Genomic DNA, 454,412 nt, shown 5'->3' with positions numbered 1-454,412 from the left:
AATACCTTCCCCCTCGGAACTAGCTTGATGACCCTACTATAGCAAAAAATCAGACTTTTCCACAAGCACAGGCGCCATCATAAAATCTAGGGCCTCTCGAGGTGATTTTTCCACAACAATGAGCCACCCCTGATAAATATGTGGAAAAAACAGCAGAAACAGTGGAAAGTTTATCCATGGCTTGCAAAAAATGTCAAAAAAGGCTACACTAAATGACGATATGCCAAAGCGAACATTTCAACCACACAAGCGACATCGCGCCAAGACGCACGGTTTTCGAGCTCGTGTTTCGACCAAGGCTGGTCGCGCTGTTCTGAAGCGCCGTCGCCTCAAGGGTCGCGCCAAAATCGCTATCTAAATGTAAACTCCCGCCTCGCCTAACAGGGCGGGATTTTGCTATACTGGACCTATGTTACGTCACGTCAACCGATTTCATGGCCATGGTAGCCTGCGCTACGTCTATATGCGCGGTCAGGCGATCCGCTCGTCGCAGCTCACCATGAAATATATTGCCAATCCACGCCGCCGCCATGGTCGGTTTTCGGTAGTGATTAGCAAGAAGGTGCTCAAGTCTGCCGTTAAGCGCAATCGTGTTCGCCGCCGAATTTACGAAATTATCCGACTAGAATTGCTGTATGTTCGGGGCGGGTTTGATGTCGTCATTATGGTGTTTTCGCCGGAGGTGCTACTGATGCCGCATGACGATTTAAGAACGGCAGTAAAACAACTCTTTTCGCAAGCCGGGCTGTATAAATAGTGCTACCTCTGGTATAATGGGGATATGAACATGTTTGATGTGGTTATTGTGCAACCAATTTTTAACTTGCTGATGGCGATTTACGCGCTGATTCCAGGCGGTGATTTTGGGGTTAGCGTTGTACTATTTACAATAATTGTGCGGTTACTCTTGTGGCCACTAGTTAAGAAGCAACTCCACCAGGCTAAAGCGATGCGCAAGATACAGCCCGAACTTGCCAAGCTGAACAAAAAATATAAGAGCAATCCACAGATGCGGGCGATGGCGATGATGGATGTGTATAAAAAGCATAACATCAAGCCGATGAGCTCTATCCTAGTACTCCTTATCCAGCTGCCAGTACTGATCGCGATTTATCGTGTGGTGCAGATATTCGTATTGCAGCGTTCAGAGCTTGCTAAGTACACATACGACGTGATGGAGCAGTGGGGACCGGTCAAGCATTTGATCGCTAATCCGGATCACTTTAACCAGAATTTCTTGGGGCTGATGGACCTGACAAAGCAGGCGTTATCATCAAATGGCGTATCAATCGGACTGCTCATCCTCGCCCTGGTGGCAGCTGTTTTGCAGTATTTATTATCAAAGCAGATGTCGCCAAGTTCGGATAGTAAGAAGCGGCTACGTGATGTGCTGATGGAAGCGGGCGAGGGCAAGAACGCCGATCAAACCGAAGTTAACGCCATTGTTACACGCAAAATGATGAAGGTTATGCCGGTGTTTATGTTCCTTATTATGATCAGTCTGCCAGGGGCGCTGGCGCTCTACATGGCAACCTCAAATATCGCTGCTTATATCCAAAACGCCATTATTCTCAAGCAAGACGGGACAGAGATACAGCAAATTGCCGGCGAAAAGCGAGCGTCGAAATCTACGAGTAAGTCAGCGACAACGTCAGTGAAAAAATCAAAAGCCGCTTCGCAACGAGCAGCCACAGCGACTGAGGCGAACATTACGCGGATAAAGGCGAAGGATTAAGGAGGTTATATGGATCAAATCGCGACCATTGAATTTGTCAAGAAATACCTAGAGGATTTTTTGGCGTTCTTTGATCTCAATCTGGATGTTGATGTTAGCGTTGAAGACGATGTTATCAAGGCCGTTGTGCCATCGAGTGAGCGCAATAGTTTACTCATCGGGCGGAATGCGGAGACACTGCGGAGTCTACAGACGGTGGTGTCAGCAATTTTGCGTAACCGTCAGGCGGCGCTGGTGCGAGTGAATATTGATATCGCTGATTATAAGAAGCAGCATGCCGAAAAGATTGCTGACAAGGCGCGCGGCTGGATCGAAGAAGTACGGCGGACGGGCGAGACGAAAATTATTGAACTAAATTCAGCTGATCGCTGGGTAGTGCACCGCGTGGCGAGTGACTATAGTGATATTGAGACCCATTCTGAGGGCGAGGGCCGTGCGCGACACTTGGTGATTTCACAGAAGAGTTCTTAATCTTTGAAGACAACGTTGGTATAGAGCAGGTAGTTCCAGATGAGGCTGGCAACGGTGGCGATGAGCTTACTGATAAATAGTGCTGCTGGCTGGCTGAAACTGAAGTTGATGAAAATTGGTGCGAGTAGCGCAATAATGCCAGTCTGAATTACCCAGAGACCAAACAAGGTGACGAGGGTAAAGAGGAGTAGCTGACGGCGAACATTGCCGGTGCGTGAGCGAAAGGTGAATGATCGATTGGCGACGAAGCTGAAACTAAAGGCGATGGTTGTCGAGATAATATTAGCTAATTCTTTCGGTGTGCTGATAAACCAGGTCAACATAAACAACACACCAAAATCAATGGCGGTGTTGATGGTACCGATGAGGAGGTAGCGAAGTTTGGTGGCATGGTTGGTGATGTAGTGTTTGAAGCGAGCCATAATGATAAGTATACCTAGTTGGTGCGATGTTTTTTGGCGGCAATGGCCTCCTTGAAAGCAGCGATGAGGCGCTCGGTATTATTCTGCCAGGAAATAGTATTGAGATGAGCTTGAACCGCAGTTTTCATATCAAGGCGTGCTTTTTGCGGGTCAGCGATGATAGAGAGCATTTTTTTCATGAAGTCGTCGGGATTCTTAGGCTGAGCGTAAAGAACCGCATTTCCACCAGCCTCGCGGAGCACAGGAATATCGGAGGCAACAACCGGCGTGCCACTAGTCAGCGCTTCAACAATCGGCATACCGAATCCTTCGTAAATGGAACTCATGCAAAAAAGGTCTGCTTGCTGATAAAACGCAGGTACGTCTTCTTGGGGGATGTAGCCTGGACGAATGACGTGTTCACCCGCGGCCTGGGCTTCAGCGATGGCACATTCAGTAGTTTCGGTCTTCCAGCCCTTACCGCCAGCCAACACTAACGAATATTGTTTGCGGATTTTTTCTGGCAGGGCCCGAAAAGCAGCAATCATTGTCGGTAAATCCTTGCGCGGTTCGAGATTGCCGATTGAAAAGATATACCGCTTGGTTGGTAAGTTGTATTTGGTGGCGACGTCGATTGCACCCGGTTGAGAATAAATTGGGTCAGCTGGTATTGGCGTGACGATAATTTTTGAGGCTGGCACGCCGTATTCGGCGATAATTTCTGATTTGACTGACTCCGAGACAGTAATGATGAGGTCGGCTACTCGGGTTGCATGGGCGACACGGCGGCGTAAATGGGCTAAATTGCGCCGTTCAATCGTCTCAGGAAAATAAAGATAGCCAAGGTCGTGAATAACGACGGCAGTAATAGTTGCTTTACTGGTTGTCCAGCGGTCGAAATTTGGAAAAATTGCGACATCAACAGGTGAAGATAGCAGGTCGTAGGGTAGCAGTAGACCGTAACTCTGGAGCTTGGCAAATAGCCGCTGGGGTATGAGCGTGTGTTTTTCATGCTTGATTGAGCTGTCTAGAATAGGGTCCCGATGCTTGCTCAAAAAATTAAAATAAAACGCCGAAACTTCAGTCCCCGACGGTGAGTAACAAGCCAGGCTATTGGTTAACATACGAGTGTAATGACCAACGCCAGACATATTAGGAGCAGTGAGGGCGGCGGTTTCAACACGAATATTCATGAGTATATTATAACCCGTTTTCATACAAAGGAATAAACTGTGTTTTAACGATGATGTGAAAAACAAATGAGGCAAGATATTGACGGCGAGCGGCGGCGGCTAGACGTACGCGAAGCTTGGGGTTAGAATATAGCTGCTCCATGGCGCGATGCAGTGCTGTCGAATCTTTTGCGGGGACGAGGAGGCCGGTCTTATTATGATGAATAATCTCCGGATTGCCACCAACGTCAGTGGCGACAATTGGTAGTTGGAGCATACTGGCCTCAACGAGTGAAACACTAAACCCCTCGTGGTATGTTGGATGAAGATATACGTCAGCGGTGACAACCTCAGGGAGAGGGTTTGTTTGGTGGCCGCGAAAAGTGACCGGTAACCCTTTGGCTTGTTTCTCAAACCGTGAACGATCTGGTCCGTCACCGATCAGAATGAGGCGCGTGTCGTGATGTGTAGCGTGAAGTCGTTTGAATGCAGCGATCGCTTCGCTAACTCCCTTATCAACAACCAGGCGGCCGGCGATACAGAACGTGAACGGGCGGCTTTTGATAGGTGTGTGTGTTGGTTTCTGGTCGTTGACACCATTATAGATAACGGTTAATTTACGATGAATTGGTGAGGTTGACGGCAGATTATCAGAAACGAGACGGCATTCACTCTGGCTAACGAGGGTAATTGCGTCGGCAAAGCGTGCCGCCCAAGCAACCAGCTTACCAGTCGGGTTTTTATACCATACGCCGAGCTGCTTCCAGACATGTTTGAGGTCGGCGTGATCAGTCCAGATAACATGGGCACCGATAAGCTTACCAGCAATTGACCCAGCAATAAAATCATCCTTACTCTGCAGGTGAACAACGTCAGCTTTGTAGCGATGAAATTGGATAATATAATACAAAGTGAGTAGCAGCTGCCAGAGTATATATAGTGGTGTTAATACAACTCGCCGGCCGCTCCAGTTTTGTCGAGACCACCACCAAGAGCGGTGATAAGTCAACCGTTCGTGCTTAGCGTAGTCACAGAGTGTCGTGTGGTGACTAAAAATAACCGGCAAATGGCCCAGCTCTCGTAGCTCCTGAGCTAAGAACACTGGAAATCGCTCGCCACCACCAAAATCATGAGGTGCGGCATTTCGTACGATAACAACTCGTAACCGATTCATTTTACAAGTATATATCTTTTTGGTGTAATTTGGTATAATCAGGGAGTGAGACGTCTCTTTGGTAATGAAAAAAATCGGGCAATTTTGCGCGCAATGGTTAGCACAGACTTTAAGGTTCGCTACCAAAATTCTGCCCTCGGATACGTATGGTCGCTTCTGAAGCCGCTGTTCATATTCGGCATCTTGTATGTATTGTTTACCTATGCATTCCCACAGGGTAGTAAAGGGATTGAATATTTTGGCGTCTGGTTATTAATTGGCGTCGTGCTATGGAACTTTTTCTCTGAGGCAACGATGGTAGGTACTCGTTCGGTAGTGGAAAATGGGCAACTAATTCGTAAAGTAGCAATCCCAAGACACCTCTTAGTGGTTGCCAGCTCCGTATCGGCGCTGATTAACCTTGGCTTGGGGATGATTGTGGTGATAATTTTTGCACTACTAAGTGGTCTAATGCCAACTTTGTTGTGGTTGCTACTAATTCCGATAATTGCTCAGCTATTTTTACTATCAATTGGCCTATCTCTCCTGCTCTCAGCGCTTTATGTGACATTTCGTGATATCGCGTACATTTGGGAAATTTTGTTGCAGGCTGGGTTTTACGCTAGCGGTATTATTTTCGCCATTATTTATATGCCAGCGATCATCCAGAAGGTGGCATTTTTGAACCCGGTCACACAAATTATTCAGGATGCTCGGCATGTACTCATGCCCAATAATTCAGCTTCTCAAACGATTTGGCAGACGTTTCATAACCCACTACTATGGATTATCCCGATTGTAATAACCATCGGGCTATTTGGGTTGGGGTGGTGGTATTTCCAGCGTAAGCAACGTTCATTTGCGGAGGATATTTAGATGGCAAAGCCGGCGATTATAATCAAGGATATACATAAAGAGTTTGTGCTGCCGCAGACCAAGAACTCAAGCATTAAGCATGCTTTTGTTAATATTATTAAACGAAATAAAAAGACCGTCCAAAAGGTATTGGACGGGGTTAGTTTTACTGTTAATCAGGGTGACTTTTTCGGGGTTGTTGGTCGGAACGGCTCAGGAAAAAGTACCATGCTTAAAATTCTCGCCGGTGTATATCAACCGACGAGCGGTAGTATTCAGCTACATGGTAAGCTGACACCATTTATTGAACTGGGTGTTGGCTTCAACCCGGAGCTGTCTGGCCGAGATAATGTTTTTTTGAACGGAGCACTACTTGGGTTCACCCGCAAAGAGATGGAGGCAATGTATGATGAGATTGTTGCCTTTGCTGAACTTGAGCCGTTCATGGATCAGAAGCTGAAAAATTATTCGTCGGGCATGCAGGTGCGGTTGGCGTTTTCAGTAGCAATTAAGGCGCGTAACGATATTATGATTTTCGATGAAGTGTTGGCTGTCGGTGATGAGGCATTCCAGCGCAAGTGTATCGACATATTTGAGCAGTATAAAGCCAGCGGGCAGACAGTTGTCCTAGTGACACACGATATGGAAACGGTCAAGAAGTTTTGTAATCGTGCTGTGCTAATCCAAGACGGTACAATTATCAAAGAGGGGGACCCGGTACAGGTGGCTGATGAGTATAGTCGGCTTAATCAAGCAGTGATTGATGCAAGTATTGATAGAAATCGGCAATATACAGGTGAAAATGTTGATATTACAATCCGCGGCGCGACAGGTAAAAAGCAGCGTAGCTTTAAGGTTGGTGAGACTATCTCGTTTGATATCGCTTGGCGCCACGATAAGACGCGAGCAATCATGGTTGATTTGTATCGCAAAGACAGTGATTTAGTATCGAATTTTATTACTAATCGTGAAGGCTTCGCTGAGCTACCAAAAGATAAAAAACTGACACTTGATATCGAGGTAAACTTGGGCCCGGGATCGTACTATGTTGACGTTAATCTTCTCAATCACGATGGGTCAGTAAAGTATGACGTTGCTTATCGTGCCGAGGAATTTACTATCACGAAAGACTTTTCAGTAGTTGGGCAGTCGTTTGGGGGATTAACATTGATTCCGCGGCAGTGGCGCCACGATCACAGATAGAAAAGGATAGTCAGCTAATGGTTTGACGATAAACTGGTTATCCCTGTGCCATTTAAGCAGCCGATTTTGTTTTTCGACGTGATGGTCGAAGCTTAATCTTAATGATATCAAGTCCCCACTTAACAACGATCTTGGCGGCAGTGCGCCCGGTTGATGCCACGTTCCAAAGCTGACGGAGCCCCTTACCAACCTGTCCCTTTTGAAGCATACGATAACCAATGCGCATTAGTACAAAAGTGTAGGCGTGCTTATGGCTAATTCCAAAATCATGGTTAATTGGATTTTTGAGATAATAGGCGAAAGCACGTTTGATATCGGCACGACTAGTGACCGTCGGCTGAACGATATCCCAGTTGCGAAGCGAAAACTTTTTAGCGAGACGATTTTGCTCATCGCGCCGTTTAGCCGAGATGCTGCCGTCACTAATGCGATAGCGAAAAACAGGGTAAGGTACGTTGGCAAGCTCACCATGTTCGGCAAATTTACTAAACAGGTCATAATCTTCAGCCGGACAGGTGTCAGGGTAAAGACCAGCGTCAAGTGCTGCCTGGCGGCGATAAATGACCGATGAATGACAGAATTGATTAAAAATGCAAAGACCGAGTCTAATATCTTCGTTACGAGCAACGTTAAAAATAAAACCAGTTGGTACGCTATCTTGGTTCATGATTTCTGCGCCACCGCCAACCAGAACCAGGTTTTTGTTTTTCTCTAGCATAGTGACTTGAGTCCTGAGCTTGTGCGGTAGCCACTCATCGTCGCCATCAATACGGGCAATGTAGGTACCACGCGCTTCGGTAATGCCGCGGTTGAGTGAAGCCACGAGGCCGCTATTTTTTTGATTAATGAGGCGAATGCGGCTATCTTCTTTTTGAAGGCGTTCAATTATTTTTTTTGTGCCGTCTGATGATCCGTCATTGATAATGATATATTCAAAATCAGTAAAATCTTGTGACAGCACGGAGCGAATTGAGGACTCAATGTATGTTTCGTCATTATAGGTGGCGGTAATAATTGACACCAATGGTGGTTTAACTTGGGATTTCTGTGCATTCATACGGGATATTATAGCATCTTTGTTGGTAAAAATATTGAAAACCCAACGATTAGCTGTTATGCTTAAGCTGATAGGATAAAACAGGGGAAACAACACTATGCGAGTTAAACAAACATCGCCAAAGAGGACCAAGATTGTAATAATTAGTTTAGTAAGTGCGATTGTCGTGATTGCTATTGCGGCGGCTGTTTATGCGATAACGCGGCCACAACAAACAGAACGGGCCAAGGATGATGCTAATTCGTCCCGAGCAAAGGAAAATAACAGCAACAAAGACGGTAATAAGAAAGTTGACGACAGTAAGACGAAGCCAGAAGAACGTGATGGCCGCAGCTCCGATAAGCCAGCTGGTCCTGGTGAGCAACGCGGCTCAAAACGAGCAGTAACACCGATTGTGAGTGGTTACGGCCTCAGTGGCGACGGGCAACGTCTACAAATTGACGGCGGCGTTAATGCTATTGTCGAAAACGGCGGTAGCTGTACCTTTACAGTATACTGGTCTGGTGGTCAAGTTTCGCGTCAAACTGGCGCATCCGCTGGTCCGAGCTCGACAAATTGTCGGATGGCCGAGATTCCACTATCAGAATTACCGTCGGGCACTGACATGTCGATCAAGGTTGCTTACTCGTCGGGTGTATATGCTGGGGAGTCTACGAACGGGCCATCGTTCCGCAAGGAGGGGCTACGATGATTCGGTTGCAGCATGTGAAGTTATCTTGGCTAAAGCGTGTTGGGTATACACTGATCGTCGTTGGTGTTGTTGGTCTAGGGGTTGTCTTCTGGCCAAAAACAGGAGCGTTGTCACCATGGAGTCCTGGACGAATTATTGATGACAATGTTTTTTATGACACCAATACATTTTCAAGCGTTCAAGATATTCAAAACTTTATTAACAGTCATACGCCAGCCTGCGATACGTGGGGAACTGGGCCGTCCGAGTATGGAGGAGGTACGCGAGCGCAATATGCAGCTAAACGCGGTTGGCACGGCCCACCGTATGCCTGCCTGCGTGATTATCACGAAAATCCAAGTACGAAAGAGACCTCGTTTGAAAGGGGTGGCGGCTGGTTTGCTGGCGGTCTGTCGGTGGCTAATATTATCTGGAATGTATCAAAAGAATTTGGTATTAATCCGCAAGTAATGCTGGTGACGCTAAAGAAAGAACAGGGGTCGTTGTTTACTGATGTCTGGCCGCTCAAGAGCCAGTACAAGTATGCTATGGGCTTTGCTTGTCCAGATAGCGGCCCGGGTAATACGGCAAACTGCTCAAGTGAATATGCCGGCATGTACAACCAATTGCGGATGGCGGCGCGGCAATTCCGGCTTTATACTAATCGGCCGGGCGAATATCGCTATAAGGCTGGTCGATCAAACTACATCCAGTATAGCCCAAACGCGGCCTGTGGCGGCTCATGGGTATATATCGAGAATCAAGCAACAGCTAATTTGTACAACTACACCCCATATCAGCCAAATCAAGGAGCGCTCAATGCCTATCCAGGGACAGCCCACTGTGGAGCATATGGTAATCGTAATTTTTGGCGCTTCTTTAATGAATGGTTTGGTTCGCCGCTGAAATCTGTGCGAATTGAATCGCCGCTGTCGGTGAGGACGGAGGGGACCGGGTCAAAACTATTTACGGACATGACAATAACCGCATCGTTTACTATCCGTAACGCCACAAATCAGCGTCGCGATCTAGGTACCATGGCGATAGCCGCCCGTGATAGCAAGTGGAATAACTATGACTTTGGTAGCCAACGGGTTATTCTTGAGCCATGGCAGACATATACCTACCGAGTGACAACTAAGTTAACGAAAGAGGAGAATTATAAATTCTGGATCACAAATTACCGTGAGGGCAACGGTTGGAGTAATAATTATCCAGAATCAGCTCCGGGCCATAGCCGCGAAGTGTCGACGTTTGTGCAGACGGCGCCAACAGTAACTTCCCCAGTAACTATTCAGAACCAACGAACTCACGTTGGGCAATCAACGCGGATTCGCTTCACGGTTAAAAACAATAGTCCGAAGCCAGTTGACCTTGGTTACTTTGGTGCGGCAATTACTAGTCCGAGTGGACGAAATGCTGATGCTAGTTTTGATACAGTCAACAGCCTTGCGCCGGGTGCAACCTACACCTACGACCGGGAATTTATTCCGCGGGAAAGTGGTCTATACAAGGTGCGAATTAGCGGCACTCTCGACAAGGGGACAACCTGGACCGAGGCGCAGTATCCGGTGCCAACGCCGGCTAGTGCTGGTAACCGGGCGCAGTTCACCATTCTCCCCAACCCCACTCTCACTCAGGGCATTACTTTCTCTAATTCCACTCCACGTGCCGGCGAGCCAGTCACTACCACCTTTAAGATCAAGAACTTTGCCAGCCAACCCATCACTACCACTAACCGCACCTGTCTCATTATGCGCAACCAACATGGAGCAAACTATGATCTCGGCTGCCTCCAACCAACCACCATTCAACCTGGTCAAGAACAAGAATTCAAGACCACTCGTTCCTTCCCAGTTGGTATCTACCGTGCCTACTTCTCCACCTTTGACGGCCGTACGTGGCACGAATATGCCGCTCCACCGCTTGAGACTGGTAACGAGGCGGTGAAGGGGGAGATGAGAGTGCTGCAAGATGTCGTCATGTCACAGGGATTATCAATAACGCCAGCGCCAGCGCGTGCTGGTGACAAGCTGACCGGCTCATTCACTCTGCGTAATCTTAGTTCGGCAGTGTCACAGACTGATCAGCGCTTGTGCTATATTATTCGGGGTCCACGTGGCGAGAACCATGACCTCGGCTGTCAATCAACAAAGGGAATTGCTCCAAATAGTAGCATGCAGTTTTCGCTCAGTCGTCTTTTTGACAAGCCGGGTACGTATAGAGCCTTCTTTGCGCTATACGACGGCAGTCGCTGGCACGAAGGGGTGGCGCTACCGGGGTTGACTGGCAAGGAGGTAGCTAGCTTATCATTCACCATTCTCTCTAATCCAACACTCACACAAGGATTAACACTTTCTAATGCCAATCCTCGAGCTGGAGAGCCAGTGACGGCTACTTTCAAGCTGAAAAACTTTTCTAACCAACCGGTAACAACGACAGAGCATAATTGTTTCATTTTACGTAGTCAAAGCGGTGCAAACCACGACTTTGGCTGTCTCTCTCCAGCAACAATTCAACCAAATCAAGAACTAGAATTCAAAGCAACTCGCTCATTCCCAGCTGGTACTTATAGCGCCTACTTCTCAACCTTTGATGGAAGACATTGGCAGGACCACAAAGCACCACCTCTCGAAACTGGCCAAGAGGCGGTTAGGGGCGAGATGAGGGTGCGCGAGTAGAGCGGACAATTACCGCTTAAGCATACGCCTAACTTCCGTCAAAAACCTTTTTTGTGAAAAATCACGTAGCGCCTGTTTTCGTAGAGATTGGGCGTTGGCAAACGCTATCTTGGGATTGTCCAGAACAACAGTTAACGCTTCAGCGTAGGCTTTTGGATTGGTGATATCATCAACAATCTGTCCATATGTACCAACAAAGTCTGCTACTCCACCAACGCGTGCTGCTACTAGGGGCAAGCCGCACAGGGCTGTCTCAATTGGCGTATTTGGCATGCCGTCAAAGAGCGATGTATAGAGAAAGACGTCATAGTTATCAACAGGCAGTGACGGTACACCATTAAAGCCACCGCGGTAATGAACCCGTGGATGGGATGGTAGTTTATGGGCGGGAAACTCGCTCGATGCGTCACCGTACATATCAATATGGACATCACCCGGCAGCAAATCAGCAATGACTGCAACTAATTGAGGTAATTTCTCTGGTGATAGGCGGGACGCCCAAAGGACTCGCCTTTGACCAGCCAGCTTTGCTACCGGTGTGTACGTGCTGCTATCAAGTGGTTGATGGTGAACGGTAATTGCATCCGCGTCATAAGCATATTCATTAACCCACATCGACTTGACGGCTTCATTATCGGTGGTTATCTCAGAGAGCAGGTGATAAATCTGTGGCAGATGACTGTGTGAAAAACCAAATATTCGTCCAGTTTCATCGGTGCTTTGGCTATAGGACGTAGCAATAACTTTTTTACCAGTGGCCTTGATATATACTGCGTGATCTCGCACAAAATCATAAGCCAGCTCTGAGTTGAGGATGTGGAGTACGGGTGCATGAATATTCTCGATCAATTGTTCTAGCAGTCTATATTTTTGTTCTATCGGGAAAAATCGGGTAATTGTCCCAAACGGCACGAAATCTACGTCGATGTTAAGTCGTGGTCGCCACTCTGAGTAATTAGCGTCAACTTCATTTGTGGCAATAACCAAAACTTTCTTGCCGAGTGACGCAGCGGTGTTGGCGTAGTTAAGAGCAAATAGATCAGCACCGCCACGCTTGAGCCACGGTACGAACAACACATAATCATACCTATCGTTTCGTAAATCACGACACATTTGCCAGTACGCCAAGCCAACACGATAATGATCATCGGTAATTGTGTGGTATACTGTCGGTAATGGATGTGGTGGAAAAATTAGTTTCTCAATATGATGTAATGCTCGCCATTCAGTATCAAGCCACGCTGGCAGCACCTCGGTCGCCGGTGTCAACTTCTTTTTTTTGAGCACATTGCGTCCGCGTCGGATGATTGCGAGCGGCCGCTTGACTAACCCTAGTGGAATGCGAGAACGAATCAGCAGTTCTTTGATGGTATTTTTTGTTTGGCGCCGCTGCTCTGAGGTGGGTGTGGCGACCGAGTCAAGCTTGATGGTACGAAAGTACGATGGACTAAAGAGTGGGTGGGCGTGGAGCACTGAGCGGCTAGTTTTTTGACGTGCCCATTCCGAGCCGGTGGCCTTACGGCGAACAAAGATAGCGGTTTCCGGAATGAGGACATTTTTGACACCATACTGGATGAACTGACAGCTCATAAACCAATCCTCGTAGCCATATCCGGGGCTATTTGGTGTATACGGAAATTGGCGAAGTAAAGTACTTGGCGCAATAATGACCGAGTTCCATCGTCCCGAAAGTACACTCAGCAGGGTGTCGCGGTCTTTATTAGTGTAGCCAACTTTTTCAACAATGGCATTTGCCCCCTCAAACTCAATAGTATAGGCACTATGGGCAACATATTTACCGTAGGAGTGGTTTGTTAAAAATTGCACACCATCTCGTAGCCAGTTGGCACTCATCAAATCGTCGGCATCGATAAATGCGATGAAACGACCGTGCGCCTTGGTGATGGCACTATTGCGAGATTGAGCGAGGTCACCATGATTCCATTGGTGTATAGCGATCGGTAGAGCGGTATAATTACTGAAGTAGCGAATTGTTTCTTCATCGCCACGGTCAATTGATATAATTATTTCGTAAGAAATATCGCTATCACGAAGCAGGCTGACAGCACGTTCAATGGAGCGCATAGTTTTATGAGCAATAAGGCCTTCGTGATGGGCGGTAACAATGATAGATAAAAGTGGTTTCATGACGCTATTATAGTTTAGGTGATTGCTTTAGTCTATCGTTAAATTATGATACTATATGGTAAGTATTATGGAGAGAAAAAAGAGCATACTGTTTTTTAGCGTTGTTTGGGTGGTTTTGTTTTTATCTTTCTTTGGCAATGTTTTTGGAGTCGGCCTGTGGCGCGAATGGTTTGATGGCTTTCAACGCGACTCATCAGCCATAGTAGAAAAAACGGCTCGTTGCAAGGAAAAATCTGGTTATAGCGGGCCGCTAATCGTTGCTAAAAATGAAGATTATAATTCAGTCATGACGACTGGGGGTTGTGATGCCAGCCTGCTCAAACCGTATGCTTCGCAATATGGTCTACAGGCGAGAATAATTACCGCACTAGCACCAAACGATAGTGCGAAATTGCCGGTATATTTTAAGAAAGTTAATGTAGTTCTATCTGCAGCCATGGCGGCCCTTATGGCACTTGTAACCCTTAGAGTCAGGAAGTTGTTTGGCCTTGTTGCCGCAGCAGTATTCGCGACACTGGTTGCATTTAGTCCGTGGGTTGTCGGCTATGCGCAAAATATGTATTGGATAGAGCCACTGATGTTTGCTCCGTTTGCCTTTGCCTTTCTGAGTTACTCATACTGTAAGTCATCGAAGAAAATGTGGCTATTCTACCTCGGTGAAACCATATTGCTATTCTTAAAACTTTTGGGCGGCTATGAGTATATATCAACAATTGCTATATCTGTATTTGTACCAATCATATTCTTTGAACTCGTCAATAATAAACAAAAAATTATCAAGCTGTGGAAGCACGCCGTCATGACAGGTGTCGTGGTTGTCGTGGCCTTTGTTGGTGCGTACGCAACCAACTTTATGGCACTCTCTGATTACTATCACTCCTCAGACACCGCTCTCAAGATGATTAATGAGCGGGCATCGGAGAGAGGGCTTTCGGGGATTCGAAAGATGCGAGCTCATGCCGTTGGTAACCTGAAAACGCTTCTACCTGAGTCGTATAAATTTGCAGACAGATTTATCAATATGGATGAGCTAGCGGAGGACAGGGGCTCAACGTATCAGTATCTGGCAATAAACGCCGGTAACTATGTACTATTGCCAACATTAAGCTTGCCGTTATCGATCAAGGGGGTGTTTGGTGAGATCGTTCAGTCGATACTTGTTTGGGTACTTGTGGGGTATTTAGTGTTATTCTATCTTAAGAGGCGACACCCGTCTTTCAAGTATTATCGTTCATTCCTATGGTCGTTACACATTTCATTAGCTGGGGCACTGAGTTGGTTAATTCTTATGCCTGGACATGCTTTGCCTCACGCCCACATTAACGGTATCGTATTCTATATGCCGCTGCTTCTGTTTGTCTATATGGTAGTTGGCTTGTATATTGGTAACATAGTTAAAAAACGGAGAAAACGTGCGTAACAAAACGGTGATAATTGGCGGTGGTTTTTATGGATTGAGTGTAGCGCTGTACCTGTACGACACCCTGGGTGTCAAGAATATTGATATTTTAGAGAAAGAAAAACAGACAATGACTCGGGCGTCATATGTTAACCAAGCTAGGGTACACAATGGCTATCACTACCCGAGAAGTATTCTAACGGGATATCGTTCGGCAGTTAATTTTCCGCGCTTTACAAAACAGTTTGGGACGGCAATTCATTCAGATTTTAATAAATACTATGCTGTCGCCAAGCATCTGTCCAAGGTTAATGCGCATCAATTCAAGAATTTTGCGGATAAGATCGAGGCAGATATAGCGGTAGCTTCGCCAAACATTCAAAAAATGTTTAATAAAAATCTCATTGAAGAAGTTTTTAAGGTTAAAGAATATGCCTTTAATGCCCACGCCCTGAGAGACGACTTGTTGCGGCAAATTAACGATCGTCCGGGGATAACGCTTCACACGGGCTGTCGCGTTACGATGATTGATGAAACGCCAGACGGGCTGTGCGTTATTACTGATGGTGGCAAATTCAGGGGCGACTTCGTATTAAATTGCACGTATGCCAATATTAACACGCTCCATCGTGCATCAAATATACCGCTTGTTGGCTTGAAGCATGAAGTTACAGAAATGTGCTTAGTAAGTTTGCCGGAGCACCTAAAGGACTTTAGTATTACGGTGATGGACGGCCCGTTTTTCTCTATTATGCCGTTTCCCTCCAGGGGATTATATACACTCTCTCATGTCAGGTATACGCCGCACGAGTCATGGGTTGACAACGAGGATACGCCGGCTGAAAAAATTGACACACACGCCTATCTCGACAAAAGTTCTTTCCAGAGTAATTACAAACAAATGTATAACGATGTGGTGCGTTTTATCCCAGCCCTCAAGGATATGAAATATGAGGAGTCGATCGTTGAGGTAAAGACAGTACTCGTTAAGAGTGAAGATGACGATAGCCGTCCCATTTTATTCAAAGCTCATTTGGGTTATAAGGGGTATGTTTGTATAATGGGCGGTAAGCTAGATAATATTTACGATGTGTACGAGGAGTTAGACAAGCTATATGGCAAAAAATAGTTCGACTAAGACAAATAAAAAATCGAGTAAACAAGATATCTTTGTGTCGGTTATTGTCGTAACGCGCGACTTTGATGATTTTCCCGACTATTGTCGCAGGCTCTCACAGAGATTAATGGGTAGCTACACAAATTATGAGATTATAATTGTCGATAATGATTTGAGTCAAAATAGTGTGATTGCTGTCAGCGGGCTTCTCGATGAACTGCCATGTATGCGGCTTATCCGCCTCTCTCGACAATACACATATGACATCGCCATTATTGCTGGTCTCGAAGGGGCGATTGGCGATTATGCGGTAGTAACTAATCCCGCTATTGACGGCATAGAGGATGTAATGAACATTGTTGAGGCGAATAAAAAACACGATATCGTGCAGGGTGTTGCCGACATAACCACAAAGTGCCTTTTGTCAAAATCTGGTATCGGTCGCAGGTTGTTTTATTGGTATAATCGCAAATACATCAATATAGATATTCCACTACAAGCAACATATCTTATATCTCTCAATCGTCGTGCCATACGAGCGATAACTCTATCAACTCGACATGATAGCCACATTCGGCACATGATAAGGACTATCGGCTATTCATATACCGAGTATACCTATTCACCTCTGGTTGATCCTGTAAAAAAACACGGTTTTGGACGAGGGACGCTAGAGGCGCTCGATATTATCACCAGCCACTCGACGCACCCGCTCCGCTTTATGTCGTGGGTTGGGTTCTTTGCTAGTGTTGTAAATATGATGTATGCGCTTTATGTTGTGGTCATAGCTCTCACCAAAAAGAATGTTGCAGAGGGCTGGGTGTCGACGTCGCTTGAGCTATCAGGAATGTTTTTCATCCTATTTTTATTTATGGTAATTCTGTCTGAATACATTGGTAAAATACTAGTAGAATCGCGACAAGATGCCAGGTATTATGTGCTTGACGAGCTGAGCAGTACAACGTCACTAGCGAACGCAGAAAGGAAGAATATTACATCATGACAAAAACCCCTATAGTCAATAAACAAGATCATATTCGTCAAGACCATCCGGAGTGGGAGTTTCCAGACTTTGAGGTAAATGAAATAAACAAGAAAAAACATAAATATTGTGTATGTATTTTCGTCATTAATGAGGGAGAGCGTGTTCAAAAGCAACTACAAAAAATGAAGCCGCTAGCAAAACAGATTGATATTGTAGTGGCTGATGGTGGTAGCACTGATGGTTCACTTGAGGCTGATTTTTTGAAATCTCAAGACGTACGCGCTTTATTGACAAAAAGGGGCAAGGGTAAGTTAAGTGCACAGATGAGAATGGCGTTCGCCTGGGCTCTTTCTGAGGGTTATGAAGGAGTGGTTGTTGTTGACGGTAATGGCAAGGATAGTATAGAGAGAATTCCTGATTTTATTAAGATGCTTGATCAGGGGTATGACCATATTCAGGGTTCACGGTTTATACCGGGCGGCAAGGCGGTAAATACGCCGCTTTCGAGAGAGATAGGTCTTCATCTTATTCATGCGCCGCTGATAAGTCTTGCGGCTGGTAAGAGGCATACCGATACCACAAATGGCTTTCGTGCGTATAGCGCAAGGCTGCTCAAAGACCCGGATATTGCTGTATTTCGTGATATATTTCAAACTTATGAACTTCATTACTACCTCGCTATCGAGAGTAGCCGCCGCAAACAATATAAAACCGCCGAAACGCCAGTGGTGCGAACATATCCGAAGAAAGGTAAAACACCAACAAAAATCAGCCCCATTAAGGGAAATATGCATGTTCTGAAGGTGTTGTTTTATGCGGTGGCCGGAAAATATCGCAAACATAAAAAATAGCCTCTCAAGATTTCACATCCAGTCTGCGTTAGTAGCAGTGAGTATGCTAGCGCTGCTTGCCATTGTTTTCTATCCTGGATATATGTCTCCCGACTCCATTAGCCACCTTGAGCAAGCTACGGGCGTAGCTCACCTTACTGATTGGCATCCGCCAGTTATGACGCGGCTGTGGGGATTTCTGATTAGAGTAACTGGTCACATCTCATCTATGCTGATTTTTCAGCTGGTACTGCTTGTCGCGGCTATGTTTATGCTGTCGATTCTCGTGTATCGGCACACTCGTAACCGCGCATGGGCTCTTTCCGTCTACATAATTATACTACTGCCTAATATAGTGAATATTGCTGGCGTGATATGGAAAGATGTTCAGATGGCATTCAGTTTAACATTGGCGGTACTGCTCATATGGTTCATCATAACTAGTAAAAAATCACTAGGACGCATTGCTATGTGTGGTATCGTCGGACTGGCGCTGCTATTGATTCTCTATGCTAGCATCTTACGGCATAATGCATTGTTTGCGGTGCTGCCCATTCTGTTTGTATTGCCGAGCTTGTTAACCAAGCGACCTCCTGTGTGGAGCGGTCTTGCTAGTGTAATAATTGGTTTAGTGGTAACAATTGGTGCTACCATTGTCATTAATCAGCCTAGTGAAAAAACTCATCCAATTACCGCTGTGCAGCTTGACGATATAGTTCACGTTGCTAATCTTGATGGAGAACACCACGGTAGGTGGTCTATGTATAAAAAAATTCATGGTACCTGTCGCGATAAAACAAAAGATATCATGAATTCTTATATCATATGTACAACGGCCGCCCAGCGAGAAGCGCTCAAAAATGAACATCAAGGTGTATTTAATGATTGGCTATCGACGATCATAAGACATCCAATAAAATATGCATCATATCGGTTGGCAACTTTTTCGATATTTATCTTTCCGCAACCAGAGCGTATGTATATTTTTCAGCCTGGAATTGAGCAAAACCAGGTCGGTGCCGCGGTAAAGAATGAATATGCTACTAGTGGTCTAGCGGCATATGTTAAAGGCGGTGCCCAGGCGAATATCCCTCTGATTTTTCAGCCGTGGTTGTATGTTGCTGTCCTTGTATTTATTTACTATACGAGCAGAAGAATACGAGAACAGGTACAGCGACGCTTTACACGCGCAGTGGCTTTGTCGGGTCTCATATATATCGTGGCATACTTTCCTATGGCTGTGGCGGTTGATTATCGGTATATTTACTGGTCGGTTTTTGCAACGATATTGTCCGGACTATTCACGATAATATTAAGCCGACCAAAGAAAGAAGGCCGCCACTCGTAGCTAGTGTTTATTAATCCCTTCGCATTTATTAGCGTTATGTAGGCAAAAGTTACTTTGATAGATGTACAGGTTGTTTTGGGCGGTGACCTCGCGGTAAGATACGTCTTGTATTTCCAGAGAAGCTCCCGGTATCAAACTATAAACTTTTGGCGAAATTCGTATGGATGAATCATTTGGTGCCAGTGCCACAGGGAAGCTCCAGCTCGTGTCGTATTGTGGTAGCGACACAGGATGTTTTTGTAGTGATGATCCAGATAATTCTAGGAGGTACCTCGGTAGTTTAGCGGTCATAGGTAGAACGCTTCTAGCATTGTAGCGAACCGACACCTCAAACACGCGTATATTACTTGTAGCACTAGCAGTAATGACATAATCTCCGTTTGCGTCTTTTTGTATGTGGTGTTTCGGATGGCTCGTCTTTTTCTGTGCCGCAGTACCCGCCCGGCGTTTCCACAAAACATGAGAGTCATTTGTTGCAATGATAGTGTAGTTATCCTGAAGCTCCTTATAAAATGCCCAGTGACGAGTCCACAGCCACTCCTCATACTTAAAATATGAGGGATTTAGGGTTATGACGTAATCAGGCTTTTGGGTTATAAAATCTTGAGTGTAGTGATTTCTTCTGGCGGGGCCTAGGGCGTGTATAATATAGTCTTCACCCCCCGAAGATCCATTCTTCTGTTGGCGAATCGAATCATAAACACTGGTGTAGGTAGACCAGACACGCGCCCCCTTTTCAATGTGTGGAGCAAAGGTCTCGAGGCGCTTCCTCCAGGCGGTGCTGATATATTCAGCATCATCAGTAGAATGCCTGGCCTTTCTTGACTCGGTAATAATGTGTCTTAGCGGCATCCAGTCAATTTTTTGTAGAAATACCGCGGTGTTATATCCTAGGGCGATGATGCTACCAAGCAATAACCCGAATGCTAAGACCGAGAAGCCTTTACTTTTAGCGCTAGGAGTCGATTTTTTTGCTCGGATCAGGTTATATATCACACGAGTTACTATCGTCACAAGAATAACTCCTGCTGCTCTCTCCAGCGGTATGAGCTGCGCACTGGGCGCCCAGTAACCAGTGGCAGAAACAGCAAACACCACCAGGCCATATAGTAGCAAGATAGAGAAAACGAACGTTTCTTTTTTGGACAGTAGAGCTTTCTTTACACCAATTATATAGGCAACGACACCGCCGATAATGATGGGCAGCATGTAGAATAGCATCCTGTTGGTGAATAACTGATCAAGATTGCTTAATTGCAAAAAATTATTTGGTGGAGCGCCAAAGTACCATCCTTGGTCGCCTGAAACCTCAACGAGTGCATAGTAAAGTGCCTCGTGTGCGTGGCCAAGCGTCATGATTGAAAGTACGACATAGGTGGCCAGTGCTATACCGAATGACTCGCCGATAAACGCCAGCACTCGCTTTTTTATCGTTTCCTTAGAGCGAATATATTGAATTGCCCTGATGAGCACATAAGCAAGAATGAACGCGAGACCTTGTTCAGTCCCGCAGGCGACGGAAATCCCCATGAGGATGTATAGGATAGGGTAATAAAGGTTAACTTTCGTTTTATTTTTACCGACATTAATATGCCAATCCGGGTGCCATAACATAAAGGCTGCCGCGATGAATGGAAACGCTGTCCTGAGACCTAGAAGGGAATTACCCGCCCAAATTGCATCGATGCACAGCAGTGAAATAACGGTAAATATACTTGTCGTAAAGACCGCTTTCTTTGTGTTTTTGAAGTAGGCCCAAAATAGCAAGAAAGACGAGATGAGGAATAAGAGCGGCGACAGCAACAACTTTGCGGCCTCCACAGCAAACAAGTTGTGACCCATGACGTAGAACAAGGGGAGGTGAAGCAGGGGAACTCCTACCCCGTGAAAGAATGGAAAGTCTCGTGCTAAAACTTCACCATCAAGTAATCGACGGAGGGGGTTGTATAGCTGGAACGTTCCATTGGCCGCATAGGAATCCATCGCCAGGCCATTCCCGAGAGCTGCGAACACAGCGTAGCCTACGAAGACCAATAAGTGGGCAATACCTACAAATACCGCGGTAAAAAGCAGCGCTTGTTTAAGAGTTATCTGGCCTAAAATTTTAGGTTTCTTCATAGTGCCTAAACCATTCTATAATTGATATTGTTGCATGTCCATACTGGCTATCGTTGAGTTTTATATAAAATCTGACATAATTGTAGCCAGGAGGAATATACTATGAAGACTGCCTTAATTGGGTACACCGGATTCGTCGGTGGAAATATAAAGAGTCAACATGAGTTTGACGACTATTATAATAGTAAAAATATAGCTGACATTGAAGGTCAAGAGTACGACTTGGTAGTGAGTGCGGCAAACCGTGCTGAAATGTGGCGGATCAATCAGGAGCCAGAAGTTGACCGCGCGGAGATTGAAGGGTTTATCTCACATATCAAAAAGGTAAAGATTAAGAAGCTCGTCCTGATTTCAACAGTCGGTGTTTATAAAAATCCAAATGGTGCTAACGAAGATACGCCCATTGAAACCGAAGGGCTTTTGCCATACGGAGTTAATAGGTATTACCTTGAGCAATTCTGTCGTGAGAACTTTGACACAACAATTGTTCGCCTGCCGGGGTTATTTGGTGACGGGCTGAAGAAGAACGTTATTTATGATCTGATGAACAATAACATGGTTGAGAAAATCCATGCTGATGGCATGTATCAGTACTATAATCTCGCCAATATTTGGCGCGATATCACCACTGCTCTAGAGAATAATCTGCCGCTGGTTAATTTTGCGACGCCGCCAGTCAGCACGCGGGAAGTCGCCAAGGTTGCCTTTGGTATAGAGTTTACCAACACACCAGAAGGAGTAACACCGGCCTACTGGGATATGCACAGTAAATACGCTGAGGTGTATGGCGGCGAGGGCAATTATCTATATACAAAGGCAGAGGAGCTAGCTGGCATCAAGGAGTTTGTTGCAAAAAATAAGTAATCATGGTATAATGCGGTCATGAGTTCGAAAGAGTCAATGAAGCTTGCTATCTCGAATATTGCTTTTGGTGAAGATCAACAAGAAGCGCTGAAGCGTGTGTCGCAGTGTGGTGTTGAGGGGCTTGTAATTGCGCCGACGATAATTTGGCCAAGCGTATCGGAAATTGCCAATCTCTCTGGGGATCGACTCGAAACTTTGAAGCGGAAAGCTGGAGAATATCGCAATCGTCTCGGGGATCTCGGTCTGGCGGTTGTTGGGCTGCAATCGTTGACATACGGGATTGGAGAGAACGCGAAGATTTTCGGTACCGAAGAAGAGGGTAGAAATCTAACAGAACACCTAAAGAGACTAACCGACCTTGCTAGGTCACTCGGTGCAGACTCGATGTCATTTGGTTCACCGGGGTTACGCAACCCGGGGGAGCTTAGTGACAAGCAGGCTATGGAGAGAGTGGCTGAACTGTTTGGCAGAGTTGCTATTGCGGCCCACGATAACAATACCCAGATAGCACTCGAGCCGCTGTCAGGCTATGGCAACAAGTTCGTGGAAAGCTTAGAACAGGCCAGGGAACTGACTGATCGTATCAATCATCCGGGATTTGGAATTCATCCTGATACGGCAGCGATGCATGGTGCTGGGGACATGCCAGAGGATTTGGCTTCACTGATTCGTAACCATAGAGATAATGTACGCGGTATTGATGCCAGTGCTCCGGAGCTGAAGCGGCTTTCACTTGCGCCGGAGGTTCCCCAGGGAGGCTATATGGATGCCCTCAGAGGGGCTAATTATGATGGCTGGGTATCAATCGAAATGAGAGGTCCTTTGAACCCAAAGGTTCTTAAGGAGGAGATCGAAATCTTCAAAAAGCAATGTGGTCTCGCGGCATAGTCCATAGGATAAATAGTGGTATAATTACCATATGAAACTAGCTATATCGAATATCGCATGGACAAATGAAGAAGAGGCGGACGTCGCCGCAAAGCTGCGGGAGCTTGGCGTGCGCTACGTCGAGATTGCACCGACAAAGCGCTGGGACGATCCGACCAAGGCGACTCCCGAGCAAATTAACGAGTATGTCGAGTGGTGGAGGGGGTATGGCATTGAGATCGTGGCCTTTCAGTCGATGCTGTTTGCGCGCCCTGACCTAAAGCTGTTTGAATCAAGCGAACTTCGCAACGAGATGCAGCAATATATGGCTGACTTTTTGCGGTTAGCTGGGGATATGGGTGCTGGTCGGCTGGTATTTGGTTCACCAAAGAATCGACAGCGCGGTGCGATGTCAGTAGAAGAGGCGGACGGTATCGCAAGCCGTTTCTTTGCCGAGCTCGGTGATGTCGCCAAGGAGCATAACACCATGCTCTGTATCGAACCAAACGCCCCCCAATACAATTGTGACTACGTGACAACGGCGGATGAAGGCGCACGGCTGGTTCGTACGATTAACTCGGAGGGGATTGGCCTACATCTTGACACGGCATGTATGGCGCTGGCTGGCGATGATATTGGCGAATCGATACGAAACAATGGCGATATCTTGAAGCATTTTCACGTTAGCGCTCCGATGCTTGATCGAGTTTATGATCGAGACGATGTTGACTATCGCGCTGCAGCTGATGCGCTAAAGTCCATTGGCTATGAGGGTGTTGTGTCAATCGAAATGCGTCCGGGTGAACAGGGAGAGAGCGTGAAGCGTGTAGAGGACGCAGTATCGTTTGTGCAAAGCGTTTTTGAAGTGTAAGAGGACTGATCTGTCATTGACAAATTAAACTTATATGTTAAAATGATAGTATGAGTAAAGTTAAGAGCCCTCCTATAGAGGGAGCACCAGTTGTTATGGTGACGGGAACAAAGTATAATTATAATGATCTCCGTCACGGCCTCGCACGCATGACTGTAAAGAGATGTGTCAAAGACCATGAGCTGCCATGCGTTGTGGTTGATGCGTCGCCTGATCCGCGTATTGCAAAGGGGCTCGGTCAGCTTGGGGCTACCGTAGTATGTGTTAAACCAGAAGAAGGAGGAATTCCCAAGCAGCGACAGATTGGTGCGAGGTGTGTACTAGATCAAGGTGGAAATAAAATTATCACCTCCGAGCCAGAGAAAACGGGTATGCCAGATTTTGCAGAAGAGATTAGTAGGATGCTGGGGGATGGTGACTCACAGGATGATAATTCAGGGGATGGCCACTCAGTTGTCATTATCGGACGGACGGAGCGTTCGAAAGAATCAATGCCACCATTCCAGCGGCGTACAGAAGAATTGGCTGGCTGGGTGCTTGAACGTACGCTAGGTTTGCCGCCGGATGCGCTCGCTGGTCCACGAGGTTATAGTCGTCAAGGAATACAACATCTGCTGAGATACCCATCAGATAGACCGGGGATGAATAACTGGATTTATATGTATGATAATCCCCTAGCAGCAAGGGCTAATGGAGAGCGTGTTGGCGCAATTGAGGTTGACCTGATATATCCAGAATCGCAGGTTGAGCAGGAAACTGACAACCCTACTTTCGATAGGAAGCGGTATGAACAGTTTGCACTCCAGCTTGACTATTTGCTGAGAAGGCCTGAGGTCAAACAGCCAGCTTATGACTTGCGCAATATGGTGCTAGGGAGGCTTGCGCTGATGTCAGAACAGCCAACGGATAAGGAAATAAAAGAATTCTTTAACACACTAGAAGCCGAAGCTAGGGGCTTTGGCTATAAGAACAACAAGGATACACAGTACCTCAGTTTATAAATATTATTGGATGGACACGGAGTTCGCCAAAGAATAGGTGGTGTTTGTGTGCCTAACTCGGTATACTATATAGTATGATAGCTGTAATTATTGCCGGTGGTTCAGGCACGCGTCTCTGGCCACTCTCAACCTCTACTCAACCAAAACAACTTTTGGCGTTAACTAGTGAGCGCACCATGGTCCAACAAGCCTATGACCGGGCGAGAAAGCTCGGTGATACTATCTACGTGGTGACCGAGGCCAGCCACGCCGGGGCGCTGCGGGCACAGCTACCGGAATTGCCGGACGAGGCCTTTCTGATCGAGCCGGGACGGCGGGGGACAGCGCACTGTATCGTGTTTGCGCTGGATTATATCAATCGTCATCATGACCAGACTGAGCCGATTGCCTTCATTCATTCTGATCATAATGTGCGCGACACCCAAGGGTTTGCTCGTTCGTTTGCTACGGCAGGCCGGGTGTCGACCGAGCAGCAGTGCATTACGCTGATTGGCATTGAGCCGACCTTTCCGTCGACTGGATTTGGTTATATTCAGCGCGATGGAGTGATTGATGCTAGTGCAGGCGTCTATAATGTAGAGTCGTTCAAAGAGAAGCCTGATTACGAGACGGCGAAGCAGTATGTCGAGTCGGGAAATTATTTGTGGAATTGTGGCTACTTTGTTGGCTCAGTTGACGTGTTTAGGAATGAAATGCAGCGGAGTGCTCCAGATCTGTGGTCAAATTACCAGACGTTAGCGTCAATTGCTGACTTTGGTAGCGAGGCTTACAATCACGCGTACCTGGCGCTAGATAATCAAGTCATCGACATCGCCCTGATCGAAAAAGCTCATCAGCTGGCTATGGTATCAGCCAGCTTTGACTGGATGGACATCGGTAATTTCAAGGATCTACACGACGCGGTTACCAAGGATGAGGCGGGTAATTACGCATATGGTGACAACATTCATACCATCGACGTCGCCAATACCTATATTCGTAATGAGCAGCCAGACAAGCCGGTGGCGGTGATCGGCCTTGATAATGTAGTGGTGGTCAACACACCAGACGGTGTGCTGGTGGCACGGCGAGATGTGGCCGCCAAGTGTGGTGACATCGCAAAGCAGTTGCAAAGATAGCCCGGCAGCCGAGCCACGACCTAAAAAGTTATGGTCACAGGCGTAGTATCTAAGCGTGGATGAGCCAGGATCACCCTCTATGAGTCAGTGTCTTTGCGGCCATACTGCTCATACACCGCCAGCGTCTGCTCGGCCATTCGCTGCCACGAGAAGGTTTTGACGTGCTGTTTACCCTTCTTGATGAGGTCACGGCGTCGTTTCTCGTCAGTCAGAAGCTCGTCAATTGCCCGCGCCATATCCTCGACGCTATATGGGTCAAAGTAGTGAGCCGCCTCGCCATGCGTTTCCGGCAGGCAAGTGGCGGTGCTCGAGGCGACCGGTGCGCCGTGCAGCATGGCTTCGAGACCCGGTAGGCCAAAACCTTCGCTTAGCGACGGGAAGCAGTACACAGCTGTATGCTCGTACATCCAGCGCAGTTGCTCGTCCGACACAAAACCAGTGAAAACGACATTTGTAATACTGCGTTCAGTAACATACGCCTCATGGCGAGCGTAGTTACCGTCCTTTTTACCCGCTAATGCCAGTATCAACTCAGGATGCTTCTGCTGTAGTAGCACAAATGCATCGATCAGCCGCCGCAAATTTTTATGCGGTGTCGGTCGGCCAACATACATGATAAACTTTTTTCCAACCAGCTCCTTGACCGGATCATTGCCCTTTGGTAGCTCGTCGGCGGACTCAAGCGTCACGGTAATCCTGTCTGGACTAACTCCGGTAAAATCCACCAAGTCACGCTTGACAAAGTCAGAAATGGTGATGATATGAGCTGACTTTCGGGCAACTTTTTTGTTGACCCATTTATAAATTTGCTGCTTTATCCAGAAGACCATCGGGTTCTTGTCGGGGTTGTTGAACCGAACGGTGGTCAGGTCTTGCATGGTGGTGACGACTGGGCTGGCCCGGTACCACACGGGCTGCTGAACCATTGCAAAATGCACGAGATCTGGGCGCAGCTCCTCCAGCTGTTTCTTAAAACCTCGTTGCTCGGCAAACGAAAATTCAGCAAATGGACAGGCGACTTTCTGAAAGCGCGGGTTATCGGCCTGCCAGCTGTCCATATCCTTTGGCTTGAGCAAAATAATGTAGTCATTCTTGTTGTCGATTTTTTGTAAATAATGAATCAGCCGTTCGACGTAACGGCCAGTGCTCGTTCGCAGCGTACGAGCATCAATGGCGATGCGCATGAGCACCCCTCCTTTCGTTGGTTACAATTTTCTTTATAGCGAGTGTAAAGGCAGGTTCGGCAAATGGTTTGGCGGAGGCGGCGATGGCCCGCGGCGAGATCTGTTGACCAGGCAGTGTCTGGAGCGTTGCTACTAAGCTTTCAGCCGTTTGTTCAGCGAAAAACCAGCCGTTCTTACCAGGGTTGATATAGTCCAGTGCGCCACCGGCCTGATACGCTACCACCGGCAGCCCAGCAGCCAAGGCTTCAACTGGTGCGACGCCAAAATCTTCGTGGGCGGTAAATAGGAATAAGTCGGCTTGTTGGATGGCGGCAGCCCGGGCCTCGTCACTGACGTAGCCAAGAAAGCGCGTCGAGTCACCCGCCAGCTTCTCCAGCCGCTCGCGATCAGGCCCATCACCCATGATGTCGAGCGGCCAACCAAGCTGCTGGCAGGCCCGGATCACCAAGTCTAGCCGCTTCATCGGCACCAGTCGCCCCCACACCAGGCAGCGCGGTCGGTCGGGTAGCGTGACGGAGCGCGGCCTGGTTTTTGCGAGCGCCATAAAGCTGGTTGTTTGCACCGGCGGAAAGACGACGATGCTGTCTCGGTCATAAAACTGCTTGATATCGGCCTGAATGGCAGTGGAATTAGCTAAAAAGACATCAACCCGCTGCGCCGCCTGATAATCACGCCGCCGGAGGGGCCGGACCAGCAGCCGCAAGCCCAGTCGCGCCAGCCACCGCGGCCGAAAGCTCGGTCGACGCAGGTATTCCTGGTAGTGTCGCCAATAAAAATGCGTCGGCGTATGACAATAACAGATATGTCGTTGATCGAGGCGGGTAGTTCGGATAAACTTGGCCTCGCCGTTACCAGAGCTGGAAATGATAATATCAAATTGCTCTAAATCCAACCGCGCAAACCACCGCTGCCTGAGTACCGGCAGTAGTCGCCTGAGCTGGGCAAATGGCCAATGCTGTAAGTACCCGGTCACTACCTTGTTATCAAGCTTCTCTCGCCACTTTCGGGAGCAATACGAGGTATAAATCGGGGCGTCAGGATAGAGCCGGTGTAGCGCCAGAACAACTTGCTCGGCACCGCCGCCATACAACCAGTCGTGAACGATCGCGATGGTCGGCTGGGTGCGCATCAAGACTCCTTCTTAAAGATGACCAGGCAGGTCTTGAGGAGGATGGTGATATCCAGCCATAAACTCCAGTTTTGTACATAATAAAGATCCAGTCGCCGCCGCTCTTCAAAGCCGATACTGCGCCGCCCCGACACAACCGCTAGGCCAGTCAGGCCAGACTTGACCGTCAGTAGCGTGTGCTTTTTCTCGTAATTGCTCAGCTCGTGCGGCACCAGCGCCCGCGGCCCAACGAGGCTAATATCGCCCTTGATAACGTTAAATAACTGCGGCAGTTCGTCGAGGCTAAACCGGCGAATGAAACGACCGACTGGTGTGACGCGAAAGTCGTGGTTGAGCCTATCACCATTTTGCCGATATTCGTCGATCAGCTCCGGTTTGCCAATCATCGCGAACACCTCCTCGTCAGTTTTGCCGTCAAACTTGGCGTAGTGCGAGCGAAATTTATATACCTTGAACGGGCGATTAAACTGGGTTAAGCGTCGCCGCTGCTGTCCATGCATCAGTACGGGGCCGCGCGGGTCGCCGAGCTTAACGGCGATTGCCACCAGTAGCATAATCGGCGAGGTAATGATAATGCCGATGGTCGCACCGATGAGATCCATCAACCGTTTGACCACGCGTCCGTAGCCGGTGGCTAGCGGTGTTGGGTGAATGTATGCCAGCGGCACGGAATTGATAATCTCGACTGTATGCCGTGCGGTCATCAGACCGTCGAGGGCTGGCGCTTGATAAAAATCAAGATAGTGCTGCTCCGCCAAGTTATAGTGCGCTTCGCTGCGAGCAGTGTCGGTCTGAATAATGGCGTCAATCTTATCGCGAGTCAAGGCCGATGCCAATGTCGAACGCCGCAAACCCTTGAGCCGTGGCGGGATGAGTCCGTCTTTAGAAATAATAGCACTGAGGTGAAAGCCGGTTGACGGGTGGGCGCTGATAAACTCGGCCAGCGTTCGCGTCGATTCGGCATTGCCGACCAGCGCCACACGCTTGATGCCGATGTTTTTGCGCAGCAGATGCAGCCGCACGATATTGGCAGCGCTACGCAGGATGAGCAAGATGACAAAGCTGATGATCAGCGCATAAATCACCACCATCTTGGCCGGAAAGAGCGGTGTGTTGCTAAAGAAGCTAAAGGAGATCATCATCATGATGCCGCAAACCGCCGCCATACCAAGTCGCCAAAATTCGCGCAGCGGATGAATATAGTGCTCACGGTCGTATAGCCCAAAAAACGAGAACAAGACAACCCATAGCGGCAGCATCAGTACAATCGACGTGATAAACTCCAGCGCCCCGATTTGTACATGGAAAGGCCGCGTGTCGAGTGATACGCGCATGATGTATGCCGCCGTGAACGCACCAACTAGCGCCAGTACGTCCAGCCCGATCAACACCAATTTGAAGTAAAAATCAGAGTTCTTCTTCATGACCTTTGGGGTGATTATACAAGAAAATACCAATCCATGCAAGGCAGTGCACCGAGTTGATCAAGCTGCCAAAAAACCAAAAGTGGATAGTGATGGCCGTCGTTAACAGTAAGGCAAATCGCCCCCACGGTTTTAGTAGCCATCGGCCACTGCGCCATAGCGCGACGGCGAGCAGGGCTAGTAGCGGTATCATACCGACAACGCCAATATTACTCAGCAGCAAAACGTAGAAAATATACACCGTGTAATCGGTCGATACCGGTTGATGTAGCTGATGTTGGATAAAGCTGCCGAGATTACCAAGGCCAGTCCCAAAGAGTATGGTGCGTGGACTTGCTGCCCAGGCTCGGAGCGCCAGTCGAGCGGCGTTGAGTCGGTCATTAGCCGAAGCGGCGACGAAACCCGATGGCTGGAAATTGGCTGATGGTGCGAGCGGGTTTGGCTGGGCGGTGGGCGGTGACGGTGATGATTTCGGTGCCGTGGTCTCGTTGGTTGGTGGTGCTTGCGGTGAGGGTGTGCTGCCCGGCGTCGGGATGGTATTTTTCTGCGGTAATTTGATGCGGCCGAGCGACAACTGGTCAAGCATGCTCACTGCAGTATTATAGGCAATGTGCGGTGTGTTGTGATAGCGAACCACCGCTGATACCAGCAGTAGAGTGCATCCAACCACAAATCCGGCCGTGATGATGCCGAGTTGACGCCACGCATCGTGATGAGATGCCCGCGCCGCGTCAGTAGTATTGTCCCTATTTCTCCCGCACCGCTGCCAGCAGCGGACAACGCCGTACACGATGCCTGCGCCAATTACCGCGATAAACGCGCCGCGCGAGAACGTCAGACTGATCGCCACGCTGCTACCAAAAACGCTCCAGCCTGCCAGTCGCCGTTCTCGCCAGCACAGTCCGACGAACAGGGCTGGTAATAAGCTGCTTGCTAAAAATTGCGGCTCAGCGGCAAATAGATTGATCCTGACAAAGCCAAACACGCCGGCGTGACAACCTGAGCAGAGCGTACCGAATACCGTTGGTTCAATATGGGCGATGATGAGCTGCAGCACCGCTAACACACCGAATACAATGCCGCTCCACAAGCCAATTGTCATGAGGTGCCGCCGATCACTCGTCGATAATGCCCGGTACATCAGGGCGGCACACGCCGCGGTCAGCAGTAGCAGCAAGAGCGATGCCGTATATAATGCGGTACGTGCTCGGACATAGGACACTAACAGCCCAACGATACTGGTGATAGCCAGCATGCTAATGCCGAGCCACCACCATCGCCCTTGGGGCCACAGTCGCTGGCGCACCATTATGCCAAGACCGCAACCAACGACGCCGATCACCGCCACTTGATATAGTCCGATGCGAAACGACGGAAAATCAAGCATCGCCAGGCTGATGCTCGGCTGTAGTGACAGCGCGCCGCCAAACAGCACAGCAGCCAGTAGCCACACATGTATCGTCGATGATATTCGCTTCATCTCTTTAGTATAGCGCAAATAACTCGGGCGGGTTATACTAAAGGCATGCAGCCAACAAAAAAGCAAAAAATACTACTGGATTTCATCGACGGGTTTATCAAAGGCAACGGCTATAGCCCGACGCTGCGGGAAATTATGCGGGCGCTGGGGTATAAGTCAGTCTCAACGGTGGCGAAGCACGTCGATAACTTAGTGGCGGCCGGGATGTTAGATAAGCGCGACGGCGAGATACGGTCGCTGGTACTGCGGCAGGCAGAAAAAGAGGCGTGGTGGCAGAATTTAGTGAAGGAGATTAAGCAGCGGGAAGCAGCGGATGACGAGAAATCGCGCCTGGAGGCAGAAATCTTGAAAAAAGCCTTGGCAATCGTCCGCCGGTAACTTTACAACTGATTGAAAACTCGCTATAATACGACACGTATTCCGGGGTAGCTCAGCGGTAGAGCGGTTGGCTGTTAACCAATAGGCCGCGGGTTCGAACCCCGCCCCCGGAGCCAAGAAAAGACACTTCTAGGGAGGTGTTTTTTCTTTGCTAGGTAAGCGGTCACGAAGGGACGTCAAAGAGTCGAGCGGCTTACAGCAAAATTGCAGGTTGTTTGTCTATCATAAAACTATCACTAACAGAAAGGATGCTCATGAACAAGGTGCAAGCAAACGAAATCAACTTAACTACTAACGAGGCACTGGTGTTGCAGCAAGTCTATGAAGACGGCGGTGACGATGCGGCCATGTTGGCAGCACAAATGGGGTTGCCACGTCGAACGGCGATGAACGTACTGGCGGACTTGCGGCATAAAGGTTTGATGGCGATCGACCAGGCCTATGGCGACGCTTGGGTGCGACTAACCACGCGCGGCGCTAGTGCAGCGCATTTGGCCGGAAGCGCAGGCGATGGCCGTTTAAAATTTGCCTAATCTAAAGATTTTATTGTAGTTTGGTAGGCATGCCCAGTAGAAACACTTTTATAGGCTGTGCTATAATTTTACTATGACACCGCTGCTGGCTAGAAATTAAGAGAAACTATAAAAAAGATACAACACTGTAGGAATTATGAAAATCTGGCACTCAGGACGAGAATCAAAATTACTCGACGATATTATCGCCGGGCGGAAGACGGTTGAAGGTCGATTGAATCGCGGAAAGTTTGCCGAGTATCGAGTCGGCGATAAGATTCACCTGCGCCGCGATGTTCGCGATGCCGAAGGAATACTACACGACGGCGAACCAGATCAAGCACGCGTGGAGATTATCGCTATCCGCCACTACAATTCCTTTTTAGAAATGGTGCAGGTCGAGGGTTACCACCGTGTTATTCCGCACGCCACTAGTGCCGAAGCTGCCGCTGCCGAATACAACAAATATTATTCCGCTGCTGACCAAAAACATTATGGCGTGCTAGCAGTGGAGGTTCGCTCATTGCTTTAATCTTTCAGTATGGCTATAATATACTGAAGCCATAATGAATTTACTCTCAATCCATCATCATCTTCATGTGTAGGCAGGGGGTATTTTATTGCTGTTTTATGCCTCCTGCGGGAGGTTTTTTGATTGATTAATTTTAGGAAAGGAAATGTATGATACCAGAGGAATTACAGCCAGGCGATGAAGTGAGGATAGTTACGCCGGCGCGCTCAGCGAGTGATATTGACGAAAGAGTTTTAGATCGGGCGAAAGCGGCGTTAGAATCACTGGGTTTAAAGGTTACGTTTAGCAAAAATACTTTTTCTCGGAGTCAGCGAGGTTGCCCGACGGACGATGAAAAGGTTGAAGATTTACACGAAGCGTTTATGGATGAAAATGTGAAGTGTGTCTTGGCGGCTATCGGCGGATTTAATTCAAATCAGTTGTTAGGCAAAATTAACTGGCGGATTATTAAAGACAATCCGAAGATCTTTGGTGGCTTTTCTGATATCACCGTTCTTAATCACGCTATTTTAGCTAAAACTGGGTTGGTGACTTATGCGATGCCAAATTTCTATTGTTTTAGTTTGCCGCCGGAAAATAGTTATTCATTGGAATATTTTCAGCGGCGTTTGTTTGCTGATCAACCGGCAGAATATACTGTTCGCTCAGCAAAGCAATGGTATGACTTGCCGTGGGATTATGATGAAAAAATCGCCTCGCCGTAGTCAGCCAAATAGCGGCCCTGACATTATTCAGCCGGGCACAACCAGCGGTACGGTGCTTGGTGGTAATTTATGCAGCCTCGATCTACTGAACGGCACCGACTATTTTCCGAAAGTTGCTGGCGATATTATTTTGTGCATTGAGGATGATAGTTACGATTCTATTCCCGAAACAGTTGAACGAAACATTCAATCTCTAATGCAGCAACCGTTTTTCCGTCAAGTGAAAGCGATTCTGATTGGGCGTTTCCAGGCTGAGTCAAGAGCAACTGATGATGTCATTGGCGACATCATCCTTTCCAAAAATATAGCTGCGGACATTCCAGTTATTGCCAATCTAGATTTTGGCCACACCGACCCAAAGTTCACCTATCCAGTCGGTGGTCGTTGTCAAGTCGCGTCGAACGGCGGTGTTACAATTACGTTTCAGTGATTTTTCAGCTGCGTGTGGTATTATGCAAATGAGAAAGGATTTGATAGGTAAAACGTGAGACACATATCCTATATTATTAAAACCCGCCACATCCACTGCGTACGCCTCATCTTCCAAACCCTCTTTCAATGATTGGGTGATGGCGATGTTGTCTTCGATGATTATAATAGTTTGCTACTCAGGATGATAAGTAATCTCAACTATAAGATGAAGTAGTTGATTGGTATATGTAAATATGTCAGAATAAACTTTGATTATGAATGAGATTCTGTTTGATGCTTGGAATAATAACTTAAGAAGTCGTCACGATAGTTGTATTCATTGTATGGCAACTATTTCTCTTGCGGGAAACTATACCGAAGGCAACAAGTTAGTACGAGATAGTGAATTGAATCAGAATTACGGACAAAAGGATGCTTTTGAGATTTCAAAAATAATTGATAGATATCCGCGGAGGTCGATAGTGGTAGTTGGTTCGCCCGGTGTTGGTAAGTCAACCATTGCTCAGCACCTCAATGTTATTGACATGGATGATATGTTTGATACGATGCCAGTAAGCCTTAAAGAATATTTGCTGCATCATGAATACTATTTTGATCATGATCGACATAAAACGTGCAAGCGGACTATTCCTTTTAGGCAAACCGATAATTATTTGACATATCTAACCAGGACAACAAGACAACTTTCACTGTATGCCGAAGAGTTTTTTCGTGAACAGTTATCTCAAGGCGCTACTCTTATCGGTACTACTCCAGTTCATGCTGATAAAGCTGTCCTCCTCAAGGCTAGCAGCGATGATTTACTAAAAAACGTCGAGCTACGAAGTCGTACGACAAATCGAGAGATTGATTTTCGGCGCACATTGTATATAGGAGAGCTGATAGAAAAAATTACCCGAGAGATGTTCGCAGAAAATGACATTATTGTATATAATATGCAGTATGAATAAAACCAGCACCAAAGCAATAATCTTCGACGGCGACGGTACGCTGTGGCGACCTGCTGGCGCGGACAGAAACTCTCGACCCGATAATATCTACAAAGGCAATCAAGTTGAGAAAGATAGCTATAACAACTTAATATTGGTCGATGGTGTACGCGATTTTCTGGAAAATCTTCGTGCTCGCGGATACAAAATATTCATTGTCTCAGCCCATCCCGTCCCGGGGCCAGAAGCACTTGAAGAGCTGAAAGCTAAGATTGTTAATCTTAATATTGATGAACTAATTGATGGTTTCTTTTGCTCAGATGGCAGTGATAGGAACGGAAAAACGCATGTGATACGAGACATCATACAAAACTTCAATCTTGATCCTAGAAACGTGTATATGGTCGGTGATAGCTACTATTACGACTACGAGGCTGGCATTAATGCTAATGTAAATAGCTTCTTCATAAAAAACGATTATTGTAAGCAACCAGTACCGTTGCCAGATGATATACAGACTGTTGATAGTGTGACGGATTTGGCAGTGGAGTAGGGGATAGTAATCTAGGCGTGAAAGTGCTTGAGATACAAGATAGCAAACTTACCCTTGAAGACTATGACGGTTCAATTGTTAGTGTTACGTCAAAGGAGAGCGCCTTAACGGTAATACGTAAACTTAACTTGCTTGAGTTGAATGGTGTACTTGTGAATAGTAATATTGAGAATGTACGCCTTGCTATTATGATTGCTTTTAGGGACATCAGCAGTTTAGAGGTGTATTCTGTTGACGGTAGCGGTAATGGAGTTGTTGAGTCTCGTCAGAAGTACAGGCAAAAAATAGTTGATGAGGTGATTTCCAAGATCGTTTCTGCCAATAGGAAGGATGGCAGAAGGCATACTATCCACCTTATTAGGGGTGTCGGAGGTTCAGGGAAATCTACTTTTGCAAAGAAGCTGCAAGATAGGCTGAGGTTATATACAATAGTTGAAACAGATATAATAAAGCGCAGACTATTTGATGATTATTGGTTTATTGGAAGGGGGATCGTGCCCGAACCCCGCCAACTTCATCAAGAAGCTTCTCATATTTGTCGTGACGTTGTTGATTTGCTTTGTAAGCAGGGGATAAGTTTTATACTCGTACAGCGATTTGAGAAGATAGAAGATGCAAAAAGAGTCGTGCATATTTCTGAACGATATGGCTATAAATGGCATATTTATTCAATCATTCCCGACTTCATAGATATAGCGCGAAATAATATCACTAGGTCACGCTCCCTCTATAATATTAATACCTTTTCTCCCGAAAGCCTCCAAAAGTCGATACTGAAATATTCTGCAACTGCAAGCTATTTCTATAGGCTTGCCGCGCATCATTTCGTTAGGTCGATATGTGATGTTCGGCAACAACTACACGGCAATTTTAGTGAGACTTACTATAAAAAAGATGGTACCGACATTTATGTTAACAGAAACCCCTCAATACACGTGCCGCTTCTCTCTAGTAGAGAAAGTGGCCAAGTTGAAGATTATGCTATATTTCGTGATGCTGATATGCACAAATATCAAAATTTCTTTTATCGTGATGCTGCATATGAGGATGATATAAAATATCGTGCTCGGCGTTGTGTAATGGTTGTGTCACGTACAACTAATGGGGTATTGAAAACAGATAATAAAGAATCTAGGTTGTCTCGAATGCTCGGCGTAGTCCATGCATCACGGAATCAAATAAAATTTCTTGATGAGATTGTAAACTATGTCTACAATAAACGATATGTTCGTATTGAAACAAAGGATAGTCTACGCGAATTTGTGATAATTCTAGCTAAAAGAGTGTCGGGACTTAATGATGACAATCTTTTTCGTAGTCATGATGTGGCGAAGTATATACGAACGGATGATGTCCGAGATCATTTTAACGACTTTTTAACACAATTATTTGATAAGATGCAGCATGAGAAAAATAGGATTTATGTTGCTTCATATATTTTATGGTCTATTGATTTTACGGGTCATTACTTCAGTGATGGCTGTTCGCGCATATCAATTCTTCTTGCGCTTTGGTATCTTATGAGGACTGGTCACGAGATGCCCTCTCTTGAACGTAGACTAGGTAAAGAACGGTCGATACGCTCATCCTACAGAGGATGTCACGCAATCAGTCGAGATGAGATATATGACGAGGCTGTTAATAGACAGCGCTTCAACAGGTTTTATCAATATTATAAGAGCCTTTTTATAAAAGCATCCCGCCCAGTTATTCTTTGTGCTGGTGGATATATATTTAACGGAAAAGGTGAGGTACTACTGCTTCGTAGCGCAAAAGGGAAAGATGCCGGCAAATACGTCATACCAGGGGGAAAGATGAACCGCACGGAAAATCCTGAGGGTTGTTTTGTGCGTGAGACGCTTGAAGAGACAGGCTTGTCTATTAAAAATGTTATTCGGGCTGGTGTGCGGCGCTATGTCGGACCAAGTGGTCGTCGATACCTGATGTATGATTTTATGGCTCAAATTGATAGCGGCTCTGTTCGCATTAATGGTGAGTCTGTTTCAAGTGAGTGGGTACAGCCTATTAATATAGATACTTCACAGTGTACAGCAAGCACACTCAATGGTCTTAATAAATACTTACATTTAGGCGATATGTCAAGTTTGATAGTAAACCACTACAAAGAAAAGTTTAATATTTCCAATAGCTCTAGTCATGCAACTGGAATATTGGAAGAACGATATGTTAATAAAAAACTAAAAAATTATTTTCAAGAACTGGAGCAGAAGCCTCACCTCATTGTATTACACGGCATTATACCTATTTGGTCGGTTATAAATAAGGTAGTTCCTAATGCAACTAATGCAGAAAGCGCTGGCGGTATTGTCGCTAAAGATAGAAATAGCAACGCGCTTAGACCGATTAGTGTTATTGACCCTGAAACTACTACGCTACACTTATTTAACTTTCCTGGCGATGACGTACTAAAGCATTATGCGACGCTTTTTAGCCGATACGTAAGAAGCACTAATTGCGATGTTGAGATTGTGCGCTACCCCGATCTTGACCAGAATAAATTTCATCTTACGGGGCTTACGAATGAAATCGTACATGGTGGGGATATTGTGTATTTGGGTTACTCAACTCGCTTAAAAGCATACCTGATTAATGAGGGTTATGAACCAGCAAGCATTTCGGAAAATTTCTGGTACATTAGTTCTCGTTTTCGACTCAATACAACCATTATTAACGTATTAGAGTGTAAATACGGTCACTGGGGAGATATTGCAGCCGACTTGACAACTCATGTATGCGGACTTGGCGCAAGCGCTATTATACATAACGGTAAGGTCGGCACATTAGTAGGTCAGCCTGAAGTCTATAGTAGAATATATATACCGAAAGAGTTTGCAATATTTGATAATACTTCAACGCCCCGATACATTCCGATTAAAAATATTCTAGCTTCTTTCATACCATTTCAGTCGAGCGGACACATATCTTGTGTCACACCGCTTGATGAGACGGACAGTTTTATAAAGATATGTAAAGACAATAGAATCGAGACTGTAGACATTGAGTCTTCAAAAATTGCTGATGCTGTCGCCAGATACAATAAAGAAAATGGTCGCAATGTGGGATTTGGTGCGATACATTACTCATCGGATTTTGTGGGCAAACCTGATGATAATTTCAACTCATACAACCTTACTAATGAACACGATAAAGACCCGCAAAGTTGGAAAGATGCTGTATTGGCTGACATATTTGAAGTTATTATGAATGAAGGTACGCATAATCTTAGATAATTTAAGACGTCTTGTTTATTGAGAGGGTGTAGCTAAGAGAATTTTACTAGTAGAAGATGACGTGGCGATCGCCCGGTCGCTGAAGGAAGGCTTGGAAGATGAAGCCTATGCGGTTGACGTGGCGCATGACGGCGACGAGGGCTACCGAACGGCGACGGCGGATGACTATGATGTGATTATTCTTGATGTGATGCTGCCGGAAATGAATGGCTATGAAGTGTGCCGGGAGCTACGTCAAGACGGTAATCAGACGCCGATTTTGATGTTGACGGCACGTGATGCCGAGCGGGATATAGTCGAAGGATTGGACGTGGGCGCTGATGATTATTTGGCGAAGCCGTTTAGTTTTGAGGTGTTATTAGCGCGTCTTCGCGCCCTGCTGCGCCGTCCGAACGAGAAGCTGGAAGAAATCTTGCGGGTCGGTGATTTGACGCTTGATCCGAGTTTGAAAAAGGTGACGCGTGCCGCGCAGGAAATTAGCCTGACTGCCAAAGAATACGCTGTCTTGGAATATCTGATGCGTAACGCCGGCAAGGTCCTGTCCAAAGAGCAAATCATCTCGCATGTGTGGAATTTTGATGCAGATGTCTTGCCAAACAATGTTGAGCTATTCATTATGTTTTTGCGCCGCAAAATCGATAAGCCATTTGACTCAAAATTGATTCACACCGTCCCAGGCTTTGGCTACAAACTGGAGGATAAATCATGAAACGGCAGCGCGTTAGGCGTCTGGCGCTGAGTTATTTGGCGGTGATTATGACCTTATCACTGGTGTTTGGCGTGATTATTTATGCTATCCTTCCGTGCAATTAAATCGTCCATTACCGCCGGGTGAACATGCTCAGCAACCGCCAGAGCTTATTGAGCGTCAGTTTAGTCGCCGCCTGGAGCAACGCAACCGCGAGACGCGCGGGTCGGTGATTATGTCGCTGGTGGTACTCAATGGCGTGATGTTGCTGGTCGGCTATTGGCTGAGTCTGCTATTGGCACGTCGGACATTGGCACCAATTGAGCGGTCGATTGAACAGCAAACGCAATTTGTATCTGACGCCAGTCACGAGCTGCGGACACCGTTGGCGGCGCTGTCACTTGTGAACGAAGTGGCACTCAGAAAATCAACGCTGACCGAGAAGAAAGCTCGCCACGTTTTGAGTCAAAACGTTGCAGAAATCAAGAAATTGACCGAGCTCAGTAATTCACTGCTTGATTTGGCAAAATCGGGAGGTGTCATGACTGATCCAGAACTAGTTAATCCAGCTACGCTTTTATTGAAGAAGTGGTGACGCGGTTTACACCAGCCGCACAGGCAAAGCGGGTAAGGCTCGTGCATGATGATCAATCCTTGGCCGGCGACGTGCCGCTTCAGGCAAATGCGGTTCGTCAAATTCTAGCAATTCTAGTGGATAACGCCATCAAATACGCGCCGCCAAAAAACGGCGAAGTGAATGTGATTGCGTGGGTGAATCGTAAAAAACACGTGCTGGAATTCACAGTGAGAGATAACGGCCCGGGCATTGCACCGGGCGACCAAAAGCATATTTTTGAGCGATTTTACCGGGCGGACACGGCGCGGACGCGGACTGACGCATCGGGCCACGGTTTGGGGCTGGCGATTGCCAAGTCGCTAGCAGATCGCTGTGGCTACACGATTCGGGTTAAAAGCCAGCCACCAAATGGCGCGGAATTTACGTTGGTTGTTTCGCACGTCGACTCGCGGTAAACTCGAGGTCAATGCTATAATTTCCATATGAAAACTTCGCTCAGTCCCAACAAATTGCTGACCAATAGAGCGCTGCAATGTGCAGTAGCAGAACTTGGCGTTGACGCGCCTGATTTGCAAATTACATCGGTAAGCGGTGGCTTTTCGCGCAATCGCCGCGCCTTGGTGTCGGCGGGCGATAGGACGATTTTTGTTAAAGAAGTTGATGTTGATTTGCTGCCGGACGACGGCGAGCGGGAATTGGCTTGGCTGAAAAAAGACTACGAAGTGACGCGGTTATTGCAGAAACTTCACTCACAATATGTGGCTGACTGGACTGCGCTGGTCGGTGATGGGCATGTGCTGATGACAACCAGTTATGCGTTGGCCGACGGTTGGTTGTGGCGGCCGCCAGCGGAAAAATCTGTGGCCAAGCGGTATATTTCGGCGGTAGTGGCAGCAACTCGCGAGTTGGAAAAAACGGAGTTGCCGTATGAAGTGGTTGAGGAATTACAACTGCAGCCGTTTACGACGGCGGAACTCGGCTTGGATGAGGGCATTGATCGAGTTATTGCTGAGGCTGACGTTCGCCGTCAGCTGATTGATCACTACCGAACATTATTACCGGAGCAATCAAAAGTCAACCAGCGGCGCTGCCAAAAGATGATGGAGTTACTGAGTAGGAGCGATGAATTAGCCGATATTTCGGTACGTACTAAACACTTCGCCAAACAACCAGAAGACTGTTTTGATCACAGTGATGTTCGCAGTGATAACTTGGCGTTTCATCCACAAACTGGTGAGCTGAAATTGGTCGATTGGAATTGGGCTTCCTATGCGCCTCAGGGGTCTGGGGCGACGGAGTTTTTAATCGACATGGCGCGCCATGGTCAGGATGTAACGCCATGGCTAGACGAGCTCAATGCGGAGATGTTAGCGGCGTTTGTTGGCTTTTATCTTATCCGCAGCCTCAAGCCGCCGCTCCAGTCAGGTGATAATCTTCGCCAAATGCAGGCGCTATCGGCAGCTACCGCTTATGATTTGCTGGAGCGCACGTGACGGCCTCTCATCCGCTGATCATTCTCCGCGGTAATTCTGGCTGCGGTAAAACCAGCACGGCACGCTTGCTCCAGCGTCAGCTGGGTTACGGCACGATGCTGCGCCGGCTGCTGGATGATTTTCAGGGCGAACAACTGATTTATTATTTTGACGTATCATTTGAGGAAACGGTGCGCCGCCACGCCACTAAGCCAAACGCTCATGAATTTGGCGAATCAGAGATGCGCCAGTGGTGGAAAGATCAAGATGTTTTGGACGTGCCAGGCGAGCAGCGAATTGGCGAGAAGCTGGCTCAGGCGGAAATTGTTGATATGATTTACCGCGACGTTTTGGCGTTATCAGAGGAGACGATCTCATCCGCCTCTCATATGTAAATAATACAATGTATTTTCGTTGACAAACGCTATATATCGCGTGTATATTCTATATTAAGCACTATATATGGTGTTTTTAGAAAATAAATAACGTTTTTTGCAACACAAGCCCCTCGGGGAGGTTGGGGCTGGTTTGCTATTGCCATAATAAGGAGGGGTATGTACAAATCAATCAAAAAACGCGATGGTCGGACCGTTAAATTTGACCGTAAAAAAATTGATAAAGCCATCGAGAAGGCGGGTTTGGAAACTGGCGAATTTGATGCCAAACAGGCCGTTAAATTGACTGACAAGGTGCTGGCGGTACTGGAAACTCGCAATCAAAAACGTTTGCCGGGTGTCGAGGATATTCAGGACATCGTCGAGGACACGCTGATTGATTCCAAGTTCAAGAAAACTGCCAAAGCCTACATCATCTACCGCGACCAGCATAAAAAACTGCGTGAAATTACTTCCAATGCGCACGTCGATTTGATCGATAAGTACGTCAATAATCTAGACTGGAAAGTCAAAGAAAACTCCAACATGGGCTATAGTTTGCAGGGACTGAATAATTACGTTTCGGCGGAAATTACTAAGACCTACTGGCTGGATAAAATCTATTCGCCAAAAATCGGCCGGGCGCATAAAGAGGGTGATTTGCATATTCACGACCTCAATTTGCTGAGTGTTTACTGTGTTGGCTGGGATTTGATGGATTTGCTACGCCAAGGGTTCACTGGCGTTAAAAACAAGGTTGCCTCCAAGCCAGCCAAGCATTTCCGTTCGGCTCTTGGGCAGGTGGTCAATTTCTTTTACACTTTGCAAGGCGAGGCGGCTGGCGCTCAGGCGTTCTCTGATTTTGACACGCTCTTAGCGCCGTTCATTCGCGCTGATAAATTAAGCTATGACGAGGTCAAACAAGCGCTGCAGGAATTCGTCTTTAATGTCAACGTGCCAACCCGGGTTGGTTTCCAGACGCCGTTTACCAACATCACGCTTGATCTGGAATGTCCAAAGCACATGGCTGGCAATCCGGTGATCATCGGCGGCGAGATGCAGGATACCAACTACGGCGATTATCAAGAAGAGATGAACATGCTTAATAAGGCGCTTCTGGAGGTGTTGTCTGAGGGCGACGCCAACGGCCGAGTCTTTACCTTCCCGATTCCGACAGTCAATATTACCAAGGATTTCAACTGGGATAATCCGGTCATTGAAAATCTTTGGGAGGCTAGCGCCAAGTATGGCATCCCATACTTCTCGAACTTCATCAATTCCGACATGGATCCAGAAGATGCGCGCTCGATGTGCTGCCGCTTGCGGATCGATAATCGCCAGCTGGAGTATCGTGGCGGCGGTTTGTTTGGCTCGAATCCGATGACTGGCTCGATCGGCGTGGTGACGATTAATTTGCCGCGGCTGGCACTGAAATCAAAGAACGAGAAAGAGTTTTTCAAGGGCTTGGGCGAGCTGATGGATATGGCGCGCGACAGCCTAGAGACCAAGCGCAAGGTGCTGGAGCAGCTGACCGATTCGGATATCAGCCTGTATCCGTACACCAAGTTTTACCTGCGCGATATTAAAAAGCGCTTCAATGAATACTGGAAAAATCACTTCTCAACCATCGGTTTGATTGGCACCAACGAAGCGGCGTTGAACCTGCTGGGCGTTGACATTGGCACTGAAAAGGGTAAGGCGTTTGCCGAGAAAACGCTTGACTTCATGCGCGACCGCTTGGTGGAATACCAGAAAGAAACGGGCAATAATTACAATTTGGAGGCAACGCCGGCTGAGGGTACGACCTACCGCTTGGCGCGGCTCGACAAAGCTAGCTTCCCTGACCGAGCCCACTTTGCTAATGGTCTCGGCGCGGCAGTTAAGCATCCGTTCTACACCAATTCCAGCCACTTGCCAGTCAACTACACTGATGATTTGTTTGAGCTGATGGATTTGCAGGATAATTTGCAGACTAAATACACGGGCGGCACGGTGATTCACTTCTTCCTGGGCGAGCGTATGGATGATCCGCAGACGCTGAAGAAACTGGTCAAAACGATTTGCGAAAATTACAAATTGCCGTACTTTACCTTTACGCCGAGCTTCTCAATTTGCACCAATCACGGCTATATCGTCGGAGAGCATCCAGAGTGTCCGAATTGCGGCGAAGCGACTGAGGTTTACTCGCGGGTAGTCGGTTTCTTGCGTCCGGTTGCTCAGTGGAACAATGGCAAACAAGCTGAATTTGACATGAGGGAGCATTATGACGATGCCGCCGAACATCAGCGAGCTTGCGCCGTCGCTGTCCCAGCTTAAGGTGTCGATCGGCGGGATTCAGAAGCTGTCGCTGGTGGATTATCCAGGGCACGTGGCGGCAGCGCTGTTTCTCTCTGGCTGTAATATGCGCTGCGGCTATTGCCATAATCCGGAGCTGGTGTTACCTGAGCGGTTAGCGCCGAGCATCCCAGTCGAGGAGGCAATGATCTTCCTGAAGTCGCGCATCGGCAAGCTAGACGGCGTGGTGATTTCTGGCGGCGAGCCGACAGTCAACGAGGATTTGCCGGTGCTGTGCCGGATGATCAAGAGCCTCGGCTTTGATGTCAAGCTGGATACTAACGGCACGCATCCGGATATAGTGCGCGGTATGGTCGAGGAGGGGACGATTGACTTCATCGCCATGGACGTCAAGGGCCCGCTGGAAAAATACGTGGAGATTGCAGCGCGGCCGATTGATCTAGCGGCCATCAAAGACAATGTGCGGCTGATGATTGACTCAGGGATTGGCCATGAATTTCGGACGACCATCGTTCGCGAGCAGCTGGAGGTAGCGGATTTTGAAAAGATTGGCGAGTTGGTCAAGGGCGCCAAGCGCTTCGCTTTGCAGCATTTTCGCACCGGCACCACCATTAGTCCGAAATTTGCCAACTACCACACCTTTACCGACGAAGAATTTAGAGCTGCCAAAAAAATAATGGAAAGGTATGTCGAGGAATGCGTGATTCACTAACTGTCGAAATTGTGCGGGTGCGCCAGGAAAATCCTGAGGTGACGACACTGTATTTTGCGCGGCCGTTTGACTTTATGGCGGGGCAATATATCACGGTGTTCATTGAGGGCAGCCAGGTGCGCGAAGGCAAGGCCTATAGTATTTCTTCGCGCCCGCATGAGGAATTGATGTCGATTACCGTGAAAAATGTTGGTGGTGAATTCTCGAGCTATTTGTGTTCGCGTCACGTTGGCGACACGCTGCATATTAGCCGGGCGTACGGCGATTTCAATCTGCAGACTGAGCGGCCGCTAGTCGGCATCGCGGCGGGGTGCGGACTGAGCCCGATTTGGAGTATTTTGGCGGACGCCAAGCAGCCGACTTTTCTCTATTTGAGTCAAAAATCGCCGGAATATATGGTGTTTGCTGATGAACTGGCGGCGTCGAATATTACGGTCAAAAAATTTAGTACCCGCCAGCAGGTTGAGGAACAAGACGGCTGGCATAACGGGCGGTTTGAGGCGGCGAACATTGTGAGCGAAGTGCCGAGTAATGCGCATTTTCTGGTCTGCGGCAGCCTGCCGTTTGTGCGCGATGTTTGGCAAAAACTAACTGCCGCTGGCGTCGACGAATCACATATTTCAACGGAGACATTTTTTGAGCAATGATTGGGGCGACGAGTACAGCAGAAGTATCATCGACAGTAATTGACGGTGATGGTTTTGATGTGTTTTCGTCGCTGCGAGGTGGCGCTGGCGGTGAGGACTTTTCGTCTGGCATTGACGAAACGGTGGCTGATAATGTTGAGCAGTTTGATTTGGTGGCGGTGGCTAGTGGTGAAGAAGAACTACCTTCTACTGAGGAAGTATCGGCGTCAATTGGTCAAACGGCATGTGTGACATGTGTTGGTTGCCCATATCTTAGCCAGTGTGTAAAACCTCAGGCGTTAGCCATGAAGCGGGAGTCGGAAAGACAGGAGAATATATCTACTGATATAAATTCTGCGGGTGAAGAGGCGGTTCCTAATTTAATGGAAATGACACCAAAAGAAAGCTATCTGGAGAGATTGCTAGCTCCAGATGACTTCGATAGTCTTGATGAAAATGGACGCGGGGAATTGGTGATGGCGGAATATTCAGAGCCTATCGATTATCAAGAGTCTATTATTAAAAATGTGCCTGAGCCAGCGGCAGCAGAGACGAAGCCTATAGATTTAACAACTAAGACAGATGAGCCGACTGAGCAAATTGTGCAGCAGGAACGAGAAACCAAAACTTCAACTAACGAGCCGGTCGAAGTTTCGGGCGAAGATATGGATACTGAAGCGGCAGAAGCGCCATTCTTTGGATTAAAAATGGCTCCAGAAACTATCGCTGACGATATTAAAGATGTCGGGGAATCTCGGCCAGAAAGTGCTAGCGAAATTTCTGACGAAGGGTATTTTACCGGAGCGGCAGAGGCGAGTAATTCTTCAACAGATGCGAAGCCGCGCGTCATTGATGCCACCTCTGATGCAGATGATGATAACAAACAGCCGACGCTAGAACCCCTATATACACCGGCGCAGGCGGAAACTGCGCCAGCATCATTAGCGATAAATGAAGGTAATCAAACTGTTGATAAGAATAGTAATCCACTGGAAAATGAAGCTGTTTATCATACGACTAGCGACGATAAGGGTACCGCTAGTGTTGTGAAAAATACATATGATGGCGACGAAAACACTGCGCCGTCAAGCGTAAAAACACCATCAATTGAACACCAAAAAGAAAAAGATTTTGTTATAACAGGGTCAAAATCAGCCAATTCTGAGCCGAGCCGGGTAGCAGAAAATGATGAAAGTGCTACGCCAGTTTCTGAGCAGCAACACTTGGCAGCGCAGTTTGAGGCGATAAAGGTGGATGAACCTGCGGCTACAGATCTAATTGATGATTCTGGCACGAAAGTACTGGCGGACGCTCAGTCCAGCGAGATTAATATAGATGTGGCGGCGGATTATAATAATTTTGTCGAATCGACCGATGGCGTTGATGTCGAACAGCCTAAGCACGTAATTCCAACCGTAACTAATATGCCGCCGTCTCAGGCGCAAGAGGACGCCGTTAACGTGTCGGCGGAATACGAAACAAGCGAGGTATCTACTAAAGAGGTGGTTAATGCGACCGCATCAATTTCAGCGAAAGAGCAGCCTGATCAGTCGGCGATTGTGTCATTATCAACTCAAGATGTTGTTGAATATGGCGAGGACTTGCTTTCTGCAAGTGAGGAGCCTACAGCTGATCACGGCCCGACACGCCCGGATGATGTTATTAATATGCCTACGACGCATGAGGTTATAGAGGCAACGCACGAGGCTGACGAGACGATAGAACTAGAAGCGGTGAATGTAACCTTGCCAGCTGCTGCCGTTGCGGTTAGCGAGGGTAAAAGTCAAATTGATCTGCCGCCAGAATTGAGCGAGGAATTGGTAGTAGACCAAAGGATTTATGAGGTGCAGACTTCCCTGGTCGAACAACTTGATCATAACCATGCGGCGGTAGAGTGCGATTATGACGAGGATGACGAAGTTTGGGCCGAGGAGGATACGGTGTTTTTTGTCGAACAACAGTCGCCAGCAGTAGAGCCGGAAGTATCTTCGGCTGAAGCGGTGACGGTTGCGCCGATGGAAACTATTATAGTGCGTGAAGAATATGGTGATTTGAAACTCTCCGTAGACGACGAGATTGGTGTTGATATGGACTCCGTGGGGCAATCGGACAACTTCAAGACATCGTCAGTTCCTGAAATCACCAATGATTATGAGACGGTAGAGCAGATAGCTATTCCTGTCTCGCCGGCTACTGAACCAATACCTGATGTCGAGCTGGACGAGCCAACAATGGAAATTTCAGAGGAGCGCATCATGCCTCGCGAGGAGCATGACAGTATAGTTATGGAAGTATCGGAAAAGAGCGATTTACCGCGTGTGGATGATGAAGTTGAAGCTATAATTACGGATACCAGCGACGTAGAGCCAACTATTGATTTACTTGAAGAGCAAGAAGAACTTGCTGCTAATGAGGTATCTGAGGCGGTAGAATCTGAACTGGACGAGCAGAATGATTTGGCGGTTGACAGCTACGGTTATAATAGCGAAACGAGTACCGTGAGCGATAATGTTTTGGTCGTAAAAAGCCGTCAATCCCCTGGCCTATGGCCGGACGACAGTCGGCTCAATCCAGAAGAAGAGTCTGCGTCAATGGCTCAATCAAGCGCGGATGATACGTCGTTGGTATCGCGGCTGGTTGGCATGTTTGTAGTGGCGATGTGCGTGGTGCGCGGCCGGCAGTCAGTGAAAGTTTAGTAAACACACCGCCTAAAGAGGTAGCAATGAAGTAGTATAATTAGATATATGAAAGCGCTGCAAACTAACATTAAATTATTCTTATATACGCCAAACAAATTCTTTGAGATACCTAATTTTCAACGCCCTTATTCTTGGACAGCCGATAATGTCCAAATGTTTTTAGACGACCTTGAAGAGGTGAAGCGTGGAGATAAAAAGCATTATTTCGGCAGTATCGTGTATATCAACGATGGTGACCGAAGCATCATTATCGACGGTCAGCAGCGTGCAACGACAGTTTTGCTGATGATTACCGCAATTTACCATTTGGCGTTAGAGTCACCTGAAAAGCTTAGACTGGTAGCCGAGCAAATCAAGGACGAGTATTTATACAATAGATATGCAAAACAATATGGATCAGAGGAAAACCGTATCAAACTGCGGGCGGTAACTACTGACAATAAAATATTTGAGAAAATATTTAGCCAGGCGGAATTGACCGAGTATGAAAAGAAAAGTAATTTATACAAGTCCTATCTTCAATTTTATGAATATTTTAGAGATCGTGATCATTTAGAACAGTACATTAACACGCTTGATGATTTTGAAATTGTCACAATCGTGCTAGATAAAGATGACGATAATCCACAAAAAGTTTTTGAAAGTATTAACTCAACTGGCAAGCCATTGACAGATGGCGATAAAATTCGGAATTTTTCATTGATGTTGCACACCTCAGAAAAACAAGATTATGTTTTGACTAACTATTGGCAGCATATTGAAACATACTTAACCGATCCGCAGCGTGATGATATTACCGACTTCTTCCGTGTTTATTTGATTGCTAAAAACCAATCGGTCGTAAATACTGATAAGGTGTATCCAGAGTTTAAAAAAGCTTTTTCTAATAATATTTCTGATGATCAGTCGTATGAATCGCTTGACACATTTTATGGTGAGATTTTGAGAATACTAAAATACTATCGCTTTTTGAAGTTTGGCACAGATGACAATAATGAATTTACCAAACTGAACTCGGCAGCGTTCATTATGCGTTATCTGAGGATTGAGGCGTTCTTCCCGTATGTTGTATCAGTTATGAAATATTGGCAAGATGGACATTTGTCTGATGATGAAATTGCTGAGATATTTGATGTGCTACGTGTCTACTTTTCGCGGCGTATCGTCGTTAACCTATCGACAGCAAGTCTAGATAACTATTTTGCGGGATTGCATAGAAATATATTATCGAGTGTCGAACAGAACGATGCAGTATATATTGAAGTGCTAAAATACACTATGCTTTCGAGAAGTGGACAAACTCGCCTACCAAGAAATAATGAAGTAGAAACAGCGATAAAAGCAAACTTTACCTATAATCAGCGCTCTTCCAATGTCATGTATTTGTTAACTGCGGTTGACGATGAATCTAAGGACGTGTCATTGCTGAAACAGATTAATAACAAAGAGCTACAGCTAACGATTGAACATATTATGCCGCAAACCATGACCAATGCTTGGCGGGATGAGCTCGGCGACCGTGCCGATGAAATTCATGGCACATATTTGCATGGGCTAGCGAATTTGACATTGACGGGATATAATTCTGAATATTCAAACAAAAGTTTCCGAGAAAAGCGTAATATGCCAGACGGGTTTGCTGATAGCCCGCTTAAGATTAATAAGACTGTTGCTAAATATGATACATGGAATGAAGCAGCAATATTGGAGCGCCAGCGGTGGTGGATTGATAAAATAATTAAAATTTGGCCGCTGCCAACAAGTACGTTTGAACCGCCAATACTTGATACGAAAGTTAATATTTTTGATGATGTTGATTTCAAGGGCACAATGGTAAAGATGTTCTATATCGGTGATGATTCGTATCCAGTAACGAGCTGGTCGCAAATTCTTGGCGTCTATTGCGAGTATTTGTATGACGAGAACCCTGATTTTATTGATCAGATTATGAACAGCGAAAAGACGAAAAATTGGATTAGTAATGATTCTAAAAGATTTTTTAATTCCGTAAAGATTCACGACACGGGGCTTGTGGTTGACGTAGCAACAAATACGAATCAAAAAATACGGCTCATGCGCGAACTAGCGGAGATGTTTAATGTTGATAAAATCTCTATCAATGTTGAATTGACAAGGCCGATTGAACAGTAGGTATGTGTCAGCCTGACAACTTTAGTTTAGTTAGGGCGCTTGCTATACTGTCTATATGAGAATCTCTGATCGTCATCCCAACGACCGTCCCCGCGAGAAATTGGCACGCTACGGTGCGGCGCGGCTGAGTGACTTGGAGCTGTTGATGGCGATTGTTGGCAGCGGTAATGCTCGGGCCGATGTCGGTAAAATTGCGCGCGAGGTGCTGAAGATTGTGCGTCAAAAAGGCGGCGATGTTTCGTATGATGATCTACGCGGCGTGGTTGGCTTGGGAGAAGCAAAAATCCCAGTGATTGTGGCGAGCTTAGAACTGGCGCGGCGGTATTTGCTGGATAGCGACCAGCCGATCATTGATAGTCCAGAGAAAGCGGTTGAGCTACTGGCCGACATTCACGACAAAAAGCAGGAATACTTTGTCTGCCTGACGCTGGATGGTGCGAATCGTTTGATCGCCAAGCGGGTGGTGACTATCGGTACGCTGACCGCCAGCCTGGTACACCCGCGCGAGGTCTTCGCCGACGCCATCGCCGACCGTGCTGCCTCGGTCATCGTGGCGCATAATCATCCGAGCGGTAGTTTGGAGGCGAGCCAGGCTGACAAAGATGTCACGAACAGGCTGGTGGAAGTGGGAAAACTGCTTGGCATTACGCTTAATGATCATATTATCGTTACAAAACTTAATTACAAGAGCTTGCTGCACGCAGAGTAAATGAGCCTCAAAATCTGATATAATCTATCTATGAATACGAGGGAGCTTGAAAAGCAGTTGTGGGCTGCGGCGGATAAACTACGGGGTAATATTAGTTCGTCGGATTATAAATATGTGGTACTGGGGTTGATCTTTCTAAAATATGTTTCGGATGCGTTTTCGGCGCGGTATCAGACGGCGGTTGATGACAATTATGATCCAGAAGACAGGGATTGGTATCTGGCGGAGAATATTTTTTGGATTCCCAAGGAGGCTCGTTGGGAACACTTGGTGGCGAGCGCCAAACAGCCAGAAATTGGCGTCTTAGTTGATAGTGCCATGGAGGCGATTGAGCGCGACAACCCTAGTCTGAAGGGAGTGTTGCCAAAAAATTATGCTCGTGAAGCTCTGGATAAGCGTCGCCTAGGTGAACTCATCGATTTATTTACCAATATCAAATTTGACACTGCCAGTTCCAAAGATTTACTTGGTCAAGTCTACGAATATTTTATGGGTATGTTTGCCGACAGTGAGGGCAAGCATGGCGGTGAATTCTACACGCCGCGCTCCATCGTGAAATTGCTGGTAGAAATGCTTGAGCCATACAGTGGGCGCGTGTATGACCCGTGCTGTGGTAGTGGTGGTATGTTCGTCTGGAGTGAGAAGTTTGTCGAGGAGCACGCTGGGCGTGTCAGCGATATCGCGGTGTATGGTCAGGAACTGAACGAAACGACTTGGCGACTCGCTAAAATGAATATGGCAATTCGCGGCATTGATGCGAATATCAAACGTGGCGACACTCTGATGGATGACCAGCTCCCTGATCTGAAAGCTGATTACATTTTGGCCAATCCGCCGTTTAACATTAGCGACTGGGGTCAAGAACATTTGCAGGCTGACCCACGCTGGAAATATGGTCTGCCGCCAAAGGGTAACGCTAACTTTGCTTGGATTCAACATATGATTCACCATTTGAGCCCGCGCGGTACGGCGGGCTTCGTGCTGGCAAATGGGAGTATGGGCAGTCAAACTGGCGGTGAAGGTGATATCCGCAAGCAGTTAGTGCTTAATGATATGGTTGACGCCATCGTCACACTGCCGAGCCAGTTGTTTTTTAACGTCGCTATACCATGCTGTCTGTGGTTTGTGTCGCGCGATCGTACCAATCGTCATGGCAAAGTGCTATTCATCGATGGGCGTAATTTGGGTAAAATGGCAACCCGCCGTAACCGCGAGCTGACCGAAGAAGACATTGCCCGGGTGGCGAAGACATACCATGATTATAAAACTGCTAGTGCGGATTACGCCGACCAGCCAGGTTTCTGTAAAGTTGCTGAGCTGGAGGAGATTAAGCAACATGATTATGTGCTGACGCCTGGCCGTTACGTGGGCGTCGAGGAGGCGGAAGAAGACGATGAACCGTTCGCCGAGAAATTTGCTCGGTTGACTGCTGAGCTTGAAGGGCAGTTTGCGAAGAGCCGCGAGCTGGAGGCGAAAATCAAGGTCAATTTGGAGAAGATCAAACTATGAATCTTCAAGGGGAGCTAAGCACTGGGTCGACTATGAAGAACTTCTTTATAGTACAGTGGCTTTATATTAAAAAGACTCACCTTGTAGTTAAATTAGCACAAATCTATTCTCGTCCGTCGGTTTCATTCGGGAGTGGTTTGTGAGTAAAAAATACTCAATAGAATTTGCCGTAGAGGCTTCGACTGAATTCAAAGCGATCAATCGTCTCAAAGACCTAGGCGTAAGTCATGCCGATGAGGCGAAGTTATCCGACCTCGATCGGCAGGCCGGTCTCTTCATGATTAACGTATTGATGCTAGAGTCTGAAATGACCGATGAGGTGTATCATAAGATATCTAAGGCAAAAGACGTCTTCATACTTTCTGACGAACTTTCGGCTGCTCGGGGTGAAAAAATCTTACAGCTCACACTGGTGATTGAAAGGCAGCTTAAGAAGTTGCTCGTCTGTATAATCCCAGAGATAGAAAAGGTTTTGATAGATATCATTAGTAATCATCAGAAACATGGCATAAAATCAACACCTACAGGGATAATCGAGTGGTGTCAAAAGATTCATGATTTTTCATTTGGTGAGCTTCCGGGCGTTCTAGAGGAAGATATATCACGGCTTGCTAGGGAAAGGCTTAATACGGGAGATGCCATGCTGTTACTAATAGCAGAGTCGAAAGATTTTGATAACCTAAAGTTACGGGCGACAAATTTATTTGAGACCAGGACAGTTTGGAATAGTATTTGTTCTATTTTGGAAAGCCCCGTGCAGTACGAGCATATATCTGGAGCTTTGAATAAAGTTATAGATGCACGCAATAAAGCGGCGCATCAGAACATAATAACCAAAAAAATACTCGACCAAACTAGAAAAAATCAGAAACACATAATGTCACGCATTGGTACTATTAAGAGCACCTACCGTGAAAACCTAAAGGTGAACATGGAGCAGCTAAGCAATTCTATGAAAGCTATCATGGATTCTGTAGCAACGATTGATCCTACGATATTTACCGAATATCAAAAACAGATTTCTCAGATATTTCAACCTCTTACCGAAGCTGTCGCTAGATTGAAGCTAAATATTGCCTCGCCAGAATTCAAAAAAAATGTTACATATAATTCAGAAATCCAGTCTCAGTTATCGAAAGCCACTGCCGAATCTCTTAGAAATATGAAGTCCTTGCAAGTGTATAACGATATCACTAGAGAGCTGGCAAAAAATAATTTCACTAGGTATTTGCAAAATTCACTAAGCGAGATAGGCAAAATACAGCCAGATATTCAGAGACTACTTGATACAAAGGGGACGAGAGGGGGTGATGAGGTGGCAGAAAAAGATGAGGAGCAGAAACAATGATGCAGATTGTTTCGCTCTCCGATGCAATTACCTTGCAGCGTGGTTTTGACTTGCCCACCTCACAACGTAGACAGGGTAAATATCCAGTCGTAGCGTCTACCGGAACAACTACGACTCATGACAAGTTTAAGGTAAAAGGTCCAGGTGTGGTTATTGGTCGCTCCGGCAGTATTGGTGGTGGTCAATATGTCGAAAGTGACTTTTGGCCCCTAAATACTACACTTTGGGTCAAGGATTTTAAGGGTAATGATGAGAAATTTATTTATTATACTCTTAAGTCTTTAGACTTTTCTAGCTTTAACGTAGGTGCAGCTGTACCTACGTTAAATAGGAACCACTTGTCGGCGCTAAAAGTGCGCATTCCTGACGTAGATAAGCAAAAGAAAATTGCCAATATCCTCGGCAGTCTTGATGAAAAAATCGAGCTCAATCGCCGCATGAACGAAACCCTTGAGCAGCTCGGTCAAGCTCTCTTTCGCCATTATTTTGTCGATAATCCTGAGGCGAAGAGCTGGGACAAAAAACCGCTTGATGAAATAGCTAATTTCCTGAATGGTTTAGCTATGCAAAAATATCCAAAAATCAACGGACAACGTACCCTTCCTGTAATAAAAATTCGTGAGATGTCCAGTGGAATAACGGACTCTACTGATATCGCTAGTGCTAATATTCCGGAAGAATATATTGTACACGATGGTGATTTGTTGTTCTCATGGTCTGGTACGTTGATGGTTAAGTTTTGGAGCGGTGGAGACGGTGCACTTAATCAGCACCTATTTAAAGTTACCTCAGATAAATATCCGGAATGGTTATATTACTATTGGACAAAATATTATCTGGACCAATTTATATCAATTGCCAAATCAAAAGCTACAACCATGGGTCATATTCAGCGAAAGCATCTAAAACAGGCTGAGGTTATAATACCGCCGAATATTGAAGAGATGACCTCAGAGTTTACGTCAATAATTGACCAAATAAAAACTAATTTATTTGAGATCAATTCTCTCGTGAATATTCGTAGCTCACTTTTACCGAAGTTAATTTCTGGAGAGATTGAAATATGAAACGTACAAAAGCACAAATAAACAATTTATTAGATGATATAGCGCAATTTACTATACTATTAAGCGATAGCAATTACGGTATAAATTATGAGCCTAAATATCTAAATTTCTCATCTTTTGAGAGAATTATCGATGAAAATCTTGAATACTGGCACGATAAAAAGGGAGGTCAAGGCTTTCATGCGGAGTGGCAAAATATCAGAAATAAATTTAACAGCATTAAAGAATATTTAGAGTCCATCGGCGATAGTCCTGAACCAAGAGACGATATATTAAACTATCTACTTAGTAATCTATCCCATGACAGAGTCGATAATAATGGAAAGTATACATATAGAATATCTGTAAATAGCCCTATTATCTCCGATGCAAGTTGGCGATCCATAGATAGATTCATCGATTTTTATCTTGATCGTGTAGACGATGGTAGGGAATTGTCAGATGCAATACGAAGGTACGTAGAATTATGTAGAAATCCAATTCAGGTAGGAAGTAGTCTATATCAAAACTATAACTATTCATACTATCCTGCATTATTTATATTAAAAGATGAACTATCGCCTAAAAATGTAAGTATTAAAAATTTTGAACAAAAGACATTGCGGCCAGCGCGAGATAAGCTAGAACAGTTGTTGCAGGAAGCAGGCGAGAGCCAACAGGAAATAACCCGTTTTATAGAAGAGAAGCGTAAGGAAGTCCAGAATCAAGTTGATAAGAATATCGCTGAGATGGATGACTACAAATCTAAGGTCAACGATTGGGAGGCGAAAAAACATAAAGAATTGGATACGTTGGAAGATACCTATAGAAAGAAGTTACAGCTTGAGGCACCAGAAGAGTTATTGAATGAACGATCTGAAAAGTACAGGAAAAAAGCTAAGTATTGGACTGTTGGCCTGTGTGTTGTGGCGATTATCTTATTGTTTGTCATCGCCTGGTTTGTTCATTCGCTCCATGAATTTCCAAAGGGGATTACTGAAAAAGTGCCATTCTTGTCGCAGCAAGTACTGTTTATCGGCGCTATTTCTTTCTTTGTCTATATCATACGCGTCATGGTAAAAATCGTCATGTCAAATCATCATATTGCAATGGAGTATGAGCAAAAAGCGGCGTTGACAAGGTTTTATCAGGCGTTAACTTACGAAGGGATTGAGGTAGACGATAACGAGAAGTTAATCATCATGAGCGCTCTATTCTCTAAAGTTGACACTGGGCTGGTCAAAACGAATGAATCTGTTGATCTGGATAGTGTCTTGGGATTGATTGCAAGGAATTCTGGAAAATAAACATAAGTGTTATAATTATGAATAATGACGAAAGGAGTGGAGCATGGTAGCCAATAGCAACCCTAAGACATATACCTTAGAGTCAATAGAAAAAGTTGCATCTGATCTACATAGAGATTATGCAGATCAAAAAAGCTTAATTACAATTGGACAATTAAAAAATTTAGCAGAATCTATCGGGGCGACAGTCGAACTAGTTGTATTTAAACCCAATACAGTATCTGCAAGGGTTTCAGGAGAAGACGGCTCTTACAAGATACAAATATCTGAAAGTGAGCCTCTGCCAAGACAGAAATTCTCTCTAGCACACGAAATTGGACACATTATTCTACACGATGTTGATAAAGAAAAAGAATTCGTTGAATATCGTAAGCCAATTCTTGATTATGCAGATTCGTCTCTATTATATAAAGAAACGCAAGCAAATGCGTTTGCCGCAGCATTACTAATACCAAAAGAAGATGCTATAAACGTTTGGGATAGCGTGAAAGATATTGATGACTTTGCAGAAATGTTTGAAGTTTCAAAGGCGGCGGCATATAACAGGCTATCGAACTTAGGGCTACTAGAACTTTAATATGCAAAACCAAAAATTAAAAGGACTGAAAGACGGTTTAAAAGATGGTTTGATTCAACCTGACAGTGAGAATGTAACGACTAGCGGCGCAAAACCTTTGACGGGCTCCGAAGTTGAACTTGGTAAATCAGACATTAAAAGTAGTGACGGGTTTAACCTGCTTGGGGTGGTACTAGAGACGGCTTTTTTATTCACACTTTTTGAATATATAGCAGATAGGCAGTTTGACTCCAGGAGACGATCACTAAGGATTGCAAGAATGAGATTAATACACCCAATACTATACAAGGTGTGTATCTTTTTTGATTTTTTTGTTAGGGGTATTGTTGCACTTGCAATAGTAGGGTTTGCTATTTTTGCAGCATATAAGGTTATTAGATAGTTGTCGCATGTGAGTCTAAACCTATAACTAATTATGTTAGAATTATACTATAAATAGAAAATACTTATGACCGAATCCCAAATCGAACAATACGCGCTTGATATCCTGGCTAATCTCGATTGGCAGATTTTGCACGGACCGGATATTGGTCCGGATGGTGCTATGGCTGAGCGTGAGCTGCGGCAGGTGGTGTTGCCGGAGCGGCTATATAGTGCTTTGGTGCGGCTCAATCCGCACATTCCAGAACCGGCCTTGAATGAAGCGATGCGGCGTTTGACACAAATTAGTAAACCGAGCTTGATTGAGAATAATCACGAGTTTCATCAACTGCTGGTGGCGGGTGTGCCGGTGCAATATCGCATATCAAGTGGCGAAGTGAAACACGATATCGTGCGGGTGGTTGATTTTAACTCGCCAAAAAACAATGATTTTGCGGCGGTCAATCAGCTGACGGTTCTGCAGGGTGACTATAATCGCCGGCCGGATATCGTGCTGTTCGTAAATGGGCTGCCGTTAGTGGTGATTGAACTGAAGAATGCGGCTGATACGAAGGCGGATTTGGTAGCGGCGTATCAGCAAATCCAGACGTACAAGCGCGAGATTAGCGACTTATTTCGGTTCAATGAACTGTGTGTGACCAGTGATGGGCTAGAGGCCGAAATGGGGACGATCACTAGCCCGCTGGAACGAATGATGCCGTGGAAAACGATTGATGGCGAGAAAGAAGTTGGCAATGTGCCGATGCTGGAAGTGTTGCTGCGCGGTGCGTGTACTCCTGAACGCTTGCTGGATATTGTGCATAATTTTATCGTTTTTGAGCATGGCGATGGCGATAAATTAATCAAGAAGGTTGCTGCCTACCATCAATACTGGGTGGTGAATAAAGCGCTGAGTAGTACACTGGCGGCAAGTAGTGAGCATGGTGATCAGCGGGCTGGTGTAGTCTGGCATACGCAAGGGTCGGGCAAGAGCTTGAGCATGGTGTTCTATACTGGCAAGCTGATGAAATCGCGCGATTTGCATAACCCGACCATTGTGGTGGTGACTGACCGCAATGATCTTGACGGTCAATTATTCGGTACGTTTAGCGCCTGTCGCGAGCTCCTGGGGGAGGACCCAAAGCAGGCCGATTCACGCAGTGAGCTCAGGAAGCTGTTGCAGCGCGAAGCAGGTGGGATTATCTTCACAACAATCCAAAAATTCTCGCCTGAGGATGACGAGGATAAATTGCCAATTTTGACCGATCGACGCAATGTCATCGTGATGGCAGATGAGGCGCACCGCAGTCAATATGGCTTGAAGGCGCATGTCCGAGCCAGTGACGCCCAACTGGTATATGGTTATGCCAAGTATATGCGCGATGCCTTGCCGGGCGCGAGCTACATTGGCTTTACGGGTACGCCGATTGAAACGGACGATAAGTCAACGCCAGCAGTGTTTGGCGACTATATCGATATTTATGACGTCGAGCAGGCGGTGAAAGATGGCGCAACGGTACCGATTTATTATGAGAGTCGGCTGGTTGATTTGAATATGGACGAGGCAACGCGGCAGTGGCTGGATAAGGAAGTTGATGATTTGCTGGAGGGCGAAGAATTGAGTCGTCAGGATGCGTTGAAGGCCGAGTATGCGCAAAAAGAAGCCATCGTCGGTAATAGCGAGCGGCTGAATACGATTGCTTTGGATATCATTGAGCACTTTGAGGCCCGGCAAAGTGTCCTGAGCGGTAAAGGTATGATCGTGACGATGAGTCGCGGTATTGCGGCTGATTTGTATGAAAAAATTGTGGCGTATAGGCCGGATTGGCACAGTGACGATGATACACGCGGCGTGATAAAGGTGATTATTACCGGTAGTGCTAGTGACCCTGACTACCTGCAGCCGCACATTCGTAACAAGCAGCGGGTAAAGGCGATCGAAAAGCGTATCAAAGATCCAAATGACCCGCTTGAATTGGTGATTGTGTGCGACATGTGGCTGACGGGATTTGATGTGCCAAATATGCACACCATGTATCTGGATAAACCGCTGAAGGGTCATAATTTGATGCAGGCAATTGCACGAGTCAACCGAGTGTTTCCGGGAAAAACCGGTGGTTTAGTGGTTGATTATCTGGGTGTAGCAGGGGCGCTGCGCGATGCTATCTCTGACTATACGCAAAGTGGCGGGCAGGGTGCACCGCAGCTTGATATTGCTGAGGCGGTGGCGCAGATGCAGATGCGTTATGAAGTGGTACGCGATTTGTTTGGTAACTTTGATTATCGGCGATATTTTACCGCACCAACTAGCCGGCAGCTGCAAATTATTTTGGATGCCGAAGAGTATATTTTGGGGTTAGAAGATGGCGAAAAGCGATTGAAACAGCATGTACTGGAACTCAGTAAAGCATTTGCGCTGGCTATGCCACGTCCCGAAGCGTTGAAAATTCGCGAAGAAGTGGCGCTGTTTCAGGCGGTGAAAGCTCGGCTAGAGAAAGTGTCGAGCTCAGCAGTGGTGACTGATGCCGAGTATCGCAGCGCGCTGAAGCAAATTGTCGATAAAGCGATTGCGCCAGTCGGTGTGGTTGATGTGTTTGAGGCGGCGGGATTAGAAAAGCCGGAACTGTCAATCTTAAGCGATGAGTTTTTGGCAGAAATTCGTCACATGGAGCGCAAGAATTTGGCAGTGGAAGCGCTGCAAAAGCTGCTTGCTGATGAAATTAAACTACGATTTTCGAGAAATTATGCCAAGGATACGAAGTTCTCTGACTTGCTCAATCAAGCCTTGACACGATATAGAAATGGGACGATTGAGGCAGCGCAGGTGATTGAGGAATTAATCAACATTGGACAGAAAATTCGCCAGACTGTTGAGAACGGAGTGGTTGATGGCCTCAGCGAGGATGAGATTATCTTTTACGATGCGCTGGTTGAAAATGGCAGTGCCCGCGAAGTACTGGGTGATGCGCAGCTGCGTGATATTGCAAAAGTGTTGCTAGAGCAAGTTCGTCGTGATGCGACGATTGACTGGGCGGAGCGTAAAAATGTTCAGGCAAAACTGAAAGTTAACGTCAAAAAGACTTTGGCGAAATATGGATACCCGCCAGATCAGCAGGCGTTGGCAACTGACATGGTGTTAGAACAAGCCAAGCGTTATGGTAACGAGTGGAGTCAAAAACGCGCGACGTATGACGCTGGCGGCGGCGCGAGTTTGTTGGATTGATGCATATTAATTATGATAGATCAGGGTACAATAGGTATATGAGTAAATCTAAAAATCCTATTACTATCGCTCGTACTATCATCCGCATTGGTGACACTGCCAGGAGTGCCAATGATTATAGTTTGCTGGGCGCGCTACACGAAATGGTGGAGCAATTGTCGCAGCATGGCGTTAAAGACACTGATGTCGATATGGATTTGCTTCTGGAATATGTCGAGGCGGCGGATGGTTGCGACTATTGCCGTGTTGGTGATGGCAAGGATAGCGTTGACGAATTAACAACAAAAATCAATCAGCAGCTTGCGCGTCGCGGTCAGGCGCAGATGGAGGCGATCGATCAGTCTGTGCTGAAATTTGAGCCAATGATTCATCTGGTGACGGCGGCGTATGCTAAAAACGAAGATGGCATGACGTCGGGCTTATCGATAGCGCTGGTTGTTAATCAGGATGGATCGGTGGATTTGCCGCGCGAGCACTTTTTGAACGCAGAACTACCGGATTATTTTAGTGCAAATCAGCCATTTCATTGGGGTTCAGCTGGGCACGACTTGCCGTCAAAGTTGCATGGTTATCACTTGGTGGCCGGTTCGGTAGAAGTGCAGGAGATTTTACCGCGGGAGTTGGAGGCGATGTCGTTTTGAGGCGTCGTATGCGTAATGTATAGGAGGATTAATTTAATTAGCGTTATACTTAAGGATAGGACTCCGAGAGAAAGCGAGGGATAGTAAATGAAAAGGTCAGTCAAGATTAGAATTATTTTGCCTGATAAGAATTTTAGCGGTTTTGGTAATACTATTATTACTAGAAAACAAGTGAACTTGGATGATTCACTTAGAGAAGTCATCCTTGCTATTCTTAAAAAGCATCGTAATCATCTATCTAAATATTTAAGTATTGATGAAACTAGACCTATAGCAATTTATTTGCATAGCTCTGAGGATAATTTTAAGAAATATGGCTATTTTGGAATACCGTATACTGTAAATAAAGACAAAAGTGTAAAATTCTTAGCACCTACTGAATCATTGCATAGAATATGGACACTTAAGGAATTGGAAGAACTGGTTAGGACTGGTGTCTTAACGGGAGATGCTAACGATTTGGATGTTTATTTACCAATAGGCTTAGGTGCGGTTGGATCGGCGGGTTTTGACTGGTTGAGCTTTATTGTTAACACTATGACCGCAGCCTCATATGTTGGGCGGTTGCCGGGCTGTATCAAGAGAATAATTTACCACAAAAAGTATAAAAATATAAGAATAGTAGTAAACAAATGGATAAAGAACAATAATATAAAAGAAGCATACCAAATTAGAGAGTTTATAGACACTAAATCGGGATGGGAACTTAAAACACTTAAAACTATACTAGGTATTCAATATGATGCCGATATGATATGTATCTTAGAGGCTTTAGGATACGAACCATATGCAAATGAGTGGCGCTTGGGTAAATCGGCTGAGAGTAGAAAACGCCGACGCAGGTGGGAGTGCAACGAGAAGAAATACGCTAAATCTAGCTATAAATAAGTAAGAGTAAAGTGTCGTCATCGAATCCCTATATCTATGCTAGAATTAGTGTGTGAGGCTACCTTGCTCTAAAAATAAGCCTCCTTTCATAATAAGAAGTACGCCGTTAAAAATAATGCTGATCAGTCTCTATAATTAAGGACGACCTGGATATTAACCTGTCATCTCAATCCGAACTCTGTTAATTAGATAATAATTTGCCTGTAACAAAACTCTGTAATAGAAATAAGTATCATGAAAATCTCCGTCCATCTCAAACCCAACTCCCGCCACCGCGAAGAGGTCGTAATGAACGATGATGGCTCGCTGACGATCTATACCAAGGCGCCGGCCATTGAGGGGCGAGCGAATCTATCGGCGGCGAAACTACTAGCAAAGCATCTCGGTGTGGCACCCTCAAAGGTAAAATTGGTACGCGGTGCAACCTCGAAATACAAGGTGTTTGACATTGATCAGTCGGACTAATTCAACCGTTGTATCGTCACAAATGAATACCCCTGCTGCTTCAGTGAGCTGAGGATACACGGCACGGCATTGACGGAAGTTTGGTGAATGTCATGCATCAAGATGATGGCTCCAGGGCGAGCGCCAGCGACGGCGCGCGAACAGACAATTTGGCTATTCCGATCAGCCCAATCCCGCGTGTCGACCGACCACAAGATTGATGACATACCGCGTGCACGAAGCTGTTCCAGGACAACACCATTGACAGCACCATAAGGCGGGCGCAAGATGCTCGGCTTGACGCCAGTGGCTTGTCTGATGGCCTCGTTGGTACGGTCAATTTCGCCAGCAATTTGGTCAACTGATAGCTTAGGCAGCTCTGGGTGCGACCACGAATGATTACCCAGTTGATGGCCGCGCGAGTGCATGCGTCGCAGTATATCGGCTTGCGCGGAAACTTTGCTGCCAATCAGGAAGAAGGTGGCCTTAGCACTATGTTGATCCAAAATATCCAGCAGCTGCGCGGTGTACGGGCCTGGTCCGTCGTCAAACGTCAAGGCAATCACTTTACCTGGGTTTGCGGGTGTTGGCGCCGCAGGCGCTGGCTTTGGTTCTGGCGGCTTGGGAAAGTTGGCTAGCTTTTGGGCCGTCGAATTTTGCAGGTATTTGGCAACAGCAGCAGTCGGCACTTTGATAGTCAATTCGCCGTAGGCTGACGGCAAGAGCGACGCCTGTCCAATTGGCCAAGCCAAGGTGTTACCATCATCAGTGATGGTGAAGTTCGATAACGCCTCCTTGGTGATCATCTCCTCGAGATTTGCTTCTGGTTGGTGGCGTTGTTTGATGGTTTGCGCGACGTCGTGCCGGGCAGCTGCCACGATTGCCTTGATGGCTTCCTCCGATTTTTCAGTCAAATTATCCAAGCCAATCACCTCGCCAGACTTCTTGTCAAACGTCCAAAAATGCGTTAGTGACACCGGATGCGCGCCGTGCATGTCTTGTTTAATATTGACGATCATCGACAGAGCGGTCGAATTATTATGCGTAACTTGATAACTAATCGTCTCTGTCATTGGCCGGTCGAATGTCGGAGCGTTAGTGGCGGTGTGGCGAAAATCACCGTCGGCGCGGTCAATTGTTCGGGCGATGAGTTTGTTGATTTTGGAATTGCTGGTGATTGGGTATTCAATTGAGACTTTTTCGTGTTTGGTGTCGCGTGTTACGAACTTGGAGCGGATGCCAGCATAGCGTGAGTCGGTGAAGTAATATTTTTCATCTTCCAAGACCGTTGGGCGCTGTGCTGGTGGTTGCTTGGAGTGGAAGTAGAACAATACACCTATCGCGGTTACCATCAGTAAAAGCAGTGTAGTGAATAAAATACTGCTCAGTCTGGGTCGGTTCGCAGGAGCTGTATTAGTTTTTGGCCCACGACTGGGCCGAGCTGATTGTCGTTTTGCCGATGATTTTTGAGGCTTACTTTGTATTTTTTTGGTGGGCATCAGTCCGCTCCGCCGGCTTTCAAAATTGCCTTCAGTCCATTTTCGCCGCCCATAAATCCACTGGCGACATAGTCATTGACTACCATGTATGGTAGACCACTCACGCCAAGCGAGAGGGCTTTCTTGGTATTATTCTCAATCTCGTTTTGGTGCGGTTTCTTAGTCATACAATCAGTAAATTTTGCCTCGTCCATGCCGACATTTTTGGCAGAAGTCAGGAAATATGCCAATGGCAGAGGCGGAATTTTTTGTGGTGTGGCGACGTTCTTTACGCCAATTCCTTTATCAAAATAATCACGTTTGATGCGCGGCACGATGTCGTGGGTATATTGCCAATATTTGTCTTGGTCGGCGGCGCAAAAGGCAGCGTGAGCACCAGTTTCTGTGTTGTCGGTGACTTCTTTGAGTAGTGTCACCACGCGGTGTTCGTAGCGAACTTTACCTGATTTGATGTACTCATTTTTGAAGAAATCAGCGTTGGTGGCCGCCTCAACTTCTGCACAGAACGAGCAGAAATAATCAGTATAATCAACAAATACATGCTTGGCCTCGGCAGAGCCTTGCGACATTTTTTCATTCCATGGTTTGCCGTCACCAACGTGGCGATTTGGTGGACGATTAACGATGCCGTAGATAAACAAGGCGACGATTGCCGTGATCAAAATACCTGAAATAACCCAAATGATTGCTACACCCGCTGATTTTTGTCGATTCATAGTTCCTCCTGTTTTGCTAATTCGGTATACATAAAGGCGATTTGTCCAGACTTGTAGAGTGAAAAGAGGCTTAACAGCAGGGCTAACATCAGGACGATGGTGCCAGCGACGGTGGCGGCAGTGGCAGCGGCAGCACCTGAGAAGAACACGGCAACGAGCGGCAGAATGAGTGAGGTGCCGCAGGGAACGCAGCCCAGCCCGATGGCAGCAGCCACAGAGGCCAAGCCGCTGAGTCCGACTTGTCTGGTGACCGACTGTTCATTGCGCTTATTTTTCTTGGCAGTGAAAATGACGACGGTAATTGACAGTCCTTGGAGGAGTGACACCACAAGGAGCAATGCACCATTTAGTGAGCTGAATCCCTGTTTGAATATATCAATGAACATGGTTCCGATAAGGGAGATTTTGTCTAATACTGGTAGTCGCGACATCATCAGTGGGCCGTAAAAATTGGCATTGATGGCAAAGAAAATAATGAGTGCAAACAGCAACGATAAAACAACCGCTAGCAGTAAGTATTGTGGCAAGCTGAGAATTTTGCCAATTCCCGACAGAGCTGACTTAACCGATCGCCGTTTACGGTATACCCGGCAAAACTGTGCCATGAACCTATTATACGCTAAAATTGAATAATAGTCTGTATTCTGGCGAGGTGGGCTACTGGTCGTGGCGGTTTGGTGGGGTGAGCTATCTGTGATGGGGCGGATGCTGTGTCAATAGGGTGAATGGACGTTGTAATAGCAACTATACACCGAGTGTATAAAACTCTTGCAATAACTAAACACTGGGTGTATAGTAAGAGTATGAGCGTTCAATATACACTGTTAGGTTTTTTAGCGGAAGAGTCAAATTACGGCTATGAGTTGAAGAAAAAATATGACGGCTATTTTGGTAAAGATAAGCCAATTTTAACTGGTCAGATATATTCAACCCTGGCGCGGCTCAAACGCGACAACAAGGTTAAAGAAATTACTGATACTAGCGAATCAGGCGGACCAGACAGAGTTCGATATGAGATTACCGATGAGGGCAAGCGGGATTTGCAAGCGTGGCTGGAATCACCAGAGGCGCCGTCACCGCAGCTGCAAGCGACGATGTATATCAAAGCGGTGCTGGCGATTCTGAAGGACGGCGATGCGTCACCATATCTGGATAACCAACGGCAGGCGCACATCCAGCGAATGCGCGAGCTGACAGCGCAGCGGCGCGATAGTAGCTTGTCGGATATGCTGCTGATCGACCATGCGCTGTATCATTTGGAGGCGGATTTGCGCTGGATTGAATTAACTATTTCGCGGTTAACGCGGCTAAAGGAGGAAATTTTGCATGATCAAACCAATAATTAGCGCTAAAAATATTAAGAAGTCGTTCGGGCAAACGCATGCGCTGCGCGGCGTCAGCCTGGATGTCGAGGCGGGCGAGGTGCTGGCGATTATGGGTCCGTCAGGTTCTGGTAAGTCGACGCTGCTGCATAGCTTGGCGGCGATTACCAAGGTTGATAGCGGCGAGATTGATTTCGACGGACGGCGGATCGACAAACTGAGCGATGATCAGCGCAGTATTTTACGGCGCACTAGCTTTGGTTTTGTCTTTCAGTTCGGACAGTTGGTGCCAGAGCTGACAGCGCTGGATAATGTGGCGCTGCCGCTGCTACTGAACGGTGTCAAGCGTAAAGAAGCCTATCAGCAGGCGAAAACATGGCTGAATAAGGTTGAGCTGGCGAGTAAAGCTGACAGTATGCTCGGTGAATTATCGGGCGGACAAATGCAGCGCGTGGCGATCGCTCGGGCGATGGTGATTGAGCCAAAAGTGCTGTTCGCTGATGAGCCGACTGGTTCGCTGGACAGTCTGAATTCAGAGAGAGTTATGGAGCTATTCATCAAAACCGCCAAAGAGCACGGCACAACAGTCATCATGGTGACGCACGAACCGACGATTGCTGCTTATGCTGATCGGGAAATTATTGTTCGCGACGGGCAGATTTCTGGTGTTGATATAGCGGTAAATACATCAAGCAAACCCGGTAAAACCAATGCGGGGGCTGTCAAATGAGTGTCAGTTGGATGTTATTAAAAAAGTCTGGTCGCCAGTCATTCGCGCGTCTGGGCTTGACTACGGCGGCGGTGGCACTGGGGATCGTACTGGTGTGCTACTTTACGGCTGGTGTCAACGGTCTAATGGGGCGTGCTAGTGGACTAGCAATTAATACGGCGGCGTATCAGGCAGCCCGCGGTGTAGCCGAACAAAAACCGATTGCTGGTGTCGAGCCGCTGAAAGTTGGCGGTACCCGGCGCGGTGATGCGTCAAAATGGCGCGGTCAATATATCCAGTATTACTCGATGTACGGTACGGCTAAATCGCCGCAGTTTGCCAAACTAAAAACTCCGCGTCCTGGCGAATATTACTTATCAAAAGCGTTGGCTGATGCGGTTGCTGAATACCCAGAGGATAATATCTTGGCGCGTTTTGGTAAAAATACCAAATACCTCGGCGTAATTCCTAGCGAATATACCGCCAGTCCGGATGCGCTGATGATAGTGCGCGGTGCTAGCGCCGAGGAAGTGGCCGAGAGCGATGCTTTTACCAAATCTCAGGGGCAGCCATCATACTTTGCTGACGTTTATCGGACGGACGCTAACGGATTAAAATCGGATGCTAAAATAGACCCGGTTGCCGTCATCGTATTTAGTGTCGGCGGGACAATCTTACTGTTCCCGATTGTTATTTTCGTATCGGTAGCAACACAGCTGGGCGCGGCGCAACGCGAGAAACGTTATGCTGCTTTGCGGCTGATCGGTGCGACTAAGCGGCAGGTGGCACGGATATTGATGCTGGAGTCGCTGTTGGCGTCGGTGGTTGGCGTGATTATCGGGCTAGGCACGTTCTGGCTGTTGCAAGCGCCGCTGCAGGATTTCAAGATGGACGGTATGCGGTTTAATCCTGGCGATTTGGTGTTAACTGGCACGCAATACGCGTTGATTATCGGTCTGACGCTGGGGTTGACGATGTTTGTCAACTGGCGGCGGATGCGCCGGGCGCAGATTTCGCCGCTAGGTGTGTCGCGTTCGGTTGAAAAGGTGAAGAAATTGCGCGCTTGGCGGGCGCTGGTACCGGCACTTGGTATCGCGTTCTTTGCGTGGCTGTCGTCAAAGCCGGGACGGGATTGGCTGGACGCTAACAAAGAATCGGCTATACCGATGCTGTTATTGACTGCAGCACTGCTGCTGGTGATGTTTGGGCTGATTTTGGCTGGCGGCTGGCTGACCAATAAGCTGTCGCTGCTGGCAGCGCGCTGGGCTAATAACGGCTCAATGTTGATTGCCGGTAAGCGTACGGCGGTGCACTCGCGAACGGTTTTCCGCAGTGTTAGCGGCGTGGTGCTGGCGCTGTTTGCGGGTAGCTTTTACTTGACGGCGACCAGCGGTATCGAGGGCTTAAATGCTCAGGCTGTCAAAGATAACGGTTTTTCACAATTAAAGCGCGGCACGGCAATTGTCATCGGTCGGTCGCTGCCTGGCGATATGGCGAAGCAGCTGCAGCAGAAGTCTTACATCACGTCGGTGGCGACGATTTATCCGCGCGAGGACGGCGACGCGATTCGCTGCCAGGATTTGGCGGCGTACACCGAGCACACGTGCCCAAATAACGCCCAGCCTGACCAGTTTGCGCTGTTGAATTTTGACGCGCCAGTGGTAAAAAACGTATCGTTGATTAACAACAAGGTTAATACGAACGGCGTGAAAGAATATTTGGTGACATTGAAGTCAGACAATGACATCGAGAAGCTGCGCACCCTGGTGACAGCGAAAGCTAATCAGTACGATTTGACATACGCGGTGAGCGGTACTGATGCCAAGAAGCCGCATATCAATCCGACGATCCGCGAGTTTGCCGACCTGGCCTATGTTGGTATTGGCGTGACACTGTTCGTGGCGGTGGCGAGCTTGATCGTTTCGACGATTGGCGGGCTGATGGAGCGTCGTCGCTCGCTATACACTTTGCGGCTGGGCGGTATGCGTCTCATTCAACTGAAACGCTTGGTGATGGTTGAGTCGGTGGCGCCACTACTGATTACTTCTCTTCTATCGTGCAGTATTGGTGTTTGGACGGGGGCGGTATTTACGAAAATGTTCTCGACGACGCTGAAGCCGGTGTTAACACCAACCTACTTTGCCATCGTTGGTATCGGCCTGGCGGCAGCTATCATTGGTATTTACTTGATCCTGCCGATGGTTGATAAACTGACGCGGGCAGAGGCTAACCAGACCGAGTAGTGTGCCTCGGTCTGAGGGCTGTCTCATCAAAAGCGTTCCGGTTGATGGCTGGGACGCTTTTTCTTGCGCTGCCATTGAACGAGACTTTCGGACGTTTGCAGTCAAATGCGGCCGTACGACGATGGGGGGATGTTAATCAGGGAAATAGGTAAAAATTAATTATTGTTTTTGGAACTTCACGCGGTCGTTAATTATATTCACTTTTACTGTCTCGCCGTCATGAATTTGCCCGTCGATGAGTTCCAGCGCCAGCGGGTCAAGCACTCGCTTTTGTACCAAGCGCTTCAGCGGGCGGGCGCCAAAGGCCGGGTCATAGCCATCTCGGGCTAGCATGTCGCGAATGCTGTCGTCAAATTCTAGTGTGATGTCGCGGCTGTCTTTGACTTGGCGGGCAACGCGCTTCAGTTGGACATCGACAATTGCTCGCATGACCTCTGGTCGAATGCGGTTGAAGATGACAATGTCATCGATACGGTTGAGGAATTCCGGGCGGAAGTGCTGCCTGAGCACCTCAAGCATTTGGTTATCCAGTGCCGACAAATCGTCGCCAGAAAAATCCATGATTGTCTGCGAGCCGATATTGCTGGTCATGATGATAACCGTGTTGGAAAAATCGACTGTTCGCCCCTGGCCATCGGTCAGGCGGCCGTCGTCGAGCACCTGGAGGAGCACATTAAAGACGTCGGGGTGGGCCTTCTCGATTTCGTCAAACAGTACCACGCTGTAGGGGCGGCGGCGCACCGCTTCGGTGAGTTGCCCGCCTTGGTCGTAGCCGACATAGCCTGGCGGCGAACCAATCAGCCGGGCCACGGCGTGCCGCTCCATATATTCGCTCATATCGATACGGATCATGGCGTGCTCGTCGTCGAATAATTCGCGGCACAGGCTGCGGGCTACCTCTGTTTTGCCCACGCCTGTCGGGCCGAGGAAGAGGAAGGAACCGATTGGTCGATTGGTATCACTGAGGCCAGCACGCGAGCGGCGGATGGCACTGGCTACCGCGGCGATGGCTTTGTCTTGACCAATCACTTGCGTGCTAATATGCTCCTCCAATTTGGCTAGTTTGCTGGATTCGGTCTCAATCAGCCGCTCCACCGGAATGCCCGTCCAGCGCGCCACCACGCCGGCGATGTCATCAGGGGTCACCTCCTCGCGTAGCAAGCGGTCAGCTGGCGGGATGGCAGCCAGTTCTTGGCGGGCGGCGCTCAGCTTTTTCTCCAGTTCTGGCAGGTCGCCGTATTTGATGCGGCTGGCGGTGGCGAGATCCGCGTCGCGCTCGGCGATTTCTAGTTGCGAGCGCAAACTATCCATTTTTTCAGTAGCGGTATTGACGGTCTGGAGAATGTCTTTTTCGTGCTGCCATTTATTGTCAATCACCTCGGCCTGAGTCCGAAGGTCGGCGATTTGCTGCTTGATTTCGTCTGTGCGGGCTTTGGCGTGGTCGGATTTATCTTTTTTCAGCGCGGCTTCTTCAATCTCCAGCTGCAAGCGGCGGTTATTCAGCCGATCGAGAGCAATCGGCACACTCTCCAGCTGCATCTTCAAAGCGCTGGTAGCTTCATCCAGGAGATCAACGGCCTTGTCAGGCAAAAAGCGATCAGGCAGATAACGGGTGGACAGCCGCGCCGCCGCCACGATGGCGTCGTCAGAAATTTTGACGCCGTGATGAACTTCGTACTTTTCCTTCAAACCGCGCAAAATCGCCACGGTATCGTCAAAACTCGGCTCGCCGACGTAAACTGGCTGAAAGCGCCGTTCCAGGGCTGCGTCTTTTTCGACATGCTGGCGATATTCCGCTAACGTCGTCGCGCCAATCATATGTAATTTACCGCGCGCTAGGGCGGGTTTGAGCATATTACCGGCGTCCATGCTGCCTTCGGTTTTGCCGGCACCGACCATGGTGTGAATTTCGTCAACGAACAAAATAATTTCGCCGGCGGCCTCTTCAACTTCTTTCAAAATTGCTTTGAGACGCTCTTCAAACTGGCCGCGAAAGCTCGCTCCAGCCAGTAAGCTAGAAATTTCCAAGGAAATCAGCCGCTTGTCTTTGATTGACGCTGGTACATCGCCTTTGACAATGCGCTGCGCCAGAGCCTCGACGATGGCGGTTTTACCGACGCCCGGCTCGCCGATGAGGACTGGATTATTTTTAGTGCGCCGGCTGAGGATTTGCATGGTGCGGCGAATTTCCTCATCGCGTCCGATGACTGGGTCGAGTTTATTTTCTCTGGCCAGCGCCGTGATATCGGTGCCGAATTTCTCCAGCGGCTGCTGTAATTCTTCTTGCATATTTGGTGGCATAGGTCCTCCTTTGATTTTTGGGCTTTTCTAAGTCCGTATTTATGTACGCCGCGGCGAGAGACAGAGCGGGGATAATTGATACGATTATCATAGCAAATTGGCACTCTCAGTGCAAGAGTGCTAGCCCAGACTACTGCTTGATAAACACACGTCTTATACGAGCAGCGCGGCGACGGCGACATTTCGCGTCTGATATAATAATGTTAGAATCATAGCGAAAGGGGTACTTCATGAACATTCTCGTTACTGGCGGTGCTGGGTATATCGGTAGCCACACCATCATTGAACTGCTGGCGTCGGGTCACGGCGTGGTGGTGGTTGATAATTTATCAAATTCATCTGCCGAGAGTTTGCGCCGAGTTGAGGAAATTACCGGCCAAGCGGTGCCGTTTTATGAGTTTGATCTGCGTGATCGGGCGCGGCTGGCGGAGTTATTTAAGTCTGAGGCAATTGACGCGGCAATTCATTTTGCGGGTCTGAAAGCCGTCGGCGAGTCGGTGGAAAAGGCGCTGCTCTATTATCAGAACAATTTGGAGAGCACCTTGACGCTGCTGGATGTCATGCAGGAATTTGACGTGAAAAAGCTGGTCTTTTCTAGCTCGGCAACAGTGTACGGCGACCCGGCGCGGCTGCCGATTACCGAGGATATGCCGCTGTCGGCGACTAATCCGTACGGCCAAACCAAGCTGATGATTGAACAAATTCTGCGCGATGTGGCGGCGACCAAGCAGGGTTGGCAGTTTACCTCGCTGCGCTATTTCAATCCCGTTGGTGCCCATCCGAGCGGCCGCATTGGCGAAGATCCGTCGGGCATCCCGAATAACTTGCTGCCGTTCGTATCGCAGGTGGCAGTCGGCAAGCGCGATCACTTAAGCGTGTTTGGCGACGATTATGACACGCCGGACGGCACGGGCGTGCGCGATTATATTCACGTGGTTGATTTGGCGCGGGCGCATGTGGCGGCGCTGGAACATTTGGGTGAGCCAGATGAGTATAAAGTGTATAACATCGGTACTGGTCGTGGTACGTCAGTGTTGGAATTAGTAAAAGCGTTTGAAACAGCGTCGGGCCGGGATATTCCATACCAAATCACGCCGCGCCGGCCGGGCGACATCGCCGCGTGTTATGCTGACCCGGGATTGGCAGAGACAGAGCTGGGCTGGCGAGCGGAATTGACGATTGAAGACGCCTGCCGTGACGCCTGGAACTGGCAGAGTAATAACCCGGATGGCTACGACGCATAAGGTGCTTTGTGCATAGCTAAATCCGATGGGGTGACTCGTCGGACCTTTGTGGGCAAGACGTGTTTATTTATGAACCACTCAAGATCCGCCGCTCATAGTAGGTTGAGCGTTTGGCGAGCTCAGCATTGAGCTGGTCGATGCCGCCAAATTGTTCGACCAGTGTCTGGCGATTTGAGAACAAATTAGTACCCAGCCCCATACGGTCACCATCTACCGTCACGCCCAGTGCCGCCAGGGTCGATGGATACATGTCAAAGGCAGCAAATTGGCGGTTAGTGGCGCGAGTTGGCTGGACGGCGGGGTTGATGAAGGTGTTATAGACAGTTCGTTGGTAGGGAGTACCGGCAATCTTCTCTTCGTAATATGGCGTCTGCATGCCGAGGTGGTCGCCGCTAATGATGATGGTGGTGTTGGCGTAAAATGGCTGTTGCTTGGCCCACTCGACGAAGGACGCGATTTGTTTGGAGGCGCAGGAATGAACATTGTCGTATTTTGCTGCAAATTGCTCCTTGCAAACATCTTTATCCATCCAGCCATCAGTGAAGTGCGTATCAACGGTCAGCATTTGCAGATTAAATGGCTTGTCGGACTTACTAAGGCGGGTGGCCTCGTCGCGGGCAAATTGAAAAAGCTTTTTATCTTCGTAGCCCCACCACACCTCGTAGTTTTGTGGGATTAAACCATGCTTTCGGGCATAGGTGAGGTCAATGATGTGGTAATCACCGTGTTGCTCCAGTAGTTTATCGCGCCCGCCGAAGGCTTTGTTTGAGCCCATGAGGAATGATTGGTTGTAGCCGGCTTTTTCAAGCACCTGCCCGAGGGTGTAAGCGCCCGGCAAGAATTTATTAAAATCACCCATGCCGTTGCGGTCGCGGTCACCGAACACCCCGCCGTCTTTGAGCGGCACGCCGGCGGACTGAGCGGTCATGCCGGCGACTGTCCATGTGGTACCGTGTGCAGGCAGGGCGCCGCCAAGGCCTGAGGCTTGGTGTGAGAATGAGGTGTTGGTTAGGGCTAATTTCTCCAACTCCGGGATGACTGATTTATCGCTCATGCCGCCGTTGGCTTTGGAGGCCGGTGTATTTTCCAGCGACTCGACGTAGATATAAATTAAGTTGCGTTTGGTACTAGGAAACGTCAATTTAACGCCGCGCGGATCGACATAATGCTGATCATAGATCTTTGACGACTGGGCGAGGGCGATGACGTAGGCGGGGATGCTGAAACTTTGAACTAACAGCGCTAGGCTGACCATGAATAGGCCGCCTGCGTAATAGGCTTGGTGACGCAAGCGGAGCGGTCGTTTTTTCCAGCGTAGCTTCAAGATGATCGGTAGTAATAAAATGATGAGCAGCCCAATGACGTAGGGGATATTTTCCCAGACGGCTGAGGTAAAGCTGCTAGACTGCCCACCCGCCAGGCCGTTCTTGAAATAAAATAAAATCTCGTCAATTTTGGCGTCACGAAATTGCACAATTTTATAGCGGCTAGCGACAAAGAAAACGGTGCTACATAGTAATAGCAAGACGATGGCCACGCGAATGATAATGCGGTTGTTGGCGCCGCGGCCAGACGGAGAGGTGCTCATAATAATATTATACAACTTTTGGCTGGGTACGTGGGCTGGTTTGGGGGCTTATCATTTCTTCTCAAAGCGCGTATACTAAATAAGCATGAACAGAACGAAAACGCGACGCCGTGGGTTTGGCATTAGTTGGGGGATAGGCCTGGGGCTGTTTGTGGCGTTGATTGGCTTTATGGCGTTTGATATTTTGCAGCGCGAAGGTGGATTTGGTAAAAGTAATGATGTGTTGGTGATGGGCACCAACGCTGGATTCAAGCCGTTTGAGTACAAACAAGGCAATGAAGTTGTTGGCTTTGATGTTGATTTGGCAAAGGAAATTGCCCGCAGCGTGAATAAAGAGCTAAAGATTGAAGACATGGCGTTTGACGGATTGCTGCCAGCGCTGGAATCAGGGCAAATTGACATGGCGGTGGCTGGCATGTCGGTGACGCCAGAGCGTGCCAAAAATGCGTTATTTTCTGAGCCGTATTATTCAGCCTCGCAGCGGATCATTGTCAAAAAAGGCAGTCCAATTCGTAATAGACATCAACTGACGGGCAAGAAAATTGGTGTGCAGCTGGGCACGACAGGCGATACGCTGGCTGGAAAAATTACTGGCGCCAAAGTGTCACAATTCCCAACCGCGCCAAGTGTGTTGACAGAGCTCAATGCTGGCGGCGTCGAGGCGGTTATTTTGGATGATGCGCCCGCGGCTCAATACACGACTGGCTTTCCAGACCTAGAAATTTTGCCGGGTGAGTTGTCGAGCGAGCACTATGCGATTGCCATCAAAAACAATAATCACGACTTGCTAAAAAAAGTTAACCGAGTGCTGGCGGAGATGAAAAAGGACGGCCGGTACGACAATCTTATCCGCAAGCATTTTGGCGTCGCAGCGCTTGAGTCGATGAAGAAAAAGGAGCTTGAACCATGAATTTCCTGGAAGTGATCTTTGGCGACGGTCGGTGGCTATATTTGTGGCACGGTCTAGAGGTAACCTTGGTATTGACTGTTTTATCGCTGCTACTCGGTACGGCCATCGGTGTCATTATCGCTCTTTTGCGAACCTCGGACGTGCGGCCATTCAAGCTGTTGGGGCGCTTCTCGTGGGCCAAAGGACTGAGCCGCTGGAATCCGCTGGCGTGGATTGGGAAAGTGTATGTCGACATCATTCGAGGTACGCCGCTGCTGGTTCAGCTGTTGATTATGTACTACGTCGTTTTTGGCTCATATCAATTCATGCCGAAGATTTTTGTGGCAGCAATTGCCTTTGGTATCAATAGCGGTGCGTACATTGGCGAGATTATCCGCGGCGGTATCGAAAGTGTCGACAAGGGGCAAATGGAAGCGGCTCGTTCACTGGGATTCAGCCGCTGGCAGGCCATGCGTTTGGTGATTTTGCCACAAGCGCTCAAAAATTCGTTGCCGGCGCTGATCAGCGAATTCATCGCTCTGTTGAAAGAAACCTCAGTGGTCGGCTGGATTGGGCTGAATGATATCATGCGCGGTGCTGATAATATTCGTTTTCAAACCGCCACGGCGTTTCAGTCATTGTTTGCCGCAGCGGTGATGTATTTGGCGTTGACTGCGATATTTACCCGCGTGATGACCCGAGTAGAGAGGAGATTGAAAGATGGCAGTGAATAAGCTAAAGGAAGTGGTGCGGCCGAGCACTGAGCGCCCAGCGATCATCACGGTAGCTAACCTCAAAAAGCAGTTTGGCAGTAACCGCGTGCTCAGGGATATTGATGTTGAAATTCATGAAGGCGAAGTGGTCGTGGTTGTTGGTTCAAGTGGTTCTGGTAAGTCAACCTTTTTGCGCTGCTTGAATTTGCTAGAGACGCCGACGGGCGGGCGCATTGTCATCGACGGTGTGGAAACGACAGCGCCAAAAGTCGACCTGAACGCCCTGCGCCAAAAAGTTGGTATGGTGTTTCAATCATTCAATCTGTTCCCGAACTTGAGCGTGCTGGATAATATCAAACTAGCACCGCGGAAATTACGCAAACTGTCTGACCGGGCGGCGACTCGTTTGGCAAAGAAATTGCTGGCGGACGTGGGATTGGCGGACAAAGCCGGGGCTTTTCCTTCGCAGCTCTCAGGCGGGCAAAAGCAGCGCGTGGCTATCGCGAGAGCCCTAGCCATGGAGCCAGACATCATGTTATTTGATGAGCCAACTTCGGCGCTTGATCCAGAGATGATTGGCGAGGTACTGGATGTGATTCGTGAGGTTGCCGCCAAAGGTATGACCATGGTCATCGTCACGCATGAAATGAAGTTTGCGCGCGAAGTGGCTACGCGGATGATTTTCCTGGACAAGGGTGAGATCATTGAAAATGGTCCGCCAGAGCAGGTGATGGATCATCCGGTGACTGAGCGGGCGCGGAAGTTTTTTGGCGTCAAGGGTAACTAACAGGAGGTCCAGATGAAACATGCGAAAACAGCCAAGAACTATACCACATGTATGCTTCTTGTCGCGGTAATTGTTGGCATCATTGCCATCGTTATATGTGGTTGGTATATCTGGTCGCGTTCGCACGTGCCAGCGTCACCGCAGCCATCAGACGCTGCTCGCTTTAAGGCTGCGTATTCTCGCGTGGTGAATGACAATCGCTTCGTCTTTGCTTCGGCTGGTGAGGTTTTGGAGAAATTTGAATCAGGCAGCGGCTTGATTTTCCTTGGCTTTCAGCAGTGTCCGTGGTGTCAGCAGCTGGCGCCACTAGTTGACGATGCCGCCAAAGCCGAAGGGTTGGACAAGATTTACTATCTGGACATTCGCCATGCCCGCGAAACCAATGATGATACCTACAAAAAATTAGTTGAGAAGTTAAAGCCTCATCTTCGCACCGATGAGAACGGACAACCGCGAGTGTATGTTCCTGACGTGACGGCGCTGAAGGACGGCCGTGTCGTTGGTCATTTCCTCCAGGAGACTACCGCTGACGGCGAAAAGGCTACACCTGATACCTATTGGACAAAAGAACGCCGCGCTCGGGCGGTCGAGCAGCTGAGGCAGATGATTCGGGCCATGCGGTAGTATGATATAGCTATTTTCAAAATAATAATTTTATGTTATAACACAAATATGGATACCGAGCGTGGAGCAGCATGTCGCCTTTTGGTTGAGACAACTAGAAGGCCGTTTTTGCCTGACATGTCAGAGCAAGTTGATCATATGTCCAGGGAGTTTTATCCAGAGCTTGATTTAGACAATAAACCATTGCTGTATGTTACACCGAACTTTCCCCCTGTCACTACAGCTGAGCCACACAGAGATTTATCACGTGAAGGCTCGTCTCGTAACGGAGCATTTACCGTAGATGTGAAAACAGTTAGTGGCTCCAAGGAAGAGTTTGCTATTAAGCGGCTTCCGCTGACAACTGCCCTTGCCGAGGTCGCCATGACCCAGTATGTTGGTACGCAGGGGCTGGCCCCCTTCTCAGTTCAAGCACTTATGATAACAGGGAAGCCCAGTGGTTCCAAGGACCGTTTGGCATGGATTATGACTCAATTCAATGGAAAAGCGGTCAACTTTGAGGGTCTTGCATGGCGTGAAATGAGCTCAGAGAATATCAAACAGCATTTAATGGATGCTCTTTTGGCATTATCTGCGTTGCATAAAATGCATATTGCTCACAAGGATGCCTTTATGCGTAATCTTGTCCGGCTGTCGGGTTCTGATGGTGATAATTCAGTGACTCGCTATATTGACTTTGAATATGCGAGGAGTTTTCGTGGTTATGTTGAGCAAGTTGATCGCGGTGAGGATATTCTTCGTGCGCAAGGATATATCAATAGATCAGTTCAAGGTGACCTCCGGTCGTTACTTATTGATGCTATATCAGTTTTGGCGAATCAGCTCAACCAGTCTCCAGCCGATAGGTGGAAGCTATTAGAAAAATGTCTGGGCAGTTACCGAGAAGTGGTGTCTGCGAGTGAAAATTCACCCGCACTTAAGGAGGCGGCTGTTCATGCAATAACCACCCTACAGCGCGACTATATGTAGCAAATTATTGGGGTGTTAGCTAAAATGGTACGTTAAGCACGATAGATTATCCGAAAACTGACTATAGTAAAATCTTTGGTAAATAGTCTCGGTGGGATTGTTACAATTCGCTCATCATCTGAACGTCGGTCGACTCATTAACCAGCCAGTTTAGGTCAACCTCCGTTAGGTAACGTGGTAAAATCCGCGTGGTTTTTGGATCGACAAAGCCGCACTCCGCTACTTCCTCGACGCCGTGCGATGTTTGTTCCAGATTGATGTGCTGGTAATCACGCCAGTTGGTGATGGAAAAGAAAAACTCGAGCTGCTCGGTAATGCCGTGTTTAGACGAGGGGTTGGTGTCGGTGAATTGTTGTATAAATAACAACTTACCAATTTCTGGTTTGACTCCTGTTTCTTCAATCATCTCCCGATGCAAACCGTCCAGCAAACTTTCGCCCATCTCCAAACCGCCGCCCGGTACACACCAAAACTCTCGCCCCGCGTCGTTATTGGCGGTCAATTGTTGGCAAAAAAGCTCGCCCTGATCGTTGATAATAATTCCGCGTACATTAACTCGTCGCTGCATATAACCTCCTTTGCTTTTATACTCGCCAGAGGTTCTCGTTAGTGAACATACGCTTTAAATAATTCCCATGGTCGGGGTGACTGGATTTGAACCAGCGACCTCACCGTCCCGAACGGTGCGCGCTACCAAGCTGCGCCACACCCCGACGCTAAAAATAGTATAAGCCGAGCGGGTAATTTTGTCCAATCGGGTTAGTGTTGGGTATTTGAGATGATGAAGTGATGGCAACATTATCGGACGAGGCAAACACAACGAACTACTGAAGCAAGACTGATTCTGCGCTAATTTTTGTAATAGTCAGTTTACTGAGCGATTGCTGAATATTGATTGGGTTTAACTCTCAGGCCTACAAAGGTACAATGTGTAGAGATAAGAGGGTTGTATATGTCAAGAGAATACGTCAATAACCACTATGTACCACAATGGTATCAAAAACGATTTATCCCTCATGGGCAGATTGATAACGAGCTATTTTATCGCAATTTAAAGCCCACGCCATTCATCGATCCACAGGGAGTATCTCGTCCATCACGAGCCGTCAAAAAACAGGGGACTCGTCTCTGTTTTAAGGAGGACGATTTGTACGCGAGATGGTTTAATGGAGTTAAGTATAACGATATTGAACAAATATTTTTTGGAAATATCGATAATTATGGCAGGAAGGCTGTCGACTTCTTTGCTAAATATGATCACCAAAACCCTAACTGGGATGACAACATGTTTAGGGATTTTATGTTGTATGTGAGTACACAAAAATTAAGGACTCCAAAAGGTCTCGGCTGGTTAGCAGAGCAGGTAGGATCAGATGATAAGAACACCGTATTGAGGCATATGATGCAGCTTCGGCAACTTTATGGTTCAATCTGGACGGAGTGTGTTTGGCAAATTGCTAATGCAGATCAATCAGATACTAAATTCATAGTCTCTGATCATCCTGTCACGGTGTATAATCGTTTTCTTGGCCCAAGAAACAGACAGTGCCGTGGTTTTAATGATCCAGATATAACACTTCATGCTAGCCATACTTTGTTTCCGCTCTCTCTTGATGAAGTCCTAATACTAACTAATTTATCTTGGGTGCGTAATCCGTATCAGTCTGGTGTTGGTCGACGACCCAATCCGAATCCTTTACGACCAGCGATATTTAAGTATCTCGATATTCAAACGCATCGATGCCTTAGCGAGCAGGAAGTTCGTGAAATAAACTTTATAATTAAAAGTCGTGCATTTCAGTACATTGCTGCTGGCAAAGAGGAGTGGCTGTACCCTGAAAAGTTTGTATCAAAGTCGGATTGGAATAAATATGGTAATGGCCTTTTGCTCATGCCAGACCCCCGCGGCGTTAGTTATCAATCAGAAACTATCATCGGTTTTAAGGACAACACTTATGATGCTTTTGATGAGTATGGGCGTAAACCATGGGAACAGGGCTACAGTGGGCATAATAAATCTGTGGGGGATGATTTTGCCACTTTTCAACGGTTTAAAGGAGATTTTGCATACTTGTTTGGGCCGAAACGTCGTGGGCGAGCAGCAAGTTTTAGTGGAGACTTGGATAATGAAGAAGATGATGCCAAATATCACAATTCCCATTTGAAATGTGCTAGTAAAAAATATCAGAGAAAAATGAAATCTAAAATAATAAAACCATAATATTCCTAGAATTAATTAAATCACGAGCCCCGCCGCAAAATATCCAACACGCCAAACTTTCCAGTCAGCACGGCTTGGCTAATGATGTACGGCGTGAGGGCGGCGATGAGTTCTTTGGGCTTGGTGTCGCTTGGTAAATCTAACGTCGTGTCCAGCGCGTACACATAAAATTGATAACGGTGCGTGCCAAATGGCGGTTGCGGCCCGCCCCAGCCAGGAAGGCCCCAGCTCGTAACACCTTCGACGGCGCCCGCGGGTAGCGATTCGCCAGTGATTTCAGTGGTTTTGCTCGGTAAATTCCAAGCCGTCCAATGGTAAAATCCATCGCGCCCAGGCGCGTCAGGGTCGTGGCAGACGATTGCCAGACTTTCGGCGTCTGTTGGTGCGTCGCTGATCTCGAGTGGCGGACGTTGATTACCGCCGAGCTTGGAGTAAATTTTTGGTATTTTAGCGTTTTCGGCGAACGCAGAGCTAGCAATTTTCATACTATGATTTTAGCATGAAGAGAATGGTATACTAATAGTAGCAATGATCACCGACCAACTTCTCTCCAAATGCCCCATCATCTCCGATCAAGTTGACGCCAAAGAACTCGGCGTCTTGCTACGAGAATTGGAAAAGGTGCTGCAAAGCGGAGCGGTAGGAAACATCGTCGAGTTTGGCTGTTACGTTGGCACGACTAGTTTGTTCATTCGGCGGCTGCTGGACGCCTATAATTTTACCGGTGAGTTTCATGTTTACGATTCGTTTATGGGCTTGCCAGAAAAAACTCAGCTAGACAGCAGCGCTGCGGGTGAGCAGTTCAAGGCGGGTGAACTGTTGGCGCCGCGTAAAACCTTCATTCAGAATTTCAAAAAAGCAGGACTAAAACTGCCGATCATCCACAAGGGCTGGTTCGCTGATCTTACCGTCGATGACACACCAGAAGGCATCATCTTTGCGTTTTTTGACGGTGATTTTTATGAGTCAATTGCTGATTCGTTTCGCCTGTGCGACGGCAAGTTTCAGAAAAGAGCGACCATCATCGTTGATGACTATGCTAATGAAGCCTTGCCGGGCGCGGTGCGGGCAGTCGATGAGTGGCTGGGGCGCCACCCGGCCCAGGTGACAGTCGAGTCGTCGCTAGCCATCATTCGGCAGTGAGCTAGCCCCTGAATGATACTTGTGTTCTGTTTAGTATATGCTATATTATTAGTATAACCATAAACAAAAAGGGGATGGGGGTATGGATCCATTACATATTACATCAGAAATTGGCCGACTCAAGGCGGTGCTGTTGCATCGTCCGGGCGAAGAATTAGAAAACTTAACACCAGACTACTTGACTGATCTGCTGTTTGACGACATTCCGTATTTGCAGGTCGCCCAAAAGGAGCATGATGCGTTTGCTCAGGTGCTGCGTGATCATGGTGTCGAGGTGTTGTATCTCGATCAGCTGGTGACCGAGGCGCTATATACTGATCAATTACGTGAGCAGTTTGTTGATGAAATGTTGGCAAATTCGAAGCAAGGCTCGCGCCGCGTCACCAGAGTGCTGCGCCAGTTCCTGCTGGACCTACCAACGAACGCGATGGTGCGTAAAATTATGGCCGGTGTGCGCAAGGATGAGATTACGCTGCCGCCAGATCAGCACCAGCAATTGCATAATATGATCGAGAAAAATCACTATCCATTCTATCTCGATCCGATGCCAAATCTGTACTTTACCCGCGACCCGGCTGCAACCATCGGCCATGGTCTGACGATCAACAAGATGCACTGGCCAGCTCGTCGCCGCGAATCGCTGTTCATGCGCTATATCATTGATCATCATCCACGGTTTGCCGGCAAGAATGTGCCGGTGTGGTATGATCGTCACGAAAAGTTCTCAATTGAAGGTGGTGACGAGCTAGTGTTGAGCAGTGAAGTGATGGCCATCGGCGTATCGGAGCGCACCACGGCTGAGGCGATTGAAAAGATGGCGACGAAACTGTTTGCTGGCTCTGGCTTTAAGAAAGTCGTTGCCATGGAGATTCCAAAGTCGCACGCCTTTATGCACCTGGATACGGTGTTTACTATGATTGATCGGGACAAGTTTACCATTCATCCAGAAATCCGCGATCGTGGCGGCAAGATGAATTGTTTCATATTGGAAAAGGTTGAGGGGCAGCCGTTCCCACGCATTACGCATGAGACGGATCTCGAGCATGTCTTGCGAGTGGCCTTGGGTCTGCCGAGCGTTACCCTGATTGAATGTGGCGGCGGCGATCCGATCGCAGCAGCCCGCGAGCAGTGGAACGACGGCTCCAATACCTTGGCGATTGCGCCGGGCGTGGTGGTGACGTATGATCGCAACTACGTCACCAACCAAAAACTGCGCGAGCATGGCGTTGAAGTTATCGAAGTCAGTGGTGCTGAGCTTGGCCGCGGCCGTGGTGGTCCGCGCTGTATGAGCATGCCGCTAGTAAGGGAGGATGTATAAATGGCACAAAGTTTGAAAGGGCGATCATTCCTAACACTGGGTGATTTTACTGCGGGTGACATTCGGTTGCTACTAACGACGGCGAATGAGTATAAGCGGATGAAGTACGCTGGTACGCCGCATCGGATTCATGAGGGCAAGAACATTGCGTTATTGTTTGAGAAGACCTCGACCAGGACGCGCTGTGCCTTTACAGTGGCGGCCAACGACCTCGGTATCGCGCCGGAATATCTCGGTAAAGACGATATTCAGCTTGGCAAGAAAGAGACGGTTGAGGACACCGCCAAGGTGCTGGGCCGGATGTTTGATGGTATTGAGTTTCGCGGTTTTGCGCATAAAACAGTAGAAGATTTGGCGAAGCACGCCGGCGTGCCGGTGTGGAACGGATTGACTGATAAGTTCCATCCAACACAGATTCTAGCCGACTTTATGACTATCGAGGAGCACCTCGGTCGGCTGCACGGTGTCAAGCTGGTGTTTGTCGGCGACGGCCGCAATAATATGGCTAATAGTTTGCTGCTCGGCTCGGCAATCATGGGGCTGGACTTTCGGATTTTAGCGCCGCGTGAATTGTTCCCTGAAGAGGGCCTTGTCCATCACGCGCATGAGCTAGCGCACCAGAACCACGGGCGGATTACTATCACTGATAATTTTGAGGAAGCCTTGCGCGGTGCCGATGTCATTTACACCGATGTTTGGGTGTCGATGGGCGAAGAGGATAAGTTCGCCGAGCGCATCAATCAGCTGCGTCACTTCCAGGTTAATCGTGACATGCTGAACCTCACCGGCAATCCTGAAGTCAAGTTCATGCACTGCTTGCCGGCCTTTCATGATGCGTTGACCACGACCGGCCAGCACATCAGGGACGATTTCGGGCTAGAGGCGATGGAGGTGACGGATGACGTCTTCCGCTCGCCAAATTCGATCGTCTTTGACCAGGCGGAAAATCGTATGCATACCATCAAAGCGGTTATCGCTTTGACGCTGTAGATGTCTAATACAGGAGTAAAGGAGGCTCCGGACATGGTAGAAAAAATGAAAAAAATTAAGAAAAAGCTGCGCTCGCCCTCAGCCTTTACTGTGCTGTTTGTGGTGATTGCCTTGATGGCAGTCCTAACGTGGATTATCCCGTCTGGTGTGTACAACACAAAACCAGATCCAAATGATGCGGAAAAGACAGTGCGCATCGCTGGTACGTATAAACAGACTGATAAAGTCACTACTAAAAAAGCCGATGACGGCACCGAGACAACCACCGACTCCCGCCAAGGTTTGTGGGATGCAGCACTTGCGCCGATCAAGGGCATGAGCGAGAAACTCGACGTCATCGTCTTCGTGTTGATCCTTGGTGGCTTCCTCGGGGTGACGATGAAGACTGGCGCGCTGGATGCGACACTGGGTGCCATGCTGCGCAAGATGAAGGGCAAGGAGAAATGGCTCATCCCAATTCTCATGACGTTCTTCGCTATCGGTGGTACCACCTACGGCATGCAGGAAGAGGCAGTGGCGTTTTACGCGCTGGTGGTGCCGATCATGATGGCGGCTGGCTACAACGCCATGACCGCGGTGATGGTGATCGTGCTCGGTGGTGGCGTCGGTGTGCTTGGCTCGACCTTGAATCCATTTTCGACTGGTATCGCTGCCAAGTCGGCTGACGTGCCACTCGGTAATGTGTTGGGTCTCCAATCAATAATTTTGCTGCTCTGTTTGATTGCGGCTATCGTGTTCACCATGCGATATGCCTCAAAGGTAAAAGCTGGTAAGTATAAAGACGATGTTCGGTATAAGCCAGCCACCACCGCACTTGATATGAGCAACGTGCCAGAATTTACCGGTCCGCGTAAAGCAGTGATGGCGGTCTTTGGCATCACCTTCCTGCTGATGATTATCTCACTGATCCCGTGGGGCAACTGGGGGATCACGCTGTTTGCTGATATCCATAAATGGTTTGCAGGGCTACCGGTCGTTGGTGCTATCTTGGGTCTCGATCATGTTCTGCCGTTTGGTGAGTGGTACTTCAACGAGATCTCGACCCTGTTTCTGTTGTCAACCTTAGTCATCGCAGCGATTTATTATCGCCAATTCAAGAAAGAGGAAATCTTCGTTGTTGACACCTTCCTGAAGGGTACAGCCGATCTACTGAGTGTGGCGCTGATCATCGCAGTAGCAGCTGGTGTTGGCGTGGTGATGCAGAATGGTGCGATCCAAGACACCATCATCAGCTGGGGCGAATCTGCCCTGAAGGGTGCGGGTAGCTTTGTTGGTATTCTCGCCTATATCTTCTACTTGCCGATGAGCTTTATCATTCCGTCATCATCAGGTCTAGCGGCGGCAACTATGCCAGTCATCGCGCCAGTGGCCGACCTAGTCGGCTCCAGCAAGGAGATCATCGTTGTCGCATTTGCCGCGGCATCGGGTCTGTTGAATATGATGGCCCCAACCATTGCTTCATTGATGGGTGGTCTGGCCCTAGCCGGCGTGTCGTACCGTGCATGGTTGAAGCGCTCGATGCCAATCATGGTGGTCTTTGCGATAATTAGCCTCGTAGCTATCACGGTATACGGAGCCATCGCCTAATGAATCAGCAGCGAACTATTGTCGTCGCGCTTGGAGGTAACGCCCTGCAAAAGCAGGGCGAGGCCTCGTCTCAAGCGCAGCAGCGAGTGGCCGACGAAACCATCGCCCAGCTTCTGCCGCTAATTCAAGCTGGCCACCGCGTAGCCATTGTCCACGGCAATGGCCCGCAGGTCGGTAACATCGTCCTACACGAGGAAGCGATTAACACTGAGGCGGTGCCGAGCTTACCGCTGGAGGATTCTGGTGCGATGAGCCAGGGTCTCATTGGTTTTTGGCTGCAGCAAGCGATCCACGATGCGCTGGCGACTCGCGGTGCACATGATAAGTATGCAGTGAGCATCGTTACCCAGACGGTGGTTGATCAGGCTGATCCAGCATTTCAAAATCCAACCAAGCCGATCGGGCCATTCTATTCGGAAGAAGAGGCCAAGAAAGTGCAGGCTGAACGCGGCTATACAGTGCGCGAGGACTCGGGCCGTGGTTGGCGGCGCGTTGTGCCGTCACCGAAGCCTCAGGAAATTGTTGAGGCTCCCGTCATCAAGGCGCTGGTCGATGCCGGCGTGTTGGTAGTCTCGACTGGCGGCGGCGGCATCCCGGTGCTGCGTGACGCATCGGGTCAATTGAGCGGCGTGGCTGCAGTGATCGACAAGGATTTTGGAGCGGCCAAGCTGGCGGACACGCTCGGGGCGGATACATTGCTGATCCTAACCTCGGTTGATGCAGCTAAGGTCAATTTTGGTCAGCCGACGGAGCAGGCGCTTGGCGAAGTATCAGCCGAGGAGCTGCAGCAGCATATTGATGCTGGGCAGTTTGCGGCTGGCTCAATGCTACCGAAAACCCAGGCGGCGTTAAGTTTTGTGGCCGGTGCTTCGGGGCGCACGGCGATCATTACCTCGCTCGAAAAAACCGCTGACGCTATCAACGGTGCCGCTGGTACGCGCATCAAGAGTTAGCTCTCATATAAATAAACACTCAAAACCACCAGTCAGACAGCTCGGCTGGTGGTTTTCGATGATGGCCTCCGCAAGCTTATTGTCATCTAACCGGTACCAAAATATTTCAAATGAGCTATACTGAGTACATGATAGAATACCTGCATTCAACAGGCGAGGCGATCGCACCGATTCAGACATTGCGTAGCGGCAGTTGGCTGCGCTGCGAACGGCCAACCGAAGAGGAAGTGTCCGAGCTGCTAACGCTGGGGATGGACGAGGACATGATTAGTGACGCGCTTGATCCGCACGAGGTACCGCGTATTGAGTTTGATGATGAGTGGACGTACTTGATCGCCCGGCTGCCGGATACGGATGATGATTTTAATGATTTTACCACGCCAATTTTGTTCGGCATTCACAAAGAGTATGTGGTGACATTGTCGCGCGATAGTCTGGGTCGGCTGTGGCAGCCGTTTATCGACAAAACCAGAGTGCGGACATCGCGGCGGATTGAACTGGTGGTGGCGATGATTGAGGCGGTGTCAAGTCAGTACCAGCGGCGGGTGGCGACCATCAATCGTCAGATGCGGGCGGCGACTGACGATATTCACACCTTGCGGGCGCGTGATATCGTCACCTTGACCGAATATGAGCGCAAGTTAAATGATTACCTGGATGCCTTGCTGCCGATGAACTGGGCGATTGAGCGGCTGATCGCCAATCGCAGCTTGCGGCTCAAGGATGACGACAAGGATGACGTCGAAGATATTTCCATCGACCTTGAACAGGTAATTAGCCGTTGTAAATCGCTGCTGCGAACCATCACCAATGTGCGTGATAGCTACCGGGCGGTGATGGATACGCGGTTGAATGAGACGATTCGGCTGCTGACGGTGATCACGGTGGCGCTGACTATTCCGACGATGGTGGCCGGGCTGTATGGCATGAATGTGCCCTTGCCGGCCGCGGAGAGTCCGGTGACCTTTTGGGTGGTTATTGGCGGCAGCGCACTGGCAGCACTGGCGATTGGCTATTATTTTTTGAAGCGGCGCTGAGATCCTTGGGCGGGGATGGCGCTTGTGCTTACCATTGTTTTTAGGTATAATAAAACGACATGGACATCAAGAAACTAATTCACTTTTTTAAGGATAAATTAGCGCAGCTACCGGCTATGCGCGAGCTGCATGATCCTGAGAATTCGCGGTTCGTTGCCTGGTGGAGTGAGGTGATGGCGACTGGTGAGGAAATGGGCGACGCCTATATGCACCGAGTGATGCGGATCGAGTTTCTGCCGGCGATTGTTTCCGAAGGTGGGGATAATTCCGAGGAATTTGCTCAGGCCTATCAACGCGGCATGGACGAGGCGGAGGCCTTGATGCGGGCAACGATTGAAGGCCTGGAAAATCTCCAACGCAAAGCCGAAGCCGCCAAGCGCAGTCCCAAGCATGCTCACGAAGTGGTCTCGCCCTACGTTGCTCTCAGCGACGAGCAGGTCAAGCAAGTCACTCAGGCGATGCGCCTCGACCGGTATGATGGCCAGACGCAGCGGACGGTCAAGCGCCTCCTCGAGGAGCTCAAAAATGGTGGCACAAACAAGGATGCTATCGTTGACGCCGTAACGTGGCTGGCTGAGCAGCGGCCCGATGCATTGGTGGCGTTCCTGCTGGCGGCAAGTCACGCGGCGTAATGCGGCGACTCGGTTAGGCAGCGGCGATCCCGCATCAGACGGGCCAGGCTTATTCTGCTAGTACGCCATATCCCAGCAGCCCATTGTAGCGCTTGTCGTGGTTGGTGAATACGCGGATACGGTTCATTTCATTACCGCCGACGGTGGTCAGAACGCCGTCGTTATTTTTAAGGACGATGTTAGTATGGTCGCCAAACACCGGTGAATTGCGGTAAATTGCCACGTCGCCCGGCCGCGGTTGATAGCCAGAGTCGATGGGCTTGAATCGACCGGCCGCTTCGTAATATTCACGTAAGGTAAACGTTCCCGGGATGCGCCAGCCGCCAGTGTGCGGATTCTTTAGCGGCGCGCCCGCCTGCTGCATGATCCAGCTCACAAAATCGGCGCACCACGCTTCACGGACGCCCTGGCTGAACTTGGTGCCGGCGGATTGTGCTTCGAACTCGGTTTTGGCGAGGCTAATAATTTTTTGCCGAGTCGGATGTAAATTTGTGGTATCAATCTGCGGGAATGTCGCCTCGCCGTGCGATGGATCAATGCTACCGGCGGCTGCTAGCGAATGAAGTTTATGAGTAATTTTTGGCCAATACAGCGCACCGAGACTGATACAAACAGCGATTAATGGTATCAGCACCAGTGCAAATACGTACCGTTTCTTGAGGCGACTACGCGGCTGCGTGATGGAGAGGTGGGGCTTCTTTGGCATATGGTTAGTATAACGGTATCGTGTCGGCTTGGCTAGTCCTCCCGGGTTGCATACCCCACGCAGAGTGTTATAATGACTAACTAAAGATAGGCTGGCAGGGAGTCATTCTATCGCTAAGGTATGCGGTGCTAAAACAGAGCGCGGAAAGGAGTTTATATGGCTCAACCCAAACCAATCATAACAGTTGACCAACTCGTCAAAACGTACGATGACAAGAATGTTGTTGATAACGTATCATTTGAGGTCAAGAAAGACGAGATCTTTGGCATCCTTGGCCCGAATGGCGCCGGCAAGACGACGACGCTAGAGATGCTCGAGGCGCTCCGGCCGATTGATGGCGGCACGGCGACCATTGACGGGATTGATGTTGCTAAGCAGCCGAAGCACATTAAAAACATCATCGGCATCCAGCTACAATCGACAACGTTTTACGACAAGCTGACCTTGCGTGAACAATTGAAAATGTTTGCCAGCCTGTACGGACAAACGGTTGACGCTGACGCTCTGTTAGCCAAGGTGCAGCTAACTGACAAAGCCAAAAGCTACGTCGAGCAGCTTTCGGGCGGGCAAAAGCAGCGCTTCGCCATCGCTTCGACGCTGGTCAACAATCCGACAGTGCTGTTCCTCGATGAGCCGACCACTGGCCTTGACCCGCAGGCGCGCCGCAATCTCTGGGATTTGATCAAAGAGATTCGCGATGAAGGTATCACTATTGTGCTGACCACGCATTATATGGACGAGGCCGAACTGCTGTGCGACCGCTTGGCGATTATGGACAACGGTAAAATCATCACCATTGATACGCCGCATAATCTGATCCAGCAACTACTGGCGCGCGGCTTTAAGAAAAAGCAAGTTGTCGAGCAGGCCAATTTGGAGGATGTATTTATTGACTTAACAGGAAAGGCGATTCGGGATTAGTATGAAAAAATATTGGACTGGTGTATTCGGGCAAGTACGCGCCCAGCAAAAACGCTTTATCCGCGATAAAATGTCGCTGTTCTTTACCTTCCTGTTTCCGCTCATCTTCCTGTTGGTGTTCGGTTCGATTTTTAATAATCAATCGACCAGCTTTGACATCGCGATTATCAATAATTCGCAAACAGAATTTGCTAAAAACTTCGTCAAGGGCGCTAAGGATAATGCCAAAGACTCGATTCTTAAAATTAAAGACGTCAAGGATATGGACGAGGCCCGTGAGAAGATGAAGCGTTCGGAATTGAACGGTATTATTGAGCTGCCGAGAGATTTTGGCGAGGTTAAGGGCGAGGGCAGGGATGCTCGCCCGACTGGCACAATCAACGTACTGTACGCCAAAGGCTCCGAGCAAACTGGTAGTGCTCTGACAGCGGTGATGAACCAGATTGCCAATGAAATAAATAAGCATCTGGGCCAGCCAGAGGCACCGCTCAAGGCTGCGGGCAAAGCGGTCGGTGATGAGCAGCTGAAATCGTTTGACTATACATTTACAGGACTACTCGCCTTTAGTTTGATGAGTATGGGTATCTTTGGTTTAGCGAACCAAATGCCAGCCGAAAAGCAGCGCGGCTCCTATCGTCGTCTGCGTGCGGCGCCGTTTACTTCGGGCCAGCTGATTATTTCTATGGCGATTCACTACACGATTATTTCGCTGCTTAGCCTAACTATGATGGTTGTCGTTGGTATGTTGATGTTCCAGTTTAATATGCGCGGCGATTGGGGGCTCTTTGTCCTTATGGCGGTGCTGGCGGCCTTTATGATGGTAGGTATGGGTCTCATGATCGGTGGCTGGGCAAAGAATGAAAATCAGTCCGCACCGCTGAGCAACTTACTTTCGTTCCCGATGATGTTCTTGTCTGGTGCATTCTTCCCGCTGTACATGTTCCCAGAGTGGTTACGCGGTGCCGCCCAGTTTATCCCGATGACGCCGATTACTGATGGTTTCCGTTTAATCATGACTGAGCATGCCAGTTTTATCGAGGCTCTGCCGCAAATCGGTGCTGTCGCTGCCTGGACTCTCGTTATCTATGTCGCTGCGATTAAGCTGTTTAGGTGGGAATGAAATTTGAGAGTTGGCGGTAGGGTAGCTACCATTCCTGCTCTTATTCTGTTAATCTAGACTTAGTTCTATATGCTGTTAGCCACAAATCGAGTTCAGTGTAAAACTTCTCAGGATTACAACCGAAGAATTGATGTCGCAATCGCGACGAAATACGCTCATGTAGGGAATGCGGTTTGTAGATTCGCAGACGTTTGAGAGGTGCCATAGTTATCGTACTCGAAATTCCATCCCATTGAGCTATTGGTAAAATTGATACGAGTTTGTTATCAATTGATGGATCAATGTCGCAGACCGATCCATTAATAAATACACGAAGTATAGCGTGTCGCTCGTTTCGACATTGACGTAGTTTAAGAATACGATCAGGTATTGGTAAATCCTGCCAATTAAATACGCCAATTAACAACTGGCTTGCTATGTCAACTTTTTGTAATTCTCGCTGTAAATACACGCATTTTTGGTAGCATGACCACATCCCATTATTACCACTTGTTCCGTATGGCAAGTCGCGGATCTTCTCGAATAATATAACTGCTTTTTGCATATTCATAAGGCAAATGGTTGGGCTAATGCGCAGAATAATATTTTCATGGTGTATAATAGCACATATGAAGTGGCTTGATGATATTGTCGATCGGTTTCGAAATGTGGATAAAGAGGTGCTCGTTTCTTCGGGTGCGTCGCCGTCGGGGGTGTATCATGTGGGGCATTTGCGCGAAATCGTTATCGCTGACGCCGTAGTGCGGGCGCTGAAGCAAGCAGGCATTCGGGCGCGCCACGTTCACGTTTCAGACAACCTCGACGCCTTTCGTAAGGTGCCGGTCAATCTGCCGGCCAGTTACGAGCAGTACTTGGGTATGCCGCTCTGTATGGTACCATCACCAGATGATCAATATGATTCATGGGGAGATTTTTGCCTGAAGCCATTCCTCGATAGCGCCGATAAAATTGGCGTCACTATGGACGTGGTCTATGCCAGCGATAAATATCGCAGCGGCTTCTTTGTGCCGGCCATCGAGCGCTCTCTGAGTCGCATCGACAAAGCTAAGTCAGCCATACAGGAGGTGTCGGGTCGGCAGTTGGATGATCAATGGTCGCCGATTCAGATTATGGAACATGGTCGTCTTAAAAATCGTCAGTTTGTCAGAATGGATAGCGATACAAAAACAATTATCTATCGTAGCCATGACGGCTCGGAGAATACGGTTCGGTATGACGACGGGCAAGTAAAGTTGGATTGGCGGCTGGACTGGCCGGGGCGGTGGTGGCTGCTCGGCGTTGATGTTGAGCCGTTTGGCCGTGATCACGCCACGAAGGGCGGCTCGTATGATACCGGCAGGCGGATCGCCCGTGAGGTTTATGACATTGATGCGCCAGTACCGGTGCCGTATGATTTTATCAATCGCACGGGTGACACCAAAAAGATGAGTGCCAGCAAAGGCACCGGCGTGAACGCGCATGATGTTGTCGATATGTTGCCGCCTGAAGTGGTGCGCTATTTCATGCTCCGGTATTCACCGGCCAAGCGATTGTACTTTGACGAGACCGATAGCCTCGTACGGCTGGTTGACGACTTCGCGGCGATGAAGCAGTATCCACAAAATGAGCTCGACAAACAGCTATTATTCTTGTGTACTGACGGGCTGAATCATCCAGCGGTCAGCTCAATTCCATTCTCGCATCTGGTCATTTCATACCAAGCGGCGTTGTGCGACACGGCAAAAACGGTGGAAATTTTGCGACGCAGTCCGGAATATGTCCGCATCGTCGATGAGGAAGAGACGGTGATTATCACAGAACTAGGCTATGTCAGTCGGTGGCTGGAGCGATGGGCGCCTGAGTCATTGAAGTTTCGCCTAGCGGACGAGGTACATCCCGATGAGTTTTCGCCAGAGCAAAAAGAATACCTGCGGCGATTAGCTGACGATATCACCGGGGCGCCGGCTGAAGCTGATGGCAATTGGTTTCATCAAGCAATTTACGCCTACAAGGAAAGCGGCTTGCTGCCGCCGCGGGAACTCTTCACCACCATCTACCGCGTGCTCATTAGCAAAGATTCCGGCCCGCGCGCTGGCTGGTTTTTATCAATCCTGCCAAGAGACTGGCTGGTTGAGCGACTACGGCTGGTCAAGTAAGAGTTTTGGCGAGGCCAGGTTGGGACTGAGCTATCAGTAGTACCATAGACGTGACAATAGATAAAGGAGACAGCATGACATTTGAAGAAGTACAAAAATTAGTAATGAGTCACGTCTGTGCTCGTCAGTGGGATAGGACGAAGGATTCACGTGGTTTAGCAATTTCGTTATCGTTGGAGGTCAATGAGTTGCTTGAATATTTTCAATGGAACGACACGCATATTGGCACAAAAGAAGATATGGCAAGCGAGCTGGCTGACATCATTATCTATGCGATTCAATTTGCCGACCGATTTGATATCAATATTCCCGAAGCGGTTGCTGCAAAAATTGCTAAACTAGATAAAAAGTATCCAGTTGAAATTTTTGAGATCAAAGATAAAGTTGAACAAAATCGCCGCTTGCTAGAGGCTAAGAAAAATTATAAAAAGGATACGACGCTATAAGGCTGCTGCCGTAGAATGTCATTGCGGCTATTTTGCATTGTAAGTATTAGGACAGCTTGGGTCGATAGACTTCACGGCACGGTGTCACTTGCGGCAGCTCGGCTTGACACCCACTGCCCGTCCGGCGTAAAATACTACACTTGGGTGCAGGATGTAAATCGTACTGAGTAGTTGAGTTGGAGAGTTCTTACATTTATGGGCTACTGATACTTGAATAACGTGAAAGGTAACAATGCTACACGAATTATCAATCAGAAGTAAACTAATCGTCATGAGTGCGGTGATGAGCGCACTGTTTTTGGTGGCGCTGGATCAAACGATTGTCTCGACGGCGCTGGCGGCGATTGTCAAGGAATTTAATAGCTTTTCATCGCTTGGCTTCATCGTGACTGCTTACATGTTGACCACCACGGTGACCGTGCCGCTGGCTGGTAAGTTGAGCGACATGTATGGCCGCAAGCCGCTGTTACTCGCCGGAGTGAGTATCTTTACCATCGGCTCGCTACTGAGCGGCCTGGCGCCGACAGTCGAGTGGCTGATCGCGTGGCGGGCGCTGCAGGGCATCGGCGGCGGTATCATCACTGCGAATGCCTTTACTATTGTTGGTGATCTCTTTCCGCCAAAGGAACGTAGTAAATGGCAAGGACTGTTTGGTGCGGTCTTTGGGATGAGTTCAGTAGCTGGGCCGTTAATCGGTGGTTGGCTGACAGATGGTGTGTCGCTATTTGGCATGGTTAGTGATTGGCGCTGGACGTTCTTGATCAATGTGCCGATCGGCGTGATCGCCGCCGTACTCATCATTCGCTACTGCCCGCAGATCAAGCATGACCGCACGCACAAGCCCGATTACCTCGGCGCGCTGTTTATCACCATTGCTCTGGCGACACTGGTGCTGGCGGTAGACAACACAGAGATGATCTTTAAGGGACTAATCGAGCGCGGTGTTAGCCTAGCGTTGGTTCAGGGCATGCTACTAACGATATCAGTACTGGCGGCGCTGAGTTTTGTGCTGATCGAGCGGCGAGCCAAGCAGCCGATTCTGCCGCTACGGTTCTTTGCCAATCGGACATATAGTTTGATTATGGCGGCAGCTAGCCTGTTTGGCGCGGCCTTTATGGGGGCAATTTTATATCTAACACAGTTTAACCAGCAAGTGTTTGGTGCTACTGCCTCGCAAGCCGGGCTGATGCTGCTGCCGATGGTGGCGGGTAGCATAACAAGCTCCATAACTATCGGTCGGCTGGTTGCTAAAACCGGTGCATATAAACGCTGGATAGTGGCCGGTTTTGGGCTAACGGCGGTCGGTGTCGCCGTGCTAACAATTCTACAGCCAGAATCGCCATATTGGCACGAAGCTATCGTGGCGGTATTTGTTGGGCTTGGATTCGGCGCGGCGATGCCGATCTTGACCTTGGCGGTGCAGAATGAGTTTACGCAAAAAGACCTCGGTGCGGCGACCTCCAGCGTGCAGCTGTTCCGTGGGCTGGGCTCGACAATTGGTGCGGCAGTATTATCGGGCATATTAACCGCTGGCATCCTAGCACATGTTGGCGATCCACATCAGCTGCCATACATCCAGAGCTTACAGCGCTCACCGGCTGCCCAGCAGATGCTATCTGGTGAGCTGAACGCTGATGTGTTGCTGCGGCTGAATGCTCAAAAAGAGACGATCGCTCGGGCGGCAGCTCAAGAGTTTGAGCGGCTACCAGCACCGGCTCAGGCCCGGGCAAAACAGCAATTTAGCCGCCAGCAGGATGAATTTACCAATGTCATTCTCCATGCGTTTACCGATGGTCTGCATCAGGTATTCTTGATCAGTTCGGGGCTGATGGTTGTTGCGATGATTGCAGTCATGCCGGTTCGGGAAAAGCGACTGCGCGGCTAATTGCCAGAGTGGTGTTTTCTGGGGTATAATTTTTGCATGACGGTGGGCTACTTTGAGCGGCGATGTGCAGGTGATTCGTTAGGGCGAACGCATCAGTTTCATCGTGGCGTGTGGGCGCATGTTAGCGGCACGCTACGTCCAAGCGAACTCGCCGAGCAGTTCGGCCTTGATGAAAATATTGTCCGTGACGCGGCCGATGTGCGCGAGCTGCCACGGATGGAATATAGCGGTGGTATTGAGTACGTCTTTGTGCGGCTACCGTTGGTTCGGGATGATATGGTCAAGACCGCGCCGCTACTGGCCGCTGTATCAAAAACCCAGTTTGTAACGATTAATCCTGCCAATAATTTCTCGCCGCGAGCCGCCGAGCCGTTTCTCACAACTACGACCGACAAGCCCGGCGCCCTCCTCGCAGCGACTATCGCTTGTGCGGTGGCTGCGTACGAACAACAGATTCATGACCTTGCTGGTAATATCGCTGCCGCCAGACACCGGCTGTCGCGCCACGAGGTGAAAAACGCTGACTTTATCGAGTTTGTAGCTATTGAAGATAGCCTCAACGAGTTTCATTCGAGTCTCGAGGGGCTAGCGAGCGTGCTCGGCCAATTAGCGCTCAATCGCCGCGGCCTGTTCACGGTGCGCGACCTCGAGGCGCTGGGTGATCTGGTGCTGCACGTCAAGCAATTACTGGTCATGGTCGCCGCCAACAGCCAGACCATCACCAGCATCCAGAACGCCTATTCAACCATCGCCAATAATGTCCTTAATCAGCGGATGAAAGTCTTGACCGCCATCACCATTCTCCTGGCCATCCCGAATGTGTTTTACGGTATGTACGGCATGAATATTACCTTGCCGTTTCAAGGTGAGGCGTGGGCCTATCCGGTGATTACCGGGTTTACGGTGCTGCTCATCGGCATTGTGTACATCTTCGCCAAGCGACTGCGCTTGTTTTGAGGCTGATATCGGGGGTCAGATCAGAGGTAGACCTGGCTTGACGTTCGTATCAGTCTTTGCTATGATGGCTGATGTGTCTCGCGCCGAAGCATATCGCTGCTTATCATAAAGTGGGCAATAAAGGTCGAAGCGCGTGAGGCTGCACTAGTACAAAGGAGTACGAAACACATGCCAATAGCAATCAATGTTGTGTCGACCAGTCGGCGCAAAAAGGTCGCAGTGGATGTGGTGCCTGCCAAATGGCAAACATACATAGCACAATAAGTGCGCTTGTCCATAAAAAGGGACGGCATAAAAATCACCCCACAGGCACCGGGGTGATTTTTACTTGGACACCAGTTAATGCTTTTGATCAATTTGATGTTATTTTTTTGCTTCATCAACTGCGACGCCGGCTTTTTTCAGGGCGTCTTTGACAGCATTTTCGATAGAGCTAGCGTCACCGAGGTTAAGCTTGTTGCCATTGATGAAAAAGGTTGGTGTGCCATCAATTTGTAACTGTCGCCCGACCGCCACGTCAAAGTCAATTTTCTTCGTGACAGCGCTGCCGGCTAGGTCAGCATTGAACTTATCAACATTCAGGCCCAGCTGCTTGGCGTAGCTGCTGAAGACGTCGGTGCGTTCTTTGGCGCGGGCATTACTCCATGCGCCTTGGTTGGTGTAGAGTAGATCGTGCATTTCCCAGAACTTGCCCTGCAGTCCAGCTGCCTCGGCGACCGCCGCCGCCGCTCGGGCGTTTGGATGGAGCGACGGGATCGGATAATTACGAAAGACCAGCGCGACGTGATCCTTGTACTTCTCGGCCACGCGCTTGGCCTCTGGTGCGGCAGTGCGGCAGCCCGGGCATTGGTAGTCGCCGTATTCGATCATCACAACTTTGCCGTTGGTGTTGCCGATCGTGTGCTCACCGATGTCACCAGTGCGCGCTTCGGCCGGTATGATGCGCATAGCTGCGTCATTTGAGATATCACTAACGTTCAAACGATTCTGTGTTGACAGATAAATCATACCGCCGACGACAGCCGCGACAACGATTGCAAAGATAGCCCAGGTTTTTCCGTTCATATTTCCTCCAAATTAACTCTAGCTATTATAGCATAAAAAGTATACAATGAACAGCATGAGCGATATTTTGCTAGGAATCCTGTATGCCGTAATCCTCGTGCTGCTGCTCATCGTGATGGGTGTCCATCCGCAGGCCTCGTCACACAGTAAGTTTGAGCTGCAGCGGCGAGCGCGCCGCGGTGATCAGGATGCGCAGCATTTGTTGAAGCGACATGCGCTGATGCGGGATATTTTTTCGCTGCAGCGGGTGATCGCAGCGGTGCTGCTGGTGACGCTCAGTGTCATCGGTGTGGAGTTGTTTTATTGGCTACTGGGCATTATCATTTCGCTAGCCATCGCATTGGAGGCGGGCGCACTGGCGCGGATTTCGCTATGGCAACAATATTCCCAGCGGCTTTACGAGCGGTATGAGGGGCGAATTTTGGTGCTGATCGAGAAGCATCCGACGTTGTTTGCAATGATTCGCTCGGTGGCACCGATGCCCAATGACGGCTATGACATTGAATCAAAAGAAGAGCTCGTCGCCATGGTCGAGCAGGCAGGTGAGGCGCTCAGTCGGGATGAGAAAAAGATGGTCATCGGTGTATTGTCGTTTGATACGGTGCCAGTCAAGGAAGTGATGACGCCGCGTAGCGTGATTGATACGGTGGATCAGGACGAGGTGTTGGGGCCGCTGGTGCTGGATGCGCTACACAAGACTGGACATAGCCGCTTTCCGGTGACCAAGGGCGATATTGATCATATAGTGGGGATGCTATATATTCAGGATTTATTGACAATTAACCGTTCGTCGACGAGCAAGCGAGTGCGAGCGGTCATGGAGAAAAAGGTGTATTATATCCGCGAGGATCAGACGTTGCAGCACGCGCTGGCGGCGTTTTTGCGAGTGCGGCATCACTTGTTCATCGTGGTGAATGAGTTTCGCGAGACGGTTGGTATCGTCAGCCTGGAGGACGTGCTTGAGCGGATACTGGGACATAAGATCATTGACGAGTTTGATGCGCACGAGGATCTGCGGCGGGTGGCGCAACGTAATCCACGCTATAACAATCGGACAAAACATGCCCGTGACGTCGCATAATCCGGCCGATATGCTATACTAGAACTAATGAATCCGAACCAGACTAACCCCGAGCCTGATTATACCCAGCCGGTTGCGTATGATTCTGATGGTCGGCCGCTGTATCATCATCCGCCGGCTGCCGCGACACCGCCACCGGTGACGACCGCGCCGCCGATTGAGCCACAGCCAACCTCGCACGTCACCATCCAGCCAGAGATGATTGAAGGGCAAAACTTCAATCCGCAGATCCGTGCCCAGTACGCTAACGAACCGAATGTCGTTCATGCCGCGCGGCCGATTGAGCCGACCGTTCCCGCAGTCAGCCCAGAGACCAAGGCGCGTCACGACCAGTCCGTTCGTGATTATCCGCAGCTCAATCTCAGCGAAGGCGAGTATGTCATCCTCGACATCAAGCGCCACCCGATCGGCATGGTCATTCCTACAGCCATCACTCTCCTGTTGGTCGTGGTGTTGCTGGTATTTGCGGCCTCATTCTCGTCGCTAACCGCTAATATTCCGCTGTTTCCGGCGGTGAATCCGGGAGCGGTGCTGGGTATTGCGCTGCTGCTCGTTGCCTTGGTGGTGTTAGGCGGCGCGATCACCCTGTGGGTGTATCTACAGAATCACTTTTTCATGACTAATGAAAGCGTCATCCAGGAAATCCAACAGAGCCTCTTCGTTCGTCATGAACAGACAGTGAGTCTCGGCAGCATTGAGGACGCCAGCTTTTTCCAAGCCGGCATTGCCCAGACGATCTTTAACTACGGCACAATTCGTCTCAGTACTGAGGGTGAGGAGACAACTTATATTTTTCATTACGTGGCCAATCCCAAGCACCAAGTGGCCATCCTCAACAACGCCATTGAAGCCTTCAAGAATGGCCGGCCAGTCTGTTACGATTAGTTTGGCTACGATTTAGTTATTTGTGGCGGCTGTCTTTGACGAAATCTGCCTCACCATCAAGCGTGGCTCTGAGCGAATATGATTTGCACTTACCGCCGGTACAGTTTGTTGGCTCGTAGCGATAGGTGCTGCCGTTGTCACCAAGTTTTTTACCACTCGGATCTTTGAGCAATTCCTTGTCCATGGTCGGCAGCGTCTCATCGGTAATTTTTTCTGGATAAAAACCGTGCTGCTTGTAATAGGCTTCTTCGAGGCTGTAATGCATGGCATTAATAGCGGTTTTTTTCCGGTCGTTTTGGTGCTCGCGTTGGATCGTCACCAGCTGGGTGAACGCCACCGCCGTGGCCACGCCGAGAAATATAATCGCCACTAGCACCTCGATCACCGTAAAGCCTGCTTGTCGTTTCATGTTGTCCATTATAGCAAAGTTTCACTGCTCGTGGTAGGCGCTTGATTTATGGTATACTATACAGCATAAGATAACGGAGGGAGAGGTATGGCTAGCACAGCGAAAACCGATGACAAACATCAAACAGACGCCGCGACTGGTACGGCTTGGGTGACAGAGAAAAAGATTGATGACGGGAAGTTAAAAGCCTTGGGTCTGGCGATGGATCAAATCACCAAGCAGTTTGGTGATGGCTCGATCATGAAGCTGGGCGAGGCGCACAAAGTTGATGTTGAAGTGATTCCGTCGGGCTCGCTGAGCCTTGATTTGGCGCTGGGTGGTGGCTATCCAAAGGGACGCATCATCGAGATTTACGGCCCCGAGAGTTCGGGTAAGACAACTTTGACATTGCATGCCATTGCTGAAATTCAAAAACAGGGCGGCACGGCGGCGTTTATCGACGCTGAGCACGCGCTTGACCCGAGCTATGCCAAGCGGTTGGGTGTGGACACCGAGAATCTGCTGGTATCGCAGCCAGACAACGGTGAGCAGGCGCTGGAAATTACCGAAACCTTGGTGCGCTCAAACGCGGTGGATCTGATTGTGGTGGACTCGGTGGCAGCATTGACGCCGCAAGCAGAAATTGACGGCGATATGGGTGATTCGCACATGGGTCTGCAGGCGCGGCTGATGAGCCAAGCGCTGCGTAAATTGACTGGTATCATCAACAAGTCGAAAGCGACGGTGATTTTCATCAACCAGATTCGCATGAAGATTGGTGTGATGTTTGGCAATCCTGAGACTACGACGGGCGGTAACGCACTGAAGTTTTACGCCTCGCAGCGGGTGGATATTCGTCGGATTGGGCAGATCAAGGTTGGCGATGATATTCTCGGTAACCGCACCAAGATCAAGGTGGTGAAGAATAAGATTGCGCCGCCATTCCGCATCGCTGAGTTTGACATTATGTATAATGAAGGCATTTCTAAAACTGGCGACATTCTGGATTTAGCAGCTACGCACGGTATTGTCGAAAAATCTGGCGCCTTTTACAAGTATAACGGCGAGACTATTGGCCAGGGCCGCGATAAAACTAAATTGTATCTGAAAGAAAACCCTGAGGTTCTGGCGGAAATTGACCAGAAGGTTCGGGAGAAGGTCAAAGAAGCAGAGGGGTAGCCAATGGCTGGTCAGCGAGTAACGCTGCGTGATGAATGGGGAAATCTAGCAGTCACGCTGTCATGTAAAGCAATTGTTCGTGATGGTAACAGTATATGGCTACGAAAAAATGAGCGCAATGATTGGGAGTTGCCCGGCGGTCGGCTTGATGAGGGTGAGCAACCAGAACAGACGATCGTTCGTGAAATTGCTGAGGAGCTGGGTGTTGAGCTAGTATCACCACGTCTTGTCGATGTGTATATTTGGAAAAAGGATTTTGGAACGACAACACATATCGGGATCGTTACCTTTGCTGGTGATGTAGGCCGAAAGGTCGGTGGGCCTGAGCTTAACGGTGAGGCTGGCAAGGCTGAGTTTCAAAAGTTTATTATTCGTGCGGCGCTTCAACTCGATAATCTGCCAGAGGTATATAAACGGGCAATCCGAAAGATACTTATATGAGAAAGGCGGTCTTACTTCATGGGACAGATGGTACACCAGGAGAGCATTGGTTTGTTTGGTTGCACGATTGGCTAAAAGCGCATAACTACAAAGTTTTTGAACCGCAACTACCAAATTGCCACACGCCCAATAGGGAGGAATATCATCATTTTCTGTTGAGTCAGGGCTGGGATTTTACAGATAATCTTTTAGTTGGACATTCTTCTGGTGCGACGACAGTTTTGAATCTATTGCAGTCAGACGATATCCCTGTAGTCGAGACGGCAATTCTCGTCGGTACATTCTTGAATGAACGATTGACGATCGGTACGGATCAGTATGAACCAGGTCAATTTGATAGATTATGGCCTGATACTGGTTTTGATATTGAGAAGATTCGCTGTGGCGCAGGGCGGCTGCTATTTATTCATAGCGACAACGATCCATATTGCTCATATGGTGACGCTAGGGTGTTTGCTGGGCGGCTTGGTGCAGAATTCGTAACTGTCCACAATGGTCATCATCTTGGATCAGAGTCGGGGCTAAAAGCGTTACCGCAGATCATTGATTACCTTGAGGATACCGGGAGGAGTGATAGGTTGCTTCATGAAAATCACTGACATCTCTCTCCAAACTCGCGACAAAAACCGTGTTAATGTGAGTGTTGATGGTGTCTATCGCTTTAGCCTCGATGTCTTTCAGGTGGGTGAGCTGGGGATTAAGGTTGGGCGCGAATATACCGACGAAGAATTGGCGGCGCTGGAGGATGAGAGCCAGTTTGGTAAGCTGTACGCCCGCGCCATGGAGTATTGCTTGGCGCGGCCGCGCTCAATTAAAGAAATGCGCGATTATTTGTGGCGTAAAACCAGGCCGACCAAAAAGCGCTCGCCGAAGACCGGTGAAATTATTGAGCGTCCGGGTGTGAAGCCAGAAATTACCGAGCGGGTGCTCGCGCGGCTGATCGAGAAAAAATACCTCGACGATGAAAAGTTTGCCCGCTTTTGGCTGGAACATCGGTTCTTGCAAAAAGGCGCTAGTGTTAGGCGGCTAAAATTGGAACTAGCGCAAAAGGGGATTGACCGCGAGACGATAGAGCAATTAATCAGTGAAAATATCCGCTCCGATGACGAGGAGCTACGAAAAATTATCGCTAAAAAACGTTATAAATATGCTGGCGATCCGCAAAAGTTTATGGCGTATCTAGCCCGTCAAGGATTTTCATATGACGATATCCGGGCGGCGCTTGGTGGCGAGCCTGACGAATAGGCCGGCTACTTGTGATCAAGCGCTGCGGCCTAACTGCTCGCGCAGCCACCCGTCGATTGTCCCGGCACCCATACCGAGTACCAACGCACCACGTGCTCGCTGCTGTTCAATCGTGTGCCACAGCACCTCATCCAGCTGCGCGATATGTACCTTGTCCGTCGTCAATTGGCGCGTCAATTCCTCCGGCGTCAGCACCGGCAGGTTCGGGTCTTCGCGGGTCAAGTACGTCGGCAGCCAATATATCTTGCTGGCATGGGTAAAAATCTCATCAGTGTAGCGTTCATGCACCTCGTGCTGGCGAATATTTTGGTGTGGCTGGTAGACGAGCACCACGCGGTCATTTAGTTCATGAGCCAGCTGCAGCGTGGCGGCAATCTCCGACGGATGATGGCCGTAGTCGGTGTAGAGATTGTCAGCTAGCTTCTCGAAGCGTCGGCCGGTACCCGGAAAGGTATTGAGCGCCGTGATAATCGCCTCAGCCTCAATCTCGAAGGCAGCCACCTCTTGCACCAGCATCACCGCCCGTGCTGCCAGCGTGCCGTTATGCCGGTTGTGTTCGCCAGCCAGCGCTATCTGCGGATCAGTCTGTTCAAGCACTGTTACGTTGGCCGGAGTAAATACGTCAGCGTCCTCGCGCCAAGCGATCACCTGCGTCGACTGCTCGCCAAATTGCCGAAACGCCGCTCGGTAATCATCTGGCGTTGGAAAGGTATCGGGGTGGTCGTAGTCAACTGAAGTAATGAGGCTCAGCCACGGCGAAAAGTGGAGGAAATTGCGGTCAAATTCATCACATTCATACACCAAAAACTGACTGGCCGGATCAAACCGACCGCTTGGGCCAAAACTAAGCGTCGAGCCAACCAGGTAGCTCACTGGCACGCCGAGCTGCTGCAGGGCCCACACCAACATACCGGTCGTCGTCGTCTTGCCGTGCGTACCGGTGACGGCGATGAGCTTGAGCTGCTTATCAGCAATAATCTGAGCGAGTAGCTCGTCACGCTTGCTGGTGCGAATCCCTAGCTGTCTCGCTAGTACCAACTCTGGATGATCCGCCGGCAGGGCCGCCGTATACACGAACCAGTCAAAGGGCTCTCGCTGATGCTTGCTGCGCAAAAACTCGCCCGACTGATCAAACGACACCGTGATGCCGGCCTGCTTGAGCGCCTCTGTCATCAAACCGGCCGCCCGGTCAGAGCCGCAGACCTCGTGCCCAGCGCCAATGGCCATTTCTGCCAGTGGTCCAATTGCCACACCACCAATTCCCGAAAAATAAATCCTCATAGCGTCATTATACCACTGACGCCATCCCCGTGTCGCATTCACCCAGTATCTTTGGTATAATGGACTTGAGAAAGGTGGGGAATGGCAGATAAGCGAGGCGCGCGTCGGGCAATTCGGCGACTAGAAGAAATCAAGACATGGCAGCTGGTCATTTTGCTGGTGATGGCGTCGTTTGTCAGTGCAACATTCCTCAGGCTAAATAATATTGGCATGATCGAGCGCCGTGACGCCGTCATCAACGCCGACAAGGAGGGCGACGAGGGGGCGCTGGAGCGGCGGGTGTATGACTTGCAGCGCTACGTGGTTGCACACATGAACGCTGACCCGGGACGCATCGCTCTGGAGCACTCGTACAAGCGGGCCTATGACGCTGCCTGGAAAGAATTCGAGTCAAAGTCGGCCTCTCGTTCCAGCAACGACACGGTCGCTAAAGTCCGCCAAGTCTGCGACGCCCGAGCCCAGGCTGGTGGTTGGGGGCGATTTTATGCTACGGCCGATCCGCGCTACGTCAGCTGCATCAATGATGAATGGGCGAAGTACCCGGCTGCTTCGTCGCTTGACCTCAAATTTACGCCGCCTGCCACCGCGCCGTATTATCAGACATTTGTACCGCCGCTCTGGTCATCGGACTTGGCGGGCTGGTCATTGGTGGTAACAGGGGTAATTGTGTTGATTATCATTGCTCGACTGGTGGCCTTGGCGGTATTGAAACTGCTGCTTCGGTATCGTCAAAAACCGCTTTAGGCTTGACAGGGGTTAACAGAGGCGCTAATCTAGAATAGTATAGTACTAACAGGAGGTATACGAATGGCTTATAAGCACACAAACTCAAAAGGCATTACATACTACTTGCATAAAACCGAAGTCACGCTGCGCGGTGGCAAAACGCAGACAATTTATTTTTTCGCCAAGGTTGAAAAGAACGCCAAGGGCGAGCCATGCGACTTGCCAGATGACCGGATCGTTACCGAAAATCCACGCAACGGCTTTTTGACGATCAAAAAGAAAAAATAAGCACTTGCATTATACACCTGGTTGCCGGTACAATAGTATCAAACAAACAGGTGCCTCAAAGACTCTCGCTCATGCGGGAGTCTTTTTGTGGTGAGGGGGCTATGGAGCCGAGATAGTATTGCTTTTATGAGTAAAATATGATATTTACTAGTTATGAGCGAACTATCGCAGACTGGTGAGCGGGACCGTAAATTGACCGCGGAGGAATGGGAGAAGGTTGAGAGGGATGTTGACATGGGCTACCTGTCATATGATGATGCGTGGAGGAAGTTGGGGCTTGAACCGCCGCCTGATCAGAACGCCCCCTCAAATAGCCAGCTATCGTCTGGTCAGAACGTCTCTGCGGATAAGAAACCGCGACCTCACCAACGCAGTTATTTTGCAGCGTTTGATACACGTACTGGGGATGCTATGTCGGCCTATGTATCAAAGCAAGAGTCGTCGGATGATAAATGGGGAGAAATTAGTAGGCGTGGAGCTGCGATGGCGCGCGCTGCACTCAGGAACGCGTGAGCGGCTTGACGGCCAGCAGTGGGGGAAATTGACGGCACTTCTCACTCGGCCGCTTTTACGGTATAATATCGCTCATGGGGGTGTAGCTCAGCGGTTAGAGCAGCGGGCTCATAACCTGTTGGTCGCTGGTTCGATCCCAGCCACCCCCACCAAAAGTGTCATGTTAGAACCTCCGGCCATTGGTCGGAGGTTTTTGGTTTTGTCAGGGGTCGTGACGCCACCCCTTCAAGCGCAACCATTTCCGGAAGTATCTTGGTAAAAGCATCTATGTGAGTTAAAATCGTCTCTAGGAGAATACGTAGGTCGATGCACTTGAGAACAAATTTGCAGTGGGCGGAACGCCCGTTTGGTGAACGAGAGCGCCCTTTTGGTCGAGAACGAAGTCTCGTGGCTGCGCTTGATGTTGAGTGGACAAAGAATTTCCGGGTTCGGGGAGCGTCAAAACCGTTTTGCTACTCATGGGCCATCATTGACCTTGCACATCTTGACTCACTGGAGGATCAAAGTCTGCTTGAATTTGGATTCAAGTCAGTCTATCTGGAATCAGAAGACGAGGTACCGCGGCTTCTGGAAATGATCGAGTCAGATATCGCTTCCTCGCGGACATTGTCCAGCGTGACCTTTGCGGGTCACCAACTCTGTGCCGATTTGTCAGTGCTGAAACGGTCGTCGCCAATTGCAACGGAACAAGTGGATTGGCTGTACGACCAGTGGAGAGAGCGGCGGCAAAATCAGGCGGTAATTGACACGAGGTACGATATCGATCGTCTGACGCCGATAGCCAGCCGGCGCCTCGTCGCTGTGGCTGAGGATCTTGGGCTTGATGTGACGCAGCCAGAACTTGCAAAAGGCTCGATGACCAGGCCACACAAAACCTACCTCGAAACACATCAGGCGGATATTTTTGAAAAGCTTGCCGTACTCAATCTTCGCCACAGCTTATCGACGGCGCTTATTGCCGCCATATATCTCGGCGCTGCGTGCCCGCGCCCCTTGAATGTTAACAACCTCCTGAGCGACCATCTGGCATGTGATTTTGATTATGTGAATTCTTCTGAGTTTGCGGAACTGGTGCATTGAGATCGTTTCAGGCCGTCGGAATGGACTGGTAATTTCGCCAGATTGCTACGAGCTGGTTCCTCCTAATTTTTAACCATCCATGCTATAATCAAGTATTATGACGGAGCATTTACAGCCAACTCAACCAGCAGCACAAGAACAGTCTGTGACGTCAGCGGATGGAAGGGCGGAGGCAATATGTAAAGGATGTGGTCGGCCATATTCGCGTGCGCGCAAGAAGAAGCTCGGGAAGAGAGCCTTGAAAATGGACGCAGAGGAGGCGCCTAAAGTGCCAAAACGACGGTTTGAGACAGCTGAAGAACTCGTGCGTGATTTTTCTACCAGACATCCAGACATAGCGGCAAAAATTCGACGAAGATTATCGCCTGAATGGGAAGCCGAAACATGGAAGCGTATCGACAAGGACTGGAATTTGCGTACTGTGGATGACCTTCCATAGGGTACTATCATAAAATTCCTCTGCATACTCGCCCATCTTGACTAACCCCACCTGACCCCTCATAATATAGCCATACCTTCTGATAAAACCAACATGAACATGCTGAAACTCAAACGATTTTGGTACCACGTGCGTCACGATTATTTGACGCTGAATAATGTTGTGGTTGCGGCGGCGGCGCTGATCGCGCTGAGTTGGGCGTGGGGGTCGATCGAGTCGATGCAGCGCAATTATGAATTGCAACAGATGGTCGATCAAAAAAAGTACCAGCTGACGGTCGAGAAATTGCGCACTGAACTGTTGGCATATGAATCAAAATATTATGAAAGTGACGAATACCTCGATCTCGCAGTGCGCCAGCGCCTCGGCCGTGGCTCGCCCGGCGAAAAATTGCTGATCGTGCCATCAACCGACGCGGCCAAGCAGCAACCGACCGCCCACAATACGCCGCAAAAGCAACCGACCAGTAACTTCCAGCAGTGGATCAATTTCCTCTTTGGTGCGCGGCGGACGAGTCAGAACTTGCAAAAATAATTCGTGTTTGCTAAGATGGACAATGTGCCGCGGGGTAGAGCAGCCTGGTAGCTCGTTTGGCTCATAACCAAAAGGTCGTAGGTTCAAATCCTACCCCCGCAACCATGTTTATTGATTTTTCGGCCTCATGAGTTGAGGTCGTTTTTGTTTTTGATACATGTGAAGTCGTGGTGTAAATTGGCTGGGGTGGCTACGTCTAGCCTGTTTGACCTGGTCATGCTATATTAGAACATCATGACAGAGCGTCTAAGTTCATTACCTCAACTACCCACTAGACGGTTTCCTCCAGAAATCGATGCCCAGTGGAGGAGTCAGATTTATAGAGATTTTAGAGAGAGCTACTCTGATGGTTTGAGTAATTCGAGGTCGCCAGAGTATCGGATGTACCTCGGGGCAATTGCACGCGCCAATAAGGCGAGAAATCAACTCTTGAAAGAAAATCAATTCCTGACGACAGAAGAGGCTGTCAAAGAACTTGGTGGTGGGGAGTATGCTTCCAGCATTACACTTGCTGCGGTGCGCCGCGGTAGCGTTCTTGCAGTTCCTGATCACGGATATCACCTTTATCCGACCTTTCAGTTTGATAGTAATAGAGTATCGCCGTTGGTAGGTTTACTCCATGATGTGCAGATGCAACGTTTGGACGGGGAGAAGCCCGATCCTTGGGACTTATTAACTTTTTTCAGTGTTAGAAGGAAGCTTCTCGGGGGTGCGGCCTTAAAGGATTGTCTGTGGAAAGAGAAATTTGCAGAGGCCTCTCAATACATTGTTGAGAATGCTCTTGTTTAGCATTCATCTACATGTCTCATTGATCCAGTCAAGGTATAGCTGTGATCCAGCAGTGATATCGAACGAGGTTATCTTTACCGCGTCATAGTCATGGAGCGATCATACCACCCCGACATCACGCTGCCAATTTCCCCGCCGCAATACGCACCGCCTCTGACCAGGCAATGAAACAGTTTGGTGTGCTCATCAGTTGTTTGGCGGTCAGGCCGTGACGGATGGCGAGGCTGAGGCCGGTCATCAAGTCACTGGCGCCTGGTGCAACGATGGTGGCGCCAAGCAGGACGCCTTTTTTGTCGCTGATCAATTTGACAAAACCACTGCGCCGGTCGGTGATGTTGCTGCGAGCGGTCAAGGTCAGCGGCGCTAGGGCGATAGTTATCTTCAAGTCACGGCGCAGGCAATCGTCCTCGTCCAGTCCCGTCCGGGCGATCTGCGGGTCGGTGAATGCGATCGTCAAGCGCGGTGTATCGTCAAGCGCGATGAAATTACGGTGTAGTAGGTTGTGTGCAGCGGTGCGGCTGTGGCTGAGGATGGTGTGTGTCTGTGCCTGAAGGTCGACGACGCTACCGGCCGCAAAGATGTGCCGCGCCGAAGTTTGCATCGCTTCGCTGACTTGAATGCCATGTTCGGTATATGCCACGCCCGCATTTTCTAGGCCAATGTCGGTCGTCGGCAAGCGATCGTCGGCGATGAGGATCTCATCAACGCGCACTGAATGTTGCTGGCCGCCACGAGCGTAGGTGACGCGCTTTGCGATGCCGTCTTTCTGTACGGTGACCAGCTTTGTCTGGGTGAGGATGTTCATGCCGCGCTGTGCCTTAGCATCGGCGGCGATCAGCTCGCCAACTTCCTGGTCAAACTCGGGCAAGATGCGCCCAGCGGTTTCGGCGACATACACCTTACTACCAAAGGTCGAGAACAAATATGCCAGCTCCATCGCCGTTGTGCCAGAGCCGACAACGAACAGCGTTTTGGGTGGGCGCTTGAGCGAGAGGATGGTTTGTGGTGTGTGATGGGCCACTTCGTCGAGGCCCGGGATGTGATCATCACGCCAGGTTGAGCCGCTAGCGATCAGGAATTTGCGCGCCGATAAGTGGCGGCGGCTGACGGTAATCTCGTTGGGGCTGAGAAAGTGGGCGCTGCCGGTAAAGACGCTGATGCCCTGTTTCTCGTAGTAACTGCGGTTGCCGCCGGTGCCGGTGCGCTTGATGGCGGTGTCCTTCCAGGCGAGCAGTGACGGATAATTATAGCCGACTGTGCTGGTGCGCAGACCGAACTTGGCCGCTGTTTTGGCCTCGTGATAAACGTCGGCGGTATAGAGCAGGGCGCCAGTTGGAATGTCGCCCCAGTTCGGGGATTCGCCGCCAAAGGTACCGCGCTCGATGATGGCGACTTTCTTGCCAGCGCGTGCCAAGACGGTTGCGGCTGGTGAACCGCCAGCGCCGCTGCCGATAACAATTACATCATAGTCAAAAGTTGGTTTTTGTGCCATGTGCCCCCTACATGATCGTTTTATGGTGTTGATAAACAAATGCTGCGTCGGTGTGTAGTTTCTGCAGTAACTGCGTCGCGCGGTGTCGGATGTCGTTTGTGGTAATTTCTGGTCGGGTCTCGCACCAGCTCATCACGCCCAGGGTGACTGATTTGGCGATATCATCAGCTTGGCCTTCGGGTGTGCGGATACTCAGGCAGGTCGCCATGATAGAGTGGTGGAGTTTTGTCGGATCAAACTCTTCGCTCGGTCGCTTGCCGCGCTTGATGACATCGATGGTTGGTCGGTTTGGGTGTCCTTCTGACATCAAAAACCTCCGTAGCTGACGATGCCAAGTACTCGATCAACGAACAAAAAGCCGCCCAAGATGATCAAGCTGCCGCCAGCTGCAAATTGCAAGAAACGTTTATGCGCCATCCGCCACTGTTGTAGGTGGGCGAGGGAATGGCCGCTACCGACCAACACTAAGACGACGACCAGTGATAGCAGCGATATGACGACGTAAAGGGCGATGGCGATGAGCCGCCACTCGGTTGATGGTAATAGGACGGTCGCCAGGCCCGCCGCCGCCATTGGCCCGATAATGAACAGTAATTCAGCCACTACGCTGGCCATCCCGAGGCTAAAGGCCTCGGCGCTATGGCGCGTTGCTTTTGAGCGTTTTGATAGGTAGGTCGCGAAGCTGCGCGGTAGCCACAAGGCTGTACCTTCGCCCCGTCGGTAGTACACCGCCCAGGTCGCCACGCCCAATCCAACCATCAGCCCGCAGACGATGGCCGCCACCAGCTGCTCGACCTGAGCAGCGTGATGAATGACCAGCGACAGGTAGTAGACGATTGCCGATATCAGCAGCGCGGTCAGCACCAACGCCCCACACACGAATCCGTTCATCAGTCGCAATACTTTCCGGCGGGCGGTTTGCTTGCCGAGGGAGTGGCCACTGAGTAAGGTCAAGACGCTGACGCTGAGCTGAAAACTAGCGTGGATCAGTGCCGAGAAGGCGACGATGGCGAGTGATGAAATAATAGCCGGGGTCATGTTTGTGTAAAATCCTCTCCCTCCAGTTTATCACAAGCGGTTTGCTGAGGGAAGCCGGTGGGAGCATTGGGCGGGTAATGATGCGAACTGTCATACTATTGCACTTATGTCAAATGTGTGCTATAGTAAAGCCACGGTTTAATAAACACAGAAAGGCAACAACATGGATATCACTGAGCACGAGCTTGGGCAATTTTTAGCTGCGGTCAATAATGACCAGCTGCGGACGTGGCAGCGCCGGCGGACGTGCGAGGAGTTGCGTTCACTGGTGATGCGGCGACTGGAACTGCTGGACGAAGAAGGCGTGGAACTAGCAGCTTAGTTGCCGGGGCGAAATCTGCTTGGCCTTATTTGATTAGCAGTTGAGGCCCCGCTTGATGAGTAGGCTTTCGAGGCGGTTGAGATTTTGCGCCTCGTTTGGTACAATTGGTGACGTGTGGCACCGTAGCTCAGCTGGTTAGAGCGCAGGACTCATAAGCCTGAGGTCGGTGGTTCGGGTCCACCCGGTGCTACCAGAGTTGTTTTTTATCCGCGGTCTGTATGGGCCGCGGTATTTTAATATGTGGATGACACATTGCGCACGCTATTGCAAGAGTTGACGATATGATAATATGCTTGTGAAAATAAAACTTGAGTTAGCTCATGACATCTCACGTATCATTTGGGCGATTGCTCGGGCAAATCGTTCATGCCCTGCTGCTGTCCAGTGTAGCCCATCCATACCAGCTTCGGCGCATGTGTTGGCGTCGAAAAACGCAACACCGTGCTTAGCGGCATAAGTTCGAATTTTTTCAGGCAGTGCAGTTAATGTCGCTACGGCTGTTTCGTCAAAGTGCCAGGCCGATCGCGGCACGATTGTCTCGTTGAACAGCCCAGTAGGATCTGGGATGAGTGGTGCAACCAGCAGTGGTGTGACATCTGATTCGTGACAATATGTTACGTAGCGTGCCAGTGCCGTCACGATCGCCTCGGCTGGTCGCTGGTGGTAGAGCTGAGCATCATTTGCTCCCAGCATGATGATAGCGATGTCGGGTTGATGACTGGCTAGGCACGGCGGAAAGTACGTCCAGCCATTTCTCGACGGCTTGGCTGGGTCAGGATGATCAAGGTCAGTCCGCCGACCGCCCAGTCCCTCCTCAATGACATAATATTGGCGTGTCTCATCCGCTAGTAGCGCCCCCAGTCGCCGCGGCCAGCGCACTGACTCGTCATATCGCGCGTTCGTATCGGGCCGCTGCCCAAAGGTGTTGGAATCACCAAAGCAGAGGATGGTTGTCTCGTACATAGTGAGTATTGTATCACGTACCCCCGCAGTATGTGTCATAATATCCTCATGAGGCGACTGATTGCGGTATCGGGTGGAGTGGACAGCGTGGTGCTCCTCGACAATATATTACGGCATGGGCAGGACGAGGTAGTGGTGGCCCACTTTGATCATGGAATTCGGGCGGAGTCAGCGGCTGATGCGCGGTTCGTGGCGGGGCTTGCCTGCCGGTATAATGTGCCATGTGTTACCAGGCGTGAGGAATTGGGGCCGGCAGCCAGCGAAGATGTGGCGCGTCAGCGGCGGTATCAATTTCTCTTTGACGCGGCGGCACGCTGGGGTGGGCGGGTGACGACGGCCCATCACCAGGATGACGTGATTGAGACGATAGCGCTCAATCTGCGGCGTGGTACGCGCTGGCGGGGCTTGGCGGCTATGGGCGATCAGCGGATTGAGCGGCCGCTATTGGAATGGACGAAGCGAGATATATATGATTATGCGCTGCGCCACCGGCTGGAATGGGTGGAGGACGCGACGAACCAATCAGACGCCTATCTACGTAATCAGCTGCGCCGACAGCTGCAGGCAAGGTTGACTGATCAGCAGCGGGCGGCGCTTGGTCGGTTATGGCACCAGCAGCGGCAGTTATGCCGAGAGATTGACCAAGAGACGCTGCGGTTGTCGCCACGCCTCAGCAGTCGTTATTTTTGGGCGCATATCCCAATTGAGCCGGCGCGCGAGCTACTCCACCGAGAAGTGCAGCGACTGACTGGTGTGTCGCTGCTCTCAGCACAGCTGGATCGACTGCTGATTGCTATCAAAATTGGCCGAGCAGGAACCGTGTGGCAGCCGGCCGCCCACGTGCGGGTGAAATTATCCGTAAAAAGTGTTACAATAAAACGAGTGACTCGCTAGGACGAAAGAGAAAGGATTATGTGACGTATGGCAGGAAAGACGCCAAAGAATACCAAGAAAGGGATCGGGCAGGTTGCTCGGCTGGGGTTGTTTTGGGCAATCATTGTGTTTCTTGGGCTGGCAGTGTACGCGGCGCTGTCACCAAATAGCAACTTGAAGAATGTGGCATTGACCGACGTAGTGCGCCGGGCAAATGCCGGGGAAATTGCCAAGATTGATATCCAGGGCAATGATTTGAAAATTACCCCCAAAGGTCAAAAACAGCCGACCGAGAAATCAGTCAAGGAATCCGGCAGTACGATTTACGAGCAAGGTTTGAACAAGGACGCCAAGGTCGAAATTAACGTTCTACCGCCATCGCAAACCGGCGAGGTGCTGTGGAATCTGACAGTGATGATCGTGCCGGTAGTGATCATCGTGATCTTCTTCATGTTCATGATGCGCCAGGCCCAGGGGCAGAATAATCAAGCGATGGGCTTCGGCAAGAGCAAGGCGCGGCTGTACGGCGAGGACAAAGAAAAGGTGCTGTTTGAGGATATTGCTGGTAATGACAATGCCAAGCAGGATCTGCAAGAAGTCGTCGATTTCTTAAAGCATCCAAAGAAGTACAAGGAACTAGGTGCTAAGATTCCGAAAGGCGTGCTGCTGGTCGGTAATCCGGGTACTGGTAAAACCATGCTGGCGCGAGCGGTAGCTGGCGAGGCGGGTGTGCCGTTCTTCTCGATTTCTGGTTCGGAATTTGTGGAGATGTTCGTCGGTGTTGGTGCTAGCCGGGTACGCGACCTTTTCTCAAAGGCTAAGAAAAATGCGCCGTGTATCGTCTTTATCGACGAGATTGACGCGGTGGGCCGCAAGCGCGGCTCGGGTATGGGCGGCGGTCACGATGAGCGCGAGCAAACCTTAAACCAAATTCTGGTGGAAATGGATGGCTTTGATGGTGACACTAATGTGATTGTACTGGCGGCAACGAACCGGGCGGATGTGCTCGATCCTGCGTTGCTGCGCCCGGGGCGGTTTGATCGGCGAGTGACGATCACCCTGCCGGAGCGTAAAGACCGCGAGGCAATTCTGAAAGTTCATTTCAAGAAAAAGCCGACTGACGAAACGGTTGACCTGGATAAATTGGCCGCCAAGACAGCTGGCTCATCAGGAGCTGACCTCGCTAATATGGCTAATGAAGCAGCGATTATCGCCGCACGTCGCAATAAAAAGAAGATTACCAACGAGGAATTGACCGAGGCATTTGAGCGGGTAGCCATCGGGCCAGAGCGCAAGGCCAAGGTGATGAATGACCACGAGAAGGAGTTGACGGCGTATCATGAAGCTGGCCACGCCATCGTCGGTCACGTCTTGCCAGACTCTGATCCAGTTCACAAGGTAACGATCATCCCGCGCGGCGGTACCGGCGGCGTCACCTGGTTCTTGCCACCAGAGGATAAGAGCTACACCAACGTCTACGAGTTCAAGGATATTTTAGCCCGCGCCATGGGCGGCCGGATCGCCGAGCAGATCATTTACGGTGATGACGGCATTACCACGGGCGCTGGCTCAGATCTGCGTAAAGCCACCGAGATTGCCCGCGATATGGTGATTGAGCAGGGTATGGGCAAGAGCTTGCGCGACCAAGTGTTCCACGAAGATAACGGCGGGCTGATGTTTGATAAGATGACCCGCGAGCGGCCGTACTCGGACGAGACTGCTAAATTGATCGATCAGGAAGTATCGCAATTGATCACCGAAGCCAAGCAGCGGGCAATGCTGGTACTAAAAGCCAATCGTCCATTCCTTGACAAATTGGCTGAGGCGCTGCTCAAAGATGAGACATTAGAAGAAGCGGCGGTGGACAAGATTCTTGCGGGAACGAAACTGCCAAAGGAAGCAAAATTGCACGCATAAACTGCTATGGGGCGTGTTCGTAACGTTGTCAACAAGATCAATCAGCGGCTGACAGTCAAGTTAGCCGCCACGATTTTAGCGAGCTCAATGTTGCTGTCGAGCCTGCTGGGGCTGCTGCGCGATCGCTTTTTGAACGCGGCGTATTTCCCGAACGAGAAGGCTCACTTGGCTGGTTATCCGGTCGGGCTGGATGCCTATACGGCGGCGTTCATGGTGCCGGATTTTATGTTTGCGATTTTGGTGTCGGGAGCGCTGAGCGTCACCTTCATACCGGTATTTAACGAGCGGTGGGTCAAGGGTAATAAGCAGTCAGCTTGGCAAATCAGTTCGAGCATGATTAATTTGATGGCGCTGGTGACGCTGGTAACGAGCGTTCTAATCATCGTTTTTGCTGATCCGCTGATGAAATATCTGATCGCACCGGGCCTGAGCGAGGCCGGTCACGCGTTGGCGGTCAGTATGATGCGAGTGATCGCGGTAAATCCGCTGATCTTTGCGGTGGCGGCGGTGATCGCCAGCATCCAGCAAGCGGTCGGTCGCTTCACCTTCTATGCGCTGGCGCCGATGCTGTACAATGTCGGGATTATCATCGGTACGTTGTGGTTTACCAATGGCATCAACCTGTTCGGCTGGCAGATCTTTGATGGCGGCATTATGGGCGTGGCGCTCGGCGTGGTGCTCGGGTCGGTGCTGCAGCTCATCGTCAGTGCGGTTGGATTGATCGGCCTCGGTTTTGATTATGATTTCAAGATTTATTGGCGCAACCATGGCTTTCGCAAAGTCTTGTCGCTGCTACCAGCCCGCTCAATTGATCAGGGGATGGATTATGTGGTTAGCCTGGCCGAAGTCAACTTGGCGTCGCGGATGGGGGACGGTGTCATTCGTCGCTATAACCAAGCATTGACGCTTCACATGATGCCGATCAATCTCATCGGCGTCGCTATTTCTAATGCTGCCTTTCCGCAGCTAACTGAACGCCTCGCCTCAGAGCGGCCGGATCTATTTCGCAGAGACCTGCGGTCATTTCTCAGGACGGTAATCTGGATGATTATCCCGATCTGTGTGGTGACATTTTTCGCCCGCGGCTACATAGTACACTTTATCAATAATAATGGCGATCCGGTCATGGCGAACATTCTCGGTTGTCTGGTGATGGCGATTTTATTCAGGACGGTGTATCACATGGTGGCGCGCGGATTTTATGCGCAGCAGGACACCAAGACGCCGATGTATGTGTCGATTTTTGCGATTGTGTTGAATGTGGCGCTGGCGGTGATACTCGGCTACTACGCGAAACTTGGCCCGTATGGTCTGGCCTGGGCACAGTCGATCGTGGCCTTTGTCGAGGTGGTGATTTTATGCGTTATTTTAGGTCGGCGCATGCCACAGCTGTTTGATGCGACATTTGTCAAAGCGGTCGCCAAGATGGCGTTAGCCGCGGTGCCGCTTGCGGTGGCGTGCTACGTCAGCGTGTTGGTAATTCCGTTCCGGGCGTCGGATGATAGTTTTTTGGGGGCGCTACCCAAGTTTGGGGCAATTACGATTTTCAATTTTGTCGTGTATGGTGCGCTGTCCAAGTGGCTAAGGCTACCAGAAATCGACCCGGTTTTGGTGCGAATTAAACGTCTGCTGTTTTCGCGATTTGATATGAGCAAGTTGAGGCGCTGATGAAACCGCTGACCAGTATTCGTAATTTTTGTATCATCGCTCATATTGATCACGGCAAATCGACGCTGGCCGATCGGATGATGGAGATGACGGGGACGGTGGAGAAGCGCGAGATGAAGTCGCAGTTGCTGGATAGCATGGATTTGGAGCGTGAGAAAGGCATCACTATTAAGCTCGCGCCAGTGCGGATGAAATATGAATATCAGGAGGTGAAGGTGAGTGGCACATCACCGCTCCCATCGTCGAAGACTCTTGCAGAGTCTTCACGTCGGTCGCTAGACGCGGGTCCTGCCAGTCGATCTGCCCCTTCTTCTGAAAAATCAGAGATTTCTTCAGAAGCGGGCGCTACCCCATCGACTGCCACCCGCTTAACGCAGTCTGACTCTCGGGTTTGTGCAGATGTTGGCGTGAATGGGCTGGTTCAGCCAACTGTCTACGATCTCAATCTCATCGATACGCCCGGCCATGTTGATTTTAGCTATGAGGTGTCGCGTAGTTTACAGGCCTGCGAGGGCGCGGTATTGGTGGTTGACGCCAGCCAAGGCATTCAGGCGCAGACGCTGGCGAATGTATACTTGGCGATGGAGCAGGATCTCACGATTATCCCGGTACTCAACAAGGTCGATTTGCCAGCCGCTGATGTGCCACGGGTGTCCAAGCAGGTGATCAATTTGCTGGGCTGCGATGAAAGCGAGATTATTCATATTTCTGCTAAAACTGGGCAGAATGTTGATCAGGTTTTGGAAGCAATTGTTGAGCGCATCGCACCACCGACTTCGCCACTGGCAGTCGAGTATCCTGATATCACACTGACTGATCTTCCGCCTCGGGCGCTGATTTTCGATAGTTATTATGATGATTACCGCGGGGTGATTTTGTATGTCAGGGTGGTTGACGGACAGATCAAAAAAGGTGAATCAATCCACATGATGGCGACTGGCGCTAATGGGCTGGCGCTGGAAGTTGGTCATCTCAGTCCTGGTATGATCCCCGACCCGTCGCTGGATACCGGTGAAATTGGCTACATCGTCACTAACCTCAAAACCACTCGCGAGGCACGGGTGGGCGATACGGTAACCTTAAGTAAATACTGTAATCTGTAATTGATGATGAATAAATTTCCGTTAATAAAATTTACTAAATAGGTAAATAGCTAGTGTTTGATTGTAAAGATAAAACATGCTAGTATACTCGATATGAAAGAGTCAAAGGAGATTTTTCTGGTGTCAGCAGAACTGCCTGGTTGCGGCAGCAGTACTATGACCCGCGCTATAGCAGAAGGGTATCGCGGCGTAGATGGGGGGGGGTGAGGTGTATGTTGTTAATATTGGTCAATCTATTCGACAGGCACTTGGTGTAGAAACAGAGGAGCAGCTTAAAGAGAAGTTAAATCAGATTAAGGACCCTGAGGCCTTTGATGCTCAGTTTTATCAAAACCTCCCAGAAGACAGGACTTGTGTCATTGATGGTAAGCTAGCAACTATAGCTGGACTTAGGTATATAGAACCTACCGATAGAGAGATAGTTACTGTAGACCTAACGAGTCATCCGCTGATTAGCGCTAAAAGGATAACTCAACGTGAGACCGGGCAATCTTTTCCTGAGACGGTATTGAACCGTGATAGTTTAAGAGGCCTATTAGCTCGATATGTGCTTATACAAGAAAGAGCAACTCATGATTCTGTAATGCGTTCACGGATGGAGAGTAGAGACCAAGGTCGGCGGCCTAATCGAACTCATAAAATTAATTCAGGAGAATTATCTTATCATGAGGCTGTAGGCCTTGTTGTGCCTGGCGAGAGCGATAGGCAAGGTGTGCCAGACTGGGAGCTGGAGGCTCTTTGGAAAACTGTGCGAGACCTGCAAATCGCTAGAGACACATTGGGGAGTAAGGTCCATCCAGCAGATGATAACCATTTTAGATATAACTTTGAGAGTATAAAGTATAAGATAGATAGACTTAGTATTATGATGGCTGATACCGCAATCTTGTCTATTCGGCATGATATAAAAGATACTGTCATTGACGGATGGTCGAGCTTGATGATGAAACACACTCCAAGATTTTTTATTGATCATGGTGGCAATTTATCTGTAGATAATAGGTCTCAGCGATGGACTCCAGAACACTATAAAATAGCCGAAGCTTGGCCTATATTTAGTACTTTGCTAAAAGATAAAACTATCCTTGATCCTTTTGCTGGCGCAGGAACGTTGGTTAATTTACTAGCTTCACGAGAGATCCCTAAAGAGGTGTATACGACTGACTTGTCTTATGAAGACGGTAGAGAGCTAGAGGGGTTGGGCAAGTTTTATGCTCCTAAATTAAATCGCAAAATGTGGGAATTATTGTTTGATGATTTACCATCTTGGTATAAGCCTAGTCGCTCTATTATTAAAGAACCCATAGCTAGTGACGTACGAGTACTGCCGTTTGAAGATAAGACTATAGATTATATTGTTACTGATCCTCCGTATGGTAAAAATTGTTCTGGTGGGTGTGATTTGTTGGTAGATTCAATAAATGAAATGAGACGGGTTACTCGGGAGGGTAGTATATTGCTAATTCCAACAGATTGGGTAGATAAATTGCAGACTGCGGGTATAGAGGTCAAGCAGTTAACTCTGGATATTTCACGGGGGTCGTCTAGTTTAGCGACTTGCTATGTTTATATTCCATCAAGTGTAAGTTAATTAATATTAAAGAAGGAGAAACCATGAATCCACAAACAATAAGCTTAACTGAATTACAAAAACACCTCGATCAAACGTGTAAAGAAAAAGGATGGGATAAAAATTCTGTTACCGAAGTATTCTTATTGTTTACCGAGGAGGTTGGCGAGTTGGCGAAAGCAATTCGCAAAGAGACGGGATTTAAGGGCGAGAAAAAGCCTGACAATCACGACAATCTGCGCGAGGAGTTTGCGGACGTGTTGAATTATTTGATGGAATTGGCAAATCGGTTTGACGTCAATTTGGCGGAAGTGTATTTTGAGAAGCACAAGATCAACCAGACGCGGCAGTGGAAATAATATATACTATTATTGAAAGGTGCAGATGTAATGAAATGCACGAAATAGGTATTGATATATCTGTTGTTGGCAATTATGAGTAACTTCAAAAACTTTACAGAGAAAATTAGATGCCGCGTGATTCCGATAACACGCGACCGCCGCGTGTGGCTGGACGAAAAAGTTGTCGACGATGATTCGTATTGTATGTTTATGAATGGACGATCATACGAACTCGGCGAGGAATATGATGACTTTTTGTGTGTTACGGTTGACAGTTTTGCCGAGCTAGCAGACGCTATTCTCCGCGAGTTGTACGTACGCGGATTTTCACGTCAGATTATAGACTAATCAACGAAAATCATGTTCATTTAGATTATAGCTTTATGAGCGATGACACACCTTGGACTGCTTGGCATAATGTTGATGCGATAGTTAAGGGTGATATTACTGACGAGAAGGATTATCGTCGTGACAAGACAAAACGTGGTCGGTGGATGGGCTACACTGAATTGATTCAGACTATTGGCAAGAATCAAGCTCATAAGATTTTTGAGTAGTTATAAATTAGGCCGCAGTATGTAAGGAATAATTCGCCGATAATAAGTAGGCGTGCAAGAAGCGATTTACTGTGCGTTTATACAAAAACACTGAGCTGATATAATAACACATAGTTATGACTGAAAATATCGCCATCCAGCCCCTCCCCGGCTATAAAGAAGTCAAACCCTTCGTTTATGCGGGGTTTTTCCGGTGAGCAACGAAGATTATAATGATCTCAAGGAGGCAATCGAGAAGTTGAGCCTGAGCGATTCAGCGCTGCAGTTTGAGCCGGAGAATTCGCCAGTGCTAGGCTATGGCGTGCGGATTGGTTTTCTTGGACTACTCCATATGGATATCATTCGTGAGCGGCTGGAGCGTGAGTATAATCTGGATCTGCTCGTCACTAACTTGAAAACCACGTGCGAAGCACGGGTGGGTGATACGGTAACGCTAAAGAAACTTCAAGGGCTTATACATGTCACGTAGCCAGCTAGCGCTCACCGATCAAGACTGGCATCACCTCCAGGTATTATGGGAGTATCTTTGCGTTGAGAGTCGGCTACCGGCGCGGGCGGATGCTATCGTGATCGGCGGTGCGGGAGCTATGATCGATAGTGCTGAGCGAGCGGCCGAGCTATATCATGCAAGCGTTAGTCCATGGATTGTGGTGTCGGGATTTGCTAATCCCTATCATAGGGCCACGGAAACCGAAGCGACACTGCTAGGACGACAGCTCCAACGTTTGGCGGTGCCGAACTCGGCAATCCTGTTTGAGCATCAAGCCGCCAACACCGGCGAAAATATTACTCGTTCGGCTCAGCTGCTAGCGGGGGCGACGATCCAGGTTGAGGATGTCATTTTAATTCATAAACCGTATATGACGCGTCGATTTTTGGCAACCGCCGAGGCTCAGTGGCCGCACCCGCAGCCGCGGCTATATGTGACCAGTCAGCCGACAACGTTAGAGGCATATTATCGCCTATATGAGGTAACCTATGGCAGTGCCGCCATGATGCTGACGTTAATGCTGGGTGATTATGAGCGGATAAAGACCTATCCCGATAAGGGATTTTCAACACCTCAGCCACCATCTCTCTCAGCGGACACGGCTTGGCAGGCACTCGTGGCGCGGGGATTTTTGCCGAAGGCGTAGTGAGTTAAGAATGAGTTACTATTTACAAAAATAGAATAAAATGCTATAATATAACGCATGGAGCGACTCGGTAGTATTGATCATGGCAAGGACTTTGCAAGCAGCGTAGAGGAAATTATTAATCAACCGTTGACGGTTGAAAATGTCGATACCTACGCTGAGGCTGCCTTGGATAAATTGATCCAGCTAATTAATGATATGGTACAAGTATACAACCATCAGCCAACGATTTGGCTAGACAATTCTGCTGAAAGGGAGAATGCGGTGTTTGCTTACTACGGCATAGAGCCGCTCAATGAGCTGCTTGACCATATTGCTGCCAAAGCGGAGCAGCTCATAGCTATCGATACGGCTATTGACCAGATTGAATCGACCGACCATGTCTTTGTGCCACCCGATGATAGGTCCGGACCCGACGCCGGTATGTCCGAGACGCCACACCGTGAGAGGGCGACTCGCCAACCGCGACTGAAAACACTGCTGTTTGTGTTGGCAAATGAATTTGGTATTGAGCCGAGCAGCGAAGCATTACGGATTCGTCGCGGGGAAGTAGAGACGATGATGCGCCAGGAGCCATACCATGAGGTGAATATCCCACCACTCGAGCGGACGGTGCTAATTTGTGACGCCTACGGCAACGGTACCTTTGTATTTGATACAACGCAGCTGCCAGAAGAAGAGCGGGCGAAACTGGCTACATATACGAAAACGCAGCTTGCGGGGGTGATGGAGCAATATCCAGGCTGTGGCGTATCGGTGCGCTGCGATCAGCAGTTTGTGCTACATCTGGTGGCAGCGTTAGCAAACGATATTCAGCAATCAACTGGGGTGGATACCCGGCGCGGGGGTAATTATCTAAATCCCCCTCAGGCGAGTGAAGAGGGGATGATGAATACCAATCAATTGGCAGCTAAGTTTGGAGTAGTGTATCGCACCATTGTAAGACACATCGCTGAATTGAATCAGGAGGGTTTGTTGGGATGTGTAGCTAAGCGAGATTGGTATGGAGAAGAGCAATCAATTTTTACTGAAGAGCAGGTTGAAGTAATACGAAAAAGGCTTGAGGAGAGAGGGTTGTTTACACAGCCGCCCCCAGAGGGGTATTTGACAATCACTGCTCTCGCCAAAACTGTAGATGTGACAGTGATGGCACTGATAAGGATAGCAAGAGAACTTAAAAAAGCTGGTGTCCTATCTGATGGTATACAGTGTCGTTCTGGTCAGGTGCACGAGTTCTATAGTCCGGAGCAGCAGGCAATGATTATGAGAAAAGCACAGGAGAATGGGTTATTTGCGCCTCCACCACCAGAGGGATATGTCATGATAAGTACGGCAACAAAGCGCCTTGGGGTGAGTTTGAAATTGGTGAGAGATGCCATAGATTCACTGAACCTACAGCGTGAAATCTATAGATTTGTCGCTGAAAGTGGTCAGGTGAGAATTCGTGAAGGCTTGTCACCGGAGCAAGTTGATGAGTTAGGTAAGTATCTCAGAAGTGAAGGCTATACGAAGTTGGCCCCTGAAGGGTATCGAGTAAAAAAAGAGATCATGCGTGAGTTACATTGTAGTGCCCCTCTATTTGATAGGATAGTTGATAGTTTAATAAGGAACGACCCCAATTTTGGACAGCCGTCACGATACCGTGCTAAGGGGAAAGGCGGTGGTATGAGTAAAGCGTTAGGCTATTTCTACAGCCCTGAGCAACAGGCAAAGCTTGCTGAGACGCTTAAGGAAATTCGCCAGGGTGCAACCTGCTAGCATAATATAATTGACAAATTATTAAAAAGTAGTATAATCGTGATCAATGATGGTTGATAAATATCGGGAGACACCTGACAGACCCGCTCTTGATCCGACCCTAGAAAGTGAGCTTCGCGAAGGCTATGTTTCTGCCGACAAGATGGGTCAGGTTGTAGCGAAACTTCGAAAAGAAGCACCAGACACGTTTGACGTAGCCAGCCAAATGGCGGAAGCTCTCCGTATAGCTTTGAATGAGTACGAAGATCCAAAGGAGGGCTGGAAGTCTCGGGAACGAAGTGACAGAATATTTGCAGTTTTTGACGTCATGACTAAATATGCCACTCCCGAGGAACTGGAGCAGTTACTGGTAAGTGATGCCTTTACTAGGCTAGGTAGTGAATGGCGGGATGGCAACCTGGAGATACTGGTGAAGAGGTATAGCCGCCTGGGGAATGTATACGGTTCAAAAAATCCGGCTGACGATACAAAGAGGCTGAGGCTGCTAACTCGGTATATCCTAGGTAAAACAACAGACTCAGAGGAGGTAGAATCGTCACTGCCGCTCCAGCAAAGTGCCACCAAGCCCAACTGGTATGCTGATTCGGACAGGTATCCGTATCGTTCATATATTATGTCGATACCGGTGGCTGAAAGTAAGATTGTCAACAGTCTGCCTAGTAAAGAAGAACTACGTCAGCTATCATCTTCATCACCTCGTTGGAGTGAAAGATTTGGCCTTGACGAAGCTTGGTACAATCATGATACGCAGATTAAGTTGGTTGGTAACTTTCATAAGGCACAGCTTGGGCGTCTAAGTGAATGGAAAGCAGCACTGGAGGCCGGCAGATATCCTGACTGGTTTTCGTCCTATGTGATCGATGCCTGTCCAGAACTAGGAGGGTTTAATTCGCAGACTGGAGTATTTGATGTTCGCGAAATTGGTAGCAAGAGACTTTTGCCAGAGGTAAATCCTGCGGCGCTTGAGGCGGTATATGAAATTTTGTGGAAATATAGGCCCGATGAACTGGAGGCGGCTAAGTTTGGTGAGCTGTATGGCAGGGAGGTAGTAATCCGAACAGGCCTAGGGCAAGAGCGACGTCGAGAGACTCAAGGGGAGTGGCATGAAATAATTTGTAAGTATAAGGATTCTTCCACGCCCCAAAAAAGTACAGCTGAGGAGCTGCAGACATTACTCGAGGGCCAATGTACTGGCTGGTTCCCCGGAGGCTCAGACTCCATTTATGACTTTTTGTATAAGGTTGCACTATCAAGTTACGACTCCTTTGGCCATAGAAATATCACTAAGATACTTGTATTCACAACCGGTAGATACAATATTCCTCGTATCATGATGTGTCTGGGTGAAGGTGGTGATATAAAAATGATTTTGGGGATTGACGGTGATGACTGTCGAGTTGAGTCGTGTATGACAGATGCACTGCATGAGAGAATCAGTGAATTATCTAATGGTCAGGATAAATTGGAGACCATACATACAATCAAAAAGATTGATGAGATTTGTGCCAAGCAGCAAAAGGGGGAGGACCTGTCCCTAAGGGACATCATGATGCTGTGGTTTGGGGCTGATAGTAGTGTTGGCGAAAGCTATTTTTGGAAAAACGGTGGTATCGCCACTCTGCAATCTGTGCGGGGTGAGCATAATTTTGTGGAAGACGTGAAAACTATAGTTGATCAAAGGGGTTTGGCTATTGACACACTAGGTGAGCTGATTCTTGATCGCTATATTGATCAGGCGGAGAAGCTTAAAGTATTTTTCTATGATAGGGGTGTATTCTTTACACGAGACGAACGCTATCAAAAGCACTATGGCATAGATCGACTAGATATTTATCGTAACCTCTACGGATATGGTGCTGATAGTAGCTGCATGGATGTCATCAATTGTTTGATAAAAGACGGGAAGGGTGTCGAACTATTCCGTGAATACAAGCGTTTTGCGGAGCCTTTAGTCAAGGAGATGGGCGGTGAGTTTGATGATATGTTTGGGGGTGGTAGGCTGGTTGCTGGTGACTCTATGGAGAAAGAAGAATTGTACTGGGGTGTCGAAGCAGATTTTGGTAAGTTGGCGGAAGAGGCGAGGGAGAAGAAGTGTCTACCAGGGTTTATTGAGTTTATAAGCCTAGTTAAACCACCACTAGGAAAGTTTGATATAAATGAGTTCGTGAGCGACTTGCTGTCTACAGAAGGTACTAACATTAAGATTATGTGTCAGCTAGTTGGTCAGTTTAACAACCTAAAACATGTAGGCTTAACAAGCTACAGCGACCAGCTTATCATCTGGCGATTGTGTGAGCTATACGGGCAAATCGAGCACTATCAGGACAAGTGTTTGGCAGATGTCTTGTCGAAGCGATATGACGATGAATTTTGGCGTGATATGCCGGGTAGCTTGGGCGAATATGTCAGAGCTATACGGGCAGGAATAATCAGGCCGCCACATGGACCAGTCCGTTGATGCGATCAGTTGAGCAGATAAGCGCTCAACTGATATAATGCTAGACAGTTATGACTGAAAAAATTATCGTCCAACCCCTCCCTGGCTACAAAGAAGTTAAGCCCTTTGTCTATGCGGGCTTTTTCCCGGTGTCCAACGAAGATTACAATGACCTGAAAGAGGCGATTGAAAAGTTGAGCCTGAGCGATTCGGCGCTGCAGTTTGAGCCGGAGAATTCACCAGTGTTGGGGTATGGTGTGCGGATTGGCTTTTTGGGGCTGCTACACATGGATATCATTCGCGAGCGGCTGGAGCGCGAGTATAATTTGGACCTCATCGTCACCAATCCGAGCACGGATTATCAAGTTAGTTTGACGAACGGCGAGGAGTTGGATATCAAATCGGCCAGCGAACTACCTGACCCAGCGCAGATCAAAGAAATTCGCGAGCCGTGGATTGACGGCGAAATTGTGGTGCCGCAAGATTATATCGGTGCGGTGATTCAGCTGATTGTTGCCAAGCGCGGTCGGCAGAAAAATCTCAGTTACATCGACGAGCGGGCGCTGATTTCTTTTACGGCACCGCTGGCTAATCTGCTGACGGATTTTTATGATCAACTGAAGTCGGTAACCAGTGGCTACGGCTCGTTTAATTATGAGCTAGCGGGGTACCAGCCGGAAGATTTGGTGCGGGTGGATTTTTATGTAGCGGGCGAAATGGTCGATGCGCTCAGCGTGATGTGCCACCGCTCGGAGGCACCAGGTTTGGGTCGCGAAATCGTCAAGAAATTGAAAGACGTGGTGCCGCGCCAGAGCTTTGAGGTGGCATTACAGGCAGCAATTGGCGGTAGATTCATTGCCCGCGAAAATATTGGCGCTTACCGCAAGGATGTCACCGGCTACCTCTACGGCGGCGATGTCAGCCGAAAAAAGAAACTTCTCGCCAAACAAGCTCGCGGCAAAAAGCGCATGAAACGCTTTGGCAAGGTTGACATTCCATCAGAAGCATTTATGGTGATGTTAAAGAGAGATTGATTATGAAGAAACCAATTATTTATATTGATATGGACGGTGTACTAGTCAACTTTACATCAGCCTTGACGAAAGTTCCGCCTGAGATGCTTGATAAGTTTGCGGGTGAGTATGACAATATTCCGGGTGTTTTTGCATTGATGGATCCAATGCCGGGGGCTCTTGAGGCAGTTGATAGGCTGAAGGAAAAGTATGATTTATACATTCTCTCGTCATCACCATGGGAAAATCCGACGGCGCTGGGCGATAAGCTGGCGTGGGTGAAACAGTATTTTGGCGGCGATGGGCCGGAGAATATTTTCTTTCGTAAAGTTATTTTTTCGTCGGTCAAACAGCTGAGCCGCGGTGATATCTTGATCGATGATCGGACGGCCAGGGGTGCTGCTGAGTTTGTTGGCTGGCACATTCATTTCGGTACTCCGCAGTTTCCTGATTGGCAATCAGTGCTGGACGAGTTGCTCTAGCAGCTCGGCGGCGCGCTGCTTGAAATCACCGAGCATAACCAGTATAATGGTGACAGAATCAATCAGAGGAAGGAGGGTCATATCGACCAGCTGACCGTAATCATTTTCGGTATCGACATCTCCCAAGGGATGGGGTGGCGCTGATGAAGTTGACAAAGCTATTCAAGAAGGCTCGGCTCGGCAAACGCCGTAAGGGCGAGGTATCGGATATTGACACTGAAGCATCGGTGCCGCGTCAGCGTCCGGTGGCTACCTCAGTACCCGCCGCATCTCCCACATCGCCCGCGCCACGTTTTCCTCACTCTGCGCCAGCTCCGGCTCGGCGTCATAGTATTCAGCGGCAAACTGTAGCCGCGCAGCCAGCTCGTCCTTCGGCTGCGTCTCGCGTTGTACCGCCGCAACCTTCTACTCATTTACCTCGCTCGCGTTCTACCGCTCCTCAAAAGACTCCCGCTTCCAATCCGCCGGCTAAACCTCACCCTAAAAAGCCGGCAGTCTTTCATGACATTATGCCACCGCGTGGCGTCCAGCGCTCGCGAAGCGCATCATTTACCAAGCCGTCCGTCAAGCCCCAGCCGCCGAAGCACGCCCTCTCACCATCACGCGCTTCACTGATCAAGCCCACTACTTCGGTGCCAGCTCCGGCCAAGCGTCCGCTCAACAAACTTTCTTCCGTCAAGGCTCAGCCAGTCAAGCCGCTCTCATCACATCCGCCGCACCCGCCGCTGACGAAGCCACCGCTTTCATCTCAGCCTTCGAGCCCGACTCGTCCGCTTAATCCCGTAGCCGCTGCGTCATCTCGGCGTCCAAACCAACCATCAGTTACAGCGCCCCAAGCGGCGTCCAAACCAACCACTTGCCGCCCGCATACTAGTCCTCGTGCCAGTACGCCGCATGCTGATACGCAATCGACTATCAAGCGCCCACTATCCCAGCCGCACCAACTGCCGACCCAGCCAAAATTACCGCCACAGCCAAAGGAGTTGACCCACCCGCAAGCCACCGCTCATTCCCGTGCTCACATCGCTGTGCCGTCTCGTCGCCCTCAGCTAACGCATCGTCCGCCGCATATTCGGGCGATGGACATGGTACATAGATAAGAAGTCGCAGCTGCTCCCGGAAGCTTAGGCAATAATCTGGTATAATACTCATATGTCAGATCTTGAACGTGTCATCAGGGAATACCAGCCGACCGAAGCGGCCGTAGCGCTGGTGCGAGATACTAAAATTGCGCTACTGACCGGTATTTCCGGCGCGGGCAAGGATACGATCAAAAGACGGTTGTTGCGATCGCCGTCATTTCGTGATATCGTGTCGCACACCACGCGGGAGCCACGGGCAAATAACGGTCAGCCAGAGCGCGACGGCGTCGATTATCATTTTATTGATCAAGCAACCGCACTGACCATGCTCGAGCACCATCAGTTCATTGAGGCCAAGTTCGTCCACGGCAAGGTGTATGGTACCTCGACAGCCGAGCTGCAGTTAGCGCACGACCATCAGCAAACGGCGATCACTGATATTGACGTACAGGGTGTGGCTGAGTATGAGCAATTGGCGCCGGGTTGTATCGCTATCTTTATCGTGCCGCCGGATTATCCGACATGGCTGGAGCGATTGAAGCAGCGGTACGCGACGGAAGCAGAATTTCAAACGGCCTGGCCGAAGCGCCGCCAGTCGGCCATCGCCGAGCTCAGTCACGCGCTGGAGGTGCCGTATTACCACGTGATTATCAATGATGATTTGAGCCGAGCGGTGCGAGTTTGCGGCGAAATTATTGAGCGCGGTGACGTGTTCAATCGGCGTGATGACGAGGCGCGGTTGATAGCGCGGGACCTTCTTGATTATTTGATGGGTGAGGACGCAGTCTAGATGGCGACGAAGAAGTCGTCGTTTTCGCTGAGACGACCGTTTTGGTCGTTGTCGGGGTTGCTTGACCAGATCTTTTTCTTATTAGCCGGTGCGGCGTCGTTCTGGCTGGCGTGGCTCGTGTGGCGCGAGGGTTGGCATTCGGGCGGCTGGTGGATGGTTGGGCTGTTTGTGGTGGTGTGGCTGATTACGGCTTACCTGGCACTGCCGCGGCTGCATCGTATCCTGAGCAGCTTGTACGTACCGAATTATTTCATCGGGCGGACACGGACGGCGGACGGACTGCTGGGTGATCCTGTCAATCTGGCTCTGCGCGGCTCGGAGGCACAGGTCCATCAAGCGATGACCGCGGCTGGCTGGACGTTAGCGGAGGAAATAACCGTGCGTTCATCATGGCGGATGATGGTGGCAATATTGACGCGGCGTAGCTATCCGCAGGCGCCGGTCTCATCACTGTTTTTATTTGGTCGGCGGCAGGACTTTACCTACCAGCAGGAGGTTGATGGCAATCCCGGCAAGCGCCATCACGTGCGTTTCTGGCGTTGTCCACAAGGCTGGCTGCTGCCGGGCGGTCACCGAGTGGACTGGCTGGCGGCGGGCACGTACGACAGAAGTGTCGGTTTTAGTCTATTTACTCTGCAAATCACTCATAAGATTGATGAGAATACTGACATCGAGCGGGATTATATCGTCCAGTCGGCTTTGAAAGCGCGCGCCTCGATCGAGGTGACCACCTTGAAAGATTTTTCCACCGGGTATCATTCGCGCAACGGCGGCGGCGACACCATTCAGACCGATGGCGATCTGCCAGTGCTTGAGGTCGGGCGAGTGCGCGCCAACAAGTCATTGATAGAGGAGCGCGACGAGGTGATTCTCGATGCTACTTCGCACGAGGTGATGCCAGTAGCACACGACACATTGATACAGCAATTTTGGAGTCGGCGGCCGCCACAGATTGCGTTTGGCGTGGTGGCAATGTTTGCGGCGCTGGCGGTCAGTATCATCAACACTGTTGTTGAGTTACTTGCGATTGACCAATTTCATAGCCAGACGGTGGCTGAACTGATGATGGATGGTCAGGTGAATGACGCGGCGGTGATTGCCAATTGGCTGATTGGTTCGTCGATTATCATTGGCGTGGTGTGGGTGATTACGACCATCGTGCTGGTGAGCCGGACATTTAGCGGTAGCAATCGATTGCGGCTGGTATTGATGATGATATCCGGGCTGGCAGTTATCGCTAATTCATTCACGTTGACCATCGGCAAGATAACCTGGTCGACAGCCAGTACGCTGCTGTTCATTGGGCTGAATATTGTAGCGGTGCTGATGTTTTCGTCAGATGCTGCCAGGCGATTTACGCGAGCGCGTAGCCAAGCCAGGCGCGCGGCAAGGTCGCATTAGCACTCGCCTTGCAAGAGTGCTAAATGTGCGATATAATAGGAGTATGACCGAACGTCAACAGGCGATTTTAGCTGCCATTATTGAGCAATACGCCGAAATTGCGGCGCCAGTTGGCAGCGTGACGCTAGCCAAGTTGTTTGGCGTGTCCAGCGCTACGATTCGCAGCGAAATGGCCAAGCTCGAGGAGATGGGATTTATTGAAGCGCCGCATACTAGCGCTGGTCGAATTCCTACGGATAAGGGCTACCGGTTGTACGTCAATGGCATCACCGATGCCCAGATGACGGAGCTGCCGAGCGGCATCGATCGCAGTGCGAGAGCGATCGAAGCGCATGTTAACTCGCACGTTGATACGTCTGATCGAGCGATTCGTAGTGCTGTCGATAGCCTGGTTGAATTGACTGGTAATTTTGGTTTCGCCTCGTTTGGTGATCATCTATATATGAATGGTATGACGCAGTTGTTTAGCCAGCCGGAGTTTGTCGAGGGTGATCACGTGCAAGCGATTGCCAGGTTGATTGATAATATTGAGCCGTGGCTACGTGAAGCGGCACCGAACCACCCGCTCAATGTGTTTATCGGCAGCGAAAATCCGATTGGTAAAAGTTCTGGAGCAACGTTGATTATTAGTAGGTTTTGTTCAAAGTTTAGTAATAATAGTTACATCGGCGTGATCGGTCCGACGCGGCAGAATTACCGTCGAACGATGGAGCTGGTTAGGCGAACCGGTGCGATGTTGGAGGAGGTATTGTAATGGCTGAATGGATTGGCGGACTACTGAGCGGCTTGCCAACGTGGCTAGTGGTGATTATTTTGATTATTATTTTCATGGCTATGATCGCGTTCTTTCCCTGCACATATGGCGACGAGCCGTTTTGGCCGTTTAGAAGGAGGAAAAAATGACGAAGAGTAAGGCTAAAAAAGCTGAAGATTTGGAGCAGCAGTTGGGCGAGTTAACGCTGGATTTGCAGCGGACGCGGGCGGATTTTGAGAATTATCGCAAGCGTGTGGAGACAGAAAAACAGTCAGCGCACCAAATGGGTCAGGCCAAGTCGGTGATGAAATTATTACCGGTGATTGATACGATTGAGCGGGCGATTGTTAACGTACCAGAGGAATTGCAGGATAACGCGTGGGCGAGAGGCGTGGCTGGCCTGGGTAAACAACTCGACAAGCAACTCAAGGAAATCGGTCTCGAGAAAATTAACGCTAAACCCGGCACATTATTTAACCCTGAGCTGCACCAAGCCGTTCAATTTGACGGAGAAGCAGAAGGCGACAAAGAAGTTGTTGCTGAGGAACTACGTGCTGGCTATACACTAGACGGCGTAGTGATTCGCGACGCGATGGTTAAGGTGACGCGCCAGTCATCGGAATCAACGCGGGCGGATGTCAAAGAAAATACTGACGCATCAGAGAAATAATTAGTCGTCACAAAATGAATTAGCACTCTTGACATGGGAGTGCTAATTATTTATACTGAAATAGTTGGCACTCGATGCAAAAGAGTGCTAAAATGAATATAAGAAAAACCAGATGTGATCATAACAAAGAAAGGGGAATCATATGGGTAAAATTATCGGAATTGACCTCGGTACAACCAACAGCGCCTTTGCGTATATGTTGGCGGGCAAGCCAGAAGTTATCGCTAACGCTGAGGGTAATCGTACGACGCCATCAGTGGTAGCGATTAATAAAAAGGGCGAACGCTTGGTCGGACAAGTGGCGCAGCGTCAGCGTGTGACTAATCCAAAGAACACAATTTATGGTGTCAAGCGCTTTATTGGCCGTAAGTTTGATGACAAAGAAGTCCAAAAAGACCGTGGCCTCATGCCGTTTAAGATCGTCAAGAAAGGTGCGGGTGTGGCCGTGGAAATGGGCGGCAAGGAATACACGCCAGAAGAAGTCTCAGCCATGATCCTCGGCAAAATCAAGGCCGACGCCGAGGCGTTCCTCGGCGAAAAAGTCACCGAAGCCGTCATCACCGTGCCGGCTTACTTTGACGATTCGCAGCGCCAAGCTACCAAAGACGCTGGTAAAATTGCTGGACTGGAAGTCAAGCGTATCATTAATGAGCCAACGGCAGCTGCTCTGGCGTACGGCCTGGAAAAAGGCAAAAATGACGAAACCATCGTGGTGTTTGACCTTGGTGGCGGTACCTTTGACGTTTCCGTCCTGGAGCTTGGTGACGGCGTGTTTGAAGTGAAAGCGACCAATGGCGACACTCACCTGGGCGGTGAAGACTTTGATAACGTCATCGTTAACTACTTCCTTGATGACTTTAAGTCTAAAGAAGGTATTGACCTACGCAAAGACAATGCAGCCATGCAGCGCCTGAAGGATGAAGCGGAAAAGGCCAAGAAAGAACTATCGACAGTCACTGAATACGAAGTCAATATTCCGTTTATCACCGCTGATGCTGACGGGCCAAAGCACTTTGAGTTGAGCCTGACACGGGCCAAGTTGGAAGATTTGGTGAAAGATCTGTTGGCGCGCCTTGACGGCCCAGTTGAAAAAGCACTCAAAGACGCCAAACTCTCTAAATCAGACATCCAAAATGTTGTCATGGTTGGTGGCATGACCCGCATGCCAGCAGTGGTCGAGCGGGTGAAGAAGTTGTTCGGCAAAGACCCGATGCAGGGCGTCAATCCAGACGAAGTGGTGGCTGTTGGTGCAGCTATCCAGGGTGGTGTGCTGGCTGGCGATGTCAAGGATGTGCTGCTACTGGACGTGACGCCATTGAGCCTTGGTATCGAGACGATGGGCGGCGTGTCGACCAAGCTGATCGAGCGTAACACCACCGTGCCGACCAGCAAGTCGGAAGTATTCTCGACCGCCGCTGACAATCAGCCGCAAGTGGAGATCCACGTCTTGCAGGGTGAGCGCGAATTTGCCAATGACAACAAGAGTTTGGGTCGCTTTGTGCTTGATGGTATCGCACCAGCACCGCGCGGTGTGCCGCAGATTGAAGTGACGTTTAACATCGACGCCAACGGTATCCTTAATGTTACTGCTAAAGATAAAGGCACTGGCAAGGAGCAATCAATCACCATCCAAAACTCTGGCAACATGAGCAAGGAAGATATCGAAAAAGCCCAGAAAGAAGCTGAGCTGCACGCTGACGAGGACAAGAAAAAGCGCGAGACCGTTGATGCTAAAAACCAGCTGGAAAACGCCATCTACCAGGCAAAGAAAATGCCGGATGAGTTCAAAGATAAGATTTCTGACGACGACAAGAAAGCGATTGACGAAGCGGTCAAGGAAGCGGAAAAGCACAAAGACGCTGACGACAAAGATGAGCTAGAAGCAGCAGCTAAAGCCTTGCAGGACGCCATCATGCCAATCGGTGCCAAAATGTACCAGCAAGCCGCTGAGGACAAAAAGGCTGATGAGTCTAAGGACGACAAAAAATCTGACAAGGACGAACCAGTCGAAGGCGAAGTGGTTGACGAGAAGTAGTCTCGGCGCCAACTCATAACAAAACTACCCCCGATAGAAGGGGGTAGTTTTATATTCTCGTGGACTCAGCGCATACTATCTGTTACCGGTTAATTGTCTGCGGCTAATGTGAAAGAGCCGCACTCTCCAGCAAATCACTATACGAGCCAACCACTAAATCCGTATCCTGGATACTAAGTTCACGCATGTAGTGTGAGCATTGTTGCTCCAGCTGCTCGGCGTTTCGTTTGCCGTCGGTATCGATGGCTTCAATTTCGACAAAATTCCCGAGACCCTTAACAGTGTCGATATGAAACTTGACATTGTCGATGAAGTAAATTTCGCGCTGCTTATCGACAACCACACGTACACCGAGTGCCGCCGTCAGCACCTCGCCGATGGTCGAGTCCGGCGCAACTGGCGATAGGTTGATAGTCGATTGTTTCGGCCCATTGGTATCGGCCCGCCGATAAAAGATAAGGTTATTTTCGATCGGTCCTTGACGTAGCTTCAGGCGCCCTTTGGGCACATCAAAATATGTGTCAATTTGATGGTCAGTCCCCTTAAAGTCCGCGCCGTGCTCACGTAGATATTGGCGCACCGACTCTTGATCCGCGCACCGGGCCTTGATTTCTGAATTGATAATTGCTGTCTGTTTCATAACACCTCCTATATTTTAAGTATACCACGGGCGAGGCTAGCACTCTTGCATGTCGAGTGCTAAAAGCGTATAATGAACATATATGAGTAAGCGCGATTATTATGAAGTGTTAGGTGTGTCGAAAACCGCTTCTGAGGATGAGATTAAGAAGGCTTTTCGTAAAGCAGCGGTGAAGTACCATCCTGACAAAGAAGGCGGCGATGAAGCTAAATTCAAAGAGGTTAACGAGGCATATGAAGTCCTAAAAGACAAGCAAAAGCGCCAGCGCTACGACCAGTTCGGTCATGCGGGTGTCGGCGGCGCAGCAGGCGGTGGCTTTGGCGGCAATCCATTCGAAGGATTTGGTGGCTTTGGTGGGCAAAACGTGCAGTTCGACTTTGGTGGCGATGGCGGCATGTTTGGCGATATTTTTAGCCAATTTTTTGGTGGCAGCGCGACTAGTTCACGGGGTGGTGCGCGGCGCGGTCGTGATGTTGAAACTAGCGTGACGCTAACCTTTGAGGAAGCGGTGTTTGGCGCAGAAAAGAAGTTGAATATAACGCTCGATGCTGAGTGTGAGCATTGTCATGGCGATGGCGTCGAGCCAGGTCATAGCTTAAAAACCTGTGATGATTGCAAGGGCTCCGGTCAGCAGACTCGCGTCATGAACTCGATTTTTGGACAAATTCAGCAAGCAGTCACCTGCCCGACCTGTCACGGCCGTGGCAAGATCCCAGAGCAAAACTGTTCAGTCTGTGGCGGCAAGGGTACGACTCGCCAGCGCCAGGAGATTACCGTCAAGATCCCGGCGGGGATTGATGATGGCGCGACTATTCGCTTGCGTGAGCGCGGCGAAGCTGTTCAGGGCGGCCCACGTGGCGATCTATACGTTCACATTCGCGTTAAAGCCCATAAGAAGTTCACGCGTGAAGGCGATATCATCCTTTCAGAAGAGCATATCTCAATGGTTGATGCGGCATTGGGAACGGAAATTGATGTTGAAACCGTGGACGGTATGGTGCGGATGAAAATCCCAGCCGGCACCCAGTCGGGGACTGATTTTAAGTTGTCAGGCCACGGCGTGCCACATCTGAGAAATGATGAACGCGGCCCGCACATTGTCGGCGTCATCGTTGATACGCCAACCAAACTGAGCAGGAAGCAGCGAGAACTCTTAGAGCAGTTTGATGGCGCAAAGAAGCGTGGTCTGTTTTCGTAGCAAATTCCTCCATAAAAAGTTTTCTCGTGCTATACTAAATTTAGCATAAGGGGAATTAAGCATGGAATTGATTTTTCTGTTAGTAATTGCCATCGTGATAATTAAAGTGGCGCAGAGAGGCAATAATCGGCTGCCCCGTCAATCCGATGATTATCAACGTGGCTATTGGGACGGCGTGCGTGATGCACAGAACGGCCGTGCGAAAATTGAAGAAGATAGTGATGGCCAAGCCAAGCTTATTACCGGGAAACAAGCTACAGCCTCACAGCCTACCGACCCTGCCTTAACTAGCGACGAAGGGGAAGAGCCGAGTGATTCATCGGTTATTGATGCTGTGCCAATTGAAGAAAATACGGATATTCCTGATGAAAAGACGCAGATTATCAAGTGGCTATCTCCAGCCAGTAATAAAGATAAAGAGAAAAATCGTCAAACTACCATCAATGTGGCGCTCTATACGGCATCATTATTGCTGACCGCCGGTATATTATTATTGGCACAAACGATTGAACTTTCGGCACAGCTCAGGTTTAGTCTGGTCTGGCTGTTTATTTTTGTCTATTATGCCACTGGCCAGGTGTTGTACGCCCGCTTGCCGATCTTAAAGCCAGCCTCAACGGCGTTTATTGGTACGGCGTTGGCTGCTGTGCCGATCGGCGGCTGGAGCATGTATTTGCTTTTGGGGATTGATCCAGCACTGTGCTGGCTTGTTACCTCCTTCATCGGTACTTTCCTATGCGTTGATGCTACGGTCAGGCTCAATAGCCAGCCGCTCGCCTATATTTCGCTGCTGTCGATGTTTACGATGACGACCAGCTTGCCGGCTGTTATGCATGCTCAGTTGGTGTGGTATTATGCTGCGGTGCTATTGTTCGGATGCCTGATGACCTTGACTGCGTATTTTTCTAATCATTTTCCGCGCCAATTCACCGAGCCGTTGACGCTAGTTAATCCATTTATCGTTCCGTCTACTTTGCTTCTCGCTATCGGTTCGTCGGTGCATATGGGAACGCTTGACGTCAGTATGCTGCTGCTCATCAGCGTTATATATTATTTTACTGTGGCTATTGTCGAGAAATCAAAAAAGATGCGCACGTATGAACTAACGACGGCGCGCGTGCTGCTGATGGCGGCGACTGCTAGTTTTACTATGTATCTGTCAAATAATGATGGTCTGGCCACGGGTATAGCGCTGGGGCTAGCGGCGCTTGGTAATATGATTTGGTCTATTGGCTCGATGCATGTCCAAAAGCAGCCCGACAAGCAGCACGAAATAGTGCTGTGGATTAGTTTTGTTGCGTCGCTGGTTGCTGTATCGACTATAGCTGGCGTCGAAAGTCCGCTAAGAGACATAATTATATTTATCCTGCTAAGTATGATATCGGCAGTGAGTTTTATGGCACTTTCATTGCTGCGCCGCGCCCGTTTTGGCGGTATGGTAGTAATGTCTGGAATTTTGTTAGTGCCGGCTGGCGTCAGGCTATTTGGCCTTGACCCCATAACAGCCCTGCATACACATTACTCTATCTTTATGCTTATGGCTTTCCTGCCAGTTGTCTGCCGATTATTGGTTTTGAAACGTCCAAATATTACTAAAAGTCAAGCAATATTAGTGTACGGTGCTGCGGCCGCTTGGTGGTTAATGACGGTGTTTATAGCCTTAGCTTTTTTGAATGCTTATCCAGTGGGAGAAGGTATGCTGTATCTGTCAGACTCGGTGGCGGTTGCCGCTATTATCATGGGTATTGCCGCGTGGCGTGAAAAAGTCTACGGTTTAGTGATTGGTATTCATGTCTCTCTACTTTTGATAGCACTGCTGATAGCTTCTTATTTCAAGCTGGCTGGCGAAAATCTTGCTATTTTGATGGCGTGGCTGAACGGTTTGTCGTTGCTGTTATTAGTAGAGTGGCTGTACAATTACCGCAAAGAGGCGGCGGTTAAGTGCCGCGAATTGTTGCTATATTCTGCCATTGGAGCGGCTGGTGTCATTATCTTTTCGTCTATTCATCCGGCAGTTTGGCTGCCGTTAGCAGCGCTGCTGTATTATGCGTTTTATCGGTGGCGTGAAGATGGTTATCTGGGCGGAGCATACTTGGCGACGATTGCTTTGGTGTTGCTGTTCTTGCATTGGCTACGCGTGCCGCTAAGCGACAATTTCACCATCACCGCTTGGGTGGCGCTCGTTGGCTTCGGGGTAGTATATTGGTCGTTGGCGATGAATAAGCGAGCGTCAATCACTAGCGATATGACGCTGCTGGCTGCTACGGTACCAGCGGTGATATTACCGATGATAAATTTGTCGACGGCATATGAATTGCCGTTCAAAATCTTGGGCTGGCTGGCAGCTGTCGCGGCACTTTATATGGCAGTATATGCCAAGCGGGATTGGCGGCCGATGGCGATATTGGCGCATCCAAGTTTGGTATTGTTATTCTACCTAACTGCGCAATGGCTCGGCGTTAAGCTTGAGTTCATGTCGATCGTTTCGCTGATTATCTTTGCGGTGTTTTATGGCGTCGCCGTGGCTATGCGAACCAAGAAATTATCAGTTTATTGGTATTATGCATCATTTTGGAGCGCTATCGGTTGGTCGATGACTTTACTGCTGATGGCCATGCCAGCCAGTGTCGCAACCGAGGCGGTGCTGCTAGTAACACTAACGTGGGCGGTCAATGGCAGCGCCCTGATAGCTGAGGGGTTGCCGAAGAAGAATATTCTATACTTCGACTCGGGTGTTCTTTTGGTGTTGTGTGGTATTTTATTTGCTATTCATATGCTAATTGCGCCTGTTCATGACATAGTGGTGCCATACCTGTGTTCAGCAGCAATTCTTTCAGGGGCGGTGATGTCGTGGCGCTGGCTAGGGTATGCTCATATATACACCATTGCGCATTTAGTGCTGGCGCTCGCTGTGTTCAGCTTATCGACCCTTGTCCTGGCGCTAAGGGGAGATAATGCTATGGAAATATTGTTCCTGGTCGAGCATTCGCTGATGGTTATCATCGGCTTAGCACTTGGCAAGCGGCTTATCAGTATGTGGGGTGCTGTCGGCGTGACGTTGGCTTTAATTTATCTGCTGTCAGGCTATGCTTATGCGCTTATTCTAGCTGGGCTAGCTATAATAGCGGCAGTGATAGTTGTGGTGGTAAGGGGACAGCGGGGCAAACAGAAATAACTTAAGAGTGTTATTACAACGTCGTCGACATTTGTTGTATGATGACTAAGCTAATCAAAACGTAGGGGCGATTGCTGGAGTAGTTTGATGATATGAGTAAACGAGGCCTATTCTCGTAATACGTACTTGCTTTTTTACATAAATATGCTATCATAAAAAAATGAGTATAGCGCTCGAAACAGCACCGCGCCGACCGCGAACGATTGAAAAGATTATTAATCCTAAAAATCTTCCTGAAGCCGGGTTTCAGTCGTATACAGAACTTGTTAATAATGCGCTTGACCAGCGAGAGGACTTTATCGCTGGCGAGTTTCGTAACCCCCGACTTGAACATTCGCGCTTTCGCGATATGTCGGCACTAGATCGGGGTATTATAGCGCTTGGCCAAGCTCGTGAAGAGGCGGCTAATCGTGAACCTGACCCGGTATTTCGTGGGGCGATTGATTCGTCTCTTGGGTTTCGTATGGCAGAGATGGAGTATGTGAAATTGCTTGGTCGGCTAGAGTTTCTGCACGATGAAGGGGCTAGTCTGGAAGAGCTGGATGAAGTGCAGGAGCAGGTTCGGCAACTCGGTCATGAACTGTATGGCCAGCCGCAGCCAGAGATTCGCGATGCGGTGCTTAATGAGTTGTGGAATATAATGGACAGCAAAACCTATCATCCGACAGCCCAGGCGTTGTATGATGACTTAGCGCATGGCTTTAACTGGCAGAGTCAAGAGATGCCGGCAGTGCTCCGTGCTGAGGATGGCGAAGCACGACTCCCTCGTTTTGAGAAAAATGAGGCACTAGAATGGGCGGGTGAGCAGATTATTGAGCACAATGCTGATATTCAGGCGCTGGTGCAGGAGTTCTGGGACCAGAAAGTTAAAGAATGTGGTGAAGAATATGTATGCGGTCCAGCTGATATCGTCGAAGTGTTTCAAGCGGTGATAAATCTGCGCGACCCTGATCATACGAGCGGCGTAACAGTGAAGCTAGTAGAAGGCAAGACCGCACTATCTTGGGAATCTCCAGAGATGGCAGTGGTGGTTGGCGGTAGGCGAGCGCCGATTACAACAAGTGACGAGCTATTTCGTAAGGTACTGCACGAATTTGGAGTGCATGGGCAGCGTTCAATCAATGGACTGAAGACAAAGCTACCAGTCCTCGGGATGGGTTTGTTCACTGATACTCCACGACCAGATTACCTGACCTTTGAAGAGGGGCTGGCGACGACGGTTGAGGAAATGATTGGTGATACTGTACCAAAATGGACAGCTGCAAAGCTCGGCCACTACATTAATATCTTGCTGGCGGAGCAGGGTGCAGATTTTCGCACGGTGTTCGAGACAGCGTGGCGATATCGTTTGCTCGGGAAGCTAAAGAATGATCAGGAAGTGACGGGCGATATGATAGACAAGGAGAAGAGGTTGGCATACGGATCCTGTGTAAGGATCTTCCGCGGCACGCAGCCTGATATTGCGGACCGCCAGCCCGGGGTAGCACCGCTAACCTTTAATAAAGACCTTGCTTATCTTGAGGGCCGTGTTCTGGCGATGCGACATTTGGAGAGTTTATACGCTAATCAGGACGTTGATGGGGTTACTCGTCTCTTTGCTGGTAAGTATGATCCAACCAATCCCAAGCAGCAAGAGTTGATGATGGGGGCGCTTGCGGCGTAGGTACAAGAAGGGTGTTCTTATACAAGATAATAGAGGTACTATCACTGTATGACAAATCAACTACAAGGGACATCGCTTGCAATCTATAATGAGCTAAAGAAGCGCAGTATCCCGGTAGTTGGATATAAGTCCGGGGGAGTGTCGTGTATTGCGTTTCGTTACGCAGGTCGCATGCGATTTATAATGGGCAGCTCACCAGATGTGTCTAATGGTACTGGCCGATTAATTTCTGATAACAAAGAGCTGACCGATAAGCTTTTAGTGCAGTCGGGTGAATTTGATCGGTGGTTAGCGCCTTCGGTGGTAGTGGGCGACGCGGCTACTGCTGAGCAGTTTTTAAAGGAGCAGGGTGTGGCAGTGGTGAAGCCTATTGATGCCGCACATGGTGATGGGGTAACGACAAAATCCGCCATATAGATGAATTGCGACAGGCGGTTAAGCGAGCGCAACAATACGCAAGGAAAGAGGGTGTACTGCTGCAGCGTCACATTGAGGGAAATGATTATCGGCTTATTGTGATAGACGGTGAGGTGGTTACAGCAATTCAGCGCTGTTCCGCAGAAGTCTGAGGCGATGGGGTGCAGACAACTCGTGATCTGATTGACCTAGATAATATGACAAATCCTCGCCGTGGTCAGCTACCTCATGAAAAATCCATGAATCTAATCGACTTGGAGGCTGTGCGGGCTTTTTTGAGTGATGCTGAGTTGCGATATATTCCACCCGATGGGGCACGAGTGCAAGTAACTGGTGTAGCGAACATTTCTGGTGGTGGCTACGCGATAGAGTGCCTCAATGAGATACCGGATGAAGTGAAGTGGATGGCTGTACAAGTTATTGAATACTTCGGTCTGTTTATCTGCGGCGTTGATATTATGGCTCCCGATAATTTTCGAGGGGCGAAGTTAATTGAAATAAATGCGTCCCCGGGCCTTATGCCGTACTATGATCCGCCTGTCGGCATGCCCGCTAATGTTCCGGCTGTTTATGTCGACAAGCTTCTGGCTGCCTACAAACGAACTGCTTCGTAGCTTGACTGATGTGGGTTTTTAGATTATAGTATATGGTGCATGACAGCACAAAAAACCATCATTGGTCGAAATGTGAAGGTGGACTTTGGTCGGCGAGCGGTTAATGTGCCAGCTAAAGTTGACACAGGTGCAGACAGCTCATCAGTGTGGGCAAGTAATGTTCGCGTTGATAAAGATGGCGTGTTAAAGTTTTCGCTATTCGGCAAGGGGTCGCCCCACTATAACGGCAAGGTGTTTCGGCGTACCGATTATTCGGTAGCGATGGTTAAGAGCGCCTCTGGCCATGAAATTATAAAATATCGGACACATTTTACCATTATATTGGCCGGCAAGAAGATTAAAGCGTTATTTAGCCTGTCTGATAGGGCTGTGCATAATTTTCCAGTGCTAATTGGACGACGGACATTAAGCGGTAAGTTTTTGGTTGACGTAAGTATGAATGAAGTAAAGAACCCGAAGAAATCACAGACTATAAGGCTAAATAAAGAACTAGCTGAAAATCCTCACAAATTTTATAAAAAATACCATAAACCAAAGGATAAGTAGTTATGAATATTGCAATCCTATCTAACGGTAATATCAACTACTCTACGCTTCGCCTTAAAGAAGAAGCTGAAAGGCATGGTCATCGGGTTAAAGTTATCAAGTATAAAAATTGCTATGTGTCAATCGATGAGCAGCATCCGAAAGTCATTTATCGCGGCAGGGAAATCGGCAATTTTGATGTGTTTATTCCGCGGATTGCTAGCTATATGACGCGTTACGGGACAGCAGTGGTGCGGCAGCTAGAGATGGCGAATCCGCAGGCGTTTTTTATGAATCGGTCAATCGCTATTACGCGGGCGCGGGATAAACTGCGCTCGACGCAGTTACTGGCCCGGGCTGGGGTGGCGATCCCAAAGACAGTGTTCTCGCGCAACGAAACGGATATCGATGTGCTCTTGGATGAGATTGGCGGTACGCCGGCGATCATCAAGTTGGCGCGCGGCACGCATGGCAATGGCGTGGTGCTAGCGGAGACAATTAAAGCTGCTAAGTCGGTTATGCAAGCGTTTTACCTCAGTGATTCTGACGGCACGAACGTGCTATTGCAGGAATTTATCAAAGAGTCGGCTGGCACGGATATTCGAGCATTTGTGGTTGGCAGCCAGGTGGTGGCCAGTATGAAGCGGCAGAGTTTGGATGATGATTTTCGCAGTAATCTGCATAAGGGCGGATTGGGAGAAATTGTGAAACTGACTCCTGACGAGCGAAAAACGTGCATCAAAGCCGCCAAAGCGATGGGCTTGACGGTGGCTGGTGTCGATTTTATGCGCTCGAACCGCGGCGCGCTGGTGTTGGAAGTGAACGCCAGTCCAGGATTTGGCATCGAAAAGGTGACGGGCCGTAATGTGGCTGGTCGGATTATTGATTATATTAATCGCAATGCCAAGCGCGGTAACAAAAAAGATAAAGTCGGCGCCTGAAGCTAAACTTGCTATAATGGGAGTATGAATGCGGAGTCGGCGTCGATAGTGCAGCGGATCATCATTTGGGTGATCGTGCTCGGCGTGTTGGCCGGGATCGGCTACGGCGTATGGGCGGTGTCGCGCCAGATGAATAAAACGTACACGACTGTTGATATTGGTAAGGGTACATTTCGAGTAGAGGTCGCTGATACGGACGAGACGCGGGCGCGAGGCTTGGGCGGTCGACAGGAGCTGGGTAAGGGCGAGGGGATGTTGTTCGTGGCCGAGAAAGACGGCGACATACCAATTTGGATGAAGGATATGCGCGTCCCGATTGATATTATCTGGCTAGATGCCAAGAAAAAGGTCGTGCACGTCAAGCGTGATGTCTGGCCTGACAATGAGCCGCATGAGGTATATCACACGCCAGTTCCGGCGCGGTATGTGTTAGAGCTGCCGGCGGGTAGTGCCAAGGAGCATGGCATCAAGCCGGGCGTCACTGCGCGGTTTAGTACGGGGGCGCAGCGATGAGCATGGTGTTGTTGTTTGGCGGCGTGGCCGTGGCGGTAACGGCACTAGCGTTCGTGTTGAACCGGCGATTTGGCGTGTTGGCACTGGCACTGGCAGCTGGCGCATTGCTGGCGGAGTTGTGGGCCGAGTGGTTGGCCGGGGTGATCGGCGGGCTGGGCGTCAGTAACGTAGCGGGGCTACCGAATGGTGTCGTGGTAACGATTATCCTGACGGTGGGGCCGCTGGTGCTATTATTAATCACTGGGCCAAAGGGGCATGGCAAGTTGCTACGGCTGATCTCGGCGGTGCTGGTCGGCGTGCTCGCGGCGGCGGTGCTAGTGCGGCCGCTGGGCAAGTTTATGAGCTTGGATGCGGAGGCGATGAAGACGTACAAATTGCTGAGCGACTGGTGGCGCTATGCGGCGACCGTCGGACTGGTGGCGGGGCTGCTTGACATGAGCTTGCCGCTTCGGGCCAAGGCGCCCGCTGCCAAGAAAACAAAGCGTTGAAAATGCCGCTCCTCTGTGATAAAATGTGAAAAGTCGCGTTCTCGCTTCGTTGCGCTGCGCGTCATGTGCGGGCCCATAGCTCAGTTGGTTAGAGCACCTGCCTTTTAAGCAGGGTGTCCCGGGTTCAAGCCCCGGTGGGCCCTCCAAGTGGAGTACAATCCTAGTTCATGAACTAGGATTTTTATTGTATCCATTTCAGGTGATTTGATGTAAGTCTGGCCGCACTTCGCGTATACTAACTATATGAAGTCTCTCGGCCTCACTCAGCGTTTGCATGTGTCGTGGCTGTTGGCGACGGCTGGTGTCGGCATCGTCATCGGTGTTATCGGCGTGATGCGAGCGCCGTACGGGTTGTTTGCTGGCTGGATGTGGTTGGGGGCGGGAGTGATATTGGCCCTAGCGTCGCTCGTCGGGGCGCGGCGCTGGCTGATCATGGTAGCCTTGGTTGGCGGAGCGCTCATTGGGCTGTGGCGAGGCAGTGTGGGGCAGATTGGTCTAGAGCACTATCAAGCGCTGATCGGCCAAACGGTGCGGCTGAGTGGACGGGTGCTGGAAGATCCTGATGTTGATAAAAAGGGGCGGACAGTGCTGCGGCTGGGCGATATCGTGAGTAATGATCGGCGACTGCCTGGCAGTGTTTGGGTGGTGACGGCGCATAACCAGGCGATTAAACGCAGTGATGTGGTCACGGTTCGGGGCGCGCTAACTGATGGGTTCGGGGCGTTTGCGGCGCGGATGTCGCGGGCAGCGGTTGAACGAGTGACGCGCGAACAGCCGGGCGACGTGGCGGTGGGCGTGCGTGATTGGTTTGCGGAGCGGGTGCGACGGTACGTGCCGGAGTCGGAGGCGGCGCTGGGCCTCGGGTTCTTGATGGGCTTACGGCGGGCATTGCCGCTGGAATTGATGACGGCGCTGCAGGTTGCGGGTTTGACGCACGTCATCGTAGCCAGTGGCTATAACTTAACAATTTTAGTGCGGCTGGCGCGGCGACTGTTCGTTCGGGTGTCGAAATATCTGGCGGCGCTGAGCGCTGGTGTGATGATCATTGGCTTTATGGCGATGACTGGTCTCAGTCCGAGCATGTCGCGGGCCGGGCTGGTGGCGGGCCTCAGCCTAGCCGCGTGGTATTATGGCCGGACGATTCATCCGCTGGTGCTGCTACCGGTCGCTGCGGCGATGACGTTACTCATCAATCCGCAGTTTGGCTGGAATGACCTCGGCTGGCAATTGAGCTTTGCGGCGTTTAGTGGGGTAATTATCCTGGCGCCGCTGCTGCAGCGATACTTTTTTGGTGCGAAGCCGCCTGGGGTGATCCGGCAGATTATCGGCGAGACGGTGTCGGCCCAGATCATGACGTTACCGCTGCTGGTGGCGTCATTTGGCGTGATCAGTAATGTGGCGCTGATCGCGAATGTGCTAATCTTGCCATTGGTGCCGCTGGCGATGCTACTGACCTTTGTGGTTGGCGTGTGCGCGGATGTGCCGGTGGTGGCTGGACTCGTCGCCGCACCGACGACGTGGCTGCTCCAGTATATGGTCGGCGTCGCCCAGTGGCTGGCGGGGCTGGACTGGGCGCAGCTGGAGGTGAATCTGAGCTTGCTGTGGGTGGTCGCGATCTACCTCGTCATTATCGGGGCAATGTGGTGGATGCGGCGACAGACCGGCCTGCGGCTGCGCGAGAGTAATGTGGTTGAGTAGCTGTGGGCAATTGTGGCGAGCTACTGATCCCGCTCATGCTTGAGGAAACCTGATGCATGTACTACTATGGGTTTATTCAGCTAATCCCTCGGGGTGAGTGAGCACGGGTTCGGGTTCGGCCCTCGGGCGGTGGCTGGTGAGGCAACTATACATTACTTAGTTCGGAGGAGTGAAATGGGCGAAAAGGGCGAAAAGAACATAGGAGGTATTCTGAGTAAAACACAGGCTGACGTTTTACGTATTGAAGAGGAGACCAAGAAGCAGGTTGGGGCTCTTATGGAACAATATGAAAAGAATAAAAAGCGTCGTATGGCGATGGGAAATGAAGCGCTGCGAAGTGAGGTGACAAATGACCTGATTCCTAGGCATAAGCATTTTGAATCTGCTGTAAAAGAGATGGGTACAGACATTGGTAAATTGCTCGGTCAGCTAGTAGCGCTAGGGTATGACGAAATCAAGACCCCTGAGGAGATCGAAAAAAAGAGAGATCGCCTATGTGCTGATTTGTCATTTTTGAGGTTTGTGCGAGGTGTCGCCCGATTCGCAAATGATAAACGGAGTAAGCTAATGAAAAAGCTAATACAGGGCGTAGGAGAAGACGATTTGGCTTGGTATATTAATCCTAAGAATAGTCGTTCAACATATTGTTCAGTGCTAACAATTGATGAGAGTCTGCGTGAGAAAGAGAAGGCGAGTTTTCGGAGCTGGTATGGCGATGGGCCGGTAGTTCCAATGCTCTATCTTGGCAAAAAATTTGCAGAGTATGATGAAAAAGAACGCTATGCCAAAGCTGAAGAAATAATTGTTCATAAGTTAGCAGAATTCACCAAGCAAGGATTGATACCACCAGTTTCTATTGAGCTATACATTGGAGATAGAGCGTGTTATAACGATCTTAAGGGGCCTTGGGGTCGCTGGTTGTCGGATCCAAATGTCCCTTTCGTAGCTGTAGAGGCGGAATGCTTCTGACGCCATACGGTTCAATAATTTTGGGAGGAGAGCAGTGAGTATAGATAGAATAGATGGAAATAGCGGCGATCAAGGCCCGATGAGTCCATGGGGGTTGGCGGCCGCATCGACTAATGATGGTGAGCAACAGCCTAGTGGGGTCGAGGGCTATAGTGATGTGCAAGACGATGAGACGCAGGAACTGGGCAGGCCAATGACACCTCGGCGGCTAAACGCGATATGTGATGAAATTACCAAGGTACGTAATGAATACCTGGAAGAGGTTGCTAGGCAGCGCACTGAGAATAAGGCCCCGACGGATGGAGAGGGTCTGCATACTAAGGAAGTATTACAGACTGCTCAAGCCGTAATTAAAGAAAAGTACTTAGAGAGGATGCAAGAGGTAGTAGCGCCTCTTGTTGAGTCCGATAAGCGCAGCGATGCAATTATGTATCAGTTTATCGGCGACTTGAATATGCGGCGAGGACAAGGTAGGTTGAGCTCCTATGAGATAAGCGTATCGGATCTTGTGGTGGGGATTGCTGAGGATAATTCTCGGCGTCGAAAAGAGGTTTTACAGAACGTTATGGATCTCGAGCACGATGATTCCGATATCTGGGGGTCGAATTTAGATGAATCACTTCCCAAGGCATATTTAGTAGGTTCTGATGTGACTTTGCCAGAGGACGCCCACTGTCCTGCCATACAAGTCCCATGTGGGATTTTGCAGCAGAATAACGACAACGCAGCCAGGGGATATGTTGCAGGGATGCTGGGTTTGTATGTCCACGAGGGAATCATCTCCTCTCAATACGGGTTGCGCATTAAGGACAAGAAAGGCTTCAATAGCGTCCCCGTTAAAGAGATATATATAGAATCAGATTGCGGTGGCTTTACCTTTCCGGAACACATTGACGACCGGATCAATAGTTAACCCTTCTCCCGTTTTCTGCTATACTAAAAGAAACGAATTTTCTGGAGGCATAGACACATGGCAGGACACAGTAAATGGGCGACGACGCACCGGCAGAAGGCGATTGTTGATGCGAAGCGTGGCGCGATTTTCACGAAATTGGGTAATCAAATTGCAATCGCGGCTCGCGGTGGCACTGACCCAGCGTTGAATGCAAGTTTGGCAATGGCGATTGAAAAAGCCAAGGCAGCCAACATGCCGAGTGCTAACATTCAGCGGGCGATTGACCGCGTGGCGGATAAGAGCGCAGCGGCACTGGAAGAAATTACCTATGAAGGTTATGGTCCTGGTGGTGTTGGTATCATCATCGAGACGGCGACCGATAATCGCAACCGCACTTTGCCAGAAGTGAAAACTGCACTGGTCAAAAATGGCGGGCGGATCGCTGACGCTGGTAGTGTGGCGTTTCAGTTTACCCGCAAGGGTGTGATCACCGTGGAGGGTACGGGTGAGGAATTACTCCTCCAGATTTTAGATGCTGGCGCTGAGGACGCGGTCGAGGAAGACGGCGAGATCATTGTCTATACCGAGTTGAAAGATTTGGCGAGCGTCAGAAATGCATTGGCTGATCAGGGCTTGAAAGTGAAAGATGCCGAACTGCGCTACATCGCTAATACGCCGGTCGAGATTGCCGATTCGGAAACCGCACAGAAATTGATGAAGGTGGTTGATGCGCTGGATGACCTAGACGACGTTGTGAATGTGCATACCAATGCCGATATCACTGCGGAGTAATCTTCGCTCAGGCTATACATCGACTATGTATTGAGCGCCCCCGACGGCGCTCTTTTGCGTTTCGGAGGAATTTCTTTTACAATATAATCAGTCAACATAAGCCAAGCAGGGAGTTCACAATGAAGGTTTTGACCCGCCTACTACTTATGTCAACGATAATTGCGCTGGTGTTCCAGCCGGTGGTGGCGTTTGCGAGCGACTCCCCACCAGAGGCCGCACCTCCTGCTAGCGGCTCGACACCGGTTGCGCCAACCCACACGCCTGCGCCCCGGCCAGCCAATCCAGCGCCCAGCCCGGCAGCTCCGACTGGGCCATCAGCTCCAACAGCAGCTACACCGGACACGACTTCTGGCGGCACGTCTGCATCTACGTCTACGCCCGCTCCGTCAACGCCGACCACGACTCCGTCGACACCCGCACCGGCCAAGCCAACGCCTTCCGAACCTCCTGCACCGTCAGCCGCGGCTCGCACATCAGCCAAACTCTTGATCACCAAAGTTGGTCTCGATACGGCGCACGGCACGTACGTTGAACTCTACAATCCGTCGTCAGGGCCAGTCAATATCGCTGGTTGGACGCTGCAGTATATTAGCCAGAAGGGGCAGGTGACGACGCTTAAAATAATCTCGACTGAGCTAGTAGTGCCGGCGGGCGGGGTGTTGGTGGTCGGTGATAGCCGGCTAACCGATGAGCAGGCTGATCTGCGGTTTGATAGCAAGAAAGTGCTGGCAAAAACCGGCGGCTCTGTCAAATTGGTGATGAGTGATGGGCGGGTGTCGGATCTGGTTGGCTGGGGTGCGGCGTCAGAGCGTGAGGGTAGTCCAATTACGCTAGGCGGCAAGCTACACGCCTGGCGCTGCCAAACAAATGGCGTGGTGACTGATACGGATAATAACGCCAGCGATTTTTCGGTCGGCGAGGCGCCGCGTTTGCGTGAACTGCCAGCGTGCAGCGAGCCTGACGAGCCGCGTCCGCCAGTTGATCCGGCACCACCGAGCAATCGCTGCAGCGGCTTGAAATTACATGAGATCGCGACCAATGTTGACGCGCCGTTTATCGAGATTATTAACGCCGGGACCAGCGACCTCGACCTCACTGGCTGCACCATTCTCGTGAAGGGTCGAGGTAAGAATAAGGACACGACGCACACATTCAGGAATATCGAGCTGGCGGCCGGGGCGCTGCATGTCGTTCGCCTGGCAGAGACAAACCTCAAATTAACAAAAACCGGCAGTGGCGAGGTGTACGCGTTGGATGCTGGCGGCAATGAAATTGACCAGACATCGTTTGCTGGCCTGGCCAAGGACTCGTCGTGGAGCCTACTTGACGGGGAATGGAAGGTAACATTTTCACCGACACCGGCTCAGCCCAACGAATTCAAGCAGTGGCCAGATTGCAAGGCGGGCTATGTGCGTCACGAGCTCACGGGCCGTTGTGTCAAGGAGCCAGTGGAGCCAGTGCCGACGCCGTGCCGTCCGGGGCAGTACCGTTCACCGGAGACGGGCCGCTGTCGTAATATCGTGAACGAGCCAGAACTTGCGCCGTGTAAGCCCGGCCAATATCGTTCACCAGAAACCGGTCGGTGCCGCAATATCAGCAAGCTCAAAACCCAAACGCCGTGTCGTGAAGGGTATTATCGGAGCGAGATAACCGGTCGGTGCCGGTCAATTGCAGCCGCGGCCGCCAAAACCCTAAAGCCATGTCCCGATGGTAAGTTTCGTAATCCCGCCACCGGGCGCTGTAAGAAAATTGCCGCTGATAGTGACGTGTTGAAGGAGTGTCCCGAAGGCTTTGAACGCAATCCAAAGACTCGCCGTTGCCGCAAGGTCGCGCTGGCTACTGCACCGAAAACTGGCTTTGCGCCGGAGCAGGTCAAGCAGGTGACGGGCGCGATGTGGGGCTGGTGGGTGCTCGGCGGCGTCAGTCTGCTGGCGGTTGGTTATGCTGGCTGGCAGTGGCGCTGGGAAATCGGCCGGGCTGCTACGCGGCTGAAACACACCATCACGCGCGGCAAGCGATAACTTGGCGAGTAGCTCGTCGAGGTGGCTGCTTGCATTAATTATTGTCACCGGCTGGGTGCTATAATAAACCACATGAGAATTATCGGCATTGATCCAGGAACTGGTATTTTGGGCTTTGGTGTTATTGACGCGAAGCAGGGCGGCTACCGGCTGGTGACGGCCGGTGTGATCAGGACGCCCGCCCACACGCCGCTAGACGAGCGGCTGGCGGAGATTTTTGATGGCCTGACGGAGATCATCGCTGAGACCAAACCTGAGGTGATGTCGATTGAAAAGTTGTTTTTTGCCCGCAATGTCACTACTGCTATCTCTGTGGCTCATGCTCGCGGCGTGGCGATGCTGACTGGGCACAAGGCGGGTCTCGCGATCAGTGAATACACGCCGCTTCAGATCAAACAGACACTGACTGGCTATGGCAAGGCTGACAAAAAACAAATCCAAGAAATGGTGCGCCTCAACCTAGGCCTCAGCCAAGCGCCCAAGCCAGATGACTGTGCTGATGCGCTCGCGGCGGCTATCACCCATGCAGCGATGTCACGCCTCAGCGTGGTATAATTGATATATGGTGCAATTAGGCAAGGGAAAACGAGCTCCGATAAAGAAGCAGCCGCCGCACATGGGTCGGTACGCCAATCTCGGTCAGGTCAAGGCAAAACCTGGTAAATTACCGCGTCAACACAAACACTTTTTGTGGTTTTGGCGGCTGAGCCGGCCGAAAAAAATTATGGTGTGTCTGCTGCCAATGCTGCTGTTTTTGATCATCGTGCCGATTGCTAGCTATCTTTACTATGCACGCGACATCGCTGATCAGGAACGGCTGATGAACCGCAATAATACCGGTATCGTACTGACTGACGCCAAGGATAAGGTGATTTATAGCGTTGGCAATGCCGAGCGACGGAACTTGGTGCAGCTCAAAGATATCTCTGATAATATGAAAAAGGCGCTGATCGCCAGCGAGGATAAGGATTTTTATAAGCACAGCGGCTTTAATATTTTCAGTATTTTCCGGGCGGCGATTACGCGGCACGGCGGCGGCTCGACCTTGACACAGCAGTTGGTCAAGAACAATTTACTCAGCAATGAACATAGCTTTATGCGTAAATACCAAGAGCTATTTATGGCCATCGCCATTGAACAAAATTACAGCAAAGAGCAGATCTTGATGATGTATCTCAACTCGGTGTACTTTGGTGAAAACGCCTTTGGCATCGAGGAGGCGGCCAAGGTTTATTTCAACAAATCGCCGAAGGATTTGACACTGGCTGAGAGTAGTATGCTAGTTGGCGTGCTGCCGGCGCCAAGCCGCTATTCGCCGATCAGCGGTAATGCCGAATATGCCAAGCAGCGCCAAAAAACGGTGCTCGGTCGGATGCAGACCGAAGGCTTTATCACCGAGGAGCAGAAGCAGCAGGCAGAAGCCACACAGCTAGCATATGCCGGTGGCGGGGCGGCTCACACGAATTCCGCAGCGCCGCATTTTGCCGAGATGGTCATCAAACAGCTCAGCGACAAATATGGCTACGAAAAAGTCATGCGCTCGGGCTACCGCGTCAAGACCTCGCTGAATCTCGACACGCAGCATCTCCTCCAAGAAAATATTGCCAAACAAATGAAGCAGATCAATCGCCTCGGTGGCACCAACGCCAGCGGTATCGTCATTGATCCAAAAACTGGTGAGGTACGGGCACTAGTCGGCAGCGCTGACTATAATAATGCCGAATGGGGCAAGGTCAATATGGTGACCACGCCGCGCCAGCCTGGCTCGAGCTTCAAGCCGCTGTATTACGCGCAAGCGATGGCTGATGGCGCCATCACGCCGGCGACAGTTTTTGATGATAAATTAACTAACTTCAATGGTTATGTGCCCTACAACGCTACCCGCCGCTGGAACGGCAAGGTGACGACGCGCAAGTCGCTCAGCTGGTCACTGAACATCCCGAGCGTTCTGATCATGCAAAAGTATGGAATTAATCGTTCCATCCAAGCCGCCAAGAAACTCGGCATCAGCACGCTCGATGAAAATAAAAATTACGGATTGTCACTGGCGCTTGGCTCGGCCGAGGTTCGCCTGAGCGAGATGACCAACGCCTACGCGGCCTTTGCCAATGGCGGTACGCAGTACGAATCGCTCAATCTCATCACTGAAGTCAGGGACAAATTCAACAAAAACGCTTCGTGGAAAACAGCCAATACGCGCCAAGCGATCAGCCAGGGTGGCGCCTATCTCATCTCTAGCATCCTGTCGGACAACGCTGCGCGAGCGGGAATGTTTGGTAGTAGCCTCACAGTGGGTGGTAAAACAGTCGCGGTCAAGACGGGCACCACCAATGATAACCGCGATGCCTGGACGATTGGCTATACGCCGCAATATGCTGTCGGCGTGTGGGTCGGCAATAACAACAACAAGGTCATGAACAGCGGCGGTTCGGATGTGGCAGCGCCAATTTGGCGGGCGACAATAACCAAGCTGCTGGCGGGCACGAAAACTGGCTTTGACGTGCCAAACGGCGTTGTCCAGCGAAGTGTTTGTAGTAGTAATGGTGGCCTCGCTGATGACTCCAGCCCTGGTGCTTACAAAGAATATTTCCTCTCGAACGCCCTCCCGACCGAGAAATGTGATCAGACCAAGCCAAAGATCGAGGTGTGTAACCTCGCGACCAAGCAAATGGAGTCAATTTTTGAAGATCAATTTGACGCCGCTAAATATTCCAAGAACGCTGCTGATTGTCGGCAAACGTCCACCACTAAGCAGATCACTGTCTGTGACCTAGCAACCAAGCGGCTCATCACCATCAGCGAAGACAAATTTGATGCGACGAAACATTCGCGAAAGACTGCGTCGTGTGGCAGTACTGACGATGACGACCAAAATCCAGGCGGCGGCAATGGCAGCGGCAGCGGCGGCGGTTCGGGTGGTGGCAGCGGCGGCACCTCGCCCGGCCCGACCAATCCTCCGGGCGGCGGAGACAGACGACCGTGATCGCCCATCTCGCTGGTACGATCGCTGAAAAGTTTGGCGCGGGCAGCATCGTGATTGACGTTCACGGCGTCGGCTATGAAGTGAGCGTGTCGGCTGGTGATTTCGAGGCGGTGGCGCTCAGCCAAGACGTTAAGTTTTACACCTATCATCATGTGCGTGAGCAGGCGGAAGAACTGTTTGGCTTCTCGAGCCTGGCGGCGAAGAAGCTGTTTGAAATGCTGATCACTGTTCAGGGCGTCGGCCCGAAGGCAGCGTTAGCAATTCTCAGCCTGGGCGATTCAGAGCACGTCCGTAACGCTATTGCTAACGCCGATAGCGCCTTCGTGCAAAAAGCTGCTGGTGTCGGCAAAAAAACTGCTGAGCGCGTGGTGGTTGATTTGAGCGATAAAGTTGGCCTACCGACGCAGTACGGCCGAGCGGCCGCGCCAGTCCAGACTGAATTGAATACTTCCGACGAAGCGTTAGAGGCGCTGATGGCGCTGGGCTACACCTTGGCTGACGCCACCAGGGCGCTAGAGAACGTTGATATTAATCTACCAACAGCACAGCGAGTGACTGAGGCGCTGAAGAAATGATCTTATCACTTAAACGCTGTCATACGCAGCACAGCTTGCTTATTGACAAGCCTTGCGGTAACGCTGATGTCTAGCATACTATCATTGTAGATATATTGCGGTTTTTCACCAAGTAATTCATCTGATACTGTTGGGGAGTACGCCAACTCTTCAAATTTCGGTGCGTCTATCTCGATGAGGTTATTGTCCTGATCAACGGCAACAATATACGTTGTGAAGCCTGGGCTACCGTTGATGGCCGAATAATATAAGTGATCAACGCCAATGATAATATGGGTGACTGACTTGCAGCCACGAATGTGGCGGATTGGATGATCTTCTGGCACAGGAACGCGGATACCTTGAATATTGCGCGCCTCAGGAGACACTACGAGGTCAACGGGAGTCTCTCGCAATGTTGCTGGGTCAACGTCACGGATCGGGAATTTTTCATCGTCGAGCTTGTTTCTTTCGGGTCCATTATAGACGTGAGTACAACTTCCATGCGTAAGACACCAGCTGTTAATTTCGTAATGATAGCCCATGACACTTGTTTTCCCGGATGCTGGATCGATGCTGCCATTTGCTTGCATAGGGAATTGACCGTAACCATTTCGCAAATCATTGGTAATATCGTAATCTTCTGGTTTGATATTATGCCATTCCTCATTTTTTAGGTCTGGGTGTTCAATTCTCAACCTTCTTACGTGTGGCAGTCCAAACAAATGTCCGGCTTCGTGCATAATAACGCCAGAGTTGATGATATTCATATTGTCTGATCTTGTGACGATGTCTCGTGTGTGATATTGGGCGTAGGCGCCGAACTGACTGTTGTTGCATAAATGAGGTGGCAGGATAAAATAGCGAATCGCTGTACCGCCGAGGGAGGGGATTTTATTGGCTACTTCTCGTATCTTTTCGACAGGGGGGCAGGGCTTTTTTGTTTCTGGGTCAATTGGCTGTTCATGTTCATCCATTGGCATGGTTACTGCTTCATAAACGGTGCTCTTGGAGACGTCCATGGTGGTAGCTAGGATGTCTTCGGCTCTATCAAGCTCTGCTCTTGCGCGTTTGCTCACCTCAGCAACATGTTGTTCTGTTGTTGAGGAGTCGGTGATGATAACAGGTTGAATATCAGGCAGGCTAAATGGCCCCTGTGTCTCTAGTGGCTCAGCCGGCTGAACGGTTTCGGTTATTATTGCGGTTGCAGTTGCAGGTTGAGGTTTAGGGCTACGATGAGCTATATGGTTATAACCCACAAAGCCCGTCACTCCTCCTATTATCCCGCCTAGTATTACACATGGAACTCTTACTCGTAATGGCAGTTCTTTCGGTTTATCACTAGTCGACACGCTGCTCTTTTCGCTCATGGTGATACCAATTCTACAATATAATTTATAATTATGCAATAATATGGTACGAATTATAAGCAGACACTCCTTACCAAGTGGTATAATCCATACCAGGAGGTATCATGAATACATGCACAACAAAGAAGGAATGTGAAATCTGTCCGCTGCTCGTTGGTCAGACGGCGGCTGACGAGAACGTCATATTGCAAACCGAACGTTGGGTGGCGGTGCTTGATAGGAATCAGTGCTATTTGGGTAAGTCATTTATCACTCTGCGCCAGCACAAGAAAACATTGTCGGAGCTGGACGAGGCAGATTGGGCGGAGCTCCATCAGGTAATTCGTCAAATTGAACGGGCAGTCAAAGAAGCGTTTGGCGCCGACGTGTGTAACTGGGAATGCCTGATGAATAATGCAATTAAGGCCGGCCGGCCAACACACGTGCACTGGCATTTGTATCCGCGCTACCTTGGTGGTGCTACATTTGCCGGCGAGGATTTTCCTGATCCAAAATGGCCACGACACCTAGAGGATGCGGTGCATATAGTGAGCGACGAAACGTTTCGTGAAATTATGCAGGCGCTGCGTAGTCAGCTTACAAGAGATTAGTGCGCTCCGCTGTGAGTGATATAATGAATGTATGGCAATTGAGAGAATAGTCGATACCAGTCCGCACGATGATGATGCTGAGGAGCAGCGAATTGAAATCAGTCTGCGTCCGCAGAGCTTTAGTGAGTATGTTGGCCAGGAGCGGTTGAAGCGCAATTTGCGCTTGGCAATTGAAGCGGCAAAGAAGCGCGGCGAGCCGCTGGATCATGTGTTACTCTACGGCCCGCCAGGACTGGGTAAGACGACCATGGCGACGGTGATCGCTAACGAGATGGGTACGAATTTGCGCATTACCAGCGGCCCGGCCATTGAGAAAGCGGGTGATTTGGCGTCGATTTTGACCAATTTGGCAGACGGCGACATTTTGTTCATCGATGAAATTCATCGGCTCGGCCGGGCGGTGGAAGAGATTTTATATTCGGCCATGGAAGATTTCAAGCTGGATATCGTCATCGGCAAAGGGCCGGCGGCTCGGTCGATTCGGCTGGATCTGCCGCGGTTTACGGTGATTGGTGCGACGACGCGGACGGGTAGTCTGGCGGCACCGCTGCGCGATCGATTTGGGCATATTTATCGCTTGGAATTTTACGAACCAGAGGATATCGCTAAAATTGTGACGCGGAGTGCGGCTATTTTAGAGTCGTCGATTCGGCATGAAGCAGCAAGCTTATTATCGACGCGGGCCCGCTTGACGCCACGCATCGCCAACCGTCTACTCAAGCGCGTGCGCGACTATGCCGACGTCAACGGCGATGGCATAATTGATGTGAAAACAACAACAAGCGCCTTGGAAATGTTGGAAGTGGACGAGCTGGGCTTGGATCCGGCTGACCGTAATTTGCTACAATCAATCCTGGAAAACTATGGTGATAATCCGGTGGGGCTAACGACCATTGCTGCGCTGACTGGTGATGAAGCGACGACGATTGAGGATTTTTATGAGCCGTATCTGCTGCAAATTGGCTTCATTGAGCGTACACCGCGCGGCCGTCGGGTGACGCCAAAGGCGAAAAAACACATCAATATGCTATAATAACAGATATGAAAAAGAGAGTTTTGGCGATACATACCCCTGATAGTGTTGGGGAAATAATTACGGTGGCTGGCTGGGTGCATTCCCGGCGCGATCACGGCGGGCTGATTTTTATTGACCTACGCGATCATACCGGGTTGGTGCAGTTGGTGATTAATCCTGAGCAGGCGGAGGCGTTTCGTCTGGCGGAGAGCCTGCGCGATGAGTTTGTGATTCGTGCCAGCGGTGTGGTGACGGAGCGCGGCGAAGGTTTGAAAAATCCAAATATTACCAGTGGTAATGTAGAAATTGTGGTGGAAAATTTGGAAATTCTTAACCGTGCTGAGACCTTGCCAATCCAGCCGTTCGCCGAGGAAAACCAAGCGGGCGAGGACCTCCGTTTCAAATATCGTTACCTTGATCTGCGCCGCCAAAAGATGCAGCAGATGCTGAAAAAACGTGCTGAAATGTACCGACGAATACATCAATACATGGATGACCGCAGCTTCATTGAGATTCAGACACCGATTTTGGCAAATTCTAGCCCCGAGGGCGCGCGCGATTTTCTGATCCCCAGTCGTCTACAAGAAGGTAAGTTTTACGCTCTGCCGCAAGCACCGCAGCAGTTCAAGCAGCTATTGATGGTCGGCGGTGTGCCGCGATATTACCAGTTGGCGGCGTGTTTTCGCGATGAAGATCCTCGGGCTGATCGACTGTACGGTGAGTTTTACCAGCTGGATCTCGAGATGAGCTTCGTTGAAGGCGGCGAGGAGGTTCGCCAGGAGGTTGAGCCGCTGATACGGCAGCTCGCGACCGATTTTGCTGGCAAGAAATTGCTGGATTTGAGTGATCTGTCGGTAGGCGATGGCCAGCCGATTCCGCGTATTTCCTATCGCGACGCCATGGAAACGTATGGATCGGACAAGCCAGATTTGCGCTTTGGCATGGAGCTGATTGAGTTGACCGATGTATTCGCCAACACTGAATTTGGCGTGTTCAAAAACGCTGAGTGCATCAAGGCCATTTGCGTGAAGAACGGCGCCAGCCTCAGCCGCAAGCAAATCAAACAGTTTGAGGATATTGCTACAAGTGAGGGAGCGGGCGGTTTGCCTTACATTAAATATGTTAAAATAAAACACCCCGACGAGGCACAGGGATATGTAATCCCGATCACTAGTAGTGATTTTTATGGCTATGATGCGATTTCGCCAGTGGCAAAACACTTGTCAGACGAAGAACATAGATTACTTATAGATACAATGAAACCTGAAGACGGTGATGTTGTCTTCTTCGGCGCTGACACTCGCCCGGTCGTCAACGCCGTGCTTGGTCGCCTACGAAACGAATTTGCCACTCACTTCAACTTGAAAAAATCGGATGAGGTAGCCTTGGCTTGGATTATCGATTTTCCGTTCTATGAATGGGATGATCATGGCAAGAAGCTTGACTTTGGTCACAACCCATTTGGTATGCCAAAGGGCGGCCTAGAGGCGCTGGAATCGGCGAACACTGATGCTGAAAAACTGGCTATCGTGGCTGACCAGTTCGACATGGTGATGAACGGCTATGAAATCTGCTCTGGCGGTGTGCGCAACCACAACCCAGCGGTACTGTACAGAGTATTCGATCTGCTTGGCTTTAGCGAAAGTTACGTTGAGGAAAAATTTGGCGCCATGCTCAGCGCCTTCAAATACGGTGCGCCGCCGCACGCTGGCTGTGCCTTTGGTGTCGATCGCATCCTCATGGAACTCATTGACGAAACTAATGTCCGCGAGACCCTAGCCTTTCCAAAGAACGGCTCCGGCGTTGACGTGATGATGGATTCGCCATCAACGGTTGATCCAGCGCAGATAAAGGAATTGGGGCTGGAATAGTCCCCAAAGTAGGTAGCAGAGTGCTCAATTATGGCAATGTAGCTAGGAGTGGAGCTGTGTTATCTTGCTCTTCAATATCGTCTCTATTGCATCAAGCTCAGACTTTTTCTTTCGTACCATCGCAATCTTTTTATGCAATATATCAATAGCCGTATCGGGTGTAATCTGGCCGTCATTCCATTCCTTGATGTATTGCTTGATCTCCATCAGCGTAAAGCCTGCTGATTTAGCGAGGCGTATTTCCGTGAGGTACTCGAGTGCACTCTCGTCGTAGTCTGAATAACTGCGGCTTCCAGCAGGACGTTGTGTTACCGGTAAAATACCGAGTTTTGTATAGTAACGAATGGTATCAATAGAAACACCAGATTTTTTGGAAAGTTGATGAATTAGCATGGTAAAACCTCCCTCATCATTACCTATTGACTATAGAGTATACTCCATAGATTATACTACTATTATGAGTAGAAAAAAGTATAATTCAAATCATAAAGTAGTGTTAATTACTGGAGCATCCAGCGGTACCGGAAGAGCGACCGCCGAGCTGCTTTTGCAGAAAGGCCACATAGTGTACGGATTTGCTCGAAATAGTGAGGTGCTTCAAGAAATTAAAGGTCTTCGGCCAATACCGGGTGATATGAAAGATGAAAAATCACTTGAGGCTGCGGTAAAAAAGATTTGTGACGAGCAGGGAAGAATAGATGTACTTATCAATAATGCTGGCTATGGATTACTGGGGGCGGTAGAGGACGTTCCAATTGAACAGGCCCGCAGGCAGTTTGAGGTGAATGTATTTGGGTTGGCTAGGCTGACGCAGCTTGTGCTGCCTAGCATGAGAGAGGCGGGCTCGGGCTTGATTATTAATATGTCATCGGTTGGAGGCAGAGTGTATTTTCCGCTCGGTGCCTGGTATCATGCTTCAAAGCACGCTATCGAGGGGTTTTCCGATAGCTTGCGGCTAGAGCTGCAGGAATACAACATCAAGCTTGTGATAATTGAGCCTGGCTTGATTGCTACAAATTGCTACAAATTAGCTGAAGAGCCGCTTACTCGTTATTCGTCAAATGGGGCCTATAGCGGCGTGGCAAAGGCAATATCGCACAACTTATCTCAGTCATATAGGACCATGTCACCGCCTAGCGTGGTCGCGTATACAGTAGCGACAGTTATTGAGAGTAAGCATCCACGACGTCGGTATCTTGTTGGTAAATTGGCGAGAGTTCTCTTCTACGCACGGCATCTCTTGGGCGATGGCGTCTTTGAGCAAATAGCTAAAAAACAGACGAGGCAGTCGAAGTGATTTGCTGGCTATAGCTCGTGTCTGATATACTATGAATGGACGTTACAAACGATAATGTCCATCTAAAAAGCAGTATAACGAAGGGGGGCAAAGATGCTTTGGAGCTGGTAATGACAGCGATGCGACTATCGGTGATTGTTGAGGTTTGAGGCTAGTTATCGGTCAATCACCAGTGGTCGTACTAAGCTTTCTAAGCTTTAGGGCGGTCAATTACACGTTAGCCACGCTTTCGGTATTGACCGCATCTTGGTATGATCAAGTTTTGATATATAATGTATGATTGACACGAAGTTAGTGTAAAAGTAGCGTTGTATAGTAGTGATGGCAAGCGGGCGCTGCTGATGTATTATCCGCACGATGATGGTTTTGGCCTGCCGGGCGGGCACATTGACGCTGGCGAAACGCCTGACGTGGTATTAGAGCGGGAATTACGCGAGGAGCTGGGCGTTACAATTGATGCGACTCCAGCTGATTTTTATGTGCGCGATCCGCAGGGCAGTACCGCCAAAGACCATAAAATTATTCTTGGCTACACGGCCACGGTTGACGGTAACATTGAACTACCAGACCGAGCGTGTGGTGGCGGTGAGGAGCGCCTAGTCTGGTTGACGCGGACAGAAGTTGAAGCTACTGACAAGCTCGCGCCGGGTTATCGGGATTTTTTGTTGAAGTGGTGGCCCGATTGATGCATAGTGTATAAATTTGACCATATTTTTATAGTATGATATAAAATTCACACGATGCACGGGAAATTACGTCGCGTTACTGCCGAAGAATTTTACGCGGTAATAAAACAAGCTATGGCTGGTGATAGCAGGGAGTGTTTTTTGTCTGATTACTCACAGGTTAATTACGAAATGATGGTGACGGTTCTTATGTATAATGATCAGGCTGGGTTTGCTCTTGAGGGGGATAATTTGGCAAATATCTTTAGCTCAAGACAAAACCCTGTGAAACAGTCGCTAGACATTATGATGCCGTCGGTGTTATCTTTTGGAGTGACAAAATTAGATTGTTTTGGTGAGGATTTATGTCGTAAATACGCTAAGTACGGGTTCGCGGCAGTTGCTGTAACACGGTTTCTTGATGAATACGCCCCTCGTAATTGGGATTACGGGAAATTTGGCAGGCCCGCTGTATACTTTATGGCGCAAGCGCAAAAACTATCAAAGGGATCTCTCAATAATGTAACAGAGAGTGTACCGTATCTATCGTATGATGAGGCCTGGGCGTACCGGGAAAGATTACTCGGTGGCATTTGATACGCTATTGATTATAACTGAACGCCCAGCCACGCTGCCAATACATCACCGGCAAAGTACGCCAGTCCAGCGGCGACCGCCCCGAGGAGTAGGGTGATAGCAGCTTCTCGCCATGGTGATTGCTTGCCAACTTTGCCTTTGATGAAGCCAATTGCTAGGAAGGCAACCGCTGTTAGCGCGGAGCTGACATAAAACAGGGTGGTGCCTGGTACTTTTGAGACTGCAACGACGTCGACTAAATACGGCAACATCGGTATGCTACCGACTACAACGAAAGCTAGGAAGGTTATTGCACCAATGATCTTAGGGGATGCTCGCTTTTGGGTGTCGCGGGCTGATTCTTCGTGCTCGGCGCTGGCTGCCAGGTAAGCACTAGCGCCCATTGAAAATCCGTCAGCAATTAAATTTGCAATCCCCAAGATAAGGATGATCGCGCTGGAAATCCCGGCGCCAGCCGAAGCTGCCACGACGGCAAAGGTCGTGACTGTGCCGTCCACTGCACCGTAGACAAATTCTGAAATGTATCGTCTAAAAAATATTTTCATAACCGTGCCATTATAGCACAATTAGCCTTTGCGGGCCCCGTTCGCGTATACTAAAGCAATGAACATTGATGAATTCCAGGGACTGATCCATCAAAAAGGCCGCGAGCTCTACCGGCCAATGCCGTGGCGTGACCAGCCAACCCTGTACTATGTGCTGGTGAGTGAGCTGATGTTGCAACAAACGCAAGTTGCTCGCGTCTTGGCGAAGTTTACAGAGTTTACCACAGAGTTTCCGGACATTGAGTCGCTGGCAGCGGCCGAGCTGACCGAGGTGCTCCGCGCGTGGCAGGGGCTGGGCTATAACCGCCGCGCTCGATACCTCCACCAAACAGCGCGAGCCATCGCTGGTGGTGCTCTGGCGGCCACCCTTCATGACCTTGTCCAGCTGCCGGGCATTGGCGTCAATACTGCTGGTGCTATCATGAACTATACTTACCAAGTACCAACGCCGTTCATTGAGACCAATATTCGCACCGTCTATCTCAATCATTTCTTTGTGGACCAGACGGCGGTAGCGGATCGTGACATACTGCCCATCGTCGAGCAGACGATGGACCAGGCAAATCCGCGCCAGTGGTTTTGGGCACTGATGGACTATGGTAGTGAGCTCAAATCTCAGGGAAAGGGTAAATTGTCCACCAGTCGTCATTACACCAAGCAATCACAATTCACCGGCAGTCTCCGCCAGATGCGCGGTGAGATTTTGCGTCGATACGTTGACGGTCAGTCGCTGGCCGAAATCACCGCCGAGCTACAGGATGATCCGCGATTTGCGGCGGCACTGGATGGTCTGCGACGGGACGGCCTCATTGCTGCAAAGTGACAGAATAGAGCGCTAAGCTATTGACATTTCAAACTGCCTATGCTATCATAGCCACAGTCAATACGACAAACATAAACAGTAACAAAGGAAAGGTATGGAAGACATGCAAACAGTTATTATACTGATGACCGTAGTGATTATTATTCACTCGGTGACGATTATCGTCTTGTTCGGTGTAATAATTTCACTGCTGACGAAGCTCAAGCGCCTCGTCAACCAAGCTGAAGCGGCGGTGTCTAACATCGCTCAAGCGACTGAGTGGCTGTCTCCAGTAAAATTATTTACTGAAGTCGTGCAACTCTTTCGCAAAAAATAGTCAATCTGTTCCATATATTAATTTAATAGAAACAAACAAGGAGATATATATGAAAAAAGCATTAACAGTTCTCGGCGCCGCAGCGGCTGGTTTCGCGGCTGGTATTTTGACCGCACCAAAAAGTGGTAAGGAAACTCGCGCTGACATCAAGAAAAAAGCTGGCGAGCTAAAAACTGCCACTGTCAAGACCGCCAAAAAAGCCCAAGCTGCCGCCAAAGATAGCGCTGAAGCGGTCAAGGCAGGCGCTCAAAAAGTTGGCGATGTCGTTACTGGAACCGCTCGTACCGTCAAGGCCGATACCGAGAAGCATTTCAAGAAGTCGTAGTAGCAGTTTGACCTAAACGCAAAAACGCGAGATAATAAAAAAGATGAAACATCTTCGTAGTCTCGCGTTTTTTGTGTGCGGTATTAGCCTGGCCGCCGTAATGATACGGTCGGGTATTGCTGTAGCACAGACTGCACCAAGTTCGCCGCCGCTCCATCTGATCCGCAGTCAGTGTCAGTCCATTCGTTCAACATTGCAGCGGATTCAGCATAACGATGCCTTGCTGCGGGTTAACGCCGGCCAAGCATACAACACGATATCGACTAATCTCATCGCCAAACTAAATAGCCGCTTGGCTCTAGCGCAGATCGATAGCTCGCGGATGGTGATGATCGCTCGTGACTACGAGGAGGCCCGCAAGGCGTTTGCTCAGCAGTACAATGAGTATGAGTCCAATTTGACGGCGCTGGTCAGGACAGATTGTGCCGACAAACCGGGCGAGTTTTATGCACAGCTGATCAAGACGCGCGACGCACGTCGACAGGTCAGTGAGTCGGTGACGACGATGAGTAAACTGGCAGCGGATTATCGTGTGGCGGTGGAACAGCTCAAGGTAAAGCTATTGAGCGGAGGTAGTCGTGGATAAGTTCAAGCGACTCGGTCGCCGGATGGCCAGGTTAATTATACAGCATAAGCTACCGACGATGGTAGTTAGCGTGATCGTGGTGTCGATCGTGCTCGTTGGTATTTCGATGCACTTGTATTACTCGTCAGACGCTTTCCGAGTGGACTTGAGTCGGCCGGACTATGTACCGTATCGAGCGCAGATTGATAATTCCAATAATCATAATCGAGACATGTTTGAGGCGCAGGGTGAGGTGACGGGCAAAGTGCTGGATGATTTTCTACAAAAATATAAGCAAGAAGAAAAGAAAGCTGATGGTGCGCGGGCGTTTGCTAGCGATGTGTTGAGCGATGATCAGCTGGGCGTCAGTGGTAGTGGCAATGGCGCGGGCGGTACGACGACACAGGGTCAAGACGGTTCGTCAGAGTGAGTTATGATTACTTTTTATGCGTTATCGCTGTTGGGATGACAGCTAGCTCGATCTCTTGTTTTTCAAATTCTTTGAGGAGCCGGCGGCGCATCTCTGAGGTAACCGCCCATTGATCTGATGGCTGAACCTTACCAGCAACAATCAATTCAACTGATCGACCAGTGATATCGCCGACGGAGACAAATTTTGGCGGTTCAATAATTTTCTTGTCCCAAGATTTTTCCTTGCTCAATTGCTGGCCGGTCTCGTTGATGATATCAGCGGCGCGGCTAATGTCGGTGCTTGGATCGAGCTGCAAGGTAAAGCGCGACATGCTATACCCCATCGTTTTGTTGATGACATGCTGGATGGTGCCATTTGGTAAGTAGTGCACATTACCGTCAGCATCGCGGAGCACGGTTGACCTGGTACCGACGCGCTCGACAGTGCCGCTCGCACCCATGACGTCAACGATGTCGCCGACGCGATATTGATTTTCAGCGATGATAAAGATGCCGGCCAGAAAATCTTTGACAAGTGACTGCGCACCAAATCCGAGCGCGACGCCAATGATGCCGGCGCTGGCAAACAGTGGCGACAAGTCGAAGTAGAATAACTTACTGGCGACCATGGCGGCGATATAGGCAATGATAGTGATGCGCCAAAAACTACGGATCAGCTGTGTTAGGGTATTTTCACGCTTTTCGATATCTTTGCGGTGCCATGAGCGGTGCTTGGCGGTGGAGTGGATCGCGTAGCGAATTGCCCAAGTAATGAAGATGCGGCCAAGATAATAAACGATAACCGCGCCAATGACGATACTGACCGTTTCAACCATCCGCTCGCTTACCAGCCAGCCTAGTCCATGCTCGGTCATCCATTCATCAAAGCGCGACGAATTTAACAGTTGTTTGATAAGCGTATCCATCATGAGTTTAGTATAATGAAAAGTATGAGTTTTGTCGATCCAAATCAATTCGTCATCACCCGGCGACGCAAGAAGTATAAATTTGCATTATTTAACAATTCACCACTTTGTTTTGAGTATGATGAGTGGACGCCGCGGTCGATTGACGTACTGGAGATCGGTGCTGGAACGGGACTGTTTAGTGTCGAGCTAGCGGCGCGCCATCCCGAGCAGCGGTTTCTGGCGGTTGATGTCAAGGCCGATCGATTGCAGAAAGGGGCACGTGAGGCCGAGCGGCGTAGCCTCACGAATATTTGGTTTGTGCGGGCACGGGCGGATCAGCTGGGTGAGTTATGTGAGGCTGGATCACTCAGTCAGTTGTGGGTCACTTTCCCCGATCCGTTTCCACGCCAGCGCTCCAGTGGTCGGCGTTTGACGCACCCACATTTTTTAACGCAGTACGCAAAGTTGCTTGATGAGGGCGGCGAGCTACTACTCAAGCACGATGATCACAACTTTTTCTGTTGGAGCTTGGAGCAGCTGGTGGTGGCTGGCTGGCAGCTTCGGGAGCTAACGTTTGATCTGCACGAATCGGAGCGACTTGATGAGGAGAGCGATGCCCGGATCATGACAACCTACGAGCAGCGGTGGGTTGGCGAGGGGAAGGCGATTGGGTTTGTGCGAGCAGTCGACCATCGGATTAATGAAAGCCAAAGTGAGCCCTCATCCCCTCAGGCATTGGTTGGTTGCTGTTGAGTACGATATGCTGGCTCGGCCTCACTCAATAAATAGAGTAGATTTTCCGAGGGGTTGCAAAATTGCGGGCGTTCGTTAAGGTCACGCAAGATACGCCGACCAATACAGGTAGCGATTGGGGTTGGTATCTCGTAGACGAGGCTATTGTCAGTGATAATGTCAGGTGATTTGGCGTAGATTCCCTCAACGATGATTACTTCTGCTGGGCTAAGCGTACCCGCTATATAGGGCTCTGCAGTTTGCCAATTCATGTGGCGGTGGTATATCTCCTTATCATTAATAAGGTTTTGTAGGTCGATGGCCATCGTTTCGGTGTCGTATACAAACGGGTCATTCCAGTGCTGCCACTCCTGACGATCATTATAATAATAAAGGTAGGTTGCGCCACGGTGGTAGTCATCAGTTGACATGGTAATTGAGTTAATGTTGAGCTCATCCAGCCGTTCGCGGAGTTGTTTGACGATGGTTGATTTACCAGAGCCACTACGGCCAGCGATATGGATGATGCGCGGAGAGTTTGCGGTAGGGGTGAGAATATCAGAAACAATAGTATCAATGTCAAGCTCCGGCTGAATTGACAGCGCCTCCCGCCCCTCGTGTTGTCGTCGGAAGTCGTAGTGCGCCTGCCACTCACTGGTAGCCATTATTTCACCGGTCACTTCCATGAATATATTACCAAACTGGTCAGTAAATTGTTGCCATGATCCATTATCTTCTAATTCAGCTTGTACTAGGCCGTCGTTTTCGAAAAAATCAATAACGACACCGGGTAGCGGTTCGGCGCGTAGTTTACGGATAATTGGTGTCTCGTCGTTACGGTAGTATTCATATAACTCGGGGCTAATCTCAGTCGTCACCTCTAGCCGACGCAGACCATCGCCACTCCGGAAGCCATTATCTTTGAGGGTTGCTTCGTAATGTAGCTCGCCGGTATCACGCCTAAAGGTTGAGCGGAGGCGTAGACTAAATGGCTCATCCGGGTGTGATAGATATAACTGTTCAATCGGCTCGGCTTCTTTGCGCAGATCGGTGAGTTTTTCCGGAAAGATAGCCATGAATTTACGCTCAGTTTCCACCGGCAACCTTCCCTCAAATTCAGGTGTGTGGATGAGTGATTCGATTGACATAAGCGTCGCTCCTTTAGTTGTGTTGATGACACTAGTGATTGTAGTGTAAAATTACTAGTATGAATAGCAAGTATAATTTGACTCAACTATGATTGACCAATTTATCCCCGAACATCACATTCAGAAGCATATTCTTGGTGTGTTGATGCATATGAAATATGCACGGTTTCGGGATATGCGGCCGTCAAAAGTCGATACTAATCTCTATACCTACCACTTAAATATATTGAAGAAGCGAGGATTTGTCATCAAGACGGATGATGGATACTGTCTGGGGCGGGAGGGTCTGTCGTACGTCGATAGAGTTAGTATTAAATCACTCAAAATTCGTACCCAACCAAAAATTATTACTATGATTGTCATCCAAAATACCAATGGCGATGTGTTGCTCCAGCGGCGCACTAAGCAGCCGCATGTCGACACCTGGACGCTGCCGTACGGCAAGCTACATATTGATGATGAGTCGGTCTTGGCTGCCGCTCAGCGGGAGGCGCGCGAGAAATTGGCGGTGGATAAGCTGCCGCTAACCCATGCAGGTGATTGTTATATTCGTGTCCTTGTGGGGAAGGAAATATTATCATCAACGTTGGCGCACGTGTTTTATGGTGAGACTGATGAAGTCGTGGCGGGCAGAGAATTGGTGTGGGCCCGTCCGCATCGATTGGCCGATTATGACTTGGCGCCAGCGGTTGAGCAAATCGTAGCACGGACGTTCTTTCACGACCCGTTCTTTTTTGAGGAATTTGTGGCAGAATTAAATGAGGTAATTGAAAGGAGAGACTATGACAATTGATGAGTACGCCAAGAAAGCCATCGCGACACTGATTGGTACGCATGAGTATGGGGAGATTGATGCGCGACTGATGGCGCAAGTGCTTGGGCTGGTCGGCGAGTCAGGGGAGGTAGCTGAAAAGTTCAAAAAGCTGGTTCGCGACAAGCAGGGAATACTGACAGACGATGACCGTACAGAAATTCTCAAAGAATTAGGCGACGTGTTGTGGTATGTTAATGCAGTGGCGCACCTGCTCGGTTCTAGCCTCGAGGAAGTTGCCCAGATGAACAACCAAAAGCTCGCCAGCCGCCAAGCCCGCCAGCAGCTGCACGGGCGGGGTGATAATCGCTGATCATAGCACAACGCCAAGGGACAGTAGTTTATCGGTTATTCCCATAATGATCGTTTGCTCAGTTTGCGCTTGTGTTGCTTGGCGCACTACGAGGAGGGTATGCATGCCACAAGCCGCTGCTGCGTCGAGGTTATTTTGATGATTGTCAATAAACAGTACGTGCTCTGGATTATCAGATAGGTTTAATGCTGAGAGGGCAGATGTAAATGCACCCCGTTCAGGTTTGTGGTGACCAATCTGCCACGATAAAAGACATGGTCTAAAACCGTCATAAATACCTGCTTGCTGCAAGATAGCAGAGTGGCTCGGCATAGCATTGCTGAGGATACCGATCTGTAGTCCATGCGTCGTCAATGAACGTGCAAATGTGATGACATTTTGGAAGTATACTTGATGATCACGGAAGCCACGAGTTAGCCGATCGTATTGCTCTGGGGATGGATGATCACAACCTAGCCTCCGTAGAAACACGTTCTTGTCTATGAAACCACTTTCGTAGTCGTGCAAAGCTTTTGGCCATTGTTGGTCGAAATGTTCGGGGTTATGCAGGGCGTTTCTCAGGTCACTTTGGATGTCGTAGTCACTTACAAGTACACCACCAACATCAAAAAGGATTGCTGAAATTACTAAATCGTTCATGTCTGATATTGTAACATGTACTACTTTTTCTCTTTTTATTGAACTCCCATACGATATGCGCTATACTCAAGCATAAGGGTAATTATGCGCATTTCTGACAGTAGTATTGAGAAGATTTTGCGCCAGGGTGAGGTAATTTCTGAGTCACAGCTGGCCGAGTTAAAGATGGAGGCGGAACGTACGCACCATTCATTGCAGACGATTATCTTGGAGCACAAAATCCTGAGCGAGGTACAGCTCGGGCAAAAGATTGGTGAATATATCAATGTGCCGTTTGTGACCATTGAGCCAAAGGATATCCCTGATGACGTCCTCAAACGGATCCCCGAGCATATCGCCCGTCAGTACAATGTCGTATTGTTTGCAGCTGATGATAACGGCGTCTTGAGTCTGGCGATGGAAGATCCCGACGATGTGCAGGCGCTGAACTTCATCCAGAAAGAGATTGGCTACAACATCAAGGTGTTCCTGGCGACAAAAAATAACATTCTTGACTGCCTGGAGAATTATCGCGGTAATATTACCGATGAGCTGGATGAGGTGGTGTCAATCCAGAGCGGTGCTGAGTCAGACTCACAAAACGTCTCTGAGGAGGAGATCTCTGAAAATTCGCCGATCGCCCAGACGGTTAACTTGCTGCTCGAGTATGCTATTAAGTCGGGCGCTTCGGATATCCACATTGAGCCGCGTGAGGATTTCGTCCAGGTTCGTTACCGAATTGATGGTGTACTCAAGGAAGTAAATAAGTTGCCGCGCAATGTCCAAGGTGCGCTGGTTAGTCGTATCAAGATCTTGTCAAACCTAAAAATTGACGAACGCCGCGTGCCGCAAGATGGTCGCTTCAAGATCAAGGTCTCGGGTAAGCAATACGCGCTGCGTGTGTCGACGCTGCCGATCGCTGATGGCGAGAAAATCGTTATGCGTATTTTGGACGAGTCCAATCAGGCGGTTGCCCTCGATAGTCTCGGCTACTGGGGGTTGTCGCTGAGTACACTTAAAGACGCCATGGCGCAACCAAATGGTATGATCTTGGTGACCGGGCCAACTGGTTCGGGAAAGTCGACTAGCTTGTTTAGTGTGCTATCAGAGCTTAATACGCCAGATGTGAATATCTCAACCATTGAAGATCCGGTTGAATACAAGATCCCCGGGGTCAACCAAACCCAGACTAACTCGAAAGCCGGCATGACCTTCGCTTCAGGACTGCGCGCACTGCTCCGTCAAGACCCGAACATCATCATGGTTGGAGAGATTCGCGACGGCGAGACCGCCAACCTGGGCGTGCAGGCAGCGCTGACCGGGCACTTGGTGTTTTCAACCCTCCACACCAACAACGCAGCGACCTGTCTGCCGCGTCTATTGGATATGGGAATTGAGCCGTTCCTGATCGCTTCGACGGTCAAGGCGGTGATCGGCCAGCGCTTGGTGCGGCGATTGTGTATGCATTGTCGTCAGCAATATGTGCCGGACACCGGAGAGCTGGCCTACATCGTTCAGATGTTTAATCTCAAGCAGGGCTCGATGCAGCGACTGCATGCGCTGGAGCAGCAGGCGGCAGCTGACAAGATTGGCGGCAATACACCGCTCGGCTCGACTGACGTGACGATTCAATATTTATGGCGACCAAATCCCGAGGGCTGTGACGAGTGCGGCCATAATGGCTTCAAGGGGCGCGTCGGTATCTACGAGGTTCTCGGTATTTCGATTCCGATCCAAAAGATGATCACCGCCAATGCCACCAGTAATGAGATTCAGCAGCAGGCGATTACTGAAGGAATGGTGACAATGCAGACGGACGGTTTTGTCAAGTCGCTGCGTGGCGTGACAACGCTAGAGGAAGTTTTGAGAGCAACAAGGGAGCAATAAATGACAAAATTTAAATATATCGCAACTAAAAATAACAATCAGCCGATCAACGGCGAGCTAGAAGCCAGCAGTCGCGCCAGTGCTATCCAGCTCATTCAAGCTCAGGGTATGAGGTTGGTCGACCTCAAGGAGGCTGGTGACGAGAAGAAAGGTTTTCGCTTTGGGGGTGGCAAGAAGTCAGTGCCGACCGAGGAGTTGGTTGGTTTTACCAGGCAGCTTAGCACCATGGTGTCTGCCGGTGTGCCGATTCTCAGGTCGCTCAACTCAATGGCGCAGCACGCCGAGAGTCCACATTTTCGCGAGATTTTGAACGCAGTATCTAAGGAGATCGAGGGCGGTGCCTCGTTTGCTGATGCGCTGAGTAAGCACCCCGAGGCCTTCAGTGATGTGTATGTGAACATGGTGCGTGCTGGTGAAACGGGTGGTATTTTGGACGATATCTTGAAGCGCTTGGCTCTGCAACAGGAAAAGAATTCGTCAATGAAAAAGAAGATCAAGAGTGCTATGACCTATCCAATGGTGCTGATCGTCATCACCATCGGGGCGTTCTTTGGTTTGATGATTTTTGTCTTGCCAATGATTGGCAAGACGATTAAGGATCTGGCGGGCGAGGACGCAGAGCTGCCGGCGCTGACGCAGATACTGATGAGTATCAGCCAGTTTATGGTAAGTTTTTGGTATATTATTTTCCCGTTATTATTTGGCGGTGTGTACGTCCTTCTTCGCTACATCAAGTCGCCAAAAGGTAAAGTCAAGTTCCATCATTTCGTCCTGAAAGCGCCGATCATCAGCAAGATTATTCGCAAGGTGGCGGTGGCGCGGTTTACGCGTACCTTTTCGGCGCTGATTGGTGCGGGTGTGTCGGTACTCGAGGCGCTGGAAGTGACGGCCCGGGCAGTCGGTAACACGGTGTATCAAGATTCATTGCTTGACGCCGCCAAGCGCATTAAGAATGGCGAGGTTTTGTCGCGGATTATCAATGAGCGCGAAGATCTCTATCCACCAATCGTTGGCCAGATGCTGGCGGTCGGTGAAGAGACGGGCCAGACGGATAAGGTGCTGGTCAAGGTGGCGGATTTTTATGAGGAAGAAGTCGATGCGGCGATTAGCGGTTTGAGCTCGACGATTGAGCCGGTGATGATCGTCTTTATGGGCGGTATGGTCGGCTTGATCGCGGCGGCGGTGATGATGCCGATTACTGGATTAGCAAATCAAATTAAGGGATAGTTGGTTTTTCAAAATGCTTATGCTATACTTAACAAAAAGAAGAGATGTGGGCAAACGATAGTGGCAAATATTTTCTACAAGTCAAAGCCGATCATCGGGCTTGATATTAACAAGGCCGGCGTTCGGGTAATGTCAGTCGATATGGCGCGGATGACGGTGCACGGATACGGCGCAATTGAGCTGGATCCGGCGAAGGACGAGAGCGATGACCGGGCAGAGTATCTCTGCGGCAAGATTAATCAAATGTTTGAAAAGAATATTGTCGGGCGGCTCGGCAGTAACCGCGTGGTGCTGGGATTGCCGACGACCAAGACGTATGCGCGCACCTTTGCGCTGCCGATCAAGCAGGAGAATAAGATTGAAGAGGCGGTGAATCTCGAGGTCGAGCAGTACGTGCCGATGCCGCTTGATTCGCTCTACGTCGATCATCAGATTATCAAGCGCGGCAAAGAAAATTTATCAGTCTTGATGTGCGCGGTGCCGCAAAAGATCGTTGACGAGCAGCTAGCAATTGTTGAATCGTGTGGCATTGAAGTGGCGATGATTGAGCCGAGCATCAATGCGGTGGCGCGACTGCTTGAGCGCACCAAAGAGGGGTCGCTGCCGACAGTCATCGTTGACATCGGCCCGGCGACGACCGATATCGCTATTCTTGATGCGGCAATTCGCGTGACCGGTGGTCTAAACATTGGTGGCAATACATTGACGCTTGACATCGCGAAAAAATTGAACGTACCACTTGAGACGGCGCACCAATTCAAGGTGCTTAATGGCCTCAACACTGGTCCGCGCCAAGAAAAAATTACCGAGGCACTAAAGCCGAGCCTGCAGCGGATCATCGGTGAAATCCAGAAAGTTATTCGCTACTACACCGATCGCTTCCCGGATGAATCGCGCCTTGAACAGGTGCTAATCGTTGGTAGCGGCAGTAGCGTGCCGGGGCTTGGTGAGTACTTTACGGGCGAGCTGACCTTACCAGCACGAGTGGCCAGTCCGTGGCAGTCGCTGAACTTTAATAATTTAGCACCGCCGGCCAAACAGCTACGACCGCGGTTCATGACGGCAGCTGGTTTGTCGCTGGTGCGAGCGGAGGAGATTTGGCATGATTAATCTGTTACCGCCGAAAGTTAAACGCGAGATTGTCGCTGGCCGGTCAAATGTAATATTGTGGCGCTACTGCGTGGTGTCGTTGATTCTTGGCTTCTTACTCATCGTGGCGACAGTAGGTATTTATTTGATCATGGAGCATACAAAAACGACTGCTCAGCAGACGATTGAGACGGGTAATCGTCGGGCGCTGCAGTATCAAAAAGTCCAGCAGGATTATGATTCGTTTAGTGCAAACCTCAAGATTGCCAAGGCGATTCTCGATAAAGATGTGCGGTATTCAAAGGTAGCACTCAAGATCGCTCAGGCGATGCCATCGGGGACAATTTTGCAAACGTTGACGCTAGATAGCAAGAAGCTCGGCACGCCGATGACTATCAACGCACGCGGTAAAACATATGGTGATGCGTTGCGGCTCAAGGATAGCTTTCAGCAGTCGAACCTCTTTAAGGATGTTAATCTCGCCTCGGCAGTGGCTGAAAAAGAAAGCAAGGATGGTTACCTGATTAGTATTACAATTAATGTGACGATGGTGCCGGAGGTAGCAAAGCAATGAGCGAGAGAAAACGAGAGAAAATGACGCCAGCGGTGACCATGCGGATTGTCTTTTCGCTGTCACTGGTACTAATCCTAGTCGGTATGGGGGTGATTGTCTACTTTGGCTACACCATGCTACAGGGTACTGCTGAGGAAGTTTCTAAGATCCAGACCGAGGCAAAAGCAGTTGATGCTAAAGTGCAAGATCTAGCACGGCTAGAAAAAGAGATGGAAAAATATAAAGATAGTGTTACTAAGGCGCAGCAGCTGGTGGCAGAAACCCAGCAGTATCAGTATCAGAACCAGATTATTAATGACCTTACCGCCTACGCAAATAAGTCTGGAGTGGGCATCGCCGGGTTTACGTTTGCATCAGGATCGGCCGGAGCAGGAGCGAAGTCAAACTCGGGCTCATCAGGTAGTTCGGGTACGAACACCGGCTCTGGTTCAAATAATGCTGCTAGCACCGCTGGGCCAAAGAGTATGAAGGTGTCTGTTCGCCTCAACGAAAAAACAGACTACATGGCACTCCTTCGATTTATGCATTTAATTGAGCAGAACTTGACACGGATGCAAATTGCTAGTGTTAGTATGTCAAAGACCGAGGGGGCTGGCCAAGTGAATACACAAACTCTGGATGTGGAGGTATATGTTCGATGAAAAATTCACCTGATATTTCACAAATTGGCACGCTACTCTCGCACTTTTTCCGCCGCTATCATGTCATTCTCTACACGTTAACGGTGGTGGTTGGTGTGTCGGTGGCGATCTTCCTCCTGTACAGCCTGCTCGCCTCATCAAATCCGAAAGAAGATACTATCCAGCAGCAGACGACGCGATTTGACCAGAAGACGATTGACCAAATTAACAGTTTCCGCACACGCGACACCGCCAATGCTAATTTTAGTCTACCGGCCGGGCGGACAAATCTGTTTGCCGAATAGCGTGGATATCGCTATAATGTGAGAAGTATGCTAATTTCTGCTGAACGATTTGATAGAGCACCAGTAATGAGCCTGCAGACCGGCTCGGAGCTGGCGCGGACATCGCGGGCGGTGATCGACCCGCGCAATTTATCAATCGTGGCGTACGAGCTAGAAGGGCCGACACTTGACCAATCGCCGACTTTGCTGCGAATCGCTGATGTGCGGGAAATTGGGCCGCTAGGCCTGATCATTGATTCCGCGGACGAGCTAATTATGCCAAGCGATGTCCTGAAGATCAAGGAAGTGTATGAATTTCAGTTTGCACTAGTCGGCAAGTACGTTATTGACGAGAAAAAGCGTAAGGTCGGCAAGGTCATCGGCTACACGCTAGAGGCCGGTAATTTTGTGATTCAGCAGCTCCGGGTGCGACGGCCGTTACTCAAGAGTTTTGGCGATACCGAACTACTGATCCATCGTTCGCAGATCGTTCGTGTGACTGATGAACATATTGTTGTCAAGACGCCAGAGATTCGCCACAAGGAGCCGGTTATTCAACCGCAACCAACGTTTGAAAATCCATTCCGAAAGGCGCATCCTGCGGCCGAAGCTGACGGCAGCGACAGCAAATGACGTTAGTGATTGCCAGTTCGTTAGCGATGCAGCGGCTGGGTCAAATAATTGGGTCTCGTCTGCGAGGTGGCGAGGTGATTGAGTTGGTCGGGGACATCGGCGCTGGTAAGACGACACTAACGAAAGGTATTGCCGAGGGGCTCGACATTACTGAACCGGTACAGAGCCCGACGTTTACTATTTCCCGTGTGTATCAGTCACCGAGAGGCCTGACGCTGGCTCATTATGATTTTTATCGATTGGGTGAGGCGGGCATCATGGCGGAGGAAATTCGGGAGGTAACCATGCAACCGCAGACCGTGACAGTGGTTGAGTGGGCGGGTGCCGTCGAGCAGGTATTGCCGGCCGATCGACTGACAGCGAGGATTCTAGCAATTGACGAACAGTCGCGGCGTGTCACGCTGAGTGCTGGCGGGCCGACGAGCCAAGCGCTCCTCGCGACAATTAGCGCGGCGGACGAGGAGTTGGCATGATTATTCTGCTTGATACATCGACGATGACGTGCCGTTTAACGATTGTTCAGGGCGATAGCCGGCGAGAGGTAGCGTGGGAAGCGGGTCGTGGTTTGGCCCGAGGGCTGCTACGATTTTTGGACGAGCAGACAGGCGGCATTCACCACATCAGTGGTATCGGTATCATGCGTGGGCCGGGTAGCTTTACGGGACTGAGGATTGGCTGTGCGGTGGCAAACACGTTGGCGGAGGGACTCGGTATTCCGATCGTTGGCAGTAGTGGCGATCACTGGCGAGATGACTGCCTGGAGCGGCTGAAGCGCGGCGAAAACGACACGATTATTCTCCCCGAATATGGCGGCGAAGCTCACATCACGACTCCGCGCAAATAGTGGTATTTTCCTCCGCAATATCGTACAATAAAAGTAGGCGGTTTTAGATTAGTGGCTGAGCCGCTCTATTGCATCAGTTGAATATGGTCAGTCGTTGATACATTTCTCGGGGTGTATACCCGGGGCGATTGGTCAGAAAAGAAAGGAAATCATATGGTAGGAATAGTTATTGGCGGCTTGGTTGGCGCGGCACTTGGCGTGGGCGGTTTTTACGCCTATCAGCGGACAAGGCAAGCTAATGGCAAGTCGCAAATTGAGCGTGACATTGCCGAGGCAAAGAGTAAGGCCAGCGACATTGTCCTGAAGGCTAAGGACGAAGCCTTAAAAATCGAAAATGAGCGCCGCCGCGAGTGGCAAAAGACCGAGAATCGGTTGGCGGATCGCGAGCAGACGCTGGATCGGAAATTGGACGAACTAGACAAGCGGGCGGAGAAGCTGCGCACGCACGAAGATGAGGTTGATAATCTCAAGGAAGAGATTCGCACTATTCGCACGCGTCAGCAGGAGAAGCTCGAGAAGATTGCCGGCCTAAAGAAAAAGGATGCTGCCGACAAGCTCATGCAAATGACCGAGCGCGATATCAAGAACGACCTGGTTGGCTTGGTGTCGAAATTACAACACGAGGCTATGGATGATGCCGAAGAGCGGGCGCAGATGATCTTGCTCACCGCGATGGAGCGGATGAGTAGCGAGGTAACGGCTGAGCGAACAGTTACGGCCGTCAAGCTGACTGATGATGAGATGAAAGGTCGGATTATCGGTAAAGAAGGTCGCAACATTCAGGCGTTGCAGCGCGAGACTGGTGTCGATATTTTGGTGGATGACACGCCGGGCATGATCGTGTTGTCGAGTTTTGATCCGATTCGCCGGCAGGTGGCTCGCTTGAGTCTCGAGATATTGATGAAAGATGGTCGTATCCATCCGGCCCGCATCGAAGAAGTCGTCGCCAAGGCGAAAAAGCAGATCGATAAAGAAGTCAAGCAGGCTGGTGAGGATGCCATGCGCGAGACGGGCGTTGTCGGCATCCCGAAGGAAATGCAGCGACTGCTAGGTGAGCTGAAATTCCGAACGAGTTATGGGCAGAACGTGTTGAAGCATTCTACCGAGATGGCCCAGATGGCGGGGATGATCGCTGAGGAAATTGGTGCCGATGTACGCATCACGAAAATCGCGACACTGCTGCATGACGTTGGCAAGGCGGTGACGCACAAGATCGAGGGCAAGCATCACCACATCGGTGCCGAGCTAGCGCGCAAATACGGCATGGACGAGCGGATCGTTCACGCCATCGAAGCGCATCACGATGATATCGAGGCGACGACACCAGAGGCACTGATCGTGCGAGTGTGCGACGCTGCCAGCGCCGCTCGGCCAGGAGCACGTAACATTTCGGCTGAGAACTTTGCCGAGCGGATGCGCGATCTAGAAAATGTAGCAACCAGCTTTGCCGGCGTTGATAAGGCCTATGCGATATCGGCTGGGCGTGAAGTGCGGGTGATTGTCCGGTCAGAGGACATTGATGATCTAAGCGCATTCAAACTGTCGCGCGATATCGCCACCAAGATTGAATCGACCATGCAGTACCCAGGCACCATCAAGGTTAACGTTATCCGCGAAACACGGGCGATCGAGTACGCAAAATGATAAAAAGTGGTTGGTTGCCGTATGAGGAATGGCAGAAGGCGCAGGACACTCGGATCGCCAGCGCCGCATTATTAATCGAAAATTCAGCGGGTGAGCTGCTCACAGTCAAGGCGTATTACAAGACGCATTGGAGTCTGCCTGGTGGTATGGTTGACGCTGGTGAAACGCCGCTACAGGCAGCACTTCGCGAAACCCAGGAAGAGGTCGGGCTGGTCGTTACCGAGGAGGAAGTCTCATTTTTTGCGGTGGCCTCACGCTCCAGCGACAAAGGACTGGCGCATCAATATATCTTTCGGGTGGTTCTGGATGATGCGCGGCTGGAACGAATTGTCTTGCAGCAGTCGGAAATTGATGCCTATCAGTTCCTGAGTCGCGACGCAGTGCTAGCGAGCAACAAAGAGTTTGCGTGGTCGATACCACATTGGGCTCATCATCGGCCAGGCGGCTATGTCGAGACGCTAATCGTTGACGGCGATGACGAACGTCAAGAGGCGGTTACGCAATTCGTGGGATTTGGTTCGTAGGAAAAATAAACGGAGGAGGAATGATGGGAATATTGGTTATCAGTCGACACGGCGAGAGTGAATGGAATCTGCTCGGCAAGTGGACGGGCTGGACGGATGTGGGGCTCACGGAAAAGGGGCGAGCTGACACAGTGCGGCTGGGCGCGCTACTCAAAGACATTAGTTTTGACGAGGCGTATACGTCGGCGCTCAAGCGAACGCATCAGACGCTGGAAGCACTGCTTGAAGGGCGTGGTATGGGCAGTCTGCCGACGACGCAAGCAGCCGAGCTGAACGAGCGTGATTATGGTGATCTGACCGGTAAAAATAAGTGGGAAGTCAAGGCTGAGATTGGCGAGGAAGCATTCAATGGTATCCGACGCGGCTGGGACTATCCGGTGCCGGGCGGTGAAACGCTCAAAGATGTTTATGCGCGGGTCGTGCCATACTTTGAGCGAGAGATTTTACCGAAACTACAGGCAGGTGAGAACATTCTATTGGTGGCGCATGGTAATTCTATCCGCGCGCTGATGAAACATCTCGACCACGTGCCAGAAGCAGACATGGCCCATGTGGAAATGCCGTTTGGCCAGCTATTGGTATACACCTTTGAGCCGACGTCTGATCTACCGACGAATAAAGACGTATTGTCGGTGGAGATTGAGGCGGTGAACGCGTAGCTGATTGCGTTACTCATGCGGCAACCGATTGGCGTAACGCCTGATGTCCGATCGCTGTTTTTACGTACGTTTTATATTCTTCAATTTTATCATCTGGGCCCGTGTACTTACCCTCAACGTTGCTCAGTTTAATTGTCGGCACACCATCAACCGCCGTGGCTTTCATGACGAAATTATTCGCCTTAACCCCGAGGTCGTTTGTCAGTGTTGTGCCCCAGCCAAATGTCACCTTGATACGATCCTTGAAATAATCAGCCAGTTTGATAATTGTCTCGATATCCAGTCCATCGCTAAAGACGATCGTCTTTTCGTGCGGATCAATACCATGTTGTTCATAAAATGTAATCACCGTATCACCAAACTGCATCGGGTCGCCAGAGTCATGACGCAGAGCCTGCCATGAAGTCATTTGCTCCGGTGTGAAGTCAGCGAAAAAGAACTCTGTCGTAAATGTGTCGGTTAGGGCGGTTGATAAACCTTCGCCATACAGCTGCCGCCAGTCTTGGAGTACCTGATAGTGGCCATCTAACGGATTGTCGCCGGCCTTGTCGGCTAGTGCTGCGTAAACCATCGGTAATTCATGTGCGAATGTACCAATTGGCTGCAAGCCAAGCTCATGTGCCAAATAAATATTTGAAGTGCCAACGAAATTATCAGGAAGTTCACGTGCGACGCGCTCAATGACATGCTTTTGCCAGTCGTAGCTAAACCGTCGTCGCGTGCCGAAGTCCGAGAACTTGATGTCTGGGCGATTTTTTAACATATCAATTTTCTCGCTTAAGCGCCGATCTCCTTCGGCATATAGTTCTTTTAGCGAACTACCTTCATGGGCAAGTTTATTCTGGAAATATAATTCGTTCAGCTCGCTCATGACCACTGTTTCCCAAAACGTAACCAGTGGCCATTTGCCTGTAGTACTAACCGCTAAATCGCCGCGCTCATCATAACCAATGTCAACAGGCGGTAGGGGATTGTCATGTAAAAAGTCAAGGTATTCTGGCGTGAATTGTGCTGTACCGTCTTGATTTTGTAGGCTGGCGAGATAGGCGATCTCATCAGGTTGCCAGCCGTTTGCCACGTTACTGAGCCGGTTGCGTAATTCTTCTGCGCTCACAAATTCTGATAGCAGGGTAGGAGCGCGGTTTTTCAAGGTGAAGGTGACCTCGGCGTCAGGATGCTTGGCGTGCTCCAGCTGACCCATGGTCGCCTTATAGTAATCTAGGCCTTGTGATAATTTAGGTTCACGGTTCATTGAACACTCCTTTCGATCATCATCATTTTAGCCTCACTGGTTGAAACCGCCAGAACGTGGGCCTCTTTCATGGCGGCTAAGGCCTCTTCTTCGTCAGTCGGTGTGAGTCCAACAGCACGGATAGCCTCTCGCAGTAGATGGATGGAAACGCGCGCATCGTCTCGGAAGTGGTTGGCAATATCCAGAGCAGTCGCCTTCACGCAAAAGTCAGTTGCGAGCCCGCCGAGAAATACTTTAACCTTCTCGTGAGGTGTTCGTGGTGTGATAATGGTCTCCAGTGTTTCGCCCGTGTCACTCTGACCCTCCCAACCAGAATACCCGTCAGTTTGACCCATACCTTTGTTGATAACAATGTCATCGGGTCGCACGTCAAGCTTATCATGAAAGGCAGCGCCAGTTGTGCCAGCGACACAATGAACTGGCCACTGGCCGCCAAAATTACTAAAATGTGGTGTTTTAGCAGGGTGCCAGTCGCGAGTAAAAACTACCTGTCCATCATGGTGCCGCACCGTCTCGGCGATGGTATTGAGCGGGGCAACGACCTGCTCACTCTCGGCAACTGCTAGGCTGCCATCGATAAAATCATGCTGCACATCAACGGCAACAAGTACATTTCGAGTTGGTTTTACTGTTTCCATAGATTGCCTCCTTACTTAATGTATAAACTACACTTACTGTATAGTCTAGCAACTAGTTATTGTGTAGTCAACACTAATTGGTAAAATAATATAAAAAATTGATACCCTATCCTGCCCCTGGCTTGGTGATATTAGCTAATCAAAGCTCCGCGATAACGTCTCGAGGTTTTGGGAATTAAACTCGTATAGTTTTGCTGGACGATGTGCGCCGTCACGCCATAACTCGTTGGTTTCATGAATGAGGTTGAGGCTGAGGAATTTTTTGCGAAAATTACGCTTATCAAATTCACGATCAAAGATAATTTCGTAGGCGTTCTGTAGTTGGGTCAGGGTAAAACGCCGCTCCAGAAATGCCGACACAGCATTCGTATATGTTAGCTTGGCGATCAGTCGCTCTCTGGCGTATTCAATAATGCTGGCGTGATCATAAGCCAGTGGCGGTAGATTATGTACATCAAAAAATGTCGCGTGCGACGTCGCCTCGTCGAGCGGGATAGTACGCCCACACCCGAGGTATGTCACCGATACAGCATGTCCTCGTGGGTCACGGTCGACCGTGTCAAAGGTGTAGAGCTGCTCAATGTAGCTCAAGTTATTCTCAACATCCACGCCCGTTTTTTGGGTAACGATACGTCTCAGTGCGGCTGTCGTTGTCTCGCCCTTGGCGTTGTATCCGCCGGGCAGCGCCCATTCACCCTTAAACGGCTCGTTGGGGCGCTTTAGGAGCAGGACTTCTAGTGCGCCGTTACTAATTTGGAATATCACGGCGTCAACGGTTAGCGTCGGTGGAACGTATGGTTTCGTGTATTTCATACAATATATAGTACCCTGAAGTAGCTAGTTTGCCAAGGCAGACATTGTGGCCTTGAAGACTGATGTGAATTGTGTAATAATAGCTGGGAAATGAAAGGAAGAACCACTACAGCCCCCCGAAGAGAATCCAATGGGTCCGAGCGTCGTCACGTAGCTGTCGAGAATAGTAAGTGTTTCAGGGTGCCCATCGTCGAAGGAGGCAGCCTTAAGAGAAAGGCACGCCGTGAGGGGCGCCCTGATAATCTTGACATTGATGACCAGATCCCTGGCCAAACCGTAGAGTCACCTTACCTGCAGCACGAGAGGGGCCAAAGATTACTGGCAGCAGCGGCATTGCTGGCCGTTCAAGTTCGTCAACTACCTCTAAGGCATCCGATGAGGGGACGATATGTGAACGCGCTTCAAGCCCTCATGGCTGGTGAATCAGGTGATGTAGGGAGGATAGCCTTCCTTACTACCAACCCCGTAGCAAAGACAAGAGAGGAACTCCGCTCATTAGCAGACACGGGGATTGCTTCGGTCGAGGTTGATGAGATTGGTTTGGTGCATTATTCATGTGCGGAATTCCCAGTAGAATAGCCACCATACCCATCATCTACCGGATCATCTCTGCGCTCTGCGATCTTGATCAGGGCTGCCAGACTGATTCCTCGCTCGGCGAGTTCTTCTTCTGAGATGAAAAAGTGGTCGCGACTTAAAAGCAATTCACCGATCCTTCGGTAACTCTCTTTCTTGTCAATGAGCCCCTGTTCAATCTGATCACCAATCTCCCGGCATGCCCTGGCTCTACGAATATTATCCTCCGAGACTACTTTATCCATACCGACAGTCTCATCAACCCCATAGGCCTCAGAAAGTCCTGAATGTACATAGACTTCAATCCTCCCTGGGGGATCCCACAATTCCTTCCCGGGAGGTGGCTCTGGCCAATCCATCCCCATCTTATTGACCATTAAACAAAAGGGGTGGCCAATGTCAATCAATAATCCCTAGAGCAATCGTCATCACGCCAAGTATCACGTGACTCATTGTTACGCCGATGAGGTTTGATGAGCGCTGGTACGCTCGGTACCAGAAAAGGCCAACGATGCTCATGATAACAACAGTGAGCATATCGCCGTAGATGATATGTACATAACCGAAAAGGGCGGCTGCTACGCCAAGCTCCAACACCCGGTGCAGCCGTAGTTCTTGCAGCATACGGCTGAGGATACCGCGGAATAACAATTCTTGTGCCGGGCACGAGATGAGAATATAAAATACATAAAATCCTATTCCTTCGGTTGGTGAGAATCGAGGCTTTTCGAGGAGTAGAAACAGCCCGGCTGCGATAAGGAGAACTATAGTTATCGGTAGCACGGTTTTGAGTGAATAGATGGTACGTTGCCGCGTAATACCGATGTCACTATGCGTATTGCCGAGAATTCGCATTAATATATACATCATCACTGCACCGACTATAAGTGCCACGAATTTCATATTCCAAGGAATGACACCGATGCAAATGAGGATAGGCAACATGAGATACACGCAGACAATGGCATAGAGATATATCATTTGTCGGCGGTGAGTTGTGTGGGTGGTGTGATTAGTATTAGGCATGATAATGAGAGAGTACAATTATATATTAACTGAAATCACTAATTATTGCTGTATTTAATGTGTAAAGTGTGGTAGAATGGAGCGGAGTGAGTATCGAGATTAGCTTCTCGGGGTGTGGCGCAGTTGGCTAGCGCGCGCGGTTTGGGACCGTGAGGTCGAAGGTTCGAGTCCTTTCACCCCGACCACACTCATCTTGTTCGAACACACGCCCTCGGAGCTCCGCTCCGGGGGCATTTTTGTCGCAGAAGGTTGCATGTGAACCTAATCTGGTTGGCTTATCGCCCTCGCTCCATCGCCACCCGCTGGGCATGTTCTGCGGTGCGGTCGATGGGCAGTGCGCTGAGTTTATCTGTATAGCCTTTTCGCGTGAGTGCCGCGGTGATCAAAAAATCAGCGAGTCGTGGATTCTTTGGCAAGATCGGCCCGTGCAGGTACGTCGCCACGATATTGTGCAGCCTCGCGCCCTCGATTTGGCCAGTCTCGTCATTACCAGCGCCCCGCACCACGCGCCCCAGCGGCAACCCTCCTTCATCAAGCAGCGTCTGGCCGCTATGATTTTCATAACCAACGATCTGTCCAAACTCCTCGCTCTCGAGCGTGATATTGCCGATCAGGCGTTCTGCCTTGGCGTATGTCTCCAGCGGTAAAATCCCCGCACCGCGAATCACGTGTCCCTCGTGTGTGGTGAACGCTCGGCCAAACAATTGATACATACCACAGATCATCAGCATTGGCACGTCGCTCTCTGCTAAGCGCCGTAGCTCATCCGCTCGCGCCAGCAAATCGTCCTGGATAATTTCTTGCCCAGCATCCTGACCACCACCGCCGATGAATATATCTCCCGCCATAAAATCAGTCGTATCGCCCGGATTATGATCAATAATACGTACCGTAAAGCCGCGCCATTCCAGCCGCTTTTTCAGCGCCAGCGTATTGCCCCAGTCGCCATAGAGATTCATATCGCGCGGATACAATTGAATAATCGTGATCGTCATCGGATGGCCTCCACATCGGTTTTGATTGATAATAATTTGCGCAGTCGCATCATCGCTGTGTAGGTACAGTAAATATGTTTTGGCTGGCGTGGATGATGGGCTAGCAATTTCTCCAGCGCCGCCGCCAAATCTGGCTCAATGATTTCTGGCGTAATGTCGTCATACTCCAGCCGCAGCGCCATATCATGAGCGCGCACGCCGCTGACCACCGCCACCTGCTCGAGGCGTGAAACGTCCACATCCCACAGCCAACTAACGTCGCGTCCGTCAGCGTAATTATCATTGATAGCAATCATTGTATCGGCTGTTCCGTCGGCAAATGACAGCAGGCTGAGTCGAAAGCCGCTCGGGTTTTTCACGAGAATTAGCTCAATCGGCGTGCCGTCAATCACGATGGTCTCGCCTCGGCCAAATGCCGGCGCTACGTCTGACAGGGTGCCTAGTAGTGTCGTTAACTCGGCTTTCTCTCCCGTAATTTGTCGGACCAAACTCAGCGCCGCTGCTGCATTCAATAAATTATATACGCCATTCAGCCGCATCCGCACTGCATGCTTGGCCCCATCAATCTGAAAGGTTGCCGTTTGCTTATCAATGTCAGCGAGCAGCACGTCGGCTGGAGCCGTCTGATTTGCCTGAGCTTGGCCGGTCTTGAGCGCATCGTCAGTCGGCATCAGCTCGAGCAGCTGGTCGGTTGTGCCAAAAAACGCTACGTCTGCCGCTGTGTTTTGGTGCAGGCGGTAGATACGCGGGTCGTCGCGGTTGAGCACCACGGTATCAGTGGTTGCCTGGGCGATTTTTGCCAAGAAACCAGCTGCCGTGTCGATCTCGCCAAACCGATCCAGCTGATCGCGCATGACGTTGAGCAGCAGACTGTAGCGTGGCGGTACTAATTGAACAAACTTGACCGCCCAGGCCTCGTCAAGCTCCAGCACCGCGATGTCGGCATCCAGCCGCCCGCGCATATCTACCTCGCCGAGCAGCGCCGCCGCCACGCCGCGCGAGAAATTACTGCCCGTGCGATTGGTAAAAACCTTGAGGCCGGCCGCCTCGAGCAGTTCAACGACGATTTTAGTGGTGGTAGTCTTGCCATTCGTGCCGCTGATAACCACCACACCGTGCGGTATTTGCGCCAGGGTACGAGTGATAAAACCCGGGTCGATCTTTTCGATAACTAACCCCGGGAGTGCCGAGCCGCCACCGCGCAGGCGAGCGGCTTGTTTGACGGTTTTGCCGATGAGTGTACTGAGAATCTGTCGTGACATATTTCGTATTATACCGTGCCCAAGCAGTATGCTACAATAGAACTATGTTTTTGGTGGGTATTTTCCAGTGGTGGTATGGCGCAGGCTGGCGGCGGCATATGCAGCGCGTTGGTCTCGGTGTGCTGCGGACGGCCGATTTTTTCTCAATCGGTTTGTTGGTGCGGACGCTGTTTGATCCATTTCGCCAAATTTCCGCAGGGCAAATTCGTGCTCAGGCGCCGCTCGCTGTCAAGATACAGGCCTTTTTCGACCGACTGTTCTCGCGGGCAGTTGGCACAGTAGTGCGGCTTCTGGTGCTGTTTGCGGGGCTGGTGGTTATCAGCCTGCGGGCGGTGTGGGCGGTCGGCAGCATCGTGGTGTGGGCGCTGTTACCCGTAACGCCGGTGATAGGAATTATCTTGTGGCAGATGAGGGTTTTGGCATGAACGAGGTGCGGCCGGAGTTTCGCTATCACAGCTTGCGGGCGCAAAAGGCACGGTTTACGGCGCGGTTTGGTGCGGTCTGGCATGTCTTGGTGGTGCTCGTTGCTGTTGCATTGGGTCTGGGCGGCGTTTGGCTATTGATCAAGCACGGGCCGGTTGGCTGGTTGATGATTGGCCTAGTGGGGCCATTGGTGATGCTCAGTGTGTGGTGGCAGGGCGATCTCAAGACGATGGCGGTGAGTGTGCGAGCGGAGACGATTGATGATGTGATGGCAGCGGATGTGCTGGGCCGCCTGAGTCAGCGACCGACGCCAAAAGAGATCGCGCTGGCGGTTGGTCAGTCGCGGGCCGGGCAATTCCTCGGGGTGCGACTAGGGTTAACGCCGAACTTTTTGGCGAATATCGCTTCGGATGATCCAAATAACACGCCGGCCGTGTGGCAATCAGCGCTGCGAATTTGGCGTGACACCAATAGCCCGAAGGTAACGGGTGCGGTGCTGGCGGCGGCGATCGTTGAGCAATTTCCGAATCATGACGCTCTGCTGGCAAATCTAAAAATTGATTTTCGTGATGTGCTGAGCGGTATTATGTGGTATGAACGCCTCAAGTCATTGATCGAGCAGTTCAAGCAAAAGCCGCTTCACACCGGCGGTATCGCTCGCGACTGGTCGTTTGGCTATACGCCACTCTTGAGCCGGTTCGCCCAGAACCTCAGCCTGCAGGTGTCGGGCGGGACGATGATCTCGCAGCTGGACGCTCATCAGGCGGCGCTGGAGCAGCTGATGACAATTTTTGGCTCGAACGGCCGGCAAAATGCAGCGCTGGTCGGGCTTGATGGGGCTGGCAAAAGTACGGTCGTGGCGGCGTTCGCCGAGATGCTCATTGATGGACATAAAACCGTGCCGTCGTCGCTTCTCTATCGGCAGATTTTCCTCTTGGACGCCTCGTCGCTGATCTCGGCGGCGGCTGGTCGGGGTGAGCTGGAGGCATTGGTGACGCAGATCCTCAACGAAGCATTTTTGTCAAAGAATGTCATTTTGTGTCTCGATAATGCTCAGCTGTTTTTCGAGGAGGGCGTTGGTTCGGTTGATCTGAGTAATTTGCTACTACCGATTTTGGAGGCGGGCAGGCTGCGAATTATCTTGACCATGGATAGCCAGCGCTACTTGCAGATTTCTCAGCGTAATTCTCAGCTGGCGACGGCGCTCAATACCATCGTTATCGAGCCATCATCGCCCGAGGAGACGGTGCGGATTATGCGCGATCAGCTGATCAGCCTTGAACATCGCCATAAAGTGACCTACATGTATCAAGCCATCGCTGAAGCTTACCGCGTCGGCGAGCGGTACGTCCAAGACGTGGCGATGCCGGGTCGGGCGCTCAAGGTGCTGGAGGCGGCAGCTCATTATGCGTCGTCCGGTCTCGTGACGGCCCAGTCGGTTGATAATGCAGTCGAAAAAACCATGGGTATCAAGATTGCGATCGCCTCGACTGACGACGAACGGGAAAAACTCTTGAACCTCGAAGACCTGATTCATCAGCGCATGATCAACCAAACGCGCGCCGTCAGCGTCATCTCTGATGCGATCCGGCGAGCGCGTGCCGGCGTGCGCAATCCTGATCGGCCGATTGGTACGTTTCTGTTCCTTGGCCCAACTGGTGTCGGTAAAACTGAGCTGTCCAAAGCGCTGGCGGATATCTACTTTGGTGGCGAGGGCAACCTAATCCGGCTGGATCTCAACGAGTTTGTGCGGGCCGAGGACGTGGCGCGCTTGATCGCTGATGGGGCGAATGATCCGATGAGCTTGACTGCCCAGGTGCAAAAGCGACCATTCTCGGTGGTGTTGCTCGATGAAATTGAAAAGGCCCACCCGCAGGTACTCACGACGCTTTTGCAGCTACTAGACGAGGGAATTTTACGCGACGAGAAAAACCGCGACATTAGTTTTCGTGATTGCCTAGTCATTGCGACGTCGAATGCTGGCGCTGAGCGGATTCGCGAATACATCGAGCGTGGCTACCAGCTGGAGCAGTTTGAGCAAACATTTATCAACGAGCTGATTAATGCCAATCTGTTTCGTCCGGAGTTTCTCAACCGGTTTGATGAGATTGTGCTATTTCGTCCCTTGGGCAAAGAAGAGCTGCTGCAGGTCGTTGATCTCATTTTGGCTGGTATCAATCGAACGCTGGCGCCACAAAAAATCCAAGTCGCTGTCGAAGAGGCGGGCAAAAAAATATTGGTTGACGCTGGCTATGACCCGCGCCTTGGCGCTCGTCCGATGCGCCGCGTGGTGCAGCGAGCTGTCGAGAATACCGTCGCCAAGCAGCTGCTCGCTGGCTCTGTCGCTCCGGGCTCAACGACGATTATCACGGCGGAGCAGATACGAGCGGTGGTCGGCGAGGCGGCCGACGGCAGTAGTATGGTGCCCCCAGGTCCGGGCGTGCCGCCGATATCACTCGGACAGTAGAGTTGCAAATATATTTATAATGTGGTATAATGAGGGCGTGGTTCAGAGTAATATAGAATTTTCCAGCTACGGAAATGAGGTTAAAGAGCGATCACTCAACCCCAACTCAATTGAAGAGCTCGTGGCGAGTGGTTTTATTGATGAAAGTGGACAACTAACCGAGCGGACACGTCGTGCCATACCGCGAGGGGGCGTCAAGGTATTGGCACCTGTTCAGACACAAAAGGGTGAGGAGCCGACTAATCTAGACCTAGACCTCTTAAATAAGATACAAAAACCCTATCGTGTCGTCGCAGACGGAGTACTTCTGGGAGGGTGCTTGAACTCCATCTGGTATATGCAGACTGATGGTTGCAAGGATCGTATATTTCGAAACTACATTATTATATGTCAAGATCCGACTCTCGTGGATATCGCGGGGCAACTTAATGATGTAACCCAGAAGGATCAACATACTAAATTGACACTGCGAGATATAGGCGCTCTCGGTCTCGGTAGTTTTGTTGCTGGCGGTGGCGCATTGCTGCTCAGTTCCGGTGAGCCACTGCTAACGACGGCTGGGGCTGTTGTGGGTGGTGCAATGGGTGCGGTCGGCGCTCAACTTACAGAGAAAAAATGGTTTGAAGAGCAGGTGACGCGCTTCAGCCAGGCAATATACAACTGTCCTGACAATATTATTATTGACCTTGATCGTATTAATGAGGAGCTGGAAAGGAGAACATTATGGTGGGCTGCCGGTTCGGATTGGTCTTCTCTTATAAGAAAAATCAATCCGAACCACACTGATCTAGATTATTGGGATCTTGACCTACGAAAGATAAATGTCAGAGATATTTGGTTTATGTTTAGTACGCCGCAATATAGTCCTGCTGCGCTTACGTTTGCTGACAAGTACCAAGAATATCAAAAGACATGTGATGCGATACAGTACGAACGGGTGGCGCGAGGAGTGCGCCGTGATATGGGCATGACAACTGACTTCAGCGAGCTAGAAACGCAGCAGGCTCATGCTGATAGATTTTTGTCAACGGCTCTATTGCAGCTCTTTGATGACGTGCGGGAATTAGGACAAAAAGAGCAATCGCGGCGCGAGTTCGATGCCACGATAGAGCGCCTCACGACCGTTACCGAAGAAGAAATTAAGTATCAACCAGCGAAAGTATTTCATGATGAGTTGATGTGGTCTCTGAGCGGAGAAACGCTGATAGGTTTTAGTGGAGGTGAACAAGACGTCTATACACCAGCAATAATATGGGCAATGGACTTCATCCATAAATTACCGCGGATGATAACCCCCAGCCTGTCGGTATATGAGGCATATGATCATTTTCAAGGTGAAATCAAAGTCATGACAGACGGCAAGTTGACATTGCCAACAACTGAGGAATTCCAACAAAAATACCCCGTCATCGACCAGGGTATCGTCTAGTATAGTGGTACCCCGCACAGGAATCGAACCTGCAACCTTTGGTACCGGAAACCAACGCTCTATCCAGTTGAGCTAACGGGGCACACTAACGCGCTAACGGGAAAAGGTCCGGTGGGAAAGCGCGAAATTCAATGGTACACCCGGCAAGATTCGAACTTGCGACCACTTGGTTCGAAGCCAAGTACTCTAATCCACTGAGCTACGGGTGCACACGAGGATATTATACCACGCACCGCGCCGAAACAGAAATGATATAATGTATCACATGGAGATACGAACAGAGATTCCGCTGCACCAGTATACGACGATGCGGCTCGGTGGCGCAGCACGCTTTATGGCATCGGCGACGTCGGTGAATGAGGTTAGAGAGTTATATAACAGTGCCAAGGTGCAGGGCATACCGATCTTTGTCTTGGGCGGCGGTAGTAATGTTATCGCTCGCGACGAAGGGTTTGCGGGGGCGGTGCTGCTCAATCGAATCAAGGGATTTGAAGTGCTAACTGATGATGGTCAGACCGCAACGATTAAGGTTGGTGCTGGTGAAATATGGGACGATGTAGTCAAGCGTACGGTCGCCATGGGCCTGAGCGGCATCGAGGCGATGTCGGCCATCCCTGGTACAGCCGGCGCCGCGCCGGTGCAGAACGTTGGTGCGTATGGCCAGGAAGTCGCTGATGTGCTCACTGAGCTGGAGGCGTACGACTCGCTGACTGACCGGGTGGTGACCTTAGACGCAGCGGAGTGCGGGTTTTCGTATCGGCATAGTATTTTTCGTGGTGAGGCGAGCGGTCGCTATTGCATTCTCTCAATTACCATCAAGCTCCATCACGCAGCGCCAAAACCGCCGTTCTATGCCGGCTTGCAGCGGTATTTGACCAACATGAACATCACGACCTTTACGCCGCAGGTGATCCGTGACGCGGTTATGGCGATTCGGTTTGATAAGCTGCCCGATCCGACCGAGCGACCCAACGCTGGTTCATTCTTCAAGAACGCACTGATCGAATCATGGCAGCTGAATGAACTTCGTGAACAGTATCCGGATGCGCCGTCCTATGACATGCCGGACGGCCGACACAAGGTGCCGACGGGTTGGCTGATTGAACAGGCTGGGCTCAAGGGGGCGTTGCTTCACGGTATGCGGGTGCACGATAAGAACGCGCTGGTACTGATCAACGAGTCGGCGACCAGCTACCATGATCTTGCGGCGGCACGTGACGCCATCATCCAGGCAGTCTACGACAAGTTCCATATCCAGATTCAGCAAGAACCGTTGGAAATTTGAGCGCCAAAACGCTTGCGCTTATGCATATTTCCGAGTATGATGGGGGTATGAAGGGACGGGGGTTTACGCTAGTCGAGCTGATCATTGCTATTGCCGTCATGGCGATTTTACTGGTGCTCGCGACATTAAGTTTTCGTAATTATCAGGCGGCGGCACGCGATAAGGAGCGTGAGGCCGATGTGCTAGCCTTGCAGAACTACCTCGAGAGCGTCTATCCGCGGGAAATTCGTGACAGTGCCGGTAACGTCATCAAGCCTGCTGGCGGCTATCCGGCGTATGTTTCTGGCGCCAGCGGTGCTGGCAAGATGACTGCGGCGCAGTTTGCAGCGGCGTTTGACGAACTGGGTGGTGCCGCCAAGACCGGCCCACTGGATCGAGAACGCCTTATTTCGGCGATTAACGGTACATTCGGTGTCAATCCGATCGCTAACGTGGGTCAGCTGTTTGCCAAGAAGGATGATTACGAAAACACCAAGATTACTAATTATCCGAACGGTGCGTACGTCTACATTGCTGGGGTTTACGGTGGCGTGTGTGACGAGATAGGTACGGCCTGTCGGCGCTATACGATTTTTTATCATTTAGAAACAAAGGAGCCGGGTAAATGGCAAGTACTCAACAGCAAACGTCTCTAAAACATGCGGGCGGTTTCACCGTTGTCGAACTGATGATCACCTTGATTATCGCCGGGATCTTTATAATGAGCGGCTACCAACTGTATGGGGCGGTGTTGGCGCGCAATACTGAGGCTCGCCGTACGTCGGAGGCCGCCAGTATCGGATATAGCATTCTGCGTGAACGCGGCCTGTACAAAACGGTGTCTGAAGTTTGTGGCAGCGGTGCGGTCAAGACTGAACACGTGACACCACCGACCACGCCAACATTGCCGGATCCAGTACGTGCTCGAGTCGAATATTGTAAAGTGCCAAACAGCGTCGCAGTGATTCGCGTCGCAGTGATTATTACTTATGGAACGCCAGCGCAGGAGGTGGTGCATGCGACGTACATTTCGGGCTAATTCTAATCGGCGGCAGCGCAGCCGGGGATTTACGCTGATCGAGATCTTGGCGATTGCGCCAGTCATTATCTTGGTGCTGGCGGGTATCATCGGCCTAATTATCAACCTTACTGGCTCATCAATGATCACTAGTGCCAGGTCACAACTACAGAGCGATGTGCTAACGGCGCTTGATCGGATTGAGGCGGACGTGCGGCTTAGTACTACGCTTGAGGGAACAACCTCGTCGTACGTGCGCATGCATAGTCTCGCCACCAGCGACAACCCCTACAGCCCGACGCGGCGTCTGATCCAAAAAAGTGATTGCGGTGTGGCGTGGGGAGCGGTTGCCATCGCTGATGCCAAGACCTATACCACTGAGTATTTCCAGAGCGGCTCGGAACTCAAGCGCAAGACGATGTACGATGGCTCATGTCCGAGTGCCAGTGATCGTATCTGGCAGTTGGACGGGGCAGTCGAAACGATCATCGACACCAGTACGGTGCTCAATTTCAATGTTTGCAAGATCAACGACGGTACGCTCAAGGTCAGCCTCGGGGTGACTAAAACTGTTGCTGGTGAAAACATCCGGTACTCCAGCCAGCGCCTTATCAAGTCAATCAATGTTCCTGCAAACGGCACTGCCGGCGCCTCGTGTCCATAGCGGGTTCGGGTGGGTCGTGTGGATAACGCCCGTTTCGAGCAGGAAGTGCTTTGAGGTACTACCTCTGTTTTTGTGGCCAACGTGAGTCGAATCAGGGAATTATTCATAAAATGCTTGCGCTTTTATAATCGCTTTGTTACAATCAAGTTACAATAATAACTAACTAAAAATAGGGGGCAAATCAGAAATGATTTCTTCAAACAAAACTAAAGGTTTCACATTGGTTGAGCTCTTGATCGTGATCGTGGTCATCGCTATCTTGGCTGCTATTTCGATTGTAGCGTACAATGGTGTGACACAAAAAGCACGTGACGATGAGCGTCAATCAAATGCGCGTAACCTTGTGAATGCAGCTGCATCGTATAACTCTGAGAAAGACAAGTGGCCGACTGTCTCTGAGATTGGTTCATTTAATACTATTAAAGTTCCAAGCACCGTAATCTCGGCAACTGACGGGAACGATCCAACGGATGGCAATAAAAACCACTATGCATATCAGTTCTGCAAGGATGGCGGCACTACTACTGTTCAGGATGAAGCAACAGGTGTCAAGGTGCGCTATTGGAAAGATATTGATGCGGGTACAAACCACGTCCAAGAAGTAACAAGCGGTAAGTGTTCATAGTATTCCCATACTAAGAAACAGCAATTAGTATAAAATAAATCCCGGTCAGTTCCGGGATTTATTTTATACTGTATTATCTTTCAACAACCGCTACCACTGCTGACTATCTTCTCATGAGGCTCATGTCCATCGACAGCTTCTTTCCAATAGGTAACTTTTGCTCCAGTAGCGTTTGGACCAGTTCCACACAACTCATATAGATACTTGCTTTTGTCGGTTGGACTTGGTGTAGTAGTTCCGAGATTATTTTTGATTTGATCGGATAGCCTTATTGTATTAAATGACCCTAACTCTGCTATCGTCGGCCAGTGGCCTTTTTCCGAGTTGTACACAGCGGCGGCGTTGATAATGTCGCGTGCACTGGCTAGTCTTTCACCGTCTCGAGCTTTGTTGGATACACCATTGTATGCTGCTATCGAGATAGCAGCCAAGATAGCGATGACCACGATAACGATCAAGAGCTCAACCAATGTGAAACCTTTAGTTTTGTTTGAAGAAATCATTTCTGATTTGCCCCCCAAGTTATTTAGTATTAGTTATATGGTAGCGGAAAACGCGCTGCAAGGCTAGTAGTTTGTTGCTTAATTTTTGTGTATTCTGCCGAGTTCTCTGCGGTTATCGCTGTGATAATCCACTTGGCAATCTGTTTGACTTCCGCCTCCGTCATGCCGCGTGTCGTCACCGCTGGCGTGCCGAGGCGCAGGCCGCTTGGACGGAATGGCGGCAGGGTATCGTTCGGTATAGCGTTGGCGTTGGCGGTGATACCGCTGGCCTCTAGCCGCTCCTGAGCAGTTTTACCATCAATGCCGAAGCTGCCATAGATGTCCGCTAACACCAGATGGTTGCTGGTGCCGCCTGTTACTAATTTCAAGCCGCCGCGTTTTAGTTCATCTGCCAGAACGGCTGCATTCTTTACGATTTGCTGGGCGTATTCCGTGAACTCTGGGTGCAGCGCCTCGCCAAAGGCCACTGCCTTGGCGGCGATGGTGTGCATGTGCGGGCCCCCTTGAGTGCCAGGGAAGACCGCCCGGTCGATCAGCGTTGGCAAGTTTTCTAAGGTTTTTCCTGGTCGTTTTAAAGGATTGCCGGCTATGCCTCTCGACAAAATCAAGCCGCCGCGCGGGCCGCGCAAGGTTTTGTGCGTGGTAGTAGTGATAACGTGAAAGCCGTAGTCAAACGGATTTTTGGCTACGCCGCCGACGATCAGCCCAGCGATGTGACTCATGTCTGCCATCAACATCGCGCCGACTTCGTTGCCAATCTCGGCAAACTTGGCGTAATCCAGCTCGCGCGGATAGGCCGAGAAGCCGGCCAAGATGATTTTTGGCCGATGTTTCAGCGCCAAACGGCGAATTTCTTCATAGTCAATTTCGCCAGTCTCGACATCCTTGATGCCGTAGCGGACGAATTTATATTCGCGGGCTGAGCGGGTGACTGGCGCGCCATGCGTCAGGTGGCCGCCATGCGCCAAATCCATCGCCAGAATGGTATCGCCAGGCTCGCACCACGCATAATACACCGCCTCATTAGCCTGAGCGCCAGAGTGCGGCTGGACATTGGCGTGGTCAGCGCCGAATAGCTTTTTAGCGCGGTCAATCGCCAGCTGCTCAATTTGGTCGGTGTTTTCTTGTCCGCCGTAATAGCGTCGTCCGGGGTAACCTTCAGAATATTTGTTGGTAAAGACGCTGCCCAGCGCTTTGAGTACACTAGTTGAAACGTAATTTTCGCTTGGGATCATTTCGATCCCCAGCTGCTGCCGTTTTATTTCTGCCGCAATTAAATCGGCGACCTGCGTATCTTGCATGACACTCCCTCCTTTTCCTCTATTATAGCACTTTACAACATATATCATGTGTGATATATTGTACGCTATGAGCATGAATGACTATCTCCAAAAAATCGGCGTTATTATCACCGAAAATCGTAATCGCAAGGGCCTCACACAGACACAACTAGCTGAGGCCATCGGTACATCACAAAGTGCCATCAATCGTATCGAGAACGGCGGTCAAAATATTAGTGTCGAGATGCTAGTGAGGATTAGCGATGTGCTCAATTGTAACATCGTTACGCTCAATCACTCGGGCAAGATGAACTTTCGGGTGCATGGCGGCAAAAAACTTTCTGGTGATATATCGGTCAAAACGAGCAAGAATGCGGCCGTGGGGCTGCTCTGTGCCAGCTTACTCAACAGGGGAAAAACGACACTGCGTCATGTGGCACGTATCGAGGAGGTTAACCGGATCATTGAGGTGCTCAACTCGATTGGCGTTAAAACCCGTTGGCTGCGAAAGAATGACCTGGAAATTATACCACCGGCGCGGCTGAGGCTGGAGGACATGGACATCGCTGCTGCCAAGCGCACGCGTACCGTGATCATGTTCCTTGGCCCGCTGCTTCATCAATATCATGATTTTCGGCTGCCATTTGCTGGTGGCTGTAACCTCGGTAAGCGCACGGTGGAGCCACACTTGTCGGGGCTGAAGCATTTTGGGATGCAGGTAGAGGCCGAGGGTGGGTACTATCATGCGCGCGTCGAGCCGACAACGGGCGATCGGATAATTTTATTGACTGAACGCGGCGACACGGTGACGGAAAACGTTATCATGGCGGCGGCTCTGTCGCCAGACACCACCATCATCCGCAACGCCAGCCCGAACTACATGGTGCAGGATGTGTGTTTCTTCTTGCAGAAATTAGGCGTGACCATTGAAGGAATTGGTACAACGACGCTAAAAATCACGGGCCGGTCGCACATCAATACAGCGGTTGACTATTACCCGTCTGAAGACCCGATCGAGGCGATGAGCTTTATCGCGGCGGCCGTGGTGACTGATTCGGAAATCACGGTGCGCCGGGCACCAATTGAGTTTCTGGAAATTGAGCTAGCGACACTGGCGGAAATGGGTTTGCAGTATGAGTTGAGTGAGGAATATGCAGCCAACAATGGTCGTACTCGCTTGGTGGATATCACGCTGAAACACTCCAAGTTGGTTGCGCCAAAAGACAAGATTCACGCGCTGCCGTTTCCGGGGATTAATATGGACAACTTGCCGTTCTTGGGGCTGATTGCGACCGTCGCTAAAGGTCGGACATTGGTGCACGATTGGAGTTATGAGAATCGAGCGATTTATTTCACCGAGCTGAGTAAATTGAATGCGCAGATTGAGCTGGTTGATCCGCATCGGGTGTATATCACTGGCCCGACCAGGTGGAAGCCCGCTGATGTTGTGGCGCCGCCAGCGCTGCGGCCGTCGGTTGTGGTACTGCTCGCTATGTTAGCGGCGCCGGGCGTGTCAATCTTGCGCGATGTGTATTCAATCAATCGCGGCTACGAGGAACTAGCGCAGCGGCTGAATTCACTGGGTGCAGAGATTGAAGTTATCACCGAGTAGCTACGGAGTGTTCTGCTATTGGCTCTATTTGGTCGTATGGCGGGCGGGAAACAGAAACTTGAGATAATCTTTGAGCATCCGTGCACCCGATATGATCGGTAGATAGGCTATGAGCTGGCGATGAATGTACTGCATCAGTAGCTCATCGCTGGCGATAATTTGTGCCGCCCGCCGCATATTAGCGTAGAGCGAGGTGGTCTCGTCCTCTGAGATCACGCCGCTCACTTCGAGACAAGCGATTGGCTTGATATCGGCAACACCACCGTCACTGGTGGAGATAAGTAGCTTGAGATTGGCAATGTCTTTTTCCCATGATGTGCCGCAGGCCTCGAGGCCAATGATCGGCACGTTGATAGCAACATCTGAGCCAATCGCCAGCGCTCGTCCCAGGGTCTCGTCGTAATCTTGAATGTAGTGGACGCGCTCACGTAGGACAGGGTCGCCATCGACGAGTTTGAGGATGGTCAGAAGCTGCTGATACATATCATGATCGCCCTGATGAACTTTACCGGCAAGAATGTAGTGAGCGTTGCTATCGAGCAAAATCTGTTTGAGCATTTCTGGGCGCTCAAATGGTAGATGCGGTCGCTTATAATTGGCGAATCGTCGCTTGAAGTCGAACACCAGTGCGTCCTCGGGTAGGTGAACTGGGTTGTTGTATTGGTCCTTGCGCTTTACAAGAACTCGGTTTAGCTCCAGCCGGCCTACGCGTTTGAGTGAGCGAATGGTGTTGGCGGGTAACGTGGCGATCGCCGCTTGATACTGCTCTGTTGGCAAGCCAAATTTATCAAGGATGGTATGCTCACGATAAGCCTGCAGGATCTCCGGCAGTACCCATGTTTCCAGGTCGATGCCGTTGGTGATGGCGTGAAACTTGACCTTGTCGTTGTTGCGGTCGCGGAAATTTGCCACGCGGGCGTGTAGTTTACTGACGCCATTTTTGGCTTCGGTCAGCTCAATCGCCAACAAGTTTGGTCGCAAGTGGTCTCCCCGAAATTGCTCCATCAGCCAGCAGCGCACAGCGTTGCTTTTGAGGTTTGGCAGTACCAATTTTTCAAATTGCGAGCGGTGGAATTCTGGTTCAGCCGCCTGGAGCAGGGTGTGGTTGGTGTAGAGCGTGTGTTTACGCACGTAGACGATTGCTTCATATAAATTCATGCCGTTGGCGCATAGCTCGTCCAGCCGGGCCAATGCCGCAAAAATTGTTGCGGTTTCGTTGAGCTGGATGACGGCTGGCTTGATGCCGAGTAATTTCAAGGCTTTATAGCCGCCAAACCCAAGCGCCACTTCTTGGTACAGCCGGTGATCACCCGAGCCTTCGCCTTCGTACAATTGCCCAAAGTTTGGCTCTGAGATGGTAACAAATTGCGTTGAGCCGAGTGTCTTGCGAAAGACGCTGAGGCTAGCATCGGGAAAGCCGGCGGAGCTAACCGAAACCTCATCAATATAATGAAAGCCATACTCCTGGGGCGAGACCTTCTCGACGTATTCAGTTTGTGCGAGGTCGGTAATTTTTTGGTGTGATTCGCTGCGGTAAAATGGCGTCACCGCCACAAATGGCACTTCTAGCTTTTCGGCTACCCGCCGCGTGTCTGCCGCCAATACACCCAAGCCGCCACCGCCTTTGATGCCGTTGGCCTTGTCATAAATTTCCATTGTCCAGTAAACGTACGGCCGTGACTCAGACAGTTGATGCGTTAGGCTGCTACGCTCAATCACGTCATAAAATTCGGAGGCGTCTTCGATGTCCTGTGGCTGGTATGGTGAAGTGTTTGTGTATGAATATGAATCCATGATGCCCTTTTTGCGGATTGAAATTATCTTGCATTGGTGCGGGTGGGGAGAATCGAACTCCCATCTCAAGTTTGGAAAACTTGCATACTAGCCGCTGTACTACACCCGCGAGCTTGCACTATTGTACCAGAAAGATGCTATAATGTGAACATGCCCTGATAGCTCAGCTGGATAGAGCAGAGGACTTCTAAGCCTAAGGTCGTAGGTTCGAATCCTACTCGGGGCGCCAGGAATGATCAAAGGAGGGTCATATGGATGCTAGTGGTAAACCGCGAATGTCGCGTCGGTTAGTTCAGCGGTTGATGGCGCATCGGCCACGGACGCAGCCGGCGTTTGGTAATACCGGTCGAAGTCGTCGAGTGAGCGACCGTAACTGTGATCGTCAGCGGATCGGGAATTATCAGTCATCAGCGCTGGGTGCGCGCGGCTATGTACCATCAGCAAGCACCGGCGATATAGCGGAAGACTATGACACGACTAGCGACGCTCCGCTTTCCAATCGTACCTTTGTGGGTAATTCACTGCGCCAAGCGGAGCCGTCGTCATCGGCACAAAATACACCGCCGCCTCGCCCCACTAGCGAGGGCGGTACCGGTTGTCCGTCACCATCATCGCCTCGATTTCAAGAGCCGCCTTCACGCGGCTATAATCCATTTTCATAAACAGTATGATTTACCAGGCATACTAAAAACCCCAGAAAAACTGGGGTTTGATAATTCCTTGGAGGGCCAGGAGGGGCTCGAACCCTCGACACCCTGCTTAAGAGGCAGGTGCTCTAACCAGCTGAGCTACTGGCCCAATCAGTCCAGATTATAGCATAATGAGTGGTGAAGGTAAACATAGCGTCGCACCTTTTGCTACGGACAATGCTTGGGGCGAATGATGGGGCTCGAACCCACGGCCTCCGGAGCCACAATCCAGCGCTCTAACCAACTGAGCTACATCCGCCAAGCTTCCCGATTATACCACAGGCGGCTACCATCCTCAAGGCGCTCGACGCGCCCATGCTGATTTGCTACAATCAAACAATGAAATCTCTCAATGGTGCAGAACTCGCGTCGTTTATCAAGCAGCGTCAGGCCAAGCAAGTGCGCATGCTCCGTCAAGCGCACCGCATTCAGCCGCGCCTCGCCATCGTCACCGATTCGGACAATCCGGTCATCGCTACCTACATGCGCCTCAAGCAGCGCTACGGTGCGGATATTTTGATTGAGGTAGAAATTTGTCGGGTGGCGACTCGTCAGCTACCGGAGACAATCACGGCGCTGAATCAACGTGATGACGTCCAAGGAATTATCGTCCAACTGCCGCTCGCTGAACCAGAGCGGACTGATCAAATTGTGCGGCTGGTAGCACCGGAAAAAGACGTCGATGGCCTTAATTCTGAGCGAACGCTGTTTGACCCGGCGACACCGATGGCCATCAATTGGCTATTGGCGGGCTATAGTGTGGAGCTAGCTGGTAAAAGGTTGGCGATTGTCGGGCGTGGGCGGCTGGTTGGTGCGCCGCTCGAGCGGATGTGGCGAGCGTCGGGGCTGGACGTAACGGTATTTAGTAGGGGTGATGATTTATCGCGACTACACGAATATGACGTCATCATCACGGCAACCGGCGTGGCAGGACTGATTCAGCCAAATATGATCCGACCTGGTGCGGTGGTGGTTGACGCAGGAACCGCCTCGGAGGATGGTAAGATTGTTGGTGACGTGGCACCGGCGAATCGGACGCGCACCGACATTCACTTGACACCAGAAAAAGGCGGCGTCGGCCCACTGACGGTGAGCGCATTGTTTGATAATGTGATTACGGCGTGCCTGCGCCGGGTTAATATCCGGTAGAAACTCACGGCTTTGTAATGACTGATTTGACCTGGGCGACGACTTGGCGCGGGGTGAGGTTGGCCTTGACGATGTAGCCTTGGATGCCGAGTGAGCGCATCTCGCGCGGGGCTTCTTCTTCGCCGAGGTTGGTCAGTACGATAACCGGTATGGTCTTGCCCCACGCGTGTGAGCGAATATGTCGCAAGGCCTCGGCTCCATTCATCTCTGGCATCTGGATATCAAGCAAAATAACATCTGGACGAAACGATTCGACGAGCGCCACGCCAATTGTGCCATTACTCGCTAGTCGTACGTCAAACCCGTCCGCCTCGAACTTCATTCGGTACATCTGACTGATCGTCGCGTCATCTTCGATGATAGCAATTTTAACCATAATTGTATTATAGCAGGCAGTGGTGTATTGTAAAACTAGCACAAAAGAGGTGGGCAAAGTGACAATAAAGCAGCGTGAAAGCATAACTATTCAGCCAGAGCGTTATGGCTGGGTTGAGTTGTCAGAGCGCAGGGCGGAACTTGAGCTGGATCAGTGGCGGATTCATCCAGTGCCGACGTGTGACCGATATCAGACGTCATCCTACGAGAGGATAGCGGCGGAGCTAGAAAAGTTAGCTGGTATGGGCTTTCATGGTGAGGCTGATCTAACGGCGGCAATTAAACGCCAGCGAACGATAATTGATGATACCAATCCAGCAACATGTGAGTTGATCGCTCGGGTTCCTGGCGTCGAGGATTGGCTGGAACTGATACCGACGGCGTCGGCACTGGACCTGTTATATGATCCGAGCATTGAGCGATTAGCGAATGGCAAACCAGTCTCGCCAGCGGTGCGCGACTGGGCTTGTAACATTTTGGATGCGCACGGTATTCGCAGTCGCGGTGAAATTGTTCAGAATATCCTCACTAAGCAGGCTATTGATCAAGCGTCTCTGGGCGCCACAGAGCAGCAGTGGGTTAGTCTAGCTTGCGGCGCTGCTCAGCCGGTTTGTCGGGCGCTCCGGCACATCAAAGAGAGCGGCAACCCTACGCCGCGAGTCGCACTGGTTGATCTTGACCGGTCGGCACTCAGGGCCGCAAAAACGTATGCTCAGGCAATGGAAGTTGGGCAGTTTACTGATGTTTGCTGCATGAATATTCTGCACCCTCAGGGTTTAGCCTTGCCCGCAGTAGACGCGCAAACGAATGTGGCAGCTCGAGCACTGCGGCGACAGGTTGGCCTTGAGGGGGCCGCATATGATGCAGTCGATGCCGTTGGAATTTTGGAGTATGTGCCCGAGGTGCTTTCAGATGAAAGTCCGACGGCGTTGCAGGTTAATGCCGCAACTTTTCTAGCTAATGCTGCCCAACTGGTGAAACCCGGCGGGTTGCTGCTGGTTGGTAATATGCGTGATACGCATCCACAGCTAGGCTTTACGCTGAATGTTGTGCAGTGGCCACATATCCAGCCTCGGTCAATCGAAACAATGCAGCGGATCGCGGGGGTAGCGGGTTTGGGTGATTGGCAGGTCGATGTATATTGTCCTGATGACGGTGTCTATGCACTGTATGCTATGCGTAGACCAAAGGTTGGTGGTACACTAGAAATATGACGAGGGAGTGGGCATGGAAATAGCGGGGCTGATCATTGCCGGGGTGATGTCATTGGTATTTGGCCTTATGGTCGTGGCTCATCAACCACGCCAGCCGGCAACCCGGTTCTTTTTTGTGCTGACGGTTGGCATTGCGCTGTGGGCACTGGGTATTGCGGCGTTTTTAGCGACTAATGTACTGGTGGCGGCACTAATATATCTGAGGATATATTACATCGGAGCAGCGCTGATCGCGGTAGCCATGCTCTCGGTGGCGGCTCATATCGGCTCCCGACGAACGATGAAATGGTTACCGGCCACTGCTTGGGTGTTATTCAGTATCGTTGCTGCGGTGATTGTCGTGCGAGTTGATTGGCTGATAGCACAAGTGGTAGTGGATGAGCATACCGTCGTTATCCATCCGATCGGTTATTTCGTTTATATGGCGTATTTCATACTGCTGTTTTTGGCGGCACTCATCATCCTCGCGTATCAGGCTCGTCGTCGTAGTGCGCTTTTGGTGCGCTCTCAGCTACGGCTTATTTCTCATGCGTACGGGATTGCTGGTGGCGTGGGTATGGTATTTAATTTGCTGCTACCAGCTGTCGGTCGCTACGATCTCATTTGGGCCGGTCCGCTGAGCACCTTTATTTTTATACCGTTGGCATACCTAACGATTGTTAAACATCGTCTCTTTGGTCTGAAAGATGCGGCGGTGCGAACGATTGCATATGCGATGTCGTTGAGCTTGTTAGCGATCGTATATTATGCGGCGACGTATATTATCTCGGCGATTGTCAGTGCGCTCAGCGGTCACGACATCGGTGGGATACCGGGCTTTTGGGGCGTGCTGGCGGCATTATTGTTAGGGTTTTTGTTTCAACCGACCAAGCAGTTTTTTGATCGCTTGACCGACAAGCTATTTTATCGGCAAGACTATACCATTGAAAGTTTTATCAACGAGATTGGGCAAATTTTGCTGCACACAATGGGGCTGCGGCTGCTGACGACTCGATTAGCGGCGTGCCTGACGCGGCTCCTCAAGGCTCGTCAGGTGATCTTTGCGGTCTATAATGACGGGCGCTTTCGGATATTTGGCTCACGTGGACACACTCGTCCGCCGCAGGTGGATCTAACGGGATTGGCAGCGCAACACCAGATTGAACAACTTGATGACGTAGCGGTCGTCGAATCACTGCCAGAGCAGCTACGGCGGACGATGAAGATACAAAAACTGGCTATCGTCATGACATTATCGCTGCAGGAGGATATCGTTGGTTTTGTGCTGATCGGCGAAAGTCAGAAAAATAATTATGTCGAGCGCGATCTCTCAATGCTTCGGGCGGTGCGTGGTGAGCTGGCGATTGCGATTAAAAATGCTCAGTCGATGGAGGAGGTGAATGAGCTGAATGCCGAGCTGCAGCAGCGTGTCGAGGCGGCGACGCAGGAACTGCGGATGAGTAACCAGCAGCTACAGCGGCTAGACGAGGCGAAGAATGAGTTTATTTCTATGGCATCGCATCAGCTGCGGACACCGCTAACCAGTATCAAGGGCTATCTCGATATGTTGCTCCAAGGTGATCTCGGCCCAGTTCGTCCAACACAAAAAGCTGTTCTGCGCGAAGCCTTTTCCTCGAGTGAGCGCATGGTACAACTGATCAATGACTTTCTCAGTATCTCTCGCTTACAGACCGGGACATTCACTATGAATCGTCAGCCGGCTAACCTCGGTGATATTGTACAAAGTGAAATGGCTCTGCTGAAGATTGTGGCCAAGCAGCATAACATCACTCTTTCGGTGCATATTGACGATGATGTTCCGACGTTGCCGATTGACGCCGAAAAACTCCGCCAAGTCATCATGAACATGATTGATAACGCAATCTTTTATTCTAAAGAACAAACAACTGTCAAGGTGTCGCTCTGTTGCGATACGCGGGAAGTGGTGTTTACGGTCGAAGACCAAGGCATCGGCGTGCCAAAAGCTGAGCAGTCTGGTGTGTTTGGTAAATTCTTTCGCGCCTCAAATGCTCGCAAGCGTCGTCCTGACGGCACGGGCGTTGGCTTGTTTTTGGCGCGTAAAGTCGTGCTGGAGCACGGCGGGGCGATGATTTTTACCTCGAAAGAAAACAAGGGCAGCACGTTCGGTTTTCGTCTGCCACTTGATAGGGCGGCCGCGAACAAGAAAAAGGCGACAAGTCACTGAGAAAGTTTTACCGGAATAAACTAATGATGCCAGTGATAATCACAATGACGATGATGACTATTACTACGCCGATGCCGACACCACGCAGTAATTTTTTGCGTTCATATAGCCATTGACCGGCCGACGAGCGGCTGACCGCCTGGATGCGCGTGACACTGGGTCGAGTTGTTGCGGCGTCAACACCAGAGTATTTCTTGGAGCGCTTTTTCTTCTGCTTTGCCATAATAGTATTGTACCATGAAATACCCCTCGGGGTGCGAGGGGTATCCATGCCAACCAGATTTATGATTATACGTGACGTCGACTGATGAGGTAGGCAACCCCGGCGGTGAGTAGGGCGCCAAGACCCAGTCCACCAACGAGCGTGTCAGTGGCGTTACCGGTCCGTGGCAGTTCGCCAACGGTCGTCGGTGCGGCAGGTGGGTTGGTGGTCTGTGTGCCACCTGAGGCTGATGGCGACTGCTGATTGTCATTGGTCGATGGCTGTTTCGATTGGTCTGGCGTTTTTGGCTCAGGTTTTGGTTGGGGAGCTGGTTGGGCTGGGTTTGGTTGCTTCGGGTCAGCCGGCGCTGGCTTTGGTTGCTTTGGCTGTGGCGTTGGCGCCGGTTTTGGCTGGGGAGCCGGGACCTGCGGCTTAGTCACCTCTATAGTAGCGCTGCTGCAATTGCTATGACCCTCAAGCGAAGCCTGCTCGCTTTTGAGACAAGTTGTGCTGGTCAATGTGCCCGCGACGTATTGTTTAACGACCGCGTCAATAGCAAATGTTTTTGACTCATTTGGCTTGAGCTCACTAATCAATGTCTGCCAGGTATTATTCTGAATTGTGCCACCAGACGCCTTTAGATAGGTTACACCTTGTGGTGCGGCATTGGTGGCGTACGTATCCCGCAGCGTAACCGTCCCCGTGTTGGTGACAGTTACCTGGTAAGTGAAGGCCTCGTTGACGGCGACTGTCTTGTGTTGCGCACCATTGACGGTAGTCTTGACGGCAAGCGCTAGAGTGATTTTCGGTGGTTTATCTGGCTTTGGCTCAGGTTTTGGTTGTGGTTTTGGCTCAGGCTTTGGTTGTGGAGCCGGGGTTTCGCCAGGGACTGTGGCCTGTTTGGTGCAGGCATCGCTGGTCACCGTCTCTTCTTTGCCGTTTACGTCAACGACGATAAAGGCTTTAACCGTGTACGTGCCTGGCGCGAAGCCCTTGAACTCGTTACCAGTTCGGTATACTTCTTTGCCGCTGGCGTCGTAGACTTTGTAAATTGTTGTCTTATAGGTTGCGCCGCCATGAGCGGAATATTTAACTGAGAACTTGAAACTAGTAGCTGAAAACTGATCAATGCTGAGCGCATTACAGCTGTAAACTGGCGTAGGTTTTGTGTTCGTCGGTGCCTGGGTATTGGTGTTGGCGGAGTGATCAGAATCTAGCGCCCATAATGTAGTTGGCACCGCTGCTGTGACTGCGACTACCGCTAAAACAGCGTAGTGACGCAGCGATAGCGAGCGGAATAGTGATGATAAGTTTCGCATAGCTTCCTCCTTTATCCTCATAACTCTATGTAGAATACACCAAAATGTTGTAAAAGTCAATTTTTGCCACAGCCAGCAGCCGCAGCTAATTCCTAGACAAAATATTGCCAATCTGCTACAATACGACCTGTTTGATGGCCTCATCGTCTAACGGTCAGGACACCAGGTTTTCATCCTGGCAATCGGAGTTCGATTCTCCGTGAGGTCACCAATATTTATGAGGATAGTTATCCCGTTTGAATTTGCAGTAGCTCGCTCAGTTTTGATAGCGAGCTATTTTTGTTGACGTCAAAACATAAAAATACTCTGGTATAATAAATAGTAGGACACTTCAAAAAGAAAGGAGAAAATCCTCGAATGACAAAGACGACGACCACAAAGGATAAGCCCAAGAAACAAGCTACGTCTTCGCCAGAGCGTAACATTCGATATGAGGCAGTCATTATTATTGAGGCGGCAATACTTGTTTGTTCAACGGGGGTATTCATAGGTCAACTACCGCTATTCTTTCAGAACCTTCAGGATATGCCGTTAGTACTGGCTGTCATTGGCGTAGCTATCGCATCACTCCTCGTTCAGGGTCTCATTGTCTTGAAGCAGTCCCGTCGAACTGACCAGTACCGGCAACGCATCGCTGCGCTTGCCATGGCTGTGGTGTATCCGGTGGTGCAATTCGTGGTATTGGCGCTGTTCTATATCTCTCAGGTTGGCCCATTTAGTTCAGCGCTTCGAGAGGCTACCCGTGCGATATTTAGTGCTATACTAGCCTTTAATAACTCGCTCCCGGCTATATTGTTTATGGTGGCGTGTACGACTATTGGTTCGCTGTGGCTATGGAAGATTATCGCGATGCCTAAGGGAGCGTCATACTGGCAGCCGCGTTCAGCCGATCAACTATCTGAGGCGGAGAGAATCAAGCAGAGGCGGGGTCTGCGTTATCGCAATATTGGTCTAACCTTGATGGTGCGAGTGCCGTTCGCACTCATATGTGCGTTCATACTTGTCGTGACACTGTTGTATATTGCTCCTGCTACCATTCTCTTTGCGATGATTATGGCGATGTCTGCGGTGGTGCCACATGCAGTCATTTTGAGCTTTGTTGTTGGGCTGGTGTATATGCTAAAGGGTGAGGTGTATTACAAGATAAAGCATTGACAAATTATGAGAGGATCGCGTATAATGGAAACAAGCTTGCGCTCATACAGGGTATACGCCGTGTAGGCGCGCGGGCCTACCAGAACGGTCGCACGGATGCGGAAAACTAATCGTTTAGCAATATTAACTAATTATTAGGTCGACAATGCATCCTGTTCTTGTGCGAGAAGAAAGACTTAGTACGGTAGTCAGTGTTGATGGAGACATTGACACGGGAGAAGCGTTATTCGTAATCAAGCATCTGCCCATCGGGGCAAAAAACTCAAGCTAAGCGCAATATCGGCGTATGGCGGAATCTTTCTATTAGTTATTTCATTTCTGGCACTAAGCTATCAGACAGGTGGCGTCGCCAGTCAGCAGGGTTCAGTCTCGGCCTCTCAGCCAATCGCACCGTCTACTGGTGTGACACATGAGACAAATAAGGTTTCAGTAGATCAACTGGCGGCTGCTAATGCGGTAACCGATCTGGCTGAGACGGTTAATCTGCCAACTGCTGGTGATTTACGTGAGGCGACGGCAACGCTGTCAATCAGAAAAGAGTTGGCTCAGGGTGATACAGAGGTTATTTCTAAGCCGCAGATTATCCAGCCTGAGAAATCAGCTCAACGTGGCATCAAGACTTACGTCACTAAGCAGGGTGATACGATGAATTCTATCGCCAAGAAGTTTAATGTAACGGCACAGACGGTGCGCTGGGCAAACAATACGACATCTGATGCAGTTGAAGCCGGTAAAACATTGACCATCCCGATGGTTGATGGTGTGGTTTATACAGTCAAAGACGGCGATACTATTGAAAAGTTGGCAGAAAAGTATAAAGCAAATCCTGAACGGGTGGCATTATATAACGACTTGGTAAATGGGGCGGCGCTAACCAAGGACACAAGGATTGTCTTGCCGGGTGGCGTACTGCCAGAAAATGAGCAGCCAGGTTACGTGGCGTCGCGCTCGGGCCGTCGGGGTTATGCAGGGCGGACAACGGGCGGCGCAGTCAGTGGTATCAGCTATGGTTACGCTCGAGCATCAGTTGGCAATCGATACGCTCTTGGCAACTGTACGTGGTATGTGTACGAGCGGCGAGCAGCACTTGGTCGACCAATCGGTAGTTTCTGGGGCAACGCAACGTCGTGGGCGGCAAGTGCTCGGGCAGCAGGTTTTGTCGTTAACCATACACCGGCACCAGGGGCAATCTTCCAGACGACATGGGGCGGTGGCGGTCTTGGCCACGTCGGTATGGTCGAGCGGGTTGAAGGTGGCACGATCTACGTTAGCGACATGAATTATGCTGGGTATAACGTCGTGACGCATCGAACAATCCCGATATCTGAAGTTGGTCGGTATAACTTTATCCACTAGGATGTTCTAAGGCAACAAAGTGCCTTCGCTATCTCTCGGGGGCGCTTTTTGGTATACTGAAACTATGTTTGTAGATACAGCGAAAGTATTAGTGCGAGCTGGCAAGGGCGGCAATGGTGCAGTCAGTTTTCGGCATGAGAAATATGTTGATAAGGGTGGTCCTGATGGTGGCGATGGCGGCCGCGGCGGTGACGTCATTTTTTTGGCAACTAAAGACCTCAATACACTGCTGAATTTTCGCTACAAGCCAGAACTAAAAGCAGAAAATGGTGGTGACGGTAGTAAGCGCAATAAACGCGGCAAGAGCGGCTCGCCGCTGGTCGTCAAAGTGCCAATGGGTACGTTGGTCAAGCGTGACGGCAAGGTGGTGGCAGACTTGACGGCAGACCAGCAACAAGCGGTCGTTGCTCGGGGTGGTGATGGTGGTTTTGGTAACGCGCACTTTACATCAAGTACGCGCCAAGCACCAAAGATGGCTGAACTTGGCGAGGCGGGTGAAGAATTTGAGGCAGAGCTGGAACTAAAATTGCTGGCCGATGTTGGTTTGGTTGGTTTTCCGAATGCTGGTAAATCGACATTCTTAAGCGTGGTTTCTAATGCTCGTCCAGAGATTGCTAATTATGAGTTTACGACATTGACGCCAAATCTGGGCGTAGCTGATGTTGATGATGGTTCGGTGTTGATTGCCGATATTCCAGGACTGATTGAAGGCGCCTCGGAAGGTAAGGGCTTGGGTGACCAGTTCCTTCGCCATGTTGAGCGGACGGCCGTGTTGCTGCACATGATTGACGCGTATAGTGACGACCCAGCAGAAAAATACCAGACCATTCGCCGCGAGCTGGAAAAATATTCTGAAGAATTAGCGGCGCGTCCAGAGATCATCGCTTTGACGAAGTGTGAAGGGCTGGATGATGAGATTATTGCCATGCAGTCGACGGCACTGCAGAATGTGGCGAACGGTTCGCCGGTGGTGGCGATTTCCTCGCAAACGCATGCTGGCGTGACTGAGCTGCTGCGTTTGCTGCGCCGTGAAGTTACTGAATATCGGGCACGTGAGGCGGAGATGGTTGAGGAAGAGGGTGATGATCTACCGGTAATCGCCCTGGACGCGCAAGCAGCGTCTGACGCCTGGACGGTGGAGCGGGTTGTTGGTGCGGAGCCTGAAAATGTAGATGATGAAGATGCGGTCAGTTTCATTATTCACGGTGCTAAAATTGAAAAGTTTGCTCGCCGCACTAACTTTGATCAATTTGAATCAGTCAATCGCCTGCGCGATATCATGCGAAAAATGGGTATCACTCACGAGCTAATCCGTCAGGGTGCGGTGGGCGAGACCGTGGTGCAGATTGGCGAATCGATGCCGTTTACGCTGGTTGAGCAGTAGGTTTGGGTGTCATCTCATAGCTTTGCTATACTATAGGTATGGCACAGACATTTTTCTTCTATGACTTAGAAACTAGCGGACTAAATCCGCGGCAAGACCGCATTATGCAGTTTGCCGGGCAGCAGATGGATATGAATCTCGAGCCGATTGGTGAGCCATATAACCTGCTGGTGACGCTGAATGATGATACATTGCCAAGTCCTGACGCGCTGATGGTGACTGGCATCACGCCGCAAAAAACGGTTGAGGAGGGCTACACCGAAGCGCAGTTTGCCTGGATGTTGAGTGAGGAAATTTTCACGCCTGAGACTATTGCGGTTGGTTTTAATAACATTCGGTTTGACGACGAATTTATCCGCCATTTGTTGTGGCGCAACTTCCATGATCCTTACGAATGGAGCTGGAAAGACGGTCGCTCGCGTTGGGATTTGCTGGATGTGGTGCGATTGACGCGGGCGCTCAGACCGGAAGGGATTAATTGGCCGCTTGATGCTAAGGGTGAGCCAAGTAACCGCTTGGAGTTGATCACCAGCGCCAATGGTATAGCGCACGAAAATGCTCATGACGCCTTGGCGGACGTAACGGCACTGATTGCCGTGACGAAATTAATCAAACAAAAACAGCCGCAACTATACGACTATTTACTAAAAATGCGTGACAAAAAAGTAGTCCAGCAGCTGGTTAACGTCGATGATAAAAAGCCATTTGTCTATGCCAGCGGTCGTTATGATAAAGAATTTGCTAAAACTACGGTGGCCTTTCCGCTGACGACCAGTCGAAATGGCGGTGTGGTTGTCTATGATCTGCGTTACGATCCGACGCCGTTTGTAGGACTAAGCGCAGAGGAATTGTCAGCAAAAATCTTTGCTTCGTGGGAAGAGCGGCAAGCTGAGGATTTCGTTAAATTACCGGTAAAAGAATTACAATATAACCGCTGTCCGGCGGTGGCGCCGCTGGGTGTGCTGGAACAGGGCGATGGCTGGCGGAAGATTTCACTGGACGCTAAAACTGTCCAAAAGCACCAAAACATATTACTAAAACATCCAGACTTTGCCGAAAAATTACGGACTATTTTTGAAAACAAGCCAGCCTTCAAGAAATTGCCTGATCCAGAAGCGCAATTGTATGATGGCTTTTTGAACGACCGTGATCGTATCCGTGTCGAAGCGGTGCGCAATGCCGATGAACGCGAGCTGGCTGATTTTCATCCAGAATTTCAGGACGAACGTTTAGCGCCGCTATTGCTGCACTACAAAGCACGCAACTTTCCGCGTTCGCTCAGTGAAGACGATTTGGCGCAGTGGGAAACCTGGCGGGCTCAGCGCCTGCAGGTGCAGTTACCAGGGTTTATGACAGCTTTGCATCGTTTAGCGCCGACAGCGACTGACGAGCAGCAGTTTATTTTGCAAGAATTGCAGTTGTGGGTAGAGGCAATAGTGCCGACTGAGGACTAGAATGAGGACTCGGCTAAATTTGAATGAGTCAGGTGGGCGTGCTAGTTCGTCGCCACGGCCAATCGTGTGGTTGATTGGTCGTCCGCTTTCATAGTGGTATCAGTCTGTGTTAAGTGGCGCTGTGTTACTGCTAGCCACGTGGCGACCATTGCTAGACTGACCTGTTGTGCCGCAGCGTGACGAGTCCGCGCTGCGAGGCGGAACTGTCGATTGATACGACGCTGATCAAATCGCCCCAGTATCTCGATGCTGTTCCAGAACGTGACGCTGATCGACTTGGCCCAAATAATGCACGCCGGTACAATGATCATCCAAAAACCCATCATCACAGCCGCTGGCAGGATAATGCTGGTAAAGGGGAGTCTGCCGATAACCATGAATGAAAACCACTCTTCACGAGTCAGGTAAAACAAGGTTGCGACGGCAACGGCAATTCCACAGATGATCACAAACCTCTTCATGTATTTTACTATAACAGCCGATTATTATATTTGCAATCATAAGCATAATATGTTTTTATAAATACATTTATGGTGTGGTATCAGGGGAAATTATCTCGCCCGCTGCAACTGGAAAAATAAACGTCTATTCGGTATAATAGACCAGATATGCCAGAGGTAATTCGCGTCAAGGGCGCCCGTGAACACAATCTGAAAAATATTGACGTGGAAATTCCGCGCGATAAATTAGTGGTAATCACTGGCCTGAGTGGTAGTGGTAAGTCGTCACTAGCGTTTGATACGATTTACGCCGAGGGCCAGCGCCGCTATGTCGAAAGTCTGTCGAGCTATGCGCGGCAATTTTTAGGCATTATGGATAAGCCGGATGTTGATAGCATTGAGGGTCTGAGTCCGGCAATTTCAATTGACCAAAAGTCAACCAGCCGTAATCCACGTTCAACCGTGGCGACGGTGACCGAGATTTATGATTATCTGCGCCTCTTGTTTGCGCGGATTGGCACGCCGCATTGTCCGGCTCTCAAGCCAGACGGCACGCGCTGCCATAAGCCAGTGTCGCGCCGCACAGCCGAGGCGATTATCCAAGAGATTGCTAAGCAATATGATGGCAAGCGATTGCTGCTACTCGCACCAATTGTCAAGAATAAGAAGGGCGAGTTTGCGCACATTCCAGAGCAATATCGACGGTTAGGTTACGCCCGGGTGCGCGTGGATGGTGTGGTGTATGCGCTGGATGAGTTTCCGCAGTTACAGAAAAGTTACAAGCACAGTATCGAGTTAGTGGTTGACCGCCTGGCAATGAACAGTGACCTGACTAGTCGGTTGAGTCAGAGTGTCGAGCAGGCGCTGGAGCTTGGCCAGGGTATGGTTGAGGTGCTGGATGCTGATACGGATGAACTGAAGACATTCTCGCAGCGATATGCCTGTGTTGATCATCCAGATGAGGAGATTCCAGAGCTTGAGCCGCGTCTGTTTAGTTTTAATGCACCGCAAGGGGCTTGTCCGAGCTGCACTGGACTTGGCAGCCGATTGGAGGTTGATCCTCATTTAGTACTGAATGAGAATCTGACGATTGCCGAAGGGGCAATTCGGCCATACAACCGGATCAATGTTGATAACTTTTACATGCGCAAGATTTCGGCGGTAGCCGAGGCGCATGGTTTTAGTATCCGGACGCCGGTCGGGCAGTTGTCTGATGAGGCGCGCCAGAAAGTACTCTACGGCACGGGCGATCAGAAATATCCAGTGCAGCTCGGCAATGGGCGGCATTACGATACAACCTATGAAGGGGTGATCCCTAATCTGGAGCGGCGCTGGAAAGAAACCGATAGCGAATTTATGCGCAAGGACATTGAGCGGTTTATGCGCCAGCGGGATTGTTATGTTTGCGGTGGCGCGCGGCTGAAGCCGGTTGTCTTGGCGGTAACGGTGCAGGGGTTGAATATTATGGATATTTGCGATCTTGGAGTTGATGACGCGCTTGATTTGTTCACTCACAAGTTAACATTGAACGAGCAGCAGGCAATGATCGCGAGGCTTATTTTGAAAGAGATTACCGCCCGCCTCGGCTTTATGAGTAATGTCGGGCTTAATTATTTGGAGTTAGGGCGCGCCGCCAATACGTTGAGCGGCGGCGAGGCGCAGCGAATTCGGCTGGCAACGCAGATTGGTAGCGGTTTGCAGGGTGTGCTGTATGTGCTGGATGAGCCATCAATTGGCCTGCATCAGCGCGATAATGATCGGCTGATTGCTACGCTGAAGCACCTACGTAATCTCGGCAATACGGTGCTGGTAGTCGAACACGACGAGGATACCATTCGGCAGAGTGACTTTTTGATCGATATGGGCCCAGGCGCTGGTGTGCATGGCGGCGCGGTGGTGGCGCTGGGTTCTCCTGAAGAGGTAGCAAAATGTGCAGATAGCGTGACTGGTTGGTATCTGTCGGGTATAGAAAAGATTGCCGTACCAAAACACCGCCGCCAGGTTGATGCGAGCCGTCAACTGATCGTCCGCGGTGCTCGTGAGAACAACTTGAAGCGTATCGACGTGGCGTTCCCCTTGGGTCTGATGACAGTGGTGTCGGGTGTATCAGGTAGCGGTAAATCAACTCTAGTTAATGATATTGTCGCCAAAGAATTAGCGGCACGGCTGAATCGGGCCAGCGATGTGTCAGGGGCACACGATAAAATTGAGGGTATCAAGCAGCTAGACAAAGCCATCGTCATCGATCAGTCGCCAATTGGCCGTACGCCACGCTCCAATCCAGCGACCTACACTGGTATTTTTACGCCAATTCGCGAGCTGTTTGCCAGCACGCCTGAGGCTAATGTTCGCGGCTATAAAGCGGGCCGGTTTAGCTTTAACGTCAAGGGCGGCCGCTGCGAAAATTGCCAAGGCGACGGTATGATCAAGATCGAAATGCATTTCTTGCCAGATGTCTACGTCCAGTGCGACGAGTGTCACGGTCAGCGTTACAATCGTGAGGCGCTGGAGATTAAGTATAAAAATAAGACCATTGCTGATGTACTTGATATGACGGTCGAGCAGGCGGCGGAGTTCTTTGATAGTGTGCCTAATATCGCCCGGAAATTACAGACGCTGGTCGAAGTTGGTCTTAGCTACATCAAGCTCGGCCAGCCAGCGACCACCTTTTCAGGCGGCGAGGCACAGCGGATTAAACTAGCGACAGAACTCTCCAAGCGTTCGACGGGCAAGACGATGTATATTCTGGACGAGCCGACAACTGGGCTACATTCTGCCGATGTTAAGCGGCTGCTGGGGATTTTGCAGCAGCTGGTTGACGGCGGCAACAGTATGATCATCATTGAGCACAATCTGGATGTCATCAAATCGGCCGACTGGATTATTGATATGGGGCCTGAGGGTGGTCTCGGCGGCGGTACGGTGGTGGCGAGCGGCACGCCAGAAGAAGTCGCCAACGTGCCAGAATCATTTACTGGTACGTATCTGAAAAGTTTGCTGTAGTTTGACGTACAGCTACTAACGAGCAGTCTTCATACATGAAGGCTTATTGCTTTTTGCGGGGATTCTTGCCAAACAGGACTGATACTTGTTGGCGTAGTGTCGCGCGAGTATGCTCCTGCTTGAGGGCGTGAATAATCATTGGCAGCACTGACAAAAAGATGATGACCAGTGCGGCGACTTCTATATTAACACCAGCGTCGGTGAGCGCCTTGCCAGCAAAGAATCCGAGGTAGGTGAAAAGCGTGGCCCAAATAACGCCACCGAGAATATTAAAAATAATAAAAGTTCGATAGTGCATCTTGCTAGCGCCGGCCACGATTGGCGCAAACGTACGCACAATCGGTACAAACCGTGCCAGCACCACAGTAAGTGAGCCATGCTTTTCGTAAAACTTTTCGGCTTGCACGAGATATTTCTTCTTAAAGAAGCGAGAGTTTTTGCGTTCAAATAATTTACGGCCAACTTTATGTCCAAATGCGTAACCGACACTGTCGCCGAGAATAGCCATTAATGAGAGCAGGAGCGCAAAGAAATGAATATCAATTGGCAAAATATGCTGCTGAACCATATAGCCAGCCGTGAATAGCAGACTATCGCCCGGAAAGACGAAACCAAAGAGTAGGCCCGATTCGGCAAAGACAACCAGCAAAATCGCGACAACACCAAAATGAACAATAAAATCAATAAACGCGTGCATCATATCATTATGCATTATAGCATACTACCTAGAGACTGTGCTGGTTAGGCGTCAATAAAGCCGCCAGATTGATGCTGCCACAGTTTTGCGTAGTGGCCGCCATGCTTAATGAGCTGGTCATGTGAGCCATCCTCGACTATCTTACCATCGTGCATCACGATGATTCGATCAAGCTTGGCGATTGTTGAAAGTCGATGAGCGATGACGATTGAGGTACGGTTCTGCATCAGTGTCTTGAGCGATTTTTGGATTAGAACTTCTGACTCAGAATCAAGCGCCGAGGTCGCCTCGTCGAGGACCAAGATTGGCGCATCTTTCACGATGGCCCGAGCGATAGCAATGCGCTGGCGCTGTCCACCCGACAACTTTACGCCGCGCTCACCGACCAGTGTGTCAAAGCCGTCCTGCAGCTGAGTAATAAAATCATAGGCCCCCGCCTTTTTGGCTGCTTGTTCAATCTCGGCATCAGTAGCGTCGGCCTTGCCATAGGCAATGTTCTCACGCACCGAACGGTGAAACAGCAGCGGCTCCTGCGGCACGTAAGCGATCTGCGAACGGAGGCTGGCCTGTGTGACCTCGGCAATGTCCTGCTCATCAATCATGATTGCGCCCGAGTCGATGTCGGCAAATCTCAGCAGCAATTTCGTCAGAGTCGTCTTGCCCGAACCACTAGAACCAACCAGCCCGACCTTTTCGCCTGGCGTAATATGCAATGAAAAGTCGCGAAACAGCATCGCCCCCTTGCCTTCGTCATGCGTAAAGGTTACGGCATCAAAATCAATAACACCGCGATTAACATGAAGCTTTTTGTCACTTCTATCAACAAGTGATGTTGGTGTGTGTAATATCTCGACCATCTCATGAGCGTCACCGATGATCCGGTTATAATTGCGCATGATGCTATTCATATTCCACAGCTCACGGGCAACACTACCAGTGTAGGTAATGATTAAGTACACCGCTGCGACCGAAACGACATTATACTGTGCTGCATAAATAGCGAACACGATGGCACCGATTCGGATGCTGGTGTTTATCGTTGAGTAAACACTGCTGACAGTGAGGAACCCTCGCATGGTGGCCAGGCTAGCCTTGCGCCATGCGCGATTTGTTTTATCAAATCGCTGCTGCTCGATTTTTTCAGCGCTGGATGACTTGACAGCAAGCACATTTGACACCATGTCAGCGAGGTTGCCGCTTACTTTGTTGCTGGCCTCCGCCTCACGCCTACTTAATTTGGCCATCGGACGCGATCCAAAGAACACGGCTACGCCAAAGATGATCGAGAACATGAATAGAAAGAGCGCGTATTGCCAGAGTAACATCGACAGGATAACAATTGATCCGGTGAGTGAGATAACCAGCGGCAGTACTGCCCACACTAGCTCATCCCAAAATCGCTCAACACAGCTACTGAGCTTGCTGTTTTGGCTGACGAGCGAGCCACCAAATTTGTTAGAGTGGAAAAACATGGTCTCACCAGATAGCTTGGCGAATACCTTGTTTGCGATGTCGCGCTGCATAATGGTTTCTAACGTCCACATTAAATACAGTACTATCCGCCACCCAATAATCTCTGACCATAGTTGGCTGAGGCCATAGAGAATCACAAGCGTCCACACAGAGCCGGTCTGTAGCTGACCATGTTGAATCATATCCAGGAGCTGTGCGATAATCAGCGGTCCGACAATTGTGCCTACCGCTAAGGTTAAGGTAGCTGTAATGAGCGCTAGATTGCGTCGCCATTTGTATGGACGTGACGCTCGCCATAGTAATTGTAATGTTATTTTTGCGTGTTGTTGTCGCAAGGTAAAACTCCTTAGATTTATATTTTGATATAAAGATAGGTCATCCACGACCCGCTATGGTGGGCTCGGGCGACCAAGACTCACGATAATAATACAAATTTCATTGTATAACAGGGGCGGGTTGGCTGTCAACTGATGGAAGAATGTTAGCGTACTATGAATAAAAGGTAGCCGAGGGAGCGTGACGTGTCTATGTCTCTACACTAGGGAAGTCGACTTCCCTAGTTTTTCTAATCTGATCGCGCTACACTAGAGCCAAAAGGAAATGATATGAGTTTTGAAGCAAAGATCCATGAGGCACAAACGAAAATTTTGCGGGAATTGTTATTTTTGCCAGTGGCTAATTTCGCAACACTACAAAAAGCAAGCGGCCTGGAAAGTGATCATATCAAATTTCATATCAAACGGCTCGTTGAGCTAGGTTATGTGCAGAAAGTCGACGGCGGGTATTGTCTCTCGGTCAAGGGCAAGGAGTACGCGAATAAGCTTGATACCGATGCCGGTGTTATTGAGCGGCAGCCAAAGGTGGCAGTTATGCTCGTGATCGAACGTGAGCATGATGGAGAAAAACAGTATTTATTGCAGCAGCGGCTCAAGCACCCCTACTATGGGTTTTGGGGTGCGCCTACTGGCAAAGTGCGGTGGGCCGAGTCAATCGCCGATGCGGCCTCGCGTGAATTGACGGAGGAGACGGGTTTACGGGGTGAGTTTGTTCATCGCGGGGTGTACCATGAACGTGTGCGCCATGCGCAAACAGGTGAAATTATCGAAGACAAGATCTTTCACCTGATGTTTTGCAAGGTATTTTCGGGTAAATTGGTCGTACAGTTTGAGGGCGGCAGAAATACTTGGCGTACACTCGATGAGATGCGTGATGAACCAAAAAAGTACAAGAGTTTTTTGCGAGAAATCACGGCGTGTATCAACGGGTGCGGCGAGTTGACTGAAATAATATATGAATATGGTAGTGCGGAGTTCTAGGCCGCGGGCAGTACGTGCGGTATTGTGTGGGTCGTACAGGCGCGATATTGACGGGTTGCGGCGAGCTTACGACGAGCTAGCCGTAACTGGCTGTCAGGTATTGTCACCGCGACGAGTGGACTTTATGGACGGTGAATTTGTTGTTGACGCTGCAGAAGTTGGCCTGTCGCCTCGAGAGATAGAAAACTGGCATTTACGGGCTATCGAGCAGTCTGATTTTATTTTACTACATGCCCCCAAAGGCTATGTTGGCATAAGTGCTGCGATGGAGATCGGTTATGCTCTCGCATTAAAGAAACCAATCTTTTCACGAACAGCACCAGTTGATATTATGCTGCGTGAACTAGTTTACGTTGTTCCGAGTGTGTATGATGCATTATGCACCTTGGGGTTTCGTAGCTAATAAATAGATTTACGTCCATAACTTGCATGGGGGTGTATAATAAAGTTTATGAACAAATCAATGACGATAGTAAGACAGGAAGTTTGCCGACTGCTTGGCGGTGATACGTCAGGCCATAGCGACGAACACGTTGAGCGTGTGGCACGACTAGCGGAGCGATTCGCGAATGAGTATAAAAAAGAAGCGGCTTCGATGGACGAAGTGCTGCTGACGGCATGGCTACACGATGTTGATGACTATAAATTAGTTGGCAAAAAGCAAGCGGATGAACTCAATAATGCCACGTCGATTATGATAAAAGCTGGTGTTGCGGCTGGTTTGCAGGATGCGGTGCGTCATAATATTGCTCGGATTGGCTATAGTCGCTATCTACATGGTGTGCGGCCAGAGCGTTTGGCCGGTCAGATAGTGTCTGATGCCGATATGTGTGATGCGATTGGGGCATGCGGTATCGAGCGGGCACTTATTTATGCGGTGAATCACGGTAGTTGTCGGATATTTGATCCAACTGTTTGGCCTGATGTGAACATTGATGCGCATCGATATAACGCTAACGGTGGCACGCATGATGGCGATAGCTTTATTAATTATTTCTTTGAAAAGTTGTTGAAGCTACCAAAGATTATGATGACCGATCCGGGCCGAGACGAAGCGTTAGTTCGTCAGCAAACTATGGTTACTTTTCTTCGTGCCTATTTTCGAGAAAAGAATGTACCGGAGTGGAGTGATTTTCTGGAAGAATATCTTATCTCGATGGATGAGTAGAGGTATATTGCTCTTCCCAGGTCGTTATGGCCTGCCAAATTATTTCGTTGGTTGCGCTACACAGCTCAGCTACCGTGGCGATATCCGATGAAAACTCACCGTCTACTTGCTCGGCTGACGCTGCGTGTAATTCGTCAGCCAGTTTGTCAAACAGCAACATACGTTGTTGAATGTAGGTGACGAGCGGCTTGATAGCAAGGGCGATATGCTGCCGCCGTGAACTGTCTATCCGGTAGGAGATCATATCAAGTGTTTCTAGATAGCGTAGTCCACCGGTGATAGCTGCTTTGCTAAAGCCAGTTTGCTCATGCAGGCTTGTGTGGCTATGGTGGTACGGTGGGGTGATAAGGAGGCAATGGATAATTGTCGCTGAGGCTGGTGGGATGCCGAGCGAGATCAAGGTAGCTATGATATTTTTTGAGTTTATATCCATGTGAACAATATATCACATAATATTGACGAAGGGTAGTCTGAAGCGTGAACAGTATAGAATGATTGTGATATACTAATGTGATGACTAGGCCGTTGCTATATGATGAAATCGATCAAGATAGTATGAATGCTTCGTTTCACGCTCGTGGTTGGCCGCCAGTCTATACCGCTTCACCCCGCTCACGTATCGTGCTGGTTGGTCAGGCGCCGGGACGAATAGCGCAGGAAACACGTACGCCATGGAATGATGCCAGTGGTCGCACGTTGCGTCAGTGGCTGGGGGTTACCGATGAACAATTTTATGATCCTGATTTGTTTGCTCTAATGCCAATGGATTTTTATTATCCAGGTAAGGCTGCGCATGGTGATTTACCGCCGCGACCGGAGTTTGCCAAAAAGTGGCATCCGCGGCTGCTAGCACAGATGCCGGATGTGAGGCTGATGATTTTAGTTGGTGCTCATGCTCAGCAATACTATCTTAATAAGCAGGCGAAGCGCAACCTGACCGAAACAGTCGCGCATTATGCGGAGTATCTGCCTCATTATTTTCCACTTGTCCATCCATCACCGCTTAACTTCCGCTGGCGGGCGCGCAATCCGTGGTTCGAAATGAATGTCATTCCGATTCTGTCTAAGATGGTCAAAGAATTAGCACAGAAGTCAAGATCATGGTAGGGTATTCATACTAACATAGCTTCGCGGTCAATCTTTTTGTAGTACGAGGCCACTTCGTGCCGGTATGTATACACGTATAATGTGCTCGTCGTTATGTGGCGTTGTAAAGTAGCGACCATGAGGATCAACCCGGCCCTGCCCGCCAAACTGCTTGTCGTCGCTGTCCAAAATTACATTGTATGACCCAGCCGCCGCTGGTATGCCGTAATCCGTCCACGACCGGTTGGGCGAGAAGTTCATAATAAACAGAAGATCGCCGCGTGTGAAGCTGACGACGTGATCGTGCTGGCGAATGGTGAGGTAGTGAATGCCTGGGTCATCAATGGTTTGGGCAATTTTCATCAGGCTTGCATCAAACTCGCCCAGCCATTGGTATTTGAGAAAACCATTGTCGCGTAAACTCCATTGGCGCCGCGCGTGCTTGAACGACCAATTATTACCTTGGCGCGGAAAATCGATCCATTCGGGATGTCCAAATTCATTACCCATGAAGTTGAGGTAGCCGCCGCCGTGCAGTCCGGCTGTCAGCAGTCGAATCAGTTTATGTAGGGCTATGCCACGTTCCACGGTCAGGTCGGGGTCGTCCTTGTTCATATGCTCATACATTTCCTTATCAATCAGGCGAAAAATCAGCGTCTTGTCGCCGACCAAGGCTTGGTCATGGCTCTCGGCGTAGGTGATGACCTTTTCCTCTGGGCGGTGCGAACTCAGCGTATGTGCCAATTCGCCCAGGTCCCAATCTTCGTCGCGCTTCTCTTTCAATGTCTTGATCCAGAGATCGGGCGCGCCCATCGCCAAGCGATAATCAAAGCCTAGGCCGCCGTGTTCAGTCGGTGCCGCCAAGCCCGGTAACCCACTCATTTCCTCGGCAATGGTCGTGGCGTCGGGGCGAACGGCGTGAATGACGTCATTTGCCAGTCTGAGATAGACCAGGGCGTCCTTATCAACATCGTCAGCAAAATAATCATCATAACTGGTGAAGCTTTTGTCCAAACCGTGGTCGTGATACAGCATACTGGTTACACCGTCAAATCGAAAGCCGTCAACGTGGTACTCGTCCAACCACCAGCGGCAATTACTAGCCAAAAAGTGCAGTACTTCCGGTTTGCCATAATCAAACAACCGCGAATCCCATGCTGGATGATCGTGAGCCTTGAAATATTGCGTCGGGTTGCCTGCGAAATTACTGAGGCCTTCGACTTCATTTTTGGCGGCATGAGCATGAACAATGTCAATGATGACGCGCAGCCCCAATCCGTGCGCCGCGTCAACTAACCGCTTGAAATCATCGGGCGTGCCAAACCGCGACGACACCGCGAAAAAGTTGCTGACGTGATAGCCAAAACTGCCATAATACGGGTGCTCGGCGATAGCCATTAGCTGGATGGTGTTGTATCCTGCCTGTTTGATGCGCGGCAGGACACCCGCAGTAAATTTGTTGAAGCTGGCGACCTTTTCCTCTTCGCTGCTCATACCGACATGCGCCTCATAAATTAACGGCACGTTTGGCGCAGATGGAATGTTGTGCTGCCACTGATATGGCTCATCAGGCTGCCAGACTACGGCAGAAAAATCCACCGAATCATCATCTTGAATAACGTAGGTGGCATATGATGGCAAGCGCCAACCAGCTCCGCCCGGCCAATAGACGCGCAGCTTATATTTCTGCCCGTGGTGCAGCGCGTCCTCCGGCAAATCAACACTCCATTCGCCATGTTCACCGCGCTGTAAACTAAATTTCTCGCGCTCCTGCCACCCAGAAAACTCACCCATCAAAACCAGCCGCGTAGCATTCGGCGCCCATTCGCGAAATGTCCAGCCCGCCGCCGTCTGGTGCAGGCCAAAATGTAAAAACCCTAAGGCAAACTCAGTCGGCGATTTACCATCCAGGATCTTCTGTAGCATTGACGAAACATACGCCTCGCGCACCTTGATGACGGGTTCATGTGGGGTCAGCCACGGATCAAGCTCAACCAGCGTTTTCTTGCTCATGGTTATAGTGTAGCGGAAAAAACTGATATAATCTATCAAATGAAACCGTTTTCTTTTGAAATAACGTCTAGGCTCGGCGACACGCTGGCGCGCACTGGCGTTATTCACACGCCGCACGGCGATATTACAACGCCAGCGTTTATCGTGGTCGGCACTAAGGCTAATGTCAAGGCGATGCTGCCAGAGATGGTGGCGGATGTCGGTGCGCAAGCGGTGCTAGCAAACGCCTATCATCTGTATTTGCAGCCGGGTCATCAGCTCATCGAGAAGGCTGGCTATTTGGGTAAATTTATGAATTGGCCAGGGCCGACGTTCACTGATAGCGGCGGCTTTCAGGTGCTAAGTCTGGGGTCAGGTTTTAAGAAGGTTTTGGCTATGAGTACGGATGTTGATGAGGAAATTGCCATCGCTAAAAAATCGTCGCGCCATGCTTGGGTGGATGAAAACGGCGTGATGTTTAAATCGCACCTAGACGGCTCGTACCATAAATTTACGCCGGAGTTATCTATGCAGATTCAGGCGGGCATTGGCGCGGATATTACCTTTGCCTTTGATGAACTGACCTCGCTGATTGATCCATATGATTATCAGGTGGAGGCATTGGCGCGGACGCATGCGTGGGCGGAGCGGAGTTTGGCGGAGGTCAAACGACTCCGTGAAGCCTGTCCCGACAAACCGTATCAAGCGTTATTTGCCGTGCTGCAGGGTGCGAATTACGAGGATCTGCGCAAGCAAACGGCTGCGTTTCTAGGTGCAATGAACTTTGATGGCTACGGCATCGGTGGCGCGCTGGAAAAGGAAACCATGGCGCAGACGATTCAGTGGGTTAATCAAATCTTGCCCGAGAACAGGCCGCGGCATTTGCTCGGCATCTCCGAGCCGGACGATATTTTTGCGGCGATTGAGCAGGGAATCGACACCTTTGACTGTGTCAGCCCGACACGCGTGGCCAGAAACGGCGCGGCCTACACGCCGTGTGGTCGAGTCAATGTTCGCGGCCAAAAATACCGCGAACTGTTTGAACCAATTATGGAAGATTGCAATTGCTATACTTGCAGGAATTATACTGCCGCCTATCTCTGTCATTTACTCCATGCCCGCGAATCTCTGGCTGGCACGCTGCTGTCGATCCACAATGAACGATTTATCGTCAAACTAGTTGATGATATTCGTGCCAGCCTAGAGGACGGAACATTTTACGAGTTTCGCGAGGCGTTTTTAGCGACGTACTATCGCCACTAGCGCGAGAGCATTATTCGACCGTCACGCTCTTGGCCAGATTGCGTGGCTGATCGACATCATGACCGCGCCCGACAGCCACGTGATAGGCTAGGAGCTGCGACACGACATTGAATAAGAGCGGCGTGAGGTGCGTCAATTTGGTTGAGACGCGGATAACGGTTTCGCCTGGCACCTTTTTCGTCGTATCGGTGATAACAATGGCATGAGCGCCACGAGTGTTCATCTCGATCAAGTTGCTCTGCGACTTCTCGTACAGCCAGTTGTCTTGGATATAGCAGACCTCAAAGAAACGATCATCAATCAGGGCGATCGGGCCATGCTTCAGCTCGCCGGCGGCATACGCTTCAGCATGAATGTAACTCACCTCCTTGAGTTTCAGCGCACCCTCCATAGCGATCGGATACAGCGTATCACGACCGATATAGAGTGCGTGATTGTAATCAGCATACGCCCTAGCGATGGAAGGTATCTCGGCACCTTGTTTATCGAGGACTTTTTGGATCTCGCTTGGTAGTATCGCTAATTCTTGCACAAATTCATCAATAAATTGTGGGTTGGTGCCCTTGGCATTGGCGAGCATGATACCAAAGATCGTCAGAGCGGCGACTTGTGAGGTAAAGGCCTTGGTGCTGGCGACACTAATCTCGGCGCCAACGTGTAAGTACACGCCGCCATCAACCGCTCGGGCGATTGTGCTGCCGACGGCATTGACGACGCCGAGGCATTTAACGCCACGTCGCTTCAATTCATTCAGACAGGCAAGGGTGTCGGCTGTTTCACCACTCTGGCTAACAATTATAGCGACCGAGTGCTCAGGCACGTTGAATGCGCGGTAGCGTAGCTCACTGGCAATCTCGACGCTGATAGTCACGTCATCGGTCAGTTGCTCGATAAAGTAGCTGGCTTGCACACCAGCAAAATAGGCAGTGCCACAGCCAACGATGATGACATGTTTAACGTGGCGCAGTTCATCATCGCTCATGTTGAGACCGCCGAGGCGCGCATATTTCTGTTTAGGCAGTACGCGGCCGGCCAGTGTGGCGGCGAGGCTGGTTGGCTGTTCATAAATTTCTTTGGCGAGGAAATGGTCAAAGCCCTGCTTCTGAATCGCCTGCATATCCATGTCGAGCATTTCGATCTTGACGTCAAGCTTTTGCGATTCAATTGTCTGTAGTTCTAGCCCACTGCGAGTGCAGCGGCCGATTTCACCATCGTGTAGATATACCACTTGATTGGTGTAGCCAACTAGCGCCGAGGCGTCACTAGCGATATATGTTTCGCTATCTCCGACGCCAATGATCAGCGGGCTGCCTTGGCGAGCCACGATAATTTCTTCGGGATTCGTGGTGTCAAGCACTGCAATGCCATACGCTCCAACCACCATTTTCAATGCACCGGTGACTGCTGTCAGCAAATCCGGTGAGTCACGCCGCAGATAGTCAATCAGGGCCGCCAACACCTCGCTATCGGTATCGCTCTTAAACTCGTACTCATGGCCAGAAAGCATCGTTTTAAGGTCTTGGTAGTTCTCAATGATACCGTTATGTACCAGATAAATCTCGCCAACATGGTGTGGGTGAGCGTTGCGTTTACTTGGTTCACCATGCGTTGCCCAGCGGGTGTGTCCGATGCCGACCGTATCGCTCGTCTTATGTTGTCCGACAAGCTCTTCCAGCGCTGCCACCTTGCCTTTGGTGCGCAGCAGGGTTGGTGTGGCAGAACCCGACAGGGTGACGATTCCGGCGCTGTCATAGCCGCGGTACTCGAGCCGCTTTAGTTCAGCGACAAGGATGTTCTGCGCCTCGCGCTCACCGATATAGCCAACAATTCCACACATACATTATTTCTCCTTTAGCATTAACTGATACACATTCTTCAGTATACGACATCTCAGAAAAATAATGAACAAAAAGTAATAATTACAACAATCTACCCCTGTAAGAAAGTGTTGTATATAATACAATTATTGATATCACCATTCAAAATGGATGCAGCATCTGGCGAGTATGCTCGTCGCAACGTAGTGTCCACCGGCAGAGATTAACAAAGTTGGGAGCGGTAGTGACAGAAGTGTATGAAAGGGAGCGACACCGAGTTGGTGGCAGCACCCGAGTACGACACTAACGAGTGCGACGTAAACGATAACAAATTTTGTGCCACTAACGCTGAGCCTATCAAGGGTGCGCTTGACGTAGAAAAATGTAACACCGTAGCAGATCGCGATGAAGATAAATAGAAAGAATAATAGAAAGACGGCAGACTGTCCGCTGGCCTTGATAAATAAGGTGGTGAGCTTGATGAACATCCAGGTTGCTGCGAGCGCTATGGTTAGAAGGAAGGCGATACTTAAGGAGGGTAGCTTCGGCAGACTGGTTTGATGACGACGATCATACTCGGCATTTAGCTCCTGACGCTCGTCATACGATAATCGTTTTGGGTACACACCGGCGCGAGCTGCTTCGGGTGTTACTTTCTTAGAAAAGATACTCATGCTCATAGTATAAACCCTATTTACAACAGTTTGCAAACCAGTTATAATCAAGAACATACGCCGTGAGGTCTGTTTAATGGACTGTACCCGCGTGAAAATATAATTAAGTAAAGGAGAACTTCTACAAATGGCAGATGCATTTGACCGAAGCAAGCCGCACGTGAACGTCGGTACTATGGGCCACGTTGACCACGGCAAGACGACACTGACCGCCGCAATTACGGCAGTGCTCGCAAAGCGCCTCCCAAGCGCAGTTAACAAACCAATTGCGTACGACCAGATCGACAACGCACCAGAAGAGCGCCAGCGCGGTATTACCATCGCCAGCTCACACCAAGAATACGAGTCACCGAACCGTCACTATGCGCACGTTGATATGCCAGGTCACGCTGACTACGTCAAGAATATGATCACCGGTGCTGCCCAGGTTGACGGCGCGATCCTAGTGATTGCGGCAACCGACGGCCCAATGCCGCAAACCCGCGAGCACGTGCTGCTGGCAAAGCAGGTTGGCGTGCCAAAGATCGTTGTCTTCCTCAACAAGATGGATATGGCTGACGCAGATATGGTTGAGCTGATTGAAGAAGAAGTTCGCGAGCTGCTTGCTAAGAACGGCTTTGATGAGAATGCTCCAATTATCAAGGGTTCAGCTCTCAAGGCGCTGGAAGGCGATGAGAAGTACGAAGACGCTATCATGGAGTTGGTTGACGCGATGGATAACTACATCCCAGAGCCACCACGCGACATGGACAAGCCGTTCATTATGCCAATTGAGGACGTCTTCTCAATCAAGGGTCGCGGTACTGTGGCAACCGGTCGTATTGAGCAGGGCGTTGTTAAGCTGAACGACGAGGTTGAAATCGTTGGTATCCGCCCAACTCAGAAATCAGTGGTGACCGGTATTGAGGCATTTAAGAAGTCTCTGGATCAGGGTCAAGCAGGCGACAACGCTGGTGTCTTGCTACGCGGTATTGAGCGGACTGACATTGAGCGTGGCCAGGTCTTGGCAAAGCCAGGCACCATTACGCCGCACACCGAGTTTGAGGCTGAGGTTTACATCTTGAAGAAGGAAGAAGGCGGTCGCCACACTCCATTCTCCAAGGGTTACAAGCCACAGTTCTACTTTCGCACCACTGACGTGACTGGTGAAGTTGAGCTGCCAGCTGACAAAGAAATGGTCATGCCAGGCGACACCGTAACCTTCAAGGTTAAGTTGCTCGCGCCAATCGCTATGGAGCAAGGTTTGAACTTTGCTATCCGCGAAGGCGGCCGTACCGTTGGTGCTGGTGTGGTAACAAAGATTAACAAATAATCTTCATAACCTAAGCATAAAAATCCCCCGGGAAACTGGGGGATTTTTGATGGGCTACATTGTCAATGGACTATCATGAACAGTTTGACAAGTTAATGAGATAGCGTTACAGTAGAGGGGTTATTGCAATAAAAAATCAGGAGACAGACATGAATAAACAGAAGTTGGTGGTCGTCGGTGCGGGCGGTATGGTCGGTGCGACAGCGGCATACGCCTGCGCACTACGGAGTGTGGTTGAGGAAATCGTGCTGATTGACCGTAACCCCGATCTGGCGTGGGGTCAAGCGGCGGATATCACTGATGGAATGGGAATTGATCGGTGTGTTGTGGTGCGGCCTGGTAGTTATGACGATATCAAGACTGATGATATCGTGGTTATCACCGCTGGTGCACCGCAACAGCCGGGGCAGACGCGACTGGAGCTGCTCGGCGTGAATGCTGAGATTATGCGTGGGACGGTTAGAAATATTATAAAAAATGGTGCTCGCCCGTATATCATTGTGGTATCAAATCCGGTTGATGCACTAACGTATGTGGCGCTGAAAGAATCGGGCCTGCCAAAGAGTCGGGTGTTTGGCACGGGGACAGCACTTGACACCTCGCGACTTAAATCATATATTGCAGACGAGCTAGATGTGCATAGTCGGGAGGTTGATGCGTATATTTTAGGGGAGCATGGTGATTCATCATTTGCGACAATCGAATCAGCGCAAGTCGGTGAGGTGCCGCTCGCTGATTATCCGGGATTTAAGCCAGCGATGGTCGATGGTATTGAGGAGAAAATTCGTCAACGGGCGTACCGGGTGATCGAGACCAAGCGGTCGACGTATTATGCAATTGGTTTCGTTATCTCCAAGATTGTCTCGGCACTACGCTCGTCGTCACGCTCGGTCTATCCAGTCTGCTCACTGGTTGAGGGCGAGTATGGGCTGCACGATGTAGTGCTCGGCCTGCCATCAACGATTTGTGCGGATGGTGTGAAGATCTTGACTGGGTATCCGCTTAATGAGCGCGAACAGGCGGCACTGCGTCATTCGGCCAAAGTGGTGGCAGAAGCCATTCGTAGTTTAGAGTGATGTTTGACGGAATAAATATTATATGTTACAGTTAGATTACTATGGAAGAGTTGTCGCACAAAAAAGCGCAAAAATTAAGAGTCGAAAAACTTGGTGAGTGTATCAATCCGCTAGCAGGCGATATTTACGAGACCGCCTTGAATTTGTTTCCGGCTCGGACACTAGAGGAGATGCAAATTGTTATTGATGAGAACAGTGGTGACTTCAGGGGTGGTGAGGGTGAAACACGGAATGGTGAGAAAATTCCAATGATTGTCATCGGTACAAGGGAGACGCTGTCTAGTCCGAATCTTATAGCACGGATGTCGTCTCGACTGGGTGTGCCGCGTGAGCGACTTGAGGATGCAGAAATAGGTCGTCAAATCGTCGGGTTGATAGCGTTTTGTCATGAGTTAGGGCACATAATCCAGCTTGACGAAAAGGTAATGCGGGTTTTTGATGAGATAGATAATACCATCGTACCTCTGCCGGTGGACTATACTAGTGAGCAATACCAAGAATATGTCCGGTCTGACCACGAAGCTAATGCCGATTATATTGCAGCCTGTATTTTGGCGGCGAGCCGGTTGGGTGAAGCTATGGGTTATCGACCGCCGATTGAAGATGTCGCGCAGTGGCGCCAGTGGGTGGCAGCAAATCCGGTAGTTCTTGACTAGCCATACTTCAGGTATTGTGATATAATTACCAAACAGTATTAATTTACTCCGAGAACTCGGCCATCCGCGAGGCACGGACGTGAGCAGAGGTTACGGAGTCGCACATAAAGGAGGAGCTATGGCTCAAGACACTGGTATCAAGATTCGTATCCGTCTAAAAGCGTACGACCATAAAGTCATCGACCAGTCAACAAAACAAATTATCGATACGGCAATTCGCACCGGCGCGAGCGTGGCCGGCCCTGTGCCGCTGCCGACTCGCCGCAGTACCTACACGGTGGTAAAAAGCCCGCACGTCTATAAAATGGGTGGTGAGAGCTACGAGATGCGTACTCATAAGCGCCTCATTGACATTACCAATGCTACGCCAAAAACGATTGATAGCCTGCAGAATCTGAGCTTACCGGCTGGTGTTGACGCTGAGATTCGGATGTAATTGGCCTAGTCCTATCAGTAGAATTTACCACGATCCCGCTTGATAATCACAAGCGGGATTGCTTTTATTTAGAAAACGTAGTACGGTAGGAGTGTACTAAATAAATACCGTCTATGACGGTGGAGGGACGTATGGGAATACTAAAGAAAACGGTAACTGTGCTTGGGCTGTCGGCGACGGTGTTTGGCTTGGTGCTGAGTGGCGCACCAGTTGCGAATGCTACCGAGGGTGTTGTCTTCAGTGACGCAGTTGGCTTGAGCAAAGATGGCTCGTTGTGGCTATATCAGAACAATGCTATCCCGGGTTGGCCATTTAGTGGCGGTTCGACAAAGATCGGGCAGGGCTTTAACAAATACACAAACATTACATTTGCTGACATGGATAGTGATGGTCGTCCGGATATCGTTGCCTATTCAAAGAATCAAAAGGCTCAAGTATTCCGTAACAATGGCTCAGCAACGACGCCATTTGCCGACAAGCCGGTTGCGAGCGACATCGACCATCATGGTGGCGCGGTATTTGCTAAATTGAACGGTAAGGATAGCCCAGTCTCACATGTTTATGTCGACGCTAACGGTAACTTGATGGCAGGCAAGGTCTATCTGCGCTACAAGAAGCTTGAAGGGACATATGATTTCGTGTCAGATGAAGCCCGTCAAATCGGTCACGGTTGGAATAATGTTCGATCGTTCGTTGCTGGTGATTTGAATGGTGATGGTTATGATGATATCGTCGCAGTACGCCAGGACGGTACGATGTGGGCATATCTTAATCGTGGACGTGACAACAAGACGACGATGTTTGAGAGCGGTCGTCAAATCGGTCATGGCTGGGACGGGTTTGATACCATTATGCTCGGTGATATGAATACTGACGGCCTGGCGGATATCGTCGGCCGGACGAAAGACGGACGGTTGCTGCAATATACGAATAGTGGCAATATGAATTGGCCGTTTAGTAGTGGTTCAGCAGAAGTTGGTCACGGTTGGAATGGATTTAAGTCGGTCCATCTGACAAACATGTGGTAATTTATTTCTCATAACCTAAACTTAGGGTAGCCTCGCTTTCATGCGGGGCTGCTTTGCTATGGTGCGCCTGGTATGATATGATAAAAAAGCTTATGGCAAAACAAAAATCGCGAACGTACGCTCGTAATCGCTCGAAGGCAAGTATCATCACCAACCGCAAAGGTCGGGAGCGGCTGTACGAAACTGATAGCACCTTTTTCGTAAAGTTGGTGGTGTGTGTCGTGCTGGCGGCATTATGGTTGCGACTGAAGCAGCCGATTGAGCTGGGCGTGGTAGCGATCCAGGCGCTGCCGGTCGGACTGATTGTCGGCCTGCTTTTAGTGGTGTCGGTCGAGAAGTATCAATTTAATCGCAAGATTTGGTACGTGACGCTGATTTTAATGGCAATTGTGACATCATTTACGCCCGTAGGGATTATGATCTAGCCCGGGGTTATATTTAGCGAAAAACAGAGGCCGTAGAGTGCGATACCGGCCGCGACTGAGACATTAAATGACTCTTTAGCACCCTGCATGGGGATTTCGACGATGTGATCGCACCGCGCTAGAATGTCCGGCTCAATGCCATGGACCTCCTCGCCTAGGAGTAGGGCAAAGCGGGTTGGTGGCCGAAACATATTGAGCTCTGTACTCGACGCTGACTGCTCTAGGGCAATCACAGGTAAGCGTTCCCTGTTGGCATTCTCCGCCAACCACTGACGAATATCGGCTACGTAGCTAAAGGGCAGCATTGTTTCTGCGCCCAGTGCAGTCTTGTGAATCTGGGCGGTCAACCTTTCGGTAATGTGCGGCAGCCTTGGGTCGATAGACCAGGGGTCGGCTAATCGTAAATCGGGGTACGGCGTATAGCCGCTAAAGATAATCTGTCTGACGCCAAAGCCTTCGGCTGTTCTCATAATTGCACCGACATTGTACGTCGAGCGAATATTGTGCATGAGGAGGGTAATTTCTGGCATGATATCATTATAGCACTCGCCCAAGGATAAGCTTTTTGCTATAATAAGGTTGATGGATGAAGATCGAATTCAACAACAACGTCGCGATCAAGATGAAGACGCAACCCGGAAACGAGCGGCGATTTTAGGCTTACAATATCTGGATGCTCGCGAGTTTGAACAAACAATTCCGCTGATTCGTGATATTTTGACAATTGAAGAGATGTATAACGGACATGTTGTGCCGCTGGCAATAAATCCTGACGAGCAGTCATATCGGTTTGGCATTACGTCACAGACGCCACAATCATTAGTAGCGACGATGACTAATAACTACCGCGAGCAGGGTATTATTGCTAAGTTCTTCCTGATATCAGCCTCGGGCTTTCGGTCGTTAATGCTGCGATTTGATCCGCCGAAAAAAGTGATTTATGATAATATCGAAATCGCCAAAGAGGGTGATAGTGACACACTCCAGCAGGTCAGCCAGACATTGGCGACCGTCGGTACAAACGACGTGTTTAACTATTTGATCGATCAGGCGGATCGGCTGAATGCGTCGGATATTCATATTGAGAATCAGCGCGACACCATTCGGGTGCGGATGCGCGTTGATGGCGCGCTGCACTCGGTGGCGGAGCTGGGCCGTGATCGTTATCGAGTTATCATGGCGGCACTGGCTTCGCGAGCAAATATTTCGACGGCGTCCAATGAGCCGCAGTCGGGGCACATGCAGCAAGAAATCCATCGTGACGGGGTATCACACCTCCTTAATCTCCGTGTCGAAGCAGTGCCAACCATGTATGGTCAAGACGTAGTGCTGCGCTTATTTAATTTTGACACCTCGATGTTGAATCTCGATTTGCTCAGTATCGGTGCGGCCGAGCGGGCGCAGATTGATGAGATTATTTCTCATCCGCGTGGCCTGGTGCTGTTAGTCGGGCCAACTGGTTCGGGTAAGTCGACAACTTTGTACAGCATTCTCAATGCGCTCAATACACCGGATCGTAAAGTGATTACACTGGAAGACCCAGTAGAAAATACCATTCCCGGCATTACGCAGATCCCGATTGATACGACGGCTGGCCAGCGGTTTGATGATGGGCTGCGTAGCGTGCTGCGCCTCGACCCGGACGTGGTGATGGTTGGTGAGATTCGTGATCAGGAAACGGCCAAGACAGCAATTCAGGCGTCGATTACCGGGCATCTGGTTCTGTCAAGCTTTCATGCTAACTCGACGTCAGCGGCATTTAGCCGAATCATTGACATGATCGGGCAGAATCCAATTTTTAGTTCAGCGGTGCGGCTATTGATCGCTCAGCGGCTGGTGCGACGGCTACATGATGAGAGCAAGGAAGAATATGAGCCAGATGAGGCGACACGCAATTGGGTAAAGGAAGTCTTGCGGGATCTACCGTCACATGTTGATTGTCCTGATCTTGATACGTTTAAACTGTGGCGACCCGTGGCGACCGACGAGGTACCGTTTGGTTACAAGGGGCGTATCCCGGTGATGGAACAGCTGGTGGTGACTGAGGAAATTCAGAAATTCCTACGTGGCGATATTGCCGACGTTCACACTGAAGCAATTGAGGCTACAGCCAAGAAACATGGCATGGTGACATTATTGCAGGCGGGCGTGCTGGCGGCTTTGCGCGGCGAGACGACACTTGAGGAAGTTAATCGAGTTATCTAGTGGACATCAAAAAGCCACGCTAAGGCCATCACTCCGACGGCTTCTATTATGATCGTTAGCATATGCGAATAGGGTTATGTGATAACACGAGCGACGGTTGGCGCTACTCGCTCGTCAAACGGCGAAGGAATGACTTCATCAGCAGTTGGATTCTCGACTAGTCCAGCTAACGCTTCGGCGGCCGCCAGTTTATGCTGGTCGGTGATTTTTTTCACACCATGATCCAGGGCGCCGCGGAAGATGCCTGGGAAGGCCAAGGAATTATTGATCTGGTTTGGAAAATCGCTGCGGCCAGTGGCGATGACTGCTACACCCGCCTCTCGAGCGACGTCTGGCATGATTTCTGGAACTGGATTGGCTAGGGCAAAGATGATTGGATTGTCGGCCATTTTTTGTACCAATTCAGGCGTGAGCAGCCCAGCGCGCGACACACCAATGAACACGTCAGCATCGGTGATGGCGTCTTCAATTGAGCCAGCTTGCGAAGCGTCGACGTATTCTAATAGCGCAGTTTTTTCAGCATTCAAATCCGTGCGAGACGAGCCAACAATGCCGCGGCTATCTACCGCCACGATGTTCCTTGCGCCGTATAGATGTAGCAGTTTGATGATGGCCGTACCAGCTGCGCCTGCGCCAATGACCACGAATTTACAGGCTGCCAGGTTTCGTCTGGTCAATTTCGCAGCATTGATCAGGCCTGCCAGCACCACGACCGCGGTACCGTGCTGGTCGTCGTGAAATACGGGAATGTCCAGCTCAGCTTTCAGGCGCTCTTCAATCTCAAAACATTTTGGTGCGGCGATGTCTTCGAGGTTAATTGCCCCAAAGCTCGGTGCAATTGCCTTGATCGTAGTAATAATTTGTTCCGGCTCGTGAACATCCAGTACAACTGGCACAGCGTCAACATCAGCAAAATACTTGAACAGCAGCGCCTTGCCTTCCATGACTGGCATGGCGGCTTTTGGTCCCAAATCGCCCAAGCCTAAAATCGCTGAGCCGTCAGAAATCACGCCGACTAGATTATTCGTCCAGGTATACTTTGGCAGGTATGCTGGGTTTTCGGCGATCGCCTGGCTGACCGCACCCACGCCTGGGCTGTAATAGGCGCTTAATTTATCGCGATCCAACTCCTCCTGGTCGCGCAAACTGGTGGTAATTTTACCCCTATATTTTTTGTGTAGTTCAAGTGCTAATACGTTATAATCCATGCGATCAATTATAGCGCAGTTTAGTGAAGTTTTCAGGAGTTGTCATCTTTGGGTAATTGTGCTAAAATCGGTAACTGATTGTATCGGTGATATTAAATATCGAGTCTTTCAGTGTGGAGCTATAGGGATACAACTATATGGCCAGCTGTTAAGATCCCGAAACAGAGGAAAACAGTATGAGTTTTGAACTAATCAACAAAGTCAACCAAGCGCAGAAAAAACAAGCAGTTGTCGATGTCCGCAGTGGTGACACCGTGCGTGTGTACCAGAAAATTAAGGAGGGTAACAAAGAGCGTATTCAGATGTTTGAGGGTGTGGTCATTCGCACCGACAACAAACAGTCGCATACCTCGCGCATTACCGTTCGTAAAATTGCGTCGGGTGTTGGCGTGGAAAAATCGTTCTTGCTGCACAGTCCGCTGATTGAGAAAATTGAAATTGTACGCCGCGCCAAGGTCCGTCGCAAGTTCCTCAGCTTCTTGCGCAAGCGTTCTGGCAAGTCAGCTCGCTTGACCGCCAAAAACTTTGACCGTGCTGCCGTCAATGATGTCCACGATGCTAAAGCCGAGGCCGAGGCAGAACGCCTGAAGGAGGAGGCCGCACAAGCTGCCGCTGCCAAGCAAGCTGAAAAGGATGCTGCTCAAGCGGAGCTTGATGCCAAGGCTGCTGAAGTAGCAGCGCGTCACAAAGAAGCGTAAGTTTTGAAGCATACAGGGCCGCCCTCTCTGGGGGCGGTTTTCTCGTGGTATAATGCCAATATGTCAATCTTTCATTATATTTCCGTTTTCGTTCCTGTGACTTTGGCATTTGCGGTACCGTATGTGTTACGCCGCCAGGGCTTCACTGATGAAGTAAAATACCGCTGGCTGCTGTATATTGCCTGTGTGTTGTTCTTCATCTCGTGGTATTTGCCATCACCACTGATCGAGGGGCGAGACACGAGTTTTACTACGCATTTCGTGGGCGGCGGACTGTTCACGGGATTGTTGTGGATATATTTAGTGCTGGCGACGCGCTGGCGGGCACACTGGTTGGTGATGGTGTTTTCGGTGTTTGCACTGGTGTCGGCGCTGGGCTGCATTAATGAGCTAGCGGAATTATTTATGGTCAAGGTTGGTTTGGCGCACATCACGTTGGACGATACCAATTGGGATATTTTGGCAAATACGCTGGGTGCAGCGGCAGTGTGGATCGGCTGGGTGTTCATACGTTTGGGCGTAAAAAAGGATGTGAAAAAGGGTCAGCGCGCGCATGATCCTCGGCATTGATGAAGTCGGACGTGGGCCGTGGGCGGGGCCGCTGGTGGTGGGCGCGGTGATTTTGGGTGGTGTCGAGATTGAGGGTTTGGATGATAGTAAAAAGTTGACTAAAAAACGCCGCGAGGCTTTGGATGAGGTGATTCGTAAGCAGGCGGCTGCGTGGGCGCTGGGCTGGGTGAGTGCTGGGGAATTGGATGAGGTTAGCATGAGTCAGGCGCTGCGACTGGCAACGCGGCGGGCGGTGAAGCAGGTTCAGGCACAGTGCAAAGAGAAGAATCTGGCATTTGATGAAATTATCATTGACGGGACGGTTAATTTTCTGGCGGATACAGCGCTGGAGCGATACGTGACGGTGATGGCCAAGGCTGATGGTTTGATCCCGAGTGTGTCGGCCGCGTCAATTATCGCTAAAGTAGCGCGCGATCAGTACATGACCGAGCAAGACGTGGTCTATCCAGGATATGGTTTCGCGTCAAATGCTGGCTATGGCGTGGTCAAGCATCGGGCGGCAATTGAGCGGTTGGGCGTGACGCCGCTGCATCGGCTGAGTTTTGCGCCGCTACAGAAGTATGTGGATAGCATAAAGTTACGGAATCTGCACCGGAAAAAGTTAAGTGCTCCACCGAATGAGTCGCCTGTCGGATATCCTCAGAAAATAATTCGGGACCCACGTAAAGTTGCCCAAATTTTTTCCGAGGATATCACTCCAGTCGATTTTGTAGGTACTGAAGATGTTACGCAAATCGACTTACCAAATACCGCTCCAGAAACGGCAAAATTAGCAACAACTCGCCAGATTGGGGATAGGGGTGAACAAGCCGCCGCAGCTTGGCTGACGACTGATGGTCATGAGATTATTGCCCGCAACTGGCGGACGCGGTACTGTGAAATCGATATTGTTAGCATGAAAGATGATGTGCTGTATTTCACCGAGGTCAAATATCGTAAAAATGATGACTTTGGCGACGGGCTGGTGGCAATTACTGCCAAAAAACAGCGCCAAATGCGCTTTGCGGCTGAGCTATTTATGACAAAACATCTGCAACACGAGGGGCGTGATATGCGGATGTTAGCCATAGCTGTTGACAGGGATTACAACACCGAATGCCTGGTGGTGTAGGTTATAATTTGGCGATGTGTCGTTAGTCGTTAACTAGGGTCTCGGTTGATTACTGCACTTTCGATAGAGCAGTCTCGTATGGAGGCTGCAAACATGTTGTTGCCGGCCGTACCCTTCCCTGACATGTCAACAACGCGCGTGTTGAAGCCTATGCCACTTCGTGAGCAAAGGGCAGTTATATCAAGGGTATATATAGGGTTCTCGACGGTTGGTGTGGCGGTGCTTCTTGGCTTTGCGTCATCATTTATCCCGGTGACTATGATATCGCCGCCGGGGCAATCAGCCTCAACTACTCCGCGCATCGGTCCTCCTGTTGCGTATTCTTTGTTTACGATACCCTCAACCTGTGGTACTGTCCCCGGACCACTACAAGTCACTGAGACAGTCTTGTGCTCGGTGGTTTTCTCCCCCGACGAGCAGCCTACGAGTCCAAGTGCAGCTGTACCGGCCAGGACCCCAGCCAAGGCCTTACCCCCTATGGTCCGCACAAAGTCACCCCCCTTACGCAGTATATTCCCCAAGTTACCAATAGTGTCGTGATTCTTCATAAAATCTCCTCAAGTTGAGTTAACTGATTACCTCAAACACGCACCAACTCCACTCAGTGTGGCTAATGTTCGTTAGCGATTATACCACTCGATATTAAATAAGTCAACTGTAAAAGCGTATAACTCACATTACTTACTAAGCGCGTCAATAACCGCCGCCTGATCCCGCTCGATCAGTGCTACTCTACCGGCTATCTCACGGATACCCAAATCAATGGTGCGGGTGAGGGCTGGTTCGGCACGCAGTGGCATGGTAAATTCGGTGAAATCGTTTAACTCATTGCGGGTTAACAGGGCGCTAGCGGCGTAGCGGATAAAAGTATCGTAGCTTTTATCGCCGCCAAAGGTGTCTTTCACCCACGACCAATTTTCTTTCAGCCAATTCCAGGCAATTTGCCGGTTTTCCCGCGTGCGGATCAGATAAATAAACCAACGGCTGGCGTCTTGCGGGCGGATAATATTAGCATCTTTTATTGCTACTAAAATTCGTTCGGCGGTTGCTGGATTCTTCGTCGAGGTCAAGCTTAGCGCTATATCAACTTGCAGGTCGGCTGATGGCGTATTCTGATATATCGTAAAAAGCTTGTCAATCATTTCTGGCGTCTCGAAATATCTGACATTGGCATTGATGATAAGCGGGCGAATTTCAGCTGGTAAATCATCCGGGTCAGTCTCATTAAAGCGTAGTTTGGCCTCCGCGAGTGCTGCTGAGTCCTCGCCGTATAACATCAAACCTAGCGCTGCCGTGCGCCGTTCGCGGTCGTCATCAGACTCGCCATCCTGCTCATCCCAGCCAAGTTCCATGAATGTATCGCGGGCAAATTCAGCAGAAATCTGCTTTAGCCGAGCGCGTCCTGCTTCACTGTCATCGACGAATTTGCGTAATTCCACCAAATTTGTCCCGGCTTTATTAAAGACTCTTTCATTGGTCTCGTGCTGAAAAACGCGTGCCAGCGGCAGTAGCGCCGCCGAACTCTCTCGTCCAGAGCGCGTCAACAAAGTCATGTCTTGCAATAAGCAAATTTTATCCAACGTTGGTAATTCTGCCGCCTTTTCAATCAATCGATCTCGTGTTGCTGAGTCGTAGTGCGTTACGAAATGTCCGTTCAGTCCGCAGTTTAGCCGAACATCGCCATTTGTCGTAAATGTTTTCTCGCGCTCGGTCAGAATATCATCAAGCGGTTGATTGGCAAACAGCGGAATCGGCCACAAGGCATCGGACGGCTGGTGGTCGCCGATAAAAAAGCGCTCCTGGCGTAGCGTAGCAGTGGATTGCTCGTCAGATCTGTCCTGCTTAACTTGCACAATCGGCAGTCCTGGCTGAGAAATCCAGGCATTCATCAATTCAACAACTGGCTGGCCGCTAGCCGTCTCTAGCTCTTGCCATAAATCATTACCAACAGTGTTTTGGTAGGCAAATTTTTCAAAATATGACTTTAGTCCTGCGCGAAATGCCTCCTCGCCGATCAGCCGCCGTACCATGACCAATAGCCGTCCGCCCTTGGCATAGACAATTGCTGGATCAAACAAAGTGCTGATTTCGTCTGGGTGATTAACGTCGGCCTGTACCGGTTGCACACCGTCTAGGCTATCGCGCCGCAGTGCCGCGGTGACTTCACTAGTCGCAAAATCCTCCCACATCCGCCACTCAGGGTGTAGTGCGTCGACCGCTACGTATTCCATCATATTAGCGAAACTTTCGTTCAACCACAGGTCATTCCACCACTGCATGGTCACTAAGTTGCCAAACCATTGGTGGCTGAGTTCGTGAGCGATGACGGTGGCGATAAAACGTTTGGACGATTCTGGCGTTAATTTCGGGTCAGCCAGCAGGCAACTTTCACGGTAGGTGATGAGTCCCCAGTTTTCCATGGCGCCAGACGAGAAATCAGGCAGTGCTACATGGTCAGATTTTGGTAGCGGATACGGCACGCCAAAATATTCATTATAAAAATCAATACTGCGAGTGGCGATGTCCAGCGCAAAATCCAGGGTCTCCTCGCTCTGGGCTGGCGTCGCCCAAATATTAACTTCAACGCCAGAGTTAGTGCGGGCGGTTTTCTTATGTAATTCGCCGACGACAAAGGCGAGGAGGTAGCTGCTCATACGCGGCGTAGTGGCGAAGATGGTTGTCAGTATGCCGTCGTCTTCAGACGATTTGGCGACGGGCATATTGCCAAGGACGGTCAAGTCCGGCGCAGTTTTCAGTGTTACGTCATAGGTCGCTTTGGCGGCTGGTTCATCAACACACGGAAAAACTTCGCGGGCGTGGTGCGATTCAAATTGGGTGGCAAACAATTGCTTTTTCACGCCGTCGTGAGTGAAATAGCATGGATACAGCCCGTGCATGGCGTCGGTGATGGTGCCGGAAAATTCAATGTGAACGACATGTTGGCCGCTGGAAAACTCTGGATGTAACAGGCGTAGCTCATCAAATTCACCAAGAGAAAACTTAGCTGACTGATCGTCAATTAACGCTGAATGAATGGTCAAGTCTTTGGTGTGCAGCGAAATCAATTCACTAGTTGACTCGCCAGAAATAATTACCGAGCCAGAAAACACTTTTTCTTCGGCATGCGTCAGATCGAGAGTTAATGTGTAATGATGTGGTATAAAGGTGTCGAGTAGGTGTGGAACTGTTTTCATACTTTCATTATAATATAGATATGGTAACGAGGAAAATTAGACGGCGGCAGATAATGGTACTGCTTGTCACGGCGGTAGTGGGTGCAGTAGTGTGGGCGGTGCAGCTACAGCAGCCGCGGGTTACGCCGACTTCGCCGTCTATGCAGCGGCAATTATTTGGTGATTCAAACGCTCAGGCGGAGTTAGCTAAACTAGAGGTTAAAGGTCGTGCACCCAAAACAGGCTATAGCCGCAAACAATTTAGTGATGGTTGGGGTAAAATGAGCGGCTGTTCGGTGCGCGAGGTGATCCTGGCGCGGGATTTAACGGAAACAAAAATTGATGATAAATGTCGCGTGTTGACCGGGACACTACGTGACCCGTATACCGGCCGGACGATCAAGTTTCAGCGTGGGCCAGAGACTTCGTCGAAAGTACAAATCGATCACGTGGTGGCGTTAAGTGATGCGTGGCAGAAAGGTGCACAGCAACTACCACGTGAGGAACGAGAAAAATTGGCAAACGACCCGCTGAATTTGTTGGCTGCTGACGGTCCGGCCAACCAAGCCAAAGGCGATGGCGACGCGGCAACCTGGCTGCCTCCCAACAAACCGTTTCGCTGTCAGTACATTGAACGACAGGTAGCGATCAAGCGTAAATATCGTCTGTGGGTAACAAATGCAGAAAAAGAGGCGATGAGTAAGGCGTTGGCTGGCTGCGGCTCGACGTAATGAGTTGAGCTTCCAGGGACTTGATTGGTTGCAAATATCACCCAAACCGCTTATACTAAACCCATGAAGATTTATCTTGGTTCGGATCATCGCGGGTTTGCGTTGAAGGAAAAAGTATTTGCGTATTTGGCGAAAAGTGGCTACGCGGTCGAGGATGTCGGCGGCCGTGAGCTTAATCCTGATGACGATTTTCCGCAGTTTGCGGCAGCGGCAGCGCTGCGAGTGATTGGTGATGGCGAGGATGATCCACGGGCAATTTTAATTTGCGGCGGCGGTCAGGGTATGTGTATAGCGGCGAATCGTTTTAAGGGGATCCGCGCCAGTGTTATTTGGGATGCACATGAGGCGAGGATGACGCGGCGTGACAATAATTCGAATGTATTATGTCTGCCGGCTAGGGTCCTCGAGGATAACGAAGCTGCCTGGAAGGGCATTGTTGAAACGTGGCTCAATACTGCATACGCGGATGCCCCGCGGTATAATCGGCGCAATGCGCAACTGGATGAGATCGTATGAGTAGTGTTATCGCCCCGGCAATTTTGGCAGAAAATGCCCAGCAATACAAAGAGCAAGTCGATAGAATTACCGGCTTTGCTGAGCGGGTGCATATCGATTTGACTGATGGTGAATTTGCGCCAACCTTTACGGTCAGCATCCCAGAATTATGGGCACCAGAAGGTTGGACGATTGATATTCACGCTATGGTGAACAAACTAGATGAGTATGTACCAAAGTTAATTGCACTGAGGCCGCACTTGATTATCATTCATGCTGAGGCCGAAGGTGACGTGTTGGGGGCACTCAAAGAAATTAAGCGTTCGGGTATCATGGCTGGACTAGCACTACTGAGACCAACGGTGCCGCAAACCGTCGAAGAGCTTATCAAAGAGGCAGAGCATGTCCTGATTTTCAGCGGTGAGCTAGGTAAGTTTGGCGGAACAGCCAGCCTGATGCAGCTGGAAAAAATTCGGCTCGTCAAGATGATTAATCCGAATGTTGAAATTGGTTGGGATGGTGGTGTGATGGTTGACAATGCTTATAGCCTTGTTCAGGGTGGTGTGAACGTACTGAATGTTGGCGGGACGATTCAAAAAGCGACTGATCCACCGGCAATGTTTGCCAAGCTCCAGCAGGAGATTAGCAAGACAGGTGTGCTCGGGTAGTTTGCTATGAGCGAACTTACGATTGGCTGGCTGGAAGAGAAGGCGCGAGAACTACGACAGTTGGTTATTCGTCAAGTAGCAGCCGCCGGCAGCGGTCATGTGGCGGGGCCGCTGGGGTTTGCTGATGTGATGGCCGTGCTGTATTTTCGGATTCTTAGATTGCGTCCAGAAGAGCCGGATTGGCCTGATCGCGATCTATTCGTCATGAGTAACGGCCATTATGCACCACTGCTATACGCAGCGATGGCGATGCGCGGATTTTTATCGGAATCAGAGTTAATGAGTTTGCGGCAGTTTGGCTCGCGGCTACAAGGGCATCCGGAGCGGGTAAAATTACCAGGGCTAGAGACGACGAGCGGGCCGCTCGGCTGCGGTCTCAGCCAGGCTGTCGGTATGGCGTATCATTTGCAGTATTTGCAGAACTCGGAGCGTTTCGTATATTGTAGTTTAGGCGATGGTGAACTTGATGAGGGTAATATTTGGGAAGCGGCGATGTTTGCAGCCAAGTATAAATTAGGCCGGCTGATCGCCATCATTGATCGTAATAATATTCAAATTGGCGGCGATACAGAAAAAGTCATACCACTGAATGATTTGGGCGAGAAATGGCGCAGCTTCGGCTGGCAGGTACAGGAAATTGACGGGCATGACGTGGCACAAATTATTGCGGCGATTAAAGAAGCACAGGCAGTACGCGAGCAGCCGAGTATTATCATCGCGCATACAGTGCCCGGGCGCGGTGTTGATTTTATGGAGGGTGATCATCGGTGGCACGGCAAGGCGCCAAATGCCGAGCAGGCCGCCGCAGCTCTGGCGCAATTAGATCTACCGGCCGGGAAACAGTCGGAAGGGGTAATAGGCGCATGAGCGTATTGCGGGACGATTGGCGCGCGGGAAATACCGCGTCGATGCGGCTCGGTTTTGGCCATGGGCTAGTTCATACGGCAATGAACAATAGTCAAGTTGTGGCGCTAAGCGCCGACTTGGCAGAAAGTGTTGGCTTTGGCGAGTTTGCCGAGCGAATCGGTGCGCCGCGGTTCATTGAGGTTGGTGTTGCAGAGCAAAATCTGGTAACGGTGGCGTCAGGACTAGCAGCCATGGGTAATATCCCGTTTGCGGCCAGTTATGCGGCGTTCAGTCCGGGGCGTAATTGGGAACAAATTCGGACGACGATTTGCCTGAATAACCAGCCGGTTAAGCTGGTCGGCTCGCATGCCGGGCTAAATGTCGGTGCGGACGGCGCGACGCACCAAATGCTGGAGGATATCGCGCTGATGCGGAGTTTGCCAAACATGGTGGTCTTGGCCCCGGGCGATGCCTACGAAGCCGAAATAATGGCGACGGTGATGGCGGCTGATTCGCGGCCAAATTATGTGCGGTTGCCGCGAGCTGACATGCCGCTGTTTTTGGATGGTGAGGTGGCTATCGGCCGAGCGTCCGTACTGCGCCAAGGCACTGATGTGGCGCTACTCGGTACTGGTACGATGACATATCAACTCCTCATGGCGTCAGAACAATTGGCGCACGCCGGCGTTCAGGCAGAAGTTGTGCATTTTAGCACTATCAAACCGTTAGACGAAGCAGCGGTCGTTGCTGCCGCCCAAAAATGCGGCCGTGTGGTGACGGCAGAAGAAGGGCAAATTGCCGGCGGATTTGGCAGCGCGGTGGCGGAAGTACTCGGCGAGAAATTGCCAGTCAAAATAAAGCGTATCGGCGTCCGCGACCAGTTCGGTGAAAGCGGCTCGGTAGCTGAATTATGGCAAAAGCATGGACTAGATGTCGAAGCAGTTGTCCGGCACGTAAAAGATAACCTATCATTTATTTAGGCTGGCGCAGACGCCAGGGAATTTCTCGAGCGTCCACAGCTATACAGGAAATTGTCACGAGTGTCGCGATCTCCCATGCTGCTGCATAAGTAAAAATACCAAGTTCCCTCATGAGGATTGACCCCATGATGAGCCAAAAGATAAGACCAGCATTTTGACGAAAACCGTACAAAAATAAATCGTAAAACCCCTTCGCCTCTTTTCATTTTCCGTCACCGCTGCTATAATAACCATAAGTAGCATAAGGGATAAAAGGGTATATGGGACTGACAATTTCTGACATTCGGCGCAATACCACGCATGCGCGCCATTTGATGCAGCGGACACGGGCGCAACATTTTGCGGTCGGGGCGTTTAATATTGATAATCAAGAAACGCTAATCGCGGTGGCACGAGCGGCACAGAAGCTCCAATCGCCAGTGCTGGTGGAAGTATCAGACGCCGAGGTGAAGGCTATGGGGCTGGAGAACGTGCGCGATCTGGTGGATAATTATAAGGCTGAATATGGCATCGAGATGTATTTGAACTTGGATCACGGGCCAACGGTGGAGGGCTGCAAGCGGGCGATTGACGCGGGTTATGAGTTTGTGCATATTGATATTTCCCAGGCAAATCATGATGCCTCGGATGAGGAAATCATCGCCAAAACCCGCGAAGTTGTCGAGTACGCCAAGTTCACTGGCGCGTTGGTGGAAGCCGAGCCGCATTATTTTTGGGGTTCGTCAAATGTCCATACCGAGGCGATTGACTATGAAGAAATTAAGAAAACCTTTTCCACGCCAGAGGGCGCGCGTGATTTCGTAGAGGCGACGGGAATTGACACTTTTGCAGCGGCGATTGGCAATTTGCATGGGTTGTATCCAGTGCCGAAAGTTTTGGATTTGGAATTATTAGCGCGTATCCGCGAGGCGCTGCACTGTCAGATTTCGCTTCATGGCGGATCAGGCACGCCGCTGCATTATTTTAAGGATGCAGCAAAAATTGGCGTCTCCAAAATCAACATCAACTCCGACATGCGCTACGCTTTCCGCACCACACTGGAAAAAACCTTGCGTGAAAATCCAAATGAATATGCCATCGTTAAGCTGATGCCACCGGTGTACGTAGCCGTTCAGGAAGTAGTTGAGGCGAAAATTCAGGCCTTTGGCTCAGCCGGAAAGGCAGTGGTGTAGTGGCAAAAATTATTACCGTCGGCGCTGGTGTGCAGGATGTTTTTTTAAGCCAGTCAGACGCCTTGGCTCCGGTGTGCGATAGTCCAGAACGTTGTTTTGCTAAGCTAGAACTTGGTGCCAAGGCCGACGTCAACCAGATCCATTTTTCGACGGGTGGTGGTGCGACGAATGCCGCTGTAACCTTTGCCAGGCAGGGCCACGAAGTGATGTTTTTGGGCGTTGTCGGCCGCGATCCGGCTGGTCAAGCGGTGTTGGACGATCTGGACGCCGAGAATGTTGATACGCGATATGTTCGATTTTCCCAAAAATACAATACGGGCTACTCGGTGCTATTGTTGGCGCCAAACGGTGAACGGACAATTTTGACGTATCGCGGCGCATCAACGCATTATCACACGGCTGATTTTACCGTGGCGGATATTGAGGCTGATTGGCTGTATGTATCAACACTGGCAGGTCAGATGACGGTCTTGGATAAGGTATTTCGTGAGGCGCGAGCAGCTGGTATGAAAATTTGCTTTAATCCAGGCAAGCGAGAGCTAGCACAGCGCGAGAAGTTAATGGGACTGCTGGATGATGTGGAGGTATTGGCACTGAACAAAGAAGAGATGCAACAGTTAGTGCCGGGTGATGATCTGGAACAGCTGGTGCGGCGAGCAAAAGAGCTCGTGCCGGTGGTGTTGCTGACAGACGGCGTGAATGGCTCGATGGCGTCTGATGGTGTAACGATTGTCAGAGCAGCGATGTACGAGGATGTGCCAGCAATTGATCGGACTGGCGCAGGTGATGCATTTGCCAGTGGCTTTTTGAGTCAGTGGGCTCATGGCGCCCAGCTGAAGGACGCAGTAGTATTTGCCAGCGCAAATTCAAGCTCGGTCGTCAATCATATTGGTGCTAAAACCGGTATCTTATATCAAGGTGCGCGACTACATGCCATGCCACTAAGCGAAAAGGAGTTTTAATGTCAAGAAACTTAACAAAATTATTGGGTGATTCAGTGCGGACACGAGTTGCCGTGAGCGAGCTCAGACGAATGGCCGGCGATGATAGCGATGTGAGGTTGATTACTGAGATTTTAGCTCGGGCTCATTCAATTATCCGTGCGCTTGGGCTTGATCCGGCGGACACGACGGGCAGAGAAGTGTATCAGGCGCTAATGGCTGCTGCGCCGCGGATTGATCAGACAGCCTGGGCGAGAGCTAGCGACTGGGTGATGATGGATTTTGACGGGCAGGTTATCTCATTTCATCCGGTGGATATCGTCGAAAATTATCATCATCAATTACCATACGGTCAACATCGTATCGAATCTGGTAAGCGCGGGCTTGGCTATGAAATAACCCGTCGTTTTTCAGCCCATCCGCGCACGCACACGCCGACTGTTGAGCGCGTCGTCTGCGAGGGCGGGATTTGCTATGTTGCCTCGGCCGTCAGTGAGCCAGTTAAGTCGGCGTCACCGTTCCAGTTGCCGGTAGCTAACACTAAACCAAAATGCCGCAAGTCAGCTGCCGTGCCCGTAAAATCTAAAAAATCTGCTAGTAAAAAACCTCATAAAAAGTCCCAGCAAAACGCAAATACCCTGACGAAATCCCAAAAAGTCTGAATTGACACGATAGGTGATCAGCAATAGGTCTTATTTGCTTGTACTAGCTCAATAATCTCATCGACGCTGTCAGTGATGGTGTAAATATCCAGGTCTTTCTCAACGATAGCTCCTTCGGCCAACATATGGTTGCGGAAAAAGGCGTCCAAATCGCTCCAAAACGCTGTGTCGAACAAGATTACCGGCGCGCGGTTGGCTTTTTCAGTCTGGATCAGCGTCAATATTTCCGCCAGTTCATCCAATGTACCGAAGCCGCCTGGGAAATAAATATAGGCATTAGCAAACATGGTCATGACGATCTTGCGCGGCGCAAAGTGCTGAAACTCAAACACCTCGGTAGCATACTTATTGACCTCCTGTTCATGCGGCAGGCGGATATTGAACGCGATCGACTCGCCGCCAGCAGCTCGCGCTCCCTCTTGGACGGCCTTATTAGCGCCTTCGTTGGCGGCGCCCATGATGCCGTGTCCACCACCAGAAACAATAGCATAGCCGAGTTTGGCTAGCCGTTCAGCCGTTTCTTTCGCGGCGTGGTAATAGGCGCTATTCGGGTCGGTGCGCGCCGAACCAAAGATAGTTACTGTTTTCTGATATTTCCGGAGAATTTCGTAGCCGCTCTGGATTTCATCTTCCATCTTACCGAGGCGGAACATCGCCGCCTGTAGCTGCACATCGCGCGGAATACATGTATGTTGTGGAGTCATTGAAGTGCCCTTTTTGTTTTATCGCTAATAACTGGTTAACTATATCATGAAAAGTTGTTATTTGTCAATAATGCTACAATAGTAACGACATGAGTGCCTTCAATCTCGTCTCCAACTATCAGCCGACCGGCGACCAGCCGACGGCGATTGCTCAGTTGGTGAACGGTTTGGAGCGGGGTGAGCGCGAGCAAACACTGCTGGGCGTGACCGGTTCGGGCAAGACCTTTACTATGGCAAATATTATTGCTCGAGCCAATGTGCCGACGTTGGTGCTGGCGCACAACAAGACTTTGGCAGCGCAGCTATTTTCTGAGTTTAAGGAGTTTTTTCCAGATAATGAGGTACATTATTTTGTCAGCTATTTTGATTATTATCAGCCGGAAGCCTACATTGCTAGTAGCGATACGTACATTGAGAAAGATTCGAAGATCAATGACGAAATTGATCGGCTGCGGCATGCGGCGACCTCGGCGTTGTTGACGCGGCGCGACGTGATCATCGTGGCCAGCGTGTCCTGTATTTATGGCATTGGTTCGCCAGAGACGTATGCTGATATGGCGATTCAATTGACGGTCGGTGAGCGGCGGGTTCAGGATAAGTTTATTCGCCTGCTGACTGATATTCAGTATAAGCGAAACGATGTTGACTTTGCGCGCGGCACTTTCAGGGTGCGCGGCGATGTGGTGGATATTTTCCCAGCTGGGCAGGACACGGCGGTGCGAGTGGAATTTTTTGGCGATGAAATTGAGAGGTTAACGCGAATCGATCCGCTGACGGGTGAGATTTTGGATCAGCCAGCTAGCCTGACGATTTTCCCGTCCAGTCACTATTCAACGCCGCGCGAACGAATTGAAAAGGCCATCGTTGGCATCGAAAAAGAATTTGACGAGCGGCTGAAGTGGTTTGAATCACACGACAAATTGTTGGAGGCACAGCGCCTAGCTCAGCGCACCAAATACGACCTAGAAATGCTCAAGGAAACCGGCTTTGTCAAAGGTATTGAGAATTATTCGCGCTATCTGACTGACCGTGAACCGGGCGAGCAGCCAGCGACCTTGATTGATTATTTTCCGGACGATTGGCTGCTGCTGGTTGATGAATCGCATATGACCTTGCCGCAAGTCCGCGGTATGTATAACGGCGACCGGGCGCGTAAGGAAGTGCTGGTGGAGCACGGGTTTCGTTTGCCGAGTGCGCTGGATAACCGCCCGCTGAGGTTTGATGAATTTGATCAGCATATTCATCAGGCGATTTATGTGTCCGCTACGCCGGGCGACTACGAACTGGCTCATTCGCCAAAGCCGGCTGAGCAGTTGATTCGGCCGACGGGGCTGCTTGATCCGCCAATTGAAGTGCGGCCGACTGAAGGGCAGGTTGATGATTTGATGGAGGAGATTCGCCAGACCATCGCCAAGGGCCACCGCGTACTGGTAACCACCTTGACCAAGCGCATGGCTGAGGATTTGAGCGCCTACTTGACTGACAATGGTGTAAAAACGGCGTATCTACACAGTGAAATTGACACACTGGAACGCGGCGATATTCTCAAAGATCTGCGGCTGGGGACGTACGACGTCTTGGTTGGTATTAATTTGCTGCGCGAGGGGCTGGATTTGCCAGAGGTCAGTCTAGTGGCGATCATGGATGCTGATAAAGAAGGCTTCCTCCGTAGTGAGCAGGCGCTGATTCAGACGATTGGCCGAGCGGCGCGGCACGTGGACGGTCGGGTGTTGATGTACGGCGATAATGTGACTGACAGTATGCGGCGAGCGATTAATGAGACAAATCGTCGGCGTGCGATCCAGCAGCAATATAACGAAGAGCATGGCATCACGCCGCAAACTATCCAGAAGAAGATTGACGATGGTCTGCGTTCTATCATCCCGCAAAAGGAATCCGACAAAAAGCCAAAGCTTGATTTGAAGAAGATTCCAAAGGATGAATATCCAACGCTGATCAAGGAGCTGACTGGTCAAATGGAACTGCATAGCGCTAATCTAGAATTTGAAAAAGCCGCCCAGCTGCGCGATTTGATTGCAGAAATTCGCCAGACCATGTAGAATGAGGGTAGCATAAGCGGAGGTAATAATTATGACACAAAAGAAAACAGCATCAACACCAGAGATGGTGCAACCGGTACAGGACGCAGATGTTCCGCCAGTTCCACAGTATGCATCGCAGCCAACGGCGTATTACCCTCAGGCTACAGTTGATCCAAATCGCGGCAAGGCAAAGTGGCTGACATTTGAGTATCTGCTGGCGATGGTATCAACAGTCGTTTCGGCGTTGTTATTTGCGCAGGTATTGGTGGCGTTGTTTGGCGCTTGGGTGAAGGCTAATGGTGCAACGACAACGACTTCGACTTCGATTGGTGGCTGGTTGGCTGACATACTGTCAATAAATATGGTGACACCAGGGACGGGTATCGTCATGGCGGGTGTGTTGGCAACACTATTTGCAGTCGTTGCGCTCATCACATTTGGTCGTGTCTCACGGGCTATCTCGGATCGCGACAACTACACTAGCCGGACAGCGTATAAAGTAGTAACATACGGCGCATTTGGTGCATTGATAATTCCAGCAATAGTGCTTGTAGCAAAAATAATAACAGTTCTCATTAGTTCACTACTATTTATCGGTGCGGGCAGTGCCGATAGGGTGTATGGTGCGCTATATCTCGCCGAGTTTGTGCCATATCTCCTGGCACTAGGGGTAATCGGCGTGACGTTGTGGATGCTCAAGGGGATTATTTCTGGCCGTAACACGTCTAAGACAATGTCTCTGATCCTGCTGGGTGCAACCGGAGCAGTGCTGGTCGCCGGGGCGATTACGGCAGCCGTCCAAGTACACGATACCGGGTCGACATACACTAGAACCAATGTGCAGCGCAACATTCGTTCGACAATGTGCGATAAGTACGGAGTTGGATGTGACTAACAAAGCGTCTGGGTGGGATAAGGACGGTGGGTTCGTATTGCCGACCGTCCTTGTAGCGAGCATTATGCTGCTGCTGATTTTGTTGGCCGGTCTCCAACTGGCGTCAGCGGCAGCTAATGCCTTGATGGAGCAGTATTATAATCAGCTGGCACGTGAAGCGGCTGAGGCCGGCGTGGTGCGGATGAATGAATGTATCAGTCGTGGTCATGACAGCGCCGTTGCCTCGGGCGTGCGTCCAGGTACTGATTGCCGCGGCAATGGTACGGCGATTGACGTATTTCGTAATGACAAATTACGTTCGTATTTTATTGGTGAATACACCTCAACAACTAACCCGCGGCGTGCTGATGTCAAGGGCTACCTTGAGTTGATTCGAAAATCTGATGGCCGCCCGTATAAGACCTATATTTACAATTCACGCCAGCAAGCTATCCCGGAAGTTGATTTTAAGGGGACGCGCGCCAGTAAGCGCTGGTGGTGTATCGGCGGGTCAGTCTGCCTTGATTTTGGTGCGGGCGGGTCAAATAAACCGACTCCACACCCTCATCCAACACACTCAAGTGGCCCGTCACATGAGGGTTTAACAACGATTTCCGATCGTAATGGTAATTTGAAATTCTACTCTGACGGACTTCGTATCTGGAACTCGGCACGGAATATTATGCAGGTTGATAGCTCGGCTCCCGACGGTAATCCAACATGTGACGATGGTCAAACGGCGTACTATAGTGAATCACCACAGGGGTTGTGCGGTTCGCGTACTGGTACGCAGGCAGTGGTTGCCTTTCCAATCAACAAAGAGGAATCTAAGTATCTCGTAGTATCAAACTCGGCAAATGGTCGTGAGCGGGCAAAATTCGGTACATTATATTACCACGTCGTTGATTTTACCAATGATCCACTCGGACGAGTGACGAAAAAGAACATATCCATTGGCATGGCGGGCAGTTTTTCACGCAACTATTCTGGCGAGGCGATGAATGCCGTGCCGAATAATGCGGGAAATGGTGCGGTGGTGTATACCTATCGGCCGGGTTCGCCGAATCAAGTCTATGCCTTCAATATTTTCTCGACTGACAACGGAGCAACTATTCAGACGCCAAATGCAGCAGTGTATAATGTACCGTCTGGCCCGGCTCAGCCGTGTATCGTGCAACCAAATCCATCAAGTCCTTCGCGAACGGGATTCGGCTCGATTAACTTTAACAACGAGGCCACCAAAATGCTGGTGTTTATGGGGGGTAGTGTCTGTCCAAATCGTAATGGTAACGCTGGAGTATTACACGTATTTGATATATCTGGAGCTGATACTAATATGGCACCAATAGCTCATTGGTCGGTCGGTGTATATAATAATGATCCACTTGATAACAGCCTAGGGTACGCTGCTGATTTTTCACCCAACGGCGACCATGTCTATGTATCGAAAATATATACCGGTGAACTGTTCCGGTATGACATTACTAGTCGCAATAGTAGTGCTATCAAAACAAGTGAGCGGTTTATCGGGTTTACCGGCTGCGAGCATTTCAGGGATTGTGTAATATCTGATTCGCTCCCTAACTCATCAACGCCAAATCACCCTGACTGGAAAGGACTTGGCGGTGATGGCGGTGGACAAGTTTTGCGCGGCCCAGATGGTCGAGTGTACGTAGCGGATCGTGGGGCCAACAAGATTAGCTACATTGAGCGACCAGACGCACCAAATGCGGCAACCGATGCGGCAACGGCGGCGGCTATCGGTTGGAACCGCGGTGGGTTATCACTTGGTTCAGGAATGAGTATGTACGGTCTGCCGCAGATGGTGACGCTCCATTCGCCGCGACTGCTAAGTTATTAGATTTTCCTCGAGACAGTGCTATAATAGACTGCATGACAACTATTTCTACCAGTGACATTCAGCACTTGGCGAGTTTGAGTAGTCTGGCATTAGCCGATGATGAAGTTGATGGACTGCGCCAGGATTTGGAAAATATAATTGGCTACATTGAGCAGCTAGGGAAACTCGACACGGCGGGCGTGGAGCCAACCTATCAAGTTACAGGTCTAGAGAACGTTTGGCGCGACGATGAGGTTCAGCCAGGGGTTTCCAGAGAAGCGCTGCTTAACTTGGCACCCGAAAAACAGAATAATCAAGTAAAAGTGCCGCAGGTGCTGTGATGAGCCAGATTAGTGATTTTACCGGAAAAAGTGCAGTCGAAAATGTTAAAGAAGCACTGCGGCGAGCGCGCGAAGTTGAAGATTATCACGCATTGTTGAGTTTAACGGAAGAACGGGCGCTGGAGCGAGCCGCGAAGGTTGATCAGGGTGAAATTTCTGGGCGGCTGACTGGCGTGCCGTTTGTGGTAAAAGATAATTTCTTAGCCTTTGGGGCGCCGACGACTGCTGCTTCAAAAATGCTCGAGAATTTTGAGGCGCCACTGCAGGCCACGGCGGTTGAAAAATTGGAGGCCGAAGGTGCAATTTACATCGGCAAGGCCAACTTGGACGCCTTTGCTCACGGCGGTTCGACGGAAAATTCAGCCTTTGGTCCGACTAAAAACGCTACGGATAAAACTCGAGTAGCCGGCGGTTCGTCGGGCGGCTCGGCGGTAGTGACGGCGCTTGACGTGGTGCCGTTTGCATTGGGGACAGACACTGGCGGTTCGATTCGTCAGCCAGCCAGTTTTAACGGTGTGGTCGGTGTCAAGCCAACATACGGCGCAGTCAGTCGCTACGGCGTGGTAGCCATGGCATCGAGTACGGATACTATTGGTTGTTTCGCCACGAATGCTGATGATGCTAATGTGGTGATGGAAATTATGGCGGGCCGCGACGACAAGGACATGACGACGCTGCCTGACTTTTGGCAGAACCAGCCAGGCTTTAGAAAGAAAAAGATTGGTTTGGTTAAGCAATGTATGACCGATGATGTGGATACGGCGGTTCGCCAGAAAACGCTTGACTATGCAGAAAAATTGAAGCAGCTGGGCTATGAGATTGAAGAAGTGGATCTCAGCATGATGCGGCATTCGCTGGCGATGTATTACATCATTGTGCCGGCAGAACTGTCGTCAAATCTAGCGCGCTATGATGGCGTGCGCTATGGTCACCGGGCGGCTGAGGTGAAAACGCTGGCGGAATTGTATGGTCGCAGCCGCAACGAAGGTTTTACGACGGAGAATAAACGGCGAATTATGATCGGTAGTTTTGTGTTGTCGAGCGGCTTTTTTGACGCCTATTATATGCAGGCGCAAAAAGCGCGCACATTACTCATCAACGAGTTCAAAAAGTTGTTCACTGAGTATGACGCGCTGTTAATGCCGACGGCGCCGACACCAGCATTCAAACTTGGCGAAAATACCAATGATCCAATCAAAATGTACCTGGCAGACATCATGACGGTGCCGGCCAGCCTGGCTGGACTGCCGGCAATTTCTGTGCCGGCTGGAAGTAACGACGAGGGCTTGCCGATTGGCGTACAGCTGATTGGTGATTATCAGTCAGACGGCAACTTACTGAAGTTGGCGGCGGAAGTGGAGGTCATCTGATGGATGGATTGTTGATCGCGCTAGTGGTGGCGGCGCTGGTGATCGGTGGCCTATTGATGCTATTCATTCAGTTGACGTCAAAACAAACGGAGAAGCTCGACCGGGAACTATACCGAAAAGTCTGGCAGGCGGTGCAGCGTGTGGCCGATACAAATAACCCCGACAGTCTGCAAATGGCGATTATCAAAGCTGACAAGCTGCTCGACCGGGCGATGCGCGAATATGGCGTTAGTGGCACGACGATGGGTGAACGACTCAAGGCGCGGCGTGGTCTGTGGACGAATGAGGACGCGGTTTGGTCGGCGCATAAGCTGCGTAATCAAATTGCCCACGAAAGTCGGGTCACCATCACCACCCAGACATTCAAGCGGGCAATGGCCGCCTTTGAACAAGCATTAAAAGATTTGGGAGCGTTATGATGAGTGTATATGATGAGTACGAAATGACCATTGGCATTGAGTGCCACGTCCAGCTGGCGACCAAAACCAAGTTGTTTAGCCCGGCTGATAATGACGCTCGCGATGCTGAGCCGAATAGTAAAACGCACGAGATTGACTTTGGCCTACCCGGGATGCTGCCGGTGCTCAACAAGCACGCTGTCGAGCTGGCGGTGCGCGCTGGCAAAGTATTGAATGCGCCGATTGCCCGCGTTAGTCGCTTTGATCGCAAACATTATTTCTATCCTGATTTGCCAAAGGGGTATCAGACCTCGCAGATGTACCAGCCGATTATCTTGGCTGGCTATGTCGACGCGCCGCTAGAAGATGGCTCGCTCAAACGAGTGCGGATTCATCACGCGCACATGGAGGAGGACGCTGGCAAATTGACACATCATGATGGCTACTCGTTGGTTGACCTCAACCGCGCTGGTACACCGCTGATCGAAATCGTCTCTGAGCCGGATATGCATTCTGCCGAAGAGGCTAGGGCGTACGCTTCGGAGTTACATAAATTGATGGTCTATGCAGGCGTGACGCACGGTGATTTGTATCACGGCAATATGCGCTTTGACGTCAATATTTCGGTAGCTAAAAAAGGCGCGACCGAGCTGGGTAAGCGCGCCGAAGTGAAGAATCTTAATTCATTTCGCAGCGTCGAGCGAGCCGCTGAATACGAGTTCAAGCGCCAAGTTGACCTATTGGAGCGCGGCGAACCAGTGGTTCAGGAAACTCGCGGCTGGAGCGACGACCAGCAAATCACCACTTCACAGCGCTCGAAAGAAGACGCCCAGGATTATCGCTACATGCCTGATCCGGATATCCCGCCAATTGTTTTGACTGACGAGGAGATTGCTCACATGCAGCAGTATATGCCGTTGATGCCAAGCCAGTGCCGAGAGCGTTGGGCTGATCTGGGGTTGGATCATTCGGTGATTACGACGATACTCGGCCATCAGCCGCTCGCGATATTGCTTGATGCTATCAAGACGCTGACGGTGCATAACGAGCAAGCCGTCCTTGATGAACTGGGGGTTGACAAGATAAAATATCAGCGGCTGGTCAAGCGGATCTTTAACTGGTTTGCTTCGACGTCGGAGGAGCTGATTGATATGGATCTCATCGGGGAGGGCTATGTTGGCCCACGTCGGTTGACGGAGCTGTCGCTACTCGTTGAGAATAACGAGGTGAGTTCGACGGGCGGTAAGGAGATTTTCCTCAGTTTGTTTGATCGACAATATTTCGAGCAGGGGCCGCGCGAGATTGCCGAGAGTAAGAATTTGTTGCAGGTGTCTGACGAGAGGGTCATCGCAGCCATCGTTGACGAAGTATTGAATAACCCAGCCTCGGCGGCATCCATCGCTGATATTCGCTCGGGCAAAGACAAAGCTATCGGCTACCTCGTCGGCCAAGTCATGAAGCGCTCTAAGGGTCAGGCCAACCCGAGCCTCACCCAGAAATTAATTCGAGAGCGACTGTAATGAAAACATTCACGCGTATTCAACCAACTACCATACAGAATGTCGGTGAGGCGTACAAACGCTCGGCCGTCATCAAGCGGTATCAAGCAGAGGATGGCGAACAGCATGAGTTTACAACCTTCTTTTCTGAGGAGTTAGTGTCAGTGTTGGTGGTGGCAGTGACGACGGATAGCAAGATCGCTATGACCTATCAGTTTCGAGCTGGTCCAGAAAAATGGCTCTATGATTTTCCCGGCGGTGACGGGGAGCCGGGTGAAGCAGTAGAGATGGTAGCGCGGCGTGAACTAGTGGAAGAGACCGGCTGCACGCCAGGGCGCTTTGAATATATTGGTGAATGCTATGAGGGGCCGTACATCAATATCAAGATCGCAGTGTACTTGGCGACTGACTGCGTGTACAATGAGGATACAATTCACCTTGATGAAGCTGAAAGTAGCCAGGGCGCTGAACTACGGTTTGTTTCAGCGGCAGAGTTGTTTGCTATCGCTCGGGCGGGTGATTTATGTGTAACAGGGCCATTCGCGCTTTTGTTTGATTATTTAGATAACCTACGACAGGAGGAACTATCATGAAAAAACCAACCAAAGCTATCATTGCTGCCGCCGGCTTCGGTACGCGGTTCTTGCCGCAAACCAAGGCTATGCCAAAAGAAATGATGCCACTGATCGACAAGCCGATTATCCAATACGTTGTCGAGGAATTAGTCGAGGCCGGCATCAAAGATATCATTATCATCGGCAGCGCCAACAAACGAGCAATTGAGGATCATTTTGACAGGCCGAACGAGGAACTACTGGTCAATCTGCGGGCGGGCGGCGCCAAGAAACAGCCACTGATTGACATCGTGAATAATTTGTCGGAAATGGCAAACTTTGTTTACATTCGCCAGAAAGGCCCGTACGGTAATGCCACACCGTTGACCTGCGCCGCGCATTTGATCAATGGTGATGAGCCGGTTATCTATACGTTTGCTGATGACTTTATTGCTGCCAGTCCCAGCCGGTTCCGCCAAATAATCACTGCGGCGCAAAAATTAGACGGCGCGGTGCTATCGTGCAAGAAGATTATTGATGATGCTGAATTTGATCGCTACGGCGTGGTTAACGGTGAGCAGGTTGCTGACGGTGTGATCAAGATGACGAACATTGTTGAAAAACCAGGCAAAGCTAATGCCCCATCCGATCTTGCAAGCGTCAGTAGCTATTTGCTGCCGGGCGAGTTCTTTAGCTATCTCGAGAAAGCCAAGCATGCGTTTGATGGTCACGGTGAATTTACGGTGCAGCCGATTATGCAGAGCATGATTGATGACGGCCATAGTTTTTATGGCGTGGAAATTACCAATGGCACGTACTATGACACTGGCGACAAGCTAGAGTATCTCAAGACAGTGATCGATTTTGGCATGCGTGATCCGAAGCTTGGTGCGAGCCTTCGCGAATATCTAGTCAAGCGGCTTGAGGAAAATGGCGCCAACTAAATCGTCAAAAGAACGTGGCCATAAGGAGGCTAAGGCCGCCGACCCACGTCCCTCGGTAGCCCGCCGCGCCATTGATCGCATCAAGCGTGACAATGAAAACGGTGCTCGGCAAGCAATGATTGAAGACTTGTTTTTTGATTTTCATCGATCACAGCGGCAGATCTATTGGATAAACTTTTGGCGCGGCTTTTTCTTTGGCATGGGTAGCCTTGTGGGCGTGACGGTACTGATCATGGTGTCAGCTTGGCTGCTGGGGCGGTTTGCCGACGTCTTTCCGGCGCTGGCGGATTTTCTCAACCAGCTGATTGATACCATGCAGCGGCGGCGCTAGCATGCTATACTGGGTGAAGAAAGAGGAGGTGGCGCCCACGAGGGAGGCGCAATGAATAATGGCTACCAAACATACGACAGCTTCAGCTCAAGCCGCGGCCGCGTTGCAGCCGTCTGATTACGTGCACCTACATAATCACACTCACCATTCGCTTCTGGATGGGCTGACTAAAATTCCTGACATGGTGGCTCGGGTGAAGGAGCTGGGCATGGAGGCCTGTGCTATCACCGACCACGGTACCATGTCGGGTGCGATCGAGTTTTATAAAGCGGCTAAGAATGTCGGTATCAAGCCAATCATCGGCATTGAAACCTACGTAGCAGCCCGCACTCGTCACGACCGCGACCCGGCCAAGGACAAGGCACGTTATCACCTAACGCTGCTGGCTATGAACCACAAGGGCTATCAAAACCTGATGCAGCTCAGTACTATTGCTAACCTTGAGGGCGTCTACTACAAACCGCGTATTGACCACGAATTGCTGGAACAATACAATGAAGGCATCATCTGTATGTCTGGCTGTATTGGTGGTGAGCTGGGCGAGAATTTGCGTAATGATGATTATGAAAAAGCTAAGGAAATTGCTGGCTGGTACAAGTCAGTGTTTGGCGACCGATACTACATGGAGCTCCAAGACCATGGTCACCCCGAAGCTCGCAGCCACTGGCCGGAGCAGAAAAAAGTCAATGATTACATTGAGCGTATCAGCGAGGAATTGGATATTCCGTGTGTGGTGACCAGCGACGGTCATTATCTCAATCACGAAGATCAGGAGGCGCATGAGATTTTGCTGTGCGTTGGTACCGGTGCGTATTTGAGTGATGAAAAGCGGATGAGCTTGAAGGATTTTGAGCTCCATTTGACGACGCCAGAAGACATCATTTCGCGGTGGCAAACAACCAATCCTCAGGCAATTGCCAATACCAAAGCCATCGCCGACCGCTGTGACGTGGAAATCAAACTGGGTGATATTCTCATCCCGAAATTTCCAACGCCAAACGGTGAATCCGAAAAAGAATATCTGGATCATCTGGTGTATAGCGGTATGGCAGTACGGTACGCTGGCATGAAGTTGGAGGACGCGAAGAAGCTCCCGAATGATCAGCTGCGAGCCAAGTTATCAGAGGCGCAGCTAGAGCGACTGGACATGGAGTTTGGTGTGCTCGACAACATGGGTTATAACGGCTACTTCCTCATTGTTCAGGATTTTATCAACTGGGGCAAATCTCAAGGGATTATTTTTGGGCCGGGACGTGGTTCAGCGGCTGGCTCAATCATCGCCTATGCGCTGAATATCACTGACCTTGATCCGCTACATTATGACCTGCTGTTCGAGCGCTTCCTTAACCCCGACCGTATCTCCATGCCTGACATCGATATCGACATTCAAGATACCCGTCGCGGCGAGGTGATCGAATATTGTGCCAAGAAATATGGCTCAGAACGAGTGGCCAATATCTGTACCTTTGGCACCATGGCGGCGCGGGCGTCGGTGCGTGACGTGGCGCGGGTATTGCAGGTGCCGTACGGCGAGTCTGACCGGCTGGCCAAGCTCATCCCGCCACCCGTCCAGGGTCGTCATGTACCCATCAAAAAGTCGCTGGAGGAAGACCCTGATCTCAAGAAAGAATACGAAAGTAATCCAACCGCCAAAACCGTCTATGACTTTGCCTCCCGACTAGAGGGAACGATTCGTTCACACGGTGTACACGCCGCTGGTGTGGTGATCGCGCCGGATGACTTGGTGAAATACGTGCCGCTGGAGATGGCGCAAAAGGGCGTGGTGGCGACTCAGTATCCGATGGGCCCGGTGGAAGAACTGGGGCTACTGAAGATGGACTTTTTGGGCTTGTCTAACCTGTCTATAATTAACAATGCCCTGCGTATTATTCGCAAAGTTTACAAAACGGATATTGATTTATCAACGCTGCCGCTGGATGATGAAGCAACCTACAAATTATTCCAGCGCGGTGATACCACTGGTGTCTTCCAGTTGGAATCGGCTGGCATGAAGCGGTACCTGCGCGAGCTCAAGCCGAGTGTCTTTGAAGACATCATCGCCATGGTGGCCTTGTACCGCCCGGGCCCGATGCAGTTTATCGACTCATTCATCAAACGTAAACATGGCGAGGAAGAGATTACCTACTTACACCCTGGTATGGAAAACTCGCTGAGAAACACCTACGGCATTTTGGTTTATCAGGAGCAGTTTATGCAGATTTCCAAAGAGTGGTGCGGCTTTACCGGCGGCCAGGCGGACACCCTGCGTAAGGCGGTGGGTAAAAAGAAAATCGACCTCATGAAAAAGGTTAAACCTGAGTTCGTCGAGGGCGCAGTCAAGGTTGGTGGTGCGACCAAGGATATTGCTGAGCAGTTCTGGGATGCGTTGGAAGAATTCGCTAACTATTGTTTCAATAAGAGTCACGCGGCGTGTTATGGCTTGATCGCCTACTGGACGGCGTATCTCAAGGCGCATTATCCTGACGCATTCATGGCGGCGCTGATGACCAGTGACCAGGATGATACTGAGCGCCTGGCCATCGAGATGACCGAGTGTAAGCACATGGGCATTGAAGTGCTTAACCCGGATGTTAATGAGTCATTTGTCGAGTTCGCGGTGGTGCCTAATGAAAAGAAGATTCGTTTTGGTATGGCAGCGGTCAAGGGCGTTGGTGTCGGTGCGGTGGAAGAAATTATTCGTGCTCGCGAGGCTGATGGCCCGTTCAAGTCGGTCGAAGATTTTGCCAAGCGAGTGTCGACCGGCAAGTTTAACCGCAAGGCCTGGGAGTCGCTGATCAAAACTGGTGCCTTTGATAGTTTTGGTGATCGGTCTGATTTATTGTTTAATCTTGATACCATTGTCGCCTTTGCTCAAAAAACTCAGAAAGAGGCCGCGTCGGGGCAGACTGACCTGTTTGGTATGCTTGGTGATGAGTCGGCTGATGTTCAGCCAACGATGCAGCTACAGCCAGCGCCGGCCAAACATACCAACAAAGAGCGGTTGATGTGGGAGCGCGAGCTGATGGGGCTGTATATTTCGGCGCATCCGCTCGATGCGTATGAAACATATCTGAGTGAGCAAGCGCAGCCATTAACGCAGCTGGTGCCAGAATACGACGGTCGCCTGATGACGATCGGCGGTATTATCACGACGGTGCGCACCATCGTTACCAAGTCAGGCAGCAAGATGGCATTCGTTGGGATCGAAGATAAGTTTGGCGAGGGCGAAGCTATCGTCTTTCCGAATTTGTATGAGCAAGTCGGCGCCAAGCTCGTCCAGGACGCTGTCATTCGGGTGACCGGCAAAAACTCAGCCCGTGATCGGGACGGTAATTTGGGATCAGAGAGCAAGATGATTGCTGATGAAATCGAATTGATTTCTGACGATGACCTCCGGCAGTATCAGTCGACCGGCCGTAAAATGGAAGCACCAAAGATGAGTAGCAATGTCAGGCAAGAGCGGCGTACGGCACTTCGAGCTCAAACGACTCAGCGAGCAGGCGCAGCCCGAGTATCGACAGCACAAAGGGTGAACGTGAAATCAACACCGGCCGACACGACAAACACGCCACCGCATCCAGCAGCCACGCACGCCGTGCCCGAGACAGAAAAGCTATTTCTTCATATCAAAAACCCGAGCGACCATGATAAGCTAGTAGCACTCAAGTCGCTCTGCTCCAAATACGCTGGCGTAACTGATGTGGTGTTGGTGCTGGGTGAGGCCAATAAATCCGCCATGCGCATGCCGTTTCGTGTTGAGGCTGGCGACCAGCTGATGGATCAGCTGCGTCAAATATTGGGTGACGAGTGTGTAGTCTTGAAATAAGAGTATTCCCCGGGCTTATTGAATGTTAAGCTCTCGTCGTCGCAGGAGCTTATTATACCAGCGAATCATACCACGCCGTACCGGCCGGCCGATCATATTACCAAGTGATGCGCCGATGGCGATGGCCACGCCGATCATGATGGCTCGTGCGAGGACGGCCAGTGACAGTAAAAATTCAGGGTCGGTCGGTGGATTTTCTATCACACCCATCAAGCCGTTGTAGAGCGACAAGCCCGGCACCAGCGGTACGATGCCAGCAGCGATAATGGCCACTGAAGGAAAGCGCCACAGCCGGGATGCCAGCACCGCTGTCAATCCGACTACTGTTGCTGCGGCGCCGCTGGCGATGACAACTCCGAGTGACCCAATTAGCGTACTTGACACCCACCATCCCAACACGCCAACACCGCCGGCAATCAGCATTCCGAACAAACGCGCGTGATTGCCGGCCGCGAAACCAGCAGCAATAATCAGCGCTCCCAAGTATTGCGCCCGTATGTCTGCCGCTAGCCCCAGCCGATCCGGCGTCGTTGGAAAACTAATCCCAAATCGCTGAATGATGTATAGCCCGGTCATCACGCCGACAACGATACCCATCGTCGCCATAATCACCCGTAGTAGCCGGGCATTTGCCGTCACGTAATATTCGTCAATCGCATCCTGAAAGGCGCCAACGATCATCAGCCCCGCCACCAACAGCACGATACCGCTGATCACCAGCATCGTCGTATCAACCTGCCAGCCCAGCCAGCCATTCAGCCACTGGGCAGCACCCGCCGCCAGGGTGATTAGGAGTGCGGTAATGATTTGGAGGTAAAATGTTGCGAGGCCCCATTTGTCCAGAATCCTCATTGTCGCCGTCGCCACGAAGCCCATCACAAACGCCAGCCCACTCATCAGGATTGAGCCGTTAAATAAAATCACCACGCCCATCGACACGCCACCACCCGCCAGGCAGACGATCCAGCGTGAATGTTCCCGTCGATTTGTCAATAACTCCTCGGTTCGTCTCTCAGCCTCTGCTAGTGGTAAGTGATGGTCGCGAATCACGAGGGCGAGGTTTTGCAATGCTTGGATCGTTTGGTAATTGACATACTTCAACGTGATCGTTCGCACCAACGTGAGCGGTTCGCGCTCAGAGCCGCGATCTTGAGATATGGTGATGAGCGTTGAGCTGATATCAATGTGAACCCGTCGCCTACAGTATGTGCCAGTGATCCCCAGCGCCATATGCACGACGTCCCGTGCGGCTACTCCCATCGCCAGTAGCTCCTCGGCAATTGTCATCGTCATCCGCAGCGCTCGCATGTTCGGCGTCAGGCTCTCGTCGATTTTATCTAATTGCCAAATGGGTTCTGGCGTTGGTAATCGTGGAATTCGTCCCAGTGATCGCTTGATAAATTCAGGTACTTTTCTTTTGACAGTTGTTTTCACATCACTACTATAGCGCCTCTTGGCTAAAATGGAAATAGTTTAGCGGGTCGAGGCCTGCATGGGTGATACAATAAACTCATGGACGAACGGCAGATAGCTCAACTTGAGACAATAAAAAATAAAGTGCGTGGTATATTAGGTGGCGATCCATCGGGTCATGCCGATGATCACGTTGAGCGGGTGGCACTGCTGGCGGAACGTTTTGCGAGCGAATGTAATGAGCCGGTAGACCTGTACGAAGTGCTATTGACGGCTTGGTTGCATGACGTTGATGATTACAAATTAATCGGCAAAGTGCAGGCAGAGAAATTGACGAACGCGGTCAATAGTATGGCGGAGGCGGGAGTGGCCACTGACTTATGCCAGGCGGTATTAGAAAATATTGCGGCGATCGGTTATGGCAAACGGCTGGACGGGCAGCAGCCGCAGCGGTTGGCAGGGCAGCTAGTGTCTGACGCTGACATGTGCGATGCTATCGGCGCGGTCGGGATTGAGCGAGGGTTGATGTATGCCTGCCATCACGGTGGGCGGATTTTTGACCCCACGGTTTGGCCAAATGTTGATCTAGCAGCGCACGAATACGACGTTAATGGCAACACGCATGATACCGATGGCTTTATTAATCACTTTTTTGAGAAACTGCTGAAGTTGAAGGGCTTGATGCTGACGGAGCCGGGGCGAATAGAAGCGAGGAAGCGTCAGCACGTTATGGTTGATTTCCTTCGTGCCTATTTCCGCGAGAAGAATGTGCCGGAGTGGAGTGAGTTTTTGGAAGGGTATTTACTTGATATAACTAAGGCAAATGATTTACAATAAGCGGACAAGGACTATGGCATGAGTGAAGTTTCAGAAAATATGTACTCGCTGCTTGTAGAACGCAGCATTCATGACAGAATGGAAGATCGCGAAGCTCCGTATAACGTTGTCGGCGGGCTAGGTCTGCATGCAGTTACCAACGCTGCCGAAATTGATTGGGACAATCACGTTGTGTATCTGCCTGGCGGTGTGTGCTTACCGTGTTTACGTGAAAATGGTACGGTGCGAGACCTTGATACATTAGTGCAAAGCACAGATAAGGTTGTTGTGAAGGGTTGTCAGCGGGAAATGACCGATGCTATCGGTGATAAGTTAGTAATTTCAACCTTTGGACTTAATCCATACGAAAAAAATCGTCGTGGTATATTTGATTTCGTCGGTGATCGTTATATTGATGATGAAGGTCGTCTATACTGGCGCCTTGGCGGTATTGAGACGGAAATTCCTTCATCTAGTCTTGATCAGTGGCTTGTGAAGAGAGATGGCGAGACAGTATGTGCTATCCTTAATCCAATTTCTCAATTAGGAGCGTACGGATGTCGTTCGATTACCGGCTGGCGTCCAAAAGACAAAGAAAAAGTCGAGGAGTTAATAAAAGTTATAATGCCAAACCGCAAAATTTCAGATATTCCGCAAGATTGTCGCGATCAGTATTATACGTTCAGGGAACAATCAAAAAAAGTTACCGAAGCTAGAAAAAAGTTAGGCTGGTTTGGGCTAAAGGCTGGATTGCTATCATTCCTTGAGCGTCAAGAGTGGGCGGTACGACTTGCTCAAGGCGAACTGGATGGCGTACTCAGTGGTTTTGTCGGCAAGACGTGATCGCTTGATATAATGGTAGCTGTGAATAAACGGTTGCAGCAAAAACTCAAAACCCTACCGCGCACTCCCGGCGTCTATTTTCACAAGTCAGCCAGCGGCGAGATTATTTATGTAGGCAAGGCGGCGGTGCTGAAAAACCGCGTGCGTCAGTATTTTCAGGATTCGCGCGGGCGGGACAATAAAACCATGGCGCTGGTGGCGGAAATTGCTGATACTGATTGGATTGAGACCGAGAGCGAAGTTGATGCACTGTTCCTGGAGAGCGAGATGGTCAAACGTTACATGCCGCGTTACAACGTACTGCTGCGCGATGATAAATCGCAAATGTATGTGCGAATTGACATGAAAAGTGAGTGGCCAACCGTCAGTTTTACGCGTAATCCAGCTGATGATGGGGCGGAATATGTTGGCCCGTTCTATAATGGCTTTGCTTTGAAAAAAGCGCTGCGCTATTTGCGGCGGGTTTTTCCGTATTTGACCAGGCAGCGCCGTCCGGGGCAGTCGAAATTGGATGAAGATTTAGGTTTGAGTCCGCGGCTGAGTGATGGGTCAGCCGCCTACAAAGCTACTTTACGCAAGCTCATCAGCTACATCAAAGGCAACCGTAAGGCTATCGCCGCCGAGTTGGAGCGCGACATGAAAACGGCGGCTGGGCTGCATGATTTTGAGCGGGCGGCCGACCTTCGCAATAAACTGCGCGCCATGCAGGAGCTACAGCGGCGGGTTTGTTTTGGCGACAAAGAGTTTTTGGATATTTCTAAGGACAAGGCGCTGGCTGATTTGGCGAAATTGTTGGGTCTAAAAGGTATCCCAGCGCGCATTGAGGGTTATGACATTTCGCATATGAGTGGGCGGCAAGTTGTCGCCAGTATGGTGGTATTTACGAATGGCGCGAGCGACCGGGCGGAGTACCGCAAATTCAAAGTCAGTGAGAAAAATGATGACACGGGTAATATCCATCAGACGATTTTTCGCCGGCTGAGCGAGCGTAATCTAAAAAGCTGGGGCCGTCCTGATCTGCTGCTCATTGATGGTGGCAAAGGCCAGCTAGCGGCGGCTATCAAAGCTCGTGATGAGCGTGGCGTCACCGTGCCGATCATCAGCATCGCCAAGCGTGAGGAAGAATTGCTGGTACATAAAATTGGTTCGCAGATTGATACGGCGTTCATCAAGCAGGTTCGGTCGCAGCCGCGGGCGGACATTATGGTTCATGAAGATGGCGACGTTTACATGGTGAATTTGCATCCAAGTCAACGTAATGCCGGTTCGCATTCAAAAAACTTACGGGCCAGCACCGAGGAAACTCGTCACGAACGCCCGATAACGGACGAGAGTAGTCTCGCGACAATCGACATAATCAAACTGTTCCAGCGCATCCGCGACGAGTCGCACCGCTTTGCGGTGAGCTACCACACCGCGCTCAAACGTCAGCAGCAAACGAAAAACCAGCTGGAGGAAATTCCTGGCGTGGGGCCAAAAACCCGCGCGAAATTGCTGAAAAAGTTTGGCAGCATCAACCGTATACGGAGTGCCTCGCCCGCCGACCTGGAAAAAATCGTGGATAAAGAGCTAGCGAAAAAGATTATGCTTATGCTATCATCATAAGTATGAGTCGCAAGTATGGATTTACCGTCATAGAAATACTAATTGTCGTTGTGGTTATCGGCATCTTGGCGGGTATCGGTCTCGTCAGTTATAACGGGTGGCGCAAAGAGACGGTGCGTAAAGCCATAACGTCAGATCTACAGAATGCGCTATCAGCGGCGGAGCAGGAAAAAAACTTCAAAGGGTCATATCCAACGACATTGCCGCAGTCGTTCAAGAGTGGCTCGCCAGACATCGTAATCACTGTACGGACAATCCCGCCGTCTGGTTCGACGCCGGCCGCGATCTGCATTGAGGGGACGAGTAGTCGCCAGCAGCTCCAGCTGCACATCAAGAGCACTGAGCGCAAGGTAGTCGACGGCGCCTGTTAGCGTTATGATATAATGAAATGTAGTCATGAGACGACAATTTGCAATATTTTTTGTCAGGTGGATACTTAATTCTGTTGGCATCTGGGTAGCGGTGCGGCTTCTCGGGACGAGTGAGCCAGTGGTCGAGACGACGGCAACGTTTGTCCTCGCTGGTTTAATCTTTTCAATCGTCAACTCTATCTTAAAACCGATCGTTGTCATTTTGTCGCTACCGGCGATCTTACTGACGCTCGGCTTATTTACGCTGGTGGTTAATGGCATCATGGTTTATATATCATTGGCACTGGCGCCGGGATTATCCATGAGTTTTGGCTCGTCAATTCTTGCCGGAATCATACTCAGTCTGGTAAACTATATAGTAAGTAGCGCCTTCGTTATCAAGCCGGCGCCAGAATAAGGAGAAAGCATGTCACTTGATACTATTTTGCCGTATGTCACATTAGGATCAGCCGTTTTGATGATCATTGCCATATTGTTGCAGCAGCGTGGCGCGAGCCTCGGTGCAGGCTTTGGCTCGTCGGGCGAACTGTTCACCACGCGGCGAGGTTTTGACAAGAACTTGTTTGATGTGACTATTGTGTTTGCTGCTGTGTTCGTGCTGTCGATCTTGGCGAGTTTGGTGTTGCCGAGTCTGAAGGGCTAGGAGCGCGCCTTGGACACAAAAAAATCATCTTGGAAAAAATTTCTGCGACTGGACTTCGCAACAAAAGATCTTGATGGGCAAGCGCAAAAACTGACTAAAACGACCTTGCGTCACACGCATATGTTTATCTCTTCGCGCCTCGAACATTTGGCTGGAGTCAAGCGCCATGTCCTGGGGTGGATCTTTCTGGTTATTCTATTAATTACCATCAGCATGGTGCAGTGGCTGTCATTTCGTGAGTTGTACGCTCATAACGCACCAGCCAGGGGTGGGTCGTATTCAGAGGGTGTGCTGGGGCCGCTAGAGACGCTTAATCCAATTTTTGCCCGTAGTAGTGCCGAAAAATCAGCGGCCCGGCTGATGTTTGCGAGTCTTTATAATTATGATACGACCGGACACATCAAAGGGGACCTCGCCGAGTCGGTCACAGTCAATGAGGCCGAGACTGAGTACACGGTCAAATTGCGCCGTAATCTCAAGTGGTCAGACGGAGCGCCACTGGATGCTCGCGACGTGGTGTTTACTGTTAATCTACTCAAGGATGCACGGACACAATCGTCAATTACTGGTTGGCAGTCGATCAACGTCAAGCAGGTTGACGAGCGGACAGTACAATTTACCCTGCCAGCCCCGTACGCACCATTCATGCACGCCCTCACCTTTCCGATTTTGCCTCAGCACAGCCTCAGTGAAGTTAATCCGGCCGAGCTACGTGAGCATGGTTATGGCAAGTCGCCCGTAACCTCTGGGCCGTTTGCTATGCGGATTCTACAGAATGCCAATGCTGATGGGTCGAAAAAAGTGCTTCATCTGGTGGCGAACTCGCAGTATCATCATGGCGCGCCAAAGCTGGATCGCTTTCAGCTGTATGTATATCCGACGCGGGACGAGATAACCAAAGGTCTCAAGACGAGTGAAATTATGGCTACACCGGAGTTGTCATACATGGCTCAGTCAGACCAGATCCGTCACATGTATGCCTCGCGGTCGTACGCTATTAACGATGGCGTCTACGCATTATTTAACACCCAGAGCGAAGTGGTGAGTTCGCGCAAAGTTCGACAAGCGCTGGTCCAGTCGATTAATACCCAAGCACTGCGTGATAAGTTTGCCTTTGCGAGGAAGCCACTGCACGGCCCAATTTTTGACGACCAAGTGGATGGGCAACTGGCCGGTCGTTTGCCGTATGACACGGAAGCAGCGAAAAAATTACTGGACGAAGAAGGATGGAAGGAGGTCGGTAATCAGCGTAAAAAGGGCGAGCAGGTTTTGCAATTGTCGTTCGTGACGCTCAAGGGCTCTGATTTTGAAACTATTGCGCGTGAACTCGTAAAAGCTTGGCAGGAAACGCTGCATATCACCGTTGACTTGCGGGTAGTTGATCCAAATGATGCCTCGCAAAACGTTTTGCAGTCTGTTCTGCGGCCGCGTGGCTTTGATGTACTGTTGTATGAGTTGGTGCTGGGCGGTGACGCTGATGTCTTTGCCTACTGGCATTCGTCACAGGCCAATCAAGGCGGCCTCAATTTTGCTAACTATAACAGCGCGGTGGCTGACGATGCCCTCGCGGCTGGTCGCACCAAACAAAGCGCCAAGCAACGGGTTAGCAAATACCAAGCGTTTACCAAGCATTGGCAGTCCGATGTGCCGGCCCTCGCACTATATCAAGTGCAACTGGATTACATTCACTTGCGTTCCGTGTCGGCGCTTGATAAGTCAATGCGGTTGGTATATCCCACCGATCGGTTTGCCGACGTGATCTACTGGACAGTTCGCCGCGAATCCGTTTACAAAACACCGTAATCAGGTATAATGGTAAGTGGTCATGCGGGCGTGGCGGAATTGGTAGACGCGCTAGCTTGAGGGGCTAGTGAGCATTACGCTCGTGGAAGTTCAAGTCTTCTCGCTCGCACCAGACGGAATTATTGTAATTTTTTACCATGCCAGATTCGTCAGAAACTGATAGGCCCCAAGCTCGCCAGATCGCTAAAACGCTGGTTGATGTTCTGGTGACGATTTGGCGAACATCGCCGCGTGCTATTTTCATTCAGGCGGTTGGCGCGGTATTGACAGCGTCGTTGCCGCTTGCGACGACGTATTTTGCGGCGCTGACAACGACTGCACTGACCGAGGCGTATACTGGCGGCGGCGATTCACGACAGCTGTTTGTGTATGTAATCATTACGGTGGTGCTTGGCGTAGTCATGAGCTTTTGGGGAATTGTGCAGGCATATTTTGAGCAATTAATGCGCTACCAGCTAGAATTGAGCATTAATGACCAGATGTATGTGCGGCTTCACGGGCTGGATTTCTGGCGCTATGATGATCCGGCGACGATTGATACGTTTGATCGAGCGAGGCGGTTTGCTGGTTCATTTTCATATCTGTTTTCGCGGCTGACTAGCATCGTGACGAATATTGTTTCGCTGGTGGTTGGGCTATGGATTATCTCGTCAGTTGGTTGGTGGCTAGGGCTGCTGCTTGTCATGGCCATCATCCCTAGCGGCATTGTCCAGTTCCGCCTATCTCGTTTGACATCAAGCTATTGGCGCAAAAATACCAATGTCAGGCGGCGCATGTGGTGGATTGAGTATGCGGTGAGTAGGCCAGAGAACGTCGCCGAGCTACGATTGTACGGTCTTATCAAGCATTTATTGACGGAGCGGGCCGCCTTGCGCGATAAAGATCAGTTGCAGATGATTAAATATGAGCGCAGCTTTATGGCCAAGCGATTCGGCGGCGAGGCGCTGCAGGCGGCTGCAGAAGTAGCGGCGCTGGTGTGGGTGACGCTAGAAATTATCGCTCATCGTCAGCCGATCGGCCAGTTCGTGTTGGTGCAACAAATGGTGAGTCGAGTACTCGGCAGCGTCGATAGCTTGATTTCAACGTATAATTCTATCGACGAGGAAGTGGCAAATATGGTCGACTATCAGCGGTTTATGAAGTTGCCGCTAGCAAGCACCAGGCCAAGTCTGCCGCTTAGCATGGATAAATCAATTACGGTGAGCAACGTCACGTTCCACTATCCGGGCAGCGAAATTCTGGTATTCAAAGGTCTGTCGCTGGAGATTAAGCGCGGTCAGCACGTGGCGATTGTCGGTGAGAATGGTGCGGGTAAAACCACGCTAGTGAAATTATTGACGGGGTTGTATCAGCCGACTGGCGGCGATGTTTTGATTGACGGGCGGAATCTTAGCGAGGTGAATACGGCCGATTGGCACCGACAACTAGCTGTACTGAGTCAGAGTTTTATTCGCTATGATTTTGCGACGGCTCATGAAAATGTGTGGTATGGCGATGTTTCTCGTGAGCCAGACCGAGAGAGGCTGGCGGCTGCGCTTAAGCAGGCGGAAGCTGATGATTTCGTGAAGAAATTGCCAAAGGGCGGGGATAGCTATGTTGACAAATGGATGACGGATGATAGTGATGACAAGGGCGTGGATTTGTCGGGTGGGCAATGGCAGCGGCTGGCGTTGGCGCGTAATTTTTACCGTGATGCACCGATCGTTATTTTGGACGAGCCAACCAGTGCCGTTGATGCGGCAGCTGAAGCACGAATTTTCCGCCACTTGTTTAAGCAAAAAGACAAAACCATCATCGCCATCAGCCATCGTCTGAGCACGGTGAAAAAGGCTGACGTGATTTACTTTATGAGGGCTGGCCGAATTGTCGAGCAAGGATCATGTAGCGAGCTGATCGCCAAACGCGGTGAGTTCTATGAAATGTTCAAAGAACAATTATAGTTTGGTATAATGAATGAAGCGGCGCGTTGGCGGAGCGGTTACGCAGAGGTCTGCAAAACCTTTTAGACGAGTTCGACTCTCGTACGTGCCTCCAGGGGATAATACAACGGTCTTCGTTATGGGACTTTTTGTTTAAGTAATTGAGTAATTCCATGAAACGACCTCCAGATATTCAGCATATACTCCAGCTAATTAGTTCATTAATCGTGCCGATGTATTATATTCATCGTGACATTGTGCCGCCAAAACGATCACCACTTAGGGAAAATGATGCGGAACATTCCTGGGCTTTAGCATTGTTAGCGTGTGCGCTCGCTCCGCAGATTAATCCGAAATTAGATATTGGTAAAGTTGCCCAATTTGCCATTGTTTATGATGTTGTAGAGGTCTATTCGGGTGATGTATCGGCAATGGATAGCCAGGCGGCAAATTCATCTGAGCGAAAAATTCGTGAGGCAGCAGCGTTGGAGCGTATTCAATCAGATTTCTCATATATGCCATGGATCGCTGAAACGATTAAGGAATACGAATCTTTTTCTAGCGAAGAAGCATGTTTCGTCTATGCGCTTGATAAATTTATGCCGGTTGCCTATGACTATCTTGATGGAGGTGAGTATGCTCATCATTGTCGCACAACTCGTGAAGCGTACCAGTATCATATGATACCGCATCGCGAAAAGGTCCAGAGACATCCTGTTGTTGGTCGATATTATGATGAGGTGCGGGCGCTGCTAGATGCTCGGCTAGATCATTTTTATGATCCAGAAAATGTAGTATAATTGTTGTAGACGCGGGTGCTAGCTACATAATATTTAAAATTATGTTGCAGGGGGCTTGACGTCATGAATAATGGTAAATACGCGCGAGTGGCGGAATTGGTAGACGCGAGGGACTTAAAATCCCTTGACCAAAAGTCGTGCGGGTTCGATTCCCGCCTCGCGCACCACAATTGTTACAAAAGCCGCCGATAAAGGGCGGCTTTCGTTATGGATAGTTGAATTCTAGGGCGCCAGATCCAGATAAATTAAGTGTTTCGTCCGGTCATCTTTCGCCGAAAGATATAGATGGCGAGTGTAAAGATAACGGTGGTATAACACAAAACAATCAGTAGATGTGGTGTGATGACTTGCCAATTTCCCTCGATGCTACCTTTAATGGCAGCAACACTGTGGTAAAATGGCAGTGCTTCCGCAACCATTTTAAAGCCACCGCCGATGAGATCAACCGGGACAAATACGCCCGACAGCCAGCCAGCGACATTGGTGAGCAGGGCGCCACATATACCGCCAACTGCTCGCTCGTTAATGAGACTGCCGAAGAATAACCCACATCCAACAAATAGAAGCGACGTTACCGTTGTAATAACGATTGCCCCAATAATATGCACTGAAAAGTCGAGCCCGATAAAGCAGGCGATAACGAGGGTAATCACTGCCTGCATGGTAGCAATGATAATCATCGGAATTGTGTATCCAATGATAAAATCTCGGGCTGTCATAGGCGAGGTAAACAGACGCATCAGGAATGATGAAGTTCGGTCTTTTGCTAGGAGCATACCTGAGAATAGTGCTAGGAATGCCGTACCGAACATTGCGATACCTGGTGCCAAATTTTTGATGGCAAACATAGTATTATTGGCTTCGGCGGGAATGCTGGCATTTATAATAGAGAGCAGTCCAAGCAAAACGAGTGGAAAGACTAATCCAAAGAATAGATTGATCGGATCGCGTACAACTTCTTTTGTACAGCGTTTAGCAAATAGTAAAGCTCTCATCGAATATCTCCTACAAGTGCGACAAACGCATCCTCAAGGGTGCGTGTATTAGTTTGTTTTTGCAGTTCTGCTACTGTACCGATTGCCACGAGCTTGCCGCGCGCCATAACGCCGACACGATCAGACAATGCTTCAATTTCCTCGAGATAGTGAGTTGTCAACAGCGTCGTCACTGTACCTTTGAGCAACTGGATCGCCTCCCATAACTCACGGCGCGAAAAAATATCAAGACCTAGCGTTGGTTCGTCAATGAATAATATTTTTGGATTTGAGATGAGTGCCATGGCGATCGACAGGCGTCGCTGCATGCCGCCAGACAAATGCTTAGCTTTTTTATGTTCGACAGTTTCGAGTTTGAATTGGCTTGCCATACGCGAGGCGCTCTCACTGGCGTTATGAGCAGATTGTCCGTAGAGTCCAGCGATCAGTTCGAGATTCTCGCGGACTGATAAATTACCAGCTACAGCAGTTTCTTGTGGTGAAACGTTGATCATCTGTTTGACCGCCTGAGGTTTTTCGGTAATACTATTGCCGAGTAAAATAGCATCACCTTGTGTTGGTTGGCTTAAGCAAGATAACATTTTAATCAATGTCGTCTTACCCGCACCATTGACACCAAGTAGTGAAAATAACTCACCCTTTTCAATTGATAGATTAAGGCTGTCGACTGCGACAAAGTCACCGTAGCGTTTTGTTAAGTTGGTCGCAGTGATTGCATTCATGATTTCATCTCCGTATCATTGAGCACGGCGGTGATTGTATCAATGACTTTATTCTTAGTCGGAATAGCAATTCCTTGCTGCTTGTCGCCGAGCATGATAAGTGTATCGCCAGGCTTGATATTAAAAATATCTCGTGCCTCTTTGGGTATCACAATTTGCCCGCGTTCGCCAACCTTGACTGTCCAAGCATGTCTACTCTTTGGTTTTGTCATATAATTCCTTTCTTTCATATAAATATGATTTATATGAATAAGTATACGACTATGATGAGCTGCGTGTCAACAATGAGTTGGCATGATTTTGCCACTATACGACTCGTATGTATGGTATAATCATGTGTATAAGGTACTAACCATAAGGAGAATAGAACATGGATGCAGTAATAATAACCTTAATTATCGTTGGTGTCGTTATCGTTCTGATCGTGGCGTTTTTGATCGGTACGTACAACGGACTGGTGACGCTGCGTAACCGCGTCGAGGAAGCATGGAGTGATATCACTGTCCAGCTCAAACGCCGGACTGACTTGATTCCAAACCTGGTTAACTCAGTCAAGGGCTACGCCACGCACGAGAAAGAAGTATTTGAAAAGGTTACTGAAGCGCGATCGGCCATTATGGGTGCCAAAGGCGTGGCCGATACGGCTCAGGCGGAGAATATGTTAGAGGGCGCCCTAAAGAGTCTGTTCGCTGTCGCTGAGGCGTATCCGGAACTGAAGGCTAATGAGAACTTCTTACAACTGCAGCAAGAACTGGTCGATACCGAAGACAAGATCCAGGCTTCACGTCGCTTCTACAATGGCGGCGTCCGCGATCTGAACACAAGGATTCAAAGGTTCCCAGCTAACATGGTTGCTGGTATGTTCGGCTTCCAGGCCAAGGAGTTCTTTGAGGTTGCTGATCGAGCAAGTGTTGAGAATCCAGTCGAGGTGAAATTCTAAGGTAGGATAATCTTTGCCTGAACTAAGCCGCTCGCCTGTTTTCGGCGGGCGGTTTTTGGTATAATAACTACATGTATAGTGCAATTTCTCATAATAAGCGAAACACCGTGCTGATCATGGCAGTGTTTGTGGCGATCATCGGCGTGATCGGTGTGCTGGTCGGTATGTATCTACAGAACTATTCATTGTCGTTGATCATTGTCGGTTGTGCGCTGCTTTATGCGTGGTTACAATATTATATTGCTGGTAAATTGGCCATGGCGATGAGCGGTGCGCAGCAGATTGAAAAGAAGGATGCGCCGGAGCTGTGGCGAGTAGTAGAAAACCTCGCGATTGCTTCCGGTATGCCGATGCCAAAAGTCTACATTATTGACGATCCAGCGCCGAACGCGTTTGCGACGGGCCGCGATCCAAAGCACGCTATCGTCGGTGCGACTACTGGGCTGTTGGAAATTATGGACAAGCGCGAGCTGGAAGCGGTGATGGCGCACGAGATGAGCCATGTGCGCAACTACGATATTCGCGTTAGTATGATTGCCTTTGGGTTGGTGAGCGCTATCGGGTTGCTTGCTGATATCGCACTCCGGATGATGATTTATGGCGATGATGATGACGGGGATACTAGTCCGGTTGTCTACATCGTGGGTATTATAGTAGTAATCTTGGCACCGATTTTAGCAACAATTACGCAACTGGCAGTCAGCCGCCAGCGCGAGTATCTCGCGGATGCCTCGGGCGCGCTATTAACTCGCGACTCGGAGGGGCTGGCGATGGCACTGGAAAAGTTACAAAGTTATGGTCGGCCAATGCGCAAGCAGAGTACCTCAACAGCAAACTTGTTTATGAATAATCCGCTGCGCCCTGGCTTTTTCTCAAAGTTATTTAGCACCCATCCGCCGCTAGAAGATCGAATCGCACGTCTGCGAAGTAATGCAACGAAGATGTAATCATGACGAAGCCAACTAAAAAACAACACACCACGCGGCGTAAACGAGCAACTTCAAAAGCGGATAGTCGCGCCGCGACAAAGAAAAAAGTATCGTTAAAAGAGCGGCTTAATAAGGCTTGGCAGCGACTAACGCAGCGCCGCCAAGCCTTTCTCCGCCGTCGGCCGCACCGTAGTTTTCGAGTGACCAAGCGACGTGACTATCGTCGTTCGCTCAAACTGCCAGGCTACTTTGCGCTGACCAAACAAGCATGGCAACTGATGCGAAAGCACTGGCGGATCTTCGTTGGGTTGACGGCGATATACGCGGTGCTGGGTGTGTTGCTGTCGGGGTTGATTTCGCAAGACACGTATCAGCAGCTAAAGGATACGATCAATGGAACGAATCAGGGGGGTGCCCTGGGTACTATTGTGCCGACATTGATGCTATTTGCTGGCGTGGTTACCAATCAGCTCGGTGGTTCGACGGGTGGCGTAGCATCATCGCAGCAGGTTATTGGCGCGCTGATCGGGCTGTATATATGGCTGACGACAATTTGGCTGGTTCGCGGCGTAATTGTCGGTAAGCGTCCAAAGATTCGCGATGGGCTGTATAATGCGGGCGCGCCGGTCATCGCCCTGTCGGTCCTAGTGTTTATCGCGCTCATTCAATTATTACCAGCAGCGATAGCGGTCATTATTTATGGAGCGGCGGACACGTCAGGCATGTTGCAGCAGACGGTGGTGTTGATGTTGGCGGCCGGCGCCACCATATTAATCGTCACCTTGTCGATATATTGGCTGACGAGTACGTTGTTCGCTATGGTAATTATTACCCTACCGGGGATGTATCCACTAGAAGCAGCGCGACTGGCTTCAGACGTTGTACTAGGGCGGCGGATGCGGATCTTGCTGCGATTGATGTGGCTACTGGTGGTGCTCGCCGTGGTTTGGGCGGCGGTGCTTATTCCGGTTATTACGATTGATGGCGCACTCAAAACGGTGATACCGGCGTTGAACTGGTTGCCGCTGGTGCCGCTCGTGGCGTTGATGTTGGTGGCGTTCTCGATTGTTGCCTCGGCGTGCTACATCTATCTATTCTACCGAAAGGTCGTCGCTGATGACAGTGCGCCAGCTTGATAGGCAGGCGGCCGAGCAACGAATTGTCAAACTGCGAGATCTGATCAATGATTATCGCTATCACTATCATGTGCTCGACGAATCGATCATGAGCGAGGCGGCGGCTGATAGCCTGAAACATGAACTGTCGCAACTAGAAGAGCAGTTTCCTGAACTCGTTACACCAGACAGCCCAACCCAGCGGGTGGCCGGAAAAGCGCTCAGTAAATTCGCTAAGGTTCAGCATCAAACGCGAATGATTTCGCTGCAGGACGTATTTGACCGGGCGGAAGTTGCGGCGTGGATAGAGCGTATGCACAAAGTGCGTAGTGACATCACTGAAGAATTTTTGTGTGATATCAAGATGGATGGCCTGGCCTGCGCGCTAATTTATGAGGACGGTGTGCTGACGCGGGCCGTGACGCGTGGCGACGGACTAGTTGGTGAAGATGTGACCATGAATGTGCGGACGATTCAGAATGTGCCGCTAATCCTGCGCGCTAACCAGCGATTTGCTCATTTTTTGCGCGGTCGGACGGAGATTCGTGGTGAAATTGTGATGCACAAGGCCGACTTTGCAGCATTAAATCAGCGTCGGCGAGCGGCCGGTCAGCCAGAATTTGCGAATCCGCGTAACCTAGCTGCAGGGACGATTCGCCAGCTTGATCCAAAACTGGTGGCAGAGCGTCCGCTCCATTTTGTCGGCTATGACATTATTCGTGACAACCTCGAGGACACGCCGACGATTGCATTTGGCTATCAGATGATGAACGAGTTGGGCATCACCACGAGTCGGCAGACGCAAATTGTCTATGGCTTGGACGAAGTGATGAGCTATGTTGATCATCTGGATGAGCTGCGTCAGTCGCTGCAGTTTAACACCGACGGAGCGGTCATCAAGCTCAACGACCGGCGACAGTTTGCCGAGCTCGGCATCGTTGGCAAGACACCACGAGCGGCAGTGGCGTATAAATTTGCTGCCGAAGAAGCCACGACCATTGTCCGCGATATCGTCATTTCCATTGGTCGAACTGGTGCGGCCACGCCAGTGGCGGTATTTGACCCGGTGGTGGTGGCCGGTACGACGGTGCAGCATGCTAGCCTGCATAACGCCGACGAAATTGCCCGGCTGGATGTGCGCCGCGGTGACACGGTGGTTATTTTCAAGGCCGGCGACATCATCCCGCAGGTACAAACCGTGCTAAAAGAATTGCGACCGGCAGATGCTAAGCCGATTGATTATTCGGCAGAATTGGCGCGCCAATATCCAGAGCTAGAATTTGTACGGCCAGCAGGCGAGGCGGTGTACCGCGTTAAAGGTTTGAGCGGCCCGCTGATTTTGAAGCGGTCCCTGGCACATTTTGCCTCCAAAGGCGCGCTGGACATCGATACGCTGGGCGAGAAAAATGTCGAGGCGCTGGTCGAGGCTAAGTTGGTCAATGATTTGGCAGATATTTACCGGTTGACGAAAGATGATTTGCTGCAGTTAGAGCGTTTTGCTGAGATTTCCGCGCAAAAGCTCATTGATGCCATTGCTGCTAAGAAACAGCCAGCCCTGGAGCGATTCTTGTTTGGACTCGGTATTCGCCATGTCGGCGCGCAGACGGCGATTGATCTCGCAAATAAGTTTGAGAGTATCGAAAAGATAATGACGGCGACGATTGATGAGTTGCGCGAAGTGGATGGCGTGGGCGAAATTGTTGCCGAGTCGATCGTGGCGTGGTTCGCTGATGAAGATAATGTGGCGCTGCTCGAAAAATTTGCTGCCTTGGGCGTGGCGCCGCAGTTTAGCCAAAAATCCGACCGTCTGGCTGGTCAAAGTTTCGTCATCACCGGCACCTTGCAATCGATGGGCCGCGACGTTGCTGCTGAAAAAATCCGTAATCTGGGCGGCACCTTCCAAACCGCTGTTGCAAAAGATACAACATATTTGGTAGCGGGCGGTAAAGTCGGCGCCAGTAAATTGAAGAAAGCCGAACAATACGGCACGAAAATTATTGACGAACAAACATTGTTAGAGATTATACAATAAGGAGGTAATAATCATGAATCAGCAATCACATCGCGCCCTCGCCATCAAACCCGCCGACACGGTTGTGTTTACGGCGATGTCCAAGAAATATTTTTACATGAGATTTTTCGTAACGAAATTTGCACTCGAACAAGGCGTTGTACCAATCAATCCGTTTACCAGTTTTGACTATTTTTTACTCGACGCGGTGGAGCGTGACACGGTGCGGCGCGCCAATAATACGCTGGTGGCGCGCGCTGATGAGCTGTGGGTGTTTGGCGACATCGCTGATGGTGTACGGGCGGAAGTAATCCAAGCCTGGCAGCAACATAAAACCGTCCGATTTTTTGCGTTTCGTGATGATAAGCATATTTACGAAGTTGAGATTGGCAAATTGGTTTATGAAGATGGCGTTGAAACATTAACCCAACAGAGGTAACTAGATGATCCGATTTTACTTACAAAAATTAGTTCGCGATAAAGTGGTAAAAAAGTGCCTGGATGATCCAGAATTTTTGCATACGGAGTACCGGACATTAGACAAGCAAGAATTTCGCCGCGAGTTGCTCCGCAAAGTTCACGAGGAGGCAGATGAGATTCCGCTGGATGATGATCAGCGTGATGAATCGCTCAAAGAGCTGGCTGATTTGCAAGAAGTCGTTGACGCGCTGCGCCAGGCCTTTGGCTTTTCTATAGAGCAAGTTCAAGAAGAAATGGCGCGTAAAAAGCAGGATAATGGTGGCTTTGATAATCGGCACTATATTGAATACAATGATTTTATAGATGACAGTAGATGGGTGGAAATACTGCGTGCCCAGCCAGGGAAGTATCGTGAAGAAACAGTGGATAGCGAAGAGCAGAGCCATCGTACGATGATTAGCAAGGGTGTATACCGGCACAGCAAATCAGGCAAGCTGTACGAGGTGATCGGCCTCGCATTGGAAACTGAGACGGAAGATCTTTTGGTGATCTATCGACCTCTCTATGAAAATGAATATGAACTATTCGCCCGCCCCGTCAGTATGTTTATGGAAACAGTAGTGCTGGACGGACAATCGGTGCCGCGATTTGAGAACGTAAACTCTGAAACTCGAGAGCAAGTGTGATGAAGGCGGTTACGTTTATCACCGGCAATCAACACAAAGCAGATGCTCTAGCGCGCATGCTGGGCTTGCCGCTGGCACACCAGGCAGTTGATTTAACGGAAATTCAATCGACGAGCTTGGGGAAGAGATTGTTGAGCATAAGGTTCGCCAGGCGCATATAGTCGCCAAATGTCCGGTTTTGGTCGAAGATGTGGCGCTTGAGTTTATGGCGCTCGGTGGACTGCCGGGCCCGTTCATCAAGTTTTTTGTCGAGGCGCCAAACGGCTTAGAGAATCTTTGTCGGATACTTGATAGCTTTGACGATCGATCGGCGGTGGCGGCATGTGTGTTTGGCTACTGCGACGGCGAGCGGGTCAGGTTATTTCGCGCTGAACTTGGTGGTGTCATCGCTAAGCACCCTGCGGGCAACGGCGGTTTTGGCTGGGATAAAATATTTTGCCCGGATGGTTATGGCGGTAAAACACGCGCCGAATTAACACCGGATGAGGATGCTGGCACCTTTAAGCCAATCGATGCCGTCCGTAATTTCTCACCACACTTGAATAAATACATGCTATTATTTATATATGCAAGTGATCTATCTAGCTGGCAAAAATCTCGACAGGGCGAATCGCGTGGCAAAAATCCTAGAGGATTCCGGCTATAGTATTCCGTGTAATTGGTACTATAATTACAAAGATGACGAGACAAATTTCGGCCCGGAAGATGAAGTTCAGGCTGTTCGTTCTGCCGATGTTTTGGTGTATCTATGGGAATCCGACCAGGAGAGCGCACGCTACGAAGTTGGCATGGCGATAGCGCTTGGTAAACCAGTGGTCGTCGTTCATGATAACCCGAAATGGTTTTTACAACTACCAAACGTTCGTGCGGTCTCACGGGATGAGGATATTATAAAGGCGCTGAGTGAGGTTGGTTGACGAAGGATTCCCTATGGCAAAACCAGTGCTACGGCTACACTAAAATAAGAAATGCTATAATAAACCCCATGACAAAACACATCAATCTCGTCACTGGTAACCCACGTAAAATTGAGGAAGCAACGGCCACGCTTAGCCAATACGACATAGCGGTGGAGATTATTAATCTAGATATTGATGAGATCCAGCACTGTGATCCATTAAAAATTACCGAGGCTAAGGTTCGGGCAGCGTACGAGAGGGCTGGCAAGCCGGTTGTTGTCAACGATAGTAATTGGGAAGTGCCCGCGCTCGGCGGCTTTCCGGGTGGCTATATGAAGGATATCGCGCACTGGTTGACGCCCGAGGATTTTTTGGCGCTGCTACGCGATAAAGACGATTGGCAGATTATTCTCCATGATATTGTTGCTTATATTACGACGGGCATACTCTACAGACGTTTATCTTTGATCAGCCGGGGAAGTTTGTCGCTCCGCCGCGTGGCAAGAGTGGTGCGTCGGTTAACAAGATTATTACGATGGATGGTAGTAACGGCCTGACGATGTCCGAGGTGTTTGATCGGCGCGATCAAGGCCTAGCGGTTGAGACTGATACGCTGCAGCAATGGCATCAATTTGCACAGTGGTATATCACGCAGTAGCTAGTTTCTATGAAGTTCGCGCCATACTGGCAGTAATAAGCGTGGCGCCAATCACATCATCAACGCTGGAGCCGCGCGATAGATCGCTGATCGGCCGAGCAAAACCCTGCAAGATCGGCCCGTATGCATGGCCGCCAGCCAGGTGTTCGGCTAGCTTATAAGCGATATTGCCAGAATCAAGATCAGGGAAAACAAGGACATTAGCTCTGCCAGCAACCGGACTGTCCGGTGATTTTTTCTGGCCGATAGCCGGGACGATTGCCGCGTCTAATTGCAGTTCACCGTCAATGAGTATATCGGGCTGTTCTGTTTTGACGAGCTGCAGTGCCTGGGTGACGAGCTCGACACTGTCGCCACCAGCGCTGCCTTTCGTTGAGTATGACAACATAGCCACGCGCGGCTCCCAGCCAAGTGATGCCGCACTATCCGCCGAGGCCACAGCAATTGCCGCTAGCTGCTCGGCGTTTGGCTGAATGTTCATGCCGCAGTCGGCAAAGAGTAGCAGACCTCGTTCGCCGCCCTGAAACTGTGGGACGTCTATCACGAAAAAGCTGGATGCATACCGAATATCAGGTGCCAGCCCAACAATTTTGAGTCCAGCTCGCAGCACGTCTTTTGTCGGATGGTCAATTCCAGCCACCATAACGTCAGCTTCGCCGCTCGTTAGCATCGTCGCACCGCGACTGATAGCGTCCTCTTTTCCATCAAGCAGCACCGGCTGCACCGCGCCGCTTTCTTCTAGTGCGCGCGCTGCCTGCTGGATGATGTGATTATTGCCCTCAGGAAATACTATCCGCGGCGGATTTAAGGCGAGGGTTTTTGCTAAGTCTCGTATGTGCTGATTCATAAGTATAGTATAATGGAATTATGGAAGAATTGACAATTGAACGCGCATCCCACATTACCGAAGCTGATGTGGCAGACATCACCAACCTTATCGCGGCGCTTACCAGCAAACCGCATCCAGCTGACGCCGAGTTGTTGCAGCAGATCATTGACTCGCCAAGTCATGTGCTGCTATTGGCGCGGCTATCGGGCAAGATTGTCGGCATGGCAACGGCAGCACTGCTACTCGGGCCGGCTGCTGGGCGCAAAATCTACCTCGACGATTTTGTGACCGACCCGAATGTACAGGGTAAGGGTGTTGGTTCTCGACTCTGGGACGCTGTCATTGACTGGGGCTGCGAGCAGGGTGCTCAAAAACTGGAGTTTACATCGCGCCCAGAACGCGAAGCGGCGCAGCAGTTCTACTTGAAAAAGGGCGCAGTCGTACGTAGCACTAACGCTTTTGCTAAGGAATTGTAGATAAATATCAGACAAACCCCTTGTGCTTTTTAACAAAAAAGCGCATAATATCGTCAGAGCTGGTACGCATAGGGGCGTTTCCTATGCTGCCATCCAAAACAAACACACGAAATTGCCCCGGGTGGGCGCGTAACAGCTCTTTTTTATTCGTCAAGTGGCGCGTTTGACAGCGCTTATGGTATGATAAAGGGGATGTTCAAGAAGTCGTTTGAGAAAAAAATGATACGCTATGTCCGGCAATTTTTTGCCGACCATGCTGATGTCAAGTTGATCGCAGTGACCGGGAGTGCCGGTAAAACGAGTGCCAAAACAGCGATCGCTACTGTGCTATCGCAGCAGTTTGCTGTCGCCATGCACGCTGCTGAGCCAACGTCGCACTTACAAACGCTCCTGCAGATCATGGGCGTGCGCTACCCCGAGAATCGTCCGGAGGAGAAGTGGGGATTTTGGCACCGCCGCAAGATGATGCGAGCTGTCAAAAAGCGTGCTCGCGCTGAACATCCCGAAGCCCAGATTATCGTTCAGGAGTTCAGCCCAATGCAACCTGGTTTTAATACATGGTTTCAGCAGGTTATTTTGCCGGACATGGCCGTTGTAACGTCAGTCACCTCTGGCCGCATGCGGGTTGAACATACCGTCGAAGAGGTAGCTGGCGAGATGCTCACATTGGCGAATAATGCTCGCTTTGCGGCCATTAACCGCGATGACATTGACGGTCGATTTGCCGCATTTTTGACAAATCCCCAGATGACGACATATGGCACCAGCGAGGTCGCTGAGTATTATTTTGAGCAGCAGGATTTCTCGCTGGAGCATGGTTATGTCGGCAAGATTATCGGCCCGGAATATCCTGATGGCATCGCGGTGACGCTGCCGCTGCTTGGTGAGCATAATCTGCGGCCAGCCGTCGTGGCGATGCTCGCCGGGGTGCGGATGGGTATGACAAAGGAACTGATTGAAAAGGGCTTGAGTCAGTTATCTTCACTGCCGGGCCGGATGCAGGTACTTCGCGGTGCGGATCAGACGATTTTGATTGACGACAGCTATAGCTCATCGCCGCTGACGGCATTGTCAGCACTACAAACGCTGTACAGTCTCGAGGTGCCGCAGCGTATCGTGGTGTTTGGTAATATGAATGGGCTACGCAAGGATACGCAGGCCGGTCATGCGAAGCTCGGCGCTCAGTGTTCGCCAGACGAGCTGGATTGGGTAGTGACCGTTGGCGAGATGGCTAATCAATACCTAGCGCCGGTAGCACGTCGTCGCGGCTGTCAGGTTAAGGAGTGCCGTGATGCGCTGATGGCCGGCGGATTTGTACGCGAAAAACTTCATGCGGGCGGCGTGGCTCTCTTCAAAGGTTCAAGTGGCGGTGTTTGGCTCGAGGAAGCGATTAAAATTAACCTACACAGCACCGAGGATGAGAAAAAATTGGTGCGCCAGTCGCCTGACTGGATTAAGCGAAAAAATGAATTTTTCTCGCGCTTTCGCGGATAGTGATACAATGAAAGTATAACGAGGAGGAATATGGACGACAAGGGTACGAATAACAAGAAAACGCCAGCGGATAAAGCCGCTGCGTCAACACCGCCGGCAGCGTCACGGTCGACGGTCACATCAAGCTCATCACAGTCGACGACGACTCCGCCTACACAGGCTGATCAGCCTGCATCGACGCCGGCACGACCAGCATCGCCGACGTCGCAACCACCGATCATGAATTCAGTTATGCCGCCAAAAAAGAAAACCGGCCTCATCATCGGTATTGTTACCGGCTCGGTCGTATTGCTGCTGGCTATTGCTGCGGTACTATTGTACTTTTTCTGGTGGCAAGATCCGCAGAGGATGGTAACTGATGCAGTGGTTAATTCATTCCAGACCAAAAAGGTGGTTTCCTCAGGTAAACTCGTCATGGACCTTGGTAGCGGCAATCGTATTGATGTCAAGCTCAAAGCCGCCACCGACGCACCAAAGTCAAAAACTGAAGCTACGGTAAAGTTAGCTATTAACGGCATGGAGATCCAGCAAGACGTCATCCTCACAATGGTGGCTGACGGCAAAGGCACGATTTATATTAAGAGCGAACATCTAAAAGATATCGTGCGCCAGATGGTAGAGACGATCATCAAGGCTCGAAGCCGGGGAGTACTACCAGATACGCGGTCGACGATGATACGCGACCAGATCCTCAAACAGCTTGATGAAAAACTTAACAAAATTGAAGGCAAGTGGCTTAAGGTATCATTTGATGAGCTTGGAGCATCACGTACAAACAAAGACACGTGCTCTCAAGAAATCTTTGATTTAATCAATAATGACCAGCAGGTGCGTAGCGAACTGATCAACGCGTATCGCAAAAACAGCTTTGTGACGGTCAAAAAGGACGCCAAGGTCGAGCCGCGTGACGGTGTGCCTGGCTTTGAAATTGATTTAGCTTCGGACGGTAAAATGTCAGACAAACTACGCGCATTTGTCGATTCTCTGGGGGATACGAAACTTGGCAAGAAAATTAAAGAGTGCTATGGCGACAAGGTATTCAATACAGCAAATAAAACTACGTCATCAAAGAAATTGCCTACTATACGCATCTGGGTCGATCCGTGGTCACACCAGCTTAAAGCGCTCGAAATCAAGGCGCGCGGATCAGATGGCGACAAGGATCGGAATCTCACTATGGACATGACGTTCGACTACAGTAAGTCAGAGCAAATTGATATACCGTCAGACGCCGATAATCTTAAATCAGTACTTCAGGATTTTGCCGGCTCATCGCCAATACCGCCGCCGTTTGCTAGGGGTGGTGTGTCTGTAGACGAGAATGACGAAGACACGAACGTTAGCGTCGAGAGATGATATACTAAGGAGTATGAAACGCTACAATCCGACAGAAATTGAGAAAAAATGGCAAGATAAATGGGAGGCTGACGGCACCTACGTCACTGACCTTAGTGATACGGTGCGCCCAAAGTACTACAGCCTCAGTATGCTCCCCGGCATCACTGGAGCTGGCATTCACATAGGCCATGGTCGGACGTTTCAGTTTGCCGACATTAAAGCGCGCCTCAAGCGCCAACAGGGCTATAGTACTTATCATCCAATTGGTTGGGATAGCTTTGGTCTGCCGGTGGAAAATTATGCCATCAAGGTCGGTAAAACGCCGCGGGTAGCGCACGATGAAGCCAAGGTTCATTTTAAGGAGCAGCTGAAACGCCTCGGCTTTAGTTATGATTGGTCAAAAGAAATTTCCACTGCCGACCCTGAGTATTACAAGTGGACTCAGTGGATTTTTACGCAGCTATACAAGCACGATTTGGCGTACCAAAAGGAGCAGCCGCAATGGTGGTGCGATACTGACAATACGGTGCTAGCTAACGAGCAAGTTGAGGGCGGCAAGTGTTGGCGCTGCGGCAACCCCGTCACCAAGCGTAACCTCAAACAGTGGTTTTTCCGCATTACGGCCTATGCTGATGAGATTTTGGAGGCGACTGACGACCTAGACTGGACGGAAATGGTCAAAACTATGCAGAAAAATTGGATTGGCCGGTCGGTTGGCGCAGAAGTTGACTTTGTAGTCAACGGACAGGATGCCATCATTACCGTATTCACCACGCGCCCCGACACCCTGTTTGGTGCCAGCTACGTGGCACTGGCTCCGGAGCACCCATTAGTTTCTCAGCTGGTCAATGCTGACACGCGTGCCAAGGTTGAAGCATACGTTCAAGCGGCGCAGCAGAAATCCGACGTCGAGCGCCAAGAGAACAAAGATAAAACCGGCGTATTTACTGGTAGTTATGCTATCAATCCAGTCAATGGCCAGAAAGTGCCAATTTGGGTAGCGGATTACATTCTCGGTGGTTACGGCACTGGTGCGATTATGGCGGTGCCGGCGCATGATGGACGCGACCTGGAGTTTGCCGAAAAATTTGATTTGCCAATTGTTCAGGTGGTTGACAAGCCAGAGGATTCGGCAGACGTCGGCTGCTACACTGGTGAAGGCGAATTGATCAATTCTGGGCAATTCGACGGTACGCGGAGTGAAGATGCCCGCGAGCAAATCGTAGCGTGGCTGGAACAGCAGGGATCTGGTCGCGGTAAAACTACTTACAAAATGCGTGACTGGCTGATTTCTCGTCAGCGGTACTGGGGCGCGCCAATTCCGATGGTGCATGTTGACGGTTTCGAGCCAATTGCTGTGGCAGACGAATGCTTGCCGGTGATTCTGCCAGAAGTTGAGAACTTCAAGCCAACGGGTGGCAATACGTCTGTCCTGGCACAAGTTGATGATTGGGTACGCGTGTGGGTTGATGTTGAAACGGGTAAAACCGTGCCAATCACCGAGCCAAAGCCAGCAGGCGACAGTTGGCGTGAAGGTCGACGCGAGACTGACACGCTGGATGGCTATGCCTGCTCCAGCTGGTACTTCCTGCGCTATCTCGATCCGCACAACGACCAGCAGGCGTGGGATCCAGAGCTTATCAAGCACTGGGCGCCAGTCGATTATTACAACGGTGCTGATCATGCGGTGGCGCACTTACTGTACAGCCGTTTTTGGATGCGCTTTTTCTATAAACTCGGTCTCGTGCCGACGCCAGAACCATTCAAACGGATGATGTACAATGCCTATATTATGGCGCCGGACGGTCAAAAGATGAGTAAGTCCAAGGGCAATGTCATCGATCCGATGGAGATTATGGACAGTGGTTACGGTGCCGATGCGCTGCGTGTTTACGAGATGTTTATCGCGCCGTATGACATGGATGCGCCGTGGGATCCGCGCGGGGTGCCGGGGACGTATCGGTTCTTAAACCGAGTGTGGAATGTGGTACAGGAGTTTATTGAGGCGGCTACATTACCTCCTCTGACAGAGGCTGTGAAGTGTTCGCGAATAGCGGACGCTTCAGCCGAACGCTCGCGAGAAATCTCCAGCGGAGATTTGAGCGAAGAGTGTACTCTGGCGGAGGATGGTGATGTAGTCGCGGAACTGTTGCGCCTCACTCACCTCACTATCAAAAAAGTCACTCGTGACATCGAGGATGAAAAGTTCAATACGGCAGTGGCGGCGATGATGGAAATGGTCAATGGCCTATATAAGTTCAAAGAATCGCACGGCATGCAAGCGTTAGAAACGTGGCGGTTTACTTTGGAAAGTCTGCTGCAGATTTTGGCACCATTTGCGCCGCACATCACCGAGGAATTGTGGCATGAATTGGGCCATACTGATACCATTCATGTCAATCACTGGCCAAAGTGGGATGAGAAATATCTGGTGAGCGATGTGATGACCATCATCGTCCAGGTCAACGGCAAGCTCCGATCACGGCTGGAGCTGCCAGTTGATACCGATAAAGAGACGGTTGAGCAACGAGCGCTGGATGACGAGAAAGTTTGCGCCTATCTCGATGCCCGGACACCGAAAAAGGTGATTTATGTGCCAGGGAAGTTGGTGAATATTGTTGTCTAGGTTAGTTACCGAGGGGCTTAGCCGTCACCGAGCCATCCCGGTGTACCTCGACTCGTACGCGTGTTCCCTGTGGAAGACCGGTGAGCTTTTTGGATTCCGTAGCACAGCCCACTATATCAATTTGGGTAGCAGCATTGGCATCCCTTACAATGGAGTCTGCTGCTGCACATACATCTGAATCCTTTGTGATATCAGTTTCCGTGGGGTTATAATGCATCATAGAAGAGCCAACTAGGGGTGATTCCGCCGGCTCTTTATCGGCGGCGATACCTTTAATGCCGATGCCGAGACCTATCCCCATTATTGCTAGCATTGCCCCTGAGCCGAGGGCCAGTTTCAGTTTACCTAATGGACGTAGTGTTTCCCCGGGCTGAGAGAGTGAATCGTTCTCATTCATAATTGGTAGGATGTATCCTTTCTATCGTAAGTGATGTCTATGATATTACCATAAATACTATACAAAGTCAATAATACCCCCTGACAGCGTATTGCCACTACTCTGCATCCCCTTGAGAAATCTATCAAAAACCGGTATAATGAAGCCCAAGTGTTACGATAAACTGAAATAAAGGAGATTTTTCTATGGCACAACCAAAAAAGCAGAGCAGCCCGCGCAAGACCGGTCTGCGTCGCAGCCACTTGGTACTGAAATTAGCACGCCGCGTCAACGGGACGTCACCAGTGAAGGTCAAGACGACCAAACGCGAGACTGGTAATAAGAGTACAAAATAAACTAACACGAACAGGAACGTTTTTGTCATGGCTTCAAACCGTCATTTGGGACGAATCGTCGCGTTGCAGACGTTATACGAGATTGAGTTTCGCCAGGAAGTTGGCGACAGCGAGGTTGATGTCGCCGATATCTTGACGCGCAATCTTGAGAAATACAAATCGTCAGTCGATGATGTTGAGTTTGTACGAAGTCTGATCGATGGCGTCACCACGCATAAAGCAGAGCTTGATGATAAACTTCGTCCGCTGGCGCCAGAATGGCCAATTGAGCAGATATCGCGAATTGACCGGACGGTACTACGGCTCGGGCTGTATGAATTATTGTTTTCTCGGGCGGCGGTGCCACCAAAGGTGGCTATCAACGAAGCAGTGGAACTTGCAAAAACGTTTGGTTCGGATAACTCAGGGAAATTTGTGAACGGTGTGCTCGGCACGGCGTATCGCTCCCTTCAAGAGGATGCCGATGAAGACAAGCAGCTTTGATCATATTAAGAAATATTTTGGCGGTCGCAAAAAACCGTCGATCCAAGAAATAGTTCGCGAGCCAACCGCCGGCGGCGTAGTGTTTCGACGCAATAAAAAGGGTGATGTTGAGTTTCTGCTCTACCAAGATGCGCGGGATCGCTGGACAATTCCCAAAGGTCACGTTGAACCGGGCGAGACAGCGCAGGCCGCCGCCAAGCGTGAGGTCGGCGAGGAGGCTGGCCTTAAGAATATCGAGGTGTGCGGCTGGCTGGGCAAAATTAATTTTCGCTACCGCCGACTCGATAAGTTAGTGCTGATTTCGCAGCAAGTGTACCTGATGAAGGCGCTTGATCCGGACGAAAAACTGCAAAAAGAAGACTGGATGAATGGTCTGGCGTGGTTTACGTTTCATGAGGCGCTGGATGAAATTGAGTATGAGGATATTGGCAAGTTGATTCTGCTCGCCATGAAACGAATCAGGCAGGAGAATCTATAAATGAGCGGGATGAATACGGCGCCATATCAGGAATTTGCGCGCGAAAAATTAGGTTTTGAGTTTACAAATTTGGATTTGCTGATTACGGCTTTGACGCATCGTAGCTATGTTAATGAACACAGAAAATCAGTCCACGAGCATAACGAGCGGTTGGAATTCCTCGGTGATGCGGTGTTGGAGCTAGCGGTGACGGAGTATTTATTTACGCATTTTTCTGAACCGGAAGGGATTTTGACAGCCTGGCGGGCGGCGCTGGTACGGACGGAAAGTATCGGCGATGCGGGCGATACCTTGGGCTACGGGCCGCTGATTCGCATGTCAAAGGGCGAGAAAAATGGATCGGATCGGGCGCACTTGCAGATTTTAGCCAATGCCTTTGAGGCGGTGATCGGCGCGATTTATCTGGAGCGCGGCTTTGACGATGCGCGCGATTTTATTCATAAGCATATTATTATCAAGCTGGACGGAATATTGGAGTCGGGCAGTTGGCGCGATCCGAAGTCGTATTTGCAGGAAATTTCTCAGCGCGTTGACAATCAGACGCCAGTATATAAAGTTTTGGGCGAGGAAGGTCCAGATCATGATAAGGTTTTCACGCTTGGGGTGTTCGTCGGTGAAACGCTGATGGGACGCGGCGTGGGTCCGTCCAAGCAGGTGGCTCAACAGCAAGCCGCCCGCCAAGCAATCGCTCGATATCGGGCAGCTAATTCTGAATAGTGATTATATCTTTTCTCAGTGCCTAACCGGTGTTATAATCAAAAGGATGAGTAACACAATTTTTAAACGTACCAAGATCCTAGCAACCATCGGTCCGGCAACGATGAGTCAGGATAAAATTAGTCAACTTATGCAGGCCGGTGTCAATGGCTTTCGTCTAAATTTTAGCCACGGTAGTTATGATGAGCGGCGTGAGCAAATCGACTGGATTCGCACGGCCAGTCATGAGCAGGGTAAACCAGTTGCCATTCTCCAAGACCTTCAAGGTCCAAAAATCCGTCTCGGCGTTCTCAAAGACAACATGCTGACGGTGCGGGCTGGTGATGTGCTGACGCTTGATTCGTCGATTACAGAACACGATGGAAGTTTCAATCTGCCTGTCCAGTATAACCTCGCTGAAAAAATGAAAGTCGGCGAGCCGCTGTATATGTTTGATGGCAAGATCAAGTCGATCGTTCGTGAAATCGCTGGCCCAACGGCCATCAAGGTGGAGGTGCAGAATGACGGATTTTTGATGAGCCGTAAGGGGTTGAATCTACCAGATACCGATTTTGGTGGTGATATCTTGACGCCAAAAGATATCGCCGATATTGAGTGGGCAGCCAATCAAGATTTTGATTATGTAGCGCTTAGTTTTGTACAGACGGAGGACGACATTATCGATCTGCGCTCGCGACTGACGGCGCTGGGTTCGGACGCGTATATTATTGCCAAGATCGAGACTAAGTCGGCGATCTCTGATGAACATCTGGAGGAGATCGTCAAGGCGAGTGACGGCATTATGGTGGCGCGCGGCGACTTGGCGGTTGAAGCCGGGGCGGAGATCGTGCCAGTTATCCAACGGCGTATTATCGCTCTTTGCCGTAAATATTCTAAGCTCAGCATCGTCGCGACACAGATGATGGGCAGTATGGTTGACAACCCTGAGCCGTCTCGCGCCGAGGTGAGCGACGTTGCCAATGCAGTCATCCAGGGTGCTGACACGGTGATGTTGTCGGATGAAACGGCCAACGGTAAATATCCGATCGAGACAGTGCAGGCAATGCGCCGGACGATTATGTATACCCAGGAGCACAGTGATGTCATGGCGGTTGAGTCGAGTGAGAAGCGCCGTAAACATGATGCGCTGCTAAGCTACACGGCGGCGCGGTTAGCCACAGAACTCAAGGCGCGGGCGATTGTCGCCGAAACTAGTACGGGTGCGACCGCGGTGAATGTCGGTGCCTTTCGACCGAATATGCCGATTATTAGCGTTACTGATAGCCAAAAAACGGCCCAGAAATTAGCGTTAAGTTACGCCACGCGCTCATACGTTCGCCCAAGCGGTCTGGGTTCGGCGAATAAGTTAGCAGAAGAATTGAAGGCCGAAGGTTACTTTGGCGAGGATCCAGTGACGTTGGTGCTGGTCAGTGGTCATCAACCAGGCCGGCCGGGTAAGACCGATAATATCCAGATCCGGACAATGGAGTAGGACGAGAAAAGGGTGGGCAGATTTTTCAAGCAAACAATTCATGACGTTAATCTCCGCGGGCTGACCGTCCTGGTGCGGGTTGATTATAATGTGCCCTTGACGGCGACTGGTGGGATCGCCGGTGACTTACGAATTCGTGCTAGTTTGCCGACTCTATGCTATCTATTAGAGCAACGCTGCAAGATTGTTTTGATGAGTCACCTCGGGCGGCCAAAGGGGGCCGATCCGGCATACAGCCTGCGTCCAGTGGCGCGTCGACTGGCTGAGCTGCTCGGGCGGCCGGTGCAGTTTATTGATGGCTGTGTCGGTGATAAGCTGCGTCAAGCAGTGCGACATATGGCGGCTGGCGACATACTGATGCTAGAAAATCTGCGGTTTTATGACGAGGAGTCGCGTGACGATACGGTGTTTGCCAGGGCAATTGCTCGGGCGGTGCGGCCGGATTATTTTGTGCAGGATGGTTTTGCGGTGGTACATCGAGCTCACGCCAGTACCCATGCGATTACGCTATACGTACCGGGGCTGGCTGGTGACCTATTGGTGCACGAATATACTGCGCTAACCGCAGCGATGTCACGTCCAGCGCGACCACTAGTGGCGATTATTGGCGGTGTGAAAATTGCTGATAAGATTGCGCTGATTGAGCGGCTGATTGATAAAGCTGACACGATCCTTATCGGCGGGGCGATGGCCAACACCTTCCTCGCCTATCGCGGCTACGGGATGGGCCATAGTACGGTTGAGCCGGATCGGGAACAAGTGCTAGCGGCCATCTACCGCCGTGCTGCCGAGAAAGTTGGTGGTGAGCGGGTCGATCAGTTCTTGCGGCTGCCCAGTGATGTGGCGGTGGCGCCGTCGCCAGAAACGATAGGTGATCGTCGTGAGGTGTCGGTTGATGAGATCGGCGAGCATGAGATGGCGCTAGATATTGGTGCGGAGACGATGGCACAATTTGTCTCAGTGATTGCCTCGGCCAAAACAGTCATTTGGAACGGGCCGCTGGGGTATTCGACTAATCCGTTGTTTGCCCGGGGGTCGGCTCGGATCGCCGAAGCCATTGTACAAAATCGCGGCGTTACCTCAATCATTGGCGGCGGCGATACGGCGGAGTTTGTCCTTGGGTGGGATGGACATGATGGCAAGCAATTTTCGCATATTTCTACCGGTGGCGGGGCCAGCCTCGAGCTGATGAGCGGTAAAAAATTACCAGGTGTGGAAAGTTTACTAGACGCACACGGACTAAAATGATACACTAAACATAAGCATTATGACGCAAAAAACACTCATTATCGGCAACTGGAAGATGAACCTCACCATGCATGAGGCCAGTTTGTATTTACATAAGCTGATGGAGCAGCTGCCGGTACACCGCGACGTCGAGGTGGTGGTGGCGCCAACGATGTTGACACTGCAAAGTTTGAGCTTGCAAATTAAGCGTCGGATCGTCAAGCTCGCTGCCCAAAATTGCTACTGGCGCGACCACGGTCCGTACACCGGCGAAGTGCCAGCGTCGCATTTACATGGCATGGTTGATTATGTCATGATTGGTCACTCCGAGCGGCGACATATATTTATGGAGAGCGACAAGGATATTCGTTTCAAGGTGCAGGCGGCGCTGCGCAATCGACTGCAGCCAATTCTCTGTATTGGCGAAACGGCACACGAGCGGACGCTGGGTGAAACGCGCGAGGTGCTCCAGGATCAGCTTGTAAACGGCCTGGCGAATATCACAGCCGAGGAGATAGACCATGTGGTGATCGCCTACGAGCCGGTCTGGGCGATTGGTAGCGGCGAGTATGCGCAGCCGAGTGACCTTGCCAAGGCGCTCAAGGTGATTCGTCAGCAAATTACGCATTTATTTGGCAAGGAAGCAGCCGAAGCGGTGCGCGTGGTGTATGGCGGCAGCGTTTCGGTTGACAACGCCGGTGATTACCTCGCGGTGGCGGGACTTGATGGATTATTGATCGGTGGAGCGAGTCTGGACGCATATCAATTTACAGAGATAGTAAAAAAGGCGCATAAGGAATAGGGGGGCTTATGTCAGACATTGATTTTGACGAACTTGATCGGGCAGTGACATCACTAATGCAAAAACGGGCAGAAAAAGAAGCGGCTCAACAGGCGGCTGATGTTGATGCGGACGTGGCGACATCGACAACATCTGCGACTAGCGCCACTGAAGATGCGGTGAACGTGTCGTCGCCTGAACCTGGTCAACCTAGCGCCCCCGCTTCTCAGCCTGAGCCAGTGGCGACACCTCCGGTCGCGCCGCCAAGCCCTCAACCCAAGCCAGTTGCGCCGCAACCTGCGGTGTCATTGTCAACGCCACCGAGCGCGCCAGTGGCCGCCGCGCCGCAGCCGATTGAGAAGCCGGAACCGACGTCGATGCAGCCGTCGCTGTCTTCGTCGGTAACACCAGTGGCCCCTGCTTCGTCAACCCCACCGTTGCCCGCCACCACGCCATCAACGCCGATTCCGCCATTGACCATCAAGCCACTAACACCTCCGTCGCCGACTGCTACACCAACAGCGACGCCAGCACCGCCGTCGACGCCCGTGTCTGCGCCTGCATCTCCAACCCTAACCATATCAGCCGCACCCGTATCCGAGCCAACGAGTGACGATACGAGTAAGCCACCAGTAGTCCCAGCCGAGGCAACACAATCATCTACCTCATCAGATACTCCAAGTGTGCCGCCAGCGGCTGCGGCAACACCAGTACCGACTGCTGTCCTGATTTCTGTTACAAGGCCAGAGCCAAAGCCTGTCTCGAAGCTAACGCTCGAGCCGATACCGTCGTTCAAGACAACCTCGTCGCCTGTCTCGCCGTCGCCTACTTCAACGCCAGCACCGTCGACCCAGTCAACAACCCCAGAGCCTAATAATGATAAGCCACAAGATAAGTCACGGACTGAACCACCGACTTTGCCACAAAAATCATCTACCGAGGAGACGACTTCACCGTCGACGGAAGCCAATGGATTTCCACATGCCGCCTCGGAGGCTAAACCAGCTGTGGTATTTCCAGATATCAAAACACCAGATAAAAAGGCAGACGACCAACCCGCCTCAGACGCGCCGCAGGATAAAGTGGCCGATACGTCAGCAGCAAAACCAACTGACGATTCCTCGGATACGGAACGCGGTAACGAGTCAACTGTCGCTCCCTCACCAGCTATTTCGCGTCGACCGTCTGGCCGTTTCATGGACGTTGTACATCCGTCGTCTGTCATGCGTGGACACGGTATTCATCAGCCGCGCACCGGCGTGACGCTTCAGCCGACTGGTTCGTATCTCTCCGGTCGGACTGGTAATGACGGCCAGCAGGGTGTTAACATGGCTGAAACTACTGAGGACACGTCAAGTGATATGATGGCAGATGATAGCACCGCTCACTCATCGGTAGCTGATCGCGAGATCAAGCGTCGACCACCACGTCTCGTTCTACAGCCCGATCCATCGCATGTGGCCGAAGGTCTAACGTCAGACAATGTGTCGCTCAATACCAAGGACGTGCCTGATTATGAATCGATGGCCAGTGAAGCCGAGGCTAGTACCGACAGTGCTTTTATTGAGGAAGGCTTACTGGCAGAGGACGCTCCGGCTAAGGCAGCTGATAGTGAAGGGCTGACCATGGATGAGTTGACGGCCGATGATGATCATCTGGTGACGGATGCGGCGGCTGGAGACGAGGTAGTAGAACATCGTGATGAGGCGGCTGATACTGACATTGCTGCTGATCGTACGAGTCTTGAAGCAACCATTGATGAAATTGAAGCCAGCGAGGTCAGTGAGCAGCTCGACGCAGATGCTACATCGGTAGGCGCTTCGTCCAAGCAGTCCGCCGCTGATACATCGGAGCTAGACAGTGAGCTGATGGCGATTGAGTCGATGGACGAAAGTGATGCTGAGACAGTTGATGAGACGCCACGTCGACCGCACACTCCGGGCGATATTCCTCAGCAATACACCGCCGGTGACGAGATCGCACCAGATCCAGAGCCGATGTTTGATGCGGCAGCCAGCCAGCCAGCCACCGGGGAAGCGCTCCAGCCTGATAAGAAAAAATCTGGCATCGGGACGATTCTATTGATCATTCTCTTTGCTCTTATCGGCGTTGGCGGCGGTGCTGCGGCGTACTTTTTCCTGCTATACTATAAGTAATGGATATCCTATCTGAGCTTAATTCCGAACAGCGGCGAGCCGTCCAGCATGATGACGGGCCGCTGCTTATTCTAGCGGGAGCGGGGAGTGGTAAGACAAAAACCTTAACGCATCGCATCGCCTATCTGATCAGGGAGCGAGGGATTTTTCCCAGTCGCATCTTGGCGGTGACCTTCACCAACAAGGCTGCTCGAGAGATGCGTCAGCGCTTGGCTGATATGCTGGGCGAAGACGCCTCGGATCGACGGTTTATGCCATGGATGGGGACATTTCATAGTATTTGTGTGCGGCTGCTACGGATGGACGGGGCGTCAATTGGCCTCGGTCGTAATTTTATTATTTATGATGAAGATGATCGGCTGGGTCTGATCAAACAGTTAATGAAATCGCGCGGGCTGACGGATCGCGATATCAAGCCGCGCCGCATCGCTGCGGCTATTTCTGCGGCAAAAAATGACATGCTTTCACCCGATGAGTATACGATGCAGGCGGTCGGCCCCACTAAGCAGCAAATTGCCGAATTATTTACCGCCTACGAGGCCGCTATGCACCGGGCCGGGGCGCTCGATTTTGATGATTTATTGCTCAGGGCGGTGGAGCTACTGCGCCAGTCGCCTGATATTCGCCACAAATGGCAGCAGCAATTTCGCCACATTCTCATCGACGAGTATCAGGATACTAATGCGGTGCAGTACGCACTGATCAAGTTGCTAGTCGGTCCAGAGCGCAACCTCTGTGTGGTCGGCGACGATGCCCAGTCGATTTATAGTTTTCGCGGCGCAGATTATACCAATATTCTTAACTTTGAGCGTGACTTTCCGGGTGCGGCAGTGATTAAACTAGAGCAAAACTATCGCTCGACGGGCGCGATTTTAACGGTGGCAAATAACTTAATCCAACATAACACCCAGCGCACCGACAAGAACCTGTGGACAGAAGCGGTTGGTGGGATGTCACCGCAGCTGTGGCAGTTATACAGCGAGGCCGAGGAGGCGCAAGCAGTGGCCGACGAAATTCATCGCCAGGCTAGGATGGGTCGAGCCTATAGTGATATAGCAGTACTGTACCGCACTAACGCCCAGAGTTACGCCATAGAGCGCGCCCTGCGTCAGCGGCACGTCCCGTATAAGATTGTGGGTGGTCTGCGGTTTCTGGATCGAGCAGTCGTCAAGGACGCACTGGCGTATCTCCGGTTATTATATCAACCCAGTGACCGCGTTAGCTTCGCGCGGATCGTTAACCTGCCAAAGCGCGGTATCGGCGCGGTGAGTGTGGCGAAATTTCTTGACTGGAATGATCAGTCGGGTCGGAATATTATTGAGGGGCTGGTGGCGGTTGATGAGGCTGTAGGGTTGAGCGCTCGCGCCAAGCAGTCGCTGCGGGTGTTTGGTCAATTGCTGCAAAAATTACAACAATTACTGAACGGCGCACCGGCCGAGGTTATCGAACAAATTATTGAGCAGACCGGCTACGGCGAAGCAGTGAATGACGGCAGTGTGCAGGCCGAAGAGCGGCTGGAAAATCTCGGTGTTTTGGTGGCCGAGGCGCGCGCCTACGCTGATGTATCGACATTCCTCGAAGACATGGCGCTGATGTCATCAAGCGATGGCCAAGCGGATCAGCAGGTTATCTTGATGACGTTGCACGCCGCGAAGGGCCTGGAGTTTCCGGTGGTATTTATGACTGGCTTGGAGGAGGGGATCCTGCCGCACGCGCGGGTATTTGATAGTGGCAAGGCGGACGACATTGAGGAAGAGCGCCGCCTCTGTTACGTGGGGATAACGCGGGCCCGAGAGGTGCTGTTTGTGACCTGTGCTAGTTCACGGACGCAGTTCGGTCAGATTGGCTATAATCTGCCGTCGCGATTTCTCGATGAGATGGGGCTGATGAGCGGTGGTTTGGATGCGCCTGCTGCGCCGCCAGTTGATGACGTGTTTTATGCTGATGATGTAGGTCTAGAGATGGGTGATCGGGTGCGAAGCCCACAATTTGGTGCGGGTGAGGTGGTGGACGTTGACGGGATGGCGGTGACGGTACAATTTGATGACGGTAATACGAAGAAGCTTAATGTAGAATTCGCCAGATTAGAGAAAATTTGATATAATACATAGCAGTTTGTGGTATTGTCCACGAGCGAGATTATGGAAAAGAGTTTATCTATTCGCTACCATTCAAAGAAGATTTTTCTATTGATCGGTTTGCTCGTGCTTGGAGTGACATTGATCCAGCTGGCGGATGCTGCACTGGCACAGGGTACCGAGCGTCCATCACGGAGCGACGGCCAGCGTCTGATGAGTGTTTATGACAAGGGAGTCGAGAAAACAATTATCACTCGGGCAAAAACGGTGCGCGAGGCACTGAAGGCGGCGCGGATTGACATTGATGAGCGGCGAGATGTAGTGGAGCCAGCACTTGATGAAGAGCTGGTCGCTAGTTCATATAACGTTAATATTTTTCGGGCTCGGCCGGTAACGGTAGTCGATGGTCAGGCGCGTATTCGGCTAACCACGGCGGAGCAAACCCCGACGGCGATCGCCAAAGCGGCGGGGATCAAACTCTATAGCGAGGATATTGTCGATATTCATGCCGCCGAAAACGTGGTTGCCAGCGGCACGAATGCAGTCTTGACCATCAAGCGGGCGACGCCGCTACAGCTCAATCTCTACGGGTCACTGGCTGAAGTACGCACCCACGCGAAGACCGTCGACGCGCTACTTAAGGAAAAGCATGTACAGCTGGCCAGCAACGATACCGTATCAATGCCGCTCGAGGCGCCAATTACCAGTGGTATGCGGCTGGATGTTTGGCGTAACGGTAAGCAGACAATTACCACTGATGAAGATGTCGCTTTTCCGGTTGAGACAGTGCGGGATGCTAATCGCGAGACGGGCCACAAGGAGGTGAAAGAGGCGGGCGAAAAGGGCCGGCGGACGGTGACTTATGAGATTGAGGTGCAAAATGGTAAGGAGGTGAGCCGTCGGGAGCTTGCTAGTCAAATAACAAAACAGCCTAAAAAACAAGTTGAAATTATCGGTACAAAGAATGCTGCTATGCCATATACTGGTGGTGGCAATAAAAATCAGTGGCTATCTTCGTCAAACGTTCCACGTGACCAGTGGGGCTATGCCGAGTGGCTGGTGCAAAAAGAAAGTGGCTGGAATCCGAATGCTCGCAGCCGGAGTGGCGCCTGCGGTCTCGCACAGGCACTGCCATGTAGTAAAGTACCAGGAAATCCGCTCAACCCAGTCGATTCGCTGAATTGGATGCATGGTTACGTGATGAAGCGATACGGCTCATGGGAGAAGGCAGTGGCACACAGTAAAGCCAGAGGGTGGTACTAGTAATTATTAGATAAATATGATATAATACATCTGTTAATTAGGTACTGAGTAGAATAATGAACTGGTGGAAATGGCACATAGAGAAAGGCTGGCGGCCGGTTGTTCTATTGGGCTGCTTCATAACTTTCGTGGCTGGTACGGTTGGCTTACTACTATCTCAGCCTGTCCAAGCACAAGACAATCATGCCCAGTCGTCAGCGGAGCGGCTGGTGACGATTCGCGACCGTGGCCGCGAGCAGACGATCATGACCCGAGCACGCACCGTACGCCAGGCGTTACAGCTGGCGCGGATAACGGTTGATGAGCGGCGTGACGTTGTCAAGCCAGACATTGACATGGAACTAACAGGAACAACATTTACGGTGACAATTTTTCGGGCTCGGCCGGTAACGGTCATTGATGGTTCGCGGCGCTCACATATTACCACAGCGGAGCAGACGCCGCAGCGAATCGCCAAAGCCGCGGGGATCACGCTATATGTCGAGGACAAGGTTGAATTTATGACGAGCGATAATATGCTGCTGGATGGGACAAACGTGCTGATGAACATTACTCGTGCGCCACTGCGAACCGTGACCGAGGAGGTTGACGTTGACTTCCCAGTGGAGCAGATCAAGGATGCGAATCAGCCGATTGGTTTCAAGGAAATTAAGCAGCTGGGCGAAAAGGGTATTCGTACCGTGACTTACCAGGCTCAGGCCGAGCGCGGTGTTGAGATCAGCCGTAAGGAAATAAGTAGTCGTATCAGCAAACAGCCCAAAAAGCAAATCGAAGTGGTCGGCACCAAGCCAAAAAATCCACTAACGAAGTCAAAGGGTGCGCATATCTTTACTGATTCACGCGGCGTGGCGCACCGCGAAACTTATTATGACCTGCCAATGAATGTCGTCATCAATGCGTGTGGCGGCGGTGGCTATACCGTGCGGGCAGATGGCGCCAAGGTGGACAAGGATGGCTATATTTTGGTGGCGGCGAATTATGGTAATTATCCGCGCTGTTCGGTGGTGGAAACCAGCATGGGTCCTGGCAAGGTGTATGATACTGGCGGGTTTGCTGCTCGGCATCCGCATGGATTTGACCTGGCGACTGACTGGACGAACGGGGACGGGCGTTAGATGGCGTCAGCGCTTGGGCCGAAAAAAGAATTAGGCCAGCACTGGCTGCGCGACCCAGAAATCTTGGCGGAGATTGCCGAGGCGGCGGAACTTGGCAAGAGTGATGTGGTCTTGGAGATTGGGCCGGGACTTGGCACATTGACCAGCCGGTTGTTGGCGCGAGCTCAGCGCGTAGTGGCGGTGGAGTTTGATGGGGGTTTGGCGCGTAAGTTACCGGGGCAATTTCCTGGCAAAAATCTGGAAGTGATCAATGAAGATATTTTACAATTTGATTTGAATCAGCTGCCGAAGGGCTATAAAGTAGTCGCCAATGTGCCATACTATATCACCAGCAAAATTGTCGAAAAACTAATGACGGCAGAAAATAAGCCGAGTTTGGCAGTACTGCTGGTACAAAAAGAAGTTGCCCAGCGTATCGCAGCGGAACCTGGTGAAATGAGCATTTTGGCGGTTAGTACGCAGCTATTTGCCCAGGCAGAACTAGACATTGAAGTGCCGCGGCAATTTTTCACGCCGCTGCCAAAAGTTGATTCGCAGGTGGTGGTATTGAGGACTCGCACCGAACCACCGGTCGCTTCTGAAGACCAAAAAGATTTTTTCCGCATTGTCAAAGCTGGTTTTTCGGCTAAGCGTAAAAAGCTGCGCTCTAGTCTGAGCGGCGGGCTGGGTATTAGTAAAGATGCCGCGGAACAGTTGCTGAAAAAAGCTGATATTTCTCCTGATGCTCGTGCCGAGGATTTAGCGATTGCGGATTGGCAGCGGATACTCAAAGAATGGCGGGCGCGATGATTGCGGCAGATCAGCCCGTCTGCTTTCCGCCTAATCTGCTAGTTGCGGTTTCGTCGAAAGACGACGGCACCATGCTTGATCGTATTCGTGGTCGTCACGTAGCCGACGTACTGGAGAATCGGCGGCGGTTTTGCGATCAAATTGGTATTAATTACGACGACGTTGTCTATCACGTGATTTCATATGACCAAGCACAAACGTTTGATGCTACCATCGAAGTTACTGAAACTGATACAGTGAAATACAACAACGAGGGGATTTTTGCTGACGCGCTCTATACCGAAATGGCTGGCGTCGGCTTATTTTTGCCAGTGGCGGACTGTATCGCCACCGTCATTTATGATCCAAAACGCCGGGCGCTTATGCTGGCGCATCTGGGTAGGCATTCGACAGTTGCGCGGTTAATGTCTCGGGCAGTTCGGTATTTTGTCGAGCGCGGTAGCCAGGCAAAAGATTTACAAATTTGGATGTCGCCGAGCATCACGCAGAAAAATTATCGTATGGATTATTTCAATCATACAAATGATACGAATTGGCAAAATTTCTGCCGTCAAACGGCTGACGGAATTTATCTGGATATGCAAGGATTTAATCGTTCGTTGGCTATCCGGGCGGGCGTTCCTGGTGATAACATTTTCATCTCGCCAATTGATACGGCGGACAATCCGAATTACTTTTCGCACTCATCGGGCGATACGGCGGGGCGAATTGCAGTGGTAGTGATGATGCGCGGGTGAGCCCTCGGCGAATGTATATCGGTGAAAATTGTTCCAGATGATGATACAATGGGTAGCATGACTAAACAACACGCCTACATCACTACTGCTATTCCTTATGTCAACGGTTTGCCGCACATTGGGCACGCTATGGACTACATGCTAGCGGATGTGTGGGCGCGGTATCAGCGGCAAAACGGCCGTGAGGTGCGTTTCCAAACGGGCGTGGATGAACATGGTAATAAGATCGCTGCTAAGGCTGCCAGCCAAAACCAGACACCGCAAGCCTATGTCGATCAAATGCATGGCAACTTCCAGAACATGATTGCCGAGTTGAATATTTCGGCGACGGATTTTATCCGCACGACTGACCCGCATCATGTTGGCGCGGTGCAGTATATTTGGCAGAAGCTGGCTGCGGCTGGCTATATCTACAAAGGCACGTACGAGGGTTGGTATTGCCAAGGTTGCGAGGCGTTCGTCACTGACAAAGAAGCGGCTGAGAATAATGGCATTTGCCCTGATCATCAGTCGCCGTACCAGCGGCTAAGCGAAGAAAATTATTATTTTAAGACCAGCGCTTTTTCGGAGAATATTCGCCGAGCCATTGAGTCAAACAAGATGAAAATTGTGCCTGAATTTCGTAAAAAAGAGTTTTTGGAATTGATGAAAGATGGCCTGAAAGATGTGTCAATTTCGCGTCCGCGCAAGAACCTCAGCTGGGGTGTACCAGTACCAGGCGATGACACACAGGTGATGTATGTCTGGTTGGATGCGCTGAGCAATTATATTACGGTCATTGGTTATCCTGATCGAGCTGATGAATGGCAGGCGTTTTGGCCGGCGGATGTGCAGGTAATTGGCAAGGATATCCTTCGTTTTCACGCTGGGATTTGGCCGGCAATGTTGATGGCGCTGGACTTGCCGCTGCCAAAGGTACTGTTGGTACATGGATTTATCAATGTTGGCGGCACTAAAATGAGTAAGAGCCTCGGTAATGGTGTTGGTCCGGTTGATATCATCCCGCACTACGGCGTTGAGGCCTTTCGCTATTATTTCCTGCGCCACGTGCCAACTCAGGATGACGGTGACTTTACTTGGGAGAAATTTGAGGCGGCCTACAACGGCGAGCTGGGTAATGACCTCGGTAATTTGGTGCAGCGAGTTGCCAAGATGGTGCAGAATTATCAAGCTGGCGTCATTGGCGATGCGCCGCAAGCTGAACATGACATGGGCCCATACCGCCACTTCATGGAGAGCTTTGCCTTCAACCAGGCCATGGATGAAATTTGGCAGATTATCCGTGCGCTAAATCAATACATTGAGCGTGTCCAGCCGTGGCAAGTTGCCAAAAAGCGTGCTAAGGACCCAGAGGCGGAAGCGCATTTGGGCGAGATTTTGGCGCATGCCTGCGGCACATTGCTGCAAGTCTCTGATATGCTTCGTCCATTCATGCCGCAAACTGCTGAGAAAATTCACGACATGTTTGCCAGTGGTGTCGTGCCGTCAGAGCTGACACCATTATTCCCGCGCAAATATCTACATACGCCCGATCCGCGCACCCCAAAAGTAGAAAACCAGGGTAAATAATAATGAGTCTGACGGCGGAGAATAGTATAGCGGCAGACTTACGCTTGATTGACTCGCATTGTCATTTGCATGATACCGAGTTTTTCAAGGACAATCGCGAGGAATTGTACCAGCAGTCAATTGCAGCGGGCATCGGCATGATTTGTGTTGGCACTGACGAGCGTAGTAGTCATCAAGCAGTGGAATTTGCTGCGGACCACGACCACGTGTGGGCGGCGGTTGGCGTTCATCCGCACGACAGCAAGGACGGCTGGGGCGAGATAGAGCGGCTGCTAAAAAATAGGACGGAGGATTCGCCGATTGTAGCGATTGGCGAAATTGGGCTTGATTATTATTACAATCACAGTCCACGCGAGGTGCAAATTCAGGCGCTGGAATCGCAGCTGCAGCTGGCGGTGGATTATGATTTGCCGGTGAGTTTTCACATTCGCGATGGCGCAGCTGACCAGATATCAGTGTGGGATGATTTTTGGCCGATTTTTGATAATTTCCATGGCCTTCGCGGCGTGTTGCACAGCTTTACTGATACGCGCCTCAATTTAGACAAGGGGTTTGCTCGCGGATTGTATGTTGGCTTGAATGGCATTAGCACGTTCACCAAAGACCAAGCGCAGCAGGAATTATTCGCCTCGATTCCGTTGGAGCGATTATTATTAGAAACCGACGCGCCGTTCTTGACACCAAAGCCATTTCGTGGTAAGCTGAATAAGCCAGAATATGTGGAGTTGGTGGCAAAGTATTGGGCGGCGGAGCGCAAGCTGGTGCTTCGTGACCTCGAAAAGGTAGCGACCGATAACACGGTAAAACTTTTTGGCTTGTAACAGTGGAGAGATAATGAATCAGCAGCCAAGACCAATCACAGAAATGATGTCGATTCAAAAGGCGCGGGCCGAAGCGCTGGATTTGGCGACGCAAGCACACCCAGAGCGATCACAGCGAGTGGCGCCGCGTCTATCCGAAGCGGCAGTGCGTGGTAGTGCCGAGGTGATTGATAGTGCAGCCGAGTCGGTAATGATATCGCTAGAGGAACGGCGAAGACTGGAGGGCTTGGTCAAAGCAATTGGTGAGCGCATTGGGGCGTATCGAGCGGAGTATAATGCGATCGCAGCACAAGCTTTCGACGCGTCTGACACCATGCCGAAGGATCATAGAAATAATTATAGACGAGCAGCCTAGAAAGGAGGTGATTTATGCCAACGATTCTCAAAAAAGCCCTTGGTCTCGTTTTGGCGGATAATACGCGTCTTTCACGTTCACCCAAACCAATGAAGTCTGCTCACGCTACCTCGACGCCAAAGGTACCGAAATCAACGCGCTCGCTGCTGCGACTGACACGTAAAGATCGGCCGCTGAAGAAATTGACTGAGCGCGAACTGATTCAGCTGGAGAGTGAAATTGGTGCAACGATTTTCGGTGAAAAGCCGGCTCATGTCGTCCGGCGGACGTTCTTTAACCTCGATAAAACGACGTGGATTTGGCACGAAGAAGTGATGAGCAAGGACGGCAAGCGTCGTGAGCTGACGACGCGCTACGAGGTGCAGCCGAAGGGCGTCTTGAAAATTCAGCCTAATTATCAGTATAACTACCTCGAAGGGCAGGAATTACAAAACTTTGTGCTGGCGGTTAATGAATATCATGAACGGGTAGCACGCCAGCTATATAATCGCGATCCGAAAACTGGACAGTTGGTGTAGTCGCCGTCTGGGCTGCTTGGTATAATAGTATGTGTGGAATCCTCTATGATATATCTTGATCACGCTGCTGCCACGCCGATGGATCCGTTGGTGATTGAGGCAATGCGGCCGTATTTTTCTGAGAAGTTTTTCAATCCATCCAGTCCATATGCACCGGCGGTCACCGTCAAGCGCGACTACCGCGAGGCAAAGTCGCGTATCGCGCGAGTGCTGGGCGTGGGTGCGGATGAATTAGCGATGACGGCTGGCGCCACGGAGTCGATCAATCTGGCGTTTACCGCGGCGGGTGGCGTGAGTTTAGTCTCGGCGATTGAACATAGTTCGGTTATCAATTCTGCAAAAGCGCGCTCGGACGTTCGGCTCATCCTGCCGATGAAAAATGGACGCATCGATCCACAGGCTGTCAAAAAACTGCTGACGCCAGATGTTAGTTTTATGAGTATCGCGCTGGCGAATCATGAGCTCGGGTATATCCAGTCCATTGAAGAAATTGCGGAAGTTGTAAGGCTCGAGCGCATGCGGCGCCAGGAAAATGGCGAATCAACACCGCTTATATTTCATACTGACGCCTCGCAGACTGCAGCGCTGATCGATGTGAAAATTAAGCGATTGGGTGTTGATTTGTTGACGCTATCGGCGGCAAAAGTTTATGGGCCGAAGCAGGTTGGTTTGCTTTGGATACGGCCGGGCGTCAAGCTACAGCCAAATATCGTTGGCGGCGGCCAGGAGGCGGGGCTGCGCAGTGGCACGGAAAATGTGGCTGGTGTGGTCGGCTTTGCTACGGCGCTGGAACTAGCCGCCAAGCATCGAAGCGGTGAAGTAAAACGGCTGCGAGGACTGCGTGATGTGTTGGCAAAAAAACTATCAGCGGCTTTCCCCGACATGATTATTTCTTCTGATCAGAAAAAATCACTAGTTAATTTCCTCAATATTTCATTTCCTGGTGTTGACGCCGAGCGATTAGTGTTTTTATTAGAAGCGCGCGGTGTGCTGGTGGCGACGGGTAGTGCTTGTGCAGCTAATTCGGGTACGCGATCACATGTTTTGGCGGCGATCGGGCTGAGTGATACGGCGATTAATGGTAGCCTGCGGCTGACGTTGGGGCGGCTGAACGATGAGACGCAAGTTATGCGGGTGGCGGACGAGATTATTACTGCAGTGCGTACGGAGCAGGAGCGAACGCGATGATTCATCGGTTAATAGGCTTGGTGTTAATTGCAGCTGTAGTCATCGTCGGCCTGAGTTATTATTTATCGCCGGATGACTTGAAAGATTGTCCGCGCCCTGGCTCAGGGAAGTGCCAAAAAGCGGGCGCGATCATCGTTATTAGTGGCGGCGATACCGAAGCGCGCACGGCTGAGGCGGTTAAATTATATCAAGCTGGCTGGGCGCCGACTATTATCTTGTCTGGTGCTGCAGCTGATAAATCCGGTCCGTCTAACGCCGCCGCCATGAGAAAACAAGCCGAAGCGGCGGGTGTACCGGCTATGGCCTTGGTGATGGACGAACGTTCAGAAACCACCAAGCAGAATGCCCAGGAAGTGGCGGGTATCATAGCGCAGCGTGGTATCAAACGCGTCATTCTGGTTACCAGCGGCTATCACATGCGGCGAGCGCTGGCTGAGTTTTCAGCGCAACTGCCGAATGTTGAGCTGCGGGCACGCCCAACAACGCACGACAGGCATTGGAGTACATGGTGGTGGCTGACACCGTGGGGCTGGTGGCTGGCGGTCGGCGAATTGCTGCGGATCGGTTTGTTTGCGCTGGGAGTGTCGCGCTGATGGCTCGGGTGTTCGTCGGTATGTCGGGCGGCGTTGATTCGTCGGTAGCGGCAGCGCTATTGGTTGAGCAAGGCCACGACGTCACTGGTGTCTATATGAAAAATTGGTCGGAAGATTTGCCGGGTATGCATTGTCCGTGGGCGGAAGATGTGGCTGACGCCAAGCGCGTGGCAGTGGGGCTGGGAATTGATTTTCAGGTGTTCGATTTCCAGAAAGAATACAAGCAAAATGTCGTTGACTATATGATTCGCGAATACCAGGCGGGTCGGACGCCAAATCCTGATGTGATGTGTAATCAAGAGGTGAAGTTTAAGTTATTTTTGGAAGCGTCGTTGGCGGCGGGTGCGGAGTATATTGCGACGGGGCATTATGCGCGAGTTGAACATTTAGCAGACGGTGCAGTATTGGGTAATTCTGGCGCGGTTGTCTCACGCCATGGTGTTCACGCTGATCCGTCGCTGTCGCCTGCGGAACTCACTGCGTTCAGACAGTCCTCGGCGATTCAGGACGAATCAACGCTTACACCTGGGCTCGTCAAAGCGCCATCATTACCCAGTGCTGCACGCTTACTCCGGGCTCACGATGACAATAAAGATCAAACCTATTTCCTGTACCGGGTGACGTCCGGGGCGTTGGCAAAAACTATGTTTCCGCTCGGCGATTTTACCAAGCCTGAGGTGCGTAAGATGGCTAAAGAACGGGGTTTGTGGACTGCCGGCAAAAAGGAATCGATGGGGATTTGCTTCGTTGGGCAAGTGGGGATTCGTGAGTTTTTGTCAGAATATGTTGAGACTAGCCCGGGCGATATCATCGATCAGCAAACGGGCGTGGTTGTTGGGCGGCATGACGGGGCGATATTTTACACTTTGGGGCAGCGTCATGGCCTGAATGTTGGCGGTGGTTTGCCGTACTATGTCGTCGGCAAAGATATGGCCAAGAATGAAGTTTACGTGTCCCGCTCAATTGATAATGCAAAATTGTGGCGGAAAGAATTGACACTGGCTGACGTTCACTGGATCAATCAGCCGCCAAAAGACGATATCTATCAAATCCGAGTGCGGCACCGAGCGCTGCTAATTAATGCGGAGGTTGCGCGTGTGAATAACGATGCTGGCGAGAAGGTGACAGTGAGGCTGTCTGAACCGCAGCGTGCTGTTGCACCGGGACAGTCGGCTGTGATATATGACGGCGAGGAATGTCTGGGCGGCGGGATAATTCAAACAGATTGACGTACATAGCGAAATAGTGTACACTCTCTAGGAGTAATACATTAATCAAAGAGTTGTAAGAAAAGGAAGAAATCACACATGCTAGCAATTCGTTTGCAACGGTTGGGTCGCAAGGGTTATCCGGTGTACCGCCTGGCAGTACAAGAGGCGCAGCGCCATCCATCAAGCGGTCGCGTGGTCGCGTATGTCGGCAGCTACAATCCACACACTAAAGCAGCAAATATTCAGGCTGAATTAGCACAGAAATATTTGGACAATGGTGCCCAGCCAACACCGCGTGTTGTTAAGTTATTGAAAGAAGCTGGCGTCACATTACCAAAGTGGGTCAAAGAACCAGCCGCTGATAAGCACAAAGCCATCCGCAATCCAGAGAAGCTTCGTAAAAACCAGCCAAAAGAAGAGCCGGTTCAGTCAGATACTGATGAGTCAGGCGCTGAATAATACGACGTGATAAACTGAGACATTTCCCGCCCGCGATGAGGGCGGGATTTTCTTGACAATGGAGGGCTTAGTCGCGTATTATTTGAGGTAATAGTACAACGAAGTAACATGAACATAATAGGGGGTTTATGAAATATTTACAACAACGCAGGCGCCTGCTGCCGACGCTAACAGCAGGGGTTATGATGCTTGGTGTTGGTGGCCTGACGCTACTTGCGATGACGCAGCCAGCGAAAGCTGATGCGATTAACAACACGGATTTTGTTATGACGATCGACACCACGAAACCGGGCGTATCAAACACCGATCAATTTACTATACCGGTGACAGGCGGGGGATATAATTATACGGTTGACTGTAACAATGACGGTATTCCTGACGCTGTGGGCGTGACCAGTAGTCACACCTGCACATACAGCGACGAGGGTCGTCACACAATTCGTATCGGCGGTACATTCCCGCAGATTTATGTGAATAATGCCGGTGATCGTTTGAAAATCATGTCAGTTGACCAGTGGGGAACGGGTGCGTGGCGCAGCATGGACTCGGCGTTTCGGGGCGCTGAGAATATGGATGTCAAGGCGACTGACGTGCCAAATCTCACGAACGTAACGAGCCTGCAAGGTATGTTCGACACAGCTCACTCGCTCAAGGGTGAGGGTGCCAACTGGCAATGGAATACATCAAATGTGACGACAACTGCTAATATGTTCCATGGCGCCGGACAGTTTAACCAAAATATCGGTTCGTGGAACATGGGAAAAGTGACGAGCGCTGGCCATATGTTTGCGTATGCAGGGGCGTTCAATAACGGCGGCAGTTCGTCAATTGCCAGCTGGAATACTGCAAAACTTGAATACGCTGATAGTATGTTCGAGTGGGCAAATTCGTTCAACCAGCCGATCGGGCTGTGGAATATGACGAAAGCACATGCTATGGTGCGGATGTTGGCTAATGCGCGGGCATTCAACCAGTCGCTGGCTGGCTGGCAACTGACCTCGCTGCAGGACGTTACGGGTAATCCGTATGCTGGTGGGGCGAATATGCTTGATAATACGGCGCTATCGGTGCAAAATTACGACGCAACACTGACTGCCTGGAATAATGCAGTACTCAAGTCACCAGTGACGCTGGGTGCGGCTGGCCTGAAATATTGTACGGCGGAGGCGGCGCATGCAGCACTGCAAAAGACAGTGGCCGACGGTGGTCACGGCTGGACGATCAATGGCGATGCCAAGCAGTGCCCGACCTACACGCTGACGTTTGATACCGGCTCAGGCTCACCGGTACCATCTCAAACGGTCGCCTACACTGCCAAGGCGGTGCGGCCGGCTGATCCGACGCGGGCTGGCTATACCTTTGCTGGGTGGTACGCTGATCCAACTTATCTGATGCAATGGGACTTTAACGTCCATACGATGCCAAATTCTAACTTCACGCTATACGCTAAGTGGAACGCTGTGCCAACAGCGCCGGGTAATCCAGGTGCTCCTAACCAACCGGGTCAGCCGAGTCAACCAGGGCAGCCGGGCGCTTCGCAAGGCCGAGCAGGTAGTCAACTAGCCGATACCGGTACGAGTTTGCTGGTAGCCATCGGGGCTGGGGTCGCGGCCATCATCAGCGGTGCAGTGCTGCTGATGCGGAAAAAACGCTCATAAAGATCCAGAGTATCTGAGGAGACTTGTGCTATAATTGCTCCTATGAACGCTCAAGAAATTCGCCTCAAATATCTCGACTTTTACAGCAAACAGGCTCATGCAGTCATTAGGCGCGCGCCGCTGATTCTAACCGACGATCCGACCACGCTCTTCACTGGTGCGGGCATGCAGCCAATGATCCCGTACCTGCTGGGTGAGCCACACCCTGAGGGTAAGCGAATCGCTGATTCACAGACGTGCTTGCGGGCCCAAGACATTGATGATATCGGTGATAACCGCCACACGACGTTTTTTGAAATGCTCGGTAACTGGAGTTTGGGCGATTATTTCAAGAAAGAGCAGATCGACTGGATATGGACGTTTTTGACCGAAGAGATTGGGCTCGATCCGCAGCGGCTATACGTGACATGTTTCATCGGTGCGCCAGAATATAATATCGCCAAGGATACTGAAGCGGCCGGGTTATGGCAGCAGAAGTTTGCCGAAAAAGGCATTGAGGCGGGACTGGCCGACATTGGTAGTGAGGAGCAAGGTGCAGCGCGTGGCATTCGCCTAGGCGAGCGGATTTTCTTTTATGATGGCAGTAAAAACTGGTGGAGCCGTAACGGTGGGCCGGAAACCACGCCGATTGGTGATCCGTGTGGGCCGGATAGCGAGATGTTTTATGAATTTGACTTCATTGAGCACGATCCGAAGTTTGGTGAGCATTGTCATCCGAATTGTGATTGCGGTCGCTTTATGGAGATTGGTAATAATGTCTTTATGGCCTATAAAAAGGTGGCGGACGGTGTGTTTAAGCCACTAGAAAAGCCAAATATTGATCATGGTTCGGGCCTGGAACGAATTGCGGCGGCCGCTAATAACGACCCTGATGTCTTCAAGATTAGCTTGCTGTGGCCAATCGTCGAGAAATTGCAGGATTTGAGCGGCAAAAAGTACGCGTCACATACCGAAAGTATGCGGGTAATCGCTGATCATCTGAGGGCCGCTACCTTTATGGCGGTCGATGGCTGCGTGCCGAGCAATAAGGAACAGGGCTACGTGATGCGCCGCCTGTTGCGCCGGGCGATTCGCTATAGTTTTGACCTGGGGATCGAGCAGAATTTCCTGGAGGAAGTCGTACCAGTAATCGCTGATTTATATGAAGCGGATTTCCCAGAAGTTAAGGAAAACCGCGAGAGTATTGTCGCTGTGCTGGTCAAGGAGGAAAAAGCTTTCCGTCAGACGCTGCGCAAAGGTCTCAGGCAAATGCAGCAGTATATCGACGATGGCTTGACTGGCGAAGAGTTGTTTATGCTGTATGATACGTTTGGTTTTCCGGTGGAGCTGAGTACCGAAGAGGCCTATAAACAAGGTATCAAGCTTTCTGATAATTGGCGCGCCGAATTTGATGCGCGAATGGCCGAGCAGCGCCAACGCTCCAAGACAGCGCGCAAAGGGCAATTTAGCGGCGGCCTGGAGGGTCACGATCCGATCCATCTCAAATACCACACGGCAACGCACCTGTTGGGTGCGGCGCTGCGCAAGGTTCTAAAGGCGCCGGATTTGCAGCAGCACGGCAGCAATATCACTGCTGAGCGCCTGCGTTTTGATTTTAATCACGATAAATTGACACCAGAGGAAAAGCAAGCGGTGGAAGATCAGGTCAATGCGTGGATTGACGCTGATTTGCCAGTCAGCTTTGCCGTCTATCCGACTGACGAGGCGCTAGACATGGGTGCGATCGGCGCCTTTGGCGAGCGCTACGGCGATAAAGTAAAAGTCTATTCCATCGGTGAAGGCGACAATATTGTTAGTTTCGAAGTTTGCGGCGGCCCGCACGTCCAGCACACCGGCGTCTTGGCCGAGGGTGGCAAACGCTTTACAATTACCAAAGAAGAGGCCAGCGCTGCTGGGATTCGCCGGATCAAGGCTGTTCTTATCTGAGGTCGGTTAGTTATCCTCGTAAAAAACTAGCCAATCCACATACAAATGGTATATAATCATAAAGACTATGGTGTTAGATAGGCTTTTCAAGAAGACAGACAAAGATGAACACCAGTACCTCGTCGGTCTCGACATCGGTACGGAGTATATTAAGGCGCTGATTGCCGAGATCAAGGATGATGATATCGAAATCATCGGAGTCGGTCGGGCGCAGCAGAATCTGGGCGACATGCATCAAGGCGCGATCGCTGATATCGCCGGTGTGGTGACCAATTGCGAGGCAGCGCTGACCGAGGCCGAGGATAAGGCCGGCGTTCAGGCCAAGCGGGTGATCATCGGTATCGCCGGTGAGCTGGTCAAGGGTGTGACCAACACCATTCGCTATCGCCGACCACAACCTGATAAGCCGCTGGACGTTGCCGAGATGGAATTCATCATCGAGAAGGTACAGGAACGGGCGCAGGGCAAGGCGCAGGCGCAGATTGCGCTGGAAACTGGCAACGAGGACGTCGAGGTGAAGCTGGTTAATTCAGCACTGGTCAGCATTCATATTGACGGCTACAAGGTGTCGAACCCGATCGGCTTTCAGGGGCGGGACGTCGCGGTACAGATTTATACGGCATTTGCGCCGATGGTGCATATCGGGGCGCTGGAAAAGGTGGCTGATGAGTTAGCGCTGGAGCTAATCGCCGTGGCGGCCGAGCCGTTTGCAGTCAGCCGGAGTGTGCTCGGTACAGATGCGAATTCTAATTTCACGGCGATTTTGATCGACTGCGGTGGTGGCACGACTGATATCGCGGTTGTCAATGACGGCGGCGTTGAGGGCACCAAGATGTTCGGCATCGGTGGACGGAGCTTTACGCGGATGATTGCGACGGATCTTGACCTAGGTTACAAAGAAGCGGAAAAGCTGAAGGTGAATACGGACAAGGAGTATATCAAGCCAACCCTCAAGCGCAAACTTGACGGGGCGATTGATAAGACACTTGAGGTGTGGCTGTCGGGCGTTGAGCTGGCGCTCGGTGATTTTGATAGCGTTGATCATTTACCGAACCGAATTTTGCTGTGTGGCGGCGGTGCGAGCTTGCAACAGCTCGTTGATGCACTGGCCAGTCAGCCGTGGTATAAGGAACTGCCGTTTACGAAAAAGCCAACCATTCAGCATATCAAGCCCTCTGATGTCATCGGTATCACTGATACGACCGGTGATATCACGGATCACACATTTATCACGGTGATGGGCCTGCTGCGGGTTGGGTATGATACAATGGTAAGTAATCAAGACGCTCATGGCTTGATGGATAAAGTTAACCGATTACTTAAAATATAGATGAATAAAGATGTTATTTACATTGACGTCGAAGATGATATCACCGCCATTGTTGGCAAGGTAAAGGCGTCAAAGGAGCGGATTATCGCGCTGGTGCCACCCAAGCGGGTTGGCGTGCTGCGTAGCGCGGTCAATATGCGGCTGATCGCTCGGACGGCTACGTCGGTTGATAAGCGGGTGGTGTTGATCACTGGTGATACGATTCTGTCTGGTCTAGCAGCAGCAGCCAAAATTCCGGTGGCCAAGACGCTCCAGAGCAAACCAGAAATGGCCGAGGTGCCGGTGCTGAAGGTGGACGACGAAAATGACGTCATTGATGGGCGCGAGCTACCGGTTGGCGAGCTAGAAAAGAGCGCGCAACCTGTTGATGAAACGGATAAAGCGATTGATTCGGCCATCGCTGATTCATCCAAAAAACAGGACGACGAGGCTCCAAAGCCGGCGGATAACGCTAACAAGAACAAGACAGCACCAAAAGTCCCGAACTTTAATCTATTTCGTAAAAAGTTCTTACTGATCGGCGGCGCCGCGCTGCTACTCATTGGGTTTTTGGTATGGGCGATTTGGTTCGCACCGCACGCGCGAGTGATTATCACGGCCAAGACGACAACGGTGACGGTAAATAAGAAAGTGACACTCAGGACTGACGGGACGACTGATTCGGCTGCTGACGTGATCAAGGCGCGCCGGCAGGAGCAAAAAGCAGAATTATCCGTTGAGTTCTCGGCAACTGGCAAGAAGAAAGTTGGTGAGCGAGCCAAGGGCAAGCTACGGGTTGCGACTGATTCCATTAGCCTGCTAGATAAGACCATTCCGGCCGGGACATCAATCCGTACGAGCGGTGGGATGACCTTTACGACTGATAGCGCGGTGACGTTTAGCCGCTCCAATGCCTCGGGCTCAACGGTCATGGTGACGGCTGCCAATATCGGGGCGGAATATAACGGTGAAAGTGGTTCGGTATCGGGAATGCCATCAGGAGTTAACGCGACACTCGTTGGCGAGACTTCAGGTGGTAGTAGTCGTGAGGTGACGGTGGTTAGTAGCGACGATGTTAAGCGTGCCGGCGACTTATTGAACGAAAAAAAAGCCGACTCTCTTCGTGGCAAGGTCGAGCAATCATTTGGCGGATCGACTGTTACTATCAAAGAAAGCTATCAAGAACAGCGTAGTGCGCCAACTCCAAGTGTCGCCGTCGATAGTGAAGCGACTGGTGCAGTGACGCTTAAAACAGTGGTAACCGCCTCGATGGTTGGTATCGAAAAATCAGAGCTAAGCACCTACCTCAAGGCGACCGCCAACAAGGAACTAGAGGGCAAGCAGTCGCAAAAGATCTATAAAGATGGTGTTGATAGCGCGCAGTTTGCGCAGTTCAGTGGTCAGGGCAGCAACTTCATTGCTCACATCACTGCCAATGCCGTCGTCGGCCCAACCATTGATGAGGAAAAGGTCAAGGAGCAGTCGCGCGGTAAAAGTTATGGCGACATCCAGTCAGCACTCGAAGCCATCAAAGGTATCGAAAATGTTGATGTGAAATTCTCTCCGTTCTGGGTGCGCACCGTACCAAATGATACCAAACGAATAAGCATCGAATTCAAGCTCAATGAAAGCTAAAAACTTTCTAGCGCTAGATGTGGGCGAGAAGCGGATCGGTCTGGCGATGGCCGATTCGCAGGTGCGGATCGCGGTGCCGTTTGGCTGGGTGGCTCATGATGAGCGGGTCATGGAGGAACTGGCAGAGATTATGCTGCGGCACGACATCTCGCTGGTGGTGGTCGGTTATCCGCGTAACCAGTCCGGCGAGCCAACGCAACAAACAGAGTTCGTGGTTGATTTTGTCAGGCGGCTGGGTCAGCTGGACATTGATGCCGAGATCGCTTATCAGGATGAGTCGCTAACCAGCGTTCAGGCGGAACAGCGCCTGGCTGGCAAGATCAAAGATAAGGGTGACATTGACGCTGAGGCGGCGAGTATTATACTACAAGATTATTTGGAGGTGCACGGATGAAGAAGTTGAAGATTAAAAAACGGCGGTTGTGGCTCATTATCGTATCGGCAGTTGTCGCAGTGGCGGGTGTGGTGCTGCTTGGCAGCGTCATTTGGTACAAGCAAATGCTTCGTCCGGTCAACGCCGGGGCGCGGCAAAAAATCAGTGTCGAGATCGCTAGTGGCGACACAGCGCAGCTCATTGCCAAAAAACTTGAAGATAAAAAAATTATTCGTAGCGCCTTTGCCATGACAATTTACCTCAAGTTAAATAACGTTACCGGCACCTTCAATAAGGGCGTGTACAGCTTTACACAAGATCAAGATGTGGCGTCGGTGCTTAAGCATTTACTCGGTGGCAAACCGGATCGGCGTTCGGTACTATTTTATCCAGGGGCAACACTGCGCGATAAGACCTCGACGCCTGCCGCTCAAAAGACCGATGTTGCCAGCGCCCTCAAGCGGGCTGGCTACAGCGATGAGCAGATCACGGCCGCTTTTGCTGCTACTTATACCGGTACGGTACTAAAAAGTAAGCCAGCGACCGCCGATCTCGAGGGGTATATCTATGGTGATACATATTTTTTGCCGTCAGACGCCACCGCCCAGCAAGCCTTGCAGCGGGCCATCAGTGAGCTAGACCGGGTGGTAACTGAGAATAATCTCGAAAAGAAATTTGCAGCTCGAGGGCTGTCGCTGTATCAGGGGCTAACACTGGCTTCGATTGTTCAGCGCGAGTCAATTGGCTGCCCGGGTAAAGCGACCTGCGAGGACATGCGGCGGATCGCCAGTGTGTTTTATAACCGTCTCAAAAAGGATATGCCGCTCGGGTCAGACGTGACGTATCATTATGCCGCCGACAAGGCTGGCGTCGCTCGCTCGCACACGCTTAATTCACCGTACAATACGCGTATTCACAAGGGGCTGCCGCCTGGGCCAATTGCTTCGCCTGGTCTCGCGGCACTGAATGCTGTGGCCGATCCAGCCCAGGAGGATTACCTTTATTTCTTGAGCGGCGACGACAACGTAACTTATTTTGCTAAGACCGAGGCTGAGCACAAGGCGAACATTACCGCCCACTGCGCCAAAAAGTGCCAATTGCCATAGTTGCCCTCGGCAAATCGCCTATGCTATACTAGGAGTACAGTTAATTCCAAGGAGGGGCAGTATGTCAACGATAGATCAGCAATTTGTAGAATACGTAGTAAAGGCGCTGGTTGGACATCCAGAAGATGTCGTCGTCGAGCGTTTGATTGACGAAAAGGGAGTGTTGCTTACACTGACGGTCAACCCAGAGGATCTCGGTCGGGTTATCGGTAAGCGTGGCGGTACAGCCCAAAGTCTGCGGACGCTACTCAGGGCGTTAGGGACGAAAAATGATGCGCGCTACAACCTGAAAATTGTCAACAACGACGGCTTTACGAGTGCTAAACAAACTACGGCTGCCGCTTCAGATGATGATTCTGTGGACAACTCAACAGATGAAACTGTGGAAAATAGCTCTTCTTATGCAGAAAATGCTCGAAAAGAGCTTGCAGAACTGGATGATCTTGATATATAATCATAACTAGTTCAAGCACAGACAATATGCGAGAACAGCTCTATGCGAGCAATGGGTAACCATTGAGAGCCTTATTTGTGCTAAAAAACCGCCTAGCTAAAGGGCGGTTTTTTGGTGGTTTTTATGTGGGCACGGTATAATGAAGGATATGCGAAAATTTCAAGCCATTACCCTGTTTCCCGAAATGTTCTCTGGCGTATTTGAAAACTCAATGATGTGGAAGGCACAAAAGGATGGTATCGTTTCGCTCGAGACGGTGAACTTGCGTGAATTTGGTCTGGGGCCGCGCCGGCAAGTCGATGATACGCCATATGGCGGCGGCGATGGGATGCTACTAATGATCGAGCCGTTATGGCGGGCGGTGGAATTTGCCAGGTCGCGCGATGAGAGCGCGAAGGTTGTCCTGATGAGCCCACGTGGTCGGCGCTGGCGGCAGGCGATGGCGCGCATGGCGGCGGATGATGGCCGGGGGCTCATTATCATCTGCGGGCGATATGAGGGTGTTGACGAGCGCATTATGGAATTGGTTGATGAGCAGTGGAGTATCGGTGATTTTGTGCTGACTGGTGGCGAGCTGCCGGCGATGACCATTATTGATTCAATCGTGCGGCTGCTGCCAGGTGTGCTGGGCGGTGAAACATCAGCAGAGATTGAGAGCTTCTCGGACGGCAAGACGCTCGAGTATCCGCAGTACACTCGGCCAGAGGTATTTAATGGCCTACGAGTACCGGAAGTCTTGCTGAGCGGACACCATGGCAAGATCGCCGAGTGGCGCGAACAGCAGTCGCAAAAAGCGGAAACTGAGTGACGAGATAACCTTGTCCGACAACGGAAAATACCGCTACACACTCGTAACGGTATTTTGTTGTGGTGGATGTCGTAGAGCGAAAGAAACGTCAGTAGTGTTTGTTTTTGTATCGTTCGCTTGTTGTTACTGTACGTGTTTTTAATAAAAAAAGCAAGCGCTTTGGTAAATAATACAACAAGCTTGAGCTTTTTAGGGCGGGTCGGTATACTATATCTATGAAGAAAACATCAACCCAACGACCAATATCAGTCGTACACATTGTACGGTTAATTATTGCCGGATATATTCTCGTCATCGCCTTGAGTCAGCTATTCTCGTTTGATAAGTTTCCATCAATGCTCGCTGGACTGCCGGGCGTGATGGCGGTAGTGTGCGCCATCGTTCTCGTTGTCACAGAGGTTGGGGCGCTGCCGTTCTTACTTGCCATGGACGTGTCGGCTAGACTGAGAAAAGTAAGTGCCGTGATGGGCGTCGTGGCGCTACTGCTATTGACATTGCTGGAAGGTATGGCGTTTTGTCACGGAGTATCAATGATATTTGGGGCGACGTTTGACTTGCCGGGCGGTAGCTGGTCACTTCTGTTCCTGGCTGGTGTGTGGATTTTGGCGATATGGGCAAGCGGTTTTGGCCAGGGCGCGACAACCACGGTAAAATCTCAAGAAACATCAACTAACCATCAGGCTCATGCCAAACCAAAGCGCAAGAAAAAAGATTGACAACACGTCAATCCTTTTTCTTGGCTGGGGATGAGGGATTCGAACCCCCGAATGCCGGGACCAGAACCCGGTGCCTTACCACTTGGCGAATCCCCAACGCGTGTCTGATTATACTATGGATGATAAAGCGGCGCAAGTCGGCAGGCCGAGCTCGGGGTTTGACGCCGACGCCCAGCAGGGTATAATGGAGCTTATGGATATTTCATGGATCGTGAAAATTATTGCCGACGGGCTGGTGATCCCAGTGGTGCTGATCGGGATATATACGCTCATCCGACACGTACCGCGAGATCGGCGCCATCAAGTGTATACACGAGTGTTAATGGCGGGGCTGACGGCGTTCGTCGCAGCAAAAATTATCGGGTTGCTATATCAGCCATCAGGTCTCCGTCCGTTTGAGCTAGCGGGTGTGAGCGCCGGCGCCTCGTTTTTGGATAATCCGGGTTTCCCGTCCGATCACGCCCTGTTCACTATGGCTATCACGTTGGCGGTGTGGTTCGGCACGAAGTGTCGAGGGTGGGCCGTGGCCTGTTTAGTGATGACGCTACTGGTTGGTATAGGGCGAGTGGTGGCGCTGGTGCATACGCCGCTTGATGTGGCTGGGGGGCTCATCATCGCCTGGGCGGGTATATTCTGGTACATGCCATTGCGACGGGTGTCACGCACTGCAAAATAGGGTTGCGGTTTTATCAAATTACTGCTATAGTTGTATCTATTGTGAAGTGGTTTGAGAAAGTTTTTCACGAGGAAGAATCAGACTATATGTTTCCTGTGACGCCGGCGGTGTTCTGGCGAGTTGTCAGCAGCGGTATGGTTGGCGGTGTCGTGACATGGCTGATCGCCCTGGCGCTTGATCGCTTTATCCTAAAGCAGATTATTTGCGGTCCGACGGCCGACCCGTCAATGTGTACGAACAGTGCGCAAATCGGTGCCTACGTTGCGCTGGTATTGGTCAGCGTTATGCTCGTACCGATTGTCGCTCTCAATCGAGTTCGGCGGCCGCTGCTCGTGGTACTCGCGGCGGTTGGTGCACTGTGGGGTGTTGGTGTCTCGACTGCTGAGGTGTGGTGGTTGTCGCTGATGGTAACAACCGTGGCGTTTGGCTTCGTATACGCAACCGCAATGTGGCTGAACCGGATCCGCGGCAACGTGGCGGCGATTATCTTTTTAGCTATATTTGTCCTGCTGGCGCGAGTTGTCTTGTCTCTGTAATCCCTGTACACTAAGAGTATGGAAGCCATTATTATTATTATTCTCTTAGTTATTATCGTTATGGGCTTGGGTGCGATGCTGTTTGTGCTGCAGTCGAAGTTAAGCGAGCTGAAAAATCAATCATCAGTTGAACTCATTAAAACTGACGTGGTGGAGCTGGGGCGAACTATCGCCAAGCTGAATGAATCGGTCAGCGATAAACTTGAGTGCAGCAATGCCCAGGTGCAAACTTCGGTGCAAAAGCAGTTGTCAGAAAGTGCCAAGCTGGTGGCGGACGTGACACAGCGGCTGGCAAAGCTGGATGAGACAAATAAGCGGGTGGTCGACGTGGCGACTGACCTGAAAACCCTGCAGAACGTGTTGCAAAACCCGAAGCAGCGCGGTGTGTTCGGCGAGTTTTACCTGGAGAGCGTGCTGGATAATGTGCTGCCAGCCAAGCAGTTTCAGATGCAGTACCGGTTCAAGGATGGCGAGATTGTTGATGCGGTTATCTTCCTGGACAAGGGGCAGATTTTGCCGGTGGACAGTAAATTTAGCCTGGAAAATTATAACCGGATGATCAACGCTGAAACCAAAGCTGAGCGCGAGCTGTGGCTGAACAAGGTAAAAGCTGACCTGAAGGGGCGCATTGACGAAACCAGCAAATACATTCGCCCGCGTGAGCATACCATGGATTTCGCCTTTATGTTCATCCCCAGTGAGTCGCTATATTATGACCTGCTGATCAACAATGTTGGTGCGGGCGGTTCGAGCCGCGATTTGATCGAATATGCCTTTCGTGACAAGCGGGTGATCATCGTCAGTCCGACTAGCTTTTTGGCGTATTTACAGACGGTGCTGCAGGGGCTGCGGAGCCTACAAATTGAAGAGCAGGCCAAAGATATCCAGGTGCGTGTCGGCCAGCTGGGCGTGCATATCAAAAAGTTTGATGAGCTGATGACCAAGATGGGCAAAAGTCTCAGTACCACCGTCGGGCATTATAATAATTCGTATAAAGAGCTGGGCAAGATTGATAAAGACGTGGTGCGGATTGCTGGTGGTGATCATCAAACGCAGCCAGAATTAATTGATCGACCAGCGCAGGAAGAATAATTGTCTCACCAAAAATCCCCGCCAGGCGGGCGGGGATACGGTAACTACCGAGGAAGAGAATTATTCTTCAACCTTATTGCGATAGCCAATCAGCAGGAACAAGTTACCGCCGAGTGCTGCGCCAACGAGGGTTGCGGCAATAACCTCGAGGCTGAGGCGGGTATACATTTTCTCTGTTTTCTGTGCTGGTGCTGAGGCGTTCTGTAGCTGCGAGTTAGTCTTTTCAGTGACCGCCAGAGCAACTGCTGGGTTCAGGGTTGCACCGCTGATATACACTTCGCGTGGGTAGGTGCGCTGGTCTTTTGATTGCTGCGTTTGTCGAGAAGCGTTCGCCTGCTCCTGTTGGTACTTTTGGACAGCAGCATTTTGGGCAAGTGGTAGCAATGCACCGCTAACCACCAAGCCAAGTGTCAATGACATACCGATGACTACAGCCCTGCTGGTGTTCTTGAGATCAGTGCGTGACAGAGCAGCACTCACCCCGAACATAAAGACCGCCATACCGACGAGCTCGACGGCAAAGATCGCCCATGAGAAAGTGGTGAATTGGTCAAAGTTAATGACGAAGCTGCCTGATGAAATTGCTCCCATCAAGACAACGGCAGCCATTGCGCCAAGGAATTGTGCTGCCCAGTAGAACGGTACGAGTATAGCTTGAAGCTTGCGCATCGTCCAGAGACCAAACGTCACGGCTGGGTTAATGTGCGCACCGGAGATTGCACCAATACCGAGCACTAGTACTACCAGTGCTAGACCAATGTAGAACGGCGTCATCATGTATGCCGAGAACAAGGCAACTAGCGTCAAGATGAACGTACCGGCAACTTCGGCGAGTACGATATTGACGAGATTGCGCGGTAACTTGGTATCTAATTTTTTGCGTGGTGAGCTAGTTCTGACGGGTTTGACAGCAGTCGATTTGACCTCTGGCTTTTTCGTCTCAGCCTTGCTGGTGACACGCGTTACGGTTGTTTTCGATGTAGCAGCTGCAGCAGTCGTTTTCTTTGAACTGGATTTTGCAGTCGCGGCCTTTTTAGTAGTCTTCTTCGTGGCCATAGTCCCTCCTTACTGTACTATTACTATCATTATAACATATCTGGTATAATCGACATATGGGATTACTTGTAAATCAACAAGATCGGCGCAGTGAATTACAAGAACGCATTGCGGCGGAACTGCGCGAGAAGGCCAAGGCGTCGGGCCTTCAGGAAAAAGCCAGTCTAGACGGCGTAGAGGATGTAAAATATTTGGAAGATACGAAGCAGACGACGACGCTGGCGCCGGCCTGGATTATAATTGTGATCATGGCGGCCGTGGTTGTCGGTATGTTTTTGATGCAAGGGCGATGACATGGAAACGTTAGAGGAAGTTCGATCACTATTATTATCGCGCGTAGCCGAGGCGGCTGAACCGCGCAGTGTGTTGCGGAGTACCGAGCTGCGGGAGCTATATGGCACTATTGCGACGCTGCCGGCCGAGAAGCGCGGGGCGTTTGGTAAGAAAGTTAATGAACTGAAGCAGGAATTGGAACGGGCAGTTACGGCTCGTGAGAATGAACTATCGAAAGTTGACTTGCCGCCAATTGACGTGACGGCGCCGATGGATGTGAATGCCCTGCGGCCTGATTTGCTGCCGAGCGAGCGCGGTACGATTCATCCATTGATGCGCGAAATTGATCGCATTTCTGACATTTTCAATCGCATGGGTTTCGTGACGGAAGAGTCGCGTGAAATTGATGATCAATTTCATATGTTTGAGAGTCTGAACTTTCCAAAGGGTCACCCGGCGCGTGATGATTACGATACGTTCATGACTGAGGAGACTGACGCGAATGGTGACCGCTTGATTGCGCCGGCGCACACCTCGACCATGCAAAACCGCGTGCTGAAAAAATATCATGGTAATTTGGAGAACAGCGAGGCGATCGCCGCCATCGTGCCCGACCGGGTGTTTCGTAACGAAGATTTGGACGCGCGGCACGAGCATACGTTCTATCAAGTTGAGGGTGTGTATGTTGCCAGAGGGGTCAATGTCGGCAACCTCATCGCGACGCTGCAAGAGTTTTTGCAGGAATATTACGGCAAGAAACTTGATGTGCGCGTCAACCCGTTTTATTTCCCGTTCACTGAACCGAGCTTTGAATTTGCGCTGAGCTGTCCGTTCTGTGAGGGCAAAAATCCGGATTGTAAAGTTTGCTCGGGCGAGGGCTGGATCGAACTCTTGGGCTGCGGCATGATTCACCCGAATGTGCTGAAGGCTGCCGATATCGACCCGAATGAGTACACTGGCTTTGCCTTTGGCTGCGGCATCGACCGGCTGGTAATGATGAAATACGGCATTGAAGACGTGCGGCATTTTGAAAGCGGTAAGTTGGACTTTTTGGAGCAGTTTTAATTTACGTTAGATTGACTGTAGGTATGTGATGATTAAACGTAACGTATTTCTATACAACATTACCAATCGCGACGACGAGGGATATGGCAGCTACCTGTTTGAGGACGCTCTGCGTGATTTGATGAACCTCGAAGAAGACGACAGAAACTGGCAACATAATCCAAATGACGATGAGTCGTTTATGCGGCTCTTGCAGTTTGACAAGTTACATAGAACCAGCGAACTATCCAGATGCTATGCTGGCATCATCGCCGTGTATGGATCAAATGTGATTACAACAGGCAGGGACGATGATGATCTAGTTAGGCGCTATCCTCTTCCGGGTGGGCGTCTACCTGTACAGGTAGTACACTTTTTATATTATGCAGATAAAAGAATTATGGCATTAGAGTACAACCGAAATGTTGTCACAAATGTAAAGATCCTAGCGTATATAAATAATCGCATAACAAAGCTCTCGCTCTCTGAAAAGCTAGCATTTATCGGGACGGTGATCTGCCATCCAGATGCTATCGAGTTAATCAGGCAGGCTCATCGTATAAAATCCGCGAAAATATTCGTTCCTCGTGAAGCGATAGAACAAAACAATAAAATCTATCAAATTGCTAGGGATGTATTTTCCGCTCCTTCAGTCAATAACCATACTGATACGCTGGGTACTTTTGTTATTGAATTTCGTCCCAATAGAGGAGAATTCTTGTCTCCCGGGTCTTATATCGATAAGTATGTAAACGAGTTTCCGGGTGTTGATAAACAAGTCTACGAAGTTGAAATCGAGGAAGGTATGGAAGTGACATCGGTTAATATCATGCAGCCTCAGTTTAAGAATACTATTGAACTGCCAGACAGCAGTATTGAAGACCGAGAAGAGTATGACAGGCAGGTTTTTGGTAAAATTCACGAGGTATATCAAGCGGCTACTGACGTCATAACGGGAGCGAACAATGTGGACTAGACGGTGGAGCTCCATTGGGCTGGTGCTGATCATACTGGTGTTATTTTTTGGGATTTCCTTGGGTATGCAAGAGGTTGTAAAGGTGGTGAAGCCTGATATCATGAAAGTGAACCCGTGGGATGTATTTGAGGGTATAATAACTATCCCATCATATATCGTCATACTGTTATTGGTGTTGTTACCGTCAGAAGTTCGATATAACCTGAGGCTATCAATATTTCAGCGCTCCAGCTATGTGCGTGAAATCATTATCTCCGGACTTCTGATTATTATCGTGATGTCCGTAGTGGGATTTGTGGCGTACGACCCAACAGACAGCCCGACCCGCAATCCTTGGAATGATTTTAATTGGGGTAATTATCTGAGCGTTATTTTTTGGGGGGTTAGCATATTTTTGTATAGTGTGCTGCTGCGGTTGGATAGTAGGGCCAGGCGTGGATTTGATAAAAACGTAGCTTAATTATCCCATACAAATATCCCGATAAGGCCGCGTAACAACTTCTGCCGACTCAAGGCCGAGCTTGGTTTCAATGTCACTAATCATCGCCAGCGCACTAGTCTCATCATCTGACAAAACCTCAACTTCCACGAACGTCCCAGTGTTTTTGATTTCGTCGATGGCTACCGTTGCCTGTGGAAAATCAGAAGACTGGAACGATCGTCGGTATTTGTTAACTTCAACGAGCTGCACCATGCCGAGATTTGCCAGTAGCTGCTTGGCGGTCGCCGCGTCCCCAGGTTGAATTGGCAGGTTTGTCTCGGGCTTAATGATCACATTGTTTTTCGTATGTGTCGCAGAGGTCGTCGCTGGCTTATATGTCACCTCAGCAAAACCATCGCGCTGGCGAATCCGCAAGCATTCAACTGTCTGCATAAAGTCAACATCAGGACGAGAATAATACGTATCAATCTCGTGGAGATTACTCTGCAGCTCAAAACCGAGATCTTGTAATCGCTTAATTAATTCTTCTACGTCACCGGTTAATTGGCGTTTGCGTTCGATTTCTAATGGTATATCCATATGGCTATTATACGGTAGGTTGGTATTATTTGTATTAGTTTGTGTCTCAAAAAAGCCAGCGATAAGACCTGGAAAGCAGTTGTGCTGCCACCCGAGGAATCCGAGCGCTTGAAGTTTTGTAATTAAATGATACAATATAGTTTATGAATGAACATATTTTAGCCAACAGTCATGAAGTTACCTCGGATAAAAATCACGACCATGAGTCAGTGTCCCATCAAATTCGTGAAGTTTTTGAGAGGTATAACCCCATGTACTTAAGGGAGCGAGCAGTATTAGATACGCTGTGTGAGTCGGCACAAGATATTATGTTGCCAGCTGATTTCTTTGATAGGATAAACCATTCTTATGATGACGGAAGTTTGATTGGTATCAAAATTGAGACAGGAAAAGTGTGTCACTCTACGGAAACATTAGAGTTTACTGACAATATGGATGGGTTTGTCAAGCATTGCCATACAGGTAGTGCGAGTCTCGCTGATATCATGGAATATACACTAACATTAGCTCACTGTGCGCCAGGAACCGTGAAGTATCTTGATGTATACTGGAGTGATCTATTCAAAAAATCAGATTCGCTCACTCGTGAAATAACCAGGGGGCTCCGTGGTGATTGTCGCACATGGTTCAGAGAGCATGAACAGGAAGTGGCGACACTACTGCATGCGCCATTGACAAAAATAGTTGCTGATGCTGAAATACTTGATAAGTATGGTACGAATATTTTAGTGAATGGTACTGACGGGATGGTTAATAGACTACTGGATGATGTCGAGGGGAGTATCGAGAGCTTACCATTTAGCGAAGCATGTCGCAATGATCTGCTTAAAAAGGTGAAAGATGAGATCCTAGGGACTCTGAACGACGAGGATAATCGTAATATTTGGCTTGGCGCGCTGGAAGACGGGTTACGGGATGAGATTAACTGGGGCGAAGAGGGCGGTGGCCTTTTATTAAAACATAGTGGTTGGCATAGCTACGAATACGTCATTCAGTGGCTTAACAAGAGGCGGGATGTACTGTCCGAGGGCTGGGAAGGTAAAGAACGTTTTAATCAGCACATCGCTAGACTTAAGCAGTGTGGTGAAGCGGTAGAAACTCTCGACGACATTGCTAATACTCAGCCTGAGGAGCTTGGTGTCAGACTGGGCGAGCCTGATCATCGGCTACCAAAAATGTCGTGGAGATTTTCTGAGGGTTCGCGTGAGTGGGAGATGGCTAAATATTACGAAGAGGAGGTTGAGGTTGTTGGTTCACCAAAGGAGCTACGTCACGTAGTTGAGAATATCGACCCAGCATACAGTGGATATGTAAGAGAGCGGTTTGCTGATACGGTGAGAGCGGTGATTGACCCGCAGATGATAACCGATTGGTTAGTTAATGGGGGTCAGGGTGATATTCGGACGAGGACTAACCCTTTGCGGATGCTGCACACCACTCTTAAGATCTTGTTACCAGAGGAGTCGAATGATCTTGTAAAAGAGTTTGGTATTGAGGGAGAGGTGGAGAAGTTGCGACGATATAATCATGATATCTATAAGCAACTTGGTGAAGAGGGTTATCAGCAACTATCAGATGACGGCTTGGTAGCTGAAATTGCGTGCAGGATAATTGACGATATGTGTGGTGATGATCATGAGCTATACGATGCGATAATGGCGCGTGCGACAGCATGGGCTTACAATCGAATTCATGAGCAAGGATTTTCTATACCCGGCCTGCGTGATCACTTAGTGGTCTTTGTTAACCGTACTAACAAGGTCAAATTCCCTATAGACTTGCCTGATGGTGAGGCGGTTTTGCGGGCAATATCCCCCGATAGGCTTACCTTTAATCGCTACATGCAAATGCAAAGCTAATTTTACCGATTTAGCATAAGTTTGATATAATGAAAGCATGAACCATACAATTTTCGACGACATTGTATCAGGCACCGTAAAATCATGGAAGATTTGGGAGGACGAGCAGTTCCTGGCGTTTCTCACGCCGTTTCCAAATACCCCAGGGGTGACAGTGGTTATTCCAAAGCGCAACCCGGGCGATTATATTTTTGCGATTGACGAGACGCTATATCTCGAGTTTATGCGAGCAGTGCGCCAGGTGGCGCGGCTGCTGGAGCGCGCGTTTGATACACCGCGGGTAGCGCTGGTGTTCGAGGGAACGGGTGTAGCACATGTGCACGCCAAGCTGTATCCGCTGCACGGCGACTTGGCAGGACGGACTGACGTCTGGGCGGAGAATGCAGAGTTTCATGAGAATTATCGCGGTTGGCTGACAACGACCGAGGGGCCGAGGATGGACGAGGCCGAACTAGACCGTATTCAGGCACAGATTATTGCTGCTCGGGAGTAATATTTAGTCAACGAGGTGAAATAATGAAGTGGCTTGGAGTTGTCGGTACACGCGAAGTAGATGATACGATTCGCCGTGACATTGAACAGTTTGTCGGGCAAAAGATTGCTGAAGGTGGCGGGATTGTGTCGGGTGGCGCTACTGGTGTTGATCACGAAGCGGCACGGCTGGCGTATAAACATGGTCTGGGGGCGGTGCGGTTTCGGGTATTTTTGCCAGTGGAGCTGGAACTATATTGCCAAGCATTGTATGATCGTGCGGCCGCCGGTAAATGTCGCCAGGATGATGCGATTGCGACGGTTGCGCTTTTGCGAGACATCGCCAAACATCGGCCAGGAGTACTGCGCGATGCTACTGATTTTAATGAAGTTAACGCTGATTCATTTCATGCGCGTAATTGTCAAATTGTTGACTTGGCGGACGAATTGGTGGCGTTTCGGGTCAACTATAGCCCTGGCACGACGTTTACAATTGATCAAGCTCAGGAAAAAGGTATTCCTGTTAAGGTGTTTGACTACACCATTGATTAGAATGCTATACTGATATATATGAAAGTCAGCCTAAATCTTATCAAACAATTGATTAATTTTGAATTGCCTACCGTAGATGAGCTGGTGGCGCGAGTCAATCAGCAACTTGGCGGTGTCGAAGCAGTGATCGACCTGAAAGCCAAATATGGCGGCGCGCGAATCGTTCGGGTGGTTGAATGTGTTAAGCATCCTGATGCTGATCGGCTGAGTGTGACCAAGATTGATGATGGTGGTGTGGTGGCGGACGTGCCGCGCGATGACAATGGCTTGGTGCAAGTGGTCTGCGGTGCGCCAAATGTTCACGCCGACATGTGGGCGATTTGGTTGCCGCCAAAAAGCACGGTGCCAGTAAGCTTTGATGACGACGAGCCATTTGTGCTGGACGCGCGGCCACTGCGCGGCGTGCTCAGCCAAGGTATGTTGGCGGCGGCTGATGAACTGGATATCGGCACGGATCACGAGGGGATTATTGAGATTCACGAACACGACGTACCGGCAGGAGTTGAACTGCGGGCGGGTGCGAGTTTTGCTAAAATGTTTGGGCTGGACGACTACGTGCTGGACATTGAGAATAAGATGTTTACTCACCGGCCGGATTGCTTTGGACAACTCGGCGTGGCGCGCGAGATTGCAGGGATTTTTCATCAGCAGTTTACTAGTCCTGAGTGGTATAACGTGATTCAAGAATTTGCCGGCGGCGACGGTCTCGAGCTTGAAATATTCAATGAGGCGACTGAAGTAGTGCCGGTGTTTTCAGCGGTAGCCATCAAAAATGTTGAAGTACACCCAAGCCCGCTATGGTTGCAATGTCAGCTGGTGGCGATGGGCGGCAAACCAATTAACAACATCGTCGATGCCACGAATTACATGATGCTACTGACGGCACAGCCAACGCATGCCTATGACTATGACAAATTGCGTGGGCGTACGCTCGGGGCGCGGCTGGCTCGTGACGGCGAGAAGGTCAGCCTGCTCAACGGTAAGGACTACGAGTTGACGAATGACGACATCGTCATCGCTGATGGCGAGGGTGTGATAGGTCTCGCGGGAATTATGGGCGGTGCTGACACTGAAGTCTCAAATGGCACGAAAAACATCATCCTCGAATGTGTTAATTTTGACATGTATGCGCTGCGCCGCACAGCCATGCGCCATGGTATTTTCACCGATGCGCTAACGCGGTTTAATAAGGGTCAGTCACCGGCACAAACCGACCCCGTCCTCAAACAATTGATGGGTATGGTGGGTGGTGTCCAGGCCAGTCCCGTGCTGTTTAAGAATCATCAGTCTCTGCGGTCTGTATTGGCTGATGGTACGCACTGGTGCGGTGGGTTGTTGGTGCCGAGTGGATTTGTTGAAGAGCGGCTCGGCGTAAATTTTGCTGATGGTGAAATGAATACGCTACTAGGAAACGTTGAGTTTTTCGTTGATGAAGGGCGCGAGTATGGCGAGGACGGCATGATGGTCTACAGCCCGTTTTGGCGTACCGATATTGAGCTACCTGAGGATATCGTTGAGGAGGTTGGGCGGCTGTATGGCTTCGATAAATTACCGCGTCAATTACCGCGTCGCAGTATTAAACCCGCGCCGAAAAACCTGCGTCGTGAGTTGAAAAACGCCGTTCGTCACAGTCTGTCGCGTGCCGGTGCCAACGAAGTCTTGACCTACAGTTTCGTTCATGAACGCATCCTAAAAAATGCCGAGCAGGACGTTGCTCAGGCATACAAATTATCAAACGCCCTTAGCCCTGATTTACAATATTACCGCTTGACAGTGCTGCCGAGTTTGCTCGACAAGGTCCACGCCAACATCAAGGCTGGACATGATGAATTTGCCTTGTTTGAGATGGGTAAAGGGCATGTCAAAATGCATGGCCTGGGTGAAGATGGTTTGCCAGAAGCCAGCCAGTTCACCGACATCGTCTACGCCGCCAAAAAACCGGGAGCGGGCGCACCATTTTACACGATTCGTCGCTCGGTTGAGCAGCTGGCGCGTGATCTTGGTGCCGAGTTGGTATTCAAGCCAATTGAACAAGAACTTACGCTTCCAGCCGCGGCACCGTTTGACCAATCGCGTAGTGCACTGGTCGAGACGACAGACGGGCAGTTTATCGGCATGGTCGGTGAACTGAAGCAGTCGGTCATCAAGAATTTCAAATTACCGGCGTACGTGGCAGCGGCGAGCTTGGATACGGCTGGCTTGGAGGCTGTCTATGCCAAGCGTGACAGTCATTATCAGCCACTCAGCCGCTATCCTTCAACGACGCGCGATATCTCGCTCAAAGTGCCATCCGCTGTCAGGTATCAGCAGCTACTACGGACGCTGGATGAGGTTGTGCAGGACGTTGATATGGCGGTGCGACTTGAGCTACTCACTATTTACCAGCCTGAGGATGATGCAGCGCAGAAAACAATAACATGGCGGCTGGCGTTTACCTCGCATGAGCGGACGTTAGTGGACAAGGACATCACGCCAGTGATACAGCGAATCGAACAGATAGCCAAAGATAGATGGGGCGCTGAAATAGTCTGATGAAGCCGCTGATTCACATGCTCCGGTATGCGCGCGGTATGGGCAGGTACTATATTGGCGTCAGTGTCAGTTCGGTCATCGTGGCACTAACCGGCATTGTGGTGCCATTCGTGATTTCGCGGGCGACCAGCTTGATGGTCGAAGTGGTTGAGGGCGGCAATGTAGGAATTGAGCAGGCGATTTTCTTGGCGCTGGTGCTGCTGGCGCTTGACGTGACGAATACGATTGTGCGAAACCTTGGCGGTTACTGGGGCGACGTGATGGCAACGCGGCTCAAGCAGCAGCTATCGACGCGGTACTATCATCACTTGCTTGGCTTGCCGCAAAGTTATTTTGATGGCGAGCTGACTGGGACGATTATCAATCGCCTCAGCCGCGCGATTACCGAAACGACGAATTTCCTGAACATGTTTGCCAATAACTTTTTCCAAATGCTGCTCACGACGGGCATCACCATCGGTATCGTTCTGGTGTACAGTCTAGAGCTGGCGATCATGGTGGTCATTATGTACCCGCTATTTATGTGGCTGACGGCGCTGACCAGCAAGAAGTGGCAGGCCTTTCAGAACCGTAAAAATCACGAGACGGATATGGCCAGCGGCCGGTTTGCCGAAGTCATTGCTCAGATCAAAGTCGTCAAAAGCTATGTCCGTGAGTCGCTTGAATATCGTCACTTTGCCAAGCGCTACCGCAAAACGATTGCCATCACGCGCAGGCAATCGCGCTACTGGCACAGCATGGACATCGTGCGCGGCGTGGTGTTGTCGGTCATTTTCTTCATGATTTTTGCCTACATTTTTGTGCAGACGACCGAGCGGCGCTTTTCGATCGGCGATATGGTGCTGCTGATCACGCTGATTAATAATTTGCGGATGCCGCTATTTAATATGAGTTTCATCGTTGATAATTTCCAGAAAGCTCTGGCCGGGAGTCGGGATTTTGTTAGCGTGATGACGCTGCGCCCAGCGATTGAAGATGCCCATCACGCGCCGGAATTAGTCGTGAGCCGCGGGGCGGTCGAATTTCGCAATGTCTCGTTTCGCTACGCCTCTGCTCCGCAAAAACCAGTGTTGACCGATATCTCCTTTACGCTTCGTCCCGGTGAGCACGTCGCTCTCGTCAGTGAGTCGGGCGGCGGCAAGACCACTTTAACGAACTTGCTGATGCGCCTGTATCAGCCAGACGGTGGTGAGATTATGATTGATGATGTGGCAATTGATGCGGTGCAGCAAAAGAGCTTGCGTCGCCACATTGCCACGGTGTTTCAGGAGCCAGCGCTCTTTTCCGGCACAATTCGTGAAAATATCGCCTATGGCGCCGACGAGCCGACGGATGAGCAAGTGATTGCCGCCGCCAAGGCCGCTAATGCACACGACTTCATCAGCGAGCTTGACAAAGGGTACGATACGCAAATTGGTGAACGTGGCCTCAAACTGTCCGGCGGTCAAAAGCAGCGCATCGCCATCGCGCGGGCGGTACTCAAGGATGCGCCGATTCTCATCCTCGACGAGGCAACAAGCAATCTCGACAGCAAGAGCGAGCATCTAGTGCAGCAGGCACTAGAGCGGCTGATGAAGGGGCGGACGACACTGATCATCGCTCACCGGCTGAGTACCATCGCTACGGTGGATCGGATCGTGACGCTAAAACATGGCCGGGTCGACGAGATCGGTACGCCAAAACAGCTGGCAAAATCGGGCGGTATTTATGCTAATTTGCTCAAGCTACAGCGGACAGCCGGCGTGGGGATTGATGATGAGCTGGCACGTTATGACATTGCGGTTGAGGGGAAACATTGATATAATTTCAAGGTAAGATAAAGGAGGATTATGGCGACGAAGAGGGGACAGCGACTCGGTATATGGATCATCACGGGGACATTAGCGATTGGGACAATTGGTGGGTTCATCGCCATGATGGTGCAGCCAGGCAATGACGCCAAAGATCAGGCTGAGCTGAAGCAGGCGCAAGAAGATTATAAAAAAGCAACCACGGAGTGGCAAAAGAAAGTTGACGCTCAGACGGCGGAATTGAACAGTAAATATCACGGCAAGTTTTCGGGATTTAGTACGCGAGTCGGCGCCTTTGAGGCTGCTGGCGTGAAGGAGCTAGGCAAAGAAGATTTGATCGTGGGTGACGGCGCGGAGGTCAAGGATGACACCAAATTTGCGGTCTACTACATCGGTTGGAATGCCAAGGGTGAGATTTTTGATCAGTCAATCAACAGCGGTAAATTGAAAGCACCGTTTGCGGTAAACGGCCCAGCACATACGTCGGTGATTCAGGGCTGGAAAGAGGGGCTGATTGGTATGAAAATTGGCGGTGTGCGTGAATTGACAATTCCAGCGGACAAGGCTTATGGCAATAAGAGTCAGGGTGATAAAATTCCTGCTAATTCGCCACTCAAATTTGTGGTAATGGCTATCGAAAAACCGGCGGAGATTCCGCGGCCGGAGATGCCAGAAATTATCAAGCGATATTATAGGTCAAGGGGGTTGAATGTCTAAAGAGATTATCATTGTCGGTGCCGGTCCAAGCGCACTCACTGCAGCAATTTACCTATCGCGCGAAGACGTGCCGACAACACTATATGAACGCGGCGTGGTCGGCGGTATGGCGGCCATCACTGATCAAATCGATAATTATCCAGGGTTTGCCGAGGGTGTGACCGGTATGAAATTGGCGTCCGAGCTGCAGCAGCAGGCCGAGCGATTCGGTGCGAATATTGAGTACGGTGATGTGACGGCCCTGAAACAAGTTGACGGCGAACTGGAATTGACAGTTGATGGTCAGCCAGTGCGCGCCAAAGCGGTGCTGCTGGCGACCGGCTCAAATCACCGCAAGCTGGGCGTACCGGGCGAAGATGAATTGTATGGCCGCGGCGTGCATTACTGCGCGACGTGCGACGGCGCATTCTACCGCGACAAGCGCTTGATCGTTGTTGGCGGCGGTAACTCGGCGGTGCAGGAAGCGATATTTTTGACTCGCTACGCCAGCCACGTTGACCTATTAGTGCGCAGTAAATTGCGCGCCAGCGATGTCTTGCAAAAAGAGCTGCAAAAGTATGTCGATGAGGGCAAAATTACCGTCCACCTTGGCGCGACAACCGATGAAATTATCGTCAAAGACGACAAGTTTTACGGCGTCAAATCAACTCAAGACGGTGAGCAAAAAGAATTTACTGCAGATGGATTGTTCGTCTTTATCGGCCTCATTCCGAACACGCAGTTCTTGAAGGAGTCAGATGTTGAGCTGGACCTCGGCGGACACATCATCACCGACGAACATTTGCACACCAATATCCCTGGCGTCTTTGCCTCGGGCGACGTACGTTCGGGCGCAACCATGCAAATCGCTTCGGCGGTCGGCGAGGGCGCAGTGGCGGCGCTGCAAATTCGTGAATACTTACAAGAAAAAGCCAGAGAGGAGTAAAATATGGCAGATTTTAACCAAGTATTAACCCCGGGAAACTATCAGGACGGCGAAGTTACCGTTGTTGTAGAGATTCCGGCTGGGTCAAATCATAAAATTGAATGGGATCGGAAAGTTGGCGTTATGCGGCTGGACCGGGTTGATCCGGCGATTTTTGCCAAACCGACTAATTATGGTTTTATCCCGCAGACATTGGACGAGGATGGCGATGAGCTGGATGTGCTGTTGGTGACGGATACGCCGCTGACGACTGGGCTAGTAGTTGAGGCGCGAATCCTCGGCGTGATGAAGTTTGTTGATGACGATGAGGTCGATGATAAGATTATCGCGGTGCCGAGCGACGATCGCCACAATGGCAACGCCATTCAGTCGCTGGAGGATTTGCCGGCGCAGCTGATTAAGCAAATTGAATTCCATTTCAATCACTACAAGGATCTGAAAAAGCCGGGTTCGACCATTGTCAAAGAATTTGCTGGCGTTGATGCTGCCAAGCAGGTTGTGGCGGCAGCGATTGAGCGCTGGAACGAGCAGGCGTAATACTACTATCTTGCAAAGCAAAGCGGCATCACGTCTTACCAAGAATCTGGTATGCGTGTTTGTTGCGGGACGACCGTCAGCCATCTCCTCCAAGTCGAATGCATCCGGCAACGCCGTCCGCAGAACCATCGACTTGTCAGAGAGGCTGGCGGCTTCGCGAATGTCACCGCCAGTACCAGTATAGGGGTATCATGTCCGTCACAGTTTCTGGGTTGGGTGTAGGTTACATTGCACCGTAAAGCCGCCAACTGCTATCTATGTCGAAACAACGACGAAACACCGTCGGTTAAGCCGGTCAGGTGTGCGAGCACGCCGCCGCTTTTTGACAGTTGCATGCGCAGTTTGGTTTTGGCATGCGGCGTGATGACCATGTCGCGCCAGGCTGGTTTGGGTTTGGCGGATTTGCTGGTCAAAACTTCGACGACGTCGCCGTGTTGTAATTCATAAGTGAACGGCTTCATGGCGCCATTGACCTTAAAGCCGCTAGCGTGTGCTGCGATGTCGGAATGAATGCGATAGGCGTAATCCAGCGGGAAGGCGCCGCGCGGCAAGTTATAAATATCTCCTTTGGGCGAATAGACGAAGATTCGATCTTCAAACAGCTTCATGCGGAATTTTTCTGAGTCAAAAGCCTTGCCTTCGCGGGCTCGGGCCGCCGTTTCCTGCAGATCGCGAATCCACGCCAAATCCGTCGGCAGCGCAGCAATTCGCCCCTGTCGGTAAGCGTCAGACATCTTTTGCTCGTTATAGTGAAAGCTGGCCGCCAAACCGCGCTCGGCATATTCATGCATGTCTTGGGTGCGGATCTGGAACTCGACGATCTGCCCGGTCGGTGTTTGCACTGTCGTGTGCAAGCTCTGGTAGCCGTTCGGTTTAGGATTGGCAACATAATCTTTGATGCGCTCGTAAAACGGCTGGTACATGTCGTGCAGCACGCCCAGTACCAGATAGCCGGTTGCTAAATCGTCAACGATAACACGCAGGGCGATCAGATCGTAAATCTTATCAATATCGCCAACGCGGTCGAGCTTCTTAAATAAGCTATATACGCTTTTCACCCGGCCGTCCATCTCAAACTGCAGACTCTCATTCTGGAGGCGTGCCGTAACATCACGGCGGACTTTGGCGAGTTTGCGCTGGCTTTTCTTTAGGCGGCTGTCCATCAGGTTCTTAGTACGCTGAAAATCCTTGGGCATCAAAAATCGAAAGCTTAACTCTTCCAGCTGTACGCGCACCCGCCCCATATTCAGTCGATCCGCCAGCGGTGCAAACACTTCAATCGTTTCGCGGGCGATTTTCTTCTGCTTGTCGCGCGGCATATATTGAAGCGTGCGCATATTATGTAGTCGATCCGCCAGCTTGATAATAATCACTCGGATATCCTCGCCAACCGCGATCATCAGCTTGGCGAGGTTGTCCTTGGTGTGCGGCAAATAGCTATCAAGGCTGCGCATACCAGCGCGTGCCTGCGAAACTTTGGTCACGCCATCAACCAAAAAGGCAATGTCGCGGCCAAACAAACTTTCCAGCTCGTCCAGTGTCGCATCGGTATCCTCGACCGTATCATGCAGCACGCCAGCGATCACCGTGTCGATATCCATGCCCCATTCCACTAAAATCCCAGCTACCGCCAGCGGGTGCGTGATGTACGGTTCGCCGCTTTTGCGTTTTTGCCCGGCGTGCTTTTTAGTAGCGTAATCAATCGCGCTGTCTAATACTAGTACCGGTATCTCGTCGTACTGCGGTGCTGCCAGATCCAATAATTCCTCGCGCGTCATAGTTTTATTATACAACTTTGTAGTATAATTAGAGAAAAGCTAATGCTACTTGGGAGGGATACTTGTATGGCGATAACGAAAATAGCAATTAATGGTTTTGGACGGATTGGGCGCAGCGCCTTTAAGATCGCACGTGAGCGCAGCGACGTGGAGATCGTAGCGATCAATGACTTGACAGATACCAAGACGCTGGCGTACCTGCTCAAACACGATAGTAATTACGGGGAATATGGTCGCCGGGTTGATGTTACAGAGGATGAACTCATTGTTGACGGGAAACCTGTCAAAGTGCTGGCGGAAAAGGATCCAACAAACTTGCCGTGGGGTGAGATGGATGTTGATGTAGTAATTGAATCGACCGGGTTTTTTACCGATAAAGACGGCGCGGGTAAGCACTTGACTGCCGGTGCTAAACGTGTGGTTATCAGCGGGCCGACCAAATCTGATGGCGTTGACACCATCGTCCTCGGTACAAACGATAGCAAAATCAAGGGCGCGACGCCAATCATTTCTAACGCCAGCTGCACGACCAATAGTTTGGGCGCGGTGATGGCGATTTTGGATGCCGAGTTTGGCGTGGAAAAATCAATGCTGACGACGGTGCATAGCTACACCGCCAGCCAAAGATTGCAAGACGCGCCTGCTAAGGATCTGCGCGAAGGTCGCAACGCGGCTGAAAATATGGTGCCGACAACGACGGGCGCGGCCATTGCTGTGACGAAAACGCTGCCGCAGCTAACTGGTAAATTCGACGGTCTCAGTGTGCGCGTACCAACGCCGGTGGTGTCGCTCAGTGACGTGACGGCACTGTTGCGGCGCGACGTGACAGTCGAGCAGGTAAATGAAGCGTTCAAGAAAGCCGCCGCTGATAGTTTCTATCAAGGGATCTTGGGCGTCAGTGAAGAGCCGCTGGTCAGCCGCGACTTTATCGGTAATTCACATTCTGGCATCGTTGATCTGCCGCTAACCAAGGTCGTTGGTGGCAACATGGTGAAAATCATGGTCTGGTACGATAACGAATGGGGGTACTCTAATCGCCTGGTCGAGCTGGTGGCGGACGTCGGCCACTACCTCCAGCAGCCAGCGATGTCATAAGTTCTATTTATAAAATAAGTTCAGTGATGTGAGTGGGGCGGGAGATACGAGTAGTTGTATCAAATCCCGCCCCCGCACCTCAATATCAGATTCTCCCTCCTTTCCGGTGCTGAGTGAGGTAGACAATGTCATCTACCAAAAAAACAAGAGTGATTGCCAGAAGGGTCGCAGTTGTTGCGAGCCCAACGTAGCCGATCCATTCAGGCAGGTCAGAAATGGGCCTGTACAGCCACTTGATCGCTGATTCTTCGCGAAGGTGCGGCGTAGTCACCTTTGCGAACCAGAACAGTGCGGTGATGCCAAATGAAACAAGCACACTCCCGTTAATCATGAGCGGTCCATCGTCTTTGGAGGCTACAATAAGGAAACCTCCGAGAACGATGATCGTAGCGATGATGATCGTCAGGATCTCGAGGAACATGATATGACCTTTCTCTTTGTTGAGGTGCGGCCGTTCCGCGCCTCAAGCCACCGTAGGTATCCGACCTGCGGTAGCGAAGCGCAGTTGACAAAACTTACGGTAAGTTGTCAAAAGGCTGATATATATATATCACTATTAGTAGAAAATGTCAATACTTTTTGTCAATAATTGTAGTATGGCCATGAGCCCCCACCTCTGTTAGACACGCATACCCATTCACGGGCTGACATGGGCGAATGGGGCGGCTGAACTTGACGCTATCTGGCTGGGTGTGCTACACTACTAAACATCCGGCCAATTAGGTCGGAGTTTTTCGTCTCTTGGGCGTTTGATGTGAAACGTAGTATAATAATATAGCGTAAAGGAGCTAATATGGAAGATTTGAATATTAAGCAGTTGACGTTGGCGGTGCGGACGATTGCTGAGGAAAAGAACCTGCCAGAAGAAACCGTTCTAGAGGTAATCGAGCAGGCTATCGCGGCAGCGTGGCGGCGTGATAACGGCACGCGCGAGCAATTGGTGCGTGCCAGCTTGAATATCAACAGCGGCACGGCTGTGGTGTCAGTTGTTAAAACGGTGGTTGAAGAAGTCGAAAATGACGTCAATCAAATGAGCCTGGACGAGGCCAAGGCGGTTGACCCGGCAGCTGAGCTGGGCAGTGAAGTGACAGTCGAAACCCACAACGTGATGACGTTTGGCCGGGTGGCAGCCCAGACCGCCAAGCAGGTGATTTTGCAGCGGTTGCGTGAGGCAGAGCGCGAAGTGGTGCTGGCAGAATTTGAAGATAAGATTGGTACGGTGGTGACTGGTACGATTCAGCGGGTTGAGCCGCGCGTGGTGCGAATTGAGCTGGGCAAGGCCGTCGGTATCATGCCGCAGTCCGAGCAAATCCCTGGCGAGTACTACGGTGTTGGTCGTCGCGTCAAGGTGTTCATCAAGGACATCGAGCGCGAAGGTCGCGGTCCGCAGTTGATCTTGAGCCGCGGCAATGAAGAATTTGTGCGGTTCTTGTTCAGCCAGGAAGTGCCAGAGATGGAAACGGGCGCCGTGGAAATCAAAGCGATTGCTCGCGAGGCTGGTCGCCGCACCAAATTGGCGGTTGCATCGGCATTGCCGGGTGTTGACCCAGTCGGCACGTTCGTCGGCGGTCACGGGACGCGTGTTCAGGCGGTGATGAACGAAATTGGTGAGCAGGAAAAAATTGACATCATTCCGTTCGAGGAAGATACAGCTGGTTTTATCGCGAATGCCATGAGTCCAGCGGAAGTATTGAGTGTGACAGTTGATGAAGATGAAAAGCGAGCAACGGTCTACGTCAGCGAGGATCAGCAATCAGTGGCCATCGGTCGGGCTGGGCAGAATGTTCGCTTGGCAAGCCGGCTGACTGGCTATGAACTAGATATTGAGGCAAAGGTGGCTGTTAAGCCTGAAGCAAAACCTCGCAAAAACATTGAGGATAGCTTGATGAGCGCGGTTGAGGAGGTGGCGGAATAGGCTGCCTCGTGAGAATCGCCGAAAACGAAAGGAGGGCGATATGCCGGAAGATTTTTCCGAGTTGGAATCTCGGCTTACTGATACCGCCAAGGCCAGCTTAGAGCGTGCCGGGCTGCTGGCACATAATAGCGGCAGTCCGTATGTCGGTACCGAGCATGTGCTGCTTGGTGTATTGGCGCAAAATTCGTCGCTGGGTGCGAAGATTTTGGCGGAGAGCGGTGTGACGCTGGATCGAGCGGAGTTGGCGCTAGGCTTAACCGCGCAGTCATTCGTGGTGGTGGTTGTTCACAAAGGGATGAACGCTGAGGTGCTGGAAACGATACGGACGGCTTGGCAGCTGGCGACAGAGTTTGGGCAGGAGCGCATCGGCACTGAGCACATTGTTTATAGCATGCTGCTGCAGCACAAGGCTCGGGCGACGAAGTTGCTCAGTGATATGAATGTAAATCTGGACGAGCTGCGCGGTACGCTAGAGGACGTGTTTGATCGGCAGCAGCTAGAGGCGATGCAGGATGAGTCTAGAGAAAGTGCCGCGCCACATGCTCGTCGGTCGGCTGATCTCAAGATTCTTGATCGCTACGGCGTCGACATAACGGAGCGCGCGCGGAGCGGACTGCTCGATCCAGTGGTCGGTCGGGAGGCCGAGACGGAGCGGCTGATCACGGTACTTGGGCGGCGTGGCAAAAATAATCCAGCGCTGATCGGCGAGCCGGGCGTTGGTAAAACCGCGGTGGTCGAGGGCTTGGCGCAGCACATCGCAGCGGGGACGGTGCCGGATTTTTTGGTCGGTAAGCGGCTGATTCAGCTTGATCTGACAGCTATGGTCGCCGGTACAAAGTTTCGTGGTCAGTTTGAGGAGCGATTACAAAAAGTCGTAGCTGCAGCGCGTAATCATCAGGAGATTATATTGTTTATTGATGAGCTGCATTTGCTGGTTGGTGCTGGCTCGGCCGAGGGGTCGATGGATGCGGCTAACGTCCTAAAGCCAGCGTTGGCGCGTGGTGAGGTCCGGGTGATCGGCGCGACGACGTTTGACGAGTACCGCAAGCACATCGAAAAAGATGCGGCTCTCAGCCGGCGATTTCAGGCGGTGACGGTAGCGGAGCCGGATGAGCAGGCGGCGGTGGCCATGGTGCGGGCGCTAGCCAGTCGGCTGGCGACACATCATCGACTGCGGATTTCTGATGAGATGATCAAACTGAGCGTGGCCCTCAGTCAGCGCTACGTGACGGAGCGTCATTTGCCGGATAAAGCGATTGACGTACTCGATGAGGCGGCGGCGCTTGTTAATACGCAGCGGCCAGCCAAGCTAACCAAACAGCAACAGCTAGCACGGCGGATTAAACAACTAGCGGGCAAGCTCGATGCGGCGGTCGAGGCTGAGCAATATCAACGCGCGGCTGAACTCAAGGTTCGCATCAAACAGCTGGAGCAACAGGTCAAGCAGCTACCAGCTGACGATCCAGCATTGCCGGAGCTAACCGAGGATGACGTGCGGCGAGCGGTCGCGGCGATGGCTGGTGTGCCGGCAGAAAAAGTGACGGTGAATGAGCGCAAAGATCTGGCGGCACTGGAGCAACGATTGGGCCGGTCGGTGCTCGGTCAGGACGAGGCCGTGGCGACCTTGGCGCGAACCATTCGCCGGGCGCGGGCCGGGCTGAGTCGGCGGTCAGGGCCGCTTGGGTCGTTCATTTTTCTCGGGCCGACTGGTGTGGGCAAGACGGAGTTAGCTCGCGTATTGGCGCGGGAAGTGTTTGGCGGCGATAATAGTTTGATCAAGATCGACATGAGCGAGTTTTCGGAGCGACACACAGCCAGTCAGTTGATTGGCGCGCCGGCTGGTTATGTCGGCTATGATGAGGGCGGCAAATTGACCGACAAAGTTCGCCGGCAGCCGTACAGCGTGGTGCTGTTTGACGAGATTGAAAAGGCGCATCCGGATGTACTGAATTTGCTACTGCAAATTTTAGAAGACGGTAAGCTAAGCGATTCACGCGGCCGGTCGGTGAGTTTCCAGCAGACCATCGTGATCTTGACCAGCAATGTTGGCGCCGAGGCGATGGTGCGTGACGGTGAGCTGGGCTTTAGCTCGCACAGTGACGATACCTCACGGGCGGACGATATCAATGAGCGCAATGCTCGGGCGGCGCGACGCGAGCTGGAGGAGTTGCTGCGGCCGGAGCTAATCGGGCGGTTTGATGCGGTGGTAAATTTCAAGAGTTTGACCCGGCCGGTGGTGGTGGGCAAGATTTTCGATAATCTCGTGAGTGAGCTTAAAGAAGCAGTGCAGGCGCAGCAGATGACACTGGTCATCACGCCAAGCGCTAAGCGTTGTATCATAGACAACGGTTTCGATGAGCAGCGCGGCGCGCGGGTGCTCAGACAAACGATTCAGACAATGTTGGCTGATCCACTCAGTGACGTTTTGTTGTCTGATCAGGCACACCCTGGTGTAGCCTTGGTGGCAACTACAAAAAATCGTGAGGTGGTGATCAATGTTACGGCTGCGTAATCTCGTTAGTGTCGTGGTGTTTGTGGGGCTGGTGGCCGGCGGTAGCTGGCTGGTGCTCAATCGCCAGCTAGTGCTGGATCATATCAGGGTTTGGCAGTATCAACCGAGCCAGGACATAGCGACGCTGGCACGGCGGGCGACGATGACTGATAAGGCTAAATTTAGCTTTTATCTCGCGCAGCCGCGACTGGAAAACGCTACGCAGTTTAATCAAGATTGCCGTCGTGTCGAACAGGCTAGCCCGATTGTCGGCTGTTACGCCCACGCCAAAGAGACCATTCACATTTATAACGTGCAGAACGCGGAACTAGACGGTATCAAAGAGGTAACGGCGGCGCACGAAATGCTGCACGTAGCCTGGTCGCGCTATTCGGCGGAGCAGCATCGGCGGCTGGGCGAGCTGCTGGAGGCGGCTTATACCAAGGTCAAGACCAAAAAGCTGGAGGAGCGGATGGCGTACTATGAGCGTGCTCAGCCGGGTACGCGCGCCAATGAGCTGCATTCGATTTTGGGTACAGAGTTTGCTGATCTCGGATCAGAGCTGGAGGCGCACTATGCCGAATACTTTAGTAATCGAGCGGCGCTGTTAAAATTGCATGCTCAGTATAATGAAAAGTTTACTAGCGCCGAGGCCGAGGCTGATGCACTGGCGGCCAGTCTCGATAAGCGGAAGCGCGAAATTGAGCAGCTAACGACGTCGTACAGTGCACGCGTTAGTGCCTATAACCAAGATGTAGCGGCATTTAATCAGCGGGCGACGACGGGCGGTTTTCAGACGCAAGCTGAGTTTCAGGCTGAGCGAACCCGGCTGAGCCAGCGCGGCCTGGCGCTTCGTCGTGAGCGGCAGACTATCGAGGGCAAGGTCGACACTTACAACACTGATGTCGAAAAATTGAACGCATTGGGGTGCAAGATTGACCAGCTAAATCAAAGCCTTGATAGTCAAAAGGCGGTTAAATAATGGCCCGAGCAAAGTCGCAATTTATCTGCCAGCAGTGCGGCGCCAGCTATCCGAAGTGGGTCGGCAAGTGCGATAATTGCGGCGAGTGGAATTCACTGGTTGAACAATTACCAGTTGACACGGGCGCGTCGGCGGTAGCCCGCAGCAGCGGCAAGGGCAAGGTACTCACCACGCTCAGGCTCAGCGAGACGGCCGCCGAGGCCAAGCAAGCGCGGCTGGCAACCGGCATCGCTGACCTTGACGCCGTGTTGGGTGGCGGCTTTTTGCCAGGCGGTGTGGTGTTGGTGGCGGGGCAGCCGGGAATTGGAAAAAGCACCCTGCTGGCGCAAGTCGCGGCGTTTATTGCCCGGCAAAACCAAGTCCTGTACGTCAGCGGTGAGGAGTCGGTATCACAGGTTAAGTTGCGGGCTGAACGGTTGGGCGCGGTTGACTCAGAGAACTTGCAATTGGCGTCCAGTAACAGCGCTGAAGACATCGCTGCCTCCATCCAGACTGGCCAGTACAATCTGGCGATTGTCGATTCCATCCAGACCTTGTCGCTGGCAGAAATTGCCTCAGCGCCGGGTTCGGTCAGTCAAATCACCAACTCATCCAATGTCATCATTCGCGCCGCCAAGGCCGCGAACACCGCGGTGATTTTGGTCGGTCACGTCACTAAAGAAGGTTCAATCGCCGGGCCGAAAGTTCTGGAGCATTTGGTTGACGTGGTGTTGAACTTTGAGGGTGATCGCTACGGCGGCTTCCGAGTGGTGCGGGCGCAGAAAAATCGCTATGGCTCAACCAATGAGGCGGCAATTTTCGAGATGCGTGAGGACGGTCTGCAGATTGTGGCAAATCCATCAGCCAGCTTGCTAGCCGAGCGGCAAAACCTCGACGGCTCGATTGTCCTCGCCACCATGGAGGGTGCGCGACCGCTATTGGTGGAAATTCAGGCGTTGGTCAATCCGACGAATTTCGGTTATCCCAAACGGGCGGCCAGCGGATTCGATCTTAATCGCTTGAATTTGTTGGTGGCGGTGCTGGAAAAGCGCACCAAGCTCAACCTCTCCGACAAAGATATTTATATCAATGTGGTTGGCGGCTTGAAACTGAGTGACCCAGCGGCGGACTTGGCGGTGGCCATGGCCATCGCCTCAGCCTCGGCTGGCCGCAAACTCAGCGACGAAGCGGTGGTGTTTGGCGAAGTCGGTTTGGGTGGTGAAGTGCGCTCCGCTCAAGGCTGGCACGCCCGCGTCAAAGAGGCGAAGAAGCTCGGCTTTACCTACGCCATCGCGCCAAAAACTCATAAGGACGCATTTGTGCGCGGCGTCGGCGACCTGCGTCAGGCGCTGATTGATTATTTACAATAACATTATTATATAAAAGGAAATTATTATGGAAAAAACAATTGAATTTATCATCATTATCATGCTGCTGGCCATCATGGCGGAGATATATCTGCTGGTCAAGCCGCGGCGACGGGCAGGCAGTGGCACGCAGCTGCCAATTTTGGTCGACACCTCAGTGTTGATGGATGGCCGGGTGGTTGATCTAGCAAAGACCGGGTTCCTACTGGGGCAGATCATCGTGCCGCGGAGTGTGCTGATAGAATTGCAACTACTGGCTGACGGTGCTGACCACGCCAAGCGTGAGCGCGCCCGTTTCGGCATGGACGCCATGAAGGAACTCAAAGATGTGTTGGGCGGCTCGTTCACGCTACTTGATGATGCAACGCGCATTCCTGAGGGCGTTGATAACCGCTTGCTGCAACTCGCCAAGGAAATGAACGCTGCTATTTTGACGCTGGACTACAACCTAAACAAGGTGGCGCAAGTCGAAGGCATCCAGATCCTCAACATCAATGAGCTGGCCAAGAGTTTGCGGATGAGCTATTTGCCTGGCGATGAGCTGGTGCTTGAATTGACGCAAAAAGGTCAGGATTCTCATCAGGCCGTCGGCTACTTGCATGACGGCACCATGGTGGTGGTCGAGCAGGCCAAAAAGTTCCTGGGCCAGAAGAAGCGCATTGAAATTATTCGTAGCCTACAAACTGACGCTGGCAAGATGATGTTTGCGAAAGTTTGCGCCGAGCCAAAAGAAGCAAAAGAAGCGGCGCAACAGTCACCAGCTCAAGCTGCCCCCAAACAATCCAAGCAGCACTCCACCGGTCGTCGGCCGCAAGCCAGCAAGGCGGCGAAACCTGATGCTCCACGCGCTGCAGCTCAAAGTCACCGTTCGACTCGCCCCAAGACTCAGTCGCAGCGCGAGGCTGACTTGATCCGGATGGTTAATGAGCAATAATCGCTAAGGCTAAGAAGAAGTAAAAACCAGACTAAAGCGGTCTGGTTTTTATGTGTCACAGGAAAAAAGGGGGCGAGTTAGTCGGAGCTTGAGCCGCTGCCTACCGAGAAGCTACCACTGTCTGATGCAGTATAGTAGCCTTCGTCGCGGGCGATTGCTTGGATAATGTGCCGACCTGGTTTATCAACTTGGACACCGACCGAAACGCTGCCACCACTACCGGAGATTGACTCACTTTTGACGCTATGACCATCGACGAGGATGTCAATTGAAGTGAGCGGGAATGTGCCGTTGGTGGCGCGGGCGGTGATGGTGCGGCTGGAGCCAGAGCCAGAAAGCGATAGGCTGACACTTGGCTTGGCGTCGTCACATTTGTGCTTATCGTCATCAGCATTGGCGTCGTAACCTTCAGGTGCTGAGTATGATGGTTTCTTAGTGAGCGGGTCAATGGTCTTGGTGACCTCAATTTCCTCGATGGCGTCGGCTGGCGTACAATTTGTCGCCTTTTTCTTGGAGACACGGTCAAACTTAATCTTTTCAGTGGTCTCGCCCTGTTTTTTATTCCACCACGATGGATAGAGCTCTTTGCCTTGCTGTTGGATACCATTTGGCCGCTTGAACCAATCATTTGGCTTCCATTTGCCCTGTTTGGTATAGACCTCGTTGTGAGCAAACGACATGACGTTACGCACCACCGGCATACCAAAGGCCGAGTTCGGGGTGTTGATGGTGCTGGTGTCGGAATTACCGAGCCACATACCCATGACCAGCGCCGGGCTATAATTGACGATCCAGACATCCTTGGCGTGGCCGTTTTTGTCGGTAGTACCAGTCTTGGCGGCGGTTCTAACGCCAGGCACATTCATTGCACCGTAACCGTGCAAGTCACGCGCTGCGTCCGCGTCACCCAAGATGTCATTGATGATGTAGGCGACTTGCGGGTCGGTTGCCTGTTTGCTCTCGTCTTTCCATTTCTTTAACGTATCACCCTGGCTGTTGGTTACCTCGAGGACGTTGGTGCTTGGCTTGGCGACGCCCATGCGGGCAAAGGTGCCATAAGCATTCACTAACTCGGTCTGCTTCGTACCGCAGGCGCCAATGGCTGCTGACAAGCCGTAGCCGCCGGCCGCTTCCTCTTGTTGGCAATAATTGGTATTACCCATGTTGTGAATATAGTCAACGGTTGGTTTTGGTGAGCCGTTACCTGCGATGTACATTGCCTTGACCGCTGGGATGTTACGGGAAAGCGCTAGCGAACGGCGAATAGAAATACTTCCCATAAATCGTCGATCCCAGTTGTTCAGCTTGGCGCCATAAATCTTGTCTATGTTCTCGTCGCTGAGGATTGAGCCTGAGCCGTAATTTTGCTGATTACTGCCGCGATTCTCAAACAGTTTGGCGTAGTCGAAAGCCTTGATGGTCGAACCCGGCTGGATAAAGGCGGTGGCGGCATTATCCTGCCCAAAGCCAGCATAATTAAAATCACGACTACCAACGAGGGCGACAATCTGTCCAGTCTGTGCGTCCTCAACCGTTGCCGCGCCGTTACTAATGCGCACTCGACCCGGACGGCCTGAGTCAAAGAAGGCTTTCATCTCTGTTTCGAGCTTCTCCTGAATCCTCCAATCCAGCGTCGTCTTGACAGTCAGTCCGCCGCGACCAACGACCGCTTTACCGAGTTCACGCTCCAGTTGATTGCGCACCATGAGCACGAAATGCGGCGCCTTGATGCCGGCTAGCTGTTCGGTCTCGGGCTTGATCTTGTCAAGGATCGGATACTGCTTGGCCTCTTTGGCCTGTGCTTCGGTGATATAGCCTTGTTCCAGCATGTAGTCTAGTGTCGTGTGCTGGCGCGACAACAGCATCTTGCGGCCGGCGATATTGTACGGATTGAACGTGCTCGGGTTTTGCGGAATTGAAGCTAGCAGCGCTGCCTCGGCCAGAGTGAGATCCTTGGCGGACTTGCCAAAGTATGTTTGAGCGGCTGACTCTGCGCCATTGCGCCGACCGCCGTATGGTGCCTGGTTGAGATAGAGCGTGAGAATTTGCTCTTTGTTGTACATGCGCTCAACTTCAATCGCCAGGATGATTTCCTTGATCTTGCGTGGAATACCACTAAGGCCGCGTTTATCGGCGTCATCGGCAAAGAAGACTTGCTTGACGAGCTGTTGTGTCAGCGTCGAGCCGCCCTGCACCTGTCGACCTGATGCCGTGCTAAACATAGCGCGGGTCAGTCCACTGACGCTGATGCCGTGGTGTTTGTAGAAATCACGATCCTCGATGGCGATAGTCGCTTTCTTGAGATAATCGCTAATTTTATCAGCCTCAACCACCAGCTTATAATTATCAGTACCCTTATCCTCCCACAGTAGTGCACCGTTGCGGTCGTAATATTTGGTGACCGTCGTCTGGACGCGCTTGGCGAGCTCGCCCGGGCGGATCTTGTCGAGGTCTTTACGAAAGTAGGCGAACAGGCCGCCGATCAGAATAATCATCACAACGATGGCGACACCGAGAATTTTTAGCACCATCAAGCCGCCGCGCTTGGAGAACCAATAGCGAAAGACGCGCTTGGGGTGGAGACGGTAAAAGAACCGCTTGACGGGGTGCTTTGGCAAACTCGCCAGATACTCTGCTTTTTCGCGGGAGCGCTTATCCTTCTTTAGTCGACGCTTGTTCGCCAAGTTGGCGTAGACACTCAGCCGTTTTGCCGGCTTTGGATGCGGACGTGACGGCGCCGATTTTGCGCTGGCGTCCGACTGCTTATCTGAGGGTTTCTTGTTCACACTATCATTATATCACGCCTATGTTTCGCTTCAATCATAAAATTGCTATACTAATAACCAGAAAAGGAGGAATATGCAATTATCAGAGGAGCTAAAGTGGCGCGGGTTTTGGAATCAAGCGACATTCACCGATGATGAGCGTATCGATTCGGAGAATTTTACGCTCTATTTGGGGACCGATCCGTCGGCTGACAGTTTGCATGTCGGGCATCTGGCGGTCTACATGATGGTGCGGCATTTTTTGGAGCGCGGTCACAAGGTGTTTTTGCTGGTTGGTGGCGGCACGGGTATGATTGGCGATATGCGCGATACTGAGGAGCGAAGCCTGCTTTCGTATGTGGAAATTGAGCATAATAAGCGGGCTTTGAAGGCGCAGGTGTCACAAATTTTTGCGGGCCGCGATTTTACCTTGGTGGATAATGCGGATTGGCTGGGCAGTCTGGAACTGATTCCATTTCTCCGCGACATTGGTAAGAATTTCAACATGGCAGAGTTAACGACGCGGGAATTTTTTAAGGCACGCATTGCTAATGGCAAGGGGTTGAGCTTTGCTGAATTTACTTACACCTTGCTGCAGGGCTATGATTTCTGGCACTTATTCAAACATCAGGGCGTCAATTTGCAAATCGGCGGTTCTGACCAGTGGGGCAATTTACTCTCAGGCGTGGAATTGATCCGCAAAAAAGAAAACGCCGAAGTCTACGCCATGACTGCGCCGCTACTCATCAACAAATCAACTGGGCGCAAATTTGGCAAATCCGAAGGTGGCGCCGTGTGGCTGGACGAAAACAAAACCAGCGTCTACAAGTTCTATCAATTCTGGCTGAACGTTGATGACGAAAGCGCCATTGAGTACATGAAGATTTTCACCATGCTTGACCGCGACACCATTGAGGCCATCGCCGAAAACCACGCGGTTAACCCAGGTGCGCGCTCAGCTCAAAAAGTCTTGGCGCGCGAAGTCACCGACATCGTTCACGGCGTCAATCGGCGCGAATCAGTGGAGCGGGTGACTGAAGTATTATTTGGTGGCGGCGATTTTCGGCAATTGTCAGACGATGACTTGGACACCCTGGCCAAAGAAATTCCGCGCGTTGATGTCGGCGTCGGTGTGATTGAAGCGTTGGTGGTTTCTGGTGTAGTCGGTTCTAATGGCGAGGCGAGGCGCCTGCTCAAATCTGGCGCCATCAGCCTCAACGGCGAAAAACTGGCTGAGGATCGAGCCATCAACAATCAATCTTTGTTGAAAAAAGGTAAAAATACGTTTGTATTAATTATGGAAGGAGAATAGTCATGGACTCAGTCAAACAACACGTATCAGTAGAAGCAGCAGCCAACATCGAGCGCTGGCTAACAGAGCCGAAATATGCTGAATATAAGGTAGAGCTAGAGCAGATGATTGCAAATGAGCAGTGGCAAGATCTGGAAGACGCATTTTTCAAGGTAATTGAGTTTGGTACTGGCGGTCGACGCGGCACGACAGGAGTCGGCTCAAATCGCATCAATCGCGTCACGATTGGTGAATCGGCGCAAGCACTGTGTCGCTATGCCCAGCAGTTTGATCCTGATGCGCCAGCAAAAGGTGTGGTCATTGCCTGCGATACGCGCTTAACCTCGCCAGAACTCAGTCAATACACCGCGCGGGTGTGTGCTGCTAATGGATTTAAGACATATATTTTTGACAGCTTTCGGGCGACTCCAGAACTGAGTTTTGCCGTACGACATCTTGGCTGCGCTGTTGGTATTGTGATCTCGGCCAGCCACAATCCACCGACTGATAACGGCTTTAAGGCATATTGGGATGATGGTGCGCAGGTAGTGCCGCCGCATGACCGAGGCATCTTGGATGCGGCAGCAGCGGTGACCGAGGTGCTGGCCGAGCCGGATTTTGAGGCAGCGGTAACCGAGGGCAAGATTACTATTATTGGTCAGGATGTTGACGAGGCGTACTATGCTGCGGTGCTAGAGCAAGCTGATGGCCAAGAGCGTGATTTGACAATCGCCTATTCACCGCTCCATGGTGCGGGGCAGACTAATGTCCTACCAGTATTGCGCCAGGCTGGGTTTACTCAGATTACAACGGTCGATGAGCAGATGGTGCCGGATGGTAATTTCCCAACGATTGCTAATCGTAAGCCAAATCCCGAGGAACGCGCCGCCAACGATATGGTCGTCGCCAAGATGATGGAAACGTCAGCTGATATTGCGATAACCAACGATCCTGATGCTGATCGAATTGGTGTAATTGTGAATCATCATGGCCAACCAATCTATCTCACCGGTAATCAATCTGCTGCACTTGCGACTGATTATGCCCTCCGGAAATTGCAAGGGCGAGGCGGCGTCACCCCGCAGCATTACATCGTCAAAACTATTGTTACAACTGATATGATGAAGGCGCTGGCAGACAGCTATGGTGCTACCTGCTACGGCAACCTGCTGATTGGCTTTAAGTACATCGGTGAGGTTATTCGCCAGAAAGAAGGCACTGATGAGGTGTTTGTGCTGGGTGGTGAGGAAAGTTATGGCCTGCTCAAGGGCGACTATGCTCGTGACAAAGACGGTGCGGTTGGTGCGCTGGCGCTCGCAGAATATGCGGCTGAGCTCAAGCAGCAGGGAAAAACGCTCGTTGATAGGCTGATGGAGCTGTATCGTGAAGTTGGGTTGTATGTGGAGCGCCTCGAAGTCGCCATCTATCCGGGCGCCGAAGGGTTTGCAACGATGCAGCAGATTATGAACTCACTGCGCACCGATCCACCAAAGATGATTGGTGATCAGGTAGTATCGGCGGTATCCGACTATCAGACACTGGTGCGGACGGCAGCGGATGGGACGACCGCAGCAATTAATTGCGTCAAGGGTAATGTACTGGTATTTGAGTGTGGTGATTCACGCCGCCGTATTACGATTCGCCCGAGTGGTACTGAGCCAAAGCTGAAATTCTATATACAGTGGCATGAAGAGACGACAAATCCAGAAGAGGACTATACACGAGTACAAGACGCCCTCAAGCAGCTATTCGAGGCGCTGCAGGCTGAGGCGCTCAGTCGAGTGCAATGAAACTAACCACCCCCCTCGCGCACATCAAAGGCGTCGGCCCCAAAACCGCCCAAGCGCTGTCAGCGGCGGGTCTGGAAACGGTGGCGGACGCCTTGGTTTTTTTGCCGCGGGCGTATGATGATTATTCGGCGGCGGTCAACATCGCTGATCTTCAGCCGGGCAAGGTGACAGTGCGGGCGCGCTGCGAATCGATTGCGACGCGCATTGTTCGCCGGGGCCTGAGGATTACCACGGCGGTGCTGGCGGATGATTCTGGCAAGGTCAAGGCCGTTTGGTTTAATCAGCCATACCGTGAGTCACAGCTCAAATCTGACGCCGAGTTCATGTTCTCCGGCCAATTTGGCATGCAATATAACAGCTATCAGATCAGCAATCCGTCGGTCGAACTCGCCAAGTCAACTGATACATCCGACGTCCACCATACGTTGGGCATTCATCCGGTCTATAAATCCATCAAAAATCTCCGCCCAAAAACTGTGCAGGATTTGTTGAAAAACCTGCGACCTATCATGGAGTTTTTACCCGAGACGTTACCGGAACACATTGTCCAGCGGCAAAAACTAGTCAGCCGCGCTGAAGCTGTCAAGTTCCTCCATGCACCGAAAAATCATCAGGAAATTGCTCGCGGCCGTGAGCGCTTAGCGTTTGAAGAATTGTTTGAAATGATCCTGGCGGCGCAGTTTAATAAGCAAGAACAAACCAAGTTGACTGGCTGGCGCATTCCGTTCAATCAGCCGGTCGTCAAGCAATTTGTTAAGCAACTGCCATTCCCCTTGACCAACGCGCAGCGCCGCGCCGCCTGGCAGATTTTGCAAGATTTGGAGTCTGAGCATCCGATGAACCGCTTGTTGCAGGGCGACGTTGGCTCGGGTAAAACGGTGGTCGCTGGGTTGGTGGCGGCGGAGGTGGCGCAGGCTGGCTTTCAGACGGCCATCATGGCACCGACGGAGATTTTGGCGACTCAGCACGCCAAAACGCTGAATGAGCTGTTATCGCCGTTTGGCGTGTCGGTAGCACTGCTAACGGGGCATGTTAAGGGCGCCCCACGGCGGCAGCTGCTGGATAACTTGGCAAATGGTAATATTAACGTGGTGGTTGGTACGCACGCGCTGATTCAGGAAAAAGTGGCGTACCACAAGCTGGGGTTTGTGGTGATTGATGAGCAACATCGATTCGGCGTCAAGCAGCGGCAGGCGTTGCTGCAGAAAGCAGACTATATGCCACACCTGCTCAGCATGACCGCTACGCCGATTCCGCGGAGCTTGGCGCTGACGTTGTACGGTGAACTGGACATCTCGATTTTGGATGAGCTGCCAGCTGGTCGCCAGCCGATTCAAACGAAAATTTGGTCGCCAGCCTCAGCGCCGAAGCTTTATGAAACCATTGACCATGAGCTAGCCCAGGGTCGCCAAGCCTATGTCATCTGCCCATTGATCGACGATAATCCCGACAATGACAAAAAGTCGGTCGAGGCGGAATATCATAAATTGGCGAAAACGATGTTTCGTCATCGCCGTGTTGGGCTGCTACACGGTAAACTGCCGCCAGAGGAAAAAGCCGCGGTCATGCAGCAATTCGCGGACGGCGAAATTGATATGCTAGTGAGTACCACAGTCGTGGAAGTTGGCGTCAATGTACCGAACGCCACGGTTATGCTCATCGAAAATGCTGATCATTTTGGCCTCAGCCAGCTTCATCAGCTGCGTGGGCGGGTTGGACGTGGCGAACACCAGAGTTTTTGTCATTTGATGCTGTCGAGTCACGACAAACCAAGCCAGCGTCTCAGGGAAATTGAGAAGTCACAAGACGGCTTTTACCTGGCGGAAGTCGACTTGAAACTACGCGGTCCTGGCGAGATTTACGGACGAGCGCAGCATGGCGCGCTAAACCTAAAAATTGCCTCGCTGAGCGACACGCCGCTGATTGCTCGTGCGCAGACAGAGGCCGAGCGCTTTGTCAAAGAGGGGCAGGATTTGTTACAATATAACCATCTGGCGCGTGCCGTCAGTCGCTATCAGCGATTAACGACGCTAAATTAGTGAGATAAGTATGTATTCAGGAACCACATTTCACACCAAATCAGGCAATCTGATGGGTGTTCATCAAAAAATTGATCGGGTCGCGCGGCGGCACATCGTGCAGCTGTTGCCGTCATGGTGTAACTTTCCGTCGAGCAAGGAGATTTTACATTTCGAGGGTAATAATGGCCCTGATGGTATCAAGCGGAAAAGTCCGGCCGTTGATGAGCCGTGGCACTTCATTGACCCGCACGATCCAAATGACGTAGCACTCCTCGAGATGATCGAGCAACACATCACTAATCTGGCAGCGGCGCTCAGTGCTGACAACTGTGAGCGAGCGGCGTTTGAGGCGGCATGGATGGCGCACGCAATCACCGATGGCTTGACGCCGCCACACCATTTTCCGCTGGAGGAGAAATTGGCTCAGCTGCGCGGTGAGGGTATGGAGACCCGTAATTCGCTGATCAAAAAGAGCCTCATGCCGGGCGAAACGGTGCTCAAAACCCTGCGCAATAACTGGGAATTTTGGGGTGCAAAGGGCGTGATGACTATGCATCTGGCATTCGAGGCGGGTGTCGCCAGCGTAGTGGCCTACCAACGATTTGCCGCCGGCCTGCCGCAGCAGCGCGATATTGAGGAGGTACGCCAGGCGGGCTTTCGGGCGTTTTATCTCGGCTGCGTTCACGAGGTGGCGGATATGGCCATGTATGAAAAGTTTGCCAAGACTGGCTGGACGACGGAGCTGGCGCGGCAGACTAATCGTCAACTGATGCCGCTGATTATTCGTGCGGTGGTGCTGGGCTGGCTGAGTGCGGTGTGGCTGGCCGAGGAGCAGCGTGCGCGTTAAGCTTATCGCTGGCGAATTTGGCGGACGATTCATCCAAGCCCCGCCAGGCTCAACAACGCATCCCATGGGCGAACGAGTCCGTTCGGCGATGTTCAATTCACTAGGCGAAATGGTTCGCGGCGCGCGGGTACTGGATGCTTTTGCGGGCTCTGGCGCGATTGGCTTGGAGGCGCTCAGTCGCGGCGCAGAGTCGGCAGTTTTCGTGGAGCGAGACCGCGTCGCCCAGCGGGTTATTGCTGAAAATATCAACACCGTGGGCGCCGGCGAAAACTCTATTGTAATAAAAACAACGGTAGCAAATTGGCTAGAAAGCATGAGCGTAACAGAGAAGTTTGATCTTATTTTTGCCGATCCACCATATCACAACCCTCAGTTTTCCACAGCTTCGCGACTAATGGGACTTCTCAAACCGGGTGGACATATGGTATTATCACACTCAGGAATAGGTGAGGTGCCAATTCAGAACGGAATTGTTGTGGTGGACAATCGTAGTTATGGGGGTGCGCACCTCACTTACTTCCGTAAGGAGATAAGTGACTAACACCAGTGAGGTGACGATGGAGAAGCAGCGAGACAAACACAATCACTTAGCTCTTCGCCCTAAACCCCTACCGTTATGGACGAAAATGGCGGACGTAGCAATGCGGCCGCTGATGTTTGTGTTGGGCGGTTTTCGCCGAGACAGTATGCAGGAGACCCACCCGTGGCATTGCCAGCGTGATATTGATCCGTCGCTGATAGATCCAGCGCTGACGGTAACGACGAATGGTGAGACAGATGAGCTACTACCGGACCGCTTTTCATTTCTTTTTCATGCGCCAGGGCTCGTTGGCTGGCGGCATTATTCTGTGCTGCGGGCTAAGCCGCCGTTTCACATTGGCTGGGTAGTGCGTGAACGTGGGAGTGGTCGAGTGAAGCAGTCAATACTCCATCGTCTGCCAATTGATGATCAATATGTGCGAATGTTGAACGGGCCAGCGCACCTAGAGACAGAGTTTTTTGCGGTACATCCTGACGGAACGCAGATCGGACTGGAGATTGTGGATACTGGTGTGCTCGGTGATAACAAGTACCCAAAGGTACGATTATTATAAGGAGGAGGCGAGTATGAAAGAGCAATTTGATAGTGAAGCGCCACTACGGCCACTCCCATACGGTATATTAAAACGAATGGGGGACGTAGCGATATCGCCACTGCGGCTACTGGCGGCTGGAGGGCGTGCGTATGATATTAATCATTCCAGCCCATGGTCATGTCACGAGGTTGACCCGGATGCTATTGATCCGGAGAAAGTACTTACCATGCCAGGAGTTGAGGGCCAGATGCCAGATCATAAACGGACGCCACGATTTCAGGCGCCAGTTGCTGGCGGCTGGAATAAGTATGGGGTGCTGGAGCCTGAGTTTGAGGGTAGTGGTGATGAGCTTGATAAGTTGCTATTCTATATCGGCTGGGTGTCGGCGGCTGGCAAGGCTGAGTTAAATGATCGGCCAATTCAGGGGGCGGTACGAGTGCTGCGTGGTCCTGATCCAACGGCGTTCTTTGCGGTCAATGGCTTGGGTCAGCAGCTAAGGTTGAAGTGTATCGGTGCAGGGCGGCTCGGCCCGAATGGACTCAATAGATATATTGCATCGTGGGCGCAGCTGTATTAGCAGGGGATTGTTGGCGGGGTGACAGGTCTAGCCTTGGTGAAAGCACGGTAATTAACTGATTAGTTTGTCAATCGCCTTGGCAATCTCGGCATCGGTAAAGTTGATAGTCGACTTTTTCTTAATGAACAGTCTCAAGCTACGAATAACATCGGGTGACTTAATAGCCTTTCTCATGTTGTCTTCGGTTAGCGCATCAAAACGCTTCCAGTATTTATCCAAATCACCTCTGAGCACAGATTTCTTGGTGAGATTCACTAGGTGCTTTGCTGCAGTTCTAATTGTTGATAAATTGGTTAAGTCATAGGCAAAAATACGCTGTGAGCGAATCGGCTTTTCAAAGATAACACGGTGAAGCTCGACGCAGCGACCATTAGTTAAGATCACCCAGTCAACACCTTCGTTTGAGGCATAGTCAACAGCCTGTTTGAGGTGGCGTTCATTGAGGTCAATAGAGGTGGCCTTTGCTTCAACAATAAAATGAATTTTCTTATTTAACTGCACAACGTAGTCAACATATGTACCACGAATCATATGCTCTGTTTTAATCTCGTCAATGAGAGTATATCCAAGCACCATACTGAGCAGGCTATTGACCATCAGGCGTGCCGTTGACTCATCAGCATTGAGGTTTTCTTTCTTTGTTAAATATTTTTTACGATACTCACGCAAAGCCTTTTCACAAGCTTTTTCCTGGAAGTCTGTAGCCATAGTTACCCTTCGTTATTAACTAAACTTGCAGATATTGTAGAACAGTATATTCAAACTGTAAAGACATAAGCAATAGCTACCCATTATTCTGCGGTAATAATAAAACCCCACAATATTTCTGAATTGTTAGCTGCTGATTATTGTTGATGGTAGAGCAGTAGGGGTGGGTTGAGGCGATGATTTTGGTATGTTCTGGGATAAAAAAATGCTGTGGTGCATCAGCGAAGTTAATATAAATATAAGCCCACTCGCTGCCTAGCTCTCGTTTGATACCGAGGACAAATCCATTACCGGTGTTAATCACTTTAAGCGTGCCGTGCTGCAACACTGGCATACTCCGCCGCAGGTGAAGCAGCCGTCGGTGCAGGTGTAGAAGTGAGTCAGGGTGTATTGCCTGCGTCAGGACATTGGTTTTTATCGCGTTGGCGTGAACGGGTAGCCACGGTTTTACTTCTGAGAATCCGGCGAACCGCGTATCGTCCCATTGCATCGGCGTGCGCTCCAGGTCGCGGCTGTCGATGACGGAATTGGCGGGACTGAAATTGTCCTGAATATCCTCAGTAGTCAATTCGCCATTGGTCATGCCAATCTCATCACCATAGTACATCACGCTAACGCCCGGCGTGAGCAGGTTGAGAAAGTGCAAGGCTCGCGCTCGCTCTGTTCCTAGTCGCGAGGCAATGCGCGGCTGATCGTGATTGCCGACGCAGAAAAACGGCTTGGCTGAATCTGCCGCCCGCAGATAATTCTCGATTTTCTGCCCAGTATGTTCCGCGTGCCACTCGTCTTGGCGATACTCCATAAAGAACGCCGTCGCCTTCGGATGGGCTTTCATTACCCGGTGATACTGCTGGTAAATATCACCCAACCTCTCGTCCGGATAAAATTCAAACACCATCTGCTTATCATCATATTCATCACAAACCGACGCCAGCTCACGCAAATATTCTTGAAAATGCGGTCCCATTTTACAGTGGTCGTGGATGAATGCTCCGTAAGCTTCAGGATCGCTGTGAAAATCAGGATTTGGCGAATCGTCATCAAATTCCGGATCTTTGGAAATGCCCCAAATCGCATCAACCCGCATGCCGTCCACGCCCATATCGAACCAAAATCGTACTACGTTCTTCATCTTGCTCCGAACTGCAGGATTATCCCAATTCAAATCCGGCTGTGTTTTCAAGAACGAATGGAGATAAAACTGGCTGGTCGGCTCGTCAAATTCCCATGAACTGCCGCCCGATAAACTTCGCCAATTATTTGGCTCATTGCCATCCTGTCCGTCGCGCCAGACGTAATAGTTACGCTTAGGGTTGTCGCGCGATGACCGCGCTTCCTGAAACCACGGATGCTGGTCGGACGTATGGCAGGGAACGAGGTCGATCATGACTTTAATGTCTAGGATATGAGCTTTTTCTAATAGCGCTCGAAAATCCTCCAGATCACCAAATGTTGGATCAATGGCCCGATAGTCAGCAATATCATAACCAAAATCAGTCATCGGCGAGGTAAAAAACGGCGAAATCCAAATCGCGTCAATCCCCAGCCATGCCAAATAATCCAGCTTTTCGGTAATGCCATCCAAATCACCAATCCCATCGCCATTGGTATCCCGGAAACTACGCGGATAAATCTGATACAGAGAGGTGACATTTTGCCAAGCTTTCATGATTTAAGTATAAGTGAGATGAGGGATTTGGGCAAATAGATGGAGCGGCTCTGCATTACTAATAGCCAGAGCCGGTGTCTCCAGCCTTACTGGTTATCGCCGGCGTTTGCTATCTTGAGCATATTTCGGATTTCCTCAACAGCACGTCCAAGGTGTAGTTGCTGGGCAATAGCGCCAGCGGGATCCAACCTGTAGTCTTTTTTAATACCACTCTTATGATTGCCAGCTAGTCGCTCGTTCATGATATTGACCATGTTATTAATAGTCCAAGCCGCACCAGTCTTATATCCTTGAATTTTATATTCGCGAGGGACTCCCGTTAGCGTTTGCCGGACGCCCTCATACCATTGGTTTATTATATCGCAATTAGCTATAAACGTAGCGCAGTTCTTGTCATAAATAGGGACGTCCCGTTGGCCGATAACCCTGAAAGCATAGACGTCAGCGACGCACTGATACACTGGCGTGAGATCAATATTATTTTTTCCTTTAGTACCTCTACTCTCGGGGCTCTTAATGTCTATTAATAAATTAGACATGCCGCCGCCCTTACCGTCTATCGCCGATCTAATTGTACTGGTAATGTCTTGGGCGCAGTTAATTAGTGTATCCCACCGCACTCCCTGGCGTCTGTCGTTTGTAGACCGTACCAACAGGCCGTCAACCTTTACTCCACCCAGTTTGTCGTGGCCCTCGCCCTGAATAAAGGCCGCCATATCCAGTATCTTATTCTCAACACCGCTTAGATTAGGCCGGCGCATTTCTTTTAATGAAAGAAGCTCGAGCACTAAGCCGTGCAACTCCTCGGGCGTATAAGCAAACTTATAGAGTGGATCTTGTGAAAATGACCCCATAGTTTCTATGTCTTTAATGAGTTGCCGCTGTTCTAGAGTCCACTCTCCTTCTGGGGTTTTCTCCGCCTCTCTTGCCCGCAGATACACAGTATCAGAAGGCTCATTACTATCGTGCTCCAGATTTAGAATAGGGCTAAGCCGTGATAATAAATCAGGGATCTCATCTACTGGTGGCAGCCCATCCATACGCTGTCCGTCAGCTGATGGCTCTGGCGCGAGAGGTTCTCTGAGTCCGAACTCTCCCAGTGAGCGCACGACAGCGGGGTCCTGTGGTTGATCGTCTGCTTCCGACGACTGGACGCCGCACTCTTTCTCAAGGTTGTTCCGGCCTTGATTATCAGTTGGTAGTTGATATCCGGGTTCACGAAATATATTCATAGTAATCACTAATATAGTATAAATAACATAATTAGTCAATAGCTAAAAATAAGAACTTCTTTATAGGTTTCTTGCCAGAAATTATACAACGAACCCTAATTATCCATTTGGGTTAGTCTGAACAATATAAAAAAGACGTCAAAACGCCTGTTTCATTGTGGTGCAGAATTACAGAATCTACTTAAACTTTTTGAATACATTATGGACTACCCCGGTCCAGCTCCAGCAATAAAAAGACGTACGGCGCAGTATAAACAATCACTATCAATCATTTATTAGGTAAGTATACGCCCATATAACTAACCGCCAAAGGCTATTACTAATATAAAGACTATCATACGGGGGTAATCACCCCCCGTATGATAAAACACCATTCCACTGTATAAATGGTAGTTTTATGGGTGCAAAATTACCATACTTTTTAAGCGTGCCAGTAGTGATTAGGACTAATTGTGTAATATATAGCAGGAATCCATAGTGCCATCCACCCAAAACATATATGTTTTATGATACTATGACCTTTTTGTTCCCGTGTGTGTATATAGTTTTTTGTTTTTTAGAATTTGATGATTGCTGTGTATTGTTCATAATACCCCCGTTTAGTTATTAAAAAAGGACAGCCACTGCTGGCTGTCTAGACCCACAACGAGGGTTTTATCCCTATTGCTTTTAGCAAATGGCTGCCCATTTTCGGGATAAAATGAGCCCTGTTGTGAATCTAGACATTATCCATTATATCATTTTGATGTAAGATTTGAATTTTGATATAATAGACGATGTAATTAATAAACTACCGCATTTTATGTGGCTACATAGCGGAGACGTACCGCGCAAAAAACGGGTAGCATGATTTACACATAAAAATAAGCATACGAGAACAACTCGGTAAAAAAGGGGCTTTTAGCGGACTAACTGAAGTAGCTACTTCAAGGAGTCTCGGATGTCCTCTTTGTCTAACCGAAAAGCTTCCGCCGATGAAAACATATTAAAATTGCTTAATATATTGTTCAGGTATATTAATAAGCAAAATGAAAAAATAAATACCACATCAAATAAACAGCGCTATGTAGTCAGTAGAGGAATAAAGATTCTTTTATAATTTCCTATAGCCTAAATTAGCTCTAACAATAGACAAGGGCTTATAATAGGGATTATGCAGAATAGTAACAACTCCACAAGTGTAAAGCTATTACTAAATAAACTTGCAGGTAGCGGTCCTGAAAATAATGAGAGTTCACTTAAGCCCGTACAGTATGGATTATACGCTCGTAAATCTACTACAAGTGAAGACAGGCAAGCTTCATCAATAGAAGACCAAATAAAGGAGTGTGTAGATAAAGTTATTACACCAAATGGCTTAAGTATCAAAAAGATATACAAGGAAAGCTTTTCTGCTAAAATTGCAGATACACGCGATGAATTTAATAAACTTATAGATGATATTGAAAATGGAAGGATAGATGGCTTGATAGCTTGGCATCCTGACCGTCTATCACGAAATATGAAAGAGGCGGGTGTTATTATCGACCTAGTAGACAGGGGTTTAATTAAGGACTTAAGGTTTGCGACATTTACATTTGAAAATAATCCAGCGGGCAAGATGCTGCTTGGCATCACGTTTGTAATGGCTAAACAATACTCTGAGCATCTCTCCGAATCAGTAGACCGTGGTAATAAAAGGGCTATAGAGGATGCTGAATTTATCGGTAAATTTAAGCACGGCTATATACTAGATTCAAATCGCTTTTTCCAACCTGACCCAAAAAACTTTACAAAGGTTAAGCACATGTTTGAACTAGCTTTAAACGGCAAGTCTCAAAAAGATATCAGAGAGTGGATTAATGAGCAAACCTATACTGTTCAAAAGCGCGCAGGAGGTCCTTACCAAAGCCATAAATGGTCCAAGGACGATGTCTCAAAGACCCTTAAAGACCCATTTTATGCTGGTGTTTTAAAATGGGGTAAACACTACAAAAATTTATTAGAAGAGTATGATTTTCAGAGCGTAATTACTGTCGATGAATATTTAAAAATAAATAAAATTGATAGTTTGGATTCCTCTAAAGTTTATGCTATCAATAAGCCAAAAGGTGGTGAGATATTTGCTAATTTATTTAGAGGTAGAGTCATTTGTGGGGCTTGTAACGAGTCTATGACCTCAATGGTTACGAATAAGCGAAATAAGACAACGGGTGAAAAATATGACTACAGATACTACTATAAATGTGAAAACGGATATTGCAATTTAAATGGAAAGTCAATTCGTGCAAAAACTATTATTGATACAGCGGAGGTATTCTTTAAAGAATATTTATTCATTAAAAAGAGTAATTATTTGGTTATTAAATCAAGTGCCGAAAGGTCCATGAAGCATGAAAGCACTAGGCTCACTAGTGAGGTATCTAGCCTAAAACGGAAGCTAGCGCTTAAAAAACAACAGTATGAGCAAACAAAAGTGCTCATATTAGAGAGCCCCGAGCTAAAAGACTATTACAATCTTGGCAAGCTTCTTGATGAGCAAAAGGAATTAGAACAGCGTTATGAGCTAATAGTCAGTCAAAGACGCTTATTAAAGGACTCCTTAATTACATTCGATGAATATCTCAAACTTTTTGAGTTTTTCCCTGTTATTTTTGAAAAACTTGATGACATGAGCGAGCTGGACCAGCTTTTAAAAATATTCTTCTCTAACTTTATAATTGAACCCATTAAAAAAGATACTTTTAAGGGGTCAAAAGTATCTTATAAGCTAAATGAACCCTGGAAAGGGTTCATTGAATCAAATGATTTCGTTTGTGGTGCGGGTAAGGAGACTCTAACTCCTGGCCTCTTCCATGGCAAGAAAGCGCTCTAACAACTGAGCTATACCCGCATGTGGTTCACGATTTATTGTAACAAAGCCGTGAATAAAATGCAATGTTTGGTGGCTCCTCCCAGACTCGAACTGGGGACACAAGGCTCTTCAGGCCTCTGCTCTACCAACTGAGCTAAAGAGCCACAAACTTGCTATCTCATTGTACTAAAGTTGCCGTTATCTGGCAAGCCGCTATTTCCGCACGTAATGCGCTACATAGTCAACTTCAATATCGGATACGGCTGGCGTGAGTGGATTAGGCACGCCGCCGTCAACGGTCTCGGTATGCTTATTAATACCATTTGGGTTCATTGCTCCAGCCTGCACACCGAGGAACATCTGCTTATCAGTGACATTCGGATGATTGATACGACCCCATTCTTTGCCGTCTAGCGTAAAAATGATATGATCCTTCTCGACAATAACGCCGTATGTGTGCCAGCCGCTCATATCATGATTATCAAGGGATGCTTGCTTTTGCTTGTTGTCCGGATCCCAGTGGTACGTTGCCTCAACACGAGGACCATTGACGCGCCCCTCAGCGAAATCAATCTCTGGCGGCCAGCCTTCGTCCTTTGGCCAGAGAAGGAATGCGTAGCCGACACCTTTGGCTTTCGGGAACTTGGCGCGAACTTCCCAGCGACCGCGTGAGGCGGTGAATACATCACCTGAGCCAGCGCCACCAGTGCTCCACTGGCCATTGTTATACTGAGTGCGAATTACCAGTTTGCTGTCTTGAGTGAATGAATTGCGTTGTGACATCACGCCCATACAGCCGTGGCCAACCGCTGGATCGCCCCAGCCGTACTGCACCCATTTAGTTTGCTTGATCGACGAGTCAAAGCCTTCGAAGTAATCCATCTGCCAGCCATCAATTGCCGCCTGGTTTCGGTCGTGGTTCGCCGGGCCGCTGGGCTTTGATGGTTGTGGTTGGCTTGGGGATGGGGAGCCGGAATTTTTATTGCCTGAGTTATTGTTTGATGAGTTGTTGTGCGGCGACTGATTGGCTCGCTGAGCCGAATCTTGAGAGTCACGCTGACGTTCAGGCTGCTGCTTCGCTGCCTGGGCTTGGTTGTGGCGCATCGTCTGCGTTACCCAATTGTGCTCAGCTGGCGTCGGCTTATTGTCAGTGTTTTGGTTGGGCTTGCTTGGTTGCTGATTATCGTTCGTGGAGTTGGTATCAGAGTGAGAGCGACTATCGGTACTCAATGAGCCAGTCGGCGACGTAGTTCGGTCAGCGTATTTTGTCGCTTGGGGCGGGGCGTTATTTACCTGCGACAAGAAGTGCAGTGCACCAAGCGACAAGCCGCCGATGACGATTAGAGTTGCTATGCTAGTTGTAACCAGTTTTCGCTTCGTCATATGTCTATTGTAGCGCACTAAAATTATATGTCAAACTTTTAGCGTAAGCGTCAAGAAAATGCTACAATACTCTAGTAGTTTGGCGGAGAATCAGGTATAATATTCTCGTCGCGGGTGTCGTATAACGGCTATTATGTGACCTTCCCAAGGTTGAGACGGGAGTTCGACTCTCCCCATCCGCACCAATTTTGTTCCGAAATGGTGGCAATATACGCCAAAGCTCGAACCTATTTCGAGCGTAAAAGCTGAGCTGTGCAGGCTTAGCCCCAACGCCTGTGCCAGCAAAACCGGCATACGTCCAGTCAGAAAAAACCGCCCCTTGAATTATCTTTTTAAAATTTCCCCGCCTTATTTTTCTTTTTTGGTTGAAATGGTCGGATTTTTTCTGATTATATTTTCAACTTTACGGAGTTAAATCATTAAAAATATGCTATAATTCCTATAGAATACAGGGATTGGAGGGGTTTATGTCTACAGGCAGCCTGACTGCTACAAGTATTGCAGACACTTTTGACGTCAATTTTATTTATGCGCGCCGACTTTTTCAATTCGTCGGTGAAGACAGTACTCTTGAAGATGTACAAAAACTCATCAATGCAAAACCTAAGCCATTCGTAAAATGGGTCGGCGGTAAGCGCCAACTTCTTAAGCAATTTCGTGAGCTTGGTTTGTATCCACCAAAGGTATTCAATCCAATAGCAAACACTTACCATGAGCCTTTTGTTGGCGGCGGCGCTGTTTTCTTCGATCTATTGCCGAAAAATGCTAAGCTTTCCGATCTAAACAACGAGCTCGTAATTACCTATAACGTAATCAAAGATAATGTTGACGAGCTCATAAAGTCATTGCAGAAACATATTTATGACAAAGAATATTACCTTGAAGTTCGTGCTAAAAAGGTTGAAAACCTGTCAGATGTTGAGATTGCTTCTCGGTTCATATTTTTAAACCGCACTGGCTTCAATGGTCTCTACCGAGTAAACAAAAGCGGTCAATTCAATGTACCCTTTGGCCGATACAATAACCCCGTTATCTGCGACGAAGACAATTTAAGACGAGTGTCAGATGCTTTACGGGACGTAGTAATTACACATCAGGACTATAAAAATGTTCTGGGAACTGCGAAAAGCGGCGACTTTATATATTTTGACCCGCCTTATTACCCAATAAACACTACGTCGTCGTTTACCTCTTACACTGTAGAAGGGTTTTTAGAAAAAGAACAAACAGAACTTCGTGATACATTAGTAAAACTGCACGAAAAAGGATGTTTTGTTATGCTCTCTAATTCAGACACACCGTTTATTAACAAGTTATACTCAGGGCTTGATGGACTTACGATAAATAAAATAACTGCTGGTCGTGCCATAAATTCAAAAGGCACAGGACGAGGCAAGATAACGGAAGTATTGGTAACAAATTATTAATTATGAAAAAAGATTTTAACCATTTAGTATCAACATTCAAAAGTTCAATCAAAACTTGGGATTATTTCGTAAATTGGAACAAAGTTTTTGCCAATAGCGCCGATTTAGAAATAGTTCTAAATAAGTTGAATTATTTGCTCGGCAAGGATGATTTAAGAAGAGAGTTCTATAAGCTTTACGAGTCTAATCCAGACATCGTAAAGGCGCTGCCTGTACTGCTTGCTGTACGAGAAAATAATCTAGAAATTTACGACAAAGTATCAAAAGAATCAGAATTTTATGATTTTTCTGGTAAAGACAATGATGCTGACAAGTACTTTGAGTTCCTGGATAAATCAGGACTTGCAAAATTATTCCAGCGAGATGGTGTAAAAAATCTCGTCGATTACGTTATTGGCGTCGAAGTTGGACTTGATAGTAATGGTCGCAAAAATCGTGGCGGTACTTTGATGGAAGAAATTGTTGGTTTATTCCTAGAAGAATTCTGTAGGCAGAATGGTTTTGAATACATACCGCAAGCTCGTCCTAGTAAAATTAAATCAAAATGGGGCTTTGATATTAAGGTGGACAAATCAGAGCGGAGTTTTGATTTTGCCGTGTACAATCCACGGAACGGCAAGATTAAACTGTTTGAAACTAACTTTTATAATGGCGGCGGCTCAAAATTAAAGGCTGTTTGTGGTGAGTTTCGCAGTCTTTACGATGAACTAAAAGCGCAGAACATAGAGTTTGTATGGGTCACTGATGGGCTCGGTTGGCACACAACAAAACGACCACTTGAAGAAACATACAACCATAATGACTATGTATTCAATCTGAACATGCTCGAAGACGGAGCGTTAAATGAGCTATCATGGTAGCAGTAGGTAAGACAAAAACAAAAAAGTTACACCCGGACGAATTTGAACTAGAGTGCACGACCGTTTGGGCTTTTCCTAGGCGTGGTAATTGGGCAACACATAAATCAGACTGGCGTGGTAATTGGTCGCCAGAAGTTGCTCGTAACTTAATTTTGCGATATTCAAACGAGGGCGATATTTTACTTGACCCTATGGTTGGTGGTGGCACTACAGCAATTGAGGCAAAGATTCTGAACCGTCACATTATTTGCTCCGATGTAAATGACAAGGCATTAGAACGAACGAGAGCTGCTCTTGACTTTGAGGTTGAAAACGACGCTTGGCAAAAAGTCGTAAAGCGTGACGCTCGTGATTTAAGTAAGGCAAATGACGAAAGTGTAGATTTTATTCTGACGCACCCACCCTATGCAGACATTATCAAATACAGCGAGGGTAAACTTGATAATGATTTGTCAAATATTCACGATATTGACAAATTTGTTGGCGAGATGGAAAAGGTAGCAAAAGAGCTGTATCGTGTTTTGAAAAAAGGCAAATATTGCGCAATTCTCATTGGCGACACTCGTCGTAACAAAATGTATCAGCCAATGGCATATAAAGTCATGGAACGGTTCCTAAAGGTAGGTTTTCAGCTCAAGGAAGACATCATCAAGCGACAATTCAACTGCAAAGCAACCGGTTTTTGGGTTAAAAGATCACGAGAAAGTAATTTTTTGTTGATAATGCATGAGCATCTATTTATTTTCCAAAAATAATACAGAAAGTCTTGACAGGACTTATACGTTTTGTATATACTGATAGTAGGCTAGTAAGTTAAAAATCAGTTTAGCGATAAGGCTATCAAATCGATAGATTGAGATGCTATAAAAGGCATTTGGCCCATTCTATTCGGAATGAGGACTTGTGCTACGGGTTGGTATTCCACACGTTGTACATGTTATGTTGCTTGAAGCAGTGCTTCCAGCACAGGGACTATCCAAATCGGGGCTACGAGATTTATATCTTGCCGACTAGGGTATTACCGGATGTCTATACGAATCGAAACGATAGCCCCGAGAGTAAGATTGTCCAACTTTTACTAACTAAATATTTATCTAGCTTGTTAGAAAGGAAGGCCATATGGAAAAACAACTTATTTCTTTACCAACTAAACTGTGGCATCCGTATCGCAAGCCGGAGGGTAATAATGAAGACTTTTATCAAGGTCTTGCGAATAATGAAGATTATTTTACAAATAGTCAGAATTATTTGCGACATGATTTAGGTCAAATTACCTCCGGCTTGTAGTCGTTATGAAGATAAAACAATGTATTCATTCCCAGAGCTAATCAAAAAGATACGCAACGAAGCTGGCTTAACGCAGGCCGAGCTTGCTAAGACCATAGATGTGTCGCCAGTTTTGATTGCTATGGTTGAAAGTGAACAAAAAGAGGTATCAAAAAAGCTAATTTTGAAGCTTGCTGATGGCTTAAAAGTACACCCGGCCTCGATAACTCCTTTCTTGTATGGAGAGAATGTCGAAAACGGTAAAAAACTATCCGCTATTGAAAAACAATTTATAGGCTGGGGTACCAAGTTACAAAATCATCTCATCAAAGAACGAGCAAAGTTATTAAGGCGCAATGAAAAATAACCAACGTAACTATCCTAAAATCGCCATTCGGAGCAAGCGAGAGCTTGCGAAACGTTTAAGTGATAAACGAGATTCAGTTGAGGATATGGCAAGGCTGATAAGCGACGTTAAGACGAACTACGATAACTACTGGACTGACCACCCCACACAATCGCAACCCGAAAAAGGTAAATGGGTGCGCGACGCATCGCGCACCGACCTGGGAAAATTACTCAAGCTTATTAATGTAAAAGTTTTAGCTCCCCATGACTCACTTATTCCAACGTTCGTATTCGGAGGCGTGAGCGGACGGAACCATAAAGTCGCAGTAACACACCTGCTCGGAGTAAAGCGGAAGCGAATTATCCTCAAGCTGGATGTTTCACGGTTTTTTGAGCAAATTAAATATGAACGTGTCTATAGCTTCTTTTTAGCCAAGGGTCGATGCGGGCAAAGAGGTGCAAGATTGCTGGCCGACCTTTGTTGTGTGCCAATTGGTGCGAAAGATAACCCCGGAACTTATAAGACAATCGCCCGCGGGTTTTCAACTTCGTCTCGCCTGGCGGTATGGTGTAATCTCGATACATTCCTCAGGCTCGAGCGACTTGTGAAAAAGGAGCTACAAGGCAAAGATCCTCGTATTGCTATTTACGTTGATGATATTGCTATCACGGCAAGTGGAATCACCAAAGAGGATATGATGAAGCTTTATCCAAAAATCAAGACTATTCTTGAGAGCGACAAAAATCAGAAGCTGCCGCTCAATGACGCAAAAACCAAAATCATATACCATTCCGGCGATGAATACGACATAGATGGAATTTATCAAGGAAAGCGAGGTTTTGAGCATCTGGGATTACAGATGAATAGAAACTCATTAACACTCGGTACGAAAACTCGATGGAAGTTAGCCAACTTGACGCATAGGTACAAGGAGTCCCGAAGGAGAAATACCACGATACGTAAAAAACGAAAGTCGACTTTGCGCTATAAAGAATATGTTGAGCGTTAAGAACACCCTTCTTGTGTAAGTGTATGGCGGCTAAGCCTACACGGCTCAGCTTTTACGCTCGAAATAGGTTCGAGCTTTGGTGTATATTGCCACCAAGTTGATAAATAATCAAGTTAATCCCGTCGCTCCACCGCAATTGTGCACTGCGCCATCAACGCCACCGCCGCGCCGAGTGCTGCCAGGGTTGGTAGTAGCAAGGCGCCAACCACGCCGGCAGTGATGGGGAATTCCATGATGCTTTCGCCTTTTTCGTTCTTGATGATAACGCGGCGGACGTTGCCTTCTTTGATAAGCTGCTTGACCTTCTCGACAACTTGATCGCCGTTAACGCTAAATTCTTCGGTGCGGTTTTGTTCGCTCATGGTTACTCCTTACTTTTTATTCCCGCGAATGGCATCGATCAGCTCAATCGGGAAGAGCATCATTGTCTTTTGTGATGGCTCGGTGGAGATGCGTTCCAGGGTATTCAGGGTACGCAGATTAATTGCACCTTGGGTTTTCGCCAGAATCTCGGCAGCTTGAGCCAGCGTTTCGGCGGCAGCTTTTTCGCCGTCGGCGTTGATGATGTTGGCGCGGCGCTCGCGCTCGGCTTCGGCTTGCTTGGCCATGGCACGCTTCATGTCACCAGGCAGTTCGATGTTCTGGATCTTAACATTCTCGACGTCGATGCCCCATTTGTCCGTCTCGGCATCGACAATTTCCTTAATCTGCTGCGAAATCTCCTCGCGCTTGGCCAAGAGGTCGTCCATGTCGACGTTACCGGTGACGTCGCGCAGAGCAGCTTGGGCAAACTGGCTGGTGGCATAAATATAATTGGTCGTTTCTAGCACCGCTTTTGGTGCGTTAATCACTCTGAAATAGACCACCGCGTCAACGCCGACAGTGACATTATCCTTGGTGATGACCTCTTGTTTCGGCACGTCAATTGGCGTGGAACGCACGTCGACCATCATCATCGTCTGAAAAATCGGCACTACCACCCTTAGACCCGGCTCGCGCACGCCAGTAAACTTACCCAGCGTCAGTACTACACCGCGCTGGTATTGATTGACTACCTTGATACCGCTCAGCACAAACATCAGTACGATGATTAAAATTACTGCTGCTATTTCCATATGACCTCCTATTTATAAGGAGATTATACGCCACGTATAGAATGGCTGGCAAGCGCCTCCTCGATCAACTCGTCAACTAGCGCCCGTGGACTGAGACCCGAAGCTTCCCAGAGCTTTGGATACATACTGATGTTGGTAAAGCCAGGGATACTATTAATCTCGTTGAGAAAAATCTGGCCCGTCGGATCAAGGAAAAAGTCAACTCGCGCCATGCCGTGTCCACCGGTCGCGTGGTAGGTGGCCAGCGCGAGGCGCTGCAGTTCTGTCGCCATTGACTCGTCAACCTCCGCGGGGATAACGACGCGCGAAGTGCTGGAGGCGCTGTACTTATCGTCGTAGCTATAAAACTCTTCGCCAGGAAGAATCTCACCAGGCATACTGACGCGGGTGGATGTACCGCGGCCGAGGACGGCCAGCTCAATCTCGCGGGCGGTGATCGCTTGTTCAATCAACACGGTGTTGTCGTGGCGAAAGGCTTCGTCAAGCGCGGTGGTGAATGCTTTGGCCGAGTGGACTTTGCTGACACCGACGGACGAGCCAGCGCGGGATGGCTTGATGAAAACAGGCGTACCAAGCTCACTAGCCATCTCGGCGAAGGTCGGTCGCGGCGCATCACTTACTAGCGTTCGCCACGGCACAACCGGAACGTGAGCGCCGAGCGCCAGCCGCTTGGTCATGTCTTTGTCCATGGTGACAGCCGCCGAAAGGAGACTCGGGCCGACATGGGGAATATGAAGTAGCTGCGCCAGACCCTGTACGCTGCCGTCCTCGCCATTTTTGCCATGAAGCACCGGAATTATCACGTCAATCGGCAGCGGGTCAACGCCGTCGATGAGCAGTGAGCGCTGGCCGAGCTGTGGCGTTAGGCGTGGGCTCGGCTGATTGCGTGCCTCGATCGTCTCGACGAGCCGCCACTGACCAGCACGGTCGATGTAGCATAGTTTGATGTCGTAGCGTGCTGTGTCCAGCGCCGCTAGCACATTAGTAGCGGAATTGATCGAGACCTCGTGCTCGGATGACTCGCCGCCAAATATGAGGAGAACGCGTAACCTATCCATTATCCTAGTATAGCGCATCGTGCCTTGGCGGGGCGAATTTATGGCGTGATATAATAAAATGATGATGGCGGACAACAGGAATAAGAGGCTTAATAGATCGCTGACGCCTGAGGTCATTGGCGGTAGCGACCCGGTAGCTGAGTATGATAAGCGTGAGGTCGGCGGTACTATTGGTGTGGTTGCTGGTATGCTGATAGCTCTGCCGAGCGAGGCGTGGCATAATGTTTTGCCAGAAGTCGGCCAGCAGGCGATAATTTTTAGTGGCACGGCGGTGGCAATAGGGGGGTTGTGGCGGATATCTCAGGCTGTCCGACTGCGCGAGTATAGCGAGCGTGAGCCTGAGTTCCTTAGGGAGGCAATCGACAATCTGCCGCCACTGGTTGGTAGTATCAAAGATAGCAGCAGGTGGTTAGATGAGCTGTTCGGGGAGCTCGACCAAAAGCGATTGGCATATGAGATGGCGGTTAAGACTGGTCGTACATCAGCCGTACCGCTGACTACTGACGAGGCGGAACGTCACGCGGCACTTGTGCGACTGACTAGTCACTGCTCTGGCGGCTCTGGTCTCGTCAATAGAGCAGCGGCGCAGGTTCTACACTGGGCTGGCTGCGCGTTGCCGCCGGAAATGACGGCGGCCGGGCGGCGCCGGTCTCGTCGCGAGGCTGGTCACGCGGGAGCAGACAGCATACATCAAACGACGCTGAATATGCTGGAGCAGTATGTGCCGCTGGATGGGATGACGTGGCGAGAGTACGTGGCGTCGCCGGAGTTTGCGGCAGTCTGCGGAAGCGCTCAGCAGATTGATCGAGGGTTACGTCTGCAGACAAAACCGCTCGGGCGGCGACCGGCTGATTGTTTTTCACACTTTTCGCAGTATCGTCCGCGAGGGGATAATTGGTGGTAATGGATGCGCGACAACCCCTGGCCGAGCAGGTGCGGCCGCAAACCCTGGATGAAGTAATCGGGCAAAGTCATTTGCTGGGCGAGGGCGAGTTGCTGCGGCAAATTGTGAGGCGTGCTGAGCCAGTCAGTTTGATTTTGTGGGGGCCGCCAGGGACGGGCAAGACGACGTTGGCGTGGATTATCGCCCGCGAAGTTAATGCCGAATTTATTGAGCTGTCAGCGGTGACTAGTGGCAAGAAAGATGTCGAACGAGTTATTGAGCACGCTCGGCAGAACTGGAATTTGGGGCTACGGACGATTTTGTTTGTTGATGAGATCCATCGTTTCAATAAAGCGCAGCAAGATGCGTTCTTGCCGCACGTCGAGAGCGGGCTGATTACTTTGATTGGCGCGACCACTGAGAACCCGAGCTTTGAGGTGATCACGCCGCTGCTCAGCCGGACGCGGGTGCTGGTGCTGCAGCAACTGACCAAAGATGAAATTATATTGGTGCTGAAGCGAGCGCTGAAGACTTTGAAACAAACCAAGCGGGTGTCGCCCAAAGCGCTGGATTATCTTGCAGAATTAGCGGACGGTGACGCGCGGGTGGCGCTGGGCAATTTGGAATTGGCGCTGAGCTTTGGTGAGAAAGTCACGCCAGAGGTCGTCAAGGCCGCGGCTCAGCGGCGGCTGCCTGGCTATGATAAAAAGGGCGATGTGCATTATGACGTCATCTCAGCGTTCATCAAATCACTGCGCGGCAGCGACGCGACGGCTGCGGCATATTATTTGGCGCGCATGATTGAGGCCGGTGAAGACCCGAAGTTCATCGCTCGGCGGATGGTCATCTTTGCGTCAGAAGACATTGGGTTGGCGGGTAACGGCGCGCTGAGCCTGGCAGTCGCTACCTTTGAAGCGGTGGAGCGCGTTGGGCTACCTGAGGCCAAATATAATTTATTCCACTGCGCCATTGCTCTGGCGCGCAGCCAGAAGTCACGCGAGATTACTGATTTGATGAATGAGGCTTTCGCTCTGGCACACAAGTACCCGAACTCGCCAGTGCCGCTTCATCTTCGTAATGCCGCCACCAAGCTGATGAAAGATCTGGGCTATAGTAAAGATTACAAATGGCAAGCTGGCTTTCAGCATGAAAAAGGATTTTTGCCAGAGGACATCCCGCGTCCACCGAAACGTTAGATTATCTCGGGCAGCGCTCATCAAACCGATCATACAGCGCCGCGTACACGCCGTTGGTCCAGCCAAAGCCGTCTTGCAACGGATATTCACCACCGCCGCCAATGCGTGACTCGCTATCAACGTCATATTTTTCGATCATCTTGCCCTGATCGGCAAAGATGCGCTCGGTCGAAGCCAGCCAGCGCTTTCTAATTTCCTCTGCTAGCTCATCCAGCCCATACCGCTTCAAACCGCAAACCGCCACCCATTGTAGCGGCGCCCAGCCATTCGGCGCGTCCCATTGCTGACCATTGTCAACCAGCGTCGTGCGTAGTCCGCCGTCGCGTAAGAACTCGCGTTCTAATTTCTCGGCCACGTGCTTGGCTTGTTTTTTGGTGGCGATACCGCTGTACAGCGGGAAGACGCCGGCCAGTGTGGCGTGGCTCGTCTGATGACCGGTGCGGAAATTATAATCATAGAAAAAGCCGTCGGTTTCATTCCAACAGTGCTGGCGGATGCTCTCGGCGCGGCGCTCAGCCAGGCGGATGAAGCGTTTCTTGAGCGGCGCCTGACGCAGTACACCGTAACAATGGGCGATCGTCATCTCTAGTTCGTACAATAAACAATTCAGATCAATCGGCACGAGGTCAGTCGTTTGAATCGTTTCAATGTCGTGCGGATCACTAAACCAGCGCGAGCTGAAATCCCAACCGCTCTCAGCCCCAGCCCGCAGGTCGAGGTAGACCTTGGCCTTGTTGGCGGAGCGGCTATTCCTCGCGGTTTCGATGTCTTCGCGGCGACTTTCCGGGCGTGGCGTGGCCTTGTCGTCGTAGTAGCGATTGAGCACCTGGCCATCAGGCATGGCTACCACGCGGTTGGTAGCCATAAAGTCGATACTCGAAAGCTTGCGTTGGCCTTTCATCCAGAATTTGTATTCGGCCAGCAGCGAGGGGAAATACTCGAGATAGGTCAAGCTCGGGGCGCGCCGGCCGGGTTTGCTGGCGAGGAGCTTGACCATCGCTGCGAAAAACGGCGGCTGGCTGCGACTGAGGAAGTACGTCCGATTGGCGGTCGGGATGAAACCAAAGCGCTGAATCATGTACACATAATTTTTCATCATGCCGTCGATCAGCTTCCACTTGCTGTCCACCGCCAGGCCCAGCATGATAAAATACGTGTCCCAATAAAATTGCTCGGCAAACCGACCACCCGGCACCACATAGTCGTGCGGCAGGGCGATTAGCGAACCTTTCGACTTGTGGGCGCGGCGGATGAGCAGCGGCCAGAGATTGGTGACGTGCTGTCTGGCAGAGTCTGCCTGGACAAAGCTCACCTTTTTGACCGGCGATTCAAATTCATAAAAATGTAGCTTCACAAATTCATCCAGCCGAAAGTTGGGATCACGTCGGGCCAGGCGATACTCCTGGAGGATGCGGGTGGCTCGCTTTCGCGGTACGAGATCGACGAAAGTTTTACCATCGGCAAACACGCGGTGTGACTGCACTTCATGAAACAACTGCCCGAGCTTTTCGTCGGGATCTTTACGGTCGATCGGTGTGATGCGCTGGGCGGTGCGTGCTAACGTGCGCTTGATAATTGTTGTGGTTTTTTTGGGAAGCATATGGTTAAGTATAGCGTGTTACCGTGGGATAATCTATAGTAACGTTAAGTTTCTTATGTATTTTGTCAATCGGGATTTTGTCGGGGTGGGGTCTACCGTTTGGCGGCGCGCTTTCGCTCATTAGCGTCGAGGTAGCGTTTGCGTAGACGCAAGGACTTTGGCGTCACTTCCAGCAGTTCGTCGTCCTCGATGAAATCGATGCACTGTTCCAGGCTAAACTGCGTAAATGGCGTCAATTGCACTGTGCCATCGGACGATTTGGAGCGCATGTTGGTTAGGTGTTTAGCCTTGCAAACGTTAATTTCGATGTCTTCTTGGCGGTTGTAGATGCCGACGATCATCCCAGCGTAGACTTCCGTGCCCGGCCCGACCAAGAGTTCGCCGCGCGCCTCGGCTGCCTGCAGCGCATACGGCGTGGTGGTGCCGGCCTCAAAAGCGATGAGCACGCCGCCGCGGGTTTTTGGCAATTTGCCGCCCAGCGGTTGATAGCCGTACGGCAGGGAATTCATGATCACCGTGCCTTTGGTGGCGGTCAACAGTACGTTTCGCAGGCCGATCAACGCCCTGGTCGGCAGCACATAAGTGATGCGGGTAGCGCCGCTGGCGGTGGTTTCCTGCGACTTCATTTCAGCGTGGCGCGCACCCAACTCCTGGCTGATCGCGCCGATGAATTCGCTGCTAATTTCGATTTGCAGTTCTTCAATTGGCTCTTTTTCAACGCCGTCCTCGGTGATGGTGACCACTTGCGGACGGCCGACTTCAAACTCAAAGCCTTCGCGCCGCATGGTCTCGATCAAGACGCTGAGGTGTAGTTCACCGCGGCCAGACACCGTAAAGCCGATGCCGTTTTCTTCGACGCGCAGCGCCACGTTGGTTTCCAATTCTCGCCGCAACCGGTCGCCAATTTGCCGCGAGGTGGTGAACTCGCCCTCACGCCCTTTCATCGGGCTGGTATTCGGGCCGAGGTACATGCTCAGCGTCGGCGCTTCAATGGCAATCGCCGGCAAGGCTTCGGGGTGTTCTTTATCAGCAATCGTATCGCCAATGTGCGCCTCACTGACGCCAACCAGCGCCACAATGTCGCCAGCAAATGCTTCGTCAAGCTCTTCGCGGTTCAGCCCGCGGTAACCAAAAACTTTCTCAATTCGCGCTGAACCTGACACTTCGCCATGCTTCAGTAAACTAACCGCCAGGCCGCGCTTAACCGACCCGCGAGCGATTCGCCCAATGGCATATTTTCCCTGGAAGGTGTCGTACTGCAAACTGGTCACTAGCATCTGGAAGCCGCCGTCAGCCGTGACGTTCGGCGCCGGGATGTCGTTGATAATCGCTTCAAAAATCGGTGTCAAATCAGCATCTTCATCAAGGTCGGTAGGAATCTCTCGCCAGGCTTTGCCGTCGCGCCCGATAGCATAATAAATCGGATATTGCAGTTGAGCATCGTCGGTCGCTAACTCCAAAAATAGATCGCTCAGCTCGTCTTCAACCTTGGCAATTCGCCTGGCTGGCTTATCAATTTTATTAATCACCACTACTGGTTTCAGCCCCAACTCCAGCGCCTTACTCAGCACAAACTTGGTCTGTGGCATCGGCCCTTCCTGTGCATCAACGATCAACAGCACACCGTCCGCCATCTGCAGTGTCCGCTCGACCTCGCCCGAAAAATCGGCGTGCCCCGGCGTGTCGATGATGTTGATCTTATAATCACCGTAAAAAATCGAGGTCTGTTTGGCGGTGATGGTGATACCGCGTTCGTGCTCCTGATCGCCCGAATCCATGATCAATTCTTGGCTCATCTCGGCCTGATTGTCGCGGAATGTGCGCGACTGTTTGAGCAGCCCATCAACCATGGTCGTCTTGCCGTGATCGACGTGGGCAATAATGGCAATATTTCGAATCTTGCTAGCGTCCTTCATAAAAATATGGTCTGATGTTAACGCAGACCTTCCTCAATACTAATTATAGCATAATTTGTGTAGTTGCCACTGACAGCCAGGCTAGAACACATATAATTGAGCGTGTAGCTATTAAAACTTAAGGGGATGGGATAAACGATAACGAAGTATACTCTACTCGGATTTTTGCGTTGAGTATCGATATCCTAGTAAAATTGTCTCGCGATCAACGCCCTCACGAAAAGCGACTTCACCCAAAGCGCGAGGAATGCTCGGATCTTTCTCAAGCTCCTCCTCTATTAATTTTGCGAGCCTACTCATTTCAGCAGGACGATCCACGGGCTCAATGTCCTCAATTGACTTTAGTGTATGGATATCAAACAAAGCCCCTGCTTTTGGACTACCTTCTTTCACATCACCTCCTCCTCGATTAATTACACAACCATTATGCAACACTCGAGTATATAAAACAATCCTTTCTTTGTGAGGGCAGAGTGTTTTGTATCTTTTAGTATAACACAATACAAATTATCTACCGCACCGCATAAAGTACTCCTTTTCTGTTGGGGTGGGGCAAGGGTCCATTAACCTAAAACATCGTTATGGTGTTAATATATATTAAGGGGAAATATGAAATTAAGCATCTCGATAATCAAAAATTGTCACAATAAACTTGACATAAAAGCTATAAATAATAAATCCAACTACCTCATATCAACATCTATCTATTGGCTCTCAAAGGATGTAATATTTCTAAGAGATGATATTTCTGGTTACAGCAATATAGGTGAGGTTGATCGTATTGAGGGACGATTTTGTATAGCGGACTTTACGAGTGGTAGCGGTAATGTTGTAATTCACGTATATATAGTTTATCCATCTAACCGTACAGTTCCTCTTCTCGTTGGAATCTTGGGTGGTCATGAAAGTAAAATAATGTTTGAGCTACCATTAGCTAATGATGATCAGGCTTTTACCAGAGCCAGAAATAATGGATTTGAAGTGAATATTCCTCAATTTACGGGTGATTATTTTGAACCAGATATAATCGACATGACATACCAGGATGGCAATAGAAGATCAATGGATAGACGTGGAGAAGTATCGTACGAGAAACTGATAGGCAAAGATCTTGGGCTGTTTGTTTTTATTGATTATGCTGCTGGAGCTGAAAACATATAAACTCTCATATCTCCTCGAAATATGGAAGTTATTTAGTTTAGTGATATCTTGGGCACAAACCGCTCTTTGTACTTCCCAGCTAGCAGGATTGCCTCCCTCACATCGCCAAGCGCGCGATGATTGTGGCGGCTGGTTCGTCGATATCGCCCCCGGCTCGTCCAGGTATCGGCCATTTCTTCAGCGCAGCGCACGTCAAGTTGCCGGAATCCCAAACGCTCGTACAGCGCGGGCATGCGCTTTGCGAGGATCTCGCGATCGCATTGCAGATAATAGCCGCAGTGAATTAAAACAGCATCATTTGCGGTTTGCTGTAGCCAGTTGAGCGCTTGCTTTTCGAGTGCGGCCTCGTTATATTTTGATGCAGAGACATCGTCCAGTAGGCCATTTCGCGTGTGCATATCGACAACTGATTCAGGCATAGAATGCCCAGAGAAGTCATCGGGCTTGCAGGTTAAAGAAAACGGCTCGCCGATTTGCTCCAACTGGCGGTTGGTAATAATCGCCGCGACTTCAAGTATCCGCGCCGTATCAACATCGGTCGTCGTATACTCCAAATCCATCCAGACAAAGAGGCCGGGTGGAAGTGGGTCGTACGGGATCACGGTAGCCTCCATGATACTTATTATACACGTAATTTACGCGGTTTATTGACGAGTGGGCGGTAGCTTATCGATTTCAAAACGACTTACTAAAATTTCACAGCTATCCATCAAATATAGCAACTCAGCCTTCTTTGTGATATTTGCCTCATCATATAAATCATGGCGCCAGGTTGTGGGGATTGCTTCATATCCATAAAATGCACCCGCCAACTGTCCATAGATTGCACCGTTTGTATCGGAATCACCGCCGAGGTTTACGACAGCTAGCATGCCATCTCTGAACGAGTCGTAGGTTTGAAACGCCCACCACGCAACCTGTAAACTATGAATGATATAACCGCTAGTATTCAGCTCCTGTGGTTGTCTAACGCGCCGCCAAATATCATCAAACAGGTTACTGGTACTTAGACTATCAATGTCTTCTACTTTGGTTTTATTTCCATTAGCTTTCATTGCTCGAATGAGTAGTGCAGCGAAAACTTCAGCGCCAGCCTCTGCTTCAAATGAGTAGTGCGTCTCTCTGGCCGACAAACGAACCATGGCAAGGATATCTTTTTCTGAGCGATGCTTGAATGCCGCTAACACTACCGGAGCTAATCGCATAATTGCACCATTGCCAGCAGCCTCAGTGCGTGGAGTATCTTTAGCAACCCAAGCACTTTTATCGCTTTCAAAATCACGAATAGCCGCTTGAATCTGTCCGCCGCAGTCAAAACAAAAGCCGGTGGAACTTAAATATCCCTCATTGCGCCACCGAGTAAAATTGCCCATCACATCATATGAATCATATCCTCCGTTGTTGAGCAGGCTTTCGGCTAGACAAAGTGCCATTGATGTGTCGTCCGTCCAGTATCCTTTCGGTAGGTTAAACGGCCCGCCAGCTCTCATTTCATCAACATATGGAAATGTCCCGGGCTGTTCAAATTCGGACACCATCCCCAATGCATCGCCAACCGCTAATCCTGTCAGCATACCTTTGGCGTTGTTTATCATAGAATCACTCATGCAGGTTATTATAGGGATAAAAAATATTTATCAAGCATAGAGAAGCAAATATCTCTCTATTCCTAATCTTAAATCAAGTGGGTCTATCAAGGATTATGTAACACTATACTTATTGATAAATCGGCACCCCAGCCAACCGCGTCCAACCCTCATCGATGTTTATCCACTCTTCATCAGGCGGTGGGCCTTGTCCGACAGTGACGGTAGCTGCTGGCTCGACGTTGATTTGCAGCGGGATTGAGCCAAGATTGGTCTTGTGATGAGTCAGGCTGAGCGGTCCGTCAGGAATATATAGCTCTCGCTCAAATAAGTACTGGCCCCAGAGGATGCGAACAGTGTGCGGTTTGTTGGCGTTGCCGGTAGCAGGAGTAATTCGAATCCAAACCGGGCCCTTGTAGTCGTCTGGGTGCTGACCGAATGTCCATGGCGCTGGGTGGCGGTTGAGGCAGTGGACGGTGTGTTGTGTTGCTGACTTAGACTCAGCCTGATCTTTCTCGAGACTACCGAGCCGTCGGTCTATACTATCAAGGCGCTTGGTTATCTCGTTGAGGCGGCTATCTAAACTGTTGAATTTTTGCATAATACCAAATGGTGGGAAATACAGGGCTCGAACCTGTGACCTCACGAATGTGAATCGTGCGCTCTAGCCAACTGAGCTAATCTCCCATAAAATAAAACCTTGGTGCGGATGAAAGGACTTGAACCTTCACGCCGTGAGGCACATGCTCCTAAGGCATGCGTGTCTACCAATTCCACCACATCCGCATAACTACTTGTCAAGGAGGTGCGTCATGTTGTCAGGCGCATCCACCCCTTAATTATACATGACCCGCTGCGCCCAGGCAATACACTTTACGCTCCACCTCGACCGTGCTATCATGAAATTAACAGAAAAAGGGGGACTATGAAAAAGGTTGCGACGTATTTGAATGAACATCTGACGGGTGAAGTGGTGACGCATGACGGTGCTCTGGCGGATGCGCAGCGGGACGGGAGCGTGCTTGCGCGCCGGCCGGAGTTGATCGCACGAGTAGCAGATACGAGTGATGTGCGCAAGATTTTGCGGTTTTGTTCGCAGCTAGCGGAGAAAGGCCACGTCTTGCCAGTGTATGCGCGTGGATGCGGCACGGACAGTACAGGTGCGGCGATTGGGCGTGGCATCGCCATCGACATGTCGGCGCATATGCATAATGTCGTCGGAATTGACCCTAAACAACAGTTGATTCACCTCCAGTCGGGTATTTCTCACAGAGCGGCGCAAGCGGTTCTGTCAACGCATAAAGGCTTGGGCTTGCCGGAAATTTCATTGACGGGTGAGGATGGGACGATTGGCGGCGCAATTAGTACTGAAGTGGCTGGCATGCTGTCCTCGGCGTATGGTCTATTGAGCCAGTCGATTCACCAGATGGAAGTTGTCTTGTCAAGTGGCGATATCGTGCAGACCGGCCGGCTGTCAAAGCGCGAGCTGAGCAAGAAAAAGGGCCTGGCAACGTTTGAGGGCGAACTGTACCGGCAGCTGGATAATTTGATAACCGATAATGAAGCGCTGATCGCTCGGATTGATGCTAGCGCGCCAGAGATGGCTGGCTTTTCGAGTATCGCTCAGGTGCGGCAGCGCGACGGCTCGTTTGACCTCACGCCGCTGTTTGTCGGCGCTCAAGGCAGCCTCGGTATCATCGGCGAACTAATTATGAAGGCTGACTTCATCCATCCGGAATTGACCGTGGTGAGCGCGGCGTATAGTTCAATGAATGCAGCGCAGGCGGCGGTCGACACGGCGCTGCAAGTGGGCGCCTCGACCGTCGAGCTGATCGACGGGCGGCTCTTTTCGCGGGCGGCGGCACAGGGCAAGAAACTAGCGTGGGCGCCGAAAGAATGCTATCGCGGTGGCGTGGTAGTGGCGCTCTTTCACGCATTTTCAGACCGAGCACGCAATAAGGCTGCTAAGAAGTTGCTTCGTGCGCTTCGTGGTGGTACGGCTGTGCAGGTCGAGCTACGCAACATGGAAATGAAAGAGGTGTTTACACTCCATTCGGTGTTGACCTTGGCGGAGCATCCCGCCGATGAGCATGGTATCGTGCCGCAGGTATTCTCGGGGATATGGCTGCCGGGCGTACAGCTGGACGGCTTTATCAAGTCGATGCGTGCACTCGAGAAAGAATACGGCGTGGCCATGCCGCTGTTTATCGACGCGACGACTGGCATGATCAATAGCTATCCGGTGTTCTCGAGCAAAAAGGTCAGTGACCGCCAGCGTATCCTCAAACTCTGCTCGGACATGGTGCGGATCGTGACTAGCCACGAAGGGTCGTTTGCGGGATTTGGCGGCGAAGGTCGGCTCAAGGCTGCGTTTGTCCAGCCAACACTCACGCCCGAGGAGCGTGATCTGTATGCAAAAATCAAGCACATCTTTGATCCAAAAGGCATCCTCGCGCCGGGTATCAAGACTGCCGTGCCGATGAAGCAGCTGGCAGAAGAGTTAAATGCTTGGTGCCGGCTGGTGGGCTGAAACGGCTAGGCAAACTCCTTGCGGAGGAGCGGCCGGTCGTGTATAATACTCGGTAGTCACGCGGATGTGGCGGAATTGGTAGACGCGCTAGCTTCAGGTGCTAGTGTACGCAAGTACGTGAAGGTTCAAGTCCTTTCATCCGCACCAGGAATCATACGATGAGTCAGCGCTCATCGTTTTATATTGTTTGACTATAAAAACCGAGGATGTCTCCTCGGGGTATTATGCAGATATATGGTAAGCATGACAAGCAGACGGGATAGGGTTGCCTCAGATGAGAGACAATGTGTGTTTCGCCGCTCACTTGTCATGCTTAGACTGGCGCTAAGCCAAGCCCTTCTTCTTGCGCAGCTCATTAATGAGCTGCGCCGCGGTTCCTGGTCCTCCATTGTCTCGGTCGTAGAGCTGTGCGTCCAGCTCCCGTCCGTTTGAGAGGAGCACCTTCAACGGTCTCCCGAAGAGGTAGTCGAAGGAGATATTCCCACCCCTCCTCTTTTTTTCGTCGATGATCGACTGCGCCATCTCGACGCTCAATTCTCGAGGGCCATGCGCAGCTGCGAAGATACCCATACCAACGGGCCTGGAATTGTTAAAAAGAATTGCGAGAACCTCTGCATTCGAAAGGTTCTCGATATTAACCATGTGAGTCATGGTATCTCTTTCTCCGCATCTTTGGCGACATGCCATCCGATAAATGGACGTGTGCAATCCTATAACACACAAGATGAGGTTTCGCGCCTCTTGCCATAAAAGAAGCAAAATCTCACCTTGTGTCGTCTGCTTGTCAATGAACGCCTTTGGACAATAAGTCAAATTTATGTCAACAAAAACTGATATATATATATCACTTATATGAAAAAATGTCAATGATTTTTGTCAAGTTTTTCTGTTTTTTCATCCCCATTTGCTACAATAACAGAGATGGAAGATACGCGAAATGTGATTGACAAATTCAAAGGTCGGAGCGAGGCGGAGATTATAAAAGAGTTGGATGCCAAGGATCACGGCTTGGTGATTGCCCTCGAGAACACCGAGCGGGATTTTAACATGGGGACGATTGTTCGGAGCGCCAATGCGTTTGGGGTGCGGCAGATTTACGTCATCGGCAGGCGGCAATGGAACAAGCGCGGTGCCATGATGACGGATAAATATCTGCACGTGCATTATGTCGGTTCGACGGCGGAGTTTATCGAGTTAATGCGGGCTGAAAACAGAGAAATTATCGCGATTGACAATATCCTGGGCAGCGTCAATATGTCAGAGACGACTTTGCCAAAGCGAGCGGTGTTGGTGTTTGGTCAAGAGGGCCCAGGAATTTCCGAGGAAATGGCGCAGGCGGCAGATAAAATTATTGCCATTGAACAGTTCGGCTCGACCCGCTCCATCAATGTCGGCGCAGCAGCGACTGTAGCGATGTATTGCTGGCTGCAGCAGCATGTGCTCGGTTGATATACTTCAAGCTCTCGTTCGTCTTTATCATTGAAAAATCTGCCCCACTGTGCCACAATAAAAGCAACCATGAGCAATTTATCAACTCAGAGTTATAAGGGTGCGCGCGATTATTTCCCGGAGGATAAGCGCCTGCAAAACTATATCTTCAAGGTGTGGCACGCCACGGCGCAGAGTTTTGGGTACGAGGAATATGGCGCACCCTTGCTCGAGCCGCTGGATATTTACACCGCCAAGTCAGGGCAGGAGTTAGCGGGCGAGCAGACGTATCTATTCACCGATCGTGGTGGCCGTCAAGTGGCGATTCGCCCAGAGATGACACCATCGATTTCCCGCATGGTGGCCGGGCGGCGTCAGGAACTGCCTATGCCGGCGAGACTGTATTCTATCGCTAATTTTATGCGCTATGAGCGGCCGCAGCGTGGTCGGGAGCGCGAGTTTTGGCAGCTGAATGCTGATTTGTTTGGCGCGGAGGGGCCGTGGGCAGACGCAGAGATTATTGAGTTTGGCTACCGCAGCATCATGAACTTTGGTGCGCGCGAAGACATGTTTACCGTGCGGGTGAATAATCGCCAGCTGATCAATCAGTTGATGAGCAGGTTTCTCGGCCTCGATGTGATCGGCGCCCAGATGATGACGCGGCTGCTTGATCGCAAGAATAAGATTTCGCCGGAAGCTTTCCGCGAGCAAGCCATCGAGATTTTTGGATCAGAAGAAGCCAAAGCGGGCCTGCCAAAGTTGGCGCAGCTAATTAGCATGCGCAGTGTCGATGATCTGCCGGAGGAGCTGGCGGATAGCCCGAGCGTCCAGCAGCTTCGTCAAGTGATGACCCTGCTGCGTCAGAAAGGCATCGGCAATGCGATGTTCGACGTGACGCTGATGCGCGGGCTGGATTATTATACTGGCACGGTGTTTGAGTTTTTTGATAATTCGCCGGAGAATAATCGAGCGCTATTCGGCGGCGGGCGCTATGATGGGCTGGTCGGACTATTTGGTGTCGAGCCGGTCGCTACGGTCGGCGTGGGGCTCGGTGCGACGACCATGCAGCAGTTCCTCGAGGTGCATGACTTACTGCCAAAACTAACGACGCATACCGATGTGTACATCATCGCGGTGGACGCGGCATCGCTAGGTGGTGCAGATACTTTGGCGCGGACGCTGCGTAGCGAGGGGGTGCGGGCCGAGTTAGATTTCAGCGGGCGTAAGTTAGACAAGCGGCTGAAAACCGCGCTCAAAAAGAACATCCCATTCGTAGCGTTTGTTGGCGAGGAAGAAGTCGCTTCGGGTGTTTACACGATCAAAAATCTCATCGAGTCAACCGAGCAAAAAGTCAGCCTCGAGCGCATGATCAGCGTGGTCAAGGATCGGCGCTACGACGGCGATGATGACGCGGCGTTTGAGATTTAGTACTACCCCTGTTATAATAGGTAGTTATGAAGACTACTGTAAAGAAACTATCAGATACTAACGTTTGTTTGACAATTACGCTCGGGGCGGACGAGCTAAATGCGGCCGAGCAGGTGGCGCTGACCAAGATGGCGCGCGACCTCAAGGTGCCGGGATTTCGTAAGGGTAAGGTGCCGGTCAGCGTGGCTGCCAAGCACGTCAATCCAATGGCGCTCCAGGAGCAGGTGCTAGACAACGCGCTGTCCAAGGCGGTCGCCGAGGCCTTTATGAACGAGAAGCTGCAGGCGCTAGAGCGGCCGAGCGTTGAGGTCAAGAAATTTGTCCCCAATCAAGAAGTCGAGTTCACCGCCGAGGCGACCGTTGTGCCGCCGGTCAAATTAGGTGATTACAAAAAGCTCAAGGCCAAGCCTCAGGCCGTCAAGGTTGATGCCAAGGACGTCGACGAAATCATCGAGCGAATGCAGCAGAATTTTGTCGATAAAGCCGAGGTCAAGCGTGCGGCTCAAGAAGGTGATGAGGCGATCATCGACTTTGTCGGCAAGAAAGACGGCGTGGCGTTTGACGGCGGTTCGGCCAAGGACTTTGCCCTGAAGCTGGGTGGCGGTCAGTTTATCCCCGGCTTTGAAGAGGGTGTGGTTGGCCACAAGGCCGGCGAGACATTTGATCTTGACCTCGAATTTCCAAAGGATTACCATGCTGAAAATCTGGCCGGCGCCAAGGTGATGTTTAGTGTGACGCTGCACAAAGTAAATGAGCTGAAGTTACCGGAACTCAATGATGAATTTGCCGCTAAATGTGGCCCATTCACCGACGTCAAAGAACTCAAGGCCGACATCAAGCGCGAAATCACCGCGCAAAAAGAGCGCGAGGCCAAGGAGAAACTCAAGGATGAGCTGGTGGCGGAATTGGCGGATAGCTCCAAGGTGGCGCTGCCAGAGCTGTTGATCGACGATCAGCTGCGGTCAATTGAACAAGATCTGATGCAGAATTTGTCATATCGCGGCCTGACAATGGACTCGTATCTAAAGACGCAAGGCTTCAAAGATAAAGCCGATTGGCAGAAAAAAGAGGCTCGCCCAGCGGCTGAAAAGCGGGTCAAGGCTGGCCTGGTGCTGGCTGGGCTATCAAAGGAGCTGGGCGTAGAGGTTAGCCGCGAGGAGCTTGATAGGCAAATTTCTACCTTCAAGCAGCAGTACGGCAAGGATGCCAAGCTGGCCGCGCGATTTGACGATCCAAACGTCCACCGTGACATCGCGAATCGGATGATCACCGACAAGACGATCGACAAGCTGGTTGAGCTGAATAGTAAATAGCGACGGCGTAGCAATAAAATAATCTGAAGCAGGGGATGGCGAAAGGGTCGCCCCTGTTTTATTGACAAACTTACAACTAGTTGGTATAATGGCAAAATATGTGTGAATCCTCAAAGTCTGAGCGTCCAGAGTTGGAGTCTGGGCATCTCCAAGAGACAGACGGGAGCGGCAAGAAGGTTAGCCGTCGCAGTTTTTTGGGAGGTATGGCGCTTGGTGCTGGATGCTTGGGCGCTGGAACTCTTATCGGTGAGGCTATAAAAAATCTAGGATCAGAACAAGGTCAAAATATACCGATACAGCACAATAACGATCGAAAAGTTCCGCCGCCGGAATCGCGAAATGTTGTTGTCGTGCAATTATTGCCAGAAAACGCAGAGCCTCATCAAGGTATTGAAAAAATTAGCTCTGGGGTATCAAGCGCCCTTGGGCGTATCGCACTAACAACTGAATATCTATATGATCTTAATGTGACGTTCACGCGGGACGGCCACTTGCCTGACACAACACGAATAACTGAGGATGGCGAACAGTCTGCCTATAGTAAGAACATACTTAAATTAATTGGTCAAGCCCACGCGCGTGAAACAGGAAGTAAGATAGTACTGGTTATCGTCGATTCTGGTGATACAAAAGAATACTACTACTCCGGTCTAACGATGTATGATGATGGGCGGCCTCCGGTTGCATTTGTACGTGACGTGGGTGGCGTGTCCATTGGTACGATTGCACACGAATTGGGACATATGCTTGCGCCAGAGGGTGTCGAGCGCGGTCTTGGCCATGCGTGGGCCCTGCAGTCATGGGTAAGGCAAGATGGTGACAAGGAGGTAAAAGATTTGCGCCATAGTTCCCACGTTGCTTCTATTCAGAACATTATCGCTGCAGGGTATGGATTAGAGAAAGATGATAGCGGGGAATCAGATCCTTATGCTTCGACGTATAGCATCATGGGTAATAGCGAATCATTTAATTCCGGAGACCCAACGAGACCAATATTCTCTGCCACTGAGATTGCCTTTCTCGATCCAACACGGCCAATTCACCACATCACAACACCGTCGGAAGGTACAGGTGTGATTCCCATTGGCTGTAACAGGCATGACCAGATCGGTGTTACTCTGGATATACCAGAGGGTCATGCACTACGTCAAATAGCCCCGGATGCAGATACAATTTTTATTGGCCCAATAGTTCACGCAAAGCACTGGAGTAACCCTATTGACCGGATGGGTGTCTTTGCGACATGGTCAGGAGGGCGTAATAGTGCCATATTAAATCCAAGCATATGGGATGAGAGTATTAAATATGGCGAGAATAGCTTTGAACACGTTGCGTATATTGATGAACAGCTCGGTATATTGGTCGCCGCTGGACAGCAATCGGGCCAGGTCTACGTCCGCTTAGTACCGCTCCATACTGAGGAGGCACAGGAGTTAATACGTGTAGGACAAGAGCGGTTGATAAAAAGTCTCAATATATAATGGACTGACAGGCTATTCTTTACAGCGGCGAGCTAAGCTTATATAATAACTGTGTATGAAGAAGACAACATCGTATCTCATCCCCACCGTCATCGAAAAGTCAGCCGACGGCGAGCGGGCGTTTGATATCTATTCGCGCCTCTTAAACGAGCGGATTGTTTTCCTGGGCGAGGAGGTTAACGAGCACACCGCCAACAGCGTGGTGGCACAGCTGCTACATCTGGCATACGTTGATCCAGAGGCGGATATCTCACTCTACATCAATAGCCCGGGCGGCAGCGTCTATGATGGCATGGCGATTTACGATACCATGAATTTTATCAAGCCGGACGTGGCAACCTATGGCATTGGCTTGCAGGCCAGCATGGGCGCGTTTCTGCTTAGCTCTGGCGCCAAGGGCAAGCGGTTCTGCTTGCCGCACGCCAAGGTGATGATTCATCAGCCGTCAAGCGGCACGCGCGGTAAGGTAACCGACATGGAGATCGACCTGAAAGAAACGCTGGAAGTGAAGGAAATGCTGGCGAAAATCATGGCCAAAAACACCGGCCAGAAACTCTCTAAAGTCAAGGCTGACATGGAGCGTGATTACTGGATGAGTCCTCAGGAAGCGGTAAAATACGGACTGGTGGATAAGGTGCTGAGCAAGCTAGATTAGACTCCGAGCAGTCTCGCATTGTGATTTATAAAGAATAGTTAATACAGCGACCGTTGTTAAAACTACCGCCATTTTCGCTTGTGGTTATGCTGGGATATTGTCATAATTAAGAAAAGACGAGGAGGGGCTATGAGACAATATCTGAATACACTGCGGCAGGTTCGTGACAGCGGCGTGAAAAAAGGCGACCGGACGGGCACGGGTACCACGGAAGTTTTTGGTGTACAAACGCGGTATGATTTGGCGGACGGGTTTCCGGCCATGACTACCAAAAAACTGTATTTTAATAGCGTGGCGCATGAGCTGCTGTGGTTTCTCAAAGGCACCGGTAATATTGAATATTTGGCACAAAACGGCGTGCATATTTGGGACGAGTGGCCGTATAAGAATTATTTGGAAAAAACCGGTCAGGACATTCCAGAGATTAACGGCGAAGAGTGGCGCGCTGGCATGAAAGCGTTTATTAAAAAAATTGCGACCGATCATGCCTTTGCCGAGGAGTGGGGTAATTTGGGGCCGGTCTACGGCGTGCAGTGGCGCAAATGGCCCGACGGCAAGGGCGGGACGATTGACCAAATCCAAAATGCCATCAACATGATACAGAACAATCCGACGTCGCGGCGCAACATCGTCAGTGCCTGGAACGTAGCGGAAATTGACGATATCGTGCAGTCGGGCGGACTGCCGCCGTGCCACACTATGTTCCAGTTCAATGTTCGGCCAGGTGAAAATGGCGAGAAAGATAAACTGGATTTGGCGCTGACCCAGCGTTCAGCGGACATGTTCCTCGGCGTACCGTTTAATATCGCCAGCTATACACTGCTGCTATCAATGATCGCCCAGGTAACTAACAAGCAGCCCGGCGAATTCATCCACACCCTGAATAGTGCGCATATTTATAACAATCACCGCGCGCAGGTAGATGAGCAGTTATCGCGCCAGCCGCTGCCGCTACCGAAACTGTGGCTGAATCCGGATATCAAGAATATTGATGACTTCACGATCGATGATATTCGCTTGGAAAATTACGAGCATCATCCGCCGATCAAGGCGCCGATTGCGGTGTAGTGTGTTCGGACAATTTGTTAGCGTACTAAATTATCCGGCGATATATCACAAAATCAAAGTCGTGCTTGTTCTCGGTGTCCGCGGGATGATGGACGCGGCTCACTTCCTGCCAGGTGGTCATGTCAATCTCTGGGAAAAAGGTGTCGGCGTCTGGGAATGCAGCGTCGACCTCAGTGGCGTAAATGGTGTCAATCTCTGGTGTGTTCAGCGCATCGCCATACACCTGTGCGCCGCCGATGATGAAGGTTTTGTAACGAGCTAGCACTAGGGCGCTTTCTAAGTTCACTGCCGTGAGGACGCCTTTGACGCCCGTTGGCCGCGAGGAAATAACGATGTTTTCGCGCTCCGGCAGCGGACGACGGCCAATTGACTCAAAGGTTTTTCGGCCCATAATGACGTCGCTACCTTTGGTTAGCCGCTTGAACTGCGCCAGATCCGCCGGTAAGCTCCGCCCCCACGGCAAATCACCACCTTGGCCGATAGCACGGTTGGTATCATAGGCAACGATGATGGCTTTCTCCATAACCCCAGTCTAGCATGATGTAAAATTTACGAAAAGCTTGCCCGAGCGGGCAAATATTGCCATAATAGAATCACTCGGGGGAGTGAGGTAAGATAAACAAGAGGAGGCGCGGCATGAGCGTGTATTCAAACCGGGAAATTTTGGCGGCGATCGAGGAGGGGACGATTGTCTGTACGCCGTTTACTCCGGACAATGTGTCCGAAGCCAGCCTGGATTTTACGCTGGGGCATTATTTTTATAAGCAGGAATTTGATGATCAGTCAAGCGTTTATAATCCATTTGACGAAGCGGAGGTGGCGCGGTATTTCAAGGGGCCGCTGATGGCGATACCACATGCCGAGTGGTGCGAACATAACGGCTTTACGCGGTTTCGTAATATTCCGGATGAGCATCCGATCATTGTACTGCGTCCTGGCGAGCGGATTTTGGCGCATACCCATGAGTTCGTGGGCATTCGGGCGCATGGCGGCGCGGCTGAGGTGAAGAGCCGCAGCTCGTGGGGCCGTAATGGTGTGGCGGTGTGTTTTGACGCGGGTTGGATCGACCCGGGTTATATCAATCGGATTACGCTCGAGATTTACAATTTGAACAAGCATGAAAGCGTGGTACTGCCAGTTGGCGAGCGCATCGGGCAATTAATTTTCCACCATACCGGGCCGGTTGATGGTGGCTATGCTGACGGGCGTGGCGGCATGAGCGGCAAGTATCAGCACACCGACGACCTCGCTGAGCTTATCCATAGTTGGCGGCCAGAAACGATGCTGCCGCGGGCGTTCAAGGATCGGCGTCATGCTCCGGCGATTATTAATGGCCTAGGCGAGGGTATCAAATGAACCGTCCCGGTCGATACATCGTCATCGAAGGCAACGACGGCACGGGCAAGTCAACCCAAGTAGCCATGCTGGCGGATTATTTTCAGGCGCGCGGCCGCGTCGTGTGTGTGGTCGAAGAGCCAGGCAGCGACGATCCAGAAAAGTCGACGCCGGTAGCCAATGAACTGAGGCGCATCGTTAAGAATGGCGACCTAGTACGTTCCAGTGAAATTAACCTAGCGTTGTTCTCAGCGGCGCGGCGGGAGTTGTGGCGCGAAAAGATTCAGCCAGCTCTGCAGCGCGGCGAGATCGTCCTCAGCGCGCGTAATTACATCTCGACACTGGCTTATCAGGGCTATGGCGATGGGCTGGATACGGAGGAGATCATGCGGATGACAAAGTTATTTACCGATGTGCGATATCTGCAGCCGGACGCGATGGTGGTCTTGACGCTCAGCGACACCCAGCGCCAGCAGCGCATCGCGGAGCGCGGGCGCATCACTCATCCTGATACATTTGAGTCGCGTGAGCAGTCGTTTCAGGACAGAGTTAACCACGCCTATGAGGCCATCGCCGCCGAGCGAAATATCCCGCTATTGTCAGCCACCGGCACGCCGAAGGAAGTACACGCGCGGATTCTTGACAGCATTACTCGATACTTGTAGTATATTTTCATAAACAGGAGAGGACATGATCGAGACAGTTCGATTAAGTGGTGGTGATATTACCGATTCATTGTGTGATGAGCTACGCCACTTGTGGGTTGAGTCTCTCGTACATGTGAAGCCAGATATCAGCGCTTGCGAGACAAGGCGATTGTATCAATCTGAACAGTTTACGCCCGAAGTACTTCGGAGGCAAGCCGATCTTGCCGAGGGTGGTATCTATGTTGCGCTCGCAGATGCGTCAATCAAGGCGGCAGCAAGTGTAGGTCGAACCGACACCTTAGGCTTGGCCTCAGATATTCCGGATGTACAGGATAATAATCTGATATATCTCGAGCGGTATGGGGCTAGAAATATGAAACGCTGGGATCTGTTTCGGGGACTGGTAAGTGCAGTACTTAATCATGAGACTGGGCCAAATAATCAGCTAATATATCTTGGTATGTATATTGACGAGCAGGCTCTATTGCTACCGGGTCACGTCAAAGATATTAATCCACAAAATCACCAAGTTAGTCGTATTGTCAAACATGACTCGGTTGGCGGTATCGCTGGTAATTATCGACTACACACGGCGCAGCTTCAAACTGATGGAAGCTGGGAATGGTTAGCGACGATCACTGACGGTGAGCGTGCAGCTAGATTACTGGGTGAAGTGTGTCTCCGTTTAGAACTGGCCGTAGCTTAACAATGGTCAATTTTTCATCATTTTTCTCTTGCAATTCATCGCCTCATGCGTCATAATGTGTCACAGTGAAGTAGTGTAGTTTTAGCGAGGGGCGAGCTTGATGGGCGGGCAAACCTCGGGCTCGTGCTGAGACTAAGAGATCTTCCGGCCGTGATCACCAATTATAATCAATGCGAGGAGTAACGCCTGTGGCTCAACAGACCACTCGTGGCGCGCGCGTCTTTTTCACTGGAACAGACAGTGCGATCGCCATGCCAAATCTCATCGCTCACCAAGAGGACTCGTGGCGCTGGTTCGTCGAGGATGGTTTGAGCGAAATCTTTTCAGAAATTAACCCAATTGACGACTACACTGGTCAGAAGTTGGCACTGCGGTTCGGCAGCTATCATTTTGACGAGCCAAAGACCACCGACCAGTTCGCCAAGGAAAACAATTTGACGTTTGAAGCGCCACTGCATGCAACCGTCGAACTAACCAACAAGGTGACGGGCGAAGTCAAAGAACAGGAAATCTACCTCGGCGATTATCCATGGATGACCGAGCGCGGTACCTTCATCATCAACGGTACCGAGCGCGTAGTAGTCAGCCAGCTGATTCGCTCAGCCGGTGTGTTCTTTACCGCTGACACGGTGGCTGGTCGTAATTACTACGGTGCCAAGATGATCCCAGGCCGTGGTGCCTGGCTGGAGTTTGAGACCGCGCCAAATGGCACGATTTACGTCAAGATTGACCGCCGCCGTAAGCTACCGGTGACGACGTTACTACGGGCTTTGGGTCATCCAAAGACTTCAGAAATTCGCGAATTATTTGCTGACATTGACACGGGCGAGACCAGCTACATTCAAGAAACGCTCGAAAAAGACACTGCGCGTGGCGCCAATGAAGCGCTGATCGAAGTCTATCGTCGCCTGCGGCCGGGTGACTTGGCGACAGTTGATAATGCGCGCCAGATGATTGAGCGAATGTTCTTTGATTTCAAGCGATTTGATTATTCTCGGGTCGGCCGGTACAAGATGAACCAGCGGCTGGGTCTGGACGTTGCTAATACCGCTGAGAATCGTATCTTCCAGATGAGCGACCTGGTGGCCATCATCCGCGAGATTATTCGCCTCAACAACACCCAAGAGCCAGCTGATGACATCGATGCGCTGAGTAATCGCCGCGTCAAGTTAGTCGGCGAACTGATTGCCCGTCAGTTCCGCGTCGGTATGCTCAGGATGCAGCGTAACGCCATGGACCGGATGAGCGTGGCTGATATGGAGAACGTCACGCCGAGCCAATTGATCAATGCGCGGCCAGTGGTAGCAGCAGTGCGCGAGTTCTTTACCAGCTCGCAGCTCAGTCAGCTCCTCGATGAGGTCAATCCACTGTCCGAGCTCAGCCACAAGCGCCGATTGAGCTCGATGGGCCCCGGTGGTTTGAGCCGCGAACGCGCTGGTTTTGACGTGCGTGACGCTCACCCAACGCACTACGGCCGTATCTGTTCGGTGGAGACGCCAGAGGGTGCCAACGTTGGCCTAGTGCTGAACCTCGCTACCTACGCGCGGGTTAACGAATATGGCTTTATCGAGACACCGTACCTGCGCGTCACCGATGGTCGGGTGACAGACGAAGTGGTCTATCTGGATGCCGCTCAGGAGGCCAGCGAAGTTATCGCCGACGCTGGGGCACGCTTGAATAATGACAAGTCATTCACCGACAGCCGTGTCAGCGCTCGCAAGTTCCTCCAGCCAGGTCAGGTCGACGTCGAAGAAGTTACCTTTATGGATGCTGCTCACAAGCAGATCCTCGGCTCAACGGCGGCGCTGGTGCCGTTTATTGAGAAAACCCGTGTTGACCGCGCCTTGACTGGCTCGAACATGCAGCGCCAAGCAGTGCCGCTGCTCACGCCAGAGCCAGCGGTTGTCGGTACCGGTATCGAGCAGGCGGTGGCCGAGAATAGCGGTCACTTGATCCAGGCCGAGGCTGATGGCGAAGTGGTGCGGGCTGATGCTGACGAAATTCATGTCAAGTACGCTGATGGCGTCAAGGTCTACGCACTGCGTCACTTCGTCAAGAATAATGACGATCGCTGCTACAACCAAAAGGTTCGCGTAGCCCGTGGCGACACGGTCAAGCAGGGCGACATCCTCGTCGAGGGCGCGTCGATTGCCGAGGGCGAGATTGCGCTAGGACGAAACCTGACGGTGGCCTTTATGCCGTGGGGCGGTTACAACATGGAGGACGCGATTATCCTCAGCCGCCGCTTGGTGGAGGACGATCGCTTGACCAGTATTAACATCAAGGATTATAACGTGGAGGTTCGCGAGACCAAGCTCGGCCCAGAGATTGTCACTCGCGATATTCCGAATGTGTCGGAGGATAGTCTGCGTCACCTGGACGAAAATGGTATCGTGCAAATTGGTTCTGAGGTCAAGGCCGGTGACGTGCTGGTCGGTAAGATTACGCCAAAGGGTGAGCAGGAACTCAGCTCTGAGGAGCGTCTGCTTCGCGCCATCTTTGGTGAAAAAGCCAAGGACGTGCGCGACACCTCACAGCGGATGAACAATGCTGGCGGCGGCAAGGTCGTCGGTGTCAAGATCTTTAGCCGCGAGAATGGCCACGAGCTCAAGGCCGGCGTGTTGATGCAGATTCAGATTTTCGTCGCACAAATGCGCAAAATTGGCGTCGGTGACAAGATGGCCGGTCGCTTCGGTAACAAGGGCGTGGTCGCGCGGGTACTGCCGGTCGAGGATATGCCATTCATGGAGGATGGTACGCCAGTTGACGTAATCTTGAACCCGCTGGGTGTGCCGAGCCGCATGAACCTCGGTCAGCTATTTGAAACGCACCTTGGTATGGCAGCACGAGCGTTGGGCTACCACGTGGCAACGCCGTCGTTTGACGGCGTGCCCTCAGCAACGATTTCTGATGAACTAGAAAAAGCAGGACTGGCGCGTGATGGTAAATCACAACTATTCGACGGTCGCACTGGTGAAGCCTTTGAAGAGCGCACCACGGTCGGCGTCATGCATATGATTAAGCTGCACCACATGGTGTCTGACAAGATCCACGCTCGTTCAACCGGTCCATACACCATGGTCACCCAGCAGCCACTCGGTGGTAAAGCGCAGAACGGTGGTCAGCGCTTCGGTGAGATGGAGGTCTGGGCACTGGAAGCCTATGGTGCGGCAGCAACCTTGCAGGAAATGCTAACCATCAAGTCTGACGATGTCTATGGCCGTGCCAAGGCGTACGAGTCCATCATCAAGGACGAGCCGATCGTCGGGCCGAAACTGCCAGAATCGTTCAACGTGCTCGTCAAGGAACTTCAGGGATTGGGTCTTCGGGTTGACCTGCTTGACGAGGGCGGCGTAGTTGACGCTGAGCATGTCATTGCTTCAAGCGGCCCAGCTGACAAGACCGTGCCACAAACCGCCGGCGACGACGATGATGACGATGACCAAGTTTACCTGGACGAATCAGACGACATCGGCGACATCGAGGCCGGCATGAGCGTACAAGATATTGACGAAGTAGAAGAAATAAAGGAGGAGGCGTAAGATGGCGCAATATTCATTTAACGCGACCGGAATTAGCGATTTTGATGCGGTGCGCCTAGCGGTGGCCAGCGCTGATGACATCCTAAAGTGGAGTCATGGCGAGGTTCTCAAACCAGAGACGATCAATTACCGTACCCAAAAGCCAGAGCGCGATGGTTTGTTCTGCGAGCGAATCTTTGGCCCGGTCAAGGATATCAATCCGCACGATTCCAAGCTCAAGGGCGTGCGTTCACGCGAGGCCGCCGTCGATAAAAACGGCGAACTGGTCACCAAATCAATTGTCCGCCGCGAGCGCATGGGCCATATTCAGCTGGCCGCGCCAGTGGCGCACATCTGGTTTATGCGCGGCACACCGAGCGCTATGAGCTTGCTACTGGGGATGACAGTGCGTAATATCGAGCGGATCGCTTACTTTGCGACCTATGTCATTCTCAAGGTTGATGAGATCACCCGCGACCAATACCTGGCGGATCTGGAGGCCGAGACTGAAGCTGGTCGGATGGCGATCAAGATGCGCTACGAGCAGCTCGCCGAGGCTGACGGTGCTGATATCAAGCAGCTGGCGAAGGAACAGAGCCGCGAGGTTGACGAGCTTAACGACAAGTACACCACGAAGAAGTCACAGCTCGAGGGCCTCGTCAAGGGTGCGCTGATCTCGGAGACAGATTATCGTAACTTGCCAGAAGAGTACGACGAGCTGATTGAGGTCGGCATGGGTGCCAGCGCGCTCAAGGCATTGCTGGACGAGATCAATCTGTCAGAACTGATCGCCCAGCTGAGCGAGGAAGCCGAACATGCCAAGGGTCAGCGCGAGAAGAAACTGCTCAAGCGCCTGAAGATGCTCGAGAGCATGCAGGCTGCCGGTATCAAGCCATCTAGCCTCTGCCTGACCGTACTGCCAGTCATCCCACCGGACCTCCGTCCAATGGTCGCCCTCAGTGGTGGTCGGTTTGCAACGTCTGACCTGAACGATCTGTATCGCCGCATCATCAACCGCAACAATCGCCTGAAGAAGCTGGTCGAACTCAATGCGCCAGAAGTGATTCAGCGCAATGAAAAGCGCATGTTGCAGGAAGCCGTCGACGCCTTGATCGACAACGCAGCAGCGCGCGGTGGTCGGGCGGTCAGCTCGACTGGCAGCCGTCGTCGCCTCAAGTCAATCAGCGATATGCTGAAAGGCAAGCAAGGCCGCTTCCGCCAGAACCTGCTCGGTAAACGCGTCGATTACTCTGGTCGCTCGGTCATCGTCGTTGGCCCGAAACTAAAGATCAATCAGTGCGGCCTGCCAAAACAAATGGCACTCGAACTATTCAAGCCGTTCGTTATTAGCTGGCTGATCAAGGGCGAATTTGCCCACAACATCCGCTCGGCAACTCGCCTGATCGAGTCGGGTGAGGCGGTTGTGTGGGATGCGCTTGACGAGGCGATCAAGGGCAAGTACGTGCTGCTCAACCGTGCACCGAGCTTGCACCGCCTGTCAATTCAGTCCTTCCAGCCAGTTCTCGTCGAGGGTAAGGCCATTCAGCTTCACCCGCTGGTCTGTGCCGGCTTTAACGCCGACTTTGACGGTGACCAGATGGCTGTCCACCTGCCGCTTTCCAAGGAAGCGCAGGCCGAGGCGCGCGAGTTGATGAGCGCCACCAACAACCTATTGAAGCCTGCCGACGGTGCGCCGGTGCTGCATATCTCGCAGGACATCGTGCTCGGTAACTACTACCTGACCTATGACAAGCCGCAGGCGCAAACTGATAATGTCAAGGCATTTAGCTCGGTCTACGAGGCGGAACTGGCGTACGACAAGGGCGATATTCAATTGCAAACACCAATTCGCATCTATGCCAAGGGCAAGCTGCGCCAGACAACCTTGGGCCGGGTCTTCTTTAATGAGATTCTGCCAGAGGACTTCCCGTACGATAACAACGTCCAGACCAAGAAGCAGCTGAAGAAAGTATTGGCACAAATCTTCAACAAGTACGGTGCCGAGGAAACCGCCAAGATCGCTGATCGCATGAAGGGTCAAGCCTTCCGCTTCGCCACGACTGCGGCCGTGTCGACCGGTATGACTGACTACGTGCACTTTGACGAGATCGCTGAGTTCGTGGCCGAGGGTGACGCCAAGGCAGCCTTGATTTCTGAGCAATTCGACCAAGGTTTGATCACCGAGGACGAGCGCTATAACTTGACGGTGAATGCCTGGCGAAATGTGGATAATAAGATTACGGCCTTCCTCCAGGATCAGCTGGCCCACATGGACACCAGTATCTCGATGATGGTCAACTCTGGTGCTCGTGGTGATATCTCGAACGTCAAGCTCGCCAGCGCCATGATCGGTATCCAGGTCGACGCTGCTAACCGCGAGATCGAGCTGCCAATCCGTAGTTCCTACACCGGTGGTTTGTCCAGCCTTGAGGCCTTCGTGGCGACCCGTGGTGCGCGTAAGGGTCTGATTGACACCGCGCTCAAGACCGCCGACTCAGGGTACCTGACCCGTCGTTTGGTCGACGTGGCGCAGGACGTCTTTACGGTTGAGGACGTTGAAGGTGACGACGAAGGTTACGCAATCTACCGTTCAGAAACTGAGGAAACGATGATCGACTTCTCGAACCGCTTGGCTGGTCGTTACGCCGCCGAGACAATTCCAGGTCACGTCAACAAGGACGAATTGATCACTCGGGAAATCGCTGACTCAATTGATGACGATGAAAGTATCCAAAGTGTCAAGATTCAGTCAGTCTTGTCAACCAACAACCTCAACGGTATTCCACAGCGCAGCTACGGCGTTGACATGTCAACTGGCAAATTGGTCGGCAATCATCAGCCAGTCGGTGTTATCGCTGCCCAGTCAGTCGGTGAGCCGGGTACTCAGCTGACCTTGCGTACCTTCCACAACTCTGGTGTGGCTGGTGGCGACATCACCCAGGGTCTGCCGCGTGTTGAAGAATTGTTCGAGGCGCGCACGCCAAAGGGTCAGGCATTTGTTACGGAAATTGCTGGCCTGGTTGATGTTTGGGAAGATGGCAAAAAGTACATTGTTCAAGTTACCCCAGAATCTGGCAAAGTTGAGCGCCTGCCGCTGGATGGTCGAACCATCGTGGTCAAGGCTGGTTCAAGCGTCAAGGCTGGCGACGTGCTAGCAACTGGCGAAGATGATACTCGCCCGCTGGTCGCGCCATTTGACGGTGTGGTTGAAGCGGCAGAAGACACCCTGGTGATCGCTGCTGAAGCTGGCGCGCCAGCTCGCTATGAAATCCCAGGTACCATGCAATTGGTCGTTAAGGCTAACGACGTTGTTGAGGTCGGTGACCGCTTGACAGCCGGTTCATTGAACCTACACGACTTGATGCGCCTGAAGGGTGTCGAGGCCACACAGCGCTACATCATCAACGAAGTGCTGCGCATTTACGCTGCTCAGGGTCAAGACGTGGCCGACAAGCACCTGGAGATCATCGTTCGCCAGATGTTCAGCCGCGTCCAGATCGAAGATGCGGGTGATAGCGACTTCGTGACGGGTGACATCGTCTCCAAGGCTGCGGTGGTGAACACCAACAAGCAACTAGCCGCTGAGGGCAAAAACCTCATCAGCTACACTCAGTTGCTACTCGGTATCACCAAGGTGTCTATCTGGAGCGACTCATGGCTATCCGCTGCGTCCTTCCAGGACACCACTCGCGTGCTGATCAACGCTGCCGTATCTGGCCGCGCTGACCACTTGCATGGTCTCAAGGAAAACGTCATCATCGGCCGCAAGATCCCAGTGGGAACGGGCGCTGTCGAAGAGATGGAGACCGACGAGCCAAGCGAGGATGAGTTCGCTGACAATCAGGAGGAGGAGTTGGTTGTGGCTGTGTAAGCTCACACTCTCTTTCTCAGAAACCGCTCCGATGGATACGGGGCGGTTTTTTATGGTAATTATGCCTAACATGTGTTATAATCCTTCCAGAGTTTCCTCTTTTCGGAGCGCGCGGTGGTTTGAATGTGTACAGACTGCATGCTCGGCAGAAAAGGTATAGACACGGGGCGGAGTTGCTGAATCCAAGCCGTAGGCGCTAAGAGAAGCTGGTTTTTGCGTGCAAACGCCGCCGCTAGCCCACTCTGTGCCACCAGGCGAATCGCCATCATTAGTAAATCAACCAAGGAGAAATTGGATGCCAACAATCAACCAATTGGTGCGCAAACCGCGCCAAACGGCCAAGAAAAAGTCCAAGTCGCCAGCACTGGGTCGCATTCACAACGCCCTGAAAACGCGTTACTACGACCAAAATGCACCGCTCAAGCGTGGTGTATGCGTGCGTGTGACGACCAAGACGCCAAAGAAACCAAACTCAGCGCTGCGTAAAGTTGCCCGCGTGAAGCTAAACAACGGCTACGAAGTCTGGGCTTACATCGGTGGTGAAGGTCACAACTTGCAGGAGCACGCTGTGGTCTTGATCCGCGGTGGTCGTGTGCCTGACCTTCCGGGTGTGCGCTACCACATCGTCCGTGGTGCGTTGGACCTCCAGGGTGTCAACAACCGCAAGCGTGGCCGTTCGAAGTACGGTACCAAGAAAGGGGATAAGTAATCATGCCTCGTAAAGTTACCAAGAAATTACAACGCCAATTGCAACCTGACCGCCGCTACCAAAGCGTGTTAGTACAGCGCTTGATCAACAAGTCAATGCTGGACGGCAAGAAGTTGGCAGCTGAACGGGCTGTTTACACTGCGCTGGAAACGGCTGCCAAGAAATTGGATTCAGAAGATCCATTGGCAGTGTTTGAGAAAGCCTTGAAAAACGTCAGTCCAAACTTTGAGGTGAAGAGCCGCCGCGTCGGTGGTGCTAACTACCAGATTCCATTCCCAGTTCAGGGACACCGGCAGCTGCACTACGCGTTTAGCTGGCTGGTGCAATCAGCTCGGGCTCGCAGCGGTATGCCATACTCGCAGCGTTTGGCACTGGAAATCATTGACGCCTACAACGAAGCTGGTGCTGCCTTCAAGAAGAAGGAAGACACCCACAAGATGGCCGAAGCCAACCGCGCCTTTGCGCACTTTGCTCGCGGCTAACCATCGCCTAAATGCAAAATCAGAAAATCGCTCGGTAGAAGGGGCGATTTCTGTTATAATGGAGAAAACGAGGAGGGATAAATGGCAAGTTTTTCATTTGATATCGTGTCAGAAATTGACAAAGCCGAGCTGAATAATGTTTTCATGCAGGCGGAAAAAGAAATCCAAGGGCGGTACGATTTTAAGGGAACGAATGCTGGGATTGATTGGCTGGATGATAAAAAAGGTCTGAAACTCACTGGTGATAATGAGTGGCAGGTTGATGCGGTGCTGGATATCGTGCGCAAGAAACTGGCGGCTCGGGGTCAGTCGAGCAAAGTCCTCGACCTCACCAAAGAAAAAGTCACCTCAAATCTCAAAACCACGTGGGAAATTCCTTTCAAACAGGGCCTCGACCAGCCGACCGCCAAGCGCATCGCTACCGACATTCGCGCTGCCGTACCCAAAGCCAAGCCGCAAATCCAAGGCGACCTTGTCCGCGTTACTTCCGCTTCGAAAGACGAGTTGCAAAAAGTCATTAGCCTGGTGCGTGAGAATGATTATGACACGCCGCTACAGTGCGTGAATTATCGGTAAGAGCTTTACGGTTATGGTTGCGTCAGTTGGCTTTTACACCGTATGATTAAGAGATGACGACTGAGCCCACCCCATCTGCCGCCCCGCTGCCCGAGAACCTTGCGTTACTTGATAAGGCTGTTTTCAATCAGCAAGTTGCCACTATTCTCCGCTTAGCTCGAGAACGAACGTCCGACATTCGAAAGCTCAGTCCTAATCAGTATCCAGAAGCCACTGTGCAGATTAACCAAGAACTATTTGCTGGGTTTATAGGCCAGCTGATGACGGTAAGCGGATGGGTACAACAATACACTAAAAATGGAGCAGAATACGTATATATTGAAGATCATAAGCTCCAGTGTGCCGGTTGTCTGATTGTCGCGAACAAATCTAATCCAGAAATTGCACTTGGTGGTCTTGGCGTAACACCAGGAGATACCACGACTCAATATGTTGTTCCGCTAGATGTCCTTATTCAATTTCCGCAGCTGATGGATATTGAACAGGCCAAGGCTATTTTACAGCTGTACACGCCTGAAGTCCTTGATTATTTGAATAATATACGACCAGTTGATCCAAACAATAACTGTATCGACTCAGCTCGAATGATCAGGGAGCTAGCAGATGTTCCGATTAATGAAATTCCTTTTGGGCGATTATCAAATAGAGACCTCAATCGAGTGATTAAGGCGATAAACATTCACTGCAAAGTACTGGCTTCGCTTGATCCATATATGCCGTATGACGTTACGTATATGGGCCCCGCTTTTCGCAACGAGGGGTGGGTTGGATTAGAGGCGAAAGGTGCGATGTATGTGCAGTCTGTCTCCCTAGAGGCTGTCACGGATCCCGAAGGCTACAATTCTTTGGTGATGATGGTGCGTGCAACGCTCCTTGGTCGGTCTGACGCTCAAAACAGAGATTATCTACTAGTAGCCAAGGGAATACAATGGATTCAATCAGGTCGTAGTCAAATTCCGCGGTAAGATGAGGCTCATTCACAAAACGCCAATCATCTGCTATAATACAGCTCAAGCGTAGTTTTTTGGTGCGTCAAAATAGCTCCGGAGAATCTCGAACAATAACTATTTTTAACAAAGGAAAGACAAATGGCAGCAAACGTTCCATTACAAAACTTTAGAAATATTGGTATCATTGCCCATATTGACGCCGGTAAAACGACGACAACTGAGGGCATTTTATACCGCACTGGCTTGACGCATAAGATTGGTGTGGTTAAAGGCGATGGCGATGGCGCCACCACCGACTGGATGGCACAGGAAAAAGAGCGCGGTATCACTATTACTTCGGCAGCGGTGACCTGCTTCTGGAAAGATCACAAGATTAACATTATCGACACGCCAGGGCACATCGACTTTACTGCTGAGGTGGAGCGCTCGCTGCGCGTACTCGACGGTGCAGTGACGGTGTTTGACGGCAAAATGGGTGTCGAGGCGCAGTCTGAAACCGTCTGGCGCCAGGCTAACAAATACGGCGTGCCGCGCATTTGCTTCGTTAACAAGATTAACCAGACTGGCGGCGACTTCTACAAATCTCTGGAATCAATTCACAATCGCCTCAGCAAGCAAGCCTTTCCAATTCACTTGCCAATTGGTTTTGAGAAGACGATTAACGGCGTGGTTGACTTGATTGACATGAAAGCTTACACCTATGACGACTATACCGATCACGAGTTGAAGGTCGGCGAAATCCCAGCTGACATGCTGGAGAAAGCGAAGAATGCCCGCAGCTTGCTAGTGGAGAATGCCGTTGAAGCTGACGACGAATTGATGATGAAATTCCTTGATCAAGGCGAGGAAGCGATTACTATCGATGAGCTGAAAATGGCGCTGCGCAAGCGCGTGCTGGCTGGCGACTTCTATCTGGTGACTGGCGGCGACGGCCGCGGCGTCATCGTAGAGAAGCTGCTTGACTTGATGGTTGACTTCTTACCAAGCCCGCTGGACGTTGACGAAATTTGGGGTAAAAATCCAAAGACTGGCGACGAAGTGAGCCGCAAGCCGTCGGACAAAGAACCGCTCTCAGCCCTAGCGTTTAAGATTGCTGCCGATCCGTTTGTCGGTAAATTGATTTTCGTACGCGTGTATTCTGGCGTACTGAATTCAGGCAGCTACGTCCTGAACACCACCACTGGCGACAAGGAACGCATCGGTCGTATCGTGCGCATGCATGCTGATAAGCGCGAAGATATCGACAAGATCGCTGCTGGCGACATTGCCGCAGTGGTTGGCTTGAAGAACACTGGTACAGGTAATACCTTGACTGATCCAGCGCATCCGATTGCTCTGGAATCAATTGAGTTCCCAGAGCCGCCAGTTTCTATCGCCGTTGAGCCAAAGTCAAAGGCTGACCAAGAAAAAATGGCGCTGGCTTTGCAGCGTTTGTCCGAGGAAGACCCAACCTTCCGCATTCACACTGATGAAGAAACCGGCCAGACGATCATGTCCGGCATGGGTGAGTTACACCTGGATATCCTGATCGACCGTATGAAGCGCGAGTTCAAGGTTGAAGCTAATATCGGTGAGCCGCAAGTGGCCTTCCGCGAGTCAATCAAGGGCCGCGCCGAAGTCCAAGGTAAGCACGCCAAGCAGTCTGGTGGCCGCGGTCAATACGGTGACGTCTGGGTACGCTTTGAGCCGAATGAGGCAGGCAAGGGCTTTGAATTCATCGACGAGATTAAGGGCGGCGTGGTTCCTCAGGAATATCGCCCAGCTGTCATGAAGGGTATCAAGGAAACCTTGGAAGGCGGCGTTATCGCTGGCTATCCAGTGGTTGATGTCAAGGCGACGCTGTACGATGGTTCATACCACGATGTTGACTCCTCAGAACTAGCCTTCTCATTGGCGGGGAGCTTGGCAGCTCGTGAAGGTATCAAGCAGGCAACACCAATTCTGCTCGAGCCAGTCATGAAGGTTGAAGTAACCACTCCAGAAGAGTTCATGGGCGACATCATCGGTGACCTGAACTCACGCCGCGGCCGCATTGACGCCATGGAAGATTTGATGGGCGGCGCCAAACTAGTCAAGGCCTTTGTGCCACTGGCGAACATGTTTGGCTACACCTCGGACATCCGCTCGATGTCACAGGGCCGTGCAGCCAGCACCATGGAGCTCGCGCAGTACGAGGAAGTACCACCAAACGTGGCGCAGGAGATTATCGAGAAGCGCAACGCCTAGCGTGTAGTGATAAAACGATACTAAAATACCGCTCCTGTTGTGGAGCGGTATTTAGGCGGGCGACTACAAGACGCCCTCTAGTCCTTGGTGATCTGCTCTTGGTGCTCAAGCTTATTCCAATGAGCTATGATGGCGGTAGCTGCTGCTTGGCGGAGCGGGCTATCTTCACCTTTTTCACTTTCAGAGCCAAAGCTTTTTTCTGGATCAAGCTCGCCTGTCTCTATACCTTTTTCAATTACTGATCCAAGCCACTCTTGGAACTCTGCTTGATTGGTTTTAGCGCCGTCGGTGTTATAACGTACCATGTCTGGTGTCGCAGTCACTTCTCTTATTCCTTTCTGTTACTTATTCAAACTGCCAAATTGTAGCAGGTAATCAATGCCATGTCAATAGTCTAGACCCACATCCTACTACTGTTGACGTCACAGACCAACGTGTGTTAAAATCACAGGGTAATTTCTATTACGCGTAATATCAACCGTTCTCCTTGATGAATGAGCAGGTCTGGTTATGATTGAAGCGCTTGTCATGAACGCCTCACTCAGAACCCAGAAACCGCACGTCATCAGGAGTATTTAAGTGGGAGTGAGGAAAAGTGAAAACACTTCTCGGTACCAAACTTGGTATGACCCAGCTCTTGGCTGAAGACGGCAAAGCCATTCCGGTGACGCTGATCCAAGCCGGCCCTGTCACCGTGACTCAGGTGAAGACTGTCGAAACCGACGGTTACAATGCGGTGCAGGTCGCTTATGGAGAGGGTAAGAACCTGAGCAAGGCCGTGGCTGGACACGTCAAGCCAGCCCAAGTGACCCCGAAGCACATTCGGGAATTCCGCGTCGACGAGATCCCTGAGGGTCTCAAAGTTGGCGACGAAATCAACGTTTCCGCGTTCGAAGTCGGCGATTCTGTCGATGCAACCGGAACCAGCAAAGGTAAAGGTTTCGCTGGAACCATTAAACGCCACAACTTTAAGCGTCACCGCAAGACGCACGGTGGTAAAGGTAATACTCGTAAGCCAGGTTCAATTGGCTCGATGTATCCACAGAAAGTGTTCAAGGGTAAGACGATGGCTGGCCATATGGGTCACGAGCGTGTTACGGTCAAGAACCTGGAAGTGGCATATGTTGACCCAGAGACCAATCTGATCGGGGTGAAGGGCGCTGTGCCTGGGCCACGAAAAGGGCTGATCATTTTAGGAGGTAACAAGTAATGGCTGAATCAACCAAACTTCCTAAAGACATTTTTGCTGTTGAAGTGCCAAATCACGAACTATTGAAATTGGCATATGACAGTTATCTAGCAAACGCTCGTTTGGCAAGCGCAACCACCAAGCAGCGCGGTGAAGTTTCCGGTGGTGGTAAAAAGCCATGGAAGCAAAAGGGAACTGGTCGAGCACGTTTCGGTTCAACCCGTAACCCAATCTGGCGCGGCGGTGGTGTGGTCTTTGGTCCGCGCGGCAACGAAAACTACACCAAAAAATTGTCTAAAACCGCCAAGAAAGTGGCAATTCGCCAAGCCTTGACGGTAGCCAATGAGGCAAAGAAAATTGTCGTCAAGGACATCAAGACGACGGGCAAGACCAAAGAGGTCGCAACCTTCTTGGCTGACAACAAGTTTGAGCGCCGCGTACTGATCGTCGTCGACGAAAAGACGCCAGAATTGATGCGCGCGAGCAACAACATTCAGAGCGTATTGGTAATCCGCGCGAGCTACCTCAGCGTTTACCACATTCTGAATGCGGATACTATTGTCATGACCCCGAAAGCTCTGCCAGTAATCACTGAGTGGCTGAGTAAGGAGGAAGCGTAATATGAAACAGATGACAATTATCCCACGCATCAGCGAGAAAGCCTACGCCGTGAGCGCCAACGGCGTGTACGTGTTCCGCGTTCCGCTGAACCTGAATAAAAACGAGATCAAAGCAGCAGTTGAAGCGCAATTTGACGTCACCGTTCTGAAGGTAAAAACCTTGGTACAAGACGGCAAAGCTGTGCGTTTCTCACGAGGCAAAAACCGCTATCCTGGCACGACTACGCGCAAGGATTGGAAGAAAGCTTACGTGACGCTGAAAGATGGCGATAAGCTCGATGTGTTTGACGCAGTAGAGCAGCAGATGGAGGAGACCAAGTAATGCCAGTGAAAGCTTACAATCCAACCACTCCTGCTCGTCGCGGCATGACGAGTCAGGATTTGTCGGATATCACGACAAGAAAACCGCTCAAAAGTCTGATCAAAGCCAAAAAGCAAAATGCCGGCCGCAACAACCAAGGCCGTATCACCGTGCGTCATCGCGGCGGTGGCGTTCGCCGTCACTACCGTTTGGTGAACCACAATTTGCCGGCTGGTCTGACGCTGACGGTTGAAGAAATTGAGTACGATCCAAACCGCTCAGCACGCATCGCTCGAGTGAAAGATCAGTACAATTTGTACCACTACGTATTGGCCGACACCTCGATGGTCAAGGGCAAGACGATTCAGACTGGCGAGGAAGCACCAATCGAGGCCTCAAACCGCCTGCCGCTGTCTGCTATCCCTGTTGGTACGATGATTTATGCTATTGAACTGACTGCCGGCAAAGGTGCGCAAATGGTTCGCGCCGCTGGTGCCAAAGCTCAGTTGATGGCCAAAGAAGGCAATTACGCAACCATCAAATTGCCATCTGGTGAAGTTCGCAAAGTTCGCCTGGAAGCAACCGCTGCCATCGGTACAGTCGGTAACGTCCAGCACCAGAACGTGAAGATCGGTTCAGCTGGCCGCCGCCGCCGCAAGGGTATTCGCCCAACCGTGCGCGGTGTCGTCATGAACGCCGCAGATCACCCACATGGTGGTGGTGACGGTGGTCGCCACGGTACTGGTAAAGCGCCACGTACGCCATGGGGTCAATTGACGCTGGGTTATCGAACTCGCCGCCGTAAAGGCTCAAATAAATTAATCGTACGCACGCGTCACGACGCGAAGAGGAAGAGGTAGGGTTATGGATTTTGAGGCTAAGACAATAGATGGCTATGACGATAGCGTTATAGGAGTCCTTAACGTAAAGCTAAACGATCAAGAACGAGCGACGGTTAAAGGCTCGAGTGATCCCACGGTCACATTAGCAAGGCTTGTATTCAGGGAAGTTGCCGGGGGAAGCGCCATACCAGAAAATCCTTGTGGCTATCTATATGTTGACCCACACACCTTTGGGCACTTTCAAGTAGAGCCAGACCTCTCTGATGTCATGGACATACATAATGCAGAGAGAGCGGTTGGGGAAGCCATCAAAGATGGTCAAAAATATAAAAAGCTATGTGAAAAGCTGGTAGGGATTGCTACAAAGTACCAAGAAGGAGACGCTGAATGAGTCGTTCATTAAAGAAAGGTCCATTCGTCGATGTGAAGCTTGCGAAAAAAGTCGCTGCTCTCAGCCTTGACGATCGAACCGTTATCAAAACGTGGGCGCGCGCTTCGACTATCACCCCAGAAATGGTCGGTCGAACGATTGCTGTCTACAACGGTAAGATGCACGTGCCTGTGCTGATTACCGAAAATATGGTTGGCCACAAACTCGGTGAGTTTAGCCCAACTCGTAAGTTCCGTAAGCACGGCGGAAAGGATAAGAAGTAATCATGGCTGATACTACGTATACTGTTCGCGCTTACGCCAAAGGTGTTGACCAAACACCACGCAAGGTTAGCTTGGTGGCTGCCCTAGTACGCGGCCGCACCGTCGCTGATGCATTGGTTATTTTGGAGCACGTGCCAAAACGCGCTGCTTTGCCAGTCAAAAAGGCAATCGACAGCGCCAAGGCAAACGCCATCAACAATCACGGTTTGGACGCCAAAAGCTTGGTGATCACTACCTTGAGTGTTACTACTGGTACACGCCTGCGCCGCTTTAAGCCAGCATCACGCGGTCGTGCCTTGCCATTCCAGAAAAAGACGTCAAACATCTTGGTCGAAGTAACTGGTACTGAGAAACCAAAGAAAGCGCCTGCGAAAAAACTAGAGACCAAGGCAAAGGCAGAGACCAAACCTGCCAAGCCTGCAGCGAAAAAAGCCGCCGAAACCACGGCAAAAAAGGAGGAGAAGTAAATGGGTCAAAAAGTGAATCCAATCAACTTCCGCCTACAAGTTCACAAGAACTGGAGCTCTCGTTGGTTTACGGCCAATAAGAAAGAGTTTGCGGAGGCAATTCGCCAGGATCACGAAATCCGCGAATTGATTGAGAAGAAATTTGCCTCACGCCCAACCATCAATCGCATTGAGATTGAGCGGAGTGCTAACTTGATCACGGTAACTATTCACACGGCAAAAGCTGGTGTGGTGATCGGCCGTGGCGGTGCGGGCGTGAATGAATTGAAAAAGCAAGTTGAGAAAATTGTCGGTCAGGCGGTTCGCATCAACATCGAAGAAGTCCGCCGACCGGAACTAGCAGCCAAATTGGTGGCAGAAAACATCGCCCGCCAGTTGGAACGCCGCATCAATTTCCGCCGCGCAACCAAAATGACCGCACAAAACACCATGAGCGCTGGTGCCAAAGGTATCCGCATCGAGGTGGCTGGTCGTTTGAACGGTGCTGAAATGGCACGCCGCGAAAAGGTGATCGAGGGCTCAGTGCCGCTTCACACCCTTCGCGCTGATATTGACTTCCACTGTGCTCGCGCCCAGACACCGGCTGGTATCATCGGCGTGAAAGTGTGGATTTATAAGGGAGAAAGGAGTCGCTAAATGCTGTTACCAAAGAAAACCAAGCACCGCAAAGTGCGCATCGGTAAAAACCGTGGTCAAGCAACCCGTGGTAATTACATCGCGTTCGGCGACTTTGCACTGCAATCACAATCAAACGAGCGCATCAACTCCCGCCAAATCGAGTCTGCTCGTCAGGCAATGACCCGCTACATCAAGCGTGGTGGTAAGATTTGGATTCGGATTTTCCCACACACCCCAGTTACTCGCAAGCCACTTGGTTTGAAGATGGGTGGTGGTAAAGGTAATCCAGAGTTCTTTGTTGCTAAGGTGAAGGCCGGCACAGTGATGTTTGAAATGCAGGGCGTTTCAGAGGAAGTCGCTCGTGAGGCAATGCGCCTGGCTAGCCACAAACTACCAGTCAAATGTAAGTTCATCAAGCGGGAGGACGCATAATGGCTGACGCAAAGAAAACTGCAAAAGCAGCAGTTTTAAAGACCGTTGATGATTTGAAGAAGGAACTCGCCGAAAAGCGAAATGACCTGCTTCAAGCAAAGCGTTCTCACGCTGCTGGCGAATTAGTTAATCCAAAAGCGCTGCGTTCACTCCGCAAGGACATCGCACGCCTGCTGACACAAATTAACGAAAAGGAGAGCAAGTAATGGCCCGACGAACACTGATTGGCGTCGTAACGAGTGCCAAGCGCGACAAGACCATCACTGTGACGGTCACCAGCCGCGAAACGCATCCGCTCTACGGCAAACAGTACACCGTGACTCGCAAGTACACTGCTCATGATGAGACCAATGAGGCAGGCGAAGGCGACAAGGTGCAGATCGAAGAGACGCGCCCAATTTCCAAGACCAAGAGCTTTACCCTGGTCAAGGTGATTGAAAAGTCTCGCGGTTCTATCAAACTAAAGGCTGAAGTTTCTGGCGAAGCTGAGGAAGAGACCAAGGAGGACGACAAATGATCCAACAAGAATCTCGCCTCAAAGTAGCTGACAACTCGGGTGCCAAAGAAGTATTGTGTATCCGCGTTCTCGGTGGCACCCGCCGCCGCTACGCTCGCGTTGGTGACGTGATCGTCTGTTCAGTCAAGGATGCCAGCCCAACCGGCAACGTCAAAAAGAAGTCTGTCGTCAAGGCTGTAGTGGTTCGCACTCGCGACCAAATCCACCGCAAGGACGGCTCAACCATTTGCTTTGATGACAACGCCGTGGTGATTATCAACGATGACAAACAGCCAAAGGCCACCCGTGTCTTCGGCCCAGTGCCACGCGAACTACGCGACATGGGCTACATGAAGATCATCAGCTTGGCTCCGGAGGTACTCTAATGGCTCGTATTCACAAAGATGACACCGTAAAAATCATTGCTGGTAAGAACAAAGGTACGACTGGTAAAGTCCTGAAGGTTAACACTAAAGATCAGACTGTTTTGGTCGAAGGTGTTGGCGTCGGACACCGCCACGTCAAACCAAGCCAGTACAATCCAAAAGGCGGCAAGAAAGATATCCACGTACCGATGGACATCAGCAAAGTCGCGCTGGTTGTTGACGAAAAGTCAGGCAAAACCAGCCGGGTTGGTTTAGTAAAGAACGCTGACGGCGGCAAAACTCGCGTCGCTCGCCAAGCAAAAAATAAGGAGATTAAATAATGGCAGAGAAGAAAACCGTCGTGCCAGCTCCTCGCTTGAAAGCCTTGTACCAGGAGAAATACCTGAAGGAACTGCAAGCCGAACTAGATCTAAAGAACGTGCACCAAGTGCCAGCTTTGGAAAAGATCATCGTGAGCGTTGGCACCGGCAAAAAGAAAGATGACAAGCGTCACTTTGAAATCGTCAAAAACACCGTTGCAAAGATCACTGGTCAGGCACCAGTTGCCCGCCAGGCAAAGAAGTCAATCGCTGGCTTTAGCATCCGTAAAGGCATGGGTGCGCCAATTGGCGTCAGTGTCACGCTGCGCGGCAGCAGGATGTACGAGTTCATGGATCGCTTGATCAACGTGGCACTCCCACGCGTCCGCGACTTCCATGGCGTTGGCCTGAAGTTCGACAAAGGCGGTAACTACAACCTGGGTATCATCGAACAGTCAATCTTCCCAGAACTGACGTTTGAGGAAACACAGATTTTGCACGGCTTGCAGGTAACATTTGTCATCAAGAATGGCGATAAAGAAGCTTCGAAAGCCTTGCTGGAGAAGTTTGGCATGCCGTTTGAGAAGAAAGGAGGCGTCAGGTAATGGCTAAGAAATCAATGATCGCTCGCGATAAAAAGCGCCTGAAGCTGATCGCTAAGTTCGCAGCCAAACGCGCTAAATTGAAAGAACTTGGCGACCTCATAGGTCTGCAGAAACTGCCTCGTAACTCGAGCCCAACTCGGCACAAGAACCGCGACAGCATTTCCGGCCGTCCACGCGGCTACATGCGCCAGTTCGGTCTGAGCCGCATCAATTTCCGCGAAAAAGCAGCCAAAGGTGAAATCCCAGGTATAACAAAGAGTAGTTGGTAAGAAGGAAAGGAGATTCGACAATGTCTATGCAAACTACAGACCCAATCGCCGACCTTCTGACGCGCATTCGCAATGCGAAACTGGTTGGCAAGACGGAAGTTCGTGTTCCGTCCAGCAAGATGAAAAAAGTCATCGCTGAACAATTAGTCAAAAACGGCTACCTTGCAGATGTTAAACTAGAGGACGCCAAGCCTCGCGGTGTGCTGGTCTTGACCATCAACGAAGAAGGTACTAACAGCACCATCAACGAGATCACCCGCGTATCAAAGCCAGGCCGTCGTGTCTACGTCGGCGCTAGCGAGATTCCAAAGGTGAAAAGCGGCCGCGGTCTAGTACTCATCTCAACCTCAAAGGGTGTCATGACTGGCGCCGAAGCAGCCAAGGCTAAACTTGGTGGTGAGTTGTTGCTGAAGGTGTACTAAATTACGCTTTGTCAGCAATAAAAAGCGCTCGGGGAAAATAATCTCCGGGCGCTTTTAGTTGTCTATCAAATACATCGGCACAACAAGCTAAGACCCCAGCAGTGTAGACAGCAGGGCAACTAAAAATATACAGGCGATTAGCGCGACTGGCATCATGCGCTTCAGGGTGGCTAAGTCTTTTCGCCTCGTGGCAAAGTATGTAGCAAACATCAGTGCACACAGAGGGCTTAACGGTGGTGTGACGAGCAAACACAGAATGAAAATAATAGTATCAAATGATGAACCATTATAAATACCGAAAAAACCATTAAGCGGCACTCCCTTATCAATCACACCAGCAACAGCCACTGGTGGTAATGCGAAGATACTGGCGATAATTGCTGTCGCCTGCCACCACGTCAAACGATCGACAAACCGAGCCAGCCATCGTCGCTTTGCGGTGTCGCCTTGTGGTTTCGTTGCTTTATATTGAGGTTGTGGTATTTCACCCCGGGGCGGTGTAGTGTCCTGAGGTGTTCGTGGTGTTTGAGCAGAATCCTTATCCATGATGATATTACTATAGCACATGATAGAGGGCTCTTGTGCCTCTGATGTGAATAGATATAATTGTCTCGTGGCAACAGGCCATGCTAGGAGAGTGTTTTGCTTGCTAGTAAAGTACTTTTATGATATAATGCCAAAATAATGACAGAGAAGGTATACGACACAGGGGGAGTACACTCCTAAGAGTTCATCATCATAATCAACCACAAGAAAGGAATAACCATGATTCGTAAATCCCCAGAATCCACTATCAGCGGAAAAATTGGTAACGTTTTGCGCCGACCGCTAGCTAGCTTTATGGGCGTAGTGGCACTGTTTGCCTCTGGCTGCGGCCTGTCGGGATTGGACGCCAAGCCAGCCCCAGCGACTGTTACCGTGACCACGACGAACAGGCATCCGCAAACGACCGAGACGCCACGGGCGACGCAAACCGTACGCGTCACTGAAACCGTGACGCCGTCCCCGTCAGAACCAACCTCGCGTCCGACGGAGACATCCAGACAGCAATCTACGCCGAAAGAAGGAGACATCGTCACTATCGGCGGGAAAATCACCTGTGCCAACGGCGAGAAGTTTGTCGGTGCGTGGGCAGAGAGAACAGGAAAAATAAAATCGGACTGGGTGGAGACTAATCCAACTAGCGACCAGTCGGTCGTTGACACTAAAGACATGGTGGGCGTGATCGGTGAAAAAATAAAAGTTTCCGTTGGTTGTGGTGGAACGAAGAAGGATTGGGGTACAGTAAGCTATTCTGGCTTTACAAAATTTACCGGCAAGGATCTTGATATCACCTGCTATCCTAACGGTAACAACGGCTGGTGCGAGGTAAAAGAGAAGTAGTCTCTCGGCTAAACGCCCCGTTGTCTTGACATGTACCCGCCTCGCAAACTACGATATTCTTATGAAAAATCATAAGGACGTGTTCATGGATCAACGGTAGGCAAAAATGATTCCGTTTCTGAAGCTTCCTGCTACCTCTAAAGCCGACGTCATCACACTGCGAGATGTGTTCTATAACGATATGTTGCGGCTGTTTGTGTTTGGCGTCGTGTTATTAACATTATTTTATGGCGTAGGTGCGTTGATGGCGGCTGCAGGCAATAATAAATATCCGATTGAATATTACACGCAGCTGTTTTTTGACTACACGCCGGTGGTGCGATTGATCATTCCGTTGGGATTTTGTGTAGCGGTAATGGGGCTGAAACGAGATAAGCGGTGGTGGTCATGTTTGGCGGCGGCGGAGTTCATGTTTGTTGTTAACTTTAGTAATCAAACATATCATTTTGAGCTTAGTGGGATGCTGTCGCTCATTTCTGCCGTTTTATTAACGATTTGTGCATGGCGTTTGTGGGATTATTATGAGCTGCGGCGGGTGTATCATTATGATACGCCACAGCTGACGCGGCCGGCACTGGGGGCGTACATCACGCTAGCGATAGCGTCCTTGCTCATGCTGATACCGCTCAGCTGGACGTCGTGGTTTTGGCGGTGAGTTTTGGTTTACTGGGCTTGATTGTTGGTGCCGGTGCGACCGTCATCCTCCCGTTCGTTATCTCGGTAATCACGCCGATGACTCGATTGTCTTTATTGCCAATCGGTGCGAATGTTGCCCGCGTGCCCACCGGTGGCAGGCGCAGCGGATTCATGGCGTTGATAGGTATAGTGATCGTCTCGCCATATTCCTTGAGCCGCCAAAAACTGTCCGCCTCGATCTTAATAATAGTTACCGCGCTACTAATCAGCAGGCCGTCATTATCTAGTCGCGCATATGTCTCGAGCGCCTCCAAGCGATCCTTCTGCGGCGTGTCTTTGTGAGCGCGCTGCCAGATGTAGAAAAATAGACTTACGACAAGGCAAAAGAAATTGCCGATAACGACGATGAAAGCGATGGTGATAGTTGGGAAGGGGTTACTTTGATAGACATAGAACAGCACTATAATAACAAACGTCGTCAGGCTAAACGTTATGGCGAGTACACGTGAAAGATGAAACTTGAACATGATAATTTGATGTGAGCAGTCTACTACAAGACACCGCACCTAGCAGTAATTATAAGGACCAGCCTGATTATTCGTCAATAAAAGTGCTTATCGTCATTACTTTAGAGATTGCTCCAGCTGCTCGCCAAACACCGTTAACCCCGCCGCAATCGTTAGCCCATGTCCGAAAGTTGGTAGTTGCTGATAATTAACGTCTGCGAATTCACTATCATTTGGCTGACTGTCGTTTGGCGACACAACTTGGTCGTAAATGCTGTAGAATGAAGTGACACGCGCGAGCTTTGCTTGAATAGCGGGCAGGTTATTGGATAATTCGTCGATTGCCCGGGCAAGTGTCTCGTTTTTTAGGCGCTGTCGATAAACATACGGCGTAGCAATTGTCGCAACGCCTTTGACTTTACCGTCATCTACCACCACCAAAGCATTCAGTGCCGCCACACCACCTGCACTTGCACCGATGATATATACGTCCCCATTTAGATCACGTATATAATTGTTCAGGCGATTTTGCTTATCGTGATAATTACTCGCTGCGTCCTCCCAGCCGAACGTAAAAACATGTACACGAAAACCACGCGCCCGCCACACGGGACAAACAAGCTTATATAGCCACTTTCGATCACCCAGACCAGGGATGAGAATAAGGTGAGGTGTGGTGCGCATTGCCATCGTGTGTTTATTATAGAAAAGCTTTGAGTATTGGGCAATGAAGGGCTGATGTTTAGTGACCGACCGACCAGTTGCTTGCTATTCTGTTACAATAATGAATACGGAGCGGTATGACGCTTTAATAAACACTATATTATGGACATAAGGAATGAAATGATATGACTATAGAAAAAGAAAGTGCAAAGAATATAAAGGAAAACATAGAATATATAGATAGCTTAGAGAATGCTATTAATTATACATTCAATGATGATGACAGATCGATCATTCGTTTCATGATACTTTGGATTGCATATAATCGTAATTACAATATGTATTCGGAAGAGTATCTAGAGCCAGATAGATTCAAAGAATATTTCAAAAGCATAGCGGGAGAATATGTGAGTACGAACAGAGAGTGCATAATCAAGGATTTCAAGAGTACAAAGCCCGAAGGGAGATTAAGTGTTAAAAATATGAAAAAAGGAAAGGAAAATGAAAAGGAAAAGTGTCTTAGGAATGAAGAAGATTTAGATTTAGAAAATCTTGCGGATGTTATATATACTATACGCTGTAACCTATTCCATGGCGATAAGAGATTATCGGAACTAAGCGAGAAAAAGATAGTTGGTTGGGCATATGAACTCCTGCTGAACATCGCAAAAGAACATTACAATATATATTAACGCGATTTATGTAGTACATGGTCGGTGAGAGCCCGCCTTGCATTTCACCCCTAATCTATGCTAAAATACCAGGGTTAATATCAAATCACACGAAAGGTGAGTAATGAGTCTGAGTCGAATCGGAAAACTGCCGGTGGTTATTCCGGCCGGTGTGACAATCACGGTTGACTCTGGTGATGTGGTCGTAAAGGGCCCGAAAGGTGAATTGACACAATTCATCACGCCAGCAGTTGAGGTGAAAGTCGAAGACGGACAAGTCACGGTTCATCCGAAGGATGAGTCTAAAACTGCTCGCGCCCAGCACGGTCTGATGCGCGCGCTGATCAACAACATGGTAATCGGCGTGACCAAGGGCTACGAGAAGCGTCTCGAGGTCAATGGTGTCGGTTTCCGCGTGAGCTCCAGTAACAATGAGCTGGAAATGGCGCTCGGGTTTTCACACCCAGTCAAATACAAAGCCCCAGAGGGCATCACCGTTACCAACGAAAAGATGACCATCATCGTCAGCGGTATCAATAAACAGCAAGTCGGCCAAGTCGCTGCGGAAATCCGCGCGCTGAAGAAGCCTGAACCATACAAGGGCAAGGGTATCAAGTACGCTGACGAGCAAATTTTGCGCAAAGCAGGAAAGACAGGTAAGTAATCATGGCTGAAAACAAGAAATTACTCAACCAAGCTCTTCGCAAAAACCGCGTTCGCGCGAAAGTTTCAGGCACTGCAGAGCGCCCACGCCTGACGGTCACCATCAGCAACATGCACGTCAGTGCTCAGCTGATCGACGACATCGCTGGCAAGACATTGGCTGCCGCAACCACTGTCGGCACCAAAGCAAAAGGTACGATGAGCGAAAAATGTGCTGCCATCGGTACGGAAATTGCTAAGAAAGCAAAGAAAAGTAAAATTAGCGCAGTGGTCTTTGACCGCAACGGCCGCCAGTACGCTGGTCGCTTGAAGGCATTGGCTGATGCTGCGCGCCAAGAAGGATTGGAGTTCTAGTATGGCAGAACAAGCTGCAAATACTACCCCACGCGCAGAAGGCCGCCGGCCTCGCAGTCCGCGTGGTGGTCGCCGCGATGACCGGCGAAATGTGCGCGATGACGCACCAAAAGAGTTTGAGGAATTGGTAATCAACATTGACCGCGTGAGCCGCGTGGTAAAGGGTGGCCGCCGCTTCCGCTTTAAGGCGTTGGTGGTTGTCGGCAACCGCAAGGACAAGGTTGGTGTCGGTGTAGCCAAAGGTGCCGACGTGCAAGCTGCGGTCGCCAAAGCAACCTCAGTTGCCAAGAAGCATTTGATCACTTTGCCGCTGAACAGCGAGACCATTCCACACGACAGCGAAGTCAAGTTCTCAGGCGCCCGCGTGCTGATCAAGCCAGCTGCTCCTGGTACCGGTATTATCGCTGGTGGTGTAGTGCGACAGATCATCGGCGTAACTGGTGTCCGTAACCTATTGACTAAGTCGCTTGGCTCAACCAACAAGGTGAACATCGCCTACGCAACCATTGAAGCATTGAAATCACTGGTTCCACGCGAACAGTGGCTCAATGCTCAGCCAGTCAAAAAAGCTGCTAAAAAGGAGGCTAAGTAATGAAATACAACGATCTCCAAGTTTCAGCAAACAAGAATAAAAAGCGTGTTGGTCGCGGTATCGCTGCTGGCCAGGGTAAAACCGCCGGTCGCGGTACTAAGGGACAGAACGCCCGTACTGGTAAAAAGCTTCGCGCCATGTTCCAGGGTGGCCAGCGTCCATTAGCTCAGGCTGTGCCAAAAGCTCGCGGTTTCAAGAGCCTGCGCACACCAGCTCAGGTAGTCTACTTGGATCACTTGAATGCCTTTGACGGTAAGACCGTTGACAACGCATTGCTATTTACCGAAGGCTACATCGCCACGCCGTTCCACACGGTCAAGGTGATCGCCCGCGGTGAATTGAAAGCTAAGGTTGACTTGAAAGTGCAAGCTGCTTCCGCTTCAGTTGTCAAAGCGATTGAAAAAGCCGGCGGCTCATTTGAGAAAGTTGCGACACCACTGCGCCAAAGTACCAAGGATGTCGAGGAGAGCGATAAGTAATTTTATCAGCCACACAAACAAATACCCCGCACAGGACGGGGTATTTTACGTAAATGGTATAATATGAATATGTTCAATAAATCAAAAGACGGTAAATCTGCAGCAAGCTATTACCAAAAACTTGGCTCAAGACTGGGATATTTACTCGTCATGAAGCGCAGTCAGCACTTCGGATATTACGATGATCAACACACGACTGAGGATAAAGCACAGGCTAACTACCATAGTAAGTTCATCAAATTACTCCGATTACACCCAAACATGCGCATACTAGACGCTGGCTGCGGACAAGGTGTTGTCGCTACTGAAATCGCAAAGACCTGTAAGGTCAAGGTTACTGGCATTACGATAACACCGCACGAAGTTAAAAATGCTGCCCGCAGAGCTCTAAAGCATGGGGTTGCAGCACGAACATCATTTCTAGTGCAAGATTACTCAGATTTAAGTTTTGATGACAGCAGCTTTGATCGCATTTATACAACAGAATCTTTGTCTCATGCCTGGAATGTCAAACAGGTGTTGTCGGAGTGTTACAGAGTACTTAAACCTGGAGGAATGCTAGTCTGCGCCGAGTACGAGATGGATTACAAAAATTTTAACCAAGAGATAAAACGATTAGCTGATTTAGTGAAAGATCACGCTGCGATCCATGCTATGTATCAATTCGGTAGGGGTGAATTTGAACAGTCTATCAAGGAAACCGGTTTTGAACTAATGGAGGTTCAAGATTGGACCACGGGTCTAAAACCATCATTTGACCGATTAAGACAATTAGCACGGCCTCTTGCGGGCATCATTAAGAAGCTGCGGCTTGAACACTTATTTGTTAATGTGACAGCCGCCTCGCTGTATTCTGATGGTGCTGAAAATAACGTCTTTGCATATAAAGTATATATCTGTAAAAAACCACTCTAGATTATACTTTGTCTAATACAACCGACAGTCAATTTAGATAAAACAGCAATAAACCTATGGAAAAGCATCAATAATTACGCTATACTGAAAAGAGTTACTGAGGATATAAATGCCAAAGACAGAGGGGTAAACGACGATGATGAGTTGGAAGACCGTGTGGCGGTCGCTGAAAAATAAAGATATGCAGAAACGCCTGGCCATTGTGGTGGGGATTATTGTGGTGTATCGAATGCTGGCGCATATTCCGGTGCCGTTGGCTAATCCGACACAGATGAAGACGGCACTGGCAGCAGCGCTGGGACAGACTGACCTCGGCGGGTTCTTGAACCTGCTTTCGGGTGGTGCGCTGGCGAGCTTTTCACTCGTGCTGGTTGGACTCAGTCCATTCATTACCGCTAGTATCATCACTCAGCTACTCACCAAGGCCATCCCAAAGCTCGAGGAGCTACACAAGGACGGTGAATCGGGCAGGCGCAAGATCCAGCAGTGGACGCGGCGGCTGACTATTCCATTGGCCATTGTCCAGTCGATCGCCTTTATCTTCCTGTTGCGCCAGACAGTGCTAGCTGGCGGTACGACGACGCTGAGCGACCCGACGATGCTCGAGTGGACAGTTGGCGTGACGGCAATGACGGCCGGTTCGGTACTTTTGATGTGGCTGGGTGAATTGATCACCGAGCAGGGTATCGGTAATGGTATCTCGATCTTGATTTTCGCTGGTATCATCAGCCAGATCCCGCAGATGCTGGGCTCACTCATTTCGTCGCTTGGGAACACTGCGGCTGGCGGACTGAACGTCTTTAACTGGTTTACCTTGCCGGTCAATCCAACCGTCTTTTGGCTAGTGATAATCATGGCTATCGCCTCACTCATCATTCTCTACTTCTTGGTAAAAATTAACGAAGCCCAGCGCGTCATCACCATCAACTACGCCAAGCGCGTTCACGGTAATTCCAGCTACGGCGGTATCAAGAGCATCCTGCCGGTCAAGCTGATCGCTGCTGGCGTCATCCCGGTCATCTTTGCCGTTGCCTTCCTCAGCTTGCCGCAATTCATCGGCCAAGTCATGAAGGCCTCAGGCAATCCAAACCTGCAAAACACTGCCAACACCCTGATCACGTGGTTTCAGGCGCCAAACCCGGGCTCCTTTACCGGCAGCACCTGGGAGGCGTTCATTTACCCGACGCTATATTTCCTCTTGGTCATTGCCTTTACTTATTTCTACACCGGGATCGTCTTTAACGCTAACGAAATCGCTGAGAATCTGCAAAAGCAGGGCGGCTTTATCGAGGGCGTTCGGCCGGGTGAGCAAACCGAGAAATATCTAACGCGCACGGTTAATCGCTTAATTCTGTTCGGTTCAATCGTCCTCGGTATCATCGCCATCTTGCCGTTTGTCGCTGAATATTTAATGTATCACCTAGCGGCAATCCGCGGCTCGCGCCTGTCGATCGGCGGTACCGGGCTGCTCATCGTAGTCTCAGTCGGCCTCGAGTCACTACGCCAGCTCAACTCGCGCGCTCTGATGGTTACCTATGACGACTTTGACCCAGACGAACTGACCAAGAAAAAGTCGAAAAAACGACGCTCGTCCCTCTTGTAATCGCCGAGGCGATACGGTATAATTGACAACTGTAACTTATGGCGAGTCAAAAGGAAGTCATCAAGATGATTGGTAAGGTGGTGGAAGCACTGCCTAATACCCAATTTCGGGTGGAACTGGAGAATGGCCATAGTATCATCGCGCACATTTCGGGACGGATGCGCAAGAATTACATCCGCCTGGTGCCTGGTGATAGGGTGGAAGTCGAGATGACTCCTTACGATCTCACAAAGGGTCGCATCGTCTTTCGCCTCAAGGAGGAGCGACCAGCGCACGCGGTTCGAAACACGCGGCGCTCGTCATAATACTAACGATAATCTCGGGTTTACTCGGGAAGGGAGATTTCAGAGCACTTTATGAAAGTTCGTGCAAGTGTCAAGAAGATCGACAAAGATCCCAAGAAAGGTGACAAGCTAGTGCGCCGCAAAGGCCGCCTGTACGTCATCAACAAAAGAAAACCTAAGAACAAGCAAAGGCAGGGTTAAGCATGGCTCGAATTGCTGGGGTAGTTATCCCAACAGAGAAGCAAGTGCAAATTGCGCTCACCTATATTTATGGGATTGGGCCGAAGCACGCTTCGAGCATCCTTGCGGCGGCTAAGATTGAGCCGACCACTCGGGTGAAAGATCTCACCGAGGCTGAAGAAAACAAGATTCGCGAAATTATCGACAGCGAATACACCGTCGAAGGTGATCTCCAGCGCTTGGTAACTAACAACATTAAGCGCTTGAAGGATATCAACGCCTATCGCGGTCTTCGCCACAAAGCAGGACTGCCGACACGCGGACAGCGGACTCGTACGAATGCACGAACTCGCAAGGGTCGCGCCATCGCCGTGGGCGGTACACAACCAAAAGCAGCAAGTAAGACCTAAAGAAAGGACTAAGAAATGGCAGACGCAAAATCTACCAAGAAGAAGCAGCGCCGATCAGTCCCAGCTGGTCAGCTGCATATTCAAGCAACATTTAACAACACCATTGTTACCTTTTCTGACAAGAAGGGTAACGTGTTGACCGCTTCATCAGCTGGTGCATGTGGTTTCCGTGGTAGCAAAAAAGGCACCGCCTATGCTTCACAGGTTGCTGCTGAAAAAGCTGCTGAAGCTGCGAAAACGCAGTATGGTTTGAAATCAGTTGACGTTTTCGTCAAAGGTGTCGGCTTGGGCCGTGACGCCGCTATTCGTGCGGTTGGCGCTTTCGACATCTCAGTAGAAAGCATTAAGGACGTAACTGGCGTGCCTCACGGCGGCGTTCGTCCACGAAAGGCACGGAGGGCATAATTATGGCACGAGATAATTCACCGATTGTCAAGCAAAGCCGCCGCGAAGGTTATGCGCTTCATCCAAAAGCACATAAAGTTTTGGCGCGAAAATCTGGCATTCCAGGTCAGCACGCACACGGCCGCCAAAGTAAGCCAAGCCTGTACGCTACGCAGCTGCGCGAAAAGCAAAAGGTTCGTCGGCTTTACGGCTTGGTTGAAAAGCAATTTGCGCGCCTGATGAATGAAGCAACCCGCGCCCAAGAGGGTTTGGCAGGCGAGAATCTACTGAAGCTGCTGGAGCGCCGGCTGGATAACGTAGTTTATCGTTCTGGGTTCGCTGTATCGCGCCGCGCTGCTCGCCAGTTGGTCAGCCACGGGCACTTTGAGCTAAACGGCCGCCGCGTCGATATTCCGTCGATTCGTGTTAAGGCTGGTGATGTTATCACCGTTCGTCCAAAGAGCACCAAATCTGAGTACTTCACGCACATCGACGACGTGATCAACAATTCAATCCAAGGTCCGCTGAGCTGGCTAAAGAGTGATAGCAAGAAGCTGAAGATTGAAGTGACTGGACTGCCAAAGCGCGAGGAAGCAGAAGCTGACATCAACGAGCAATTAATTGTTGAGTATTACTCACGATAAAAGAAGGGTTAGGGAAGAATTATGGCAAAAGCAATTTACAATCCAGCACTCGCGAGCGTTGATGACACCTCTGCGACCAGTGCGACCTTTCTGATTGAGCCGATGCACGCCGGCTATGGCAATACGCTTGGCAACTCCTTGCGCCGGGTGCTACTCTCGAGCATTCGCGGCGGCGCGATCGTTGCCTTTCGTATCGAGGGTGCGACACACGAGTTCACCACCGTCGAGGGCGTCAAAGAAGATGTCGTTGACATCATGCTGAACCTAAAGGGTGTGCGACTCCGCGTTCACACTGACGAGCCAGTTGAGCTGCGTCTGGAAAAAACTGGTGGTGTTATCACCGCTGGCGACATCCAAGCAAACGGCGAAGTAGAAGTTGTTAACCCAGACCACATCATCGCTACCATCGATGATCCGAATAAGACCGTCATCATGGACTTGGTGGCAGAAGCTGGCCGTGGCTACCAGACGATTGAGGAGTCGAGTGTCAATCGATTACACTCCGACATGATTGCGCTCGACGCTATCTTTACACCGGTGCTGCGCGTTCGCTACAAGGTCGACTCGACCCGTGTTGGCGACGAGACCAACCTCGAAAAGCTGGCACTGACGGTTGAGACCGACGGCACACTGACACCGCGCGAAGCCTTTGAGGAAGCAGCGGCTATCCTCGTCAGCCAATACAGCGCGCTGGCAGGCTCGACTGTGGTAACTGGTGCGCCAGCGCTGGGTAACGACGAGGCAGATGATTCGGAACTTGACATGTCAATTGAAGAATTAAACCTAAGCGCCCGCACAACGAACGCGCTGATTAACAATGAAATCCGCACCATTCGCGACCTGGTGACTTTGACCGAGCAAGATTTGCGAGAATTGAAAGGCTTTGGTTCAAAGGCGCTGGATGAAGTACGCGACAAGATGGCGGAGTTGGAGTTTTAACTATGCATAGACACGGATATCAAGGGCGCAAGTTCGGCCGTGAGCGTGATCAACGGCGAGCCTTGCTGAGAGGTCTGGCAACCAGCCTAGTCGAGCACGGCAAAATCGAGACCACCTTGCCGAAAGCCAAAGAGCTGAAGCGCCACATTGAAAAAATCATCACCAAGGCGAAGAAAGGCGATTTGGCAAGCCGCCGCCAGGTGATCGCAGCACTCAGCACCCGCGCTGTTGCTTACAAGCTCGTTGATGAAATTGCCCCACAGCTGAGCGGCCGCACCAGCGGACACGTTCGCGTTGAGCGCACCCGCCTACGTGTTGGCGACGGCGCACAAATGGCAATCATCGAGTTTGTCGACGATATCAAACCAATGCCAAAGAAGGAGAAATAAGATGAAGACTTATTCACAAAAACCATCTGAAGTTTCTCGCCGCTGGGTATTGTTTGACGCGAGCGAATTGCCACTAGGACGTTTGGCGACTGAAATTGCTAAACACCTGACCGGTAAATACAAGCCAACCTACACACCACACGTTGATGGTGGCGACTACGTCGTAGTTATCAACGCTGCAAACACCGTCGTTACTGGCTACAAGGAAACTGACAAGTACTACTACCGTCACAGCGGTTTCCCGGGCGGCATCAAAGAAACGCAGTTCAAAGAAATGCGTGAACGCCACCCAGAACGAATTATTGAAGAAGCTGTCAAAGGTATGCTACCAAAGAACAAATTGCAAGCAGAGCGCCTCAAGCGCCTCCGCGTATTTGCCGGCAGCGAGCATGCTCACGCAGCACAAACCCCAGAGAAAGTTGAGGTAAAGTAATATGGCTACTGATACCTATTTCTACGGCTTGGGACGACGCAAAAGTGCTTCAGCAAGTGTTCGCTTGCTTCCTGGCAAGGGTACCATCACCATCAATGGCAAAGCAGCTGCTGAGTACTTGGATGGCAACAAAACCTTGCTGGCAGAAGTAACCGACCCACTGGCTATCGTCAGCAAGCAAAAGGAATACGATGTTACCATCTTGGTGAAAGGTGGTGGTCTCGCTGGTCAAGTTGACGCCATCAAGCTTGGCATCGCCAAAGCATTGACGGCTGCTCACGCTGATCTGCGCCCAGTCTTGAAGAAGGCTGAGCTGCTCAAGCGTGACCCACGCGAGAAAGAACGCAAGAAATACGGTCTGCGTTCTGCCCGCAAGCGCGAACAATTCTCCAAGCGTTAAAACAGAGGAGAAACCGGTTCTCGAGAATACTCCGTCTCATGTGCAGGCGGAGTGTTTTCATAGTATACTTAATATAATGTTTGATCGATTAATCCACCGCTGGCTGCGCGTCCCGTACACCCTGAATGTATATTATTTTTGTCGCCCAGATAACCCAAAATCTACCATTCTACTTATCCATGGGCTGGGCACATCGTGGCGTACCTGGAAACCGCTAGAACCATATTTGCCCAGAGATACGCAAGTTATCGCCATTAACATGCTAGGATTTGGCAATTCACCAAAACCCGACTGGAAATCATACAACGCTCACGACCAGGCCACCAGCATCACCGCCACGCTACGCCACGAATCAATCACTCATCTTGACATCGTCATTGGCCATTCTATGGGATCGCTGGCCGCCGTAGAACTCGCTAAAAAATATCCAAAATTAGCTCAGTCACTAATCCTATGCAGCCCGCCAATATATCACCCTAAGATTGACGAGAAAATCCATCATCCAGAAAAAATATTACGAACCCTATATAGCCTTATCAACAAGCATCCGAGGAGCTCGAAGCGCCTGTTGCAGTTCGCTGACCGACATAATATATGGCCCGACGCGGGATTTACGGCTGATAAAATTACTGCTAAATCCTTCCTGACCGCTCTAAATACTGCAATAATCAATCAAACCACGATGACTGATATATCACAATTGAAACTGCCAATCACTATTCTGTCAGGCAAACTCGACCCACTGATCGTCGAACGGAATTTGAAGAAACTAGCCAAAGAGCATAAGAACATCGTCCATCGGTCAATGACCATGCAGAGGCACGAAATAACGGATAAATATGCCAAGCGTTTGTCTGGGCTAGTCAAGCAGCATCTGACGGGCGAGTATCCGTCAAAATCTACGAGTCGCACAAAAAGATTAAGAAAATGATCTATAACTGAGATCGGGTCCAAGCCCAGACTATCGTATCAAAAATCTGCATAGCGACGCCAGATATCGTATACTTAACAATATAACCATCCCCGTAAAATCAAAGGAGGCCGTATGACATCCACAAAACAAACTGTCGGCGTTATCGGTTCGCTGGGCGATTTGGGTTCGCAATTAGTGCGGCGCGCTAAGAGGTACGGCTTTCTAGTTCGTGAATTTGACACAGCTGACCGCCACACCAACACAGAAGAATTATCCGATTGTGAAATTATCCACGTGTGCGCGCCCTTGGAAAATTTTATCGTACCGCCCGTGAGGGGGCTGATAATTTTACACGATAGCGTTATGGATACCAGCCGCCGATTTAACGATCAGCTTGACCAGAAAGCTGCCGTTGTCCATTTGCTAATGAATAGCGCCCAGCGCGCGGTTGTCGCCAGCGACCAGCCAAACGCCGAGGCGGCAGCCAGCCATTTGCAGCAATTAGGATTTAACCCAATTTCTATGCCGGTCGATAAACACGATCGAATCATTGCCCGATCGCAAGCGCCGCTGGCACTGCTTTGCGATGCGCTGCTGCCTGAATTATTCCAATTGGATAAAGAGGGCCTACTGACGCCGTCGGGCGAAACGCTGGCAGAAACCTTACGTTCCCGCACGCTCATTTGGACGCCAGCCACCCGCCGAGCAATCTTGCGCAATCCTCAACTGCGTGAACTTATTAGCGAACTGTCAAAGATCCTAGACCAAGCGCAGTCAGCAGATAAATAATTTCAAAACCAAAGGAGTGTTATAATGAATACAATGAAACCAACCAAACCCGTCATCCTCACTGGCGTGCGCGCCAACAACGATATTCACATTGGCAATTATTTTGGTGCCATTTTGCCAATTGTCGACATGGCAAAGCGCCGCTCAGCCGATTTTGATATCAATCTGTTCATCCCCGATCTACACAGCTTCACGACGCCGATTGACCACAGCAAGTTATATGACAGCATTCTCAGCAACGCCCGGATTTACACGGCGGCGGGGTTGCCGCTAGATAACGAGGCGATTCACTTGTACCGCCAAAGCCGCGTCCCAGCCCACAGCGAACTGGCGTGGATTTTGGACTGCTTCACGGGGTTTGGTGAGATGAGCCGAATGACGCAGTTTAAGGATAAATCGCGCAAATTTATTGATAGTAAAATGTCTGAGGATACCACGGTAGATGATCGGAATATATTGGAAGTTATCCAAAGCAATACCTCTGCTCATTTATTAAACTCTCCTATGCTAATGGCTTTAGAGAAGGTCACTTACAATAATGCATCTGTTGGCCTCTTCAACTACCCAGTCCTGATGGCTGCCGACATCTTACTCTACGGCGCCACCTACGTACCAGTCGGTGACGACCAAACGCAGCACTTAGAATTTACGCGCGACATTGCCGAGCGGATGAACCGCAAATTTGGCGATCTGTTTGTCGTACCCAAACCAGTCGCCCAGCAACATCAATTCTTCGGTAAAGACCAAGGTCTGAGGATCAAAGATCTGGTGAACCCGACCAAAAAGATGAGCAAATCCGACGACAGCGGCAAGGGCGTCATTTTCCTTGGCGACGAGCCAGGGGTAGCACACAAAAAAATCATGAGCGCCACCACCGACTCACTAGGTAAGGTGCAATACGACCGTGAAAACCAACCGGGCATTTCCAATCTGCTAGAGATTTTGACCCTGGTACGCCAAGACGCCGGAAAAGACGTGAGCTTGGAGCAAACCATCAGCGAATACGCTGGTATGGAGCGCTACGGCGATTTTAAGCGAATCGTGGCTGATGAAGTAGCGGAATTCTTGGCGAATTTCCAAGCGCGCCTGGCGGCAGTTGACGAGCAGGCAATTGAACGCAAACTGGAATCCAGCGAGCGCGGCATGAACATCGTCGCTAACGAAACCTTGCACCGTGTCCAGACAGCCGTGGGGCTGCGGAGATAGGAACGCTCGCGTGAAGATTTCGCCGCGCACCATCCTCAAGATCGCCAGATTGTACCAGCTGGCAGACGACAACACGCCCGTCAAAGCCTTGCGCCACCTGAAGATTCAGACCGATGAATCGCACGTGCTGGCAGAATTCATCCTGAACAAGCAGCATTTCGCCGTGCTCTACGGCTCGATCGTCGATGAAGAATCAATTGACGAATTGTGGCCTGGTAAGCCAGCCAATGCTGAGATTTTGCCAAACCCGCTTGATGCGAGCTGCATTGAAACGCCATTTCAAGGCAAGTTTGTCATCATGTTCCATATCGCACCAACCAAGCAGCGTCTGGACGTCCACTTATCCACGGCATTTGACCCGTCGATTTCGCGCAGTCTCTGGCAAAAATACATCAAAGCCGGGCATATTTCGGTCAACCAGCGAGTGGTGACGGCGCCAAGGTTCGAGGTGGATGAGACTGACGAGATCGCCGTCAAGTTACCAGAACAAGAGCAGGCTAGTGCAGAACTGCCGATTTTATACGAAGACGATGACGTGATAGTGGTGAATAAACCCAGCGGTCTCCTGACACACGCCAAAGGCGGACTATCGACTGAGCCGACGGTAGCAGAGATTATTCGCCCCAAAACCTTATTTGCTTCTGACACCGACCGTCCGGGCATCGTCCATCGGCTTGACCGCGACACCTCGGGTGTACTGATCATTGCTAAAACCGCTGACACTGCCGCCCACTTACAGCGGCAATTCGCTCAGCGCACCACCAAAAAAACCTACCTCGCGGTGACCGACGGCATACCAAAACTAGCCGCTGCAAAAATCGACCTGCCAATTGGCCGCAATCCGTCCGCGCCCAGCACCTTCCGCGTCGATCCGAATGGCAAACCCGCCCAGACAACCTACCGCGTACTGGCGGCGACTGACGCCCAGGCGCTAATTGAACTCAAACCCACCACCGGCCGCACTCACCAGCTGCGTGTCCATATGGCACACCTAAACACGCCAATTCTCGGCGACCGCGTTTATGGTAAACCCAATGCCAGCCGCCTGATGCTCCACGCCCACAAATTAGAAATCACGTTGCCATCGGGCGAACGAAAAACCTTTGAGGCGGCCGTTCCGGAGGAGTTTCAACAATTATTCCCGAGAGTTGCCGCAACCCAGGACGAGATGAGCGAGGCCACTCATGACTAACCCGCACCCACCGCGCATGCCGATGCTAGCGCATCGCGACCGCGCTACACTACACCAACTTGCCGAGCGACTGCCGCAGGCGGTGATCATCACCGCCGAGCGTGGGCTGGACGGCATTGGCGCCGCCGAATATCTGGCAAGCCTCACGCCATCAGAGGTGATTCGCCTACAGCCACTGGAGGCAAAAACCACGATTACGACTGAGCAGATCCGCACTATGATCGCCATGCTGCGCACGCATGCCACGGTTCGCCGCATCATCATTATCAATCCAGCCGACCAGATGAGCGAGGCTGCCCAGAACGCGCTTCTCAAATCCTTGGAGGAACCGAACGCCAACACACATTTTTTGCTGGTGACCGAGAACGAACAGCAGCTGCTGGCCACCATTCGTTCGCGCTGTCAAGTGCTAACCTTGCACCGCACCTCGCAGGCGCAGGACGAGACGCTACTTGATAGCACCTCGCTCACTGCCAGCGAGCGTCGCCAAATCCTGTTCCTGGCCGCCGGCCGGCCACTACTCATCCGCCAGCTAGCACGCACGCCGAAACTGCTGTCCGAATATCAGGCCATTGCCGCTGACGCCAAATGCATCCTCTCTACACCGGGCTCATACGAAGCACTACGCACACTGCCGTCTTATTTCACCGACCGCGCAAAAGCCCTCCAATTGATCGACATCCTCCTCACCATGGTGGCGTTTCAGATGAAGACTCAGCCAAGTCCCGCGCACCAGACCCTCCTTGATCGGATCATCACCGCCGAGACGCGGCTGATGCACAATGGCAACGTGCGGCTGGCGCTGATCAATATTGTGGTATAATGGATGCATATGTCTGGATTATTAGTTATCCTGCTGGTTATGGTGTGGGCAGTTTGGTATCAGCCGTCAGTCGGCGAAGCACAAAACTTACCAGTTAAATTGTCAGAGAAACTTGACAAGCTCTGGGCTATCGCTCAAGAGTCGCTGCGTGAAAACAAATATCTGCGTGCCGAAAAGGCACTCCTAACCATCCTGCGCGTCGATGAGAAAAATGCCACAGCCTACAATCGCCTGGGGATTTTGTATGCCAAGCAGCGTGCCTACAAGGACGCCATCGAGTGCTTTGAGATCGCCCAGAGCCTCGAGCCGAGCGCCTCGAGCCTGCACAATGTCGGCCTCATTTACTACGAGACGCAAGATTATGTCAAGGCGGCGCTGGCATTTGAGCAGGCGCTTGATATGGAGGCCAGTCATGCCGCCCGGCACATCGCCTACGCCAAGGTTCAGGAGAAATTAGGTAATACGAAGAAGATGCTGGCGGCGCTAGAAAAGGCCGCCGAGCTTGAGCCGACAGCGCACACCTTGAACACGCTCGCCCAAGCCTACGACAGCGCCAAGCAGCCCGAACTGGCCGCCAAACTTCGCGAGCGCGCCGCGGCTATGCTCACGCCTGACAAGCCAGCCACCGTCCCGCGCCGTTCGCAGCACCCGGCTCACCCTCAGCAGGCACGCCAGCCGCGGCAACAATCACGAAAAGTGATCATGTAGACCTTGTCTTGGGCTGCAAAACTTGCTACAATCATTCAAGATGCCGATTTAGCTCAGCTGGTTAGAGCAGCTGTTTTGTAAACAGCAGGTCCTGGGTTCGAATCCCTGAATCGGCTCCATTTGCATCGCCCCCACACCAAGCGTGTAAAAACATGTGGGCGCCGCGGTGCAGCAAGTTCCATGCCGGAATCGTGTAGTGGCAATCACAGGAGACTGTAAATCTCCCGCCGTCAGGCTTCGTAGGTTCGAGTCCTACTTCCGGCACCATATTAGTTATGTCACAGAGAGCGTTAGCCGACGCTCTTTTTAAATTGAATTGTACCTGAGCAACATGGGTATTTTGTTATAATAAAAACTATGGAGAAGGGAAGAACAATACCCGAGAAGAAAACAGCACCCATTGGTGCGCTTGGATACGTTATTATAAATGCAACAGATAGTGAAAAATCGGCAAAGTTCTGGAGCGCCGTAACCGGCAGAGAGCTGGGTGATGTCTCACCGCCATACATTGATCTACCATCGACTAATAATGAGGATGGGGTAACAATTAGTATCCAACAGGTTCCCGATCAAGAATCTCTCGGGATGCATATCGATATTGTTGTCGATGATATTGACGAGACTATTCAACAAATAATCGACCTTGGTGGAAAGCTCGTAGAAGAAAAGTCAGAAGGCAACTGGCGCTGGGTAGTTATGCAAGACCCTGATGGAAATAGGTTTTGCCTGGTGACTAACTAGCGACTATAGGTAACGTTGACTTTACTCATAAACAATGCTATAATTTCGAGCATGTTAGAGCTTATCAAGCGAGGACTGATTACCTGGAACGAGCAGAAAAATCAGCGCCTCAAATTACAGCAGGCCTACGTCGCCCTAGCCATTATCAGCTTAACGATCGGCGGCGGGCTAATCCTGATCAGTAATTCAGCTGCACACCTGGCTGCCTCAATCGCCGGTATCGTCGGCGTGGTCTTCTTGGTCAATAGCGTCGCCTGGACGGTACTGGACGCCATCATTGCACCGCGCTTGCCGCGGTCAGCCAAACCAACCCGAGCGCGCACCACAAAATCCACCCGTACTTCACACTAAGTTGCTCGCCGCCGCCCGACATGCTATTATCAAATCATGAAACGATTTCCATTTGCCAAAACACTCAAAGCACTCTATAAACCATTACCACGCATGTCCAAGCAATCGCGCCAAGCGGTCGCCGACAACCTCTGGATTGTCGCTGCAATGTTGGCGGTGGTAGCTGCCTTGTCACTAACCTCAGCCCTATCACTTCTGTCGCAAGCTGACCGCATCTCGCTCTTTGGCGTTTCTATTTTTGTACCCAACATCGTTCTCATTCGCCTGCAGCAGATCATCACGCTAATCTTTGCCGTCACCGAAGTCGTCCTCTTCGGACTGGCCGTCTCACCACTACGACGCAAACAAACCCGAGGCTGGCTCTTTACTACCGCCGGCATTGTCGTTACGTTCTTTGCCACCGTTGTCACCTTTATCCTCAGCTTCTTCACTCATTACTACGACGTTGCGAGCGGAGTTGTCGCCATCGCCCTGGTCGCCGCTATGGGCTATGTGCTTAGCGAAATTGAATCTGAGTTTGACTCAGACAAAGCCAACAAGCCGACGGCGCACAAAGAAGAGCCGAAACAAACAGCTGCGCCGACCACCCCTGAAGCCACCGACAAGCCAGATCAGATCGAGACAGAGAAGTAGTCTGAGAGCGCCATCGTCTTTGCACGGCCACGTGAATATGGTACAATACGAATGTTGCCGCGCCGTTTTCGAAAGTAGCGGTGTGGTGCGTAGCCCCTACGCGTGAAACGCAAACATGCGTAGAGCGCATGCCACAGGCGATGGTGTAATGCCGCGATAGCTCAGTTGGTAGAGCGCATCCATGGTAAGGATGAGGTCTCGGGTTCAAGCCCCGATCGTGGCTCCATTTTGATTTTTAGATTATTTATACTAAACATGGATAAGCAATCGTCTGCCGCCTACATGCAACACATTCGCGACCTTACGGCTGATTATCCACGCTTTGAAGATGGACGAGTTAACTATACTGATGAACGTGTGTGTTTTGTGTTAAATTGTGTCGTTGTCTCAGACGATCAAGTCTTACTGACTAAACGCAGCAGTGACGTTATCGCCTATCCGGAGCTGGTTAATGGCATATCCGGTTTTATCGACAACCCTAATCTTAGTATTGAAGACATCGCGTATAGTGAACTAGCCGAAGAGGTCGGCGTTTCAAAGCAGCATATTATCCGTACGAAGCTCAGCCGACCATTTGTACAGATTGATCAACAGTTAGATCGTGAATGGCATGTTGTTGCAGTCCTCGTTGAACTGGCAAGTACCGTTACGCCACGACTTAATTGGGAAAATAAATCCGCTGCCTGGTTTAATCTCAAAGAAATTCCCAAGATGAAGCTCATGCCAGGTTTCGCCGAAACAGTGGGAGCAGCGTTAGCAATGCGCCACTTATAGGTTATAATAAACATATGCTTCACAACCTCACGCGCCAGCTCAAAACGCTTGCCCAAGGCAACGAATCCTACGCCGCCTTTAATCAGCGTATCGTCAACACCAAGATGCCGGTCATCGGGGTGCGCGTGCCGGATTTGCGGCGGTTGGCGCGGGAATTGGCGCCTGATATGAGCGCAGCCGGCATTAGCAAATTGCTAACGGCCAAGAACAAATCATTTGACTACGTGCTGCTGTGCGGATTGTTGATCACGCACGCTCGGCTCGATGATCAGGCGGCGATTGAACTGACTCGAAACTATTTGCCGCGCGTTGATTCGTGGGCGCACATTGATGTGTTCATCGAGAAAAAGCGGCGCTTTGCCGGCGAAATTTGGTGGGATTTTGCACTAGAATGCCTACAAAGCGAAGCTGAATTTACAGTGCGCTACGGCGTAATTTCTTTGATGACTAATTTTTTGGATGAAGCACATATTGGCCAGGTTTTCGCGGCGCTGCGGAACGTCAGGCACGACGGCTATTACGTCAAGATGGGGCTAGCTTGGCTGTACGCAACGGCGGCGGTGCACTTCTTTGAGCTGACGCTGGCTGAACTAGAAAACGGACACATTGACGCCTGGACGCGCAACAAAGCTTATCAAAAAATGCGCGAATCGCGACGATTCACACCCGAAGAGCAACGTATCATTAGGCAACAAAAGGAGGACGCCAATGACCAGCAAACCAACCACTTCAGCAGCAGACATTACCAAGGCGCTGGATTTTCGCCATGCCTGCAAGAAATTTGATGCTGATAAAAAGATCTCTGACCAAGATATGGAGCTGATCCTTGAGGCAATTCGCCTCACGCCAACCTCGTACGGTTTTGAGCAATTCGACGTCATCGTCGCCCAAGATCAGCAGTTGCGCCAGGGTCTGAAAAAATGCGCACCGATTAACAAGCCGCGCTTTGACGCCAGCCATTTCCTCATTTTTACCGCCAAGACGGCCGACGCGCTTAGTGACCACATCGATCACATACTCCGTGATGTAAAGCGCATGAATCTGGTCGAGCGCACCGCCTATAAAACCTTCTGGAAGCAGTGGGCGAAGAAAGATTTCAAGCTGATGGACACGCCTGACGGGCTGCACCAGTGGTCAGCGCACCAGGCGTACATCGCCCTCGGCTTTGCCATGCTGGTGGCAGCGGAGCGGGGGATTGACTCGTGTCCGATTGAGGGATTTTCGATTGATCAAGCGACAGAGGTACTGACAACCCACCAGCTCATTGACCCAGCCAAAGATCTGCCGGTTCTCATGCTGGCGCTCGGCTACGCCAGCCGGAGTGACCGGCCACACCCGCGCAGCCGCCGGCCACTTGATGAGATGGTACGCTGGTATTAGCGCGGGGGCAAGAGCAATTTTCCTTGTCAGCGCCCCTAGCGTTTCCTAATTATCTGTGCTATAATCGGTCAAGATTGTAAATAAACGTAACGAGTAAAGAGATGGCAAAGAAGAAGAACACGAAGCGGAAGTTGATTGGTTTGGTCAGTAATTTGAGCGGCCACCGCACGTACTACACTACGGTCAACACCCAAAACCGCACCACAAAAGGGCAGGACAAGCTGACGCTCCGAAAATACGATCCAGTGGCCCGCCAGCATGCAACCTACACCGAGACCAAGAAAAACCTCGGTCGCAACGAGGTCAAGCCGCGTAAGGGCTAATAACATCAAGCGAGAATCACCCCTCAGACAGGGGTGGTTTTTATTTGTGACAAACGACCAAATCAGCAGGCCGGTTTAATTTTCATGCGCTGACCTCAGCGCTGGGCCACGATCATATCAAGCAAGGTATTGACATATTCAGCCGAAGCTACCACCGACGACGCGCTGTGCTCACTCACCACGCCAGTTTTAGTAATGCGCCGCTCACCACGGATCAAGTCAACGATTCGCTCTGCTCGCGCCAGCTCTCCCGTCTCGATATAATATTGCGCTAGCCACAAACTAGCAACCACGCTACTATCTGGATCATCCGCCCGTCGCTTGAACAGACCGTCAACTGCCGCTAATGTTTGTGTCGCCCGACTAACCAGCTGCTTGGTCTGCTCAGCCTCGCCCTCAACACCGAACATATAGGCAGCATACACCGTATCCATCGTCATCTCATCAGCATCACGCCCCGCCAGCTGCGTGCTAATATCGTCAGCGCAGGTTCGCCACTGCACCGCATTGGCTGGGTCGTCATGTTGCTGCGCGAGTTCACTCGCTTGCTCCAGCGCCGCGCGTGACAACCGCCAAACGAACGCCGCGTCGTCGTCCGCCGCCGGATTATCCCAATTATCCGTCAAAAATGTCGCTACCTTGGTGGCCACCGATTGATATAGCTGCCGCGAGTGTTCCGCGCCAACTCGCGACGTCGCAAATTGACAGAAGATAAATAGTACCGCCGCCGCGTCCCTCAAGCGCATTGGCGGCCGGTCTTGACACCACGCGGTATCGGTTGCCACCGGCTCACCATCCGTATAATATGCTGGCGCAAAGTAACCATCGGTCTCAAATATCCGCCGGCAAGCTTCGAAAAACATCGCCGCCTCATTGCCACAGCCCAGCCGAATCAGCGGCCACAGCGCGAACGCCGCGTCGTGCAGACGACAATTGCCGGCTGAACCATCAGTCAGTATCAGCCCGTGCTCATCCACATGGGCTCGCAGTGTCAACAGGGAATTAATAAAGGCCTTACGGTGTGGTAGCGGTAATTTCTGGGCCGCGCGAAAACCGGGGCTCAGCCACTTGTGCCAAAAATCCGTTGTCCGCGCCAAGCTCCGCACCAAGCCGACACTGCGCGTCTTTTCGTGCAGCCCCAACGCTTCCTTGATCGACGTCCCGGCCGCCAACCAGTAAGTGCAGCGATCCGACGCTAGCGCCGCCAGCCGCAGCGAGCAGCCCAGCACCGAGTCAGTCATGCCATATTCATGCGGACAGCCCGCCAGCTCACCGTCCTCCGCATCACGCCACGCGCCATCAAGCCCAGCACCAAATCGCCCGACCGTCCACCGATCGAAATCACGCCCAGCAAATGTCCGTAGGCCAGCGGCAAACGCCCGCCGCCCGCGATAATGTAGCAGCGCCCGCGAGGCCTCGACATACTGCGCCGTATCAATCGCTTGACCATCGTCGTGCAGCCGGAACGCCTGATGCAAAAACAACCGCACCTGGCGTGTCTCAGTTCGCAGATTGACCACGTGAATATTACGACCAAATACATTGACCTTGCTATCAACGAAATCATCGCATTCCAGCACCAGTCCCAATCGCTCATGCTTGAGCACCGTGTGCGCCACCAGCGCTCCCTGCGGCAGCCGCAGCGTCACTCGCCAGGATCCATCATCAATCCATGAAAATTCGCCGTCTACCCACACGCCGATCCGATGCACGGATTGTCGATTCTGAACTTCGCGGCCAACGTGCGGGAACGACAGTGAACTCACTCGACCAAACTGATCAAGCCTAACCGCCAACCTGCCATTTGCTAGTAGCACCGCCATCAAAACCTCTCGTACCGATGCGCGCTCAGCCGCCAGCGCACATCGCGAATTGCGTTGACATAATAGAGGAAGGCCTCGTACGGCGAATCATACGGGCTGAAATAGGCGTGGACGTCGCCGTCGGTAAACCACTTGGTGCACATATAGTAAAAATGATCAGACGACTGCAGTCGCCGCCAGTCAGTGATCAGCTGCTCATCGCCACTCCTCAGTACATCATCCTCCAGCTCGTACAGATACCGCAGCGCCTCCTTCTGCAAGTCATTGCCATTCCATGCTGTCAAATCGCGCTCACTATCCGCCCAAGTCACCGTCTCTGGCATACTGATATCACCAACCGGCCGATGCGCCGCCAGCGCCTCAGACACCGTATAAAACGTATTACCACTAACCTCGAGCCACGAGGCAACGAACTGATCAAAAAAGCTAAAAATGCCGCTATCCGACCACTGGTGCTCGCCAAAGGTTTCATAATCCATGAACAAATTAACCAGCGGTGCCTCGGCCGTCGCCTCCATCAGCCACGTCCGATATTTTTCTGCCGTCAGCGGCCAACCCGCCCACGATCGATTGCTAAACCGAAAGGCGATATCGTCACTCAGACGATAGTTCTTGAGCAGCAGCCCGATCGTTTCCGTACCAACCGGCCGATACACATAATTCGGACTGCGCCACTCCAGCACGTCGTCCCAACCTTCGGCCAGCACACCGCTAAAGCCAGCGTTCTCCGCCCACTTAGCGAGGTCGTTGTTATACGCCAGTTCGGTATTCGCGAGTACCGTGGTCTCGACGCCAAACAGCTGGCGCAGCTTCTGCTGGTGACGGCGAATTTGCTCCTCAAACTCGGGTCGCGAATAAAAGAACGCCAGGCTGTGATAATAGGGGCTTGATACCAATTCGACCTTACCAGTGGCAACCAGCCGCTTAAAGCTCTCGATCACCGCTGGGTTAAAGCGCTCCGCTTGCTCGAGGAATACACCACTGATGCTCAGCGACAACTTGAAATCATGATGCCGCCTGAGCAGCTCCTCCAATAGAGCATTCATCCGTAGATATGACTTCTCGGCAACTTTGTGAAAAATTAACTCGTTGTTTTGGGCTGGATCATTCGTCTCGAAATAATCATGCCGCGTCGCCACATCAAAAATACTATACCGCCGCACCCGCCATGGCTGATGCACGTGAAGATAGAGGGTGATACCTCGGCTCATGCCCACCTCCTTTCAGCCGACGCTTGATACAGCGCGACACACCGCTCGGCTGCATCCCGCCACGACAGCCGAGCGTATTCATCCTTGACATTACGCTTTAATGCCGATTGCAAGCCTGGCGAGCGCGCAATATTGACGATTTCATCCGCCAGCTTATCAACATCCCAGTAATCAAACCGCATGATGTTATGGAGTACCTCGCCAACACCCGACTGCTTACTAATGAGCAGCGCCGTATCATGATGTGCCGCCTCCAGCGCCGTCAGCCCAAACGGTTCTGATACCGAACTCATGATGAATATATCGATCAGGTAGTAGGCATCGCGCCACTGCTTGCCACGAACAAAACCAGTGAAAATTACCCGGTCGCTCACACCCAGCCGCGCGGCTAAGGCTACCAATTCATCCCGCTGCTCGCCGTCACCCGATAGCAAAAATGCGATCTTGTCGTAGCGCTCTAACGCTCTAGCTGCCGCCCGCACGAAGTAGGTCAGCCCTTTCTGTACCGTCAGCCGTGTCAACGCACCAACGATGGTATAGCCATCAGTCTTGAGATCCTCAAGGTATTTATATGTCGCCGTGTCGTACTCATGCGGCGGCAGGTCAGCCAGGTCGATCGCATTATATACCACCTCAACTTTATCTGGCGGTATGTGATAATTCTTGACAATCATGTCCTTGGTGATGTGACTAACCGCGATAATTCGATCAGCCATCATCAGCCCCTGCTGCTCAATCTCATGCACCAAGGGATTACCCGAATGTTCGCCCGAGCGATCAAACTCAGTAGCATGCACATGAACGATCAGCGGTGCGCCCGACACCTCCTTGGCGATCATGCCGGCCTCCATCGTCAGCCAGTCGTGAGCATGAATGGCGTCCGGTGGATACATCCGAGCGAACTGCCTGACAAACTTGCCATAGCGGCGCTGCAGCCGACGCATCGGTTCAAGTCCGTGCCCGTCCGCATCCTCGACTTCTGGTGCCACCCCGTGATCATACGCTCCGAGATCATGATAACCCGGCGGCAGCGGCGAGGCCGCATGAATATTCATATGGGTAATATTCGGATGCGCCGCCGAGTAGGGCACAACAAAATCAATAGCAATACCATGCGCTGCCAGCGCCTTTGACATCTGGTAACACGCCACACCGAGGCCGCCACAATTGTGCGGAGGAAGCTCCCACCCTAGCATCAAAATTCTCATCTTATTTACAGTATAGACCGCCGCTTATGCTTTTTCAAGCACATCTGGCAATTTTTTCACGAGATCAAGGCATTATTTTCACAAGAGACGAATTGATATGCGCCGTCAATTCTACAGCAAGCCATTAAAAAACGACTTTCATCAAGTCGTCAGACCACCAATCGTGGCAGGGGCAGTAGGAATCGAACCTACCTCTGCGGTTTTGGAGACCGCCATTCTAGCCGATGAACTATGCCCCTACACCCCGCGCTAACGGGTTAGCTCATCTATTATACCAGAAAAAAATATTCTGCAAACTGACCCAAACTAACCATTTTGAAAAAATATGATATAAGTTATTGACAAAATAATGCTTGTGTGATAATATTGGGGAAACAACCAGTGAGGAGGATGTTATGAAATTAAGTACAAAGCTTAAGATCGTGGCGCTGTCGCTGGTCGCTGCTTTCGGAGCAGGACTGGTCTACTACGCCAACGCAGAAACAATTGACAATACCCGCGACTGTGACAAGTACGCCGTGGTGTATTGTGGTACCATGTCGGTACAAGAGATGCGCGAACGATATTTCAACAAAGGCGTATCAACAATTTACGGTGCGTTCGGTATTTCCTACGAGATGCTGAGCGGCAACTACGTTAATGGTGCAGTCTACCGTAACGGCGAGGTTCGCCTCGATAACGGCACCGTTGTCGCCACCAATGCCCGGACAGCCATCCGTAATATTAGCGGTGGTACACCGATCTCAGGCACCAACGCCAAGGTCGTCCCAGCCAGCCGCATGAGCAGTGCACAGCAAGCTTTCATTCGGCTTGATGAACAGGGTCGCTTTAAGTTCGCCATCATGACGCCATGTGGTAACCCAGTTGTCGCCACCAACGTTGTTGTACCACCAAAACCGAAACCACAGCCAGTGGCTACTTGTAAAGCACTTGACCAGCCAGTTATTAATCGCCAGACTAACACGGTCGCCCTGAAGGCTCACGCAACAGTCGAGAACGGCGCAACTGTCAAGTCATACACCTTTAGTATCACCGATGCTTCAGGCAAGGAAGTCTTCTCACGCAGCAACACTACTTCAGCGCTGACCAGCGAGACCAGCGCTACCATCAAGGAAGCGGGCACTTACACCGCTCGCGTCAAGGTCACAACCAGCCTTGGTGATCGCACCAGCAACGACTGTGTCAAGCAGTTCACCATCCAGCCAGAAACGCCAAAGGCTAACCCTGGCATCAAAATTGAGAAAAAGGTCGATGGCGTCAAGCACAAGACCGTCCAAGTTGGCAACGAATTCCCATACCAGGTAACCGTCACCAACACCGGCAACGTTGACCTAAAGAACGCTGTTGTCACTGACAATGCGCCACAAGGTGTCACATTCCTGAGGGCATCTGAGGGTACCATCCAGAACAATACCTGGAAAGCAACAATCCCTGAGCTCAAGAAGGGTACCTCAAAGACCTTTACCATCACGGCAACCATCAAAGAACAAGTTACCGGTAAAGTCGTCAACACCGCCTGCGTTGACACCCCAGAGATTCCTGGCGACAAAGATAGCTGTGACAACGCAACCGTCGATGTACCAGAAAAAGTTGAAGCATGTAACGTCCAGACTGGTGTCATCGAGAAAGTCGAAAAGGGCAAAGAGGACACGCCACCATACACCACTGATCTGAGTAAATGTGAAAAGATCAAGGTCTGTGACGTCACTACCAAGACAATCCGCGAAGTTACCAAGAAAGAAGCTGAAGACACCAAGCGGTTCGTCGGTATCGACAGTGAAGAGTGTAATCCAAAGCCAACCACCCCAACCCCACCAACACCAACCGCACTACCACGAACTGGTATGACCGACATGGTACTCGGTGGTCTGGGCCTCGGTGCACTGGTTACCTCAGCTCTAGCATACGTCACCAGCCGACGCCACCTGTAAGAGACTGACCGCTCCGAGAATCTAATTCTGAAGCGCGAGGTTTCAGGCGAGAATCCCCCTTGGATAAGGGGGATTTTTTGTGTATACTAATATATATGAAACCTTTGCAACTTTCTTCTCCTCACATCATTGCCATGGTGGGCGTGCCGGGGGCGGGCAAGTCGCAATTCGCGGCTGAGTTTTCTGAGATGTTTCATGCGCCGCATTTGGACTCTGGTATCTTAGCGGCATTATCCGATGATGAGGCGGCCGTTAATTATGCGAGCGGTGCACTACTCAAGGAATTGATGAAGACCCATCAAACCATCGTGTTTGAAGGGGCGACGGAGAAGCGAGCTTGGCGCGTTGAGCTTGCCAAGACAGCCCGTGCTGCTGGCTATAAGATTCTCTTTGTCTGGGTGCAAACCGACCTGGCGACTGCCAAAATGCGCTGGCTCAAGGCCAACGATAATGACGAAGCAACATTTGATGCCAAGATCAAACAATTCTCATCGCCGCACCCCAGCGAGCCATGCGTCGTCATCAGTGGTCGTCACACCTATAACACCCAAGCGCGCACCTTGCTCAAGCGCCTGGCCGACGTGCGCCCGAATACTACAGCCGCTCCGACCCAACCGCAAGCCGCCCAGGCTGATACTCCCAAACACCGTCCGCAACGTCCAGTGTTCAGTCGTATTCGCGTTAGCTAGGAGCTATACATGCCAACCATTACTGACGCTGAATTTGGCGAAATCACGGTGAGGCGCTCGCACTTGGCGCGTCAGGTGTCACTGAAAGTCGCGCCAAACGGGCAGCTGCGGATCAGCTTGCCGACGTACGCACCGCTGCTCGCCGCAAAAATGCTTATCAAGTCATCCCGGCCGCGTATTCGCAAACTCCTGAGCGAGCATCAGCAAGGTCACTACTACACGCACGACCAATCAATTGGTAAAAGTCATCACCTGATCATCGAGACCCAGCCCACGCTCACTGAACCCATTATCAAGCGCTCCGGCACCCACATCCTCGTCAAGCTACCGCCCGGCACCAACATCACCACTCCAGCCATCCAGCAGCGCATTCGCGAAGTCATCATCACAGCGCTACGCAAAGAAGCCAAAAGCTACCTGCCGCGGCGACTGAAATTCCTGGCCGAGGAACACGACTTTTCCTATCAAACCGTCAAGCTGACGCACGCCTCCAGCCGTTGGGGCAGCTGCTCGTCGCGCGGCACGATTAGCCTGAACATCGCACTGATGAACCTGCCGTTTGAGTTGCTTGATTATGTATTGATTCACGAACTGGCTCACACCCGCCAGATGAATCACTCCGACGCGTTTTGGCGAGAGGTTGCGGCCATCGACCCAGCCTACAAAACACACCGAGCGGCGCTGAAAAACCATACACCGCACGTGTAGCATGTGCTATACTAAAATCATATGAGACAAGGGATGGGCAGGTGGCGCATGGGGCGCAGTCAGCAATGCGGACGCGATGAGACGAAAGCCGCGCCAGAGCATAGCCAGATGATGACACTGGTAAACAGCTTGACCGACGCGGTGCTGAGTACTGACGCTCACGGCGTGATCACGATTTATAATGCGGCGATGATCGGCCTGCTGGACACTAACGCCACGCTGCACGGTCATCACATCAGCGAGACATTTCAATTGCAGACGCTCAGCGGTACACCGATCGACGTGTTTGAGGAGCTCAGTAAGTCGCCGTCAATCCGTACCCGTGACGACCTGATCATGCCACTCAGCGATGGCGATCATTTGCGACTGGAGGCGACCTTTGCGCCGATTTTGGGCGGCAGTTCCAGCACTGATGGCTACGTGTTGATTCTGCGTGACGTCACCAAGATAAAAAGCCTCGAAGAGGAGCGTGATGAGTTCATCAGCGTTGTTAGTCACGAACTGCGCACACCGGTGGCCATTGCCGAGGGAGCACTCGATAATGCTCGACTGCTCGCCGAGAAAGGCTACACCCAAAAGGTGCATGAGGCGCTGGTGGCGGCGCACGATCAAGTGATGTTCCTCGCTAAAATGATCAACGATCTTGGCACCCTATCGCGCGCTGAACGTGGAGCGGCGGATGAGACGGAGACGATTAATCTGATGGAGCTGGCTAGCACGTTACACAGTGAGTTTGCGCCGCGAGCGGCCGAGAAGGGGTTGCGGTTTGACCTTGACGTGAGTGCGCAGATTGGCGTGATCAAGGTTTCGCGGCTGTACTTGACCGAGCTACTGCAAAACTTCATCATCAACGCCATCAAATACACGCCTCGTGGCGGGGTGACGCTGCGGATGCACCGGCGTAACGGCGTCGTACAATTTGCGGTAATTGATACCGGGATAGGCATCGGCAAGACTGACCAAAAAAAGATTTTCCAGCGGTTTTACCGGGCCGAGGATTATCGTACCCGCGAGACCAGCGGCACCGGACTGGGGCTGTATGTTGCGGGTAAATTGGCGCACAAACTCGGCTGCACCATCTCTGTCAAAAGCCGACTCAATCACGGCTCGACGTTTAGCTTTGAGCTGGCCGATCCGCCCACGTCCGCGTGAGACCGCCCTTGCAATCACGGCCCGGACACGCTACAATAGACTTGACAGTCTGCTAAGAAGCAGACTTTTAAATTGGGAGAAACTATGGCTCAAAAAAACGCAGCAGAATCAAAGACGAGGGTTCGCCGCATCACCGCGAAAGATGAGGGGACGAAGCAGCCGTCACCAACTAAACCAAAAGCAACCGCACCCACCAAAAAAACCACCAGTGAGACCACCAAAAAAACGGTGACAGCGACCGGCTCGTCGCCAAAACAGCCAAAAACTACGGCCAAAAAATCATTGAAAAAATCAGGCGACGTTGGTTATTTCAAGGGCGCGTGGCAGGAGCTCAAGCTGGTACGCTGGCCGACTCGCTCAGCAACCTGGAGCATGACGGCGGCAGTACTGGTATTTACGTTGATCTTTGTGGTGCTGATCTTGCTGCTTGACGCCGGCTTTAACTGGGGCTTTAATCAAATTTTGAAATAGGAAAGGGAATTTATGTCATCAAATCGCTACGATTCAACTCGCTCGTGGTACGCCATTCACACCTACTCGGGCTACGAGGAAAAGGTTGCTGAATCCATCCGCCAGCGCATCAACGGCGTCGACATGGCCGACAAAATCTTTGACGTCATGGTGCCGAAAGAAAAGCAAATTCAGATCAAAAACGGCAAACGCAAGGTTGTCGATGCCAAGATCTTTCAGGGCTACGTGTTGGTCGAGATGAAGCTGACCGACGAGACGTGGTACATTGTCCGCAACACACCGGGCGTGACTGGCTTCGTTGGTGCCGACACCACGCCAACACCGGTGTCCGACAAAGAAATTACCAAGATCAAAAAGCGTATGGGCGTCGAAGAGCCAAAGCATCAGATTGATTTCTCGGTCGGCGAAGTGGTCTCCATCATTGACGGGCCATTCAAGGGCTTTGATGGGTCGATCGCAGAAATTGACGCTATCAAGGGCAAGATCAAGGTCATGGTCAGTATGTTTGGCCGCGATACGCCGGTCGAGCTGGACGCACTGCAGGTCAAGAAAGTCTAGCTGCCTAATCATCTGGCCGCGCGGCGATACATCACCAAGCTACCAGACATCTTTGGCTTCAACTACCTCGCTACTTTTGGCGAGGTAGTGTTGTGTGGCAAAGAGGACCAGCGCCACCGTAATCGTCCCCAGCAGTACCGCCGCGATCGGCCACTGCCTAGCATCATACATCGCCATGATCAGCACTGGCACCGTCCCGATACCGCACGCCAATATCTTGCCGAACAATAGGGTCGCCAGCGTCACTTGGCTGTGACATAATCGAATGCTGCGCTTCAATAGATACGAGCCGCAGCGCCCCAGCCAATACGGTAGCATCACCACCACACCCAAAACCGCCACCGTCATTACCGACATCAGCACCAGCTGCACCACCTGAAGGAGAAACGGTACCGCACGAGGCGTCGTATCGCTCGGCGTAGTGGGCGGGGTGGGTGCCGGCTGGACTGTCTCTGGCGATACACCGAGCTGCATAAGTAGGCCACTGCGTGCCAGCCACAACAACCCAGCACCGACGATAACCGCATAAGTGAAAATCAACAGGCTGTAAGCGAGCGCCCCAAACATGTTGATCAGGCGACGAATTGGCTTGATGCTGCGAGCGTTCATGCTTGTATTCTAGCACAATTTTCGTTATAATACAGTGGTTACGCACGGAAAAATAAGAGGAAACTATGGCAAAGAAAGTTATCGGTAATCTAAAACTACGCATCCCTGCCGGACGAGCAACCGCCGGACCACCAGTCGGCTCAACCCTCGGTCAGTGGGGGCTGAACATGATGGATTTCATCAATCCGTTCAACGACGCCACCAAAGATATGATGGGCAAGGACGTTATCGTCCACATTCAGGTGTTTGAAGATCGCACCTTTACGTGGAAATCGCTTGGCCAGCCAGTCGATGATATGATCCGCGAAAAAGCCGGCATTCAAAAGGGTTCAGGCAAGCCGCACGCCGAGAAAGTTGGCACAATCACTCGCGCACAGCTTCAGGAAATTGCCGAAGCAAAAATGGATCAGCTAAACGCCATCGATATCGAAGGCGCGATGAAAGTCGTTGCTGGTTCCGCTCGCTCAATGGGCGTAGAGGTCGCCGCCTAATTTACACCTGTTCATCCAAAATTGCTCCCTGCCGTGGGAGCAATTTTATTGTGATATAATCATCTGATGATTACCAAAAACTTACTTGATACTACGGTTATCGAGGCGCTGCGGGCTGACAAGCTCGTCGTCGCGCCAACGGACACTATTTATGGTCTGCTCGCTCGAGCTGATAGTCCGAGGGCAGTTGATGAGCTGTACCGCGTCCGCCAGCGCGACCGCACCAAATCCTGCATCATCCTGCTTGGCAGCGCCAACGATATCACTGGCCTCACCACCAAGCAGCGACATATCTATGACCAGCTGTCCTGCGAACGGCCGACCACTATCGCTGCCAGGGTCAGCCCCGACGTTATGCCGCACCTAGTACGTACTGACGCGACCTTGGCATTTCGCGTCATGCCATCAGGGACGGCATTATCCGAGCTAATTCAATGTGTTGGCCCACTACTCGCACCAAGTGCTAACCCCGCGGGGCAGCCACCAGCCGCCACAATCAACGAGGCGATCGCGTATTTTGGCGATGAGGTGGCTGTCTACGTTGACGGCGGGAAAATCAAGGGGATAATGCCTTCACGGATCATCACATTTACCGACGGCGACGAAGTGATCACCCTGCGGCAATAATTTCCACTACAGCCAACCAGGCGCCCGACGTCTTGTCTCGTAACCTATGAACTACAACTGCTTGAACGGCCGCACTAGCTCTAGCTCTGGTCGCATCTCGGCGATGCGCATCAGTTCATTGTACTTGGCGATACGCTCTGAACGCGACATCGAGCCGGTCTTGATCTGGCCCGTACCGAGCCCGACCGCCAGATGAGCAATTGTCACGTCCTCGGTCTCGCCCGAGCGGTGGCTCATCACCGTATTCCAGCCGGCCTTTTTCGCCATCATCACCGCCTGAATCGTCTCGCTCAGCGTACCGATTTGATTTGGCTTGATCAAAATCGCGTTACCGGCCTTTTCAGCGATCGCTCGGTCTAGCCGCATCACATTCGTCACTAACAAATCATCACCGACCAGCTGCGTCGTCGAGCCAAGCTCCGTCGTCAGCGTCTGCCAGTCGTGCCAGGCCTCCTCGTCCAGTCCATCCTCGATCGACACCACCGGATACTCAGCCCGCAGCTGCTTGTACATCTTGATCATGCCATTGACATCCAGCGTGCGATGCTCCGTCTCCAGCCGATACTGGCCATCGTCCTCATGGAATTCGCTCGAGGCCACGTCAAGAGCAAAGGCAAAGTCCTGCTCCAACTTGTAGCCAGCCTGCTGAATCGCCCGTGCCAGCAGCTTGACCGGCTCCATATTACCGCCGCGCACATGTGGTGCGTAGCCGCCTTCGTCACCAACAGTCGTCGGGTAGCCCTCGGCCTTGAGTACCTTCGCCAGCGCATGAAACACCTCGGCGCTCATCCGCATCGCATCCTCGAACGTCGATGCGCCGACCGGGATGATCATGTATTCCTGAATATCAGTAGCACCAAGCGCGTGCTGCCCGCCGTTCATCACATTGATCATCGGCATCGGCAGGCTCATCGTGCCAGCATTCGCCAGCTGATTGACATAGATAAAAAATTCAATACCCTTAGACTCAGCCGCCGCCTTGGCAACTGCTAGGCTGACTGCCAGGATCGCATTCGCCCCAAGCCGCCCCTTATTCAGCGTGCCGTCCAGCTGTCGCATCCGCTCGTCAACCCGATGTTGCGCAAATGGATCCATGCCGCGCAGCGCCCGCGCAATCTCGGTGTTGACATGCTCGACCGCCTTGAGCACACCCTTACCACCATACGCCAAGTCGCCGTCACGCAGCTCGACCGCCTCGTGCGAACCAGTGCTGGCGCCCGACGGCACCGCCGCCCGCCCGAACGAGCCATCGCTCAGCCGAACATCGGCCTCCACCGTCGGATTGCCCCGAGAATCTAAAATTTGTCGTGCGTGAATGTCTGTGATTGTGATATTGTTCATACCTGCTATTGTAGCAGAGACGAAAGAGCAGGGGCAAGCAGGTTACGACCTTCGCCTCACTCGTACAGGCTCTATGTTTCCCTCTCCGCTACTTTGCCAAGGCAGTGCAGCGCTATCACACACCGTCACCTCTACTAAGCGACCCGTCTTTGCCCGAAATCGAGCTGTCGTTGGACCAGGACACTTCTCGGCAAACTGCAGTACATAATTTCTAGATTTATCAATCTCATCAAAACGGTCCGCTGCTTGATTACGTAGATCTTTATTAAGTTCTCCTAGGACCTCAGGATCCAGATCTGCAACATCAATCTGCACGCCATCATCTCGAAAAAGTTGAATATTTGGATTATTGCTCAGCCCCTTTAGAGCTAACTCTGCAGCCTCTTGGGCAGAGCCCGCCGTCTATTCTCCACGTTCTCGCAAGCCGGTCCAGCAATCGGACAGTCCTTGCACCTACCTAAAAATTCCGCCTTACTCATAGTTACATAATTGTACCGCTACGTTGCAGGTATGTCAAATTACTTGCAAAATAATGTGTTCTCATCTACACTTGTAGTTAATTATGGGAGAAAGACATCATTATTCGCCAATAGCCGACGGGCTGTCTGTGCTAAGTAGCCTAAACTTTCAGCGAGGAGTTAGTGAGGCAAATCATGCGTTCGCTGTCACGACAGAAGTAGCAAAGAGAGGAGAGCACCTCCCGCCGAATAGGAATCCCGAAAACATCATCAAACAGCATATCATCCCGCACATCCCGGACGACTACATCGGCTCGCCAGTGACTATTACAAACGTTACTGAAGGCAATGGACTAGCTGTTTATCAACTGAGAGGAAAACTCCTGCCACCAGAGGCTAAAACATTTACAGTCAATAAGCGCTCACAAACACTGGCAGCACTGGCTATTCGTTCCTGGGAAGGTACGCATCATTTTCCGCTCTCCCAAGAAACAGTCGGCAATATTCTCCAGTTTGATGTCCATCTACCAACTGATTTGCTGGCGAATTATTTTTCGGCTCAAGCCACGAATCCCGAGATACACGAGACAATACTCGACATAGAAAATGCCGCCAAATATGCCGGCTCGCCCGCCGACCGTGCTGCGATAATCGCCTGGGGCGTACAAACATTGACTCAGCAATTGGGCGAAGATTTCTGTAAGAGTGGGTCGTTTTCCGGTGAAGGGTCTACATTTACAAGTGAGGGGATTAGACTTCCGTATGGCAAATTTAACGACATGAGATCCACCGGCTTTAGTGTAATTACCGACCACACCAATGATGAGCCAGCTCCGCGGGTTGCCCTTTCGCTGGACGATGACGATAGCACTATTTATGTTATCCCAGACCGTTGTTTCCTCTCGAAGTTAATGCACCATAACAGCGGCGACACAGATGCTCTCGCAGCATAAACCATAGTTGCTTTACTGCATTATTTCAGGTATAATTTCACTATCATCAAATCAATGCTGGGAGGCAGATTCGCCCGAGAGGTCGCGAGTCGCCGCTTGTACCACAGAAAGGATTAGTATGGCCAAGAAAGCCGAGCTGCTCGAGAAAGCAGCAGAACTACAACTAACGGTCAGCGAGAATAATACTATCGCTGAGATCGAGGCAGCGATTGCCGAAGCTGAGTCAGGCGCCCCTGAGAGCAGTAAGCCGCACGACGTCAAAGATAAAGACGTGATCGCCGAGCGCGAAGCCGTCGTTGCTAAGGCTGGCAAGCGCAGCCAAAAAGCCCTCGACGAAGCTGCCGAAAAAGCCGAAAAGGAGGCCCGTAAAGAAGTTGGCGACACCACGCCGCAGTCCGACGACGCCGAAGCGCATGTTAAGAAAGGCCCGAAGCCAATCACGCGTCCGCGCCTGGAACGCCGCGGTAAAAAATACCAGGAAGCTGCGAAGAAGATTGAGAAAAATAAATTGTACAGCCTTGATGAAGCGCTGAAACTGGCGACTGAGACCAGCCCGGTCAAGTTCGACGCTAGCGTTGAAATCCACGTTCGCCTGGGCGTCGATCCACGCCAAGCCGACCAAAACATCCGCTCGACCGTAGCGCTACCACATGGTACCGGCAAGGACGTTCGCGTGGCAGTGTTCGCGCCAGAGTCAGATCATGCCGCTGCCAAGAAGGCTGGTGCTGACATCATCGGCGATGAGGAATTCCTGAAGCAGCTGGACAAGGAAGAACTAAACTTTGATATCTTGGTCGCTACACCGCAATATATGCCAAAGCTTGGCAAATACGCTCGGCTGCTCGGCCCGCGCGGCTTGATGCCAAATCCAAAGTCCGGCACCGTTGCCACCGACGTCGCCAAAGCCGTGTCCGAAGCCAAGGCCGGCAAGGTTGAGTACCGCGTCGACAAGCAGGCCATCGTCCACTTGTCAATCGGCAAGGTTTCGTTTGGCGCCGACAAACTGGCGGAAAACACCCGCGCCTTCCTCGCCAGCCTGAACGCCCAAAAGCCATCCAGCCTCAAGGGCATTTATGTCAAATCTATCGCTATCGCCACCACCATGGGGCCGAGCGTAAAGGTTGAGAACAGCCTCTAAAAACAGTGTCGAGTATAAATCCACCCCTGATACAAGGGGTGGATTTTATAGTTAGCATAGATTTATACGCTACACCTCTTTACACATAATACTATGTGATATATAGTATTGGCAGAAAGGAGCAAGCGATATGGAATCACAATTAAAACGCGGTCTACTAGAGGTCTGTGTCTTGGCTGCCATTCGCGACCAAGATTCGTATGGATACAAGATCGTCAAGGACTTGTCACCATATATTGACATCACTGAGCCAACATTATATCCGATTCTCAAGCGCCTAGAAAAAGCAGGCAAACTCTCGGCGTATAGCGTGGAGCACCAGAGCCGATTGCGCAAATATTATAATATCACGCAAGCTGGTGCCAAGCAGATTGCGGATTTTATCGCTGATTGGCCGATGGTCGAAAAAGCATTTCAATTTATAGCAGGAGAGAAAGCTCATGGATAGAAAACAATTCAATCAAGCACTGCGGTCACACCTCAAGGATTTACCAGAGGATGAGATAGCAAAGTCACTTGGCTACTTTGATGAAATGATCGACGATCGGATCGAAGATGGCATGAGCGAAAAGGAGGCGATAGCCGATCTCGGTAATGTTCGTGATATCGCCGAGAAGATCAAGTCAGAAGAACCGCTACTCACCAAGGTCAAGGGTAAATTAGGTCTACCAAAGGACATCACGCCGTGGGGATGGACATTGATCATCGTGGGTTCGCCCCTGTGGCTAGCAATCGGGGTTACCCTTATCGCTGTACCGCTCAGCCTCCTAATCACCACTATCGCTCTCACGGCAGCAGGTATTTTGGCTCTCGCGGTCAGCGCCGTCCATATCGTCAGTGAGCCGGCGGTCGGCCTCTGGCAACTAGGCTGGAGCTGTATTTGTATCGGCTTGGGGCTGATCTTACTTCAGGCTATACTTCAGCTTGGCAAGGTAGTACGGAGGAAATTCTCTCACCAAGAACAAGGAGGAGAACGATGAAAAAATTATTGACAATTGGTGTTGGACTACTAGGTGTTGGCCTCATTATTCTCGGGGTTGCCTACGCCCTTATCGGCGGAGATCTGCGTAAAACGGCTACGGACAGTAAGTTCGAGGAAAAACAAACGACCTTCCAAACAGCTGACATCAAAAATCTACTGGTTGAGGTAGCGACAGACGAGGTTGAAATCACCGGCACCGATAAAAACGAGATCACGGTGTCATACTATGAAACGAAAACTCACCAGTTCGAGGTAACCGCCGCTGATGGCAGTGTCATAGTCAAATCGAAACATGAACCATGGAGATTCTCTTTCTTGTTCGACTTTAGCTGGCTCAGCCATGAGCGCGCCGTCCGCATACAAGTACCACAGAAGTTACTCAAAAAGATAGACCTGACCAGCAGCACAGGGTCACTACGCATCAATGACGTAACGGCCACCAAAGAAATTGTCGCCAAGAGTACGACAGGGGATATTACTATCAAACAGGCGATGGCAGATAGCGCTTCGTTTACGTCAACAACCGGTTCACTGCGCTTTGACAAACTTACAGTCGATAAGGAGCTGAGCGCAAAAACCACCACCGGCAACATCGACGGCAATCTGACCGGCAAGCAGTCCGACTATCGCACCGAGGTAAAAACCAGCACTGGTAGCAGCAACATCACCAATCAAGCTGGCGGTAACAAAGAACTTAAGTTACACACCACCACCGGCGATATTCAGCTGTCGTTTAACGATTAGCCGGGAGAGAATTTCCCTAGGGGTTTTGATAAGCCTACTCGCAGCAAAAACGTCAAAACCCCTTGCATCCCGTTGTCATTTCTGCTACAATTCTAATGAACATTACCAAAGACAGCGCGCGACCGAAGGGAACTGAGGTATAAAAATGCCGCCGAGGGATGAAACGAACAGTTTTATTTGACGTCTTTGGTAGTGCGAGAATCAAAGACGTTTTTGTTTGCTCGGCTAATGCCCAGAAAACGAGAACCAGATTTTCCATTACCGCACGTTAACAAATCGGTCGAATCACACAAGAACCAATCAAAGAAAGGATTTTTATGGCAATTTCACGCGATAAAAAACAAACTTTGGTTGCTGAACTAACCGAGCTTCTGAAAGACGCCAAAGGTACGGCATTTGCGCGGTACCAGGGGCTGAGCGTGGCTGAATTGCAAGAGCTGCGCAAGGCTGCCCGCGAGGCAAACGTCGTCATCAAGGTGGTTAAAAACCGTTTGGTGCGCGTAGCATTGCAGGGCATTGATACCTACAAAGAAACCGGCACTGACTTGTTGGCCGGCCAATTGGTCTACGCCATTAGCGCCGAAGACGAGGTCATGCCAGCCAAAGTTCTGGACACGTTTGCAAAGACGCATCCAGCACTGCAGTTGGCCGGCGGCTTCTCAGGCGAAGGTCTGAGCATCAACGAAGCTGACATCAAAGCGCTGGCGGGCCTACCAAGCAAAGACCAGCTTATCGCCGAAGTGGTGGCACAGCTGCTCTCACCAGTCCACGACACCGTGGGTGCGCTGGGCGGCAACCTGCACGGTCTACTAGACGGCATCGAAGCCAAAGCTGCGGCTTAAGTTTAGCAATCAATCATCTCGAGTCATTTGATCTTCATAAGTCTCCGTGTAGCGATTGCAGCCCGAGCGCCCCTAAAGGCGCCCGGCGCGAAAAGAGGAGACGTTGAAGATTGGATGACTCGAGATGATAATAATCATAATCTAAGGAGAATACTATGGCTGATATTAAAAAATTGGCTGAAGAACTGACCAAGTTGACAGTTCTAGAAGTTAACGAATTGAAAAATCATCTGAAAGATGAGTACGGCATCGAGCCAGCTGCTGCTGCAGTGGCTGTTGCTGGTCCGGCTGCTGGTGGCGAGACTGCCGCAGAAGACGAGAAAACTGAGTTCACCGTCACTCTGAAAGACGCGGGCGCTCAAAAAGTTGCTGTCATCAAGGCAGTCAAGGAAATCACCGGCTTGGGTCTCGGTGAGTCAAAGGCCATCGTCGACGGCGCACCAGCACCAGTCAAGGAAAAGGTGTCAAAGGACGAAGCTGAAGCTGCCAAGAAGACGCTCGAGGACGCAGGCGCTAGCGTTGAGTTAAGCTAATTTTTGCGTGAAACGACCGATTGTTTTCGTAGAGAAATGCCGCCCGGAGCTTATACCACGGGCGGTGTTTTATTGGCAAGGGTAAAAATTACCACATTTTTACCTGGCTATCTGTTGTCCTTGTGGAAAGACGAGCCGTTAGCCGATGCGAATCGACTGGCGGGACTTGCACACTCACATAATTAGTGCTATATTACTCTCACGTACTATCAAAATAGACAAGGAATGCGAGCCATATGTCTGATTTACCGGAAAAGCAAGTGAAGCGCCTCAGGACGCTCATCCAAGAAGCAGAAACCAACTTAGCGGCGGCCAAGGAGCTGCTGATCAGCATCGTTGGTGACGATGGGCAAGTCGTTACGCCAAAAACCTCGTCGGACGATGTCGCTGGCAAGGTGATCGAGGGTGTGTTTGACGGCCAGATGATGATGGGGCCTGATGGCAAGAATTATCCAATCCCGGCGAACTACGCCTCGAAGTCCAAGCTCGTCGAGGGCGACATCTTGAAATTAACCATCGCCGAGGACGGCAGTTTTATCTACAAGCAAATCGGCCCGGTCTCGCGCAAACAAGTCATCGGTACCCTCGTCCAACACGACGGCGTCTACTACGTCGAAGCCAACGGCCGCGAATACCGCATCCTGCTCGCCAGCGTCACGTTCTTCCGCATCGAAGTCGGCGACCAAGTTACCATCATCATCCCTGATGACAATCCGGACGCCACCTGGGCAGCTGTCGAAGCGCCGCTATAGACCGTTTTTGACATTTGAGGCCGTCCCGGGTGGTTACCCAGGCGGCTTTTGATATAATGGTGCTATGTCTGGGGAGTTTTTGCTAAGCTACGCCAGCTTTGATACCGAAAACCGGCCATTTCTGGAGTGGCAGGTTGACGGCAAGACTGAGCGTGGTGATGTTTTGGGGCAGGAGTTGTCACTGGCGTTTGATTTTTCTGCTAAATACTGCACGGGCTGGGTGGATTTTGACAATCACTGCAGCCAGGCTTGTCCTGACGGCGCCACAGTTGATGAGAAATATGAGAATTGCCTGAAGTGCCGCAATCGCACTGGTTTTAATCCAGCATTTTATCACGCTGATTCGGTGTCGGCGCAGCAAGAAAAGATTAATCAAAACCCGCACTTCGTCTATCTGGCATATTTCGCGCCGGGAGTTATTAAAGTTGGTATCTCGCAGGAAAAGCGCGGTATTCGACGACTGTTGGAACAGGGAGCACGGCTGGCGTTGAAACTGGAGACGTTTTCTTCGGCCTTGATTGCTCGGCAGTATGAGGCAAAAGTTGCCAGTCTAAGTGGCATCATGGAAACAGTAGCCGCCAGCAAAAAGCCGGGGCTGATCAGGCGGACGCTTGATGCTGTGGCGGCGGAGCAGGCCCTAGCTAACACGCTGATGCGCATTCAGCAAAAGCTGGGGCTGGATTTTCCACATCGGACGCTCATCATGTGCGAAGATTATTTTCACACGGATGGCCGCGACCTTAGTAGTGTGATTGACATGACAGGGAACAATACCATGGCCGGCACAGTCGTCAGCATCATCGGCCCGATCCTCATCACCGACTATGACGGGCAGCTACTGGCATACAACGTGAAAAAATTCATCGGCTACCAAGCGCAGGCAGTTGACGGCGCCATTGACATCGCAATACCCAGCACACAGCTGGCGCTGTTTTGAGTGTGTTCGCGGCGGGTCGTCTCCAAATCAACCACCAAACAGCTTACTAATCCCGCACTTTGCGCTATAATACATAAGTAATGAGTCAGGCACTGTACCGCAAATATCGCAGTCGCAGCTTGGACGAGGTGTTGGGGCAAGATCACGTGACCAACATTTTGCGCCGAGCGTTGGAGCAGGGGAGAATCGCCCATGCATATTTGCTGACGGGTCCGCGCGGCGTGGGGAAAACCAGCGTAGCACGAATTTTGGCGCATGAGATCAATCAGTTGCCGTACGACGAGGAAGCCTCACACCTGGACATCATCGAAATTGATGCCGCCAGCAATAACGGTGTCGACGACATCCGCGCCCTGCGCGAAAAAGCGCAAGTCGCACCCGTTTCCGCACCGAAAAAGATCTACATCATCGACGAAGTCCACATGCTGTCCAAGCCTGCCTTCAACGCACTATTAAAGACGTTGGAGGAGCCGCCAGCACATGTGGTATTTATCTTGGCAACCACCGACGCCGATAAGTTGCCAGCTACCATCCTCAGCCGCGTCCAGCAATTTTTCTTTCATCCCATCTCAGTCGATGTCATGGCACGCCAGCTGATGGCTATCGCCGAAAAAGAAGGCTTTGCCATCGAGGCGGACGCCGCTCGGCTGATCGCTGAGCGTTCACGCGGCGGGTTTCGCGACGGTATCAGCATGCTGGATCAATTGTCGGCGTTAGCCAGCGCTGATAAGCCGCTGAGCGCATCGGACGTTGCCCAGTACCTGGGGCTAAGCACCACGGAGACGCTGGAGAACCTGCTTGAGCTGTATCAGCAGCGTGACGCGCCTGAGGCGCTGAGCTTGCTGAGTGAACTAGAGCAAACTGGCACCGATCCGGTCGTCCTGTCCCGTCAATTATTATCACTGCTGCGAGCGCGCTTACATCAGCGGCCAGAGTTAATTACATTGGTCAAGCAGCTAATCGAAGTTGACCGCCATCCGCATCCGGATTTGAAATTATTGACGATATTTATGGATGGAGCTGGAGGTATAGCTCATAAATCACCCGAGGTCGCACCCACGTCGACCGCGAGCCCGACTGCTGCAGTCAAGCCGCCAGTAGCCATTTCCAAATCGCCAGCGGATAAGGCGGAGCCGCCGGCATCTGATACAGAAACACCAGCCGCGCAGCCGGCAGAAAATTCATCAAAGACCGCTTTGAAAACTCAGCAAACTAATAACTCTACAGACAAGACAACCACAGACACCGCTACCCCAGCAGACAATCAGCCGGCATCAGACAATCCGATAAGCTCCGCTACAGACATCGACTGGGATAAGATTATCGCTCTAGCTAAAGAGCAGTCATTCGCTGTTGCGACATTGTTGCAACAGTGCGGTTGGCGGCGAGATGGCAACACCTTAACCCTGTATGCCGGCAATGCCTTTGCTAAAAAGAAGCTGGACGACGCGAAGAATCGCCCGCTTATTGCGACAATTGTGCAACAAGTTGCCGGCACCGAACTGGATATTGCGACAATCGGACAAAAAGCTCCGCCCAAAGACGCCAAACTCGCGGAAATTGCCGAGCTAATGGGCGGCGGTGAAGAAGTTAATCTGGAGGAATTATCATGAGCGAAAAAACACAAGCTGATACCCTGGCGGGCAAATTACCGCCCCAAAACTTGGACGCCGAAAAAAGCCTGCTCGGCGCAATTCTCATCGACG

The 454,412-nt window shown here is 50.5% G+C and carries 462 protein-coding genes, 28 tRNA genes and 4 pseudogenes (1 of these 494 cut by a window edge); 387 read left to right on the top strand and 107 right to left on the bottom strand.

Going from position 1 to position 454,412, the window contains the following annotated elements; genetic code table 11:
- Window positions 1-220: 220 nt before the first annotated feature.
- From FBF27_04520 to FBF27_04505, 4 genes are read left to right on the top strand one after another with little or no spacing between them, the layout of a single operon-like run.
- The gene (locus tag FBF27_04520; protein QJU09641.1) at window positions 221-358 is read left to right on the top strand and encodes a 50S ribosomal protein L34; all 138 of its coding nucleotides are present in this window, start codon (window positions 221-223) and stop codon (window positions 356-358) included.
- A 51-nt stretch (window positions 359-409) separates the two neighbouring features.
- Window positions 410-757 carry a ribonuclease P protein component gene (gene rnpA, locus FBF27_04515; protein QJU09640.1) on the top strand — a complete coding sequence of 116 codons (348 nt, stop codon included), beginning with the start codon at window positions 410-412 and terminating at the stop codon, window positions 755-757.
- Between the two features lie 24 nt (window positions 758-781).
- The gene (locus FBF27_04510; GenBank protein ID QJU09639.1) at window positions 782-1,735 is read left to right on the top strand and encodes a YidC/Oxa1 family membrane protein insertase; all 954 of its coding nucleotides are present in this window, start codon (window positions 782-784) and stop codon (window positions 1,733-1,735) included.
- 9 nt (window positions 1,736-1,744) lie between these two features.
- Window positions 1,745-2,206 (top strand): KH domain-containing protein, encoded by a 462-nt coding sequence (locus FBF27_04505; GenBank protein QJU09638.1) that lies wholly within the window; start codon window positions 1,745-1,747, stop codon window positions 2,204-2,206.
- On the opposite strand, the gene FBF27_04500 is transcribed toward FBF27_04505, so the two are convergent.
- From FBF27_04500 to FBF27_04490, 3 genes are all read right to left on the bottom strand, one after another.
- Window positions 2,203-2,571: a GtrA family protein gene (locus FBF27_04500; GenBank protein QJU09667.1), complete on the bottom strand. Its 369-nt coding sequence runs from the start codon at window positions 2,569-2,571 to the stop codon at window positions 2,203-2,205. The genes FBF27_04505 and FBF27_04500 overlap by 4 nt on opposite strands.
- Window positions 2,572-2,642: 71 nt before the next feature.
- Complete coding sequence (locus FBF27_04495) at window positions 2,643-3,824, bottom strand: glycosyltransferase family 4 protein (GenBank protein QJU09637.1); 1,182 nt, start codon at window positions 3,822-3,824, stop codon at window positions 2,643-2,645.
- Window positions 3,808-4,953: a glycosyltransferase family 4 protein gene (locus FBF27_04490; GenBank protein QJU09636.1), complete on the bottom strand. Its 1,146-nt coding sequence runs from the start codon at window positions 4,951-4,953 to the stop codon at window positions 3,808-3,810. The genes FBF27_04495 and FBF27_04490 overlap by 17 nt, the downstream gene beginning before the upstream one ends.
- Window positions 4,954-4,998: 45 nt before the next feature.
- Between FBF27_04490 and FBF27_04485 the strand changes: the two genes are divergently transcribed.
- Together FBF27_04485 and FBF27_04480 are read left to right on the top strand one after the other, a co-directional pair.
- The gene (locus tag FBF27_04485; protein QJU09635.1) at window positions 4,999-5,808 is read left to right on the top strand and encodes an ABC transporter permease; all 810 of its coding nucleotides are present in this window, start codon (window positions 4,999-5,001) and stop codon (window positions 5,806-5,808) included.
- Window positions 5,809-6,990 carry an ATP-binding cassette domain-containing protein gene (locus tag FBF27_04480; GenBank protein QJU09634.1) on the top strand — a complete coding sequence of 394 codons (1,182 nt, stop codon included), beginning with the start codon at window positions 5,809-5,811 and terminating at the stop codon, window positions 6,988-6,990.
- 52 nt (window positions 6,991-7,042) lie between these two features.
- On the opposite strand, the gene FBF27_04475 is transcribed toward FBF27_04480, so the two are convergent.
- On the bottom strand, window positions 7,043-8,047 hold the full coding sequence (locus tag FBF27_04475; GenBank protein ID QJU09633.1) for a glycosyltransferase: 1,005 nt from the start codon (window positions 8,045-8,047) through the stop codon (window positions 7,043-7,045).
- A gap of 97 nt (window positions 8,048-8,144) precedes the next feature.
- Between FBF27_04475 and FBF27_04470 the strand changes: the two genes are divergently transcribed.
- Together FBF27_04470 and FBF27_04465 are read left to right on the top strand one after the other, a co-directional pair.
- Window positions 8,145-8,738 (top strand): hypothetical protein, encoded by a 594-nt coding sequence (locus tag FBF27_04470; GenBank protein QJU09632.1) that lies wholly within the window; start codon window positions 8,145-8,147, stop codon window positions 8,736-8,738.
- The gene (locus tag FBF27_04465) at window positions 8,735-11,398 is read left to right on the top strand and encodes a hypothetical protein (GenBank protein QJU09631.1); all 2,664 of its coding nucleotides are present in this window, start codon (window positions 8,735-8,737) and stop codon (window positions 11,396-11,398) included. Before FBF27_04470 ends, FBF27_04465 begins: the two co-directional genes overlap by 4 nt.
- A gap of 9 nt (window positions 11,399-11,407) precedes the next feature.
- On the opposite strand, the gene FBF27_04460 is transcribed toward FBF27_04465, so the two are convergent.
- A complete protein-coding gene (locus FBF27_04460) occupies window positions 11,408-13,546 on the bottom strand; it encodes a glycosyltransferase (protein ID QJU09630.1) in 2,139 nt (712 codons plus the stop codon).
- Between the two features lie 67 nt (window positions 13,547-13,613).
- On the opposite strand from FBF27_04460, the gene FBF27_04455 reads away from it, so the two are divergent.
- From FBF27_04455 to FBF27_04435, 5 genes are all read left to right on the top strand, one after another.
- On the top strand, window positions 13,614-14,966 hold the full coding sequence (locus FBF27_04455) for a hypothetical protein (GenBank protein ID QJU09629.1): 1,353 nt from the start codon (window positions 13,614-13,616) through the stop codon (window positions 14,964-14,966).
- Window positions 14,959-16,074: an FAD-binding oxidoreductase gene (locus FBF27_04450; protein ID QJU09628.1), complete on the top strand. Its 1,116-nt coding sequence runs from the start codon at window positions 14,959-14,961 to the stop codon at window positions 16,072-16,074. The genes FBF27_04455 and FBF27_04450 overlap by 8 nt, the downstream gene beginning before the upstream one ends.
- Window positions 16,061-17,065, top strand: a complete 1,005-nt coding sequence (locus tag FBF27_04445; protein QJU09627.1) for a glycosyltransferase — start codon at window positions 16,061-16,063, stop codon at window positions 17,063-17,065. The genes FBF27_04450 and FBF27_04445 overlap by 14 nt, the downstream gene beginning before the upstream one ends.
- On the top strand, window positions 17,062-17,898 hold the full coding sequence (locus tag FBF27_04440; GenBank protein ID QJU09626.1) for a glycosyltransferase family 2 protein: 837 nt from the start codon (window positions 17,062-17,064) through the stop codon (window positions 17,896-17,898). Before FBF27_04445 ends, FBF27_04440 begins: the two co-directional genes overlap by 4 nt.
- An 82-nt stretch (window positions 17,899-17,980) precedes the next feature.
- Window positions 17,981-19,225: a hypothetical protein gene (locus tag FBF27_04435; GenBank protein ID QJU09625.1), complete on the top strand. Its 1,245-nt coding sequence runs from the start codon at window positions 17,981-17,983 to the stop codon at window positions 19,223-19,225.
- Here FBF27_04435 and FBF27_04430 read toward each other — a convergent pair whose 3' ends face one another.
- The gene (locus FBF27_04430) at window positions 19,226-21,343 is read right to left on the bottom strand and encodes a hypothetical protein (protein QJU09624.1); all 2,118 of its coding nucleotides are present in this window, start codon (window positions 21,341-21,343) and stop codon (window positions 19,226-19,228) included.
- Window positions 21,344-21,445: 102 nt separating this feature from the next.
- Here FBF27_04430 and FBF27_04425 point away from each other — a divergent pair, with 102 nt between their 5' ends.
- From FBF27_04425 to FBF27_04405, 5 genes are all read left to right on the top strand, one after another.
- Complete coding sequence (locus FBF27_04425) at window positions 21,446-22,207, top strand: NAD-dependent epimerase/dehydratase family protein (GenBank protein ID QJU09623.1); 762 nt, start codon at window positions 21,446-21,448, stop codon at window positions 22,205-22,207.
- Window positions 22,208-22,225: 18 nt separating this feature from the next.
- Entirely contained in the window at window positions 22,226-23,095 is an 870-nt protein-coding gene (locus tag FBF27_04420; GenBank protein QJU09622.1) for a sugar phosphate isomerase/epimerase, read from the top strand.
- Window positions 23,096-23,126: 31 nt separating this feature from the next.
- Complete coding sequence (locus FBF27_04415; protein QJU09621.1) at window positions 23,127-23,945, top strand: sugar phosphate isomerase/epimerase; 819 nt, start codon at window positions 23,127-23,129, stop codon at window positions 23,943-23,945.
- Window positions 23,946-23,995: 50 nt separating this feature from the next.
- Window positions 23,996-24,946: a hypothetical protein gene (locus FBF27_04410; GenBank protein ID QJU09620.1), complete on the top strand. Its 951-nt coding sequence runs from the start codon at window positions 23,996-23,998 to the stop codon at window positions 24,944-24,946.
- Between the two features lie 74 nt (window positions 24,947-25,020).
- Window positions 25,021-26,064, top strand: a complete 1,044-nt coding sequence (locus tag FBF27_04405; GenBank protein QJU09619.1) for a mannose-1-phosphate guanyltransferase — start codon at window positions 25,021-25,023, stop codon at window positions 26,062-26,064.
- A 77-nt stretch (window positions 26,065-26,141) separates the two neighbouring features.
- Here FBF27_04405 and FBF27_04400 read toward each other — a convergent pair whose 3' ends face one another.
- From FBF27_04400 to FBF27_04385, 4 genes are read right to left on the bottom strand one after another with little or no spacing between them, the layout of a single operon-like run.
- Window positions 26,142-27,248: a glycosyltransferase family 4 protein gene (locus FBF27_04400; protein ID QJU09618.1), complete on the bottom strand. Its 1,107-nt coding sequence runs from the start codon at window positions 27,246-27,248 to the stop codon at window positions 26,142-26,144.
- Window positions 27,232-28,377 carry a glycosyltransferase family 4 protein gene (locus FBF27_04395; GenBank protein ID QJU09617.1) on the bottom strand — a complete coding sequence of 382 codons (1,146 nt, stop codon included), beginning with the start codon at window positions 28,375-28,377 and terminating at the stop codon, window positions 27,232-27,234. Before FBF27_04395 ends, FBF27_04400 begins: the two co-directional genes overlap by 17 nt.
- Window positions 28,377-29,801 (bottom strand): sugar transferase, encoded by a 1,425-nt coding sequence (locus FBF27_04390; GenBank protein ID QJU09616.1) that lies wholly within the window; start codon window positions 29,799-29,801, stop codon window positions 28,377-28,379. Before FBF27_04390 ends, FBF27_04395 begins: the two co-directional genes overlap by 1 nt.
- Window positions 29,785-31,281, bottom strand: coding sequence for a hypothetical protein (locus tag FBF27_04385; protein ID QJU09615.1), 1,497 nt, complete (start codon window positions 31,279-31,281; stop codon window positions 29,785-29,787). The genes FBF27_04390 and FBF27_04385 overlap by 17 nt, the downstream gene beginning before the upstream one ends.
- A gap of 45 nt (window positions 31,282-31,326) precedes the next feature.
- Between FBF27_04385 and FBF27_04380 the strand changes: the two genes are divergently transcribed.
- The 30 genes from FBF27_04380 to FBF27_04235 all read left to right on the top strand — a co-directional run bounded on the left by FBF27_04380 (window position 31,327) and on the right by FBF27_04235 (window position 62,239).
- Window positions 31,327-31,659 carry a hypothetical protein gene (locus FBF27_04380; GenBank protein ID QJU09614.1) on the top strand — a complete coding sequence of 111 codons (333 nt, stop codon included), beginning with the start codon at window positions 31,327-31,329 and terminating at the stop codon, window positions 31,657-31,659.
- A gap of 41 nt (window positions 31,660-31,700) precedes the next feature.
- A tRNA-Asn gene (locus FBF27_04375) sits at window positions 31,701-31,775 on the top strand.
- A gap of 138 nt (window positions 31,776-31,913) precedes the next feature.
- On the top strand, window positions 31,914-32,192 hold the full coding sequence (locus FBF27_04370) for a hypothetical protein (GenBank protein QJU09613.1): 279 nt from the start codon (window positions 31,914-31,916) through the stop codon (window positions 32,190-32,192).
- Between the two features lie 136 nt (window positions 32,193-32,328).
- Complete coding sequence (locus FBF27_04365) at window positions 32,329-32,703, top strand: ASCH domain-containing protein (protein ID QJU09612.1); 375 nt, start codon at window positions 32,329-32,331, stop codon at window positions 32,701-32,703.
- Window positions 32,704-32,852: 149 nt separating this feature from the next.
- Complete coding sequence (locus FBF27_04360) at window positions 32,853-33,407, top strand: peptidase U61 (protein ID QJU09611.1); 555 nt, start codon at window positions 32,853-32,855, stop codon at window positions 33,405-33,407.
- Window positions 33,238-33,837: a hypothetical protein gene (locus FBF27_04355; GenBank protein QJU09610.1), complete on the top strand. Its 600-nt coding sequence runs from the start codon at window positions 33,238-33,240 to the stop codon at window positions 33,835-33,837. The genes FBF27_04360 and FBF27_04355 overlap by 170 nt, the downstream gene beginning before the upstream one ends.
- A 256-nt stretch (window positions 33,838-34,093) precedes the next feature.
- On the top strand, window positions 34,094-34,789 hold the full coding sequence (locus tag FBF27_04350) for a hypothetical protein (protein ID QJU09609.1): 696 nt from the start codon (window positions 34,094-34,096) through the stop codon (window positions 34,787-34,789).
- The gene (locus tag FBF27_04345) at window positions 34,755-35,321 is read left to right on the top strand and encodes an HAD family hydrolase (GenBank protein ID QJU09608.1); all 567 of its coding nucleotides are present in this window, start codon (window positions 34,755-34,757) and stop codon (window positions 35,319-35,321) included. Before FBF27_04350 ends, FBF27_04345 begins: the two co-directional genes overlap by 35 nt.
- Before the next feature lie 17 nt (window positions 35,322-35,338).
- Window positions 35,339-38,572, top strand: coding sequence for an NUDIX domain-containing protein (locus tag FBF27_04340; protein QJU09607.1), 3,234 nt, complete (start codon window positions 35,339-35,341; stop codon window positions 38,570-38,572).
- A 40-nt stretch (window positions 38,573-38,612) separates the two neighbouring features.
- The gene (locus FBF27_04335; GenBank protein ID QJU09606.1) at window positions 38,613-39,281 is read left to right on the top strand and encodes a response regulator transcription factor; all 669 of its coding nucleotides are present in this window, start codon (window positions 38,613-38,615) and stop codon (window positions 39,279-39,281) included.
- A 94-nt stretch (window positions 39,282-39,375) separates the two neighbouring features.
- The gene (locus FBF27_04330) at window positions 39,376-39,855 is read left to right on the top strand and encodes a hypothetical protein (protein ID QJU09605.1); all 480 of its coding nucleotides are present in this window, start codon (window positions 39,376-39,378) and stop codon (window positions 39,853-39,855) included.
- Window positions 39,840-40,292 (top strand): sensor histidine kinase, encoded by a 453-nt coding sequence (locus FBF27_04325; protein ID QJU09604.1) that lies wholly within the window; start codon window positions 39,840-39,842, stop codon window positions 40,290-40,292. Before FBF27_04330 ends, FBF27_04325 begins: the two co-directional genes overlap by 16 nt.
- A 27-nt stretch (window positions 40,293-40,319) precedes the next feature.
- On the top strand, window positions 40,320-41,330 hold the full coding sequence (locus tag FBF27_04320; GenBank protein ID QJU09603.1) for a hypothetical protein: 1,011 nt from the start codon (window positions 40,320-40,322) through the stop codon (window positions 41,328-41,330).
- Window positions 41,327-41,704: a hypothetical protein gene (locus FBF27_04315; GenBank protein QJU09602.1), complete on the top strand. Its 378-nt coding sequence runs from the start codon at window positions 41,327-41,329 to the stop codon at window positions 41,702-41,704. The genes FBF27_04320 and FBF27_04315 overlap by 4 nt, the downstream gene beginning before the upstream one ends.
- A gap of 159 nt (window positions 41,705-41,863) precedes the next feature.
- The gene (locus FBF27_04310; protein QJU09601.1) at window positions 41,864-43,999 is read left to right on the top strand and encodes a ribonucleoside triphosphate reductase; all 2,136 of its coding nucleotides are present in this window, start codon (window positions 41,864-41,866) and stop codon (window positions 43,997-43,999) included.
- Window positions 43,947-44,690 (top strand): anaerobic ribonucleoside-triphosphate reductase activating protein, encoded by a 744-nt coding sequence (locus FBF27_04305; GenBank protein QJU09600.1) that lies wholly within the window; start codon window positions 43,947-43,949, stop codon window positions 44,688-44,690. Before FBF27_04310 ends, FBF27_04305 begins: the two co-directional genes overlap by 53 nt.
- Complete coding sequence (locus FBF27_04300; protein ID QJU09599.1) at window positions 44,675-45,337, top strand: hypothetical protein; 663 nt, start codon at window positions 44,675-44,677, stop codon at window positions 45,335-45,337. Before FBF27_04305 ends, FBF27_04300 begins: the two co-directional genes overlap by 16 nt.
- Window positions 45,334-48,012, top strand: a complete 2,679-nt coding sequence (locus tag FBF27_04295; protein ID QJU09598.1) for a hypothetical protein — start codon at window positions 45,334-45,336, stop codon at window positions 48,010-48,012. The genes FBF27_04300 and FBF27_04295 overlap by 4 nt, the downstream gene beginning before the upstream one ends.
- Window positions 48,013-48,060: 48 nt before the next feature.
- Window positions 48,061-50,166 carry a DUF262 domain-containing protein gene (locus FBF27_04290; GenBank protein ID QJU09597.1) on the top strand — a complete coding sequence of 702 codons (2,106 nt, stop codon included), beginning with the start codon at window positions 48,061-48,063 and terminating at the stop codon, window positions 50,164-50,166.
- Between the two features lie 55 nt (window positions 50,167-50,221).
- Window positions 50,222-50,875 (top strand): DNA repair protein RadC, encoded by a 654-nt coding sequence (gene radC / locus FBF27_04285; protein QJU09596.1) that lies wholly within the window; start codon window positions 50,222-50,224, stop codon window positions 50,873-50,875.
- Window positions 50,876-50,905: 30 nt separating this feature from the next.
- A complete protein-coding gene (locus tag FBF27_04280) occupies window positions 50,906-52,384 on the top strand; it encodes an SAM-dependent DNA methyltransferase (protein QJU09595.1) in 1,479 nt (492 codons plus the stop codon).
- Between the two features lie 139 nt (window positions 52,385-52,523).
- Window positions 52,524-53,732: a hypothetical protein gene (locus tag FBF27_04275; protein ID QJU09594.1), complete on the top strand. Its 1,209-nt coding sequence runs from the start codon at window positions 52,524-52,526 to the stop codon at window positions 53,730-53,732.
- Window positions 53,729-54,799 (top strand): restriction endonuclease subunit S, encoded by a 1,071-nt coding sequence (locus tag FBF27_04270; GenBank protein QJU09593.1) that lies wholly within the window; start codon window positions 53,729-53,731, stop codon window positions 54,797-54,799. The genes FBF27_04275 and FBF27_04270 overlap by 4 nt, the downstream gene beginning before the upstream one ends.
- Window positions 54,796-56,085: a hypothetical protein gene (locus FBF27_04265; protein ID QJU09592.1), complete on the top strand. Its 1,290-nt coding sequence runs from the start codon at window positions 54,796-54,798 to the stop codon at window positions 56,083-56,085. Before FBF27_04270 ends, FBF27_04265 begins: the two co-directional genes overlap by 4 nt.
- Before the next feature lie 43 nt (window positions 56,086-56,128).
- Window positions 56,129-56,662, top strand: coding sequence for an ImmA/IrrE family metallo-endopeptidase (locus FBF27_04260; GenBank protein QJU09591.1), 534 nt, complete (start codon window positions 56,129-56,131; stop codon window positions 56,660-56,662).
- A 1-nt stretch (window position 56,663) separates the two neighbouring features.
- Complete coding sequence (locus tag FBF27_04255; GenBank protein QJU09590.1) at window positions 56,664-57,044, top strand: hypothetical protein; 381 nt, start codon at window positions 56,664-56,666, stop codon at window positions 57,042-57,044.
- A gap of 66 nt (window positions 57,045-57,110) precedes the next feature.
- Window positions 57,111-60,245 (top strand): type I restriction endonuclease subunit R, encoded by a 3,135-nt coding sequence (locus FBF27_04250; GenBank protein ID QJU09589.1) that lies wholly within the window; start codon window positions 57,111-57,113, stop codon window positions 60,243-60,245.
- 38 nt (window positions 60,246-60,283) lie between these two features.
- Complete coding sequence (locus tag FBF27_04245; GenBank protein QJU09588.1) at window positions 60,284-60,886, top strand: hypothetical protein; 603 nt, start codon at window positions 60,284-60,286, stop codon at window positions 60,884-60,886.
- A gap of 87 nt (window positions 60,887-60,973) precedes the next feature.
- Complete coding sequence (locus tag FBF27_04240; GenBank protein ID QJU09587.1) at window positions 60,974-61,774, top strand: hypothetical protein; 801 nt, start codon at window positions 60,974-60,976, stop codon at window positions 61,772-61,774.
- Between the two features lie 234 nt (window positions 61,775-62,008).
- Entirely contained in the window at window positions 62,009-62,239 is a 231-nt protein-coding gene (locus tag FBF27_04235) for a DUF167 domain-containing protein (protein QJU09586.1), read from the top strand.
- Here FBF27_04235 and FBF27_04230 read toward each other — a convergent pair.
- The 3 genes from FBF27_04230 to FBF27_04220 are packed head-to-tail and all read right to left on the bottom strand — an operon-like array spanning window position 62,236 to window position 65,038.
- The gene (locus tag FBF27_04230) at window positions 62,236-63,717 is read right to left on the bottom strand and encodes a hypothetical protein (GenBank protein ID QJU09585.1); all 1,482 of its coding nucleotides are present in this window, start codon (window positions 63,715-63,717) and stop codon (window positions 62,236-62,238) included. The two genes, FBF27_04235 and FBF27_04230, sit on opposite strands and share 4 nt — an antisense overlap.
- Entirely contained in the window at window positions 63,717-64,433 is a 717-nt protein-coding gene (locus FBF27_04225; GenBank protein ID QJU09584.1) for a hypothetical protein, read from the bottom strand. The genes FBF27_04230 and FBF27_04225 overlap by 1 nt, the downstream gene beginning before the upstream one ends.
- Window positions 64,430-65,038, bottom strand: coding sequence for a hypothetical protein (locus tag FBF27_04220; GenBank protein ID QJU09583.1), 609 nt, complete (start codon window positions 65,036-65,038; stop codon window positions 64,430-64,432). Before FBF27_04220 ends, FBF27_04225 begins: the two co-directional genes overlap by 4 nt.
- Before the next feature lie 198 nt (window positions 65,039-65,236).
- On the opposite strand from FBF27_04220, the gene FBF27_04215 reads away from it, so the two are divergent.
- Genes FBF27_04215 through FBF27_04205 form a run of 3 tightly spaced genes read left to right on the top strand, consistent with a single transcriptional unit; the run spans window position 65,237 to window position 68,707 of the window.
- Entirely contained in the window at window positions 65,237-65,779 is a 543-nt protein-coding gene (locus FBF27_04215) for a PadR family transcriptional regulator (protein ID QJU09582.1), read from the top strand.
- Entirely contained in the window at window positions 65,760-66,485 is a 726-nt protein-coding gene (locus FBF27_04210) for an ABC transporter ATP-binding protein (protein ID QJU09581.1), read from the top strand. Before FBF27_04215 ends, FBF27_04210 begins: the two co-directional genes overlap by 20 nt.
- Window positions 66,482-68,707, top strand: coding sequence for an ABC transporter permease (locus FBF27_04205; protein ID QJU09580.1), 2,226 nt, complete (start codon window positions 66,482-66,484; stop codon window positions 68,705-68,707). The genes FBF27_04210 and FBF27_04205 overlap by 4 nt, the downstream gene beginning before the upstream one ends.
- A gap of 159 nt (window positions 68,708-68,866) precedes the next feature.
- Here FBF27_04205 and FBF27_04200 read toward each other — a convergent pair whose 3' ends face one another.
- A complete protein-coding gene (locus FBF27_04200; GenBank protein QJU09579.1) occupies window positions 68,867-71,008 on the bottom strand; it encodes an AAA family ATPase in 2,142 nt (713 codons plus the stop codon).
- A gap of 230 nt (window positions 71,009-71,238) precedes the next feature.
- Here FBF27_04200 and galE point away from each other — a divergent pair, with 230 nt between their 5' ends.
- On the top strand, window positions 71,239-72,252 hold the full coding sequence (gene galE / locus FBF27_04195) for a UDP-glucose 4-epimerase GalE (protein ID QJU09578.1): 1,014 nt from the start codon (window positions 71,239-71,241) through the stop codon (window positions 72,250-72,252).
- 67 nt (window positions 72,253-72,319) lie between these two features.
- Here the strand turns inward: galE and FBF27_04190 are convergent, their stop codons facing one another.
- Window positions 72,320-73,840, bottom strand: a complete 1,521-nt coding sequence (locus FBF27_04190; GenBank protein QJU09577.1) for an LTA synthase family protein — start codon at window positions 73,838-73,840, stop codon at window positions 72,320-72,322.
- An 85-nt stretch (window positions 73,841-73,925) separates the two neighbouring features.
- Here FBF27_04190 and FBF27_04185 point away from each other — a divergent pair, with 85 nt between their 5' ends.
- From FBF27_04185 to FBF27_04165, 5 genes are read left to right on the top strand one after another with little or no spacing between them, the layout of a single operon-like run.
- Window positions 73,926-74,750, top strand: a complete 825-nt coding sequence (locus FBF27_04185; protein ID QJU09576.1) for a basic amino acid ABC transporter substrate-binding protein — start codon at window positions 73,926-73,928, stop codon at window positions 74,748-74,750.
- A complete protein-coding gene (locus FBF27_04180) occupies window positions 74,747-75,463 on the top strand; it encodes an amino acid ABC transporter permease (protein ID QJU09575.1) in 717 nt (238 codons plus the stop codon). Before FBF27_04185 ends, FBF27_04180 begins: the two co-directional genes overlap by 4 nt.
- 40 nt (window positions 75,464-75,503) lie before the next feature.
- The gene (locus tag FBF27_04175; GenBank protein QJU09666.1) at window positions 75,504-76,229 is read left to right on the top strand and encodes an amino acid ABC transporter ATP-binding protein; all 726 of its coding nucleotides are present in this window, start codon (window positions 75,504-75,506) and stop codon (window positions 76,227-76,229) included.
- A 12-nt stretch (window positions 76,230-76,241) separates the two neighbouring features.
- The gene (locus FBF27_04170) at window positions 76,242-76,853 is read left to right on the top strand and encodes a hypothetical protein (protein QJU09574.1); all 612 of its coding nucleotides are present in this window, start codon (window positions 76,242-76,244) and stop codon (window positions 76,851-76,853) included.
- Window positions 76,854-76,901: 48 nt separating this feature from the next.
- Window positions 76,902-77,822 (top strand): hypothetical protein, encoded by a 921-nt coding sequence (locus FBF27_04165; protein QJU09573.1) that lies wholly within the window; start codon window positions 76,902-76,904, stop codon window positions 77,820-77,822.
- A gap of 100 nt (window positions 77,823-77,922) precedes the next feature.
- Here the strand turns inward: FBF27_04165 and FBF27_04160 are convergent, their stop codons facing one another.
- Together FBF27_04160 and FBF27_04155 are read right to left on the bottom strand one after the other, a co-directional pair.
- Window positions 77,923-78,390: an NUDIX domain-containing protein gene (locus FBF27_04160; GenBank protein QJU09572.1), complete on the bottom strand. Its 468-nt coding sequence runs from the start codon at window positions 78,388-78,390 to the stop codon at window positions 77,923-77,925.
- 68 nt (window positions 78,391-78,458) lie between these two features.
- Window positions 78,459-78,535, bottom strand: a tRNA-Pro gene (locus FBF27_04155).
- Between the two features lie 239 nt (window positions 78,536-78,774).
- On the opposite strand from FBF27_04155, the gene FBF27_04150 reads away from it, so the two are divergent.
- The gene (locus FBF27_04150; GenBank protein ID QJU09571.1) at window positions 78,775-80,043 is read left to right on the top strand and encodes a DUF4238 domain-containing protein; all 1,269 of its coding nucleotides are present in this window, start codon (window positions 78,775-78,777) and stop codon (window positions 80,041-80,043) included.
- Window positions 80,044-80,063: 20 nt separating this feature from the next.
- On the opposite strand, the gene FBF27_04145 is transcribed toward FBF27_04150, so the two are convergent.
- Complete coding sequence (locus FBF27_04145; protein ID QJU09570.1) at window positions 80,064-80,528, bottom strand: YbhB/YbcL family Raf kinase inhibitor-like protein; 465 nt, start codon at window positions 80,526-80,528, stop codon at window positions 80,064-80,066.
- Window positions 80,529-80,571: 43 nt separating this feature from the next.
- On the opposite strand from FBF27_04145, the gene FBF27_04140 reads away from it, so the two are divergent.
- From FBF27_04140 to FBF27_04110, 7 genes are all read left to right on the top strand, one after another.
- Window positions 80,572-81,186 (top strand): hypothetical protein, encoded by a 615-nt coding sequence (locus tag FBF27_04140; GenBank protein ID QJU09569.1) that lies wholly within the window; start codon window positions 80,572-80,574, stop codon window positions 81,184-81,186.
- A gap of 82 nt (window positions 81,187-81,268) precedes the next feature.
- On the top strand, window positions 81,269-82,504 hold the full coding sequence (gene arcA / locus FBF27_04135; protein QJU09568.1) for an arginine deiminase: 1,236 nt from the start codon (window positions 81,269-81,271) through the stop codon (window positions 82,502-82,504).
- Window positions 82,505-83,494 (top strand): ornithine carbamoyltransferase, encoded by a 990-nt coding sequence (argF, locus tag FBF27_04130; protein QJU09567.1) that lies wholly within the window; start codon window positions 82,505-82,507, stop codon window positions 83,492-83,494. It begins immediately after the preceding gene.
- Entirely contained in the window at window positions 83,495-85,081 is a 1,587-nt protein-coding gene (locus FBF27_04125) for a YfcC family protein (GenBank protein ID QJU09566.1), read from the top strand. It abuts the gene before it with no gap.
- A complete protein-coding gene (arcC, locus tag FBF27_04120) occupies window positions 85,081-86,034 on the top strand; it encodes a carbamate kinase (protein QJU09565.1) in 954 nt (317 codons plus the stop codon). Before FBF27_04125 ends, arcC begins: the two co-directional genes overlap by 1 nt.
- Before the next feature lie 110 nt (window positions 86,035-86,144).
- On the top strand, window positions 86,145-87,071 hold the full coding sequence (locus tag FBF27_04115; GenBank protein QJU09564.1) for a magnesium transporter CorA family protein: 927 nt from the start codon (window positions 86,145-86,147) through the stop codon (window positions 87,069-87,071).
- Between the two features lie 59 nt (window positions 87,072-87,130).
- Window positions 87,131-87,703, top strand: a complete 573-nt coding sequence (locus FBF27_04110; GenBank protein ID QJU09563.1) for a hypothetical protein — start codon at window positions 87,131-87,133, stop codon at window positions 87,701-87,703.
- Between the two features lie 49 nt (window positions 87,704-87,752).
- Here FBF27_04110 and FBF27_04105 read toward each other — a convergent pair whose 3' ends face one another.
- Complete coding sequence (locus FBF27_04105; protein ID QJU09562.1) at window positions 87,753-88,409, bottom strand: CHAP domain-containing protein; 657 nt, start codon at window positions 88,407-88,409, stop codon at window positions 87,753-87,755.
- Window positions 88,410-88,565: 156 nt separating this feature from the next.
- On the opposite strand from FBF27_04105, the gene FBF27_04100 reads away from it, so the two are divergent.
- The 6 genes from FBF27_04100 to FBF27_04075 all read left to right on the top strand — a co-directional run bounded on the left by FBF27_04100 (window position 88,566) and on the right by FBF27_04075 (window position 95,873).
- Complete coding sequence (locus tag FBF27_04100; GenBank protein QJU09561.1) at window positions 88,566-89,330, top strand: ABC transporter ATP-binding protein; 765 nt, start codon at window positions 88,566-88,568, stop codon at window positions 89,328-89,330.
- Window position 89,331: 1 nt separating this feature from the next.
- Window positions 89,332-90,450 carry an ABC transporter permease gene (locus tag FBF27_04095; GenBank protein QJU09560.1) on the top strand — a complete coding sequence of 373 codons (1,119 nt, stop codon included), beginning with the start codon at window positions 89,332-89,334 and terminating at the stop codon, window positions 90,448-90,450.
- Window positions 90,451-91,007: 557 nt separating this feature from the next.
- Complete coding sequence (gene lysS, locus FBF27_04090; GenBank protein ID QJU09559.1) at window positions 91,008-92,585, top strand: lysine--tRNA ligase; 1,578 nt, start codon at window positions 91,008-91,010, stop codon at window positions 92,583-92,585.
- Window positions 92,586-92,659: 74 nt separating this feature from the next.
- Window positions 92,660-93,031 carry a nucleotide pyrophosphohydrolase gene (locus FBF27_04085; GenBank protein QJU09558.1) on the top strand — a complete coding sequence of 124 codons (372 nt, stop codon included), beginning with the start codon at window positions 92,660-92,662 and terminating at the stop codon, window positions 93,029-93,031.
- 232 nt (window positions 93,032-93,263) lie between these two features.
- Window positions 93,264-94,916, top strand: a complete 1,653-nt coding sequence (locus FBF27_04080; protein QJU09557.1) for an MFS transporter — start codon at window positions 93,264-93,266, stop codon at window positions 94,914-94,916.
- Window positions 94,917-94,952: 36 nt separating this feature from the next.
- On the top strand, window positions 94,953-95,873 hold the full coding sequence (locus FBF27_04075) for a magnesium transporter CorA family protein (protein ID QJU09556.1): 921 nt from the start codon (window positions 94,953-94,955) through the stop codon (window positions 95,871-95,873).
- A gap of 363 nt (window positions 95,874-96,236) precedes the next feature.
- On the opposite strand, the gene FBF27_04070 is transcribed toward FBF27_04075, so the two are convergent.
- On the bottom strand, window positions 96,237-96,821 hold the full coding sequence (locus FBF27_04070) for a DsbA family protein (GenBank protein QJU09665.1): 585 nt from the start codon (window positions 96,819-96,821) through the stop codon (window positions 96,237-96,239).
- 163 nt (window positions 96,822-96,984) lie between these two features.
- Here FBF27_04070 and FBF27_04065 point away from each other — a divergent pair, with 163 nt between their 5' ends.
- Entirely contained in the window at window positions 96,985-98,019 is a 1,035-nt protein-coding gene (locus FBF27_04065; protein ID QJU09555.1) for a CBS domain-containing protein, read from the top strand.
- Between the two features lie 27 nt (window positions 98,020-98,046).
- A complete protein-coding gene (locus FBF27_04060; protein QJU09554.1) occupies window positions 98,047-98,904 on the top strand; it encodes a PH domain-containing protein in 858 nt (285 codons plus the stop codon).
- A gap of 16 nt (window positions 98,905-98,920) precedes the next feature.
- Here the strand turns inward: FBF27_04060 and FBF27_04055 are convergent, their stop codons facing one another.
- The gene (locus tag FBF27_04055) at window positions 98,921-99,322 is read right to left on the bottom strand and encodes a type II secretion system protein (GenBank protein QJU09553.1); all 402 of its coding nucleotides are present in this window, start codon (window positions 99,320-99,322) and stop codon (window positions 98,921-98,923) included.
- Between the two features lie 78 nt (window positions 99,323-99,400).
- Here FBF27_04055 and recA point away from each other — a divergent pair, with 78 nt between their 5' ends.
- The 4 genes from recA to FBF27_04035 are packed head-to-tail and all read left to right on the top strand — an operon-like array spanning window position 99,401 to window position 102,157.
- Window positions 99,401-100,471 carry a recombinase RecA gene (gene recA, locus FBF27_04050; GenBank protein QJU09552.1) on the top strand — a complete coding sequence of 357 codons (1,071 nt, stop codon included), beginning with the start codon at window positions 99,401-99,403 and terminating at the stop codon, window positions 100,469-100,471.
- A gap of 3 nt (window positions 100,472-100,474) precedes the next feature.
- Window positions 100,475-100,912 carry an NUDIX hydrolase gene (locus tag FBF27_04045; GenBank protein QJU09551.1) on the top strand — a complete coding sequence of 146 codons (438 nt, stop codon included), beginning with the start codon at window positions 100,475-100,477 and terminating at the stop codon, window positions 100,910-100,912.
- Window positions 100,909-101,511 carry a hypothetical protein gene (locus FBF27_04040; protein ID QJU09550.1) on the top strand — a complete coding sequence of 201 codons (603 nt, stop codon included), beginning with the start codon at window positions 100,909-100,911 and terminating at the stop codon, window positions 101,509-101,511. Before FBF27_04045 ends, FBF27_04040 begins: the two co-directional genes overlap by 4 nt.
- A complete protein-coding gene (locus FBF27_04035) occupies window positions 101,498-102,157 on the top strand; it encodes a hypothetical protein (protein QJU09549.1) in 660 nt (219 codons plus the stop codon). Before FBF27_04040 ends, FBF27_04035 begins: the two co-directional genes overlap by 14 nt.
- A gap of 15 nt (window positions 102,158-102,172) precedes the next feature.
- Here FBF27_04035 and FBF27_04030 read toward each other — a convergent pair whose 3' ends face one another.
- A complete protein-coding gene (locus tag FBF27_04030; protein ID QJU09548.1) occupies window positions 102,173-103,438 on the bottom strand; it encodes a hypothetical protein in 1,266 nt (421 codons plus the stop codon).
- An 81-nt stretch (window positions 103,439-103,519) separates the two neighbouring features.
- Here FBF27_04030 and FBF27_04025 point away from each other — a divergent pair, with 81 nt between their 5' ends.
- The 9 genes from FBF27_04025 (at window position 103,520) to FBF27_03985 (ending at window position 107,807) form a co-directional block, all read left to right on the top strand.
- Window positions 103,520-104,182, top strand: a complete 663-nt coding sequence (locus tag FBF27_04025) for a hypothetical protein (GenBank protein QJU09547.1) — start codon at window positions 103,520-103,522, stop codon at window positions 104,180-104,182.
- 63 nt (window positions 104,183-104,245) lie between these two features.
- A complete protein-coding gene (locus FBF27_04020; GenBank protein QJU09546.1) occupies window positions 104,246-104,452 on the top strand; it encodes a hypothetical protein in 207 nt (68 codons plus the stop codon).
- A 153-nt stretch (window positions 104,453-104,605) separates the two neighbouring features.
- Entirely contained in the window at window positions 104,606-104,965 is a 360-nt protein-coding gene (locus tag FBF27_04015) for a hypothetical protein (GenBank protein QJU09545.1), read from the top strand.
- Between the two features lie 76 nt (window positions 104,966-105,041).
- A tRNA-Met gene (locus FBF27_04010) sits at window positions 105,042-105,117 on the top strand.
- Between the two features lie 154 nt (window positions 105,118-105,271).
- Window positions 105,272-106,045: a hypothetical protein gene (locus FBF27_04005; GenBank protein QJU09544.1), complete on the top strand. Its 774-nt coding sequence runs from the start codon at window positions 105,272-105,274 to the stop codon at window positions 106,043-106,045.
- A 97-nt stretch (window positions 106,046-106,142) separates the two neighbouring features.
- Window positions 106,143-106,484: a hypothetical protein gene (locus FBF27_04000; protein QJU09543.1), complete on the top strand. Its 342-nt coding sequence runs from the start codon at window positions 106,143-106,145 to the stop codon at window positions 106,482-106,484.
- Window positions 106,485-106,577: 93 nt separating this feature from the next.
- Window positions 106,578-107,018 (top strand): hypothetical protein, encoded by a 441-nt coding sequence (locus tag FBF27_03995; protein ID QJU09542.1) that lies wholly within the window; start codon window positions 106,578-106,580, stop codon window positions 107,016-107,018.
- A 28-nt stretch (window positions 107,019-107,046) separates the two neighbouring features.
- Window positions 107,047-107,123: transfer RNA gene (locus tag FBF27_03990), tRNA-Met, on the top strand.
- A gap of 324 nt (window positions 107,124-107,447) precedes the next feature.
- On the top strand, window positions 107,448-107,807 hold the full coding sequence (locus tag FBF27_03985; protein QJU09541.1) for a hypothetical protein: 360 nt from the start codon (window positions 107,448-107,450) through the stop codon (window positions 107,805-107,807).
- A gap of 3 nt (window positions 107,808-107,810) precedes the next feature.
- On the opposite strand, the gene FBF27_03980 is transcribed toward FBF27_03985, so the two are convergent.
- Genes FBF27_03980 through FBF27_03965 form a run of 4 tightly spaced genes read right to left on the bottom strand, consistent with a single transcriptional unit; the run spans window position 107,811 to window position 110,337 of the window.
- The gene (locus FBF27_03980) at window positions 107,811-107,879 is read right to left on the bottom strand and encodes a hypothetical protein (GenBank protein QJU09664.1); all 69 of its coding nucleotides are present in this window, start codon (window positions 107,877-107,879) and stop codon (window positions 107,811-107,813) included.
- Between the two features lie 43 nt (window positions 107,880-107,922).
- Window positions 107,923-109,299, bottom strand: coding sequence for an FAD-binding protein (locus FBF27_03975; GenBank protein QJU09540.1), 1,377 nt, complete (start codon window positions 109,297-109,299; stop codon window positions 107,923-107,925).
- 7 nt (window positions 109,300-109,306) lie between these two features.
- The gene (locus FBF27_03970) at window positions 109,307-109,606 is read right to left on the bottom strand and encodes a hypothetical protein (protein ID QJU09539.1); all 300 of its coding nucleotides are present in this window, start codon (window positions 109,604-109,606) and stop codon (window positions 109,307-109,309) included.
- A complete protein-coding gene (locus tag FBF27_03965; GenBank protein QJU09538.1) occupies window positions 109,606-110,337 on the bottom strand; it encodes a hypothetical protein in 732 nt (243 codons plus the stop codon). Before FBF27_03965 ends, FBF27_03970 begins: the two co-directional genes overlap by 1 nt.
- Before the next feature lie 438 nt (window positions 110,338-110,775).
- Here FBF27_03965 and FBF27_03960 point away from each other — a divergent pair.
- Window positions 110,776-110,852, top strand: a tRNA-Met gene (locus FBF27_03960).
- Between the two features lie 125 nt (window positions 110,853-110,977).
- On the opposite strand, the gene FBF27_03955 is transcribed toward FBF27_03960, so the two are convergent.
- Complete coding sequence (locus tag FBF27_03955) at window positions 110,978-111,661, bottom strand: hypothetical protein (GenBank protein QJU09537.1); 684 nt, start codon at window positions 111,659-111,661, stop codon at window positions 110,978-110,980.
- Between FBF27_03955 and tilS the strand changes: the two genes are divergently transcribed.
- From tilS to dnaK, 20 genes and pseudogenes are all read left to right on the top strand, one after another.
- Complete coding sequence (gene tilS / locus FBF27_03950) at window positions 111,653-112,516, top strand: tRNA lysidine(34) synthetase TilS (protein QJU09536.1); 864 nt, start codon at window positions 111,653-111,655, stop codon at window positions 112,514-112,516. The genes FBF27_03955 and tilS overlap by 9 nt on opposite strands.
- A 27-nt stretch (window positions 112,517-112,543) precedes the next feature.
- Complete coding sequence (gene hflB, locus FBF27_03945; GenBank protein ID QJU09535.1) at window positions 112,544-114,412, top strand: ATP-dependent zinc metalloprotease FtsH; 1,869 nt, start codon at window positions 112,544-112,546, stop codon at window positions 114,410-114,412.
- Window positions 114,413-114,448: 36 nt separating this feature from the next.
- A complete protein-coding gene (murJ, locus tag FBF27_03940) occupies window positions 114,449-116,080 on the top strand; it encodes a murein biosynthesis integral membrane protein MurJ (protein QJU09663.1) in 1,632 nt (543 codons plus the stop codon).
- Window positions 116,080-116,280, top strand: a pseudogene (locus tag FBF27_03935) (GTP-binding protein LepA). The gene murJ and the pseudogene FBF27_03935 overlap by 1 nt, the downstream one beginning before the upstream one ends.
- Window positions 116,281-116,520: 240 nt before the next feature.
- A pseudogene (locus FBF27_03930) lies at window positions 116,521-117,183 on the top strand (GTP-binding protein).
- A gap of 193 nt (window positions 117,184-117,376) precedes the next feature.
- Window positions 117,377-118,774, top strand: coding sequence for a hypothetical protein (locus FBF27_03925; GenBank protein QJU09534.1), 1,398 nt, complete (start codon window positions 117,377-117,379; stop codon window positions 118,772-118,774).
- A 23-nt stretch (window positions 118,775-118,797) separates the two neighbouring features.
- Window positions 118,798-119,112 (top strand): RS21-C6 protein, encoded by a 315-nt coding sequence (locus FBF27_03920; protein QJU09533.1) that lies wholly within the window; start codon window positions 118,798-118,800, stop codon window positions 119,110-119,112.
- A gap of 117 nt (window positions 119,113-119,229) precedes the next feature.
- A complete protein-coding gene (locus FBF27_03915) occupies window positions 119,230-119,442 on the top strand; it encodes a hypothetical protein (GenBank protein ID QJU09532.1) in 213 nt (70 codons plus the stop codon).
- Window positions 119,443-119,767: 325 nt separating this feature from the next.
- Window positions 119,768-120,042: pseudogene (locus FBF27_03910) on the top strand (GTP-binding protein LepA).
- A 67-nt stretch (window positions 120,043-120,109) separates the two neighbouring features.
- The gene (locus FBF27_03905; protein QJU09531.1) at window positions 120,110-120,787 is read left to right on the top strand and encodes a YdcF family protein; all 678 of its coding nucleotides are present in this window, start codon (window positions 120,110-120,112) and stop codon (window positions 120,785-120,787) included.
- Window positions 120,788-120,844: 57 nt separating this feature from the next.
- Entirely contained in the window at window positions 120,845-122,545 is a 1,701-nt protein-coding gene (locus tag FBF27_03900) for a hypothetical protein (protein ID QJU09530.1), read from the top strand.
- 46 nt (window positions 122,546-122,591) lie between these two features.
- A complete protein-coding gene (locus FBF27_03895; GenBank protein ID QJU09529.1) occupies window positions 122,592-125,003 on the top strand; it encodes a hypothetical protein in 2,412 nt (803 codons plus the stop codon).
- Window positions 125,004-125,053: 50 nt separating this feature from the next.
- Window positions 125,054-126,016 carry a GTP-binding protein LepA gene (locus tag FBF27_03890; protein QJU09528.1) on the top strand — a complete coding sequence of 321 codons (963 nt, stop codon included), beginning with the start codon at window positions 125,054-125,056 and terminating at the stop codon, window positions 126,014-126,016.
- Between the two features lie 2 nt (window positions 126,017-126,018).
- On the top strand, window positions 126,019-126,477 hold the full coding sequence (locus FBF27_03885) for a hypothetical protein (protein QJU09527.1): 459 nt from the start codon (window positions 126,019-126,021) through the stop codon (window positions 126,475-126,477).
- Between the two features lie 143 nt (window positions 126,478-126,620).
- Window positions 126,621-127,577, top strand: a complete 957-nt coding sequence (locus FBF27_03880; protein QJU09526.1) for a hypothetical protein — start codon at window positions 126,621-126,623, stop codon at window positions 127,575-127,577.
- 52 nt (window positions 127,578-127,629) lie between these two features.
- A complete protein-coding gene (locus tag FBF27_03875) occupies window positions 127,630-128,349 on the top strand; it encodes a hypothetical protein (GenBank protein ID QJU09525.1) in 720 nt (239 codons plus the stop codon).
- Entirely contained in the window at window positions 128,350-129,750 is a 1,401-nt protein-coding gene (locus tag FBF27_03870) for a hypothetical protein (GenBank protein ID QJU09524.1), read from the top strand. It begins immediately after the preceding gene.
- Between the two features lie 43 nt (window positions 129,751-129,793).
- Window positions 129,794-130,504, top strand: coding sequence for a transcriptional regulator (locus FBF27_03865; protein QJU09523.1), 711 nt, complete (start codon window positions 129,794-129,796; stop codon window positions 130,502-130,504).
- Window positions 130,505-130,649: 145 nt separating this feature from the next.
- On the top strand, window positions 130,650-131,174 hold the full coding sequence (locus FBF27_03860; GenBank protein ID QJU09522.1) for a nucleotide exchange factor GrpE: 525 nt from the start codon (window positions 130,650-130,652) through the stop codon (window positions 131,172-131,174).
- 142 nt (window positions 131,175-131,316) lie between these two features.
- Complete coding sequence (gene dnaK, locus FBF27_03855; protein ID QJU09521.1) at window positions 131,317-133,209, top strand: molecular chaperone DnaK; 1,893 nt, start codon at window positions 131,317-131,319, stop codon at window positions 133,207-133,209.
- 103 nt (window positions 133,210-133,312) lie between these two features.
- Here the strand turns inward: dnaK and FBF27_03850 are convergent, their stop codons facing one another.
- Window positions 133,313-133,849 (bottom strand): CYTH domain-containing protein, encoded by a 537-nt coding sequence (locus FBF27_03850; GenBank protein ID QJU09520.1) that lies wholly within the window; start codon window positions 133,847-133,849, stop codon window positions 133,313-133,315.
- Between the two features lie 82 nt (window positions 133,850-133,931).
- Between FBF27_03850 and dnaJ the strand changes: the two genes are divergently transcribed.
- The 15 genes from dnaJ to FBF27_03775 all read left to right on the top strand — a co-directional run bounded on the left by dnaJ (window position 133,932) and on the right by FBF27_03775 (window position 147,737).
- Window positions 133,932-135,047: a molecular chaperone DnaJ gene (gene dnaJ, locus FBF27_03845; GenBank protein ID QJU09519.1), complete on the top strand. Its 1,116-nt coding sequence runs from the start codon at window positions 133,932-133,934 to the stop codon at window positions 135,045-135,047.
- A gap of 61 nt (window positions 135,048-135,108) precedes the next feature.
- Complete coding sequence (locus tag FBF27_03840; protein QJU09518.1) at window positions 135,109-138,222, top strand: hypothetical protein; 3,114 nt, start codon at window positions 135,109-135,111, stop codon at window positions 138,220-138,222.
- Between the two features lie 160 nt (window positions 138,223-138,382).
- Complete coding sequence (locus FBF27_03835) at window positions 138,383-139,885, top strand: DUF1704 domain-containing protein (protein ID QJU09517.1); 1,503 nt, start codon at window positions 138,383-138,385, stop codon at window positions 139,883-139,885.
- A gap of 171 nt (window positions 139,886-140,056) precedes the next feature.
- Window positions 140,057-140,302 (top strand): hypothetical protein, encoded by a 246-nt coding sequence (locus FBF27_03830; protein ID QJU09516.1) that lies wholly within the window; start codon window positions 140,057-140,059, stop codon window positions 140,300-140,302.
- Window positions 140,290-140,454, top strand: a complete 165-nt coding sequence (locus FBF27_03825; protein QJU09662.1) for a hypothetical protein — start codon at window positions 140,290-140,292, stop codon at window positions 140,452-140,454. Before FBF27_03830 ends, FBF27_03825 begins: the two co-directional genes overlap by 13 nt.
- A gap of 9 nt (window positions 140,455-140,463) precedes the next feature.
- Complete coding sequence (locus tag FBF27_03820; protein QJU09515.1) at window positions 140,464-140,916, top strand: hypothetical protein; 453 nt, start codon at window positions 140,464-140,466, stop codon at window positions 140,914-140,916.
- Between the two features lie 39 nt (window positions 140,917-140,955).
- Window positions 140,956-141,462: a hypothetical protein gene (locus FBF27_03815; GenBank protein ID QJU09514.1), complete on the top strand. Its 507-nt coding sequence runs from the start codon at window positions 140,956-140,958 to the stop codon at window positions 141,460-141,462.
- Between the two features lie 2 nt (window positions 141,463-141,464).
- Window positions 141,465-142,382, top strand: a complete 918-nt coding sequence (locus FBF27_03810) for a RimK family alpha-L-glutamate ligase (protein ID QJU09513.1) — start codon at window positions 141,465-141,467, stop codon at window positions 142,380-142,382.
- A 24-nt stretch (window positions 142,383-142,406) separates the two neighbouring features.
- Window positions 142,407-142,895 (top strand): DUF192 domain-containing protein, encoded by a 489-nt coding sequence (locus tag FBF27_03805; GenBank protein ID QJU09512.1) that lies wholly within the window; start codon window positions 142,407-142,409, stop codon window positions 142,893-142,895.
- Entirely contained in the window at window positions 142,892-143,383 is a 492-nt protein-coding gene (locus tag FBF27_03800) for a hypothetical protein (GenBank protein QJU09511.1), read from the top strand. Before FBF27_03805 ends, FBF27_03800 begins: the two co-directional genes overlap by 4 nt.
- Window positions 143,384-143,452: 69 nt before the next feature.
- A tRNA-Lys gene (locus FBF27_03795) sits at window positions 143,453-143,529 on the top strand.
- A 97-nt stretch (window positions 143,530-143,626) separates the two neighbouring features.
- Window positions 143,627-145,081, top strand: coding sequence for a ComEC/Rec2 family competence protein (locus tag FBF27_03790; protein ID QJU09510.1), 1,455 nt, complete (start codon window positions 143,627-143,629; stop codon window positions 145,079-145,081).
- A gap of 174 nt (window positions 145,082-145,255) precedes the next feature.
- A complete protein-coding gene (locus tag FBF27_03785) occupies window positions 145,256-146,050 on the top strand; it encodes a hypothetical protein (protein QJU09509.1) in 795 nt (264 codons plus the stop codon).
- Between the two features lie 34 nt (window positions 146,051-146,084).
- The gene (locus tag FBF27_03780) at window positions 146,085-146,963 is read left to right on the top strand and encodes a hypothetical protein (protein ID QJU09508.1); all 879 of its coding nucleotides are present in this window, start codon (window positions 146,085-146,087) and stop codon (window positions 146,961-146,963) included.
- 57 nt (window positions 146,964-147,020) lie between these two features.
- Window positions 147,021-147,737: a YebC/PmpR family DNA-binding transcriptional regulator gene (locus FBF27_03775; GenBank protein QJU09507.1), complete on the top strand. Its 717-nt coding sequence runs from the start codon at window positions 147,021-147,023 to the stop codon at window positions 147,735-147,737.
- 91 nt (window positions 147,738-147,828) lie between these two features.
- Here the strand turns inward: FBF27_03775 and FBF27_03770 are convergent, their stop codons facing one another.
- Complete coding sequence (locus tag FBF27_03770) at window positions 147,829-148,230, bottom strand: hypothetical protein (GenBank protein ID QJU09506.1); 402 nt, start codon at window positions 148,228-148,230, stop codon at window positions 147,829-147,831.
- Here FBF27_03770 and FBF27_03765 point away from each other — a divergent pair.
- The 4 genes from FBF27_03765 to ruvA all read left to right on the top strand — a co-directional run bounded on the left by FBF27_03765 (window position 148,223) and on the right by ruvA (window position 153,316).
- On the top strand, window positions 148,223-149,758 hold the full coding sequence (locus FBF27_03765; protein QJU09505.1) for a hypothetical protein: 1,536 nt from the start codon (window positions 148,223-148,225) through the stop codon (window positions 149,756-149,758). The two genes, FBF27_03770 and FBF27_03765, sit on opposite strands and share 8 nt — an antisense overlap.
- Before the next feature lie 72 nt (window positions 149,759-149,830).
- Window positions 149,831-150,313, top strand: coding sequence for a crossover junction endodeoxyribonuclease RuvC (gene ruvC, locus FBF27_03760; protein QJU09504.1), 483 nt, complete (start codon window positions 149,831-149,833; stop codon window positions 150,311-150,313).
- Window positions 150,314-150,320: 7 nt separating this feature from the next.
- A complete protein-coding gene (locus FBF27_03755; GenBank protein QJU09503.1) occupies window positions 150,321-152,741 on the top strand; it encodes a PBP1A family penicillin-binding protein in 2,421 nt (806 codons plus the stop codon).
- Entirely contained in the window at window positions 152,738-153,316 is a 579-nt protein-coding gene (ruvA, locus tag FBF27_03750) for a Holliday junction branch migration protein RuvA (GenBank protein ID QJU09502.1), read from the top strand. Before FBF27_03755 ends, ruvA begins: the two co-directional genes overlap by 4 nt.
- Before the next feature lie 5 nt (window positions 153,317-153,321).
- Here ruvA and FBF27_03745 read toward each other — a convergent pair whose 3' ends face one another.
- On the bottom strand, window positions 153,322-154,665 hold the full coding sequence (locus FBF27_03745; protein ID QJU09501.1) for a hypothetical protein: 1,344 nt from the start codon (window positions 154,663-154,665) through the stop codon (window positions 153,322-153,324).
- 104 nt (window positions 154,666-154,769) lie between these two features.
- On the opposite strand from FBF27_03745, the gene FBF27_03740 reads away from it, so the two are divergent.
- The 3 genes from FBF27_03740 to aspS are packed head-to-tail and all read left to right on the top strand — an operon-like array spanning window position 154,770 to window position 158,141.
- Entirely contained in the window at window positions 154,770-155,255 is a 486-nt protein-coding gene (locus FBF27_03740) for an HIT family protein (GenBank protein QJU09500.1), read from the top strand.
- Between the two features lie 31 nt (window positions 155,256-155,286).
- The gene (gene ruvB, locus FBF27_03735; protein QJU09499.1) at window positions 155,287-156,288 is read left to right on the top strand and encodes a Holliday junction branch migration DNA helicase RuvB; all 1,002 of its coding nucleotides are present in this window, start codon (window positions 155,287-155,289) and stop codon (window positions 156,286-156,288) included.
- 8 nt (window positions 156,289-156,296) lie between these two features.
- Window positions 156,297-158,141 (top strand): aspartate--tRNA ligase, encoded by a 1,845-nt coding sequence (gene aspS / locus FBF27_03730; GenBank protein ID QJU09498.1) that lies wholly within the window; start codon window positions 156,297-156,299, stop codon window positions 158,139-158,141.
- Window positions 158,142-158,183: 42 nt separating this feature from the next.
- Here aspS and FBF27_03725 read toward each other — a convergent pair whose 3' ends face one another.
- Window positions 158,184-158,534 (bottom strand): MerR family transcriptional regulator, encoded by a 351-nt coding sequence (locus tag FBF27_03725; protein QJU09497.1) that lies wholly within the window; start codon window positions 158,532-158,534, stop codon window positions 158,184-158,186.
- Between the two features lie 64 nt (window positions 158,535-158,598).
- On the opposite strand from FBF27_03725, the gene FBF27_03720 reads away from it, so the two are divergent.
- The 3 genes from FBF27_03720 (at window position 158,599) to FBF27_03710 (ending at window position 160,700) form a co-directional block, all read left to right on the top strand.
- Window positions 158,599-159,438, top strand: coding sequence for an SDR family NAD(P)-dependent oxidoreductase (locus FBF27_03720; GenBank protein ID QJU09496.1), 840 nt, complete (start codon window positions 158,599-158,601; stop codon window positions 159,436-159,438).
- A gap of 308 nt (window positions 159,439-159,746) precedes the next feature.
- The gene (locus FBF27_03715; GenBank protein ID QJU09495.1) at window positions 159,747-160,124 is read left to right on the top strand and encodes an NUDIX hydrolase; all 378 of its coding nucleotides are present in this window, start codon (window positions 159,747-159,749) and stop codon (window positions 160,122-160,124) included.
- Between the two features lie 54 nt (window positions 160,125-160,178).
- Window positions 160,179-160,700 carry a hypothetical protein gene (locus FBF27_03710; GenBank protein ID QJU09494.1) on the top strand — a complete coding sequence of 174 codons (522 nt, stop codon included), beginning with the start codon at window positions 160,179-160,181 and terminating at the stop codon, window positions 160,698-160,700.
- An 11-nt stretch (window positions 160,701-160,711) separates the two neighbouring features.
- On the opposite strand, the gene FBF27_03705 is transcribed toward FBF27_03710, so the two are convergent.
- Window positions 160,712-161,245 (bottom strand): hypothetical protein, encoded by a 534-nt coding sequence (locus FBF27_03705; GenBank protein ID QJU09493.1) that lies wholly within the window; start codon window positions 161,243-161,245, stop codon window positions 160,712-160,714.
- 58 nt (window positions 161,246-161,303) lie between these two features.
- Between FBF27_03705 and FBF27_03700 the strand changes: the two genes are divergently transcribed.
- The 5 genes from FBF27_03700 to FBF27_03680 all read left to right on the top strand — a co-directional run bounded on the left by FBF27_03700 (window position 161,304) and on the right by FBF27_03680 (window position 163,704).
- Window positions 161,304-162,068, top strand: a complete 765-nt coding sequence (locus FBF27_03700; protein ID QJU09492.1) for an A/G-specific adenine glycosylase — start codon at window positions 161,304-161,306, stop codon at window positions 162,066-162,068.
- Window positions 162,069-162,162: 94 nt separating this feature from the next.
- Window positions 162,163-162,384, top strand: coding sequence for a hypothetical protein (locus FBF27_03695; protein ID QJU09491.1), 222 nt, complete (start codon window positions 162,163-162,165; stop codon window positions 162,382-162,384).
- Window positions 162,385-162,433: 49 nt separating this feature from the next.
- Window positions 162,434-162,709, top strand: coding sequence for a hypothetical protein (locus tag FBF27_03690; GenBank protein QJU09490.1), 276 nt, complete (start codon window positions 162,434-162,436; stop codon window positions 162,707-162,709).
- Between the two features lie 43 nt (window positions 162,710-162,752).
- A complete protein-coding gene (locus FBF27_03685) occupies window positions 162,753-163,295 on the top strand; it encodes a hypothetical protein (GenBank protein ID QJU09489.1) in 543 nt (180 codons plus the stop codon).
- Window positions 163,288-163,704 (top strand): hypothetical protein, encoded by a 417-nt coding sequence (locus FBF27_03680; GenBank protein ID QJU09488.1) that lies wholly within the window; start codon window positions 163,288-163,290, stop codon window positions 163,702-163,704. The genes FBF27_03685 and FBF27_03680 overlap by 8 nt, the downstream gene beginning before the upstream one ends.
- A gap of 7 nt (window positions 163,705-163,711) precedes the next feature.
- Here FBF27_03680 and FBF27_03675 read toward each other — a convergent pair whose 3' ends face one another.
- Window positions 163,712-164,614, bottom strand: coding sequence for a mechanosensitive ion channel family protein (locus FBF27_03675; protein QJU09487.1), 903 nt, complete (start codon window positions 164,612-164,614; stop codon window positions 163,712-163,714).
- A 12-nt stretch (window positions 164,615-164,626) separates the two neighbouring features.
- Here FBF27_03675 and trmB point away from each other — a divergent pair, with 12 nt between their 5' ends.
- A complete protein-coding gene (gene trmB / locus FBF27_03670) occupies window positions 164,627-165,346 on the top strand; it encodes a tRNA (guanosine(46)-N7)-methyltransferase TrmB (protein QJU09486.1) in 720 nt (239 codons plus the stop codon).
- Here trmB and FBF27_03665 read toward each other — a convergent pair.
- The gene (locus FBF27_03665) at window positions 165,322-166,473 is read right to left on the bottom strand and encodes a hypothetical protein (protein ID QJU09485.1); all 1,152 of its coding nucleotides are present in this window, start codon (window positions 166,471-166,473) and stop codon (window positions 165,322-165,324) included. The two genes, trmB and FBF27_03665, sit on opposite strands and share 25 nt — an antisense overlap.
- A gap of 88 nt (window positions 166,474-166,561) precedes the next feature.
- Here FBF27_03665 and FBF27_03660 point away from each other — a divergent pair, with 88 nt between their 5' ends.
- The gene (locus tag FBF27_03660; GenBank protein ID QJU09484.1) at window positions 166,562-167,266 is read left to right on the top strand and encodes an NUDIX hydrolase; all 705 of its coding nucleotides are present in this window, start codon (window positions 166,562-166,564) and stop codon (window positions 167,264-167,266) included.
- Window positions 167,256-167,597 (top strand): hypothetical protein, encoded by a 342-nt coding sequence (locus FBF27_03655; protein ID QJU09483.1) that lies wholly within the window; start codon window positions 167,256-167,258, stop codon window positions 167,595-167,597. The genes FBF27_03660 and FBF27_03655 overlap by 11 nt, the downstream gene beginning before the upstream one ends.
- Here FBF27_03655 and FBF27_03650 read toward each other — a convergent pair whose 3' ends face one another.
- The gene (locus tag FBF27_03650; protein QJU09482.1) at window positions 167,598-168,236 is read right to left on the bottom strand and encodes a hypothetical protein; all 639 of its coding nucleotides are present in this window, start codon (window positions 168,234-168,236) and stop codon (window positions 167,598-167,600) included.
- Between the two features lie 84 nt (window positions 168,237-168,320).
- Here FBF27_03650 and FBF27_03645 point away from each other — a divergent pair, with 84 nt between their 5' ends.
- The 12 genes from FBF27_03645 to FBF27_03590 all read left to right on the top strand — a co-directional run bounded on the left by FBF27_03645 (window position 168,321) and on the right by FBF27_03590 (window position 178,200).
- Window positions 168,321-170,102: a type II/IV secretion system protein gene (locus FBF27_03645; GenBank protein ID QJU09481.1), complete on the top strand. Its 1,782-nt coding sequence runs from the start codon at window positions 168,321-168,323 to the stop codon at window positions 170,100-170,102.
- Entirely contained in the window at window positions 170,103-171,329 is a 1,227-nt protein-coding gene (locus FBF27_03640; GenBank protein QJU09480.1) for a type II secretion system F family protein, read from the top strand.
- Between the two features lie 60 nt (window positions 171,330-171,389).
- On the top strand, window positions 171,390-172,439 hold the full coding sequence (locus FBF27_03635; protein ID QJU09479.1) for a pilus assembly protein PilM: 1,050 nt from the start codon (window positions 171,390-171,392) through the stop codon (window positions 172,437-172,439).
- A complete protein-coding gene (locus FBF27_03630) occupies window positions 172,432-172,992 on the top strand; it encodes a hypothetical protein (protein ID QJU09478.1) in 561 nt (186 codons plus the stop codon). Before FBF27_03635 ends, FBF27_03630 begins: the two co-directional genes overlap by 8 nt.
- Window positions 172,989-173,633: a hypothetical protein gene (locus FBF27_03625; GenBank protein QJU09477.1), complete on the top strand. Its 645-nt coding sequence runs from the start codon at window positions 172,989-172,991 to the stop codon at window positions 173,631-173,633. Before FBF27_03630 ends, FBF27_03625 begins: the two co-directional genes overlap by 4 nt.
- Entirely contained in the window at window positions 173,630-173,917 is a 288-nt protein-coding gene (locus tag FBF27_03620; GenBank protein QJU09476.1) for a hypothetical protein, read from the top strand. Before FBF27_03625 ends, FBF27_03620 begins: the two co-directional genes overlap by 4 nt.
- 27 nt (window positions 173,918-173,944) lie before the next feature.
- The gene (locus FBF27_03615; protein QJU09475.1) at window positions 173,945-174,529 is read left to right on the top strand and encodes a hypothetical protein; all 585 of its coding nucleotides are present in this window, start codon (window positions 173,945-173,947) and stop codon (window positions 174,527-174,529) included.
- Window positions 174,526-175,002, top strand: coding sequence for a tRNA (adenosine(37)-N6)-threonylcarbamoyltransferase complex ATPase subunit type 1 TsaE (gene tsaE, locus FBF27_03610; GenBank protein ID QJU09474.1), 477 nt, complete (start codon window positions 174,526-174,528; stop codon window positions 175,000-175,002). The genes FBF27_03615 and tsaE overlap by 4 nt, the downstream gene beginning before the upstream one ends.
- The gene (locus tag FBF27_03605) at window positions 174,999-175,373 is read left to right on the top strand and encodes a hypothetical protein (GenBank protein QJU09473.1); all 375 of its coding nucleotides are present in this window, start codon (window positions 174,999-175,001) and stop codon (window positions 175,371-175,373) included. Before tsaE ends, FBF27_03605 begins: the two co-directional genes overlap by 4 nt.
- 153 nt (window positions 175,374-175,526) lie before the next feature.
- Window positions 175,527-177,017, top strand: a complete 1,491-nt coding sequence (gene rny, locus FBF27_03600) for a ribonuclease Y (protein ID QJU09472.1) — start codon at window positions 175,527-175,529, stop codon at window positions 177,015-177,017.
- On the top strand, window positions 177,014-177,541 hold the full coding sequence (locus tag FBF27_03595) for an NUDIX hydrolase (GenBank protein QJU09471.1): 528 nt from the start codon (window positions 177,014-177,016) through the stop codon (window positions 177,539-177,541). The genes rny and FBF27_03595 overlap by 4 nt, the downstream gene beginning before the upstream one ends.
- A 20-nt stretch (window positions 177,542-177,561) precedes the next feature.
- Window positions 177,562-178,200: a 2,3-diphosphoglycerate-dependent phosphoglycerate mutase gene (locus FBF27_03590; protein QJU09470.1), complete on the top strand. Its 639-nt coding sequence runs from the start codon at window positions 177,562-177,564 to the stop codon at window positions 178,198-178,200.
- A gap of 13 nt (window positions 178,201-178,213) precedes the next feature.
- On the opposite strand, the gene pncB is transcribed toward FBF27_03590, so the two are convergent.
- From pncB to FBF27_03575, 3 genes are all read right to left on the bottom strand, one after another.
- Window positions 178,214-179,452 carry a nicotinate phosphoribosyltransferase gene (gene pncB / locus FBF27_03585; GenBank protein ID QJU09469.1) on the bottom strand — a complete coding sequence of 413 codons (1,239 nt, stop codon included), beginning with the start codon at window positions 179,450-179,452 and terminating at the stop codon, window positions 178,214-178,216.
- On the bottom strand, window positions 179,449-180,090 hold the full coding sequence (locus FBF27_03580) for an isochorismatase family protein (protein QJU09468.1): 642 nt from the start codon (window positions 180,088-180,090) through the stop codon (window positions 179,449-179,451). Before FBF27_03580 ends, pncB begins: the two co-directional genes overlap by 4 nt.
- A gap of 135 nt (window positions 180,091-180,225) precedes the next feature.
- Complete coding sequence (locus FBF27_03575) at window positions 180,226-180,903, bottom strand: NUDIX hydrolase (GenBank protein QJU09467.1); 678 nt, start codon at window positions 180,901-180,903, stop codon at window positions 180,226-180,228.
- A 180-nt stretch (window positions 180,904-181,083) separates the two neighbouring features.
- On the opposite strand from FBF27_03575, the gene FBF27_03570 reads away from it, so the two are divergent.
- Window positions 181,084-181,482 carry a hypothetical protein gene (locus FBF27_03570; protein QJU09466.1) on the top strand — a complete coding sequence of 133 codons (399 nt, stop codon included), beginning with the start codon at window positions 181,084-181,086 and terminating at the stop codon, window positions 181,480-181,482.
- Here the strand turns inward: FBF27_03570 and FBF27_03565 are convergent.
- Window positions 181,452-181,724 (bottom strand): hypothetical protein, encoded by a 273-nt coding sequence (locus tag FBF27_03565; GenBank protein QJU09465.1) that lies wholly within the window; start codon window positions 181,722-181,724, stop codon window positions 181,452-181,454. The genes FBF27_03570 and FBF27_03565 overlap by 31 nt on opposite strands.
- A 154-nt stretch (window positions 181,725-181,878) precedes the next feature.
- Window positions 181,879-182,505 (bottom strand): CPBP family intramembrane metalloprotease, encoded by a 627-nt coding sequence (locus FBF27_03560; GenBank protein ID QJU09464.1) that lies wholly within the window; start codon window positions 182,503-182,505, stop codon window positions 181,879-181,881.
- A gap of 108 nt (window positions 182,506-182,613) precedes the next feature.
- Between FBF27_03560 and FBF27_03555 the strand changes: the two genes are divergently transcribed.
- Window positions 182,614-182,690, top strand: a tRNA-Pro gene (locus FBF27_03555).
- Between the two features lie 90 nt (window positions 182,691-182,780).
- Here FBF27_03555 and FBF27_03550 read toward each other — a convergent pair.
- Both FBF27_03550 and FBF27_03545 read right to left on the bottom strand, forming a co-directional pair.
- Window positions 182,781-183,500, bottom strand: a complete 720-nt coding sequence (locus FBF27_03550) for a glutamine amidotransferase (protein QJU09463.1) — start codon at window positions 183,498-183,500, stop codon at window positions 182,781-182,783.
- Window positions 183,497-184,762 (bottom strand): DUF1727 domain-containing protein, encoded by a 1,266-nt coding sequence (locus tag FBF27_03545; protein ID QJU09462.1) that lies wholly within the window; start codon window positions 184,760-184,762, stop codon window positions 183,497-183,499. The genes FBF27_03550 and FBF27_03545 overlap by 4 nt, the downstream gene beginning before the upstream one ends.
- A gap of 44 nt (window positions 184,763-184,806) precedes the next feature.
- Between FBF27_03545 and FBF27_03540 the strand changes: the two genes are divergently transcribed.
- The 3 genes from FBF27_03540 to FBF27_03530 are packed head-to-tail and all read left to right on the top strand — an operon-like array spanning window position 184,807 to window position 189,081.
- Window positions 184,807-185,187 carry a hypothetical protein gene (locus FBF27_03540; protein ID QJU09461.1) on the top strand — a complete coding sequence of 127 codons (381 nt, stop codon included), beginning with the start codon at window positions 184,807-184,809 and terminating at the stop codon, window positions 185,185-185,187.
- On the top strand, window positions 185,163-187,652 hold the full coding sequence (locus FBF27_03535; protein ID QJU09460.1) for an ATP-dependent Clp protease ATP-binding subunit: 2,490 nt from the start codon (window positions 185,163-185,165) through the stop codon (window positions 187,650-187,652). The genes FBF27_03540 and FBF27_03535 overlap by 25 nt, the downstream gene beginning before the upstream one ends.
- Window positions 187,653-187,689: 37 nt before the next feature.
- On the top strand, window positions 187,690-189,081 hold the full coding sequence (locus tag FBF27_03530) for a hypothetical protein (protein QJU09459.1): 1,392 nt from the start codon (window positions 187,690-187,692) through the stop codon (window positions 189,079-189,081).
- A 5-nt stretch (window positions 189,082-189,086) separates the two neighbouring features.
- Here FBF27_03530 and FBF27_03525 read toward each other — a convergent pair.
- Both FBF27_03525 and FBF27_03520 read right to left on the bottom strand, forming a co-directional pair.
- Window positions 189,087-189,163: transfer RNA gene (locus FBF27_03525), tRNA-Arg, on the bottom strand.
- A gap of 50 nt (window positions 189,164-189,213) precedes the next feature.
- Window positions 189,214-189,290: transfer RNA gene (locus FBF27_03520), tRNA-Arg, on the bottom strand.
- A 47-nt stretch (window positions 189,291-189,337) separates the two neighbouring features.
- Here FBF27_03520 and murB point away from each other — a divergent pair.
- From murB to FBF27_03495, 5 genes are all read left to right on the top strand, one after another.
- Window positions 189,338-190,366 (top strand): UDP-N-acetylmuramate dehydrogenase, encoded by a 1,029-nt coding sequence (gene murB / locus FBF27_03515; protein ID QJU09458.1) that lies wholly within the window; start codon window positions 189,338-189,340, stop codon window positions 190,364-190,366.
- Between the two features lie 20 nt (window positions 190,367-190,386).
- A complete protein-coding gene (locus FBF27_03510) occupies window positions 190,387-191,001 on the top strand; it encodes a prepilin-type N-terminal cleavage/methylation domain-containing protein (protein QJU09457.1) in 615 nt (204 codons plus the stop codon).
- On the top strand, window positions 190,971-191,384 hold the full coding sequence (locus FBF27_03505) for a prepilin-type N-terminal cleavage/methylation domain-containing protein (protein ID QJU09456.1): 414 nt from the start codon (window positions 190,971-190,973) through the stop codon (window positions 191,382-191,384). Before FBF27_03510 ends, FBF27_03505 begins: the two co-directional genes overlap by 31 nt.
- Window positions 191,362-192,027 carry a hypothetical protein gene (locus FBF27_03500; GenBank protein ID QJU09455.1) on the top strand — a complete coding sequence of 222 codons (666 nt, stop codon included), beginning with the start codon at window positions 191,362-191,364 and terminating at the stop codon, window positions 192,025-192,027. Before FBF27_03505 ends, FBF27_03500 begins: the two co-directional genes overlap by 23 nt.
- A gap of 187 nt (window positions 192,028-192,214) precedes the next feature.
- Window positions 192,215-192,652, top strand: coding sequence for a type II secretion system protein (locus tag FBF27_03495; GenBank protein QJU09454.1), 438 nt, complete (start codon window positions 192,215-192,217; stop codon window positions 192,650-192,652).
- A gap of 80 nt (window positions 192,653-192,732) precedes the next feature.
- On the opposite strand, the gene FBF27_03490 is transcribed toward FBF27_03495, so the two are convergent.
- Window positions 192,733-193,155, bottom strand: a complete 423-nt coding sequence (locus FBF27_03490) for a type II secretion system protein (GenBank protein ID QJU09453.1) — start codon at window positions 193,153-193,155, stop codon at window positions 192,733-192,735.
- Window positions 193,156-193,184: 29 nt separating this feature from the next.
- Window positions 193,185-194,456 carry a serine hydroxymethyltransferase gene (locus tag FBF27_03485; protein ID QJU09452.1) on the bottom strand — a complete coding sequence of 424 codons (1,272 nt, stop codon included), beginning with the start codon at window positions 194,454-194,456 and terminating at the stop codon, window positions 193,185-193,187.
- A 67-nt stretch (window positions 194,457-194,523) separates the two neighbouring features.
- On the opposite strand from FBF27_03485, the gene FBF27_03480 reads away from it, so the two are divergent.
- Window positions 194,524-196,047 carry a UDP-N-acetylglucosamine 1-carboxyvinyltransferase gene (locus FBF27_03480; protein QJU09661.1) on the top strand — a complete coding sequence of 508 codons (1,524 nt, stop codon included), beginning with the start codon at window positions 194,524-194,526 and terminating at the stop codon, window positions 196,045-196,047.
- A gap of 24 nt (window positions 196,048-196,071) precedes the next feature.
- Here the strand turns inward: FBF27_03480 and glgP are convergent, their stop codons facing one another.
- The gene (gene glgP / locus FBF27_03475) at window positions 196,072-197,841 is read right to left on the bottom strand and encodes an alpha-glucan family phosphorylase (protein QJU09451.1); all 1,770 of its coding nucleotides are present in this window, start codon (window positions 197,839-197,841) and stop codon (window positions 196,072-196,074) included.
- A 34-nt stretch (window positions 197,842-197,875) separates the two neighbouring features.
- Window positions 197,876-197,950: transfer RNA gene (locus FBF27_03470), tRNA-Gly, on the bottom strand.
- Window positions 197,951-197,993: 43 nt separating this feature from the next.
- Between FBF27_03470 and FBF27_03465 the strand changes: the two genes are divergently transcribed.
- Together FBF27_03465 and FBF27_03460 are read left to right on the top strand one after the other, a co-directional pair.
- Window positions 197,994-198,070 (top strand) — tRNA-Arg (locus FBF27_03465).
- 22 nt (window positions 198,071-198,092) lie between these two features.
- The gene (locus FBF27_03460; protein ID QJU09450.1) at window positions 198,093-198,503 is read left to right on the top strand and encodes a hypothetical protein; all 411 of its coding nucleotides are present in this window, start codon (window positions 198,093-198,095) and stop codon (window positions 198,501-198,503) included.
- A gap of 59 nt (window positions 198,504-198,562) precedes the next feature.
- Here the strand turns inward: FBF27_03460 and FBF27_03455 are convergent.
- Both FBF27_03455 and FBF27_03450 read right to left on the bottom strand, forming a co-directional pair.
- Window positions 198,563-198,639 (bottom strand) — tRNA-Lys (locus FBF27_03455).
- Between the two features lie 73 nt (window positions 198,640-198,712).
- Window positions 198,713-198,789, bottom strand: a tRNA-His gene (locus FBF27_03450).
- Window positions 198,790-198,845: 56 nt separating this feature from the next.
- Here FBF27_03450 and FBF27_03445 point away from each other — a divergent pair.
- Window positions 198,846-199,679, top strand: coding sequence for a bifunctional 5,10-methylenetetrahydrofolate dehydrogenase/5,10-methenyltetrahydrofolate cyclohydrolase (locus FBF27_03445; GenBank protein ID QJU09449.1), 834 nt, complete (start codon window positions 198,846-198,848; stop codon window positions 199,677-199,679).
- 4 nt (window positions 199,680-199,683) lie between these two features.
- Here FBF27_03445 and FBF27_03440 read toward each other — a convergent pair whose 3' ends face one another.
- Window positions 199,684-200,139, bottom strand: a complete 456-nt coding sequence (locus tag FBF27_03440) for a response regulator (GenBank protein ID QJU09448.1) — start codon at window positions 200,137-200,139, stop codon at window positions 199,684-199,686.
- Between FBF27_03440 and FBF27_03435 the strand changes: the two genes are divergently transcribed.
- Window positions 200,114-201,268, top strand: a complete 1,155-nt coding sequence (locus FBF27_03435) for a hypothetical protein (protein ID QJU09447.1) — start codon at window positions 200,114-200,116, stop codon at window positions 201,266-201,268. The genes FBF27_03440 and FBF27_03435 overlap by 26 nt on opposite strands.
- A gap of 13 nt (window positions 201,269-201,281) precedes the next feature.
- Entirely contained in the window at window positions 201,282-203,453 is a 2,172-nt protein-coding gene (locus FBF27_03430; protein ID QJU09446.1) for a hypothetical protein, read from the top strand.
- Window positions 203,454-203,460: 7 nt separating this feature from the next.
- On the opposite strand, the gene FBF27_03425 is transcribed toward FBF27_03430, so the two are convergent.
- Complete coding sequence (locus FBF27_03425) at window positions 203,461-203,676, bottom strand: hypothetical protein (protein QJU09445.1); 216 nt, start codon at window positions 203,674-203,676, stop codon at window positions 203,461-203,463.
- Between the two features lie 65 nt (window positions 203,677-203,741).
- Window positions 203,742-205,118: a DUF11 domain-containing protein gene (locus FBF27_03420; GenBank protein ID QJU09444.1), complete on the bottom strand. Its 1,377-nt coding sequence runs from the start codon at window positions 205,116-205,118 to the stop codon at window positions 203,742-203,744.
- On the opposite strand from FBF27_03420, the gene FBF27_03415 reads away from it, so the two are divergent.
- The 5 genes from FBF27_03415 (at window position 205,111) to sbcB (ending at window position 210,323) form a co-directional block, all read left to right on the top strand.
- Window positions 205,111-205,185, top strand: a tRNA-Glu gene (locus FBF27_03415). The two genes, FBF27_03420 and FBF27_03415, sit on opposite strands and share 8 nt — an antisense overlap.
- Before the next feature lie 146 nt (window positions 205,186-205,331).
- Window positions 205,332-206,129, top strand: a complete 798-nt coding sequence (locus FBF27_03410) for a hypothetical protein (GenBank protein QJU09443.1) — start codon at window positions 205,332-205,334, stop codon at window positions 206,127-206,129.
- Between the two features lie 402 nt (window positions 206,130-206,531).
- Window positions 206,532-207,485 (top strand): CHAP domain-containing protein, encoded by a 954-nt coding sequence (locus FBF27_03405; GenBank protein ID QJU09442.1) that lies wholly within the window; start codon window positions 206,532-206,534, stop codon window positions 207,483-207,485.
- A gap of 64 nt (window positions 207,486-207,549) precedes the next feature.
- Window positions 207,550-208,869, top strand: coding sequence for a GTPase ObgE (gene obgE, locus FBF27_03400; GenBank protein ID QJU09441.1), 1,320 nt, complete (start codon window positions 207,550-207,552; stop codon window positions 208,867-208,869).
- 38 nt (window positions 208,870-208,907) lie between these two features.
- The gene (gene sbcB / locus FBF27_03395; protein QJU09440.1) at window positions 208,908-210,323 is read left to right on the top strand and encodes an exodeoxyribonuclease I; all 1,416 of its coding nucleotides are present in this window, start codon (window positions 208,908-208,910) and stop codon (window positions 210,321-210,323) included.
- Window positions 210,324-210,364: 41 nt separating this feature from the next.
- Here sbcB and FBF27_03390 read toward each other — a convergent pair whose 3' ends face one another.
- Window positions 210,365-210,784, bottom strand: coding sequence for a hypothetical protein (locus FBF27_03390; protein ID QJU09439.1), 420 nt, complete (start codon window positions 210,782-210,784; stop codon window positions 210,365-210,367).
- Between the two features lie 147 nt (window positions 210,785-210,931).
- Here FBF27_03390 and uvrA point away from each other — a divergent pair, with 147 nt between their 5' ends.
- Window positions 210,932-213,766 (top strand): excinuclease ABC subunit UvrA, encoded by a 2,835-nt coding sequence (uvrA, locus tag FBF27_03385; GenBank protein ID QJU09438.1) that lies wholly within the window; start codon window positions 210,932-210,934, stop codon window positions 213,764-213,766.
- A 43-nt stretch (window positions 213,767-213,809) separates the two neighbouring features.
- Here the strand turns inward: uvrA and FBF27_03380 are convergent, their stop codons facing one another.
- Both FBF27_03380 and FBF27_03375 read right to left on the bottom strand, forming a co-directional pair.
- Window positions 213,810-214,463: a DedA family protein gene (locus FBF27_03380; GenBank protein QJU09660.1), complete on the bottom strand. Its 654-nt coding sequence runs from the start codon at window positions 214,461-214,463 to the stop codon at window positions 213,810-213,812.
- Window positions 214,464-214,507: 44 nt separating this feature from the next.
- Window positions 214,508-216,319: an ABC transporter ATP-binding protein gene (locus FBF27_03375; protein ID QJU09437.1), complete on the bottom strand. Its 1,812-nt coding sequence runs from the start codon at window positions 216,317-216,319 to the stop codon at window positions 214,508-214,510.
- Between the two features lie 222 nt (window positions 216,320-216,541).
- On the opposite strand from FBF27_03375, the gene FBF27_03370 reads away from it, so the two are divergent.
- From FBF27_03370 to FBF27_03360, 3 genes are read left to right on the top strand one after another with little or no spacing between them, the layout of a single operon-like run.
- Window positions 216,542-217,252 (top strand): NUDIX hydrolase, encoded by a 711-nt coding sequence (locus FBF27_03370; GenBank protein ID QJU09436.1) that lies wholly within the window; start codon window positions 216,542-216,544, stop codon window positions 217,250-217,252.
- On the top strand, window positions 217,233-217,655 hold the full coding sequence (locus tag FBF27_03365) for a hypothetical protein (protein QJU09435.1): 423 nt from the start codon (window positions 217,233-217,235) through the stop codon (window positions 217,653-217,655). Before FBF27_03370 ends, FBF27_03365 begins: the two co-directional genes overlap by 20 nt.
- Window positions 217,656-217,703: 48 nt before the next feature.
- Window positions 217,704-218,420 (top strand): phosphohydrolase, encoded by a 717-nt coding sequence (locus tag FBF27_03360; protein QJU09434.1) that lies wholly within the window; start codon window positions 217,704-217,706, stop codon window positions 218,418-218,420.
- Here the strand turns inward: FBF27_03360 and FBF27_03355 are convergent.
- Entirely contained in the window at window positions 218,401-218,853 is a 453-nt protein-coding gene (locus tag FBF27_03355) for a hypothetical protein (GenBank protein ID QJU09433.1), read from the bottom strand. The two genes, FBF27_03360 and FBF27_03355, sit on opposite strands and share 20 nt — an antisense overlap.
- Window positions 218,854-218,933: 80 nt before the next feature.
- Here FBF27_03355 and FBF27_03350 point away from each other — a divergent pair, with 80 nt between their 5' ends.
- The gene (locus FBF27_03350; protein ID QJU09432.1) at window positions 218,934-219,527 is read left to right on the top strand and encodes a uracil-DNA glycosylase family protein; all 594 of its coding nucleotides are present in this window, start codon (window positions 218,934-218,936) and stop codon (window positions 219,525-219,527) included.
- Window positions 219,528-219,554: 27 nt separating this feature from the next.
- On the opposite strand, the gene FBF27_03345 is transcribed toward FBF27_03350, so the two are convergent.
- A complete protein-coding gene (locus tag FBF27_03345; GenBank protein QJU09431.1) occupies window positions 219,555-221,519 on the bottom strand; it encodes a 1,4-alpha-glucan-branching enzyme in 1,965 nt (654 codons plus the stop codon).
- Between FBF27_03345 and tgt the strand changes: the two genes are divergently transcribed.
- The gene (tgt, locus tag FBF27_03340) at window positions 221,472-222,761 is read left to right on the top strand and encodes a tRNA guanosine(34) transglycosylase Tgt (protein ID QJU09430.1); all 1,290 of its coding nucleotides are present in this window, start codon (window positions 221,472-221,474) and stop codon (window positions 222,759-222,761) included. The two genes, FBF27_03345 and tgt, sit on opposite strands and share 48 nt — an antisense overlap.
- Before the next feature lie 10 nt (window positions 222,762-222,771).
- Here the strand turns inward: tgt and glmS are convergent, their stop codons facing one another.
- Together glmS and FBF27_03330 are read right to left on the bottom strand one after the other, a co-directional pair.
- On the bottom strand, window positions 222,772-224,598 hold the full coding sequence (glmS, locus tag FBF27_03335; protein ID QJU09429.1) for a glutamine--fructose-6-phosphate transaminase (isomerizing): 1,827 nt from the start codon (window positions 224,596-224,598) through the stop codon (window positions 222,772-222,774).
- A gap of 135 nt (window positions 224,599-224,733) precedes the next feature.
- On the bottom strand, window positions 224,734-225,252 hold the full coding sequence (locus FBF27_03330; GenBank protein QJU09428.1) for a hypothetical protein: 519 nt from the start codon (window positions 225,250-225,252) through the stop codon (window positions 224,734-224,736).
- A gap of 127 nt (window positions 225,253-225,379) precedes the next feature.
- On the opposite strand from FBF27_03330, the gene tuf reads away from it, so the two are divergent.
- The 6 genes from tuf (at window position 225,380) to FBF27_03300 (ending at window position 230,185) form a co-directional block, all read left to right on the top strand.
- Window positions 225,380-226,564: an elongation factor Tu gene (gene tuf / locus FBF27_03325; GenBank protein ID QJU09427.1), complete on the top strand. Its 1,185-nt coding sequence runs from the start codon at window positions 225,380-225,382 to the stop codon at window positions 226,562-226,564.
- A 149-nt stretch (window positions 226,565-226,713) separates the two neighbouring features.
- Window positions 226,714-227,640 carry an L-lactate dehydrogenase gene (locus tag FBF27_03320; protein ID QJU09426.1) on the top strand — a complete coding sequence of 309 codons (927 nt, stop codon included), beginning with the start codon at window positions 226,714-226,716 and terminating at the stop codon, window positions 227,638-227,640.
- A 41-nt stretch (window positions 227,641-227,681) separates the two neighbouring features.
- Complete coding sequence (locus FBF27_03315) at window positions 227,682-228,296, top strand: hypothetical protein (protein ID QJU09425.1); 615 nt, start codon at window positions 227,682-227,684, stop codon at window positions 228,294-228,296.
- A 118-nt stretch (window positions 228,297-228,414) separates the two neighbouring features.
- The gene (gene rpsJ, locus FBF27_03310; GenBank protein ID QJU09424.1) at window positions 228,415-228,732 is read left to right on the top strand and encodes a 30S ribosomal protein S10; all 318 of its coding nucleotides are present in this window, start codon (window positions 228,415-228,417) and stop codon (window positions 228,730-228,732) included.
- 113 nt (window positions 228,733-228,845) lie between these two features.
- A complete protein-coding gene (locus tag FBF27_03305; GenBank protein QJU09423.1) occupies window positions 228,846-229,760 on the top strand; it encodes a hypothetical protein in 915 nt (304 codons plus the stop codon).
- A gap of 92 nt (window positions 229,761-229,852) precedes the next feature.
- The gene (locus FBF27_03300; protein QJU09422.1) at window positions 229,853-230,185 is read left to right on the top strand and encodes a hypothetical protein; all 333 of its coding nucleotides are present in this window, start codon (window positions 229,853-229,855) and stop codon (window positions 230,183-230,185) included.
- Here FBF27_03300 and FBF27_03295 read toward each other — a convergent pair.
- Window positions 230,182-230,715 carry an RNA methyltransferase gene (locus FBF27_03295; GenBank protein QJU09659.1) on the bottom strand — a complete coding sequence of 178 codons (534 nt, stop codon included), beginning with the start codon at window positions 230,713-230,715 and terminating at the stop codon, window positions 230,182-230,184. The genes FBF27_03300 and FBF27_03295 overlap by 4 nt on opposite strands.
- A gap of 52 nt (window positions 230,716-230,767) precedes the next feature.
- On the opposite strand from FBF27_03295, the gene FBF27_03290 reads away from it, so the two are divergent.
- Window positions 230,768-232,390 (top strand): type II/IV secretion system protein, encoded by a 1,623-nt coding sequence (locus FBF27_03290; protein ID QJU09421.1) that lies wholly within the window; start codon window positions 230,768-230,770, stop codon window positions 232,388-232,390.
- 74 nt (window positions 232,391-232,464) lie between these two features.
- On the opposite strand, the gene FBF27_03285 is transcribed toward FBF27_03290, so the two are convergent.
- Entirely contained in the window at window positions 232,465-233,598 is a 1,134-nt protein-coding gene (locus FBF27_03285; GenBank protein ID QJU09420.1) for an NADP-dependent malic enzyme, read from the bottom strand.
- A gap of 176 nt (window positions 233,599-233,774) precedes the next feature.
- Here FBF27_03285 and FBF27_03280 point away from each other — a divergent pair, with 176 nt between their 5' ends.
- The 3 genes from FBF27_03280 to FBF27_03270 are packed head-to-tail and all read left to right on the top strand — an operon-like array spanning window position 233,775 to window position 235,977.
- A complete protein-coding gene (locus tag FBF27_03280; GenBank protein ID QJU09419.1) occupies window positions 233,775-234,296 on the top strand; it encodes a 50S ribosomal protein L19 in 522 nt (173 codons plus the stop codon).
- Between the two features lie 60 nt (window positions 234,297-234,356).
- Complete coding sequence (locus FBF27_03275) at window positions 234,357-234,866, top strand: hypothetical protein (GenBank protein QJU09418.1); 510 nt, start codon at window positions 234,357-234,359, stop codon at window positions 234,864-234,866.
- Window positions 234,850-235,977 carry a ribonuclease HII gene (locus FBF27_03270; GenBank protein ID QJU09417.1) on the top strand — a complete coding sequence of 376 codons (1,128 nt, stop codon included), beginning with the start codon at window positions 234,850-234,852 and terminating at the stop codon, window positions 235,975-235,977. Before FBF27_03275 ends, FBF27_03270 begins: the two co-directional genes overlap by 17 nt.
- A gap of 29 nt (window positions 235,978-236,006) precedes the next feature.
- Here FBF27_03270 and FBF27_03265 read toward each other — a convergent pair whose 3' ends face one another.
- Together FBF27_03265 and FBF27_03260 are read right to left on the bottom strand one after the other, a co-directional pair.
- Window positions 236,007-236,525: a hypothetical protein gene (locus tag FBF27_03265; protein ID QJU09416.1), complete on the bottom strand. Its 519-nt coding sequence runs from the start codon at window positions 236,523-236,525 to the stop codon at window positions 236,007-236,009.
- A 129-nt stretch (window positions 236,526-236,654) separates the two neighbouring features.
- The gene (locus FBF27_03260; protein QJU09415.1) at window positions 236,655-239,171 is read right to left on the bottom strand and encodes a M1 family metallopeptidase; all 2,517 of its coding nucleotides are present in this window, start codon (window positions 239,169-239,171) and stop codon (window positions 236,655-236,657) included.
- Between the two features lie 53 nt (window positions 239,172-239,224).
- Here FBF27_03260 and FBF27_03255 point away from each other — a divergent pair, with 53 nt between their 5' ends.
- The 8 genes from FBF27_03255 to FBF27_03220 all read left to right on the top strand — a co-directional run bounded on the left by FBF27_03255 (window position 239,225) and on the right by FBF27_03220 (window position 245,645).
- Complete coding sequence (locus tag FBF27_03255; protein ID QJU09658.1) at window positions 239,225-239,881, top strand: HNH endonuclease; 657 nt, start codon at window positions 239,225-239,227, stop codon at window positions 239,879-239,881.
- Window positions 239,882-239,944: 63 nt separating this feature from the next.
- Window positions 239,945-240,397: an RpiB/LacA/LacB family sugar-phosphate isomerase gene (locus FBF27_03250; GenBank protein ID QJU09414.1), complete on the top strand. Its 453-nt coding sequence runs from the start codon at window positions 239,945-239,947 to the stop codon at window positions 240,395-240,397.
- Complete coding sequence (locus tag FBF27_03245) at window positions 240,394-241,044, top strand: hypothetical protein (GenBank protein ID QJU09413.1); 651 nt, start codon at window positions 240,394-240,396, stop codon at window positions 241,042-241,044. The genes FBF27_03250 and FBF27_03245 overlap by 4 nt, the downstream gene beginning before the upstream one ends.
- Before the next feature lie 6 nt (window positions 241,045-241,050).
- Window positions 241,051-241,911 (top strand): transketolase, encoded by an 861-nt coding sequence (locus tag FBF27_03240; GenBank protein QJU09412.1) that lies wholly within the window; start codon window positions 241,051-241,053, stop codon window positions 241,909-241,911.
- Window positions 241,908-242,870 (top strand): transketolase family protein, encoded by a 963-nt coding sequence (locus tag FBF27_03235; GenBank protein QJU09411.1) that lies wholly within the window; start codon window positions 241,908-241,910, stop codon window positions 242,868-242,870. The genes FBF27_03240 and FBF27_03235 overlap by 4 nt, the downstream gene beginning before the upstream one ends.
- A gap of 260 nt (window positions 242,871-243,130) precedes the next feature.
- Entirely contained in the window at window positions 243,131-244,042 is a 912-nt protein-coding gene (locus FBF27_03230) for a class II fructose-bisphosphate aldolase (GenBank protein QJU09410.1), read from the top strand.
- Window positions 244,042-245,004: a sugar kinase gene (locus FBF27_03225; GenBank protein QJU09409.1), complete on the top strand. Its 963-nt coding sequence runs from the start codon at window positions 244,042-244,044 to the stop codon at window positions 245,002-245,004. Before FBF27_03230 ends, FBF27_03225 begins: the two co-directional genes overlap by 1 nt.
- Entirely contained in the window at window positions 245,004-245,645 is a 642-nt protein-coding gene (locus FBF27_03220; protein QJU09408.1) for a hypothetical protein, read from the top strand. Before FBF27_03225 ends, FBF27_03220 begins: the two co-directional genes overlap by 1 nt.
- Window positions 245,646-245,662: 17 nt before the next feature.
- Here FBF27_03220 and FBF27_03215 read toward each other — a convergent pair whose 3' ends face one another.
- The gene (locus FBF27_03215) at window positions 245,663-246,349 is read right to left on the bottom strand and encodes a TIGR00730 family Rossman fold protein (GenBank protein QJU09407.1); all 687 of its coding nucleotides are present in this window, start codon (window positions 246,347-246,349) and stop codon (window positions 245,663-245,665) included.
- 89 nt (window positions 246,350-246,438) lie between these two features.
- On the opposite strand from FBF27_03215, the gene uvrB reads away from it, so the two are divergent.
- The 11 genes from uvrB to FBF27_03160 are packed head-to-tail and all read left to right on the top strand — an operon-like array spanning window position 246,439 to window position 260,368.
- Window positions 246,439-248,409, top strand: a complete 1,971-nt coding sequence (gene uvrB / locus FBF27_03210) for an excinuclease ABC subunit UvrB (GenBank protein QJU09406.1) — start codon at window positions 246,439-246,441, stop codon at window positions 248,407-248,409.
- 31 nt (window positions 248,410-248,440) lie between these two features.
- Window positions 248,441-249,286, top strand: a complete 846-nt coding sequence (locus FBF27_03205; GenBank protein ID QJU09405.1) for a hypothetical protein — start codon at window positions 248,441-248,443, stop codon at window positions 249,284-249,286.
- A complete protein-coding gene (locus tag FBF27_03200; GenBank protein QJU09404.1) occupies window positions 249,279-251,126 on the top strand; it encodes a hypothetical protein in 1,848 nt (615 codons plus the stop codon). The genes FBF27_03205 and FBF27_03200 overlap by 8 nt, the downstream gene beginning before the upstream one ends.
- A gap of 32 nt (window positions 251,127-251,158) precedes the next feature.
- Window positions 251,159-251,446, top strand: coding sequence for an Asp-tRNA(Asn)/Glu-tRNA(Gln) amidotransferase subunit GatC (gene gatC, locus FBF27_03195; GenBank protein ID QJU09403.1), 288 nt, complete (start codon window positions 251,159-251,161; stop codon window positions 251,444-251,446).
- Window positions 251,446-252,816: an Asp-tRNA(Asn)/Glu-tRNA(Gln) amidotransferase subunit GatA gene (gatA, locus tag FBF27_03190; GenBank protein ID QJU09402.1), complete on the top strand. Its 1,371-nt coding sequence runs from the start codon at window positions 251,446-251,448 to the stop codon at window positions 252,814-252,816. The genes gatC and gatA overlap by 1 nt, the downstream gene beginning before the upstream one ends.
- On the top strand, window positions 252,816-253,235 hold the full coding sequence (locus FBF27_03185; protein QJU09401.1) for a hypothetical protein: 420 nt from the start codon (window positions 252,816-252,818) through the stop codon (window positions 253,233-253,235). The genes gatA and FBF27_03185 overlap by 1 nt, the downstream gene beginning before the upstream one ends.
- Complete coding sequence (gene gatB, locus FBF27_03180; GenBank protein ID QJU09400.1) at window positions 253,232-254,734, top strand: Asp-tRNA(Asn)/Glu-tRNA(Gln) amidotransferase subunit GatB; 1,503 nt, start codon at window positions 253,232-253,234, stop codon at window positions 254,732-254,734. The genes FBF27_03185 and gatB overlap by 4 nt, the downstream gene beginning before the upstream one ends.
- Complete coding sequence (locus FBF27_03175) at window positions 254,734-255,306, top strand: NUDIX hydrolase (protein ID QJU09399.1); 573 nt, start codon at window positions 254,734-254,736, stop codon at window positions 255,304-255,306. The genes gatB and FBF27_03175 overlap by 1 nt, the downstream gene beginning before the upstream one ends.
- Window positions 255,303-256,211 carry a UTP--glucose-1-phosphate uridylyltransferase gene (locus FBF27_03170; GenBank protein QJU09398.1) on the top strand — a complete coding sequence of 303 codons (909 nt, stop codon included), beginning with the start codon at window positions 255,303-255,305 and terminating at the stop codon, window positions 256,209-256,211. The genes FBF27_03175 and FBF27_03170 overlap by 4 nt, the downstream gene beginning before the upstream one ends.
- A complete protein-coding gene (locus FBF27_03165; GenBank protein ID QJU09397.1) occupies window positions 256,198-256,542 on the top strand; it encodes a hypothetical protein in 345 nt (114 codons plus the stop codon). The genes FBF27_03170 and FBF27_03165 overlap by 14 nt, the downstream gene beginning before the upstream one ends.
- Before the next feature lie 58 nt (window positions 256,543-256,600).
- Window positions 256,601-260,368 (top strand): DNA polymerase III subunit alpha, encoded by a 3,768-nt coding sequence (locus FBF27_03160; protein ID QJU09396.1) that lies wholly within the window; start codon window positions 256,601-256,603, stop codon window positions 260,366-260,368.
- Between the two features lie 15 nt (window positions 260,369-260,383).
- Here the strand turns inward: FBF27_03160 and FBF27_03155 are convergent, their stop codons facing one another.
- Window positions 260,384-261,802 carry a threonine/serine exporter family protein gene (locus FBF27_03155; GenBank protein ID QJU09395.1) on the bottom strand — a complete coding sequence of 473 codons (1,419 nt, stop codon included), beginning with the start codon at window positions 261,800-261,802 and terminating at the stop codon, window positions 260,384-260,386.
- Between the two features lie 78 nt (window positions 261,803-261,880).
- On the opposite strand from FBF27_03155, the gene FBF27_03150 reads away from it, so the two are divergent.
- The 12 genes from FBF27_03150 (at window position 261,881) to FBF27_03095 (ending at window position 270,748) form a co-directional block, all read left to right on the top strand.
- Complete coding sequence (locus tag FBF27_03150; GenBank protein QJU09394.1) at window positions 261,881-262,618, top strand: phosphohydrolase; 738 nt, start codon at window positions 261,881-261,883, stop codon at window positions 262,616-262,618.
- 18 nt (window positions 262,619-262,636) lie between these two features.
- Window positions 262,637-263,440, top strand: a complete 804-nt coding sequence (locus FBF27_03145) for a hypothetical protein (GenBank protein QJU09393.1) — start codon at window positions 262,637-262,639, stop codon at window positions 263,438-263,440.
- 21 nt (window positions 263,441-263,461) lie between these two features.
- The gene (locus tag FBF27_03140; protein QJU09392.1) at window positions 263,462-265,045 is read left to right on the top strand and encodes an excinuclease ABC subunit UvrC; all 1,584 of its coding nucleotides are present in this window, start codon (window positions 263,462-263,464) and stop codon (window positions 265,043-265,045) included.
- Window positions 265,046-265,047: 2 nt separating this feature from the next.
- Entirely contained in the window at window positions 265,048-265,416 is a 369-nt protein-coding gene (locus FBF27_03135; protein QJU09391.1) for a prepilin-type N-terminal cleavage/methylation domain-containing protein, read from the top strand.
- A 25-nt stretch (window positions 265,417-265,441) separates the two neighbouring features.
- Window positions 265,442-265,813 carry a phage holin family protein gene (locus tag FBF27_03130; protein ID QJU09390.1) on the top strand — a complete coding sequence of 124 codons (372 nt, stop codon included), beginning with the start codon at window positions 265,442-265,444 and terminating at the stop codon, window positions 265,811-265,813.
- 9 nt (window positions 265,814-265,822) lie between these two features.
- Window positions 265,823-266,059, top strand: a complete 237-nt coding sequence (gene secG, locus FBF27_03125; GenBank protein ID QJU09389.1) for a preprotein translocase subunit SecG — start codon at window positions 265,823-265,825, stop codon at window positions 266,057-266,059.
- Window positions 266,060-266,068: 9 nt separating this feature from the next.
- Window positions 266,069-267,862 carry a peptide ABC transporter substrate-binding protein gene (locus tag FBF27_03120; GenBank protein QJU09388.1) on the top strand — a complete coding sequence of 598 codons (1,794 nt, stop codon included), beginning with the start codon at window positions 266,069-266,071 and terminating at the stop codon, window positions 267,860-267,862.
- 24 nt (window positions 267,863-267,886) lie between these two features.
- Window positions 267,887-267,974 (top strand) — tRNA-Leu (locus tag FBF27_03115).
- A gap of 25 nt (window positions 267,975-267,999) precedes the next feature.
- Window positions 268,000-269,802 carry an ABC transporter ATP-binding protein gene (locus tag FBF27_03110; GenBank protein QJU09387.1) on the top strand — a complete coding sequence of 601 codons (1,803 nt, stop codon included), beginning with the start codon at window positions 268,000-268,002 and terminating at the stop codon, window positions 269,800-269,802.
- Between the two features lie 20 nt (window positions 269,803-269,822).
- Window positions 269,823-269,896 (top strand) — tRNA-Cys (locus tag FBF27_03105).
- 58 nt (window positions 269,897-269,954) lie between these two features.
- Entirely contained in the window at window positions 269,955-270,581 is a 627-nt protein-coding gene (locus tag FBF27_03100; protein ID QJU09386.1) for an HD domain-containing protein, read from the top strand.
- A gap of 81 nt (window positions 270,582-270,662) precedes the next feature.
- Window positions 270,663-270,748, top strand: a tRNA-Leu gene (locus FBF27_03095).
- Window positions 270,749-270,826: 78 nt separating this feature from the next.
- Here FBF27_03095 and FBF27_03090 read toward each other — a convergent pair.
- Genes FBF27_03090 through FBF27_03080 form a run of 3 tightly spaced genes read right to left on the bottom strand, consistent with a single transcriptional unit; the run spans window position 270,827 to window position 272,510 of the window.
- Window positions 270,827-271,576 carry an ABC transporter permease gene (locus tag FBF27_03090; GenBank protein QJU09385.1) on the bottom strand — a complete coding sequence of 250 codons (750 nt, stop codon included), beginning with the start codon at window positions 271,574-271,576 and terminating at the stop codon, window positions 270,827-270,829.
- The gene (locus FBF27_03085; protein ID QJU09384.1) at window positions 271,573-272,298 is read right to left on the bottom strand and encodes an ABC transporter ATP-binding protein; all 726 of its coding nucleotides are present in this window, start codon (window positions 272,296-272,298) and stop codon (window positions 271,573-271,575) included. The genes FBF27_03090 and FBF27_03085 overlap by 4 nt, the downstream gene beginning before the upstream one ends.
- A complete protein-coding gene (locus FBF27_03080) occupies window positions 272,295-272,510 on the bottom strand; it encodes an AbrB/MazE/SpoVT family DNA-binding domain-containing protein (GenBank protein ID QJU09383.1) in 216 nt (71 codons plus the stop codon). The genes FBF27_03085 and FBF27_03080 overlap by 4 nt, the downstream gene beginning before the upstream one ends.
- Window positions 272,511-272,668: 158 nt before the next feature.
- Between FBF27_03080 and FBF27_03075 the strand changes: the two genes are divergently transcribed.
- The 9 genes from FBF27_03075 (at window position 272,669) to FBF27_03035 (ending at window position 279,855) form a co-directional block, all read left to right on the top strand.
- The gene (locus FBF27_03075) at window positions 272,669-273,238 is read left to right on the top strand and encodes a LemA family protein (protein ID QJU09382.1); all 570 of its coding nucleotides are present in this window, start codon (window positions 272,669-272,671) and stop codon (window positions 273,236-273,238) included.
- Window positions 273,239-273,309: 71 nt separating this feature from the next.
- Window positions 273,310-274,185: a protease gene (locus tag FBF27_03070; protein ID QJU09381.1), complete on the top strand. Its 876-nt coding sequence runs from the start codon at window positions 273,310-273,312 to the stop codon at window positions 274,183-274,185.
- 2 nt (window positions 274,186-274,187) lie between these two features.
- Window positions 274,188-275,303 (top strand): hypothetical protein, encoded by a 1,116-nt coding sequence (locus tag FBF27_03065; protein ID QJU09380.1) that lies wholly within the window; start codon window positions 274,188-274,190, stop codon window positions 275,301-275,303.
- Window positions 275,284-277,314 (top strand): NAD-dependent DNA ligase LigA, encoded by a 2,031-nt coding sequence (gene ligA / locus FBF27_03060; GenBank protein QJU09379.1) that lies wholly within the window; start codon window positions 275,284-275,286, stop codon window positions 277,312-277,314. Before FBF27_03065 ends, ligA begins: the two co-directional genes overlap by 20 nt.
- 13 nt (window positions 277,315-277,327) lie before the next feature.
- A complete protein-coding gene (locus FBF27_03055) occupies window positions 277,328-277,732 on the top strand; it encodes a hypothetical protein (protein QJU09378.1) in 405 nt (134 codons plus the stop codon).
- Between the two features lie 436 nt (window positions 277,733-278,168).
- Window positions 278,169-278,399, top strand: coding sequence for a DUF1653 domain-containing protein (locus FBF27_03050; protein QJU09657.1), 231 nt, complete (start codon window positions 278,169-278,171; stop codon window positions 278,397-278,399).
- Window positions 278,400-278,505: 106 nt separating this feature from the next.
- Window positions 278,506-279,045 carry a non-canonical purine NTP pyrophosphatase gene (locus FBF27_03045; protein QJU09377.1) on the top strand — a complete coding sequence of 180 codons (540 nt, stop codon included), beginning with the start codon at window positions 278,506-278,508 and terminating at the stop codon, window positions 279,043-279,045.
- Entirely contained in the window at window positions 279,014-279,316 is a 303-nt protein-coding gene (locus tag FBF27_03040) for a hypothetical protein (protein ID QJU09376.1), read from the top strand. The genes FBF27_03045 and FBF27_03040 overlap by 32 nt, the downstream gene beginning before the upstream one ends.
- Window positions 279,317-279,384: 68 nt before the next feature.
- Window positions 279,385-279,855 (top strand): hypothetical protein, encoded by a 471-nt coding sequence (locus FBF27_03035; protein QJU09375.1) that lies wholly within the window; start codon window positions 279,385-279,387, stop codon window positions 279,853-279,855.
- A 108-nt stretch (window positions 279,856-279,963) separates the two neighbouring features.
- On the opposite strand, the gene FBF27_03030 is transcribed toward FBF27_03035, so the two are convergent.
- A complete protein-coding gene (locus FBF27_03030; protein ID QJU09374.1) occupies window positions 279,964-280,803 on the bottom strand; it encodes a phosphate acetyltransferase in 840 nt (279 codons plus the stop codon).
- A gap of 20 nt (window positions 280,804-280,823) precedes the next feature.
- Between FBF27_03030 and FBF27_03025 the strand changes: the two genes are divergently transcribed.
- The 4 genes from FBF27_03025 to FBF27_03010 all read left to right on the top strand — a co-directional run bounded on the left by FBF27_03025 (window position 280,824) and on the right by FBF27_03010 (window position 286,719).
- The gene (locus FBF27_03025; protein QJU09373.1) at window positions 280,824-281,261 is read left to right on the top strand and encodes a GNAT family N-acetyltransferase; all 438 of its coding nucleotides are present in this window, start codon (window positions 280,824-280,826) and stop codon (window positions 281,259-281,261) included.
- Between the two features lie 180 nt (window positions 281,262-281,441).
- Complete coding sequence (locus tag FBF27_03020) at window positions 281,442-282,755, top strand: hypothetical protein (protein ID QJU09372.1); 1,314 nt, start codon at window positions 281,442-281,444, stop codon at window positions 282,753-282,755.
- Window positions 282,756-282,785: 30 nt separating this feature from the next.
- A complete protein-coding gene (locus tag FBF27_03015; protein QJU09371.1) occupies window positions 282,786-284,111 on the top strand; it encodes a hypothetical protein in 1,326 nt (441 codons plus the stop codon).
- Window positions 284,112-284,124: 13 nt separating this feature from the next.
- On the top strand, window positions 284,125-286,719 hold the full coding sequence (locus FBF27_03010; GenBank protein QJU09370.1) for a leucine--tRNA ligase: 2,595 nt from the start codon (window positions 284,125-284,127) through the stop codon (window positions 286,717-286,719).
- Between the two features lies 1 nt (window position 286,720).
- On the opposite strand, the gene FBF27_03005 is transcribed toward FBF27_03010, so the two are convergent.
- The gene (locus tag FBF27_03005; protein QJU09369.1) at window positions 286,721-287,116 is read right to left on the bottom strand and encodes a hypothetical protein; all 396 of its coding nucleotides are present in this window, start codon (window positions 287,114-287,116) and stop codon (window positions 286,721-286,723) included.
- 362 nt (window positions 287,117-287,478) lie between these two features.
- Here FBF27_03005 and nusB point away from each other — a divergent pair, with 362 nt between their 5' ends.
- From nusB to FBF27_02975, 6 genes are read left to right on the top strand one after another with little or no spacing between them, the layout of a single operon-like run.
- Window positions 287,479-287,934 (top strand): transcription antitermination factor NusB, encoded by a 456-nt coding sequence (gene nusB, locus FBF27_03000; GenBank protein QJU09368.1) that lies wholly within the window; start codon window positions 287,479-287,481, stop codon window positions 287,932-287,934.
- Entirely contained in the window at window positions 287,909-288,412 is a 504-nt protein-coding gene (locus FBF27_02995) for an NUDIX domain-containing protein (GenBank protein ID QJU09367.1), read from the top strand. Before nusB ends, FBF27_02995 begins: the two co-directional genes overlap by 26 nt.
- Complete coding sequence (rnc, locus tag FBF27_02990; protein QJU09366.1) at window positions 288,413-289,129, top strand: ribonuclease III; 717 nt, start codon at window positions 288,413-288,415, stop codon at window positions 289,127-289,129.
- Window positions 289,130-289,175: 46 nt separating this feature from the next.
- The gene (pyk, locus tag FBF27_02985; protein ID QJU09365.1) at window positions 289,176-290,600 is read left to right on the top strand and encodes a pyruvate kinase; all 1,425 of its coding nucleotides are present in this window, start codon (window positions 289,176-289,178) and stop codon (window positions 290,598-290,600) included.
- A 12-nt stretch (window positions 290,601-290,612) separates the two neighbouring features.
- Window positions 290,613-291,848 carry a phosphoglycerate kinase gene (locus FBF27_02980; protein QJU09364.1) on the top strand — a complete coding sequence of 412 codons (1,236 nt, stop codon included), beginning with the start codon at window positions 290,613-290,615 and terminating at the stop codon, window positions 291,846-291,848.
- A 19-nt stretch (window positions 291,849-291,867) separates the two neighbouring features.
- A complete protein-coding gene (locus tag FBF27_02975) occupies window positions 291,868-292,629 on the top strand; it encodes a triose-phosphate isomerase (protein QJU09363.1) in 762 nt (253 codons plus the stop codon).
- Between the two features lie 250 nt (window positions 292,630-292,879).
- On the opposite strand, the gene FBF27_02970 is transcribed toward FBF27_02975, so the two are convergent.
- Window positions 292,880-293,578: a hypothetical protein gene (locus tag FBF27_02970; GenBank protein QJU09362.1), complete on the bottom strand. Its 699-nt coding sequence runs from the start codon at window positions 293,576-293,578 to the stop codon at window positions 292,880-292,882.
- Window positions 293,579-293,615: 37 nt separating this feature from the next.
- Here FBF27_02970 and FBF27_02965 point away from each other — a divergent pair, with 37 nt between their 5' ends.
- The 23 genes from FBF27_02965 to FBF27_02855 all read left to right on the top strand — a co-directional run bounded on the left by FBF27_02965 (window position 293,616) and on the right by FBF27_02855 (window position 317,445).
- Complete coding sequence (locus tag FBF27_02965; protein ID QJU09361.1) at window positions 293,616-294,764, top strand: hypothetical protein; 1,149 nt, start codon at window positions 293,616-293,618, stop codon at window positions 294,762-294,764.
- A 5-nt stretch (window positions 294,765-294,769) separates the two neighbouring features.
- Window positions 294,770-296,863, top strand: coding sequence for an ATP-dependent DNA helicase PcrA (locus FBF27_02960; protein ID QJU09656.1), 2,094 nt, complete (start codon window positions 294,770-294,772; stop codon window positions 296,861-296,863).
- An 18-nt stretch (window positions 296,864-296,881) separates the two neighbouring features.
- A complete protein-coding gene (locus FBF27_02955) occupies window positions 296,882-298,105 on the top strand; it encodes a DUF348 domain-containing protein (GenBank protein QJU09360.1) in 1,224 nt (407 codons plus the stop codon).
- A gap of 56 nt (window positions 298,106-298,161) precedes the next feature.
- On the top strand, window positions 298,162-299,220 hold the full coding sequence (locus FBF27_02950) for a hypothetical protein (protein QJU09359.1): 1,059 nt from the start codon (window positions 298,162-298,164) through the stop codon (window positions 299,218-299,220).
- Window positions 299,221-300,009: a ribosomal RNA small subunit methyltransferase A gene (rsmA, locus tag FBF27_02945; protein ID QJU09358.1), complete on the top strand. Its 789-nt coding sequence runs from the start codon at window positions 299,221-299,223 to the stop codon at window positions 300,007-300,009.
- The gene (locus FBF27_02940) at window positions 299,994-300,746 is read left to right on the top strand and encodes a polyphenol oxidase family protein (GenBank protein ID QJU09357.1); all 753 of its coding nucleotides are present in this window, start codon (window positions 299,994-299,996) and stop codon (window positions 300,744-300,746) included. Before rsmA ends, FBF27_02940 begins: the two co-directional genes overlap by 16 nt.
- Before the next feature lie 57 nt (window positions 300,747-300,803).
- Window positions 300,804-302,315, top strand: coding sequence for a methionine--tRNA ligase (locus tag FBF27_02935; protein QJU09356.1), 1,512 nt, complete (start codon window positions 300,804-300,806; stop codon window positions 302,313-302,315).
- A 2-nt stretch (window positions 302,316-302,317) separates the two neighbouring features.
- Entirely contained in the window at window positions 302,318-303,136 is an 819-nt protein-coding gene (locus tag FBF27_02930) for a TatD family deoxyribonuclease (GenBank protein QJU09355.1), read from the top strand.
- Window positions 303,137-303,149: 13 nt separating this feature from the next.
- Window positions 303,150-303,491 carry a hypothetical protein gene (locus FBF27_02925; GenBank protein ID QJU09354.1) on the top strand — a complete coding sequence of 114 codons (342 nt, stop codon included), beginning with the start codon at window positions 303,150-303,152 and terminating at the stop codon, window positions 303,489-303,491.
- Between the two features lie 14 nt (window positions 303,492-303,505).
- A complete protein-coding gene (locus tag FBF27_02920; GenBank protein ID QJU09353.1) occupies window positions 303,506-304,009 on the top strand; it encodes a hypothetical protein in 504 nt (167 codons plus the stop codon).
- A gap of 45 nt (window positions 304,010-304,054) precedes the next feature.
- Window positions 304,055-305,197 (top strand): cysteine desulfurase, encoded by a 1,143-nt coding sequence (locus tag FBF27_02915; GenBank protein QJU09655.1) that lies wholly within the window; start codon window positions 304,055-304,057, stop codon window positions 305,195-305,197.
- The gene (locus tag FBF27_02910; protein ID QJU09352.1) at window positions 305,194-305,790 is read left to right on the top strand and encodes a YdcF family protein; all 597 of its coding nucleotides are present in this window, start codon (window positions 305,194-305,196) and stop codon (window positions 305,788-305,790) included. Before FBF27_02915 ends, FBF27_02910 begins: the two co-directional genes overlap by 4 nt.
- A complete protein-coding gene (locus FBF27_02905; GenBank protein QJU09654.1) occupies window positions 305,790-307,019 on the top strand; it encodes a tRNA-specific 2-thiouridylase in 1,230 nt (409 codons plus the stop codon). Before FBF27_02910 ends, FBF27_02905 begins: the two co-directional genes overlap by 1 nt.
- A gap of 78 nt (window positions 307,020-307,097) precedes the next feature.
- Window positions 307,098-307,460 carry a 30S ribosomal protein S16 gene (gene rpsP / locus FBF27_02900; GenBank protein ID QJU09351.1) on the top strand — a complete coding sequence of 121 codons (363 nt, stop codon included), beginning with the start codon at window positions 307,098-307,100 and terminating at the stop codon, window positions 307,458-307,460.
- A gap of 128 nt (window positions 307,461-307,588) precedes the next feature.
- Entirely contained in the window at window positions 307,589-309,118 is a 1,530-nt protein-coding gene (locus tag FBF27_02895; GenBank protein QJU09350.1) for a BspA family leucine-rich repeat surface protein, read from the top strand.
- A 42-nt stretch (window positions 309,119-309,160) separates the two neighbouring features.
- Window positions 309,161-311,044 (top strand): alanine--tRNA ligase, encoded by a 1,884-nt coding sequence (locus FBF27_02890; protein ID QJU09349.1) that lies wholly within the window; start codon window positions 309,161-309,163, stop codon window positions 311,042-311,044.
- A gap of 67 nt (window positions 311,045-311,111) precedes the next feature.
- Window positions 311,112-312,374 (top strand): hypothetical protein, encoded by a 1,263-nt coding sequence (locus FBF27_02885; GenBank protein QJU09348.1) that lies wholly within the window; start codon window positions 311,112-311,114, stop codon window positions 312,372-312,374.
- Window positions 312,375-313,988: a hypothetical protein gene (locus FBF27_02880; protein QJU09347.1), complete on the top strand. Its 1,614-nt coding sequence runs from the start codon at window positions 312,375-312,377 to the stop codon at window positions 313,986-313,988.
- Window positions 313,978-314,382: a Holliday junction resolvase RuvX gene (gene ruvX / locus FBF27_02875; protein QJU09346.1), complete on the top strand. Its 405-nt coding sequence runs from the start codon at window positions 313,978-313,980 to the stop codon at window positions 314,380-314,382. The genes FBF27_02880 and ruvX overlap by 11 nt, the downstream gene beginning before the upstream one ends.
- Window positions 314,379-315,467 (top strand): endolytic transglycosylase MltG, encoded by a 1,089-nt coding sequence (mltG, locus tag FBF27_02870; GenBank protein QJU09345.1) that lies wholly within the window; start codon window positions 314,379-314,381, stop codon window positions 315,465-315,467. Before ruvX ends, mltG begins: the two co-directional genes overlap by 4 nt.
- 61 nt (window positions 315,468-315,528) lie before the next feature.
- Window positions 315,529-315,921, top strand: a complete 393-nt coding sequence (locus FBF27_02865; protein ID QJU09344.1) for a KH domain-containing protein — start codon at window positions 315,529-315,531, stop codon at window positions 315,919-315,921.
- A 136-nt stretch (window positions 315,922-316,057) separates the two neighbouring features.
- Window positions 316,058-316,729 carry a tRNA (guanosine(37)-N1)-methyltransferase TrmD gene (gene trmD / locus FBF27_02860; protein QJU09343.1) on the top strand — a complete coding sequence of 224 codons (672 nt, stop codon included), beginning with the start codon at window positions 316,058-316,060 and terminating at the stop codon, window positions 316,727-316,729.
- A gap of 215 nt (window positions 316,730-316,944) precedes the next feature.
- Complete coding sequence (locus FBF27_02855; GenBank protein ID QJU09342.1) at window positions 316,945-317,445, top strand: hypothetical protein; 501 nt, start codon at window positions 316,945-316,947, stop codon at window positions 317,443-317,445.
- A gap of 21 nt (window positions 317,446-317,466) precedes the next feature.
- On the opposite strand, the gene FBF27_02850 is transcribed toward FBF27_02855, so the two are convergent.
- Window positions 317,467-317,541: transfer RNA gene (locus FBF27_02850), tRNA-Gln, on the bottom strand.
- A 19-nt stretch (window positions 317,542-317,560) separates the two neighbouring features.
- Between FBF27_02850 and FBF27_02845 the strand changes: the two genes are divergently transcribed.
- From FBF27_02845 to FBF27_02835, 3 genes are read left to right on the top strand one after another with little or no spacing between them, the layout of a single operon-like run.
- Complete coding sequence (locus FBF27_02845) at window positions 317,561-318,121, top strand: phosphatase PAP2 family protein (GenBank protein QJU09341.1); 561 nt, start codon at window positions 317,561-317,563, stop codon at window positions 318,119-318,121.
- A 41-nt stretch (window positions 318,122-318,162) separates the two neighbouring features.
- Entirely contained in the window at window positions 318,163-318,657 is a 495-nt protein-coding gene (locus FBF27_02840; protein ID QJU09340.1) for a hypothetical protein, read from the top strand.
- Window positions 318,658-318,675: 18 nt separating this feature from the next.
- Window positions 318,676-319,749: a DNA recombination protein RmuC gene (locus tag FBF27_02835; protein ID QJU09339.1), complete on the top strand. Its 1,074-nt coding sequence runs from the start codon at window positions 318,676-318,678 to the stop codon at window positions 319,747-319,749.
- A gap of 60 nt (window positions 319,750-319,809) precedes the next feature.
- Here FBF27_02835 and FBF27_02830 read toward each other — a convergent pair whose 3' ends face one another.
- Window positions 319,810-320,805, bottom strand: coding sequence for a hypothetical protein (locus FBF27_02830; protein ID QJU09338.1), 996 nt, complete (start codon window positions 320,803-320,805; stop codon window positions 319,810-319,812).
- A 56-nt stretch (window positions 320,806-320,861) separates the two neighbouring features.
- Here FBF27_02830 and FBF27_02825 point away from each other — a divergent pair, with 56 nt between their 5' ends.
- The 4 genes from FBF27_02825 to FBF27_02810 all read left to right on the top strand — a co-directional run bounded on the left by FBF27_02825 (window position 320,862) and on the right by FBF27_02810 (window position 323,558).
- Window positions 320,862-321,098: a hypothetical protein gene (locus FBF27_02825; protein ID QJU09337.1), complete on the top strand. Its 237-nt coding sequence runs from the start codon at window positions 320,862-320,864 to the stop codon at window positions 321,096-321,098.
- Window position 321,099: 1 nt separating this feature from the next.
- Entirely contained in the window at window positions 321,100-322,143 is a 1,044-nt protein-coding gene (gene pheS / locus FBF27_02820) for a phenylalanine--tRNA ligase subunit alpha (protein QJU09336.1), read from the top strand.
- Between the two features lie 28 nt (window positions 322,144-322,171).
- On the top strand, window positions 322,172-323,098 hold the full coding sequence (locus tag FBF27_02815) for a hypothetical protein (GenBank protein QJU09335.1): 927 nt from the start codon (window positions 322,172-322,174) through the stop codon (window positions 323,096-323,098).
- Between the two features lie 64 nt (window positions 323,099-323,162).
- The gene (locus FBF27_02810) at window positions 323,163-323,558 is read left to right on the top strand and encodes a hypothetical protein (GenBank protein ID QJU09334.1); all 396 of its coding nucleotides are present in this window, start codon (window positions 323,163-323,165) and stop codon (window positions 323,556-323,558) included.
- On the opposite strand, the gene cyaB is transcribed toward FBF27_02810, so the two are convergent.
- On the bottom strand, window positions 323,559-324,119 hold the full coding sequence (cyaB, locus tag FBF27_02805) for a class IV adenylate cyclase (protein ID QJU09333.1): 561 nt from the start codon (window positions 324,117-324,119) through the stop codon (window positions 323,559-323,561). It abuts the gene before it with no gap.
- A gap of 143 nt (window positions 324,120-324,262) precedes the next feature.
- Between cyaB and FBF27_02800 the strand changes: the two genes are divergently transcribed.
- From FBF27_02800 to FBF27_02765, 8 genes are read left to right on the top strand one after another with little or no spacing between them, the layout of a single operon-like run.
- On the top strand, window positions 324,263-325,978 hold the full coding sequence (locus FBF27_02800) for a hypothetical protein (protein ID QJU09332.1): 1,716 nt from the start codon (window positions 324,263-324,265) through the stop codon (window positions 325,976-325,978).
- Between the two features lie 37 nt (window positions 325,979-326,015).
- Window positions 326,016-326,471 (top strand): HIT family protein, encoded by a 456-nt coding sequence (locus tag FBF27_02795; GenBank protein ID QJU09331.1) that lies wholly within the window; start codon window positions 326,016-326,018, stop codon window positions 326,469-326,471.
- A 23-nt stretch (window positions 326,472-326,494) separates the two neighbouring features.
- Window positions 326,495-327,001, top strand: a complete 507-nt coding sequence (locus FBF27_02790) for a hypothetical protein (GenBank protein QJU09330.1) — start codon at window positions 326,495-326,497, stop codon at window positions 326,999-327,001.
- A gap of 18 nt (window positions 327,002-327,019) precedes the next feature.
- Complete coding sequence (pheT, locus tag FBF27_02785; GenBank protein ID QJU09329.1) at window positions 327,020-329,533, top strand: phenylalanine--tRNA ligase subunit beta; 2,514 nt, start codon at window positions 327,020-327,022, stop codon at window positions 329,531-329,533.
- The gene (locus FBF27_02780; GenBank protein ID QJU09328.1) at window positions 329,533-331,332 is read left to right on the top strand and encodes an ABC transporter ATP-binding protein; all 1,800 of its coding nucleotides are present in this window, start codon (window positions 329,533-329,535) and stop codon (window positions 331,330-331,332) included. The genes pheT and FBF27_02780 overlap by 1 nt, the downstream gene beginning before the upstream one ends.
- Before the next feature lie 30 nt (window positions 331,333-331,362).
- Window positions 331,363-332,040, top strand: coding sequence for a hypothetical protein (locus FBF27_02775; protein ID QJU09327.1), 678 nt, complete (start codon window positions 331,363-331,365; stop codon window positions 332,038-332,040).
- Window positions 332,033-332,965, top strand: a complete 933-nt coding sequence (locus tag FBF27_02770; GenBank protein QJU09326.1) for a thioredoxin reductase — start codon at window positions 332,033-332,035, stop codon at window positions 332,963-332,965. The genes FBF27_02775 and FBF27_02770 overlap by 8 nt, the downstream gene beginning before the upstream one ends.
- A gap of 3 nt (window positions 332,966-332,968) precedes the next feature.
- Window positions 332,969-333,502, top strand: a complete 534-nt coding sequence (locus tag FBF27_02765; GenBank protein ID QJU09325.1) for an inorganic diphosphatase — start codon at window positions 332,969-332,971, stop codon at window positions 333,500-333,502.
- 251 nt (window positions 333,503-333,753) lie between these two features.
- Here FBF27_02765 and FBF27_02760 read toward each other — a convergent pair whose 3' ends face one another.
- Window positions 333,754-335,280 (bottom strand): bifunctional (p)ppGpp synthetase/guanosine-3',5'-bis(diphosphate) 3'-pyrophosphohydrolase, encoded by a 1,527-nt coding sequence (locus tag FBF27_02760; GenBank protein QJU09324.1) that lies wholly within the window; start codon window positions 335,278-335,280, stop codon window positions 333,754-333,756.
- A gap of 66 nt (window positions 335,281-335,346) precedes the next feature.
- On the opposite strand from FBF27_02760, the gene gap reads away from it, so the two are divergent.
- A complete protein-coding gene (gene gap, locus FBF27_02755; GenBank protein QJU09323.1) occupies window positions 335,347-336,375 on the top strand; it encodes a type I glyceraldehyde-3-phosphate dehydrogenase in 1,029 nt (342 codons plus the stop codon).
- Window positions 336,376-336,460: 85 nt separating this feature from the next.
- On the opposite strand, the gene FBF27_02750 is transcribed toward gap, so the two are convergent.
- Window positions 336,461-336,796, bottom strand: coding sequence for a hypothetical protein (locus tag FBF27_02750; protein QJU09322.1), 336 nt, complete (start codon window positions 336,794-336,796; stop codon window positions 336,461-336,463).
- A gap of 372 nt (window positions 336,797-337,168) precedes the next feature.
- On the opposite strand from FBF27_02750, the gene nusA reads away from it, so the two are divergent.
- From nusA to FBF27_02725, 5 genes are read left to right on the top strand one after another with little or no spacing between them, the layout of a single operon-like run.
- On the top strand, window positions 337,169-338,290 hold the full coding sequence (nusA, locus tag FBF27_02745; protein ID QJU09321.1) for a transcription termination/antitermination protein NusA: 1,122 nt from the start codon (window positions 337,169-337,171) through the stop codon (window positions 338,288-338,290).
- 40 nt (window positions 338,291-338,330) lie between these two features.
- Window positions 338,331-340,802, top strand: a complete 2,472-nt coding sequence (locus FBF27_02740) for an ATP-dependent Clp protease ATP-binding subunit (GenBank protein ID QJU09320.1) — start codon at window positions 338,331-338,333, stop codon at window positions 340,800-340,802.
- Window positions 340,786-341,763: a hypothetical protein gene (locus FBF27_02735; protein QJU09319.1), complete on the top strand. Its 978-nt coding sequence runs from the start codon at window positions 340,786-340,788 to the stop codon at window positions 341,761-341,763. Before FBF27_02740 ends, FBF27_02735 begins: the two co-directional genes overlap by 17 nt.
- Complete coding sequence (gene radA, locus FBF27_02730) at window positions 341,763-343,112, top strand: DNA repair protein RadA (GenBank protein QJU09318.1); 1,350 nt, start codon at window positions 341,763-341,765, stop codon at window positions 343,110-343,112. The genes FBF27_02735 and radA overlap by 1 nt, the downstream gene beginning before the upstream one ends.
- A 25-nt stretch (window positions 343,113-343,137) precedes the next feature.
- Entirely contained in the window at window positions 343,138-344,043 is a 906-nt protein-coding gene (locus tag FBF27_02725; protein ID QJU09317.1) for a hypothetical protein, read from the top strand.
- A 77-nt stretch (window positions 344,044-344,120) separates the two neighbouring features.
- Here the strand turns inward: FBF27_02725 and FBF27_02720 are convergent, their stop codons facing one another.
- The gene (locus FBF27_02720; GenBank protein QJU09316.1) at window positions 344,121-346,829 is read right to left on the bottom strand and encodes a penicillin-binding protein; all 2,709 of its coding nucleotides are present in this window, start codon (window positions 346,827-346,829) and stop codon (window positions 344,121-344,123) included.
- 73 nt (window positions 346,830-346,902) lie between these two features.
- On the opposite strand from FBF27_02720, the gene FBF27_02715 reads away from it, so the two are divergent.
- The 7 genes from FBF27_02715 to FBF27_02685 are packed head-to-tail and all read left to right on the top strand — an operon-like array spanning window position 346,903 to window position 354,410.
- Window positions 346,903-348,120, top strand: coding sequence for a tyrosine--tRNA ligase (locus FBF27_02715; GenBank protein ID QJU09315.1), 1,218 nt, complete (start codon window positions 346,903-346,905; stop codon window positions 348,118-348,120).
- Window positions 348,121-348,122: 2 nt separating this feature from the next.
- Window positions 348,123-349,889, top strand: coding sequence for a phospho-sugar mutase (locus FBF27_02710; protein ID QJU09314.1), 1,767 nt, complete (start codon window positions 348,123-348,125; stop codon window positions 349,887-349,889).
- Window positions 349,886-351,928 (top strand): ATP-dependent DNA helicase RecG, encoded by a 2,043-nt coding sequence (gene recG / locus FBF27_02705; protein QJU09313.1) that lies wholly within the window; start codon window positions 349,886-349,888, stop codon window positions 351,926-351,928. Before FBF27_02710 ends, recG begins: the two co-directional genes overlap by 4 nt.
- Window positions 351,929-351,938: 10 nt before the next feature.
- Window positions 351,939-352,757, top strand: coding sequence for a hypothetical protein (locus FBF27_02700; protein QJU09312.1), 819 nt, complete (start codon window positions 351,939-351,941; stop codon window positions 352,755-352,757).
- A complete protein-coding gene (gene rsmD / locus FBF27_02695) occupies window positions 352,720-353,298 on the top strand; it encodes a 16S rRNA (guanine(966)-N(2))-methyltransferase RsmD (GenBank protein QJU09311.1) in 579 nt (192 codons plus the stop codon). The genes FBF27_02700 and rsmD overlap by 38 nt, the downstream gene beginning before the upstream one ends.
- Window positions 353,291-353,851: a hypothetical protein gene (locus tag FBF27_02690; GenBank protein ID QJU09310.1), complete on the top strand. Its 561-nt coding sequence runs from the start codon at window positions 353,291-353,293 to the stop codon at window positions 353,849-353,851. Before rsmD ends, FBF27_02690 begins: the two co-directional genes overlap by 8 nt.
- A 13-nt stretch (window positions 353,852-353,864) precedes the next feature.
- On the top strand, window positions 353,865-354,410 hold the full coding sequence (locus FBF27_02685) for a hypothetical protein (GenBank protein ID QJU09309.1): 546 nt from the start codon (window positions 353,865-353,867) through the stop codon (window positions 354,408-354,410).
- A 51-nt stretch (window positions 354,411-354,461) separates the two neighbouring features.
- Here the strand turns inward: FBF27_02685 and FBF27_02680 are convergent, their stop codons facing one another.
- From FBF27_02680 to FBF27_02670, 3 genes are all read right to left on the bottom strand, one after another.
- The gene (locus tag FBF27_02680; GenBank protein ID QJU09308.1) at window positions 354,462-355,118 is read right to left on the bottom strand and encodes a hypothetical protein; all 657 of its coding nucleotides are present in this window, start codon (window positions 355,116-355,118) and stop codon (window positions 354,462-354,464) included.
- Window positions 355,119-355,194: 76 nt separating this feature from the next.
- Window positions 355,195-356,787, bottom strand: a complete 1,593-nt coding sequence (locus FBF27_02675; GenBank protein QJU09307.1) for an alpha-amylase — start codon at window positions 356,785-356,787, stop codon at window positions 355,195-355,197.
- A gap of 86 nt (window positions 356,788-356,873) precedes the next feature.
- Window positions 356,874-358,019, bottom strand: a complete 1,146-nt coding sequence (locus tag FBF27_02670) for a hypothetical protein (protein QJU09306.1) — start codon at window positions 358,017-358,019, stop codon at window positions 356,874-356,876.
- A 1,153-nt stretch (window positions 358,020-359,172) separates the two neighbouring features.
- Here FBF27_02670 and FBF27_02665 point away from each other — a divergent pair.
- A pseudogene (locus tag FBF27_02665) lies at window positions 359,173-359,706 on the top strand (recombinase family protein).
- 1,109 nt (window positions 359,707-360,815) lie between these two features.
- On the opposite strand, the gene FBF27_02660 reads toward FBF27_02665, so the two are convergent.
- The 3 genes from FBF27_02660 to FBF27_02650 all read right to left on the bottom strand — a co-directional run bounded on the left by FBF27_02660 (window position 360,816) and on the right by FBF27_02650 (window position 361,956).
- Window positions 360,816-360,891, bottom strand: a tRNA-Gly gene (locus FBF27_02660).
- 49 nt (window positions 360,892-360,940) lie between these two features.
- Window positions 360,941-361,016, bottom strand: a tRNA-Phe gene (locus FBF27_02655).
- Window positions 361,017-361,065: 49 nt separating this feature from the next.
- A complete protein-coding gene (locus FBF27_02650) occupies window positions 361,066-361,956 on the bottom strand; it encodes a glycosyl hydrolase family protein (protein QJU09653.1) in 891 nt (296 codons plus the stop codon).
- Between the two features lie 389 nt (window positions 361,957-362,345).
- On the opposite strand from FBF27_02650, the gene FBF27_02645 reads away from it, so the two are divergent.
- The 6 genes from FBF27_02645 to FBF27_02620 all read left to right on the top strand — a co-directional run bounded on the left by FBF27_02645 (window position 362,346) and on the right by FBF27_02620 (window position 367,146).
- Window positions 362,346-362,420, top strand: a tRNA-Gly gene (locus tag FBF27_02645).
- Window positions 362,421-362,702: 282 nt separating this feature from the next.
- On the top strand, window positions 362,703-363,662 hold the full coding sequence (locus FBF27_02640; GenBank protein ID QJU09305.1) for a DNA adenine methylase: 960 nt from the start codon (window positions 362,703-362,705) through the stop codon (window positions 363,660-363,662).
- Between the two features lie 2 nt (window positions 363,663-363,664).
- Window positions 363,665-364,522 carry a restriction endonuclease gene (locus tag FBF27_02635; protein ID QJU09304.1) on the top strand — a complete coding sequence of 286 codons (858 nt, stop codon included), beginning with the start codon at window positions 363,665-363,667 and terminating at the stop codon, window positions 364,520-364,522.
- On the top strand, window positions 364,516-365,277 hold the full coding sequence (locus FBF27_02630) for a methyltransferase domain-containing protein (protein QJU09303.1): 762 nt from the start codon (window positions 364,516-364,518) through the stop codon (window positions 365,275-365,277). The genes FBF27_02635 and FBF27_02630 overlap by 7 nt, the downstream gene beginning before the upstream one ends.
- Window positions 365,278-365,828: 551 nt before the next feature.
- Window positions 365,829-366,155: a helix-turn-helix transcriptional regulator gene (locus tag FBF27_02625; GenBank protein ID QJU09302.1), complete on the top strand. Its 327-nt coding sequence runs from the start codon at window positions 365,829-365,831 to the stop codon at window positions 366,153-366,155.
- Window positions 366,145-367,146 (top strand): hypothetical protein, encoded by a 1,002-nt coding sequence (locus FBF27_02620; GenBank protein ID QJU09301.1) that lies wholly within the window; start codon window positions 366,145-366,147, stop codon window positions 367,144-367,146. Before FBF27_02625 ends, FBF27_02620 begins: the two co-directional genes overlap by 11 nt.
- Before the next feature lie 113 nt (window positions 367,147-367,259).
- Here the strand turns inward: FBF27_02620 and FBF27_02615 are convergent, their stop codons facing one another.
- From FBF27_02615 to FBF27_02605, 3 genes are read right to left on the bottom strand one after another with little or no spacing between them, the layout of a single operon-like run.
- Window positions 367,260-367,508 (bottom strand): DUF4342 domain-containing protein, encoded by a 249-nt coding sequence (locus FBF27_02615; protein ID QJU09300.1) that lies wholly within the window; start codon window positions 367,506-367,508, stop codon window positions 367,260-367,262.
- 9 nt (window positions 367,509-367,517) lie between these two features.
- Complete coding sequence (locus tag FBF27_02610; protein ID QJU09299.1) at window positions 367,518-368,261, bottom strand: slipin family protein; 744 nt, start codon at window positions 368,259-368,261, stop codon at window positions 367,518-367,520.
- Window positions 368,262-368,284: 23 nt separating this feature from the next.
- Window positions 368,285-369,319, bottom strand: a complete 1,035-nt coding sequence (locus FBF27_02605) for a D-alanine--D-alanine ligase (protein ID QJU09298.1) — start codon at window positions 369,317-369,319, stop codon at window positions 368,285-368,287.
- Window positions 369,320-369,377: 58 nt separating this feature from the next.
- On the opposite strand from FBF27_02605, the gene FBF27_02600 reads away from it, so the two are divergent.
- On the top strand, window positions 369,378-370,223 hold the full coding sequence (locus FBF27_02600) for a hypothetical protein (GenBank protein ID QJU09297.1): 846 nt from the start codon (window positions 369,378-369,380) through the stop codon (window positions 370,221-370,223).
- A complete protein-coding gene (locus FBF27_02595; protein QJU09296.1) occupies window positions 370,223-371,398 on the top strand; it encodes a replication-associated recombination protein A in 1,176 nt (391 codons plus the stop codon). Before FBF27_02600 ends, FBF27_02595 begins: the two co-directional genes overlap by 1 nt.
- Window position 371,399: 1 nt before the next feature.
- On the opposite strand, the gene treF is transcribed toward FBF27_02595, so the two are convergent.
- From treF to FBF27_02580, 3 genes are all read right to left on the bottom strand, one after another.
- Window positions 371,400-372,998 (bottom strand): alpha,alpha-trehalase TreF, encoded by a 1,599-nt coding sequence (gene treF / locus FBF27_02590; protein ID QJU09295.1) that lies wholly within the window; start codon window positions 372,996-372,998, stop codon window positions 371,400-371,402.
- A 92-nt stretch (window positions 372,999-373,090) separates the two neighbouring features.
- Window positions 373,091-374,914 (bottom strand): translational GTPase TypA, encoded by a 1,824-nt coding sequence (typA, locus tag FBF27_02585; protein QJU09294.1) that lies wholly within the window; start codon window positions 374,912-374,914, stop codon window positions 373,091-373,093.
- Between the two features lie 153 nt (window positions 374,915-375,067).
- Window positions 375,068-375,307 carry a hypothetical protein gene (locus FBF27_02580; protein ID QJU09293.1) on the bottom strand — a complete coding sequence of 80 codons (240 nt, stop codon included), beginning with the start codon at window positions 375,305-375,307 and terminating at the stop codon, window positions 375,068-375,070.
- A 216-nt stretch (window positions 375,308-375,523) separates the two neighbouring features.
- Here FBF27_02580 and FBF27_02575 point away from each other — a divergent pair, with 216 nt between their 5' ends.
- Window positions 375,524-376,075 carry a hypothetical protein gene (locus FBF27_02575; GenBank protein ID QJU09292.1) on the top strand — a complete coding sequence of 184 codons (552 nt, stop codon included), beginning with the start codon at window positions 375,524-375,526 and terminating at the stop codon, window positions 376,073-376,075.
- Window positions 376,076-376,107: 32 nt separating this feature from the next.
- Here FBF27_02575 and FBF27_02570 read toward each other — a convergent pair whose 3' ends face one another.
- The 5 genes from FBF27_02570 to FBF27_02550 all read right to left on the bottom strand — a co-directional run bounded on the left by FBF27_02570 (window position 376,108) and on the right by FBF27_02550 (window position 378,447).
- Window positions 376,108-376,689, bottom strand: coding sequence for an oligoribonuclease (locus tag FBF27_02570; GenBank protein ID QJU09291.1), 582 nt, complete (start codon window positions 376,687-376,689; stop codon window positions 376,108-376,110).
- A 30-nt stretch (window positions 376,690-376,719) separates the two neighbouring features.
- Window positions 376,720-377,682 carry an ADP-ribosylglycohydrolase family protein gene (locus FBF27_02565; GenBank protein QJU09290.1) on the bottom strand — a complete coding sequence of 321 codons (963 nt, stop codon included), beginning with the start codon at window positions 377,680-377,682 and terminating at the stop codon, window positions 376,720-376,722.
- Window positions 377,683-377,791: 109 nt separating this feature from the next.
- Window positions 377,792-378,262, bottom strand: a complete 471-nt coding sequence (locus FBF27_02560) for a hypothetical protein (GenBank protein ID QJU09289.1) — start codon at window positions 378,260-378,262, stop codon at window positions 377,792-377,794.
- A 9-nt stretch (window positions 378,263-378,271) separates the two neighbouring features.
- Window positions 378,272-378,348, bottom strand: a tRNA-Val gene (locus FBF27_02555).
- Window positions 378,349-378,362: 14 nt separating this feature from the next.
- Window positions 378,363-378,447: transfer RNA gene (locus FBF27_02550), tRNA-Leu, on the bottom strand.
- A 139-nt stretch (window positions 378,448-378,586) separates the two neighbouring features.
- On the opposite strand from FBF27_02550, the gene FBF27_02545 reads away from it, so the two are divergent.
- Both FBF27_02545 and FBF27_02540 read left to right on the top strand, forming a co-directional pair.
- Window positions 378,587-380,191 carry an FAD-binding oxidoreductase gene (locus FBF27_02545; GenBank protein ID QJU09288.1) on the top strand — a complete coding sequence of 535 codons (1,605 nt, stop codon included), beginning with the start codon at window positions 378,587-378,589 and terminating at the stop codon, window positions 380,189-380,191.
- Window positions 380,192-380,251: 60 nt separating this feature from the next.
- Window positions 380,252-380,338: transfer RNA gene (locus FBF27_02540), tRNA-Leu, on the top strand.
- Window positions 380,339-380,515: 177 nt separating this feature from the next.
- Here the strand turns inward: FBF27_02540 and FBF27_02535 are convergent.
- The gene (locus tag FBF27_02535; protein QJU09287.1) at window positions 380,516-380,833 is read right to left on the bottom strand and encodes a hypothetical protein; all 318 of its coding nucleotides are present in this window, start codon (window positions 380,831-380,833) and stop codon (window positions 380,516-380,518) included.
- 279 nt (window positions 380,834-381,112) lie between these two features.
- Here FBF27_02535 and FBF27_02530 point away from each other — a divergent pair, with 279 nt between their 5' ends.
- The 6 genes from FBF27_02530 to FBF27_02505 all read left to right on the top strand — a co-directional run bounded on the left by FBF27_02530 (window position 381,113) and on the right by FBF27_02505 (window position 387,564).
- Window positions 381,113-381,640 carry an RNA methyltransferase gene (locus tag FBF27_02530; GenBank protein QJU09286.1) on the top strand — a complete coding sequence of 176 codons (528 nt, stop codon included), beginning with the start codon at window positions 381,113-381,115 and terminating at the stop codon, window positions 381,638-381,640.
- 69 nt (window positions 381,641-381,709) lie between these two features.
- Window positions 381,710-383,047, top strand: coding sequence for a histidine--tRNA ligase (locus FBF27_02525; GenBank protein ID QJU09285.1), 1,338 nt, complete (start codon window positions 381,710-381,712; stop codon window positions 383,045-383,047).
- A gap of 26 nt (window positions 383,048-383,073) precedes the next feature.
- Entirely contained in the window at window positions 383,074-384,360 is a 1,287-nt protein-coding gene (gene tig / locus FBF27_02520; GenBank protein ID QJU09284.1) for a trigger factor, read from the top strand.
- 98 nt (window positions 384,361-384,458) lie between these two features.
- Complete coding sequence (locus FBF27_02515; GenBank protein QJU09283.1) at window positions 384,459-385,841, top strand: twin-arginine translocation signal domain-containing protein; 1,383 nt, start codon at window positions 384,459-384,461, stop codon at window positions 385,839-385,841.
- A 55-nt stretch (window positions 385,842-385,896) separates the two neighbouring features.
- Window positions 385,897-386,496 (top strand): ATP-dependent Clp protease proteolytic subunit, encoded by a 600-nt coding sequence (locus FBF27_02510; GenBank protein ID QJU09282.1) that lies wholly within the window; start codon window positions 385,897-385,899, stop codon window positions 386,494-386,496.
- Window positions 386,497-386,625: 129 nt separating this feature from the next.
- Complete coding sequence (locus FBF27_02505; protein ID QJU09281.1) at window positions 386,626-387,564, top strand: thymidylate synthase; 939 nt, start codon at window positions 386,626-386,628, stop codon at window positions 387,562-387,564.
- Between the two features lie 25 nt (window positions 387,565-387,589).
- On the opposite strand, the gene FBF27_02500 is transcribed toward FBF27_02505, so the two are convergent.
- Complete coding sequence (locus tag FBF27_02500) at window positions 387,590-388,087, bottom strand: dihydrofolate reductase (GenBank protein QJU09280.1); 498 nt, start codon at window positions 388,085-388,087, stop codon at window positions 387,590-387,592.
- A 113-nt stretch (window positions 388,088-388,200) separates the two neighbouring features.
- Here FBF27_02500 and dcd point away from each other — a divergent pair, with 113 nt between their 5' ends.
- The 10 genes from dcd to fusA all read left to right on the top strand — a co-directional run bounded on the left by dcd (window position 388,201) and on the right by fusA (window position 402,587).
- The gene (gene dcd, locus FBF27_02495) at window positions 388,201-388,920 is read left to right on the top strand and encodes a dCTP deaminase (protein ID QJU09279.1); all 720 of its coding nucleotides are present in this window, start codon (window positions 388,201-388,203) and stop codon (window positions 388,918-388,920) included.
- Window positions 388,917-389,564: a dTMP kinase gene (gene tmk / locus FBF27_02490; GenBank protein QJU09278.1), complete on the top strand. Its 648-nt coding sequence runs from the start codon at window positions 388,917-388,919 to the stop codon at window positions 389,562-389,564. The genes dcd and tmk overlap by 4 nt, the downstream gene beginning before the upstream one ends.
- A gap of 25 nt (window positions 389,565-389,589) precedes the next feature.
- Entirely contained in the window at window positions 389,590-390,252 is a 663-nt protein-coding gene (locus FBF27_02485; GenBank protein ID QJU09277.1) for a hypothetical protein, read from the top strand.
- A gap of 170 nt (window positions 390,253-390,422) precedes the next feature.
- On the top strand, window positions 390,423-393,794 hold the full coding sequence (locus FBF27_02480; GenBank protein QJU09276.1) for a DNA-directed RNA polymerase subunit beta: 3,372 nt from the start codon (window positions 390,423-390,425) through the stop codon (window positions 393,792-393,794).
- Window position 393,795: 1 nt separating this feature from the next.
- A complete protein-coding gene (gene rpoC, locus FBF27_02475; protein ID QJU09275.1) occupies window positions 393,796-397,644 on the top strand; it encodes a DNA-directed RNA polymerase subunit beta' in 3,849 nt (1,282 codons plus the stop codon).
- A 295-nt stretch (window positions 397,645-397,939) separates the two neighbouring features.
- Window positions 397,940-398,353 (top strand): 30S ribosomal protein S12, encoded by a 414-nt coding sequence (locus FBF27_02470; protein ID QJU09274.1) that lies wholly within the window; start codon window positions 397,940-397,942, stop codon window positions 398,351-398,353.
- A 2-nt stretch (window positions 398,354-398,355) separates the two neighbouring features.
- On the top strand, window positions 398,356-398,835 hold the full coding sequence (gene rpsG / locus FBF27_02465; GenBank protein QJU09273.1) for a 30S ribosomal protein S7: 480 nt from the start codon (window positions 398,356-398,358) through the stop codon (window positions 398,833-398,835).
- Window positions 398,836-398,916: 81 nt separating this feature from the next.
- Window positions 398,917-399,411, top strand: a complete 495-nt coding sequence (locus FBF27_02460) for a YajQ family cyclic di-GMP-binding protein (protein QJU09272.1) — start codon at window positions 398,917-398,919, stop codon at window positions 399,409-399,411.
- A 53-nt stretch (window positions 399,412-399,464) separates the two neighbouring features.
- Window positions 399,465-400,376, top strand: a complete 912-nt coding sequence (locus FBF27_02455; GenBank protein ID QJU09271.1) for a hypothetical protein — start codon at window positions 399,465-399,467, stop codon at window positions 400,374-400,376.
- 123 nt (window positions 400,377-400,499) lie between these two features.
- Window positions 400,500-402,587 carry an elongation factor G gene (gene fusA, locus FBF27_02450; protein QJU09270.1) on the top strand — a complete coding sequence of 696 codons (2,088 nt, stop codon included), beginning with the start codon at window positions 400,500-400,502 and terminating at the stop codon, window positions 402,585-402,587.
- Window positions 402,588-402,664: 77 nt separating this feature from the next.
- Here the strand turns inward: fusA and FBF27_02445 are convergent, their stop codons facing one another.
- The gene (locus tag FBF27_02445) at window positions 402,665-402,910 is read right to left on the bottom strand and encodes a hypothetical protein (protein QJU09269.1); all 246 of its coding nucleotides are present in this window, start codon (window positions 402,908-402,910) and stop codon (window positions 402,665-402,667) included.
- A gap of 272 nt (window positions 402,911-403,182) precedes the next feature.
- Between FBF27_02445 and FBF27_02440 the strand changes: the two genes are divergently transcribed.
- The 16 genes from FBF27_02440 to rpsH are packed head-to-tail and all read left to right on the top strand — an operon-like array spanning window position 403,183 to window position 410,187.
- Complete coding sequence (locus FBF27_02440; protein QJU09268.1) at window positions 403,183-403,797, top strand: 50S ribosomal protein L3; 615 nt, start codon at window positions 403,183-403,185, stop codon at window positions 403,795-403,797.
- A complete protein-coding gene (rplD, locus tag FBF27_02435) occupies window positions 403,797-404,396 on the top strand; it encodes a 50S ribosomal protein L4 (GenBank protein ID QJU09267.1) in 600 nt (199 codons plus the stop codon). The genes FBF27_02440 and rplD overlap by 1 nt, the downstream gene beginning before the upstream one ends.
- Before the next feature lies 1 nt (window position 404,397).
- The gene (locus tag FBF27_02430; GenBank protein ID QJU09266.1) at window positions 404,398-404,718 is read left to right on the top strand and encodes a 50S ribosomal protein L23; all 321 of its coding nucleotides are present in this window, start codon (window positions 404,398-404,400) and stop codon (window positions 404,716-404,718) included.
- On the top strand, window positions 404,718-405,557 hold the full coding sequence (rplB, locus tag FBF27_02425) for a 50S ribosomal protein L2 (GenBank protein ID QJU09265.1): 840 nt from the start codon (window positions 404,718-404,720) through the stop codon (window positions 405,555-405,557). Before FBF27_02430 ends, rplB begins: the two co-directional genes overlap by 1 nt.
- 4 nt (window positions 405,558-405,561) lie before the next feature.
- Window positions 405,562-405,930, top strand: a complete 369-nt coding sequence (locus tag FBF27_02420) for a hypothetical protein (protein ID QJU09264.1) — start codon at window positions 405,562-405,564, stop codon at window positions 405,928-405,930.
- Entirely contained in the window at window positions 405,927-406,193 is a 267-nt protein-coding gene (rpsS, locus tag FBF27_02415) for a 30S ribosomal protein S19 (protein ID QJU09263.1), read from the top strand. The genes FBF27_02420 and rpsS overlap by 4 nt, the downstream gene beginning before the upstream one ends.
- Before the next feature lie 2 nt (window positions 406,194-406,195).
- A complete protein-coding gene (locus tag FBF27_02410) occupies window positions 406,196-406,660 on the top strand; it encodes a 50S ribosomal protein L22 (protein ID QJU09262.1) in 465 nt (154 codons plus the stop codon).
- Window positions 406,661-407,296, top strand: a complete 636-nt coding sequence (gene rpsC, locus FBF27_02405; GenBank protein QJU09261.1) for a 30S ribosomal protein S3 — start codon at window positions 406,661-406,663, stop codon at window positions 407,294-407,296.
- Entirely contained in the window at window positions 407,297-407,710 is a 414-nt protein-coding gene (rplP, locus tag FBF27_02400) for a 50S ribosomal protein L16 (GenBank protein QJU09260.1), read from the top strand.
- Window positions 407,710-407,916, top strand: a complete 207-nt coding sequence (gene rpmC / locus FBF27_02395; GenBank protein QJU09259.1) for a 50S ribosomal protein L29 — start codon at window positions 407,710-407,712, stop codon at window positions 407,914-407,916. Before rplP ends, rpmC begins: the two co-directional genes overlap by 1 nt.
- Window positions 407,916-408,227 (top strand): 30S ribosomal protein S17, encoded by a 312-nt coding sequence (gene rpsQ, locus FBF27_02390; GenBank protein ID QJU09258.1) that lies wholly within the window; start codon window positions 407,916-407,918, stop codon window positions 408,225-408,227. The genes rpmC and rpsQ overlap by 1 nt, the downstream gene beginning before the upstream one ends.
- Window positions 408,224-408,592, top strand: coding sequence for a 50S ribosomal protein L14 (gene rplN / locus FBF27_02385; GenBank protein ID QJU09257.1), 369 nt, complete (start codon window positions 408,224-408,226; stop codon window positions 408,590-408,592). Before rpsQ ends, rplN begins: the two co-directional genes overlap by 4 nt.
- Window positions 408,592-408,912: a 50S ribosomal protein L24 gene (gene rplX / locus FBF27_02380; GenBank protein ID QJU09256.1), complete on the top strand. Its 321-nt coding sequence runs from the start codon at window positions 408,592-408,594 to the stop codon at window positions 408,910-408,912. Before rplN ends, rplX begins: the two co-directional genes overlap by 1 nt.
- Window positions 408,912-409,496, top strand: a complete 585-nt coding sequence (rplE, locus tag FBF27_02375) for a 50S ribosomal protein L5 (GenBank protein QJU09255.1) — start codon at window positions 408,912-408,914, stop codon at window positions 409,494-409,496. Before rplX ends, rplE begins: the two co-directional genes overlap by 1 nt.
- Window positions 409,496-409,765, top strand: coding sequence for a 30S ribosomal protein S14 (gene rpsN / locus FBF27_02370; GenBank protein ID QJU09254.1), 270 nt, complete (start codon window positions 409,496-409,498; stop codon window positions 409,763-409,765). Before rplE ends, rpsN begins: the two co-directional genes overlap by 1 nt.
- Before the next feature lie 20 nt (window positions 409,766-409,785).
- Window positions 409,786-410,187, top strand: a complete 402-nt coding sequence (rpsH, locus tag FBF27_02365) for a 30S ribosomal protein S8 (protein QJU09253.1) — start codon at window positions 409,786-409,788, stop codon at window positions 410,185-410,187.
- Window positions 410,188-410,274: 87 nt separating this feature from the next.
- Here the strand turns inward: rpsH and FBF27_02360 are convergent, their stop codons facing one another.
- Window positions 410,275-410,733, bottom strand: a complete 459-nt coding sequence (locus FBF27_02360; GenBank protein QJU09252.1) for a hypothetical protein — start codon at window positions 410,731-410,733, stop codon at window positions 410,275-410,277.
- 219 nt (window positions 410,734-410,952) lie between these two features.
- Between FBF27_02360 and FBF27_02355 the strand changes: the two genes are divergently transcribed.
- Both FBF27_02355 and FBF27_02350 read left to right on the top strand, forming a co-directional pair.
- A complete protein-coding gene (locus tag FBF27_02355; GenBank protein ID QJU09251.1) occupies window positions 410,953-411,570 on the top strand; it encodes a hypothetical protein in 618 nt (205 codons plus the stop codon).
- A gap of 106 nt (window positions 411,571-411,676) precedes the next feature.
- The gene (locus FBF27_02350; protein ID QJU09250.1) at window positions 411,677-412,225 is read left to right on the top strand and encodes a hypothetical protein; all 549 of its coding nucleotides are present in this window, start codon (window positions 411,677-411,679) and stop codon (window positions 412,223-412,225) included.
- Here FBF27_02350 and FBF27_02345 read toward each other — a convergent pair.
- Together FBF27_02345 and FBF27_02340 are read right to left on the bottom strand one after the other, a co-directional pair.
- Window positions 412,197-412,733: a hypothetical protein gene (locus tag FBF27_02345; protein QJU09249.1), complete on the bottom strand. Its 537-nt coding sequence runs from the start codon at window positions 412,731-412,733 to the stop codon at window positions 412,197-412,199. The genes FBF27_02350 and FBF27_02345 overlap by 29 nt on opposite strands.
- A 96-nt stretch (window positions 412,734-412,829) precedes the next feature.
- Window positions 412,830-413,402: an alpha/beta hydrolase gene (locus tag FBF27_02340; protein QJU09248.1), complete on the bottom strand. Its 573-nt coding sequence runs from the start codon at window positions 413,400-413,402 to the stop codon at window positions 412,830-412,832.
- 158 nt (window positions 413,403-413,560) lie between these two features.
- Between FBF27_02340 and FBF27_02335 the strand changes: the two genes are divergently transcribed.
- The 32 genes from FBF27_02335 (at window position 413,561) to rpmG (ending at window position 432,548) form a co-directional block, all read left to right on the top strand.
- On the top strand, window positions 413,561-414,067 hold the full coding sequence (locus FBF27_02335) for a hypothetical protein (protein QJU09247.1): 507 nt from the start codon (window positions 413,561-413,563) through the stop codon (window positions 414,065-414,067).
- Between the two features lie 109 nt (window positions 414,068-414,176).
- Window positions 414,177-414,710, top strand: a complete 534-nt coding sequence (locus FBF27_02330) for a 50S ribosomal protein L6 (protein QJU09652.1) — start codon at window positions 414,177-414,179, stop codon at window positions 414,708-414,710.
- A gap of 2 nt (window positions 414,711-414,712) precedes the next feature.
- Window positions 414,713-415,063: a 50S ribosomal protein L18 gene (locus FBF27_02325; protein ID QJU09246.1), complete on the top strand. Its 351-nt coding sequence runs from the start codon at window positions 414,713-414,715 to the stop codon at window positions 415,061-415,063.
- 1 nt (window position 415,064) lies between these two features.
- Window positions 415,065-415,655 (top strand): 30S ribosomal protein S5, encoded by a 591-nt coding sequence (locus FBF27_02320; GenBank protein ID QJU09245.1) that lies wholly within the window; start codon window positions 415,065-415,067, stop codon window positions 415,653-415,655.
- Window positions 415,655-416,134, top strand: coding sequence for a 50S ribosomal protein L15 (gene rplO / locus FBF27_02315; protein QJU09244.1), 480 nt, complete (start codon window positions 415,655-415,657; stop codon window positions 416,132-416,134). Before FBF27_02320 ends, rplO begins: the two co-directional genes overlap by 1 nt.
- 63 nt (window positions 416,135-416,197) lie before the next feature.
- Window positions 416,198-417,049, top strand: coding sequence for a class I SAM-dependent methyltransferase (locus FBF27_02310; protein ID QJU09243.1), 852 nt, complete (start codon window positions 416,198-416,200; stop codon window positions 417,047-417,049).
- Between the two features lie 136 nt (window positions 417,050-417,185).
- Window positions 417,186-418,652, top strand: coding sequence for a preprotein translocase subunit SecY (gene secY / locus FBF27_02305; GenBank protein ID QJU09242.1), 1,467 nt, complete (start codon window positions 417,186-417,188; stop codon window positions 418,650-418,652).
- A gap of 38 nt (window positions 418,653-418,690) precedes the next feature.
- Window positions 418,691-418,957, top strand: a complete 267-nt coding sequence (gene infA, locus FBF27_02300) for a translation initiation factor IF-1 (protein ID QJU09241.1) — start codon at window positions 418,691-418,693, stop codon at window positions 418,955-418,957.
- Window positions 418,958-419,008: 51 nt separating this feature from the next.
- Complete coding sequence (locus FBF27_02295; GenBank protein ID QJU09240.1) at window positions 419,009-419,137, top strand: 50S ribosomal protein L36; 129 nt, start codon at window positions 419,009-419,011, stop codon at window positions 419,135-419,137.
- A gap of 2 nt (window positions 419,138-419,139) precedes the next feature.
- Window positions 419,140-419,526 carry a 30S ribosomal protein S13 gene (gene rpsM / locus FBF27_02290; protein ID QJU09239.1) on the top strand — a complete coding sequence of 129 codons (387 nt, stop codon included), beginning with the start codon at window positions 419,140-419,142 and terminating at the stop codon, window positions 419,524-419,526.
- 15 nt (window positions 419,527-419,541) lie between these two features.
- On the top strand, window positions 419,542-419,931 hold the full coding sequence (gene rpsK, locus FBF27_02285) for a 30S ribosomal protein S11 (GenBank protein ID QJU09238.1): 390 nt from the start codon (window positions 419,542-419,544) through the stop codon (window positions 419,929-419,931).
- A gap of 2 nt (window positions 419,932-419,933) precedes the next feature.
- Window positions 419,934-420,554, top strand: coding sequence for a 30S ribosomal protein S4 (gene rpsD / locus FBF27_02280; protein QJU09237.1), 621 nt, complete (start codon window positions 419,934-419,936; stop codon window positions 420,552-420,554).
- Window positions 420,555-420,575: 21 nt separating this feature from the next.
- Window positions 420,576-421,493 (top strand): DNA-directed RNA polymerase subunit alpha, encoded by a 918-nt coding sequence (locus FBF27_02275; protein ID QJU09236.1) that lies wholly within the window; start codon window positions 420,576-420,578, stop codon window positions 421,491-421,493.
- Between the two features lie 2 nt (window positions 421,494-421,495).
- Complete coding sequence (locus tag FBF27_02270; GenBank protein ID QJU09235.1) at window positions 421,496-421,882, top strand: 50S ribosomal protein L17; 387 nt, start codon at window positions 421,496-421,498, stop codon at window positions 421,880-421,882.
- A gap of 1 nt (window position 421,883) precedes the next feature.
- Window positions 421,884-422,315: a 50S ribosomal protein L13 gene (gene rplM / locus FBF27_02265; GenBank protein QJU09234.1), complete on the top strand. Its 432-nt coding sequence runs from the start codon at window positions 421,884-421,886 to the stop codon at window positions 422,313-422,315.
- 1 nt (window position 422,316) lies between these two features.
- Complete coding sequence (gene rpsI, locus FBF27_02260) at window positions 422,317-422,715, top strand: 30S ribosomal protein S9 (GenBank protein QJU09233.1); 399 nt, start codon at window positions 422,317-422,319, stop codon at window positions 422,713-422,715.
- Between the two features lie 76 nt (window positions 422,716-422,791).
- Window positions 422,792-423,646: an alpha/beta hydrolase gene (locus FBF27_02255; protein ID QJU09232.1), complete on the top strand. Its 855-nt coding sequence runs from the start codon at window positions 422,792-422,794 to the stop codon at window positions 423,644-423,646.
- A gap of 114 nt (window positions 423,647-423,760) precedes the next feature.
- Complete coding sequence (locus FBF27_02250; GenBank protein QJU09231.1) at window positions 423,761-424,417, top strand: hypothetical protein; 657 nt, start codon at window positions 423,761-423,763, stop codon at window positions 424,415-424,417.
- Between the two features lie 24 nt (window positions 424,418-424,441).
- On the top strand, window positions 424,442-425,623 hold the full coding sequence (gene trpS / locus FBF27_02245; GenBank protein QJU09230.1) for a tryptophan--tRNA ligase: 1,182 nt from the start codon (window positions 424,442-424,444) through the stop codon (window positions 425,621-425,623).
- 10 nt (window positions 425,624-425,633) lie between these two features.
- Entirely contained in the window at window positions 425,634-426,815 is a 1,182-nt protein-coding gene (locus FBF27_02240) for an RluA family pseudouridine synthase (GenBank protein ID QJU09229.1), read from the top strand.
- Window positions 426,808-427,638 (top strand): hypothetical protein, encoded by an 831-nt coding sequence (locus FBF27_02235; protein ID QJU09228.1) that lies wholly within the window; start codon window positions 426,808-426,810, stop codon window positions 427,636-427,638. Before FBF27_02240 ends, FBF27_02235 begins: the two co-directional genes overlap by 8 nt.
- Window positions 427,639-427,641: 3 nt before the next feature.
- Window positions 427,642-428,346 carry a tetratricopeptide repeat protein gene (locus FBF27_02230; GenBank protein QJU09227.1) on the top strand — a complete coding sequence of 235 codons (705 nt, stop codon included), beginning with the start codon at window positions 427,642-427,644 and terminating at the stop codon, window positions 428,344-428,346.
- Between the two features lie 42 nt (window positions 428,347-428,388).
- Window positions 428,389-428,465, top strand: a tRNA-Thr gene (locus FBF27_02225).
- Window positions 428,466-428,528: 63 nt separating this feature from the next.
- Window positions 428,529-428,613, top strand: a tRNA-Tyr gene (locus FBF27_02220).
- 90 nt (window positions 428,614-428,703) lie between these two features.
- On the top strand, window positions 428,704-429,087 hold the full coding sequence (locus FBF27_02215) for a hypothetical protein (GenBank protein QJU09226.1): 384 nt from the start codon (window positions 428,704-428,706) through the stop codon (window positions 429,085-429,087).
- A gap of 51 nt (window positions 429,088-429,138) precedes the next feature.
- A complete protein-coding gene (locus FBF27_02210) occupies window positions 429,139-429,438 on the top strand; it encodes a hypothetical protein (protein QJU09225.1) in 300 nt (99 codons plus the stop codon).
- A 36-nt stretch (window positions 429,439-429,474) separates the two neighbouring features.
- The gene (locus tag FBF27_02205; protein QJU09224.1) at window positions 429,475-430,071 is read left to right on the top strand and encodes a hypothetical protein; all 597 of its coding nucleotides are present in this window, start codon (window positions 429,475-429,477) and stop codon (window positions 430,069-430,071) included.
- A 150-nt stretch (window positions 430,072-430,221) separates the two neighbouring features.
- Window positions 430,222-430,297, top strand: a tRNA-Thr gene (locus FBF27_02200).
- Between the two features lie 29 nt (window positions 430,298-430,326).
- Window positions 430,327-430,845, top strand: a complete 519-nt coding sequence (locus FBF27_02195; protein ID QJU09223.1) for an NUDIX hydrolase — start codon at window positions 430,327-430,329, stop codon at window positions 430,843-430,845.
- Between the two features lie 14 nt (window positions 430,846-430,859).
- The gene (locus FBF27_02190; GenBank protein ID QJU09222.1) at window positions 430,860-431,630 is read left to right on the top strand and encodes a DNA alkylation repair protein; all 771 of its coding nucleotides are present in this window, start codon (window positions 430,860-430,862) and stop codon (window positions 431,628-431,630) included.
- Complete coding sequence (locus FBF27_02185; protein QJU09221.1) at window positions 431,554-432,225, top strand: NAD(P)H-dependent oxidoreductase; 672 nt, start codon at window positions 431,554-431,556, stop codon at window positions 432,223-432,225. The genes FBF27_02190 and FBF27_02185 overlap by 77 nt, the downstream gene beginning before the upstream one ends.
- 101 nt (window positions 432,226-432,326) lie before the next feature.
- A complete protein-coding gene (gene rpmG / locus FBF27_02180; protein QJU09220.1) occupies window positions 432,327-432,548 on the top strand; it encodes a 50S ribosomal protein L33 in 222 nt (73 codons plus the stop codon).
- 95 nt (window positions 432,549-432,643) lie between these two features.
- Here the strand turns inward: rpmG and FBF27_02175 are convergent, their stop codons facing one another.
- The 4 genes from FBF27_02175 to FBF27_02160 form a co-directional block, all read right to left on the bottom strand.
- Window positions 432,644-434,371: a hypothetical protein gene (locus FBF27_02175; protein QJU09219.1), complete on the bottom strand. Its 1,728-nt coding sequence runs from the start codon at window positions 434,369-434,371 to the stop codon at window positions 432,644-432,646.
- On the bottom strand, window positions 434,371-435,588 hold the full coding sequence (locus FBF27_02170) for an alpha-amylase (protein QJU09218.1): 1,218 nt from the start codon (window positions 435,586-435,588) through the stop codon (window positions 434,371-434,373). The genes FBF27_02175 and FBF27_02170 overlap by 1 nt, the downstream gene beginning before the upstream one ends.
- Window positions 435,579-436,790, bottom strand: coding sequence for a glycosyltransferase family 4 protein (locus FBF27_02165; protein ID QJU09217.1), 1,212 nt, complete (start codon window positions 436,788-436,790; stop codon window positions 435,579-435,581). The genes FBF27_02170 and FBF27_02165 overlap by 10 nt, the downstream gene beginning before the upstream one ends.
- Window positions 436,791-436,954: 164 nt before the next feature.
- A tRNA-Trp gene (locus FBF27_02160) sits at window positions 436,955-437,029 on the bottom strand.
- A 156-nt stretch (window positions 437,030-437,185) separates the two neighbouring features.
- Here FBF27_02160 and FBF27_02155 point away from each other — a divergent pair.
- From FBF27_02155 to nusG, 6 genes are all read left to right on the top strand, one after another.
- Window positions 437,186-438,721, top strand: a complete 1,536-nt coding sequence (locus FBF27_02155) for a DUF11 domain-containing protein (protein QJU09216.1) — start codon at window positions 437,186-437,188, stop codon at window positions 438,719-438,721.
- A gap of 95 nt (window positions 438,722-438,816) precedes the next feature.
- Window positions 438,817-439,410, top strand: coding sequence for an ATP-binding protein (locus FBF27_02150; protein ID QJU09215.1), 594 nt, complete (start codon window positions 438,817-438,819; stop codon window positions 439,408-439,410).
- 9 nt (window positions 439,411-439,419) lie between these two features.
- On the top strand, window positions 439,420-440,118 hold the full coding sequence (locus FBF27_02145; protein QJU09214.1) for a M48 family metallopeptidase: 699 nt from the start codon (window positions 439,420-439,422) through the stop codon (window positions 440,116-440,118).
- A 21-nt stretch (window positions 440,119-440,139) separates the two neighbouring features.
- Window positions 440,140-441,270 (top strand): hypothetical protein, encoded by a 1,131-nt coding sequence (locus tag FBF27_02140; protein QJU09213.1) that lies wholly within the window; start codon window positions 440,140-440,142, stop codon window positions 441,268-441,270.
- 84 nt (window positions 441,271-441,354) lie between these two features.
- Window positions 441,355-441,741 carry a preprotein translocase subunit SecE gene (gene secE / locus FBF27_02135; protein ID QJU09212.1) on the top strand — a complete coding sequence of 129 codons (387 nt, stop codon included), beginning with the start codon at window positions 441,355-441,357 and terminating at the stop codon, window positions 441,739-441,741.
- Window positions 441,742-441,753: 12 nt separating this feature from the next.
- Window positions 441,754-442,299 (top strand): transcription termination/antitermination protein NusG, encoded by a 546-nt coding sequence (gene nusG, locus FBF27_02130; GenBank protein ID QJU09211.1) that lies wholly within the window; start codon window positions 441,754-441,756, stop codon window positions 442,297-442,299.
- Between the two features lie 39 nt (window positions 442,300-442,338).
- Here nusG and FBF27_02125 read toward each other — a convergent pair whose 3' ends face one another.
- Entirely contained in the window at window positions 442,339-442,908 is a 570-nt protein-coding gene (locus tag FBF27_02125) for a hypothetical protein (protein ID QJU09210.1), read from the bottom strand.
- 65 nt (window positions 442,909-442,973) lie between these two features.
- Between FBF27_02125 and rplK the strand changes: the two genes are divergently transcribed.
- Both rplK and FBF27_02115 read left to right on the top strand, forming a co-directional pair.
- Window positions 442,974-443,399: a 50S ribosomal protein L11 gene (rplK, locus tag FBF27_02120; GenBank protein QJU09209.1), complete on the top strand. Its 426-nt coding sequence runs from the start codon at window positions 442,974-442,976 to the stop codon at window positions 443,397-443,399.
- Between the two features lie 66 nt (window positions 443,400-443,465).
- Window positions 443,466-444,026: an L-threonylcarbamoyladenylate synthase gene (locus tag FBF27_02115; protein QJU09208.1), complete on the top strand. Its 561-nt coding sequence runs from the start codon at window positions 443,466-443,468 to the stop codon at window positions 444,024-444,026.
- A gap of 51 nt (window positions 444,027-444,077) precedes the next feature.
- Here FBF27_02115 and FBF27_02110 read toward each other — a convergent pair whose 3' ends face one another.
- Entirely contained in the window at window positions 444,078-445,367 is a 1,290-nt protein-coding gene (locus tag FBF27_02110) for a phosphopyruvate hydratase (protein ID QJU09207.1), read from the bottom strand.
- Between the two features lie 562 nt (window positions 445,368-445,929).
- Between FBF27_02110 and FBF27_02105 the strand changes: the two genes are divergently transcribed.
- From FBF27_02105 to dnaB, 11 genes are all read left to right on the top strand, one after another.
- A complete protein-coding gene (locus FBF27_02105; protein QJU09206.1) occupies window positions 445,930-446,778 on the top strand; it encodes a hypothetical protein in 849 nt (282 codons plus the stop codon).
- 451 nt (window positions 446,779-447,229) lie between these two features.
- Entirely contained in the window at window positions 447,230-447,916 is a 687-nt protein-coding gene (locus tag FBF27_02100) for a 50S ribosomal protein L1 (GenBank protein QJU09651.1), read from the top strand.
- A 130-nt stretch (window positions 447,917-448,046) separates the two neighbouring features.
- Entirely contained in the window at window positions 448,047-448,364 is a 318-nt protein-coding gene (locus tag FBF27_02095; protein ID QJU09205.1) for a PadR family transcriptional regulator, read from the top strand.
- On the top strand, window positions 448,357-448,896 hold the full coding sequence (locus FBF27_02090) for a DUF1700 domain-containing protein (protein ID QJU09204.1): 540 nt from the start codon (window positions 448,357-448,359) through the stop codon (window positions 448,894-448,896). The genes FBF27_02095 and FBF27_02090 overlap by 8 nt, the downstream gene beginning before the upstream one ends.
- Window positions 448,893-449,642 (top strand): DUF4097 domain-containing protein, encoded by a 750-nt coding sequence (locus FBF27_02085; GenBank protein ID QJU09203.1) that lies wholly within the window; start codon window positions 448,893-448,895, stop codon window positions 449,640-449,642. The genes FBF27_02090 and FBF27_02085 overlap by 4 nt, the downstream gene beginning before the upstream one ends.
- Window positions 449,643-449,959: 317 nt before the next feature.
- The gene (locus FBF27_02080; protein ID QJU09202.1) at window positions 449,960-450,484 is read left to right on the top strand and encodes a 50S ribosomal protein L10; all 525 of its coding nucleotides are present in this window, start codon (window positions 449,960-449,962) and stop codon (window positions 450,482-450,484) included.
- Between the two features lie 155 nt (window positions 450,485-450,639).
- Window positions 450,640-451,017, top strand: coding sequence for a 50S ribosomal protein L7/L12 (locus tag FBF27_02075; GenBank protein ID QJU09201.1), 378 nt, complete (start codon window positions 450,640-450,642; stop codon window positions 451,015-451,017).
- Window positions 451,018-451,253: 236 nt separating this feature from the next.
- Window positions 451,254-451,769, top strand: coding sequence for a hypothetical protein (locus FBF27_02070; GenBank protein QJU09200.1), 516 nt, complete (start codon window positions 451,254-451,256; stop codon window positions 451,767-451,769).
- Between the two features lie 64 nt (window positions 451,770-451,833).
- Window positions 451,834-452,706 carry a DUF2797 domain-containing protein gene (locus FBF27_02065; protein ID QJU09199.1) on the top strand — a complete coding sequence of 291 codons (873 nt, stop codon included), beginning with the start codon at window positions 451,834-451,836 and terminating at the stop codon, window positions 452,704-452,706.
- Between the two features lie 80 nt (window positions 452,707-452,786).
- Window positions 452,787-454,319, top strand: coding sequence for a DNA polymerase III subunit gamma/tau (gene dnaX, locus FBF27_02060; GenBank protein QJU09198.1), 1,533 nt, complete (start codon window positions 452,787-452,789; stop codon window positions 454,317-454,319).
- Window positions 454,316-454,412: the 5' end (the start) of a replicative DNA helicase gene (dnaB, locus tag FBF27_02055; protein QJU09197.1), read on the top strand. The gene runs 1,262 nt beyond the window's last position; the window shows 97 of its 1,359 coding nt (coding positions 1-97); the start codon lies at window positions 454,316-454,318; its stop codon lies beyond the right edge, outside the window. Before dnaX ends, dnaB begins: the two co-directional genes overlap by 4 nt.

This window comes from Candidatus Saccharibacteria bacterium oral taxon 488, assembly GCA_013100805.1.
In the GTDB taxonomy this organism is placed as follows: Bacteria; Patescibacteriota; Saccharimonadia; order Saccharimonadales; family Saccharimonadaceae; genus Nanosynbacter.
This window is presented reverse-complemented; position numbering and strand designations above follow the sequence as displayed.

Bases quoted from the DNA above. Each gene is read 5' to 3' on its own strand.
- FBF27_04140 (QJU09569.1), top strand. From the start codon at position 80,572: ATGATCACCGACCAACTTCTCTCCAAATGCCCCATCATCTCCGATCAA.
- FBF27_04070 (QJU09665.1), bottom strand. From the start codon at position 96,821: ATGCGCATCATACCGGCCGAAGCGCGCACTGGTGACATCGGTGAGCAC.
- FBF27_02085 (QJU09203.1), top strand. From the start codon at position 448,893: ATGAAAAAATTATTGACAATTGGTGTTGGACTACTAGGTGTTGGCCTC.
- FBF27_04160 (QJU09572.1), bottom strand. From the start codon at position 78,390: ATGCAGCGACGAGTTAATGTACGCGGAATTATTATCAACGATCAGGGC.
- FBF27_02205 (QJU09224.1), top strand. From the start codon at position 429,475: ATGAAACGATTTCCATTTGCCAAAACACTCAAAGCACTCTATAAACCA.
- FBF27_03975 (QJU09540.1), bottom strand. From the start codon at position 109,299: ATGGCACAAAAACCAACTTTTGACTATGATGTAATTGTTATCGGCAGC.
- FBF27_02350 (QJU09250.1), top strand. From the start codon at position 411,677: ATGATTCCGTTTCTGAAGCTTCCTGCTACCTCTAAAGCCGACGTCATC.
- rsmA (QJU09358.1), top strand. From the start codon at position 299,221: ATGGCGTCAGCGCTTGGGCCGAAAAAAGAATTAGGCCAGCACTGGCTG.
- FBF27_04075 (QJU09556.1), top strand. From the start codon at position 94,953: ATGACGGTGGGCTACTTTGAGCGGCGATGTGCAGGTGATTCGTTAGGG.
- nusB (QJU09368.1), top strand. From the start codon at position 287,479: ATGGCTTCAAACCGTCATTTGGGACGAATCGTCGCGTTGCAGACGTTA.
- FBF27_02855 (QJU09342.1), top strand. From the start codon at position 316,945: ATGAAGAAAACATCAACCCAACGACCAATATCAGTCGTACACATTGTA.
- FBF27_02070 (QJU09200.1), top strand. From the start codon at position 451,254: ATGTCTGATTTACCGGAAAAGCAAGTGAAGCGCCTCAGGACGCTCATC.
- tsaE (QJU09474.1), top strand. From the start codon at position 174,526: ATGACGTTAGTGATTGCCAGTTCGTTAGCGATGCAGCGGCTGGGTCAA.
- FBF27_03135 (QJU09391.1), top strand. From the start codon at position 265,048: ATGAGTCGCAAGTATGGATTTACCGTCATAGAAATACTAATTGTCGTT.
- dnaJ (QJU09519.1), top strand. From the start codon at position 133,932: ATGAGTAAGCGCGATTATTATGAAGTGTTAGGTGTGTCGAAAACCGCT.
- secE (QJU09212.1), top strand. From the start codon at position 441,355: ATGGCTCAAAAAAACGCAGCAGAATCAAAGACGAGGGTTCGCCGCATC.
- FBF27_03850 (QJU09520.1), bottom strand. From the start codon at position 133,849: ATGAAACAGACAGCAATTATCAATTCAGAAATCAAGGCCCGGTGCGCG.
- FBF27_02770 (QJU09326.1), top strand. From the start codon at position 332,033: ATGTCTAAAGAGATTATCATTGTCGGTGCCGGTCCAAGCGCACTCACT.
- FBF27_04200 (QJU09579.1), bottom strand. From the start codon at position 71,008: ATGCCACCAAATATGCAAGAAGAATTACAGCAGCCGCTGGAGAAATTC.
- FBF27_03880 (QJU09526.1), top strand. From the start codon at position 126,621: ATGAAGTTGACAAAGCTATTCAAGAAGGCTCGGCTCGGCAAACGCCGT.
- FBF27_02865 (QJU09344.1), top strand. From the start codon at position 315,529: ATGTCAACGATAGATCAGCAATTTGTAGAATACGTAGTAAAGGCGCTG.
- FBF27_02345 (QJU09249.1), bottom strand. From the start codon at position 412,733: ATGTTCAAGTTTCATCTTTCACGTGTACTCGCCATAACGTTTAGCCTG.
- FBF27_02510 (QJU09282.1), top strand. From the start codon at position 385,897: ATGAAGAAGACAACATCGTATCTCATCCCCACCGTCATCGAAAAGTCA.
- obgE (QJU09441.1), top strand. From the start codon at position 207,550: ATGTTTGTAGATACAGCGAAAGTATTAGTGCGAGCTGGCAAGGGCGGC.
- FBF27_03065 (QJU09380.1), top strand. From the start codon at position 274,188: ATGACGAAGCCAACTAAAAAACAACACACCACGCGGCGTAAACGAGCA.
- FBF27_03740 (QJU09500.1), top strand. From the start codon at position 154,770: ATGAATACATGCACAACAAAGAAGGAATGTGAAATCTGTCCGCTGCTC.
- FBF27_03360 (QJU09434.1), top strand. From the start codon at position 217,704: ATGAACAAATCAATGACGATAGTAAGACAGGAAGTTTGCCGACTGCTT.
- FBF27_04015 (QJU09545.1), top strand. From the start codon at position 104,606: ATGAGCGAACTATCGCAGACTGGTGAGCGGGACCGTAAATTGACCGCG.
- FBF27_02940 (QJU09357.1), top strand. From the start codon at position 299,994: ATGGCGGGCGCGATGATTGCGGCAGATCAGCCCGTCTGCTTTCCGCCT.
- FBF27_02185 (QJU09221.1), top strand. From the start codon at position 431,554: ATGACCAGCAAACCAACCACTTCAGCAGCAGACATTACCAAGGCGCTG.
- FBF27_03660 (QJU09484.1), top strand. From the start codon at position 166,562: ATGATTGACCAATTTATCCCCGAACATCACATTCAGAAGCATATTCTT.
- FBF27_02125 (QJU09210.1), bottom strand. From the start codon at position 442,908: ATGAACGCTCGCAGCATCAAGCCAATTCGTCGCCTGATCAACATGTTT.
- lysS (QJU09559.1), top strand. From the start codon at position 91,008: ATGGTTGGGCTAATGCGCAGAATAATATTTTCATGGTGTATAATAGCA.
- ligA (QJU09379.1), top strand. From the start codon at position 275,284: ATGACAGTGCGCCAGCTTGATAGGCAGGCGGCCGAGCAACGAATTGTC.
- FBF27_02685 (QJU09309.1), top strand. From the start codon at position 353,865: ATGAAAGAGCAATTTGATAGTGAAGCGCCACTACGGCCACTCCCATAC.
- rpsN (QJU09254.1), top strand. From the start codon at position 409,496: ATGGCTAAGAAATCAATGATCGCTCGCGATAAAAAGCGCCTGAAGCTG.
- FBF27_04465 (QJU09631.1), top strand. From the start codon at position 8,735: ATGATTCGGTTGCAGCATGTGAAGTTATCTTGGCTAAAGCGTGTTGGG.
- FBF27_03840 (QJU09518.1), top strand. From the start codon at position 135,109: ATGGAATTGATTTTTCTGTTAGTAATTGCCATCGTGATAATTAAAGTG.
- FBF27_02835 (QJU09339.1), top strand. From the start codon at position 318,676: ATGGAAGCCATTATTATTATTATTCTCTTAGTTATTATCGTTATGGGC.
- FBF27_04290 (QJU09597.1), top strand. From the start codon at position 48,061: ATGAAAGCGCTGCAAACTAACATTAAATTATTCTTATATACGCCAAAC.
- FBF27_04495 (QJU09637.1), bottom strand. From the start codon at position 3,824: ATGAAAACGGGTTATAATATACTCATGAATATTCGTGTTGAAACCGCC.
- FBF27_02625 (QJU09302.1), top strand. From the start codon at position 365,829: ATGTATTCATTCCCAGAGCTAATCAAAAAGATACGCAACGAAGCTGGC.
- FBF27_02825 (QJU09337.1), top strand. From the start codon at position 320,862: ATGGGATTACTTGTAAATCAACAAGATCGGCGCAGTGAATTACAAGAA.
- FBF27_04210 (QJU09581.1), top strand. From the start codon at position 65,760: ATGATCAAACCAATAATTAGCGCTAAAAATATTAAGAAGTCGTTCGGG.
- rny (QJU09472.1), top strand. From the start codon at position 175,527: ATGGTAGGAATAGTTATTGGCGGCTTGGTTGGCGCGGCACTTGGCGTG.
- FBF27_02175 (QJU09219.1), bottom strand. From the start codon at position 434,371: ATGGCGGTGCTACTAGCAAATGGCAGGTTGGCGGTTAGGCTTGATCAG.
- FBF27_04030 (QJU09548.1), bottom strand. From the start codon at position 103,438: ATGAGGATTTATTTTTCGGGAATTGGTGGTGTGGCAATTGGACCACTG.
- FBF27_03295 (QJU09659.1), bottom strand. From the start codon at position 230,715: ATGCCAGAAATTACCCTCCTCATGCACAATATTCGCTCGACGTACAAT.
- treF (QJU09295.1), bottom strand. From the start codon at position 372,998: ATGCTTCCCAAAAAAACCACAACAATTATCAAGCGCACGTTAGCACGC.
- FBF27_04425 (QJU09623.1), top strand. From the start codon at position 21,446: ATGAAGACTGCCTTAATTGGGTACACCGGATTCGTCGGTGGAAATATA.
- FBF27_04105 (QJU09562.1), bottom strand. From the start codon at position 88,409: ATGCCAAAGAAGCCCCACCTCTCCATCACGCAGCCGCGTAGTCGCCTC.
- FBF27_03185 (QJU09401.1), top strand. From the start codon at position 252,816: ATGGATGGATTGTTGATCGCGCTAGTGGTGGCGGCGCTGGTGATCGGT.
- FBF27_02595 (QJU09296.1), top strand. From the start codon at position 370,223: ATGGATGCGCGACAACCCCTGGCCGAGCAGGTGCGGCCGCAAACCCTG.
- FBF27_02640 (QJU09305.1), top strand. From the start codon at position 362,703: ATGTCTACAGGCAGCCTGACTGCTACAAGTATTGCAGACACTTTTGAC.
- FBF27_03255 (QJU09658.1), top strand. From the start codon at position 239,225: ATGGTACTGCTTGTCACGGCGGTAGTGGGTGCAGTAGTGTGGGCGGTG.
- FBF27_03480 (QJU09661.1), top strand. From the start codon at position 194,524: ATGAGCATGAATGACTATCTCCAAAAAATCGGCGTTATTATCACCGAA.
- FBF27_03085 (QJU09384.1), bottom strand. From the start codon at position 272,298: ATGAATGCAATCACTGCGACCAACTTAACAAAACGCTACGGTGACTTT.
- FBF27_02295 (QJU09240.1), top strand. From the start codon at position 419,009: ATGAAAGTTCGTGCAAGTGTCAAGAAGATCGACAAAGATCCCAAGAAA.
- FBF27_03240 (QJU09412.1), top strand. From the start codon at position 241,051: ATGAGCGAACTTACGATTGGCTGGCTGGAAGAGAAGGCGCGAGAACTA.
- FBF27_02780 (QJU09328.1), top strand. From the start codon at position 329,533: ATGAAGCCGCTGATTCACATGCTCCGGTATGCGCGCGGTATGGGCAGG.
- FBF27_03620 (QJU09476.1), top strand. From the start codon at position 173,630: ATGAAAAATTCACCTGATATTTCACAAATTGGCACGCTACTCTCGCAC.
- FBF27_02335 (QJU09247.1), top strand. From the start codon at position 413,561: ATGACTATAGAAAAAGAAAGTGCAAAGAATATAAAGGAAAACATAGAA.
- FBF27_02815 (QJU09335.1), top strand. From the start codon at position 322,172: ATGATTAAACGTAACGTATTTCTATACAACATTACCAATCGCGACGAC.
- FBF27_03560 (QJU09464.1), bottom strand. From the start codon at position 182,505: ATGCCTAATACTAATCACACCACCCACACAACTCACCGCCGACAAATG.
- FBF27_02600 (QJU09297.1), top strand. From the start codon at position 369,378: ATGATGATGGCGGACAACAGGAATAAGAGGCTTAATAGATCGCTGACG.
- FBF27_03665 (QJU09485.1), bottom strand. From the start codon at position 166,473: ATGTCAATCGAATCACTCATCCACACACCTGAATTTGAGGGAAGGTTG.
- FBF27_03220 (QJU09408.1), top strand. From the start codon at position 245,004: ATGTCAAGAAACTTAACAAAATTATTGGGTGATTCAGTGCGGACACGA.
- FBF27_04230 (QJU09585.1), bottom strand. From the start codon at position 63,717: ATGCCCACCAAAAAAATACAAAGTAAGCCTCAAAAATCATCGGCAAAA.
- uvrA (QJU09438.1), top strand. From the start codon at position 210,932: ATGCCAGAGGTAATTCGCGTCAAGGGCGCCCGTGAACACAATCTGAAA.
- FBF27_04460 (QJU09630.1), bottom strand. From the start codon at position 13,546: ATGAAACCACTTTTATCTATCATTGTTACCGCCCATCACGAAGGCCTT.
- FBF27_04060 (QJU09554.1), top strand. From the start codon at position 98,047: ATGAATCCGAACCAGACTAACCCCGAGCCTGATTATACCCAGCCGGTT.
- FBF27_03685 (QJU09489.1), top strand. From the start codon at position 162,753: ATGAAACATCTTCGTAGTCTCGCGTTTTTTGTGTGCGGTATTAGCCTG.
- radC (QJU09596.1), top strand. From the start codon at position 50,222: ATGAGAATCTCTGATCGTCATCCCAACGACCGTCCCCGCGAGAAATTG.
- FBF27_02675 (QJU09307.1), bottom strand. From the start codon at position 356,787: ATGAAAGCTTGGCAAAATGTCACCTCTCTGTATCAGATTTATCCGCGT.
- FBF27_03710 (QJU09494.1), top strand. From the start codon at position 160,179: ATGCACGGGAAATTACGTCGCGTTACTGCCGAAGAATTTTACGCGGTA.
- FBF27_02905 (QJU09654.1), top strand. From the start codon at position 305,790: ATGGCTCGGGTGTTCGTCGGTATGTCGGGCGGCGTTGATTCGTCGGTA.
- FBF27_02065 (QJU09199.1), top strand. From the start codon at position 451,834: ATGTCTGGGGAGTTTTTGCTAAGCTACGCCAGCTTTGATACCGAAAAC.
- FBF27_03790 (QJU09510.1), top strand. From the start codon at position 143,627: ATGAAGTCTCTCGGCCTCACTCAGCGTTTGCATGTGTCGTGGCTGTTG.
- FBF27_03995 (QJU09542.1), top strand. From the start codon at position 106,578: ATGAACATGCTGAAACTCAAACGATTTTGGTACCACGTGCGTCACGAT.
- FBF27_02090 (QJU09204.1), top strand. From the start codon at position 448,357: ATGGATAGAAAACAATTCAATCAAGCACTGCGGTCACACCTCAAGGAT.
- FBF27_02575 (QJU09292.1), top strand. From the start codon at position 375,524: ATGAAATTAAGCATCTCGATAATCAAAAATTGTCACAATAAACTTGAC.
- rplP (QJU09260.1), top strand. From the start codon at position 407,297: ATGCTGTTACCAAAGAAAACCAAGCACCGCAAAGTGCGCATCGGTAAA.
- FBF27_02630 (QJU09303.1), top strand. From the start codon at position 364,516: ATGGTAGCAGTAGGTAAGACAAAAACAAAAAAGTTACACCCGGACGAA.
- arcC (QJU09565.1), top strand. From the start codon at position 85,081: ATGAATCAGCAGCGAACTATTGTCGTCGCGCTTGGAGGTAACGCCCTG.
- ruvC (QJU09504.1), top strand. From the start codon at position 149,831: ATGAGAATTATCGGCATTGATCCAGGAACTGGTATTTTGGGCTTTGGT.
- arcA (QJU09568.1), top strand. From the start codon at position 81,269: ATGGATCCATTACATATTACATCAGAAATTGGCCGACTCAAGGCGGTG.
- aspS (QJU09498.1), top strand. From the start codon at position 156,297: ATGAAAAAGAGAGTTTTGGCGATACATACCCCTGATAGTGTTGGGGAA.
- FBF27_03280 (QJU09419.1), top strand. From the start codon at position 233,775: ATGAGTTTTGAACTAATCAACAAAGTCAACCAAGCGCAGAAAAAACAA.
- rplN (QJU09257.1), top strand. From the start codon at position 408,224: ATGATCCAACAAGAATCTCGCCTCAAAGTAGCTGACAACTCGGGTGCC.
- tmk (QJU09278.1), top strand. From the start codon at position 388,917: ATGAACCGTCCCGGTCGATACATCGTCATCGAAGGCAACGACGGCACG.
- FBF27_03815 (QJU09514.1), top strand. From the start codon at position 140,956: ATGACAGCACAAAAAACCATCATTGGTCGAAATGTGAAGGTGGACTTT.
- FBF27_03550 (QJU09463.1), bottom strand. From the start codon at position 183,500: ATGACGATCACGATTATTCAATTGTATCCGCGCGATATGAATCTCTAT.
- FBF27_03595 (QJU09471.1), top strand. From the start codon at position 177,014: ATGATAAAAAGTGGTTGGTTGCCGTATGAGGAATGGCAGAAGGCGCAG.
- FBF27_02950 (QJU09359.1), top strand. From the start codon at position 298,162: ATGAACTGGTGGAAATGGCACATAGAGAAAGGCTGGCGGCCGGTTGTT.
- FBF27_04040 (QJU09550.1), top strand. From the start codon at position 100,909: ATGAGAAAGGCGGTCTTACTTCATGGGACAGATGGTACACCAGGAGAG.
- FBF27_04490 (QJU09636.1), bottom strand. From the start codon at position 4,953: ATGAATCGGTTACGAGTTGTTATCGTACGAAATGCCGCACCTCATGAT.
- FBF27_04305 (QJU09600.1), top strand. From the start codon at position 43,947: ATGACGATGCCGCCGAACATCAGCGAGCTTGCGCCGTCGCTGTCCCAG.
- FBF27_04045 (QJU09551.1), top strand. From the start codon at position 100,475: ATGGCTGGTCAGCGAGTAACGCTGCGTGATGAATGGGGAAATCTAGCA.
- FBF27_02190 (QJU09222.1), top strand. From the start codon at position 430,860: ATGCTTCACAACCTCACGCGCCAGCTCAAAACGCTTGCCCAAGGCAAC.
- secG (QJU09389.1), top strand. From the start codon at position 265,823: ATGTCACTTGATACTATTTTGCCGTATGTCACATTAGGATCAGCCGTT.
- FBF27_04435 (QJU09625.1), top strand. From the start codon at position 17,981: ATGTCTCCCGACTCCATTAGCCACCTTGAGCAAGCTACGGGCGTAGCT.
- FBF27_04295 (QJU09598.1), top strand. From the start codon at position 45,334: ATGATTGGGGCGACGAGTACAGCAGAAGTATCATCGACAGTAATTGAC.
- FBF27_03445 (QJU09449.1), top strand. From the start codon at position 198,846: ATGCTGATTTGCTACAATCAAACAATGAAATCTCTCAATGGTGCAGAA.
- FBF27_02420 (QJU09264.1), top strand. From the start codon at position 405,562: ATGGATTTTGAGGCTAAGACAATAGATGGCTATGACGATAGCGTTATA.
- FBF27_03030 (QJU09374.1), bottom strand. From the start codon at position 280,803: ATGAATCAGCACATACGAGACTTAGCAAAAACCCTCGCCTTAAATCCG.
- rpsP (QJU09351.1), top strand. From the start codon at position 307,098: ATGCTAGCAATTCGTTTGCAACGGTTGGGTCGCAAGGGTTATCCGGTG.
- FBF27_02110 (QJU09207.1), bottom strand. From the start codon at position 445,367: ATGAACAATATCACAATCACAGACATTCACGCACGACAAATTTTAGAT.
- FBF27_03020 (QJU09372.1), top strand. From the start codon at position 281,442: ATGATAAAGGGGATGTTCAAGAAGTCGTTTGAGAAAAAAATGATACGC.
- FBF27_04085 (QJU09558.1), top strand. From the start codon at position 92,660: ATGACATTTGAAGAAGTACAAAAATTAGTAATGAGTCACGTCTGTGCT.
- rplM (QJU09234.1), top strand. From the start codon at position 421,884: ATGAAGACTTATTCACAAAAACCATCTGAAGTTTCTCGCCGCTGGGTA.
- FBF27_03545 (QJU09462.1), bottom strand. From the start codon at position 184,762: ATGTCACGACAGATTCTCAGTACACTCATCGGCAAAACCGTCAAACAA.
- FBF27_04005 (QJU09544.1), top strand. From the start codon at position 105,272: ATGCACTTGAGAACAAATTTGCAGTGGGCGGAACGCCCGTTTGGTGAA.
- radA (QJU09318.1), top strand. From the start codon at position 341,763: ATGGCCCGAGCAAAGTCGCAATTTATCTGCCAGCAGTGCGGCGCCAGC.
- FBF27_04385 (QJU09615.1), bottom strand. From the start codon at position 31,281: ATGAAGCGAATATCATCGACGATACATGTGTGGCTACTGGCTGCTGTG.
- rnc (QJU09366.1), top strand. From the start codon at position 288,413: ATGAGCGGGATGAATACGGCGCCATATCAGGAATTTGCGCGCGAAAAA.
- FBF27_03350 (QJU09432.1), top strand. From the start codon at position 218,934: ATGACTAGGCCGTTGCTATATGATGAAATCGATCAAGATAGTATGAAT.
- FBF27_03005 (QJU09369.1), bottom strand. From the start codon at position 287,116: ATGAATGAGAACGATTCACTCTCTCAGCCCGGGGAAACACTACGTCCA.
- FBF27_03145 (QJU09393.1), top strand. From the start codon at position 262,637: ATGAGTGAAGTTTCAGAAAATATGTACTCGCTGCTTGTAGAACGCAGC.
- gap (QJU09323.1), top strand. From the start codon at position 335,347: ATGGCGATAACGAAAATAGCAATTAATGGTTTTGGACGGATTGGGCGC.
- FBF27_02910 (QJU09352.1), top strand. From the start codon at position 305,194: ATGATTCATCGGTTAATAGGCTTGGTGTTAATTGCAGCTGTAGTCATC.
- rplK (QJU09209.1), top strand. From the start codon at position 442,974: ATGGCAAAGAAAGTTATCGGTAATCTAAAACTACGCATCCCTGCCGGA.
- FBF27_02250 (QJU09231.1), top strand. From the start codon at position 423,761: ATGACATCCACAAAACAAACTGTCGGCGTTATCGGTTCGCTGGGCGAT.
- FBF27_03875 (QJU09525.1), top strand. From the start codon at position 127,630: ATGTCAGATCTTGAACGTGTCATCAGGGAATACCAGCCGACCGAAGCG.
- FBF27_03785 (QJU09509.1), top strand. From the start codon at position 145,256: ATGGGCGAAAAGGGCGAAAAGAACATAGGAGGTATTCTGAGTAAAACA.
- FBF27_03165 (QJU09397.1), top strand. From the start codon at position 256,198: ATGGCGCCAACTAAATCGTCAAAAGAACGTGGCCATAAGGAGGCTAAG.
- FBF27_03625 (QJU09477.1), top strand. From the start codon at position 172,989: ATGAGCGAGAGAAAACGAGAGAAAATGACGCCAGCGGTGACCATGCGG.
- FBF27_04470 (QJU09632.1), top strand. From the start codon at position 8,145: ATGCGAGTTAAACAAACATCGCCAAAGAGGACCAAGATTGTAATAATT.
- rpsQ (QJU09258.1), top strand. From the start codon at position 407,916: ATGGCCCGACGAACACTGATTGGCGTCGTAACGAGTGCCAAGCGCGAC.
- FBF27_02800 (QJU09332.1), top strand. From the start codon at position 324,263: ATGAATGAACATATTTTAGCCAACAGTCATGAAGTTACCTCGGATAAA.
- FBF27_02195 (QJU09223.1), top strand. From the start codon at position 430,327: ATGGATAAGCAATCGTCTGCCGCCTACATGCAACACATTCGCGACCTT.
- FBF27_02535 (QJU09287.1), bottom strand. From the start codon at position 380,833: ATGGTTAATATCGAGAACCTTTCGAATGCAGAGGTTCTCGCAATTCTT.
- FBF27_03025 (QJU09373.1), top strand. From the start codon at position 280,824: ATGGAAGAATTGACAATTGAACGCGCATCCCACATTACCGAAGCTGAT.
- FBF27_03645 (QJU09481.1), top strand. From the start codon at position 168,321: ATGCGCATTTCTGACAGTAGTATTGAGAAGATTTTGCGCCAGGGTGAG.
- FBF27_03580 (QJU09468.1), bottom strand. From the start codon at position 180,090: ATGGAAACAGTAAAACCAACTCGAAATGTACTTGTTGCCGTTGATGTG.
- argF (QJU09567.1), top strand. From the start codon at position 82,505: ATGGCACAAAGTTTGAAAGGGCGATCATTCCTAACACTGGGTGATTTT.
- FBF27_02560 (QJU09289.1), bottom strand. From the start codon at position 378,262: ATGCAAAAATTCAACAGTTTAGATAGCCGCCTCAACGAGATAACCAAG.
- FBF27_04185 (QJU09576.1), top strand. From the start codon at position 73,926: ATGAACAGAACGAAAACGCGACGCCGTGGGTTTGGCATTAGTTGGGGG.
- FBF27_03905 (QJU09531.1), top strand. From the start codon at position 120,110: ATGTCACGTAGCCAGCTAGCGCTCACCGATCAAGACTGGCATCACCTC.
- FBF27_02075 (QJU09201.1), top strand. From the start codon at position 450,640: ATGGCTGATATTAAAAAATTGGCTGAAGAACTGACCAAGTTGACAGTT.
- FBF27_03150 (QJU09394.1), top strand. From the start codon at position 261,881: ATGGACGAACGGCAGATAGCTCAACTTGAGACAATAAAAAATAAAGTG.
- rplE (QJU09255.1), top strand. From the start codon at position 408,912: ATGGCAGAGAAGAAAACCGTCGTGCCAGCTCCTCGCTTGAAAGCCTTG.
- FBF27_04420 (QJU09622.1), top strand. From the start codon at position 22,226: ATGAGTTCGAAAGAGTCAATGAAGCTTGCTATCTCGAATATTGCTTTT.
- FBF27_03725 (QJU09497.1), bottom strand. From the start codon at position 158,534: ATGCTAATTCATCAACTTTCCAAAAAATCTGGTGTTTCTATTGATACC.
- FBF27_02340 (QJU09248.1), bottom strand. From the start codon at position 413,402: ATGGCAATGCGCACCACACCTCACCTTATTCTCATCCCTGGTCTGGGT.
- FBF27_04000 (QJU09543.1), top strand. From the start codon at position 106,143: ATGACGGAGCATTTACAGCCAACTCAACCAGCAGCACAAGAACAGTCT.
- FBF27_03035 (QJU09375.1), top strand. From the start codon at position 279,385: ATGACAAAACACATCAATCTCGTCACTGGTAACCCACGTAAAATTGAG.
- FBF27_02715 (QJU09315.1), top strand. From the start codon at position 346,903: ATGCAATTATCAGAGGAGCTAAAGTGGCGCGGGTTTTGGAATCAAGCG.
- FBF27_02790 (QJU09330.1), top strand. From the start codon at position 326,495: ATGAAGTGGCTTGGAGTTGTCGGTACACGCGAAGTAGATGATACGATT.
- FBF27_03420 (QJU09444.1), bottom strand. From the start codon at position 205,118: ATGAGGCCATCAAACAGGTCGTATTGTAGCAGATTGGCAATATTTTGT.
- FBF27_04035 (QJU09549.1), top strand. From the start codon at position 101,498: ATGAAAATCACTGACATCTCTCTCCAAACTCGCGACAAAAACCGTGTT.
- FBF27_02115 (QJU09208.1), top strand. From the start codon at position 443,466: ATGATTACCAAAAACTTACTTGATACTACGGTTATCGAGGCGCTGCGG.
- FBF27_04180 (QJU09575.1), top strand. From the start codon at position 74,747: ATGAATTTCCTGGAAGTGATCTTTGGCGACGGTCGGTGGCTATATTTG.
- FBF27_04145 (QJU09570.1), bottom strand. From the start codon at position 80,528: ATGAAAATTGCTAGCTCTGCGTTCGCCGAAAACGCTAAAATACCAAAA.
- secY (QJU09242.1), top strand. From the start codon at position 417,186: ATGATGAGTTGGAAGACCGTGTGGCGGTCGCTGAAAAATAAAGATATG.
- gatC (QJU09403.1), top strand. From the start codon at position 251,159: ATGACAACTATTTCTACCAGTGACATTCAGCACTTGGCGAGTTTGAGT.
- FBF27_02605 (QJU09298.1), bottom strand. From the start codon at position 369,319: ATGGATAGGTTACGCGTTCTCCTCATATTTGGCGGCGAGTCATCCGAG.
- FBF27_03380 (QJU09660.1), bottom strand. From the start codon at position 214,463: ATGCACGCGTTTATTGATTTTATTGTTCATTTTGGTGTTGTCGCGATT.
- ruvB (QJU09499.1), top strand. From the start codon at position 155,287: ATGGCAATTGAGAGAATAGTCGATACCAGTCCGCACGATGATGATGCT.
- FBF27_03315 (QJU09425.1), top strand. From the start codon at position 227,682: ATGGAAGAGTTGTCGCACAAAAAAGCGCAAAAATTAAGAGTCGAAAAA.
- rpsK (QJU09238.1), top strand. From the start codon at position 419,542: ATGGCAGACGCAAAATCTACCAAGAAGAAGCAGCGCCGATCAGTCCCA.
- FBF27_02830 (QJU09338.1), bottom strand. From the start codon at position 320,805: ATGGCCACGAAGAAGACTACTAAAAAGGCCGCGACTGCAAAATCCAGT.
- FBF27_03630 (QJU09478.1), top strand. From the start codon at position 172,432: ATGATTAATCTGTTACCGCCGAAAGTTAAACGCGAGATTGTCGCTGGC.
- FBF27_03075 (QJU09382.1), top strand. From the start codon at position 272,669: ATGGATGCAGTAATAATAACCTTAATTATCGTTGGTGTCGTTATCGTT.
- FBF27_02880 (QJU09347.1), top strand. From the start codon at position 312,375: ATGAATAAAGATGTTATTTACATTGACGTCGAAGATGATATCACCGCC.
- FBF27_03345 (QJU09431.1), bottom strand. From the start codon at position 221,519: ATGAGCAAGAAAACGCTGGTTGAGCTTGATCCGTGGCTGACCCCACAT.
- dnaX (QJU09198.1), top strand. From the start codon at position 452,787: ATGAGTCAGGCACTGTACCGCAAATATCGCAGTCGCAGCTTGGACGAG.
- FBF27_04365 (QJU09612.1), top strand. From the start codon at position 32,329: ATGAAAATCTGGCACTCAGGACGAGAATCAAAATTACTCGACGATATT.
- FBF27_03540 (QJU09461.1), top strand. From the start codon at position 184,807: ATGTTTTTGGTGGGTATTTTCCAGTGGTGGTATGGCGCAGGCTGGCGG.
- FBF27_02565 (QJU09290.1), bottom strand. From the start codon at position 377,682: ATGAGTGATTCTATGATAAACAACGCCAAAGGTATGCTGACAGGATTA.
- FBF27_03365 (QJU09435.1), top strand. From the start codon at position 217,233: ATGGTAGTGCGGAGTTCTAGGCCGCGGGCAGTACGTGCGGTATTGTGT.
- FBF27_04390 (QJU09616.1), bottom strand. From the start codon at position 29,801: ATGAAGAAGAACTCTGATTTTTACTTCAAATTGGTGTTGATCGGGCTG.
- FBF27_02530 (QJU09286.1), top strand. From the start codon at position 381,113: ATGGAAGATACGCGAAATGTGATTGACAAATTCAAAGGTCGGAGCGAG.
- FBF27_02505 (QJU09281.1), top strand. From the start codon at position 386,626: ATGAGACAATATCTGAATACACTGCGGCAGGTTCGTGACAGCGGCGTG.
- FBF27_03425 (QJU09445.1), bottom strand. From the start codon at position 203,676: ATGGCAAAGCAGAAGAAAAAGCGCTCCAAGAAATACTCTGGTGTTGAC.
- rpsI (QJU09233.1), top strand. From the start codon at position 422,317: ATGGCTACTGATACCTATTTCTACGGCTTGGGACGACGCAAAAGTGCT.
- mltG (QJU09345.1), top strand. From the start codon at position 314,379: ATGAAGAAGTTGAAGATTAAAAAACGGCGGTTGTGGCTCATTATCGTA.
- FBF27_03615 (QJU09475.1), top strand. From the start codon at position 173,945: ATGCTAATTTCTGCTGAACGATTTGATAGAGCACCAGTAATGAGCCTG.
- rpmG (QJU09220.1), top strand. From the start codon at position 432,327: ATGGCAAAGAAGAAGAACACGAAGCGGAAGTTGATTGGTTTGGTCAGT.
- FBF27_03205 (QJU09405.1), top strand. From the start codon at position 248,441: ATGACACAAAAGAAAACAGCATCAACACCAGAGATGGTGCAACCGGTA.
- FBF27_03080 (QJU09383.1), bottom strand. From the start codon at position 272,510: ATGACAAAACCAAAGAGTAGACATGCTTGGACAGTCAAGGTTGGCGAA.
- FBF27_03860 (QJU09522.1), top strand. From the start codon at position 130,650: ATGACGAAGAGTAAGGCTAAAAAAGCTGAAGATTTGGAGCAGCAGTTG.
- FBF27_03010 (QJU09370.1), top strand. From the start codon at position 284,125: ATGAAACGCTACAATCCGACAGAAATTGAGAAAAAATGGCAAGATAAA.
- FBF27_03015 (QJU09371.1), top strand. From the start codon at position 282,786: ATGGACGACAAGGGTACGAATAACAAGAAAACGCCAGCGGATAAAGCC.
- FBF27_03500 (QJU09455.1), top strand. From the start codon at position 191,362: ATGCGACGTACATTTCGGGCTAATTCTAATCGGCGGCAGCGCAGCCGG.
- FBF27_02635 (QJU09304.1), top strand. From the start codon at position 363,665: ATGAAAAAAGATTTTAACCATTTAGTATCAACATTCAAAAGTTCAATC.
- FBF27_02145 (QJU09214.1), top strand. From the start codon at position 439,420: ATGCCAACCATTACTGACGCTGAATTTGGCGAAATCACGGTGAGGCGC.
- FBF27_03640 (QJU09480.1), top strand. From the start codon at position 170,103: ATGACAAAATTTAAATATATCGCAACTAAAAATAACAATCAGCCGATC.
- FBF27_02155 (QJU09216.1), top strand. From the start codon at position 437,186: ATGAAATTAAGTACAAAGCTTAAGATCGTGGCGCTGTCGCTGGTCGCT.
- rplB (QJU09265.1), top strand. From the start codon at position 404,718: ATGCCAGTGAAAGCTTACAATCCAACCACTCCTGCTCGTCGCGGCATG.
- FBF27_02975 (QJU09363.1), top strand. From the start codon at position 291,868: ATGACGCAAAAAACACTCATTATCGGCAACTGGAAGATGAACCTCACC.
- FBF27_02740 (QJU09320.1), top strand. From the start codon at position 338,331: ATGCCGGAAGATTTTTCCGAGTTGGAATCTCGGCTTACTGATACCGCC.
- FBF27_02570 (QJU09291.1), bottom strand. From the start codon at position 376,689: ATGGAGGCTACCGTGATCCCGTACGACCCACTTCCACCCGGCCTCTTT.
- FBF27_03440 (QJU09448.1), bottom strand. From the start codon at position 200,139: ATGCTTTCACGCTGCTTTATTGTCACTTTGCCCACCTCTTTTGTGCTA.
- FBF27_04510 (QJU09639.1), top strand. From the start codon at position 782: ATGAACATGTTTGATGTGGTTATTGTGCAACCAATTTTTAACTTGCTG.
- FBF27_02670 (QJU09306.1), bottom strand. From the start codon at position 358,019: ATGAATATATTTCGTGAACCCGGATATCAACTACCAACTGATAATCAA.
- FBF27_04410 (QJU09620.1), top strand. From the start codon at position 23,996: ATGAGTAAAGTTAAGAGCCCTCCTATAGAGGGAGCACCAGTTGTTATG.
- FBF27_03175 (QJU09399.1), top strand. From the start codon at position 254,734: ATGAAAACATTCACGCGTATTCAACCAACTACCATACAGAATGTCGGT.
- FBF27_02620 (QJU09301.1), top strand. From the start codon at position 366,145: ATGAAAAATAACCAACGTAACTATCCTAAAATCGCCATTCGGAGCAAG.
- FBF27_02105 (QJU09206.1), top strand. From the start codon at position 445,930: ATGGGAGAAAGACATCATTATTCGCCAATAGCCGACGGGCTGTCTGTG.
- FBF27_03355 (QJU09433.1), bottom strand. From the start codon at position 218,853: ATGGATATAAACTCAAAAAATATCATAGCTACCTTGATCTCGCTCGGC.
- FBF27_03830 (QJU09516.1), top strand. From the start codon at position 140,057: ATGCGATTTATAATGGGCAGCTCACCAGATGTGTCTAATGGTACTGGC.
- nusA (QJU09321.1), top strand. From the start codon at position 337,169: ATGGAAGATTTGAATATTAAGCAGTTGACGTTGGCGGTGCGGACGATT.
- FBF27_03700 (QJU09492.1), top strand. From the start codon at position 161,304: ATGAACATTGATGAATTCCAGGGACTGATCCATCAAAAAGGCCGCGAG.
- FBF27_03100 (QJU09386.1), top strand. From the start codon at position 269,955: ATGAAACGACCTCCAGATATTCAGCATATACTCCAGCTAATTAGTTCA.
- FBF27_04115 (QJU09564.1), top strand. From the start codon at position 86,145: ATGAGCTATACTGAGTACATGATAGAATACCTGCATTCAACAGGCGAG.
- FBF27_02275 (QJU09236.1), top strand. From the start codon at position 420,576: ATGGCAAAAGCAATTTACAATCCAGCACTCGCGAGCGTTGATGACACC.
- FBF27_03805 (QJU09512.1), top strand. From the start codon at position 142,407: ATGAATGCGGAGTCGGCGTCGATAGTGCAGCGGATCATCATTTGGGTG.
- tuf (QJU09427.1), top strand. From the start codon at position 225,380: ATGGCAGATGCATTTGACCGAAGCAAGCCGCACGTGAACGTCGGTACT.
- FBF27_03160 (QJU09396.1), top strand. From the start codon at position 256,601: ATGGCTACCAAACATACGACAGCTTCAGCTCAAGCCGCGGCCGCGTTG.
- pheS (QJU09336.1), top strand. From the start codon at position 321,100: ATGGAAACGTTAGAGGAAGTTCGATCACTATTATTATCGCGCGTAGCC.
- FBF27_03895 (QJU09529.1), top strand. From the start codon at position 122,592: ATGATGGTTGATAAATATCGGGAGACACCTGACAGACCCGCTCTTGAT.
- FBF27_02470 (QJU09274.1), top strand. From the start codon at position 397,940: ATGCCAACAATCAACCAATTGGTGCGCAAACCGCGCCAAACGGCCAAG.
- FBF27_02915 (QJU09655.1), top strand. From the start codon at position 304,055: ATGATATATCTTGATCACGCTGCTGCCACGCCGATGGATCCGTTGGTG.
- FBF27_04055 (QJU09553.1), bottom strand. From the start codon at position 99,322: ATGGACAACATGAAACGACAAGCAGGCTTTACGGTGATCGAGGTGCTA.
- FBF27_04520 (QJU09641.1), top strand. From the start codon at position 221: ATGCCAAAGCGAACATTTCAACCACACAAGCGACATCGCGCCAAGACG.
- FBF27_03250 (QJU09414.1), top strand. From the start codon at position 239,945: ATGAAGATTTATCTTGGTTCGGATCATCGCGGGTTTGCGTTGAAGGAA.
- FBF27_04310 (QJU09601.1), top strand. From the start codon at position 41,864: ATGTACAAATCAATCAAAAAACGCGATGGTCGGACCGTTAAATTTGAC.
- FBF27_02735 (QJU09319.1), top strand. From the start codon at position 340,786: ATGTTACGGCTGCGTAATCTCGTTAGTGTCGTGGTGTTTGTGGGGCTG.
- pncB (QJU09469.1), bottom strand. From the start codon at position 179,452: ATGAACCGTGAACCTAAATTATCACAAGGCCTAGATTACTATAAGGCG.
- FBF27_04415 (QJU09621.1), top strand. From the start codon at position 23,127: ATGAAACTAGCTATATCGAATATCGCATGGACAAATGAAGAAGAGGCG.
- FBF27_03900 (QJU09530.1), top strand. From the start codon at position 120,845: ATGGAGCGACTCGGTAGTATTGATCATGGCAAGGACTTTGCAAGCAGC.
- FBF27_03055 (QJU09378.1), top strand. From the start codon at position 277,328: ATGAATCAGCAATCACATCGCGCCCTCGCCATCAAACCCGCCGACACG.
- FBF27_02845 (QJU09341.1), top strand. From the start codon at position 317,561: ATGGATGATAAAGCGGCGCAAGTCGGCAGGCCGAGCTCGGGGTTTGAC.
- rplO (QJU09244.1), top strand. From the start codon at position 415,655: ATGAAATACAACGATCTCCAAGTTTCAGCAAACAAGAATAAAAAGCGT.
- FBF27_03215 (QJU09407.1), bottom strand. From the start codon at position 246,349: ATGACTCCACAACATACATGTATTCCGCGCGATGTGCAGCTACAGGCG.
- pheT (QJU09329.1), top strand. From the start codon at position 327,020: ATGAAAGTCAGCCTAAATCTTATCAAACAATTGATTAATTTTGAATTG.
- FBF27_03925 (QJU09534.1), top strand. From the start codon at position 117,377: ATGGGGGGGGGTGAGGTGTATGTTGTTAATATTGGTCAATCTATTCGA.
- FBF27_03695 (QJU09491.1), top strand. From the start codon at position 162,163: ATGGAAGACATGCAAACAGTTATTATACTGATGACCGTAGTGATTATT.
- FBF27_04505 (QJU09638.1), top strand. From the start codon at position 1,745: ATGGATCAAATCGCGACCATTGAATTTGTCAAGAAATACCTAGAGGAT.
- FBF27_04250 (QJU09589.1), top strand. From the start codon at position 57,111: ATGACCGAATCCCAAATCGAACAATACGCGCTTGATATCCTGGCTAAT.
- uvrB (QJU09406.1), top strand. From the start codon at position 246,439: ATGAGTGCCTTCAATCTCGTCTCCAACTATCAGCCGACCGGCGACCAG.
- galE (QJU09578.1), top strand. From the start codon at position 71,239: ATGAACATTCTCGTTACTGGCGGTGCTGGGTATATCGGTAGCCACACC.
- FBF27_03300 (QJU09422.1), top strand. From the start codon at position 229,853: ATGGCAAAACAAAAATCGCGAACGTACGCTCGTAATCGCTCGAAGGCA.
- rpsM (QJU09239.1), top strand. From the start codon at position 419,140: ATGGCTCGAATTGCTGGGGTAGTTATCCCAACAGAGAAGCAAGTGCAA.
- FBF27_03305 (QJU09423.1), top strand. From the start codon at position 228,846: ATGACGGTGGAGGGACGTATGGGAATACTAAAGAAAACGGTAACTGTG.
- rplX (QJU09256.1), top strand. From the start codon at position 408,592: ATGGCTCGTATTCACAAAGATGACACCGTAAAAATCATTGCTGGTAAG.
- FBF27_04440 (QJU09626.1), top strand. From the start codon at position 17,062: ATGACAAAAACCCCTATAGTCAATAAACAAGATCATATTCGTCAAGAC.
- FBF27_04360 (QJU09611.1), top strand. From the start codon at position 32,853: ATGATACCAGAGGAATTACAGCCAGGCGATGAAGTGAGGATAGTTACG.
- FBF27_03130 (QJU09390.1), top strand. From the start codon at position 265,442: ATGAGACGACAATTTGCAATATTTTTTGTCAGGTGGATACTTAATTCT.
- FBF27_03485 (QJU09452.1), bottom strand. From the start codon at position 194,456: ATGCAAGATACGCAGGTCGCCGATTTAATTGCGGCAGAAATAAAACGG.
- rpsS (QJU09263.1), top strand. From the start codon at position 405,927: ATGAGTCGTTCATTAAAGAAAGGTCCATTCGTCGATGTGAAGCTTGCG.
- typA (QJU09294.1), bottom strand. From the start codon at position 374,914: ATGAAGGACGCTAGCAAGATTCGAAATATTGCCATTATTGCCCACGTC.
- FBF27_02355 (QJU09251.1), top strand. From the start codon at position 410,953: ATGATTCGTAAATCCCCAGAATCCACTATCAGCGGAAAAATTGGTAAC.
- FBF27_03410 (QJU09443.1), top strand. From the start codon at position 205,332: ATGACAAAGACGACGACCACAAAGGATAAGCCCAAGAAACAAGCTACG.
- FBF27_02885 (QJU09348.1), top strand. From the start codon at position 311,112: ATGGTGTTAGATAGGCTTTTCAAGAAGACAGACAAAGATGAACACCAG.
- FBF27_03920 (QJU09533.1), top strand. From the start codon at position 118,798: ATGAATCCACAAACAATAAGCTTAACTGAATTACAAAAACACCTCGAT.
- FBF27_02760 (QJU09324.1), bottom strand. From the start codon at position 335,280: ATGACGCGCGAGGAATTATTGGATCTGGCAGCACCGCAGTACGACGAG.
- FBF27_03370 (QJU09436.1), top strand. From the start codon at position 216,542: ATGAGTTTTGAAGCAAAGATCCATGAGGCACAAACGAAAATTTTGCGG.
- FBF27_02460 (QJU09272.1), top strand. From the start codon at position 398,917: ATGGCAAGTTTTTCATTTGATATCGTGTCAGAAATTGACAAAGCCGAG.
- rplD (QJU09267.1), top strand. From the start codon at position 403,797: ATGGCTGAATCAACCAAACTTCCTAAAGACATTTTTGCTGTTGAAGTG.
- hflB (QJU09535.1), top strand. From the start codon at position 112,544: ATGGCAGGAAAGACGCCAAAGAATACCAAGAAAGGGATCGGGCAGGTT.
- rpsH (QJU09253.1), top strand. From the start codon at position 409,786: ATGTCTATGCAAACTACAGACCCAATCGCCGACCTTCTGACGCGCATT.
- FBF27_03170 (QJU09398.1), top strand. From the start codon at position 255,303: ATGAAAAAACCAACCAAAGCTATCATTGCTGCCGCCGGCTTCGGTACG.
- FBF27_02515 (QJU09283.1), top strand. From the start codon at position 384,459: ATGTGTGAATCCTCAAAGTCTGAGCGTCCAGAGTTGGAGTCTGGGCAT.
- FBF27_04150 (QJU09571.1), top strand. From the start codon at position 78,775: ATGTCAAGAGAATACGTCAATAACCACTATGTACCACAATGGTATCAA.
- FBF27_02890 (QJU09349.1), top strand. From the start codon at position 309,161: ATGAACGCTCAAGAAATTCGCCTCAAATATCTCGACTTTTACAGCAAA.
- FBF27_03285 (QJU09420.1), bottom strand. From the start codon at position 233,598: ATGGATTATAACGTATTAGCACTTGAACTACACAAAAAATATAGGGGT.
- FBF27_04480 (QJU09634.1), top strand. From the start codon at position 5,809: ATGGCAAAGCCGGCGATTATAATCAAGGATATACATAAAGAGTTTGTG.
- FBF27_04225 (QJU09584.1), bottom strand. From the start codon at position 64,433: ATGAATCGACAAAAATCAGCGGGTGTAGCAATCATTTGGGTTATTTCA.
- FBF27_02610 (QJU09299.1), bottom strand. From the start codon at position 368,261: ATGGAAATAGCAGCAGTAATTTTAATCATCGTACTGATGTTTGTGCTG.
- FBF27_04280 (QJU09595.1), top strand. From the start codon at position 50,906: ATGAATACGAGGGAGCTTGAAAAGCAGTTGTGGGCTGCGGCGGATAAA.
- FBF27_04220 (QJU09583.1), bottom strand. From the start codon at position 65,038: ATGGCACAGTTTTGCCGGGTATACCGTAAACGGCGATCGGTTAAGTCA.
- nusG (QJU09211.1), top strand. From the start codon at position 441,754: ATGTCATCAAATCGCTACGATTCAACTCGCTCGTGGTACGCCATTCAC.
- FBF27_02680 (QJU09308.1), bottom strand. From the start codon at position 355,118: ATGGCTACAGACTTCCAGGAAAAAGCTTGTGAAAAGGCTTTGCGTGAG.
- FBF27_03430 (QJU09446.1), top strand. From the start codon at position 201,282: ATGGAAATAGCGGGGCTGATCATTGCCGGGGTGATGTCATTGGTATTT.
- FBF27_03290 (QJU09421.1), top strand. From the start codon at position 230,768: ATGGATGAAGATCGAATTCAACAACAACGTCGCGATCAAGATGAAGAC.
- glmS (QJU09429.1), bottom strand. From the start codon at position 224,598: ATGTGTGGAATTGTTGGCTATATCGGTGAGCGCGAGGCGCAGAACATC.
- FBF27_03970 (QJU09539.1), bottom strand. From the start codon at position 109,606: ATGTCAGAAGGACACCCAAACCGACCAACCATCGATGTCATCAAGCGC.
- FBF27_02710 (QJU09314.1), top strand. From the start codon at position 348,123: ATGGACTCAGTCAAACAACACGTATCAGTAGAAGCAGCAGCCAACATC.
- FBF27_03070 (QJU09381.1), top strand. From the start codon at position 273,310: ATGTATAGTGCAATTTCTCATAATAAGCGAAACACCGTGCTGATCATG.
- FBF27_03745 (QJU09501.1), bottom strand. From the start codon at position 154,665: ATGAGCGAAAAGAGCAGCGTGTCGACTAGTGATAAACCGAAAGAACTG.
- FBF27_02310 (QJU09243.1), top strand. From the start codon at position 416,198: ATGAATATGTTCAATAAATCAAAAGACGGTAAATCTGCAGCAAGCTAT.
- FBF27_03230 (QJU09410.1), top strand. From the start codon at position 243,131: ATGGGACTGACAATTTCTGACATTCGGCGCAATACCACGCATGCGCGC.
- FBF27_02360 (QJU09252.1), bottom strand. From the start codon at position 410,733: ATGGATAAGGATTCTGCTCAAACACCACGAACACCTCAGGACACTACA.
- FBF27_04320 (QJU09603.1), top strand. From the start codon at position 40,320: ATGAAAACTTCGCTCAGTCCCAACAAATTGCTGACCAATAGAGCGCTG.
- FBF27_03885 (QJU09527.1), top strand. From the start codon at position 126,019: ATGAAGAAACCAATTATTTATATTGATATGGACGGTGTACTAGTCAAC.
- FBF27_04395 (QJU09617.1), bottom strand. From the start codon at position 28,377: ATGCGCACCCAGCCGACCATCGCGATCGTTCACGACTGGTTGTATGGC.
- FBF27_04430 (QJU09624.1), bottom strand. From the start codon at position 21,343: ATGAAGAAACCTAAAATTTTAGGCCAGATAACTCTTAAACAAGCGCTG.
- FBF27_04300 (QJU09599.1), top strand. From the start codon at position 44,675: ATGCGTGATTCACTAACTGTCGAAATTGTGCGGGTGCGCCAGGAAAAT.
- FBF27_03605 (QJU09473.1), top strand. From the start codon at position 174,999: ATGATTATTCTGCTTGATACATCGACGATGACGTGCCGTTTAACGATT.
- FBF27_04255 (QJU09590.1), top strand. From the start codon at position 56,664: ATGCAAAACCAAAAATTAAAAGGACTGAAAGACGGTTTAAAAGATGGT.
- FBF27_02230 (QJU09227.1), top strand. From the start codon at position 427,642: ATGCATATGTCTGGATTATTAGTTATCCTGCTGGTTATGGTGTGGGCA.
- FBF27_03090 (QJU09385.1), bottom strand. From the start codon at position 271,576: ATGAGAGCTTTACTATTTGCTAAACGCTGTACAAAAGAAGTTGTACGC.
- glgP (QJU09451.1), bottom strand. From the start codon at position 197,841: ATGGATTCATATTCATACACAAACACTTCACCATACCAGCCACAGGAC.
- FBF27_02895 (QJU09350.1), top strand. From the start codon at position 307,589: ATGAAATATTTACAACAACGCAGGCGCCTGCTGCCGACGCTAACAGCA.
- FBF27_03655 (QJU09483.1), top strand. From the start codon at position 167,256: ATGACAATTGATGAGTACGCCAAGAAAGCCATCGCGACACTGATTGGT.
- FBF27_02775 (QJU09327.1), top strand. From the start codon at position 331,363: ATGGCGACGAAGAGGGGACAGCGACTCGGTATATGGATCATCACGGGG.
- FBF27_04355 (QJU09610.1), top strand. From the start codon at position 33,238: ATGCGATGCCAAATTTCTATTGTTTTAGTTTGCCGCCGGAAAATAGTT.
- FBF27_03890 (QJU09528.1), top strand. From the start codon at position 125,054: ATGACTGAAAAAATTATCGTCCAACCCCTCCCTGGCTACAAAGAAGTT.
- ruvX (QJU09346.1), top strand. From the start codon at position 313,978: ATGAAAGCTAAAAACTTTCTAGCGCTAGATGTGGGCGAGAAGCGGATC.
- FBF27_04190 (QJU09577.1), bottom strand. From the start codon at position 73,840: ATGAGCACCTCTCCGTCTGGCCGCGGCGCCAACAACCGCATTATCATT.
- recG (QJU09313.1), top strand. From the start codon at position 349,886: ATGAAACTAACCACCCCCCTCGCGCACATCAAAGGCGTCGGCCCCAAA.
- FBF27_03390 (QJU09439.1), bottom strand. From the start codon at position 210,784: ATGAAGAGGTTTGTGATCATCTGTGGAATTGCCGTTGCCGTCGCAACC.
- FBF27_02320 (QJU09245.1), top strand. From the start codon at position 415,065: ATGGCAGAACAAGCTGCAAATACTACCCCACGCGCAGAAGGCCGCCGG.
- FBF27_04345 (QJU09608.1), top strand. From the start codon at position 34,755: ATGACATTATTGTATATAATATGCAGTATGAATAAAACCAGCACCAAA.
- FBF27_04380 (QJU09614.1), top strand. From the start codon at position 31,327: ATGCAGCCAACAAAAAAGCAAAAAATACTACTGGATTTCATCGACGGG.
- FBF27_02480 (QJU09276.1), top strand. From the start codon at position 390,423: ATGCGAGGAGTAACGCCTGTGGCTCAACAGACCACTCGTGGCGCGCGC.
- FBF27_04215 (QJU09582.1), top strand. From the start codon at position 65,237: ATGAGCGTTCAATATACACTGTTAGGTTTTTTAGCGGAAGAGTCAAAT.
- recA (QJU09552.1), top strand. From the start codon at position 99,401: ATGGCTAGCACAGCGAAAACCGATGACAAACATCAAACAGACGCCGCG.
- FBF27_02795 (QJU09331.1), top strand. From the start codon at position 326,016: ATGAACCATACAATTTTCGACGACATTGTATCAGGCACCGTAAAATCA.
- FBF27_04170 (QJU09574.1), top strand. From the start codon at position 76,242: ATGAAACATGCGAAAACAGCCAAGAACTATACCACATGTATGCTTCTT.
- FBF27_02500 (QJU09280.1), bottom strand. From the start codon at position 388,087: ATGGAGAAAGCCATCATCGTTGCCTATGATACCAACCGTGCTATCGGC.
- FBF27_02210 (QJU09225.1), top strand. From the start codon at position 429,139: ATGTTAGAGCTTATCAAGCGAGGACTGATTACCTGGAACGAGCAGAAA.
- FBF27_04260 (QJU09591.1), top strand. From the start codon at position 56,129: ATGGTAGCCAATAGCAACCCTAAGACATATACCTTAGAGTCAATAGAA.
- FBF27_03675 (QJU09487.1), bottom strand. From the start codon at position 164,614: ATGATGGATACGCTTATCAAACAACTGTTAAATTCGTCGCGCTTTGAT.
- rpmC (QJU09259.1), top strand. From the start codon at position 407,710: ATGGCTGACGCAAAGAAAACTGCAAAAGCAGCAGTTTTAAAGACCGTT.
- FBF27_04020 (QJU09546.1), top strand. From the start codon at position 104,246: ATGGCTTATAAGCACACAAACTCAAAAGGCATTACATACTACTTGCAT.
- FBF27_02325 (QJU09246.1), top strand. From the start codon at position 414,713: ATGGCTGAAAACAAGAAATTACTCAACCAAGCTCTTCGCAAAAACCGC.
- FBF27_03460 (QJU09450.1), top strand. From the start codon at position 198,093: ATGGATGCTAGTGGTAAACCGCGAATGTCGCGTCGGTTAGTTCAGCGG.
- FBF27_02235 (QJU09228.1), top strand. From the start codon at position 426,808: ATGACTAACCCGCACCCACCGCGCATGCCGATGCTAGCGCATCGCGAC.
- FBF27_03690 (QJU09490.1), top strand. From the start codon at position 162,434: ATGAAAAAAGCATTAACAGTTCTCGGCGCCGCAGCGGCTGGTTTCGCG.
- FBF27_03705 (QJU09493.1), bottom strand. From the start codon at position 161,245: ATGAAAATATTTTTTAGACGATACATTTCAGAATTTGTCTACGGTGCA.
- rpsD (QJU09237.1), top strand. From the start codon at position 419,934: ATGGCACGAGATAATTCACCGATTGTCAAGCAAAGCCGCCGCGAAGGT.
- dcd (QJU09279.1), top strand. From the start codon at position 388,201: ATGAGCGTGTATTCAAACCGGGAAATTTTGGCGGCGATCGAGGAGGGG.
- FBF27_03865 (QJU09523.1), top strand. From the start codon at position 129,794: ATGACCGAACGTCAACAGGCGATTTTAGCTGCCATTATTGAGCAATAC.
- rpoC (QJU09275.1), top strand. From the start codon at position 393,796: ATGGCGCAATATTCATTTAACGCGACCGGAATTAGCGATTTTGATGCG.
- FBF27_04165 (QJU09573.1), top strand. From the start codon at position 76,902: ATGGATACCGAGCGTGGAGCAGCATGTCGCCTTTTGGTTGAGACAACT.
- gatA (QJU09402.1), top strand. From the start codon at position 251,446: ATGAGCCAGATTAGTGATTTTACCGGAAAAAGTGCAGTCGAAAATGTT.
- FBF27_03870 (QJU09524.1), top strand. From the start codon at position 128,350: ATGGCGACGAAGAAGTCGTCGTTTTCGCTGAGACGACCGTTTTGGTCG.
- FBF27_04400 (QJU09618.1), bottom strand. From the start codon at position 27,248: ATGCGCATCGCCATTGATGCTCGTACGCTGCGAACGAGCACTGGCCGT.
- infA (QJU09241.1), top strand. From the start codon at position 418,691: ATGGCGAGTCAAAAGGAAGTCATCAAGATGATTGGTAAGGTGGTGGAA.
- FBF27_03650 (QJU09482.1), bottom strand. From the start codon at position 168,236: ATGAACGATTTAGTAATTTCAGCAATCCTTTTTGATGTTGGTGGTGTA.
- FBF27_03260 (QJU09415.1), bottom strand. From the start codon at position 239,171: ATGAAAACAGTTCCACACCTACTCGACACCTTTATACCACATCATTAC.
- murB (QJU09458.1), top strand. From the start codon at position 189,338: ATGTATCACATGGAGATACGAACAGAGATTCCGCTGCACCAGTATACG.
- FBF27_03495 (QJU09454.1), top strand. From the start codon at position 192,215: ATGATTTCTTCAAACAAAACTAAAGGTTTCACATTGGTTGAGCTCTTG.
- FBF27_03590 (QJU09470.1), top strand. From the start codon at position 177,562: ATGATGGGAATATTGGTTATCAGTCGACACGGCGAGAGTGAATGGAAT.
- FBF27_04080 (QJU09557.1), top strand. From the start codon at position 93,264: ATGCTACACGAATTATCAATCAGAAGTAAACTAATCGTCATGAGTGCG.
- FBF27_02750 (QJU09322.1), bottom strand. From the start codon at position 336,796: ATGTTCCTCGAGATCCTGACGATCATCATCGCTACGATCATCGTTCTC.
- FBF27_03330 (QJU09428.1), bottom strand. From the start codon at position 225,252: ATGAGTATCTTTTCTAAGAAAGTAACACCCGAAGCAGCTCGCGCCGGT.
- FBF27_03320 (QJU09426.1), top strand. From the start codon at position 226,714: ATGAATAAACAGAAGTTGGTGGTCGTCGGTGCGGGCGGTATGGTCGGT.
- FBF27_04100 (QJU09561.1), top strand. From the start codon at position 88,566: ATGGCTCAACCCAAACCAATCATAACAGTTGACCAACTCGTCAAAACG.
- FBF27_04370 (QJU09613.1), top strand. From the start codon at position 31,914: ATGAACAAGGTGCAAGCAAACGAAATCAACTTAACTACTAACGAGGCA.
- FBF27_03955 (QJU09537.1), bottom strand. From the start codon at position 111,661: ATGACACATACTGCGGGGGTACGTGATACAATACTCACTATGTACGAG.
- FBF27_02140 (QJU09213.1), top strand. From the start codon at position 440,140: ATGAGACAAGGGATGGGCAGGTGGCGCATGGGGCGCAGTCAGCAATGC.
- FBF27_03490 (QJU09453.1), bottom strand. From the start codon at position 193,155: ATGATTTCTTCAAACAAAACTAAAGGTTTCACATTGGTTGAGCTCTTG.
- FBF27_02615 (QJU09300.1), bottom strand. From the start codon at position 367,508: ATGAGCGAACAAAACCGCACCGAAGAATTTAGCGTTAACGGCGATCAA.
- FBF27_03265 (QJU09416.1), bottom strand. From the start codon at position 236,525: ATGAAGAATCACGACACTATTGGTAACTTGGGGAATATACTGCGTAAG.
- tig (QJU09284.1), top strand. From the start codon at position 383,074: ATGAAGACTACTGTAAAGAAACTATCAGATACTAACGTTTGTTTGACA.
- FBF27_02430 (QJU09266.1), top strand. From the start codon at position 404,398: ATGAAACAGATGACAATTATCCCACGCATCAGCGAGAAAGCCTACGCC.
- FBF27_02150 (QJU09215.1), top strand. From the start codon at position 438,817: ATGAAACCTTTGCAACTTTCTTCTCCTCACATCATTGCCATGGTGGGC.
- tgt (QJU09430.1), top strand. From the start codon at position 221,472: ATGTGGGGTCAGCCACGGATCAAGCTCAACCAGCGTTTTCTTGCTCAT.
- FBF27_02270 (QJU09235.1), top strand. From the start codon at position 421,496: ATGCATAGACACGGATATCAAGGGCGCAAGTTCGGCCGTGAGCGTGAT.
- FBF27_04240 (QJU09587.1), top strand. From the start codon at position 60,974: ATGAAAAGGTCAGTCAAGATTAGAATTATTTTGCCTGATAAGAATTTT.
- FBF27_04205 (QJU09580.1), top strand. From the start codon at position 66,482: ATGAGTGTCAGTTGGATGTTATTAAAAAAGTCTGGTCGCCAGTCATTC.
- FBF27_02925 (QJU09354.1), top strand. From the start codon at position 303,150: ATGAATCAGCAGCCAAGACCAATCACAGAAATGATGTCGATTCAAAAG.
- FBF27_04065 (QJU09555.1), top strand. From the start codon at position 96,985: ATGAACAGCATGAGCGATATTTTGCTAGGAATCCTGTATGCCGTAATC.
- FBF27_04110 (QJU09563.1), top strand. From the start codon at position 87,131: ATGGACATCAAGAAACTAATTCACTTTTTTAAGGATAAATTAGCGCAG.
- FBF27_04445 (QJU09627.1), top strand. From the start codon at position 16,061: ATGGCAAAAAATAGTTCGACTAAGACAAATAAAAAATCGAGTAAACAA.
- FBF27_03275 (QJU09418.1), top strand. From the start codon at position 234,357: ATGTCAATCTTTCATTATATTTCCGTTTTCGTTCCTGTGACTTTGGCA.
- FBF27_03755 (QJU09503.1), top strand. From the start codon at position 150,321: ATGGTGCAATTAGGCAAGGGAAAACGAGCTCCGATAAAGAAGCAGCCG.
- FBF27_02455 (QJU09271.1), top strand. From the start codon at position 399,465: ATGACGACTGAGCCCACCCCATCTGCCGCCCCGCTGCCCGAGAACCTT.
- FBF27_03800 (QJU09511.1), top strand. From the start codon at position 142,892: ATGAGCATGGTGTTGTTGTTTGGCGGCGTGGCCGTGGCGGTAACGGCA.
- FBF27_02410 (QJU09262.1), top strand. From the start codon at position 406,196: ATGGCTGATACTACGTATACTGTTCGCGCTTACGCCAAAGGTGTTGAC.
- FBF27_03810 (QJU09513.1), top strand. From the start codon at position 141,465: ATGAATATTGCAATCCTATCTAACGGTAATATCAACTACTCTACGCTT.
- cyaB (QJU09333.1), bottom strand. From the start codon at position 324,119: ATGGATATACCATTAGAAATCGAACGCAAACGCCAATTAACCGGTGAC.
- FBF27_02255 (QJU09232.1), top strand. From the start codon at position 422,792: ATGTTTGATCGATTAATCCACCGCTGGCTGCGCGTCCCGTACACCCTG.
- rnpA (QJU09640.1), top strand. From the start codon at position 410: ATGTTACGTCACGTCAACCGATTTCATGGCCATGGTAGCCTGCGCTAC.
- FBF27_02995 (QJU09367.1), top strand. From the start codon at position 287,909: ATGCCGATGAAGACAAGCAGCTTTGATCATATTAAGAAATATTTTGGC.
- rpsJ (QJU09424.1), top strand. From the start codon at position 228,415: ATGGCTCAAGACACTGGTATCAAGATTCGTATCCGTCTAAAAGCGTAC.
- FBF27_02765 (QJU09325.1), top strand. From the start codon at position 332,969: ATGGCAGATTTTAACCAAGTATTAACCCCGGGAAACTATCAGGACGGC.
- rpsG (QJU09273.1), top strand. From the start codon at position 398,356: ATGCCTCGTAAAGTTACCAAGAAATTACAACGCCAATTGCAACCTGAC.
- FBF27_03565 (QJU09465.1), bottom strand. From the start codon at position 181,724: ATGGATAAAGTAGTCTCGGAGGATAATATTCGTAGAGCCAGGGCATGC.
- FBF27_03245 (QJU09413.1), top strand. From the start codon at position 240,394: ATGAGTAGTGTTATCGCCCCGGCAATTTTGGCAGAAAATGCCCAGCAA.
- FBF27_03575 (QJU09467.1), bottom strand. From the start codon at position 180,903: ATGAAATACACGAAACCATACGTTCCACCGACGCTAACCGTTGACGCC.
- FBF27_03505 (QJU09456.1), top strand. From the start codon at position 190,971: ATGGCAAGTACTCAACAGCAAACGTCTCTAAAACATGCGGGCGGTTTC.
- FBF27_02810 (QJU09334.1), top strand. From the start codon at position 323,163: ATGCAAGAGGTTGTAAAGGTGGTGAAGCCTGATATCATGAAAGTGAAC.
- sbcB (QJU09440.1), top strand. From the start codon at position 208,908: ATGGCACAGACATTTTTCTTCTATGACTTAGAAACTAGCGGACTAAAT.
- FBF27_04095 (QJU09560.1), top strand. From the start codon at position 89,332: ATGAAAAAATATTGGACTGGTGTATTCGGGCAAGTACGCGCCCAGCAA.
- FBF27_02080 (QJU09202.1), top strand. From the start codon at position 449,960: ATGGCAATTTCACGCGATAAAAAACAAACTTTGGTTGCTGAACTAACC.
- FBF27_02215 (QJU09226.1), top strand. From the start codon at position 428,704: ATGGAGAAGGGAAGAACAATACCCGAGAAGAAAACAGCACCCATTGGT.
- FBF27_02725 (QJU09317.1), top strand. From the start codon at position 343,138: ATGGAAAAAACAATTGAATTTATCATCATTATCATGCTGCTGGCCATC.
- FBF27_02920 (QJU09353.1), top strand. From the start codon at position 303,506: ATGCCAACGATTCTCAAAAAAGCCCTTGGTCTCGTTTTGGCGGATAAT.
- FBF27_03965 (QJU09538.1), bottom strand. From the start codon at position 110,337: ATGACCCCGGCTATTATTTCATCACTCGCCATCGTCGCCTTCTCGGCA.
- FBF27_04245 (QJU09588.1), top strand. From the start codon at position 60,284: ATGAGTAAATCTAAAAATCCTATTACTATCGCTCGTACTATCATCCGC.
- FBF27_04125 (QJU09566.1), top strand. From the start codon at position 83,495: ATGTCTAATACAGGAGTAAAGGAGGCTCCGGACATGGTAGAAAAAATG.
- FBF27_04270 (QJU09593.1), top strand. From the start codon at position 53,729: ATGATGCAGATTGTTTCGCTCTCCGATGCAATTACCTTGCAGCGTGGT.
- FBF27_02525 (QJU09285.1), top strand. From the start codon at position 381,710: ATGAGCAATTTATCAACTCAGAGTTATAAGGGTGCGCGCGATTATTTC.
- rpsC (QJU09261.1), top strand. From the start codon at position 406,661: ATGGGTCAAAAAGTGAATCCAATCAACTTCCGCCTACAAGTTCACAAG.
- FBF27_03110 (QJU09387.1), top strand. From the start codon at position 268,000: ATGCCAGATTCGTCAGAAACTGATAGGCCCCAAGCTCGCCAGATCGCT.
- FBF27_03235 (QJU09411.1), top strand. From the start codon at position 241,908: ATGAGCGTATTGCGGGACGATTGGCGCGCGGGAAATACCGCGTCGATG.
- FBF27_02165 (QJU09217.1), bottom strand. From the start codon at position 436,790: ATGAGAATTTTGATGCTAGGGTGGGAGCTTCCTCCGCACAATTGTGGC.
- pyk (QJU09365.1), top strand. From the start codon at position 289,176: ATGAGTAACACAATTTTTAAACGTACCAAGATCCTAGCAACCATCGGT.
- FBF27_02095 (QJU09205.1), top strand. From the start codon at position 448,047: ATGGAATCACAATTAAAACGCGGTCTACTAGAGGTCTGTGTCTTGGCT.
- trmB (QJU09486.1), top strand. From the start codon at position 164,627: ATGAAAAGTATGAGTTTTGTCGATCCAAATCAATTCGTCATCACCCGG.
- FBF27_03510 (QJU09457.1), top strand. From the start codon at position 190,387: ATGCATATTTCCGAGTATGATGGGGGTATGAAGGGACGGGGGTTTACG.
- FBF27_02935 (QJU09356.1), top strand. From the start codon at position 300,804: ATGACTAAACAACACGCCTACATCACTACTGCTATTCCTTATGTCAAC.
- FBF27_02700 (QJU09312.1), top strand. From the start codon at position 351,939: ATGTATTCAGGAACCACATTTCACACCAAATCAGGCAATCTGATGGGT.
- FBF27_02485 (QJU09277.1), top strand. From the start codon at position 389,590: ATGATCGAGACAGTTCGATTAAGTGGTGGTGATATTACCGATTCATTG.
- trpS (QJU09230.1), top strand. From the start codon at position 424,442: ATGAATACAATGAAACCAACCAAACCCGTCATCCTCACTGGCGTGCGC.
- FBF27_04350 (QJU09609.1), top strand. From the start codon at position 34,094: ATGAATGAGATTCTGTTTGATGCTTGGAATAATAACTTAAGAAGTCGT.
- FBF27_03835 (QJU09517.1), top strand. From the start codon at position 138,383: ATGAGTATAGCGCTCGAAACAGCACCGCGCCGACCGCGAACGATTGAA.
- FBF27_02650 (QJU09653.1), bottom strand. From the start codon at position 361,956: ATGCGCCACAACCAAGCCCAGGCAGCGAAGCAGCAGCCTGAACGTCAG.
- FBF27_04475 (QJU09633.1), bottom strand. From the start codon at position 8,047: ATGAATGCACAGAAATCCCAAGTTAAACCACCATTGGTGTCAATTATT.
- dnaK (QJU09521.1), top strand. From the start codon at position 131,317: ATGGGTAAAATTATCGGAATTGACCTCGGTACAACCAACAGCGCCTTT.
- FBF27_04265 (QJU09592.1), top strand. From the start codon at position 54,796: ATGAAACGTACAAAAGCACAAATAAACAATTTATTAGATGATATAGCG.
- FBF27_04025 (QJU09547.1), top strand. From the start codon at position 103,520: ATGGCAGATAAGCGAGGCGCGCGTCGGGCAATTCGGCGACTAGAAGAA.
- FBF27_04455 (QJU09629.1), top strand. From the start codon at position 13,614: ATGGAGAGAAAAAAGAGCATACTGTTTTTTAGCGTTGTTTGGGTGGTT.
- FBF27_04405 (QJU09619.1), top strand. From the start codon at position 25,021: ATGATAGCTGTAATTATTGCCGGTGGTTCAGGCACGCGTCTCTGGCCA.
- gatB (QJU09400.1), top strand. From the start codon at position 253,232: ATGATGAGTGTATATGATGAGTACGAAATGACCATTGGCATTGAGTGC.
- FBF27_04235 (QJU09586.1), top strand. From the start codon at position 62,009: ATGAAAATCTCCGTCCATCTCAAACCCAACTCCCGCCACCGCGAAGAG.
- FBF27_03775 (QJU09507.1), top strand. From the start codon at position 147,021: ATGGCAGGACACAGTAAATGGGCGACGACGCACCGGCAGAAGGCGATT.
- FBF27_02545 (QJU09288.1), top strand. From the start codon at position 378,587: ATGAAAAAGGTTGCGACGTATTTGAATGAACATCTGACGGGTGAAGTG.
- fusA (QJU09270.1), top strand. From the start codon at position 400,500: ATGGCAGCAAACGTTCCATTACAAAACTTTAGAAATATTGGTATCATT.
- FBF27_03270 (QJU09417.1), top strand. From the start codon at position 234,850: ATGATCCTCGGCATTGATGAAGTCGGACGTGGGCCGTGGGCGGGGCCG.
- FBF27_02930 (QJU09355.1), top strand. From the start codon at position 302,318: ATGAGTCTGACGGCGGAGAATAGTATAGCGGCAGACTTACGCTTGATT.
- FBF27_03720 (QJU09496.1), top strand. From the start codon at position 158,599: ATGAGTAGAAAAAAGTATAATTCAAATCATAAAGTAGTGTTAATTACT.
- tilS (QJU09536.1), top strand. From the start codon at position 111,653: ATGTGTCATAATATCCTCATGAGGCGACTGATTGCGGTATCGGGTGGA.